At 43.1% G+C, this 461,373-nt stretch carries 410 protein-coding genes, 24 tRNA genes, 1 other RNA gene, 3 pseudogenes and 1 riboswitch (2 of these 439 running past the window's edge); of the genes and pseudogenes, 189 read left to right on the plus strand and 249 right to left on the minus strand.

Annotated elements, in window-relative coordinates; genetic code table 11:
- Positions 1-336, plus strand: partial view of a di-heme-cytochrome C peroxidase gene (locus QSH61_RS13390; protein ID WP_174169929.1) — the end only. 1,503 nt of this gene lie to the left of the window's left edge; only the last 336 of its 1,839 coding nucleotides appear in the window; its start codon lies off the left edge, out of view; the stop codon is at positions 334-336.
- A gap of 66 nt (positions 337-402) precedes the next feature.
- On the opposite strand, the gene QSH61_RS13395 is transcribed toward QSH61_RS13390, so the two are convergent.
- Both QSH61_RS13395 and QSH61_RS13400 read right to left on the minus strand, forming a co-directional pair.
- Positions 403-1,512: a GNAT family N-acetyltransferase/peptidase C39 family protein gene (locus QSH61_RS13395; RefSeq protein WP_045964265.1), complete on the minus strand. Its 1,110-nt coding sequence runs from the start codon at positions 1,510-1,512 to the stop codon at positions 403-405.
- Positions 1,512-2,960: a RimK family ATP-grasp domain-containing protein gene (locus QSH61_RS13400; RefSeq protein WP_010606541.1), complete on the minus strand. Its 1,449-nt coding sequence runs from the start codon at positions 2,958-2,960 to the stop codon at positions 1,512-1,514. Before QSH61_RS13400 ends, QSH61_RS13395 begins: the two co-directional genes overlap by 1 nt.
- A gap of 334 nt (positions 2,961-3,294) precedes the next feature.
- Here QSH61_RS13400 and QSH61_RS13405 point away from each other — a divergent pair, with 334 nt between their 5' ends.
- From QSH61_RS13405 to QSH61_RS13415, 3 genes are all read left to right on the plus strand, one after another.
- Complete coding sequence (locus QSH61_RS13405; protein WP_010606540.1) at positions 3,295-4,122, plus strand: hypothetical protein; 828 nt, start codon at positions 3,295-3,297, stop codon at positions 4,120-4,122.
- An 842-nt stretch (positions 4,123-4,964) separates the two neighbouring features.
- Positions 4,965-5,117, plus strand: a complete 153-nt coding sequence (locus QSH61_RS13410; RefSeq protein WP_206473300.1) for a hypothetical protein — start codon at positions 4,965-4,967, stop codon at positions 5,115-5,117.
- A gap of 293 nt (positions 5,118-5,410) precedes the next feature.
- Positions 5,411-6,139, plus strand: coding sequence for a CPBP family intramembrane glutamic endopeptidase (locus QSH61_RS13415; protein WP_206473298.1), 729 nt, complete (start codon positions 5,411-5,413; stop codon positions 6,137-6,139).
- Positions 6,140-6,371: 232 nt separating this feature from the next.
- Here QSH61_RS13415 and QSH61_RS13420 read toward each other — a convergent pair.
- A pseudogene (locus QSH61_RS13420) lies at positions 6,372-6,626 on the minus strand (transposase); the annotation flags it as partial.
- Positions 6,627-6,841: 215 nt separating this feature from the next.
- Entirely contained in the window at positions 6,842-7,813 is a 972-nt protein-coding gene (locus QSH61_RS13425) for a transposase (protein ID WP_206473296.1), read from the minus strand.
- 211 nt (positions 7,814-8,024) lie between these two features.
- On the opposite strand from QSH61_RS13425, the gene QSH61_RS13430 reads away from it, so the two are divergent.
- Positions 8,025-8,438: a helix-turn-helix domain-containing protein gene (locus QSH61_RS13430; protein WP_206473294.1), complete on the plus strand. Its 414-nt coding sequence runs from the start codon at positions 8,025-8,027 to the stop codon at positions 8,436-8,438.
- Between the two features lie 250 nt (positions 8,439-8,688).
- On the opposite strand, the gene QSH61_RS13435 is transcribed toward QSH61_RS13430, so the two are convergent.
- The 6 genes and pseudogenes from QSH61_RS13435 to QSH61_RS13460 form a co-directional block, all read right to left on the minus strand.
- Entirely contained in the window at positions 8,689-8,811 is a 123-nt protein-coding gene (locus QSH61_RS13435) for a transposase (protein WP_206473292.1), read from the minus strand.
- 220 nt (positions 8,812-9,031) lie between these two features.
- Positions 9,032-9,211 carry a hypothetical protein gene (locus tag QSH61_RS13440; RefSeq protein ID WP_206473290.1) on the minus strand — a complete coding sequence of 60 codons (180 nt, stop codon included), beginning with the start codon at positions 9,209-9,211 and terminating at the stop codon, positions 9,032-9,034.
- Positions 9,212-9,248: 37 nt separating this feature from the next.
- The gene (locus QSH61_RS13445) at positions 9,249-9,740 is read right to left on the minus strand and encodes a glycine-rich domain-containing protein (protein ID WP_206473288.1); all 492 of its coding nucleotides are present in this window, start codon (positions 9,738-9,740) and stop codon (positions 9,249-9,251) included.
- A 10-nt stretch (positions 9,741-9,750) separates the two neighbouring features.
- On the minus strand, positions 9,751-10,293 hold the full coding sequence (locus QSH61_RS13450) for a putative 2OG-Fe(II) oxygenase (protein ID WP_206473286.1): 543 nt from the start codon (positions 10,291-10,293) through the stop codon (positions 9,751-9,753).
- Positions 10,294-10,445: 152 nt separating this feature from the next.
- A pseudogene (locus tag QSH61_RS13455) lies at positions 10,446-11,543 on the minus strand (ISAs1 family transposase).
- Positions 11,544-11,683: 140 nt separating this feature from the next.
- Positions 11,684-12,652 carry an AraC family transcriptional regulator gene (locus QSH61_RS13460; RefSeq protein WP_174169928.1) on the minus strand — a complete coding sequence of 323 codons (969 nt, stop codon included), beginning with the start codon at positions 12,650-12,652 and terminating at the stop codon, positions 11,684-11,686.
- Positions 12,653-12,773: 121 nt separating this feature from the next.
- Here QSH61_RS13460 and QSH61_RS13465 point away from each other — a divergent pair, with 121 nt between their 5' ends.
- Positions 12,774-13,622 (plus strand): sterol desaturase family protein, encoded by an 849-nt coding sequence (locus QSH61_RS13465; RefSeq protein WP_206473284.1) that lies wholly within the window; start codon positions 12,774-12,776, stop codon positions 13,620-13,622.
- A gap of 2 nt (positions 13,623-13,624) precedes the next feature.
- On the opposite strand, the gene QSH61_RS13470 is transcribed toward QSH61_RS13465, so the two are convergent.
- The gene (locus tag QSH61_RS13470; RefSeq protein WP_174169926.1) at positions 13,625-14,536 is read right to left on the minus strand and encodes a LysR family transcriptional regulator; all 912 of its coding nucleotides are present in this window, start codon (positions 14,534-14,536) and stop codon (positions 13,625-13,627) included.
- A gap of 96 nt (positions 14,537-14,632) precedes the next feature.
- Between QSH61_RS13470 and nfsB the strand changes: the two genes are divergently transcribed.
- The 3 genes from nfsB to QSH61_RS13485 all read left to right on the plus strand — a co-directional run bounded on the left by nfsB (position 14,633) and on the right by QSH61_RS13485 (position 17,987).
- Complete coding sequence (nfsB, locus tag QSH61_RS13475) at positions 14,633-15,292, plus strand: oxygen-insensitive NAD(P)H nitroreductase (RefSeq protein WP_174169925.1); 660 nt, start codon at positions 14,633-14,635, stop codon at positions 15,290-15,292.
- A 387-nt stretch (positions 15,293-15,679) separates the two neighbouring features.
- Positions 15,680-16,792 (plus strand): M35 family metalloendopeptidase, encoded by a 1,113-nt coding sequence (locus tag QSH61_RS13480; protein WP_010606245.1) that lies wholly within the window; start codon positions 15,680-15,682, stop codon positions 16,790-16,792.
- A 133-nt stretch (positions 16,793-16,925) separates the two neighbouring features.
- On the plus strand, positions 16,926-17,987 hold the full coding sequence (locus QSH61_RS13485; protein WP_010606244.1) for an endonuclease/exonuclease/phosphatase family protein: 1,062 nt from the start codon (positions 16,926-16,928) through the stop codon (positions 17,985-17,987).
- Between the two features lie 104 nt (positions 17,988-18,091).
- Here the strand turns inward: QSH61_RS13485 and QSH61_RS13490 are convergent, their stop codons facing one another.
- From QSH61_RS13490 to QSH61_RS13505, 4 genes are all read right to left on the minus strand, one after another.
- A complete protein-coding gene (locus QSH61_RS13490) occupies positions 18,092-19,960 on the minus strand; it encodes a DUF885 domain-containing protein (RefSeq protein ID WP_206473282.1) in 1,869 nt (622 codons plus the stop codon).
- A gap of 255 nt (positions 19,961-20,215) precedes the next feature.
- A complete protein-coding gene (locus QSH61_RS13495) occupies positions 20,216-20,902 on the minus strand; it encodes a hypothetical protein (RefSeq protein WP_010606242.1) in 687 nt (228 codons plus the stop codon).
- Between the two features lie 410 nt (positions 20,903-21,312).
- Positions 21,313-21,486 (minus strand): hypothetical protein, encoded by a 174-nt coding sequence (locus QSH61_RS13500; RefSeq protein WP_157782802.1) that lies wholly within the window; start codon positions 21,484-21,486, stop codon positions 21,313-21,315.
- 131 nt (positions 21,487-21,617) lie between these two features.
- Positions 21,618-22,082, minus strand: a complete 465-nt coding sequence (locus tag QSH61_RS13505) for a CreA family protein (RefSeq protein ID WP_102057281.1) — start codon at positions 22,080-22,082, stop codon at positions 21,618-21,620.
- A gap of 339 nt (positions 22,083-22,421) precedes the next feature.
- Here QSH61_RS13505 and QSH61_RS13510 point away from each other — a divergent pair, with 339 nt between their 5' ends.
- From QSH61_RS13510 to QSH61_RS13520, 3 genes are all read left to right on the plus strand, one after another.
- On the plus strand, positions 22,422-24,869 hold the full coding sequence (locus QSH61_RS13510) for a TonB-dependent receptor (RefSeq protein ID WP_206473280.1): 2,448 nt from the start codon (positions 22,422-22,424) through the stop codon (positions 24,867-24,869).
- Positions 24,870-24,923: 54 nt separating this feature from the next.
- Positions 24,924-26,408, plus strand: coding sequence for a tetratricopeptide repeat-containing sulfotransferase family protein (locus QSH61_RS13515; RefSeq protein ID WP_206473278.1), 1,485 nt, complete (start codon positions 24,924-24,926; stop codon positions 26,406-26,408).
- Between the two features lie 64 nt (positions 26,409-26,472).
- The gene (locus QSH61_RS13520; protein ID WP_206473276.1) at positions 26,473-27,531 is read left to right on the plus strand and encodes a hypothetical protein; all 1,059 of its coding nucleotides are present in this window, start codon (positions 26,473-26,475) and stop codon (positions 27,529-27,531) included.
- Between the two features lie 6 nt (positions 27,532-27,537).
- Here QSH61_RS13520 and QSH61_RS13525 read toward each other — a convergent pair whose 3' ends face one another.
- Positions 27,538-28,119, minus strand: coding sequence for a YqaA family protein (locus QSH61_RS13525; protein ID WP_102057285.1), 582 nt, complete (start codon positions 28,117-28,119; stop codon positions 27,538-27,540).
- A gap of 154 nt (positions 28,120-28,273) precedes the next feature.
- Here QSH61_RS13525 and QSH61_RS13530 point away from each other — a divergent pair, with 154 nt between their 5' ends.
- On the plus strand, positions 28,274-28,870 hold the full coding sequence (locus tag QSH61_RS13530) for an acyl carrier protein phosphodiesterase (protein ID WP_206473274.1): 597 nt from the start codon (positions 28,274-28,276) through the stop codon (positions 28,868-28,870).
- 174 nt (positions 28,871-29,044) lie between these two features.
- Here QSH61_RS13530 and QSH61_RS13535 read toward each other — a convergent pair whose 3' ends face one another.
- The 3 genes from QSH61_RS13535 to QSH61_RS13545 all read right to left on the minus strand — a co-directional run bounded on the left by QSH61_RS13535 (position 29,045) and on the right by QSH61_RS13545 (position 31,243).
- Entirely contained in the window at positions 29,045-30,490 is a 1,446-nt protein-coding gene (locus QSH61_RS13535; protein WP_206473272.1) for a serine hydrolase domain-containing protein, read from the minus strand.
- Between the two features lie 104 nt (positions 30,491-30,594).
- Entirely contained in the window at positions 30,595-30,978 is a 384-nt protein-coding gene (locus tag QSH61_RS13540) for a rhodanese-like domain-containing protein (RefSeq protein WP_206473269.1), read from the minus strand.
- A gap of 106 nt (positions 30,979-31,084) precedes the next feature.
- Positions 31,085-31,243: a hypothetical protein gene (locus tag QSH61_RS13545; protein WP_286122224.1), complete on the minus strand. Its 159-nt coding sequence runs from the start codon at positions 31,241-31,243 to the stop codon at positions 31,085-31,087.
- Between QSH61_RS13545 and QSH61_RS13550 the strand changes: the two genes are divergently transcribed.
- Positions 31,229-32,092 carry a LysR family transcriptional regulator gene (locus QSH61_RS13550; protein ID WP_206473267.1) on the plus strand — a complete coding sequence of 288 codons (864 nt, stop codon included), beginning with the start codon at positions 31,229-31,231 and terminating at the stop codon, positions 32,090-32,092. The two genes, QSH61_RS13545 and QSH61_RS13550, sit on opposite strands and share 15 nt — an antisense overlap.
- On the opposite strand, the gene QSH61_RS13555 is transcribed toward QSH61_RS13550, so the two are convergent.
- Positions 32,070-32,456: an MmcQ/YjbR family DNA-binding protein gene (locus QSH61_RS13555; RefSeq protein WP_206473265.1), complete on the minus strand. Its 387-nt coding sequence runs from the start codon at positions 32,454-32,456 to the stop codon at positions 32,070-32,072. The genes QSH61_RS13550 and QSH61_RS13555 overlap by 23 nt on opposite strands.
- A gap of 132 nt (positions 32,457-32,588) precedes the next feature.
- Positions 32,589-33,599: a hypothetical protein gene (locus QSH61_RS13560; protein ID WP_206473263.1), complete on the minus strand. Its 1,011-nt coding sequence runs from the start codon at positions 33,597-33,599 to the stop codon at positions 32,589-32,591.
- A 155-nt stretch (positions 33,600-33,754) separates the two neighbouring features.
- Here QSH61_RS13560 and QSH61_RS13565 point away from each other — a divergent pair, with 155 nt between their 5' ends.
- From QSH61_RS13565 to QSH61_RS13575, 3 genes are all read left to right on the plus strand, one after another.
- On the plus strand, positions 33,755-34,072 hold the full coding sequence (locus QSH61_RS13565; RefSeq protein ID WP_010606230.1) for a hypothetical protein: 318 nt from the start codon (positions 33,755-33,757) through the stop codon (positions 34,070-34,072).
- Between the two features lie 32 nt (positions 34,073-34,104).
- Positions 34,105-34,845 (plus strand): helix-turn-helix transcriptional regulator, encoded by a 741-nt coding sequence (locus QSH61_RS13570; RefSeq protein ID WP_206473261.1) that lies wholly within the window; start codon positions 34,105-34,107, stop codon positions 34,843-34,845.
- A 111-nt stretch (positions 34,846-34,956) separates the two neighbouring features.
- Positions 34,957-35,511: a hypothetical protein gene (locus QSH61_RS13575; protein ID WP_206473259.1), complete on the plus strand. Its 555-nt coding sequence runs from the start codon at positions 34,957-34,959 to the stop codon at positions 35,509-35,511.
- A 171-nt stretch (positions 35,512-35,682) separates the two neighbouring features.
- On the opposite strand, the gene QSH61_RS13580 is transcribed toward QSH61_RS13575, so the two are convergent.
- The gene (locus QSH61_RS13580) at positions 35,683-36,051 is read right to left on the minus strand and encodes a hypothetical protein (RefSeq protein WP_130125924.1); all 369 of its coding nucleotides are present in this window, start codon (positions 36,049-36,051) and stop codon (positions 35,683-35,685) included.
- A gap of 95 nt (positions 36,052-36,146) precedes the next feature.
- Between QSH61_RS13580 and QSH61_RS13585 the strand changes: the two genes are divergently transcribed.
- The 4 genes from QSH61_RS13585 to QSH61_RS13600 all read left to right on the plus strand — a co-directional run bounded on the left by QSH61_RS13585 (position 36,147) and on the right by QSH61_RS13600 (position 39,081).
- Positions 36,147-36,401: a helix-turn-helix domain-containing protein gene (locus QSH61_RS13585; protein ID WP_010606226.1), complete on the plus strand. Its 255-nt coding sequence runs from the start codon at positions 36,147-36,149 to the stop codon at positions 36,399-36,401.
- Complete coding sequence (locus QSH61_RS13590; RefSeq protein ID WP_010606225.1) at positions 36,401-36,787, plus strand: hypothetical protein; 387 nt, start codon at positions 36,401-36,403, stop codon at positions 36,785-36,787. Before QSH61_RS13585 ends, QSH61_RS13590 begins: the two co-directional genes overlap by 1 nt.
- Before the next feature lie 9 nt (positions 36,788-36,796).
- Positions 36,797-37,396 carry a hypothetical protein gene (locus tag QSH61_RS13595; RefSeq protein WP_010606224.1) on the plus strand — a complete coding sequence of 200 codons (600 nt, stop codon included), beginning with the start codon at positions 36,797-36,799 and terminating at the stop codon, positions 37,394-37,396.
- Positions 37,397-38,793: 1,397 nt separating this feature from the next.
- Entirely contained in the window at positions 38,794-39,081 is a 288-nt protein-coding gene (locus QSH61_RS13600; RefSeq protein WP_010606223.1) for a hypothetical protein, read from the plus strand.
- 131 nt (positions 39,082-39,212) lie between these two features.
- On the opposite strand, the gene QSH61_RS13605 is transcribed toward QSH61_RS13600, so the two are convergent.
- Positions 39,213-40,166 (minus strand): GlxA family transcriptional regulator, encoded by a 954-nt coding sequence (locus tag QSH61_RS13605; protein WP_206473257.1) that lies wholly within the window; start codon positions 40,164-40,166, stop codon positions 39,213-39,215.
- Between the two features lie 94 nt (positions 40,167-40,260).
- Here QSH61_RS13605 and QSH61_RS13610 point away from each other — a divergent pair, with 94 nt between their 5' ends.
- Together QSH61_RS13610 and QSH61_RS13615 are read left to right on the plus strand one after the other, a co-directional pair.
- Positions 40,261-40,668: an MAPEG family protein gene (locus tag QSH61_RS13610; RefSeq protein ID WP_174169910.1), complete on the plus strand. Its 408-nt coding sequence runs from the start codon at positions 40,261-40,263 to the stop codon at positions 40,666-40,668.
- Positions 40,669-40,848: 180 nt separating this feature from the next.
- Positions 40,849-42,330: a sensor domain-containing diguanylate cyclase gene (locus QSH61_RS13615; protein WP_248298743.1), complete on the plus strand. Its 1,482-nt coding sequence runs from the start codon at positions 40,849-40,851 to the stop codon at positions 42,328-42,330.
- Between the two features lie 3 nt (positions 42,331-42,333).
- Here the strand turns inward: QSH61_RS13615 and QSH61_RS13620 are convergent, their stop codons facing one another.
- Complete coding sequence (locus QSH61_RS13620) at positions 42,334-42,516, minus strand: alternative ribosome-rescue factor A (protein ID WP_206473253.1); 183 nt, start codon at positions 42,514-42,516, stop codon at positions 42,334-42,336.
- 212 nt (positions 42,517-42,728) lie between these two features.
- Between QSH61_RS13620 and QSH61_RS13625 the strand changes: the two genes are divergently transcribed.
- Both QSH61_RS13625 and QSH61_RS13630 read left to right on the plus strand, forming a co-directional pair.
- On the plus strand, positions 42,729-43,739 hold the full coding sequence (locus QSH61_RS13625) for an alpha/beta fold hydrolase (RefSeq protein ID WP_206473251.1): 1,011 nt from the start codon (positions 42,729-42,731) through the stop codon (positions 43,737-43,739).
- Between the two features lie 248 nt (positions 43,740-43,987).
- Positions 43,988-45,532, plus strand: a complete 1,545-nt coding sequence (locus QSH61_RS13630; protein ID WP_206473250.1) for a basic secretory protein-like protein — start codon at positions 43,988-43,990, stop codon at positions 45,530-45,532.
- 86 nt (positions 45,533-45,618) lie between these two features.
- Here QSH61_RS13630 and QSH61_RS13635 read toward each other — a convergent pair whose 3' ends face one another.
- The 5 genes from QSH61_RS13635 to QSH61_RS13655 all read right to left on the minus strand — a co-directional run bounded on the left by QSH61_RS13635 (position 45,619) and on the right by QSH61_RS13655 (position 49,972).
- Positions 45,619-45,936 carry a hypothetical protein gene (locus QSH61_RS13635; protein WP_010606216.1) on the minus strand — a complete coding sequence of 106 codons (318 nt, stop codon included), beginning with the start codon at positions 45,934-45,936 and terminating at the stop codon, positions 45,619-45,621.
- 9 nt (positions 45,937-45,945) lie between these two features.
- On the minus strand, positions 45,946-46,668 hold the full coding sequence (gene bla / locus QSH61_RS13640) for a subclass B1 metallo-beta-lactamase (RefSeq protein WP_102057295.1): 723 nt from the start codon (positions 46,666-46,668) through the stop codon (positions 45,946-45,948).
- 120 nt (positions 46,669-46,788) lie between these two features.
- Positions 46,789-47,919 carry a sodium ion-translocating decarboxylase subunit beta gene (locus QSH61_RS13645; RefSeq protein ID WP_039493572.1) on the minus strand — a complete coding sequence of 377 codons (1,131 nt, stop codon included), beginning with the start codon at positions 47,917-47,919 and terminating at the stop codon, positions 46,789-46,791.
- A 10-nt stretch (positions 47,920-47,929) separates the two neighbouring features.
- Positions 47,930-49,711 (minus strand): sodium-extruding oxaloacetate decarboxylase subunit alpha, encoded by a 1,782-nt coding sequence (gene oadA, locus QSH61_RS13650; protein WP_206473248.1) that lies wholly within the window; start codon positions 49,709-49,711, stop codon positions 47,930-47,932.
- Between the two features lie 12 nt (positions 49,712-49,723).
- A complete protein-coding gene (locus QSH61_RS13655) occupies positions 49,724-49,972 on the minus strand; it encodes an OadG family protein (protein WP_206473246.1) in 249 nt (82 codons plus the stop codon).
- Positions 49,973-50,412: 440 nt separating this feature from the next.
- Here QSH61_RS13655 and QSH61_RS13660 point away from each other — a divergent pair, with 440 nt between their 5' ends.
- A complete protein-coding gene (locus QSH61_RS13660) occupies positions 50,413-50,925 on the plus strand; it encodes a YcxB family protein (RefSeq protein WP_248298742.1) in 513 nt (170 codons plus the stop codon).
- A gap of 76 nt (positions 50,926-51,001) precedes the next feature.
- Here QSH61_RS13660 and csrA read toward each other — a convergent pair whose 3' ends face one another.
- The 6 genes from csrA to QSH61_RS13690 all read right to left on the minus strand — a co-directional run bounded on the left by csrA (position 51,002) and on the right by QSH61_RS13690 (position 57,271).
- Positions 51,002-51,187 carry a carbon storage regulator CsrA gene (csrA, locus tag QSH61_RS13665; RefSeq protein ID WP_010375935.1) on the minus strand — a complete coding sequence of 62 codons (186 nt, stop codon included), beginning with the start codon at positions 51,185-51,187 and terminating at the stop codon, positions 51,002-51,004.
- 90 nt (positions 51,188-51,277) lie between these two features.
- A complete protein-coding gene (locus tag QSH61_RS13670) occupies positions 51,278-52,501 on the minus strand; it encodes an aspartate kinase (protein WP_010606210.1) in 1,224 nt (407 codons plus the stop codon).
- Positions 52,502-52,508: 7 nt separating this feature from the next.
- On the minus strand, positions 52,509-55,112 hold the full coding sequence (gene alaS / locus QSH61_RS13675; protein ID WP_174169904.1) for an alanine--tRNA ligase: 2,604 nt from the start codon (positions 55,110-55,112) through the stop codon (positions 52,509-52,511).
- A 4-nt stretch (positions 55,113-55,116) separates the two neighbouring features.
- Positions 55,117-55,605: a regulatory protein RecX gene (locus QSH61_RS13680; RefSeq protein ID WP_010375943.1), complete on the minus strand. Its 489-nt coding sequence runs from the start codon at positions 55,603-55,605 to the stop codon at positions 55,117-55,119.
- Positions 55,605-56,402, minus strand: coding sequence for a BPSS1780 family membrane protein (locus QSH61_RS13685; RefSeq protein WP_248298741.1), 798 nt, complete (start codon positions 56,400-56,402; stop codon positions 55,605-55,607). Before QSH61_RS13685 ends, QSH61_RS13680 begins: the two co-directional genes overlap by 1 nt.
- Positions 56,403-56,644: 242 nt before the next feature.
- Positions 56,645-57,271 carry a GTP cyclohydrolase II gene (locus tag QSH61_RS13690; RefSeq protein WP_010606207.1) on the minus strand — a complete coding sequence of 209 codons (627 nt, stop codon included), beginning with the start codon at positions 57,269-57,271 and terminating at the stop codon, positions 56,645-56,647.
- 160 nt (positions 57,272-57,431) lie between these two features.
- On the opposite strand from QSH61_RS13690, the gene QSH61_RS13695 reads away from it, so the two are divergent.
- From QSH61_RS13695 to QSH61_RS13705, 3 genes are read left to right on the plus strand one after another with little or no spacing between them, the layout of a single operon-like run.
- A complete protein-coding gene (locus QSH61_RS13695) occupies positions 57,432-58,655 on the plus strand; it encodes a hypothetical protein (RefSeq protein ID WP_174169903.1) in 1,224 nt (407 codons plus the stop codon).
- Complete coding sequence (locus tag QSH61_RS13700; protein ID WP_010606205.1) at positions 58,655-59,077, plus strand: type 2 periplasmic-binding domain-containing protein; 423 nt, start codon at positions 58,655-58,657, stop codon at positions 59,075-59,077. Before QSH61_RS13695 ends, QSH61_RS13700 begins: the two co-directional genes overlap by 1 nt.
- A 13-nt stretch (positions 59,078-59,090) precedes the next feature.
- The gene (locus QSH61_RS13705; protein ID WP_286122245.1) at positions 59,091-60,635 is read left to right on the plus strand and encodes a sensor domain-containing diguanylate cyclase; all 1,545 of its coding nucleotides are present in this window, start codon (positions 59,091-59,093) and stop codon (positions 60,633-60,635) included.
- Positions 60,636-60,689: 54 nt separating this feature from the next.
- Here the strand turns inward: QSH61_RS13705 and QSH61_RS13710 are convergent, their stop codons facing one another.
- A complete protein-coding gene (locus QSH61_RS13710; protein ID WP_238536730.1) occupies positions 60,690-62,504 on the minus strand; it encodes a DUF3413 domain-containing protein in 1,815 nt (604 codons plus the stop codon).
- Between the two features lie 116 nt (positions 62,505-62,620).
- Positions 62,621-63,121, minus strand: coding sequence for a DUF3087 domain-containing protein (locus tag QSH61_RS13715; RefSeq protein ID WP_206473242.1), 501 nt, complete (start codon positions 63,119-63,121; stop codon positions 62,621-62,623).
- A 169-nt stretch (positions 63,122-63,290) separates the two neighbouring features.
- On the opposite strand from QSH61_RS13715, the gene QSH61_RS13720 reads away from it, so the two are divergent.
- From QSH61_RS13720 to QSH61_RS13730, 3 genes are all read left to right on the plus strand, one after another.
- Complete coding sequence (locus QSH61_RS13720) at positions 63,291-63,926, plus strand: energy transducer TonB (protein WP_010606201.1); 636 nt, start codon at positions 63,291-63,293, stop codon at positions 63,924-63,926.
- Between the two features lie 307 nt (positions 63,927-64,233).
- Positions 64,234-64,791, plus strand: a complete 558-nt coding sequence (locus tag QSH61_RS13725) for an RNA polymerase sigma factor (RefSeq protein ID WP_010606200.1) — start codon at positions 64,234-64,236, stop codon at positions 64,789-64,791.
- Entirely contained in the window at positions 64,784-65,389 is a 606-nt protein-coding gene (locus QSH61_RS13730) for a hypothetical protein (RefSeq protein ID WP_206473240.1), read from the plus strand. The genes QSH61_RS13725 and QSH61_RS13730 overlap by 8 nt, the downstream gene beginning before the upstream one ends.
- 13 nt (positions 65,390-65,402) lie before the next feature.
- Here QSH61_RS13730 and QSH61_RS13735 read toward each other — a convergent pair whose 3' ends face one another.
- On the minus strand, positions 65,403-66,779 hold the full coding sequence (locus QSH61_RS13735; RefSeq protein WP_206473238.1) for a Na+/H+ antiporter NhaC family protein: 1,377 nt from the start codon (positions 66,777-66,779) through the stop codon (positions 65,403-65,405).
- A gap of 212 nt (positions 66,780-66,991) precedes the next feature.
- On the opposite strand from QSH61_RS13735, the gene QSH61_RS13740 reads away from it, so the two are divergent.
- Positions 66,992-67,840, plus strand: coding sequence for a MurR/RpiR family transcriptional regulator (locus tag QSH61_RS13740; protein ID WP_174169897.1), 849 nt, complete (start codon positions 66,992-66,994; stop codon positions 67,838-67,840).
- A gap of 55 nt (positions 67,841-67,895) precedes the next feature.
- On the opposite strand, the gene QSH61_RS13745 is transcribed toward QSH61_RS13740, so the two are convergent.
- From QSH61_RS13745 to xerD, 12 genes are all read right to left on the minus strand, one after another.
- A complete protein-coding gene (locus QSH61_RS13745) occupies positions 67,896-69,056 on the minus strand; it encodes an exo-beta-N-acetylmuramidase NamZ family protein (protein ID WP_206473236.1) in 1,161 nt (386 codons plus the stop codon).
- A 1,622-nt stretch (positions 69,057-70,678) separates the two neighbouring features.
- Positions 70,679-70,755 (minus strand) — tRNA-Arg (locus tag QSH61_RS13750).
- A 53-nt stretch (positions 70,756-70,808) separates the two neighbouring features.
- Positions 70,809-70,885 (minus strand) — tRNA-Arg (locus QSH61_RS13755).
- A gap of 136 nt (positions 70,886-71,021) precedes the next feature.
- Positions 71,022-71,098 (minus strand) — tRNA-Arg (locus tag QSH61_RS13760).
- Positions 71,099-71,235: 137 nt separating this feature from the next.
- Positions 71,236-71,312, minus strand: a tRNA-Arg gene (locus QSH61_RS13765).
- 21 nt (positions 71,313-71,333) lie between these two features.
- Positions 71,334-71,426, minus strand: a tRNA-Ser gene (locus QSH61_RS13770).
- 119 nt (positions 71,427-71,545) lie between these two features.
- Entirely contained in the window at positions 71,546-71,728 is a 183-nt protein-coding gene (locus QSH61_RS13775) for a hypothetical protein (RefSeq protein ID WP_010375970.1), read from the minus strand.
- A gap of 237 nt (positions 71,729-71,965) precedes the next feature.
- Positions 71,966-73,516, minus strand: a complete 1,551-nt coding sequence (gene lysS / locus QSH61_RS13780) for a lysine--tRNA ligase (RefSeq protein ID WP_010375973.1) — start codon at positions 73,514-73,516, stop codon at positions 71,966-71,968.
- A gap of 27 nt (positions 73,517-73,543) precedes the next feature.
- Positions 73,544-74,642, minus strand: a protein-coding gene (prfB, locus tag QSH61_RS13785) for a peptide chain release factor 2 (RefSeq protein ID WP_099030198.1) whose coding sequence is annotated in 2 segments (ribosomal slippage) — positions 73,544-74,566 and positions 74,568-74,642 — 1,098 coding nt in all. Because the reading frame shifts where the segments join, the coding sequence is not laid out codon by codon here.
- 173 nt (positions 74,643-74,815) lie between these two features.
- Entirely contained in the window at positions 74,816-76,546 is a 1,731-nt protein-coding gene (gene recJ, locus QSH61_RS13790) for a single-stranded-DNA-specific exonuclease RecJ (RefSeq protein WP_102057308.1), read from the minus strand.
- Positions 76,547-76,647: 101 nt separating this feature from the next.
- Positions 76,648-77,385, minus strand: coding sequence for a bifunctional protein-disulfide isomerase/oxidoreductase DsbC (gene dsbC / locus QSH61_RS13795; RefSeq protein ID WP_206472299.1), 738 nt, complete (start codon positions 77,383-77,385; stop codon positions 76,648-76,650).
- A 98-nt stretch (positions 77,386-77,483) separates the two neighbouring features.
- Positions 77,484-78,407, minus strand: a complete 924-nt coding sequence (xerD, locus tag QSH61_RS13800) for a site-specific tyrosine recombinase XerD (protein ID WP_017216320.1) — start codon at positions 78,405-78,407, stop codon at positions 77,484-77,486.
- A gap of 80 nt (positions 78,408-78,487) precedes the next feature.
- Between xerD and fldB the strand changes: the two genes are divergently transcribed.
- Positions 78,488-79,012, plus strand: coding sequence for a flavodoxin FldB (gene fldB, locus QSH61_RS13805; RefSeq protein WP_010375981.1), 525 nt, complete (start codon positions 78,488-78,490; stop codon positions 79,010-79,012).
- Positions 79,013-79,061: 49 nt separating this feature from the next.
- Here fldB and QSH61_RS13810 read toward each other — a convergent pair whose 3' ends face one another.
- Complete coding sequence (locus tag QSH61_RS13810; protein WP_206472294.1) at positions 79,062-80,660, minus strand: hybrid sensor histidine kinase/response regulator; 1,599 nt, start codon at positions 80,658-80,660, stop codon at positions 79,062-79,064.
- A 129-nt stretch (positions 80,661-80,789) separates the two neighbouring features.
- A complete protein-coding gene (locus QSH61_RS13815; protein WP_206472292.1) occupies positions 80,790-81,494 on the minus strand; it encodes a tRNA1(Val) (adenine(37)-N6)-methyltransferase in 705 nt (234 codons plus the stop codon).
- Positions 81,495-81,561: 67 nt separating this feature from the next.
- On the opposite strand from QSH61_RS13815, the gene srmB reads away from it, so the two are divergent.
- A complete protein-coding gene (srmB, locus tag QSH61_RS13820; RefSeq protein ID WP_010606189.1) occupies positions 81,562-82,788 on the plus strand; it encodes an ATP-dependent RNA helicase SrmB in 1,227 nt (408 codons plus the stop codon).
- 238 nt (positions 82,789-83,026) lie between these two features.
- Here the strand turns inward: srmB and QSH61_RS13825 are convergent, their stop codons facing one another.
- The 3 genes from QSH61_RS13825 to QSH61_RS13835 form a co-directional block, all read right to left on the minus strand.
- Positions 83,027-83,371 carry an energy transducer TonB gene (locus QSH61_RS13825; RefSeq protein ID WP_102057311.1) on the minus strand — a complete coding sequence of 115 codons (345 nt, stop codon included), beginning with the start codon at positions 83,369-83,371 and terminating at the stop codon, positions 83,027-83,029.
- 81 nt (positions 83,372-83,452) lie between these two features.
- Entirely contained in the window at positions 83,453-84,004 is a 552-nt protein-coding gene (locus QSH61_RS13830) for a hypothetical protein (RefSeq protein ID WP_010606187.1), read from the minus strand.
- Positions 84,005-85,622: 1,618 nt separating this feature from the next.
- Positions 85,623-86,657, minus strand: coding sequence for a S66 family peptidase (locus QSH61_RS13835; RefSeq protein ID WP_206472290.1), 1,035 nt, complete (start codon positions 86,655-86,657; stop codon positions 85,623-85,625).
- Positions 86,658-86,963: 306 nt separating this feature from the next.
- Between QSH61_RS13835 and QSH61_RS13840 the strand changes: the two genes are divergently transcribed.
- On the plus strand, positions 86,964-87,953 hold the full coding sequence (locus QSH61_RS13840) for a rhomboid family intramembrane serine protease (protein WP_206472288.1): 990 nt from the start codon (positions 86,964-86,966) through the stop codon (positions 87,951-87,953).
- Positions 87,954-88,323: 370 nt separating this feature from the next.
- Here QSH61_RS13840 and QSH61_RS13845 read toward each other — a convergent pair whose 3' ends face one another.
- The 3 genes from QSH61_RS13845 to QSH61_RS13855 are packed head-to-tail and all read right to left on the minus strand — an operon-like array spanning position 88,324 to position 91,238.
- Entirely contained in the window at positions 88,324-89,529 is a 1,206-nt protein-coding gene (locus QSH61_RS13845; RefSeq protein ID WP_010606182.1) for an NAD(P)/FAD-dependent oxidoreductase, read from the minus strand.
- Entirely contained in the window at positions 89,516-90,922 is a 1,407-nt protein-coding gene (locus QSH61_RS13850; RefSeq protein ID WP_206472281.1) for an FAD/NAD(P)-dependent oxidoreductase, read from the minus strand. The genes QSH61_RS13845 and QSH61_RS13850 overlap by 14 nt, the downstream gene beginning before the upstream one ends.
- A 4-nt stretch (positions 90,923-90,926) precedes the next feature.
- Positions 90,927-91,238 (minus strand): 2Fe-2S iron-sulfur cluster-binding protein, encoded by a 312-nt coding sequence (locus tag QSH61_RS13855; protein ID WP_010371949.1) that lies wholly within the window; start codon positions 91,236-91,238, stop codon positions 90,927-90,929.
- Positions 91,239-91,631: 393 nt separating this feature from the next.
- Between QSH61_RS13855 and QSH61_RS13860 the strand changes: the two genes are divergently transcribed.
- Together QSH61_RS13860 and QSH61_RS13865 are read left to right on the plus strand one after the other, a co-directional pair.
- On the plus strand, positions 91,632-91,859 hold the full coding sequence (locus tag QSH61_RS13860; protein WP_102057316.1) for a helix-turn-helix domain-containing protein: 228 nt from the start codon (positions 91,632-91,634) through the stop codon (positions 91,857-91,859).
- Positions 91,843-92,460, plus strand: coding sequence for a GNAT family N-acetyltransferase (locus QSH61_RS13865; protein ID WP_102057317.1), 618 nt, complete (start codon positions 91,843-91,845; stop codon positions 92,458-92,460). Before QSH61_RS13860 ends, QSH61_RS13865 begins: the two co-directional genes overlap by 17 nt.
- 9 nt (positions 92,461-92,469) lie before the next feature.
- Here QSH61_RS13865 and QSH61_RS13870 read toward each other — a convergent pair whose 3' ends face one another.
- The 4 genes from QSH61_RS13870 to QSH61_RS13885 are packed head-to-tail and all read right to left on the minus strand — an operon-like array spanning position 92,470 to position 94,790.
- Positions 92,470-93,075, minus strand: a complete 606-nt coding sequence (locus tag QSH61_RS13870) for an SDR family NAD(P)-dependent oxidoreductase (protein WP_010606178.1) — start codon at positions 93,073-93,075, stop codon at positions 92,470-92,472.
- Positions 93,072-93,521 carry an FAD synthase family protein gene (locus QSH61_RS13875; RefSeq protein ID WP_010371961.1) on the minus strand — a complete coding sequence of 150 codons (450 nt, stop codon included), beginning with the start codon at positions 93,519-93,521 and terminating at the stop codon, positions 93,072-93,074. The genes QSH61_RS13870 and QSH61_RS13875 overlap by 4 nt, the downstream gene beginning before the upstream one ends.
- Before the next feature lie 6 nt (positions 93,522-93,527).
- Positions 93,528-94,274 (minus strand): SDR family oxidoreductase, encoded by a 747-nt coding sequence (locus QSH61_RS13880; protein ID WP_174169881.1) that lies wholly within the window; start codon positions 94,272-94,274, stop codon positions 93,528-93,530.
- A 27-nt stretch (positions 94,275-94,301) separates the two neighbouring features.
- A complete protein-coding gene (locus QSH61_RS13885) occupies positions 94,302-94,790 on the minus strand; it encodes an Lrp/AsnC ligand binding domain-containing protein (RefSeq protein WP_010606176.1) in 489 nt (162 codons plus the stop codon).
- Positions 94,791-95,196: 406 nt separating this feature from the next.
- Here QSH61_RS13885 and putA point away from each other — a divergent pair, with 406 nt between their 5' ends.
- The 3 genes from putA (at position 95,197) to QSH61_RS13900 (ending at position 100,414) form a co-directional block, all read left to right on the plus strand.
- Positions 95,197-99,000, plus strand: coding sequence for a bifunctional proline dehydrogenase/L-glutamate gamma-semialdehyde dehydrogenase PutA (gene putA, locus QSH61_RS13890; RefSeq protein WP_095728277.1), 3,804 nt, complete (start codon positions 95,197-95,199; stop codon positions 98,998-99,000).
- A 303-nt stretch (positions 99,001-99,303) separates the two neighbouring features.
- On the plus strand, positions 99,304-99,939 hold the full coding sequence (locus QSH61_RS13895; RefSeq protein WP_174169880.1) for a LysE family translocator: 636 nt from the start codon (positions 99,304-99,306) through the stop codon (positions 99,937-99,939).
- A 16-nt stretch (positions 99,940-99,955) separates the two neighbouring features.
- Positions 99,956-100,414, plus strand: a complete 459-nt coding sequence (locus QSH61_RS13900) for a methylglyoxal synthase (protein ID WP_174169879.1) — start codon at positions 99,956-99,958, stop codon at positions 100,412-100,414.
- 55 nt (positions 100,415-100,469) lie between these two features.
- Here QSH61_RS13900 and yegD read toward each other — a convergent pair whose 3' ends face one another.
- Positions 100,470-101,828 (minus strand): molecular chaperone, encoded by a 1,359-nt coding sequence (gene yegD, locus QSH61_RS13905; RefSeq protein WP_206472278.1) that lies wholly within the window; start codon positions 101,826-101,828, stop codon positions 100,470-100,472.
- Positions 101,829-102,069: 241 nt separating this feature from the next.
- Complete coding sequence (locus QSH61_RS13910; protein WP_227386927.1) at positions 102,070-103,011, minus strand: sensor domain-containing diguanylate cyclase; 942 nt, start codon at positions 103,009-103,011, stop codon at positions 102,070-102,072.
- Between the two features lie 286 nt (positions 103,012-103,297).
- Between QSH61_RS13910 and QSH61_RS13915 the strand changes: the two genes are divergently transcribed.
- From QSH61_RS13915 to QSH61_RS13955, 9 genes are all read left to right on the plus strand, one after another.
- Positions 103,298-104,080 (plus strand): sporulation protein, encoded by a 783-nt coding sequence (locus QSH61_RS13915; RefSeq protein ID WP_174169876.1) that lies wholly within the window; start codon positions 103,298-103,300, stop codon positions 104,078-104,080.
- 289 nt (positions 104,081-104,369) lie between these two features.
- Positions 104,370-105,308 (plus strand): hypothetical protein, encoded by a 939-nt coding sequence (locus QSH61_RS13920; RefSeq protein WP_010606168.1) that lies wholly within the window; start codon positions 104,370-104,372, stop codon positions 105,306-105,308.
- A 23-nt stretch (positions 105,309-105,331) separates the two neighbouring features.
- Positions 105,332-106,231: a DUF350 domain-containing protein gene (locus tag QSH61_RS13925; protein WP_095728282.1), complete on the plus strand. Its 900-nt coding sequence runs from the start codon at positions 105,332-105,334 to the stop codon at positions 106,229-106,231.
- Positions 106,232-106,318: 87 nt separating this feature from the next.
- A complete protein-coding gene (locus QSH61_RS13930; protein WP_248298706.1) occupies positions 106,319-107,971 on the plus strand; it encodes a polyamine aminopropyltransferase in 1,653 nt (550 codons plus the stop codon).
- Between the two features lie 81 nt (positions 107,972-108,052).
- The gene (locus QSH61_RS13935) at positions 108,053-108,466 is read left to right on the plus strand and encodes a DUF2170 family protein (protein WP_010606165.1); all 414 of its coding nucleotides are present in this window, start codon (positions 108,053-108,055) and stop codon (positions 108,464-108,466) included.
- Between the two features lie 15 nt (positions 108,467-108,481).
- Positions 108,482-109,171 (plus strand): PspA/IM30 family protein, encoded by a 690-nt coding sequence (locus QSH61_RS13940; protein WP_102057325.1) that lies wholly within the window; start codon positions 108,482-108,484, stop codon positions 109,169-109,171.
- 65 nt (positions 109,172-109,236) lie between these two features.
- Complete coding sequence (locus tag QSH61_RS13945) at positions 109,237-109,875, plus strand: DUF4178 domain-containing protein (protein ID WP_206472274.1); 639 nt, start codon at positions 109,237-109,239, stop codon at positions 109,873-109,875.
- Positions 109,872-110,198 (plus strand): hypothetical protein, encoded by a 327-nt coding sequence (locus QSH61_RS13950; RefSeq protein ID WP_206472272.1) that lies wholly within the window; start codon positions 109,872-109,874, stop codon positions 110,196-110,198. Before QSH61_RS13945 ends, QSH61_RS13950 begins: the two co-directional genes overlap by 4 nt.
- Before the next feature lie 68 nt (positions 110,199-110,266).
- Positions 110,267-110,497: a hypothetical protein gene (locus QSH61_RS13955; RefSeq protein ID WP_095728287.1), complete on the plus strand. Its 231-nt coding sequence runs from the start codon at positions 110,267-110,269 to the stop codon at positions 110,495-110,497.
- 115 nt (positions 110,498-110,612) lie between these two features.
- Here the strand turns inward: QSH61_RS13955 and QSH61_RS13960 are convergent, their stop codons facing one another.
- The 5 genes from QSH61_RS13960 to QSH61_RS13980 form a co-directional block, all read right to left on the minus strand.
- Positions 110,613-111,092 (minus strand): FKBP-type peptidyl-prolyl cis-trans isomerase, encoded by a 480-nt coding sequence (locus tag QSH61_RS13960; protein ID WP_017216344.1) that lies wholly within the window; start codon positions 111,090-111,092, stop codon positions 110,613-110,615.
- A complete protein-coding gene (locus QSH61_RS13965) occupies positions 111,079-113,508 on the minus strand; it encodes a Lon protease family protein (protein ID WP_206472270.1) in 2,430 nt (809 codons plus the stop codon). The genes QSH61_RS13960 and QSH61_RS13965 overlap by 14 nt, the downstream gene beginning before the upstream one ends.
- A gap of 71 nt (positions 113,509-113,579) precedes the next feature.
- Positions 113,580-114,038 carry a zinc ribbon-containing protein gene (locus QSH61_RS13970; protein WP_017216346.1) on the minus strand — a complete coding sequence of 153 codons (459 nt, stop codon included), beginning with the start codon at positions 114,036-114,038 and terminating at the stop codon, positions 113,580-113,582.
- A gap of 134 nt (positions 114,039-114,172) precedes the next feature.
- The gene (locus QSH61_RS13975; RefSeq protein ID WP_206472268.1) at positions 114,173-116,308 is read right to left on the minus strand and encodes a TonB-dependent receptor; all 2,136 of its coding nucleotides are present in this window, start codon (positions 116,306-116,308) and stop codon (positions 114,173-114,175) included.
- Between the two features lie 180 nt (positions 116,309-116,488).
- Entirely contained in the window at positions 116,489-117,532 is a 1,044-nt protein-coding gene (locus QSH61_RS13980) for a PepSY-associated TM helix domain-containing protein (RefSeq protein ID WP_248298705.1), read from the minus strand.
- 281 nt (positions 117,533-117,813) lie between these two features.
- Here QSH61_RS13980 and leuS point away from each other — a divergent pair, with 281 nt between their 5' ends.
- The 17 genes from leuS (at position 117,814) to QSH61_RS14065 (ending at position 134,866) form a co-directional block, all read left to right on the plus strand.
- Positions 117,814-120,402, plus strand: a complete 2,589-nt coding sequence (gene leuS, locus QSH61_RS13985) for a leucine--tRNA ligase (protein ID WP_206472266.1) — start codon at positions 117,814-117,816, stop codon at positions 120,400-120,402.
- Positions 120,386-120,898, plus strand: coding sequence for an LPS-assembly lipoprotein LptE (locus tag QSH61_RS13990; protein ID WP_010606155.1), 513 nt, complete (start codon positions 120,386-120,388; stop codon positions 120,896-120,898). The genes leuS and QSH61_RS13990 overlap by 17 nt, the downstream gene beginning before the upstream one ends.
- The gene (holA, locus tag QSH61_RS13995) at positions 120,898-121,941 is read left to right on the plus strand and encodes a DNA polymerase III subunit delta (protein ID WP_206472264.1); all 1,044 of its coding nucleotides are present in this window, start codon (positions 120,898-120,900) and stop codon (positions 121,939-121,941) included. The genes QSH61_RS13990 and holA overlap by 1 nt, the downstream gene beginning before the upstream one ends.
- Positions 121,938-122,573, plus strand: coding sequence for a nicotinate-nucleotide adenylyltransferase (gene nadD, locus QSH61_RS14000; RefSeq protein ID WP_206472262.1), 636 nt, complete (start codon positions 121,938-121,940; stop codon positions 122,571-122,573). The genes holA and nadD overlap by 4 nt, the downstream gene beginning before the upstream one ends.
- A 52-nt stretch (positions 122,574-122,625) precedes the next feature.
- The gene (gene rsfS, locus QSH61_RS14005; RefSeq protein WP_088532235.1) at positions 122,626-122,943 is read left to right on the plus strand and encodes a ribosome silencing factor; all 318 of its coding nucleotides are present in this window, start codon (positions 122,626-122,628) and stop codon (positions 122,941-122,943) included.
- Position 122,944: 1 nt separating this feature from the next.
- Positions 122,945-123,415: a 23S rRNA (pseudouridine(1915)-N(3))-methyltransferase RlmH gene (gene rlmH, locus QSH61_RS14010; protein ID WP_010372039.1), complete on the plus strand. Its 471-nt coding sequence runs from the start codon at positions 122,945-122,947 to the stop codon at positions 123,413-123,415.
- A 2-nt stretch (positions 123,416-123,417) separates the two neighbouring features.
- Positions 123,418-125,286 (plus strand): penicillin-binding protein 2, encoded by a 1,869-nt coding sequence (mrdA, locus tag QSH61_RS14015; protein ID WP_206472260.1) that lies wholly within the window; start codon positions 123,418-123,420, stop codon positions 125,284-125,286.
- Positions 125,283-126,389 (plus strand): rod shape-determining protein RodA, encoded by a 1,107-nt coding sequence (gene rodA / locus QSH61_RS14020; protein ID WP_010606151.1) that lies wholly within the window; start codon positions 125,283-125,285, stop codon positions 126,387-126,389. Before mrdA ends, rodA begins: the two co-directional genes overlap by 4 nt.
- Complete coding sequence (locus QSH61_RS14025) at positions 126,389-127,162, plus strand: septal ring lytic transglycosylase RlpA family protein (RefSeq protein WP_010606150.1); 774 nt, start codon at positions 126,389-126,391, stop codon at positions 127,160-127,162. The genes rodA and QSH61_RS14025 overlap by 1 nt, the downstream gene beginning before the upstream one ends.
- Positions 127,163-127,203: 41 nt before the next feature.
- Positions 127,204-128,367 (plus strand): serine hydrolase, encoded by a 1,164-nt coding sequence (locus QSH61_RS14030; RefSeq protein WP_102057334.1) that lies wholly within the window; start codon positions 127,204-127,206, stop codon positions 128,365-128,367.
- 418 nt (positions 128,368-128,785) lie between these two features.
- Positions 128,786-129,367 carry a hypothetical protein gene (locus QSH61_RS14035; protein ID WP_206472258.1) on the plus strand — a complete coding sequence of 194 codons (582 nt, stop codon included), beginning with the start codon at positions 128,786-128,788 and terminating at the stop codon, positions 129,365-129,367.
- A gap of 158 nt (positions 129,368-129,525) precedes the next feature.
- Positions 129,526-130,074, plus strand: coding sequence for a hypothetical protein (locus tag QSH61_RS14040; protein ID WP_206472256.1), 549 nt, complete (start codon positions 129,526-129,528; stop codon positions 130,072-130,074).
- 166 nt (positions 130,075-130,240) lie between these two features.
- Positions 130,241-130,519: a DUF493 family protein YbeD gene (ybeD, locus tag QSH61_RS14045; protein WP_010606146.1), complete on the plus strand. Its 279-nt coding sequence runs from the start codon at positions 130,241-130,243 to the stop codon at positions 130,517-130,519.
- Between the two features lie 18 nt (positions 130,520-130,537).
- The gene (lipB, locus tag QSH61_RS14050; protein WP_174169868.1) at positions 130,538-131,191 is read left to right on the plus strand and encodes a lipoyl(octanoyl) transferase LipB; all 654 of its coding nucleotides are present in this window, start codon (positions 130,538-130,540) and stop codon (positions 131,189-131,191) included.
- The gene (gene lipA, locus QSH61_RS14055) at positions 131,188-132,153 is read left to right on the plus strand and encodes a lipoyl synthase (protein ID WP_010606145.1); all 966 of its coding nucleotides are present in this window, start codon (positions 131,188-131,190) and stop codon (positions 132,151-132,153) included. The genes lipB and lipA overlap by 4 nt, the downstream gene beginning before the upstream one ends.
- Positions 132,154-132,333: 180 nt before the next feature.
- On the plus strand, positions 132,334-133,410 hold the full coding sequence (locus QSH61_RS14060) for a tetratricopeptide repeat protein (protein WP_017216359.1): 1,077 nt from the start codon (positions 132,334-132,336) through the stop codon (positions 133,408-133,410).
- A gap of 253 nt (positions 133,411-133,663) precedes the next feature.
- Positions 133,664-134,866, plus strand: coding sequence for an aromatic amino acid transport family protein (locus QSH61_RS14065; protein ID WP_206472254.1), 1,203 nt, complete (start codon positions 133,664-133,666; stop codon positions 134,864-134,866).
- A gap of 25 nt (positions 134,867-134,891) precedes the next feature.
- Here the strand turns inward: QSH61_RS14065 and QSH61_RS14070 are convergent, their stop codons facing one another.
- From QSH61_RS14070 to pomA, 3 genes are all read right to left on the minus strand, one after another.
- Positions 134,892-135,395 (minus strand): hypothetical protein, encoded by a 504-nt coding sequence (locus QSH61_RS14070; RefSeq protein ID WP_147389350.1) that lies wholly within the window; start codon positions 135,393-135,395, stop codon positions 134,892-134,894.
- Positions 135,396-135,573: 178 nt separating this feature from the next.
- A complete protein-coding gene (locus QSH61_RS14075; RefSeq protein ID WP_174169865.1) occupies positions 135,574-136,503 on the minus strand; it encodes a flagellar motor protein MotB in 930 nt (309 codons plus the stop codon).
- A gap of 2 nt (positions 136,504-136,505) precedes the next feature.
- Positions 136,506-137,273 carry a flagellar motor protein PomA gene (gene pomA, locus QSH61_RS14080; protein WP_010606140.1) on the minus strand — a complete coding sequence of 256 codons (768 nt, stop codon included), beginning with the start codon at positions 137,271-137,273 and terminating at the stop codon, positions 136,506-136,508.
- Between the two features lie 234 nt (positions 137,274-137,507).
- On the opposite strand from pomA, the gene xseB reads away from it, so the two are divergent.
- The 3 genes from xseB to dxs all read left to right on the plus strand — a co-directional run bounded on the left by xseB (position 137,508) and on the right by dxs (position 140,673).
- Positions 137,508-137,747, plus strand: coding sequence for an exodeoxyribonuclease VII small subunit (gene xseB, locus QSH61_RS14085; RefSeq protein ID WP_010606139.1), 240 nt, complete (start codon positions 137,508-137,510; stop codon positions 137,745-137,747).
- The gene (gene ispA, locus QSH61_RS14090) at positions 137,747-138,646 is read left to right on the plus strand and encodes a (2E,6E)-farnesyl diphosphate synthase (protein WP_206472252.1); all 900 of its coding nucleotides are present in this window, start codon (positions 137,747-137,749) and stop codon (positions 138,644-138,646) included. Before xseB ends, ispA begins: the two co-directional genes overlap by 1 nt.
- Positions 138,647-138,810: 164 nt before the next feature.
- Positions 138,811-140,673, plus strand: coding sequence for a 1-deoxy-D-xylulose-5-phosphate synthase (dxs, locus tag QSH61_RS14095; RefSeq protein WP_102057344.1), 1,863 nt, complete (start codon positions 138,811-138,813; stop codon positions 140,671-140,673).
- A gap of 54 nt (positions 140,674-140,727) precedes the next feature.
- Here dxs and QSH61_RS14100 read toward each other — a convergent pair whose 3' ends face one another.
- The 14 genes from QSH61_RS14100 to QSH61_RS14165 form a co-directional block, all read right to left on the minus strand.
- A complete protein-coding gene (locus QSH61_RS14100) occupies positions 140,728-143,808 on the minus strand; it encodes a ligand-binding sensor domain-containing diguanylate cyclase (protein ID WP_010606136.1) in 3,081 nt (1,026 codons plus the stop codon).
- Positions 143,809-143,832: 24 nt separating this feature from the next.
- Entirely contained in the window at positions 143,833-144,315 is a 483-nt protein-coding gene (locus QSH61_RS14105) for a phosphatidylglycerophosphatase A family protein (protein WP_010606135.1), read from the minus strand.
- 8 nt (positions 144,316-144,323) lie between these two features.
- A complete protein-coding gene (gene thiL, locus QSH61_RS14110) occupies positions 144,324-145,286 on the minus strand; it encodes a thiamine-phosphate kinase (protein ID WP_174169863.1) in 963 nt (320 codons plus the stop codon).
- A gap of 43 nt (positions 145,287-145,329) precedes the next feature.
- The gene (nusB, locus tag QSH61_RS14115; RefSeq protein ID WP_010372094.1) at positions 145,330-145,740 is read right to left on the minus strand and encodes a transcription antitermination factor NusB; all 411 of its coding nucleotides are present in this window, start codon (positions 145,738-145,740) and stop codon (positions 145,330-145,332) included.
- An 11-nt stretch (positions 145,741-145,751) separates the two neighbouring features.
- A complete protein-coding gene (ribH, locus tag QSH61_RS14120; RefSeq protein ID WP_010372096.1) occupies positions 145,752-146,216 on the minus strand; it encodes a 6,7-dimethyl-8-ribityllumazine synthase in 465 nt (154 codons plus the stop codon).
- Positions 146,217-146,332: 116 nt separating this feature from the next.
- Positions 146,333-147,445, minus strand: a complete 1,113-nt coding sequence (gene ribBA / locus QSH61_RS14125; protein WP_010606133.1) for a bifunctional 3,4-dihydroxy-2-butanone-4-phosphate synthase/GTP cyclohydrolase II — start codon at positions 147,443-147,445, stop codon at positions 146,333-146,335.
- Positions 147,446-147,473: 28 nt separating this feature from the next.
- Positions 147,474-148,130: a riboflavin synthase gene (locus tag QSH61_RS14130; RefSeq protein ID WP_010372102.1), complete on the minus strand. Its 657-nt coding sequence runs from the start codon at positions 148,128-148,130 to the stop codon at positions 147,474-147,476.
- 1 nt (position 148,131) lies between these two features.
- Complete coding sequence (ribD, locus tag QSH61_RS14135; RefSeq protein WP_206472251.1) at positions 148,132-149,244, minus strand: bifunctional diaminohydroxyphosphoribosylaminopyrimidine deaminase/5-amino-6-(5-phosphoribosylamino)uracil reductase RibD; 1,113 nt, start codon at positions 149,242-149,244, stop codon at positions 148,132-148,134.
- Positions 149,241-149,690 (minus strand): transcriptional regulator NrdR, encoded by a 450-nt coding sequence (nrdR, locus tag QSH61_RS14140; protein ID WP_010372109.1) that lies wholly within the window; start codon positions 149,688-149,690, stop codon positions 149,241-149,243. Before nrdR ends, ribD begins: the two co-directional genes overlap by 4 nt.
- Before the next feature lie 85 nt (positions 149,691-149,775).
- Complete coding sequence (gene glyA / locus QSH61_RS14145; protein ID WP_010372111.1) at positions 149,776-151,032, minus strand: serine hydroxymethyltransferase; 1,257 nt, start codon at positions 151,030-151,032, stop codon at positions 149,776-149,778.
- Between the two features lie 257 nt (positions 151,033-151,289).
- Positions 151,290-152,573, minus strand: a complete 1,284-nt coding sequence (gene thrC / locus QSH61_RS14150; RefSeq protein ID WP_206472250.1) for a threonine synthase — start codon at positions 152,571-152,573, stop codon at positions 151,290-151,292.
- Positions 152,573-153,511, minus strand: a complete 939-nt coding sequence (gene thrB, locus QSH61_RS14155; protein ID WP_174169860.1) for a homoserine kinase — start codon at positions 153,509-153,511, stop codon at positions 152,573-152,575. Before thrB ends, thrC begins: the two co-directional genes overlap by 1 nt.
- A gap of 5 nt (positions 153,512-153,516) precedes the next feature.
- Positions 153,517-155,931: a bifunctional aspartate kinase/homoserine dehydrogenase I gene (thrA, locus tag QSH61_RS14160; protein ID WP_206472301.1), complete on the minus strand. Its 2,415-nt coding sequence runs from the start codon at positions 155,929-155,931 to the stop codon at positions 153,517-153,519.
- 240 nt (positions 155,932-156,171) lie between these two features.
- The gene (locus QSH61_RS14165; RefSeq protein WP_102057351.1) at positions 156,172-156,537 is read right to left on the minus strand and encodes a response regulator; all 366 of its coding nucleotides are present in this window, start codon (positions 156,535-156,537) and stop codon (positions 156,172-156,174) included.
- Between the two features lie 198 nt (positions 156,538-156,735).
- Between QSH61_RS14165 and QSH61_RS14170 the strand changes: the two genes are divergently transcribed.
- From QSH61_RS14170 to QSH61_RS14180, 3 genes are all read left to right on the plus strand, one after another.
- Complete coding sequence (locus tag QSH61_RS14170) at positions 156,736-158,496, plus strand: sensor histidine kinase (RefSeq protein WP_010606127.1); 1,761 nt, start codon at positions 156,736-156,738, stop codon at positions 158,494-158,496.
- A 157-nt stretch (positions 158,497-158,653) separates the two neighbouring features.
- A complete protein-coding gene (rdgC, locus tag QSH61_RS14175) occupies positions 158,654-159,568 on the plus strand; it encodes a recombination-associated protein RdgC (protein WP_010606126.1) in 915 nt (304 codons plus the stop codon).
- Positions 159,569-159,915: 347 nt separating this feature from the next.
- Positions 159,916-160,809 (plus strand): EamA family transporter, encoded by an 894-nt coding sequence (locus QSH61_RS14180; protein ID WP_206472249.1) that lies wholly within the window; start codon positions 159,916-159,918, stop codon positions 160,807-160,809.
- Positions 160,810-160,885: 76 nt separating this feature from the next.
- Here QSH61_RS14180 and QSH61_RS14185 read toward each other — a convergent pair whose 3' ends face one another.
- Positions 160,886-161,725: an HDOD domain-containing protein gene (locus QSH61_RS14185; protein WP_010606124.1), complete on the minus strand. Its 840-nt coding sequence runs from the start codon at positions 161,723-161,725 to the stop codon at positions 160,886-160,888.
- A 403-nt stretch (positions 161,726-162,128) separates the two neighbouring features.
- On the opposite strand from QSH61_RS14185, the gene QSH61_RS14190 reads away from it, so the two are divergent.
- Positions 162,129-163,829, plus strand: coding sequence for a DUF8614 domain-containing protein (locus QSH61_RS14190; protein WP_206472248.1), 1,701 nt, complete (start codon positions 162,129-162,131; stop codon positions 163,827-163,829).
- Positions 163,830-163,892: 63 nt separating this feature from the next.
- Here the strand turns inward: QSH61_RS14190 and QSH61_RS14195 are convergent, their stop codons facing one another.
- From QSH61_RS14195 to QSH61_RS14205, 3 genes are all read right to left on the minus strand, one after another.
- Entirely contained in the window at positions 163,893-164,129 is a 237-nt protein-coding gene (locus QSH61_RS14195) for a hypothetical protein (RefSeq protein ID WP_102057354.1), read from the minus strand.
- A gap of 181 nt (positions 164,130-164,310) precedes the next feature.
- Positions 164,311-164,592 (minus strand): hypothetical protein, encoded by a 282-nt coding sequence (locus QSH61_RS14200; RefSeq protein WP_010606121.1) that lies wholly within the window; start codon positions 164,590-164,592, stop codon positions 164,311-164,313.
- Positions 164,593-164,728: 136 nt separating this feature from the next.
- Complete coding sequence (locus QSH61_RS14205; protein ID WP_010606120.1) at positions 164,729-165,121, minus strand: HIT domain-containing protein; 393 nt, start codon at positions 165,119-165,121, stop codon at positions 164,729-164,731.
- A 112-nt stretch (positions 165,122-165,233) separates the two neighbouring features.
- Here QSH61_RS14205 and QSH61_RS14210 point away from each other — a divergent pair, with 112 nt between their 5' ends.
- The 5 genes from QSH61_RS14210 to QSH61_RS14230 all read left to right on the plus strand — a co-directional run bounded on the left by QSH61_RS14210 (position 165,234) and on the right by QSH61_RS14230 (position 173,485).
- The gene (locus QSH61_RS14210) at positions 165,234-167,465 is read left to right on the plus strand and encodes a S9 family peptidase (protein WP_206472247.1); all 2,232 of its coding nucleotides are present in this window, start codon (positions 165,234-165,236) and stop codon (positions 167,463-167,465) included.
- A 377-nt stretch (positions 167,466-167,842) separates the two neighbouring features.
- A complete protein-coding gene (locus QSH61_RS14215) occupies positions 167,843-169,483 on the plus strand; it encodes a methyl-accepting chemotaxis protein (RefSeq protein WP_206472246.1) in 1,641 nt (546 codons plus the stop codon).
- A 147-nt stretch (positions 169,484-169,630) separates the two neighbouring features.
- Positions 169,631-170,677, plus strand: coding sequence for a glutathione synthase (gshB, locus tag QSH61_RS14220; protein WP_010606117.1), 1,047 nt, complete (start codon positions 169,631-169,633; stop codon positions 170,675-170,677).
- A complete protein-coding gene (locus tag QSH61_RS14225) occupies positions 170,661-172,640 on the plus strand; it encodes a flavohemoglobin expression-modulating QEGLA motif protein (RefSeq protein WP_174169853.1) in 1,980 nt (659 codons plus the stop codon). The genes gshB and QSH61_RS14225 overlap by 17 nt, the downstream gene beginning before the upstream one ends.
- 59 nt (positions 172,641-172,699) lie before the next feature.
- Positions 172,700-173,485, plus strand: coding sequence for a hypothetical protein (locus QSH61_RS14230; protein WP_102057359.1), 786 nt, complete (start codon positions 172,700-172,702; stop codon positions 173,483-173,485).
- A 9-nt stretch (positions 173,486-173,494) separates the two neighbouring features.
- Here the strand turns inward: QSH61_RS14230 and QSH61_RS14235 are convergent, their stop codons facing one another.
- Together QSH61_RS14235 and yaaA are read right to left on the minus strand one after the other, a co-directional pair.
- Entirely contained in the window at positions 173,495-173,773 is a 279-nt protein-coding gene (locus tag QSH61_RS14235) for a hypothetical protein (protein WP_158299126.1), read from the minus strand.
- Positions 173,770-174,546: a peroxide stress protein YaaA gene (gene yaaA / locus QSH61_RS14240; protein WP_010606114.1), complete on the minus strand. Its 777-nt coding sequence runs from the start codon at positions 174,544-174,546 to the stop codon at positions 173,770-173,772. The genes QSH61_RS14235 and yaaA overlap by 4 nt, the downstream gene beginning before the upstream one ends.
- A gap of 272 nt (positions 174,547-174,818) precedes the next feature.
- Between yaaA and tal the strand changes: the two genes are divergently transcribed.
- On the plus strand, positions 174,819-175,769 hold the full coding sequence (gene tal / locus QSH61_RS14245; protein ID WP_206472245.1) for a transaldolase: 951 nt from the start codon (positions 174,819-174,821) through the stop codon (positions 175,767-175,769).
- Positions 175,770-176,175: 406 nt separating this feature from the next.
- Entirely contained in the window at positions 176,176-176,367 is a 192-nt protein-coding gene (locus QSH61_RS14250; protein WP_010372168.1) for a DUF3545 family protein, read from the plus strand.
- 40 nt (positions 176,368-176,407) lie between these two features.
- On the opposite strand, the gene ung is transcribed toward QSH61_RS14250, so the two are convergent.
- The 21 genes from ung to QSH61_RS14355 all read right to left on the minus strand — a co-directional run bounded on the left by ung (position 176,408) and on the right by QSH61_RS14355 (position 195,005).
- Positions 176,408-177,076, minus strand: a complete 669-nt coding sequence (gene ung, locus QSH61_RS14255) for a uracil-DNA glycosylase (protein ID WP_206472243.1) — start codon at positions 177,074-177,076, stop codon at positions 176,408-176,410.
- Entirely contained in the window at positions 177,073-177,924 is an 852-nt protein-coding gene (locus QSH61_RS14260) for a cobalamin-binding protein (protein ID WP_206472241.1), read from the minus strand. The genes ung and QSH61_RS14260 overlap by 4 nt, the downstream gene beginning before the upstream one ends.
- Positions 177,924-178,520 (minus strand): cob(I)yrinic acid a,c-diamide adenosyltransferase, encoded by a 597-nt coding sequence (cobO, locus tag QSH61_RS14265; protein ID WP_045987675.1) that lies wholly within the window; start codon positions 178,518-178,520, stop codon positions 177,924-177,926. The genes QSH61_RS14260 and cobO overlap by 1 nt, the downstream gene beginning before the upstream one ends.
- A gap of 1 nt (position 178,521) precedes the next feature.
- Positions 178,522-179,994: a cobyric acid synthase gene (locus QSH61_RS14270; RefSeq protein ID WP_130163552.1), complete on the minus strand. Its 1,473-nt coding sequence runs from the start codon at positions 179,992-179,994 to the stop codon at positions 178,522-178,524.
- A complete protein-coding gene (gene cobU, locus QSH61_RS14275) occupies positions 179,991-180,530 on the minus strand; it encodes a bifunctional adenosylcobinamide kinase/adenosylcobinamide-phosphate guanylyltransferase (protein WP_010606107.1) in 540 nt (179 codons plus the stop codon). The genes QSH61_RS14270 and cobU overlap by 4 nt, the downstream gene beginning before the upstream one ends.
- On the minus strand, positions 180,530-181,312 hold the full coding sequence (locus QSH61_RS14280) for an adenosylcobinamide-GDP ribazoletransferase (RefSeq protein ID WP_174169849.1): 783 nt from the start codon (positions 181,310-181,312) through the stop codon (positions 180,530-180,532). The genes cobU and QSH61_RS14280 overlap by 1 nt, the downstream gene beginning before the upstream one ends.
- Complete coding sequence (cobT, locus tag QSH61_RS14285) at positions 181,312-182,367, minus strand: nicotinate-nucleotide--dimethylbenzimidazole phosphoribosyltransferase (protein ID WP_206472239.1); 1,056 nt, start codon at positions 182,365-182,367, stop codon at positions 181,312-181,314. The genes QSH61_RS14280 and cobT overlap by 1 nt, the downstream gene beginning before the upstream one ends.
- Entirely contained in the window at positions 182,360-183,385 is a 1,026-nt protein-coding gene (locus QSH61_RS14290; RefSeq protein ID WP_010606104.1) for a FecCD family ABC transporter permease, read from the minus strand. Before QSH61_RS14290 ends, cobT begins: the two co-directional genes overlap by 8 nt.
- Entirely contained in the window at positions 183,382-184,179 is a 798-nt protein-coding gene (locus QSH61_RS14295; RefSeq protein WP_206472237.1) for an ABC transporter ATP-binding protein, read from the minus strand. The genes QSH61_RS14290 and QSH61_RS14295 overlap by 4 nt, the downstream gene beginning before the upstream one ends.
- A gap of 69 nt (positions 184,180-184,248) precedes the next feature.
- A riboswitch (cobalamin riboswitch) is annotated at positions 184,249-184,376 on the minus strand.
- Positions 184,377-184,394: 18 nt separating this feature from the next.
- Positions 184,395-184,994, minus strand: a complete 600-nt coding sequence (locus QSH61_RS14300) for a histidine phosphatase family protein (protein WP_206472235.1) — start codon at positions 184,992-184,994, stop codon at positions 184,395-184,397.
- An 80-nt stretch (positions 184,995-185,074) separates the two neighbouring features.
- Complete coding sequence (gene nqrM / locus QSH61_RS14305; protein ID WP_010372193.1) at positions 185,075-185,287, minus strand: (Na+)-NQR maturation NqrM; 213 nt, start codon at positions 185,285-185,287, stop codon at positions 185,075-185,077.
- A gap of 100 nt (positions 185,288-185,387) precedes the next feature.
- Positions 185,388-186,419: an FAD:protein FMN transferase gene (locus QSH61_RS14310; protein ID WP_206472234.1), complete on the minus strand. Its 1,032-nt coding sequence runs from the start codon at positions 186,417-186,419 to the stop codon at positions 185,388-185,390.
- Positions 186,420-186,527: 108 nt separating this feature from the next.
- Entirely contained in the window at positions 186,528-187,754 is a 1,227-nt protein-coding gene (gene nqrF, locus QSH61_RS14315; protein WP_174169844.1) for an NADH:ubiquinone reductase (Na(+)-transporting) subunit F, read from the minus strand.
- 20 nt (positions 187,755-187,774) lie between these two features.
- The gene (gene nqrE, locus QSH61_RS14320) at positions 187,775-188,383 is read right to left on the minus strand and encodes an NADH:ubiquinone reductase (Na(+)-transporting) subunit E (RefSeq protein ID WP_010372198.1); all 609 of its coding nucleotides are present in this window, start codon (positions 188,381-188,383) and stop codon (positions 187,775-187,777) included.
- A 10-nt stretch (positions 188,384-188,393) separates the two neighbouring features.
- Positions 188,394-189,026, minus strand: a complete 633-nt coding sequence (locus QSH61_RS14325) for an NADH:ubiquinone reductase (Na(+)-transporting) subunit D (RefSeq protein ID WP_010372200.1) — start codon at positions 189,024-189,026, stop codon at positions 188,394-188,396.
- A complete protein-coding gene (locus QSH61_RS14330; protein ID WP_095729564.1) occupies positions 189,026-189,775 on the minus strand; it encodes a Na(+)-translocating NADH-quinone reductase subunit C in 750 nt (249 codons plus the stop codon). The genes QSH61_RS14325 and QSH61_RS14330 overlap by 1 nt, the downstream gene beginning before the upstream one ends.
- On the minus strand, positions 189,765-190,967 hold the full coding sequence (locus QSH61_RS14335; protein ID WP_010372204.1) for an NADH:ubiquinone reductase (Na(+)-transporting) subunit B: 1,203 nt from the start codon (positions 190,965-190,967) through the stop codon (positions 189,765-189,767). The genes QSH61_RS14330 and QSH61_RS14335 overlap by 11 nt, the downstream gene beginning before the upstream one ends.
- A gap of 2 nt (positions 190,968-190,969) precedes the next feature.
- Positions 190,970-192,313: a Na(+)-translocating NADH-quinone reductase subunit A gene (locus QSH61_RS14340; protein WP_010372207.1), complete on the minus strand. Its 1,344-nt coding sequence runs from the start codon at positions 192,311-192,313 to the stop codon at positions 190,970-190,972.
- A gap of 442 nt (positions 192,314-192,755) precedes the next feature.
- Positions 192,756-193,946: an enoyl-ACP reductase FabV gene (fabV, locus tag QSH61_RS14345; protein ID WP_206472233.1), complete on the minus strand. Its 1,191-nt coding sequence runs from the start codon at positions 193,944-193,946 to the stop codon at positions 192,756-192,758.
- Between the two features lie 105 nt (positions 193,947-194,051).
- Positions 194,052-194,366 (minus strand): BolA family protein, encoded by a 315-nt coding sequence (locus tag QSH61_RS14350; protein WP_010372214.1) that lies wholly within the window; start codon positions 194,364-194,366, stop codon positions 194,052-194,054.
- A 45-nt stretch (positions 194,367-194,411) separates the two neighbouring features.
- The gene (locus QSH61_RS14355) at positions 194,412-195,005 is read right to left on the minus strand and encodes an alpha-ketoglutarate-dependent dioxygenase AlkB family protein (protein WP_010606095.1); all 594 of its coding nucleotides are present in this window, start codon (positions 195,003-195,005) and stop codon (positions 194,412-194,414) included.
- 38 nt (positions 195,006-195,043) lie between these two features.
- On the opposite strand from QSH61_RS14355, the gene QSH61_RS14360 reads away from it, so the two are divergent.
- Genes QSH61_RS14360 through QSH61_RS14375 form a run of 4 tightly spaced genes read left to right on the plus strand, consistent with a single transcriptional unit; the run spans position 195,044 to position 198,748 of the window.
- Positions 195,044-196,174: a methyltransferase gene (locus tag QSH61_RS14360; protein ID WP_010606094.1), complete on the plus strand. Its 1,131-nt coding sequence runs from the start codon at positions 195,044-195,046 to the stop codon at positions 196,172-196,174.
- A gap of 4 nt (positions 196,175-196,178) precedes the next feature.
- Entirely contained in the window at positions 196,179-196,736 is a 558-nt protein-coding gene (locus tag QSH61_RS14365; protein ID WP_010606093.1) for a YajG family lipoprotein, read from the plus strand.
- Entirely contained in the window at positions 196,736-197,353 is a 618-nt protein-coding gene (locus QSH61_RS14370; RefSeq protein WP_010606092.1) for a peptidylprolyl isomerase, read from the plus strand. Before QSH61_RS14365 ends, QSH61_RS14370 begins: the two co-directional genes overlap by 1 nt.
- Before the next feature lie 9 nt (positions 197,354-197,362).
- A complete protein-coding gene (locus QSH61_RS14375) occupies positions 197,363-198,748 on the plus strand; it encodes an AmpG family muropeptide MFS transporter (RefSeq protein WP_010606091.1) in 1,386 nt (461 codons plus the stop codon).
- A 44-nt stretch (positions 198,749-198,792) separates the two neighbouring features.
- On the opposite strand, the gene QSH61_RS14380 is transcribed toward QSH61_RS14375, so the two are convergent.
- Together QSH61_RS14380 and erpA are read right to left on the minus strand one after the other, a co-directional pair.
- On the minus strand, positions 198,793-199,035 hold the full coding sequence (locus QSH61_RS14380) for a helix-turn-helix domain-containing protein (protein WP_017216404.1): 243 nt from the start codon (positions 199,033-199,035) through the stop codon (positions 198,793-198,795).
- A 741-nt stretch (positions 199,036-199,776) separates the two neighbouring features.
- Positions 199,777-200,115, minus strand: a complete 339-nt coding sequence (gene erpA, locus QSH61_RS14385) for an iron-sulfur cluster insertion protein ErpA (protein ID WP_010372235.1) — start codon at positions 200,113-200,115, stop codon at positions 199,777-199,779.
- A gap of 337 nt (positions 200,116-200,452) precedes the next feature.
- Here erpA and QSH61_RS14390 point away from each other — a divergent pair, with 337 nt between their 5' ends.
- From QSH61_RS14390 to QSH61_RS14410, 5 genes are all read left to right on the plus strand, one after another.
- Positions 200,453-202,135: a chloride channel protein gene (locus tag QSH61_RS14390; protein ID WP_206472232.1), complete on the plus strand. Its 1,683-nt coding sequence runs from the start codon at positions 200,453-200,455 to the stop codon at positions 202,133-202,135.
- 20 nt (positions 202,136-202,155) lie between these two features.
- The gene (locus tag QSH61_RS14395; protein WP_010606087.1) at positions 202,156-202,590 is read left to right on the plus strand and encodes a CopD family protein; all 435 of its coding nucleotides are present in this window, start codon (positions 202,156-202,158) and stop codon (positions 202,588-202,590) included.
- 123 nt (positions 202,591-202,713) lie between these two features.
- Positions 202,714-203,730, plus strand: a complete 1,017-nt coding sequence (locus tag QSH61_RS14400) for an aspartate carbamoyltransferase (RefSeq protein WP_174169842.1) — start codon at positions 202,714-202,716, stop codon at positions 203,728-203,730.
- A gap of 12 nt (positions 203,731-203,742) precedes the next feature.
- Complete coding sequence (hemL, locus tag QSH61_RS14405; protein ID WP_174169841.1) at positions 203,743-205,023, plus strand: glutamate-1-semialdehyde 2,1-aminomutase; 1,281 nt, start codon at positions 203,743-203,745, stop codon at positions 205,021-205,023.
- A 168-nt stretch (positions 205,024-205,191) separates the two neighbouring features.
- A complete protein-coding gene (locus tag QSH61_RS14410; RefSeq protein WP_206472231.1) occupies positions 205,192-207,036 on the plus strand; it encodes a methyl-accepting chemotaxis protein in 1,845 nt (614 codons plus the stop codon).
- 41 nt (positions 207,037-207,077) lie between these two features.
- Here QSH61_RS14410 and QSH61_RS14415 read toward each other — a convergent pair whose 3' ends face one another.
- The 5 genes from QSH61_RS14415 to QSH61_RS14435 form a co-directional block, all read right to left on the minus strand.
- Positions 207,078-210,059, minus strand: coding sequence for a TonB-dependent receptor (locus tag QSH61_RS14415; RefSeq protein WP_174169839.1), 2,982 nt, complete (start codon positions 210,057-210,059; stop codon positions 207,078-207,080).
- A gap of 129 nt (positions 210,060-210,188) precedes the next feature.
- A complete protein-coding gene (mrcB, locus tag QSH61_RS14420; RefSeq protein WP_206472230.1) occupies positions 210,189-212,510 on the minus strand; it encodes a penicillin-binding protein 1B in 2,322 nt (773 codons plus the stop codon).
- A 161-nt stretch (positions 212,511-212,671) separates the two neighbouring features.
- On the minus strand, positions 212,672-213,901 hold the full coding sequence (locus tag QSH61_RS14425; RefSeq protein WP_010606081.1) for an ammonium transporter AmtB: 1,230 nt from the start codon (positions 213,899-213,901) through the stop codon (positions 212,672-212,674).
- A gap of 13 nt (positions 213,902-213,914) precedes the next feature.
- Positions 213,915-214,253, minus strand: a complete 339-nt coding sequence (locus QSH61_RS14430) for a P-II family nitrogen regulator (protein ID WP_206472229.1) — start codon at positions 214,251-214,253, stop codon at positions 213,915-213,917.
- 189 nt (positions 214,254-214,442) lie between these two features.
- Positions 214,443-215,672: a GGDEF domain-containing response regulator gene (locus QSH61_RS14435; protein ID WP_010372263.1), complete on the minus strand. Its 1,230-nt coding sequence runs from the start codon at positions 215,670-215,672 to the stop codon at positions 214,443-214,445.
- Positions 215,673-215,948: 276 nt separating this feature from the next.
- On the opposite strand from QSH61_RS14435, the gene QSH61_RS14440 reads away from it, so the two are divergent.
- The 5 genes from QSH61_RS14440 (at position 215,949) to serA (ending at position 220,758) form a co-directional block, all read left to right on the plus strand.
- Positions 215,949-217,460, plus strand: coding sequence for a S10 family peptidase (locus QSH61_RS14440; protein ID WP_206472227.1), 1,512 nt, complete (start codon positions 215,949-215,951; stop codon positions 217,458-217,460).
- 139 nt (positions 217,461-217,599) lie between these two features.
- Positions 217,600-218,133, plus strand: coding sequence for a hypothetical protein (locus QSH61_RS14445; protein ID WP_010606079.1), 534 nt, complete (start codon positions 217,600-217,602; stop codon positions 218,131-218,133).
- The gene (locus QSH61_RS14450) at positions 218,130-218,759 is read left to right on the plus strand and encodes a 5-formyltetrahydrofolate cyclo-ligase (RefSeq protein WP_010606078.1); all 630 of its coding nucleotides are present in this window, start codon (positions 218,130-218,132) and stop codon (positions 218,757-218,759) included. The genes QSH61_RS14445 and QSH61_RS14450 overlap by 4 nt, the downstream gene beginning before the upstream one ends.
- Positions 218,760-218,863: 104 nt before the next feature.
- Positions 218,864-219,517, plus strand: coding sequence for a ribose-5-phosphate isomerase RpiA (rpiA, locus tag QSH61_RS14455; protein WP_010372275.1), 654 nt, complete (start codon positions 218,864-218,866; stop codon positions 219,515-219,517).
- A gap of 11 nt (positions 219,518-219,528) precedes the next feature.
- On the plus strand, positions 219,529-220,758 hold the full coding sequence (serA, locus tag QSH61_RS14460; protein ID WP_039493776.1) for a phosphoglycerate dehydrogenase: 1,230 nt from the start codon (positions 219,529-219,531) through the stop codon (positions 220,756-220,758).
- 63 nt (positions 220,759-220,821) lie between these two features.
- Here the strand turns inward: serA and mdh are convergent, their stop codons facing one another.
- Positions 220,822-221,754, minus strand: a complete 933-nt coding sequence (gene mdh, locus QSH61_RS14465; protein ID WP_010372282.1) for a malate dehydrogenase — start codon at positions 221,752-221,754, stop codon at positions 220,822-220,824.
- 241 nt (positions 221,755-221,995) lie between these two features.
- Here mdh and argR point away from each other — a divergent pair, with 241 nt between their 5' ends.
- From argR to QSH61_RS14485, 4 genes are all read left to right on the plus strand, one after another.
- Complete coding sequence (gene argR, locus QSH61_RS14470; RefSeq protein ID WP_010372285.1) at positions 221,996-222,463, plus strand: transcriptional regulator ArgR; 468 nt, start codon at positions 221,996-221,998, stop codon at positions 222,461-222,463.
- 411 nt (positions 222,464-222,874) lie between these two features.
- Positions 222,875-223,486, plus strand: a complete 612-nt coding sequence (locus QSH61_RS14475; protein WP_206472225.1) for an OB-fold-containig protein — start codon at positions 222,875-222,877, stop codon at positions 223,484-223,486.
- An 83-nt stretch (positions 223,487-223,569) separates the two neighbouring features.
- Positions 223,570-225,747, plus strand: coding sequence for an SPFH domain-containing protein (locus QSH61_RS14480; protein ID WP_206472224.1), 2,178 nt, complete (start codon positions 223,570-223,572; stop codon positions 225,745-225,747).
- A 70-nt stretch (positions 225,748-225,817) separates the two neighbouring features.
- Entirely contained in the window at positions 225,818-231,316 is a 5,499-nt protein-coding gene (locus tag QSH61_RS14485; RefSeq protein ID WP_206472223.1) for a DNA repair ATPase, read from the plus strand.
- Between the two features lie 92 nt (positions 231,317-231,408).
- On the opposite strand, the gene QSH61_RS14490 is transcribed toward QSH61_RS14485, so the two are convergent.
- The 5 genes from QSH61_RS14490 to QSH61_RS14510 form a co-directional block, all read right to left on the minus strand.
- Positions 231,409-232,323 carry a Dyp-type peroxidase gene (locus QSH61_RS14490; RefSeq protein WP_206472222.1) on the minus strand — a complete coding sequence of 305 codons (915 nt, stop codon included), beginning with the start codon at positions 232,321-232,323 and terminating at the stop codon, positions 231,409-231,411.
- A gap of 30 nt (positions 232,324-232,353) precedes the next feature.
- Positions 232,354-233,385 (minus strand): ABC transporter ATP-binding protein, encoded by a 1,032-nt coding sequence (locus QSH61_RS14495; RefSeq protein ID WP_206472221.1) that lies wholly within the window; start codon positions 233,383-233,385, stop codon positions 232,354-232,356.
- The gene (locus tag QSH61_RS14500) at positions 233,385-235,016 is read right to left on the minus strand and encodes an ABC transporter permease (RefSeq protein ID WP_206472220.1); all 1,632 of its coding nucleotides are present in this window, start codon (positions 235,014-235,016) and stop codon (positions 233,385-233,387) included. The genes QSH61_RS14495 and QSH61_RS14500 overlap by 1 nt, the downstream gene beginning before the upstream one ends.
- Entirely contained in the window at positions 235,016-236,020 is a 1,005-nt protein-coding gene (locus QSH61_RS14505) for a Fe(3+) ABC transporter substrate-binding protein (protein ID WP_174169829.1), read from the minus strand. Before QSH61_RS14505 ends, QSH61_RS14500 begins: the two co-directional genes overlap by 1 nt.
- Positions 236,021-237,204: 1,184 nt before the next feature.
- Positions 237,205-237,870, minus strand: coding sequence for a tRNA-uridine aminocarboxypropyltransferase (locus QSH61_RS14510; protein WP_206472219.1), 666 nt, complete (start codon positions 237,868-237,870; stop codon positions 237,205-237,207).
- 137 nt (positions 237,871-238,007) lie between these two features.
- Between QSH61_RS14510 and QSH61_RS14515 the strand changes: the two genes are divergently transcribed.
- Entirely contained in the window at positions 238,008-238,550 is a 543-nt protein-coding gene (locus tag QSH61_RS14515) for a GNAT family N-acetyltransferase (RefSeq protein WP_206472218.1), read from the plus strand.
- A 51-nt stretch (positions 238,551-238,601) separates the two neighbouring features.
- On the opposite strand, the gene QSH61_RS14520 is transcribed toward QSH61_RS14515, so the two are convergent.
- From QSH61_RS14520 to zntR, 3 genes are all read right to left on the minus strand, one after another.
- Positions 238,602-239,696: a 1-acyl-sn-glycerol-3-phosphate acyltransferase gene (locus tag QSH61_RS14520; RefSeq protein ID WP_010606068.1), complete on the minus strand. Its 1,095-nt coding sequence runs from the start codon at positions 239,694-239,696 to the stop codon at positions 238,602-238,604.
- A gap of 167 nt (positions 239,697-239,863) precedes the next feature.
- Complete coding sequence (locus QSH61_RS14525; RefSeq protein WP_206472217.1) at positions 239,864-241,138, minus strand: SO_0444 family Cu/Zn efflux transporter; 1,275 nt, start codon at positions 241,136-241,138, stop codon at positions 239,864-239,866.
- Positions 241,131-241,538, minus strand: coding sequence for a Zn(2+)-responsive transcriptional regulator (zntR, locus tag QSH61_RS14530; protein WP_010606066.1), 408 nt, complete (start codon positions 241,536-241,538; stop codon positions 241,131-241,133). The genes QSH61_RS14525 and zntR overlap by 8 nt, the downstream gene beginning before the upstream one ends.
- A gap of 91 nt (positions 241,539-241,629) precedes the next feature.
- On the opposite strand from zntR, the gene QSH61_RS14535 reads away from it, so the two are divergent.
- Together QSH61_RS14535 and QSH61_RS14540 are read left to right on the plus strand one after the other, a co-directional pair.
- Entirely contained in the window at positions 241,630-242,577 is a 948-nt protein-coding gene (locus QSH61_RS14535; RefSeq protein ID WP_206472216.1) for a D-2-hydroxyacid dehydrogenase, read from the plus strand.
- A gap of 198 nt (positions 242,578-242,775) precedes the next feature.
- A complete protein-coding gene (locus tag QSH61_RS14540; RefSeq protein ID WP_010606064.1) occupies positions 242,776-243,156 on the plus strand; it encodes a DUF3192 domain-containing protein in 381 nt (126 codons plus the stop codon).
- A 68-nt stretch (positions 243,157-243,224) separates the two neighbouring features.
- Here the strand turns inward: QSH61_RS14540 and QSH61_RS14545 are convergent, their stop codons facing one another.
- The 4 genes from QSH61_RS14545 to QSH61_RS14560 all read right to left on the minus strand — a co-directional run bounded on the left by QSH61_RS14545 (position 243,225) and on the right by QSH61_RS14560 (position 249,597).
- Positions 243,225-244,127 (minus strand): GGDEF domain-containing response regulator, encoded by a 903-nt coding sequence (locus tag QSH61_RS14545; protein WP_206472214.1) that lies wholly within the window; start codon positions 244,125-244,127, stop codon positions 243,225-243,227.
- A gap of 9 nt (positions 244,128-244,136) precedes the next feature.
- Entirely contained in the window at positions 244,137-247,832 is a 3,696-nt protein-coding gene (locus QSH61_RS14550) for a hybrid sensor histidine kinase/response regulator (RefSeq protein ID WP_206472205.1), read from the minus strand.
- A gap of 68 nt (positions 247,833-247,900) precedes the next feature.
- Entirely contained in the window at positions 247,901-249,301 is a 1,401-nt protein-coding gene (locus QSH61_RS14555; protein WP_010606061.1) for a PhoH family protein, read from the minus strand.
- A gap of 158 nt (positions 249,302-249,459) precedes the next feature.
- The gene (locus QSH61_RS14560; protein ID WP_227386905.1) at positions 249,460-249,597 is read right to left on the minus strand and encodes a hypothetical protein; all 138 of its coding nucleotides are present in this window, start codon (positions 249,595-249,597) and stop codon (positions 249,460-249,462) included.
- Between QSH61_RS14560 and rapA the strand changes: the two genes are divergently transcribed.
- From rapA to QSH61_RS14580, 4 genes are all read left to right on the plus strand, one after another.
- A complete protein-coding gene (rapA, locus tag QSH61_RS14565) occupies positions 249,596-252,493 on the plus strand; it encodes an RNA polymerase-associated protein RapA (RefSeq protein WP_206472203.1) in 2,898 nt (965 codons plus the stop codon). The genes QSH61_RS14560 and rapA overlap by 2 nt on opposite strands.
- A 103-nt stretch (positions 252,494-252,596) precedes the next feature.
- Positions 252,597-253,250: a bifunctional tRNA pseudouridine(32) synthase/23S rRNA pseudouridine(746) synthase RluA gene (gene rluA, locus QSH61_RS14570; RefSeq protein WP_206472202.1), complete on the plus strand. Its 654-nt coding sequence runs from the start codon at positions 252,597-252,599 to the stop codon at positions 253,248-253,250.
- A gap of 197 nt (positions 253,251-253,447) precedes the next feature.
- A non-coding RNA gene (gene ssrS / locus QSH61_RS14575) (6S RNA) lies at positions 253,448-253,630 on the plus strand.
- 417 nt (positions 253,631-254,047) lie between these two features.
- The gene (locus QSH61_RS14580; protein ID WP_102057395.1) at positions 254,048-255,406 is read left to right on the plus strand and encodes an L-cystine transporter; all 1,359 of its coding nucleotides are present in this window, start codon (positions 254,048-254,050) and stop codon (positions 255,404-255,406) included.
- A 46-nt stretch (positions 255,407-255,452) separates the two neighbouring features.
- Here the strand turns inward: QSH61_RS14580 and QSH61_RS14585 are convergent, their stop codons facing one another.
- On the minus strand, positions 255,453-255,902 hold the full coding sequence (locus tag QSH61_RS14585) for a response regulator (protein WP_206472199.1): 450 nt from the start codon (positions 255,900-255,902) through the stop codon (positions 255,453-255,455).
- Positions 255,903-255,980: 78 nt separating this feature from the next.
- The gene (locus tag QSH61_RS14590) at positions 255,981-258,311 is read right to left on the minus strand and encodes an ATP-binding protein (RefSeq protein WP_206472197.1); all 2,331 of its coding nucleotides are present in this window, start codon (positions 258,309-258,311) and stop codon (positions 255,981-255,983) included.
- Positions 258,312-258,464: 153 nt separating this feature from the next.
- Here QSH61_RS14590 and yacG point away from each other — a divergent pair, with 153 nt between their 5' ends.
- The gene (gene yacG, locus QSH61_RS14595) at positions 258,465-258,707 is read left to right on the plus strand and encodes a DNA gyrase inhibitor YacG (RefSeq protein WP_029215840.1); all 243 of its coding nucleotides are present in this window, start codon (positions 258,465-258,467) and stop codon (positions 258,705-258,707) included.
- A gap of 80 nt (positions 258,708-258,787) precedes the next feature.
- On the opposite strand, the gene QSH61_RS14600 is transcribed toward yacG, so the two are convergent.
- Entirely contained in the window at positions 258,788-259,096 is a 309-nt protein-coding gene (locus tag QSH61_RS14600) for a helix-turn-helix domain-containing protein (protein WP_010606054.1), read from the minus strand.
- A gap of 366 nt (positions 259,097-259,462) precedes the next feature.
- A complete protein-coding gene (locus QSH61_RS14605) occupies positions 259,463-259,924 on the minus strand; it encodes a Spy/CpxP family protein refolding chaperone (protein WP_102057397.1) in 462 nt (153 codons plus the stop codon).
- Between the two features lie 207 nt (positions 259,925-260,131).
- Here QSH61_RS14605 and QSH61_RS14610 point away from each other — a divergent pair, with 207 nt between their 5' ends.
- From QSH61_RS14610 to QSH61_RS14620, 3 genes are read left to right on the plus strand one after another with little or no spacing between them, the layout of a single operon-like run.
- Complete coding sequence (locus QSH61_RS14610; protein ID WP_102057398.1) at positions 260,132-260,818, plus strand: response regulator; 687 nt, start codon at positions 260,132-260,134, stop codon at positions 260,816-260,818.
- 3 nt (positions 260,819-260,821) lie between these two features.
- Positions 260,822-262,183, plus strand: a complete 1,362-nt coding sequence (locus QSH61_RS14615; protein WP_206472196.1) for an ATP-binding protein — start codon at positions 260,822-260,824, stop codon at positions 262,181-262,183.
- Between the two features lie 2 nt (positions 262,184-262,185).
- Positions 262,186-263,148, plus strand: coding sequence for an alpha/beta fold hydrolase (locus QSH61_RS14620; protein WP_206472195.1), 963 nt, complete (start codon positions 262,186-262,188; stop codon positions 263,146-263,148).
- Here QSH61_RS14620 and QSH61_RS14625 read toward each other — a convergent pair.
- Positions 263,100-263,945, minus strand: a complete 846-nt coding sequence (locus QSH61_RS14625; RefSeq protein WP_081489965.1) for a cation diffusion facilitator family transporter — start codon at positions 263,943-263,945, stop codon at positions 263,100-263,102. The two genes, QSH61_RS14620 and QSH61_RS14625, sit on opposite strands and share 49 nt — an antisense overlap.
- Positions 263,946-264,268: 323 nt before the next feature.
- Between QSH61_RS14625 and trmL the strand changes: the two genes are divergently transcribed.
- Entirely contained in the window at positions 264,269-264,733 is a 465-nt protein-coding gene (gene trmL / locus QSH61_RS14630) for a tRNA (uridine(34)/cytosine(34)/5-carboxymethylaminomethyluridine(34)-2'-O)-methyltransferase TrmL (protein ID WP_088529872.1), read from the plus strand.
- 103 nt (positions 264,734-264,836) lie between these two features.
- Here trmL and QSH61_RS14635 read toward each other — a convergent pair whose 3' ends face one another.
- Both QSH61_RS14635 and QSH61_RS14640 read right to left on the minus strand, forming a co-directional pair.
- Positions 264,837-265,430: a CBS domain-containing protein gene (locus QSH61_RS14635; protein ID WP_206472194.1), complete on the minus strand. Its 594-nt coding sequence runs from the start codon at positions 265,428-265,430 to the stop codon at positions 264,837-264,839.
- A 47-nt stretch (positions 265,431-265,477) separates the two neighbouring features.
- Positions 265,478-265,753, minus strand: a complete 276-nt coding sequence (locus tag QSH61_RS14640; RefSeq protein WP_010606046.1) for a hypothetical protein — start codon at positions 265,751-265,753, stop codon at positions 265,478-265,480.
- Between the two features lie 418 nt (positions 265,754-266,171).
- Here QSH61_RS14640 and cysZ point away from each other — a divergent pair, with 418 nt between their 5' ends.
- A complete protein-coding gene (cysZ, locus tag QSH61_RS14645) occupies positions 266,172-266,897 on the plus strand; it encodes a sulfate transporter CysZ (protein WP_010606045.1) in 726 nt (241 codons plus the stop codon).
- 98 nt (positions 266,898-266,995) lie between these two features.
- The gene (locus QSH61_RS14650) at positions 266,996-268,195 is read left to right on the plus strand and encodes a glycerophosphodiester phosphodiesterase family protein (RefSeq protein WP_413782974.1); all 1,200 of its coding nucleotides are present in this window, start codon (positions 266,996-266,998) and stop codon (positions 268,193-268,195) included.
- 36 nt (positions 268,196-268,231) lie between these two features.
- Here the strand turns inward: QSH61_RS14650 and QSH61_RS24335 are convergent, their stop codons facing one another.
- From QSH61_RS24335 to QSH61_RS14695, 10 genes are all read right to left on the minus strand, one after another.
- A complete protein-coding gene (locus QSH61_RS24335) occupies positions 268,232-268,534 on the minus strand; it encodes a DUF3325 domain-containing protein (RefSeq protein ID WP_206472186.1) in 303 nt (100 codons plus the stop codon).
- Positions 268,531-270,087, minus strand: a complete 1,557-nt coding sequence (locus QSH61_RS14655; RefSeq protein WP_248298701.1) for a PepSY-associated TM helix domain-containing protein — start codon at positions 270,085-270,087, stop codon at positions 268,531-268,533. The genes QSH61_RS24335 and QSH61_RS14655 overlap by 4 nt, the downstream gene beginning before the upstream one ends.
- Positions 270,088-270,089: 2 nt before the next feature.
- Positions 270,090-270,380: a DUF3649 domain-containing protein gene (locus QSH61_RS14660; protein WP_174169814.1), complete on the minus strand. Its 291-nt coding sequence runs from the start codon at positions 270,378-270,380 to the stop codon at positions 270,090-270,092.
- A gap of 59 nt (positions 270,381-270,439) precedes the next feature.
- The gene (locus QSH61_RS14665; RefSeq protein ID WP_206472185.1) at positions 270,440-272,590 is read right to left on the minus strand and encodes a TonB-dependent receptor; all 2,151 of its coding nucleotides are present in this window, start codon (positions 272,588-272,590) and stop codon (positions 270,440-270,442) included.
- Between the two features lie 89 nt (positions 272,591-272,679).
- Positions 272,680-274,017 carry a HAMP domain-containing sensor histidine kinase gene (locus QSH61_RS14670; protein ID WP_206472184.1) on the minus strand — a complete coding sequence of 446 codons (1,338 nt, stop codon included), beginning with the start codon at positions 274,015-274,017 and terminating at the stop codon, positions 272,680-272,682.
- On the minus strand, positions 274,014-274,700 hold the full coding sequence (locus tag QSH61_RS14675) for a response regulator transcription factor (RefSeq protein WP_174169811.1): 687 nt from the start codon (positions 274,698-274,700) through the stop codon (positions 274,014-274,016). Before QSH61_RS14675 ends, QSH61_RS14670 begins: the two co-directional genes overlap by 4 nt.
- A gap of 397 nt (positions 274,701-275,097) precedes the next feature.
- Positions 275,098-276,177, minus strand: a complete 1,080-nt coding sequence (locus tag QSH61_RS14680) for a site-specific integrase (protein WP_206472183.1) — start codon at positions 276,175-276,177, stop codon at positions 275,098-275,100.
- A gap of 6 nt (positions 276,178-276,183) precedes the next feature.
- Complete coding sequence (locus QSH61_RS14685; RefSeq protein ID WP_206472182.1) at positions 276,184-276,411, minus strand: DUF4224 domain-containing protein; 228 nt, start codon at positions 276,409-276,411, stop codon at positions 276,184-276,186.
- A 267-nt stretch (positions 276,412-276,678) separates the two neighbouring features.
- Complete coding sequence (locus QSH61_RS14690) at positions 276,679-277,158, minus strand: dual specificity protein phosphatase family protein (protein ID WP_190363893.1); 480 nt, start codon at positions 277,156-277,158, stop codon at positions 276,679-276,681.
- Between the two features lie 41 nt (positions 277,159-277,199).
- Positions 277,200-279,023, minus strand: a complete 1,824-nt coding sequence (locus tag QSH61_RS14695; RefSeq protein ID WP_206472181.1) for a DUF7380 domain-containing protein — start codon at positions 279,021-279,023, stop codon at positions 277,200-277,202.
- A gap of 625 nt (positions 279,024-279,648) precedes the next feature.
- Here QSH61_RS14695 and QSH61_RS14700 point away from each other — a divergent pair.
- A complete protein-coding gene (locus tag QSH61_RS14700; RefSeq protein ID WP_190366259.1) occupies positions 279,649-279,867 on the plus strand; it encodes a hypothetical protein in 219 nt (72 codons plus the stop codon).
- Between the two features lie 18 nt (positions 279,868-279,885).
- Here QSH61_RS14700 and QSH61_RS14705 read toward each other — a convergent pair whose 3' ends face one another.
- From QSH61_RS14705 to QSH61_RS14730, 6 genes are all read right to left on the minus strand, one after another.
- On the minus strand, positions 279,886-281,535 hold the full coding sequence (locus QSH61_RS14705) for a conjugal transfer protein TraG N-terminal domain-containing protein (RefSeq protein ID WP_206472180.1): 1,650 nt from the start codon (positions 281,533-281,535) through the stop codon (positions 279,886-279,888).
- Entirely contained in the window at positions 281,532-281,900 is a 369-nt protein-coding gene (locus QSH61_RS14710; RefSeq protein WP_190366261.1) for a hypothetical protein, read from the minus strand. The genes QSH61_RS14705 and QSH61_RS14710 overlap by 4 nt, the downstream gene beginning before the upstream one ends.
- 177 nt (positions 281,901-282,077) lie before the next feature.
- Positions 282,078-282,983: a hypothetical protein gene (locus QSH61_RS14715; RefSeq protein WP_206472179.1), complete on the minus strand. Its 906-nt coding sequence runs from the start codon at positions 282,981-282,983 to the stop codon at positions 282,078-282,080.
- A complete protein-coding gene (locus QSH61_RS14720; protein WP_190366263.1) occupies positions 282,952-283,239 on the minus strand; it encodes a hypothetical protein in 288 nt (95 codons plus the stop codon). Before QSH61_RS14720 ends, QSH61_RS14715 begins: the two co-directional genes overlap by 32 nt.
- Positions 283,239-283,454: a hypothetical protein gene (locus QSH61_RS14725; protein WP_206472177.1), complete on the minus strand. Its 216-nt coding sequence runs from the start codon at positions 283,452-283,454 to the stop codon at positions 283,239-283,241. The genes QSH61_RS14720 and QSH61_RS14725 overlap by 1 nt, the downstream gene beginning before the upstream one ends.
- A gap of 27 nt (positions 283,455-283,481) precedes the next feature.
- A complete protein-coding gene (locus QSH61_RS14730) occupies positions 283,482-284,381 on the minus strand; it encodes a phage integrase N-terminal domain-containing protein (RefSeq protein ID WP_206472175.1) in 900 nt (299 codons plus the stop codon).
- A gap of 640 nt (positions 284,382-285,021) precedes the next feature.
- Here QSH61_RS14730 and QSH61_RS14735 point away from each other — a divergent pair.
- Positions 285,022-285,729, plus strand: a complete 708-nt coding sequence (locus QSH61_RS14735; RefSeq protein ID WP_206472173.1) for a hypothetical protein — start codon at positions 285,022-285,024, stop codon at positions 285,727-285,729.
- Between the two features lie 35 nt (positions 285,730-285,764).
- Here the strand turns inward: QSH61_RS14735 and QSH61_RS14740 are convergent, their stop codons facing one another.
- From QSH61_RS14740 to QSH61_RS14780, 9 genes are all read right to left on the minus strand, one after another.
- Positions 285,765-286,343, minus strand: a complete 579-nt coding sequence (locus QSH61_RS14740; protein ID WP_206472171.1) for a hypothetical protein — start codon at positions 286,341-286,343, stop codon at positions 285,765-285,767.
- Positions 286,344-286,396: 53 nt separating this feature from the next.
- Positions 286,397-287,146, minus strand: a complete 750-nt coding sequence (locus tag QSH61_RS14745; protein ID WP_070983881.1) for a hypothetical protein — start codon at positions 287,144-287,146, stop codon at positions 286,397-286,399.
- Positions 287,147-287,303: 157 nt separating this feature from the next.
- Positions 287,304-287,543 (minus strand): hypothetical protein, encoded by a 240-nt coding sequence (locus tag QSH61_RS14750; protein ID WP_206472169.1) that lies wholly within the window; start codon positions 287,541-287,543, stop codon positions 287,304-287,306.
- A 370-nt stretch (positions 287,544-287,913) separates the two neighbouring features.
- Positions 287,914-288,711 carry a helix-turn-helix domain-containing protein gene (locus QSH61_RS14755; protein ID WP_206472168.1) on the minus strand — a complete coding sequence of 266 codons (798 nt, stop codon included), beginning with the start codon at positions 288,709-288,711 and terminating at the stop codon, positions 287,914-287,916.
- Positions 288,712-288,992: 281 nt separating this feature from the next.
- A tRNA-Phe gene (locus QSH61_RS14760) sits at positions 288,993-289,068 on the minus strand.
- Positions 289,069-289,139: 71 nt separating this feature from the next.
- Positions 289,140-289,215: transfer RNA gene (locus tag QSH61_RS14765), tRNA-Thr, on the minus strand.
- Positions 289,216-289,227: 12 nt separating this feature from the next.
- Positions 289,228-289,303: transfer RNA gene (locus QSH61_RS14770), tRNA-Phe, on the minus strand.
- Between the two features lie 80 nt (positions 289,304-289,383).
- Positions 289,384-289,459: transfer RNA gene (locus QSH61_RS14775), tRNA-Thr, on the minus strand.
- A gap of 63 nt (positions 289,460-289,522) precedes the next feature.
- Positions 289,523-289,598: transfer RNA gene (locus tag QSH61_RS14780), tRNA-Phe, on the minus strand.
- Between the two features lie 875 nt (positions 289,599-290,473).
- Between QSH61_RS14780 and QSH61_RS14785 the strand changes: the two genes are divergently transcribed.
- Positions 290,474-293,356 carry a hybrid sensor histidine kinase/response regulator gene (locus QSH61_RS14785; protein ID WP_206472167.1) on the plus strand — a complete coding sequence of 961 codons (2,883 nt, stop codon included), beginning with the start codon at positions 290,474-290,476 and terminating at the stop codon, positions 293,354-293,356.
- Here QSH61_RS14785 and QSH61_RS14790 read toward each other — a convergent pair.
- Positions 293,325-293,585 (minus strand): hypothetical protein, encoded by a 261-nt coding sequence (locus tag QSH61_RS14790; RefSeq protein WP_029215839.1) that lies wholly within the window; start codon positions 293,583-293,585, stop codon positions 293,325-293,327. The two genes, QSH61_RS14785 and QSH61_RS14790, sit on opposite strands and share 32 nt — an antisense overlap.
- 371 nt (positions 293,586-293,956) lie before the next feature.
- Here QSH61_RS14790 and QSH61_RS14795 point away from each other — a divergent pair, with 371 nt between their 5' ends.
- From QSH61_RS14795 to QSH61_RS14815, 5 genes are all read left to right on the plus strand, one after another.
- Positions 293,957-295,393 (plus strand): peptide MFS transporter, encoded by a 1,437-nt coding sequence (locus QSH61_RS14795; RefSeq protein WP_095726716.1) that lies wholly within the window; start codon positions 293,957-293,959, stop codon positions 295,391-295,393.
- A gap of 419 nt (positions 295,394-295,812) precedes the next feature.
- Positions 295,813-296,859 (plus strand): 4-hydroxyphenylpyruvate dioxygenase, encoded by a 1,047-nt coding sequence (hppD, locus tag QSH61_RS14800; RefSeq protein WP_095726715.1) that lies wholly within the window; start codon positions 295,813-295,815, stop codon positions 296,857-296,859.
- A 132-nt stretch (positions 296,860-296,991) separates the two neighbouring features.
- Positions 296,992-298,305: a fumarylacetoacetase gene (gene fahA / locus QSH61_RS14805; protein ID WP_206472166.1), complete on the plus strand. Its 1,314-nt coding sequence runs from the start codon at positions 296,992-296,994 to the stop codon at positions 298,303-298,305.
- Between the two features lie 142 nt (positions 298,306-298,447).
- The gene (locus tag QSH61_RS14810; protein ID WP_206472165.1) at positions 298,448-299,530 is read left to right on the plus strand and encodes a M23 family metallopeptidase; all 1,083 of its coding nucleotides are present in this window, start codon (positions 298,448-298,450) and stop codon (positions 299,528-299,530) included.
- A 37-nt stretch (positions 299,531-299,567) separates the two neighbouring features.
- Positions 299,568-299,963 (plus strand): bactofilin family protein, encoded by a 396-nt coding sequence (locus QSH61_RS14815; RefSeq protein ID WP_206472164.1) that lies wholly within the window; start codon positions 299,568-299,570, stop codon positions 299,961-299,963.
- Here the strand turns inward: QSH61_RS14815 and QSH61_RS14820 are convergent.
- Complete coding sequence (locus QSH61_RS14820) at positions 299,960-300,430, minus strand: hotdog fold domain-containing protein (RefSeq protein WP_206472163.1); 471 nt, start codon at positions 300,428-300,430, stop codon at positions 299,960-299,962. The two genes, QSH61_RS14815 and QSH61_RS14820, sit on opposite strands and share 4 nt — an antisense overlap.
- Positions 300,431-300,593: 163 nt before the next feature.
- On the opposite strand from QSH61_RS14820, the gene QSH61_RS14825 reads away from it, so the two are divergent.
- Entirely contained in the window at positions 300,594-301,772 is a 1,179-nt protein-coding gene (locus QSH61_RS14825; protein WP_206472162.1) for a multidrug effflux MFS transporter, read from the plus strand.
- Between the two features lie 154 nt (positions 301,773-301,926).
- Here QSH61_RS14825 and QSH61_RS14830 read toward each other — a convergent pair whose 3' ends face one another.
- Entirely contained in the window at positions 301,927-302,076 is a 150-nt protein-coding gene (locus QSH61_RS14830; protein WP_158299128.1) for a hypothetical protein, read from the minus strand.
- Between the two features lie 59 nt (positions 302,077-302,135).
- Between QSH61_RS14830 and yghU the strand changes: the two genes are divergently transcribed.
- Positions 302,136-303,008, plus strand: coding sequence for a glutathione-dependent disulfide-bond oxidoreductase (gene yghU, locus QSH61_RS14835; RefSeq protein WP_130163505.1), 873 nt, complete (start codon positions 302,136-302,138; stop codon positions 303,006-303,008).
- A gap of 526 nt (positions 303,009-303,534) precedes the next feature.
- Here the strand turns inward: yghU and QSH61_RS14840 are convergent.
- Positions 303,535-304,134, minus strand: coding sequence for a glutathione S-transferase N-terminal domain-containing protein (locus tag QSH61_RS14840; RefSeq protein ID WP_174169795.1), 600 nt, complete (start codon positions 304,132-304,134; stop codon positions 303,535-303,537).
- Positions 304,135-306,473: 2,339 nt separating this feature from the next.
- On the opposite strand from QSH61_RS14840, the gene QSH61_RS14845 reads away from it, so the two are divergent.
- Together QSH61_RS14845 and efpL are read left to right on the plus strand one after the other, a co-directional pair.
- Positions 306,474-307,805: a tetratricopeptide repeat protein gene (locus QSH61_RS14845; RefSeq protein WP_206472160.1), complete on the plus strand. Its 1,332-nt coding sequence runs from the start codon at positions 306,474-306,476 to the stop codon at positions 307,803-307,805.
- Positions 307,806-307,888: 83 nt separating this feature from the next.
- The gene (efpL, locus tag QSH61_RS14850; protein ID WP_010606026.1) at positions 307,889-308,458 is read left to right on the plus strand and encodes an elongation factor P-like protein EfpL; all 570 of its coding nucleotides are present in this window, start codon (positions 307,889-307,891) and stop codon (positions 308,456-308,458) included.
- Positions 308,459-308,541: 83 nt separating this feature from the next.
- Here efpL and QSH61_RS14855 read toward each other — a convergent pair whose 3' ends face one another.
- The 5 genes from QSH61_RS14855 to sixA form a co-directional block, all read right to left on the minus strand.
- Positions 308,542-309,381, minus strand: coding sequence for a DNA ligase (locus QSH61_RS14855; RefSeq protein WP_174169793.1), 840 nt, complete (start codon positions 309,379-309,381; stop codon positions 308,542-308,544).
- Between the two features lie 187 nt (positions 309,382-309,568).
- Positions 309,569-310,222, minus strand: a complete 654-nt coding sequence (locus QSH61_RS14860; RefSeq protein ID WP_010606024.1) for an HAD family hydrolase — start codon at positions 310,220-310,222, stop codon at positions 309,569-309,571.
- Positions 310,223-310,249: 27 nt separating this feature from the next.
- Entirely contained in the window at positions 310,250-310,537 is a 288-nt protein-coding gene (locus QSH61_RS14865) for a hypothetical protein (protein WP_206472159.1), read from the minus strand.
- A gap of 83 nt (positions 310,538-310,620) precedes the next feature.
- Positions 310,621-312,903: a TonB-dependent receptor gene (locus tag QSH61_RS14870; RefSeq protein ID WP_206472158.1), complete on the minus strand. Its 2,283-nt coding sequence runs from the start codon at positions 312,901-312,903 to the stop codon at positions 310,621-310,623.
- A 557-nt stretch (positions 312,904-313,460) separates the two neighbouring features.
- Positions 313,461-313,922, minus strand: coding sequence for a phosphohistidine phosphatase SixA (gene sixA, locus QSH61_RS14875; protein WP_206472157.1), 462 nt, complete (start codon positions 313,920-313,922; stop codon positions 313,461-313,463).
- A 286-nt stretch (positions 313,923-314,208) separates the two neighbouring features.
- Here sixA and QSH61_RS14880 point away from each other — a divergent pair, with 286 nt between their 5' ends.
- The 4 genes from QSH61_RS14880 (at position 314,209) to QSH61_RS14895 (ending at position 321,755) form a co-directional block, all read left to right on the plus strand.
- The gene (locus QSH61_RS14880; RefSeq protein WP_206472156.1) at positions 314,209-316,878 is read left to right on the plus strand and encodes an insulinase family protein; all 2,670 of its coding nucleotides are present in this window, start codon (positions 314,209-314,211) and stop codon (positions 316,876-316,878) included.
- Between the two features lie 264 nt (positions 316,879-317,142).
- Positions 317,143-319,380: a putative bifunctional diguanylate cyclase/phosphodiesterase gene (locus QSH61_RS14885; RefSeq protein ID WP_174169790.1), complete on the plus strand. Its 2,238-nt coding sequence runs from the start codon at positions 317,143-317,145 to the stop codon at positions 319,378-319,380.
- An 822-nt stretch (positions 319,381-320,202) separates the two neighbouring features.
- Positions 320,203-320,598 (plus strand): MmcQ/YjbR family DNA-binding protein, encoded by a 396-nt coding sequence (locus QSH61_RS14890; RefSeq protein WP_010606018.1) that lies wholly within the window; start codon positions 320,203-320,205, stop codon positions 320,596-320,598.
- A 146-nt stretch (positions 320,599-320,744) separates the two neighbouring features.
- Positions 320,745-321,755, plus strand: coding sequence for an ATP-dependent 6-phosphofructokinase (locus QSH61_RS14895; protein ID WP_174169789.1), 1,011 nt, complete (start codon positions 320,745-320,747; stop codon positions 321,753-321,755).
- 58 nt (positions 321,756-321,813) lie between these two features.
- Here QSH61_RS14895 and nhaD read toward each other — a convergent pair whose 3' ends face one another.
- Positions 321,814-323,262 (minus strand): sodium:proton antiporter NhaD, encoded by a 1,449-nt coding sequence (nhaD, locus tag QSH61_RS14900; protein ID WP_029215836.1) that lies wholly within the window; start codon positions 323,260-323,262, stop codon positions 321,814-321,816.
- A 146-nt stretch (positions 323,263-323,408) separates the two neighbouring features.
- Between nhaD and QSH61_RS14905 the strand changes: the two genes are divergently transcribed.
- Complete coding sequence (locus QSH61_RS14905) at positions 323,409-324,098, plus strand: 2OG-Fe(II) oxygenase family protein (RefSeq protein WP_174169788.1); 690 nt, start codon at positions 323,409-323,411, stop codon at positions 324,096-324,098.
- Between the two features lie 37 nt (positions 324,099-324,135).
- Here the strand turns inward: QSH61_RS14905 and QSH61_RS14910 are convergent, their stop codons facing one another.
- Complete coding sequence (locus QSH61_RS14910; RefSeq protein WP_010606014.1) at positions 324,136-325,071, minus strand: polyprenyl-phosphate transporter; 936 nt, start codon at positions 325,069-325,071, stop codon at positions 324,136-324,138.
- Positions 325,072-325,191: 120 nt separating this feature from the next.
- Between QSH61_RS14910 and QSH61_RS14915 the strand changes: the two genes are divergently transcribed.
- Positions 325,192-326,037 (plus strand): DUF3530 family protein, encoded by an 846-nt coding sequence (locus QSH61_RS14915; RefSeq protein ID WP_174169787.1) that lies wholly within the window; start codon positions 325,192-325,194, stop codon positions 326,035-326,037.
- 9 nt (positions 326,038-326,046) lie between these two features.
- Here the strand turns inward: QSH61_RS14915 and djlA are convergent, their stop codons facing one another.
- The 3 genes from djlA to QSH61_RS14930 are packed head-to-tail and all read right to left on the minus strand — an operon-like array spanning position 326,047 to position 328,578.
- Positions 326,047-326,892, minus strand: coding sequence for a co-chaperone DjlA (gene djlA / locus QSH61_RS14920; protein ID WP_174169786.1), 846 nt, complete (start codon positions 326,890-326,892; stop codon positions 326,047-326,049).
- Complete coding sequence (gene murU, locus QSH61_RS14925; protein ID WP_174169785.1) at positions 326,882-327,574, minus strand: N-acetylmuramate alpha-1-phosphate uridylyltransferase MurU; 693 nt, start codon at positions 327,572-327,574, stop codon at positions 326,882-326,884. The genes djlA and murU overlap by 11 nt, the downstream gene beginning before the upstream one ends.
- 8 nt (positions 327,575-327,582) lie before the next feature.
- Positions 327,583-328,578 carry an aminoglycoside phosphotransferase family protein gene (locus QSH61_RS14930; RefSeq protein ID WP_206472155.1) on the minus strand — a complete coding sequence of 332 codons (996 nt, stop codon included), beginning with the start codon at positions 328,576-328,578 and terminating at the stop codon, positions 327,583-327,585.
- 112 nt (positions 328,579-328,690) lie between these two features.
- Between QSH61_RS14930 and lptD the strand changes: the two genes are divergently transcribed.
- From lptD to QSH61_RS14965, 7 genes are all read left to right on the plus strand, one after another.
- Positions 328,691-330,937 (plus strand): LPS assembly protein LptD, encoded by a 2,247-nt coding sequence (lptD, locus tag QSH61_RS14935; RefSeq protein ID WP_206472154.1) that lies wholly within the window; start codon positions 328,691-328,693, stop codon positions 330,935-330,937.
- A 15-nt stretch (positions 330,938-330,952) separates the two neighbouring features.
- Positions 330,953-332,245, plus strand: a complete 1,293-nt coding sequence (gene surA / locus QSH61_RS14940) for a peptidylprolyl isomerase SurA (protein ID WP_010606008.1) — start codon at positions 330,953-330,955, stop codon at positions 332,243-332,245.
- A gap of 5 nt (positions 332,246-332,250) precedes the next feature.
- Positions 332,251-333,243 (plus strand): 4-hydroxythreonine-4-phosphate dehydrogenase PdxA, encoded by a 993-nt coding sequence (pdxA, locus tag QSH61_RS14945; RefSeq protein ID WP_174169782.1) that lies wholly within the window; start codon positions 332,251-332,253, stop codon positions 333,241-333,243.
- A complete protein-coding gene (gene rsmA / locus QSH61_RS14950) occupies positions 333,240-334,046 on the plus strand; it encodes a 16S rRNA (adenine(1518)-N(6)/adenine(1519)-N(6))-dimethyltransferase RsmA (protein ID WP_010606006.1) in 807 nt (268 codons plus the stop codon). The genes pdxA and rsmA overlap by 4 nt, the downstream gene beginning before the upstream one ends.
- The gene (apaG, locus tag QSH61_RS14955) at positions 334,030-334,419 is read left to right on the plus strand and encodes a Co2+/Mg2+ efflux facilitator ApaG/CorD (protein ID WP_010606005.1); all 390 of its coding nucleotides are present in this window, start codon (positions 334,030-334,032) and stop codon (positions 334,417-334,419) included. The genes rsmA and apaG overlap by 17 nt, the downstream gene beginning before the upstream one ends.
- Before the next feature lie 99 nt (positions 334,420-334,518).
- On the plus strand, positions 334,519-335,316 hold the full coding sequence (locus QSH61_RS14960) for a symmetrical bis(5'-nucleosyl)-tetraphosphatase (RefSeq protein WP_174169781.1): 798 nt from the start codon (positions 334,519-334,521) through the stop codon (positions 335,314-335,316).
- A 423-nt stretch (positions 335,317-335,739) separates the two neighbouring features.
- Entirely contained in the window at positions 335,740-337,755 is a 2,016-nt protein-coding gene (locus tag QSH61_RS14965) for a methyl-accepting chemotaxis protein (protein WP_010606003.1), read from the plus strand.
- Between the two features lie 116 nt (positions 337,756-337,871).
- Here QSH61_RS14965 and tkt read toward each other — a convergent pair whose 3' ends face one another.
- A complete protein-coding gene (gene tkt / locus QSH61_RS14970; protein WP_206472152.1) occupies positions 337,872-339,866 on the minus strand; it encodes a transketolase in 1,995 nt (664 codons plus the stop codon).
- A 260-nt stretch (positions 339,867-340,126) separates the two neighbouring features.
- Between tkt and metK the strand changes: the two genes are divergently transcribed.
- On the plus strand, positions 340,127-341,278 hold the full coding sequence (gene metK / locus QSH61_RS14975) for a methionine adenosyltransferase (protein ID WP_010606001.1): 1,152 nt from the start codon (positions 340,127-340,129) through the stop codon (positions 341,276-341,278).
- Between the two features lie 62 nt (positions 341,279-341,340).
- Here the strand turns inward: metK and QSH61_RS14980 are convergent, their stop codons facing one another.
- Positions 341,341-342,186, minus strand: a complete 846-nt coding sequence (locus QSH61_RS14980; RefSeq protein WP_174169779.1) for an HDOD domain-containing protein — start codon at positions 342,184-342,186, stop codon at positions 341,341-341,343.
- Between the two features lie 110 nt (positions 342,187-342,296).
- Entirely contained in the window at positions 342,297-343,817 is a 1,521-nt protein-coding gene (locus QSH61_RS14985; RefSeq protein WP_174169778.1) for a CYTH and CHAD domain-containing protein, read from the minus strand.
- 298 nt (positions 343,818-344,115) lie between these two features.
- Here QSH61_RS14985 and QSH61_RS14990 point away from each other — a divergent pair, with 298 nt between their 5' ends.
- Positions 344,116-344,727 carry a TIGR04211 family SH3 domain-containing protein gene (locus QSH61_RS14990; RefSeq protein WP_227386883.1) on the plus strand — a complete coding sequence of 204 codons (612 nt, stop codon included), beginning with the start codon at positions 344,116-344,118 and terminating at the stop codon, positions 344,725-344,727.
- Between the two features lie 149 nt (positions 344,728-344,876).
- Here the strand turns inward: QSH61_RS14990 and QSH61_RS14995 are convergent, their stop codons facing one another.
- From QSH61_RS14995 to ctlX, 3 genes are all read right to left on the minus strand, one after another.
- Positions 344,877-345,539 carry an outer membrane beta-barrel protein gene (locus QSH61_RS14995; protein ID WP_102057433.1) on the minus strand — a complete coding sequence of 221 codons (663 nt, stop codon included), beginning with the start codon at positions 345,537-345,539 and terminating at the stop codon, positions 344,877-344,879.
- Positions 345,540-345,743: 204 nt separating this feature from the next.
- A complete protein-coding gene (locus QSH61_RS15000) occupies positions 345,744-347,174 on the minus strand; it encodes an alanine/glycine:cation symporter family protein (RefSeq protein WP_206472151.1) in 1,431 nt (476 codons plus the stop codon).
- A gap of 82 nt (positions 347,175-347,256) precedes the next feature.
- Positions 347,257-348,168 (minus strand): citrulline utilization hydrolase CtlX, encoded by a 912-nt coding sequence (ctlX, locus tag QSH61_RS15005; protein WP_174169776.1) that lies wholly within the window; start codon positions 348,166-348,168, stop codon positions 347,257-347,259.
- A gap of 168 nt (positions 348,169-348,336) precedes the next feature.
- On the opposite strand from ctlX, the gene QSH61_RS15010 reads away from it, so the two are divergent.
- Positions 348,337-348,768, plus strand: coding sequence for an Lrp/AsnC family transcriptional regulator (locus QSH61_RS15010; protein WP_128725236.1), 432 nt, complete (start codon positions 348,337-348,339; stop codon positions 348,766-348,768).
- Between the two features lie 100 nt (positions 348,769-348,868).
- Here QSH61_RS15010 and QSH61_RS15015 read toward each other — a convergent pair whose 3' ends face one another.
- Positions 348,869-349,978: a mechanosensitive ion channel family protein gene (locus QSH61_RS15015; protein ID WP_174169775.1), complete on the minus strand. Its 1,110-nt coding sequence runs from the start codon at positions 349,976-349,978 to the stop codon at positions 348,869-348,871.
- A gap of 134 nt (positions 349,979-350,112) precedes the next feature.
- Here QSH61_RS15015 and QSH61_RS15020 point away from each other — a divergent pair, with 134 nt between their 5' ends.
- The gene (locus tag QSH61_RS15020; RefSeq protein ID WP_174169774.1) at positions 350,113-351,084 is read left to right on the plus strand and encodes a YihY/virulence factor BrkB family protein; all 972 of its coding nucleotides are present in this window, start codon (positions 350,113-350,115) and stop codon (positions 351,082-351,084) included.
- Positions 351,085-351,215: 131 nt separating this feature from the next.
- Here the strand turns inward: QSH61_RS15020 and QSH61_RS15025 are convergent, their stop codons facing one another.
- Complete coding sequence (locus QSH61_RS15025) at positions 351,216-352,622, minus strand: alkaline phosphatase PhoX (protein WP_206472150.1); 1,407 nt, start codon at positions 352,620-352,622, stop codon at positions 351,216-351,218.
- Between the two features lie 140 nt (positions 352,623-352,762).
- Positions 352,763-355,156, minus strand: coding sequence for a TonB-dependent receptor (locus QSH61_RS15030; RefSeq protein ID WP_206472148.1), 2,394 nt, complete (start codon positions 355,154-355,156; stop codon positions 352,763-352,765).
- Between the two features lie 66 nt (positions 355,157-355,222).
- Here QSH61_RS15030 and QSH61_RS15035 point away from each other — a divergent pair, with 66 nt between their 5' ends.
- From QSH61_RS15035 to QSH61_RS15050, 5 genes and pseudogenes are all read left to right on the plus strand, one after another.
- The gene (locus tag QSH61_RS15035; RefSeq protein ID WP_227386879.1) at positions 355,223-355,714 is read left to right on the plus strand and encodes a Fur family transcriptional regulator; all 492 of its coding nucleotides are present in this window, start codon (positions 355,223-355,225) and stop codon (positions 355,712-355,714) included.
- An 11-nt stretch (positions 355,715-355,725) separates the two neighbouring features.
- A complete protein-coding gene (locus tag QSH61_RS15040; RefSeq protein ID WP_206472146.1) occupies positions 355,726-357,060 on the plus strand; it encodes a dihydroorotase in 1,335 nt (444 codons plus the stop codon).
- Positions 357,061-357,171: 111 nt separating this feature from the next.
- Positions 357,172-357,327: pseudogene (locus QSH61_RS24430) on the plus strand (GTP cyclohydrolase FolE2); the annotation flags it as partial.
- A gap of 18 nt (positions 357,328-357,345) precedes the next feature.
- The gene (folE2, locus tag QSH61_RS15045) at positions 357,346-358,263 is read left to right on the plus strand and encodes a GTP cyclohydrolase FolE2 (protein WP_174169770.1); all 918 of its coding nucleotides are present in this window, start codon (positions 357,346-357,348) and stop codon (positions 358,261-358,263) included.
- 117 nt (positions 358,264-358,380) lie between these two features.
- On the plus strand, positions 358,381-360,531 hold the full coding sequence (locus QSH61_RS15050; RefSeq protein ID WP_206472144.1) for a M3 family metallopeptidase: 2,151 nt from the start codon (positions 358,381-358,383) through the stop codon (positions 360,529-360,531).
- Between the two features lie 223 nt (positions 360,532-360,754).
- Here the strand turns inward: QSH61_RS15050 and QSH61_RS15055 are convergent, their stop codons facing one another.
- The 3 genes from QSH61_RS15055 to dinB form a co-directional block, all read right to left on the minus strand.
- Complete coding sequence (locus QSH61_RS15055) at positions 360,755-362,287, minus strand: M17 family metallopeptidase (protein WP_206472142.1); 1,533 nt, start codon at positions 362,285-362,287, stop codon at positions 360,755-360,757.
- A 69-nt stretch (positions 362,288-362,356) separates the two neighbouring features.
- The gene (locus QSH61_RS15060) at positions 362,357-364,042 is read right to left on the minus strand and encodes a carbon starvation CstA family protein (protein ID WP_206472140.1); all 1,686 of its coding nucleotides are present in this window, start codon (positions 364,040-364,042) and stop codon (positions 362,357-362,359) included.
- A gap of 125 nt (positions 364,043-364,167) precedes the next feature.
- The gene (gene dinB / locus QSH61_RS15065) at positions 364,168-365,223 is read right to left on the minus strand and encodes a DNA polymerase IV (RefSeq protein ID WP_455430646.1); all 1,056 of its coding nucleotides are present in this window, start codon (positions 365,221-365,223) and stop codon (positions 364,168-364,170) included.
- Positions 365,224-365,444: 221 nt separating this feature from the next.
- Here dinB and QSH61_RS15070 point away from each other — a divergent pair, with 221 nt between their 5' ends.
- The 7 genes from QSH61_RS15070 (at position 365,445) to QSH61_RS15100 (ending at position 370,912) form a co-directional block, all read left to right on the plus strand.
- Positions 365,445-366,497: an aldo/keto reductase gene (locus QSH61_RS15070; RefSeq protein WP_206472138.1), complete on the plus strand. Its 1,053-nt coding sequence runs from the start codon at positions 365,445-365,447 to the stop codon at positions 366,495-366,497.
- A gap of 86 nt (positions 366,498-366,583) precedes the next feature.
- On the plus strand, positions 366,584-367,096 hold the full coding sequence (locus QSH61_RS15075; RefSeq protein WP_010605982.1) for an NUDIX hydrolase: 513 nt from the start codon (positions 366,584-366,586) through the stop codon (positions 367,094-367,096).
- Positions 367,097-367,168: 72 nt separating this feature from the next.
- Positions 367,169-367,858, plus strand: a complete 690-nt coding sequence (locus QSH61_RS15080) for a hypothetical protein (protein ID WP_174169765.1) — start codon at positions 367,169-367,171, stop codon at positions 367,856-367,858.
- Between the two features lie 40 nt (positions 367,859-367,898).
- A complete protein-coding gene (locus QSH61_RS15085) occupies positions 367,899-368,405 on the plus strand; it encodes a LabA-like NYN domain-containing protein (RefSeq protein ID WP_206472136.1) in 507 nt (168 codons plus the stop codon).
- A gap of 144 nt (positions 368,406-368,549) precedes the next feature.
- Positions 368,550-369,140 (plus strand): DUF2726 domain-containing protein, encoded by a 591-nt coding sequence (locus tag QSH61_RS15090; protein ID WP_010605979.1) that lies wholly within the window; start codon positions 368,550-368,552, stop codon positions 369,138-369,140.
- Positions 369,141-369,248: 108 nt separating this feature from the next.
- A complete protein-coding gene (mtnN, locus tag QSH61_RS15095; RefSeq protein WP_010605978.1) occupies positions 369,249-369,956 on the plus strand; it encodes a 5'-methylthioadenosine/S-adenosylhomocysteine nucleosidase in 708 nt (235 codons plus the stop codon).
- Entirely contained in the window at positions 369,956-370,912 is a 957-nt protein-coding gene (locus QSH61_RS15100) for a cobalamin biosynthesis protein (RefSeq protein ID WP_206472134.1), read from the plus strand. The genes mtnN and QSH61_RS15100 overlap by 1 nt, the downstream gene beginning before the upstream one ends.
- Positions 370,913-370,974: 62 nt before the next feature.
- Here QSH61_RS15100 and tyrS read toward each other — a convergent pair whose 3' ends face one another.
- Complete coding sequence (gene tyrS / locus QSH61_RS15105; RefSeq protein WP_102057449.1) at positions 370,975-372,174, minus strand: tyrosine--tRNA ligase; 1,200 nt, start codon at positions 372,172-372,174, stop codon at positions 370,975-370,977.
- A 151-nt stretch (positions 372,175-372,325) separates the two neighbouring features.
- Here tyrS and QSH61_RS15110 point away from each other — a divergent pair, with 151 nt between their 5' ends.
- Positions 372,326-373,666 carry a peptidoglycan DD-metalloendopeptidase family protein gene (locus QSH61_RS15110; protein ID WP_010605975.1) on the plus strand — a complete coding sequence of 447 codons (1,341 nt, stop codon included), beginning with the start codon at positions 372,326-372,328 and terminating at the stop codon, positions 373,664-373,666.
- Positions 373,667-373,727: 61 nt separating this feature from the next.
- On the opposite strand, the gene QSH61_RS15115 is transcribed toward QSH61_RS15110, so the two are convergent.
- Entirely contained in the window at positions 373,728-375,041 is a 1,314-nt protein-coding gene (locus tag QSH61_RS15115; RefSeq protein ID WP_206472133.1) for a M20 metallopeptidase family protein, read from the minus strand.
- 128 nt (positions 375,042-375,169) lie between these two features.
- Between QSH61_RS15115 and QSH61_RS15120 the strand changes: the two genes are divergently transcribed.
- Positions 375,170-376,381 (plus strand): cyclic di-GMP phosphodiesterase, encoded by a 1,212-nt coding sequence (locus QSH61_RS15120; RefSeq protein WP_206472132.1) that lies wholly within the window; start codon positions 375,170-375,172, stop codon positions 376,379-376,381.
- Here QSH61_RS15120 and QSH61_RS15125 read toward each other — a convergent pair.
- Both QSH61_RS15125 and QSH61_RS15130 read right to left on the minus strand, forming a co-directional pair.
- A complete protein-coding gene (locus tag QSH61_RS15125; protein ID WP_174169762.1) occupies positions 376,378-377,361 on the minus strand; it encodes a general secretion pathway protein GspB in 984 nt (327 codons plus the stop codon). The two genes, QSH61_RS15120 and QSH61_RS15125, sit on opposite strands and share 4 nt — an antisense overlap.
- An 8-nt stretch (positions 377,362-377,369) precedes the next feature.
- On the minus strand, positions 377,370-378,284 hold the full coding sequence (locus tag QSH61_RS15130; RefSeq protein WP_174169761.1) for an ExeA family protein: 915 nt from the start codon (positions 378,282-378,284) through the stop codon (positions 377,370-377,372).
- A 90-nt stretch (positions 378,285-378,374) separates the two neighbouring features.
- Here QSH61_RS15130 and QSH61_RS15135 point away from each other — a divergent pair, with 90 nt between their 5' ends.
- The 3 genes from QSH61_RS15135 to QSH61_RS15145 all read left to right on the plus strand — a co-directional run bounded on the left by QSH61_RS15135 (position 378,375) and on the right by QSH61_RS15145 (position 385,769).
- Positions 378,375-379,475, plus strand: coding sequence for a tRNA nucleotidyltransferase/poly(A) polymerase-related protein (locus tag QSH61_RS15135; protein ID WP_206472131.1), 1,101 nt, complete (start codon positions 378,375-378,377; stop codon positions 379,473-379,475).
- 463 nt (positions 379,476-379,938) lie between these two features.
- A complete protein-coding gene (locus QSH61_RS15140; RefSeq protein WP_206472130.1) occupies positions 379,939-382,902 on the plus strand; it encodes a TonB-dependent receptor domain-containing protein in 2,964 nt (987 codons plus the stop codon).
- Positions 382,903-383,087: 185 nt separating this feature from the next.
- The gene (locus tag QSH61_RS15145) at positions 383,088-385,769 is read left to right on the plus strand and encodes an ATP-binding protein (RefSeq protein WP_206472129.1); all 2,682 of its coding nucleotides are present in this window, start codon (positions 383,088-383,090) and stop codon (positions 385,767-385,769) included.
- On the opposite strand, the gene rimI is transcribed toward QSH61_RS15145, so the two are convergent.
- The 4 genes from rimI to QSH61_RS15165 form a co-directional block, all read right to left on the minus strand.
- Entirely contained in the window at positions 385,761-386,207 is a 447-nt protein-coding gene (gene rimI / locus QSH61_RS15150) for a ribosomal protein S18-alanine N-acetyltransferase (RefSeq protein WP_010605967.1), read from the minus strand. The genes QSH61_RS15145 and rimI overlap by 9 nt on opposite strands.
- Positions 386,197-386,493, minus strand: a complete 297-nt coding sequence (locus tag QSH61_RS15155; protein WP_206472128.1) for a hypothetical protein — start codon at positions 386,491-386,493, stop codon at positions 386,197-386,199. Before QSH61_RS15155 ends, rimI begins: the two co-directional genes overlap by 11 nt.
- A gap of 64 nt (positions 386,494-386,557) precedes the next feature.
- Positions 386,558-386,634, minus strand: a tRNA-Trp gene (locus QSH61_RS15160).
- Between the two features lie 914 nt (positions 386,635-387,548).
- Positions 387,549-388,244 carry a class I SAM-dependent methyltransferase gene (locus QSH61_RS15165; RefSeq protein ID WP_206472127.1) on the minus strand — a complete coding sequence of 232 codons (696 nt, stop codon included), beginning with the start codon at positions 388,242-388,244 and terminating at the stop codon, positions 387,549-387,551.
- Positions 388,245-388,424: 180 nt separating this feature from the next.
- Here QSH61_RS15165 and QSH61_RS15170 point away from each other — a divergent pair, with 180 nt between their 5' ends.
- Positions 388,425-388,793 (plus strand): Rrf2 family transcriptional regulator, encoded by a 369-nt coding sequence (locus QSH61_RS15170; RefSeq protein WP_233525181.1) that lies wholly within the window; start codon positions 388,425-388,427, stop codon positions 388,791-388,793.
- A 261-nt stretch (positions 388,794-389,054) separates the two neighbouring features.
- Here QSH61_RS15170 and QSH61_RS15175 read toward each other — a convergent pair whose 3' ends face one another.
- A complete protein-coding gene (locus QSH61_RS15175; RefSeq protein ID WP_206472126.1) occupies positions 389,055-390,026 on the minus strand; it encodes a transposase in 972 nt (323 codons plus the stop codon).
- A 200-nt stretch (positions 390,027-390,226) separates the two neighbouring features.
- Here QSH61_RS15175 and QSH61_RS24340 point away from each other — a divergent pair, with 200 nt between their 5' ends.
- On the plus strand, positions 390,227-390,667 hold the full coding sequence (locus QSH61_RS24340; RefSeq protein ID WP_102057460.1) for a hypothetical protein: 441 nt from the start codon (positions 390,227-390,229) through the stop codon (positions 390,665-390,667).
- 404 nt (positions 390,668-391,071) lie between these two features.
- Here QSH61_RS24340 and guaA read toward each other — a convergent pair whose 3' ends face one another.
- Both guaA and guaB read right to left on the minus strand, forming a co-directional pair.
- Entirely contained in the window at positions 391,072-392,646 is a 1,575-nt protein-coding gene (guaA, locus tag QSH61_RS15185) for a glutamine-hydrolyzing GMP synthase (protein ID WP_010607640.1), read from the minus strand.
- Between the two features lie 105 nt (positions 392,647-392,751).
- Positions 392,752-394,221 carry an IMP dehydrogenase gene (guaB, locus tag QSH61_RS15190; protein ID WP_206472124.1) on the minus strand — a complete coding sequence of 490 codons (1,470 nt, stop codon included), beginning with the start codon at positions 394,219-394,221 and terminating at the stop codon, positions 392,752-392,754.
- 131 nt (positions 394,222-394,352) lie between these two features.
- On the opposite strand from guaB, the gene xseA reads away from it, so the two are divergent.
- Positions 394,353-395,690, plus strand: a complete 1,338-nt coding sequence (xseA, locus tag QSH61_RS15195) for an exodeoxyribonuclease VII large subunit (RefSeq protein ID WP_206472122.1) — start codon at positions 394,353-394,355, stop codon at positions 395,688-395,690.
- 48 nt (positions 395,691-395,738) lie between these two features.
- Here the strand turns inward: xseA and cysE are convergent, their stop codons facing one another.
- Positions 395,739-396,560 carry a serine O-acetyltransferase gene (gene cysE, locus QSH61_RS15200; RefSeq protein ID WP_010607638.1) on the minus strand — a complete coding sequence of 274 codons (822 nt, stop codon included), beginning with the start codon at positions 396,558-396,560 and terminating at the stop codon, positions 395,739-395,741.
- A 243-nt stretch (positions 396,561-396,803) separates the two neighbouring features.
- Here cysE and QSH61_RS15205 point away from each other — a divergent pair, with 243 nt between their 5' ends.
- On the plus strand, positions 396,804-397,211 hold the full coding sequence (locus tag QSH61_RS15205) for a diacylglycerol kinase (RefSeq protein WP_010374636.1): 408 nt from the start codon (positions 396,804-396,806) through the stop codon (positions 397,209-397,211).
- A gap of 75 nt (positions 397,212-397,286) precedes the next feature.
- Here the strand turns inward: QSH61_RS15205 and QSH61_RS15210 are convergent, their stop codons facing one another.
- The gene (locus QSH61_RS15210) at positions 397,287-400,163 is read right to left on the minus strand and encodes a M16 family metallopeptidase (RefSeq protein WP_206472120.1); all 2,877 of its coding nucleotides are present in this window, start codon (positions 400,161-400,163) and stop codon (positions 397,287-397,289) included.
- Between the two features lie 270 nt (positions 400,164-400,433).
- On the opposite strand from QSH61_RS15210, the gene QSH61_RS15215 reads away from it, so the two are divergent.
- Positions 400,434-401,390 carry a methylenetetrahydrofolate reductase gene (locus QSH61_RS15215; RefSeq protein WP_010374634.1) on the plus strand — a complete coding sequence of 319 codons (957 nt, stop codon included), beginning with the start codon at positions 400,434-400,436 and terminating at the stop codon, positions 401,388-401,390.
- Between the two features lie 67 nt (positions 401,391-401,457).
- Here the strand turns inward: QSH61_RS15215 and QSH61_RS15220 are convergent, their stop codons facing one another.
- The 3 genes from QSH61_RS15220 to folB are packed head-to-tail and all read right to left on the minus strand — an operon-like array spanning position 401,458 to position 403,101.
- On the minus strand, positions 401,458-402,258 hold the full coding sequence (locus QSH61_RS15220) for an undecaprenyl-diphosphate phosphatase (protein WP_206472118.1): 801 nt from the start codon (positions 402,256-402,258) through the stop codon (positions 401,458-401,460).
- Positions 402,255-402,743: a 2-amino-4-hydroxy-6-hydroxymethyldihydropteridine diphosphokinase gene (gene folK / locus QSH61_RS15225; protein ID WP_010607634.1), complete on the minus strand. Its 489-nt coding sequence runs from the start codon at positions 402,741-402,743 to the stop codon at positions 402,255-402,257. Before folK ends, QSH61_RS15220 begins: the two co-directional genes overlap by 4 nt.
- Before the next feature lie 7 nt (positions 402,744-402,750).
- Entirely contained in the window at positions 402,751-403,101 is a 351-nt protein-coding gene (gene folB / locus QSH61_RS15230; protein WP_010607633.1) for a dihydroneopterin aldolase, read from the minus strand.
- 124 nt (positions 403,102-403,225) lie between these two features.
- Here folB and plsY point away from each other — a divergent pair, with 124 nt between their 5' ends.
- Positions 403,226-403,816, plus strand: coding sequence for a glycerol-3-phosphate 1-O-acyltransferase PlsY (gene plsY, locus QSH61_RS15235; protein WP_029215929.1), 591 nt, complete (start codon positions 403,226-403,228; stop codon positions 403,814-403,816).
- A 261-nt stretch (positions 403,817-404,077) separates the two neighbouring features.
- On the opposite strand, the gene tsaD is transcribed toward plsY, so the two are convergent.
- Genes tsaD through QSH61_RS15250 form a run of 3 tightly spaced genes read right to left on the minus strand, consistent with a single transcriptional unit; the run spans position 404,078 to position 406,065 of the window.
- Complete coding sequence (tsaD, locus tag QSH61_RS15240) at positions 404,078-405,091, minus strand: tRNA (adenosine(37)-N6)-threonylcarbamoyltransferase complex transferase subunit TsaD (RefSeq protein ID WP_010607631.1); 1,014 nt, start codon at positions 405,089-405,091, stop codon at positions 404,078-404,080.
- A 49-nt stretch (positions 405,092-405,140) separates the two neighbouring features.
- Positions 405,141-405,734, minus strand: a complete 594-nt coding sequence (locus tag QSH61_RS15245) for a YjaG family protein (protein WP_010607630.1) — start codon at positions 405,732-405,734, stop codon at positions 405,141-405,143.
- A complete protein-coding gene (locus tag QSH61_RS15250; RefSeq protein ID WP_010607629.1) occupies positions 405,718-406,065 on the minus strand; it encodes a putative signal transducing protein in 348 nt (115 codons plus the stop codon). Before QSH61_RS15250 ends, QSH61_RS15245 begins: the two co-directional genes overlap by 17 nt.
- Positions 406,066-406,174: 109 nt before the next feature.
- Between QSH61_RS15250 and QSH61_RS15255 the strand changes: the two genes are divergently transcribed.
- The 3 genes from QSH61_RS15255 (at position 406,175) to QSH61_RS15265 (ending at position 409,166) form a co-directional block, all read left to right on the plus strand.
- A complete protein-coding gene (locus QSH61_RS15255; protein WP_010374626.1) occupies positions 406,175-406,573 on the plus strand; it encodes a DUF2721 domain-containing protein in 399 nt (132 codons plus the stop codon).
- Positions 406,574-406,631: 58 nt separating this feature from the next.
- Positions 406,632-408,155 carry a DUF3369 domain-containing protein gene (locus tag QSH61_RS15260; RefSeq protein ID WP_010607628.1) on the plus strand — a complete coding sequence of 508 codons (1,524 nt, stop codon included), beginning with the start codon at positions 406,632-406,634 and terminating at the stop codon, positions 408,153-408,155.
- A gap of 108 nt (positions 408,156-408,263) precedes the next feature.
- A complete protein-coding gene (locus QSH61_RS15265) occupies positions 408,264-409,166 on the plus strand; it encodes a LysR family transcriptional regulator (RefSeq protein ID WP_010607627.1) in 903 nt (300 codons plus the stop codon).
- A gap of 55 nt (positions 409,167-409,221) precedes the next feature.
- Here the strand turns inward: QSH61_RS15265 and ubiA are convergent, their stop codons facing one another.
- The gene (ubiA, locus tag QSH61_RS15270; protein ID WP_206472117.1) at positions 409,222-410,085 is read right to left on the minus strand and encodes a 4-hydroxybenzoate octaprenyltransferase; all 864 of its coding nucleotides are present in this window, start codon (positions 410,083-410,085) and stop codon (positions 409,222-409,224) included.
- Positions 410,078-410,605: a chorismate--pyruvate lyase family protein gene (locus QSH61_RS15275; protein WP_227386861.1), complete on the minus strand. Its 528-nt coding sequence runs from the start codon at positions 410,603-410,605 to the stop codon at positions 410,078-410,080. The genes ubiA and QSH61_RS15275 overlap by 8 nt, the downstream gene beginning before the upstream one ends.
- A 157-nt stretch (positions 410,606-410,762) precedes the next feature.
- On the opposite strand from QSH61_RS15275, the gene QSH61_RS15280 reads away from it, so the two are divergent.
- Entirely contained in the window at positions 410,763-411,158 is a 396-nt protein-coding gene (locus QSH61_RS15280) for a flagellar basal body-associated protein FliL (protein ID WP_010607624.1), read from the plus strand.
- Between the two features lie 53 nt (positions 411,159-411,211).
- Here the strand turns inward: QSH61_RS15280 and glpG are convergent, their stop codons facing one another.
- From glpG to QSH61_RS15310, 6 genes are all read right to left on the minus strand, one after another.
- A complete protein-coding gene (gene glpG, locus QSH61_RS15285) occupies positions 411,212-412,039 on the minus strand; it encodes a rhomboid family intramembrane serine protease GlpG (RefSeq protein WP_010607623.1) in 828 nt (275 codons plus the stop codon).
- Complete coding sequence (gene glpE / locus QSH61_RS15290) at positions 412,036-412,353, minus strand: thiosulfate sulfurtransferase GlpE (protein ID WP_010374619.1); 318 nt, start codon at positions 412,351-412,353, stop codon at positions 412,036-412,038. Before glpE ends, glpG begins: the two co-directional genes overlap by 4 nt.
- A gap of 104 nt (positions 412,354-412,457) precedes the next feature.
- A complete protein-coding gene (gene tdh / locus QSH61_RS15295; RefSeq protein ID WP_010607622.1) occupies positions 412,458-413,483 on the minus strand; it encodes an L-threonine 3-dehydrogenase in 1,026 nt (341 codons plus the stop codon).
- Positions 413,484-413,526: 43 nt separating this feature from the next.
- Positions 413,527-414,723, minus strand: a complete 1,197-nt coding sequence (locus tag QSH61_RS15300; protein ID WP_010374617.1) for a glycine C-acetyltransferase — start codon at positions 414,721-414,723, stop codon at positions 413,527-413,529.
- Between the two features lie 214 nt (positions 414,724-414,937).
- Positions 414,938-415,492 (minus strand): D-glycero-beta-D-manno-heptose 1,7-bisphosphate 7-phosphatase, encoded by a 555-nt coding sequence (gene gmhB / locus QSH61_RS15305; protein WP_206472115.1) that lies wholly within the window; start codon positions 415,490-415,492, stop codon positions 414,938-414,940.
- Positions 415,485-416,552, minus strand: a complete 1,068-nt coding sequence (locus QSH61_RS15310) for a glycosyltransferase family 9 protein (RefSeq protein WP_174169747.1) — start codon at positions 416,550-416,552, stop codon at positions 415,485-415,487. The genes gmhB and QSH61_RS15310 overlap by 8 nt, the downstream gene beginning before the upstream one ends.
- A 107-nt stretch (positions 416,553-416,659) precedes the next feature.
- Between QSH61_RS15310 and QSH61_RS15315 the strand changes: the two genes are divergently transcribed.
- Positions 416,660-417,373 carry a 3-deoxy-D-manno-octulosonic acid kinase gene (locus QSH61_RS15315; RefSeq protein WP_010607619.1) on the plus strand — a complete coding sequence of 238 codons (714 nt, stop codon included), beginning with the start codon at positions 416,660-416,662 and terminating at the stop codon, positions 417,371-417,373.
- Here the strand turns inward: QSH61_RS15315 and hldE are convergent.
- The 3 genes from hldE to QSH61_RS15330 are packed head-to-tail and all read right to left on the minus strand — an operon-like array spanning position 417,370 to position 420,897.
- Positions 417,370-418,818: a bifunctional D-glycero-beta-D-manno-heptose-7-phosphate kinase/D-glycero-beta-D-manno-heptose 1-phosphate adenylyltransferase HldE gene (hldE, locus tag QSH61_RS15320; protein WP_010607618.1), complete on the minus strand. Its 1,449-nt coding sequence runs from the start codon at positions 418,816-418,818 to the stop codon at positions 417,370-417,372. The two genes, QSH61_RS15315 and hldE, sit on opposite strands and share 4 nt — an antisense overlap.
- Entirely contained in the window at positions 418,815-419,411 is a 597-nt protein-coding gene (locus QSH61_RS15325) for an SIS domain-containing protein (RefSeq protein ID WP_010374612.1), read from the minus strand. The genes hldE and QSH61_RS15325 overlap by 4 nt, the downstream gene beginning before the upstream one ends.
- 40 nt (positions 419,412-419,451) lie before the next feature.
- A complete protein-coding gene (locus QSH61_RS15330) occupies positions 419,452-420,897 on the minus strand; it encodes a capsule assembly Wzi family protein (protein WP_010607617.1) in 1,446 nt (481 codons plus the stop codon).
- 146 nt (positions 420,898-421,043) lie between these two features.
- Between QSH61_RS15330 and waaA the strand changes: the two genes are divergently transcribed.
- Positions 421,044-422,312: a lipid IV(A) 3-deoxy-D-manno-octulosonic acid transferase gene (waaA, locus tag QSH61_RS15335; protein ID WP_010607616.1), complete on the plus strand. Its 1,269-nt coding sequence runs from the start codon at positions 421,044-421,046 to the stop codon at positions 422,310-422,312.
- A 3-nt stretch (positions 422,313-422,315) separates the two neighbouring features.
- Positions 422,316-422,858, plus strand: coding sequence for a DUF1415 domain-containing protein (locus tag QSH61_RS15340; protein WP_174169742.1), 543 nt, complete (start codon positions 422,316-422,318; stop codon positions 422,856-422,858).
- A 66-nt stretch (positions 422,859-422,924) separates the two neighbouring features.
- Here the strand turns inward: QSH61_RS15340 and QSH61_RS15345 are convergent, their stop codons facing one another.
- From QSH61_RS15345 to purL, 4 genes are all read right to left on the minus strand, one after another.
- Positions 422,925-423,245 (minus strand): YdbL family probable chaperone protein, encoded by a 321-nt coding sequence (locus QSH61_RS15345; protein ID WP_010607614.1) that lies wholly within the window; start codon positions 423,243-423,245, stop codon positions 422,925-422,927.
- 9 nt (positions 423,246-423,254) lie between these two features.
- Positions 423,255-423,434, minus strand: coding sequence for a YnbE family lipoprotein (locus QSH61_RS15350; protein ID WP_010374602.1), 180 nt, complete (start codon positions 423,432-423,434; stop codon positions 423,255-423,257).
- A gap of 3 nt (positions 423,435-423,437) precedes the next feature.
- On the minus strand, positions 423,438-425,990 hold the full coding sequence (locus QSH61_RS15355) for an intermembrane phospholipid transport protein YdbH family protein (RefSeq protein WP_206472114.1): 2,553 nt from the start codon (positions 425,988-425,990) through the stop codon (positions 423,438-423,440).
- Positions 425,991-426,094: 104 nt separating this feature from the next.
- On the minus strand, positions 426,095-429,979 hold the full coding sequence (purL, locus tag QSH61_RS15360) for a phosphoribosylformylglycinamidine synthase (protein WP_206472113.1): 3,885 nt from the start codon (positions 429,977-429,979) through the stop codon (positions 426,095-426,097).
- 201 nt (positions 429,980-430,180) lie between these two features.
- Here purL and mltF point away from each other — a divergent pair, with 201 nt between their 5' ends.
- Both mltF and QSH61_RS15370 read left to right on the plus strand, forming a co-directional pair.
- A complete protein-coding gene (mltF, locus tag QSH61_RS15365; protein ID WP_069022778.1) occupies positions 430,181-431,611 on the plus strand; it encodes a membrane-bound lytic murein transglycosylase MltF in 1,431 nt (476 codons plus the stop codon).
- Between the two features lie 129 nt (positions 431,612-431,740).
- Positions 431,741-431,923, plus strand: a complete 183-nt coding sequence (locus QSH61_RS15370) for a hypothetical protein (RefSeq protein ID WP_010374594.1) — start codon at positions 431,741-431,743, stop codon at positions 431,921-431,923.
- On the opposite strand, the gene tadA is transcribed toward QSH61_RS15370, so the two are convergent.
- Entirely contained in the window at positions 431,920-432,420 is a 501-nt protein-coding gene (tadA, locus tag QSH61_RS15375; RefSeq protein WP_069022780.1) for a tRNA adenosine(34) deaminase TadA, read from the minus strand. The two genes, QSH61_RS15370 and tadA, sit on opposite strands and share 4 nt — an antisense overlap.
- Positions 432,421-432,679: 259 nt before the next feature.
- Between tadA and QSH61_RS15380 the strand changes: the two genes are divergently transcribed.
- Positions 432,680-433,984 (plus strand): inosine/guanosine kinase, encoded by a 1,305-nt coding sequence (locus QSH61_RS15380; protein ID WP_174169738.1) that lies wholly within the window; start codon positions 432,680-432,682, stop codon positions 433,982-433,984.
- Positions 433,985-434,067: 83 nt separating this feature from the next.
- Here QSH61_RS15380 and glsB read toward each other — a convergent pair whose 3' ends face one another.
- The 7 genes from glsB to rplU form a co-directional block, all read right to left on the minus strand.
- On the minus strand, positions 434,068-434,985 hold the full coding sequence (gene glsB, locus QSH61_RS15385; RefSeq protein WP_174169737.1) for a glutaminase B: 918 nt from the start codon (positions 434,983-434,985) through the stop codon (positions 434,068-434,070).
- A gap of 86 nt (positions 434,986-435,071) precedes the next feature.
- The gene (hpf, locus tag QSH61_RS15390) at positions 435,072-435,428 is read right to left on the minus strand and encodes a ribosome hibernation-promoting factor, HPF/YfiA family (RefSeq protein ID WP_010374586.1); all 357 of its coding nucleotides are present in this window, start codon (positions 435,426-435,428) and stop codon (positions 435,072-435,074) included.
- Between the two features lie 208 nt (positions 435,429-435,636).
- Positions 435,637-436,008 (minus strand): DUF3718 domain-containing protein, encoded by a 372-nt coding sequence (locus QSH61_RS15395; RefSeq protein WP_010607605.1) that lies wholly within the window; start codon positions 436,006-436,008, stop codon positions 435,637-435,639.
- A gap of 79 nt (positions 436,009-436,087) precedes the next feature.
- The gene (gene folA, locus QSH61_RS15400; RefSeq protein WP_029215928.1) at positions 436,088-436,579 is read right to left on the minus strand and encodes a type 3 dihydrofolate reductase; all 492 of its coding nucleotides are present in this window, start codon (positions 436,577-436,579) and stop codon (positions 436,088-436,090) included.
- Positions 436,580-436,958: 379 nt separating this feature from the next.
- Positions 436,959-438,116 (minus strand): Obg family GTPase CgtA, encoded by a 1,158-nt coding sequence (cgtA, locus tag QSH61_RS15405; RefSeq protein ID WP_010374580.1) that lies wholly within the window; start codon positions 438,114-438,116, stop codon positions 436,959-436,961.
- A gap of 168 nt (positions 438,117-438,284) precedes the next feature.
- Complete coding sequence (gene rpmA / locus QSH61_RS15410; protein WP_010374578.1) at positions 438,285-438,542, minus strand: 50S ribosomal protein L27; 258 nt, start codon at positions 438,540-438,542, stop codon at positions 438,285-438,287.
- Between the two features lie 19 nt (positions 438,543-438,561).
- Positions 438,562-438,873: a 50S ribosomal protein L21 gene (rplU, locus tag QSH61_RS15415; protein ID WP_010374575.1), complete on the minus strand. Its 312-nt coding sequence runs from the start codon at positions 438,871-438,873 to the stop codon at positions 438,562-438,564.
- Between the two features lie 417 nt (positions 438,874-439,290).
- Between rplU and ispB the strand changes: the two genes are divergently transcribed.
- The gene (gene ispB / locus QSH61_RS15420) at positions 439,291-440,262 is read left to right on the plus strand and encodes an octaprenyl diphosphate synthase (RefSeq protein ID WP_174169736.1); all 972 of its coding nucleotides are present in this window, start codon (positions 439,291-439,293) and stop codon (positions 440,260-440,262) included.
- 49 nt (positions 440,263-440,311) lie between these two features.
- Here the strand turns inward: ispB and QSH61_RS15425 are convergent, their stop codons facing one another.
- The gene (locus QSH61_RS15425) at positions 440,312-440,584 is read right to left on the minus strand and encodes an oxidative damage protection protein (RefSeq protein WP_010379401.1); all 273 of its coding nucleotides are present in this window, start codon (positions 440,582-440,584) and stop codon (positions 440,312-440,314) included.
- Between the two features lie 65 nt (positions 440,585-440,649).
- Positions 440,650-441,711, minus strand: coding sequence for an A/G-specific adenine glycosylase (gene mutY, locus QSH61_RS15430; protein ID WP_174169735.1), 1,062 nt, complete (start codon positions 441,709-441,711; stop codon positions 440,650-440,652).
- Positions 441,712-441,854: 143 nt separating this feature from the next.
- Between mutY and trmB the strand changes: the two genes are divergently transcribed.
- The 5 genes from trmB to arcA all read left to right on the plus strand — a co-directional run bounded on the left by trmB (position 441,855) and on the right by arcA (position 446,821).
- Complete coding sequence (trmB, locus tag QSH61_RS15435; RefSeq protein ID WP_174169734.1) at positions 441,855-442,580, plus strand: tRNA (guanosine(46)-N7)-methyltransferase TrmB; 726 nt, start codon at positions 441,855-441,857, stop codon at positions 442,578-442,580.
- An 80-nt stretch (positions 442,581-442,660) separates the two neighbouring features.
- Positions 442,661-443,689 carry a methyltransferase gene (locus tag QSH61_RS15440; protein WP_174169733.1) on the plus strand — a complete coding sequence of 343 codons (1,029 nt, stop codon included), beginning with the start codon at positions 442,661-442,663 and terminating at the stop codon, positions 443,687-443,689.
- A gap of 164 nt (positions 443,690-443,853) precedes the next feature.
- Positions 443,854-445,476, plus strand: coding sequence for a sensor histidine kinase (locus tag QSH61_RS15445; protein ID WP_010607598.1), 1,623 nt, complete (start codon positions 443,854-443,856; stop codon positions 445,474-445,476).
- Positions 445,473-445,994, plus strand: coding sequence for a YfiR family protein (locus tag QSH61_RS15450; protein WP_010607597.1), 522 nt, complete (start codon positions 445,473-445,475; stop codon positions 445,992-445,994). The genes QSH61_RS15445 and QSH61_RS15450 overlap by 4 nt, the downstream gene beginning before the upstream one ends.
- 107 nt (positions 445,995-446,101) lie before the next feature.
- Positions 446,102-446,821, plus strand: coding sequence for a two-component system response regulator ArcA (gene arcA / locus QSH61_RS15455; protein WP_010379411.1), 720 nt, complete (start codon positions 446,102-446,104; stop codon positions 446,819-446,821).
- A 6-nt stretch (positions 446,822-446,827) separates the two neighbouring features.
- Here arcA and arcB read toward each other — a convergent pair whose 3' ends face one another.
- Positions 446,828-449,149, minus strand: a complete 2,322-nt coding sequence (arcB, locus tag QSH61_RS15460; protein WP_010607596.1) for an aerobic respiration two-component sensor histidine kinase ArcB — start codon at positions 449,147-449,149, stop codon at positions 446,828-446,830.
- A 321-nt stretch (positions 449,150-449,470) separates the two neighbouring features.
- On the opposite strand from arcB, the gene folE2 (QSH61_RS15465) reads away from it, so the two are divergent.
- Positions 449,471-450,391 (plus strand): GTP cyclohydrolase FolE2, encoded by a 921-nt coding sequence (gene folE2, locus QSH61_RS15465; RefSeq protein WP_102057492.1) that lies wholly within the window; start codon positions 449,471-449,473, stop codon positions 450,389-450,391.
- A 121-nt stretch (positions 450,392-450,512) separates the two neighbouring features.
- Here folE2 (QSH61_RS15465) and QSH61_RS15470 read toward each other — a convergent pair whose 3' ends face one another.
- From QSH61_RS15470 to QSH61_RS15505, 8 genes are all read right to left on the minus strand, one after another.
- Positions 450,513-452,102, minus strand: coding sequence for a methyl-accepting chemotaxis protein (locus QSH61_RS15470; RefSeq protein ID WP_206472112.1), 1,590 nt, complete (start codon positions 452,100-452,102; stop codon positions 450,513-450,515).
- A 295-nt stretch (positions 452,103-452,397) separates the two neighbouring features.
- A tRNA-Glu gene (locus QSH61_RS15475) sits at positions 452,398-452,473 on the minus strand.
- Positions 452,474-452,574: 101 nt separating this feature from the next.
- Positions 452,575-452,650, minus strand: a tRNA-Glu gene (locus QSH61_RS15480).
- Positions 452,651-452,749: 99 nt separating this feature from the next.
- Positions 452,750-452,825 (minus strand) — tRNA-Glu (locus QSH61_RS15485).
- A 99-nt stretch (positions 452,826-452,924) separates the two neighbouring features.
- Positions 452,925-453,000 (minus strand) — tRNA-Glu (locus QSH61_RS15490).
- A 99-nt stretch (positions 453,001-453,099) separates the two neighbouring features.
- A tRNA-Glu gene (locus QSH61_RS15495) sits at positions 453,100-453,175 on the minus strand.
- Between the two features lie 99 nt (positions 453,176-453,274).
- Positions 453,275-453,350 (minus strand) — tRNA-Glu (locus QSH61_RS15500).
- A gap of 75 nt (positions 453,351-453,425) precedes the next feature.
- A tRNA-Ala gene (locus tag QSH61_RS15505) sits at positions 453,426-453,501 on the minus strand.
- 521 nt (positions 453,502-454,022) lie between these two features.
- On the opposite strand from QSH61_RS15505, the gene QSH61_RS15510 reads away from it, so the two are divergent.
- The 7 genes from QSH61_RS15510 to QSH61_RS15540 all read left to right on the plus strand — a co-directional run bounded on the left by QSH61_RS15510 (position 454,023) and on the right by QSH61_RS15540 (position 456,793).
- Positions 454,023-454,098: transfer RNA gene (locus QSH61_RS15510), tRNA-Val, on the plus strand.
- 65 nt (positions 454,099-454,163) lie between these two features.
- Positions 454,164-454,239 (plus strand) — tRNA-Val (locus QSH61_RS15515).
- Between the two features lie 36 nt (positions 454,240-454,275).
- Positions 454,276-454,351: transfer RNA gene (locus QSH61_RS15520), tRNA-Val, on the plus strand.
- A 36-nt stretch (positions 454,352-454,387) separates the two neighbouring features.
- Positions 454,388-454,463: transfer RNA gene (locus QSH61_RS15525), tRNA-Val, on the plus strand.
- 36 nt (positions 454,464-454,499) lie between these two features.
- Positions 454,500-454,575 (plus strand) — tRNA-Val (locus tag QSH61_RS15530).
- A 131-nt stretch (positions 454,576-454,706) separates the two neighbouring features.
- Positions 454,707-454,782 (plus strand) — tRNA-Val (locus QSH61_RS15535).
- Between the two features lie 379 nt (positions 454,783-455,161).
- Positions 455,162-456,793: a response regulator gene (locus QSH61_RS15540; protein WP_010607591.1), complete on the plus strand. Its 1,632-nt coding sequence runs from the start codon at positions 455,162-455,164 to the stop codon at positions 456,791-456,793.
- Between the two features lie 23 nt (positions 456,794-456,816).
- Here QSH61_RS15540 and msrB read toward each other — a convergent pair whose 3' ends face one another.
- The 5 genes from msrB to QSH61_RS15565 form a co-directional block, all read right to left on the minus strand.
- Positions 456,817-457,257, minus strand: coding sequence for a peptide-methionine (R)-S-oxide reductase MsrB (gene msrB, locus QSH61_RS15545; RefSeq protein WP_174169730.1), 441 nt, complete (start codon positions 457,255-457,257; stop codon positions 456,817-456,819).
- Position 457,258: 1 nt separating this feature from the next.
- Complete coding sequence (locus QSH61_RS15550; protein ID WP_206473052.1) at positions 457,259-457,771, minus strand: DUF2919 domain-containing protein; 513 nt, start codon at positions 457,769-457,771, stop codon at positions 457,259-457,261.
- Between the two features lie 4 nt (positions 457,772-457,775).
- On the minus strand, positions 457,776-459,794 hold the full coding sequence (gene ligA / locus QSH61_RS15555; RefSeq protein WP_206473054.1) for an NAD-dependent DNA ligase LigA: 2,019 nt from the start codon (positions 459,792-459,794) through the stop codon (positions 457,776-457,778).
- 66 nt (positions 459,795-459,860) lie between these two features.
- Complete coding sequence (zipA, locus tag QSH61_RS15560; RefSeq protein WP_174169728.1) at positions 459,861-460,586, minus strand: cell division protein ZipA; 726 nt, start codon at positions 460,584-460,586, stop codon at positions 459,861-459,863.
- An 18-nt stretch (positions 460,587-460,604) separates the two neighbouring features.
- Positions 460,605-461,373, minus strand: partial view of an AAA family ATPase gene (locus tag QSH61_RS15565; protein WP_206473056.1) — the 3' end only. It continues 2,621 nt past the right edge of the window; the window shows 769 of its 3,390 coding nt (coding positions 2,622-3,390); its start codon lies beyond the right edge, outside the window; the stop codon is at positions 460,605-460,607.

The raw sequence follows: 461,373 nt of genomic DNA on the forward strand, positions 1-461,373 counted from the left end.
GACTGTGTGGATGGTTTTTACGATGCGGGTGTCTACAAAGCAAGGCCGTTAAATGGAATTTGGGCAACCGCGCCTTATTTACATAATGGCTCTGTGCCAAACCTATGGTCACTACTACAATCACCAGAGTCGCGCCCAGATACCTTCTGGGTTGGCAGTCGTGAATTCGATCCTATCAACGTTGGTTATATTACTCATCAAGGCATGAACGAGTTCAAAGTGAACAAAGCCAGCGGTGAAGTGATGCCGGGCAATGATAATAGCGGTCACGTTTACGGCACAACCTTGAGTGACAATGAAAAATGGCAAATCGTTGAGTTTTTGAAAACGCTATAAACGCCGTTTAGCGCTATAAACAAAGGGCCGAATACAGGCCCTTTGACTTATAACCGAAAAGGTTATTTAAAATGACTCGTGCAACACCACCAGCGCACTTAACTTGCTTGCGCCAAACGTCATCATTTTTTCAAAATCCGACCTTGCGATTGGTACTTGCTGGCAGTCGATAGGGTTTTGGTCGTCCTCAACATCAGGGTCATTAAGATATAAGCACAACTCATCCAACCCCGTAATAAGCACCCAATGCGGCGCTTTTTTACCGTTTAGCCGATAAGTGCTGATCAAGGCCAATACCGCACTGCCCTGTAACAACCATTGTTCAACCTGTTCAAGCTTTACATCGGCTTGGTGAATAGCAATATCACGATATTCACACTCTTGACGAAATTGTTCATGAACTAAGGTCATCACCTGCTTTTTCTGCGCGCTTCTCACGCCATCTAAAAATAGCGGGCCCGCCGTATTCACCATCACCTCTGCCGCAAAACCACGGCGCTCCGCAGCCAATGCCAATCCAAATGGGTGACAGCCGCCGTGACCTGCGGTCATAAAAATGGTGGTCGCTTCACGCCATATTTCAAGCTCTAAGGCCTGATCGCCCATACAGCCTGGATCTATACTCGCCATTGCCATCATCAGTGACGCCGGTCCGCAAGTAAAGTCTGTCGTTTGCTGATACCAAGGTGCCTGATGCAACACCGCCTTTTGCGACAGCTTACGCACACATTTTTGCATTCTTAGCGCGTCATCATGATCCGCATAGTAGTTTTGATACTCGCCAAATACACGATAACCCATGCGTTTATATAAGCCGATGGCCGCGTCATTGCGTTTAGCCACTTCTAAACGCATATATAACCAGCCCATTTCACCCGCTCTGACTTCAAGCTCAGACATCAATTGGCGTGCGATCCCTTTACCTTGATGATGAGGCGATACCGCCAATGAATAAAGCCTTGCTAGCCGCGTTCCTTGGTGCAACCAAAGCAGCCCATAGCCCACAAGTTCCCCTGCCAACTTTGCAGTGAGCAGCAGGCTATGTTCAAAACTGATGTAATGCTTGAGTTGGCGACGACTCAGTCTATCCGCACTAAAGCAGTTTTGTTCCAGCGCATTCAGTGAGTTCAAATCTTGTTGTGTCGCCTTTTCAAGCACCAACGCGGCTTGCAACATTACTTTTTACCTCTCGCTTCAAGACGTCTTGAAAATTCAGACATCACTTGCATGTACAGCTCGTCACCAAGATATTTGTCTTCAACCCCTTGATCAATATTCGGGTTGTCGTTTACTTCAAGTACGTAGGCTTTGCCGTTGTGCTCTTTAATATCAATACCATACAAACCATTACCCACAACTGCCGCCGCTTTTAACGCTGCACGTAACACCGCTTTTGGCACTTCAAACGTTGGTAGCGTGTCAAACCCACCCGAGAAATTACGTTTTGACTCATGGTTATAGATTTGCCAATGGTTACGTGCCATATGGTAACGGCATGCGTAGATCGCACGGCCATTTAATACCCCAATACGCCAGTCGTAATCTGTGTATAAGTAAGCTTGCGCCAACACAATCGCAGAGACGCTCATCAGCTCTTGTAAACGCTCGCCAAGCTCTTCTTTGGTTTTTACTTTAAATACGCCTTTTGAGAACGAACTCTCAGGCATTTTAAGCACCATAGGTAGCGATAACTCTGCAATGAGTTTATCGATTACTTGTTCATTACACTGACTCACAAATCGCGTTTCTAAACTTGGCACCTTCTTGTAATTAAAGGCATCATGTAAAAACACCTTATTACAACAGCGTAGGATCGAGCTTGGGTCATCAATTACCACTAAATCTTTTTGCTCTGCTTCTTGCGCAAGGCGATAAGTATGGTGATCAATCGCTGTGGTTTCACGAATAAATAGCCCATCGTATTGGCCTAAGTTGTATAACTCAGCCGCTTCTAATGGATGTACTTTAATGCCAAGCTTTTCACCCGCTTTAACAAAGCGGCTGATCGCCCCTTTATTACTTGGCGGCAATTTTTCATCGTGGTCCACCAACATCGCAATATCCCAGCGATACTTTTTGTGGCTCTTACGTTTGTTCCACTGAGTGGCATGCACATGACCTAATACTTGAGTACAAAACTCAAGCTGCGCCACCTGTAGAGTCGAAAAATCGCGACGCTGCACCTGCACACGCACGCCTTTATCTTGCTGCTGTAATGTCACTTTTAGTAAAGGCGCTGGAAATTGCTGAAATAAATACGCCGCCAACTTACTAAATTCAGGCTGTTGGGTTTCGCCCATACAAATGATCAGCTCAGCGTCATCGGTAATCGCGATCCCACGCTTATCAAACCAGGCTTGCGATAAAAACAACGCATTATCGCCATCACGTAAACCATTAATAACCTTTAGACTCGGAAGCACTTGGTGATTACGCGCTTCAGCAAGTAAAGAGCAGTAATAACCTTGGCTTAAATAACGGTCACAGTCACATAAATTAATCACTCGAAGTTTTGATTCACCGAGCTTTGGGTACTCTTGCAAATACGTTTCAAACGTCACTACGTTATTTGCCAAAGGCAGTACATCTGCATTTTGATCAACAACGAATAGAGTAGATAGCATCTAAATAATCCTTAGGTGGCGATGCGTTAGCACATCAGTACATGATGGTTTAGGCACCCCACAATTTAACATAGGGTTAGTGGGCAAATTCAAGGGCCCACATAAAAGTGGAGTAGTTGTAATCTTAAATATAGCACTTAGCAATTGAGTAATTTTGATTCTCAAGATAAATCTTTCTTGCTGTCGGCGGTTGGAATAAAAACCTTTATTTTCAATCAGTTAAACAAGTTAAAGGTTCGATAAATAAGATTAATGCTAACGATGAAGAAAAATTGCATTATCAGTAAAGTTTACAATACTTAATTGATCAAAAATAAAATAACAGGACTTCCTCATGCAAAGGAAAGCAAATCTTCTGGCCCGACTTCGTATCGCGTATGAAACGACTAAAAAAGAACTACTAATATTATTGTTGTTACTTGCAGTCGTTGTTGACATGCTGCCAACTGAATTATTTTTTAGAGTTGAAGTAGCCAACACCATCAAAACAGGGTTGATGTTACCTATTGCATTTATCTTGCTGGAGCTTTTGTTCAAAATATACGATGCTGTTTTGCACAATCGTAGAGAAGTAAAAATAATTAAATCCAATGACTTGTTAGGAGACATTGGTCGACTATGTGAATCTGAACGAGAAATAAATATCAAATATATCGGTGTCGCAGGAAGACATGGCTGGAGTACTGTAATTGCCAGATTTTTAGATCCAAGCTCAGAGATGTGTCTTTTGAGTAAAAAGCAAATAGTCATAGAGATAGCTTTATTAGCGCCGCAACAAGTCGGCTCAATCGATGGTGGTACGGAAAGATATTCTGTAGTCCAATCGGTATTAAAGGAAATAGAATTTACCAAGCAAAGGTTGCAAGCCGAGGGAATGAAACACGTCACGATCAAAACTTACCTTTATGAACATACTCCTAATTTTCTTGGTTTTTTGGTTAATGACAATTATTTATTCACTTCCTTAACCTATTGGGAATATGTTGGCACCGGAGAGAAGTACCTTAGAGGTGGCGGCACTGATTACATTGTTTATGATAAGAACGATGGATTCGGAGGAGCTTATTATCTCAAACGTTTTGAAAGCTGGTTTTGTCATTGCGTAGAAAGTACGCATCAAGAATCATATTGCTCTGAAGAAGCAAAGCATAAAAAGGACTAGCGGTTTAACATGATTAAAGAAGAATAATCACTACTATTCGACTTTCAACATAACGTTGCCGGTAAATTTAGGTTTAAAAAGAGAGCGAACAGATAATACCCATCCCATATTTTCACCGATACAGGGAAGGCACTTCAAAGTTGAAGCTGTCATCTTTTGAATACACAAACTTTAGGTGGGTGTCAGCACAAACTGAAGAAACTGAAGTGGAATCCCACCCTGTCGGCTACATACCTGAAAATAATTATTATGATTGGCAAATCTAGTTGTTATTGCTCTATAACAAACACAACTAGCACTATGATATAATGTGATAAATTTTATTTTATTGATTTTTGTTCTTGTGAATTTTTATGGTAGTTTTATCAAGTCGCATCTTAGGACTCGTACACAGCGAGTCCCCGACTGGAATTGACTAGATTAATGTAAATGGTTCTATACTCGCGGAAGAAAAATATAATGTGAAAGCTTGCAGTCGCAGAAATAACACAAAAAATAAGAGTAAGATTAACAAAGTAGCAAATGCAAGCATATAAACAAAAAGTAAAGTGACATTTGAAGCTGGTACTATGTAAGAGCATGGGGCTTTAATTGAGTGGTTGTTAGAACCCATTTATAGCCTAAAAGGAAGAGTGAGTTAATACCTTACTTAGAAGAACCGAAATAAAAAGATTTTTCTATTTAGGCAATATCGAACAGCCTTGTTAGAAAATAAAACGGCTGACTTTAGTCAACTTTAGCGAGATAGCTAAAGCCAGCTTAATTAACAGCTCATTATCATGAGATATTGAGCAAACTAATCACCCGACACTCTTTTCTAAAAAGAAAGCAAGGCCGGATAAATGAAGTATAACATTATGTGTGAATTAAAAGCAAATGAAATTAAACAAATAAATGGTGGTAGTAGGCTTGTTAAACTGTTACGTTGGTTAGCTCTTGAATCGGACGGCGGAGCAGGAGGAGATAGGTATGGTGCTGGAGGATGGAGACCTTAATTTTAGTTAATTAATCTTAATAACAGTGATCGCTCCACAATCTTAATTGAATAGTTAAACTTAACTAACTGGAGCGACTTTAAAAATATTTAATGTTATAAATTACCTTAACACCTTATAAGTTTATAGGTGTCTGTAAAGTTTCAACCACCTCTTATTTAGTTGTTAAAAACACATCTATTATACTATAGAATTTCAAATTTCATTCGTCCATTTAATCGAATTTGTAACTTTTAGATATATAAAAATGCTGGTTGATTTAACTATTTCAGGCTTGAAATAGAGGGGCTATTGTGGTTGAAGGCGTGTATCATGAGAAATCTAACTTAGATTTCTCTATATTTGGGTGGTGTATCGCATTAAGTTTTGCACCTTCTGTACTATTTAGTTTTATTGTATCTGTTATCTTAGCTATAAATGGACTGAACATTTATGAAACAAAAGATCCTCAGATAGAGGTGATGATAGCGCTTTGGACATCGATTTTATCTCCAATATTATTTTTTCCATTACTAATATATGCCGCTGGCTGTAAAAGCATTTACGAAACACTATCCTATTTAAAATTTAACAAAGTAAAGTCAACTTATATTTTATATGTGATAATTTTTACAGCGCTTTTGGAATTTTCTTTTGATGTTTTTTTCAGTTTCAATAATATTCCTATTGATGGCTTTTCACTTGAAGTTAGAGAATTCATCAACTCATATGAGAAGGCTACTTTAACTGCATTTGCTATTTGCATTATTGCCCCTATAATGGAAGAGTTTATATTTAGAGGGTGGTTATTTAAAAAGTTGATTAGTACGACGCTCGGTTCTGTTGGAGCTGTAGGGATTCCTAGTATTTTATTTACACTATTTCATTTCCAAAACCAACAGATATTGCCGCTCATAGTCCTTTTAATTTATAGCCTTATCTTAGGGTTCATTAGGCTTAAAACCGAAAATATCAATTATAGTATTGTTGCTCATATGACTTCGAATAGTTACGTTCTTTTTGCACCAATATGGTTCGTTTAATGGAATCGATGATCAAGAGAAATCGATGACACCCACTACTATTTGTATCAACGCTGAATAAACTTAGGTAAAAAGGTATAAAATTACTTCAATCACTTTGGTCAAAAACGTTTATAGATAGGCTAATTTTTAGCGCCCAAGCGTATCTCTACATCAAAACCGAGTTATCGTGCACGACAAAGCGCTGTAAATACAGAAATAAGAAATTCTAGCGTTGAGAATGTGAGTTTTGCTAAGCCAACAAACGCTCGCAGTTTGTTAGGTTTGTCCGCCGTCTTTTTTGCAGTGTTTCACAGTAAGCGGTTATTGTCCGTTCTCGGCCCACTGCACCATGAAATACCCGAGAAAATTGCGTGGTGAGTTTTATCCAGTTCTCAGGTTCTATATTGAGTCGAGTAAGAATCGGTTGTGCTTCATTGATATACCCGCGTTTATCGACTCGAATGCATTTGCCCGTGAGCTCAACTAATTCAATATAGTGATCAAGAGAAATCGATGACACCCACTACTATTTGTATCAACGCTGAATAAACTTAGGTAAAAAGGTATAAAATTACTTCAATCACTTTGGTCAAAAACGTTTATAGATAGGCTAATTTTTAGCGCCCAAGCGTATCTCTACATCAAAACCGAGTTATCGTGCACGACAAAGCGCTGCAAATACAGCAGTAAGAAATTCTAGCGTTGAGAATGTGAGTTTTGCTAAGCCAACAAACGCTCGCAGTTTGTTAGGTTTGTCCGCCGTCTTTTTTGCAGTGTTTCACAGTAAGCGGTTATTGTCCGTTCTCGGCCCACTGCACCATGAAATACCTGTGAAAATTGCGTGGTGAGTTTTATCCAGTTCTCTGGTTCTATATTTAATCGAGTGAGAATGGGTTGTGCTTCGTTAATATAGCCTCGCTTGTCGGCGCGAATACATTGGCCTGTGAGTTCAACTAATTCAATATAGGACTTGAGTTCAAAAGGTAGGCCTTTAGGCATATGTTTTCGCGGGCTACCAGCAAAGCGTAGTAGGCTTTTTGGTTGTTTGCCCAGCTTAGCGTGGTCGATGCGCTTTTTGATGCTGGTGTAGTCTGAGGTTTCAGGCGTTACGGCGATTTTGGCTCTAATGGGGTTTAGGTCTACGTAGGCTAGACAAGCAGCCAGTGCTGCCTCATCCAGTAATGCTTGGGATTTGAATCGTCCTTCCCAAAATCGGCCTGTACAATTATCTTCTTTATTTGCTCGGCGGGCGATGTCTTCGTTAAGCACTCGCATAAACCAGCTAATATCTGCGAGCCTTTCTCTGTACTCATCAACCAGCTCGTCGAATATCAATTGTTCCGACTTACTAAGAGGCTCACCTTCAATAAATTTTTGGCTTATCCAATTACCTTTAAACAACTTGTGCCATCGAATAACAATCGCTTCATCAGACAGACGTTTCGCCTTTTTATCATCAACATATAAAACAATGTGGGTGTGATTACTCATCACGGCATAAGCACAGACATCAATACAAAACACGGAGCCCAGCATCAGGAGCTTTTCTTCAACCCAATCCCGGCGGTGTTCATATGATTTTCCAGTAAATTTATCTTCACCGCACAGAAAGGCGCGCCTTACGCAGCGGGAGATACAGTGATAATATTTGGTGTCGGTTAAACTGATTTGTTTTTTACGAGCAGTTGCCATAGTTTGGTTTCCTCAATCCTTTGAGTGCAAAATTAAAGCGTAGGCGGAATCTTAAGAAGGTGCAAATTAGTGGTGGGTGTCAGCGATTTATTTTACGCTGTTGAGCGTCATGTAGCTAAATTGTAGACTGTCGTGCCACTGTCGGGTGTATTTCGTAGCCGCCAATAGTGTTTTTAAGTTAAGTTTTCCTCACAGATGGAGAGGATATTTTATGATAGTTAAAAAATTACGAGAGAAACGGAATTGGTCTCAGGAGCAACTTGCAATGATGTCTGGTTTAAGTACCAGAACAATTCAACGAATTGAAAGCGGCAACAGAGCAAGTCTTGAATCTCTAAAATCACTCGCCTCTGTTTTTGAAATAGATATTTCTAAATTAAAAGAGGAAATTATAGTGATAGACAAAAATTCAGAGTTATGGAAATCAGAATCACTTTTTATACGATGGTTTTTCTGGGGTGTAAAAGCAAGAAAGCAGGTGTTAAGTATGGAGTTTCTGTGCTTATCTCTTGGTTTCTTAACTTGGGTTGTAAAACCTGATATCTTTGCCACACCTGCATTTTTTTTAATGGCATATGTTTTTTCGACAATGAAGTATTATATTGATCGAAAAAAGCATTGGTAAATTAGCTAGATAATACGAGACTATAGCCTCAATAACTGATTTTATGCTTTTTCGGTTGCGACATAAAACGAATTGATTATGAACAGGGCTAAAAGATGACACCTATCACTACATTTCAGTATTAAAACTTAAGTGGCATTTTTAGAATACGTCAATATGTAGGTGGGTGTCAGCACAAACTGTATTTGAATACACAAACTTTAGGTGGGTGTCAGCACAAACTTATCAGCACAAACTTATAAGCACAAACTTATTTATAAAACGTACTTTGGCCGATGCCATGTTTACGGCAGATTCCTGGTACAGGAATACCTGACTCAGCTTCCTTGATCATGCTGACAATTTGGGTTTCGGTGAACTTGCTTTTTCTCATAGTAAATTTTCCTATTTTAGTTAATGGAAAATTCTACTTATGAACTGTTTCATTTTTTGGGGGAGTTACAATTCAATAAATTAAATTGATTTCAGGGGCGACTAGTTACCAAAGTATGCTCTTACCCTGTTCTATAGGAAATGCCACCTTAGTTAACTTTAAATTATGATTTTAACTAAAATGGCAAATGTCAACTAAATTTTAGTCTTTTTATTAATTGTTATTCCCAACCTCCTGCACCGCATAACTCTTGACCTTTCTTTGCTGCACAACTTTTCGTGCACACTTCCTTACCAGAACCATTAACATTTCTTAGTAAAGCTTCTTCAACAAGTTCAATTTTAGAAGCAATTTTATCTTCTTGGGTTTTCTTTTCTTCTACGTTGACGTCTTTTTTCATTGTTAAATCTCCTTTTGTTTTGTGTTTAATTTTATGGTTACAATCTATTTACGTACTTTTTTGGTAATTCAAAGTAAAAATCTTTAAAGGTTTCTTCCCCTAATTTTTTGTATACATACGTGTATACTTTTCTTCTTTCTTCAATTATTTTATTCCTACTATCTGAATCACTTAGGTTTTTATGTTCCGCTTTGAACTTTTCTTTATCAGACTCAGAGGTGGGACTATGATGTAAAAAGTATCCAAAATATTTTTTACAAAATGATTCATAATCTTTCGTGTAAAGTATAAAGTTGTGCCAGTATTCATCAATCATGGTTAATGGCTCATCTATGATGATATCTACATGTTCCATTTCTTTATCAAAGTTCGATTCATTGCAAAGCCATAAAAATTTTTTTAACAAACCAAAAATCCTCAAGGATTCTAAGTGGCTTAGATTGTACTTATTTTCCATTCGAATAACTAGATCATCATGTTCGTAATTTAAAATCTCATCTAGAATAGGTCTTTTAGCAGTATTTCCCATTTTAAAATTCTCAAACTAGATTAAAAGCAATCGATATTCGGTCTTCATTCGACTTATTTGGTGTAACCATGTGAAGAGTGTCAGAAGAAAAGAGTATCATTTGGTTTTGCTTTGGTTTATGGAAGTATCTATCAACGATGTTTTTTTCATTTATAAAAAATAATATTAAATCACCACCAGAATCCATCTTAGACTCTTCAATATTGAGATAAAGAACTCCAGACCATCCTGGTTTAGCATTCTCATTTTTAGAATCTAAATGATTGTGAGGAGAATTCCAATCACCACTTTTGTTTATGTTTGCCCACATTTGTTTTAATTCAAGTGTATGATTAACTTTTTTCTTATTCTTTAATATGAAATTTGATATCTCAGATATTTCTTTCGATATACTCATGAATGCTTTGTTTTTTGAAAGATGAAGTTTGTATTCAGAGTGCCAACCACCTTGGTTACTTCTTTCTATTAATAATCCAATTTCTTTTTCTTTATATATTTCATCAATTAAATAATCAAAGTTTGTATCAAAATTTACCTGTGCATTAATAAACATTTCTATCAATAGTTAAGTAGGAATTCAACTAATAAATTTGTACCTCTTATCTGAGTCGCTGTCAATAAAAATATAATAATACAGTTTGTGCTGACACCCACCTAAAGTTTGTGTATTCAAAAGACAGGGTGGGATTCCACTTTGCTTATAGATTAACCAAAGAGTAACTCCGTCCTAAAATCACCGTTCCAAGCTGCTCCTCTTCTTTTCGCTGCTAAACTGTCTTTTTTACCTTGATGTTGCCTAATTATGTTTAAGCATACCCTGTTGAACAAAGCGATGTGTGCCGCCCCGTCGGGGTCTGATACCTTTAACTTATCTTCTTCGAAAACAACATCTAATACCCAGTGAAGCCGATTCTCTATGTGCCAATGTTCGCGTATTGCTTTTGCCACTAACTCTGGCTCTACCGCCAATGAACTGACATAGAAGTGGGAGGTATAACTGGTTTTGTCGCCTAATTTACGACCTCTTGCAACCTCAATCACCATTTTGACATGAGGCCATTTCTCTTTGAGTTTCTGTGATAATTTAATCGGTAGCTGCATAACTAGACGACTTTCAACTCGGCTATGGGCATTACCATTGCTTTGTGCTTCTTCGTGTGAGCCCATGCTGTCATAAGTGAGCTTTAAAGTGCTCAGCGATAGCATTGTGTAAATTACGCTGATTGGCTTTGACTTGGATAATAAAGTCGCCCTTATTCTTTACAATCGTCTCCAACGTTTTCGTTTGGCAATGCAGAGCATCAAGCGTCACAATGCAACCTTTACACGCTAATATGTCAATGATATCACGGGCAATTTGACCTTCTTGGCCCTTCTTTTGCGCAGCTTGTTGATACAAGGCTAGGCCATTATCAACATCAAATGCACTAACCACATTTAGCGCATTGTACACATTGTCTTTCCAGCAACCTCTAAGTACTTTCCCATCAATCGCAATGTGTGGCTTTTGAGCTTCTTCACGACGAGAATTAATCCAATTTAACAGTGCCTTGAGTAAAGAATCTGTACTAATGCCCTGATTATATTAGTAATACAATGACGTTTTGGAATGCCATTTTCAAAAGGACGATGCTGCCTTAACCAATCCAGTTGCAACTCACCAAATTCTTGAATTGATTTCCATCCATCAGCGCCACTAAGCACGGCACTCAAAGTTAAAAACAAGACGTCGACAAGATTATGTTTGATATTTACATCGGTTCTAGGATCTTCAATCCACTCTAAGTGCGTGATGATGCTCATTGTAACGGCCTAAAAAATTGCGATGCGCAATCAGATCATAAAACCCCAATACTCGTCAATTTAAAGTTCGATCCCGCCCTGTATTTGCACCGAAGCTGGGAATTTGACTAACAAACCAAAACTTACCTACCTTCGGTTCTTCACTTTAGCTTTGACGGTGGCTTCCCATACCATTTTAAACAAACTTTATTGAGCGCACTTTGCTCTGTAAAACCGAGTGCGTCTACAATATCGAGCAATCTGGTGTTATCGATGAGTTGTTCAAATCTATGCTTTCGCTCTTGGTCGAGTAAGGTTCTAAAGCTGGTGTGTTGTGCTTTTAGCTTACGCTGCATCGAACGCACACTCATGTTTAATGCCTTAGCCATACTTGCTTGGTTGACTCCAGTCAGTGAGTGCTTTGCCGCCAGTAAATTGGCAACACGCGTTTTTAAATCATGATTATCACAAAGCGCTGATACGCTTTTGGCAACCGCTTGCTCAATATGTTCGTGCATTAGGCTGTCGACGGTAGCGACTGGCATGGTAAGAAAATCTAACGGAAACGACAGCGTATTTTCAGGGCAGTTTTGTGATACGGGGCAGCCAAACCAACTTTGCAAACGCTGTAATTCTAGGCCACACACGCTAAAGCTAAGCTGGAGTTGGTTAGGCGATAAAGTTGAACGCAAAAGCTGCCTTGCAGCGCTCACCCAAGCGGTCATATTACGCAAAATGGCTTGCTTACCCAGCGGGGTTTTTGGTTGCCAAGTTAACTTGGCATTGTCACTATCACTTGTGAATACGGCGAGGCCAATATCGGCGACAATTGCGTCGTAATGCAATAATGAGGCTATAGCCTGCTGCAAGTCTTTACTGGTTTCGACCAAGTAGCCAAGCGCCCCATAGTCATGCAACTGAATGGCTTTACCCAGTTCAAAACCAATTAAGGGATCGCCGCTTAACTCCTGCCCTACCTCAAGCAACCGCTCGTACTCAACGAGTGTTACACGTTCAGGCCGTGACGCTACCAGCTCAGCAAACTCGCCTTGCAGTCTCTTGTCATCGGTAAAATAATCATGAAGATAGACCCACGCACTATAAAAATATACAAACGAAGTGGAGTGCATTGCAGTTCCTTTTGTCGTATTTGGACAAATTGTTGGCGCAGTTTGGCAGGATTGTCAATGGCTAACCCGTTACGCTAGTGCATATAAAGTACCAAAGCTATGGCTAAAGAAGGAGCTATATATGATTGATGTATCGCTAATTTTACTGGCACTCAGTCCCGTCTTTTTACTTTGTGTTGCCTGGGAGTATATCAAGCACCACGAACACTATGATTGGCGAGATTCATTACTCAATGCCCTACTTGCGTTGCTACATCAAGGCAGCGACGCGTTGGCTTTACTTGTGCTGATGCCGCTCTTTTACTGGCTCCATCAATTTGCCTTATTCACAATCGAATTAAATTTCTTCTCTTTGCTCTTTGGGTTTATCTTGCAAGATTTTTTGTATTACTGGTTTCACCGCGCATCACATTGTATTCACTGGCTTTGGAGTGCACATGTGGTCCATCACAGTTCTAACAACATGAACTTTACCACTGCATTTCGCCAAAGCTTGCTATACCCAATTGTCGGTATGTGGCTGTTCTGGCTGCCTATGATACTTCTTGGATTTACCCCGACCTTGGTATTTGCCATCGTCGCAATCAACTTAGCTTTTCAATTTTTTGTTCATACACAAACGGTTAATCGATTAGGGATGGTAGAGCGAATTTTTAATACGCCTTCCCACCACAGAGTCCATCACGCCAGTAATCCTGACTATATAGATAAAAACTTTGCCGGGGTGCTGATCATTTGGGATAAGCTTTTTGGCACCTTTATCGAGGAGCGTGAAGACATACCAATTTGTTATGGAATAAGAGGTGCGGCACCAAAGCAGACCCCTTTAGATGTTAACTTTGCTCAGTGGCGTCATATGTTCCACCGCTTTTCACAAGCAAACACTTTAAAAGACAAATGGTTGGCGCTGTTTGGTTATCCAACCCACTTACCCGACAAGCTAAAAAATACGGACTCTGCCAAATCCTAGAGCTATTTATACCGCTCGGCCTTTTCTACAAGCGCTTGGCAGTACTTTCTTAGTTTATCGCGCAGCACTCTCACGCTTGGGTTGATCATTTGCTTTGACGGGCAGATCAACCACAGCGGCTTACATTCAACGCGATAGTCATTTAATATACTTTGCACCACACCTTGTTCTATTTGGTCTGCTACGTCTATCGCGGATCGCAATGAAATACCCGCTCCTTGCGCACACCAGCGCTTTACCACATCCGCATCATTACTGGTTCTACGCCCTTTAAGCACCACTTTGTAAGTTTGTTCATTTTTCGTCAGTTTCCACGTATCAAACTTACTGCCTCTGATCAAAAAGAACAGTCCTTGGTGCTCGCTTAATTCCTCGTGATCCTTTGGCGTGCCTTGTTTTTCTAAGTATTCCGTAGAGGCACAAAGCAGTAATGGCACATCACAAATTTTAAAGCCGTAGAAGCTACTGTCTTCAGGCGCACCATAGCGCAGCGCGATATCAACACCGTCACGATAAAAGTCGAGATTGTGATCATTAAGAATAAGCTTCAGGGCAAGTTTGGGGTATTCATCAAGTAATTCGTCTAGCCAAGGAAGGAGAATATTACGGCCAAAATCTGACGGAGCGGTTAACCTTAGCTCACCGTCAATTTCGTTGTCGTTATCGAGCACCTGCTTTTTGCCATCAGCCAAAAGCGCAAGTGCCTGCTCGCAAATTGGCAAATAGGTTTCACCTTGCTTTGATAGCCTTAAGCTACGCGTAGAACGCACAAAAAGTTGAAAGCCAAGGTGCTTTTCCACTCGCTTTATCGCAGCGCTCGCCGTGGCAACTTGCATATCTAACTGCGCAGCCGCCGCACTAATATTGCCAAGCTGAGCCGTTTTCATCACGACGATTAAATCTTGTGTATTCATTTTCAAAAAATTTTTGAAACTATTTAACTCATTATCATCTTTTTATTGATTATGTAAAACCCTATTATCTCTTGAAAGCAATTTTAGGAGTCTGTTATGTACACATTACGCGATGCAATTCACAATCGTTATTCCACAAAAGCCTTTGATCCTAATAAAAAAATTAGTGATTCAGATATTGAGCTACTTAAGCAAGTACTAAGGCTGAGCCCATCTAGTACCAACGTTCAGCCATGGCATTTCGTCATCGCAAGTACTGAGACAGGCAAAACTCAGGTGGCTAAAAGCACACAAGAGAATTACAAATTTAATGAAGCCAAAGTACTTAACGCATCACATGTTGTTGTATTTGCTGCAAAACAAAATATAGATGATGCACATTTAGATAAAGTGCTTGCCAAAGAAAGTGCCGACGGCCGATTTGAAAAAGGCTCTGAAGTAGAAGCACAAATGAATAATGGCCGTCGCTATTTTGTCGGCTTAAATCAAACCAGCGATGAAGCAATCAAAGCATGGACTGGCAAGCAAGTTTACTTAAATCTTGGGCAATTTTTGCTAAGCACTGCACTACTCGGTATAGACTCTGTACCCATTGAGGGTTTTGACGCTGAAATTCTCAGCAATGAACTTGGGTTAACTGAGCAAGGCTTTGATGCCCTTGCCATTGTCGCATTGGGCTATCGAGACGAAGGTGATTTTAATGCTAAATTGCCTAAATCTCGCCTTGCTATCGACGATATCATTACCGAAATCTAATACCCAGTTTGGCACTGATAATGGTTTGCTAGATAACATCAGTGCCACTCCAGCTTCTGTTGGAATACCATTTCAAACACCACAATGTAAATCAATGTGAATGAAACAATAAATTCACAACTTTCCTTTCCTCAGTTTTGTATTAAATTTATCCATACTTTTCAATAACATTACAGTTATTTGAAATTATTGGTAATTTTTTAATGTAAACTTTTTAGCTCTATTGTGAAAATTCTGCTTGAAACATCGAATATATTATTGTTAATTAAAAGTGAAGAGTGAATTCACCTTTAAAAATAACGAAATGACAACAAGTAAACTCAGTCCTCACAACTGGTTTTGTACCTGCCAGCCGAGAGACTGTAGCAACCTCAACAGGAAGAAATAATGAAGCTACTATCACGCACACTATCTACCGGGTTACTCGCAGCAGCCGTAACCGCATCACTGAATGCTCAAGCAATGAATAAAGACCTAGCGGTAAGCGTTGATGTCGACACAAAAAGCAATGGCGATGTTATTGCGACGCTAAACATCACCAATCAGGGTAAAGGTAACCAAAAAATCTTAAGCTGGTATACAGATCTCGAAGAAGAGCATATTTTTAAAATTACGCGTGATGGTAAAGAAGTTAATTTCTTTGGCCCTCACTACAAACGCCCAGCTCCTACCGAAGCTGACTTTATCAAGCTAAAGTCTGGCGAAACGCTCACTAAATCATTTGAGCTTTCGGGCCTTTATGATCTTAGCCAGCCAGGTAACTACGAAATTAGTTATGATGTTGAATCATTTGACCTTTTCGGTAAAAAAGAAATCCCAAGCATGACTACAAGAACGATGGGGCAGCAATCGATGATGCGTGCCGATGTAGCAGAACTCAGTTCAAATTCGGTCAATCTTTGGCTTGAAGGTGTAGCATTAAGCAAAGGTAACCTCCAAGTTAACGCAAAACCAGTCGCTGGTGCAGCAGACTGTACTGATGGCACTTGTTTTACAGGTCGTTGTAGTAACAGTGAAAAAACCAGTATTTTGTCAGCACTGAATGCTGCGGACCAAATTACTAATGACTCTGTTGCTTACTTAAATAGCCACTCAGCGAGCAACCCGTCTACGCGTTATCAAACTTGGTTTGGCGCAGCGACAAGCAGCCGCTATGCAACCGTGAAATCTAACTTCAACGCAATCAATGATGCAATCGACAACCAAGATCTCACTTTTGACTGTAGTTGTAACAAATCATACTTTGCTTATGTATACCCAAATCAACCATACAAAGTATATCTATGTCGCGCATTTTGGAGCGCAAATGAGCTAGGTACGGATTCACGTGCGGGCACGATTGTTCATGAGCTAAGCCACTTTAATGCCGTTGCAGGTACAGATGACATCGTTTATGGCCAATCTGGTGCGAAAAACTTAGCAAATTCAAATCCAAGTCAAGCAATTCAAAATGCTGACAGCCATGAATATTTTGCGGAAAACACTCCGTACCAAAACTAATCTCGACTTATTTGGTATAGATATCCCTGACGAGTATCGGGTTTAGGCAAGCGCCTAGACCCGATGCTATTCACAGCGATTTCAGCTAACATGAAATATACTTCTTAAATTCATCTATTTGCTGAGGAATTTCATGACTTGGGTTATCGTCGCGCTGTGTGGTTTTATCCTACTAGCTACGCTATTGCCACTTGCTAAACATCCGCATTGGAGTGTGAGAGCAATGGAGTTCCCGCGGCTTCAGCTCGTTGTTATTACCGCATTTACGCTACTGCTGTCCATTTTCTATCTTAATCTTCAAAGTGTAGCCGCGCTTGCTGCCATTTCTCTATTAGGTTGTTTAAGTTTTCAACTGTGGTGGATTTTACCCTACACCCCGCTTTGGCCTGTCGAGGTAAAAAAAGCGACAACCAATACTCACACAATTAGTTTGATCACCGCCAATGTACTGCAAACCAATCGACAGTTTAATTTGCTGCTGGAGCAAGTCCGGGTACATCAACCTGATATTTTAGTCACGTTAGAAAGTGATGAGATATGGGAGCAACAATTAGACTCATTGTTGGACATACTGCCCTACAGCGTTAAATGTCCACAATCCAATTTATACGGCATGCACGTTTATTCTCGCTACCCGCTAGACGAGGCAAAATGTGAGTATATCGTTGAAGAAGGCGTACCTTCGATACATGCAAAACTCAGGATAGCTCCCCATATCATGCTCCAAACCCATTTTTTGCATCCGGCACCGCCAAGCCCCACCGAAAACGAAACGGCCATTGAGCGAGATGCGGAATTGGTGGTTGTCGCCAAACGCGTCATAAATGAGCCTCTGCCCACCATCGTCACTGGCGATCTCAATGATGTTGCTTGGTCACCAACCACGAGGTTATTTAGGAAAATAAGTGGGCTTCTTGATCCGAGAGTTGGCCGAGGCATGTTTAACACTTTTCATGCACAGTACCCGTTTGCACGTTGGCCGCTGGATCATTTGTTTTCGAGTCACCATTTCACAGTGATCGATATTAAAAGGCTCAACAACATAGGGTCAGATCACTTTGCGCTTTATGCAAAACTCGCTTATCAACCGGTCAAAAATGAAGATGAAGCAGGACTTGAGCTGAAAAAGAAAGATATACATCGCAGCAAAGAAATTATTGAAAATGCCGTGGCAAAGCCGAATTGCAAATTATGATAGTGAGTTTAAGTACGGTTAGTATGAACGAGTGTTATAAGGTTTTTTAAATAACATCAGCTTGAAGCCAGTATCGCGTACTGACTTCAAGCCGAAAAGTGTATTTACGACTTCAGAGAATTAATCCAAGTCTTGATATCTTCTTCAACAAGCGCCATTGGCCTTGCGCCCTTTAGCAACACCACGTCGTGGAATGCTTTAATATCAAACTTATCGCCCAGTTGCTGTTTAGCATGCTCTCTAAGCTCAACCAATTTAAGCATACCTAACTTATAACCAAGCGCTTGTCCTGGCCAAGCGATATAACGGTCGATAGCCGATACCACATCGCTCATCGCCGTACCAGTTGCATCAGCAAAATACGTGATCGCTTGGTCGCGTGTCCACTTTTTATAATGTAGGCCCGTATCAACCACCAATCGAGCCGCACGATATGCCTCAGCTTGCAGACGACCTAAGTCTCCAAATGGGTCGTCCTTATACATCCCCATTTCGTATGCCAATAGCTCTGAATACAGCGCCCAGCCCTCAACATAGCCATTAAATGAGGCATTTTGACGCATCAAACCGATTTCTGTTTGCAACATATTAAGCGCAATTTGGAAGTGGTGACCAGGAACCGCCTCATGATACGTTAAGGTTTTCATCCCAAAGCTTGGTACTGCTTTCATGTCTTTTAGGTTGATTGAAAATACCCCTGGGCGACTGCCATCAAGCGATGGACCGTTGTAGTAACCACCTGGTGCCCCTGCTTCCACGGCTTTTGGTATACGTTTAACTTCAACAGGTTGTGGTGGAATAGTAGAAAAATAATCTGGCGCTTTTTGTAAAATTGTCCCTATTTCACCACGCAAGAACGATAATAACGCTTCACGACCCTCGTCAGAATCTGCATATAAAAATCTCGACTCTTCATTGAGCAGCTTCATCCGCTCACCAACTGTGCCTTGTGAATAGCCATTTTGCTTAAGGATTTCGTCCATACGCTTTGAAATACGCTCCACCTCAGCAAGGCCAATTTGGTGGATCTCTTCCGCGCTCATATCAGAATCCGCCAAATAGGTGATTTCATGCTGGTAGAAAGATTCGCCATTTGGTTGGGCCCAAATACCGACATTTTCAGGCGCTTTGCTCTCTAGCGCGTGCATAATCGCAGACACATTTTTAAACTCAGGATAAAGCTTTTGCTCAACTATTTGTGTTGCCTGTGCAACATAATCAGCGGCGGCTTTATCCGTAATACCATCAATATTCGCAAGTTTATCTTTAAACGACGCAACCAAAGGATGTTCTGTACCACTTGGCGCCGTGAAGTTATCTAAATAACCTAGCGTGTTTGGAAATAATACTTTTGGTAAAATTACGCCTTTATTGGCATCCGCTTTTACCTTGCTTGCAACTTGCTTCGTGACTTCAACAAAGGCATTTAGGCGCGCAACATAGTCTTTTGCATCTTGCTCGCTCTCTATTCCATGTTGGTCTTTAAGCACATTCGGAATATCCAGCAATGGGCCAGACAACTGGTTAACAATGTATGGCAGGTGTCCGCCCCAAGTATCAATATAACCTGCTGAGAAGCCTTTATCGCCGGCATAATAACGGGCAATAACTTCATTTACTTTAAGGTGCAACAAGTCATCAGAGTTCGCCACGCCCGATTGTAATTGTTTTAATTTATCTGCGGCTGCGTTCATATCCACCTGTAGCGCCTGCATACCGACAACCGAGTAATCTGGCAGTCTATTGGCGTAGTGACCATATTCACTGCTTGATAATTTGAGCGAAGTGGCAAGTGCGGGTTCGTGGTTAATAAACTGCTTGGTGTACTGTTCTACGACTTTGTCGATTTCTGCACGAGAGAGAGTTGATTCAGTGGTTTTAGCAACAGATATAGTTTCTGTTGTTGGCTTGTCTTGAGCACATCCGCTCAAACCTAGCACAACAGAGAGTGCTACCAAGCTTATTTTATTCATTATTACGCCGCTCCATTAAGGTTGTTGTCAAAGCTAAAATACCAGTGCAGATCTGGCTGCTGATGGAATAGTCATACCAATTTGAAAAAGCAAATGGATATAAGCACTTTATTAAGAATATGAGACTGCAATAAAGTGCTCACGCTATTCTCATAGATGCAACTACAAGTAACATATTTGCGTTTTTGTTACAGCTATAAAAGACGGAAAATTGCGAATTAATTGACTTTTCCGAGCTTTTTCCAACAAACTAGCTTAGCTTTCGAGCACTAGGGGCTTTGGCGTATTAGCGCATTGCGACGGTAACTCAACGATAACGCGCTGCACGCGACCAGATGACTTGTCAAACACAAAGCAAGCATGTGGCCTTTGCTCTAACTGTAAGCTGATGGTGATACTCAAACTTTTGGGTAAAGCTTGGGCTATCACATCTCTCGATGCTTCGGTAAAGAGTACAGATTCAGGGGTAAATTGATAAAACTGCCCAAACTGCAAATCACAGTGGTCGCCTTGCTGTAAGTCCTTTCTATATTCATATTGATAGAGCTTGCTGCCACAACCGGGGCCAAAATAACAGGTCGTCAATGCCGTAAAATTGTAGTCCCGCACTTGTGGAATAAAGCAGCGCTGAGTTCCCCGCTTTGGCGTTGGATGCCAAATCTGTGCACATACTTTAAAAAATGGTCGTTTATTTTCATAAAGTACATATAGATCATCATTGTCCACCATCCCTCGCGCATGATGTTGGTAATTACTACTACCCGCAACTTGTGCCGCGAGAAATTGCTTATTTTGCGATAGCCGATACAACATTTCAGCCAGCAGCCTCAATGTACTGTCATCCAAGCAAGCTGGACCTGTATATAAGCTAGAAACACAATTAACAAAGTCACTAAAGCTAATTGCCCCATGACTATAAAAGTTATCAAATTGGCGTGCCATATTTCTTCCTTGTTTGTAAGCGTTTTAGTCAGACGAATAGAGAGTGCGTCAGCTAAAATTCGAGTTTTTTTAAAACAGAAACTTGCAAATATCCGATTGCAAACTGCGCTGCTTTTTTCTTAGTCCCTAATTAAAGCTAATGCAGACTGAGGAGAACGCAACAAATTAATTACAATTTTGCTGGCAGCCTAGCTAAGACTATTAATGAGATGAGTCAGAGATGGCGCTTTAGAGCTTATACGCTATACAGCGCGTAAGTGAAGCATGAATGTATGTTATAAAAACTTCATGCAAATTTATGCACTTAACACCACGCGCGACAGAGACTGAGCCGAGCGCAATATTTATATTATATTTTCATCGTTTCGAATGACATTAATCAGCAAAACAAGATAAATCACGGCCCAAATTTACTTAGATTTGGATTCAGAGATTACCTCGTCTTGGCTAAACATCTCAACCTGAGCAGCTTGAGATGAGATGCTATGTGCATCAGTTGTTAACGTTAAAATAACAAACAATACAGTCATCACTGCAAATGCAATATTGACCGTTTTCCCTAAAAAGCGTGTTTTTAACATCACGATTTCTCCTAAACTTATCACTACTAAGCTTAGTCGAAATCGTGAGCAAAAAGGTTTAATTCAAACAAAAAAATAACTCATTAAATGCAATTATCGAAGCGTGTGGGTTTATGTGCTAGCGAACATTCGAGTTAATTGGTTTTATCGCCTTGATAAGCCTGAGTTCCCCATAGTGGCACAGTTGATAAGCTATGCTTAAAACTGCCAGAGGTTTCCTTGGTGGTATAGGCTAAGTACATTAAAGTTTGGTTTTTTGCATCAAAGATCCTTCTCACTTTCATTGCTTTAAAAAACACACTTTTTGATTTTTTGAACACCACTTCACCAGAATCGCTTTTGTCTATATTTGCTAGCATTGCCGGTGTTATTTCGCTCGTTTGACGACAAGAAATAGAGCTATCGCTAGGATCTGAAAAACTCAAGTTATCTTCAACACTCGCGACATGGCAGGTCACGCCCGTTACAACAGGGTCAACCATAGAGTCTAGTTTTATATCTTTGAGCGTAAATAGACCAAGAGATACATCACCAACTTCACTGTCAGAGCAACCGAGTAACGAACAAGATGCCAACAATGCAAACATCAGCTTTTTCATTGTTTTTCCTTAATATTATCGATGTATAAAAGAAGTATACGGAGCTAATACTCTAAGCTATTTAAAAATTTTCGCAAATAGCCGTCTTCCATAAAGAAATAACCATTCAAAAAATCAAAATAATTATTCACAAAATACGAATAAGCATGTTAGCATGCGCCGCAGTTTCAGGGTGGTTAAATTACCTAAAGTAAATACAAAGTATTGCCCGTCTATTTACCGCCAGCTGTATGAAATTTTCTCTAAACTCGGGACTAAAATGTGCTACCTGCATACTTACCCATTTATAAATATTGAAATTTCGTCACGTTTAATTCTAAATTTGAGGTTCCACCATTTATGAGTAAGCTCCATCCAAGCTTAGTCGCACTAGCTGTTAGTTCGAGTTTTTTTGTTGTTAATCAATCACAAGCAGAAGAAAGTAAGGCTCAAGAAAAGTCAATTGAGCGAATTCAAGTAACAGCAACTCGACGCGCAGGCACAGTTCAAGAAGCGCCATTAAACATTACCGCCGTCGACAGCGATGTAATGAGCGACCAAAATATTGGCGACCTTGAAGACGTAGCAAGATGGGTCCCAGGTTTGACAATCACAGAACAAGGTGGCCGTGAAGGTTCACCTATTATTGTTCGTGGTTTGAATACTAATTCGTCAGAACGTGCCTCTGACTCGGGAACCGTGGCAACTTACCTCGGCGAAATCCCAATCAATGTGGATTTGCGACTAACCGATATCGAACGTGTTGAAGTCTTGATTGGCCCACAAGGTACGCTTTACGGTGCAGGCACGCTAGGTGGTGCGATTAGAACCATGCTTAAAGCACCAGTGCTTGACGTTATTGAGGGTAAACTAAGTGGTGATTTATTCAGTATCAATGATAGTGACAGTCATGGTCATGAAGTGGGTGCTGTCTTCAATATGCCTGTAGTGATGGATGAATTAGCCGTTCGTGCAAGTATTAACCGCTATCACAACCCCGGCTTTATGGATTACAGTTATGTGGTTAAGCAAGCTGGCGTTTCAAACCCAGATCCTGATTGGTCCAATGCTGAGGATGTAAAAGCAAACATCAACGCAGTTGCGGATGCAAATGATGAGACCATTACGACCACACGGGTTTCTCTACGTTGGTTGGTGAGTGAGAATATCGATACCACGCTGAACTATTTTCACCAGAAGCAAGAAAATGGCGCTAACTCAATTTCACAATATCAAAGCCTTGCAGCACAGCACCCGCTTGCCGATACGATCAAACCATACGAGTCAGCCTATCGCGTGCTTGAACCTAACGAACAAGAAGACGACCTGCTTAGCCTTGAAATCAACGCCGATTTAGAGTTTGCTGATTTAGTTTCGGCATCCGGTTGGTCAAGTAAAGAACAACAAGGCCAACGAGATCAAACCGATCTACTTTATGATATTTGGCCGGGTTATGCGGATTTTCCTAGTTTCACCGCATTGACCAAAGACACCACAGATCAAGACACTTTTACCCAAGAGTTCCGTTTAGTCTCTAAAGGGGATGACGCGCTAAATTGGATTGCTGGGGTATATTACAGTAAACAAGAAATTAGCTCGGACGATAGAGAGTACACGCCAGGACTTACGGAGTTTTGGGGCGATGAAATCGACAATATTGAGCAAGACCTTGAGTATATTGCACTTACCAATGCCACCAGCAAAGAGTCAGCATTGTTTGGCGAAATTGGCTATGCATTTTCAGATGATTTTAATATCACAGTGGGCGCTCGTTTCTATCGCTATGATGTTAAAACTGAGTCAGCGGCTGAAACCCCGCTCTATTCTGGGGGCCTGCCAAGCCTCGAACAAATTTCATTTGAACAAGTCAGTGCCAAAGACAATGGTAGTTTGTTTAAGTTTAATGCCAATTACACTTGGCAAGATGGACTGCTGACGTACTTCACTGTCAGTGAAGGATTTAGGTTAGGCGGTGGCAACGGTTTGGAGTCCTGTCCAGAAACACTACCTGAGCAACAAATCATCTGTGCACTGCCGCATGAGCTTAGCTATAAACCAGATACCACCACTAACTATGAGCTGGGATTAAAATCTACATGGCTGAATAACAAGCTACATTTTAATGCCGCATTATTCAGTGTTGATTGGGAAGATGCACAGATCTCATCTGTGACGGTAAACGGCCAAGAGATCATTACCTCTAATGCTGGATCTGCAAACTCTAGTGGGATTGAGTTGTCAACCCGGGCTATGTTGAACGACCAGTGGACGGTGTATGCAACCTATTCTTATGCAAAAGCACAGCTAACTGATGATGCACCGGCCCTGTTTGCGGTATTCAAAGAAGGTGACTATAGCGCTGAAGAAATCGCGCTTTACCAGCCGTACTATGACGGTACAGATGGCGACCGCCTACCTGGCGCCCCAAAACAGCAGTTTTCATTCGGTTTAAGCTACGAGCAGGAAGTGTTCGACGACAAAATGCTTAACGTTAATTATGGAGTAACCGCGCAGAGTGACGTATACACGAAAGTCGGACTCAAAGCGGACGGAGAGGTATTACCAGGCTTTGCCTTGTCTAACCTCAGTGCGAAGCTTTCAAGCGAGCAATGGGCCGTCACTTTTTATGTCGACAACCTGTTTGACAAATTTGCTTTCACCTCGGTAAGACGCGACAAGTCTTGGGCTGGTGAAGCTAAATTCGCGGCGTTAAACAAAGCCTTGCCAGAGCAGCAGCGTGTGTACGGACACTATGTCACAACACCTCGTACCGTTGGGGTCAAGCTTAACTACCAGTTTGAGTTATAATCAGCAAAAAACTAAAATAGAGAGTGAAGCTACCTTCACTCTCTATACGTTGCGATGACATCATACAATCAGATCCAAAGCTATATTCAACAGCGTCAATTTCAAGCGGCGCATCACGCATTAGTCGCTCGCATTAATACCAATGCCAACGATCACCACGCGTACGCCTTATTGGCCGAATTGAATATCGCTCTCGGTAACCTCAGCAAAGCACTAAAAATTTACGACAAGTGCCTAAGTTTATTTCCCTGCGCACTTTACTCCCTAAGTGCTGCCAAACTTGCGCTTTTTACCCAAGCACCATTAGTGGCAAAGCGCTATATTCTGCATTTACTAGGTAACACACAATTGTCGGGGTCAGAGCACGATACCCTCGCAAATATCTTACTGAGATTAAACCAATATACTGACGCTGGTTGGCATTTTAACCATGCCTATACACGCTCACCACACAGTCCTGAAATCGCGCTCAACTATGCAATGCATTTAAAGATGTCTGGTGAATTAGCACAAGCGCGGACGCTGCTTGCCTCTTTAGTGCAAGCAAACCCAAGTAATGCAAAGTGCCAGTTAGCCTACTCAGAGCTTACTCCTGTAGAATTAGCATCGACTCGCATCGCTCAGTTAGCAACTGAAATAACAGCGCAAACTACACCACTTGCATTACAGCGGCTTCACCATGCACTGGCACTCGAATACGAAAAGCAGGAAAATTATCCCAAGGCATGGCAAAGCTTTGTGGCCAGTAAACAAGCGGTCAGTGCTGAGGTTTCCTATTCATCTAAACAAATGACTGGCTATTTTCAAGCACTTGGCAAACTTCTAGACAAGCCTATTGATTTTGCTCCAGAGCAAACGCTTGCACCTGTATTTATCATTGGGCTACCACGCTCAGGCACCAGTTTAATGGAGCAGATCTTAGCGCAATTGTCGCTACAACCGCTGGGAGAAACCAGTGTATTGCCCCAAGCACTTAGGTTTTCTCGTGACTACGACAGTAATATTCAATATATCAGCCACGCCTATAAAGAGGCTAACGCCATTGGGCAATACCGTCTCTTCACCGCGCAGTCCGTTGCTGGTGCTCAACGTTTTGTAGACAAACAACCATTTCATTTTTTCTTTATCGATTTGCTTGCAAAGGCGTTTCCACGCGCGAAATTTGTCGTGATGAAACGAGACAGAACAGATACTTGTATCGCAAACTTCCGTCAATTATATCAAACGAATAGCCCCTTTCATGGCTACTCATACCGGATGCAAGATATTCAAGCTATGTATGATAATACTTATGCGTTTTTGCAAGATGCCGCACAAAAACATCCGACTCAAATTAAATTTGTGAATTATGAATCGCTGGTAGAAATGCCTCAGGCTGTGATGAGAGAAGTCTGTCAATTTCTCGAGTTGGATTGGCAAGACAATGCACTTCACTTTTATAAGCAGGGTTATTACTCAGCGACAGCCAGCAAAATGCAGATCAGACAACCATTGAACAATGCAAGTGTGGACAAATATCGAAATGTATACCCAATATAGGAATATTGCCCCATTGCAGTGATGATGCTAACGTTAGACAAAAGGAATACAAAACAATAACGATATGAAGCAACTATTCCCTACTCTCTGTTTCGCAACACTTGTGGCTTGTACACCGGTCGAAATAACAAAAACCGAGCAAGCACTCACACAAGCTCAACAGCAAAGAGACATAGAAGCACAAGCACAGGCGCTCAAGACACTCAGTGAATACGACAGCGCCACATGGCAAAGCTTATATCAAGAAACACAAAATGCCTCAGCTTTACTACTAGACGCACAAATTGCTTATGAAAACGCTGATATCGTTACGGCTCAGATAAAAGCCGCGCAATCAAAAGCACTTAACAATTCACTACAAGCGGATACGTTGCTGCGCACCTTATCTGCCGACTATCCTCTGACGGAGCTGATTGATACATTGGTAAAGTTACATTCTGCGCCAAACCGGCATGAAATTGCACTCACGAGCTTCTTTAACCAACCTCCTAGTAAATGGAACATAATCGACGTCAATCAGAAATTGTCGCTGATCAACGCTCATATTCAAGCAATTCGAAAGCAGATTGCTGCTATTACTGAAGGTAAAAAGCACAATGCAGTGTACCAAACTGTACTGACGGAGGCTGAATCTCAAATTGAACAACTAGGTAAGCAGGAGAGTTTGCTTTTGCGCAACCTTCAGCAGCAATTAAGTACCATACATGCGGAGCAATTTATACAGCTTCATCACACAGTGACAGAGCAACTGAATAACTTTGAAGAACGAGTAGTAGCCTCAATGATCCGCCAAGATCAAAATAAATTAATAGAGACAATGCAGCACCAAAGCGAGCTGCTGTATAACATTGATCTCATGTTAAAGCATACAGGCTCTGCAAGACATGCTGAGTTTGAGCCTTTTTACCTTGCTTATATTCAACTGCTGAATAAGTCCAAAGATTACAGAGAGTATGCTCGACAAGGGAAAGCAGCCCTCGCATTATTTGAGCGCGCCGGAGCCCCTCATAACTTTTATCAACAGTATCAAATGCTGGTGTCAGAGCCACTAACACTGAGCGATGATTTACTCGCTTTTGCACGCTCACAAAATGAATCAAAATTTTTGTATAGAAAATACTAGGCCCTACTAGCGACTAGTTATCCACCATGCGAGCAGCACAATTGCCGTTGTGAGAATAACGGCTTTTATTTTATGTTGTTTAATTAGCTTTTCAGCCTGATCACCAGCAAAGTAAACGACCGCCGCCAAGCCAAAATAACGTAGTGAACGGGCAATACAGGTTGCAATTAGAAATTGTAATAGTGAAAACTTTGTGGCGCCAGCTGCTAACATGGCAATCTGAAAAGGTACTGGCGCAATACCTAAGGTCAACACAAACCAAAATCCCTGACTTTGCATCTGCGCTTTCACTTGCTCAAACTGAGACTGGCTCGACAGCAGCTCAATAGCGGAATCCCCCACTGCATCAAATAAATAGTACCCCAACGCATAACCAAATAAGGCACCAATCACACATCCAACCGTCGCCATTAGCGCAATTAGCCACAGTTTTTCTCGCCTCGCCTGCATTAGCGGCACCATCACAGCTTCAAGCGGAATAGGCACGATGGTTGACTCTAAAAAAGAGGCAACCGTGATCCCTTTGAGCATATTTTTTGATTCTACTAATCGCTTGGTCTTTTGCTTCAATTCAGCCGTTAGCGCCATCACACTTCCCCTGATGTTCTGAGTAATGGAGACAAGCATAGCCTAAGCTATGTTTCTCCTTCCTGAATTAAATGGTTATTCATATATGCTGGTATTTGTATGTGCGGACAAATGCGATACTCTGTTTTAGAGTGAATTATTGGGGGATGTTTCTGTGAATTATTTGGCGCATTTGTACTTTGCCAAACCAACTGCCGCATCGCACTTTGGCAACTTGCTCGGTGACTTTCAAAAAGGCGTGAATATACAAGTACTGCCCAAACCTGTGCAACTTGGTCTACAAACACATATGCAAGTCGATAAATTTACTGATAGCCACACGATAACAAAATCTGCTAAACAACTTTTTTCGCCCGCGCGTCGTCGCTTTGCAGGCATTGCACTGGATGTGTTATATGACCACTTTTTGATTAAGCACTGGCAGCAATATCACAGCACCTCGCTTGATGACTTTAAACGTCAGAGCTTTTCATTGCTGCACGATAACTTGCACATCATGCCTGCGCACATGCAACGAGTCGTTAGCGCAATGACACAAAATGATTGGTTTGCCACCTATGAATCCGTAGCTGGTGTGGGTCATGCACTCGATAACATCGCCCAACGTATTCGTTTTCAAAACCAATTTTCAGGCACTGAAGTGGATATAAAAGAGCACTACCACCAGCTTGAATCTGGATTTCAAACCTTTTTTCCGCAGTTGGTTGAGCACATAAGGCAGCAATCCATAGAGCACCAGAAAATAGAGTAAACTGTCGCCGTGTTACTCAATACCAACTCGATTGCAAGGTTGCCAGGAAGGGCTGCCACCCCGCTGGACACCTGTTCTTTGGCTGCTATCTAACCAGTCAAAACGGTACATAAACGCTAGGTGTATTTTATACCAATACCAGAGACAGACTACTCGTTGAAGTGAAACTTCCGATTAAATCCGCTCAAAACGATATAGGCCACGCCAAATCACCGCGGTGATCTCACCTTTATCATTCGTTTCAATGGTGACATCTGCGCCCCCTTCAAGCTCAATCAGGGTATCTTCCTCTGTGGCAACAAAGGCCATCAGGTTGTCACGGGCCATATCTAAGACGTTAAATCGCGTCCCCTCTCGGGTGATTTTCATTTTAAACTGATGATCTTTCTCATAAGCATACAGACCTTCCAATTGCTTTGCGCGTGCCTCAGGTAATGTAATCGCGGTTATCTTTTTACTGCGTATAAAATTCCAGCCGTAATGTTCGCTGATGGCAATGCGAAGCTCACCAAATACGGTACTCGCTGAGTCGCCATTGGACATCAACACCATACCCTCATCTTTTTCCACAAATGCTTCAAAACGATTGCTAAAGCCTTTATTTTTACCACCATGGGTGAAAACAAGCCCTTGCTCTCGCTGTTCAAGCTCTGGTCCCAAACCCCATACGTCATGATGAACTTCAAGCATTTGCTTCGCCAGCTCTGGTGTGATGGGCCCCACGGTATTGCCTGCATACGCTTGTTGTACGGCCATAATATATTTAGCGAGATCCACCGGAGTGGTCCAAAGGCCAGCCGCGGCTTGTTCTGGATAAACATGCCAGTCCCCTTCAACTTGCTCGCCTTTATCGTCAAACGCAGCACTGGCTTTTGACCATAGCGTTTTCGGTAATGGTTGCGCATAGGTACTATTGTGCATCCCTAGCGGAGTTAAAATTGCCTGCTGGACATACTCTTCAAATGGCATTTTTGTCACATCTGCCACGAGCAATTCCATTACCGTGTAACCACCGCCAGAATAGCGCCAAGCTTTACCTGGCAAAGTGTCAACCGTCACTAAGTCGGTATTGCCTTTACCCATTAAGACTTCAACGTCAGTTGGAATTTTACTACCACGCACGTAGCCCGGAAAACCATGTTGAGTGAGCCCCGAGGTGTGAGTCATTAACTGTCTCAAAGTAACAGGATTGGCTTTGGTAAATTCGTTCGTTGGTACTTTCCAAGAAGTGAGATATTGATTAACGTCAGCATCTAAATCGACTTTACCATCTTGCGCTAACTTTAATACCGCAAGCGCAGCAACTGGCTTACTAATTGACCCTGCCTGAAACAGCGTTTCAGTAGTCACTTTTCGATTTTGCTTTTTATCTGCAATGCCAAAACCCTCAGCCCACACCACTTTACCATCTTTGATCACGGCAAGGCTTAAGCCCGGCAAATGCGTTTCTTGAAGACGCGTCTGCAAATCTACAGGTTTATATTTTTGGCCTTCTAACTGAACTCTAGGTAAAAGATTTTGTGCAACTTGTTGAACTTGATGTTGGGCCGAGTCAGTGGCGAAGGATGTCTGACTTAGCAAAGACGAGCAAAATATGGCGCAGTACAATAGTTTCGACATGATATTTCCCTTGTTATTATCGTTATTCACTCACTTTACACATTGATAAATGTGCCGTGAATGAATAACAGTATAATCATGAGATAAAGAAAAATGCACCTACATCAACTTTGTGCCTGAGACACTCGGCGATTAACGGGGTAACGCTCAAAATCCTCCCAGTAATGAATTCCACCTATCATCTCTTTTACTTGATAGCCCAATTTTGCAAGCTTATACGCGGCCTTTGTCGCGCCATTACACCCAGGACCCCAACAATAAACCACGATTGGTGTGACCTTGTCATACTTAGCCATCGTCAGTTCGCTTATGTCTGCGCTTGGCATATTGACTGCGCCTTGAGCATGACTTTTAGCAAAGGCTTCATTCGACCTGACATCAAATAGCACAAAATCCTGCTGCCCCGTTAACATCGCCTGATAAACATCAGCACAATCCGTTTCGCAAGCCAGCTTCATTGCAAAATACTGTGATACTTCTACTTTCATCTTTTAACTCCTATTTAAATACCTTGGGTCCTAAATAATCTGAGCTGCGGATAATTATTTAACCTGAGGTTTGGATAAGGAATGAGCTAGCTCAGGTTATTTAACCTCACCCGAGGTCAACTACGTTACGCACTTGATAGGCGTTAATGAATTCATATTTTTTGAAGGCGATGTTCATCATTTCAGAATAGGCAATCACAGCAAGCTCATTTAAACTGGTGGTATTCAATACGTAATTGAGTTTAGTGCAATGGAGTTTTACCATTTAAGGTCGTTTGTTGCAGTTGCAGAGGCCCAAAATCTAACGGCAGCAGCGAAACGACTGTACACCACACCACCTGCTATCAGCGCCCATATCAAAGCGCTTGAGGAAGAACTCAATACCGTGTTGTTTCACCGTTCGAGTAAAGGGATGCAGCTCACAGAACAAGGTAAGATCTTGCTAGACAAAGCTAAGTTAACGCTTGCAAGTGCAAATGATTTAATGCACACCGCAGCGCAAACCAAAACACTGCTCACAGGCGAGTTCAGACTTGGCTTGAACCACCCTATCGGCACCTCGAGCGAACTTGGCACACTGATAAAAACCCTCAACCAGCACTTTCCAAGTCTTTCTTTTTCGCTGGAATTACTCTCAAGTGGTGTCATCGTCGACAAACTCAGTGATGGGCTACTTGATGGTGGGGTTATTTATGGCGAAGTACCTGCACATTTTAGCGCTGTACCGCTCACAGAAGTTGCAGTTACCACCGCTTATCCTGCATCTTGGCCTGTGCCATCACATAAAGCCGAATTGGCACAGATGACGTGGATACGTATGGGAAAAGGCTGCCCTTTTGATAAGCAACTTGATCAACAGCTAAGCGAAGTAAACGCGGTAAATATTAATGCTGCGGATGAGCGCTCCCGCTTGGCTTTAGTTAAGGCAGGGCTCGGCGTGAGTTTTATTGAAGCCAACGCCATTGCAGATCAAGGAGCAGAAGTTGCCTTGTCTAGTTTGCTAGACTTTTCGCTCCCCGTAAATTTTGTTGTGGCAAATCAAGCGCTCACAGAGCCTAAAGTGAACGCCGTGTACCAAGTCGTTTGTGCATCTATTGATGCTGCGCAAGGATAATCCCCTGCTGCTTTTTCGGCATTTTTTCGACTACAAGGCGAAATGAGTTATCCATCATCCGCTCAAGTTCTCCTGTAGGAATGGAGCCATCGAGCACCACCGTGTTCCACAGCTTTTTATTCATGTGATAACCCGGTAACACCGCACTAAAAATGTCTCGCAGCGCTTGCGCTTCATCAGGATCGCATTTGAGATTTACGCGCCAATGGGGATGCTCGTCATCTTTTTTGCCCATTTTACCAAGCGCCAACGTCGCGAACATTTTGTCTTTCACTTTATATACATCAACGCCTTCACCAAAAGGCTGACTTACGCTGGTATAGGGTTTTGCAAGCAAGTAGTCATGTACTTGTTGATGATCCATCTTATTCTTCTGCCTTTAGGTTAATCGTTGCCGCTTAGTAGTAAAGCATAATACCAAGCGGCGTAGTAGCATAAATTACTCAACCTGAGGTTTGAATAAGAAATACGCTAACTCATTGTTTTGAAGCTCAGGTCACTCAGGTTGTGGTGCCTGTCCTTGCCAACTCCAACTTGGAAATAGCTCGCCATTCACGACGGCATTATTACCAGAAAACAGCGAGTGCGGCCTTTCTTGCGTTACCCAATTTGTCGCAGAGGAGTGCTCCAACTCAAAAACCACGTTCCCAAAGAAGCTGTAAGGCCCTGACAAGGTCGAGTTTCTATAAGCAGCAAACAAGGTTTGGCCGCCCATCATCAGTTCACCAACACTACTTTGCTGGTCGATTTCGGCGGCGCCTTTACTCCAGATCATTAATAGGTTTATATGCGACTGCCCATCTGCTAAAAAGTAGCCATTTCCAGCAACTTGTACTGCGTCGAACTGGTTCCCTTGGGTACTTCTAGCATTGGCGGTGTCAAACACATATGCTGTCATCGCCTGATTTCCGGCTACAAATTCAGCAAAAGCGCCCCCTGCTATTTTCACTTTGGCTTGGTTTAGATTACTTAAGTAAAGATTACTATTATCTGTCACGATATAGTGGTATTCAGGCTCAGTGCCTTGCACTTGAGTCGCGACATTATCCAATCTTGCCATTCCCTGCGCCGTTACCGTTATGCTACTTTGCTGAGCGGTGCTGACAAGCCCTAAGTTATTGAGCTTAGCCGAGCCAGACTCCACTAATATGGTCGGCTGCACGCCGCTTAGCGCCCCAGAGATAACATCTTGGGTATTATCAGACCCAGTAATGGTGATACCAGATCTCGTGATCTTAATTGGGCCCTGACATTGTCCTTGAATAGCAAAGGTAATTTCATCGACAGGCCAACTTACTTGCTCAACGGCACGTTTCAGTAAGCTGGGGTTAGTATGACAGTTGATAGCAAAAGTATACGACCCACTGACGCTTTGTGATGCGACTTGCTTTGCCAAGACATGCAGCCTTTTGACATCGCTGTCATTTGTATCCTTTGCAAAAACATGGGAAGCGCAGATAGCGGATGCAACCAAACTGGTTGCAAATATGCTTGTACTTAATTTCATTTCCTTATCCTTTACACGGTTAATCCTGCCAATTGCAGTACCCTAAATCCTAATACAGATCTAGATATAAAATGCACTGTATATTTAAACACTACTGACACTCCCTGACACAACATCGTGGTTTACTCTTTTTGAACTCAAAAAGGAGAAAGACCATGCAACAAAATGTCGTAGAGATTGTAAAATTTAAATTGGCTCTTGGTGCTACAGAGAGTGACATTATGGGTGTAAACCCAGCTTTTACCGAGTGGGTTGAACAGCAACCTGGGTTACTATATCGTTCGTTGACTAAAGACAGTCAGACTGACGAGTATTTAGATATTATTTATTGGCAATCGATGGAGCATGCTAAAGCGGTTTCGGCACAATTCCCAACAACCGAAGTATGCCAAAGATTAACGCAATACATAGACAGCGAGAGTGTCACCATTAGTCACAGTAATGTGCTCTCTCAAACCCCATGTAGCGGTTAATCAATCTGAGATTTGAATAACAAGGAAAATTCGTGCATAAATCAGAACGTCTCTTTCAGTTAGTGGATCTGCTCAAGGGTCGACGATTAGCGGTTACCGCTAAGTCATTGGCCGATCACTTTACGGTATCTGAGCGTACGATTTATCGCGATATTCAGGACTTACAAAGTTCTGGCGTGCCAATTGAGGGGGAAGCAGGTGTCGGCTATATTATTGGTGACTACCCACTGCCCCCTATGATGTTTAGCTATGATGAACTCACCGCATTATTACTTGGCAGTAAAATGGTTGGAGCATGGACGGATCCCGAACTAAGCGCACATGCAAAAGCAGCCATTGCCAAAATAGAGGCCGTGCTACCCGCTCACCTCAAACAACAGCATGACCACTCCCCTTATTTGGTTTCGAGTTTTAAACACGGACCACAACAACAATCCTTTAGCGCTACACTCAGGCTCGCCATTGCGGCTAAGCAGTGTGTACAACTTGAATATCAAGACGTTGCAAAGCAACAAACCCAGCGTATTATCGAGCCTCTCGGATTGGTTTATTGGGGTGGAAAGTGGACGCTGGTCGCATTTTGTCAGCTCCGCAGTGATTACCGTGAATTTCGCTTGGACCGTATCACCGCGATACATAAAAGTGAGCTGACCTTTACCGTAAGTCCTGATAAAAACCTCAACCATTACGTTGAACTAGTTAAGGCCAAATACGCCGAAGAAATTGCACAGCACCAATGCCAAGCGCCTGATAAAAGTAGCAACTCATTCTAAGCTCACTGCCCGATTCATATTTTGTTACTAATACTTGCGCATCTAACACCAACCTTTTCAAACTGCACCGCGACTAATTTTGTAAATCAGACTTATTCCTTCGAGGTGCTTATGAAAACCACAAAATCAATACTCATTATTTCGGTAACACTGGCTTTGAGTGCCTGCATTGGCTACTCCAATGCAAATACAACCGAGCCGCAAACACAAGGCAGCTACCGGCTTATCGCTTACCAAGACTGTAACCCAATAATCAAACACACCATGGACGCCGAACAGGTGGCCGCATACAAAGCACTCAAAGCGGCAGAGCTTAATATGTCAGCTTCTGAGTTACCAATGAAAGATATTGAAGACAAGCTCGCACTGCTCAGCAAAGAAATGGAAGTCATTAGTAAAGAGGCCATACAAGAAGACGACGATCGACTTGTGATCAATAAAGCGCTACTGGCAAAACAAGAAGAAAAGGCCAAGCAAATTGAGGCAGTAATTGAAAGTCACGCTGCTAATTTTGATGCCATTGACGACTATGCCGAAAAAATCGAAGCCGCAGCAAATCGTTTTGATAAAGCTTTAAAACCCATAATTGGCGACTTAAAAGAGGTCAATATTAATATCATCGAACCCGGTGAAACCCCAAGTGCCCGTTGCCTCGCGTCAAGCTAACCAAGTTGAACTGACTGAATGGAGGAAAATATTCCTCCAATGCCCACTTCTCATCACTGCTCTTACTATTTAGACAAAGTGATATGGACTTTAACTGACAAGCGATATTGAGCAAAATACGACTACCTTATACCCGACTAGAATTAAAAACGAAGAGGAGACAGCTACTTTTTACAGTAAAACGTTTCTAATCACTTGTGAGATAGTATCTAAATTCTTCAAGCGTGGTTCTACCTCGATCACTTCAAGTCCCTTTATAGCCTCAGCGTCATCCATAAAAAAGGCAGAATCATATCGCCCTGTAGTTTTGCTCTTTACATAAACTAAAAAGTAACAGTGTTGATGTGCCTGATCGAGCCTACGCAAAAAGTCTATTTCTTCCGCAGTTATATTTGGTTTCACTAGCGAATGTATTTTGGATACAAAAACATGTTTTATGTAAACCACCTGTTGACCTTTGGTATATTTAGAAATATCGTGTAACCCATAGCCCGGCACGGCTGTGACTACAACTTCATCAATTTTTAGTAAACTTAGCATGTTCATTTTCTGTTTTAATGTTTCAACTTTATTGTTAACATTATGTTTAATTAGATGCGCAAAAGTCTCCGCATCATAGAAAAAAGGAAAAGGACGTGATTAATGGCGATGATTTAAAAGCAATGAGAAGAAAGGCCGGTATCTCGCAAGAACAGATGGCAAAAAAGCTTGGATGCGATCGTAAAACCATTAGTAACTATGAGCTAGACGTAAGCGATATAAGATCAAAGCAACTTTTTCAGTGGTTTATGTTCTGCAAAATAGACGCTAAATCTTTACTTAATCAGATCAAAGAGCTGAGTAGTACGATGAATGGCTCTGAAAAAACAAAAATACAGGATGATGACTAATGAAAAAGGTAAATTTTCTGGGCTTAATACAATGCTTTTTATTCTCCAAGTCTTTGTTCAATAAAGGTAGTACCAAATCAATACACTGTGATTCTATTTATAGCTTCCGCACGCATAATCCCCCCAGAGAAAAGATGGATAACCACAATACAAGTCAACTTTCTACTGGTATATGCTCTTCGGTTGCGGGCGGCAATACTGCTTTTAAACCCCCTAGGACGCAGCGTGATACAAATAGAAATGGACAAATCGTGAAAAAATATGCAAATTGTCTCACATCAGAAATGTGTCTCGTCGTGACTGCTGGTACTGGTGCCTATAAACCACCGAGAGAACAAAGTGTTGAAACTACCACTGCATCCGATAACCCAGCTATTAATTCTTAAGGATGAGTAATGAAACTTTCAAACTTAGTGTTACTTAGCACTGCCACAATAGCATTTTTCTACATACAATTGTGGGATCCGCGTATTGTAATGCCTCTTTATCTTTCTCTACTGGTAGTTAGTACGGTATATGGTTTTTACGCCAAAAATATTAATGTGCTTCATATCTCTAGCTTTATCCTTATCTGTACCGGAATTAGTTATGTGATTTTTGAGGGCGGTATAATTAGTTATGTTCTACCTGATGAGAATAAATTACTGCAAGGCACAGTTGTCTATGGTACACAGCTTTTATTAAGTGTTATAGCTTTCATTGTAATGATTTTTAGAGTCCAGCTATCCCGGTTAATTTCTAAATCTAATGATATTGAATTAACCTACTTTGATGGACTTTTCCATTGGATATACATGTACACCTCCTTAATTTACTTACTGGGGCTAGTAGAAAATATAGCGTGGTCATACTTCAACCTAAAATCATGGACATTTATTTACGATAATTTCGAAGGCTTAATCTATATCGCATGGGCGATATGTTGCGGCGCGGTACTGACCATGATGATATGCTCAGCAAAATCAAACGACTCCCAAGAGCCAAGACTGTCGTAAGCAATCAGCAAAAGTGTAAAAAACCAGATTTCTATCTGGTTTTTTTGCTTTTGTATTCACAAGCTGTAGTAAGTAGAACCTCTATGCTCTGATGACAGGTTTCAACGCCCATCCAAGTGCCACGACTTACGATTCTTTGATGTCCAAAGAATCGTTGCTCAAAAGAAAAGGCACTCCCAACATCACACTGTACCCTCTCTATCTCACCACAAAAGCATAACTTCTCGGCGGGTGAACCGCCTCCCACAAAACTATTTACACTGTGAGTTAGGAGGCTACGCTGATAGTTTTTGCAATGCTTTAAAGCAACTTAATCATAAAAATCGTAGAAGATCTCACAAGCAACGTATTCCCCCTCCATCACACCCGAAAATCATAAGTCGATATGCAATGTGCCGACAGGATGTCGGCCAAGTCTTGTCAGGCACAGGGACGTACCTTACAAGACGGTTGCACTATGTCGGCTTAGGGTTTGAGGATTAAGTGTGATGCTGGGGCGACGTTTTCTTGGTTCGTTCTTTTTCGTCGTTTAAAAAGAATGAACGAGGAGCGCATGGATGCGCTTTGATATTAAACATGGAGGTTTATGTTGCTAACGACTGGTAGCTCGAAATTTACCGTAAAGTCAGCCCGTCCTCCTGACGGATTTCGACGCCCATCCATGGGCTACGACTTACTTTTCTTTGATGCCCAAAGAATCGTTGCGCAAAAGAAAAGGCACTCCCAACATCACACTGACTCCTCAAGTAAATTACCAATATGAACGTCACCGCGGTGTAAGGGCCATCCTTGGCCCTGTCACCGCTTTTCACGCATCCATGCGTTGAAATGACTCATTGGCAATTTACTTTCGGGTGTGATGAGGGAGATACAAGGCGCTGATAAATTCTTGTGGTGCTTGCAAGCAACTATGTTTCTGATGGCTTTGTGGACAGCTAACAGACAACTTATTTCCCCCCTTCATCACACCCGAAAATCATAAGTCGATATGCAATGAATTTAAACGCAGACATCCACCATAATTTGTAGCTGACATTGTTTGGTTTCCTCAACCCTTGGATGTGTAGAAGTTAGTGGTGATTGCCTGACCCAAATAATATCAGGATAGTTACATTCAAAATAACGAACTCGTTTTTAGATGGCAATTTTAAAGCATAGTGCTCTAGCAAAAGATACAAATTATGCTCCGCTATAGCCTTCAATACATGCTACTGCGTTGTATGTTTTAGTGTATTAATTCAGATATAAAGTATGTTATGTTCGTTCATGCTAGCCTCAGCTGTTTAGTTATTTAACAAATTAATTATGGCCTCGCTTTGTATTAAGCTAACCCACGAAAAAGAGAAGGCTAGCACAGTGTGGGAGTCATTATATCTATATATTTCGGAAGGTCGGCAGTGAATGATATTGAAAGGAATAAGTTAATCAAAACTAGCTGGGATTTGCATAGTTTGGTAGAAAGTAGCTACCTTGGCAATCCCGCTACCAAAGGCGATGAGGAATGGCTAGAAAAACAGCGTATTCTATTAGCTGACATGGCCATTCATTTATTACAAACGGCTATTCAGCCAGGTAACATAGAGCTTGATAAATTAAAAAATAATCTGCACTCGATTCTAACAATCACAGATCAATTTTTACCCCATTCAGGACTTAAAGAAGCAACAGAGAAACTTTACAAGTAAACATACAATACATGTCCAAGTTAGTATTTCCGTAGTTTGGTTTCCTGTAGTAGTCATGTTTTGCAGTTGACTATAGCGATAACAGCCGATGTTATTTATTGCACAAAGAGAAAGGTTAACACCCACTATGACTACCCTCTCACTCGATTAAGCGATTGGTTATAGTGCTTTTTGTATTGCTTCGCTAAAGCCTGACTGTCTTGGTAGCCAACCTGATTGGCTATCTGCTCCACACTCATATTAGTGCTATGCAATAGCTGTTTGGTGCGAACGAGTCGCGCAAGTCGCACGTACTCAAAAGGCGTCATACTCGTGTGCTGTTTAAAGCGTCGAATTAACGTACGCTCTGACATACAAGCATGTTTCGCAAGGCTCTGTAAGCTATGCGAAACATCGAGATTATCGCTGATATGATACTGTGCCTTAAGCAATTGCGCATCTCTATGTTGTAAAAAGCCACTGAGCTGCACAAACTCATTTTGACTCGCTTGCTCGTTTGGTATCGCCAGCCACGCGGCGATTGTTTTTGCCACTTCTGAACCCAGCACGTCGGTAATAAACCGCAGCATCAAGTGCAAGTAACTATGAGCTGCGCCCGCGGTATACACCATACCGCTTTGCTCTGTTACCTTTTGGCTGTTGGGCTTTAAAACGGGATAATATCGTGTAAAAAAAGGCGTAAGCCACCAGCTACACGTAAATTGTTTTTTATCCAACAATCCTGCTGTGGCTAAAAATGCGGTACCGCAACATCCGGCAAGTTGATAAGTCGTGGGATGAAATTCAATACCATGCTTGTTTAATTGTGCTTTGACTTGTTGGCATTGTTGCCACAACAAAGGCTCTGATGAAAAGTGACTGCCGAGCCAGATAACGACATCAGCATCAGCCAATGCGCTAAATTCAGCATGACAAACAAATTCTAAACCCTGACTACTCATCACCGACTTTTGCCCTGAAAGCGCAACCGTCTGCCAGCAAAACACCGCCTTACCAGCGACTTTGTTTGCCACGTTCAATATATCAATCACGCCAGTTAATGCGCTCGCAAACACATGTTCAGGACAAAGCAAAATCACCTTCATGGCAATATCAAACCAAAATTAGTCATTATTGACACGATAAGTTAGCAATCAATCTAGTTAAAGTAAAACCTCTTTCAAATTCAGGAGCTTTACTATGTGGATCCATATTCCGGTTTTATTTTTGCTTAGCCTAACGCTGCTATTATTTCTTTTAACCGCAACGAGTAGAATTCGCGCAGTCAAAAATGGTGATATTGCACTTCAAGATATTCGCTATGTTGAAAAACACGCCTTCCCCGAGCGCATAAGATTATTAGGTAATAGCTATGACAGCCAGTTTCAGCAACCGGTGTTATTTATCGCATTACTGATACTTTTGCATATTGAGCAAATGACGGGACAATTTTGGTTTGTGCTTAGCACCGTGTTTGTCGCAGCAAGATATTGGCACAGCTACGAGCACGTGCTAGGCAGCAATTTACGGTTACGAACCCTAGCATTTGGATTAAGTAGCTTTTGCTTGTTTTTTGCCTGGTTTAGCTTCTTGTTCGATAGAATATAAAAAGTCACTGGTTAAAGGGATTTTACACTGGCTAAGTTACGTACAAGTTTGTTACATTAACCACAACAATAACCTTAGGTTTTGGTTGTGCTGCAGTCTAGGTTGAATGGCGTCAAAATACATAGCAACTTTAGTGGGAAGCTTACGCTCCTACTCGCTGTTATTTACGGCGCCGTATTTTTGTTTAGCCCCTCAATTTTTGCGCTTGATGACAATTGCTCGCTCACGACCGCTCACGATGACTCAATTTTGCTTACTATCAATACCACGTCTTATAGCAAAATTGAACGCGGCAACAATACCGTCTCGATAGCCTGCAATTTACATGAAGACAGCGTTTTTTCATTTGTAGATGTTGGCCTTAATCACTATCAGTGGCGAGTCAACGCCCCTTTGCCCGTTAAGTTCTCACAACCCGCATTTATCATTCCAAAAGGTAAGTACACAGCAACCTTAAGCTTGGATTCTATGCAAATTCATACGCCAAGATTTAGGCTGATGAGCATGGGGAAATTTATTTGGGAAAGTCAAAAAAGCAGCCTAGTCATGGGCGCATTTTATGGCCTTTGTTTTACCTTGATTTGCTATGTATTGATCATGGGTAGTCGCCTCAATGATCCTATATTTAGGCTTTACGGCGCTTATATCTTCTGCCTTTGTGGATTTGTATTATTCCAAGAAGGGCAATTAAATCTTTTTGTTTCATCTCAGTATAAGCCATTACTCAAACACGCATATTTACTTAGTATTGGTCTCACTGTGGTTTCGGCAACCTGGTTTATGTTGAGTATCCTACTTGTTGACAAACAGTGGCCAAAACTCGTGTTGTTACTTAAAAGTGCCGCGGGTATCGTGATGCTCCTGAGCATACTTAAAATTCCCACTCAACAAGCACAATTGTCCTACTTATTAAGCCAAATTATGGCCTATATCACCCTCGTTATTGTCGCCACTATCTTTGTGCTATCTGCTCTTCAAACCAAGCGTAAAATTGGCGAAGCAAGTTTGGTTTTTGCGGCACTGAGCCTAGTATTAGTCGGTATGGTATTTCGCGTGCTGTTAGTGGGATATAGCCCATTTATGCAGCGGTATGCACTTATTTTTGCGTTTGCCATTGAGTCTTTACTGCTTGCCGTTGCGGTATCTAAACGCATTGGACGACTCAGACAGCAAAAGCAACAAGCTGAAAATGAAGCAAATTATGATCAATTGTGCGCCATTTTTAACCGTCGAGGCTGGTACAAACAAGCCAACGTGCTAGTCGAGCAATTTAATAAACGTGGTGGTGTTTTGGCATTATTTTACATTGACTTAGATAAGTTTAAGTTGATTAATGACCAATTTGGTCACGATGCTGGAGATAAGGCGCTTGCCCATGTTGCGACGTTTTTGTCATCAAGTATCAGAAAACAAGATATTGTAGGACGCCTAGGTGGCGATGAGTTTGCAGCCCTGTGCTTATTTGACGACACACAGTCTGCAGAAGAAAAAGCACAACAGCTGCAACAACAACTCAATACCTTGCAATTTAGTCATGGGAAACAAAAAGTAGCAATTCAAGGTAGTGTCGGGCGAGCATTTTCCCAACACCCGATAACAGATATCAGCGATTTAATCGCACAAGCTGACAAGCAAATGTATCAGCAAAAAACCTTATCTTAAAGCTTAGGCTGCCTTAAGGTAAGGCTCTTGGCCTTTGTGCTTTACGCTCCGTTGATAACTACCTTTGCCTTTTTTGCTTTTTTCAACTTTCGCCTTAAACAACGGGCTGGTTACCAACGCTTTTAATGCGTTGTCTTTAATTTCACCACGCTGATGAGCATGGTGAAGTTTGCTTTTTTTAGTCATGACTTACTCCAAATAAGAATCATATAAATTGATAGTGTTGATGCATAATTTCAGACCATCAACAAGCGCGAATATTAACCTAAATGTTTTAAAGCGCAATGGCTTTTAGCAATAAATTTTCGTCTTTTTTGACTGCTATTTTAAAGTTAAGTTCATACCTACGCTCTATACTTAAATGCAGTCCTTTCAAGTCAAGCTAAACATTCGCGACAATGACCGATATCGAGATTGCAACCGGGATCAGCATACATTATCAGGACGAGGGAGCGCATCACGCCCCCGTTATTATTTTGATAATGGGTCTTGGGGCACAAATGACGATTTGGCCAGATGAATTGTACTTTGGGCTAGTCAATAAAGGTTTTCGGGTGATCCGTTTTGATAATCGCGACACGGGATTGTCGAGCCACTTGGATCATCTAGGTTCACCAAGTGTGATAAAAACCATGCTGAGCAAAAAACTTCCCATTCGCGCTTCTGTTCCCTATACCCTAGAAGATATGGCCGAAGATGTTGTTGCTTTGATGGCAGGACTTAAGATTAAACGCGCCCACCTTGTTGGTGCTTCTATGGGCGGGATGATTGCACAAATCGTTGCTGCTAAGCATAAAAAGAAAGTGGTAAGTTTGACCTCAATTATGTCAACCTCAGCGTATCCCAAGTTTACCGCAGCAAATGTAAAAGTCATGCTGCAACTGGCAAAAGCACGGCCAAAGTCAGACTGCCACCAATCTGCCATTCAATACAATATAAAACTCAACCAGCTGATCGGCAGTCCTGCCTACCCTCAAGACGAAGGGACGCTACATCAACAAGCCAAACACAGTATTGAACGCGCGCATAACCCGCAAGGATTTAAGCGTCAGCTTGCGGCGATTGTCGCAAGCCAATGTCGCAAGCACACGCTAGAAAAGATCAAAACGCCTACACTTGTGATCCATGGTACCGACGACCCTATTTTCCCCGCGGCCGCTGGCCAGCAAACCGCCGCGACTATTCGCAAATCCAAACTAAAACTGGTCAATGGGATGGGTCATGACTTCCCTCCAATGCTCATGCAAAAGATTGCCAAATGGGTGGCAAAACACGTAACTAAAGCAGAGCGAAAGCGATTAAAAAAGAAACAGCGCAAACAAAATGCTGTCCAGGATACTACAAATAAAAAAAAAGTCCCGAAAAATCAATCAAACACGCCCCAACAAAACACAGTTCAAAATAAATAACATTCCCTAACATCACGCCCTGTAAAGCCTGATAGTGCTAGCCTTCGCAGCGTAATTCAGCCTAAATGAGAAGCAACAATTTCACCCTTATCGTTAAATTAAAGTAAATTTCCATTTGACAAACGCACATAAAAGCAACAACAATTAAACCGTTCCAAACTTATTTGGACACCAAAATAAAAATAACCATGGATACAACACCAACAATATCTTTCTGCAAAAAGTGGAACGATACAAAAGAGGTCAACATGAACATCACTATAGCTAAAACGCGATTCCAACGTTCTTTTATAGCAGCCGCTTTAGTGAGCCTAGGCTTAAGCTCGGCGCACGCAAACAGCGATCTGACAACTGCCAATGCCGCTGCTATCAGCGTTTCAGGAGAAAACCAACCCTATGAAGGTAAAGTCAACGCATTTGATAATAACCACTACAGCAAGTGGCTTACTTTTTCAGCTTCCGGTTGGATAAGTTATGCGTTTAGCGAAGCGGTGAATTTAACAGCTTACACCCTCACTTCTGCGAACGATGCGCCACAAAGAGATCCCAAAAATTGGACGCTTCAAGGCTCTCAAGACGGTCAAGTGTGGTTTACTATAGATTCGCAAAACAATCAAAGTTTTGCTTCGAGACATCAAACTAAGCAGTTCAATGTCAGTACCAATCAAGCGTACCGCTTTGTGCGCTTAAATGTCACCGCAACGCAAGGTGCCAATTTATTACAGCTTGCAGAAATCGAATTTATCGGTGCTCCGGCAAACGGTGGTACAACCTTGCCATTTAACCAAAATGGCAGCGTTACCCCTGGCCAATGGGCACATTTTGGGCCATTTACAAGCTCAGCTCCTATCACAGCAACCTTGACTGGCAGCGGTGATGCAGATCTATACCTAAAAGCAAATAGCCAACCGACCACCACAAGTTATGACTGCCAAAGTATCAATGATGCCAGCTCCAACGAGCGCTGCGATATAAGCTCAAATGCGCCGGTTTATGTTTCTGTATACGGTTTCCAAAGCGCCAATTATGAATTAGCCGTCAGTAGCGATAGCACACCACCAAACGACACGTGGCAACGTCCGGAAGTAAACTTTGTTGATGTAAACCCTGAAACACAAGGCTCGGCATTATTTAAACGGATCATACCAAACCCAGCTGCACACATGGCCGAACGCTGTGTGGATGTAGCAAAAGTGCTATACCGCGACGCCAGTGAATCCCAGCGTTTTAGAAAATTGCAGTTTGAGTTGAGAGCCAAAGATCATTGGGGTAAGGATTTCGTTGCCTATAAGATGGGGCAAGACGGTTCGGGTGAGATGACTATCGTCGTTAGCACCGCGCACTTAGAACGTATTTATCGCGATAATAATAACAACGATGCCGTGATCCGTGATGAAATCGACGGCATTTTATTCCACGAAGTCACCCATGGTTACAATAACTCGCCGCTGACTCATGACAGCTATGGTGATGGCAAGGCAAACTGGGCATACACCGAAGGTCTAGCTGATGCCGTGCGGATCGGTGCTGGTTTTCATAAGTCACGCTCACCAGATATCATCAACGCTAAACGCTGGCTTAGTGGCTACACCACAACTGGGTTTTTCTTACATTACGTCAAACAACAGCACGACTCTGAGTTTATCTACAAGTTTAATAAAGCGGCGAAAGATATGGGTAACTATACCTGGTCATTTGATGCTGCATTTCAACATATCTTGGGCCGAAGTGTTGAAGATGTTTGGAACGAATATGTCGCCTTTATCCAAAATGGCGGACAGCTGGAGTATTAATTTTTAAATAGTAGCTCTGCCGCGTAAAAGGGTCTAAGAAATTTCTCTGAGAAACTCCTCTATGAGACTCCTTTACGTGGTATTCGTTATTTTTGTAACGCCTGCTCGTGGGACATTGTTTTTAGTTTAATCGCGAGGCCACAGGAGAAGTAGATCTTCACCACTCCAACAATGATCAAATGAAAGTTTGGGTGGGAAAGCAAATCTAAGTCATAGATATAGGCTGCTTTTATTGGCGCGTCGCCATTCTCTATCATGGCGATTAGCCAATGATAGATTGCAATCCCCTCTTTGATAACCCCAAGCACTATCAAGGCTACGCCCGTTAAAAACAACAAGCGACAATACCACAGCGCAGTTTCTAAACCCGGACAGCGTAAATTACGAAATGGAATAAATTTCATGTCAGTCCTTTATTTACCTTTTGATTGCTCGATTTTGATTAGCTTAACGGTATGGTGCAACAAAGATAAATCCCCTTCTTTACCATGCCCTGGAATAACCATGTTTGCTTCCGGATATCGGCTCAATACCTTGTGTATAGACGCTTGCCACTCATCAACCGAAGCATCCTCCAAGTTACCTAAATTTTTACTCACCACACTTTTCACAAAGCATCCTGCGAATAAAATCTTAGATTGTGGCAGCCACACGACAATATTATCTTTCGAGTGTCCTGCACCTGGGTAATAGGTTTCAACGACACCTGACTTTATCGCTGCTGAGGCTTGCGGCAAATTATGTGACGCGATAGCGCTGTGTTTTTGGGCTAATAGATGGTTAGTTTGGGCTGATGCATAGGTTGGGATCTGATGTTTATTTAATACCGCTAGGCCACCGCTTGCATCTTGATGATAATGCGTGACCACCGCCCCTTTAATATTGAGCTTGCGGTCCTCGGCCCACAATAGCAGTGCTTCTGTGTCTTGCTCGGTCCAAGGTGTATCAACAATGTAAGCATCTTGACCGTCGACCACAATCAGCCCAGAGCCTGCCACTAACCCCCAAGGTTCAACGTGTAGCGAAGATTCATGTTTATAAACATGCTCTGCTATCGGTGTTACCACTAAAGTCGATGTTTCCGTTGCAACTGTCACACAGGGTAACAAAAATAAGAAAGGAGCTAAAAACTTCATCTGAAGTTGTTCGTGTTAATTAAAAGTGACGAAAGACTATCAAGTTCAAGAATATAAAGTCCAGAAATAAAAATGCGCGGCAACCTAAAATCGCCACGCAAATGGTTGGAGAAGTGTAAATTAGCCTACCAGTGCAAGCAAAATACCAGCAGCAACCGCACTGCCTAATACACCCGCTACATTGGGGCCCATCGCATGCATCAGCAAGAAATTATGCGGATTACTTTCAAGGCCAACCTTATTGACCACACGCGCAGCCATCGGGACTGCAGATACCCCAGCAGCGCCAACTAGCGGATTAATGGGACTATCGCTAAATCTATTCATCGCCTTAGCCATTAATACACCTGCTGCAGTACCAATTCCGAAAGCCACAGCGCCTAGCGCTAAAATCCCCAACGTCTCAACCGTTAAGAATTGATCAGCGGCCAGCTTTGAACCCACCGCCAGTCCGAGGAAAATAGTGGTGATATTAATCAACTCGTTTTGCGCCGTTTTACTCAAGCGGTCTACTACACCGCACTCTTTCATCAAGTTACCCAAGCAAAACATACCAACCAAAGGTGTTGCTGCAGGTAAAAACAGTATCGTTAGGCCCAGTACCGCCAGAGGAAAGAGGATTTTCTCGGTTTTTGATACATGGCGCAGCTGCGGCATCGCAATCTGACGCTCTTCTTGCGTCGTGAGTGCTTTCATGATTGGTGGTTGAATAATTGGCACTAACGCCATATACGAATAGGCAGCCACCGCAATTGCCCCTAGTAACTCTGGTGCAAGCTTAGACGCGAGAAATATCGCAGTTGGTCCATCTGCACCGCCAATAATGGCGATTGCTGAAGCGTCTTGCAGGGTAAATTCAAAGCCCGGAATATAGTTCAGCAAAATAGCCCCAAACAAAGTGGCAAAAATCCCAAACTGCGCCGCGGCACCAAGCAACAGCATCTTGGGGTTGGCTATCAGTGCACTAAAGTCCGTCATCGCACCCACCCCCATAAAGATCAACAAGGGGAATACTCCGCTGTCGATACCAATGTAATACACGTAGTATAAGAGCCCACCAGGATCGGCAAGCCCAGCGACAGGAATATTCGTGAGTATGGCACCAAAGCCAATAGGCACTAATAGCAACGGCTCAAAGCCTTTAGCGATCGCAAGATACAAAAGTCCGCAGCCCACTGCCATCATGCAAAGTGCAGGCACGGTGAAGTTGGCAAGCCCTGTTGCTTGCCATAAATTAAGTAACCCTTCCATCACGACATCCTTATGCTAAAGACATGATGGCATCGCCAGCACTGACAGAATCGCCTTCAGAGACGAGTAGTTCTGCGACTTGGCCGCTGTGTGTTGCACGCACCTCGGTTTCCATTTTCATGGCTTCCATGATGAGTACTACATCGCCTTCTTGCACCTCATCTCCTGCGCGCACCATAAGCTTAAAGATGTTGCCGGCAAGTGGGGCATTCAAAGTTTCACTGGAGCTCACCGAAGTTGATTGCGGAATGAGCTCACTGTCTTTGACTTGTACTTCTTGTAACTCACCTCCCGGCGCAACCACTACATCGTATACTTTGCCATCCACTTTTACGCTGTAACGCTCAGTAGCTGATGACTTGGTTTTAGCAGGCGCCGCTGCAGCTTTTTGTTGTTGGCTTTCAACAAGCGTCGGTTTTGGCTCAAACGCATCTGGGTTGTTGCGGTTTTTCAGGAATTTAAGGCCAATCTGCGGGAATAATGCATAGGTAAGCACATCATCAATAACCTCGTCGGCTAAGGTAATTTGTTCCTCTTTTGCCGTCGCGACTAGTTCGCTTTGTAAACTATCCAGCTCAGGTTCAATTAAGTCTGCAGGACGGCAGGTAATAGGCTCTGCGCCTTCAAGCACTCGTTGTTGCAAAGCTTGGTCGACTTGCGCTGGTGTCGCTCCATATTCGCCTTTCAGCACGCCAGCTGTTTCTTTGGTTATAGACTTGTAACGCTCACCGGTAAGTACGTTTAATACCGCTTGCGTCCCGACTATCTGTGAGGTTGGTGTTACGAGCGGTAAGTAGCCAAGTTCTTTACGCACACTTGGAATTTCTTTTAGTACCGCGTCAAGCTTGTCACCTGCACCTTGCTCTCGCAGTTGATTTTCCATATTGGTTAACATGCCACCAGGCACTTGTGCAGATAGAATACGACCATCTACTCCTTTTAAGCTACCCTCAAAAGCTGCATATTTCTTTCTCACCTCACGGAAATAGGCTGCGATCTCTTCTAGCTCCAGTAAATCAAGCCCTGTATCACGTTCTGTACCTTCCACAATCGCCGCGATAGTTTCTGTTGCACTATGGCCATAGGTCATACTCATCGAAGAAATCGCCGTATCGAGCATATCGATACCCGCATCTATGGCTTTTTGATAAGTTGCAGTACTGAGCCCTGTGGTTGCATGGCACTGCATTGCGATAGGAATAGAGACGGACGCTTTAAGCCCAGAGATTAACTTTTCGGCATCATAGGGTTTCAGTAATCCAGCCATGTCCTTGATACAAATGGAATGACAGCCTAAGTCTTCGAGCTGCTTGGCCTGCGTGAGCCACATTTCCAGCGTATGAACAGGGCTTACGGTGTACGAAATCGTGCCCTGCGCATGCGCGCCCACTTTGATGGCCGCTTTAATAGCCGTTTCTAAGTTGCGCACGTCGTTCATTGCATCGAATATTCTAAATACATCTACCCCGTTATGGTGGGCACGTTCAACAAACTTTTCGACAACATCATCAGCATAATGACGATAGCCCAATAGATTCTGACCACGCAGTAGCATTTGCTGTTTGGTTTTTGGCATTGCAGCTTTCAGTGCACGGATCCGCTCCCATGGATCTTCGCCTAAATAGCGAATACACGAGTCGAAGGTTGCTCCCCCCCATGATTCAACAGACCAGTAGCCCATATTGTCGAGCTTCTCAGCGATAGGAAGCATATCTTCCAAGCGCATTCTGGTGGCGAGTAATGACTGATGCGCATCGCGCAGCACTAATTCGGTTAGCTTTAACTGTGACATGCAAAACCCCTATTAATTGTTTTTTCTGTAGGCTACAACGGCAGCGCTAATGGCTGCAATATGTGCCTGTGGCACACCCTGTGACGATGTTGCTCTAGTTGTTTTTGATCTTGTGGTACTTGGCTCTACTTCTTTAAATTGAGCAGCAAAGTTGGCCAACAGTCGCATCGCAAAAATCAAAATGGACAGAAAAACAAAAACACCAACCATACCGGTCAGCATGAGATTTCCTGCTTGCAGTAGCTGCGCTCCAATATCCATTTTTACCCCTTACTTGCTGTTTGGTTTTCCTGTTCGATGTTAACGAACTGGTATAAACCTTCACTTTTTGTAGATATTTATTCACCTTATAACAAAAAATGTTCCACTGTAAAGTGCATTGTAAATTGGTATTACCAAAACACTTAACTTATAAACAATCAGTAAGTTAGCTTTGAAATCACTAATAAATATGGAAAACCAACGTAATAAATATGAAAAATATTCAAAATAGCGCCGACTAATACAGTGATTTTAATGAATATAGAATGGATTTTTGATTACGCAAGATAAATTGTAAATTGGACTGACCAAAAGTTAACGTTTACGTAAACGTTACGCTGTATAACGCGTATTTCGCTGGATATAGTAAAAGGGAACTGCAAACAATTTATTCGCATTACAGCTTTTTCAATATAGATGGGTATAATAAGGGGAAATTTTTGCCACAACGAACGTCTATGCCCTCCCTTGAACAAAATGAAAATTTATCTTTTCAAAGCCAATTTAAGTTAGATAAAGCCTATTATCGAGAGTGTTTTGAAGAATCTGAAGCCAATGGACTTGCTGTTAAACCGAAATATGGCTTGCTTGTACTGCTAATTGCACTGGGGCTGTTTGCTATTTACGGTTTGCAGGAGCACTACGTTGGGAACTTTCTTATTCTATTGGCTGTGGTTGAATGCGTCGCTTTCTACTATCGTAAAGCTTGGTGGGTGATAAGGCAGTCGTATTCTCGCGCTGCTGGCAATGTCGTCAAAGTTTCAATCACTAAAACTGGTATTAGCACCAAAGCGACACATGCCGAATTTTCTTACCCATTTGACGACTTAGATAAACTCGTTGAAACGAGTAGAGGTTTTTTGGTATTTCACCAAAACAAACCGAGCTATATCAGTAAATCTGGACTTAACGAAGAAGCGATTGCTTTTTTGTCTGGGCAAAGCCAGAAATAAGAAACCCCGCAGTGGCGGGGTTTTTTTATGCCAGTCAAACTATGTTAACTAACATCGTAATTCAATATTTGGTCAATTACATATTGCCCGGGCTAGATTTCTCAGCCTGAATTCGCATGTAAATTTCTTCACGGTGAACTGAAACATCTTTAGGCGCATTTACACCAATACGTACTTGGTTACCTTTAACACCTAGTACTGTTACAGTCACTTCATCACCAATCATCAGGGTTTCACCTACTCGACGAGTTAGTATTAGCATTCTCTTGCTCCTGTTATTCCAAAATTTAAAAGATTCCGCGTCAAATCCATTTTAAATAAAAGTTCCTAGAAAAGTAAGCAAAAACTTCTTTTACTCAGTACTTTCCAATTCGAATTTGGCATGTAAAGCCCGTACAGCTAGCTCTAAATATTTTTCTTCTACCAGTGCCGAGATTTTTATCTCTGATGTAGATACTAATAGAGTGTGAATATTTTCTTCGGCCAATGCCATAAAAAAGAGACCAGCAACACCTGAATGAGATTTCATCCCGATGCCAACCGCTGAGATTTTTGCCACGTTAGCATTAACCTCTACGGTTGCGCCACCTAAATTTTGTGCATGTTGCGCTAAAACTTCTTCCGCCAGAATACAATCATTTGTGTGCACAGTAAAAGCATAGTCTATTTTTTTCTCACTGTGGTTCAAATGGTTAATCATATCGACTTCGATATTATGCTCACCAAGAAGAGAAAGTATATTGGCAAGATTACTAGGTTTTGCATCTACATTGTTAACTAAGATAAGCGCTTCGTCTTTGACACTCGCTACCCCAGAGACCACTTTAGTATTTTTCATCTTACCTTCCTCATAGCTAATTAAGGTGCCGTTGTCAGGAGAAAACGAAGAAAGTACACGCAGTGGTACATTATATCGACCAGCCGCTTCAACCGAACGGATCTGCAAAACTTTAGCGCCCACACTGGCCAGCTCCAACATCTCAGGAAAAGTAATATGTGATAAACGCCTTGCATTTGGCTCTATGCGCGGATCGGTAGTATAAACGCCATCGACATCAGTATATATCTGACATTCGTCTGCTTGCAAAGCCCCTGCGATTTCAACTGCTGAGGTATCTGTACCACCACGCCCCAACGTGGTGATATTGCCTTCTTCATCGCGCCCTTGAAATCCGGCAATAATGGTTATTCGGTTATGCTCAAGCTCTTGCTTTAAGCGGGTCGTGTCTATTTCTGTGATCCGCGCTTTAGAGAACATGTTATCGGTTTTAATACCAACCTGATCGGCAAGTAAGCTCACGGCAGAATGCCCACGCTTAATGATGGCCATCGCCAATAACGCAATAGAAACTTGTTCGCCGGTGGTGATCAATACATCTAGCTCACGAGAACTCGGACGTGCATCGATTTGTTGGGCAAGGGAAATGAGACGATTTGTCTCGCCTGACATTGCAGACAACACGACCACCACTTGGTGGCCTTGTTGTTGTGTTTTGATAACGTGTTCGGCAACCGCCTCAATACGCTCTACCGAACCTACCGAGGTGCCGCCAAACTTTTGTACAATCAGCGCCACTTGCTGATTACTGCGTTACTTCATTTAACCAAGTTGGAACACTGTTTAGTGCTGCGTCTAGGTTTTCTGGTTGTGAACCACCAGCTTGCGCCATATCAGGACGACCGCCACCTTTACCACCGACTTGAGAAGCCATGTGATTAACTAGCTCACCTGCTTTTACCTGACCAACTAAGTCTTTCGTTACGCCAGCGATTAGGCTTACTTTATCGCCATTTGCTACACCTAGCGCGATGACACCTGAGCCAATCTTGTTCTTCAGGTCATCGACCATGCCACGTAGTGCTTTAGACTCAGCTCCTGCAACGTTCGCTACGAGTAATTTAATCCCATTCACTTCGGTTACAGAGTCAAGTAGCGTTGCACCCGCAGCACTTGCTAGTTTGTCATTTAGTTGAGCAACTTGCTTTTCAAGGCCTTTTGACTTTTCAAGTAGCGCAGATACTTTTTCTAGCACTGATGAGGTATCACCCTTAACCAAAGCCGCAATTTCAGAAAGCACTTGCTCTTGCTCATTAACATAAGCGATAGCATCAGCACCTGTTACCGCTTCGATACGACGAACACCCGCTGCGATACCGCCTTCTGATACAATCTTGAAGAGACCAATATCACCAGCGCGCTTCACGTGTGTACCACCACAAAGCTCGATTGAGTACCCACCAATTGAAACGACTCGAACTTCATCATCGTACTTTTCACCAAAGAGCGCCATCGCACCTTTATCTTTGGCAGCATCGATATCCATCAACTCAGTTTGCAGAGCAAAGTTACGACGGATCTCTGCGTTCACTGCATCTTCTACCTGCTGCAACTGCGCTTTAGTGACGCCTTCAAAATGTGAAAAGTCGAAACGAAGACGATCCGGCAGTACCAATGAACCTTTTTGAGTAACATGGTCACCCAACAAATCGCGCAGTGCTTTGTGCACCAAGTGCGTTGCAGTATGGTTTTTCTTCACTCGCTCGCGACGCTCAGCGTCAATACGCGCATCGGCTTTATCGTTAACACCAATACGGCCAACCACATGACCATGGTGTGCAAATGCATTACCTAGCTTTTGCGTGTCAGTAACCACAAACTCGCCGTTAGCCACTTTTAGTACACCCGTATCACCAACTTGGCCGCCTGACTCAGCATAGAAAGGCGTGCGGTCAAGGATAACCACACCTTGTTCACCATCTTCTAACGTATTGGTATGTTGACCGTCTTTAAAGATTTCAACCACAGTGCCGGTATAGTGCTCAGCATCATAGCCTTTGAAGTCAGTATTTTTATCAGACTTCAAGCGCTCGTTGTAATCTGCACCGAACTTGCCAGCCGCTTGTGCTTTTTTACGCTGTTCTTCCATGCATGCTTGGAAGCCACGCTCGTCAATCGTCATAAAACGCTCACGCGCCACATCTGCCGTTAAGTCTGCAGGGAAGCCGTAAGTGTCATACAGTTTGAACACTAGATCGCCTGGAATAACGTCGCCTTCAATACCTCCAAGGCTGTCTTCTAGGATAGTCAAACCACGGTCTAGTGTTTTACCAAACTGATCTTCTTCAATACGTAGTACTTTTTCGATAATCGCTTGTTGCTTCACTAATTCTGGGTAAGCTTCACCCATTTGCTCAGCAAGTGCGGCAACTAACTTATAGAAGAATGCCCCTTTTGCACCGAGTTTATTGCCGTGACGAACTGCACGACGAATGATACGACGTAGCACGTAACCACGACCTTCATTCGATGGCATGACGCCGTCAGCAATAAGGAACGCACACGAACGAATGTGGTCAGCAACCACACGTAGTGATTTATCTTCTAAATCTTGTGCATCTGTTACTTTTGCAGCTGCTTTAATCAGCGCTTGGAACAGGTCAATCTCATAGTTTGAGTGCACACCTTGCATAATAGCCGAGATACGTTCAAGACCCATGCCGGTATCAACCGACTGCATTGGCAGCGGCTCCATTGTGCCGTCTGCATGACGGTTGTACTGCATGAATACTAAGTTCCAGATCTCAATGAAGCGATCGCCGTCTTCTTCTGGTGAGCCCGGAGGTCCCCCCCAAATGTGCTCGCCGTGGTCATAAAAGATTTCAGAGCAAGGACCGCAAGGACCCGTGTCGCCCATTGACCAAAAGTTATCCGCCGTCGCAATACGGATGATCCTGTCTTCTGGAACACCAACTTGTTTTGACCAGATATCAAATGCTTCGTCGTCTTCATGATAAATAGTAACTAGTAGCTTTTCTTTTGGCAGCTTGATCACATCCGTAAGGAAACCCCAAGCAAATTTTATTGCGTCGGTTTTAAAATAGTCACCAAAGCTAAAGTTACCTAGCATTTCGAAGAAAGTGTGGTGCCTTGCGGTATAACCTACGTTTTCAAGGTCATTATGTTTACCACCAGCACGAACACAGCGCTGTGAACTGGTTGCTCGCGTATAAGGGCGTTTTTCCGCACCCAAGAAGGCATCTTTAAACTGCACCATACCAGCGTTGGTGAACAGTAAGGTGGCATCATTACCCGGAATTAACGAGCTTGAAGGCACCACTTGGTGCTGTTGTTTAGCAAAGAAATCTAAGAAGCTTTGCCTGATTTGTGCGGTAGTCATATGCTGCATGTGATCATTCACCCTTTATTTCTTCTTGCTCTGCTGCAGTCATTGCAGCTTCAATTGCAAAATCTATTTCATCAAAACTAAAACCACGATAACTCATGTAACGTACGCGCTTAGTTTTTTCTTTATATTCTATCGGTTGTGCGCAAAGACCGTACTTTTTTTCATAGGTTTTTGCGGCTTGCATGTACCAATCAATTTCGCGCTCAGCGATTAGCGTATGCAAAGTCTCTCGGCTCACACCCTTTTGCCCTGCATCCATTAATACACGCTTTTCTCCAAGTCCTTTTGCAATCTGACGGTTTAAAAAGCTCTCTGCATAGCGGTCGTCATTAACGTAATCGAGCGACTTTAGCCAAGATACCAATTGCTCCGCGACTGCCGCTGTAGCCCCTTTTTGCAGTAGCTTTTGCGTCAATCCAGACTCAGAGTACTCTTGTCTCGACAATAACCAAACCGCATAGTTTTTTAGCTTTTTAACTTCTTGTTCATCCATCAGGCGTCAAAGCGTCCTGAGTCAGACTGAGAGATGTTAGTATTTTCATCATTTTCCTTCTTTTCAACGATAATTGGCATAAACATCGCTTGAAAAGAAACAAAAAAGCCTATCATGGCGACCGGCATGATAATAATCGCCGGGATCATCGACAGCGGTATAGACGCAACGATAAACGCTGCGACGACCAGGCCGTAAATACTCAGCGCGGCCATATTATGATAAAAAGCGGCAAGCGAGCACTTCATCGCGTGAAAAATACGTTTTTCACCTTGGAAAAACACCTGTGGCACGACAAAAGCGAAGGCCATCATAATGACCGATTGTGCAATCACAAATACGGCAACTTCGGCAAAACTAATATTGCTCGCGATAAGTCCGATAAGTTCATTCGGCTCGGTATTTGGGCCAACACTCTCCAGCGCAGTCGCCACATCACTGAATAGCACACCGGCAACCATAGTCAGCAACAGCGCACCTGCCATTTGATAAATACCAACTCGGAACAAGTGTAATCGGCGGCCTTTTGCTGCAAAAGGCTCAAAAATATCAGCTAACTTTATTGGTTTATTGATCTGTTTATTGATAACTGCAAGGTAGAAGCCAGCGCTTAAGAAAGGACCAGACAAGGCAGCGATGATATGAAAAATAGGTGCGAACAGGGGCAATAGACTTACTACCGCCATGAAAATATACATCAACATGAAAGTCATAGGCTGGGTTTTGAAAATTGCCCACCCGGCTTTTAGCCACTGCACGCCCATGCTTGCTTTGAATGTTCTAATTGGTGTCGACATAGTCCACTTAATTTAAGCTATAACGTCTTTGATTATACTGATTACCGCGTCGAGTGAAAAGGCATGAAAAGCGGATTTGTCAGCGCTTTTTAGCATATTTTAAACAAATACTGACGGTTACCATAACCTATGTTGGACATCTTAAGTTTGAGAGAGTTGTAATGAGAATAGTATGTTTGATATGACAAGCCAACCGAAGCACTTATCTAGTCGGCTTGTTGTAGTAAGCATATACGCTTCGGCTAATCCGCTTTTGATATCTTTTTGATATCCAGCATGTGGGCACCGTGTTGGATCTTGGTTTTTAGATACTGTTCATTACCAGAAACCCCAGCCTTAACATGCGCCTGAGTGCCAACTACCTCATCGACAGTAATACCCGCATTTCTCAACGCCTTCAGCTTTCTTGGATTATTCGTCATTAACTTAACGTGGTTTAATCCGAGCGCCTGAAGCATCAACACGGCATCAGAGAAATCTCTTAAGTCATCTTCAAAGCCGAGGTGGTTGTTTGCCTCGTAGGTGTTCATCCCTTGTGATTGCAATACATAAGCATCGATTTTATTGTACAAGCCAATGCCACGACCTTCTTGGCGCAAATATAACAAAATGCCGCCTTGTTTATGCATCGCCTCAATACATTCATTTAACTGTTCGCCACAATCACAACGAGAAGAATGAAAGACATCGCCGGTTAAGCACTCAGAGTGCATACGAATTAGGGGAATTTGCTGCTGACTGTCTGCGCTATTAAATACCAGCGCAACATGTTCCTGGCCATCTTTTAGCCCTGAAAAAGAAACTATTTCTGCAGGGATATTACTATGCTGCCCTACATTCAGCCCGACTCTCGCTCTTACTTCTGCCACGTCTTAATCTTGCCTAATGTGATAATATAACAATATGCTACCATACATGGGATATGGTGTCTCTAAGTTCATTATACAAGGCCAAGGCGGACATCGCATTGGTAAATGTCAAAATTCGAACTAGGCTATATAAAAAGGAAAGCGAAAACATTTATAACTCATGCGCTCTGTTTTTATCTGCCTACTATTTTTAACCACATTCAGCTACGGCTCTGACATTGATTTCAGTGGCTTTGCTACGCTCAAGGCGGTTAAAACAGACTCCCATACCGCCAAAATCAGAGAATCCATCTCACATCCGCACGGTGTGGAAAAAGATGAGCTCGACTTTTCATTTTCTTCTTTGGGCCTACAGGCAGAGTGGCATGCAAATGATAATGTAGAGTTTGTTGGGCAACTGCTATTAAAAGAGCAACACGATGACCGAGTCAACAATGCAATAAAACTGGCTTTTCTACGCTACAACCTAAATTCGAACTGGCAATTTCGTGCCGGACGCACCGGGTTAGACCTATTTTTGATGACTGAATATCGGGATATTGGCTATTCAATGGATATGGAACATCCGCCTGTCGAGTTTTATTCTATTATTCCTCACCAAAACCTAGATGGCGTTGACTTGCAGTATCGCGCACCGCTTGATCAGGGCATCGCCAGCATCAAAGCATATTGGGGCCGCTCCGAATCGCCTATCTACAGCGATTATAAGTTTTTTTGGAATGTAGAACTTAAATCTATCTTGGGTGTAGCGGTACAGTACGAAACGTTAAATTGGCTGTTTAGAGCCAACTATACAACAACAAAAGCAGCTAATGAGCATGAACAGCAAAAGCAGTTACGTGAGGCTCTCGCGCAAGTTCCTCTACAAGTTTGGCCAACCAAAAATGAGCTTATCGACTCTCTTTATATTATCGACAAGCGCTTCACCTATAGCGCGCTCAGTATGAGATATGATGATTCGAAGTGGTTGGTACAAAGTGAATTATCGCTGACGGATTCAAATTCCAGCGTGCTCAACCGCCTAAAAGCAGCTTATATCACACTAGGCAAGCGCTTCGATTTAAACACTTTGTCTTTCACCTACTCAGTTGCCAAGTCCGATAATGAGCCAAGTGTAGAACCCGGTCCGCTCGTCCCATTACCTGAATTAATACAAATATACGAAGCTGCTTCCATGCACTCTGGTTTTTATCAACTGGATCAGCATAGCACCTCACTAACGTGGCGACGCGAATTGAGCCCGACGTTAGCACTAAAGTTCAATTGGAAGCATACATCAGCGGACCATTTGCCCAGCGCTTTTTACCTTCACGATACTGAGCAATTTAGTGATCCCGACCTTTCTTTTAACACCTTCACACTTAGCTTTAATTGGGTGTTCTGATGAAAAGGTTACTTACTGCTGTTTTCTTCCTGATTTCTTACCCAATTTCAGCAACAGCTGATATTGCCGTCATAGTTAACAAAGACAACCCCATCGAGTCAATATCGCAGCGCCAACTCATCGACATGTACATGGGAAAATACGTTGCCTTTCCCAACGGCGATATGGCCGTGACCTATGACTACGAGAAATCACACCCTTTAAGAGGTCCTTTTTTCTTGGCACTGACAGGACGCAATGAAAGCCAAATCAATGCTTATTGGTCAAGAATAAAGTTCAGCGGCAAAGTTTCTCCCCCACAGTCATTTTCCTCACCGTCGACTATACTTGAAAATATCAGAAATACGCCAAATGCAATCGGCTATGTTCCAGCAGACTTTGTGACGGGTGATGTGAAGGTAATTTATCAAATCGATGACTAAATATGGGCTGATCGTGCGGCTAGCACTCGTGCTTGTTGTCTCGACTTTTATTTTTTCAATGCTTTACGCTAAGTTATATCACGACCATATTGTTGAGCGTGAACTTCGGCGTTCTAATACTATTATTGGGCAAATTGGCCAAACCGTGTCGTCTTCTTCCTCTATTGCCACTTATCTCAATGACAAAGACCTTGCTGTAGAAGTTATTAATGGCCTAGTCAGTAACGACATTATCTCTTCTGCCGCAATAAAAAGTGAGGATAAGTGGCTCGCTCAAAGTGTAGGATTTAAATCGCAAAATGCGACCATTATTTCGCTTAATCATCCGTTTTTATTGAGTGAAATTGTTGGTGAGATCTATATTCAACCAAATTCCGTTTTTATCGAGCAAAGTGCTAGAGATATCGCCCGTTCAAGTGTTCAAACTTTGTTGGTTGTCATCATCCCAATCTTAGTCATCTTCACCGTTGTTACACATTTTATAGTTACAAAACCCCTGAGTAACTTAAGTAGTCAAATTGCTAGGGTTATTCCTGGAACACCATTGGATTTAGTCGTGCCTAGGGGGCATGAATCAAGTGAAATTGGTGATATTGCGAGCAATACCAATCAACTTATTGCTAAAACCGCTTCCATGTTCGAGCAAGAGCGCCAACTGCGAGCTGATATTGAAATACTTGAGAAGCGCTTTAGGCTGATGTTTGAGCGCTCCTCTTCTCCCACCCTACTGGTAAAAGACAAAGGTGAAGTGATCTTAGCTAATGATGCCGCTTGTGATTTGCTGGCAGGCATGGCAATTGACCTTGATGAATATTTTCCCGAAAGTTTTGGTCGCTACTGCAAAACTCCGGATATTCTCTACACCTTTACGGAGCATACCTTGGAGCTTAACCAGCCAACTCAGTCAGAGTTTGAGTTTATTAACCCCATGACCGAACAGCCTGTTTGGCTGAGTGTCATCATGCTTAGAGTGGAAAGTAGCGGGCAATTCTATTTACAGGTGTTTTTATCAGATATCACGCTTAGAAAAACTGTGTTTCAAGAACTCAATAAAAAGGCTAACCGCGATAAGCTAACAGGCCTCTACAATCGCCATGGTACTGAAATCAAGATCAACGAGTGGTTAGATAACGAAACTCCGTTTAGCTTATTTATTATTGATTTAGATGAGTTTAAACCAATCAATGATATTTATGGCCATAACGCCGGTGACGCTATGTTAAAACACATCGCCACTCAAATTAGTGCTCAGGTGAGAGAACAAGACGTGGTTTGTCGTTGGGGAGGTGATGAGTTTTTGATTGCCTTGCACTGCGCTAAAAATGAAAAATTGCAGCGCATCGCTGAAAACCTGTTAGGGGCGATAAACACCGAGATGATTTGGCAAACGTCAGAAGGGAAATTACTTCCACTGCGAGTTGGTGCGAGCATAGGTATTGCAAGCTACCCAAGAGACGCGGTTGAGCTAAGCCAATTAATCGAATGTGCCGATGTCGCCATGTATACGGTTAAAAAAGACAAGAAAAACGCCTTTCAATTTTACTCGTTAAGCGCTTAGTTATACCGCTCAAGTTAGCACGACAGTCCACCAGCACACCTAATCCTCTTTTATCTACTGAAAGTGGCTTATCTGCTGCATTGCCTCTTGAATATATTCAAAGTTTGGCTCTTGCTCAGCTGGCTGGTTAGTTTCATCGAGCATCTCATAAGTTCCCATGGGCGAGACTTCAACAATTTGCTGCTTACTCACAATCGCATATTTATTGTAGCTACTGAGTAATAGCCAGTTTCTCTTTTTAACTGTTCCGGTTAAGTTATAACCCGTACTATAATCTTCAAGTGTGTTTTTAACCCCTAAGTACTCATTCATCAACGTCGGCACGACATCTAAGTGACTGGTTACCACATTTGAGGCTTGCCAATGCTGCCACTTTTCGCTTTTTGGTCCTACAACAATAAATGGCACCTTTATCTGCGGCTCAGTAAAATTACTATTGTGTCCCCAGTAATTAAGCTTGTTGTCATTAAGCTCTTCACCATGATCTGATGTGATAATCACCAGTGTATTTTCTATATCAAGCTGCGCTAATACCGATGCAGCAAGACTATCTACAAAGTGTGTACTGGTAAGATAACGATTTAAAATTGGTTCTCTATCATAATCGTTGTCCAATAACATATGGTTAATGGGGCCGTGCATTGGCCCAAACCCGGCATGGTAACCCTCAGGAACTGCGTAGCCATGGATTGCATCATAAAAGAGAAAACTGAAAGACGGCTGGTTTGGATCTTTATTAGCATACCATTTAACCCAATTTTTGGTGATCTGCTCATCCCTAGCTAATACGTCATCACCTTTTGTATGCGTTTTTAGCCCCTTAATGCGAGCAAACACGGTTTCATTAAACTCAGGGCGAACAAGTTGTGCAGACGAAAATACCCCAAATTGATAACCCAAATCGCGCATTCTATCCATCAATAATGGCGTAACTCGATTGTTGTAAATATCCTGCCAAGCAGTGCCTGGCAAACCATAAAACAGTCCGGTGATCCCTGTTCGTGTAGAATTTCCAGTAGAGAAGTGTTGATTGAAGACCACACCTTGTTGTGAGAACCGCCAAATATTGGGAGTAACTTGTGCCGTGAAAGCATCATACCGCCATGAATCCAGTACCACAAAAACAATATCAAGAGGCTTTTTAACTGGCTCTACTTCAATAGGTTGTAAAGGATAGTTAAATTGCCCTTGTGTTAAAGACATTGATTTCTGCTGCGCCAATGCAGCCTCATCTAGCAAATCATATTTACGCAAAAAAGAGTTTGCTGTTGCAGGTTTGTAGAGGGGTAAATACTTACTGAATCCTGTGATCGGTTGATATACCGTCGCACTTGCCCAAGCATGAATTGTATTGCTCGCCAACAGGGCAATAATGGTTACGCTAGTGAACTTTCGACCAAAGCGCAGCTGCATTACGGCTCGGGGCTTACTTAACCACGTTAACAGGTAAAACTGGAAAGCAAATATCATAACAAAAATGGCTACCGCTTGAGCCCATGCAATTGGCGAGAACTCAATAACTTGGCCTGCAAGCAGCATATCGACAATAACACCGTTAATATGAAACTTGTAAAGCTCAAAGCACAAGCTATTTGCAATAAGTGCTACGAAAAACAATGCATAAAATAAAGCAAAGCATACGGATCTCACTTTATTTGACTGTAACCATACTAAAGGCATAGCGACAATACTCACTAACGCTGTGAGTAAAGCCATATGGCTCCACGTTGATACGGAAACGTAAAATAATGTCAGTCCTTGATAATCAACAGGGTTGGTATTTACAACATTTATGGTAATTAAGATTGAGCAAAGAGAGTTGATAAGAACCAACCAGCCGAACTGGTGAAATCGATGACGCAATAGCACAGTTCAAATTGTTCCTTTAATAGAAAATTTGACTGTTATATTACCGTTCTGACACATTAGTGTCACATTAAAAATTGTGAAAAAGTTTAACGCCGAAACAAGCCGCTTTGTTAGTACTATTTCAATATCGTTTCTTTATAGTTTTCTGCTTTTATTTCAACTTGATACTTGCTAGCCAGTGAATCCAGCTCTGCTTGCCACATCGCCAAATCATCCATCGTTATGGTGTTGTCATCCAATTGCCATAGCTGACGAGATCCCGCATAGCTATACTGAATCGCCGTCATCGCATCTACATCCCCCTGCTGCGCTGCCTGTTTTAACTTCGCCATTTTACGGGTGATTTTGTTCAATGATTGCTTTAAGTCCCACACATAACTGACTTCAGTCATAAAGGGATGCGCTTTATGCTTTTTGAGCACGAGCCCAATGACGATGCAGGTCACTACTACACCAGTTAGATTCCAATGAAAATGGCTACCATCTACATCAGGAAATAATTGGATCAATAACTGAGCAATCCCTAAACTACCGAGTGCTAGCGCCACAACGCAAGCAATAATTACTTGATTTAAATGTTTGCGATAACGCGCTTTATTGATCTCAACTAACTTCATAACTACCTATGATCACGAAAAATTAAATAATGTGCTCTGCTCTTCGTGCATTGTAATCCATGGCCTGTAGCCAAACCAAGATACACATCAAAAAAAATCTAAAAACTTTCACCCCGTTTCAGTTACCCAAACGTTTTATATACGAAAACAATATAACAGGGATAAAATCATGACGACATTAGCCACTCTTCAACAGCCTAATTTAGGAATTCCAAAACTCGCACTATCGCTTGTTGGCGCAGTTATTATTACTTTTGCCACCTTTGGCTTTATGCAAAACTTAGTTTCTCAGGAACTCACTCCCCCCATTGTCGACATAGAAGTATTTGATCTTACTATTGCAACGGATAGAGAGGACTCTCCAGTCGAAGAAAAAAGGGTAATGCCAGAACCACCAAAACCAATAACGGCCCCAGTTAGACCGACTGAAAATATCGTTGATACAGGAGATAATCTACAAATTAGTAGCGAGACACCTAGCGTAGATTTAGGTAAGTTTACTAACACAATGACACTGCAATTCTCCACCGATGGGCAAGCGACTCCACTTGTTAGAAGCAACCCTAACTATCCGCCCGCGGCTGCTAGAGATGGAGTGGAAGGCTGGGTAGAAATGGAGTTTGCCATTTCTCCACAAGGCGAAGTGATTGATGTTAAAGTGACGAATGCGGAGCCTAAAAGAGTATTTGATCAGGCTGCTGTCAGAGCACTCAGGAAATGGAAGTATAGACCACTTATTGTTGATGGAAAGCCGCAGCCGCAATACGCTCAGCGCGTTGTATTAGAGTTTACACTGGAACAATAACAGCCATTGATACGTAATCAATTTGAGTCGCTGAGTCACGAAGTAAACTTCTTAATTTAACCTGAGGTTTGGATAAGGAATGAGCTAACTCATTGTTTTTAATAGCACATTAAATTATCCCCTTATCTAGCCTGACAGTTTTAGGGATAACAAGGCGAATTTATGCACCAATAGCTGGCTATTGGAAGTGAATTCAACGCAGTTAGCGCTAAAACTGGCTGCTAGAAAGGCATTAATTATCCGAAGCTCAGGTTAATTTAGCTTATTGATATTAGGGTCTGTTGACCCTTGAGACTTAGGATTGCCTATGCTGAGTAGCTTGAAAATGTGGCGTGCTCGCGCCACCAGCAATGTAGAAGATCCGCTTTATGAATATGCGACGACGGGTAAAGTAAAATACCTAGAGCAAGTCATTGAGCGCTATCAAGGTGATTTATTTCACTTTCTAAAAACACAAACACAGGCGGCGTCGGCAGAAGATATATGTCAAAAAACATGGCTAAAAGTCATCGAAAAGAAAAGCGCTTATCGACAACAGGGTCACCCCAAGGCTTACTTGTTTCACATTGCACGTAACTTGCTAATCGATTCAATCAGGGCGTCAGGTAAACTCTCTGAGTTGACAGATAGTAAAGTAGGTATGACCAACTCCAATGAGTTCACAAAAACATCGGAGGAACAGTGGCTATACCAGCAAATTGCTACACTTCCTTTATTACAAAAAGAGGCGCTAAGCTTACAGTTAGAAGGGTTCAGTTTAGCTGAAATAGCACAAATTGTAGGGGCCACACAAGAGACTGTAAAAACTCGAATTAGATACGCAAAAGAGACTCTAAAGTCTCAAGTGGGTGAAGATCATGAGTAATTTAGACAAATTTGACGCCAAGTTAAAAGCGGCTTACCAAGCTAACAAGCAGGAAAAACCGTTAACTTTGGCTACTCGCATCAAGGTGCGACTAGTTAGCTTTGCCCATCATTATTTGGGTCGTATAGAAACTTGGCAGTGGAGCGCGGTTACTTGTTCAGTCGCTTTACTTTTCACCTTATGGTATCAAAATCAACATTTTGATATTGATAAAGAATATAACTCAAATGCTCATTTAGTCAGTTATGGAGATTTTCAACACATCGAAACGCATGAGCTACAGCAAGGCCAGTATCTTGCCCGTATAGATGAACAGAAAAAAGTGCTGGATGCTAGATTTGAGGCTGCGCAACAACAAGTTCAAGAACAGCGTTACGGTCGACTCGTTGCAATTAACGATGATGCTTGGTTAATTGAAGAGTGTAATACCCATACCCTCATCGAGTTAAAACAAAGCCTACTTAGCGTGATGCCACAGCCAAAAACTAGTGTTATCAATTTTAATACGCCAGTTATGCTAGCACTGTCGACCGCCAACAACGGACAAATTATTGCTATTGAAAGTACGGGGCACAACCAAGTTTTGGCTTGCCCCTAACTGGCGCTTACTCTTAAATCATAATAAGGCTGGCAATAAAGAAGCAGATAATTGCTAATACCCCGCCCACCAATGCATAAGGCAACTGGGTTTTAACATGAGTCAGTAAGTCACATCCAGATGCCAGTGCCGATACCGCGCTGGTATCAGAGATAGGCGAGCAGTGATCGCCAAATATACCACCGCTTAAAATAGCACCAAGCACAAGCGACGGCGGCAAGCCAAGCGCTTGAATCAGTGGCACACCAATCGGTATTAATATGGCAAAGGTGCCCCATGATGTGCCAGTTGTAAATGACATGATTGCACCTGTAATAAAGAGTACAGGTACTATCAAGTAAATAGGCAGATAGTCACCAACTAAAGACGCAACAAAAGTCCCTGTTCCCAACTCTTTTAGACTTGCACCTAGAGTCAAAGAGAGTAACACAATGCTTACCAATGGCAGCAGCTCCCCCATCCCCTTAAAGCCAACATCCATTAGCTCGTGATGACTAAATCTCTTACCAGTTAAAAGCAGCAGGTACGCAACGGTTGAAGCTAAAATTGTGGCATAAAGTACTGACTTAGAACCACTACCATTTGCCAATACACCATCGCCTGTCCAAAACATAAATCCAATCATACTTACAATCAGCGTTAATAAAGGGATCAGCATATAACGCGATTTGGTGGCACTTGGCCCACTACTTATTTCAGCTGTATGGTGCTTTAACTCTTGCTCTGCGGCCCTCATCGGTCCATGAACTTTATCAAAGACAATCGTATAGAGAACAATTAACAGTGCAATAATCGCATAAAAATTAAACGCGACACTACCCCATAAAATACTCACTGCCGACTGCTCAAGTTCGTAGTTACTCAGCAATCCAAGCACATAAGCACCCCAACCATTAAGCAAAATCAAAATACATACAGGAGCGCTAGTACTATCGATGATATAAGCCAAACGAGCCCGACTCATTTTGAACTTATCAAATAGTCCCCTCGCAACAATACCAGAGGTTAGTACACTCATATTTGATTCGATGAACACTGCAGTGCCAGTAAACATGGTTAGTAAGCCAACCTGACGTTTACTTTTAGCGACGCCTCGATTAAGCAGCATATTCACCGTTGCAGCAACCCCACCTGACTCTCGGATGAAGGCAAGCAATGCACCGATCACAATGCTAAAAATCAAGATCCGGCTGTTACCTGCCGATGTCGCAACCTCAATAACACGTTCAATACTGCCTACGAATGTGCCAGCAATTAGCGACTGCTGACCATGTAGAGCCAATAAAAATTCGGAAGAAACTAACGCTAAAATCAAAGCGATAATCACTTCTTTACGCCAAAACACGACTGCAATCGCAATCAAAGGTGGCAAAATCGAGTACCAAGCCATATAGTTTAGTCTATAAATTCAAAACACTTAGCTTAAGTTAAGCGGTTTAAAACACCAAGTCTTTGCGACTAAATTAAATTTAAGTCAACATTTAACCCCAATACTGGTACAATGAGTGTGTTTTGTGCAATGATATTCCTTTTTGGTCTATCGTAACGTTCCAATTGAACCTATAATATGGACAGATTAATTTAGTTCGGATTGAGTATCGTATGTCTACATTTGTCAAAATAAAAGCACTTCGTCCATCACTCTCAAATAGTGAAGCAAAGCTTGCTGACTTTACCTTGAACTCGGGCGATAAAATCCGTGCGCTTTCCTCCGTTGAGCTGGCACGCGAAGCCGGTGTCAGCCAATCTAGCGTCGTAAAATTTGCCCAAAAGCTGGGGTATAAAGGATTTCCAGCATTTAAACTTGCCGTCGTTGATGCGCTCAACGAGCAAACAGATACCAGCGCAGCAATTGATGAGTTAATTTCCAGTAATGACTCAATCGAGTTAATCGCAGATAAATTACAACTAAAACAGCAAAATGTTATTTCCGAAACTCGAAAACTTAACTCAGCAAAACAGTTTGAGAACGCAATTCAGTTGGTGAAAAACGCACGAAAAGTCATCGTATGTGCACTTGGTAGTACCTTCACTATGGCCCAAGATTTAACTTGGAAACTCCAAAAGCTTGGTATTCCGGCAATTGCTCAGGTCGATGAAATCAGTGCCTCTAGCTTTATTGCAACGATGGGAAAAGACGATCTTTTTATTGTGATCAGCAATACAGGAACCAGCAAGAGCTTGCTAACCTTGACTAATCAAGCTCTGGATAATGGCTGTAAATGTCTTGCCATTTCACGTTATGGTAGCCACTCACTCGCGGAAATGGTAGATGCGATACTATATTGCATCAATGAAGGGGAGCCACTTAAGCATTCAGGTATGCTGTCTCGTACTTCTCAAGCCTACCTTATTGACGTTTTATTCACGGCACTTGCACAATCAAACCTGCATTGGCAAAAACGCGTGGATAAGGCCAATGAAAACATGCAAGTATTGCGTAGCGAGTAAGACTTAAGCCACTCACGGCAGACTCGTGCTGCCGTTTACCTCTAGCAAAAACCCGTTACAGTCTCGGGTATAATAAATACTTTTTCTGCTGCTTTAAAAAATCTTGTACATCCTGCTGCCACAGTTTTTTCAGCTCTGATGCCGATTGGCCAGATTCAATGGCTTTGCGGATTTTGTCCGTGCCTGCAAGCTTATCGAGAAAATCGGGGGACTGAAAAAACGCTTTATTCTCGTGTTTGAACTGTGCATATGCAGCAACAAACCAAGTTAGATCAAAACCTCGTACATTGCTGTTTCTTAAGTCTAGGCCAAACGCAGTCACACCATTTAATTTAGGATTGGAAGCCGCACCTAGTACTGGTCGGGGAGTGAACTGAAACTCACCCAATTTAGGATCTGGATAGCCAAAAACTTGAAATGGAAAATCCGTTCCACGACCAACAGAAATAGGTGTCGCTTCAAAAAAGCACAAAGATGGATACAAGTAGATTGCTTGTTGGTTTGGTAGGTTAGGACTTGGTGGTATCGGCAATCTGTATTCGGTGGCACCGCTATAATTTCGCATTGGAAATACACGTAACTGTGGCGCTGTAAGCGAGGTTAACCACCCTTCTCCTTTAATCATAGTCGCCAGTTCGCCAACGGTCATGCCATGCAATACGGGAATGGGATGCATACCAACAAAAGATTGAAATGGTTTTTCTAATAATGGGCCATCAACATATGCGATATTTGGGTTTGGCCTATCAAAAACCCAAAATTCAATATTTGCATCGGCTGCAGCTTCCATCGCGAGGTGCATAGTGCTGATGTATGTATAAAAGCGTAACCCCACATCTTGAATATCAAAAATAAGCACATCGATATCTTTGAGCTGCTCAGGCCTTGGCTTTTTATTACTACCATAAAGCGAAATGATTGGTAGCCCAGTTTTCACATCTGTTGCATCATCTACTTTAGCACCCGCATCATAATTACCACGAAAACCATGTTCCGGTGCAAAGACCTTTTTAACATCCACTTCTTTATTAAGTAAGTAATCAACTAGATGTTGGTCGTCAATGCGGGATGTTTGGTTTACGATTAATCCGACGCGCTTACCTTTTAACACAGGTAAATACTCTTCTGCGCGCTCAGCACCTAATGTAAGCGCTTCAACAGTTAAAGGAACACAACAAAAAACAAGTAGTAATAAAATTCTGAGTGATTGAAACATATAACGCTTTCTCTAAATAAATACGCGATTAGGGTATCAGTCAGAAAAAAAATGAAAAGTATTTCGGGAGTTTAATCATGCAGTAGTGAACCTCCGAGCGTCGTCATATTTAACTTTCGTAAAAGATCGCAGGGTAAACCTGCTCCTACATGGATATTAGACACAAAAAAACCGACTTTCGTCGGCTTGTTTACCTCTATATTTCACCACTTGAGGAAAAGTGGCGGACGCAGGACGTGTGTTGTGGAGAGTGAACCTCCGACCGTCGTCATATTCAACTTTCATAAAAGATCGCAGGGTAAACCTGCTCCTACACGATACATTTAAGCACAAAAAAACCGACTTTCGTCGGCTTGTTTATCTCTTTATTTCACCAATTGAGGAAAAGTGGCGGATGCAGGACGTATGTTGTGGAGAGTGAACCTCCGAGCGTCGTCATATTCAACTTTCGTAAAAGATCGCAGGGTAAACCTGCTCCTACATGGATATTAGACACAAAAAAACCGACTTTCGTCGGCTTGTTTATCTCTTTATTTTACCACTTGAGATAAGTAGTGGATGCAGGACGTGTATTGTGGAGAGTGAACCTCCGACCGCCTGTTTTTACCTTCATTCTTTCACCACTTGAGGAAAAGTGGCGGATGCAGGACGTATGTTGTGGAGAGTGAACCTCCGAGCGTCGTCATATTCAACTTTTGTAAAAAATCGCAGGGTAAACCTGCTCCTACATGGATATTAGACACAAAAAAACCGACTTTCGTCGGCTTGTTTATCTCTTTATTTCACCACTTGAGGAAAAGTGGCGGATGCAGGACGTGTATTGTGGAGAGTGAACCTCCGACCGCCTGTTTTTACCTTCATTCTTTCACCACTTGAGGAAAAGTGGCGGATGCAGGACGTATGTTGTGGAGAGTGAACCTCCGAGCGTCGTCATATTCAACTTTTGTAAAAGATCGCAGGATAAACCTGCTCCTACATGGATATTAGACACAAAAAAACCGACTTTCGTCATATTCAACTTTTGTAAAAAATCGCAGGGTAAACCTGCTCCTACATGGATATTAGACACAAAAAAACCGACTTTCGTCGGCTTGTTTATCTCTTTATTTCACCACTTGAGAGAAAGTGGCGGATGCAGGACGTGTATTGTGGAGAGTGAACCTCCGACCGCCTGTTTTTACCTTCATTCTTTCACCACTTGAGGAAAAGTGGCGGACGCAGGACGTGTGTTGTGGAGAGTGAACCTCCGACCGTCGTCATATTCAACTTTTGTAAAAGATCGCAGGATAAACCTGCTCCTACATGGATATTAGACACAAAAAAACCGACTTTCGTCGGCTTGTTTATCTCTTTATTTCACCACTTGAGGAAAAGTGGCGGATGCAGGACGTGTATTGTGGAGAGTGAACCTCCGACCGCCTGTTTTTACCTTCATTCTTTCACCACTTGAGGAAAAGTGGCGGATGCAGGACGTATGTTGTGGAGAGTGAACCTCCGAGCGTCGTCATATTCAACTTTTGTAAAAAATCGCAGGGTAAACCTGCTCCTACATGGATATTAGACACAAAAAAACCGACTTTCGTCGGCTTGTTTATCTCTTTATTTCACCACTTGAGGAAAAGTGGCGGACGCAGGAGGATTCGAACCTCCGACCGCCTGGTTCGTAGCCAGGTACTCTATCCAGCTGAGCTATGCGTCCGTTACGAATGTATAGTTTTCCAACTTCTTTATATTTAACCACTTAAAGAAAAGTGGCGGACGCAGGAGGATTCGAACCTCCGACCGCCTGGTTCGTAGCCAGGTACTCTATCCAGCTGAGCTATGCGTCCGTTACTAATGTATAGTTTTCCAACTTCTTTATATTTAATCACCTAAAGAAAAGTGCCGGATGCAGGACGTATTTTTTGAAGGTGAACCTCCGACTTCCTGTTTCCTACCTTTATTATTTAACCACTCAAGGAGAAGTGGCGGACGCAGGAGGATTCGAACCTCCGACCGCCTGGTTCGTAGCCAGGTACTCTATCCAGCTGAGCTATGCGTCCGTTACGAATGTATAGTTTTCCAACTTTTTTAATATTTAACCACTTAAAGAAAAGTGCTGTACTCAGGACATGTTTTTTGAAGGTGAACCTCCAACTGCCTGTTTCCTACCTTTATTATTTAACCACTCAAGGAGAAGTGGCGGACGCAGGAGGATTCGAACCTCCGACCGCCTGGTTCGTAGCCAGGTACTCTATCCAGCTGAGCTATGCGTCCATACAAGACAACCATTAAAAATGGCGGAGAGGGAGGGATTCGAACCCTCGATAGGGCTACAAACCCTATACTCCCTTAGCAGGGGAGCGCCTTCGGCCACTCGGCCACCTCTCCGTCTTGTGGGGCGTATGATATAGGTTAGAAAAAATATGTCAAATACTTTTCTTGTAAAAAAGCACTAAATGGTGATAGATTGTGCAGTCTGCTTAGTTACTCGGCACTAACGCCAATTTTTACTCATTTTGTAGGGGGTTAGGATCGCTATAGGTATTTCTTAATGCACGTTGTTGACGCAAAACTTCGTCCAAAAATGCTTCTTGATAACCAAGCTGCTGAAACTCAGCGATGCAAGCCCGATAATATAAGATTCTCGCTTGCTCGTGCTCATCGACATTTTCAAACTCATTATTGCTCATCTTATTGGATTCCCTATTCGTTATTTTTAACGCAGTATTAGAACTTGAAAAAGACTAGTTAGGAAATTGGGATAATCTAGTTTCAAAAGAGAAACAACTTTTATGATGAATAGGAGTTGGCAATAACTACATAATAAAACTAAGTATTTAGAAATACTGTGAGATTTATCTTACGCAAATAACAGAAAAGCGCCATAAGGCGCTTTTCTAGATGTGCTTTCAGATTACGTAAAATACTTACTGTTCAGCTTGCACTTCAGGACGCATGTGTGGGAATAAGATAACGTCTTTAATAGTCGGTGAGTCCGTGAACAACATCACAAGGCGATCGATACCAATCCCCTCACCTGCTGTTGGTGGTAAACCATGCTCTAGCGCACGGATATAATCCGCATCGTAGTGCATTGCTTCATCGTCACCTGCATCTTTTTCTTCCACTTGGCGAGCAAAGCGCGCAGCTTGATCTTCAGCATCATTAAGCTCAGAGAAACCATTTGCAAGCTCACGGCCACCCACGAAGAACTCGAAGCGGTCTGTGATAAATGGATTTTCATCGTTACGACGTGCAAGCGGTGACACTTCCCAAGGATATTCAGTAATGAACGTCGGTTGGATAAGTCTGTGTTCAGCGACTTCTTCGAAGATTTCACATAGGAACTTACCTGGACCCCATACACAGTTTTCAGGGATCTTAACGTGAACTTTCTTAGCGTATGCTTTTAGTGCTTCAAAGTGGTTTTCTGGATCTTTGAAGATTTCAGCTTGTGCTTCAGCATCTGGGCCATATTGTAAAATAGCATCAGCCATAGACAAACGCTGGAACGCACTACCAAAGTCATACTCAATCGTCTCTGTCACTTCGCCTTCAGCATTCTTCACAGTATTAACAACCGTAGTAGTGCCTAACACGTCTTGTGCCACGGTGCGTAACATGTCTTCAGTCAAGTTCATCAAATCATTGTAATCCGCGTATGCTTGATAGAACTCAATCATAGTGAATTCAGGATTATGACGCGTAGATAAACCTTCGTTACGGAAGTTACGGTTGATTTCGAACACACGATCAAAACCACCAACCACTAGACGCTTAAGGTATAACTCAGGCGCGATACGTAGATACATATCGATATCTAGTGCATTGTGATGCGTTACAAATGGGCGTGCAGAGGCACCGCCAGGAATAACCTGTAGCATCGGCGTTTCCACTTCCATAAAGTCACGCTCGGCTAAGAAACGGCGAATACCTTCAATCACTTTTGAACGAATACGGAATGTTTCGCGTGTGTCCATGTTAGTGATCAAATCAACATAACGCTGACGGTATTTTGCTTCTTGGTCAGTCAGGCCGTGGAACTTTTCAGGTAGTGGACGTAGCGACTTAGTCAGTAGTTCATACTCAACCATGTCGACGTATAAATCGCCTTTACCGGATTTATGAAGCGGACCTTTAACACCAACGATATCGCCGATATCTAATTGACCATACTTCTCTTTTAGGTCTTTTTGTACGTCTTTTGAAGCATAAGCCTGAATACGACCTTTCATGTCTTGCAACACTAAGAAAGGACCACGTTTCGCAAGCAAACGACCCGCAACAGAAACATGATGATCAAGTTCTACTAGCTCTTCCTTCGATTTATCACCAAACTTAGCTTGTAGATCTTGTGTGTAGTCTTCGCGGCGGAATGAGTTCGGGTGGCCATTCGCAGGGCAATTTTCCCGGATCGCATCTAGCTTGCCACGACGCTCAGCAATAAGTTTATTTTCGTCTTGATTGTGATCTGTCATTGTTTAGCTCTTAGTTTAGCTTGTGGATTAAAGGCCTGATTTCAGGCTTGCTTCGATAAATTTGTCTAAATCGCCGTCTAGTACGGCTTGGGTATTGCGATTTTCAATACCTGTACGCAAATCTTTAATACGTGAATCATCTAGCACGTATGAACGGATTTGGCTGCCCCAGCCGATGTCAGATTTTGCATCTTCTTGGGCTTGCTTTTCAGCGTTTTGCTTTTGCAGTTCAAGTTCAAACAATTTCGCCTTTAACTGCTTCATCGCTTGATCTTTGTTCTTGTGCTGCGAACGGTCATTCTGACACTGCACTACGGTATTGGTTGGTAAGTGCGTAATACGTACCGCAGATTCTGTACGGTTAACGTGCTGACCACCCGCGCCCGATGCACGATATACATCGATACGAAGATCTGCAGGATTAATATCGATTTCGATATTGTCGTCAATTTCTGGATAAACGAATACAGAAGCAAACGAAGTATGACGACGGCCGCCTGAATCAAAAGGACTCTTACGTACTAAGCGGTGTACGCCCGTTTCTGTACGAAGCCAACCGTAAGCATATTCGCCCGTGACTTTAACTGTCGCGCCCTTAATACCAGCAACATCGCCATCTGTCGCTTCAACGATTTCGGCTTTAAAACCTTTCGCCTCAGCCCAGCGCAGGTACATACGCAGCAACATGTTACACCAGTCTTGAGCTTCAGTACCGCCAGAGCCTGACTGTAAGTCGATGTACGCATCGTTGGCATCTTGCTCGCCTGAGAACATACGACGAAACTCTAGTTTTTCCAGCTGCTCAACAAGGCCGTTGACCTCTTGCTCTGCTTCAGTGAAGGTTTCTTCATCTTCGGCTTCTACGGCGAGCTCAACTAAACCCTCTGCATCATCGGCACCAGACACGAGATTGTCGATGGTTTCAACAATCACTTCTAAATTCGATTTTTCTTTGCCCAGTGCTTGGGCTCTTTCCGGCTCATTCCATACAGCGGGATCTTCTAATTCGGCATTAACTTCTTCTAAACGCTCTTGCTTTAGAGCGTAGTCAAAGATACCCCCTAAGAAGCTCTGTACGTTCGCGAATTTCCTTGATTTGGTTAATCACAGGATTCACTTCAAACATTTACCTTTACTCCAGAACTAAATTTGTCGGTTTGTGAATTCACACAAACAGGTCTGACAACGGGTCAGACCATAGATTTAAGCGACCAATAGTATCAAATAATAACCGCGCTTAGCATCCCTTAAAGTGAGAATTTTGGGAGTTTTTTAACAAACTCAGTACGCACATCTCTATTAATTCGATTGCGCCTGAAGTTCACGCACAATGAGCTGCAAATTATATTTACCACGAAACTCATTAATATCTAATTGATAAGCAAATAAAGCATGGGTTGCCTGGAGATTTGGCCAAGCCCGAACGTCAACGTTAAATGCTATCGCATCAACCAATCGGCCCGAGCGATGCTTAAGCACAAGTTTTAGATGTTTGTCGCCAACAATACGTTGCTGCACCAACTCAAATACATCCTGAAATACCGGCTCACTAAATTGCTGCCCCCACGGACCTGCCTGCTGTAGTTCAAAAGCAAAATCCATGGTAAAGCAATCGCCCGGCAGTTCACCATCCGTCAAGAGAATGCTTTGCTTTGCTTCTTCACTCAGCGTCGCACTGACGTTTTGTTCAAATACCTGTTTAAACCGCGCAAATTCAGACTCTAAAATGGTCAATCCTGCTGCCATCGCATGGCCACCAAACTTTACAATTAATTCTGGGTGCTGGGTATTGATTGACTCTAAAAGGTCGCGCATGTGTAGACCTTCAATAGAACGACATGAGCCCTTGATCTCGCCGTTGTCGCCTTGTGCAAAAATAATACATGGGCGGTGATATTTTTCTTTTAAGCGTCCCGCCAGAATACCTATCACACCTTGATGCCAATCATCTTGATACAAACACAAGGCATCTGGTACTTCTTGGCTTTTAAGTACCAAACGCTCCAATACCGCTTGCGCCTCTTGCTGCATACTTTGCTCAATCTCGCGTCGTTCTATATTTAGACTATCGAGCTCGGATGCAATACGGCGAGCTTGGTTAATGTCTTTCGATAACAAGCAAGCAATACCTAAACTCATATCGTCAAGACGCCCCGCGGCATTGAGTCTTGGCGCTAACGCAAAGCCAAAATCACTGGCACTTAATCTAGCATTATTACGGTTAGAAACCTCGATTAGCGCTTGGATCCCCGGTCGCGTTTGACCACTGCGGATCCGGGCGAGTCCTTGGTGTACCAAAGTGCGGTTATTCGCGTCCAACGCCACAACGTCAGCCACGGTTCCTAGGGCAACAATATCTAATAATGTCGCCAAATTTGGCATCGCGACATTTTGCTCCACAAAATAGTTTTGCGCCCGTAAGTAATGCCTCAGCGCTATCAGCAGATAAAAGGCAACCCCAACGCCCGCGATAGACTTAGACGGGAAATCGCAGTCAAGACGATTTGGATTAACAATCGCATCGGCAATCGGCAACTCATCACCTTGTAAATGGTGATCAGTAACAATCACCTTAATACCCGCCTGCTTCACGATTTCGACACCGCGAATACAGGAAATACCGTTATCTACGGTGATCACCAAATCAGGTTTTATGGCGACGATTTGCTCGGCCAATGCAGGGCTTAGACCGTACCCCAAGCTAAATCTATCAGGCACGAGGTAATCCACACGCTGAAAACCAAACTGAGGCAGACCCTCCATTAATACGGCGGTGCTCGTTGCGCCATCGGCGTCAAAGTCACCAACAATCAACACTTGTTGTTGCAAAGAAAGTGCTTCAGCCAGAATTTGGCTTGCAAGCTCGATGTCTTTAAATAATTTAAAATCGTGTAAGGTTGCGGCGCTATTATCCAGTTCAACGACCGATTTAACCCCTCTGGCAGCATAAAGCTGCTTGATCACGGGATGCAGTGAAGCCGGTAAATGGCTGTCATCAACCCAGTCTCTTGGTTTAATTTCTGTATGCATACTTTTTCACAAAACAAAAAAGGCCAAAATGGCCTTTTATATTCTTTATCTTGCTATCTTATCGAGTTCTCAACGCGAACTCCATCGCTAAGCGTGAGTCATTATGACTTAGGGCTATTTGCGTCTAGCATTTGTGCAATAGCTGCAGCAGGTTGATAACCTGGGATCATAGAACCATCTTCAAGAATGATCGCTGGCGTTCCTGAAATGCCAAAACTTTGCCCAAGTTGATAGTGCTCAGCTACTGGCGCGTGGCAGTTTTCAACTGGTTTCACTGCACCACCAGCTTTCGCTTCAGTAAGTGCAGCTGCTGCGTCTTTTGCACACCATACGTTTTTCAAATCTTCATAGCCTGAGCCACGCAAACCACCACGTGGGAAAGCTAGGTATTTCACGGTAATACCTGCCGCTAAATAATCTTCTAATTCACGGTGCAGTTTGCGGCAGTAGCCACAAGTAATGTCTGTGAATACCGTGATTTGATGTTTTTCGTTTTCCGCTTTATAGACGATCATTGAGTCTTCGTATTCAGCGATACCTTTCTGGCGCACATCACTCAACGCGTCTTCGGTAATATTACGACGGTTATCAAGATCAATCATAGTGCCCTGAATCAGATATTTACCATCGGCACTTGAATACAGCACCCCTTTATCTGTGATCACTGTTTTTAAGCCAGCAAGCGGACTATTTTTGATTTGCTTAACCGTTATACCCAATCCGCTAAATTGCGTCGTAATTGGGTCTACTGGTGCTGTTGGTGCGACAGGACCCTCAACTTGCTCAGCGAAAGCGCCAAAGCTCAATGCCAGTGAAGCGGCAACTATTAGTTTTTTCATTATGTTCTCTCTAAACCTGTTATTTGAGGGGTTCACGCGCCCCTTTGTGCTACTCACTAAGACCGGAGTAACCATAAATAATTCCCAAGCAACAAAAATTAAGCTCTTGGGTGATGCTGCTGGTGCAATGTTTTTAAACGTTCACTGGCAACATGTGTATAAATTTGAGTCGTCGACAAGTCGCTATGGCCAAGCATCATTTGCACAACTCGCAAGTCAGCGCCATGATTCAATAAATGTGTTGCAAAAGCATGACGTAGCGTATGTGGCGATAACGGCGACTTAACGTCTGCCAAAATAGCATAGTGTTTTATGCGATGCCAAAAAGTTTGTCGCGTCATGCCTATACCGCGCTTGGATGGAAAGACAAAATCAGTAGCATGTTTGATCATTAAGCCCCGCCCTTTTTTGAGAAATTGTTCGATCCAATGCAATGCTTCTTCACCCATAGGCACTAAGCGTTCTTTGCCTCCTTTACCACGCACAAGTACAACAGCTTGTCTCATGTTGACTTGCTCCATTCTTAGCCCGACTAACTCAGTCACGCGCAACCCCGTGGCATACAAGAGCTCGAGCATTGCCTTATCTCTCAGCCCCATCGGGTCGTCACAATCAGGAGCATTTAACAAGGCCTCAACTTCTTGTTCTGACAAGGTTTTTGGCAGCGACGGTGTTGTTTTAGGTTGCGCAATAGTATCCAGTGGAGACTGCGCGATTTGTTTTTCTCTCAACCAATATAAATAAAATCTCTTTAATGCACTAATGGCTCGCGCGTTACTCTTTGCTTTTAAGCCCTTGTCTATTCTGTGTGCCAAATAAGCCTCGACGTCTTGGCTTGTGATTGCCAGTAAAGAAGACACCGAGGTTTCTGCTTTTATAAATAAGAGAAACTTTTCAAGGTCACTGCGATAAGCTGCAATGGTATTTTCACTGAGCCCTTGCTCCAAAAATAGCGCATCTAAAAAGGCTTCTATATATTGCAGATCGGACAGTGTATGGGTAGTTGCTTGGTGTTCGCTCACAGAGTACCTGTATTAATTATTAACGTCATGATGTAGACTTGCCACCTATAATACCAGTCAAATTGAAAGTGATAAATACAATGCAAATTGGGTTATTTTACGGCTCGACAACATGTTACACAGAAATGGCCGCAGAAAAGATTCAAGAAATCATCGGCAAAGACACAATTACCTTATTTAATATTAAGGACGAGCCGCTAAAACAAGCTGAGCAGTTTGACTTCCTCATTTTTGGTATCTCAACATGGGACTTCGGCGAACTTCAGGAAGACTGGGAGTCTCACTGGGACGATATCGACAGCGTTGATCTGAGCAACAAAGTGATAGCGCTATTCGGTATGGGTGACCAACAAGGTTATGGTGAATGGTTTCAAGATGCACTAGGCATGCTACATGAAAAAATTGCCCCTCAAGGCGTCACCTTTTTAGGTTACTGGCCAAATTCAGATGACTATGAATTTGAAGCGTCAAAAGCACTTACCGAAGATAAAAGTCAGTTTGTTGGCCTGGCACTAGATGAAGACAGTCAATACGATAAAAGCGACGAGCGTATCGCAACTTGGATAGAGCAAATCATGACGGAATACGCCGAATTAGATGTTTAGCGCAGTAAGCGTTAGCACTAATCCAAAGTGTTAACGCCCATTCCTAATATCATCTGTAAAACTGACTCAATGCGGCCTCAATTTGTGATAGCTTATACGGCTTATGGATCACATTATCAAAAACTTCATTTTGAGCTTGAGTTAAGAAAATATCAGCGGTTATCGCCAAAACCGGTAGCCTTGAATTTTCTTGTTTGATTAAATGTGCCGCCTCTGTACCACTCATACCCGGAAGATTCACATCCATAAAAATGATGTCAAAGTGTTTTTCTTTTGCCACTTCAAAATAGGCTTCAGCAGATTCGAAAATATCATAACTACAATTCAGTTTGTCGAGTATCGCAGTGATCAGTAGCTGATTAAGCGGATTGTCTTCTATTACACCAATTTGATGATAGAAAATGGCAATATGCTCTGTTTTTGGCGGCGAAGCGACTTTTACTCCACTTTCACTTCGGCACGGAATAATAAACACCACCTCAGTTCCTTCGCCCTCTTGACTGGAGACACTGATCCGCCCTCCCATAATATCAATAAGTGCTTTAGTTACACATAGGCTTAACCCAACCCCTAAGTTTCCTCTGCCCTCAAACATACTAAAACGGTCAAACAGATTACTTTGCTCGAGCGCTGAAAGGCCTTTACCACTGTCTTTTACGATAAACTGTATTTCATTACCAATGACATATGCTCTGAGCACCACCTCTTGCCCAGCCTCGCTGCACTGAATTGCGGTGTCGAGTAAAGTCTCTATAACGCGTGACACTTTATCCTTATCGAGCATCAAAGCCTCACCTTTATAGACACCAGCAATAGAGTGCGTAATCGTAATATCGTGTTGTTTTGCCTCAGTAGCAAAGCGAGCAACTGACTGCTTTAGTAGATCGGATAATGAACAAAGAATGGGTTCAAACTGAACTTTTTCACCTTCAATAAGCTCAAGCTCTAATACGGAATCAATGACAGTAAGCAGTTTACTCCCTCCTGTTTCTATATTTTGCAGGTAGCTTGTCGTAGATTCAGAAAACCCTTCTGCTTCAGCAGAGTTGAGTACCACATCATTAAAGCCAATGATGGCGTTAAGTTGAGTGTGTAATTCATGGCTGATATCAGATAAAAAACTGTCTTTGGAATCATTGAGCAGCTTAAGTACGTTTACTTCTCTGCGCAGTTCAAGTTGCCGAATTACCTGACGCCCCAAGGTGGCGAGTGTTTTCTTTTGCAAATCGGTGAGTTTTTTGGGCTTATCACTGATAGCACAAATAGTGCCTACCTTATAACCGCCAGAGCTAATCAGCGGTGCACCGGAATAATGGCGGATTTTCGGACCGCCAGTAACCAGTGGATTGTCAAAAAAGCGTTCATCTTCTAGGGCATCTTGCACCTCAAATACATCCTCTTGCAAAATAGCATGAGAACAAAAGGAGATATCTCGATGGGTTTCATCCACATCCAGCCCCACTTTAGACTTAAACCATTGGCGATTTGTATCTATCAAGCTAATAAGCGCGATAGGCGTTTCACAGATCTCTGACACCAGCTGCGTAATTTCATCAAGATTTGCTTCTGCAGCAGTATCCAATACCTTATATTCGCGCAGCGCTTTGAGGCGATTCTCTTCGTTATTTGGGATCTCGGCTTTTTTCATGGACACCTACACAAGCGAATTAAACCAGCTAAGTACACGTAAATCAGACTGCACTTTTAACACGATGATTCTGACTATTTCTCAGCTAAAGTGTAGAAGATAAATCACGATACAAGCAAAAAATATCCATCACATTTTTAGGTAAAACTCATGACATAAAGAAACAAAATCATTCGTATATTGGTTATCTACATCGTATATCACCAACGATTGCTCATGACTTGGTTGTGCTATGTTTTGTTTGCCTATCAGTAGCAATCTGCGAGAGTAAGATTTACTCGGGGTAGTTTTAATCGCACAGCTTGAAACAAGAAACCAATTTCGCGCTTTGGCAAGCTGACAAAAGAGCAAACTCTCTTGATAGGGTAAAATTACCGCAAGTTGCCCAGCATCCGATGTGAACTTTTCGAAGGCATCAAGCAACGCATCAAAACTCAGGCTGTCCGTGTGTCTCGCTCTATTTCTCGCTTGATTTTCTCCTTTCAAACTCGCGTTGAAGTAAGGTGGGTTTGATACCATGAGGTCAAAGCGCAGCTCGCTATCAAACTTTTGTATTGCACAGCGATGCAGCTCAATATCAGGCCACGGGCTGTGCTTGATATTAAACTCTGCATCTTTTAACGCATCGTCATCAATCTCAACCGCATGGACTGTGCTCATTGGACTTCGCTGTTTACACATCAATGCGATAAGCCCAGTTCCCGTTCCGACATCAACAACCCGGTTGGCTTCAGCGAGCGGAACCCACGCGCCAAGCAAAATACCATCGGTCGAAACCTTCATTGCCGCATGATGCTGGGTCACCGAAAACTGTTTAAATGCAAACTGAGACATCCTATACCTTTGAGAAAATGCAATAGCAACGTATAATTCCGCTATTGTCCTTTATTTGTGATGCAATATGCAATTTACTGAATTTGATTTAGACAGCAAGCTGATTAGTGCGATTAAAAAAATGGGTTTCGATACTCCCACCAGCATTCAACAGATGGCTATTCCTGAAGCGCTAATTGGCCGAGATATTCTCGCCAGCGCACCAACCGGTACGGGTAAAACCGCTGCATTCTTGATCCCTGCGATTCAGTATTTGCTTGATTTCCCTCGCAAAGAGCCAGGCTTTGCCCGCGTACTTATCATGACGCCAACACGTGAACTTGCCTATCAAATACACGAGCAATGTGAACTCCTTGCCGCGGGTGTTAACCTTAAGATAGGCGTGGTAACTGGCGGTATTAATTACGGCAGTCACAAAGAAATATTCGAAAAGAACAATGATATTCTCATCGCAACGCCTGGTCGTTTGATGGAATATCTTGAAACCGAGAACTTCCACGCAGAAAACGTTGAGCTACTGATCTTAGATGAAGCCGACCGCATGCTAGATATGGGCTTTCGAAAAGAAATGCTACGTATTTGCTCTGAAGCAGTTAACCGTCGTCAATGCTTTTTGTTCTCTGCAACCCTTGAGGGCGAAAGCGTTGAGAAGTTTGCTGAACGTATATTACAAGACCCAGCACTACTTGAAGCCACGCCATCACGTAAAGAAAAAGGTAAAATTCATCAGTGGGTTCACCTTGCTGATAACTACGAGCACAAAGTCAATTTGCTCGCACAACTACTAGATGACGAAGAAGTAACCAAAGCGGTTATCTTCGTAAAAACGCGTGAACGCCTAGAAACACTCGTTGGCGAGCTATTTGCTAAAGGCATTAAAACCACTTGGCTGCGTGGTGAAATGCCACAAGACAAGCGCATGGCTGCGATGGCAAGTTTTCACAGTGGTAAGACGAATATCTTAGTGGCAACAGATGTTGCAGCCCGTGGTATCGACGTTGCGGATATCAGCCACGTATTTAACTTTGATATGCCACGCACCGCAGATATTTATGTACACCGCATCGGTCGTACAGGCCGCGCAGGTAAAAAAGGGACCGCGGTTTCCTTGGTTGAAGCCCACGATGTTGAGATTTTAGGTAAGGTTGAGCGTTACACCGACCAAAAACTTAAGCGCCGTGTAATTAAAGGCCTTGAACCTAAACATAAAGAAGCAAAAGCACCGAAGAAGAAAAAAGATCCGGTGAAAATCAAAGCGAAAAAGAAAGCCGCCAAGGTTAAAAAGAAGAAGTAACACAAAAAACCAGCGTCAGTACGCTGGTTTTTTTATGCTAATTTGAGCAAGTGCTAATATGAGTAAACCTTAGCTTACTTTGTTAGATTTGGCTGATAAAACTTAGTAAATCTAACGGTCGTATATGCGCCAATAGCAGGCTGTGGTAACGCCGCATTTAAGTATTTACTTCACTTCCTCAGCTTTGATGTTAATAGTGATGGGTGTGACTTATTTTTCATGCTTGTTAGCTATACATTTAACCTAATGTAAAGTCTAATTGTACCTTAAGATCTTTTTGAATAACGGCAACGCCATTCTCTACTTTAGGGGCATATTTCCAATTGGAGAGAGCTTTGATTGCAGCTTTATCAAAGACTTGTTCAGGTACAGACTTTAGTACCTGAATGTTAATAGGCTTTCCACTTTCACTGATATCAAAACTCATTTGAACATAGCCTTCGATTCTATTGCGAGCAGCATAAGCTGGATATGTTGGATTTGCTGTTTCTTGTAGGGTAGCATTAGCTCTATCAGGTAATGGTTTTGAAGCACACCCCATTAGTAAAGCAATTGCTAATGACACCAAAATTGAATATTTCATAAAACCCCTTTCGTATAGCGCCCAAAGCAGCGGCGCGCGTTAGCGTGTCCAGCCACGTAGTGGCGATGCTGCCTTTGCTTGTTATGTTTTTTTACCTAATAATTCTGACTGTTTTCGGGTTAATTCATCGAATACTGGCTTTACTGAATCCATTAAACCCTTCGTTGGCCAATTATTCACAGATACATGTTCCGAAAAGTCCTGATTTTCCCATTGAGCTATAACTGCTCGATATGAACTAACATGGGATAGCGCCAGCGTGAATGCTTCAGGAATTTCATCTCCTTCAATGAGATGTATATTTTCGATTATTATTGATTCAACTCTCTCATTAAGAGGGTGGAATACATTTACAATCCATGTCCTCCACTTTAGCAATTCAGCTTCTGAAAGTTGGTCTTCACCTTTTCCAAAATACCCTGGCATTCCATGACTAGGCCAATGTTTTTTAGTAAAAGAAACCCAAGTTTCATGGCTTGCCGTTAATGTTGCCATTAGTGGCCCATATAGATTTTCTAATTGTTCGTTAATTCGAGCGAGTTGCGCTGACCTTTTCTCAAAATGCAGTTTGCTAAAATGTGCTACAAGCCAACCCGTAACGGCGATGAGCGCACCCGCTATAACTTTTTCCATGGTGATTTAGGCTCCTTCTCTGAAAACATAACATTTTAGTATTTATGCGACATGCAGTTTGTGTTGCATAATCGCTTGTTGGACTGAGCAGCTAGGTGTGTCAGAATTGGTGTTGTTTATGCTATGGCTTACTTAGAAAAAATAGGCTTTTTGGAGGCTTTCACTTTCCTAGCTAGTGTAATCAGTTTAGCTAGTGTTATGTAAGCTTTCCCTGCTGCATCGCTCAGCGCTTATTATGTCTTCATTACACCTAAATTTGCCTTAAGAAGCAATTATATTTTTTACGCGTACAGAGGCCGCTAGCTTGAGCAATTAAGCAGGTTAATTACTTGATTTTACAAAGCAGCCATAATCAAGCATCCCCTCCTTGGCTAATATCAAAGCGCATCCATGCGCTTCTCGTTCATTCTTTTTAAACGACGAAAAAGAACGAACCAAGAAAACGTCGCCCCAACATCACACTCAATCCTCAAGCCCTAAGCCGATATATAATACCAATTGCACTAAGTCTCCAATCAATTTGAAGGGTGAAATACCATATTAGCGTCGTTAAAAATTTCTCATTTAGAACAACTAAATAGCAAAATTTTTGCCTAGCTACTAAAGCTATTTCTCCGCTTCAAATTGCTCATTTACCTAATACAATTGGTAGCAACCGTCTTGTAAGGCACATCCCTATGCCAGACAAGACTTGGCCGACATCCTGTCGGCACATTGCATATCAGCTTATGTTTTTCGGGTGTGATGGAGGGGGGATTGGTTTTGACTGCGAGTTCTAGTTTTTCTCTCAAAAGCAGCAAATTTGCCTGCAAGCACCAAACAAAACTATCAGCACCGTTTTCCTCCCTCATCACACCCGAAAGTGAATTGCCAATGAGTCATTTCAACGCATGGATGCGTGAAAAGCGGTGACAGGGCCAAGGATAGCCCTTACACCGCGGTGACGTTCATATTGGCAATTTACTTGAGGAGTCAGTGTGATGTTGGGAGTGCCCTTTCTTTTGCGCAACGATTCTTTGGCCATCAAAGAAAAGTAAGTCGTAGTCCATGGATGGGTGTCGAAACCAGTCAGGAGGACGGGCTGACTTTACGGTAAATTTCGAGCTACCAGTCGTTAGCAACATAAACCTCCATGTTTAATATCAAAGCGCATCCATGCGCTTCTCGTTCATTCTTTTTAAACGACGAAAAAGAACGAACCAAGAAAACGTCGCCCCAGCATCACACTCAATCCTCAAACCCTAAGCTGATATAGTGCAACCGCCTTGTAAGGCACGTCCCTGTACCAGACAAGACTTGGCCGACATCCTGTCAGCGCATTGCATATCAGCTCATACTTTTCGGGTGTGATGGAGGGGGAGTAAGTTGCTTGTGAGATCTTCTACAATTTTTATGATTAAGCTGCTTGCAAGCATTGCAAAGACTATCAGCGCAGCCTCCTACCCCACAGTCTAAATAGTTTTGTGGGAGGCGGTTCACCCGCCGAGAAGTTATGCTCTTCTGGTGTGGTTAAGGGGATTAGTTTTGACTGCGAGTTCTAGTTTTTCTCTCAAAGCAGCAAATTTGCCTGCACTCACCAAAAAACTTTTCAGCACAGTATGTCTCCCTCATCACACCACTACAACAAATCAAATACCGGCTCTATCGCATTTAGACTGAAGTTGTCCAGATCCAAGCGGTGCTGTATTCCTAACGGCAAAATCCACTGCGGATCGGTATGGCCGAAATCAAGCCGAGTTATTACGGGTAAACTGTCACAGCCAAACTCATCACGTACAACCGATAAAATCACCTCATCAAGCTCAGCCATCTCGCGCTCGCTGTAATCCCGTGCACGGCCAATCATTAAGCCGGATAGTTTTTCAAACACCCCCATCACCCCATAGTTACGTAACCAAAAGCGAATATAATCTTGACTAGGTTTATCCTCAGAGGTTTCTAAAAATAGCAATTTGTCTTGCCAAAATGACGGCGATGGCCAGTATTCTGTGCCTTTTAGCATCTCCATCACTTCAAAACAGCCGCCAAATAGCCGCCCTTCCACTTGCCCAGTACCTTGCAGTACTTTTGGACCATTTGTCGCAATTGCGGGATGCAGCTTACCGACGTTTTCTGGTATTGCCCACTCCGGATAGCCATGAGAATAAGCTTTGAATATTGGATAATGGACTTCACCTAGCAGCGCCTGCACTAAATAGGCTTGATATTCAGCACTAGCATTGTGGTACTGGGAGAAACCGGCCATGACTGATGGGCCGTTAAAAGTGACTAATCCCCATTGGTTCAGCAGTGTGGTCAGCGTGGAAAAATCAGAATAGCCCATCATAAACTTAGGGTTATTCAAGATAACGGATTTATCTAAATAAGGTAGGATCCGCGCGGAATCTGAACCACCAATAGAAGAAATTATCCCGGCTATATTCGGATCGGCAAAGGCATCATTAATATCTTTTGCACGTAATTGCGGCTGTGAAAAGAGTACGTCTGCAGCCGTTCGAGCCGACGGCATTTCGACAATATTAAAACCAAGCGAACGCAAGTTTGCCAGCCCTTGATCAAAGATGTGGGGAAATATACCTGGGCCACCCCAGCTAGGTGATACAATCGCAAGGGTATCACCTCGGTTTAGTTTTTTAGGCTTGCGCAATTGCACCGTTTATCCTGCCTTAATGGAATATTCATTAGCGACTAGATATATCCAATTAAGACTACAAAATCAAATACTCACTCAAGCTTTCATCTCGAAACGGAACTAAATAAACAGATGTGGCCTTGCCTTTCATTAGCAAGAGATAAGCATGACAATAATGATTAAAAATAAGTAACCCTGCTACACTTGGATTTGCTATACCAATTGCAGCAGCCTTGTATTTCGTTTCTTAATTTTTTTAGTTAGGATAAGCAACAAGGCTACATGTTCAGCCTTGTTGCAACTTATCACTTAATAAAGCGAGGTAAGATGGAAAAGACTGCATCTATAGAGGAAGTTAGAGCTAAAGTTGGAAATGGTAAGATATTTTCAGGTGAGTCAAACGTAAACAGAGCTATTTCTAAATGGCATATACTCTCACCACTTTTTATAGCTTTACCATACAGTCAAGATTTTAAACCGGTTATGCTTGTTGATGGCTTTAAGAAAAGCGCATTTAAATTTAACAAGAAAAAATCTCAGTTCATCATCATATACTCAATATTCGCCACATTAGTCTCATTACTTTTATTCACATATACAAAAAATGAAAAACTACTAAACCTTACCTTATCAGGACTAATAGTAACGCTATACTTAACAATTGACTACATCACAATTTCAAATAATCTGCAGAGCCTAACTGATAGAAATGTGTTTATCTCTAACCTATCACACAGGTATAAAAAACATGCTGCAAAATGGTTTTTTATATGCTTAGCCATAGGATTAATTCAAGTATTTATAAACTACTTAGCAGGTGGGTTTGAAGAAGCAGCGTATCGATATGGTGGGATTTATAAGTTAATTATGGCAGGTGAATGGTGGCGAATTATCACAGCATCATTCTTTCACTCTGGATTAACCCACTGGTTTAGTAATCTTGCTTTCGCATTGTTATCAGGTCCATTATTTATAGCATTAGTGAGAAGAACAGGGTTATTTGTTTTTATTTCAGGTTGTATCACTGGAGCTATATCTGCATATTTTTTGTATTTTTTTGGTCTCACCTCTGCTGACGCATATGGCGGAATTTCTGCAGGAATATATGCATTACTTGGTTACATCACCATTAACTCATATAAAAACAAAAATATAAAAACTGGAAACCTGCACATATCAATAGTTAACTTTTTATTTATGAGCACCGCTTTAAGCGCACTACTATCACATTCGATTAGCAATACTGCACATATATCAGGATTTATTACTGGGGTTTTACTAGCATTCTTGTGCAAACACCGAGACAAATATAAATAGTGGAATACTTCACTATTTATATTTATCACCTTGTAAAGTTCAGACTAACTTAAAAAACAACTCAGACTGTCAATTAGATATTCTAACGATACATATATATGTTAATTTAACAAGTTCGAGTTAACTTAGGTGACAGTTTGAGCTTAGCACATCATTTCAACAATATTAAAACCAAGCGAACGCAGGTTTGCTAACCCTTCCTCAAAGATGTGAGGAAATGTACCTGGGCCACCCCAGCTAGGTGATACAATCGCAAGGGTATCACCTCGGTTTAGTTTTTTAGGCTTGCGTAATTGCACCGTCTATCTTGCCTTAATGGAATATTCATCAGCAACTAGATATATCCCATTAAGACAACAGAATCAAATACTTATTCGAACCTTTCAACGCGAAACGGAGCTAAATCAACAGAGGTAGGTTTGCCTGTCATGAGTTCAGTAATAAGCGTGCCAGTAATGGCCGACATTAAAATCCCCGTCCTAAAGTGCCCACACGCATTAATGTAACCTTCCACGCCATCAACGGGGCCCAAAATTGGCAGCTCATCCGGTGTACCAGGTCTAAGTCCTGCCCAACAACGTTTAATACTCGACTCTTTTAGCACTGGCAAACACTTCATAGCACCTTGTGACAACTCGGTTATTTTATCTAGACTGTTGGTGGTATCGAAGCCTTTTTCCTCCGTTGAAGAGCCAATTAAAATCTCGCCGTTGTCTTTTTGTGCAATGTAGCAATCACTGGTACTGATACAACCATTTAATACTTTAGGCATGCGCTCAGACAGCACTATTTGACCCTTAACAGGGTAAACTGGCATGTGTTTACCTGTCGCCTGATGGTAAATGTCATCCGCCCAGGCACCAGCGGCATTAATTAGAGTCTCGCAATGCAGGCTTTGATCTTGTGTCTTCACGCCTATCACCTTACTGCCTTCACGCAGTACCTCTAGCACTTCGGTATTCAAAAATAACTCAACACCATTTTGGCGTGCTCCTTCGGTATACGCATCAACTAACCGGTATGGGTTTACCTGATGGTCGCAAATAAAATCTATTGCACCAATTGCATCTGGGGTGATGTAAGGCTCCTCTGCACGTAATTGCTGTTGGTCTAACCACCTGATCTGCGAAGACAAATTAGGGATCCCTGACACTATGCTATCTGCATATATTTCATCATCGCGATTGTACATAATGAATTTAAGACCGGTACGTTCAAACTTAAAGTCGACATCGTGTCTGGCCAGCATTTCTTCATGCAGTGCTGGATATAACTCATTTGATTTGAGTGCAAGTTCAAAAAAGCATTCTGGTAATTGATGCGGCCGCAATGTTTCCGCAGCTTCGGTATCTCCTTCACTTTGGAGCTTCGACAAGGTTTTGAAGAAGATCACACCACAGCCAAGTCCGACCGACTCACCAATTGCCCATAATCCACCCGCAGATGCACGAGACGCGTTACCCGGCTTTTTTAAATCTACTAACGCGATTTTTAGGTTGGTATCGCGGCTTAAAAAATAGGCACAAGCCGCACCAATTACACCGCCACCTGCGATAATGACATCATACTGCTTCATGGTTTTTCTCCAGTAAAGTAAACGGAATTGGGTCAAGTGGGAATCTTGGCCTTATCACGCCCAGCGTATCTAAGTGCCCTGCCGCATGCAGTCGATCTAACGCATAGCTAGAACACATTTTTCCTTGGCAGTCTCCCATGCCAATACGGGTTCTCATTTTTACGCTAGATAAATCTTTTGCACCTTGTTGCAATGCTAAATCGAGTTGCTGGCGCTTTACTTGTTCGCAGCGACACACCACGGTATCTGCCTGGGTTAACGCAAGCAGCCCCTCTCGGCGCGCCGAGAAGCGGTCAAATCCGGCTCTAAACTTCTGTGCTTGCTTACGCTTAGTTTTGAGCTTGCGCATCCGCGTGTGGAAGGTCGATTCGCTTAAACAGGCTTGCTCATAGGCAAGCATGGTTGCGGCCATTTTCCCTTCAATGATAGCCGCTTCTGCGCCTAGCAAACCATTGGTGTCACCACAGACAAAAATTGAATTTAAGCTACTGCGTAAATTGTCATCTAATAAAGGCACATAACCATTCGTGGTGGTGTACTGATGAGAAACCCCAAGTAGCATGGCAAGCTGGGTGCGGGCAACAAAACCATAGCCAACTCCCAAACTATCCACGGCTAAATGCTGTGCTTTTGACAAGTCCGCATGCCAATGCTCATCGTAAGGCGCTACGGTAACGCTAGAGAGTTTTTCTTGGCCTTCTGCTTTCACAATGCCATAACCATACTTGAACGGAATATTATGCTTTTTGAGATACGCCAACATACTCAATCCCGAAAGCGTAAGCTTAGGTTTATTGAGCAGCGCCACGGTCTCTTTCGCCAGTTCACTAAAGCGACTCGCTTCATATACGCCAACCACTTGTGCACCGGATTTATGTAACTGGCAAGCAACCAGTGGCAATAATGGTCCAGTTCCGACTAACGCCACTTTTTTCCCTGGTCGAACTAACCCACTTTTAAGCTGAAGTTGCATCCCACCCATTAACATCACACCAGGTAACTGCCATCCTTCAAATGGCACACTGCGCTCATGACAACCAGTTGCCAGAACCAACTTGGTGTAATCTATTTGTGTTAACTGATTTTGTGTTTGCAACAGCAAACCGCTTTCGCCCTCGGGCCCAAGCACTTTGGTTTGTAGTTGTAGTGTTATATCTTGTTTATGATGTTCGTAGCGTACCTTTAGTGCAGCCATCGCACGTTTAAGATTTTCATCTAAATGAGGAAGCTTACTTGCTTGTCGAAGTGGCCCGCGATAGATCACCCCACCAATTTTTGGTGCTTCATCCACTAAGGTGCTAGTAATGCCATATTTAGCCAGCTCAGCTGCACAGCTAACGCCAGCAGGCCCTGCACCAACAATAACGATTTTTTCTTTTTGACAATTAGACATCACACTATACTCCAACCTGCTTGAAACGATTTTGTTTAGTTTCAACCTGCATGTTGGGTTGTACTAAGGTTTGGCAAGCCTTTTGTTTATGTTGCTTGTTTATCGTTACCTGACAACAATGACAAACGCCCATACCACAATAAGCACCAGATACGGCTTCTCGATCGCTTTCCATAATTTGCTTGTAGTTCGCCGCAAGCAAAACAGACAACACGGTTTCACCGTCGCATGCGTTAACCGCAATGTCGTCGATTTGAATTTGGAACTGTAACCCCTCAGGGTCTGTAATATCTTGCGTTCTGGATAATTCAGACATGAAAAAATGCTCCTTCAATAAAGTCGCATAAAGCCTACTATCCAAATATTAAAAATAAACATTTTATTTACTTTATTCACTTTAATTTGATCCAAATTAACTTTTAAGCACTCTCGCGCTAATTCTGTTCAATTCGGTGCAAATGCTGCACTCACCTCACTAAAGCAGTGCAATATGAACGTATTTACAGACCAACAAAAACCGCATCCTATTGATATTAAATAGTTTTAATTTCTGGCACAGTTTTTCCTTATTAAACGACACGACGGATGAAAGGAGCGTAATTATGTACACTTTATATCAAACGATGTACTTACTTTGGCATTTGGATGTGAGTATCTGGCCTGTGCACGATACAGCAACAACCCCTGTAGATGGTAAGGAGGAAGCGCAATGACACTTGGCAAACTAGAAACTGCAGTACACGCAGTAATGAACGATATGCTCACCCCATCACAAGCCGCAAAAGCCTATCATGTGCCGCAGCGAGCACTTTACGAAGCACTGCGACGCTCCCAAGAGAAGCAGCAAACTCGATGGCAGAAATTAATGCATGAAAAGGCAAGGCTTGAGCAAAGTCTGGCTCGGATAAATAAGGAACTGCATGAACAATTTGTCTAATACCGCTATGCAGCTTCGCATTATTCAGGCGCCTAGCTTGAAATACAATCGCTTAGATTGTCAGCTTTGGGTAAAACAGCTCAGTGCGCTGACGCAAGCCTGTATTAATCTTGGCGCCTCTATCGGCTTTTTGCCCTCTTCCTCTAGCAGAGCAATACAAAACTACTGGTGGCAGGTATTCGATGCTGTGATCAAGTCGCAAAAGACGCTTATTATCGCTGAACTTAATGGCGTAATGGCAGGTTGTGTGCAACTCTCGCCGGCAACAAAAGATAATGCTCAGCACCGGGCTGAAGTTGAAAAGCTATTAGTTCATCCGAATAGCCGACGAAAAGGCGTAGCAACAAAGCTGATGCAAGCCATAGAGCAAGAATCTACACGGCAGCAGATATCGTTACTCGTCCTTGACACACAATCGGATTCGGACGCAGAAATCTTATATCAGAGCTTGGGCTTTAAAGTTGCTGGGCAAATCCCTCATTTTGTCAGTGATGAGCGCGGTGACTTCCATGCCACCACATACTATTACAAACTGCTTGCACCGACCTTGCGCAATCGTATTGAGAACGTAGCTCTAGTGCATTATGCCAATGAATATTAGCAAAACAGTCTAATCAAGCGACTCGCTACGACTTTCGTTCAGGCGATAAAAAAACAGCTTACCGATGTGCTGTGGTGTAGTTACAGCCTCTAAGATTGGCGCGGCGCCTTGTGGTATGCTCATCACATTGGGATTGTTGATAGTAAGACCATCGCGCAGTTTAGTATCTATTGCCCCGGGGCACAGTACCGCTATTTTGTAGCCGTCCTTGTGAAGACCTTTAGATAGAGTCACCACGCCCGCTTTCGCCGCACAATAAGACGTCCAATCTTTGTAACTGTTAAATGCCGCCGTCGACGCCACATTGATCAAATGCACCGCTTTGTTTGCTTTAATTGCAGCACGAGAAATTAAATAAGTGCCGATTAGGTTTACTTCGATGTCACGGATCCAAAGACTTGGGTCAGAGTCTGCCACTAAACTTGAGTAAAGCGTTCCTGCCGCATTGATTACACAGTCATAAGATTTGTCGTCAAAAAAACGCTCAACTTCAGCTGGTTTAGAAACATCAAGCTGCGCGCGCGATGGCGCTTCCACTTCATGTCCTAAGCGCTTCAGTTCATCGCTTAAATAAGCGGCAAGACCACCCTGTCCGCCCGTTATTAACACTTTCATTTCTGTGGCTCTGGGATTGGATGATTGTCGCTTTGCTCAATCAGCTTTTTATACTGATCGTAGATTTTTTGCTTTAAGTTACTAGAGCTAACGCCAGCACCATAAGGAAAGTAAAATACCTGAACCCCAAGCTCTTTCAGATAATCATATTTTCCCTTCCAATCATCGCCAATCACGAACACATCAATATTTAGATTTTTCACCGTTTCACGATGATCTAAAGTACGTTGTGGAATAGCAAGATCTGGGTCTCTTAACCCTTCGATAATCGCCAAACGCTCTTCAAATGGCACTGCTGGTGGCTTTTTATAAGAACAAACAAGTTCATCGGTACTTACACCAACGATCAACGTGTCCCCTAAACCTCGGCCATAACTAATCATTTTTAAATGATTACTGTGAAATAAATCAAATGTTCCTGAGACATAAACAATTTTATTTTTCATAAATTGCTATTTCCCTCCAGCTAAATCAATAAAAGTTCCTGTAACAAAGCTTGCTTCGTCACTTAAAAGCCAAGCGATGGCATTGGCAACCTCAATCGCGGTTCCACCTCGCTTCAGCGGTAAAAAATCGGCTAGACGATCAACTCGGTTTGGTTCGCCACCGTCGCCGTGAATATCGGTATAAATACAGCCCGGTCTCACGCAGTTCACGCGGATCTGCTCAGCGGCTAATTCCAGAGATAAACCTTTAGTGAAGCTGTCTATTGCACCTTTTGCAGCCGCATAGTCAACATACTCATTAGCCCCACCTAAATAAGAAGCTGCCGACGATACATTCACCATTGCGCACTGTGCTGGATTGGCACTCAAACGCATATGTTTAATTGCTTCGCGAGCACAAATAAAATACGGCGTAACATTATTAGTAAGCATATTGTTGATGCGCGCTGCGGTCATGTGTTCAACTCGAGTCTGCACGTTCAGCATGCCAGCGTTGTTGACCAAATGCGTTACCATGCCAATATCGGTCTTTATCTTGTCAAACATTGCCTCTACAGATTTTTCGTCTGTGACATCTGCTTGTAACAAATGCGCTTTACCATTATTACTTAGGATGGTATCAGCAACCGTTTCTGCGGCTTGCACGTTCTGCTTGTAATTTATAACAACAGTAAATCCTTGTTGTCCCAGCAGTTGAGCCGTTGCCGCACCAATCCCACGGCTCGCACCGGTGATAAGTACCAGTTTTTGCATCTATTATTCCTTAAACTGGGTCAACAGTTACTGATAGTTCAGCACCTCTACACCCATGTCTTCTTTGACGTGTTCTATCACCATATAGGTATGATTTGTGCCAACTCCAGGTATTTCAACGATTTGACCTAATACCTCTCGATATTGACGCATATCTTGGACTCGGATCTTAACTAAATAATCAAAGCCACCTGCTACCATATCACAAGAAACGACGTTGGGGATTTTTACAATGTGCTGTTTAAACACCTCAAATACCACTTCGGTCGAGCTTTTCAAGGTGATCTCCACATGCGCAACCAAATGCTGGCCAAGTTTCGCGGCATTTAATCTTGCCGTATATCCTTCGATATACCCCTCGGACTCGAGTTTTTTTACTCGATCGAGGCAAGGACTCGGACTCAAGTTTACCTCTTTCGCCAAGTTTACATTAGAGATCCGAGCATTGCGCTGAAGCGCGTCTAAGATTGCTAAGTCGATGCGATCTAATACCCGAGTTTTAATGGAAGTCGTCATATCAGCATAAAATTTTGTGAGGGTTTGAGATTACCCGCAAATTTACCGTATTCGTTGAAAATAAAACAGCATATTCTGCTGTCTTTTCGATAGAATGCCCGCGAAATTAACGATAAAGAACAAAGCGGCTTGTTTCAGCCTTTAACGCAACTTTGTTCGAACATTTAGATTATGCATTCTGGCTAAAATTTGAACCCCCAAATGGGTGTGTTATGGTTAGCAATGTGACTGCATCATTTTGTCGTAATTGAGGCTTCCTATACAAATTAAACTACACTTTCAACCTTTGGTTGCATAGTTTGGCATCAGTTCAGATGTAGTTTTGTAATCTACACATTAAGGTGTGTGATTCCATAGGCAGGCGCGAATTACATGTATTTTTGACTCCAATTTTTGAGGGTTGCTTATGCTTTATAACGGCGATTTGACAACTAACTGTCCTATCCGACAAAAGATCCGTGATTTTTACCGCATCGATGAGAACGCAGTAATTGATCATATTTTACCTTTAGCTGAGGTAGGCGTTACAGCTCGAAGCCGAGCATGGGAACGTGCACGTCAAATGGTATTGAACATTCGTAGAGATCAAGATGGTCAAAACGGTGTCGACGCGCTTTTAAATGAATTCTCTCTTTCTACCGAAGAAGGCGTGGTACTGATGTGTTTGGCGGAAGCTTTACTTCGTGTACCAGACAAAGCAACGCAAGAAAGCCTAATCCGTGACAAGCTCGCACAAGGCGACTGGAGTTCACACTTAGGCAGCAGCGACTCGTTATTTGTTAACGCTTCAAGCTGGGGTCTACTCGTTACTGGTAAAATGGTTAATTATTCAGACAAGAATAAAGAAGAACAATTTGGCGTGCTAAAACGCACAATTGGTCGTCTTGGTGAGCCAGTTATCCGTAAATCCGTTAACTATGCAATGAAGATCATGGGTAAGCAGTTTGTAATGGGTGAAACCATTCAAGATGCTATCGATCGTGCCGCTGATAAAGAACAAAAAGGTTATGTATATTCGTACGACATGCTAGGTGAAGGCGCACGTACGATGAAAGATGCAGAGCGCTACTTCCAAAGCTATATGAACGCCATTCACGCAATTGGTAAAGCAGCGAAAGGCCGTGGCCCAATAAAGAGCCCTGGTATATCTGTAAAGCTTTCAGCTATTCACCCACGCTATGAATTCACACATCGCGACCGCGTGATGGACGAGCTTGTACCTAAGCTAAAAGAACTTGCAATTGCTGCGAAAGAATACGATATCGGTTTCACGGTTGATGCGGAAGAAGCGGATCGTTTGGATATCTCACTAGATGTCATCGAGGCTGTATTCTCAGACGACGCGCTTGGCGACTGGAATGGTTTTGGTCTTGCAGTGCAAGCATATCAAAAGCGTGCCATTTTCGTTGTTGAATGGGTGGCTGAACTTGCTCGTCGCGTAGGCCGTAAACTGATGGTGCGTCTAGTTAAAGGTGCTTACTGGGATACAGAAATCAAAACCACTCAACAAGATGGTCTTGAGCACTTCCCTGTGTTCACCCGTAAAGCAACGACTGACGTTTCTTATAAAGCGTGTGCTATTAAGCTACTAGAAGCACGTGATGCACTTTTCCCACAGTTTGCAACGCATAATGCTTACACCGCAGCAACTATCCTAGAAGTTGCCAAAGGCGACAACAAAGGGTTCGAATTCCAACGTTTACACGGAATGGGTGAATCACTTTACGACCAAATCGTTGAAAACGAGGGTATTCAGTGTCGTGTGTATGCGCCAGTTGGTCAGCACGAAGACCTACTTGCTTATCTGGTACGCCGTCTACTTGAAAATGGTGCAAACTCATCATTCGTAAACGCGATTGTTGATACCACTAAGCCTGTTGAGTCACTACTTCCTGACCCTGTAGAAACACTGCAAGGCCTACGTAACCGTTACAATACGCAGATTAAACTACCTATCGAGCTTTATGGCGATGAGCGTCCAAACTCAAAAGGTAAAGACCTAACAGACATCAACGATTTAACACCGTTTAAAGAAAACCTAGACAACTGGTTTAACGAACACCTAATCGATGAAAGCCAAGTACCAGAAGGTCACCTTGCTGTTCGTAACCCTGCGAATCACAAACAAGTGATTGGATCTGTGCCTTTACACGATGAAGCACATATGCAAAGCGTGCTTGCCAATGCTGATGCGGCTTTTGAAAGTTGGTCTCAAACCTCTGTTGAAGAGCGTGCAAACTTACTACGCCGCACTGCTGACATCCTTGAGCGTCACCATGACGAACTTGTTGCTATCTGTATTAAAGAAGCAGGTAAAGTAACCCAAGACAGCATCGATGAAGTACGTGAAGCCGTTGACTTCTGTCGCTACTATGCAGCGCGTGCAGAAGAGCTTTCTAAAGATGAGCGTTTTGAAGCTCGTGGCGTGATTTTATGTATCAGCCCGTGGAACTTCCCGCTTGCAATCTTCTTAGGTCAGGTAGCTGCTGCTATCGTGACGGGTAATACCGTTATTGCAAAGCCAGCTGAACAAACCAGTATGATTGCACTGCGTTGTATCGAACTAATGCACACCGTTGGCTTACCTGAGCACGTAGTACAACCGGTTATCGCACGTGGTAGCGAAGTGGGTAAACACATCGTGCCTGACGAGCGTATCCAAGCGGTTATGTTCACAGGTTCAACAGAGACAGGTACGCTTATCTCACAAATTCTTGCTGAGCGTAACGATATTCAGGTTCCTCTGATCGCAGAAACCGGTGGTCAAAACTGTATGATCGTTGACTCAACAGCTTTACCAGAGCAAGTGGTTGACGATGTTATTTCATCAGGTTTCCAAAGTGCCGGTCAACGCTGTTCAGCACTTCGTGTGTTGTTCTTACAGGAAGATGTTGCTGACGGTATCATTGAAATGATCCAAGGTGCACTTAAAGAGCTACATATCGGCGACCCATCGCTACTATCTACAGACGTAGGCCCAGTAATCGACGAAAAAGCGCTGACCACTTTGACTAAGCACGTTGATTACATGAAGTCGAACGGTAAGCTACTATTCGAAGCTAAGATCCCTGATAACAGTGAGAACGGCGCTTACTTCTTCGCGCCTCGTCTATATGAGATTTCTGATCTATCCGTGCTTAAGCGTGAAGTATTCGGTCCGGTAGTTCACGTTGTACGCTTCAAAGCAGATCAACTTGATAATGTGATCGACCAAATCAATGGTACAGGCTACGGTCTAACAATGGGCGTTCATTCACGTATTGAAGAGCGCTGCGAATACCTAGCTAAGATGTCGCGTGCGGGTAACGTATACGTGAACCGTAACATGATTGGTGCGATCGTTGGTGTACAGCCATTTGGTGGTCGTGGCCTATCTGGTACAGGTCCAAAAGCAGGTGGTCCAAACTACTTAGTTCGCCTTGTGAAAGAAAAAGCGTCACCAGACAACGTACAAATGACAGATCTGACGCCTGATGAGCTAGAGATCCACCACTTCCCAGGTGCCGTTGAGCAAGTTGAAAAACTGATGCAAAACTCTAAGCGTGATGAGAAGATCTGGCGTCGTACTGCGCTTAATGACCGTGTTTCGGCAGTGCGTCAGCTACTTGCTAAAGTGGCAACAGTAGACATCATTGATGAGCTGGCGGATGATTTGTCATTAACGCTTTCTGATGCGCGTGCTCAGCTAAACCGCTTAGAAAAGCGTATGCGTACTTACACAACGCTACCAGGACCAACTGGTGAATCGAACACGCTGCACTTAGAAGCGCGTGGTTGTGTAGTGGTATATGCCGATAAGAGTACGTCGTTCAACTTCTGGGCGATTTCAATTATCACAGCACTTGCTGCCGGTAACACAGTGATCACAGTAGCCTCTGACTTATTCTACGAAGAAGCATTGGCATTTAGAGATAAGTTCATCTCAACTGGCGTTGCCGAAGGCGTATTCCAAGTAGCGAAGCAAAACCAGCTACAAGCGATTTTGGCACACCCTCACCTTGCAGGTGCTGTTGTGGCTGCGCGCTCTTCACGCCTTGGTTACTTCTCACAGCAACTTGCAGAGCGTAAAGGTGCTATCCTGCCGGTGATCAGTGCAGAGTACTACGATACGCTTATCAATCGTCTAGTGACTGAGAAAACCATCAGTATCGATACCACAGCTTCTGGTGGTAACACTTCACTGATGACGCTTGTTGAAGACGAAGAGTAAGAGAATATAAATCGCTATGCTAGACATAGCGGTTTTATCGAACAAAGCCAGCGTAAGCTGGCTTTTTTATAGTAAAAATCAGGGCTAACTACCATACACAATAGCAACTTTAAAAATTGCTCAACTCAGAGGAAACAGCCACAATACAAAAAAGATGATTTAATCACGGTGAAAAGACCACTAATATTGTTGCTCTGCATAATAATGTTAGAATTTCAAAGTATAAAATAACCACAATAATACCAATTTCATGCATATTGGCTATTCACAAAAACGATATAAAAACCAATAACGAAAAGAAAAATGTTAAACCTTGAATACTTATTCTCATTTTTAATTGCTAGCACGGTGATTGCCGTAGCTCCAGGTCCATCTAATGCATTTTTAATGGCGCAGACCTTTACTAATGGCCGCGTAGCTGGCATGCAAAGCGCATTAGGCTTTGCGCTCGGAGGGGTGATCCACACACTCTTTGCCGTTGTTGGCTTATCCGCACTCCTAAAAGCCTCAGAGACCGCCTATACCACAGTGCAATATCTCGGCGCAGCTTACTTAGCTTATCTAGGTATAATGACTATCAAAGAAACGCTTGGAAAGGCGCAGATAGCTTGCGAGGAAAAACCGCACGTGAGCACCAAAAAGCCTAAAAACGTGATGTTCCAAGCAATGATGACAGAAGTCTTAAACCCCAAAGTCGCCCTGTTTTTTATTGCATTTATTCCTCAGTTTGTCGATAGTAGCTTGGCGACCTCGACAACAATGCAACTGGCCATGTTTGGTTTACTGTATCCTATTTTAGCTTTTCCCATCGACTGCATGTATATCTATGGTGGTGATAAAATCGCAGGCTATTTTAGGCGGCATCCCACAGCGCCAGTGTGGATTGATCGAATTTCAGGCTTAATTTTTATCGCATTGGCAGTCAATTTATTACTCTAAACAGGGAGCAGCACACATGCAAAAACGTTCACAGCCACTACCAGCAAAAAAGCATATTGCTTTAGTTGCACACGATGGCATGAAACCAGCCCTACTTGAGTGGTGTCAGACTCACTTAGATAGCCTTAAGCAGCACAAGCTTTACGCCACGGGCACAACGGGTAATCTGATAGAAAAGCATACTGGTTTAGAAGTCACCAAACTATTTAGTGGGCCAATGGGTGGCGACCAGCAAATTGGTGCCAAAATCGCGGAGCAAGATGTTCATGTCTTGATTTTCTTTTGGGATCCGCTCGCGTCACAGCCTCACGATCCGGATGTAAAAGCACTGTTGAGACTGGCTGCTGTTTGGAATATTCCCGTTGCCTGTAATGAAGCGACGGCAGATTTACTGATGGCGTGCGATAAAATGAACCAGCCAATCGCAAGGCATTTACCTGATTATGGGCAGTACCTTGCTAGTCGCTTAGATTGATAAAATAGATGAGTATGGAAGCGGTTTGTGACCGCTTCTTTGATTTTGACTTCGATTATTTAAATATTTTATCCGCCCACTTAGTCAAGCCTGCAGTAACACTCCCAAAGTTATCCCCGTTCACCATTTCAATATCACCAATTTGCTGTGCAAGCGTTGCCTTGAGTAACGGTGATTGCGCGCTACCGCCAGTCAGATAAATTACATCGGGTTTTGATCCCGCTTGATGAATGGCTTCTTTCGCAAGCCCCCCCATCTGTTCTAAGTTCGACATGACCGACTCGGCAAAATCTTGCTGCGTAAATTCAGAGGCTAGCTGTGGTTCAATAAAACCAAGATCGGCATTAAACTTTGCTTGCTCAGAGAGTGCAATCTTGCCGAGTTCACCTTCACGAACCACCTGATGGGTAAGTTTGTTCTGTTGAATATGAAGTAAACGCGCCAGCTTTTGCGGCTCAGCGACATCTCGCAACATGCTTTGCAATTCTCGCGCTAATTTATCGCTGTAGAAGTCTAGTTGAGACTGAATATCATTGATTTTACATGCCTGCCAATAGAGTTGACTAGGCATCGGCAAACCTGAGCTCATGTTAGATCCGAGACCACACAACGGCATTAATTGGTGATAAGCTAGCGCAATATCTAAGTCGTTACCGCCGATACGTTTGCCTGTATGCGCTAAAAAGTCTTGCTGGCGTTGTGTGTTATTGCGATAGCTTGGCCCCATTCGGACAAACGAACAATCGCTAGTACCACCGCCGATATCAACCACCAGCACAAGTTTATCTTGCTGAAGACGGCTTTCGTACTCAATTCCCGCTGCGAGCGGTTCGAAGAGAAAATCCACTTCCTTAAACCCAGCTCTTTTTGCAGCGGTGGTAAGAATATTAACCGCTTGTTGATTGCTTTCCTCTCCACCGACGGACTGAAAATTAACAGGTCGACCAATCACAGTGTCGGTAATGGACTGTTGCAGCTGCGACTCGGCACGACGCTTAATCTCCACCATCATCGCCGCAGCAATATCTTCAAAGAAGGCGATTTGTTGAGGTTTAAGCCCAACCGCCCCAAAGAAGGACTTGGGTGATTTTACAAAAAAACCTTCTTCGGGAAATTCGATATACTCAGAAATTGCCGCTTGACCAAAAAAGACGCCCGCTTCATGTGCTTCTAAATCAAGATCGCGCTTAGCTTGCTGTGCTACCGTTAGCAGCCCTTGGCGAGACTGCGTGTAGACTGGATCTGGCTCATTGAGATGACGATTAACAAATGCAGGAATTAACGCATTGTGCATCGCATACATAGTTGAAGGCAGGTAATATTTATCTTGCTCGAGATGCAGTAAGTCCACTTCACCATTTTGCATGACACCCATCGCACAATTAGAACTTCCGTAATCAAACCCGACTTTCATTCTCTACCTCAAACTGCTGAAAAGTCGCGAAGTGTATCATGGTTGTCGTTATTGTCAGATGAATTTATCTAGGTTCTCACATCTTTAATAGGCTTATCGTGGAATGATACCATTGTGCATAACACACTAGGCATAGCACAATGAGAGCTTAGTTAATCAAACCCGACTTTCATTCTCTACCTCAAACTGCTGAAAAGTCACGAAGTGTATTATGGTTGTCGTTATTGTCAGATGAATTTATCTAGGTTCCAACATCCTTAATCGGTTTGTTGTGGAAAGCATAGCGCACACTGTCAGATTGCTTGGCTTGATACATAGCGGAATCTGCCTGTTGGATCCCAGTCTCGATGTCGAGGTTATTAAACAGACTGACACCGATACTAATCCGACAACTTAGTTTATTGCCTTCAAAGAGATATGGTTTATCTACCTTGTTGATTATTTGCTGGCAGATCCCAACCACATGAGATTCGGCTTGAGGCTGTTGTGGAGATAAATGAGTAATTAAAATCACAAACTCATCACCTCCCCAACGGATCACCACATCATCCTCACGTACGCTAGCACTCAAACGCTGAGCAACCGCCTTGAGTAACTGATCCCCCACATGGTGACCATGCAAGTCATTTACTTTTTTAAAATCGTCAAGGTCCAAAAACAAGATTGCGCTGTAACTACCAAACAGCTGCCCGGCATGGAGTTGCTCCATCAACCCATGTTGGAGAACATGGCGATTCGGTAATTCGGTTAATTGATCATGATACGCCAGCTTCTCGGCTTCAAGATACTCCAACTTACGATCATTGATATCCCGAGATAACACGATAAAACGTGTTTCAGCATGATTATCGCTTGCAGTGACAACCTTACGGGCGATAGAGACTTCAAACCAACGCTCGCCAACAGGCGTAGACAAGTGAATATGGCTGCCGTGTGAATAGCCGTTAACTTTTGCTTCCTGTAATGCCCGCATCACTATTTTAGCGGCTTGCTCTGGCATCACTTCAGTCACCGTATGGCCAATCAATTGTTCTGCAGGCGCGACTAACAACTCAGGGCGGAGTATTCTGGCGTCCCAGTGTCGCCCCTCTTCGTCTAGTTCAAACATCAAGTCCGGCATCGCACTTAATGTCGACGCCAATTCCTCATAGCTCGGTTGCGCCAAAGCTTGAGTGCGGGCCATACGACGATCCTTGACCATGAGGCGTTGCAACATCCTGTTCCATAATTCTATAAACTTGAACTTTGCAATTTGAAACATGCCAATGAACACAGCTCATCTACGGCTATCGTTATAAAATAATATACCAATTTTACGAATAATGACTAATTACCGACTGCATCAAAGAAAATATTTTCAAGTCATTGGCTTCGAAAGAGAAAAGCAATTGACGAATAGATAATAATTCCTATAATCGACACAGCAGCGCTTTCCATGATGGAAGGTCACAAGATATATAAGGATGACTATGTCTTTTTTCAAAAAAGCCCTTGGCGCAGTCGGTATCGGTGCAGCAAAAGTAGATACCATTTTAGAGACCCATCACGCCTCTCCTGGCGAAGAAATTTCTGGAACGGTTAAAATCATCGGTGGCAAAGTTGCTCAAGAGATCAACAAAATAGATCTTAACGTAATGTGTAACTACACGGTTGAAAGAGAAGACAGTGAAGGTGAAACAACGACCATCACTAAAAACCACACCCTTGCTAAATTTCAAATCAACGAACGATTTACTATCGAACCCGGTGATGAAAAGCACATTCCATTTGCGCTTGACCTCGCTGAAGAAACCCCGCTTACCGTTGGACAATCCAAAACTTGGATTGCTACCAACCTTGATATTGATATGGCGCTCGACAAGTCAGATAGGGACTATTTACACATAGTACCTACCGAGCTACAACAAGCGGCTATCGATGCGATGGAAGCGCTTGGCTTTAAACTCTATGAATCAGACTGTGAAGGTATTGATGAAGTATCTTTCTCACGCCTCCCATTCGTACAAGAGCTAGAGTTTAAAACGATCACAGGTTACTTCCATGGTCGCTTTGATGAAGTGGAAGTGGTTTTCTTTAATCGCGGTGAGCAACTAGAAATTATCTTTGAGATTGACCGCAAAGCGCGAGGCTTTAAAGGCTTCTTTGCGGAGGCGCTAGACCTTGATGAATCAAAAGCCAGATTGCTGATAGATGAAACTGATTTAGAAGACCTAGAAGATGCCATTTATGACATTCTAGAGGCAAATTGCTAAGGTATATTAACCTTGTAGTATCGATAGATTTATATTGATGCTTTGGTGATCGTTGCATTCATACGAATGCAACTTCTATATGAACAAACTCTATTATTATCCCAGTTCACCTAACGCTATGGTTTATATTAATACAAATGTTAAGGTGTATAGATAATAACTCTCTAGACTGATTTATTGTTACAATTTAAGCCCATTTAACATGCCAATCACGGCACGTTTGAGTTGACTTAAGCTCAATAAAACAGCACATTTAAATGAACGGTCAAGGTAGATTAGGTGACAATGAATGTCCAACTTTAGAATTTGGAAACTGGTTAGCCTACTGTGTGTTTTGAGCCTAATGCTGGGCTGCGAATCGAAAGAAGAACGTATCCAGCAAACCATTACACATACACTTCAAGAAGCTTCAACAGCGATAAATACGCTGGGAACCGCCCTTGATAAAAAGCAGGTGAGAAATGCCAACCTTTTGACTGAGTATGGCAAAGTACTTAGTCAGCAAAAACCTCAGCTCAGTGAAATTGCGCAAATTATTGCTCAAGACGCAACAAGCAGTGGAACCTTATATCAGAGTTTATTGACTCGTTATCAGTCCCTCAAGTCCCCCGCTCCAAGTATGAACAGCGACGACATTATCAACCAAGCAGTGTTGTTAAAAGAAGCCGCTTCCATCAGTTTGTTCAATGATGCGCTGACAGATCCAATCAATGTTTTAGCTGATATGTCAGATGGCAAGCTAGCGCGAGTTGGCGCTATTAGTCAGCAGGCGGAACAAGCGGCAAACGGTCAGACCAGTGTCGGCAATCAGCTTGTTGGCAATGCCAACTATGGCGAATGGCAGACTAACTCTAACGGCACTAGCTTTTGGATGTGGTATGGCATGTATCGCATGCTTGGAGATATTGTCGGTGATGTGGAATATGGCCGCTGGAGTAAACATCGCAGATACAGTTACTACAGCGACTATGGCCGCCACAGATACACCAGTTATAAAGGCTACAAACGCCAAACTGAGCTCGCCAAACGTACTCAACAATCGTATCAACGCCAAGGCAAACAGTTTACCAGTCCCTATGCCAAGAAAAAGTCTGGCGCTTCAGGGTTAAGTCGAAGTAGTAACACCCCATCAGCAGTAACTCGAAGCAGCTATTCTCGAACATCAAGCTACGGCTCTGTTCGCAATAGCTCAAGTAGAACCTCCCGTGGCGTAAGCCGGGGCAAATAGCGCATATATAGCGGAGTTAACACATGTACCAATTTAACGGATTAACAGCTTGGACTTTTCAAGCATTGCTAATAGATATGGCGGTGATCGTCGCGTTATTTGTTAGCTTAAAATACATCAAAGGTTGGGTATCTAACCTTCATGCAAACGATGAAATCACAGAAAAAGACAACTTTGCATTTGGCCTCAGTTTTGCTGGTGGTTTAGCAGGTCTGGCCATTGTAATTTCAGGTATTTCAAGTGGTGCTTTTGCCAGTTCTTTAGCTCAAGAAGCGCTACAAATGGCGGGCTATGGTATCGTTGGTATCATCCTTATCAAGCTCGGTCACTTTTTCCAAGACAAAGTCGCGCTACGCAAGGTAAACCTCCATGACGAAATCGTTAAAGGTAATGTCACCTCAGCACTGATTGACTTTGGCCATGTGGTGAGCGTTGCCATTGTGATCCGCTCAGCTCTACTTTGGGTACTCACAGAAGGCTGGTATGGCTTACCTATTGTGGTTGCAGCCTTCATTATTGGTAATATTTGTATGCTGCTTGTGAGCCAATACCGAGTACAACTATTCAAGCGCACCAACAAAAGTGGCGACTGTTTACAGCAGGCAATTAAAGACAACAATATCGCGGTTGGGATCCGCTACGCGGGCTTTTTAATCGGCTCAGCACTGGCACTGACTGCAGCGTCCGGTTTAGCGCCGTATGTAGCGGACAATATTAACTCAAGCCTACTTTACTGGAGTATTGCAGCACTGGGTAGCATTGTGCTTTTCATCGTCTTACACCTCGTCATGATAAAAATTATTCTGGCAGGTAAAGATATTTCCGATGAAGTGAACAGACAAAAGAATATTGGTGTTGCTGCCATCTCAGCCGCGCTTTCTTTTGCGATTGGTACGACTATGGCAAGTTTGTTAGGTGCATAACCCTTGAGCGCATCTGCACCACAAACTTCAGCAAGAGTGACCGGCAACTGGTCGTTGTTTGGTCACGACACCCTACTTATTGGCGTCATGGCCATTTTGGCCGGTTGCGGCCTAATCTACGAATATTTGCTCTCCCATTATGCTGGCCGCGTTTTAGGCTCTGTAGAAAGCGCGATTTATGCCATGATAGGCACTATGATCGTGGCCATGGGCATTGGCGCATTTTTAGCGCGCTGGTTTAAAGATCCCTTTACCGCTTTTGCATGGCTTGAAAGCCTAATCGCACTACTCGGCATGAGCAGTATTTTGGTGATCGCCAGTGTTATTGCACTTACCTATACCCTGCCCCATACGCTTTCTAGCCTTTATAGCCTGCCTCCCGATAGTGTCTTAGATGGCATGCCATTTGCGCAATTACAAGCATTTGCCCGATTTTTACCTTATGTTTTCGGCCTCATCCTAGGCATTTTAATTGGCATGGAAATTCCGCTGATTGCTAGGATCCGTCAACAAGTGTATGGCCGCTTCCTTGAAAATAACGCAGGTACCATTTACGGTGCAGATTATATCGGTGCAGGTGTTGGTGCTGCCATTTGGGTCACGATTATGCTTGCGCTGCCAATAATGCAAGCAGCAGCGTGGACTGCGCTATTTAATATCATTGCAGGACTTATCTTCCTATGGCGTTACCATGCTCATGTCCGCTTCGCTAAGCTGCTGTTTGCTTGCCACTTTGTTCTACTTGGTATCTTTTTTGTCATCTTGAGCCATGGCTCTCTTTGGATGAAAGACCTCAGCAATGTGCTATACAAAGACAAGGTGATCTATTCAGAGTCAACGAAGTATCAACATGTTGTCATCACTGAGCGATTGAGCCGCGCACAACCGATGCCAATTAACGATTTATTCTTAAATGGTCGATTACAGTTTTCATCTGTAGATGAACAGATCTATCACACTATGCTCGTTTATCCTGCAATGCTGGCTTCTAACCGGCGCAAAAAGGTATTAATCATTGGCGGCGGAGATGGTCTGGCACTTCGAGATGTACTGGAATGGCCTGTTGAAAATGCAACCTTAATCGATTTGGATGGACAACTACTTTCATTATTTGGACTACAAGGGCAGCCATACCCCGCTAGACCGAACATCACCAGTCAATTAACTCAATTAAATGACGATGCGTTAAATGACCCAAGAGCAACAGTTATCGTTGCAGATGCATTTTTAGAAGTAGAGAAAATGCTCGACCAAGGTAGACAATTTGACACCATCATTATTGATTTACCCGACCCAAATCACCCTGATTTGAATAAGCTATATAGCGACTACTTTTATAATCATGTGCGTCAATTACTGGCACCCGATGGCGCACTCGCTATTCAATCAACGTCTCCCTATCACGCCAAAAAAGCGTTTATTAGCATAGCTAAAACAGTAAAACATGCCGGGTTTACGCATGTTGAGCAATATCAGCAGAATATTCCCTCATTTGGTCAATGGGGATGGACAATCGCAACGAGAACAGGACAACCAGCAAGTGCTAGGATCCGGTCGGTCGAGTCTTTGCCTGTTCCAAGTAACTGGATAAACAAAGAGTATTTACTTGCTACTTTCGCTTTCCCAAATCGCTTTTTTGACGGAGCAAAAGATATTGAAGTCAACCAGTTAGGAACGGGCAGACTATACGATTATTATCGTCAAGCATGGCAAACGGAAGATGAGTTGTATAAAAATTAGCGCACGGCCATTGACATATTATGTCTTACGTGCAACTCTTAACTCAGACATAATATGTCAAAACAAAAAAGGTAAATGAAGATGGAATTAAATGAACTATCAATCAAATTAGCATCATTTGAAACAGAAGGTGCTAACTTCGAATCTTTCTTAATCGCCAATGAAGGCGAGCAAGATGTATTGCAAGTGATTGTTGACGGAAATGACGAATTACCAATTTTTGTGACTCAGACTGAAGAACAACTTGTATGCATTAGTTACCTATTTAAAGAGAATGAGGTAAAGCCTGAGTTGCTAAACGAGTTAAATGAAGCACTATTAAAACTGAATGTGCCGATCCCGCTGAGTGCGTTTGCTAAAATTGATGAGCAGTATGCGATATTTGGTGCTCTAGCCGTTTCCTCCTCAATTGATGAGATCACGCACGAACTGGTCACCCTCGCGGACAATGCAATCGAAGCATTGGAAGCCGTGACTGTGTATTTGAATGAATAATATTGGAGTTGTGAAATGAGTATTTTAAAGAAATTATTTACTGCTGTTCGTGGTGGCGCTAGAGAAGTTGGTGAGTCAATTGTTGACGCAAATGGCATTCGTATTTTTGAGCAAGAAATTGCTGACGCACAAAACGCATTAGCTAAAGCTAAAAAGAACTTAACAGAAGTAATGGCGAAAGAGATGCAGACAAAACGCAAATTAGCTGCACTTGACGAAAGCATTATCGAGCATGAAAACTATGCTGGACAAGCGCTGGAAAAAGGTAACGAAGCTTTAGCGGTAGAAATTGCAGAGAAAATCGGTGAATTTGAAGTTGAGCGCGCAGAGCACCAGCAAGTGCTAGACGGTTTTAGTAAACATGTGATCCTGTTAAAACAGCAAATTAAAGAAGCTGAAAAAACGATTAAAGAAAACCAGCGCCAACTAACAATGGTAAAAACCACAGACAGCGTTCAAAAAGCAACCATGGCAGTAAACAGTACGCTAAATACCAATACGTCATCTATGGTAAATGCACGTCAGTCGCTTGAGCGTATCAAGCAACGCCAGCAAGATAGGCAAGATCAACTGGCTGCAGCAAAAGAGCTTGAAGCCGCTGCAACGGGTGCAGATCTAAAAGCCAAAATGGCAGAAGCTGGAATTGGCTCTACGCAAAAGAGTAATGATATTCTTGAACGTATTAGAGCGAAACAAAGCAACTAATATTTGCCGAATAGAAAAAGGAGGCCTCGCCTCCTTTTTACCCTTTTTGATTATGTAGGTGCATTATGTTTGGCTTTTTTAAATCAAAAAAAACTCCTGAGCGACAACTTACTCATGCAAAAGATCTGAAAGTTGGGGATATGCTCACCATCATTGATTCATTTGCTTACCCTAGCTGGCTCAAGGGGCAAACCCTAAAAGTGGTTGGCGTACAAACTTACCAATTTGAGCGCAGCGCTGCATATGAATTTGTTCTCGAAAGTGATTCAGGTAACATTACTTTTTTGCAAATTGAACAAAGTGACGGTGAGGAATATGCGAATTTTTCTATCAAAATCCAAAGAGAAGACGTCGACGCTATTTTTACGCTTGATGAATTTGCGCGTATTTTCGATGAAGAAGCACTGACCCACATCGACACCCACGCCACTCCAGAGATTTTCGAGCGATTTTTAGGTAAAAGCTATCAACAAAGTGAAGCGCCCTACGTTTGCTATTTTTACGATAGCGATTATCGCGGTCGCGCCTTGCCACGCTATCGAGATGAAAGTGGCGAAGTATGTGAAGTTATCGAGTTACTTAGTCCTGACGAAAAGTTCGCTATCAATATCGAGATCTGGGATGGGGGGGAAACTGACGTGTCACTAACCATGTGTCGCCCACTGAGCGATATTGTTGACCTATTTCCTGGAGCTAACTCGTGACCACAAGAGAAGACAAGTGGAAACGTCAAGAAGTGGCTTTGAGGGCCACACAAATGGCCTTCGACTTAACCACGGAAGTACAAAAAAACATTAAAAAACAGGCGATAGACGAAGAGCTAACGCCATCCGATATGATCAGAAAGATCCTTGATTTAGAAGTTAAATCGAAGAAAACTCGGCAACGCTTATCCTTCAATCTAACCGATGAAGAAATCGCACTACTGGCGGAACGTTTTGGCGTTGACCCTAATGACAAACGGGCTGTAAAGCAACAAGTCGCCAATATGCTACTTAGTCGCTACTCAGATAAAAGAAACAAGTAAGCAGTAATACCAATCCATTAATTCTCCAACTATTTTAAATAGTTAAAGCTACCACCTAAGAGGGAACGATGACAGAAGCAGAGATTAAGAAAAGTATTGATAAACATAGTGTGAAACCACTTATTTTCGTAGTCATTATGATGTTACTAATAGCATTATTGAATAACTACTTATTGGAAGATGACCCACTATCTCCAAACCTACTCATTTTCGGAGCATTAGCTGCTGGCATACACATCTTCAAAAATGTCCTCTGTGACGTCCTTGTCACAAAATCAACACAGGATAGCTCTAAATAACCTGAGCTTAAATAACATCATTTCTCTCTAGCAGCCCACTTTAACAATTGTAGCGACGGTTTATCACGCTTGGGCAAATAAAGATAGCTGCTAGAGCCTCATAGCTTTGAGATCATCACTCTACCGCGAGCAGCTCAACTTCAAACACTAATAACGAACCCGGTTCGATTTTACCTGCAGCACGGTCACCATAGCCTAAGTCTGGACCAATCCAAAAGCGGTATTTATCCCCTTCGCTCATCAACTGCACACCTTCGGTCCAACCAGGGATCACTTGATTAAGTCCAAAGCTGATAGGTTGGTCACGCAGTACCGAGCTGTCGAATACGGAGCCATCAAGTAAAGTGCCATGATAATGCACTTTAACTTTGCTCGTTGCATTTGGCTGTTTGCCACCGTCAGTTTGAGTAATTATTTCGTACTGAAGACCTGAGTCAGTTTTATGTACCTCTGCGCGCTTTTCGTTTTCTTTCAAAAAGTCTGCCGCTTGAATTCGATTAAACTGCGCAAGCTGCTTTTGTTTCTGACCACCTCGAAAAAACACCACCGCAATCACCAGTGCAACAATAACGAGGATAATATTAGTGGTCGTCATGGCTTTCTTCTCCTTTGTCGTCATCGCCGTTTACTACTTTTGCAATACGCTCAAGTTTCGCCATTGCAACTGCATTGATACTGTTTTCGGGATAGCCTTCATCACTTAGATCTCCTGCTGGTCTATCCATTAACAAGCTAAGCGCTTCATCTACTGTGGCAACGGCATAGACATGGAATAAGCCTTTTTCAACAGCTGCAATCACTTCATCATCTAACACTAAGTTGACCTTGTTAGATTCAGGGACGATCACCCCTTGCTTACCTGTGAGGCCTCGCATTTTGCAGAGTTTAAAGAAGCCTTCGATTTTTTCGTTTACACCACCAATGGCTTGTACTTCACCGTGTTGGTTTATTGAGCCGGTGAGCGCTAAAGATTGATCCACAGGGAGTTGCGTCACCGCCGATAGCAGCGCACAAAGCTCTGCAAGTGATGCGCTATCACCGTCAATAAAACCATAATTTTGTTCAATGGCGATATTTGCACTGAGTGTCAGGCTAAAGTCTTGCGCATACTTGTTACCTAGGTAACCGGTAAGCAGCATCACGCCTTTTGAGTGAATTGACTTACCTAAGTCTACCTCACGTTCAACGTCAATCACCCCGTCAGCACCTGCGTATACCGTAGAGGTAATACGCGCAGGCGTACCAAATGCGGTGTCACCAATATGCAGTACCGTCAGGCCATTTACCTTACCAATTGCGGTGCCTTCAGTTGCAATCAAGGTATGCCCTTCTTGAATATCGCTGAGCATGTTTTCGCTTAACTGCCCTGTTCGATATTCTTTTCCAGCTATCGCTTCATCGATGTGATTAGCGGCAATTTGGTTTACGCCATCTTGCTTGGCATAAAAACTGGCTTCTGCCACCAGCTCCAAAACATCAGCAAAGCGCGCCGAAAGCTTACTGTGGTGCTCCGCTTGGCGATAGCTAAATTTAAGCATACGCGCCAGCGCCGCTGAGCTAAGCTCAATCTTCAAGGTATCATTACAGTATTCCATCACCTTAGTGATAAATTGATACTGCATTTTGTCCGAGCTTGGTAAATAGTAATCAAAATCGGCCAGCACTCTAAATAGTTCTGCAAACTCTTCATCGTATTCACCAATGGTGTAATACAGGTCTCGCGAACCCAAAAGAATAATTTTGACATCCAACGGAATTAGCTGCGGCTTTAAGGTAAAGCTGCTGCCCACCGAATTGTCTTGGTACGGTAGGTCATTTTTAATTTGGTGGGTTTTTAACGACAGTTTAAGGCCATCCCACACCTGGGCGTTAGCCATGACCTTTTCCGCATCCATGATCAGATAACCGCCATTGGCGCGGTGCAATGCACCGGCTTGAATAGAACGATAGCTGGTGATCAAATTACCTTGAGAGGTTGCATATTCCACCTTACCAAAAATATTACCAAAGGTCGGATTTGGCTCATACACTACAGGCGCAGGGTCGTCCTCTTTAAACTCAACCAGAATATTGGGCGCAAAAAAGTCAGTGAGCATTCCCTTTGAGTCAAAGTCATCTTTGTTTTCGTCGCTGTTGCTACTATCATCGTCTAGCCAATCTAATACCGCATCGACAATTTCAACCTTGAGGTCTTTAAGATAACGCAGCACGCCAATGTGTGCGGCGTACTTATGCTCAAGCGCTTTTAATAGCGGTTTGGTCGCCACTTCGATGGTGGTTTTTTTAAGATTACGCAAGCGCTCTGAGGATTCGCGTTTCCATCTTGGCAGCTCAATCAGCGACTCGATTAGGGCATCTTCTAATGTTTCAATTGCCGTTAAAAAGTGCGCCTGAACATGCTCATCTAGCGCCGAAAACTCCGTATCACTGAGCTGTTTACCATCGACCACAGGAGCAAAGCCAACTGTCCCTGTATCTTCTATCAGTGCAACACTCATATTCATAGCTTGTTGCTCAACAGCGGTGATCGCAGCATCGTATTTTTGTTCGAATTCTTTATCTAGCGACTTTTTCTTGCGTTGATAACCCGGATTGTCAAAAGCTGCAGGAAAAGTATCTAAGATCTCATCAATAAAGGCGTCAATATCGGCCTCAAGCTGCTTACTTTCGCCCGCCTGCATAAATAGCGCGATAGGCTCACGATGGTCGTCATAGTTATTAACGTACAACCATTCTTTGGGCGTTGGCTTAGTTTTACTGTGCGCCTCGAGCTTGTCTTTCACCATGGTAAAACGACCCAGCGCCGCTTCTCCCATGACATACACATTATAACCGGGAAGCTCCATTCCCAAGGCAAAGTCTAGGGCGGTTTGAGCGCGTTGCTGGCCAATAAATGGCAGCGCTTCTGGGTAAGGGTTTTGGATACAATTTTCTATGTGAGTCAACGAAACTGATGGCGCGAGCTGGCTCGCAGGCAGTGCTTTTTCAGACGACAATTTAGATTTGGTCATTCTAACTTCTTTGTATTATTCGCATACGTTAGTCTACTCAACTTGGTGCTTCCAAGCTGAGCGCCCACACTTTAGGGCGCTAATGCTTTTCTAGTATATTCCCCATGCCCGCACTCGCTGCAAGCTGGGATCTTGATGGCATAATAAACATCTAATTTATAGCCACAATTCTTACACACTAATTGTCCCAAAGCTATCCATTCACCTTCTTTATAAATGCCTTGGTGTTCAAAATCTTTTAAAAGTGCGGACCACTCAAGTTGAGTTCTATCTTCTAATTGGGATATTTCAAATAAGATGTTAGCTTTGAGCTCACTCCAAGCCGCTTCATCATAGAAAGATTTGTTTTCGAGAAGATGTTCCAAGTCACGTTTTAGATAGTAACTATAATCATCATAGGTTTGTTTAGTGTAGTCTTTCAGTGCGCTCTGCGCTTCCCAGAATCGTTTAGATAAATCGTCAATTTCATGTTCTTTGACGTCTTTGAGCCAATCGGAAAATTGATCCAGCCATTTTTGATAATCCGCCATTGCTACACTCCTGTTTCGCCAATAGATTAAGTATAGACCAGATATACCATTCATTGTATTAGGGTTTGCTGAACTGGGTGCTCAGCAAACCCATTTGGCTTTAGATTATGAAGCCAAAAGTCATTGTTATTAGCTTAAAAACGATACTTCACGCCAACGGTTGCCGTCGTGCCAAGGCCTTTGATGTTATAGCCACCGTACGTATAGGCTTGTGCGCGAGCTGGGTAGTAGTCTGAATTAAATAAGTTCTCAATACCAACAAATGCTTGCCAGCTTTGGCCGAATTGATATTGACCACTAAAGTTAACCACGTTATAGCTGTCAATTGGACCTTGATCTCCAACATAGTTACCTTTATCGTTCCGCTCAAAGCGTTTACGGTCGCCCACATGTAACCAGCTTAACGTCATCGATAACGCATCAATTGGCTGCCAGTTTAGGTTTGCCGTAAGCTTTGGTGGACTAATTTGTCTAGAGCCAAGATAAGTATCGGCTTCGGTATCTTTACCCTCTACATAGCTATATGTCGCAATGAGTTTTAGCGTGTCATTGATCTTGTAATCGACAAGTGCCTCATAACCCCAAATTTTTTGTGGTGCTCGAACAGGCTCATAAACTCCGGTTACTTCATTGAATTTATTCGTTGTGCCAAACTCAGATGTACTTCTATATGCCGCAAATTCAAATCGTAACGTCTCAAATTGAGAGTTAAAACCGATTTCGTAGTTATCAACAATTGATGCTTCTGTTTGAATTTGACCAATGTCTTCTACCGTTGCACTGCGCAGCAGACGGCCAATATCAGAGATATCAGAGCCTTGCGAGTAACTGGCGAATGGGCTGAACTTTTCATTTGCGTTATATTTAATACCCACGTTGTAAGTTGTGGCGTCATAGTCAATGGTGTCACCTTTCACGTTAAGTGGCACAGAGCACTGATCCGCTGAGCGGCAAAGTTTTAGTGTTTGGTAATCAGCTACCGCAAGATCAATACTTTCTTGTCTCACTCCCGCTTTTAACACTAGGTCATCGGCAACAATCCACTTGGTCTGTAGGTAACCTGCGATGCTTTCCATGTCCATTTCCGGCACCCAAATACGACCATCAACAAGTGGCTGTGAGGTCACATCATTCAACGCATCAATACCATAAATGAAGGTAGCTTGGACATTGTCAAAATCAACCAAGGTATTAAATGTCGCACGCGCGCCCTTTTTTTCAGAGCGGATGATAGATTGACCGCCAGTGTATCCTTCATCAGGGTTTGCTAAGCTTGGAGAGAAGAAGAACACGTTCTCAATGTCTTGCATATACGCATCAAGCGTCATTTGTGTATTAGCAAAAACTTCTATATCGGTGTATTTCAAAGTAATGTTTTCATTACCTTCAGGACCTTGTGGTTTACCTTGTTTTTGCTGAGCTGGTGGCACGTGAATAGCGTAAGATTTTTCACCTAAATTGATGTTACCAAATACATCACCTAGGTCCGTTTTTTGCTGTGAACTGTAGAAGTTATAGCTAAATTGCAGTTGCTTGTCTTCGTCAAAGTCATAGCCCAGCTTAGTGAAGTAGTTTTCTGTCACGGTATCCGACAGACCATACTGTAAACCCAGAATATCACCTTCTGCATCACGCTGAACACCATTTTCTTCATAGCTTGCCGTGACTAAATAACTAAATTGGTCAACGCGACCATTAATCGCGCCCGCAATTCGAGCACCCGCACTCTCTGCAAGTTTTACTGCGCTAAAGCGGCTAGATAGGCTAATTTCACCTTCTGGTTTGCCATCGCTTTTAGCCTGCTTGGTGATGTAGTTAATGATCCCGCCTGAAGCACCATTACCATAAATTGAGGTTGCCCCTTTGATAACTTCTATACGAGCGATGGCACTTGGATCGAGTGTTTTTACACCCAAAGAACCATTTCGCAGTGGTGTAGACTGAGGTACACCGTCAATCATCACCAGAGGCGCACGTCCACGCAACGATTGCCCAGTATTACTTGAACTACCCGTATCCGGAGCAAGACCAGGAACAATTTGAGATAACAAACTTTGTAGTTCTGGATTTACTTTTAAATGATCTTCGATTTGCTTTTGATTAATAATCGTAATGGAGGCAGGCACTTCATCGATGCTTTCAAACACACGACTGCCCGAGACCACGATATGCTCCATATCTGCAGCTTGAAGATCTTTAACATTGGTATCGTCTGCAATGGCTGCTGCGCTAACAGCCAACGCTACCATACTGAGAGTAGTTTTTAACATGGTTATCCTTGCTGGATTTAGAATAATAATGATGTAAAAAGCGGCAATATAATATTGCCAAACCTCAGTAAAAACAAGATGAATGTGAATGGTTTGCATTACCTTTTAGTGCAAGACCACCTTACTTTACATCGATTTTTGCAATTATATACACATAACAGTAACTTAGAGTGAAGTTAATTACCGCTTCCTACGATGACGTTGCAGCCAAAAATACAGGCCGGATACCGTGAAAAAAGTCGGAACTAAGGCAAGCATTAACCAAACAAATTGCACGATGGGACCGGCAAAATCACCAATATGAAACTTGTACTTAAAGTTCCATATTTGCGTAGCGACTCCGGCTTTTGATGCATCATATTGCGCTACCACCTCACTGTTATAAGGATTTACCCAAACCCAGCTGTAGGCATGACTTTCACCAGGGTTTTGAACTCTATAAGCGACGCTGTCGGACGCTTTGTCAGGCATATAAATACGGAACAACTGACCGTCTGGGAAGATAGATTTTACGCGCTTTGTAGCGCTATTTAAATCGTAGGGTAAGCCGTGAAAATTAACCGCAATAGTGGGTGGTTTTGGCCTTACTTCGACCTCATCAAAGCTTAACCACTCAACCACAGCCTTAGTTTGCGGCTGCCAGTTAAACGCCATACCACTGAAGGCAATGAGCAGTATAGGTAAAAGCAAATATACCCCCAATACGGTGTGTAACTGATAAAGTAGGATCCTTAGCTTAGCTTTTGGTTTTATCACTAACCGTTTCAAGCAATTTTTAGGCTTTACCCAAAGATAAAAGCCCAACACTAACTCAATAATGAGTACAAGTGCACAAATAGATACCCAATCTCTAAGCGGCTTTTTGTTGTCAGCATCTTCAAACAACAACCAACGGTGTAGCGCCATCGTAAAGCCATATATCGTAGAATAATACTCGTAGCGATGAAGGATCTCGCCACTGTAGGGGTTAACGCTAACATAATCACCGCTAGACAACTTCAGTTGCCACGCCAAATCCGGTTGCTGCTCAGGCATAAACAGTGAAACTTTTTCAGCGGTTGTAGATTCAATAAAGGTTACTATTTGCTCTACCCCAAGAGGCTCAGACTGTGGCTCAACTCGCCACAACTGAGGCTGAGTAAGATATTGAATATCTTTGGCATATATAAGCAGTGCCCCAGTTAAGCTTAAGCAAATAATAAATGCACCAGCCACTAGCGCCATTACTAGGTGAGCACGGCGTAACCACAATTTTATCAAGGGAATTCTCAAACTTCTTTCGATATTTAGCAATAGTAAGTGATAATAACTCTTACTTGCAACAGCACAAAATTTCCCCTTTTACCGCTGCAGATCTTCGCGTAGTTTATCTCCACTTCGACACCACCTTTAGTCCGCGGCAATCGACTAAAATAATTCCACTTTAGGTGCTGTGATTGCTGGCCAATTTCGGGTATGCTATCGAGCAATTTTCTATTAATTTTGCCAGATGTTTGGAAACCTAGATGCAAGAGCAATATAACCCGCAAGATATCGAAGCCAAAGTACAGTCGTACTGGGAAGAAAACAATACCTTCAAAGTTGTCGAAGACGAAAGTAAAGAGAAGTACTACTGTCTCTCAATGTTCCCATACCCAAGTGGTCGCCTCCACATGGGTCACGTACGTAACTACACCATTGGTGATGTGGTTTCTCGTTTCCAACGCCTACAAGGCAAAAACGTTATGCAACCTATGGGTTGGGATGCGTTTGGTCTTCCAGCTGAAAACGCGGCAATTAAAAATAATACCGCACCGGCGAAATGGACCTACGAAAATATCGACTACATGCGCAACCAGCTTAAGTTACTTGGTTTTGGTTACGACTGGGATCGTGAAATCGCGACTTGTCACCCTGAATATTATAAGTGGGAACAGTGGTTCTTCACTAAGCTTTACGAAAAAGGCTTAGTATACAAAAAGATGTCAACGGTAAACTGGGATCCAGTTGACCAAACGGTACTGGCAAATGAACAGGTAATTGACGGCCGTGGTTGGCGCTCTGGTGCCATTGTCGAGCAAAAAGAAATTCCACAATGGTTCATTAAGATCACCGATTATGCACAAGAGTTGCTGGATGACTTAGACAAGCTTGACCACTGGCCTGAGCAAGTTAAAACCATGCAGCGTAACTGGATTGGTCGCTCAGAAGGCGTTGAAATCGACTTTAAACGTGCCGACAACGACGAAAGCTTCACCGTATACACCACCCGCCCTGATACCTTTATGGGCGTGACTTATGTGGCAGTTGCGGCAGGTCATCCGATCGCTCAAGAAGCGGCGAAAAACAGCGAAGCAATCTCTCGCTTTGTTGAAGAGTGCAAGAACACCAAAGTTGCCGAAGCGGATATGGCAACGATGGAGAAAAAAGGCATCGCGACAGGCTTTACGGCTATCCACCCACTCACAGGACAAGAGGTGCCAATTTGGGTAGCTAACTTTGTACTGATGGATTACGGCTCAGGTGCCGTGATGGCAGTACCAGGTCACGACCAACGTGACTATGAGTTTGCAACCGCTTATGGCCTTGAGATCAAACAAGTTATTCAGCCTCTAGCCGGCGCAGAAGTAGAAGCCAATCTGGCTGAAGCAGCGTTTACCGAAAAAGGCACGCTTATCAACTCTGGCGAGTTCGATGGCCTAGACTTTGAAGGCGCCTTTAACGCCATCGCGACTAAATTAGAATCACTTGGCGTAGGTAAGCGCAAAGTAAACTTCCGTCTTCGCGATTGGGGTGTGAGCCGCCAGCGTTACTGGGGTTCGCCAATCCCAATGTTAAACAAAGAAGATGGTTCTGAGCTTGCGGCACCTGAAGACATGCTCCCTGTTCGTCTACCTGAAGACGTAGTCATGAATGGGGTAACTTCACCGATTAAAGCGGATCCAGAATGGGCAAAAGCAACAATAAATGGTGAAGCGGTATTCCACGAAACCGATACATTCGACACCTTTATGGAATCATCTTGGTACTATGCACGTTACTGTAGCCCACGCTACGATGAAGGTATGCTTGAACCAGGTGCTGCAAACTACTGGCTACCAGTAAACCAATATATTGGTGGTATTGAGCACGCTATCTTGCACTTGTTGTACTCGCGCTTCTTCCACAAGTTGCTGCGTGATTTCGGTTTAGTGAATTCTGATGAGCCATTTGAGCGTCTACTATGTCAAGGCATGGTACTTGCGGATACTTACTACCGCAAAGACGAGAAAGGCGGTGACATTTGGATCGCACCAACTGACGTATTAACTGAGACTGACGACAAAGGCCGCATCACTAAAGCGTGGCATAAAGAAGACGGCGAGCCGGTATTCTCTGCAGGCATGAGCAAAATGTCTAAGTCGAAGAACAATGGTATTGACCCGCAAACGGTTATCAAGCAATACGGCGCTGACACCGTTCGCTTATTCATGATGTTTACGGCTCCACCAGAACAAACGCTTGAATGGTCTGACTCAGGCGTTGAAGGTGCGCACCGTTTCCTTCGTCGTATTTGGAAATACGCGGTTGACGTAAAGCAAGCAGGTACTGCCGAGCTTGATTTAAGCAAACTAAATGCAGCGCAAAAGACGCTACGTCGCGACATCCACAAAGCCATTGCAAAGGTGACAGACGATATCGAACGTCGTCAAACGTTCAACACGGCAATTGCGGCGGTGATGGAGCTTTCAAATAAGCTTATCAAAGCGCCACTGAGCGATGAGCAGGACATTGCACTAGCCAACGAAGCACTAGAAGCCATGGTGATCATGCTTGCACCTATCACACCGCACATGTGTCACGAGCTATGGGCTGAGCTTGGCAAAGCTGGCGATATCCTTGATGCGGCATGGCCTGTTATCGACCAAAGCGCACTAGTTGAAGATGAAAAGCTTATCGTTGTACAAGTCAACGGCAAGCTGCGCTCTAAAATCACCGTGGCGGCAGATGCAACGCAAGAACAAGTTGAAGCGATTGCATTTAGCGAAGAAAACGTCACTAAGTTTACTGACGGCAAGACCATCCGTAAGGTGATCTATGTTCCTGGTAAGCTACTTAATGTGGTTGCAAACTAAGATGCGTAGCCTATTTTGGCACACCAGCAAGCTAGCAGTTTTGCTAGCTTGCTTCTTCGTGGCGAGCTGCGGTTTTCACCTCAAGCAAGCCTCTTACCTTCCTGACGATCTAAAAGAAATCACCTTAAGCGGTGACGACAAGCGTTCAGCCTTGTTTGAACAGCTACAGTCCGATCTTCAGCGCGCTCAGGTATCCCTTACACCAAAAAATACCAAACAAGCTGCTGAGTTGTACTTGTACAATGACTCACTTGAACGTCAAACACTCAGTTTGTTCAAAAATGGTCAGGTTGCTCAGTATGAACTGGCGTATCGCGTGTCGTACCGATTGAGTCGTCCGGGCCAAGAACCCGTTAAACAAATGTTCGAGCTGTATCGTAACTATCAGGACGACCCAGACAACGCGCTAGCAAAGGCAAAAGAGCTTGAGCTGATCCTAACCGAGATGCGCCGTCTTGCAAGCCAACGTATTATTCGAGAGTTGTCGCAACTGTAATGCGTTGTTATGCCAATCAACTCTCCAATTACCTAAGTAAAGGGCTTGCCCCTTTTTATCTGGTCTTTGGTGAAGAACCCTTTCAGCAAGGCGAATGTGTACTTGCCATACGAACCGCAGCCAAGCAGCAAGGCTTTGACGAAGTCATTAAATTTGCTCTACTTCCGGGATTTGACTGGCAAGAGCTCAGTGCACAGTACAACAGTATGTCTTTGTTCAGTGCACGTACGCTCATCGAGTTCGACTTTAACGAGCAAAAAGTTCCTACCCAAGGTGTTGCGGTTTTAAAGTCTTTGGCCGAACAGGTCAATCCAGATGTCGTTGTTATTTTTAAAGGGCTGGGCGCGGGTCAAGACATTCAACGAACCGCTTGGTTCAAAGCATTAGAGCCTAAAGGCCTGTTCGTCCCTTGCTATGCGTTAACGGGCCGTCATCTTGAGCGCTGGTTTGATGATGAATGTAAGCGGCTGAAGCTGTCTGTGTCACCACAAGGCAAGCGCGCCCTCCTCGTCGCCACAGAAGGCAACTTGCTTGCAACGCATCAGGAGCTCGAAAAGCTCTCCTTACTATTTGGTAAAAACCCGATTGATGAACAGCAATTGCTGAGCGGCTTATTAAATCAATCTAAGTTCGATATTTTTGATTTAAATACCGGATTGCTAAGTGGCAACCCTAAACAAATCATCAAAGTATTGAATAAGCTCGCCAGCGATAATGTAGAGCCCGCGAGTATTCTCTGGACCTTGCAAAACCAAGCACGCACCCTACTGGGTGTTAAAACCTTGTGGCAAACAGGCACTACGCTTGCGGATGCCTATAAAAAGCATAATGTCTGGAAAAATCAGCAAACCATTACGCAACAAGCGTTAGACAGATTAACGCTAGAGCAGATGAAACAGTTGCTCTGTATGATGGCAGACTTTGATACCGCATATAAAGAAGCAAGGCTCACTGCGCCATATCAAGCTCTAGCACACATCGCGCTGGCCTTTGCCACCCCCATCGCAATGCCGTTACCAATTAGCCAGAGTGAGCATGTATGATTGCTTTGTTTGGTGGTACTTTCGATCCTCCGCATTTAGGCCATTTAAATATGGCGATGCGCTGCGTCGACGAGCTAAGTCTGGCTGAGTTAAAGTTTTTACCTTGTGCCATACCGGTTCATAAACAAAAGCCCAGCATCAGTGACGAGCATCGCCTAGCGATGCTTGCAAATTTGCTAGCAGGGCAACAAAAGCTGGTTATTGATAGACGTGAGCTTGACCGACAAGGACCTTCTTACAGCCTGCTAACACTGCAAGAGCTGCGTAACGAATATCAGGATCAGCCGATTTTATTTTTAATGGGTATGGACTCATTTAATAGCCTGCACACTTGGTATCAATGGCAAGAAATCACAAAGCTGTGTCATCTGGTGGTGTATCAACGCCCAAAAGAACATTGCTCACCAGATGCTAAAGTCTCGGCTTATTTAGCCAAAGCACGCACAGATAACTTAAATAAGCTCCAAACCACCAAGGCTGGACATTGCTATTTCCTTCACGGTGAGCAAAAAGACATTGCATCGAGTACAATAAGAGCTGCAATTGCACAGCGAGATAAAGAATATTTGGAACATTGGCTGCCCGCTTCTGTCATAGATTATATAAATAGCCATGGCTTGTATGCTGATTAACCCCATAAAGCATGTTAAAATTGCCGATTATTTGAAATACAGAGACAAAAACTTGGATTCACAACAGTTATTAGATTTCGCGCTAGACAAAGTAGATGATATGAAAGCGCGTGATATTGTAAAGCTCGACGTTCGCGAAACTTCTTCAATCACCGATTACTTAGTGATCTGTACAGGCACCTCAAAACGCCATGTACAATCAATTGCCGATCATGTCGCAAAAGAAGCTCGTCATGCTGGAGAAACACCGATTGGCCAAGAAGGTCAAGACATCGGAGAGTGGGTATTGGTTGATTTGGGTGACGTTGTTGTACACGTGATGCAAGACCAAACCCGCGACTTTTATGACTTAGAAAAGCTGTGGGGCTGATGTGAAGATCCAACTCATTGCAGTAGGTACCAAAATGCCGAAGTGGGTTGAAACTGGCTTCACTGAATATCAAAGACGCTTTCCCAAAGATATGCCACTGGAGTTAATTGAAATTAGCGCTGGCAAACGGGGGAAAAACGCAGATATTAAACGCATTTTGCAACAAGAAGGTGAAAAAACCTTAGCCGCTATTCCAAAAGGCAATCGGATCGTAACCTTAGAAGTGACTGGCAAGCCATGGGATACACACCAACTTGCGAGCAATATGGAAAAGTGGCAGCTGGACGGTCGCGATGTTAGCTTACTGATTGGCGGCCCTGAAGGGCTTGCACCAGAATGTATTGCTGCGGCTGAACAAAAATGGTCATTATCAAACTTAACCCTACCCCACCCTTTGGTGCGTATAGTGGTTGCCGAGAGCTTGTATCGTGGCTGGAGTTTAAATAACAATCACCCTTACCACAGAGAATAATAATGATAAAAAAACGGCCGACGATTAGGGATCATTCTGCCGAGGCTAACCTCTTTGCGAGACGGGCCTTTGTCGGCTTTGTTTTTGTCGTTATTATTGTTGGGATCTTGTTTCACAATGTCTACAAACTTCAGGTGACTGAGCACGAGACCTATCGTACCCGCTCCAACGATAACCGTATAAAAGTCATACCGGTCGCCCCTAATCGTGGTCTGATTTACGACCGCAATGGTGTCTTGCTCGCCGAAAACCGCCCTGTTTACAACCTTGAAGTGATCCCAGAAGATGTTGAAGATCTCGAAGCTTCATTAGCTGCGGTACGTCAACTCATCAAGATTTCTGAGCAAGAAGTAGAAGATTTCAAAAAGGAAATCAAGCATAACCGCCGCTTCAAAAGTCAAGTACTAAAGGGCCGCTTGAATGAAGAAGAAGTCGCAATTTTGTCGGTTAACCAACACCGTTTGCCAGGCTTTAGCGTTGAAGCTCGATTGTCCCGTTATTATCCTTATGGCGATACCCTCACACACGCTCTAGGCTATGTCGCAAAGCTCAATAAAGAGGAACTCTTTGACTTAGAGCTAGAAGGCAAGGACACGAACTATCGTGCCACCCATGATATCGGTAAGCTCGGCGTCGAGAAGTTTTATGAAGAACAGCTACACGGCATTGTTGGCTCTCGTCGCGTCGAGGTGAATAATCGCGGTCGTATCATTCGCACATTAAGCATGGAAACGCCACAACCAGGTAAAGACTTGGTGCTAACGCTTGATATCGGCTTGCAACAAATCGTCCAGCATGTGCTAAAAGACACCCGAGGCGCGATCATCGTTATGGATCCACGCGACGGAGGAATTTTAGCGCTCTATTCTAACCCAAGTTACGACCCGAATCTGTTCGTTCACGGGATCAGCGGCAAAGATTACCGAGCCTTGCTCAACCCAGACAGACCGCTTATCAACCGTGCAACTCAAGGCCGTTATGCACCTGCTTCCACGGTGAAACCCCATCTCGCTGTGCTTGCGCTGGAAGAAGGTGTTGTCACCGAAACAACCAAAATTTGGGATCCTGGCTTTTTTCAAATTCCCAATGTAAAACATAAATGGCGTGACTGGCGTCCTTGGGGTCATGAGCATGTTGATGTGTATAAGGCTATTGAGCAGTCTTGTGATACCTATTTTTACGAAACCGCATATAAACTCGGCATAACTAAAATTAGCGACTTTATGAACCAGTTTGGCTTTGGTGAGCTTTCGGGTATCGATATTCATGAAGAAACCTCCGCCATTTTGCCATCCGTTGAATGGAAAAGAGAACGTTTTAAAGAGTCGTGGTATCCAGGAGATACGATTTCTGTTGGGATAGGACAAGGCTACTGGACTGCCACTCCAATGCAAATAGCGAACTCGCTGAGCATTTTGGTCAATAAAGGCATACACCGCCAGCCGCACTTAGTACAAATATCTAAGCAAGACACTGAAGTAGAACAATTATTTACGGAAGAAAAACCACCCGTTGTGTTGAAAAATCCTTATCACTGGGATATCGCATTAAAAGCCATGCACAACACAGTAAAAATAGGTACCGCGAAAAGCGCATTTAAGGGCGTGACCTATGACCACGCAGGTAAAACAGGCACCGCACAAGTTGTCAGCATTGCTCAGGGCGAAAGGTACGATGCCAAAAAGCTAAAAGAAAAACACAGAGACAATGGTATCTACGTAGGTTTTGCACCTTTTGATGACCCTCAAATTGTTATCACTGTGGTTGTCGAAAACCAAGGTGGTGGTAGTGCTATCGCAGCGCCAATGGCAAGACAAGTGATGGATTATTACTTTTCAGCCTACCCGCTTGAGAAGGAGCAACAGCAATGAGCCCGCTGAATAAGCCGCGTTCGCTATTTGAAAAAGTCCATATCGACCTACCATTATTTGCAGCCTTGCTCACTATGATGATTGGTAGCCTTGCGATTGTTTATAGTGCTAGTGGACAAGATATGGGCATGATGATGCGCCACGGCACACGCATGTTTGGTGCATTAGTTGCCATGCTATTTATGGCGCAGTTTTCCCCTAATACACTTAAGCGTGTGGCAATTCCCGTTTACCTTTTAGGGCTTGGTATGCTCGTCGCCGTGCTGTTTTTTGGAGTCAGTAGTAAAGGGGCTCAGCGCTGGCTCGACTTAGGTGTTACCCGCTTTCAACCTTCTGAAATAATGAAGCTAGCAGTGCCTATGACGGTCGCTTGGTTTATTGGCCGCTCTCACTTACCTCCTAGTATTTTGAATTTAACAATCGGCTTTGTGATTGTGTTAGTGCCAACTATCCTGATCAAAGAGCAACCTGACTTGGGTACTTCTATCTTAATCGCCAGCTCTGGTATTTTTGCACTTTTTTTAGCTGGGTTAAGTTGGCGTTTAATCGGCTCTGGTTTATTACTTGCGGTCCCCGGTGGCTATGCGTTTTGGCATTACGGAATGCATGCCTATCAAAAGCAACGTGTTCTGACCTTTTTAGATCCAGAAAGCGACCCGCTGGGCTCTGGTTACCATATTATCCAATCGAAAATTGCGATAGGCTCCGGTGGCGTGGAGGGCAAAGGTTGGCTACATGGAACACAATCTCAATTAGAGTTTTTACCCGAACGCCATACCGACTTTATCTTCTCGGTGTTGAGCGAAGAATTTGGCTTGTTGGGTGTCACCATTTTACTCAGCTTGTATCTTTTTATAATTGGTCGCGGATTGTATATCGCGGTGCAAGCACAAGACGCTTTCAGTAAACTGCTTGCAGGAGCACTGACGTTGACCTTCTTCGTCTATGTCTTTGTAAATATCGGAATGGTTTCTGGTCTCTTGCCAGTAGTCGGTGTACCTCTGCCCCTAATTAGCTATGGTGGCACATCGATGGTGACCTTAATGGCCGGTTTTGGCATTATTATGGCAATCGCAACAGATAAGAGGATGTTGTTAAAATAATGACAGTTCGTATTACCCTAATTTCAAAACTGGTTTTAGTATTTGCCCTGTTAAGCGTGCTCAGCGCTTGTGGAAGCCGCTATCATATTCGCCATGATAAAGCGCCACTGCGCGAACCTACCGAACTGGAAATGCAAGATGCCATTGTCACCAATGAGAAAAAGAGCGTGAGTGCCAATCGCCCCTACACTGTTCTTGGTAAACGTTACACACCAATCTCAGACGAACATGGGTATCAACAACAAGGCATTGCCTCGTGGTATGGCCGTAAATTCCATGGCTACCACACCTCCAATGGTGAAATTTTTAATATGTTCGATATGACAGCGGCACATAAAACGCTGCCACTCCCTAGCTTTGCTAAAGTAACAAACTTAGACAACGGACGCTCTGCTATCGTTAGAATTAACGACCGAGGTCCATTCCACGACGATAGATTAATCGACCTGTCTTACGCTGCCGCCTACAAGCTAGGCTATCACCTTCAGGGTACAGCGCGCGTTAAGGTCGAAGCCATTACTCTATCGCGCGAGTCTCCAAGGCTAACCTATGTACAAGTTGCTGCTGGCAGTAAACTTGAGAACATACAGTTATTAGCAGGTCAGTTAAAACAAGAATTGGGGTTAGGTACACCCATCACGTTTGAAAACAACCTGTACAAGCTTAGAGTCGGCCCAATTACCGACGACAATCAAGCACAATCTTTACTAAAAACCTTACAACAAGGTCAATTTAGTCGTGCTTTCTTGCTTTACAGTGAGCAGGAACTTTAGAATAACCGCAATGAATGCCGATAAACAAAAAAGCGAGCATAATGACTTCTATCAAACCAAAAATCGTTAAAAAAGTCCTTGGACTGGTGTGCACTTTCTCTATTATGAGTGCCAGTGCACAAATTATTCCTTCACCGCCGCAAATCAATGCGAAAGGCTATTTCCTTGTAGATTTCACAACAGGAAAGGTGATTGCAGAGGGTGAAGCCGATACTAAGCTAGCGCCTGCAAGTTTAACCAAAATGATGACCAGTTATGTTATTGGTACTGAAATCGCGGCAGGTAACATTAGTCCATCTGATCAGGTCACCATTAGTGAAAAAGCATGGGCTAAGAATTTTCCCGGTTCGTCGGTGATGTTTATCGAAGTCGGTAAGCAGGTCAGTGTCGATGACTTAAACCACGGGATCATTATTCAATCTGGCAATGATGCTTGTGTTGCAATGGCCGAGCACATTGCTGGTAGCGAAAGTGCGTTTGCCGATCTGATGAATGCACATGCTGAAAAGCTAGGCATGACGAATAGTCACTTTATCAATAGCCATGGCCTAGACACCGATGAGCATTACACCACTCCAAGAGACATGGCGACTCTAGGTGCCGCACTTATTCGTGATGTACCTGACGAATACGCTTTATACAAGAAAAAGTCTTTTTCATACAATGGTATAAAGCAATATAACCGTAACTCACTACTTTGGGATGCAAGCCTTGAAGTGGACGGCATTAAAACCGGCCACACCTCAGATGCCGGCTACAGCCTTGTTACTTCAGCGGTTAAAGATGATATGCGTCTTGTTGCAGTCGTCATGGGTACTGAGAGTGAGCGAGCACGTAAAGTTGAAAGCAAAAAGTTGCTTAACTACGGCTTCCGTTTCTTTGAAACCATTACTCCTTACCAAGCCGGTGACGCTTTTGCCGATCAGCGCGTATGGATGGGTAACAAAGAAACCGTATCGCTTGGCATTATGGAAGACACGCCAATCACTATTCCACGTGGTCAAAGCAAGAACTTAAAGGCTAACTTTGAGTTAGATAAAACACTCGAAGCGCCGCTAGCAAAAGGTACTAAAGTTGGTACTTTGTTCTTACAGCTTGAAGGTGAAGACGTAGCACAATACCCGCTGGTTACGCTTGAAGAGATCCAAGAAGGTGGATTCTTTAGCAAGATCTACGACTACCTACGTTTACAGATCTCGCAGTAATTCCTTATCTGATAGGCCAGCCGAGACAAACTGGTTGGCTTATCTTTCCTATAAAGCTTATTTATTTCCCTTCACTTTCCTGACATTCATACTTTCTAATCTAGCCCCCTTTTCAACATACCACACGGCTGAAAACTCACTTTAAGTTTACAATTTAAAAACAATTTGTAATAATCAATTTCGGGTACAAACTCGAATTATAAATAAAAGGATATTTAAGTGATGATGGCGACAATCGCGGTAATAATGATGAAGTGTAGAAACTCCTTGTGACTGTGGAAATAATGACAGCGGTCCCAGTAGCTCTTCGGAGATTTTTGTTCAGCAGAGTATCCTGACTTGTACCGGTGATGACTGTTATGAATGAGAAGAAGTAGAGAGATGTTAATCTAAGAGGTGATACACAAAAGGCTTTCCTATGAACTACATAGATCATATATACCTAAAACCAGGCTTACCAGTAGCCAAGTTGACTATTGCAGTATTACTGCTTTTCTCTGCTATTTTATACAAGTCAAGCCTACTTTTATATATTGGTTTTTATATGGCGCTAATTGTACCTACTTGGGATTTATTATCCGTAGTGGCAAAAGAACAAGGAGCTTGTGCAAAAGTTATGCTCATAACTTACTGTAAACAGCACTGGATACAGTTGCTACTTATGCTAGCGTTTGCTTGTATAGGTATTGCCGGGCTGCACCTTGAATACCTACTACTTACACTTTTTAATATTGCATTCGCTATGTTATTAGCAGCCCATGTTATAAGAATTGTGTATAAAATAAGAAAAATGTCCGCTATTGACGCGATAAAGGAGAGGTTAAAAACCAAGTCGAGGTTTATTCTTTCTGTTAACCTGGTACTCATTATTGTTATGTGCGCCACACCTTTTCTATCTATACCCGTAGGAGCGTTGGCTGCTAATTATATGGTTATTTTTAGCTGCTACATGCAGTACTTAAACCATATCATTAGTGAGGATATTTTTGAAACTGATTAAACTAGTTTAGAGTTCTCGCACTAGCCTATTTAGATAAACAGCGCAAATATCGAATGTAATCATCTTTTCTTTATAAGGTTTTTACCTCTGACAAGCATTAAATTAATTTATATAAAACAAAACAATAGAATCAAATGGAAAAATAAAAGGATAAATTAATGACTTTCATTGAACAAATAAAGTCCACTCCATTTTATATCTACATTAGCACAATAGCTTACCTTACCTGCCTTGCGTTAAGCTACCATTTAAAGATGCCAGAATTTTCATATATTGGATTTTATTTAATACTCTATTCCATGCTCTATGAGTTAAATTCTTTAATAAAAAATAGCGATACTAGCTTAGAATCAAGTCACAACTTTGGACACTTGAGATATTTATTTGCTTTCGTAGTAATATTGCTTGGTCTTATTGCTTTTCCACTTCGCCCTGTGTTCGTTACAGTAATCAATTTTATGGTGATTGCCGCTATCATCTATCAATTAATACTCGTTTTAAATACTAAGTTCTTACAATCTAAAGAAAATATTATTAATAGTTTTAAACGAAAAAAAACAGGAATTTTACTGCTACTATTCGTAATGACGGTATTGCAATTTTTCTTTGATGATCTAACCTTTGCTAACAATAGTCATTTTTTTCTTCTCATTCTCACCTCAGAAGTTTTCGATGATTGTAAGGGTTTAATCTCTAACACTCACTAAGCTCTATACGGCTTAGCAAAAACGTCCTGCGTATGGACGTTTTTTTTTGTCTTAAAAATGATAGAATGCGGCCAATAAATGACGACCTTGGAAACTCAAGGCTTGAAAGAGTCCCTAAGTGACCAAATAAAGGCGTCAGCAAGTAGTTCGTTGTGAGGATACCGTCGTGGTAAAACCAGTTAAAAATACTAAGTTTGATGAATACTTAGAATTTCCTTGCCCATTTACATTCAAAATTATGGGCCTAGCAAATGTCAATTTGACGGATCAGATCCTAGCCAAACTGCAGGTTATTGCACCTGGTGATTATGCACCAAAGGTTAAACCAAGCAGTAAAGGCACCTATGAAGCCGTATCTCTAGTCGTTACAGTAACCAGCAAAGAGCATATCGAGCAGATTTATACCGAGATCGGTGGCATCGAAGACGTCCGCTACATCCTGTAGTTGGTAAGGACCCTAGTTATGGAATCTCGTAAGTTAATTGTGCGCCAACTTGGCCTTTGTCGTTACGAACCAATTTGGCACAAAATGCAATCTTTTACCGACGAGCGTGATGACACCACAGCGGATGAAATCTGGCTGGTGGAACATGAGCCTGTTTTTACGCAAGGTCAAGCAGGTAAAGAAGAGCATGTTTTGGCGCCAGGTGACATTCCCGTCGTAAAAGTGGATCGCGGCGGTCAAGTTACCTATCACGGTCCTGGGCAACAAATGCTTTATGTGCTGCTCAACTTACGACGATTGAAAATAGGGGTACGTGAGCTCGTCACTTGGCTAGAAGAAAGCATTATCGACTCCCTAAAAGAATATGGGATAGAGGCTTATGCTAAAGCCGATGCACCAGGTGTATACGTCAACGATAGCAAGATAGCATCTCTTGGACTTAGAGTCCGTCGTGGCTGCTCATTTCATGGGCTCGCACTCAACGTCAATATGGATCTTGGTCCATTTTTACGAATAAACCCTTGTGGTTACGCGGGCATGAATATGGTGCAAAGTAGCGAAATTAATGGACCTCAAACCGTCGCTGATGCGGGGGCCGGTCTGGTAAAACACATGCTAAAACGCATTAATGCTGAGCATGTCGAATACACTGAAGGGTTTGAAAACGTATGAGTAAACCAGTCAAAATGGAGCCTGGGGTAAAGCTCCGCGATGCTGAAAAAATGGCATTGATCCCAGTAAAAGTCATGCCAACAGAACGCGAAGAAATGCTGAGAAAGCCTGAGTGGTTAAAGATCCGTTTGCCAAAATCAAGTGAACGTATCGATGGCATTAAACAAGCAATGCGTAAGCACGGCTTACACTCTGTTTGTGAAGAGGCGTCATGCCCTAACCTTTCTGAGTGCTTTAATCACGGTACAGCAACCTTTATGATTTTAGGTGCAATTTGTACTCGCCGCTGTCCATTCTGCGATGTGGCTCATGGTCGTCCACTAAAACCTGACGCCCAAGAGCCTGAAAAGCTAGCGCTCACTATCAAAGACATGAAGTTAAGCTACGTTGTTATTACCTCTGTTGACCGTGATGATTTACGCGACGGTGGTGCACAACATTTTGCTGACTGTATTCGTGAGATCCGTAAGCATAACCCAGGTATTACAATCGAAATTCTTGTGCCTGATTTCCGCGGCCGTATGGACAGAGCACTTGAAATTTTGAGTGAAACACCACCGGATGTATTCAACCACAACCTTGAAACTGCACCGAGACTTTACAAGCTAGCGCGTCCAGGTGCCGACTATAAGTGGTCACTCGAATTGCTACGCCGTTTTAAAGAAGCGCATCCAGAGGTAAGAACTAAGTCTGGCTTAATGGTTGGACTGGGCGAAGAAATCTCTGAAATTGAAGAAGTCTTAAGAGACTTGCGCGAGCATAACGTAGATATGCTTACGGTAGGCCAGTACCTACAACCTTCAAAGCACCACTTACCGGTAAAGCGCTACGTGCCACCGGCAGAGTTTGATGGGCTAAAAGAGTATGCCGACGAAATAGGCTTTAGCCACGCAGCTTGCGGACCATTTGTACGCTCTAGCTACCATGCAGATCAGCAAGCCGCCGGTAAAGAAGTAAAATAACTGCTGCTCCTGAACTTAAGTTCAAGTAAAACGTATATTGCTCCTAGCCGTAAGTAGGAGCAATATCCATGCAATTTCCACTCTCCCCCTACGCATTTTTGTAAATTCAATGTAAAATAGCCAAAGTTCAGTTACTTAACCTGAGAGAACTGCTCCCTAATTTTCGGACATAACTTTAATATGGAATACGGACCAATCAGCTTTTACGCTATTTTTATTGCCGTTGTGGTGCTTGGAGGCAGCTTAGGTGGGCTCTTACAAGCGATGCGTTCAACGTCGTCATATAAGTTTCGCAAACCTAAGTTTAAGAGTGCGAATAGCGCCGCCCCAGAGTATTGGGACTTAGGTGGATTCGGTGTCATTCTAGCCGGTGTGATCTCAGCATTTATGGCAATCGGTGTGCTCACCATGGCGGGCGCTGCAGACTTCAGCCCAGTCAGTAAGTATGCATTTAAATCATATCAAAATGGTGAGCACGACTCCCACCATCAAAACAACGACGAGATACTCATTCCCGTGGCAATGTTTTCATCTGCGCATAACGATAATGCCGTTGAGATCAACCGCATTATCAAAGTGGTCGTAGAGCACAATCTGAAACGGGAAAATGACTCAATTACCGGTTCTGATAAAGCATTTTGGACTTGGATTAAGATCTTTTCATTCTCTATTTTAAGCGGTTTTGGCGGTGTAGGACTCGTTTCTAGCGCCTACAAACGCTACGTTGGCGAAGATGAATTCAATGACATCCAACAAAAGGTTAAAGAAGAGTATGAAATAGCACGTAAGAATACCGTAGAGATCGCACTCCAACGTGCTAGGGAATTGATTGCAAACACACAATACGATGAAGCAATTAAGGTTTGTGATGACATTCTTACCAACATTCACCCAAACCATGCAAGAGCAATTGGCATAAAAGCCAGAGCACTCAGCCGAGATGGTAAGCTCGCAGAAGCCATCAAGTTGCTAGAAAGCGCACTTTCCATTTCAGATATGAGTGAGTCCGTCAGAGCTCGTATGCATTGGAATATAGCCTGTTATCAGACTCGTATAGATTTTAGCGAAGGCTTACCTGAGGAGCTAGATTGTATGGTCCGGACGCTGGGTGAGATCCGCAGCCATTTGGAACGTGCAATTGCGCTTGATGAGCATCTAAGGTTGAAGCTACCTGACGGTGAAAGTGACCTTATTGTGCTAAAGTCGCTCAGTGCGAGAGGTCAAGATTGGTTTGACAATTTAGTACGAGCACAATAGACTCTTAGGTAAGTTAGCTTGATACGGTGCATTTTCATGAGAGATGAAGACTTTATATAAAAGTTAAGGGTACAAGCACAAATTCACTGGATGGAAATACTGGTGATTAGAATAAGCCGCATATTGATATGCGGCTTTTTTGTTTTTGACACATGAATTTTATACGCAAATTGGTATTAGCAGCAAAACGGTTTCAATTCCGTGCTATTCGTTATATCTTGCCTCACCAGATAATAATAATCAGGGGCAAAACGTGCTTAAGAATAAAACTTTGGGCAGCATGCTAATTGTAGCAGGTACTACAATTGGCGCAGGTATGCTCGCCCTCCCGATTGCATCCGCAGGACTCGGCTTTTCTACCGCTATCGCGTTATTAACAATCACATGGTTGCTAATGACCTATACCGCTTTACTTATGCTGGAAATACATCAGTACGCGGACCAAGACGCTACGCTAAATACACTGGCGAAAAACTTACTTGGTAAATCGGGCCAATATGTCGCTAACTTTTCTATGGTATTTTTATTCTATGCGCTGTGTGCAGCTTATATCGCGGGAGGTGGTGCACAACTTCAAAGCAAACTGATTAGTGTATTGGGTGACGGGATCACTCCCCAACTCGGTTCAGTACTACTTGCTGTTATCATTGCAACCATAGTGACATTAGGCACAAGTACCGTCGATAAGCTTAACCAATTACTATTTACCATTAAAGTTATCGTGCTCGCGAGTTTATTTTTTATCCTGACTCCCTATGTTCATGGCCAACATCTTATCGATATGCCTGTGGAGCAAGGGCTTGTAATTGCGGCAATTCCTGTAATTTTCACTTCATTTGGGTTTCATGGTTCAATCCCCTCAATCGTCAAGTACGTTGGTGTAGATATTCGTCAATTACGTAAAGTGATGATGTTTGGTGCCTCCCTCCCCCTTATCATTTATGTGTTTTGGCAATTACTAAGCCAAGGTGTTATGGGGCAAAAGAGCTTAATGGCAAGTGAGGGACTGCCGGGTTTTGTAACCAGTATTTCTTCTATCGCACACAACGACAACGTACAATTATTTGTAACTGTGTTTGCAGATCTTGCTCTCGCGACTTCATTCTTAGGCGTGAGTCTCGGCTTATTCGACTTTTTTGCAGATGCCTTTAAGAAGCAAGATACTAAGAAAGACCGCATCAAGACGGCATTCATTACCTTCTTACCACCGCTTGGCTTTGCCCTCTTTTATCCAAAGGGCTTTATTATGGCACTGGGATATGCAGCGATTGCGCTCGTGGTGTTAGCGGTATTTCTACCAGTTGCTATGGTATGGAAACAGAGAAAAACCAGAGGTAATGATGGATATCAGGTTAAAGGAGGTACGCTTGGACTAGGACTTGCCGCTGTTTTCGGTGTGATGATCATCACCTCTCAGCTAATGCAAATGGCTGGCCTTATTCCTAGTTTGGGGTGAGTATTTTTCAATAGCTGGCCGAACACTATCGGCTAGCTCCTGCTTTTTCCATATCATCGCTAATGTAATGAAGCTTCCAAAACATAATTATTGGAGCAAAAGCCAAACACAAAGTCACCACATTGGTGATGGGTATGATAGTTGCGTATAAATAAGTCGAATAACTCAAATCCATTAAATGGTAATCAGTTAATCTAAACAGTTGTAAAATAGGCGCGGGTAAAACAACGAGCTGGGCTAATATACTCTGCCACATATACATTTTATCTTTTACAGCCCAATACGCAACAATCCCCATAAATAGGATGTCATTCAAGGCCCAGTATACGTAACGGATGACTTGGTGCTCATCAATAGAGCGAACAAAGTCGCTCGAGAACGTACCCACAATATAAAAAATCGCAACAAGTAGTGAATATCTAAGCGCCTTTTTATCTTTTAACACAAAGCAAAGAAAAACAGAAAGCAAAGCAATCCACACACTGTTATGTGCAAAAAATATACGAATAGGTTCCCAAGCTTCTAACATAGCTAAACGCTACTCTGGCTTCTTTTCTACAGAACCATCATCGGCGTCACCACCATCGCCGTTACCACCTGGCAATCTATAATTTTGGGGTTTTTTTATTGAAATCATTCTATTTCTCCTTTAAGTAGAACCAAACGGAACAATAGCGAATTCCCTGTAATTTGGCAACAAACTGTAACTAATTTTTCCTAACTTCAATAGGGTCTGATTCTTTCGCTTTACCCTGTAAAATCGAGATTTCGACACGCCGGTTTCGGCGCCTATCTGCATCGCTGTCATTAGGTACTAAAGGTCTAGTGTCTGCATGACCAACTACAACCATTCTGTTCTTATCAAAGCCACGGACACGCTCCATTACAGTCGCAACGGCTACCGCTCTAGTTGCCGATAAATCCCAGTTATTCGAATAAAGTTCGTTAGTCACTCTAAAGTCATCAGTGTGACCCGACACTGTAATTTCACCAGGTACATCTTTGAGCAGCTCTGCAATTTCGGCAATCACAGGTTCAAATTTAGGTTGTAGAAACGCACTTCCCGCAGGAAAAGAACCATTTTCTTGGATGCGAATAATAATTTGCTGCCCTAATGACTCGAGTTCAATTGCACCATCCATAATTTGCTTTTCTAGCTGCTGTGCAATCTTTTTAACGAGCTCGTTTACTTGCTCTTGGTCCGCAGAAGCAACTGCTTGGGTTGACGCCATTTCCTGTGCAGTACTGGCAGACTCACCACCACGCTTATTGCCTCGTTGCTCCTGTCTGCCACCCGCCGAAGCCTCGTCACCAGCTTGGAACTCTAGCATTTGCTGCGTCATTTCTACGGTTTGCTGTTGAATCGTTTCAATCGGTGTTGGTTCTGGCTTTCCTGGAGTAAATTCCATCGCAATCACGCTGGTACCTTTAGGAATATCTTTTACTTCAATTTTATTTTGCACACCAAAAGCAAACTTCATCGATCCTGCAATTTGCTTAAACTTCAGTACATCCATTTCGGAGAATGCCAATAGCAGTACGAAGAAGCACATTAACAACGACATGAGATCAGCAAACGTTCCCATCCAGGCAGGAAGACCTGGGGGGGGACATTTACATTCTTTCTCATCTGACATGATTATTCCTCAGCCTCAGCGCCACGTTTAGATTCTGGCAGATAGTTTTTCAAGATACCTTCAATGACTTTTGGATTTTGGCCATCTTGAATGCCTAAGATTGCATCTAAGATAAGGCGCTGGTTTCGCTCTTCTTCATCTTTACGAAGTTCAAGCTTAACCTGAATTGGGATCGCAACCACGTTAGCCAAAAACGCACCGTATAAAGTTGTCAAAAGTGCAACAGCCATAGCAGGTCCAATTGCTTTTGGATCGTCCATGTTAGATAACATCGCTACTAGGCCGATGAGCGTTCCAATCATCCCCATAGCAGGAGCGATATCGGCGAGGGACTTAAATAAGCCAGCGCCTAACTCGTGTCTTGAGGACGTTAGGGCAATATCTTTTTGCAATGTGGCACGCACAACATCAGCATCATGCCCATCGACTAACATATCGACACCTTTACGCATAAACTGGTTGGGGATTTCGGCTTCTTCTAACGCTAAAAAACCACCTTTGCGAGCTGAATCAGCAAGCTCAACGGCTTTTTCAATCAGCTCTTCCGGAGTTTCAATCTTGAACATGAAGGCCTTCCCGGCCACTTTTCCAATTCCGAAAAACTGTCCAAGCGTAAAGTTAGACAATACGATAAAAATTGAACCACCAAATACGATAACGACGGAAGGCGTGTTATAGAACATAGCGATCTGGCCATCACTACTTAGTACCATGGACATTACAATTAAACCTATGGCACCCAGGATCCCTATTACCGTTGCTAAATCCACATGTCCTCCGGGGGAAGTTATTTGTGATAAATCACGCAGTTATTGTTGTTTGAGTTATCGGCAAGTTTTTCTACAACTTAACACTATTATATTAAAAAGTGTTTAAAATGCGAGTTTATAGCAGATCTTGTAATGCTGATACTCGGTCAGATCAAAAAGTCACTGGTTTTTTTGACCTTGGCGCACAATCACCCTAAAATTGCCACACTTTTACTTTACGGGTCAGCGTGACATATGGCAGTAAAAAAACCAGACAACTTGAGCTTTGAAGAAGCCATGCAAGAACTGGAGCAAATCGTTGCAGACATGGAAAACGGTAGCTTACCTTTAGATCAAGCACTTAAACAGTTTGAACGCGGGATAAAACTCGCAAAAGCTTCAAATCAGAAACTTCAGCAAGCTGAACAACAAGTCGCTATTTTAATGGGCGAGGATGAACAAGCACAATTACAGCCATTTGATAACGAAGCCTAATGTCGAAAAAATTACAAGAAAAGCTCCAGTTTGCTAAAACTCGTGTAGAAAACACCATTTTACACTATTTTGATAGTGTGCTTGAAACTGAAGAGAATATAAAAGCGGCTACACGCTATAGTATAGAAAACGGCGGCAAGCGCTTGCGACCGTTTTTAGTGTATTGTACTGGTGAATTATTTGGTGCTGCTCCAGAAGATTTAGACAAAGCTGCAGCCGCAATAGAGTGTGTGCATAGCTACTCTTTGGTGCACGACGATTTACCTGCTATGGATGATGATGATCTCAGACGCGGCCGTCCAACTTGCCACATCCAATTCGATGAGGCGACCGCGATTTTAGCTGGTGACGCTCTGCAAACGCTGGCATTTGAACTGCTAAGTGAACATCCATTCGCGGTAAGCCACCATGCCCAAATAAAAATGATTTCAGTGCTAGCCAAGGCATCGGGTCTACAAGGCATGATAGGCGGTCAAGCACTCGATATAGCAGCAACCAATCGTTTAATTACGATAGATGAGCTCGAACGTATTCATAAGCTAAAAACAGGTGCACTACTAAGCTGTGCAGTAGAACTTGGGATCTTATGTAGCGATCCGGAACGTGTTTCAGAGCAAGCACGTGATGCGATACGTACTTATGGACGTGCAATTGGCCTTGCATTTCAAGTCAGAGATGACATTCTTGATGTAGAAGGTGACACATTTGTGCTTGGTAAACCTCAAGGCTCTGATTTAGAACATAATAAATCTACCTATCCAGCATTATTGGGGTTAGAACAAGCAAAAGAAAAAGCTGAACACTTGATAGATGAAGCTTTAGAAGCGCTTACACGTATCAACGGTAATACAGAAATACTTGCAGATTTAGCAAAATACATCATAGATCGAGAATATTAAGCTGACGTATAAAATAGCTACGCCAAGCTAAGAAAATATTCACAAGAACTTTGTAAACGCTGGCTAACATAATATTATGACAAGTTAGTGAAGAATTTTAATAATTATGAAGTGGACCACGTGAGTAATTGCGCTGAGATTCACTTAGGACTCTGATAAATACCATGAAACTTGATAGTAGCAAGTATCCCTTACTCGCGTTAATTGACGAGCCAAGTCAACTCCGTCAATTACCCCAGCACAAGTTAACCGCCTTTAGTGATGAGCTTCGCGAGTATTTGCTGAACTCAGTCTCTCAAAGCAGCGGTCACTTTGCATCTGGTTTAGGCACTGTAGAGCTTACTGTAGCTTTACACTATGTGTATAACACACCAAGCGATAGGCTCGTTTGGGATGTAGGTCATCAAGCCTATCCGCACAAACTACTTACAGGTAGAAGAGATAGGATGCATACGATCCGCCAGAAAGATGGCCTGCATCCTTTCCCTTATAGAGAAGAAAGCGAATACGATACGTTTAGTGTTGGCCACTCAAGCACTTCTATATCAGCGGCACTTGGTATGGCTATCGCAGCTGAAAAAGAAGGGATTGGACGTAAGACCGTCGCCGTTATTGGTGATGGTGCAATGACCGCGGGCATGGCGTTTGAAGCCATGAATCACGCAGGCGACATCAATCCAGATATGTTAGTGATCCTAAACGACAACGAAATGTCTATCTCTGAAAACGTTGGCGCACTCACCAATCATTTCGCGAAGATCCTCTCTGGTAGCTTTTACACCAATATTCGAGAAGGCAGCAAAAAACTGCTGTCTGGTGTGCCGCCGGTAAAAGAGCTTGCAGGCCGTATGGAAGAGCATTTAAAGGGGATGATAATCCCTGGTACTTTCTTTGAAGAGCTAGGCTTTAACTATATTGGCCCAATTGACGGACATAACGTAGATACTTTGGTAGATACGCTGCGTAATATGCGTAACCTAAAAGGCCCTCAACTATTACACGTTAAAACCCAAAAAGGGAAAGGTTATAAACCTGCAGAAGCAGATCCTATTGGTTATCATGCCGTGCCTAAGTTCGATCCAAGCGTCCATAGCTTACCCAAATCAAAACCTAGTGCACCAACCTTTTCAAAGGTGTTTGGAGATTGGCTTTGCGATATGGCTGCACAAGATAATAAGCTCATGGCAATCACACCAGCAATGCGTGAAGGCTCGGGCATGGTACGCTTTTCTAAAGAGTACCCTGCTCAATATTTTGATGTTGCCATTGCTGAGCAACATGCTGTGACACTGGCAGCGGGTTTTGCTTGTGAAGACCTCAACCCAGTGGTTGCAATCTATTCTAGCTTCTTACAACGCGCATACGACCAACTCATTCATGATGTCGCACTACAAAATCTGCCAGTGTTGTTCGCTATTGACCGTGCCGGTGTCGTTGGTGCGGATGGTGAGACGCACCAAGGCGCATACGACTTAAGTTTCTTGCGCTGTATCCCGAATATGGTGATCATGGCACCAAGCGACCTTAATGAGTGCCGCCAAATGCTCTACACAGGTCATCGCCTAGATAGGCCAGCAGCAGTGAGATACCCCAGAGGTAGTGCGGGAAGCGCCGAGATTGATACGGAAATGACCGCAATAGAAGTTGGTAAGGGCAAGGTAGTAAGAGAAGGTGAAAAGCTGGCTATTTTAAGCTTTGGTACATTGCTTGAAAACGCTCAAGCCGTAGCCGAAGAGCTAAATGCCACACTTGTAGATATGCGTTTTGTCAAACCCTTAGACTGCGCCCTTATCGAAGAGTTGGTTGTAACTCACGAGCGCTTCGTCACACTTGAAGATAATGCTATTGCCGGTGGCGCAGGCTCCGCAGTAAGCGAGTATTTAATTGCTCAAGGCCATCAAAAACCAATTAAACTTCTTGGTCTACCTGACGAGTTTATTAAGCATGGTTCACAAACTGAGATCCATGCCGAGCTGGGCTTAAACAGCGAAGGCATCAGTCAACAAATTAAGGCTTGGCTTGCGTGAGTCTGCATTCAACCTAAAAAAGGCTTCCATTTGGAAGCCTTTTTGCTATGAGTTTTACCTCATCCATACACTGATTTCAGCAAGCCCATTACTTTGTAATAACTGTAATTGAGACTCTATATTCGCACTTTGTTCAAACTCAAAAGCATCTAACTGATCATCAAAAGTAATTGTTGCAGCACCATCCCCACCGCGTTGTTTAACTTGATGCAGCGCAATATCAGCCAAATTCACTGATGATTCCCAACCAATCACTTTGCCACCGAGTAGTGGTAGAGGGTAATAAGACCACCCCATAGAAACTGTCAGCTTAGTGGTTTTTCCATTAGGAAGTCGATAGTCCGTCTCAGCAATGGCTTTACATAAATCACTAACATACTCTTCAATGTCATCTCGACTGAAATCACGCAATAACAATAAGAATTCATCCCCACTCCATCTAACAACATAGTCTGAACCTTGAGTACGGGTATTTAAAAGTGTCGCTAACTGTTGTAAGCAACTGTCGCCACCAATAGGACCATAAGAATCGTTAATCTTACTAAAGTCATCGATATTCATGATCATGAGCACTAGGCTCTTATTTTGGGCTTGTAGTGATTGAGCATTGCGCTGGTAGTGCTCAACATCTTTAGGAAGTTGATCAAACAAAAAGCGACGACTTCGCAAGCCTGTCAGCTCATCGGAATGACTAACCAGCTTAAGTTGTGTATTAACTTGATTTAGCTTTTCATTTGCCTTTCTAAGCTCCGTTGTACGCTCTGCAACTAACGCCTCTAATGCGGCCTGCTTTCTTCTTTCTTGTGCTCTAAACACCCAAAAAATCAGATAGAACATAAAGATAAATGCACAAGTAATAAACAATCTAAAGTAAATCGTTTCGTCGAAGCGCCGAGGTAGTACAATTGATAAGCTTAGCACTTTAGCCTTTTCCCAATCTTGTCCTTGACGCTTAGCTTCTAACACAAAGGTAAAGTTGCCTGGAGGCAAATTGGTGTAAATGGCTTCACGCCGTGATTGTGCATCCCGCCATTGTGTATCATGGCCATTGAGTTTGTATCTAAACTCAATGCTATGAGGCGCATAAAAATCAATGGCTGTATAATTGATAGTTAAATCGCGTTCCGATGTTTCAAGCTGGATCACTTGATTTAATGATTCTGTACTAAATACTCTATCGTGGGTAGACAATGACTCTAGCCTTGGCAATAAATCCCCACCGCCAAAAAGCTGGACATTTTTAGGGATCTCAACAACGCCTTGTAAGCTGGGGTAAAAAATAGCTGACTCGGTTTCAACCACGGCATCATGCCCAAGGCCTGAACAACATTGGCTTGGTCTGCCATCAAGCTGCCTATCGAATGGGCTTATTACTTGTTCAACTTGCAAACTCTCTATAACGTGACCAAATTGCGCAACGGGCATGCGATATACCCCTTTCATTGTGCTCACCCAGATGAGCTGATTGCTCTTGTCATAATGCAAAGAAAATATCGATCCGTAAGGCAATCCATTTGAAGCATCAAGCTGATACCAATCACCGTCTGAGGTACGATAGAATAACCCATCGTTGAGAGAGCCAACTAAAGTCGTCACAGTATCCAAATGCAAAATACTGGTGATATAAGCGGTATCCAACGACGTTTGAGAACCAATTTTTTCGATGCCTTTATCATTGTAGCGATACGCACCTTTGTTAGTACCGATAAAACCATATCTCGGAAAATCCTCAACAAAAGTAACAAATTGACTACCAAGAAAAGCGTTGTAGGCAAATGGCGTTATCCCCTTGTAATCAAGACGATACAAACCTCTCCCTGTACCAAACCACATTCCCCCTCGGTTTGAAGGGCTTAGTGAAAAGACTGGATTCTGTCTGAGCTCTCGCTCAGTTAATTTTTGTAGTGTGCCATTTTCGTAGATAAGTGCACCACGGTCTGTCCCAAGAATGAGTTTTTCGCCAATAAACTCCAAGTCGTGTATCACGGAACGATTTAACTGCGCACTAGTTAGCACGGGTTGATAACTATCATTCAATCCCATAATGCCAAGCCCCTCACGACTAGCGACCCATAACTGACCAGAGGGCCCCTGTGTGATGGCTGAAATTGCTTGGTTTACTCTAGGACCAATATGATGCCGCTCCACTTTTCCTGAGTGGGCCAGCCACAAGCCTTCATTTAAACTGGCAAGCCAGATATTATTATCTTTGTCCATAAAGATATCTGCAAACCAGATACTTTGATCCAACTGAATTGGCTCGACAGCTTGCCAAACACCATTATTCTGTCGATATAACAGCCGACCATAAGTAGAGACCCATAGCCCGCCTTCCTTATCATTTAGAAACTTATATACGGCATTGTTACCCGCATCTTGATAACGGCGTAGTACTTCGTCAATATCTAGAAAATACGCACCCAACTCTGATGCTAAGAACAACTTACCATCGACCCAAGCTAAGTCATGTATAATGGTTTGCGCTAACTGCTCAGGTAGTGAAACCTTACTCGCCAGCTCAAGCCTAACGCCATCACCGTTGCGATTGCTTGATTCACTGATTTTAAGTAGGTGACGTTCATTCACTAGCCAAATACCATCAGGCACCAACGCCATTTTAGTCACAGAACCTACGATTTGGTTTATTTGAGTCACATCTAACGTACTTTGTTCGATGTTATTGGCGGCTAACGTCAGCTTTTTCGCAGAAACATAATACAGACCATTCGCAGCAATCCAGATCCCGCCATCTTCATCTTGCAAGATATCTCGTACAGGCCCCTGCAGATCGAAACGCCGAGCTTCTAAGGTTTGGGGATTGAGTCTTAACAATCCTCGACGCGTGCCAACCCAGAGCATGCCAAATCGATCCACCACCAATTTATTAATGGCATTACTATTTAAAAACTCGGTATTTTGGGTGTTGAAATTTTGGAATTGATGACCATCAAACCGACTTAAGCCAAACTGAGTTCCGAGCCAAATGTAGCCTTGATTGTCTTGAACGACACTCTTAACGCTTTGTGACGGTAACCCACTTTGGATATTCCACTGTTTAACTACGTAATCATCTATCGCCGCAAAACTCGTAATTGGTAGCAGCAAAGTGAAAATGAAAAACAATAGCCTTGTCATCTCGATTCCATCACATCAGCACAGTTAGACTAAAATGCCAGTTTTAAACAAAGCTTGCACGCAAATCAATGAAAAAATGCCAGCTAATACATCATCTAGCATAATCCCCGAGCCACCGTGCAAACGTTTATCGAGCCATCTTATCGGACCCGGTTTCAAAATATCGAAAAAGCGGAACAAAATAAAGCCAACGATTAATGACTGCCAGCTAAGCGCCGCCCCTATCATGGTAATATAAAAACCTGCCACTTCATCCCAGACAATGGCTGGGTGGTCATGAACATTAACATCGTCTGCTGTTTTACCACACACCCAGATCCCAAATAACGTCATGACAATCGCAACCAGACATTGCAGCCAAATTGGTGCGCCTTGGGTTGCAAAAATAAACGGTAATGCGGCGAAGGTGCCAAAAGTACCAGGTGCTTTTTTCGCTAAACCAAGACCAAACCCGAGTGCAAAGAATTGATGCGGCTTCTTTAAATTAAATACATACTGCTTAGCCAAACCAACTCCTAGCTAAAATGCTCAAAACCAAACCCTGAGAGCTGGTAAGGTTGACCTTTTTTGAGCAATTGAATTTCGCCATTATTAGCCGTAATTTGGCCAATACAAACTGGCTCAACACCATATTGCTTCAATCTGGTTTCCACGGCATTTTTGTTATTATCATTGACCGTGAAGAGTAACTCGTAGTCATCGCCAAAACCGAGCGCGAGCCGCATGCGTGCATCTTCATCAAGACTTGAGCGCAGCGCATCAGATTGAGGAACTTTATCGGCGTTTATCTTAGCGCCAACTAACGAGCTACGTAAAATATGCTTAAGATCCGCGAGTAGACCGTCTGAGATATCAATTGCAGAGGTAGCAAGACCCCTAAGAACTTGGCCCGCAGCAACCCTTGGTGCTGGGTAGTGAAACTTTTCAAGCGCCGCTTTGTAATGTTTTGGCTCAAGTGTCCAGCCCTGCTTTCGCGCTTCAATAGCAAGCCCTGCGTCACCAAGTGGACCTGTTACATAAATCCAATCACCCACCCGTGCTCCTGAGCGCTTGAGTGCTTTACCAGTTGGTACAATACCTTTTGCACATACAGTGATAGTCAATGGACCTTGCGTTGTATCGCCACCTATTACTTGTACGTTATAATACTCAGCAATTTCATGCATGCCCTCAGTGAAGGCTTCTAACCACTCCAAGTCAGCGTTAGGTAGCGTTAAACCAAGTGACACCCAAGTAGGTTCTGCACCCATAGCAGCTAAGTCGCTAAGATTCACAGCGATAACCCGATGGCCTAGTGCCCGAGGTGGAATATCTTCAAAAAAGTGCACACCCGCAACTAGCGTATCCGTAGTTACCGCAAGTTGATTGCCAGCAGGAACTGAAACCAAGGCGCAGTCATCACCGATCCCAAGCTCTACATCTCGGCGAGTAATGCCACGGCCTTTAAAGTAGTGATTGATTAGCTCAAATTCTTTCATACACAAAAAAGCCGGCCAAGGCCGGCTATTCCTATAGTAAAGCTTATTTGCGAATAAACTTAACCGCTTTGTCTAGTACACCGTTAACGAATTTGTGGCTCTCTTCAGCGCCAAACATTTTCGCTAACTCAATACCTTCGTTGATAGCCACTTTGTATGGCACATCTTCACGGAATTTAAGCTCATAAGCACTAACACGTAACACGGCAAGCTCAACCATATCCAATTCTTCAAGTGGACGAGCTAAATGCGGACGAATTGCTTCGTCTAGCTGCTTTTGGTTAACAACAACACCACGCGCTAAGTCTTTGAAGTATTCTACATCGACTTTAGTTACGTCGTTTTCGATCAGCATTTGCTGTTCGATATCGGCAATTGGGTTACCACTTAGCTGCCAAGAATAAATAGCTTGTAAAGCAAGTACACGTGCTTTGCGTCTAGCTGCTGGTTTCACTGAGATTCCTCTTAAATTTGCTCTAGCACGTTCACCATTTCTAGAGCTCCAAGGGCGGCTTCTCCCCCTTTGTTGCCCATTTTAGTGCCCGCGCGCTCGATAGCTTGCTCAATGCTTTCAGTAGTAAGTACACCAAAAGCGACAGGGATATCATAATCTAATGAAACGCTAGCTAAGCCTTTGTTAGACTCGTTAGCAACTAAATCGAAGTGTGGTGTACCACCACGAATAATCACACCTAGCGCAATAATCGCGTCGTGCTCTTTTTTCATCGCAACGCGTTTTGCTGCTAGTGGTAGTTCAACCGCTCCCGGTACATATACAACCGTGATGTCTTCATCGCTAACACCACCGGTACGTTTTAATTCATCTACAGCGCCTTCAAGTAAGCTGCTACCGATAAAATCGTTAAAACGTGAAATGACAATGGCAAATTTTTTGCCAGGAGCGTATTTATTACCTTCGATTACTTTCATTAGATGTTCCTAATCTGTATGAGCAATTGCCAAATTGAGGCGCATGATAGCACAGTAATGTGGCAATCGCCTACTATCTGAATATAGGCGATTGCGATCAATTTGGCATTTTGGAATTATTTTGGTTCGACGTATTCAACCACTTCTAAGTGGAAACCAGACAGTGCATGATATTTTTTAGGTAGACTCATTAGGCGCATTTTCTGAATGCCTAAATCAGCCAAAATTTGCGACCCCACACCTACGGTACGCGAAGTACCTTGGAATTTACGGTAGTTCACCTGTTCACCCGCATCTTCCGCAGCAAATGCCTTAACCAGCGCTTCCATCTCTTCGCTGCGTTCTTGCTTACCAAGAATGACTAATACGCCTTCGTTGTCGGCGATGTGCTTCATGGCACTTTGCAGTGTCCAGCTTCTATCCGCGCTGCGATCTGAATGAAGAATATCGTTAAACGTGCTTTGCAAATGCACACGTACTAAATTGGCTTCTTCCGATTTGATCTCGCCCTTTACCATCGCATAATGCAGTTGATTATCAATGGTGTCTTTGTACGTCACTAGATTAAACTCACCAAACTCAGTAGGCAGTTTACACTCTGCTACTTTTTCGATAGTGGTTTCGTTTAAGTTACGATACTCAATTAAATCAGCAATGGTGCCGATTTTAATATCGTGTTCTTTTGCGAATACTTCTAGTTGTGGGCGACGTGCCATAGTGCCGTCTGGATTGAGAATTTCAACAATCACAGATGCAGGCTCCAGTCCCGCCAAACGCGCTAAATCACATCCGGCTTCAGTATGGCCTGCACGCGTTAAAACGCCGCCTGGTTGCGCCATGATTGGGAAGATATGACCTGGTTGTACGATATCTTCAGGTACTGCACCTTTGGCAACTGCAGCTTGTACTGTACGGGCGCGATCTGCCGCTGAAATCCCCGTCGTTACGCCTTTCGCAGCTTCAATAGACAAAGTAAAGTTGGTAGAGAACTGAGCGCCATTGGTTTTCACCATTAGTGGCAAGTTCAGCTGCTCACAGCGCTCCTGTGTCATGGTCAAACAGATTAACCCGCGACCATATGTTGCCATGAAATTAATTGCATCTGGTGTAATGTGCTCTGCTGCAATGATCAGATCACCTTCATTTTCTCGGTCTTCATCGTCCATCAAAATAACCATTTTACCGGCTTTAATGTCCGCGATGATTTCCTCAGCACTATTTAAACTCATAGTTTTCCCATTTTTACTTTGTCTATGGCTACTTTATAAAGCCAGCTTTCGCCAATAGACTGGTTGTGAGAGTGGACTCGCTGGCAGCGCTTGGCTCACCCTGAATTAGTCTTTCGAGGTAGCGGGCGATTTGGTCAACCTCTAGGTTTAATTTTGACCCGACTTGAAAACCTGCAATCGTCGTTTCTTGCGCCGTGTGTGGCACTATGGTCAATTTAAAGCGATTTTGTTCCACGGCATTGACCGTCAAACTGATACCATCAATGGCAACCGAACCTTTATACGGAATATACTTCATTAGCGATGACGGCGCAGCTAACCAATAGTCAGTCGCTCTGGCATTAGCGGTTATCTCAACCACTTCAGCAATACCATCCACATGACCTGACACCAAATGACCGCCTAGACGTGAAATCGGCTGCAGTGCCTTTTCAAGATTTACCTTTTGGCCTTGTTGGTACTCGGCAAAACGCGTCAAACTTAAGGTTTCGTTAGAAACATCGGCTTTGAAGCCATCATGAAACTTCTCAGTTACAGTCAGGCAAACCCCGTTAGTGGCAATACTATCACCCAAGTTTACATCGCTCATATCAAGAGATGTCGTGGTCACACGAACAATTAAATCGCCGCCCTTGAGCTGCAATTGAGTTAATGTTCCTGTTGCTTCGATAATACCTGTAAACATTTTACTTCTCTTTAGTCGCGATAAGTTTGAGATCAGGCCCCACTTGGCAAACGTCGCCAAACACTAACTCAGGTATTTGCGACATGGCACTCAGTGGTGAGGTGTTAAACAGCCCTTTTCCAGCGCCAATTATTTTCGGTGCCAAATAGATGATATATTCATCGATTAGCCCTTGTTCATGCATTACCCCCGCAAGGGTGGCACCGGCCTCTAGCCAAACATAATTACAGTGCTTTTCAGCCAATTTGTTGAGAACGGCTTTTAGGTCGAGCTTACCGTTGATTTCAGGCACGACAATTTGCTCTACGAAATGAGGCCATTGCACTGAATTATCAATAGTACGGCGAAAAATAATCACTGGAGATGCAGTTGTAAATAGCGCAAGATCTGGTGTCAGACGATTTTGTGAGTCAATAATCGCACGTATCGGTTGGCGTAGCTCAGATTGAGGATAATCGGTGTCTTGCAAAAATTCTTCACGAACATTGAGTCTGGCGTTGTCTACCATAACCGTATCGGCTCCGGTCAAGACCACACAGCTCTGCGCGCGGTGGCGCTGTACGTCTAAGCGCGCTGCGGCTGAGGTAATCCACTTGCTCTGGCCATTGTTTAATGCGGTTTTACCATCAACAGAAGCGGCAAGCTTACAAGTCACGAATGGCAACCCACACTCCATTCGCTTCAAGAATCCGGTATTCAGTGCCCTTGCTTGTGGCTCTAGCAAACCAAAAGCCGTTGCAATTCCCGCGGCCTCTAACATTGCCAATCCACGCCCTGCAACTTGTGGGTTGGGATCAACCATGGCAGCAACCACTCTGCTGACGCCTGCGTCAATCAGACCTTTAGCACACGGCGGCGTTCTGCCATAGTGACTACATGGCTCAAGCGTTACATAGGCAGTTGCACCAGCGGCTTTAGCTCCAGCTTGCTTAAGCGCATGTACTTCAGCATGGCCTTCACCTGCTTTTAAGTGTGCGCCTTCGCCGACTATTTCACCGTCTTTTACGATCACACAGCCGACGTTTGGATTGGGTGTTGTGGTGTATTTACCGCGCTTTGCAAGCGTGATGGCGCGGCTCATGTAATCATGATCTTGCGCTGTGAACTGGCTCAATCCCCCAACCTCGCAATTTCCTCACCAAACTCACGAATATCTTCGAAAGAGCGATATACTGAAGCAAATCGCACATAAGCCACTTTATCGAGCTTTTTAAGGGCTTCCATAATACATTCGCCAATCATGTCGCTTGGTACTTCACGTTCGCCAGTACCACGAATTTGAGATTTAATCTGATGTACTACTTCTTCTATTTGTTCTGTGCTGACGGGACGCTTTTCCAGCGCTCGGTGCATGCCATTGAGTAACTTATCTTCATTGAAAGGCTCTCTAGTACCATCTTGCTTTATCACGCGCGGCATTAAGAGCTCTGCGCCCTCGAAGGTAGTAAAACGTTCGTGGCATAAAATACACTCACGACGGCGACGGACTTGGTGGCCGGAAGCAACCAAACGTGAATCTATCACTTTGGTATCTTTGGCTGTACAGAATGGACAATGCATAGACGCTCTCGTTGACTCAAAAACAAAAAAGGCCGCTTGAATGCGGCCTTAATCATAACAAAAAACTGCTTTTTTGTGAGCGAAATTATGCGTAAACAGGTAATTTAGCGCAAATTGCTTTTACTTTTTCTTTCACTTGTGCCTGTACAGACTCATCATTGATGTTGTCTAGTACGTCACAGATCCAGCCAGCAAGCTCTTTCGACTCAGCTTCTTTGAAGCCACGACGAGTGATCGCAGGAGAACCGATACGAAGACCAGAAGTAACGAACGGTGAACGTGGATCGTTTGGTACAGAGTTTTTGTTTACTGTGATGTTTGCACGGCCAAGCGCTGCATCCGCATCTTTACCGGTGATGTCTTTATCAATCAGATCAAGTAGGAACAGGTGGTTTTCAGTTTTGCCAGAAACCACTTTATAACCACGCTCCTGAAGTACCGCAACCATAGCTTGTGCATTTTTAACCACTTGCTCTTGGTATGACTTGAACTCTGGCTGTAGTGCTTCTTTGAACGCAACCGCTTTCGCAGCGATAACGTGACATAGAGGACCACCTTGACCGCCAGGGAATACCGCAGAGTTTAGCTTTTTATAGATTTCTTCATCATCACAAGCAGAGATGATAAGACCACCACGAGGACCCGCTAGCGTTTTGTGCGTTGTTGTTGTTACAACGTGTGCATGAGGCACTGGGCTTGGGTATATACCAGCGGCAACAAGACCTGCAACGTGCGCCATATCAACAAGTAGGTAAGCGCCTACTTTATCAGCGATTTCGCGGAACTTAGCCCAGTCAACGATACCTGAGTACGCAGAGAAACCACCGATGATCATTTTTGGCTTGTGCTCAAGTGCTAACGCTTCAACTTGCGCGTAATCGATTTCACCAGTTTCTTCGTTTAGACCGTACTGGATAGCATTGTACGTTTTACCAGAGAAGTTTACGTGTGAACCGTGCGTTAAGTGACCACCGTGAGCAAGGCTCATACCTAGCACAGTGTCATGTGGCTGAAGTAGCGCTTGGAATACCGCCGCATTTGCTTGTGAGCCAGCGTGAGGCTGAACGTTTGCGTAAGTCGAACCAAATAGCGCATTGGCACGGTCAATCGCGAGCTGCTCAACCACGTCAACGTGCTCACAACCGCCATAGTAACGCTTACCTGGGTAACCTTCAGCATACTTGTTTGTTAGCTGAGAACCCTGCGCTTCAAGTACACGTGGGCTACAGTAGTTCTCAGAAGCGATAAGCTCGATGTGCTCTTCTTGACGTGAAGTTTCTGCTTCAATCGCTGCAAATAGTTCTGGGTCAAAATCTGCAATATTCATGTTACGTTCTAACATGGTTTCTCCTAGGTAAACGTAAGGGTATTTTTAAAGACAATCTAGCATCACAAGATAACGAGTTTGCCTATGAAATCAGCATGGGCATATTTAAGCAGGGATTGAATTTATTTCACACCCCTATCGCGATGATATTTTTTTATTTAAACATTAATATTTTAAATAAGACAACCTAAGTTGTATTTGAAAAGCTAATATAGTCTTGAAATTGACCTTATCTGAGTGGCCGTTCTACCCACTCAGATAGGCTCTCTGATTTAGTTAAGTTTTGCTAACATTGCTGCCTTCAAAGCATCATAATCTGCATTAAGCGGCTCTGCCAAACATGGTTTTTGCAATGCATCGGCCAACGGTTTCGGCATATCAAGCTGCTGATTTAAAACACCTTCTACAGATTCCTTAAACTTCGCAGGATGCGCAGTGGCAAGGAAAATTCCGGTTTCATCCGCTTGAGAGTCCAGTGCTAATCCCTCGTAGGCTATCGCAGTGTGCGGCTCAGCCAAGTAACCTTTATCATGTAATTCTTGCATTACTGTCTGAGTTCGCGCTTCCGTCACCGAACGTGAATAAAAGTCATGTTTGTTAAAATCTCCTCTTTCTAGCATGATTTCAACACGAGGCCAGTTATTAGGTTTACTCACGTCCATCGCATTAGAGAGTGACTCTAAAGTGTCGTTTGGTTGCCACTCACCCGAGGCAATGTAACGGGGCACAGTATCATTTTGGTTTGTCGTGGCACTTAACTTGGCAATAGGTAATCCAATCGCCGCCGCAATCATTGCTGCACAGACGTTGCCGAAGTTACCACTTGGCACTGAAACATGCACTTTATCACGCTGAGATTTAGGTAATTGTGCTAGCGCTTCAAAGTAATAACACACTTGTGCCACTAAACGGCTGATGTTGATGGAGTTTGCCGAATTAAGACCAAGCTTTTGCTTTACTTCGTCATCAAGGAATGCAGACTTCACCATCGCTTGGCAGTCATCAAAGCTGCCATCTACAGCATAACAATGAATGTTTTTCCCAAGTGTTGTAAACAGCTTTTGTTGGGCAAGCGAAATTTTGCCATGAGGATAAAGGATCACCACATCGACATTTTCTTTTTCGTAAAATGCATGGGCAACGGCGGCGCCCGTGTCACCACTTGTTGCGGTGAGGATAGTCACGCGCTCACCTTGATTAAACATGCTAATGCATTCCGCCATAAAGCGGCCGCCAAAGTCTTTAAACGCCAATGTTGGCCCATGAAAAAGCTCTAAACAATGCTGATTTTTAGCAACTTCGACTAATTTAGCAGGGAAATTAAAGGCGCGTTTTACCATCGCATCGAGGGTATCTTGTGGTAGTTCATCACCAATAAGGTGATGTAATACCTTGGCACTGCGCTCAGCAAAAGGTAATTCAAGTAGTGCATCAACATCCGCAATACACTCAAATGTAGGAGGGAAAAATACCCCTTGGTTACGACCTAAACCAATTTTTACCGCTTCAACGAATGAGACTATCTGCTGTTCGTCTTTTAAATTCACTAATTTCATTACTTTTGATCCTTTAATTCTCTTGTGCCTAGCGTATCTAATCGGCAAATATGGCTAAAACCCGCTTCATTAATGTAATTTTGTTGCAACCATTGCTGCACTGCATTTGCCTGTTGCTCAGACTTACAAATAGCAAATAGCGTGGGCCCTGCCCCTGAAATACTTACCAGCTCGGCACCTAGGGCTGGTAGCGCGTCTTTTGCTTCGTTAAAGCCAGCAATGAGTGGCGCTCTCGCTTCTTCGGCAATGCTGTCTTTCATCATCGACAGTGCTTTGTCAAATTGACCTGACTGCATCAATAAACAAAAGCCCGACAGTCGCTGGGCAAACTCCACCGTATCATGCAAAGAAAACTGCTGTGGTAGTGCTTGCCTTGCTTTCGCTGTATTCAAGGCAAAGCCAGGATATGCAATAACATAAAACCAGCTTTCATCATGCGCAACGCTGATTGCTTTACTTGGAATGCAGTCTGCTGTCAGTTGTAGCCCACCAAGGTAGCAGGGCGTGATGTTGTCGTAGTGACGACCACCACTGACCTTAGCTTCAAAGTCGGCCATTAATTCAATAAGCGCCTCTTGGCTTAATTGCGTATTGGCAAAATCATTGAGTGCAGCAAAAGCGGCAACCACAGAGCAAGCGCTAGAGCCTAGACCTGAACCAACAGGAAGGCCTTTATACAAGGTCATGGCAACCGCCGGCATGTTGGGTGCCACATGCTGTTTGAAGTGCTGTAAACACTGAAACGCTAAATTGTCTTTAGGATCAGCGGAGAGCTTTTCAGCATATGGACCAATACAGTTGAACGTATCACGCTCTGCGGCTTCAACGCTGACCTGATCACCCAGTAAACTGCCATCAATAGGCTGGAGTGCGGCGCCAAGGGCATCAAAGCCAACACAAAAATTCCCCATTGACGCTGGTGCATAAAATGTTTTCATAGCTCCTACCTCGACAGCGTTTTTAGGATATCAGCAAATACGCCTGCAGAGGTTACCTCTGCGCCCGCGCCATAACCTCTGATCACAAAAGGCTTTGGTTGATAATATTGGCTCAAAATAGCCAGTGCGTTTTCACCGTCACGAATATCGTACAAAGCGTGCTCTTTATCTACCGCTTCAATGCCAACGCGGCATTTACCGTCAACAATTGAACCGACATAGCGTAGCACTTGGCCTTGTGCTTTGGCCGCCGCAATACGCGCTGCGAAAGCATCATCTAATTGCGGTAATTGCGCCATAAATTCATCAACACTGGCGCCCTCAGCAAACCCTTCAGGTAATACTGATTCAACTTCAATATCACTGAGTTCCAACGGCAGTCCCGATTCACGGGCAATGATAAGCAGCTTACGTGCGACATCCGTACCAGATAAGTCATCGCGCGGATCTGGCTCTGTAAAACCGCTTTGTTTGGCTTTCTCTGTCGCTTCCGATAGCGATAAACCATCCGACAATACGCCAAAAATATACGATAGCGAGCCAGACAAAATACCACTGAATGAAAGCAATTCATCTCCTGCGCCAAACAGCAATTTAAGGTTGTCTAATACAGGGAGTCCGGCGCCAACGTTGGTTTCGTATAGAAAGTGACGGCGTTTAGCTAGTGCAGCCTGCTGCAGTGACTGATAATACTCATAGCTGCCAGTATTGGCTTTTTTATTAGCCGCAACGACATGAAAGCCCGCGTTAAGAAAGTCTAAATAGCCATCGGCAACAAACTGAGCCGCACTACAATCGACAATCACAGGGTTAATTAAATGATTTTGTCTAACAAACTGGCTAACCTGTTGTAAATCAAAGCCCGACTCCGCTTTCTCAAGCGCCAATTCCCAGTTATCAAACGGAACGCCTTCAGGGTCTAAGTAACACTTACTTGAGTTTGCAATGCCATAGAGGTTCAAACGGATATTGCGTTTTTCAAGCCATGCTTGCTGCTTATGAAACTGCTTCATTAATTCTTGACCCACTAGACCGCAGCCAATCAAGAATACATCGATGGATGGCACGTGCGTGAAGAAGTTTTCGTGGCACACTTTTACTGCATCTTGGCAAAGTTCACCATCAACCACCGCAGAAATAGAACTCTCCGTTGAGTCCTGCGCGATGGCAACAATATTCACCTGAGCCTGTGCAAGTGAGGCAAAGAATTTGGCCGCAAGACCTTTGTGCGCTTTCATGTTGTCGCCAACCAAAGTAACGATAGCAAGGTTACGCTGCACTTCAATTGGGTCGATTAAACCTGCTTGCGTTTCAAGCTCAAATGCCTGCTCAAGCGCAGCCAGCGCAAGTGTTAAGTCTTGCTCATGGACACAGAAACTGATGCTGAATTCACAAGAAGATTGCGTAATAAGTACGATGGATACGTTATCTGCTGCCAGTGCAGAAAAGACCCGAGCAGCCATGCCAACCTTGCCTTTCATCCCAGGTCCTGCCACGGTCAGCATAGCAAGTTTATCAAGACTCGAAAGCGCTTTTACTGGAGCCTCGCCACCGCCCTGAGCACAAATCAGTGAACCCGGCACTTCTGGATCATGAGTATTTTTAATTTCACAAGGCACATCAGCTTTGGCGCAAGGTAAGATTGTTTTTGGGTGCAGCACTTTAGCGCCAAAATAAGATAGCTCCATGGCTTCTTTATAAGATAGCACGTCGACCTTAGTCGCTTTCTTTATCAGACGAGGATCTGCACTGTAAACGCCATCAACGTCAGTCCAGATTTGACAGATTTCAGCTTCAAGACACGCAGCTGCGACAGCTGCAGAGTAGTCAGAACCGTTGCGACCAAGCGTTGTCAGCTCGCCCGCTTCATTGCTTCCCGTAAATCCTGCCATGATATAAAAACGCGACGCTTGGGCACGCACTAACTCTGCAAAACATACTTTACTTAGCTTAAGGTCAACTTCAGCATCGAGATACCCGCCCTGCGTTTTTACACAAGCGTCAGCACTAAGCGCGACTGAATCTGATTGCAGCATGGTGTCCATCAGCGCAACGCTAATGCGTTCGCCAAAACTAATGACATAGGCTCTTGCTTGATCTGGACAATGTCCCAGTAACTTGGCCCCATCTAATTTATTCTTAAGTAATTCAAAGTCAGGCCAGCCTACAACACCACCGTACACCGCTTGTACTTCATCGTATAAGCCTTGGCTGCGGGAAGTAAATGACTGCCACTGGGAGTCAAACGCATCTCCTCGTCCAGCCAAATCAGCAAGCTCAACGAGCTGATCTGTCATGCCACCGGGAGCCGACAGCACGATAAGCGCTTGTTGTTGGCCATGGTCTTTAACTAGCTCGCTGACTCTTTGTAAACAGGCAAAATCTTTGAGGGAAGACCCTCCAAACTTTAGTACTCGCATCATTTTTCCTCATTCCAAAAACAAAAAAGGCCTGTGTTCTTAGTGAACACAGGCCTTTTTCAAACTCGCACTGACCTATGCCACTATCCCGTTAGGATGGTGGTTGTAATAATGGTCGTAGTGATAATATTCGTTTTCATAATTTTAGAGTGCCTGAAGTTTAGCCGCGCTGTCAATACGAAAGAGCAAAATAGATTATGCAAATTTTTAATAGTGACATTTGTAATTTGCATAGATAAGTTATCGGATACCAAACTGGTGCAGTAATCCTAATAACTGCTCTGCTTTAACCGGTTTTTCTAAAAACCCTAACGCCCCCAAATTTGCTACTCTTTCTTTCATCTTGGTCTGAACATCTGCCGAAATAACCACCACGAAACATTCAATTCGGTGTGCTTTTATTGCCTCTAACACAGCAATCCCATCAAGTATTGGCATGGTTAAATCCAGGCACAATAAATCTATTTGCTGGGTTTTCAGTAAATCAATCGCCTGCTGGCCATTCTGTGCTTGGTGCAAGGTCAGGTCTAATTTGCTTTGTAAGTTTTTAATGACTTGTTTACGGGCGACAGCCGAATCATCGCAAACTAAGACGGAATAACTCATAAAGTGGTCAGTCTTGTACTATCGTTAATAAAACGGTCACTGGATATCGCTATCTTATAACACATTAAACTTTCCTAGGTAAGGCGCTAAAAAGCATAATTAATGAAGATAATTATTTATTTTTAACCATTTATTGGCTAACTTTAAAAACAGATTATACAAAGGCGATGAACTTACCGTAGGAGCTCAGCTTAATTCATGCTGCAAAAAAGCCTCTCAAAAAAATTGCTCACCAATGTGCTGTCGGTTTACTTCCTTCTAACCTTTGTCGTCACATGTGGTCAAATCGTTGCCGAATACGTCAATACTAAAGACTATATTCGCAATGAACTTACTATGCTGCAAAAAACCTTTAGCCGCAGTTTGACCCGTGCCATATGGGAACTCAATACGAAACAGACCGTTACTACGGCTGAGGGGCTACTTGCGATCCCCATGATCGAAGGAATTATTGTACGAGATGACAGCGGCGAAATTATTTCACAGCTTGGCCGCTCACTAGATATTCACGAGCTGTATAGCCAACAGCTTGTTCAAGAAGAAGCAATAATCGAAGATACGCCATCCGGTTTGTTTGGTTATACGTTTCCGTTGATTTTTGAATTCTCGGGACGCGCAACGCAAGTCGGCGACGTAACATTATTTTCTAGCCGAGAGGTGGTCTTTAGTCGCATCATGATCTCTATCTACTTTTTGATAGGTAATGCGATGATCAAGACAACATTCTTGATTATTCTATTTTTAATTGCCTTCAGAAAGCTACTTACCGAACCATTAAGCGATCTCACCGAACAAATTGAAGACTTTGAGGTCGACAACGTTGATGGCCATAAAATAGATATCGGCGCAAAAGAGCGTAATGAACTAAAGATCATGGAAGAGGCATTCAATAAGCTAATTGATAAGGTCTCTGAATATCGTAAAAAGCTCGATCAAACTCAAAAAGAGCTTTTGATCAGCAATGAAAAACTTGATCAACATAACATTCAGCTGGAACAAGAAGTCGCACGTAAGACCTCAAACCTGAGCCAAGCGATGATGGATCTTCAGCAACAAAAATATGAATTAGAAAAGCAGAAGTTAACGCTCACAGAAGAGATTGATTTAAGAAAACAAACAGAAGAAGAACTATTAACGAAACAAAAAGAACTTGAGAAATACGTAGATGAGCTGAACATGGCACAAGAGCGCTTAGTCGGCTCTGAAAAAATGGCGGCACTTGGTGGTCTCGTTGCCGGTATTACGCACGATATTAATACCCCCGTTGGTATTGGCGTGACTGCGACGTCGTTCTTACAGGAGCGTTTAGATCAGCTTGAGGCGGCTTACAACGGAAAAACCTTATCACCAAAAGCGTTAGAAGAATTCATTAGCGAAGCAAAGCAAAGTGCTAGCCTACTTACAACCAATTTAGACCGCGCATCTGAGCTTGTCGCAAGCTTTAAACAAATTGCAGTCGATCAGGCCAGTGAGGCGGTTCGTACCATTAACCTGAAGCAATACCTTGGTGAAGTGATCCGCTCATTACATCCAAAATTGAAGAAAACTCATCATCAAGTGAATATTGAGTGCCCTGAAGACATGACGCTAAATTTACCGGCTGGGGCAATTAGCCAAATATTCACTAATCTGATCATGAACTCTTTGATCCACGGTTTTGAAAATCAAGACCAAGGACAAATAGATATTAAGATTAAAGAAGACAATGGTATGGTAAATATCGTCTACAAAGACAACGGCAAGGGCGTAAGTAAAGCCCAACTAGACCGGTTGTTTGACCCCTTCTTTACGACCAAACGCGATCAAGGTGGCAGTGGGCTCGGTACCCATATTACCTTAAACCTCGTAAAACAAACCTTGAATGGGGATATCGAAGTAAATAGTGAAGAAGGCAAAGGCCTCACCTACTACATCAGTTTCCCAAAAGACTTACAAAAACCAATGGCGATGTTTAGCTAACCAAGTTTAGAGCACAACAACCATCCAATACGCCATACTGCAAAGTGGCGTATTGGCGCAAGATATCTCCCCCACCACCAAACATCATCTAGTGGAATACAAGCTGTGACCTTTTTGCTATGATGACCGCAATTTTATTCCAGACGGGCATATTTCTATGTGGTTCAGTAACTTAATCTGCTACAAATTCAAACAAGATGTAACTTACGCACAAGAAGATTTCGAAAAAGCACTCGAGCAGGATATTTTTCGTCCTTGTGGTAGCCAAGACATGACCACTTTTGGCTGGACAAAAGCCTTCGGTAAACATGGTCAGATGCTTTCACATTTTTCTCAAGACAGTATCTTAGTTTGTGCTAAGCGTGAAGAAAAGGTGCTTCCTGCAGCCGTAGTCAATGAAATGGTCGCTGAAAAAATTGAGCAAATAGAGCAACAAGAAAATCGTCCAGTAAAGAAAAAAGAAAAAGACGATATCAAGGAAAATATCCTAGCCACTTTATTGCCTCAAGCGTTCAAAAAATCGAGCCTGCAATTTGCTTTTATCGACCAAAAATCAGGTTGGGTGATTGTAAATAGTGCCAGCTTCAATAAAGCGGAAGAACTACTTGCATTACTGCGTAAGTCTCTGGGCACGCTTCCTGTTGTACCTGCGTTTGCAAACTATGATTTAGACTTACAGCTAACACACTGGCTCACCGAGTTTAGTGCACCTGAAGGCTTTGCAATAGGCACCGACGCAGAGTTGCAAGAGCCAGACGACAACGGCGCTCAAGTCAAGTTAAAACAACATGACCTTTCATCAGACGAAATCAAAACGCACCTAGAAAACGGTAAACGTGTGACTAAACTCGCGTTAGATTGGCGTGAGCGCGTGAAATTCGTTTTACAAAACGATGGCACATTAAAACGTTTAAGCTATGCAGAAGCACTTAAAGACCAAAATGCAGATATCCCAAAAGAAGATCTAGCCGTTAAACTTGATGCTGACTTTATTTTGGTATCGGAAGAAATCAAAGAGTTGTTAGAAGATCTAACCAAAGGTCTTGGTGACGACGAAGGCCTAGAGTCTTAATTTTACCATCTATAGTCTGTTGAGCTTTGGGTACGAAAAATTGATAGCGGATATGGCTATCAATTTTTCTTTATCCAGCTCAATACGCTATCTTCACAAGGTCACTTTGCGCCAATAGCAAGCAGATTGCACGCACTCAAGTACGAGCGTATAGTTACTGACTCGCGAGTTTATTTGCACTAACCAACGTATTTGTCGCGCTTTATTTACTCTTCAATGGCATGATAGTAATTCGGCTTTGGCAGTAACGCTTTGCTAACCTGAATTTCAGGCATCGAAGACAGTTTACGCCAGTAGTCCGATACCCGAAAACGGTAACTCGTACAATTAAACGGAGTTTGACGCGCGTGAATGTAAAAAGCATTTCATTGGCTTTAATAGTAGTGATAATTTGGGGGCTTAACTTTTCGGTCATTAAATTTGGCCTAGCAGAGTTACCTCCTATTTTATTCTCAGGCTTGCGTTTTTTGGTAGTCGCGATCCCAGCAGTATTCTTCATTCCTTTTCCTAACACGTCGGTATGGAACGTACTCGGGGTTGGGCTATTTTTAGGTGTGCTTAAGTTTAGCTTGCTGTTTATTGCGATGGAATCAAATGCATCAGCCGGCATTGCTTCTTTGCTGCTACAAGCCCAAGTCATTTTCACGATTTTGCTAAGTGTTTTGTTGTTAAAAGAAACCATGAATCGCTTTCAAGTGGTAGGGATTAGCATTGCAACGTTTGGCTTTAGTTTGTTTTTTATCAACTCCTCTGGGTCAACGACAATGTTGGGCGCGGTACTCATTCTATTCGCGGCATTATTTTGGTCGTTTTCAAACCTCATTATGAAGCGCCTGCAAGACGTGAATTTACTCCATTTTATTGTTTGGGTAAGCCTAGTGCCGCCGTTACCACTTTTTACACTGTCTTATTTTATTGAAACTGACGCCCCATTGACCTTACTACTAAACACTACAACACAGTCTTGGTTATCCATTGCCTATGTGGGTTATATCTCGACACTGATTGCATTCGCAATATGGGGGTGGCTACTTAAAAATCACAAGGCCGCAGCAGTGACGCCTTTTGCTTTATTAATCCCTATTGTCGGCATTGTAGGTTCAGCCTTATTACTTAATGAGCGATTGATGCTAATTGAAGCCATCGGGGGTAGTTTTATTTTATGTGGCTTAACGATTTCAGTTACAGGTGCTCGGATAAGTAAAATATTTAGAAAGTCCCAAGCCGAGGCCATCCCCTAAACGGTAAAGACCTCAACAGAGGTCTTTATATTCACGGCAAACGAAGGCGCTGAAACTGCGCATTAAGTTACAAGGATTAGGCAAACATTGTTTTAACGTCTTCGAGTACATGCAAATAAGTGTCATCAGCAAACATATTCACCTCTCTTATTACCCCCTTTTCTTCATATTGCTTTAGCGCTGCAGACTTATCCGACACCTGCAAAATACCTTCTACAATCGCACCAACACGAATAAAGTCGACATAACAAACATGTTCAGGTCGATAATTAGGATTTGCCCAGCTTTCTGCAACTTCAACAAACTCATCGGTGAATTCCCACTCTCGCATTATTGCCCCCCCAATTTTGCCGCCTAATTTCTGGATTGCATGAGCCAAAAAGCTTGGATTGGCAAACACTTCAGGGTGACGTTCGGCCTCCGTCAAAATCGGTAAAACACCGATATTAAACACCAAAGAAGCCAGCGTGATTGTATCTTTGTTAAGCGACGTGTGCTTATTGACGCGAAGATAAAAATCCATCGTTGTTATCGCTTGGCAAGCAACTTTTAGCGTTTTCTGCCAAGCTTTGTCCATGTAAGTTTTAATAAGCTTGTTATTAGAAACAAATAGCTGCTCCATCGCCATTGCAGTCGCTATATTCTTGATTTGTCTGAGACCGATACGAGTTACTGCTTGGTTTAAGGTGTTTACCTTCACCGAACGGCCCATAAATGCGCTGTTGGCAACTTTGATCATACGTGCTGCAAGGGCTGGGTCGTGAGAAATAACATCTGCCATCTGCATCAAGTTAATTTCAGGGTCATCTGCCGCTTGCCTAACCCGCACTGCAATTTCAGGTAATGTCGGCAATACCAAGGTATCGTTATTAATTCTGTCAGTTAGAATCGTGAGCAAAGCATTTTCTGTAGACATGAAACCAAATCCCTTAATAACTGAATAAAAGACCCGACTACAAGCGTAAGCTTATGGCAAAAGTAAGCACTTGCTTGCTGGAGGTCACACTGCTGATTTTTAGTATCTATGACGTAAGTATTGTCTAACTTTCGGATAAAGTTAAGAAAATCTAAAAAAATAATATTTTATTTATATACCCTCAATAATTAGCAAGTTAGAATTCATAGCATATGGTGCTTTGTGGCAAACTTTGCCGCAAAAATACTGAAAATGACCCATAGCTGAACACAAATGATGACCTTTCACGTTAACAGCGGCTTGCGTATCACACGCCAACCAAAGTTAACTAAGTATTGTGATACAAAATCGTGTAAGGTGATCGCCACATAAATAAATAGAATACAGACAACAAGGGAGCATTATGAAACACTCAATGATTTCGGTTGCAATCGCACTTGCAACAGGTCTCACCCTAACTGGCTGCTCTGAGCCATCAACCTCTTCTGAGAAACCTAGTGCACAAACTGAGCAAGGACAAGTTGATACTAAACAATCAGGCTATAAGCTAGTTAATGCATCTCAAGACCGGCTAGATATTTATACTCCAGTAACACTCGAAACAGACTTGAGTCACTTAAACGATAACCAGAAAAAGATGCTAGCTTTACTCATCGACGCTTCGGTTATTATGGATGATTTATTTTGGCAGCAAGCATTCGGCGAAGACAAAGCAACATTCCTAAGCAAAATCTCAGACGAAAAAGTACGCCAATTCGCAGATATTAACTATGGACCTTGGGATCGTTTAAATGGCGACCAAGTTTTTCTTTCTGGCTTTGAAGAAAAAGCACTGGGTGCAGAATTTTACCCAAGCGACATCACCAAAGACGAGCTAAATAACGCCGATGTAAAAGATAAAACAGGACTGTACTCTGTCATCCGCCGCGATGAGAACGGCAAGCTATACAGCACTTCTTACTCATCCGCATATAAAGCTGAATTGGATAAAGCCGCAGAGCTTTTACGCCAAGCAAGTAAACTGGCACAAGATAAAGAGTTTGCAAACTACTTAAACTTGCGTGCAGATGCGTTAGTCAATAATAGCTACCAAGCGTCTGATTTTGCTTGGATGGACATGAAGAATAACCCGATTGATGTGGTGATCGGCCCAATTGAAACCTATGAAGACCAGCTATTTGGCTATCGCGCCGCTTTTGAGTCTTACGTTCTGGTTAAAGACTTAGCGTGGAGTGAGCGTCTCGCTAAATTTGCCGCCTTCTTACCTGAGCTACAAACCGGCTTGCCTGTTGATGATAAATACAAGCAAGAAGTACCAGGCTCTGATGCCGACCTAAACGCATATGACGTCATTTATTATGCAGGCCATTCAAACGCGGGTAGTAAAACCATTGCGATTAACTTGCCAAATGACGAAGAAGTGCAACTCCAAAAAGGTACGCGTCGCCTACAGCTTAAAAACGCCATGCGCGCAAAATTCGATAAGATCTTAGTACCAATTGCTGACCAACTTATCGTCCCTGAGCAACGTAAGCACATCACCTTTGATGCTTTCTTTGCTAATACCATGTTCCATGAGGTGGCCCATGGTCTAGGCATTAAAAATACCATTACAGGTAAAGGCACCGTGCGCCAATCACTGCAAGAACACGCCAGTGCGCTTGAAGAAGGTAAAGCCGATATCCTAGGTCTATACATGGTCGAGCAATTGCTTAAAAAAGGCGAGATCACCGAAGGTACGCTTGAGGATTACTACATCACCTTTATGGCTGGTATCTTCCGCTCAGTACGTTTTGGTGCATCCAGTGCACATGGTAAAGCGAACATGATCCGCTTTAACTTCTTTAAAGAAGAAGGCGCATTTTCTAAGAACACGGATGGTCTATATCAAGTGAATATGGAAAAGATGGGCGCAGCGATGGAGAAACTGTCTAACCTTATCCTAACGCTACAAGGTGACGGCGACTATCAAAAAGTAGATCAACTGATCGCCACACACGGCGATATCAAAGCGGAACTGCAAAAAGATCTAGATAAGCTTTCCAAAGCAAACATTCCTGTTGATGTTACCTTTAAGCAAGGTAAGCAGGTGCTAGGACTGTAACTTCAGTATCATCAAAAACAAAAGGCGCTTCATATGAAACGCCTTTTAATCCAATATTCACGCTTAAGCTTTTTCTTTACAGGTAAAGCTTGTCGTTGATACCGATTTAACATTACCCTTGCCACACTCTACAACAGCCATCTCAGCATGTTTTTCTACTAATTGAACATTGTTAGAAGAGGTACAGCCGATTAGAGTCAAAGGTAATACAAGCAAAACAAGTTTCATAATTTCATCCTTTAAATTACCCAAAAAAGGTAATTCCATATTATCAAAAAATTCTCGCCAAACAAAACTCATTATAATTTAAATTTGAAAACACCATCCAATTACGAAACAACAGTATCAACATCTTACTTTTACTTTGCCTCTCATAAAAGAGCCATCAAACTATAAAAAATAAGCTAATTCAGATACTAACAAACGAATATTCTTGTTGATGTTACCTTTAAGCAAGATAACAGTTGCTCGGTAATTAACCTTAGATACAATAATCTTTGATTTCTCTTTGGTGTTTTTTGATGGCTTTTGTGGCTTTGTCAGATTTAGCAATCGCTAAATTTACTTTCGCATCATCGCATTTGTCTTGTAGCTCTTTGCGCATCAAATAGTTTTGATCTTGCTGTTGCTGCGCCAACCCTTCCACACCACTATATTCAGTTCTGGATTCTGGTTCACGATCTTTTTGATAAGGCTCTGGCACAGTCGCCTTACAGGCGGATAATAATGATACTGCCAAAATAACAACTAAACTTTTATTCATATCGCCTACTCATTGATTTAAAACGGCAAAAGTCAATTTCAGTTATAACAGTTCCAGATATAAACACAAAACACGTAGAACTTAAAAGTTTGTAAAGCGCTTGGTGTGTTTACAGTCTCATTGCCTTTTTGAGGATTTAAGCAAAACTCGCCTTTAGCTGCTCAATTTCCTCATCACTGTAGGGTTTTGCTGGATAGAGCCCCCAAACCGGTTTTGGCCATGCAATATCGGTTTTAAATCGTGCGATGTGGTGCACATGTAGTTGTGGCACCATATTACCAAGCGCAGCCACGTTTAATTTATCTGGGGTAAAGGTGTCTTGTAACAGCTGACTAAGTTTGGCCGATTCTTGCCAAAATTGAACTTGCTGCGACTCAGGTAAATCAATAATTTCTTTCGCGCCCACAACCCTAGGGACTAAGATAAACCAAGGGTACTGAACATCATTCATTAACAACACGCTACACAGCGGCCACTCGGTAATTAAGATACAGTCTCGTTGTAATTCTTTAGCTAATTCAAATGACATAGTGAAATTCTATAAATCCTATTTACACGGCACTCTATCCGAATTTGTTGCTATTGCAAAGCGGCTTCATTACCATCCAATCAGACTTTAAAAATATAACAAGGTGGCTACCGTGCACTCTCGCATTAAACACTACACCATCGCTCTTCCATTAGCACTTGCCTCTGTCACCGCTAGCGCAGAGCAACTAACGCTAGAGCGACTTTTTGACGATCCGTCTCTTTCAGGTAAAGCACCTGTAAAACTGCAATTTTCTCCTGACGGTTCTCGTGTTACTTATCTTCAAGGTAAAAAAGAAGACTATAACCGTTACGACCTTTGGGAATACAATCTCAAAGACAATACAAACCGCTTGTTGGTAGATTCTGCGGCACTATTTTCTGGCCCAGAGAACCTCTCAGATGAAGAAAAAGCACGTCGTGAGCGTCAACGTATTTTTGGCCGTGGTATTTTAGAATACAAATGGTCAAAAGATGGCAAAGCGCTACTTTTCCCACTCAATGGCGACTTGTACTACTATGAAATCGCTTCTGGTAAGAGTAAGAAACTAACGGAAACTGAAGCATTCGAAACCGACGCTCGCTTCTCGCCAAAAGGCAATTTTGTTTCTTTTATTCGTGAGCAAAACCTCTATGCCATTAATCTTAAATCGGGTAAAGAAACGCAATTAACTAAAGACGGCGGTGGCGTAATTAAAAACGGCATGGCTGAGTTCGTTGCTCAAGAAGAAATGAGCCGTATGACAGGCTATTGGTGGTCGGGTGATGAGCAACAAATTGCTTTTACTCGCATTGATGAAAGCCCAGTTCAGGAAGCCATTCGTAACGAAATCTATGCCGAAGAGGTCAAGCTATTCAATCAACGTTATCCATACACCGGGACTGCTAACGTTGAGATTGAATTAGGTGTTGTAAAGATCAATGACCAAAAGGTGGATTGGATTGATTTAGGCGAAGATAAAGATATCTATATTGCCCGTGCAAATTGGTTAAAAGACAATAAAACATTGTCATATCAGTGGCAAAATCGCTCACAGCAAAAACTGGAACTGCGCTTTTACGATACTAAAAGCAAAAAGCAGCAAGTCGCCCTAACCGAAACCAGTGATACTTGGATTAACCTACACTTTGACCTTGAATTCTTAAAGGACAAAAAGCATTTCGTTTGGGCATCTGAGCGCGATGGCTTTAAACACCTTTACCTGTACAGAACCAATGGTCAACTTGTGCGCCAAATCACTAAAGGCGATTGGATTGTTGAGAGCCTTCAGGGAATTGATGAGAAAAAAGGCATCGTATACTTCTCCGGCCGCAAAGACACGCCGCTTGAAAGCCACCTATACAGCGTACCACTTTTTAAAGATGGCGATACAAAACGTATTACCGAAAAAGGCAGCTATCATAGTGTCGTACTGGCAAAAGATAACCGTACCTTTATCGATAAAAGCTCTTCTGTAAACCGTCCACCAGCGGTTGCGCTACGCAAAGTGAATGGTGACTTTGTGACCTGGCTTGAAGAAAATGCGCTGAATAACGAACATCCGTTAACGCCTTATTTGAGCAATCTAGCTACGCCAGAATATGGCACACTTAAAGCGGAAGATGGTCAAACTATGTATTACCGCTTATTTAAGCCAGCAAAGCTTGAAAACGGTAAGAAATATCCTGTTATTGTGAACGTGTATGGCGGACCTCATGCACAACGCGTGACCAACAGCTGGCGTAGTAAAAACTTGTACTTCCAATATCTTGCCCAGCAGGGTTATGTGATTTTCCAATTAGATAACCGAGGTTCTTACAACCGTGGTAAAAAGTTTGAAGATCCAATCTACAAGCACTTAGGTGTAGTGGAAGTGGCTGACCAAATTAAAGGCGTTGAGTTCTTACGTACACTAGAGTACGTCGACCCTGAGCGTATCGGTATTTATGGTCACAGCTATGGTGGTTATATGGCGCTGATGACAATGTTTAAAGCAGGCGACTACTTTAAAGCTGGTGTCTCTGGTGCGCCAGTAACAGATTGGGCTCTATATGACACCCATTACACTGAGCGTTACTTGGGTCACCCAGATACAAATGCTAAGGGCTATGAGCAAAGCGCGGTGTTCCCTTATGCTGATGGACTAAAAGGCCCGCTGATGATCTATCACGGTATGGCGGACGATAACGTGCTATTTACCCATGCAACGAAACTATTTAAGCAGTTGCAGGACGAGGTTAAGCCATTTGAAATGATGACTTACCCTGGATCGAAGCACAGTTTACGTGGCAAAAAAGTACAAACCCACTTGCATCAAACCATTACTGACTTCTTTAATCGTCATTTTGAGGTTGAAGCTAAGTAAACACTTAATAGCGCCTAGCTTCCTATGAGCTGGGCGCTTCTTCTTTTCTCTCCATTTAGTTCTAATCCATTGGTCTAATTGTTTATTCTTCAAGACTAAGAAAAACTGAAATTATTGTTCTATCTCAAGTTATATATCAATTGCATTAAGTAAATGAGCTATTTGAAGCGGAGAAATAGCTTTAGTAGCAAGGCAAAAATTTTGCTATTTAGTTGTTCTAAATGAGAAATTTTTAACTAAGCTAATATGGTATTTCACCCTTCAAATTGGTTGGAGAATTAACGCAATTGGTATTACTACTAAGATTAACTAGTATGAATTGATGAGGCGTTCGCGCTTGCTACTTTCAATAATAAAAACGACATAAGGATTGCGTTATGTCCAAACAGTTTTTTCGAAATCTCACCATTTTCCAGCGCCTCGCGTTACTGATCATTGTCGTTATTATCGGCGTTATCCTTCAAAGCGCAGTAAGCTTATCGCAACAGTATGATGCTCTCGAAAAGCAGCAATATCATAAAACTCAAAACCTTGTTGAAAATGCCTATAGTTTAGTGGCTTACTTTCATCAACAATATGTATCAGGGAAACTCCCAGAAGCGCAAGCGAAATCCGCAGCTCTTGATGCCGTTGCCGCTTTACGATACGAAGGTAACAATTACTTCTGGATCAACGACTACCATCCCAAAATGGTGATGCACCCATTTAAAAGCGAGCTCAACGGCAAAGATCTCAGCCAATCAAAAGATCCCACCGGCAAGCGCTTATTCGTTGAAATGGTACAAGTGGCAGAAAAAAGTGGTGCGGGGTTTGTTCCCTACCTTTGGCCAAAGCCCGGTAAAGAAGCTCCTGTCGAAAAAATATCTTACATCAAAGCGTTTACACCTTGGGGTTGGATCATCGGCTCCGGTGTGTACCTCGACACTATCGAAGCTGAGTTTGCCTATATTCGAAATTTGCTATTAATTGAGATGGCTGTACTCATCGTGCTGCTATTCCCGTTTAGCGCAGTCATTAGTAAGAGCATAATCACCCCCATTCAACAAGCCAAAGACATGATGAAAGATATCGCTCAAGGCGAAGGCGATTTGACTCGACAACTCGACGAAAGCGGTAAAGATGAGATAACCGCACTTGCCAAATACTTTAACTTGTATACTGAGAAGATGCGTCATTCCATCGCGACAGTGGCCCATAACGCTAAAGAAGTTGAAACACTGGCTAATCAGGTAAAAGCGGCTGGCGAAGAAAACTTGGCATTTATTGAGTCGCAAAATGACAATAGCCGCCAAGTCGCCACGGCTGCCGAACAAATGACCATGCAAGTTCGCGAGATCAGTAGCAATGCAGATACTGCAGAACATTCCGCCGCAGACGCACGCAATTACAGTGAAAAAGGCAAACAAACGATTTCTCAAACCATTGCCGCCATTAAAAAGCTGTCGGAGCAAATTCAATCTGTGAGCGTGACAACGACAAGCCTTGCACAAGAGAGTCAGCATATAGGATCGGTGCTCGATGTTATTCGAGGTATTGCGGAGCAAACCAATTTACTTGCACTAAACGCGGCAATAGAAGCCGCTCGAGCAGGTGAACAAGGACGAGGCTTTGCCGTAGTTGCAGATGAAGTTCGCACCCTTGCAAGTCGTACAGGTCAAAGCACAGATGAAATCCACAACATGATCGAGCGACTGCAAAAAGAAGCGCAGCAGGCCGTAGCAGCAGTTAAAGTTAGCCAACAAATCTCGGAGCAAACGGTTGAGCAGGTACAGCTTGCCGATAACGCATTAACCGAAATTGAGCACCTAATTGACGCTATCTCGGATATGAGTACCCACATCGCCAAAGCCACCGACGAGCAAAGTCTTGCAGCACAAGAAGTTAATGAGCGAATAGCTCAGCTTTCTGACTCCACCCATCACTCTTTGGATACCACGCATTCGCTCAACAACACCAGTGAGCAACTAACACGAGCAAGTCACGAATTGAGTGACATAGTTAACCGCTTTAGAGTATGATATCCACCCTGCAGAGCACCTGTCAGTGCTCTGCTTCTTGCCCAATAGATGATTGATATTCCTTATCTTGTCGATAAAAATAATCCGTGAGCGTCTAAGCTATTTTACCGCTATATTGCCAATTTATTTGCTGAGCAAAAATAGCCCGTGAAAATCTGTTTTATTATGTACCCTTGGGAGCGTGTAGAAGCTGAAAACGACAGCACGCTAAGACTTATCCACGAAGCCGTATCGCGCGGTCACGTCGTTGCCATCACCACCGTAAACAACCTCACTATTCGCGAAAGTGTCGCCAGTGCCTTCTGTGATGTATTTGTTGCGGGCCAAAAAGTATCTGATAACTTAGTGAGCTTTTACAACAAAGCTGAGTTTAAAAAAGTACAGCTTCCTTTGGCAGGTTTTGACGCAATATTTATGCGCGCCAACCCACCGCTTGATACCTTAGCGATGAACTTTTTAGACTCTGTTCGTGATGATACTTTCATCATCAACGACATCGATGGCCTGCGTATCGCAAATAACAAGCTATACACGGCATCTTTCCAAGGTATTGCGAGAGAATTTATTCCAAATACGCATGTATCTAAAAACAAAGAGTATTTAGAGCGTATATTCTCTGAATCAGAGCAAGAGAAAATGATCTTAAAGCCGCTTGATGGCTTTGGCGGTCGCGGTGTTATCGTCGTTGAAAAACGCGCGAAACAAAGCTTTAGCTCACTCCTTGAGTTTTATATTGGTGGCGACGAGGCTGGTAAAGGCAGCAACTACGTCATTTTACAAGACTATGTTGAAGGTGCCGACGAGGGTGATGTTCGTATTCTAATGCTTAACGGCGAACCGATTGGCGCCATGAAACGTGTGCCTGCAGCAAATGAAGTGCGTGCCAACGTACATGCCGGTGGCAAAGTAGTGAAACACAAACTCACCAACCAAGAAAAAGCGCTATGTAAGCACATCGGCCCTAAGCTTGTGCGTGATGGTTTGTATTTTGTTGGCATTGACGTGATAGGCGGCAAGCTTATTGAAGTTAACGTGCTCTCACCTGGCGGGATAACCCGTATTAACCGTTTAAACCGCTGTAAGCTGCAAGTGCAAGTTATCGATTTTGTAGAGAGTGTGGTGCACGCCAAAGAGCTAGTAACGCATCGCAAAAACCAATTCCGTCAAGTAATAGAAGATGCTCATGCTATCTGAACAAGCCATCATTGCCGCGCTTGAAGCCGGCAAACCCATCAGTGGGCAATTTGCTGAAGGTGCTTTTCACCTCGAAGTGAGGGAATACGTGCCTTATGTCGCCACTGCTGTACACGCAGGCCACCGCACCCGTGCTAGCCTAAAAGGCTTGTTCGCCATTAGCGATGCTGAGCGTTTACAAGAGGAAGATCCGTTTACCGACGGCATGATTGAATCATTACCCATCACGCTTATCGCGCGTGACTCACGTTACGAATACGATCTTAACCGTGCGCCAGAGCTTGCGATATACAAAGAAGCATGGGGTAAACAAGTGTGGAGCCAAGCGCTACCAAATGCAGACATAGATGTTAGCTTGTCTAAGCATGCAGCCTATTACCGTGTGCTCAGTGCGCTGTTAACCACGCTTGAGCGCAAGTTTGGTGCCTGCTTGCTATTTGATGTGCACAGCTATAATTATCAAATTCGTAGCTACCCTTATGCACCAACCTTTAATATTGGCACTGCACAACTTGATACCTTGCGTTTTCGCGCCGTATTAGATGAGCTGAAAAAACAGCTAGGACTGAAAAAACTGGCAGGCCAGCTGGTGGATTGTGCTGAAAATACCGTCTTTCAGGGTCATGGTTATCAAGCGCAATATATTACCAGCCACTTTGATAACACCTTAGTGGTACCGCTTGAAGTAAAAAAAGTCTTTATGGACGAAAACAGCGGCGAATTATTCCCTGTGGTGTTTGAAAAACTACAGCGCAACATGCATGTTGCTTTGAGTAAAACGGCAAAAACATTTGCTAAAAATCACTGCTATAAGCCACTTCGCAAAGCAAAATCAACGTCGCAGCTTGACCCTGCGCTGATTAACGTGGACTCTGCGCTGTACCGCATAGCCAGAAACCTTGAAACGCTGCATTATGTTAACCCAAGCAATATCGCCCAAGAGAAACGTCGCTTTTTCTCGAAACGTCATTATCAGCCTGCGTTTAAATATCGCCCGCTGAAAATTGACCCGTATGAGTTTAAAGAGCAACTCTATCGCTTGCCCGTTGGAAAAATCCAAGATCCGATCGTAAAAGATTTATATCGTAAAGTGATCGACAGCTACGCGACTAAAATCGAACTGATCACCCAAATTGGTCGCGAAGCCTTTTTGTATAACTCGCTACGCTATTATGGTGAGCCGGATTACAACGATATAAATAATGCGACCTTCTTGCTGCACGCGCGCGAAACAGAGACCTTGCCAAAAAAAGACATTACAGCCGAGCAAGCCTTGGTACGTTTTAATCAAGCGATTGAGGCTATGGGCTTACCTTGTAAGGTCGCTATATCAAGCAAGCTCGTTGCCAAAGCAATGGTCGACAATAGTAAGCGTCTTCTGCTTGTAAATAGCAGTGCGATGCTATCTGAGCTTGATATCAATGCCTTGATAGAGCATGAAATTGGCGTGCACTTACTCACGACTTTAAATGCTGACGCCCAGCAACTTAAAGTGCTGCACTTAGGTTTACCTGGCAATACCTATACTCAAGAGGGCCTTGCCATCTACCGCGAGTATCAATCTGGGCAAATAAATCTGACACGATTGAAAGTATTAGCGCTTAGGGTGATTGCGGTTAACATGCTACTTAAAGGCGATAAATTCTATCAAGTGTATGAGTTTTTAGCTGACTCGGGTGTATTAAACGTCAATGAAGCCTTTGCGCTGACCACTCGAATTTTCCGTGGTGGTGGCTTTACTAAAGATCATCTCTACTTAAAAGGCTTTAAAGACATAGTGCAGCTTGCCAATACCCGCAGCTTAGATAATTTATATCTCGGTAAAACGGGCATTGCGCACTTAGATGCACTGGACGCGTTAGTAGAACAAGGCATATTCACAAGGCCTAAATATCTGCCGGATACGAGCCGAGATCCCGAGCCAGATGCAATCCTAAGTTATTTAATTTCTTCAATTAAATAGGCTAAATTCGCCACTGTGGTTATACTAGTGCCATCTAGTATCTACCCAGTGGCTTTGTTTTGACACAACAGGAAATAGATTTACTCGCTTTTGAGCTGGCAAACCTTCGTCTCAATGCCGATCTCACGCTCGCACCAAAGTACAGTTATTTTTCAGATAAACCCTACCCGCTTGGTCGCTGCCTAGAAATTCGCGATGAAATGTTTAAACTCGTCACCACGGAGCTCAAGCAAAATTCAGAACGTTTATCTGTGCTCAGAAATTACATGCTTAAAGAGAATGCCGAGCTGAAAAAAGTATGGGGTTCGCTACGCGATGAGTACTTTCAAAATGCGATGTTGGTGGGAGATTGGTATATAGATACCGCAAACGATACCGTGAATGCAAACAAACCCAGAGTTGAAATCAAACCCATCGCACAATCAGGCTTTTCAGCCATCACTAATTTCGAGCAGTTTGTTAAGATTGCTCGCGCTTACTGGCAAGTGGAGGTGTTTAAAAACACCGCCTTTCCAGCCATCGCGCCTTATTTACCGTTAATTTGTGTCAACGCAAAAGGCGCTACTTGGTTAGCTGCGGCCAATGACGATATGATCAAGGTCGCTACCAACAGTGAGTTTAGGCTATCTGAGCAAATCCTCTGTCAGCTGCCAGAGCCTGACTCTGTTATCGTATCTCGCTGGCAACAGACCCTAACTGGCATCGATGCTTTAGATGACATCTTATTGCAAACAGGAAAGCCCGAGGGGTTTTGCCAACTATACAGAGCTGCCGAAAAGGCAACGGATTTAGCATTTAGGGATAGGGTCGTACGCGCCTATATGAGCTTACCCAAAGGCGCGTAGCGCGGCATATTAAAAGGAAGTGGGATAAGTCGGTTTTTCGTCTGTAATTTCCCATTTGTCTTCTGTTGGTCTATCCACTCGACATTGATTTTGCTGTTGGAAACACCTGTCCTCACAATTTTGTACTTGCATCGGATCCGAGTAATCTTTGCGACAGCTCATAGAACACGAACGTGAATCACCTTCGCAATCGACCGGCACATTGCTGACTCTAGTTGTAAAATGTCCACTACAGCCACTCACAAACGCAGCGGCGAACACTGCTGCTACACATAATTTTGTTGTCATTGTTCTGCTCTCAAAAACACCGGTTCTTGAGCCTTTTGCGTTGCTTCTTCACTAAAGCGGTATCCTGCAATATCAAACGCTTTCAGGCTTTCCAAATCCGATACTTGGTTCTCAATGATATACCTTGCCATCATACCGCGCGCTTTCTTCGCGTAAAAACTGATGACTTTGTATTGACCATTTTTACAATCTTTAAAGATAGGAGTGATAATGTCACCTTTCAGCGCCTTCTTATCTACCGCTTTAAAGTACTCATTTGAAGCTAAGTTCACCAAGTATTGTGTTTGTGCCCCTTCCATGACCTTATTCAGTTTTTCAGCGATAATCGTGCCCCAAAACTCATACAGGTTTTTGCCACGCGGGTTACTTAACTTTGTACCCATTTCTAAACGATAGGCCTGCATTAAGTCAAGTGGTTTTAGGATGCCATACAGCCCAGATAAGATACGTAAATGATTTTGCGCATAATTTAAATTAGCCTCAGTTAGGCTTTGCGCTTCTAAACCGACATACACATCGCCATTAAAAGCAAAAATAGCTTGTTTAGCATTGTCTTGTGTAAAAGGCTCTGACCACTCGGCAAACCTTGCCGCATTTAAGCCCGCGAGCTTGTCGCTTATCTTCATTAAGCTACCGATCTGCTGTGGTGATAAATCGCGACAAACTTGAATAAGTGACTCGCTATGCTCCAGCAGCTCTGGCTGTGTGTGCATCTTGGTTGGCGCAGGTGTTTCATAGTCTAGGTTTTTCGCTGGAGAGATAACTGTGATCATGGTTTGCCTATTGACTTAGCTAGTAATTAATGTCAATTTCAACACTATCCCCAAGTAACTTCAAGTGTTTGTCCGCTTTCACTTGGGCTTAAGCAATTCGCTGTTAAAATACAGCTTCGCTTTACAACTCGACCTTATATAACAATAACCCTAAATAACGAGTGTGATATGTCGCCCGATACGGACATATGACCTATTCAGCTATTTAATGGTGTTGCAACATAAGGCGTCTAATATCACTTCGCTGTTATCAATATTGGAATGAGGAACACATGACTTCAGCATTAGATAGGCTAAAACAACACTCATCAATCGTCGCTGACACCGGTGACATTGAAGCCATCCGCAAGCTACAGCCTGAGGATGCAACAACTAACCCTTCTCTTTTACTTAAAGCGGCGGAGACGCCTGCTTATCAGCCTTATCTAACAGAAGCTTGGGATTATGCCAAAGCCAATGAAAGTGACGCCGACAAGCAGTTAGCGCTTGCTTGTGACTATTTTGCCGTTGTGATTGGCAAAGAAATCGCGAACTCTGTGCCGGGATATATCTCAACCGAAGTAGACGCACGTTTATCTTTTGATACCGAAGCGACTATCGCAAAAGCAAAAACGCTATTAAATTTATATGAAGCGCAGGGCGTAAGCAAAGACAAAATCTTGATTAAGATTGCATCGACTTGGGAAGGTATTAAAGCCGCTGAAGCACTGGAAAAAGAAGGTGTTAAGTGTAACCTAACGCTGCTATTTAGCGAAGCGCAAGCACGTGCATGTGCCGATGCAAACGTATTTTTAATCTCACCATTTGTTGGGCGTATTCTAGATTGGCACGTTGCCAACGGCCTAGAAAAACCAACTGACCCACTACAAGATCCGGGTGTGCAATCTGTTCGTAGTATTTTTGAATTCTATAAGCAGCACGGTTATAAAACCGTTGTAATGGGCGCCAGCTTCAGAAATACAGGTGAAATTCTAGCCCTAACGGGTTGTGATAAGCTCACGATTAGCCCTTCTCTATTAGAAGAGCTTGCCGCAATGCCTGCAAACGAAAATTACTTACTTGAGGCTGACTTTGCGCCTAAAGCAAAACCAGCTGCGCTTAGCGAAAGTGAGTTCCGTTGGTTACATAACCAAGACGCAATGGCCACAGAAAAGCTTGCTGAAGGTATTCGCTCATTTGCCGATGCACAAGAAACATTAGTCGCACGCTTTAAAGCACTGTAAGTGCCTTAAACATTCGATTTCGAAACGCCGCATATTGCGGCGTTTTTGTTATCGCTCTCAATACAAACCCTTCTGAACACCTCCTAGATATCACCCGAATTGACCTTCATCAAACTGTCACTTGGTTTTAACCCAAAAGACACAATTGTGTTTTATTTTTATCCCGTCTGTGGTATATCAATATCACTTGAAGTGAAAATTGATGCCGCTACTTTCTGGTTTTGGTACAAAAAGCAAGCAACGCGGGGTTGTTTGTAGCGTACTTTAGCTATCAGACTTTTATCGGTTCCTCATATTGAGGTTTGCCAAATAGTATGAAGAAATCAACGGTGTCATTGCAGTTGTAGTGCTAACAACAGCCAAAGCAAATGCCACTTTAGGTTGTTTTTATCAATAGGAGATTTTCATGGATACCCTAGACGAGTTATTAGAATTATTAGAAAGTCCGGATACTAGGAAAAAAACTTCATCTAAGGGCAAAAAAAGAAAATGGCGTGAAATTGAAGCGCTAAAAGATAAACAGCGACTACGCAAAGAATTACAGGAATTGGATATTTTCGCAGACAGTGTTGATTTAGACGAATTTGATTTTAACTAAAAAGAGCGCCCTTCACGGCGCTCTTTTTTGTTGTTATCTGCTATAGCTCGGCCAATCGCCAGTCGATTGGCAGCTTACCCATTTGGGTGAGCAGCTGATTAGTTTTGCTAAAATGGCCACTACCAAAAAAGCCGCGATGTGCTGAGAGCGGCGAAGGATGTGGCGCGTGTAAAACATGGTGACGGTTTGTGTCTATGCTCTTACCCTTTTTCTGAGCGTGTGAGCCCCAAAGTAAGAAAATCACACCTTCGCTGTGGGCATTCAACCTTTCAATCACTACATCTGTAAAGCGCTCCCAGCCTAAATGCTTATGTGAATGGGCTTGGCCTTGTTCTACCGTCAACACTGTATTTAACAGCAGTACGCCCTGTTTAGCCCAGTCAATTAGGTAGCCGTGATTAGGTATGCGAAAGCCGTCAATATCCTGCACCAACTCTTTATACATATTATTTAACGACGGCGGCGGCTTAATCCCTGGCAACACAGAGAAACATAAACCATGGGCTTGATTAGGACCGTGATAGGGGTCTTGCCCTAAAATCACCACTTTAACCTGATCAAAAGGCGTGACTTTGAACGCTTCAAATACTTGTTCATGGGGCGGAAATACATTTATACCTTGAGCGCGACGCTCTGCCACGTAATCCATGGTTTGTTTAAAGTAATCTTGTTGTTTTTCCTGACCTAACACGTCACTCCACGTTGTCATGCTTCACCTTTTTTCATCATATTATAATGGCTTCGAGAAACGTCGAGTTTACCACATAAATCCGATATTCCCTCAAGCATACGATAGCTATAACGATGGAGCAGATCGGCATCTACCGAAATAGTTTGTTGATACTTTACCGCAGGGATCGACGGCCATTGCTGCCATGCAATTGCTTTAACCTCTTTTTTGGTCTTTTCTTCAGGGATCACAATCACTTGTGGTGATTTCAACAGAACATTTTCAATGCTAATTTGTGGATAGTCCGTGGTGGCGTCGGCAAAAACATTTTTCACATTACACACAGTAAAGACTTGCTGTAACCAACTTTCGCCTCCTACGGTCATCAACGGTGATGGCCACAATTGATAAAATACAGCTAAGCTAGCGCTTTGTTTATACTGGGCTTTTAGCTCATTTAAACGTTTAGTAAACAAATCTGCCTGTTGCTGTGCTTGAGATCCAAAGCCGGTAATTTTACCTAGGCGTAGCAACTCATTGGGCAGTTTATCTAGATATTTCGCTTCACTGTAAATCACCTCAACACCAAAGCTTTCGAGCTTTTCAAGCATCGGAGCGTGACTTGCATTTTTCCACGCAATGATAAGATCAGGCTTAAGTGCCAAAATTTTCTCAACCGAAATACCTTGATAGTCGCCAACTTGAGGCAGTTGCTTGGCTGATTCTGGATAATCGGCATAGGCGACCGTGCCTACAATCCGCTCCCCAGCTCCTATTGCATAAAGATTTTCGACAATATGAGGCGCAAGCGCGATGATCCGCTCTGCGGGCTTAGCACTAACGCTAAAGGCAAAACCTAGAACAATAAATAAGGCGAATTTTAGCATCAGTAGTCAAACCCTTTTTGCGCCTTAATGCCGGCCTCAAACGCATGCTTCACATTACGCACTTCACTCACGGTATCTGCAAGCTCAGTCAGACGTCGATGTGCACCGCGCCCAGTTACAATCACCGACTGCATGGTAGGACGGTTTTCTAGTGCCGTTATGACTTCGTCCAAATCTAGATAATCATAGCTCAACATATACGTAATTTCGTCGAGCAATACCAAGTCGATGCTTTCATCTTGTAGCCATACTTTTGCTTGTTGCCACGTCGCCTGCGCGGCGGCAGTGTCGGTTTCACGGTTTTGCGTTTCCCATGTGAAGCCCGTTTTCATGACCGCAAATGGCACGCCGACTTTTTCGAGCAAATTGCGTTCACCGCAATCCCAGGTTCCTTTAATAAACTGTACAACCGCAGCGTTCATACCATGACCGACACAACGCGCAACGGTGCCAAAACCAGATGTTGACTTACCTTTACCGTTACCTGTGATCACTTGCAAAATGCCCTGCTCTTGCTGCGCAGCGGCAATTTTTTCATCGACTTGTTGTTTTACTTTTTGCTGTCGTTGCTGATGCTTATCTTGTTGTTCGCTCATGTTATTCCTCAATTATTTTCATCAATTTTTGCCAATCTAAATGTGCTTCACAGCTGTCGGCAAGACGCGTAATTTGCTGCTCTCTGTGCTTCGCTAAATCAATCGCGGCTGTTCCCGCTTGCTTACTACCGGCCCAAGACAAGATAGCCTGTGTGGCGGCGACCGTATCAAATAAACCATGTAAATAGGTGGCTGCAATTTGATTATCTCGGGAGATAAAACCGTCCTGCACACTGTTATTTGGATGTGTGTTAAATCGCAAGAATGGCACCTCTAGTGCCGCTCCAGAAGAGATCCCCGCATGGATCTCGTAACCACAAATTTCAGCACTTTGCTCATCCAATTGGCAAATGCCAGACACTTGCGTCAGTACTTTTTGCTCTGAGAGTGTGGTCTCAAAGTCAGCCAGACCAAGCCCAGCGACTTCACCGAGTGTTGATTCCACCGCATTTGGATCTCTGATGAACTTACCTAACATTTGCAAACCGCCACACACACCTAGTACCTTACCACCGTACCTCAGGTGCCGTTTGATTTCTTCTGCCCAACCCTGTTTGCGTAAGAAGGTTAAATCGCTCAACACATTTTTGCTGCCGGGCAGAATGATTAAGTCACAAGGACCGATAGATTCTTGATAGCGTACATAACGCAAATCCACTTCAGGGTTTAAGCGCAAGGTGTCAAAGTCGGTGTGATTGCTAATATGAGGAAATAGTAAAACCCTGACGCTTAACGATCCCCGTTCACAAATATTGTCCACCGTCACCGCATCTTCTGCATCGAGCGCTAAGCCATGCAAATAGGGCAATACCCCAAGTACAGGCTTACCCGTTTTTTGCTCGAGCCAGTCAAGTCCAGATTGCAATAACGCAATATCACCACGAAAGCGATTGATCACAAACCCTTTAACCAAGCTTTGTTCATAGTCACTTAATAGCGCAAGTGTGCCAACCAAGTGTGCGAACACCCCGCCTTTGTCGATATCAGCGATAATGATCACGGGGCATGCAACTTCACAGGCAAACCCCATATTGGCAATGTCATTTTCACGCAGATTGATCTCAGCAGGGCTCCCCGCCCCTTCCACTATGCACAGCTCAAATTGTTCGCTGAGGCGTTGATGTGAGGAAAGTACGGCCTCCATCGCTACCTTTTTGTAATCATGATAAGCGGCTGCTTCCATATTGCTAATGGCTTTGCCGTGAATGATCACTTGTGCGCCAGTGTCAGAGTTTGGCTTAAGCAAAATAGGATTAAAGTCTGTGGATAGCGGGACTTTTGCGGCTTCGGCTTGGAGTGCTTGTGCCCGACCAATTTCACCGCCACAAGGTGTGACGGCACTATTTAGTGCCATATTTTGCGGCTTAAAAGGCGCAACAGATAAGCCTCTTCGTTGCAGCACCCGGCAAAGTCCCGCAACCAGTGTACTTTTACCGGCATCAGACGTGGTGCCCTGTACCATTAAGGTTTTCATACGTCTTGACCTTTTAAACATTGTGGCAAGCCTGCAATAACAAAATCGACTCTGTCGGCCACTTTAGCAATGTCTTGATGGAGCCAACCAGATTCATCAACAAACTCACGGCTTAGCTCGCCAAGCGGAATTATCCCATGCCCCACTTCGTTACTCACCAAAATAACAGTGGCAGCACAGCTTTCTAGTGCCGCCAGCACATGTTCTTTTTTGTCTATGGTCGCGGCCTTACCCATTTCGCATAAGCCAAAACTCAGCCATAAGGTCAAACAATCGATAAGTAACAGCGCATCTTCGCGTGCAGTAGCAATAAGCTTATCAATATGCCACGGCTCTTCCACTAGCTGCCAGCGGCTATCACGCTGCATCTGGTGAGCAAACACTCGGCTTTTCATTTCTTCATCTTGGGCTTTTGCAGTTGCAACATAGTAAAGTTCGTTCACCGCACCTTGCTCTAACAATAGAATAGCGCGCTGCTCTGCCAAGCGACTTTTGCCTGAGCGAGCACCGCCCAGTATTAACTGTATTTGTGCCATTAGAGATGACCCACAATAAAAAGCAAAATAACAAGCTCAGCAAGCTGTTGCGCAGCCCCTAAACAATCTCCGGTGTAACCACCAAGCTGAGCGTTAAACCATTTAATGCACACAAGTCTTAGCACAAACAAGCAAGTACACAGCATCAACAAGTCGAACAGTGAAAGCGCAAGCCATGGCCAACAGAAAATTAAAATCGCAATGGTAGTGAGCGTAAGGCGGGTCGCCGCAGCACTCGATATATGTTTCGCTACCGGCTTAACTTTGCTCAGCTCATCAGCCTGTACATAGTTAAGCGCACCGATTAAAGACACCGCAAAGGCACGACTTAGGCTATGGGCTAAAATAAGTGCAGCGAGTGTCACAGCAAAGTCATTAAAGAGCATGGTCAAAAGCGAAAATTTGGCCAATAACAGCAATATCAGCGCACAACTACCGTATGTACCAAGACGGCTATCTTTCATGATCTCAAGCTTTTGTTCACGGCTCCAGCCACCGCCAAAACCGTCAAAAACATCGGCAAGACCATCTTCGTGAAAAGCCCCGGTAAGTAAAATACTCGCAGCCAGTACGACAACGGCACCAAACATTGGCGATACACCACTACTGGCAACATAGCCAAGTATGGCCGAGAAGCTACCAACAAATAAACCAACTAAAGCAAAGTAACCACTCACTTCGTTAAGTTCATCAGATGAAGGGGCAGGATCCAAACGAATTGGCACCCGCGTTAAAAACACCACGGCAAGCTTAAACAGTCGCCACTCTTGTTGCCACTGCATTATGCGTCTACCACTTGCGTAACATAGGCATCGGCAAAGCTTGCCATTTCGCAAAAAAAGCCTAGCGCAGCTTGTAATAATGGAAGCGCTAGAGCGGCGCCCGTTCCCTCACCCAAGCGCATATTTAAATGTAGTAATGGCTCAGCGTTTAACTGCTCTAACATTAACTTATGACCTTGCTCCATAGAGCCGTGAGCAAACACCATATATTGCTTACTATGCGGTGCTATTCTACTTGCCAACATAGCCGCTGCGGTGGAGATGAAGCCATCCACTATAATCACTTTTTGTGCACGAGCAACCGCCAGCATAGCACCAACCATTTGCACAATTTCAAAGCCACCCAAGCGCTGCAAAATTTGTTCTGGCGTCGCAAGCTTATCTTGATGATATTCTAGAGCCTGTTTGATAAGTGCCCGTTTTTTGCAAAGCGTTTCATCGTCAATGCCTGTACCACGCCCCACACATAATTCCACACTCGCCCCGCTAAGCGCCGCTAAAATTGCAGCTGCGGAACTGGTATTGCCAATCCCCATTTCACCAAAAGCAATCACGTTGCTACCCGCTTCAATAGCGGGCATCACCACTTGCTCTCCATATTCAAGTCCTTGCTTGAGCTGCATTTCGCTCATCGCGGACTGTTTATGGAAAGCATGAGTAATATCGCCAAGTCGCTGTGAGCGCAAATTCGGCGCAGGCTCGCATGGCACTAACGTGCCACAGTCTACTACGGTTAACTGCCAACCAAGTTGTCGACAAAAGACGTTGATCGCAGCACCGCCCTGCACAAAGTTTGCAACCATTTGCCCAGTCACTTCGCTTGGCGCAATAGAAACCCCTTGGCTTGCAATACCATGGTCGCCCGCAAAAACAAACATTGCAGGGCGTGTTATTGCTAACTGCTCTATGTCTAATTGCGTCTGCCCTTGTGAGAAGATCTGTACTAGCTGCACAGCTAAAGCTTCAAGCTTACCTAGCGCACCTAGCGGTTTGGTTTTTAAGTCGATGCGCTGTTGAATAAGCGTGTCTAAGCGAGTATCTAACGGTTTAACCATGGGTAACTCCGACGCCTCCAGAGCGGCGATTTTTGAAAATAAGCAATGCTAAGAAGAACACGCTGCCAATGGCGGCGGTGATCACCCCCACAGGAAGTTCCTGATTATCGATAAGCGTGCGCGACAATACATCCACCCATAGCATCAAAAGCGAACCGCAAAGCGCGGTGGCCACAAGCCCAATGACCTTTGCTTGCGAGATAAAAAAGCGTACGATATGCGGGATCATCAAGCCTACAAATCCGACTCCGCCGCACGCAGCCACAAGTACTGCGGTGAGTAAGGAGCTCAATAACAACATACCTATTCGCACTCGTCCTACATTCACGCCAAGCGTGGTGGCGCTCTCATCTCCGAGTAACAAGGCGTTGAGCGGCCGACGCATCACTAAAAGCGTGATAAAACTCAGCAACACGACCAAACATGGAAGCCATAGCCATTGCCAGCTCGCCCTTGCAAACGAGCCTAGATTCCAAAACAAGATTGCACTGATGGCTTGAGGGTCACTCCAATAGAGCAACAAGCTAGTAAAGGCACTGAACAGAAAAGAAAGTGCGACGCCCGCCAAGAGCATAGTTTCTACCTGCTGTAGTGCATTGCGTTTTGCCACAAATAAAAGCAGCAAGATAGACAGCAAACTTCCGACAAATGCAGCCCCAGACATCATTAGGCTAGACTGTGCACCAAATAGCGCGATAAGCACCACCACACCGAATGAAGCACCTGAAGAAATACCAAATAAATAAGGATCAGCTAGAGGGTTACGCGTCACGGTTTGTAAAATAAGACCCGCTATCGCCAGTCCTGCTCCCGCACTCATCGCCAGTAACGTCCGTGGCAGACGAAGCTCAACTACCACCCGTTGTTGAAGTACGCTGGGATCGAAATTAATAATCGCTTGTATAACCGTATGCCAAGATAAATCAATCGCACCGATCTTAAGTGCCATCAGCATGCTAAAACAGCACAAGGCCAATAGCAGTATCGATATCAACGCGATCCGCTTTGCGGCAATCATAATTGATACCCGTAATGAAAGCGTATATGTGGGATCTCACTGTTATTTGGCGGATGACGGACAGTAGAAACCTCTGCACATACCCCAAAAACTTGGCTTAATAGGCTTTCGGTAATGACTTCAAGTGGCGACCCATCTGCAACAAGCTCACCGTTATTTAATACTAATAAGCGGTCGCACAAGGCGCTAGCCAAATTTAAGTCGTGAAAAGACGCAATGATAGTAACACCAAGCTGTTTGGCCAGCTCCATAATTTGGATTTGATATTTAATGTCCAAATGGCTGGTGGGCTCATCCATTATCAATACTTGAGGCGCTTGCACCATGGCACGTGCGATCATTGCCCTTTGCTTCTCCCCACCAGACAAGGAGCTAAAACATTGCTCTAATTTATGGCTCAATCCAACCTGCTCAATGGCATGTAAGATTGCCTGTTTTTCAGCAGCCGTCGTTGTCGCGAGCAGTGATTTGTTCGGTGTTAGCCCCATCAATACCATATCAAATAATGGCAGAGTAAACTCAGCGGGGATCTCTTGTAGCACCACAGCAACATGTCTCGCGTAGGCTTTACGTCCATAACTAGCTAGCGGCTTACCATTGAAAAGTAGCGACCCAGAACTTGGCGCTGTGTATTGATATAAAGTGCGCAGCAAAGTCGACTTTCCAGCACCATTCGGTCCGAGCAAACCAATAAATTCACCCGAATTAATAGCAAAGCTGAGTGCCTTTAAGATGGCTTTACCACCAAGCTGCACGCTAAGTTTATCGACTTGAAACTGTGGAGTAACTGCCATAGCACCTCTGATTGGGCACGGCAAAGTAGTAGCTTATAGACAAGCGACAACTTTGACTTAAGTCTGCCCGCTTAAGTATATAGATAGGCCTTGGTATCTGACTTATGCAAGAGGTAACACTCATACACTTACAGTTGCGGGGACAGTTGAGGACTCACACCTCATTCCCAATATCTGCCTATCACGAAATTTGCAATATTATGAAGTCTAGACGTCTAAAATACAACTTTTGGCCAAGCAGTTTGGCTGCTGTCGTAAAACACCTCAACTTTTACTATACCCGCATAAGGAATATCTATCTTCGATTGGTATGCAGTAAGCTCAGGCGATAGGTCAAGAATAAGTGCTACAAGCGCTTTTATTACTCCGGCATGCGCTACGACGGCGGTACACTCTTCACTTGGCGACGCCAAAATACTGTGCCACCACGTGGCGACCCGATGATGAAAATCATACATAGACTCGCCCTCAGGAGGCGTGTGCAGCCAAGGGTTTTGCCAAAAGTCACCAATACTTGGAAATTGGGTTTCTCGCCAAAGCGTATCATAAGGTTGTCCATCCCATAATCCAAAATCAAATTCGGCGAGATTTGGCTCCACCTCAACGGGGAGTTGATACTGCTTTGCAAAGGCTGTGGCTGTATTCAGGCAGCGCTTCCTTGGAGAGCTAATAATACCCTGTAGGCCACTTAGGCTCGTTAACGATTGCAGCAATTGCTGAGCACCAGTACTACTGAGTTCGGGATCTGTCACTCCAAGTAAATGGCCTGATAGGGTCGTTTCACCATGACGAACAAAATATAGCTGCCGCTGCATTTTTACTTAACCTGAGATTTGTTACCCAAAAAGCAAAAACGCAAGCTAAGCTTGCGTTTTCAATTAATACCATTCTACGGTTATAGGATCTGGTTTTCTTTCCACATCTCTTCTTTTGCTAACCGCTTTTTGCGTTTGTCGCATGGATCGTCGCAATCACAAATTTTGTCAATGCCCATTGAGCCCAAACCACCACAACTACTGGCCATGGATTTCTTTTGTACGATAACGCCTACTGCCATCGCAACAGCGATAAGCATAAGTAAACCGAAAGTAAGGAGGAATAAAGACATTATCTAGCCCCTTTTATTGCTACATTGAATTGAGTGACGACGCGCAAATTATACGCTTTCATGGCGTCACTCACAATTAAATTATGGGGTGTTGTACAGCTTAATTCAAGTACGGCTGAAATGCTTCACTCGCGTAACTCTTGATCCCTTCAGGACTTTTATACATCAAATACACGGGGAGTTGATGCTCAGTGGCATACGCCTTTGCACGCTCCGTGCCCATCACAGTCAATGCTGTCGCTAGGCCATCAGCCGTCATCGCAGATGGATGTAGTACCGTTACCGACACCAGCTCATGTTTAACTGGGCGACCCGTTGTAGGGTCAATAAGGTGTGTAAAGGTTTCACCATCCATTTCATAAAAAATACGGTAGTCACCTGAAGTTGCAATGCCATTTTTGCCAGGCTCTATCACGCGATGAATTTGGCGTTGACCAACAGGCGCATCGGGTTTCTCGATAGCAATACGCCACTCTCCATCCGGCTTCTTGCCAGAAACGCGAAGCTCGCCACCGATTTCTACCATATAGTCATGAATATCATGACTCTCAATCACCTCAGCCACCTTATCTATGCCATAGCCTTTAGCGGTTGCAGAAAATGATAATTCCAGCCCCGTAACTGTTTTCGCAAGACCACGGTCATTTAAAATAAGCTTATCAACACCGATACGAGTGCGCATATCGTCTAACTCGACCTGTGACGGACGCATTGTTGGTCTTTTGTCAGGACCAAATCCCCACAAATCGATAAGCGGTCCCATCGTAACATCAAGCGTTTTGGTCGACTTTCCAAGGCGGATAGATTCAGCAACTACCAAGCGAAAGTCTTCACTGATAGGCATAACGGTATTTGCGGCTAAACGGTTAAACTGGTTAATCTCAGAATCTGGGATATAGGTGGACATAGATTGATTAACAACCTTTAATGCCTGCTCAACCTCCTCATGTAACTGCGCTTGTTCGAGCGGCTTTTCGCCGGAGAATACCTTGATGTTGTAAGTCGTACCCATGGTTTTACCAGACAGCACAATTTCCTTGGCTTCAGGTTTGGCGTCTTGGCACCCTGTTAAAAAAACGAATAAAAACGAAATAATAAAAAATCGAGATAAAAAAGCGTAACTTGCTTGCATCAGAACTTCCTGAGTTTAGTACCAACGGGTATAAAAAAGCCCTCGAGCAAAGCATTTTGCTGGAGGGCTGATATTCTAACTTAAGTTCATTGTTAGACCGAAACCTAATTAACCACCGAAGTCATCAAGTAGGATGTTTTCGTCTTCAACACCTAAGTCTTTAAGCATGTTAATAACTGCCGCGTTCATCATTGGAGGACCACACATGTAGAACTCACAATCTTCCGGTGCTTCATGATCTTTCAAGTAGTTTTCATAAAGTACGTTATGAATGAAGCCCGTGTAACCTTCCCAGTTATCCTCTGGTTGAGGATCTGAAAGGGCAACATGCCATTGGAAGTTATCATTTTCTTCAGCTAGACCGTCAAAGTCTTCCACGTAGAACATTTCACGCTTAGAACGTGCACCGTACCAGAAAGACATCTTACGCTTAGAGTTAAGACGCTTAAGCTGATCGAAGATGTGTGAACGCATTGGCGCCATACCAGCACCACCACCAACAAATACCATTTCTGCATCTGTGTCTTTCGCGAAGAATTCACCGAATGGACCAGAAATAGTAACCTTATCACCTTCTTTAAGTGACCAGATGAATGATGACATCTTACCACAAGGTAATGTTAGGTTATTTGGCGGCGGAGTTGCGATACGTACGTTTAGCATGATGATGCCAAACTCTTCTGGGTAGTTAGCCATTGAGTATGCACGGATCGTTTCTTCGTCAACTTTAGACTCTAGCTTAAAGAAACCAAAACGTTCCCAGTCAGCACGATATTCTTCAGGAATATCATAGTCTGCATATTTAACATGGTGAGCTGGTGCTTCAATCTGAATGTAACCACCGGCACGGAAAGGTACAACCTCACCTTCAGGGATGCCTAGTTTTAGCTCCTTGATGAAAGTTGCTTTGTTATCGTTAGAGATAACAGTACATTCCCACTTTTTAACACCGAAGATTGATTCTTCAACTTCGATTTCCATGTCGTTTTTAACGTTAACCTGACACGCTAGACGACAGCCTTCACGTGCTTCACCTTTAGAGATGTGGTCAAGTTCGGTTGGTAGAATATCACCACCACCCTCTTTAATATGTACGCGACACTGACCACATGAGCCACCGCCACCACATGCAGACGATACGAAAATACCCGCGTTTGCAAGTGCACCTAGTAGCTTACCGCCAGCAGGAGTCTTGATCGCTTTTTCAGGATCGCCGTTAATATCAATTGTAACGTCACCGCTTGCTACAAGCTTCGATTTCGCTGCAATGATGATAAGCACTAGCATCACAACGATAGCGATGAACATGCTTACGCCTAATACAATAGTTTCCATCGTATAGTTTCCTCGCTACCTTACAGTGAAATACCAGAGAATGACATGAAGCCAAAGCCCATTAGACCTACAGTAACAAAGGTAATACCTAAGCCACGTAATCCATCAGGAACGTCTGCATACTTCATCTTCTCACGAATACCTGCTAACAATACGATAGCAAGTGCCCAGCCCACACCTGAACCTAGACCATAAACTACAGATTCACCGAAGTTTAAGTTACGCTCAACCATGAATGATACCGCACCGAAAATCGCACAGTTAACTGTGATTAGCGGTAGGAAGATACCTAGTGCGTTATATAGCGCAGGGAAGAACTTATCCAATGTCATTTCTAGAATTTGAACAAGCGCTGCGATTACACCGATAAACGTCAAGAAGCGTAGGAAGCTAAGATCCACTTCAGGGAAGCCTAACCATTCCAATGCGCCCGGCGCTAGCACTGCGTGATAAACCAAGTTGTTTACTGGTACAGAGATACCAAGAACTACAACTACCGCAATACCTAGACCTAGCGACGTTGTTACTTTCTTAGATACCGCCAAGAAAGTACACATACCTAAGAAGAAAGACAAAGCTAAGTTTTCAATGAAAACTGCTTTTATAAATAAATTGATATATTGTTCCATCTCTCTCCCCTTATGCCTTCGCTTCTACTTGCTCTTTCTTCCAAGTACGTAGTGCCCAAATAAATGCACCTACGATGAAGAACGAACTGAATGGCATAACTAGTAGACCCATAGGCTGATACCAACCACCTTCAGAGATAAGTGGTAAGATTTCAACGCCAAACAATGTTCCCGCACCGAATAGCTCACGAATAAAGCCAACTGTTAAAAGCACAACAGAATAGCCTAAACCGTTACCAATACCGTCAAGGAACGACATTGTTGGTGGTGACTTCATTGCGTATGCTTCTGCACGGCCCATTACGATACAGTTAGTAATGATAAGGCCGATGAACGTTGATAGTTCTTTTGCTGTTGAATAAACAACGGCTTGAAGCACTTGGTCTACAACGATTACTAAAGATGCAATAATCGTCATTTGGACAATGATACGCACACTTGAAGGAATGTGATTACGGATCATTGAGATAAATAAACTTGAAAACGCAGTAACCAATGTCAACGCAATTGACATGATAAGTGCATTTTTAAGGCTTGAAGTTACCGCTAGTGCAGAACAGATACCCAACACTTGCAGTGCAATCGGGTTGTTCGCAAAAACAGGACCAAACAAGACTTCCTTCATTTCTTTTGCATTAGCCATTAGTTCAATGCTCCTTTACGTACTTTCGCAAGGAATGGACCAAACGCTTTGTCGCTTGTCCAGAAATCTACTGTATGATCAACACCATTAGAAGTAAGTGTCGCACCAGATAGACCATCTACCTTGTGTTCGTTACCGCCAGCACTACCTTTAACAACGTCGATAGGAAGCTCTTTACCTTCCCAAAGTGCAGTCCACTTAGGGTTTTGGATTTCGCCACCAAGACCAGGAGTTTCACTGTGCTTATAAAAGTTGATTGACTTAATCGTCTCACCATCAGCTTCTAGCGCAAGGAAGCCATACATCACACCCCAAAGGCCATAACCTTGGATTGGTAGAATGATAGTAGACACTTTACCTTGGTCATCTTTTGCAAAATAAACTGGAGAGTTATTTGTGATACGTTGAATACCCGCTTTGTCTTCTTCTTTTGAAAGCTTGTAACTACGTTTGGCATCAAACTTAGTCGCTTCAAAATCAAAAGTTTCCGCTTTAACGTCTTCAACAAACTCACCCGTTTTAAGACTAACAACACGTGATTCGATATTTTGGTTAAAAACTTCAGATACGTTTTTAACTTTATCGTAGCCAGCAACGGCTAAAATGTTACGTTGAATATCTTCGTTTTTGTTTGCTTGCTGCATAGGACGAAGCTGAACCGAAGCAAAAGATACTACGATTGCACACACTAAACATAAGCCAACAACTACGCCGAGCGTTTTGCCCATTGATTCATTATTAGTTGACACGTGCCAATCTCCTCTTCACATTTGACTGCACTACGAAGTGGTCGAATAGTGGAGCAAAAAGGTTAGCGAATAAGATTGCTAACATCATGCCCTCTGGGTATGCTGGGTTAACAACACGGATAAGCACAACCATTACACCGATTAGTGCACCGTATAACCACTTACCTTTGTCTGTGAAAGACGCAGATACAGGGTCTGTTGCCATAAAGAACATACCAAATGCAAAACCACCAAGTACTAAGTGCCAGTGCCAAGGCATAGCAAACGCAGCATTTGTTTCAGAGCCAATTGCATTTAGAACGAATGACATTACAACCATACCAATGAATGTACCTAGTACGATGCGCCATGAAGCGATACGAACATAAACAAGGAACAAACCACCAAGTAAGATTGCTAGTGTTGATGTTTCACCTACAGAGCCTTGGATAAAGCCGTAAAACGCGTTAAACCAAAGGTCCATATTGCTGTAGTCTAGTGAACCTGCAGTCGCTTGACCTAAGTAAGTTGCACCAGAGAACGAATCAACAGCTGTCCACACTGTGTCACCAGAAATGTCAGCAGGGTACGCAAAGAATAAGAACGCACGGCCTGCAAGTGCTGGGTTTAGGAAGTTACGACCTGTACCACCGAAGATTTCCTTCGCGATTACAACACCGAACGTAATACCTAAAGCAGCTTGCCATAGCGGAATTGTTGCAGGCAGGATAAGCGCGAATAACACTGAGGTTACGAAGAAGCCTTCGTTTACTTCGTGCTTGCGAACTGACGCGAATAACACTTCCCAGAAGCCACCAACCGCAAACACAGTTGCATAAATAGGCAAGAAGAAACACGCACCATAGAACGTTTTGGCGCCCCACCCGGCATCAGCGGTTAATTCTCCGCCAAGCGCTTGGAAGATAGCTACCTGCCAAGTATTAGCAAGCTCAAAACCGTTACCTAGTGCAAGTGCAGCTTGGTGACCGATGTTGAACATACCAAAGAACATTGCAGGGAACGTCGCCATCCACACTAAAATCATAATACGTTTTAGGTCGATGTTATCACGAACGTGCGTTGCACCTTTGTTTACATAACCAGGAGTATAGAAGATAGTTGCTACGGCTTCGTAAAGCGCGTACCACTTCTCGTGTTTACCACCAGGTTCAAAGTGAGGTTCAATGTCTTCTAAAAATTTCTTTAAGGCCATTTTTAACCTTCCTTCTCGATAGTAGTCAGGCAATCGCGCAGGATTGAACCGTACTCATATTTGCCCGGACATACGTAAGTACATAGTGCTAAATCTTCTTCATCTAGCTCTAGTGCACCCAACGAAATCGCAGAATCTAGATCACGTGAAATAAGATCACGTAATAATAGCGTTGGCAAAATATCGAGTGGCATAACACGCTCATAGTTACCGATTGGTACCATCGCACGCTTAGAACCACCAGTAGACGTTGTCATCTTGAACAAACGGCTAGGTGTTAAGTGTGAAATGAATGTACGTGTTACTGAGAATTTGTCACTACCCGGAGCGATCCAGCCAAATAGCTCTTTCTCGCGACCTTCAAGTAAAACTGATACTTGAGTATGGTAACGACCAAGGTAAGCGTGAGGGCCAGTTGCTGTTTTACCAGCTAACACAGAGCCAGAAATGACTCGGTTATCACCGTCTTCAAGCTCGCCTGCAACTAAATCTGTTAGCGACGCACCGACATGAGTTTTTACTAAGCGAGGGTTCTTAACTCGAGGACCTGCTAGAGCAATAACTCTGTCTGAGTAGATTTCACCTGTCAGGAACAACTTACCAAACGCGATGACATCTTGATAACCAATGTGCCAAACTTGCTTGTTTGTACCTACAGAATCTAGGAAGTGAATGTGAGTACCCACGTTACCTGCTGGATGCACACCTGCAAACTCATGAACTTCTACTTGTGAGATAGAAGAACTAGGTACATTAGCACCCGCTTTCTTACACACAAATACTTTGCCTTCAGTCAAACGAGATACAACCGCTAGACCCGCTTCAAACGCTTCCACGTTTTCTGCGATGATAACAGCAGGATCTGCTGCTAACGGATTAGTATCTGTTGCTGTCACAAAGATTGAGCTAGGTGTTGCACTCGGCACAGCGACACGGCTGAATGGACGTGCACGAAGCGCTGGCCATTGACCAGACTCGATTAGCACTTCCTTCACTTTTTCAGAGTCTAAGTTGCTTAAATCAGCAGCTGAAAACTTCTCGAAAGTGATTTGCTCGTCGCCTTGAACTTCGATCACAACGGATTGAAGTACACGCTTAGCACCACGGTTAATTTCTTTAACTACACCAGAAGCTGGCGCAGTAAACTTGACGCCTGGGTTCTTTTTATCTTCAAAAAGAACTTGGCCTTTTTTGACTTGGTCATCCACACGAATATGCATGGTAGGACGCATACCGATGAATTCTTCACCTAGCACAGCTACTCGTTTGACAGCAGAACCATCATGAATAACTTGCTGAGGTGCGCCCTCTATTGGTAAGTCCAGACCTTTTTTTATGTTGATCATACGCACTTGCATTACATTAACGGAAAGAAACTGAAAATATCTTTAGTCACCACAGCGCCACCTCGTTTGTACTAAGTATTAGGTATAAAGAGCAGAAAGTTATGAGTCCGGATAGGGTTCCCAAACAAGCCCCTTTAAAATACCTCTCAACGCGCACAAAAAAGCAGCGTCGTGATAAAAGTCCTCACATATTTCTCTGATTTTAACATTAATCGTACTGAGTATGCGAGTGGAATTATGAAATTAATACGACTTTAACGTGGATTTAGATTAGTTGAAAAATCCATCACTGGAAGGAGTATAGACCAAAGTTGCATAGATAAAATTTTTCTTACCCTAATCTGCAAAATAAGTAAAAATTCACGGTCAAACAAAAACGGGCAAAGTACCAATTAGCACTTTGCCCGCAAAATCAAAAACAGTGAGATCAAAAACCGTGAAATTAAACGAGGTGATTAATTTCTACCGTTACATCCACATCAGCTTCGTAATCTACGCCATCAACCCCGAAGCCGAATAGCTTCAAGAATTCGTTGTGATAACCAACATAATCCGTCAATTCATCAATTGTATCTGTGTCAACAGTATCCCAAATAGTTTGCACACGAGCTTGAACGCCGTCTTCTAGTTCTTTATAGTTTTGAAACAAGTGACCGCCATCATCAAAGCGTGGTGATTGACTATATAGATTTTCAGTAAACAACCCATGGATTTGCTCAATTGTGCCCTCATAAGTTCCATCACCTTTCATCACTTTGAATAGCGCAGAGATATAAAGAGGCATAATTGGAATAGCAGAGCTTGCCTGCGTCACTACTGCATTCAGTGAAGACACATACGCTTCGCCTTTAATATCCGCTGTGGTTTCACGAATTGCCTGCGTCGCACGGTCCAAGTCTTCTTTTGCTTTACCAATAGTCGCGTGACCGTATATCGGCCAAGTCAGCTCTTTACCAATATAAGTATATGCCGTTGTCTTGAAACCATCAGCCAGTACATCAGCTTGCTTAAGCGCATCAATCCAAAGTTCCCAGTCTTCACCACCCATCACTTTAACCGTATTAGCAATTTCGTCTTCGTTAGCAGCTTCAACTGTCATTTCATCAATGACGCGCTTTGAAGTATTTAGGTTTTTAGTTGTGATAGCTGAGCCAATTGGCTTAAGTGTTGAAGAGTAAACTTCATCAGATTTAGGGTCTTTACGACGAGGAGACGCAAGGCTATATACCACTAAATCTACTTTACCCAATTCAGCTTTGATTATGTCGATAGTTTTTTGCTTCAACTCATCAGAAAACGCATCACCATTGATATTTTTAGACCATAAACCCGCTTCTTCTGCAGCTTGCTGGAATGCAGCCGTATTATACCAACCCGCTGACGCGGTTTTCTTCTCTGAGCCTTCTTTTTCAAAGAAGATACCTAGCGTTTTCGCACCGGCACCAAATGCAGCGGTGATACGCGACGCCAAGCCATAGCCCGTCGATGCACCAATTACTAATACATTCTTAGGACCATTTTCGATTTGGCCTTGTTGTTTTACGTATTCAATCTGTTCTTGAACGTGTGCAGCACAGCCTACTGGATGCGCATTAGTACAAATAAATCCACGAATTTTTGGTTTGATGACCATAAGAGATCCTATCCATTGATTTGATACAAAATAAAAGTGAGATTGGTCTCACTTTATTAAAATTACTGCGTAGTGTACTGGCAGATATGTAAAACACACATCTGATCAGCTATCGAACTTAGAGCCACCCAAGCATTTTGGTGACTCTGGCGTCTGACCTTCTTTGTCCGAAAACTCTTCTGGTGTATAGGCATGAATGGCCAAAGCGTGAATATGGTTTTGTAATTCATCTTTTAGCACTTCATTGATCTTTCGGTGACGTTGCAGCAACCTCTGGCCGATAAATTGTTCGCTTACAACAATGACTTTAAAATGAGACTCTTCGCCACGGCTGTGCATATGGCTTTCATTGATAACGTTCAGATGCTTGCACGCAACGGCTTCAGCTATTTTGTCATAAATCTGTGATTGCATTGACATTATACTTTGTCTCCTTGAGCAATTCGTGACGCTACTATACGCCGTTCAGCGCGTATTTCCAACACTTCGAAAAGTAAGATTAATACGCCCCTGAGTCACCTTGGCCTGCTTTGGCAAAGCATGTTGATAGTCGCGCTGACTATCACCTTGCATTACCAATAGGCTGCCAGTTTCCAATAAAATGTCGGTTACAGAGTGGCTTACTTTGTGGCGTATTTTAAATTTGCGGGTCGCGCCAAGCGACAGTGAAGCGATTGTGGGCGTCAAACCAAGTTCGGGTTCATCATCACTGTGCCAGCCCATACTGTCTTGACCATCACGATAAAAATTAGCCAATACCGCATTAAAAGGAATATTAAATCTGCGTTCTAGCGTTTGTCTCATCCCAAGCAATACCGAAGGCCAAGGAGCATTTTCAAGTCGCTTTCCAGAATAACTGTAATGCACGTCAGGGTCGGCAATAAATCGTTCAAGTCGAGGCGTTTGATGGGTCTTACCAAATAAGGTGATGGTATTTTGCTGCCACGCAAGGCTATTCAGTAGTACATTATATAGCGCTAGACTTTTATCGAAGCTAATAGCCTGTGCTTGATAGCTAAAACCGCACGGCAAGTTCCGTGCTTTGTCTACTGCTCTCATGTTAAACTACCCGCTGCTTTTATTTATAGAACATTCACATGACGACTGATGCAATTCTAGCCGGAAACCCTTTTACGCTACATAGGTTTCCACTCGATCAAAAAAATCGTAGCTTACAAGCTTGGGATTCAGCCGACGAATACCTGTTAGATTATGTCTTTGAACATCACCGCGATGCAAATCGTATTCTCATTCTCAACGATAGTTTTGGCGCATTATGCTGTGCACTTGCTGACAAGCACTGTACGGTAGTGACCGACTCTTATGTAAGTACCCTCGCCTATGAGTATAATTTAGAGGCCAACGAACTTGCGGACGCTAAGGTTGATGTACTCACTAGCATGGATGAGCTGCCAAAAGATATCGATCTGATATTAATAAAAATTCCCAAAAATTCAGGGCTATTGCAATCGCAACTTGCACAATTAAGTAAACTGACTACAGACATTCCCGTAATTGCGGCTGGCAAAGCAAAAGAAATTCACACCTCAACATTAAAAAGCTTTAGCCACTTTTTGACGGAGCCAACGACTAGCTTAGCGGTAAAAAAATCGCGTTTAGTGTTCAGCAAGACGTCAGCCAAAGCCATTGATAGTAAATTCCCTGTGTCTTGGCCGCTGGAAAAAACCGATTTTGCCTTGTCGAATGAAGCAAATGTCTTCTCACGAGATTCTCTTGATATTGGCGCACGTTTTTTTATCAATTACCTTCCTATGGGGAAAAAACCATTGAAGGTCATTGATCTCGGCTGTGGTAACGGTGTTATTGGATTGATGACGCTCGCAAAAATGCCAAATGCCACCGTCACCTTTATCGACGAGTCCGCGATGGCAGTGCATAGCGCGGAGCAAAATATCGTCAATAACCTACCCGAGCGTGTTGCTGATTGTCAGTTCGTACAAAACGACTGCCTTACGGGTTTTGAAAATTACGGTGCGGATCTGATACTGTGTAACCCGCCATTCCATCAGGCCAATGCAATCACCGATCACATCGCTTGGCAGATGTTTTTACAAGCTAAGGCAGCGCTTCGCCATGGGGGAGAGTTAAGAATTATTGGTAACCGCCACTTGGAATATGACGACAAACTCAAGCGCTTATTCGGTAACAGCAAGACACTAGGCAACAACAAAAAATTCACTGTTTTAAGTGCAATAAAAAGGAGCTAACTTCATGCGTTTTTCATTGCTGATTATTCTGCTAACCTTGATACTCGTGGGCTGTGAAAGCTCACCACGCAGTGTCATTCTTCATCCGGAATATCAAGGTCCTTCGTCAAACGCGCTTGCCGCCAACGTGGCGGTACAAGTAAACGACCTACGGACTACAAAATACACCATTCGCGTGAAGAACCAAGAACCCGCACTTTACGTACCTGATGCTAATTTACCGGTTAACTTCAATCAGGTATTAACGCAAGCACTCACTGCACATGGCGCGCAAATAACACCGGTTGCAGCAACGCAAGTCACTGTGGATATCAATCGCTTTAAAGCCATTATTGAGGAGTCTTTCTCGACTCACCAAAGTGATGCTGAAGCTGACGTCACCGTACTGATAAAGCAAGGCACTCGCAGTTTCAAAAAGCAATATAAAGGTAGCGCTAATTTAAATGGTCCACTAAAACACGACCAAGCTAAAATCGAAGAACAGCTCAACAATCTAGCTCAACAGGTTGTTACTCGAATCATTCAAGATCCTGAATTTATTCAATTTGTGAGAGGAAGTTAATGAAAAAAATAATTCTAAGCTTAACCATCCTATTATTAAGTATGAATGTATTTGCCGAAATGAACGGTAAATTTGTACAAAAGAATAACCTATTCCCTCGAGTTCAAATCAATACTAGTAAAGGGCCTATTATTGTCGAACTAGACAGATCGAGAGCGCCTATAACAGTAAATAACTTTTTAACTTACGTTATTAACAAAGATTATAACGGCTCTGTCTTTCATCGAGTTGAGCGTGATGAAGCCAACGAAAAAGACTTTGTTATCCAAGGTGGAGGTTACGACAAAGAGTACGATGGTATGTTTGAGCGCGAAGCTATCTTCAATGAAAGCGGTAATGGCTTGAAAAATGATATGTATACTATTGCCATGGCCTACCAAGACAACAAACCACACTCAGGTACTAGGCAGTTTTTCTTTAATATGGATGACAACGATCACTTGAACCCGGGTAGAGGCTGGGGTTTTGCCGTATTCGGGAACGTCTCTGAAGGTTATGAAACACTGGACGCAATTATGAAGGTGGAAACCGGCTACAATGAAAAACTTGGCTATACCTTTATACCTAAAGAGCCCGTCATTATTCTTTCAGTTGAAGTATTAAAGCAGCCAGAGTAATTACCTTTTATGTTGATATCATCTAGCTTTTCGCAATATCTCGGTTATTACAAAGACAAACGTCTATTAACTGTCTTTGCTTTTGGAATAAGTAGCGGTTTTCCTTGGGTATTGATTGGCTCTGTGATGTCAGCTTGGCTTAAAGATGAAGGGTTAAGCCGTAGCACCATTGGCCTATTTGGCCTAGTATATGGTGCCTATACAATCAACTTTTTGTGGTCCCCACTCGTTGACCGAATAAAAATCCCCCTGCTGTACAATCGCTTAGGGCAACGACGAAGTTGGATAGCAGGTTGTCAGTTTATTATTATTATTGCCACCTTTGCATTAGCCACTATTTCAATTAAAGACCATCTTTCACATGCCGCATTATTGTGCTTTATTATTGCGTTATTTTCAGCTACCCAAGATATTGCAATAGATGCTTATCGCATCGACATTTTACCAGAAGACGAAAGTGAAAAGGCAACGGCAGCGGCAGCGATGGCGACTTCAGGTTGGTGGTCTGGCTATGCCTTACTTGGTGCAATTCCATTCTTTATGGCTGATTTACCTGGCTTTAGTTGGCCCATTATCTATCAGATGCTAAGCGTCATCGTAGTGTGTTTATTAGTTGTCACTTTGTTGGCAAAAGAACCAAAATCTCATCGGGAGCAAGTACAAGCACAGCTACAGAAGAGTTACGAGCATAAACTTAACCACAGCGCATCATCAAATGCTTCTAAAAAGATCTATGCCTGGCTTGCTGTGACTCTGGTTGAACCCTTTAAGCGATTTTTTGAAAAGAATGGGGTTAAAACTGCATGTGCACTACTCGCCTTTATTTTCCTATTTAAGATAGGAGAAGCTTTCTTAGCCCGTATGTCCATCGTATTTTATAAAGAAGTGGGGTTTTCAAACACCCAAATTGGGCAATATTCTAAGCTTGGTACCGGTGTGATCACTATCGTATTTGCTTTTCTTGGCAGTATCTTTAACCATAAATACGGTATCGTAAAGGGCTTATTTATTAGCGGCGTTGCTATGGCCGCATCAAATTTAATGTTCTCTTGGATTGCAATTGCAGGACCTAAAGAACACCTTTACGCACTGGCAATTGTAGTGGATGGCTTTACCCAAGCTTGGTCACTAGTAGCGATGGTAGCATTTATTTCTATGCTCTGTGATAGAGCGTTTAGCGCAACCCACTATGCCTTACTTGCATCACTTGGCAGTTTAGGCCGTACTGTGCTGTCAGGCTATAGTGGTTTTGTGATAGATGATTTGCTTGGAGGTAATTGGGCACTCTTCTTCGCGCTAACTGCGCTTATGGTGCTTCCGTCGTTATTGTTTTTATATTTAATTCGGCACAAGCTTTATGCTATTGAAAAGGCGTATCATGCTAACAAAGACTAGAGGTGCAGGTCCTTGCACCTTTTACGTTATTGCTAACTAAACGCTTATTGATCTTCTTTGATTAGCTGTAAGCCCTCATAAGGATCAACTTCTAACGCTTCGCAGTAACGTAAAAACTCAATGACATCCAATCGACGCTCTTGGTTTTCAATTTTACCGATGAATGAATGAGGCGTACCTAGCACCTGCGCAAGACTACGCATTGTGTGACCTTTCTCGTGGCGTTTCGATTTTAGCCACTTCGTTAGTTTGCCGTTTTCTTCAGAAGAAACCGTTTTACCCATCATAATTAAACATCTCCTACTAGATGAAAGACTAAATTATCTAAATGAAATATGCCCGTCTCATTTAGTTATTCTCTAAATATTACAGTTGTAGCTTATCGAAGAACTCTACAATGCAAAATGTTAAGCTTGTATGAACTCAGCATTTTGTCTTTAGAACTCGATCAAGCCTACAGTTTACCCCGAATGCGGTACAACTTACCAGCTAGCTGCGATAAATTGTGCCAAACCAGTAACACGTAGACAAAATGTTAACTTGTCCCTATGTACCCAATTAGGTATAGACTAAAACACGCGTAACACCTAATTAATTTTTTACTTTTTATTAATTCATTAAGGGTTGTAATATCCAGTAACACTTTAACAAATTTTTTAAAAAATGTACCAGTATTTGAAATAAATTATTTTTCTTTAAAAAATAAAAACTTACAGCTAACATTTACTGAGTGGTTAAAAAAGAGGCTATTACTAGATGATTCGATTACTGTTTTTACTGCCAATTCTATTGTGCTTAGGCTGGGTTTACTTCCTTCGTTCAAACGGCGTGCCGCTTAAGCAAGGGAAAAAAGGCTTTATCTACATCTTAGTATTTTCATCTTTTGTTTTAGGTTTTTTTGTCTTAATGATGTATCTAACAGGTAGTTTGTGACAAATAAAGCAAATTGAGTTTTGATGGGCAGAAACAAAAAGAGCCATGACAAAAGCATGACTCTTTAGCTTAGCAGAACGTAGTGCGAATAATGTCTAGACGCTGAAACTTGCACCACAGCCACAAGTGGTTGTTGCATTGGGATTATTCACAAAGAAACGTGCGCCCTCAAGCCCTTCGGTATAATCTACGATACCGTCAATTAGATACTGAATACTCATTGGATCGACAACCATAGTGACACCGTTTTTTACGATTTCCAAATCACCTGGATTTACTTTTTCATCGAAAGTGAAACCATATTGAAAGCCTGAGCAACCGCCACCCGTTACATACACGCGTAGCTTAAGATTGGCATTCTCTTCTTCTTCAATAAGTTCCTTTACACGGCTTGCAGCAGCGTCAGAAAACTGAATTGGTAATTGTTCAGACATAGATTTAGACCCCTAATCCTGTAATCTGCAAATTATCTAATACCTGAGTATTTTAATCAAGTATAGCGTTTGTACCAGTCACATTTGTTAAGCTACCTCTTTTTTAAAGAAAAAGAGAGCCCCATTGATTACACCGCAAAATTTTTCTACTTTTTCCCATCGAGAAACTTTTAACTCTATGTGCTGCAAACTTATGCGCCCATATTGATATAAATTGGTAACAGCACGTTTAACCAAGGAAAATATGACTATTGCCTTAGTTAAGTTGCGTTGACACAAGGACTTAGTATAAAAAATTTGATATTCTTAAACGGTTTACTATTGTGGAATGACGTTCATGTCGTTGGATACATTAAGACGAAGCCTTGCAAAACCTAAAACTTCAGCGCAACTGTGCCTACTTGGTGCCGGTGCAGGCCTGCTTGCAGCGATACTTATCATTGCTTTTCGTCTTACTATTGAATTAATCCAAGGCACATTTCTCGATAAACCAGATGACTTTACTGAGCTTTCTGAGCTACATCGACTATTTTTGCCTGTCCTTGCCGCGCTACTCATCGCTGTCTTTGCTGCTTTTACAGGGTTTAAGCACTACCGTTTGGGCATTCCATATGTGATCAATCGGATCAAACACCACTACGGTCATATGCCAATTTGGAATTCTGCCAACCAGTTTTTTGGTGGTGCTGTTGCTTTGATCAGTGGTTTCTCTGTTGGTCGAGAAGGACCATCTGTACACATGGGGGCTACAGCTGCAAGCGTTCTATCAGAGCGTTTACATCTACCACTCAATGCTGCGCGAACTTTGGCCGGATGCGGTGTAGCTGCAGGTATTGCCGCCTCATTTAATACCCCACTCGCGGCAGTGATATTCGTCATGGAAGTCGTGCTCCGGGAGTATAAAATCCACATTTTCGTTCCCGTGATGTTGGCTTCAGTGATCGGTGCGATGAGCACGCAATATGTGTTTGGTAACAGTTCCGAGCTGGCACTCATTCATATCACCCCGTTGAGTTTATGGCATTACCCTTATTTAATTATTTGTGGTGCAGCATTAGGGGCGGTTGCTTTTGCCTTTAATCAAAATCTAATGCTGATCATCAAAACTTTTAAGCCCATCAGTATGTTTCCTCGTCTTCTATTAGCGGGTTTAATTGCGGGATTAATTGGCTATGCCGTACCAGGGGCCATGGGCTCAGGTATGAGCGCTATCACCCAAGCAGTTGAATCTCCGCATAACTTACAACTACTTACCACAATTTTGATTGCCAAGCTGATGGCAACTTTATTTGCGATTGGACTTGGTATTCCCGGTGGTATTATTGGTCCAGTGATTGGGCTTGGGGTTATCATGGGCACCTTAATGTCTTTCTTTGCCCAGTTTATAGAGCCAAGCGTTGATGTTGCAGGAACTTATGGTGTACTCGGTATGGCAGGCTTACTTGCTGCGACTTTGCACGCCCCGCTTGCTGCGCTTACTGCGGTAATGGAGCTGACTTCAAACCCAAAAATAATCGTTCCAGCTATGCTGGTGATCACCACTGCTTACGTTACGGCTTTACAGGCGTTTGGCAATCGCTCCATTTTTATTCAACAACTGGACTTTCAAGGACTACCTTACCAAGTATCGCCCGCAAAAGAGGCATTGCAGAAAGTGGGGATAGTGGCTGAGATGGATGAGAATTTTAAACTGCTCTATTCCGACGACAAAGAGCAAATAAAAGAAACCCTATCCGCGGTTGATAGCCAAACACCACTTATTGTTTATGACGAACAAAGCGGCTACCGCTTAGCCGAATACGATTTGAACTTAATCTCCGAGGGCAGCGTATCGGTCTCTTATATCGAGCTGCAAGGATTAAGCACACAAGCGACCTTAGCAGATGCTTTTGATGTGCTAAAAGATAAACGTTCAGGCGCGGTGTATATATACAATCAAAAGGATGATAAACAAATACTTGGATTATTGCGATGGGACCAAATTCGTCACATACTCACCACCAGAAACAGTTTACTCTAGCCTAAAAAGTGGAATTTATAATGAGCTTATTGCTAACGTATAAAGCCTTACATATCTTTTTTATGATTGCCTGGTTTGCAGGGATTTTTTATCTGCCACGTCTCTTTGTATATCACGCGATGACTGAAGAAAAATCTTGCAGCTCAATGCTCAAAATCATGGAGCGCCGCCTACTCTATTTTGTAACCCCATTTGCTATTCTCACCGCTGTGTTTGGGGTCTTAACGATTACAGAATACGGACGCGAATGGTTTAAGCACAGTATGTGGCTGCACTACAAGCTGACTTTAGTGATTTTACTTTATATTTATCATGGCTATTGCTTTAAATTGCTTGCCGATTTCAAACATGATCGCAATCGTAAAAGTGACAAGTTCTATCGTTTTTTCAACGAATTTCCCGTGCTAATCCTATTAGCCATTGTCTTTCTTGCCGTTTTAAAACCTGCACTGTAACCGTGCATTATTGGGGGTACTTGGGTATAATATGCGCCCAAGTAACCGCCCACAATCTGCGTGTTATCTGGTTGGGTAAGCGACCTGCAACCCGGTAGTCAATTTGTCTTTAGGAATCGCCAAATGTTCAGTTTCCAAGGTGAAAACATTCTTTCTGTCAATCAATTAGACAGAGATTCTATTGAACACATCTTCTCCATTGCCAAAAAAATGGAACCCTATGCTAAAAAGCAAAAACGTACCCAAGTACTCAATGGGGCGATTTTGGCAAATCTATTCTTTGAACCAAGTACGAGAACACGCGTAAGTTTCGGCACCGCATTTAACCTGCTCGGCGGCCTAGTCCGTGAAACCACAGGTATGCAAAGCTCAGCACTGACAAAAGGCGAATCGTTGTATGATACCGCCCGTGTGATTTCCGCTTATGCTGACGCGGTGGCAATGCGCCACCCAGATGCAGGTTCAGTAGCCGAGTTTGCAACCGGTTCCGATGTTCCTGTCATAAACGGGGGCGATGGCCCTAATGAGCACCCTACCCAAGCTCTGTTGGACTTACTGACAATTGACCGGGAGCTTAGCCGCTTTGGTACTGGAATTGATAACATGCACATCGCCCTAGTCGGGGATTTAAAATACGGCCGCACCGTGCATTCTTTATCAAAGTTACTTAGCCACTACAAAGATATCCACTTTACAATGGTTGCACCGGATGGCTTACAAATGCCTCAGTCTATTTTAGATGTCGTAGACAATGCCGGTCACCGTGTCGAAGTCGTGTCTAAGATGGAAGGCAATTTAGCTGCCGATATCGTTTACCAGACCCGTATTCAAGAAGAGCGTTTCCCTTCTCAAGAAGAAGCAAACAAATACCGTGGTGGTTTTAGGATCAGCCAAGCGATTTATGACGCTCACTGTAAACCTAGCTCAGTATTAATGCACCCATTACCTCGCGACAGCCGTAGCGATGCAAACGAGCTAGACAACGACCTAAATAACAATGACAACCTAGCTATCTTCCGCCAAGTTCAAAATGGTGTATTGATCCGTATGGCACTTTTTGCCCTAACGCTAGGTGTTGAAAACCAAGTGGAAAAACACGAGGTAGAAGTACCTTGGTTTAGCCGCAAACGTGAAAGCTAAAAAGGATCGACAATGACAATCAGTCAAGACTTATTCAAACGCGCCCAAAACTCAATCCCTGGAGGCGTTAACTCTCCTGTTCGCGCTTTTAATGGTGTAGGTGGTACGCCACTATTTATCACCAAAGCCGAAGGCGTTCACACCTTTGATGCCGATGGTAAACAGTACATTGATTATGTGGGTTCTTGGGGCCCGATGATCTTAGGTCATAACCATCCTGAGATTAAACAAGCAGTGCTTGAAGCGGTTGAAAATGGCCTATCGTACGGCGCGCCGACGGAAACTGAAATCCTAATGGCGGAAAAAGTAAAAGCGCTAGTACCATCTATTGAAAAAGTACGCATGGTAAGCTCTGGTACAGAAGCGACCATGAGCGCTATTCGCCTTGCTCGTGGTTACACCGGCCGCGATAAAATCTTAAAGTTTGAAGGCTGCTACCATGGTCACGCTGACTCTTTGCTTGTTAAAGCAGGCTCAGGAGCTCTAACCATGGGCGTGCCTAACTCACCGGGTATTCCTGCCGATTTTGCCAAGCATACGCTAACGGTTTCATTTAATAATCTTGATGAAGTAAAAGCGATTTTTGAGCAGTACAAAGATCAAATCGCCTGTGTGATCATCGAGCCAGTTGCTGGAAACATGAACTGTATTCCACCGGTAGAAGGCTTTTTAGAAGGCCTGCGCGAAGTATGTACTAACAATCAAAGTGTGCTTATCTTTGATGAAGTCATGACAGGCTTTCGTGTTGCACTTGGTGGTGCTCAACAATACTACAACATCACCCCAGACTTGACCTGTTTAGGTAAAGTGATTGGTGGCGGTATGCCAGTGGGTGCGTTTGGTGGTAAAAAAGAGATCATGGATTACATCGCACCTGTTGGTCCCGTTTATCAAGCAGGTACGCTATCTGGTAATCCAATTGCTATGGCTGCCGGTTTAAAAGCGCTAGAGCTGCTTTCAAAAGAAAGGCTACACGCAGAGCTTGAAGCTAAGAGTAAGGCCCTGTGTGAAGGCTTCCAAGCGGCTGCTGATGAAGCAGGTATCGCACTTACGACTAACTACGCAGGTGGTATGTTTGGCTTCTTCTTTACTGACGCTAAGAAAGTAACCAGCTATCAACAAGCAACTGAATGTGACCTAGAGCGCTTCAAAAAGTTCTTCCATCTGATGCTAGATGAAGGCGTTTATTTGGCCCCATCTGCATTCGAAGCGGGTTTCGTGAGCACAATGCATTCTGACAAAGAAATTGCTAACACTATTAATGCTGCAAAGCGTGCATTTGCCAAGTTGTAATCACTGATTGTAACCCACATTAGTTTGTATTTAAAAAGCCCGTTCAGGGCTTTTTTTGTTTTTTCAGCTACGCTTTGAATAAGCTTTTCAAAAGCTTCGGTCTAGTTAACCAAGGCGTACTTAATTAATAACGCTGTGCTAAGTTAAAACTATCATACAGAGGAAGTGATGGCTGGATTTAATACACTAATTAATCCTGCAACCCGTTTGATGGCGCGGTTGCGATACAAAACCAAAATGGCCGTTGTATTTGGTATTTTATTACTACCGCTAAGCCTCAGCTTGTTTTTTCTAAACAGTGTACTTAACCATTCTATTTCTGTCAGTGAGATGCAAAGGCAAGGGCTCACGCTTTACCCTAGTATGTTGGAAAACATTTTAGCGGGTAAAGCTTCCGATAATTCAATTTTATTGCAACGCGCTAAGTTACCCAAAGTGAGCGCCGCAGGTGCAAGCGCCCTTGAGCAGCTCTCAATTGCCTCTCAACTTGCCGTCGATGATGATCTTGGACGCAGTTACCTGAATCGCACACTTGTTGAGTCTGCGCCAAGACTTATGTCGCAAATCAATGCAATTGAAGCGCAAGCAAGCGATATCATCAGTAGAGGCAGTTTTACTCCAGATAGTTTTATTGCGCTGTCCAATTTAAACAAAGGATTGCCAGGCGTCACGACACTATTTTCAGGCAAGCTTAACATTGCTATCAATGATAATCAGCGACTCAAAAAGCAGCTTAGTCAGCCCTTAGCTGAGCTTGAGTCTAGCCTCTCTGATTACCAGCAAGCGGTGAAAACAGGTTTGTTAGACCCTGATGAACTGGCACTCTCACAAGCGCAATTTAACCGTTACTACCAAAGTGCAAGTGATGCTATCAAGCAGTTTGTTAATGTTGCAACACCCACGCTTGCCGGGCTTGTCGCCGAAAAACAAAACCAGCAACGGTGGATCAGAAACACCGTTGCCATGGCTTCGCTACTCTCACTGATCATCGCTATTTATCTTATGGTTGGCTTTTACTTGTCGGTCATGGGCACCATCACGACTTTCTCACATGCCGCGCAGGCCGCCTCTCGAGGGGATTTAAGCATCAAAGCGCAGGCAACTGGCTCTGACGAGCTTAGCCAAATTATTGAACAATTTAATGCGGTACTACATGCCTTTATCTCTTTACTTGGTAGCGTTCGATTAAGTAGTGACGAGCTACAGCAAGCAACAAAAACACTCAATAAGATAAGCCAAGATACTGAGAAGGACGTCGCCCAGCAAGAGAATAAAATCCAGTCTATTCACCACTCACTCGAGAATATGGCACAATCCGCTCGCTCGGTTGAGGATGCCGCATTTAACGCCACAGAGCTGGCCTCCGTAGCAGCCAAACAAGTAAAGCAAAGTAGTGTCAATACCACAGCCCTAGCAGAACAAATGACCGAGCTACAAACTGAGTTTCAACAAAGTCGTGCGGCCTTAGATAAGCTCGCAGAAGACACGCAAAACATTAGTCAGGTGAGTTCCGCGATTAGAGAAATTGCCGAGCAAACCAACTTACTCGCGCTCAATGCCGCAATTGAGGCTGCTCGTGCAGGTGAACAGGGCCGAGGGTTTGCAGTAGTAGCGGATGAAGTTAGAACGCTTGCGCAAAGAACGCAGCAACAAACAGAGGAAATACACAATATTATTCAATCTTTACAAGCTGCATCCAGAGACACGCAAGACAAAATGCGCAGCAGTGAAGACAATATGGCACAAAGCGTTATCGCCGCGAATGATACTAATGAAGTCCTACAGCACGCCGAGCAAAGCATGCGAGACATAGACGAGCAAGGGAAACTGATAAGTCAGCTGGTACAACAACAAACTCAAGCAACAGAGCAGGCTTTAAATGAATCCTCTGAGATTAACGAGCTTGCTCAACACACATTGAGTTCAGCACGAGAAACTCAAGCTAATGCGTTCTTACTTACCGATACTGCAGCCGTTATGGAGGAAAATATAACTAAGTACAAAACGGAATAAAAAAGGGAAGCTAAGCTTCCCCTATAACATGGTATTAAGTATTAAAACTTAAATGTCGCACTCAAGCGAATCTTACGAGGCTCTTGGAAGTACTTAGGTAACAGGTAGTCTGGATCTGGATCACCACGATACCCTTCGAAATTATCACCTTCATCAGGTACTGTTTTTCTAATTTCAGAAACTTCATTATACTTGGTCGGTTTATCGTTATTAAACACGTTGAACACGTCCGCTCTGAATGTCAGATCGTGATCATAAACAGTCGTGTTATATTGTAAGCTCAAGTCTAGACTCCAAGTGTTAGGGGTAGTCCCTAAAGAGCCACGAGGTACGAGCTCGCCACCGCGATAAAATGACTCTGCATCGTAGTAAGATGCGAATACATCTGTCGGGTGATATCCATAAGCCCCATATGGACGACCCGTCTGCCATAAGAAGTTTGAACCTAACAGAATATTTTCTGTGATTTCGTAAGCAAACTGAGCTTTGATCTGATGACGTCTGTCATTAGGCAAGTTGCCTTTTGCACCATCAGTCAAGCCTGGTTGGTCAAAGTTGGTTGTTGCACCCGCATCATCTTGCTCGTTATCTGAGCGTACGAAACCTTCATTATTACCCCAGCTATGCGCCCAAGTATACGTTAGATCTAACATCCAACCATCGCCCCAAGCTTTGCTAAGGTTGATGTCAACTGCCCCATATTGACGCTCTGACTCTGGATAACCTAGGTATGAAGCTGGAATAGTATACTCTTGGTTTGCTAGCGGTCCATCACCATCAGGGTCAGTCGCAAAGGTTACATCTGAACCAGGGTTGGTTAGCACATAGTAATGGAAACCATCACACACTGTACAACCACTGCCAAACTCAGCTTTTAAATAGTCGTCAAAGCCTTTGTCAACCGCAATGTCCTCAAGCGAGCTACCAAGATTACGGTAAGTCCCTTTAACACCTAAGCTCCAATCATCATCAAGCATCATCTGAAAACCTAAAATAAATTCATCTTGATACATAGGATCTAGGTCTTGATTAACGGTTTCAGCGGTGTTTTTCAAAGTACCATCTGCTAGTACCAATAAGCCACCTGTCGCTTCACCTAAAATTGGCTCTTTAGAAATATCATCGGCGATACCAAGTACTTCAAATTGCTGGCGAGTATAAAGCTCATCACCTGCCATACGAACGTTTGTATTCGTTGCAACCGGTAAGAAATAGCGGCCAAAATTAGCAAATACTTTAAACTCACCTTCCCCGTATGGGTCCCAACTTAAACCAACTCGAGGAGCCCATTGGTCGCTCACATCAATAAACTTTTCACCTGCTTTATTATAGTTTTCAAAGGTTTCGTTTCTTAAGCCTAAAGTAACAGTTAGATCGTCAGTGACAGTCCACGTATCAGTAATATAATAGGCTGAACTATTGGTTTCAAAATCACCGATATTGCGGTATATCTCTTTACGTACTGACGTACACGATGAAGGGTCTCCTGCACGTACAGCGTCCATATCCGCACAGCCTTCGTAACGATATGAAGCACCGCCAGCACGCTGTGTCTGGTTAACCGCCTCTAACTCTTCTCTATCAATACCAAAACGTAGAGTATGATTATCCGTCACATACCAATCAAAATCTAAGCGGTAAGCTGTTCGTTTATCTTCTTCCAAGCTAGGTGTACTTAGTGCCCAATCACCCAGATCAGTACTAGAGAAGCGCTCGTATACACGTGGATACTCACCAAAAGGTGAACTACCTGCGTTAACGTTACTGTAGTTTGCTTCATTTACACCATACATTGCGCTCATTGTGAATGTATCAGTCAAAATACCTGTATATTTGAATGAGTAAGTTTTACCACCACGCTTTTGAGTGTAGTCTCCTCGACGAGAAGTCGTTTTGTGCGCTTTTGAATCCCAGTTATATTTCACACTATCAAGATCACTTGAGCTATCCCACCCAGTAAACTCAATAATGTGATCATCTGTAATGTAATAATCTAATTTAAGAGCAAGGAACAAATCGCCTGATTCACGAACGTATTTTGTTGACTCCTCTGCGTAATCAGAATCACGTTCGTTATAATTAGCAAGGCCAAAGAAGAAAAGTTTATCTTCTATCAACGCACCACCAGCGTACAGTGTATATTCGTTTTTACCTACTTTTCGTTCTTCTTGGTCACGGTGATAAATATCCGTACCATAAAGAGCTTCACCTTCCGCCGAACGATAAGCCTGAGGACTAGTCTCGCGCAGTGAGCTTGGCTCTAAAACTACCCCGCCACCGTACTCAAAAGTATTGCTACCGCGACGTGTTGTGGCATTAATTACACCACCCGTTGAGCGACCAAACTCGGCAGAGTAACCACCTGTTTTCACCTCAAAGCTATCGTAAAAGTCAAACGGAACATCTGCACCACCTAGACCATTACGGAAGTTTGTGACATTCATACCGTTAACATAGTAGCTGTTTTCACCTACTGATGACCCACCAAACGAAGCGATATTACCGAATGATTCATCACCTTTTGTCGTGCCTGGTGCTAACATTGCAACTGAGGCAATATCTCGCGAAACAGGAACTCGAGCAAGGAACTCTTGGTCGACAATAGTCACCGCTTCACTGGATGCCACATCTATCGAACTAATGCGAGATCCTACAACCTCAATCACTTCAGTACCATTGCTAGAAGTAACAGAGAGTGGAATATTTGTACGTGTACCCACTCTAACATTTACATCTGTTTGCTGGTGTAATATTTGGCCATTCTTTTTAACGGTTACATCATAGGTACCCGCTGGCAACAACGGGAATCGGTAACTACCGTTATTACCTGTAGTAACTACACGCTGCAGTCCAGTATCTTTATTAAGTATCTCAATAGTAACGCCTGATACTGATTCTCCCGCAGTGTTCTCTACAACACCGTATAGAAACCCTGAAGATGTGGCGTCGGCTGCGATCGCGGTACCTGAAACCAAGGCACCAACTACAGCCAAAGAAAGGATATTTCTTTGAAATGTCTTCATTATTATATTTCCTTTGAACATTGTAATTGTTATATGTTCAGTTTCTGTTCCCTGAACGGAAATATACTATGACAAACAAGAGAATAATTAAAGATTAGTTTACAAAAATACTTTCAAGTTCCTAAATTACTAACAACCTGGTCTGGGTTCAAACATACTCTCTCTAATAGGTAGCTGTAATACAGGACCACAACTCGGAGGCGACTGCTTACCCGTTTTCGGATTGATAAAGGCCCAGCGAATGGACTTTGGACGCTCATCAACAATCGCTTGTGGATTCAGCGGCTTGAGATACCGAATATAAAGTTCAAGCGCTCCTTGACTGCCCGTTAATCCCGTTGGCTTATTATCATCACGGCCAATCCAAGCCACGGTGACCGTATTTTGGTCAAAACCTGCAAACCAGCTATCTCTTAAATCATTACTAGTCCCCGTTTTCCCTGCAAGTTGAATTGAGGGGAAGTGAAGGTTAAGACGTTTAGCAGTGCCTTTTTTAGTTACACGCTTCATGCCATATTTCGTCATGTATACCGCATCGCTGTCTAGCGTTTGGTTTTTTTGCACGGGATGTTCGTATACCAGCTTACCCAGTGAATCGGTGATCGCCATGACACTAGTCAACTCGCTCTGCTTACCATCTGCAGCAAGTGTGGTGTACGCCTGTGCAACATCAAAACTGGATAACTCTAACGCGCCCAACAATAAAGAAGGATAAAGTGGAATCGACTTAGAAACACCAAGGTCATTCAAAGTTTGCGCGACTCGATTCACACCCACATCCAAGCCAAGGTTTACTGCTGGAATATTGATACTATTGCTGAACGCTTCAAACATTGGTACTTGGCCTCTGAATTTATGATCAAAGTTCTCTGGAGACCAAACTTTACCTGAACCGTCAGTCACTTCGAGTGGACTGTCATCAAGTAGCATACCCAAATGGTAGTTTGGATTCGACAAAGCGCTCAAATAAATAGCGGGTTTAACCAGTGAACCTATATTGCGCTCGGTGTCTAATACCCGATTAAAACCTGAAAACTTCAACTGGCGACCAGCAACTAACGCCGATACGCCCGCTTTTTCAACATTAACTGACAGCATCGCGGTTTCTAGCTCTTCCGTTTTGAAACGGCGCTCTAAGTAAGGTAAGCCCTTTTTAACAGCATCTTCCATCGCCGTTTGCTTTTGTAAATCTAGGTAAGTAAAAATCCGAATTCCAGAGTCGACAATGTCATCATCAGGCACCAGTTTCTTTAACTCGCGATTCACCAACTCCAAATATCCAGGATAAGACTGCATACGGCTCGCTTTTAAAGGCTGTACATCAATCGGCCTAGAGAGCGCCGCGCGATACTCAGGGGTTGTGATGAGGCCATTTTCCACCATCAACCTTAAGACTAAATCGCGCCTTTCCATTACCCGCTCAGGATATCGTCTTGGGTTATAAAAAGACGGTCCTTTAACCATTGCAACTAACATAGCGACTTGGTCAAACTCAAGCTCGTCCACTGGTTTACCAAAATAAAAATCGGCCGCAAGCCCCATACCATGAACGCCTTGATTATAGGCTTGTCCCAAAAACACTTCGTTTAAATAGGCTTCAAGGATTTCATCTTTGCTATAACGGAAATCTAAAATCAATGCGATGAATGCTTCATTCACCTTGCGGATTAAGGTGCGATCTCTGGTGAGATAAAAGTTCTTTGCGAGCTGTTGCGTAAGCGTACTGCCACCTTGCACAGTTCGCCCCGCTTTGATGTTGGCATACAGCGCACGCAAAATAGACAGCGCAGAAACACCATGATGTTCGTAAAAGTCTCGATCTTCTACCACCAGCAGTGTTTCTTTTAAAATATTAGGGAATTTATCGAACGGAACAAACTCTCGGTCTTGGCGCGATTCATTGCCGATCCGAGCAATCTGCACCGGCTCTAAGCGAGCGCCGGCTAAGCGCCGACCTTGATTATCAACAATATTGGCAAGCTTTTTACCAGCAAAATTAAGCGTAAAAATACGCGCCACTTCTGGGCCATCGTAGAATTCGAACGCGCGACGATGGATGGTGATTGTGCGACCTTGAACGATATATTGACCGGTACGGCTGATACGATTTACACGAGAATAGTTAAGCCGCTTCAGCTCCCACAGCACTTCATCCTCATTAAGGAATTGATCGGGGAAAAACTGCATCGATCTGGCATAAACCTGAACGGGAAGTTCCCACTTATTGCCCTCAAACTGCCGGCTTATTTTGGCGTCTAAGTAGATGATATAGATTGCAACAAGGAATATCGCCGCAATAGTCCCTTTCCAAAAGAAAGACCACAACGTGCTCAGTACACGGCTTTTAACTCTTTGCATCTTAGAACCGTTTTGCTGGGTATTGTTTTTACGCGAAGTGTTCGCTTTGACGTTTGATTTGTTGGCAGGTTTTCGTTTCTTTTTATCCGTCATGACCCAAGTAAAACTAAAAAATGAATCGCAAGATGGTAGGGTAACCTAAATTAACAACTGCTGAAAGTAGAATAATATATATAAAGAAAAGTGAGCCCTGTTGGACTCACTTTGTTTAGACAACGAGAACTTTACAATATTGACTGAGAGCCAAATTGGTATTATTGTCCGCGAACTGTCACGAACTCGGGATAGGCATCTACGCCGCAATCATGTTGATCCATACCGCTTAGTTCTTCTTCTTCGCCAACGCGGATCCCCATGCTCGCTTTCAATACACTCCAAACAATATAAGAAGCAATGAAAACAAAACCTAAAATAGTGATAAGTCCCACAGCCTGACCTTGGAAAGTAGCGTCTGAGTTTGAAAATGGCACCATCATCACACCTAGCGCACCACATATACCGTGAACAGAGATAGCACCGACAGGATCATCAATTTTTGCCTTATCTAGTGCAACGATACTAAACACCACCAATGCACCGCCTATGGCACCGAGAATAAGCGCTAATACAGGTGTTGGAGAGGCAGGCTCAGCGGTGATGGTCACTAAACCTGCTAGTGCACCATTAAGTACCATAGTTAAATCCGCCTTGCCCCACATTAATTTACACACCAACAGTGCAGCAACCGCACCTGCCGCCGCCGCCGCATTGGTATTTAGCATGATTTGGCTGACCGCGATGGCATTTTCTTTGTCGGCAAGGAACAGTTGAGAGCCACCGTTAAAGCCAAACCATCCCATCCACAAAATAAAGGTGCCTAGTGTAGCCAGTGGCATGTTGGAACCAGGAATTGGGTAAATCTCACCATTTTTGCCATATTTTCCTTTGCGCGCACCAAGTAACAGAACACCCGCTAGTGCCGCAGCAGCACCGGCACCATGCACAATGGCTGAACCGGCAAAGTCAACAAAGCCAAGCTCAGATAAGAAACCACCGCCCCACGTCCAATAGCCTTCTAACGGGTAGATAAAACCAGTTAACACCACACAAAATGCTAAAAACGCCCACAATTTCATACGCTCGGCAACAGCGCCAGAGACAATTGACATAGCCGTTGCAACAAATACCACTTGGAAGAAAAAGTCGGATTGCAGTGCATGGTCGGCATCATCAGCTGCACTGCCAATGAGCGCACCGAGACTTGGTAAAACCCCACCTTCGGCATTATCGACATACATGATGTTGTAACCAATAAGCAGATACATAGTACAAGCAATGGCGTACAGTGCGACGTTCTTGGTAAGGATTTCAGTGGTATTTTTTGAGCGTACTAATCCCGCTTCAAGCATAGCGAATCCGGCAGCCATCCACATAACTAAGACACCAGAGATCAAAAAGTAAAAGGTATTTAATGAAAATTTTAGTTCTATTATTGTATTTTCCATTGTTCGGCTCCCCTTAAATGGCTTCTTCATCAAGTTCGCCGGTACGGATCCGAACAACTTGGTCTAAGTCGTAAACAAAGATTTTTCCGTCACCAATTTTTCCAGTGAACGCAGCCTTTGTAACCGTTTCCACAACGCGCTCGGTGTTTTCGCTTAATGTCGCAATTTCTATTTTTATTTTTGGAATGAAATCGACTTGATATTCTGCACCGCGATACAGTTCGGTATGACCGCGCTGACGTCCAAACCCTTTAACGTCAACAACCGTCATACCTTCAATCCCTAGATCGGCTAACGCTTCACGTACCTCATCAAGCTTAAATGGTTTTATTATTGCACTTATCATTTTCATGCTGAGTCCCCTTAGGACAGTTGATCCTGTTGTATGCAGTAATCCAACCTTTATGCCAAATTTTTTATTCCTTAATTAACAATGAATTAAAGTGAGAGGTGGAATTTCACGCATAAAAAATGCACCATCTAGGTGCATTGATATTAAGTCTGAACTGAATTGGTGCATAAACACCCAAATAACGAAAAGCTAATGCGCGATAACGCAATTTCGTTGTTTGTCCTTCGCTTTGTAGAGCGCCTTATCTGCCTTGCGCATTACTTCGCTTAAACTCTTTGATTGGCAAGCCGCGAGGCCAATACTGATGGTGCAATAATGCTTACCCTCAGGAATTTTGAATGCTTGCTGTGCAAGGCGCTCTCTAAAGTCTTCTAGCATGTGCTTTGCCATCTTCATATCTGAGCTTGGAATAAGCAAAGCAAACTCTTCCCCACCGATACGTGCGACAATGTAGTGACCAAATGCACTACGCAGTAAATCAGCAACTTGTTTAAGTACATCATCACCGCTTTCATGGCCATATTGATCATTAATAGACTTAAAGTGATCGAGGTCTAACAATGCCAATATATGCTGGCTCGGTTTGTTCTTGATTAAACGCTCTGCTTGCTGACAAAAATAGCGGCGGTTATAAAGCCCTGTTAAATAGTCTCGATGCGCATATTCTTTGATTTCTGCGATCAAATTGAGCTGTTCCATCGTCTGCATGATACGACAATGAAACTCTTCACTCATAAAAGGTTTTGCCAAAAAGTCATTGGCGCCGTATTTGATAAACTTTGCTGACAAACCATGACTTCCTGCGCCAGACAGACCAATAATCGCCAACTCATCTCGTCCACGACTATTACGAACGGATTTTACCAACTCAAAGCCATCCATCGTCGGCATCGCAAAGTCCGTCAGCAGTAGCTTAATTTCATGGTCAGATAGCAACATCTCCAATGCCTGTTCGCCATCTTGCGCCTCAAGCACTGTAAATAATTGCTTTTCAAGCATCTGCTTCATTACCGCGCGACTGATCACAGAATCATCGGCGATCAGCGCCTTGCAACCTTGGTTTCTCAATAGTCTAGATGCTAACTTGACCGCGTATAGGTATGAATCGCGGTTATCTTTAATCACATAATCCACCACACCCATTTCAAGCATTTGCTGGCGGCTATATTCATCTATTTTTGAGGTCAACACCACGGTGGGTATTTTGTGGCTAAGCGTGAGCTGCACGACCTCTGCGTCCATCGCATCGGGCAGCGTTAAATCTACCAGCGCCAATGTATATTGGTGCTGTGCTAAGAAGTCCTTACTTTCCTTGAGGGACCAAGCAAAATCGATTTCGACATCTAGATGCTGAGCAGCAAGGTGTCGCAATACCTGTTGTACGACTTTACTGTCTTCAACAATTAAAATTCTTTGCATGGATTGAGATCTCTTAAGTACAACGAGAAGCGCAGTGAAACAAGAATTTAACGAGGCTAAATACTTTATTACTACATAATTAAGTATTAAATATACGCGAATCTTGCACTAAAAAAAACCAAATCGGCTCAAATTCGTTACTTTTCGATAAACGAGGTTACAACAGCCTATTTTTCAAACCTGCCGTTTTTTTTGTTGAGTTTGTCTCAACGGCTTTGAATTTCAGATGAAATACTTCTTTAATGCAGACATACCTAATGCAATACCGAGGAAGCAATGAAAAAACTACTACCACTATTGCTCATGAGTTGTGCCCTACTCTCAGCACCAAGCATAGCTGAGGAGCACAACCGCGCAATTGAGATAGATCATAAAATAACAACTGAGCATAGAGCCGAAATAAAAGGTGAACGTATTAACTACACCGCGACAACAGGCACGCAGCCGGTGTGGAATGAAAACGGCGACGCAGTTGCAACGTTGCATTACACCTACTACAAGCGCACAAAAATCAAAGATATGAGCAAACGTCCGCTGCTGATCTCATTTAACGGTGGTCCGGGCTCGGCTTCCGTGTGGATGCACATTGCCTATACTGGCCCAAGAGTATTAAAAATTGATGACGAAGGATATCCACTGCAACCTTACGGCTTGAAAGACAACCCATATTCAGTGCTAGATGTTGCCGATATTGTTTATGTAAACCCAGTCAACACAGGTTATTCTCGCGTACTCAAAAATGCTGAAGGTAAATATCCGAGTAAAGCCGAACAAACAAAGATGTTTTTTGGCGTCAACGCGGACGTGAAGTACTTAGCCGAATGGCTCAATACATTTATTCATCGCAATGAGCGTATGCTTTCTCCTAAGTACCTGATTGGTGAGAGCTACGGCACGACTCGAGTGTCAGGTCTTGCGCACGCGATGCAAAACAATCAGTGGCTTTATCTCAATGGCGTGGTGTTGGTATCTCCTACAGAAATCGGCATTAAACGAGAAGGTCCGGTTGAAGTGGCAAACCGTTTACCGTATTACGCTGCCGCCGCTTGGTACCACAAAGCGCTGTCTTCTGAATTGCAAAATAAAGATTTACTCGAAGTACTTGCAGAGGTTGAACAATATACGGTTGATCAGTATCTTCCCGCACTCGCCAAAGGCGCATTTATCAGTGCCCAAGAAAAGCAAAGTGTGACACAGGCCGTTGCTAAATATAGTGGCTTAAGCGAGCGCTTTGTAGCTCAAAACAACCTAGATATTCCTACTGCCGCATTTTGGAAAGAGCTATTGCGTGAGCGTGGCTATACCCTAGGTCGGTTGGACTCACGCTATCTTGGTATTGATAAAAGAGATGCAGGTTCTCGCCCTGATTATTGGCCTGAGCTGACCTCTTGGTTGCACTCATTTACGCCAGCGATTAATCATTACTTCGCTACAGAACTCAACTATAAAACCGATGTAAAATATAATATGTTTGGTTCAGTTCACCCTTGGGATAGCAGCGATAATAATGTCGGTGAACAATTACGATTAGCGATGGCACAAAACCCTTACCTAAACGTGATGATCCAGTCTGGCTACTACGATGGCGCAACGAATTACTTTGATGCCAAGTACAATATGTGGCAACTCGATCCGAGCGGAAAAATGCGTGATCGCTTAAGCTTTAAAGGTTACCGCTCCGGGCACATGATGTACCTGCGTCATGAAGATTTACAAAAATCGAACGAAGATCTCCGCGACTTTATCTTAAAAACAACACCCAAAGCAGATCAGTCAGCGCTTTACTAAATTCCCAACCCATTGTGGCCGCGCAAGCGGTCACTTATCTTAATGCTCACCGGGTTGTAAAAATTTCCTTTTATCCTTCTACAGTTACCTATAATCTAGATATACTCAATACTATCTCTCTACAACTTAGGCACGCACCATGAACGAGCAGTTTAAAGTCGTCTTCGTTGGCATGGCCGACGGTAAGGATCAACAAAGCGCCGCTATCGCGATGGCAGACAGGTTGAAAACCTCACCCTCAAAGATCCAGCAATTTTACGCTGGCAAGAACTTGTTTGCTCCTGCAGATAAAGCCAAAGCGCTAAAACAGGTAAAATTACTTGCAAGCGCGGGGATCAACGCCAAGCTACAAAGCCAAACAGCCGCTACCCCAACTAACGCGGATCAAGAGCGCGTATTTGAAGCGCTGGATTACATCACAAGCAGTCTAATACGTATCGAAGAGCGATTAGAAGAACTTGAGCAACGCGTAGCACCAACCGCTCATACTGAAATTGAAGATACAACTGACGAAGAGTGGGAGACGAAGGAGCTATTCGATGAGCTGGACTTTGAGCCTAGCCCTCCGGCTAAATCTAAAACTTGGCTATATTATCTGCTCGCTGTATTAATTATTTTATTTATTCTGCTTGGTGTAAGTTTGTTTTTCCCTGAGTGGCTCGCGTTAGAATGAATAAAACTAATAACAACATAAATAAATCTCAAGTTACTCGTGCTGATTTGAGAAAAATGATTAGAAACGCAAGAAACTCGCTATCAGCAGAGCAACAGAAGACAGCCGCGGCACATCTCAACATTAATTTTTTTCAACAAATAAACCTCCCAAAAAATGCCAATATAGGGGTCTATATTCAAAACGATGGCGAACTAGATACATCCCTTTTAATTCAATCGCTTTGGGATAAAAATCACCAGGTTTTCTTACCCGTAATCCATCCCTTCAACCCTGCAAATTTACTCTTCCAGAAGTATGAAAAAAACTCACCCATGAAGGCAAATCGCTATGCTATCTTGGAACCTAAGTTAGATTGTTCAGCTGTGGCACCGCTTGCATCACTGGATTTACTTTTGATGCCTCTGGTTGCTTTTGATGAGCAAGGTAATCGCCTCGGTATGGGCGGTGGGTACTACGATAGAACTTTAGCGTTACACTACGCTGAGCAGCGAGCTAAACCAGCACTTGTTGGCCTTGCTCATGATTGCCAGCAAGTTCCGAGCTTACCAACAGCAGCTTGGGATGTACCGCTCCCAACTATCCTCACTCCAACCCAACTATACACTTGGCCAAAAAATAATTGAGCAGGCAAATAGTTAAGCGCATTTTGAGGCGCTTTTGACCATGACGCTGACACTTTGATTGAGTTATACTCCATACAACTTCAATGACAACTAAGTGTAGCGTTATGACTCAAGATGAAATGAAAAAAGCCGCGGCATGGGCAGCTTTGAACTATGTAGAAGAAAACACCATTGTTGGGGTTGGTACAGGCTCAACGGTAAACCACTTTATTGATGCGCTTGGCAGTATCAAGGATCAAATCAAAGGGGCAGTATCAAGCTCTGAAGCTTCAACAGAGAAGCTAAAAGCACTTGGTATTGAAGTTTTCGAGCTAAACGATGTGTCAGAGCTTGCGGTATATGTTGATGGCGCAGATGAAATCAACAGCACCAATGAAATGATAAAAGGCGGTGGCGCAGCACTGACGCGCGAGAAAATCGTTGCAGCCGTTGCCAAGAAATTTGTTTGTATCGTTGATAATACAAAGCATGTTGAGACGCTAGGCGCATTTCCACTACCTGTTGAAGTGATCCCAATGGCGCGTAGTTACGTGGCAAGAGAGTTACTAAAATTAGGTGGCGATCCGGTTTACCGCCAAGGCGTTATCACTGATAACGGCAATGTCATTCTTGATGTGCATGGCCTAGAAATTAGCGCAGCAAAAGCGCTTGAAGAAAAAATTAACCAGATTGTTGGCGTCGTGACTAATGGCTTATTTGCCGCGCGTGGCGCTGACGTTGTAATAACAGGCACTCCAGAAGGGCCTAAAATCAACTAGTGAGATTACAGATGAGCAAGGTTTCGTTATCAAAGGATAAAATTCGAATTTTGTTGTTAGAAGGTGTGCACCAAAGCGCCGTTGAGACACTAAAGCGCAATGGTTATAGCAACATAGACTACGTTAAAACATCCTTACCGGAGCCTGAGCTGATCGAGCGGATCAAAGATGCTCACTTTGTCGGGATCCGCTCACGTACCCACCTTACGGAAGCAGTATTAGAACAGGCTGAAAAGCTGGTCGCTGTTGGCTGTTTCTGCATCGGCACCAACCAAGTGGATTTGGATGCCGCTAAAAAACGCGGTATCGCCGTATTCAACGCGCCATTTTCTAACACCCGCTCTGTGGCTGAACTCGTATTAGGTGAAATTCTCTTGTTACTGCGCCGTGTTCCTGAACGTAACGCAAAGGCACATCGCGGTGAATGGGATAAATCTGCCGACGGTTCATACGAAGCCCGTGGTAAAACGCTGGGTATTATCGGTTATGGTCACATTGGCACCCAGCTTGGCATTATGGCTGAGAATATCGGGATGAACGTCGAGTTTTATGACATCGAAGATAAGCTCACGCTTGGTAACGCAACCCAGTTACACACGCTTACGCAACTGCTACAAAGAGCGGATGTGGTCAGTTTGCATGTACCAGAAACGTCGCAGACCAAAAACCTTATCGGCATGGCCGAAATTGAAGTGATGAAGCAAGGCGCAATCCTAATTAATGCATCACGCGGAACGGTTGTTGATATCGACGCCTTAGCTGAAGCATTAGCGGCAAAGAAACTTTCCGGCGCTGCTATTGATGTATTCCCCGTTGAGCCAAAATCTAATCATGAAGAATTCGTCTCACCACTACGCGAGTTTGACAATGTACTGCTAACCCCACACGTTGGTGGTTCTACCCAAGAAGCACAAGAAAACATCGGTGTAGAAGTCGCGGGTAAGTTGGCGAAGTATTCAGATAATGGTTCAACAGTCACGGCAGTCAACTTCCCCGAGGTTTCTCTACCAGAATTATCAAACCGAAGCCGTTTATTACACGTACACGTAAACCGCCCAGGTGTACTAACGCAAATCAACCAAGCGTTCGCTCAGCACGGTATCAATATTGCGGCGCAATACCTACAAACGGATGAATCTATTGGTTACGTGGTTATCGACGTCGATAGCGACCACTCTGAAGTGGCGTTGAAAGAGTTAAGTGCAGTTGAAGGAACTATCAGAGCACGTATTCTTCACTAAGAATAATCACACATAAAAAAACCAGTCACTGTGAGGCGACTGGTTTTTTTATATCAATCTGGCTTACGCCATGAAATCAACACCTTCTTTGATGTCTTTTTCAAGTGTCGCTAGCATGTCGTCTTTTGCTTTTTGCTCAAACGCGCTTAGCTCACCGTAAGGAAGTAACTTCTCTACACCGTTTTTACCAAGGATAACTGGCTGTGCAAAGAATGTTGCATCGCCTGTGTTACCTTCAACGTATGCGTACTCAAGTACTTCTTCACCTTGTAGACCTTTCACTAGTGAGAAGCAGAAACGTGCTGCTGCTGCACCCATTGAAAGTGTAGCTGAACCGCCACCCGCTTTAGCTTCAACCACTTCAGTACCCGCGTTTTGGATACGAGTCGTTAGTGCAGCAACTTCTTCGTCAGTGAACTCAACACCTTCAACTTGAGAAAGTAGAGGTAGAATTGTAGTACCTGAGTGACCACCAATTACTGGGATCTTAACTTCAGCAACGTCTAGACCTTTAAGCTCTGCGATGAAGGTTTCAGCGCGGATAACGTCAAGGGTTGTTACACCGAATACGCGAGCTGGATCATAAGTACCTGCTTTTTTGAACACTTCAGCAACGATTGGTACCGTGCCATTTACTGGGTTTGTGATGATACCAACAAGTGCTTTAGGGCAGCTTCTAACGATACCTTCAGCAAGTGTCTTGATGATACCTGCGTTAACGTTGAAAAGGTCAGCACGGTCCATACCAGGCTTACGAGGCATACCAGCAGGGATAAGCACTACGTCAGCACCTGCAAGAGCTGGGTCTAGGTCGTCTTTACCATAACCCGCTACTTTTACCGCAGTTGGGATGTGAGATAAGTCAACTGCAACACCAGGTACAACAGGTGCAACGTCATAAAGCGCTAACTCCGAGCCAGCTGGAAGACCATTTTTAAGCAATAAAGATAGAGCTTGACCGATACCGCCAGCGGCACCTAATACAGCAACTTTCATTTGAATTCTCCATAATTTGAAGGTGGAATTGAGTGTGCAGTAAAGATAATGAAAAGCGCTGTTAAACACAAATTAATCACGGTTATTTTCGAGATTTTTTGACTAATGTCTTAAATAAAAGTGTAAAGATCGCGACACTTTGTCCACTTATGCTTTACGACTGCCATTTTGGTCGCGCAAATTTGGGAATCTCGGTGGTTTTGTGTAGAATTTAAAGATTAGCCGTAAAAGAAGACAGACTATGCAGCCGCAAGAAAAACAAGAAGCACTGATCAAAGCATTTAAAGCCATTTTAAAAGAAGAAAACTTTGGCTCTCAAGGTGAAATTGTTGATGCTCTAAAACAACAAGGTTTTGACAACGTCAGTCAGAGTAAAGTATCGCGCATGCTGAGCAAGTTTGGTGCTGTACGTACACGTAATGCTAAGCAAGAAATGGTTTACTGTTTACCCGCAGAAATGAGCGTTCCAACAGCAAAAAGCCCTTTGCGTCAGTTAGTCGTTGATATTATGCACAACGAAATGATGATTATTATTCGAACCAGTCCTGGTGCTGCACAATTAATTGCAAGACTACTTGACTCATTAGGCACCGCAGATGGTGTATTAGGTACCATTGCTGGCGATGACACGATTTTTATTGCGCCTGCCAAAGTATCTGAAATCGACGTTACTCTAGATAAAGTAAAAACCCTGTTCGATAACGTTTAGTCTATTATTTTTATCGGTGCTAACTCACAAGTTAGCACTTACTCTGGTACTTTCCTCCCAACAAACACGCTTTCCCACTATCACAATAAACAGAATAAACTGCTTATCTTTACAGCAAAAAAATGTTTGACATAATATGTCCTTGTGTGGCAACTTTAGAAACGCAAGGTGAGATTTTTCTCACTACGCATGGATAGTTTTTAAGCTGATTGACTAGCTTCTCGGACTTGTTTCCTGCGATGTCGATAACCCATCGGACACGCACGCTATTCTTTTCACTCATCTCACTATCCTATGATGCGGAACTTACCGCTTTGATAGGCCCAAAAAGCGCCTGATGACGTTGAGTGGGCCAGTTTACTTGCTTACTTAACCACTTAAAAAGGAAAAGCAAGGAGTTAGGGAGCAACAATGGAATTTTTAAATACTGTATTTACGTTTCCCACTGTTATTTTTTCAACACTATTACTCATAGTGCTATTGTTCTGGTTAATTGCTTTACTCGGTTTTGCTGATATCGATATCTTAGAAGGCGATGTTGATATTGAAGCCGAAGGCGCAAGTTCTGGTTCTTTTTGGGAGGTTGCTTTTGGTGGCGTCCCAGTGAGTATTTCACTGAGCCTAATCATCGCGCTGGGCTGGATTGTCAGTATTTATGTACAACAATTTTTTGCTTACCTACTGGGTAATGGCATTTTTTACTACCTGATGGGAACGGCATTTATGCTCGTCAGCCTCATTGTTGCACTACCACTAACCGCCGTGATTGTACGGCCATTACGGCGCTTTTTCGAAAGCCAAGAAACCACATCGAAGCAAGCGCTGGTTGGGCTCGAATGCGTCATTGCAACATCAAGAGTCAGTAACACTTTTGGCCAAGCCCGAGTATATATTCAAGGAACGGATCAACTCATTGAAGTACGCTCGGATGAAGATAACACCTTCACACTAGGAGACAGTGCCTTACTTATCGAACACGACCCCCTTACACATAGCTACACTATTGTGGCTAAACCTTGGTAATAATACAGAAAATAACGGAATTTAGGAACGAGTTGATACAGCTAATACCAACTCAAACAACATAGCGCAACGCAGGAAAAAACATGGAATTTCTAAACAACCTCGGACCAGTGCTCACAATCGTGGGTATATCCATCGTCATTATTTTTGCCATTCTACTTCTGATTGGAAAGTTCTACCGCAAGGTTGAACAAGGTCAGGCACTGATCATCAACAAGATGAAAAACGAACCTGATGTTACGACAACGGGCGGCATCGTACTACCTGTGATCCATAAAATGGAAGTCATGGATATTTCAACTAATCGCATGGTATTAGAGCGTCGTGAAAACAGCGGCCTGATCTGTAAAGATAATATCCGTGCTGACATCGCCATTACTTTTTACATTCGCGTAAACGAAAACAAAGAAGATATCCTACGTGTTGCGAAACAAGTTGGCTGTGCCCGCGCATCTGCACCAGAAACCTTACAAGCATTATTTGAGGCAAAATTCTCCGAAGCCTTGAAAACCGTTGGTAAGCGCATGAATTTTGAGGAGCTATTTACACATCGTAATGAGTTCCGAGATTCTATTAAAGAAGTGATTGGACAAGATTTATCTGGCTATACGTTAGAGGATGTGGCGATTGATTATCTTGAACAAACCTCTATCGAAAAGTTAGATCCAAATAACATTCTTGACGCTGAAGGTATTCGCCGTATTACCGAAAAAACCTCGCGCCAAAACGTGGAAACTAACCAACTTAAATGCGATGAAAAAGCGCAAATCGACAACCAAAACCAAGCAGCCTTTGAAAAAGCCGCAGAAGTCGAGCGTCAACGAGAAGATGCCAGCGCGAGACAGCGCCGTGAAATCGAATCAGTGCGCGCTCGTGAAGCCGCTGAAGCTGAACGTGTTAAGCATGAAGAGCGCTTAAAAGCCGAAGAAGCACGCCTCAAAGCAGACGAAGCAATTGCAATTGCAGAACACAACAAACAACGCGAAATCGATGTTGCAGAGCAAAATCGCCTTCGCTTACTCGGCATAGAAGAAGAAAAAGTCACGCGTTCTCGCCAAATTGAAATTATCGAACGCGAACGCGAAACCGAAATTTTACGTATCCAAAAAGCCAAAGCACTGGAAGTCGAGCAAAAAGAAATCGCCGATGTTCAGCGTGAACGGGTTGCCGTAGAGAAAACCGTTGCCGAGGAACAAGAGCGCATCAAAGACGTGCAATGTATTGCTGAAGCCGAGCGTGAGAAGCAAGCGAAAATTATTCTTGCTCAAGCTGAGGCCGAAGAAGCGTTGGTTAAAGATATTGAAGCGGCTAAAGCTAAAGAGCAAGCTGCCGAATTTAAAGCCCGTGAAATGGAAAAAATGGCCGCAGCAGAACTACGTATTGCGAACCAAACCGCAGAGTCGAAGAAGATTCTTGCCGAAGCTGCCCAAGTTGAAGCGGCTGCGCCTGGTCTTGCAGAAGCCGATATCATCAAGGCTAAAGCTGCTGCAAGTGCGATACAAGGCGAAACAGACGCTAAAGTGCTACAGCAAAAACTAGAAGCCGAAGCACAAGGCAAACGTGATATTGGCCGCGCCGAAGCCGAAGTACAAGCTGCAATGGCAGAGGCAACCAAGAAGCAAAGTGAAGCCGAGGCACAAGGCAAACGTGAAATTGGTTTAGCAGAAGCTGAGGTTCAATCAGCAATGGCTGAAGCAATTGAAAAACAAGGTGAAGCAGAAGCTATCAACCTTGAGCGTAAGATGTCAGCAGAAGCCAAAGGTCTTACAGAGAAGCTGGAAGCACTTAATAAGATGGATAAAGACGCCCGTGAATACGAAGGCTTTACACTACAGCTAAATCAACAGAAAGAGCTGACGCTTGCGAGTATCGAGGCAAACAAACAAGTTTCTGCAAGTCAGGCTGAAGTATTAGGTAAAGCACTAAGCGGTGCTGATATCAACTTTATGGGCGGCGACGGCCAGTTCTTTAACCAGTTTATGAATGCCATCACAGTGGGCAAGTCAATTGACGGCTTAGTCGGCGAAAGTAAGACGGTACAAACCGTATTTAAAGATCACCTAAACGGTGAGCGTAATTTGATGGACGACCTAAAAGGGGTGTTGGCTGGTGCAAATGCGTCGTCGGAAACGCTAAAAAACATCAACATGAGTAAGTTCTTCCAACAACTAAGCAATAGCTCAGATGCGGACAAACAGCAGCTACTCAAGTTACTTGGCGGCTCGTTAAATGGCAGTAAACAAAGCGAACCACTAGAGTAATTAACCCTGAGGAGTCAATCTGCTTGGCTCCTCTCCCCCATTTGCGACAGCGCACATAGGAAAGCAAAGAATGACGGAAGCAACGCAACAAGCGCCAGAGCGAACGCTCGAACAAGACTCTTATCAACTGATTAAACGCCGACTTAGTAACTTTGGCAGCGAACTGAAAAGTCAAATAGATAAACTCAACCAACAGCGTGTTGATACTTTTGGCAGCACCGAGCTTAAAGTGAAAGGTCGAGCAAGAGTTCGTACTGAGCATAACTGCGTACCGCGCGACATCGTACTGATCGGCGACAAGCTTATCTTTGCTTATAATGTCTTTATGGGGCTTAAACAAAATACCCAAGTCAGCGATGTATTCACCGTACAAAAGCTACACTTGCAAGAAGACCACTACGAAATAGAACCTTACCCGCAAGAAACCAAATTCCTCACTGATCAACGTTTCTTACGGGACTTCGACGAACTATACACGTATTACAAAGACACCCGTCTACAACACCTATTTGTTAAATCAAACAAGCTCTTTGCGCTATTTCAGATTGGCGAAAAACTCTCCGATGTTCGTGTGTTCCGCTGGCAAATCGCCAAAGATGACACCATAGATTATATTGATAATCGAGGAGAGCGTGACCTAGGCGAAGTGGAAAACTTTGACTTTGAATGGCAAAAAACCGATCGCGCCGATCACGTCGAAGGCCGTCACCCACATATTAATGTAAACGACAAAGTATTTATTGAAGTATCGAGTGGCAAACTCACCGTAAAAATAGAAAACAATACCCAAAGCGGTGAAGGTATTTATCAAGAAGCCGTTGATGACGCCAGTCAATCACTCGCAGATTGCGATTTACGTTTTGCCGAAGTTGGCGAAATGGTGTTGTTAAAATTACTTCCCTACCGAGAAAAACAGTGGCGTTATTTTATTTATAATTGCCGCACCCAGCAGGTATTGCGCCAAGATGCATTGGGTGGTGCCTGTGTTCAATTACCTGAGAACCAGGGAATTATTTTTCCTGGTGGCTATTATTTACAATCTGGGCAAACACGCTATTTTGACGACCAACTGGACGATTTAATTTTCCATCGCCAGATCAAATCACCCAATGGTGAAGATGTACTGTATATCTTCTACGAACCAAACGAGGGTCGTTACGCACTTTTCTCTTACAATATTATTGAGAAAAACCTGCAAAATCCCATTTATTGTCATGGCTATGGAATTTATGACGATGGCTTAGCGCTAACCTTTAAAGCAGAGCCTGAGCCTGAGCGCGTGCACCCTATTCAAATCTGGCAAAGCCCATTTTGTGGCAGCGAGTTTGCCGCACAAGCCCCTCGCGCAACAGGCATATTTGGCCGGATCGGCAACCCGGATTTAGTACGTGCAATTTCTGATTTATACAGTGTGTTCAAAGCCATTAACGAACAAAGCCCCACGGTCTTTCATTATGAAGATTTAATTGCACTCACCCGCAGTATCTTAGACCGCTATCATTGGCTTGCCGAGGCGGACTTTGCGGATGTCACAGCAAAACTACATGAAATTTTTGAAACCTCGGAGCAGGTACTAGACGAATTTGAAAAGGTAAGCCAAATTGAGGCCGACGCTAGGCACGTAGAAGCCGAAATCGAACAAGCCATGCAAGATGTGCTTCGCGAGGTAAGACCTGATAGCTTTAAAACAGCCGAGCAATTTGTCCAGAGCTTAGAGTCTCTCAAACGCTTAAAAGGCAAAGTGATAAGCCTTGAAGAAGTGAAGTACATCAATCTTGACGCGCTATCTGCCATGCAGCAGCAGATTGATGAGCAAACCTTGAGTTTAAGCCATAAAACCGCGGAGTTTTTGCAGCAAGATAGTGCTCTGGCGCCCTACTACGAGCAGCTAGATTCCTTAGAGCAAGCCAGAGCGCAAACAGAGAGTGTCACCGAGCTTAACGGCTTTTTGGCGACCTTGGAAACCTTAAGCGCTGAACTTGATTTGCTCAACCATACCATGCTGGATCTCGACATTGACGATAGCCGCATTCGCACTAAAATTTTGGAAGATGTCAGCGCCATTTATGGTCAAGTAAACCGCGCCAAAGCAGCGTTAGAAATCCAGAAAAAGAGCGTGGGCAGTGTTGAAGCAAAAGCCGAATTTGCGGCTCGTTTTAAGCTTTTCAGCCAAAGTATTACCAGCGGTCTAAGCGCTGCCAAAACCCCAGAGCAATGTGACGACCAGCTCTCTCGCTTACTTATCCAATTAGAAGAGCTCGAGTCTCAATTTAGTCAGTATGATGAATTTTTAACAGAGATCTTGGCTAAACGTGATGACGTTTATGAAAGCTTTGAGGCGCACAAACAGCAGCTCATTGACGAAAGACAGCGCCGCGCGCTGAGCCTAGCAAACGCAGCTGAGCGGATTTTACAGGGGGTGACGCGACGCTCGCAAAGTTTTAAAACCTTAGATGACATCAATAGCTATTTTGCCTCCGATCCTATGATTGGCAAGCTTCGCGATTTAACGCAAGAGCTAAAAAGCCTAAGCGATGAAGTGAAGGCGGATGATATTCAAGCCAAACTCAAGGCCTGCAAAGATCAAGCGATCCGCGCTTTGCGAGACAAGCAAGATATTTATATTGATGGTGGCAATACCGTTAAAGTCGGCAAACATGCGTTTAGTTTCAATAAACAAATCCTTGATTTGACTTTGCTGCCTCGTGGTGAACAGCTGATGTTACACCTCACTGGCACTGAGTATTTTGATACCATTCCTGACGCCAAGGTCAATCAACAACTCAATGACGCAAGCACATACTGGCAGCAAAACCTGATCTCAGAAAATCGTCACTTATATCGAGGCGAGTACCTTGCAGCTCAAGTATTAGCGGCTGCAGAGCAAGATGGCAACGACTTTAGTCTAGCGGATTTAGAACTTGCCGTTGATGAGGGAAGTTTACTGTCTATCGTACAAAAATTTGCAGAACCTCGATATCAAGAAGGCTATGAAAAAGGCATTCATGATCAAGATGCCAGCCTGATCTTAGCAAATTTACTAAAACAAAAACGACAGCTTGAGTTACTCGTCTACCCTGCCAGCTGTCGAATTGCGGCACAGCTATTTTATACTCAACAAAGCAAGGCTGAGCTAGCTGAATTGGCGTTTCAGGCCACACAAGCAGAGCTGATGGCAACGAAGTTAGATGACCATAGTTTTAGCCAACAGCTAAGCAAAGAATTGAGTGAAAAGATCACCGCTTTTTGCCAACAAAATTTATCGAGCTATTTAACCGAGCTACACCGCTTTTCAGGCGAGTTAAGCGCAACTTACTTAATTAAAGCCCTTGCCAAGCAAGTCAAGCCGAGACAATTTGATTTGGCTTCACCTGCAAAACACACCAGCGAGCAGTTTATCTCGATGGCAAAGGCCAAAGGCGTTTGGCAACAGCTTGAAGACTCATTAACGCATTTGACTAAACTTGCGGACAAATGCCGTCTGCTAAACAGCTGGCTGCGCGCCTATGGCAGTAAGCAAAATGAAAGTGCTGAGACCTTGCTTGAGGCCGCTAACTGCATTTTGCTTTCCACCCAGTTAGATATCACCTACCAAGTCAAAGAAGCCGAAATAAAAACCGAAATTTCAGGTTTGATGGGCCAACACCCACGTATCGAGAACCAAGTGCTACACCTAGATTATGCAGACTTTTTTGCCCGTAGTAACGAGTATCTCACGGTTCATGTTCCGGCCTACAAACAGTACCAACAGTTAAAAGCACAAGTGCTTGAGGTACAAAAGCAGCGCTTGCAATTGGATGAGTTTAAACCCAGACCACTAAGCTCATTTGTACGTAACCAGCTGATTGACAAAGTCTACTTCCCTATTATTGGCGATAACTTAGCAAAACAAATAGGGGCTGCAGGAAACAATAAACGCACCGACTTAATGGGCATGTTGCTGCTTATCTCCCCTCCGGGCTATGGTAAAACCACGCTAATAGAGTATGTGGCCAACCGCTTAGGACTCACCTTTGTTAAGGTCAACTGTCCATCCATTGGTCACGACCAAGTCTCTTTGGATCCTGCTCAAGCCATCAACGCGACTGCCGCAAAAGAAATTGAGAAGATCAACCAAAGCTTTGAGATGGGCAATAATGTGATGCTGTACCTTGACGATATTCAGCACACCAACCCCGAATTTTTACAAAAGTTCATCTCTTTATGTGACGGTTCAAGACGCATAGACGGGGTGTGGAATGGCCGCAGTAAAACCTATGATCTGAGAGGCAAAAAGTTTGCCGTTGTGATGGCAGGAAACCCCTACACCGAATCCGGTGAATCCTTTAAGATCCCAGATATGCTTGCCAACCGTGCGGATATTTACAACCTCGGTGACACTCTCAGTGGCTGCGAACAAGAATTTGCCATGAGCTTTATTGAAAATACGCTTACTTCCAATGCGGTGCTCGCACCACTTGCCAATCGTGGTATGGAAGACTTGTACAAGCTAGTACGCATTGCCGACGGAGAAGACATCTCCATCAATGAATTGGAATTTAATTACTCTCAAGCGCAAGTGAATGAAATTGTCAGCGTACTGAAAAAGCTGCTCACCATTCGCAACACCGTGCTCAAAGTAAATGCCCAATATATAGCCTCAGCAGCGCAAGATGATAACTATCGAACCGAGCCGCCGTTTAAGCTACAAGGCAGTTACCGTAACATGAATAAGATGGCTGAAAAGGTGGTTGCTGCCATGAATGACAGTGAACTTGAAAATCTAATTCAAGATCACTATCGCGGTGAAGCACAAACACTTAGCAAAGGCAGCGAAGAAAACTTACTGAAACTGGCTGAATTACGCGGTACCTTAACGGCTGAAGAAGCTACGCGCTGGCATGAAATCAAGGCCGAATATGCCCGCCTGCACCGCAATAGCGACGAAGGAAGCCCTGCGCAATTGGCAGTTGAACAACTAAGCTTTGTCAATAAATCCCTTTCACAAATCGCCGCTAAACTCGATAAAGAGCAGCTTAGCTTTGATTACAGTGCGCTGTTGCAACAATTGGCTCAAGTGCTTAACGAGCAAGAGTTTGCCACGCAGTTAACTGAGCTACGTGAGGCCTTAACGCAGCAACCTTACGCTACACCGCTAAAGCAATTGATAGCTTCACAGCAACAAGTCGCAGAAGAAATTGCGGGGCTGCAAAACGCTATCAAACGCACTGCGAACAACGAGCAGCTACTCGCCAACCTTGGCAAACTCAATGACTTGCTCAGCACCCAAGCGCAGATACAACAAGCGTTGGGTCAACAAGGTCAGCAGCAAAATACGCTATTTGAAAACCTGTCTGAGCGCTTAGAAGCGGTGGCACAACCGCATATTCAAGTCGACAATCACGTTGATGATAGCAGTGCAAAAGCGCTTGAAGCCGTCACCACTTTGCTGACAAATACCTTAGCAAACTCAAGCGCTGAACAAGTCCAGCAGCAACAGCTAAAAGACATTTTACAAAAGCTGGAGGATATTCAATCAAGACCTGTTGTTAGTAACGGATCACCTGCGAAAAACCCGTATATGTTGTAACGGCGGAAAAACGCTTGCGAAACAAGTCAAAGCCCATGGATGGGCTTTGGAGATGTAAAGCTAAAAAACCTGAACCCGGGTTAAAAAGTAACTTACTCCGGCATTTTTGCCATCACCGCCAAAAATTCTAGTGAGGGTGCAAAAAACGCAGAACCCATATCGGCACTGGAATAATCTAATATGGGGTCGTATTCATCCGCTTCCCCCAATCGGCTTCTTAACACCTGCTCAAAAGCATCACCCTTGGCGCTGCAACTTAGCGACAAGCTTCCTTGTTCAAATACATCACCAAATGGCATGCTTTGGTTAAGCAGTAGCGCATTACCATTTACGTCTTTCAATTCGGTTAATGCCGCATGATTACAGGGTTCGCAATCTTCAATTAGGTCATTGTCTAGACGTGTACGCCCCATTAATTGCTCTTGCTCAGCGAGCGGCAACGCCTGCCAGCGCAGTAAATCAAACTTCACCCGCTGTACGTGAATATAACTACCAAGGTGGTCGGCTGCATTTGGGTTGTGCACAAGTGCAACTTCCCGTTTGTTACGCCCTCTAGGAGTGTCTGCGCCATAAATAAAGCCATTAAAATCACGACCGTCTAAGAAACGAAAGGCGCGCACATGTGCTACCATTTCGACTAGGCCGTTTAGCATATGCAGCACACTTTGAGCAAAGATATGATTAACATCTTCTCGATCGGAGCGGATCACATAAAGCAAGTCAAAAGGCTGAGTATGCACGGTGTGCTCAGCCTCAACAATATGTGGAAAGCTTTTTAACTCTTTAGGAATAAACTCAGGATAAATGTGCGGCCAGTATTGCGCACCAACCGCGATAAAGCTCGACAGCATAGACTCAGAGAATCTGTCTTCTAACTCCTCTTGCAAGCGTCCACAATTGGCGAGCGCCGCTCTTAGCGCCTCGTCTTGCCCTTCAAGCACATTGAAGAACAAGTGTAAGCCGTGCAAATTGGCTTCAGCACACACACCTGATTGGGCAAGCGCCATGCTCTACTCCCTGCGTTTATTCATTTGCTATTAAGAAAAGAAATTTACAGCATGTGCCTTAATTTTTAAAGAGATTGGTTGATTTAAGTCGAGTGGCTCATGCGCTGGATGCGGGACTTCGAGCTCTTGTCCCTCTAATGCAATACGATAAATGTACTCTGTTCCCATAAAGCGCTGATTGAGTACTTTAACGCTGCCAAGCTCGGCGTTTTCTAACGTAATGTGCTGTGGCCTCACATACATTTCGCCCTTCGCGTCGATATTACCGAGCTCAACGAGAGACTTTACGGCACCAAATTGGGTTTCTACCGACGCGCCATTCACTCGCTGTGCAGGAATATAAATACCCTGACCCAAAAACTCGGCAACCATTTTGCTCTTTGGTCGTTGGAATAACGTTCTCGGCTCGCCCACTTGTGCGATCTTCCCTTTATCCATAATTGCCAACCGATCAGCAAAAGCAAAAGCTTCTTCTTTCGAGTGACTAACAAAAATCGCGGAAACTTGCTGATCTTTGATTATACGGCGAATATCGTTAATTAACTGAAACCGCACTTGAGCATCTATATTTGAAAACGGCTCATCAAGAAGCAACAAATTTGGCTTGTACGCCAGTGCTCGCGCAATTGCGACACGTTGTTGCTGGCCACCTGAAAGCTCGTGTGGAAAGCGGTCGCTATAGTCTTGCAGCTGCACCAAATGGAGCATTTCAGCCACTCGGTCTTGACGTTCACGCTTGCTTTTTGAGGTTAAACCAAACGCGACATTTTGCGCCACAGTGAGGTGTGGGAATAGCGCATAGTCTTGAAACATCATGCCAATATTGCGTTTTTGTGGAGGTACAAAAGTGCCATGACCATTCATGGCTTTGCCTAAAATACTCACCGAGCCTTGAAATGGTTCAATCAAGCCCGCTATCGCCTTCAGCGTGGTCGTTTTACCGCAGCCACTGGCACCAAGCAAACAAACAATCTCGTTTTGTTCTACAGTCAGATTTAGGCTATCCACAACGGCTTCACCGTCATAGCGATAAGAGAGATTTTCAAGCACTAAACTATGCATTAACTTCGCTGCTCCATAGAACGGTTTACAACATAAAGCGGAATTAAACCAACCAACACAATAAATAACGCAGAGACAGAAGCCAACTCCAGCTGCTCATCACTCACATATTGGAAAACATGTGTTGCTAGTGTTTCATAATTAAAGGGTCGTAATAACAATGCCGCTGGAAGTTCTTTCATACACTCAATAAAAACCAGCAGTGCTGCGGTTAAAATACCGCGACGCAGCAATGGCAAATGTATTGATAACATGGTTTTGAAACGATTGCGACCCAACGAAAAACTTGCCATATCTAGACTTGGACTGATCCGCTGATAACTTGATTCGACCGCGCCTTGCGCAATCGCATAAAATCGTACAACGTAAGCGAAAACCAGCGCAAAAATCGTCCCGCTGAACAGCAAACCAGGCTCAAATGAAGTACCTTCAAGCCAAGCATTTAGCTTGTCGTCTAATAAAGTGAGTGGAATAAGTACCGCAATTGCCAGCACCGTGCCCGGTAGCGCATATCCGGTACTTGCAAGCTTGCCCGGTAGCGTGACCCGTTTACCACTGCTAACTCGCTGGTTAAACACCACCAGCATGCTCATGATAATTAATACCACGCTCACCCAAAACGCTATTTTTAAACTTTGCCACGCATACAAGAAAAAATCGTCATTCCAAGCTTGTTCAAAATAGTCAATGGCGTAATCTGCAAGCACCCATGTAGGCACGATAAAAGCCGCAATAAGAATAAGCCAACAAAAAGCGCTAGCGAGCCAAGCCTGCGCGCCTTTAAGATGATAAAGCGTGGTACTGTTAACACTCGACTGGCGCTCATGCACTACCTGAGTTGGGCGGCTCACTCGCTCCAGTGTTAGGGCTAAAAATAAAAACAGTAACATAATGCCTGAAATTTTAGCCGCTGCGGTAAGTGAATAATAGCCCAACCAAGTATCGTAAACGGCGGTGGTTAGTGTGCTCACAGCAAAGTAATGTACGGTTGCAAAATCTGCCATGCTTTCCATGGCGATCAGTGCCAGCCCCGCCACAATCGCCCCTCGCGACAAAGGTAAACTTACCTTAAAGAAGCTCTGTGAAGGCGACTTGCCCATCAATTGGCTGGCTTGCACCAGCTTAAACGACTGCTCTCTTAGCGCCGTTCTAAAAATCAAAAACAAATAAGGATAAAGCACCAGTGCAATCATCACGATAGCACCTGACAAAGTGCGAATATCAAAAAACCAATAATCGTCTGGAGATTGCCAACCAAACCACTCTCGCAGCGCTATTTGTACAGGCCCTGCATAATCTAGCAAATCGGTATACACGTAAGCAATCAAATAGGTTGGCATCGCTAGGGGTAGCATCAACGACCACTCGAAAAAGCGCCGTCCAGGAAACTCACAATATGCAGTTAGCCAGCCAAGTGGTAGCGCGATTAAAGCGCAAAGGATGCATACACCCACAATCAGCAAAATCGTATTGCGGACATAATCCCACAGAACGGTATCCCAAAGGTGAGCAAAGACTTCGGAGTCAGGTTGTAGCGACTCAAAGATTAAAAACATCAGCGGGACTGATAGGCTAAGCCCTATCAGCCACGCAAAACTCTGCCATTTAGACAGTGAAAATGATAATTGCATTAAAGGTCAAATTTTACCTCATCGATTAGCTTAAGCGCTAACGGACGGTATTTACTGATCTCTGACAATGGTAGGCTGTCTTCCTTAAACTCACCCCAAGATGCCACAAGTTTCGATAACTCGACGCCAGGTTTAACCGGGTATTCCATATTCATCGACGCATACATATTTTGCGCCTTATTGTCGGTCATAAACTCAATGAGTTTCAAGGCATTTTCTGTATTTTTAGCGTGCTTGGTCAAGACAACACCAGAAACGTTGATATGTGAACCACGATCTTGTTGATTTGGGAAGTTAATATATACCGCTTCAGCCCAGGCTTTTTGTTTCTCATCTTCCATCATCTTACCGAAATAATAGCTGTTTCCGATGGCTAAATCACACAGTCCTTCTTTTACCGCTTTGACTTGTGCACGGTCATTACCTTGAGGCTTACGAGCTAAGTTTTTCTTCACGCCTTCAAGCCACTCTTTGGTTTTTGCTTCGCCATGATGGGCAATCATAGAGGCCACTAAACCAAGGTTATAGGGATGTTTACCTGAGCGCGTACATATTTTTCCGCGGTATTGTTCATCTGCTAGCGCTTCATACGTAAGCGCATCTAACTTGCCTACACGGTCTTTTGCAGAATATATATTGCGTACACGCTTAGTAAGCGCAACCCACTGGCCTTCAGGATCTCTGAAGTTCGCTGGGATATTCTTAGTGACGGTTTCGCTGTTAATTGCTTGTGTTAGGTTTTCGTCTTCAAGTTGAATTAGCGCACTGAAGTTTGAAGTGAGTACAAGATCGGCACGGCTATGCTTGCCTTCACGCTTAACACGCTCGATTAAGCCTTTTTTTGCAAAAACCACATTGGTCTTGATACCGGTTTGCTTGGTGAAGTCATCCAAAATAGGTTGGATCAGAAAAGGTTGTCTAAACGAGTAGATATTAACTTCCTCTGCAGCCATTGCTGGTAGGCAAGTAAGCGTTGCCAGTATAGTAACAAGTGCTTTTTTCATAAAGACTCCATTAGGTAAACAATAATTATTATCAACTAATTCTACCTGTAATTGTGCCGTTTTACACCCTGAATATTTGAAACTACGCTCAAGATAAAATTAGCGTTGTAGAAAACGGGAGAATCACCTGTGAGATATATCTCACTTAGCTACCAGAAATTGAGTAAAGACATGCTGAAATAACACTCAGAATCAAGGTAACTAATTAAAAAATAAAAAGTTATTTATTATTACCAGAAAAAGACGCAAAAAAGATTGAATTTCACTGCTCCCGATTTTTTTTAGTCTGCTTATACTTAACAACATCTCAGGAAGAGAGATAGAGGATACACAGGATACGCTCAGGGCAGGATTTGCTAATGGATAAGCACCCACTTAAAGGAATATAGGGAAAAGCGAGCGAGATTGTATGTCACATGGTGTGATTACATTAAAGGGCAGGGATTAAAGGTTCATGATGAACCTAAGGATTGCTTCAGGGGAGAGGCTAAACGTTGAGGGATAACGTTACTGCATTGGATATGCAGGTGGTTAAGGATGAGGAAGGAAGGTACATTGGATGTACTGGTAAAATGTGGCTTAGGAGATGCCAATTGTTGCAATTAACAGTGCAACACCTAGCTTGAAGCAACACGTTCAGGCTACCAAGTGCCAAGGTAAAACAAGGTGATGATTGGCACTGCTATTTTGGAAAGTAGCAAACAAGGACAATTAGAACAAGGGCTTGTTCTTAGCAAGTGGATGGCAATGGATAAGACAGCGGACGTGTAAAAGGAAGATGGACACAGGGCAAGATGCCTTTATTCGCAAAACGAGAACACCAAGCGATGCCATGGAAGAGGAAAGATTCAGGACGTTGAACTACTCAACTTTGCAGGATGCATTTAGAAGATTCCGTAAGCGCGACTCAGCAATGAGTCGCGCGCTTCTTATTTTATTTTTATTCCTATCTGTCGCGTGATATTGCGCTTGTGTTGTCGAAATAAATCTCGACCGACCGTCATCTTGCTCGCCGTACTGCGTAAACAATTCAGCTTTTTGTCGAAATAAATTTCGACCTACCGTCATCAGCTTGCCATACCGCGTAAACAATGCTGTTTTTGTCGAGGTAAATCTCGACCTACCATCATCTTGCTCGCTGTAGCGCCTAAACAATTCAGCTTTTTGTCGAAATAAATTTCGACCTACAGTTTGCTGCGCTTACCTTTTAAGTAGGCATCTCTAAAATCGATAAAATGCGCGGTTAATTTATCTGCCGCATCCTGCTCGCCGCATTCGGCAAACAATACACACGCGACTTCTGCCGTACCAAGTTGATGTTCATGCGGCGCTACTCGAAGCTTGTAATCCGAGAGCTTTTCAGGGGCGATGGATAACACAGGTAAATTATCGAGGTAGGGGCTCTTTCTGAACATTTTCTTAGCTTCACGCCATGTGCCATCCAAAAAGATAAATAGTGGTGTTTTACTTTCAGTGCGAGTCACCTTAGTAATTACTCGTTCAGGCTCTACGCCCTGCTCTGGGAAAACGACTATTGGTGCATATTGCTCGTCCGAAAGAAGCGCTAATAACGCAGCGTCAGGCTCAGTTCTGTCCCAACGAAAGGCATGATTATCAGGGATCACATCGGCAATTAAGCGTCCAGTGTTAGAGGGCTTAAAGCTTTCATTATGATACATAAGCAAACACACTGCACAGTCTGCTTTGGCCATTTCGACTTTATCGCAAATACATAGAGTCGTGGCTAATAAGCAGCATTCACAACGCGCAAGCTTTGATCCCCTTGCCTTATATTCGCGTTGAGCCGCAGCGATTTGACGCTGTCTAAGCGCTAGTACTGAATTATTCACTCTGTTCCCCCTCTAAAAATGCCGGCGTATTTTAGTAAAGCGCTCGGCTGGCGTCTACGCAAACTTATGTAACATATTTACTCATGACATAAGCTTTTGTACTCTAAAGTTTTATTGGGTTTCATTAGGAGTAAAAAATGCAAGTAAAGGATTCTGCAAGACTGAGTTATCGCCTACTCACCCCACAAGATGCACAGCTACTCGCCGATCTTGATAGCGACCCTGAAGTAATGAAATACATCACAGGCGGTCAGACTAACTCACTTGAAGAAGTAAAAGCCGTATATATTCCACGTTTAACCGAGTATACGGACGAGATCAAAGGTTGGGGGCTTTGGGGCTGTTTCGAGCTGCCAAACAAGGCATTTATTGGTTGGATTTTGGTTCGCCCTGCTAACTTCTTTTCAGAACAAAGAAACGATCAGGATTTAGAACTCGGTTGGCGTTTTAAACAAGCTTCTTGGGGCAAAGGGTTTGCAACAGAGGCCGCACAACATCTTATTCCAGACCTAATAGCAGTAAATCCTACTTTGACACACTTGAGCGCTATCGCTGAAGAAGAGAACCTTGGCTCCATCAATATTATGAAAAAACTTGGGATGAGCTATGTGAAAAAAGGGCTTCACAAAGATATTTTAGGAGATATGGAAGTCGTTTATTATCATAAAGTTCTTAATTAACCGAACAAAAGCGCAACCACTTAACACCACGGTTGCGCATGCTCACTACTATTAAATGCCTTTGCGACGCAGTGGTTCGGCATACATGCTCAACACCAATTGCTTCAGCTCTTCCGGTACAGACTCTAGTTTAGAGATAAAGTCCTCTTTATCTTCTGGACTAACTTGCGCATCATCGCCTGCTGCTAGGTGATTGGTTGAATGCAGATAGTATAAATCTAAAATCTGTTTATCAATGACATTCGCCAGCTCATCTGGGTTTTCAACATCCGCAGTGATAGGGTCGCCAAATGCGATATGCACATGGCCTTTATCTGAACTAAAGCCCTCAACAATGCTAGCAATGTCTTCGCCTTGTGCTTTCACATATTGGCCAAACTGCTTTTTATGGTATAGCTCTTTAGCCTTAGCAACCGCGCATGGCTCATATTGATAGGAGATGGCAACGGGCACTATCCTGAGCTGCTTTACATATTCTGAAAAATCTAGCTTCTGTTTGCGGCCATTGAGCTGTAGCATTTTTAACAGTGCCGGATCGGTTTGATCCACTCCATCCTTCGCACGCCCCTCTTTTTGCGCAATCCAAATGGAGTTACCTTCACTTAATGAGTCAGAAATATAGGCTGAAAGCTGGGTTAATGCTTTTAGCATTTCTTTCGGCGCCTTTGCCGAGCGTTTTACAATAAAACTCTTATTAAGGCGCATAAGCTCAGTGATATAAGGTACTTGCAGTAAGTTATCACCAATAGCGATACGCACCGTGCGCATATCTTGCTGATGCAAGCCCCAGTTAACAAGTGCAGGGTCTAATACGATGTCACGGTGATTTGAAATAAATAAATACGAGGTATTCGAGTCTAATGTTTCAAGGCCAGAATAAGTCACTTTAGACGTCGTTTTATTGATTAAAATTTGCAGATAGTACGCCACTTCATCTTGTACTTGTTCAATCGTACAAAAATCTCCCCACTTCTTTTTTAGTTTCATTCTTACGAGTGGGCGTGCAATAGCAGGCCAAGCATTTAACCAAGCTGGCAGGTTATATTTGGCGATCACATCAATGAATTGATCATCACCTAGTAGACGTGCCAGTGCTGGCACTACTTCATCATCATTATACGGTCTAATGTCAGCGTATTTATCCACTCTACTTCTCAAATTGTCGGATTAACGAATACTGGAACGCATTCTATCGTGTCAAATAAACAGACGCTAAGCATTTCATGTCTGACCACCAAGGCGATATACCAAGTTGGAACATTAAATGCTTAAGCGTCATGCAATTGTAATACGGTAAAAAGTACCACAATAGTTTATCTTCTAACAACTTTACCTAATTTGAGTATAGCTAATCTTAGTAAGAGTGCTGCTAATAATGCGCCCATCGATACTGTTAACCAATGTGGTAGCACTTCGTGTTCTTCACCTATCATCGGCGTTACAACAAAACCATAAGTATTGACTAAGTAATCAGTTAAATAGCCAAAGATAAGTGCAACCCCGATGACACCGCCCAAGTAGGCAAACACGGCACGACGCCCTAACTCTTTACCAACTACCCCAATTGTGGCGATGTTAGTTGCAGGGCCTGCGAGCATAAACACCAATACTGCACCGGGTGACACACCTGCCATTAATAAACCCGCAGCGATTGGAGTTGAAGCGGTCGCACAAATATACATTGGGATACTGATAAGAATAACCACTAGCATGGCGATAATACCGTCGCCCCACTGAGATAAGAAAGACTCAGGCACAAAGGTTTGCACTAACGCTGCAAAGAATAAACCGATAAGTAGCCAAACTGCGGTGTCGGACAGTAATTGATTACAGCTGAACTTAACAGCTTCCATAATTTTGCCAAAAGCCCCTTGATTTTTAGGCTTAGGAGCTGGCTCACAACAGCTTGTCGTGGCTGATGAAGAATCGCAACAACTGGTTACGGTAGGCTCCGTAGTATCACAACAAGACATATTCGTCCCTACCATTGCTAATTGCGGGCTTGCAGGCGCACAGCAGCTTGAGCTTACTTTTGCGGTTTCCACTTTAGCGCTGGCGCAACAGCTATCATGGCTGTGATGCTTTTCAGCAGGCTTTGGCTCTGAGTGATGATTAGCGTCACAACAACCGCTAGTCGCGCTTGGTTCCTCTGAGGTATTAAGGTGCTTTAGTGGCACAGGCTTATCATCTTTCTCACTGCCAACGAGTAACCCGGCCGCAATTGCGCTAACCACAGCCGCAATTGGCCTAATTATCGCCATAAAAGGACCAAGTAGTACATAAGAAACTGAGATAGAGTCCACTCCAGTTTCAGGCGTTGAGACTAAAAATGCGGTTGTCGCACTTTTCGAGCTCCCCGCTCTTCTCAGTCCCACCGCAGCAGGAATAACGCCGCAAGAGCACAGTGGCATAGGCGCCCCAATCAGCGCTGCCTTTATCGTTGTCCAAAATCCTTCTTTTCCTAAGTGCTTTTGCAATAAATCTTTTGGAATAAATACATTAAGTAACCCAGCCAATATTAGGCCAAGCAGTAACCACGGGGCAGATACTAAAAATAGCTGCCAAAAATTTACTATCAGTTCATTCATCGATAGCCTCCAAGGCCGTTAAAATCGAGCAGCTCACTGCCGCTTCCTTACCGCCGCAGCATTGCTCTGCTAGCGTCGATAATGATTGTTCAAATTTTTGTAACTCAGCGATCCGCGCTCTCACTAAATCCCGTTTAGTGATAGTCAGCGTTTTCACTTCTTCGCAACTGTGCTGATGCTTTTCAAACTTTATCTTCAGCAAGTCTTGCACTTCTTTGAGGCTAAACCCTACTTCCTTCGCGCGAAGAATAAAGCGCATTTGCTTTTCACTTTGCTCATCAAACAACCGATACCCGCCCTCGCTCCTTGTGCAAGGGTGTAGAAGATCGTTTGCTTCATAATACCTTAACGTGTCAGTTGATACGTTAAGCCGCTTTGCCAGCTCACCAATCTTTACCACTTTACACTCCCAAGTCCTGAAGATTATCCTAGTCGACATCACAAGTATAAACCTTAGAGTTAACTCCAAAGTCAAGAAAAGGATAAAAATAATGCAAATCGTGGTATTAGACGCTAAAACCCTTGCAGGAACCGATCTTTCCCCCATTGCCAAACTAGGCACATTAACGTCTTACGACACCACACCCAGTGAGGACATCATCACACGCTGTAAAGATGCAGCAGTCATCATCACCAATAAAGTACAGTTAACTGAACAAACAATCGCGGCGTTACCGCAATTACGCCTGATTTGTGTTGCGGCCACAGGCGTCAACAACATCGATTTGGCAGCCGCAAAAGCCCATCAAATTGCGGTGGCTAATGTGGCTGGTTATTCGACCCCTTCTGTCGTGCAGCACACCTTTACTATGCTTGGTAACTTAATGACAAATATTCATCGTTACCAGCAAGACTGCCGTGCAGGGCTTTGGCAGCAAAGTGATATGTTTTGTCGCTTGGACTACAGCATCAACGAAATTGCAGGCAAAAACTTTGTGATCGTAGGCCATGGAACGTTAGGAGAAGCCGTTGCAAAAGTCGCACAAGCATTTGGAGCTCAGGTAATTGTTGCCGAACGTAGGGGCGTAACTGAGGTTAGAGCAGGACGAATGGCTTTTGAAGAAGCACTGCAGATTGCGGATATTGTATCGATTCACTGCCCGCTTACCGCTGAAACAGAAAACCTGATTTCGAGAGCTGAATTCGCTCTACTTCCAAATCATGCTTATCTTATCAACACCGCGAGAGGCGGAATAGTCAATGAGCAAGCGCTGGTGGATGCGCTAACTAACAAGCAAATAGCTGGTGCTGCTGTGGATGTCCTCACTCAAGAGCCGGCCCAAGCAAGCAACCCACTTGTTCAATACCAAGGGGAAAACTTGCTTTTAACACCGCATACGGCATGGGCAAGTAAAGAAGCCATCGAACGTTTAGTCGGCGAAATTGCCATTAATATTGAAAGTTTTGTGGCAGGCACAACGAGAAACCGAGTGGTCTAGATTATTGTTTTAGTGAGTGATATCGCTAAAAGTTAGTGAAAACCATCAACCACAAACTGATTAAAAAACAACAACAAACTGATATTTATAAACTTTATTAGTTGGCAAAGAGTTTGCAACTCTTGTGATAATTCAAGCAAAAAATAAATGGCTGTTTGCATTACTTGCTCAGCAACAAAATTAAAAAGGAAAACAACAATGAAAAAATTAATGTTAGTGGCTGCGCTTAGCTCTACTCTATTATCAGGCTGTATCGTTGCTGTATCCGACGGTGAAGTAGAACACGGTTGGGCTTCTGAATACAACTCGTCTAACTGGGAACATAAACAGCGTAAAAATCGTGAAAAGATTGCTAACCTTGAAATGGGCGCGTCTTACTCATCAGTAAAAGACATGTTTGCAACTCCTGACTTTAGCGAGTTGGTGTCAAAAGACGGCGACAACTATCAAGTGCTGTACTATGCAACCAACAGCAAACACTCAGACGGCAAAGTAACAAAAGATGAGTGCACGCCATTGGTATTCAAAAACAACCAACTGGTTGGCTTTGGCGACAACGCACTAAAGCAAATTCAGTAAGACTTTATCGCACCAAGGATGGTGAATAATGCGGATATGCTTTAGCCCCCGCATATGGCTTTATATATTTATAACACTTTAATAAAAACCGTACTTTGCTGTTTTTGTGCAACGGCAAGTGCGCTATCGGCCATTTTGATCAGCTCACCGAGCTCATTACTACAGTGATTTTCAATATGAACTGCACCAATGCTAACGCTCACATGCGCACATATGGGTGAGGCAATATGGGGGATTTTTAACGCGTTAACCGAGTCGTGCAACGCTTCTGCTATTTCATTAATTATGTCGATATTATGCTGAGTTAGCACCAACGCAAAACGGGTACCGTCAAAACGGCCAATAAATAAAGAACGTCGGGTTGCGGCTTCTTCTAGCGCTTTGGCTACCTTAAATAAGCAGTCATCACCATGCATATAGCCATAATGCTCATTAAACGTTTTAAAATAGTCCACCTCAACCAGCATTACGGTAAACCCACTGCCATCAGCTTTTGCGCTCTCTAAAGCTGATTTCATCGCTTCATCTAGATACCTGCGATTGGGCAACTCTGTTAAACCATCGATAGAGGCTAGCTTTTCTAGCAGATCATTTTTCTTTTTTATTGCTAAATGGTTTTTGATTCTGGCTTTTACAATCAAAGGGTTAAAGGGTTTAGTAATATAATCCACAGCCCCTAACTCCAAACCTCGTGCTTCATCTTTAAAGCTCACACTACCGGAGATCACGACAACGGGAATACCGTAAGTGCTCGCATCCTTTTTCAGGCACTCTAAAACAGCAAAGCCAGCGCCGTCAGCCATTAACACATCTAAAATAATAAGATCTGGTTTGCTTACTTTTAGTTCATCAATACATAACTTAGCGTCAGTGCTATGGGATAACCGATGGCCGTCACCTAATGTATTACTTAGGACCATCTTATTTATTGGGTCATCATCAATAATAAAAATGTGCTCAGCTTGCTGCATCTTATGACGCTACCTTTTTAGCTCGATAAAGCACACCACCTGTGAAAGTGCATTTGTTAACACATCCAAGTCAGTGCGATTTGTTATTGTTGTGATCGTTTTGCTTTGCGTTTCAAGGTCTTTTGCAACTTTCGCCAGTCGCTTAAAACCCAGACCAGCAGCTGCGCCCTTAATTCCGTGTGCTAACTCGAATAATGCTGAACCTTGCTCTATTTCAGCAACCTGTTCTAGGTAATCATGGCAAAGTTTAGCAAATTTATCTAACATTGTTTGCAAAAACGTTTCATTTTGCATCATTTGTGATAAAGCAAACTCATAATCGAAAAAGATTTCTTCTGTTTTATCTGACTGGAAAATATTACTTGCCAATGCCTTGCACGCCTGTGTGCTATTGATCGGCTTTACCAAATAATCATTCATACCAACGGCTGTGGCTTTCGCCCGCTCTTCTTTGCTTGCATTGGCGGTCAAGGCGATAACGGGAAGCTCAGTTTCAGACCACACGGCTCTGATCTGCTTGGTCGCTTGATAGCCATCAATATTTGGCATATGGATATCCATCAGGATGATATCGGGTTGCAGTGAGCGACAAACTTCCTCAATATGTTCGGCGCTTTGGAGCCCTACGGTAGAAATACCATTCTGCTTCAACATATTTTCAGTAATATCTAAATTTAAGTTGTTATCGTCGACCACCAAGCAAAGTGCACCGGCAACCTGCATACACACGTTGTCGACGGTTTGCGTCATATGGGCAAATTCAGCAAGCCAAGTATAAGCTGATTGGTAAAACACACTTTGATTAAGCGCAATATGGTTACTTTGCTCAGGAAACTCCCCTTCACAATGCAGTAGTAATGCGGTATTTCCAGGTAGCGTATAAGCGGGGTCAAGTGCTGCTTCTGGTGGAATAACAACAATAGACTTGTCGAGCTGAGCATGCATCCCGTGCAATCGCTCAACAGATAAAGGTTCCGCAAGACCTGCAAAATAGCTTGGTAAGCTATGTGCTTCGGTGGTGAGACAGTAAACTTCTTTGTGACTATCCACAACTGGACAAGCGCCTTTATCTAGCACCAATTCGAAGAAAAAGCAGCTTCCTTCGTTCGGGGTTGAGTTAACCGCAATATCGCCACCTAAGAGTGCAACTTCTTGCTTCACAATCGCAAGCCCCAAACCAATGCCTTCGTGACGACGTGTGAAGCTTTCATCACCTTGGGTAAATGCATCAAAAAGGTGTTCAATTTCTTGCGATTTGATCCCAACGCCAGTGTCCCAAACAGCAAACTTTATGGTTTGTTTTGCAGCTCTATCATTAGTTAACGTTACTTTCAGACCCACCTTACCATGGTTGGTATACTTTACGGCGTTACCAAGTAGGTTTACTAAGATTTGCTTTACTTTATCTTCATCACTGTAAAGGTAAGGCCAAACTTGAGGGTCGACCTGTAACTCAAACTCCAAGCCTTTTTGTATACATAAAGGCTTAATCAGTGATTCTATCGTGGTAAATACATGGCAGGTTTGAAATGTCTCGTATTGAATTGTGCCTTGATGACTTTCTACTTTGGCAAACTCTAAAATACTGTTGAGCATGGTAAGCAGCTCGTTTGCAGCCCCAGAAAGCTGCTGCAATTTTTTACTCTGAACTCGAGTCAGCGCCTCACTTTTGATCATATCCGCCAGACCTAATATGGCATTAATTGGCGTTCTAATTTCATGGCTGATATTCGCGATAAAGCGGCTTTTGGCAAGCGTTGCGCGCTCAGCATCTTGCTTCGCTAACAGCAGACCAGTGATATTTTGAATATGGATCACGTAATACTTAGGGCGCTTATTTTTATCCCAAACTAAAGAAATACTCAATTGTAACCAGCGGTGCTTACCCGACTGTGAAATCATGTGCTCAACGACTTTCTTTTGCTCTTTTAATAGCCCAGCCAAGACAGGCTTCAGCTCTTGCCAGTTTTGTTCATCAAACAAGCGTTCCAGCTGCTTTTCTCCGGTATTCTTATCAAGTGATAAGTAACGTTTGGCAGCCTTGTTCATCTCCAAAATTTTACCGCTGATCGCAGCTAGAATAACGCCATTAGGTGCAAACTCAGTCGCTGCCCTAAAGTTTTCTTCAGAGTCTCTTAGGGCATTATATGCCTCTTGTGCGGCAGTAATATCTCTCGCAACCCCCAAACAACCGATGAGCTTTCCAGTTTCCGATTTCAATGGCGTGATAGTCAAAAAGTAGGTATTTGCCCCAAGGACAAAATTAGTTGCCACTTGTTCTTGCGAGCGCTCCATCGCCGCTTCTTGCTCAAGTAAAATGGTTAATCCAGATGTCACTTCAGGTTGTGTTTTCGCAACTAAATCCGACTTATCAACCCCCATAAACTCTTCAAACGCGCGATTACAGCCTATGAATGAACCGTCTATATTTTTGAAATAGATAATATCGGGCACAGAGTCAAGCACTGCATTTAGCAAAGCAGCTTGACGCTCTTTTGCCTCAAAGCTTTGCTTTAATGCCTGTTGTTTACGCTTAATTTCGTCGTCTAGTTCTTGATTATGTTGCTTAAGGGCATGCATTAAGCGCGATTTTTGCTCCACCACCTGTTTGATTTGTATAAACCAAGGTTGCCATTCTGAGGGGATAGGATAGTTTAAAGTGGCTTGTGGTGTATGCTCTTGCAAAGATAGATAATTCACAAAATGCTTTAGAGGTCGGACAAATACTTGTCCGCTTAACCATACAATAGTCACAAAGGTAAAAAGAATAAAAAACAGTAATAGTGCAAGTTCGAGCAAGATCTCCCGCTGTAGCGGAGCGGCAAACTGCTCATAGCTTTCATGATAGTTTAAACTAATAGGCTCTTTGGCGGGTTTTGCAATAAAGTGCAGTCCGTACTGCCAAGGTGCTGATGAGTTTACAAGCCCATCGTGGTCGTGATCATAGCGTTCCCCCGCGATAATCTCATCACTTTGGTTTTTAAATTCCATCGTACCGTCTAAGGAGCCGATGTTTAACAACCACCTATCAATAATATCGCTATCATAGATCATCAATACATGAGCGTTATCCACCGTTGATAGTTTCTTGCCGAGCGCAAACATTTGTCTATCGAAAAACTTCACGGGTGGACCAACGACTATATTGCCCAAGCTAAAGTCGGGTTCGAACTTACCTTGAACTAACCGGGTGATGAAATGGCTGCTTGACGCATCTCGACGCTTAACATACGCAAAACCATCATCTTCTATGTATGCGACCGCATACAATCCACCTTGCAATGCGAGTGCGGCATCAAAAGCGGTATTAAGCGATAATACGGTTTGCCATCGTTTAGTGGCAAAAAGCGCTTCACTGACTTGCCCACGACCAACAATCTCTCCACCATTGTTTGGTAACGCATGATAATAATGTTCAGGGTGTTGCTCTATATCTTCTAACCACTCTGGTGGCTTTTGAAAAGAAATGGGCTGCGCTAGGTTAACGGCGATACTATCAAGAACGACATGTGCAGCATAAAACTCTTGTTTCAGCTGCTGAGAAACATATTCATACTGACCAAAACGTACTTTGTACTGGCGTTCGAGTTTAATTTGATAGAGATGGTAAGCTAAGACGAGGACAAGTAGGATGGGTATTATTACCGCCACTAAAATTCCCTTTCGGTAACTTTTTAGTGGTAAAAATTCTTTTGTCGCATCCATTTACTGGCTCGTTCCCGTTTGCACACAGTGTTAGCAAAAGAGTAACGAGCCAGTCGGCTCAAGGCAAGTTATAAATTTTCTTCAGCAAAACTTGCCAAGCGGCTTCGTACTACACCGTTTAAGTTAATGGTAGCACTACCTTCAAAGTCTTTAAAGCGCTCGACAATATAGGTTAACCCTGATGTCACAGGGGTGAGATAATTACTATCAATTTGGGCGAGGTTTCCCGTACAAATCAATTTAGTCCCTTCACCGCAGCGAGTGATGATGGTTTTTAACTGTGATGCCGTTAAGTTTTGGCTCTCATCTAAAATAACGACCGCATTTTGAATACTTCGGCCACGCATAAAATTCACCGATTTGAACTGAATGTTCGCCTTTTCCATAATATAGTTTCGGCTAGTCACTGGGCTTTCATCGTGTTTGTGAAGCACTTCTAAGGTATCTGTGATTGCCGCAAGCCAAGGGGCCATTTTCTCTTCTTCCGTGCCGGGTAAAAAGCCGATGCTTTCTGCAATTTCAGGCGTATTTCGCGTCACAATTACCTTATCGTAAATTCCTTTTTCGATGATCATTTCAAGCGCACTGGCAAGCGCCAATAAGGTTTTTCCGCACCCCGCAGGTCCTGTTAATATCACCAGCTCAATGTCAGTATCAAGTAATGCATCCAGCGCCATACCTTGGTTGATATTCTTCGGTTTCACTCCCCATGCTTGACGGTGCATCAAACGTTCAACGCCTAAGTCTTTTAATCGAATGTGCTCAGAATCGTATCCCACAACCCGAGCTGCGAAGTGATTAGTATCATCTATCAGATACTCATTACAGAACACATCTGGTACGAGTGATTTTGGCACATCATGAACCGTGTATCGCCCTTCCTGCTGCGTTTGACACTCACCAACATTTTGCCAAAAATCGCCTTCAACCTTTTTAAAGCCACTGGTTAAAAGCGCAATGTCGTCAATCAGCTGATCGGTACGATAATCTTCAACATACTTGAGTCCAGCGCCTTTCGCTTTCAGTCTCATATTGATGTCTTTGGTAACCAGCACCACTTTTTTGTCGCTGTACTGAGTTTGCAAATGTACCGCACAATTAATAATGCGGTGATCATTTTCGTTGCCGGGTAACCCGGAGATGGAATCAGGAAACAAGTGATCGTTTACAATAATCAATTTACCTGAACAAGGCGTTCGGTGACTTTCTATCCTCAATGTTGGTAGCGCTACCCCCTCTAGCATTTGCTCTGGTGTTGCATCGCGAAGCACATCATCTAACCCACGAATGGCAACTCTTGCGTCTCGGCTCACGTCACTCTTTCGATCTTTAATGTGATCGAGTTCTTCAAGGACAGTCATGGGAATCACAACATCGTGTTCTTGGAAGGAAAGGTAAGCGAGTGGTTCATGGAGAAGTACGTTGGTGTCGAGCACGTACACTTTATGGTCTTTGTCTTGTTTTACCATAGCGCATTCCTGTTGTTTACAGATTATTATGCTATACCCAATACACAACACTGCGGTTAATTATGTTTTGGGTATAGTTCAAGTTTAGTCTATTTGTCGCAAAAGTCGCTTTTATGACAGTAGAAAATCCAACTTGCATATTTATAAAAAACAACTAGTTAGCGATTGCCATGCCAACTAAATAGAAAAGGCGTCAGCGCTTGATAAATAAAGGCTTGAGTCACTGTTGTGTATTGAACAAACCGACATGAATAGGTAACATAGCCGCCTTTTTTCTGCATAGACGAGATAACCATGAATTTTTCCTTAGGTCAGCGCTGGATCAGTGATACGGAATCAGATTTGGGATTAGGTACAATAGTGGCACTTGAGGGGCGTCAAGTGACTATTTTATTTCCCGCTAGCGGAGAAAACCGTGTTTACTCAGTACAGGAAGCGCCTGTAACTCGAGTTGTATTCAACCCAGGCGATGTGATCCGCCATGTTGAAGAGTGGGAACTACGTGTTGACAGCGTGGAAGAGCAAGATGGACTATTTTGCTATCATGGTACTCGAGTTGATAATGAAGAAGAGACTTCATTCAAAGAGACCTTTCTTGATCACTTCCTCAAGTTCAATAAACCTCAAGATCGTCTATTTGCAGGCCAAATCGACCGTTTTGATCGCTACACACTGCGCTATCAAACTTGGCAACACCAGTTTGATAAAGAACAATCTCACCTTAAAGGATTGATAGGTCAGCGCGCTAGCCTGATTCCACACCAGCTCTATATTGCCGATGAAGTCGGTAAGCGCTTTGCACCTCGCGTACTTCTATCTGATGAAGTGGGCCTAGGTAAAACCATTGAAGCAGGCATGATTTTACACCAGCAAATTCTCTCTGGTCGTGCCAACCGCGTGTTGATTGTGGTTCCAGAAAACTTACAACACCAATGGTTAGTTGAGATGCTACGCCGCTTTAACCTACACTTCTCTATTTTTGACGAAGAGCGTTGTAGCGAAGCTTATGCAGATGCACCGAATGTATTCGAAACAGAACAACTAGTACTGGTTAGCCTAGAGTTTATTACCAAAAAGCGCCGCTGGTTTGAACAAGCCACACTCGCTGATTGGGATCTACTGATTGTTGATGAAGCACACCATCTGACGGTCACAAAGGAAAAGCCAAGCACTGAATATCAACGTATTGCTGAGCTTTCTCAGGACATTCCTGGACTTATCTTGTTGACTGCAACACCTGACCAACTGGGTCACCGCAGTCACTTTGCGCGTTTACAGCTACTCGATCCAGACCGCTTCTACGACTACGACGTGTTCGTTGAAGAAGAAAGTCATTATAAAGAAGTCGCAGAAGCCGCGAACAACTTACTGCAAGACAAAAAGTTAGATGCAAAAGAAGAACAAACACTTTGTACACTGCTAAAAGAAACCGATATTTCTGAGCTACTTGCAGAGGCACAAAGTGGCGATAGCGACGCCAAAGCTGAAATCTTGTCTATGTTACTAGACCGTCATGGTACTGGCCGTATTCTATTTAGAAATAGCCGCAGTGGCATTGATGGCTACCCAAGTCGTTTGCTACATCAATACCCAGTACCTTTACCAAAGCAATACAAAACAGCAATGTCGGTAATGGGTAACATTGGTGGTATTCAAAGTCCTGAATTTAACGCGATGCGTGCTTTGTTCCCTGAAAAAATCTTCCAAGAGTTTGAAGGTGAAGGAAGCAGCTGGGCGCAGTTTGACCCGCGCGTCGAGTGGTTGATTGCTAAATTAAAAGAGTTAAAGCACGAAAAAGTACTGCTTATTTGTGCCAAAGCGGAAACCGCAATTAGCCTTGAACAAGTATTACGTGAGCGCGAAGCGATTAAAGCGGCGGTGTTCCACGAAGGCATGTCTATCATCGAGCGCGACCGCGCGGCAGCGTTTTTTGCTGATGAATATGATAGCGCGCAAGTATTGCTCTGCTCTGAAATTGGCTCTGAAGGTCGTAACTTCCAGTTCTCACATCATTTGGTGCTATTTGATCTACCGCTTAACCCTGACTTACTTGAGCAACGTATTGGTCGTCTTGACCGCATTGGTCAAAAGCACGACATCAATATTCACGTGCCTTACTTTGAAAGTACCGCACAAGAAGTATTACTACGTTGGTATCACGAGGGCTTAGATGCGTTTGAAACCACCAGCACCACGGGGCAAATGCTGTATAAGTCTTTCTCTGATGATTTGTTAGCGCTGATCGCTGAGCACAACTGTGACGAAGACGAATTAGATCCTCTATTGGAGCAAGCCGCAAAAGAAAACGCACAGCTGCGCACAAAGATGGAGCAAGGTCGAGACCGCCTACTTGAGCTTCACTCAAGTGGTCAAGGTAAAACAGATAATATCGTTGCTGAACTTGAAGCTCTTGATAACGACGTAATTTTGCCTGCGTTTATGATTAATGTGTTTGATACTTTTGGTGTTAACCAAGAAGACAAAGGCGAGAATACGATTATTCTCAAACCAACCGAGCACATGCTAAATCCTTCTTTCCCTTGTTTGAAAGACGATGGCATCACAGTGACTTTTGACCGTAACACCTCACTGTCACAAGAAGACGCGCATTTCATCAGCTGGGATCACCCCATGGTCAGCGGCGTAATGGATATGATCTGTAACGATGACTTTGGTTGTGCGTCGGTAGCACTGCTTAAAAACAACAAGTTACCTGTCGGTACTTTCTTTGTTGAAATGATCTTCGTTGCAGAAGCTTCTGCGCCTAAGTCTCTCCAGGTAGGCCGCTTTTTACCACCAACACCAATTCGTGTTCTAATGGATAAAGGTGGCAATGACTTAGCCCAAAACGTGGCGTTTGATGCATTCAATCAACAGCTTTCTGCCGTTGGCAGACAAACCGGCAGTAAGCTAGTTAATGCGCTACAAAGTGCTATTCACCCACTTATTACTCAAGCTGGCGATATTGCACAAACTCAACTTGAAAGCATTCAAGCCAACGCGATGGATAAAATGCAAAAGCAATTAGGTGATGAGCAAGGTCGTTTACAAGCACTTAAGGCTATCAATCCGAACATCCGTGATGAAGAAGTTCAAGTATTTGATAAACAAAGAGCTGAGCTGAGCACACACATTGAAAAAGCGCAGCTTAAGTTGGATGCGATTCGTTTAATTGTGGTTGCAAACCAGTAAACCTCCCACACCGAAAGAGAGCTGCGGCTCTCTTTCTCGCTACCGCTCAATTAGCAACTCATATATAATACCCGGCTTCGTTCTGTTCATGCTGAGGCAGCTGGTGTTACTAAATTACGCTCCCCCCCTTTCTCCCTATCTTGATATTTTGTACCAAGATGAAGATATGCTGGTGATCAACAAACCAAGCGGGTTACTCACCGTACCTGGTAAAGATCCAAAGCATTGGGACAGCGCTATCGCCAGAGTGAATTTTGTCTACCCTACGGCAAGAATTGTGCATCGCCTTGATATGGCAACATCCGGCGTGCTGTGCCTTGCTATGAATAAAGCAGCGCATCGCCATCTGAGCATTCAATTTCAAGACCGCTTAACCCGCAAACACTACATCGCCCGAGTTCATGGTAAATTACAACAGCAAACGGGTTCTGTTGATTTACCGCTGGTGTGTGATTGGCCTAACCGCCCAAAGCAAATGGTTTGTCATGAGACCGGTAAACCTTCGTTAACGTATTTTGAAGTCATGGAATATGAAGCACAGGCAACACGCGTTAAGCTAATCCCCATCACAGGACGTTCTCATCAACTCAGAGTACATATGCTTTCGCTTGGGCACGTTATCCTAGGTGATAGGCTATACGCTACGGGAGAGGCGTTAGCGGCGGCTTCACGTCTACAGTTGCATGCAGAGATGCTGCAAATTTCGCATCCAACAACTGCTGAGATGATGGCCTTTACCGCACCGGTTCCTTTCTAAGTAACCTGTTTACTCTGTTAGTTAGAAACGGTTTAGACACTGTGGTCTTCGAAAAATTAAGCAAATTTAGCGTTGCCAGCTAACGCTCAGATTAACGTTTGCTTAGTCACTAAACAAAGCGAGTAAAAAGCATGCGGTTAACACATAAATTGCATTACTATGGTTTCGTGATCGGCAGATGTTTTATATACTGTAATTGTTCCCTAGCTCGTAGGACAGCTGGTTAAGTCCCTGAGCCGATAAATTTCGTTTAGGATAGCAGTTTGTTTACTATTGAGCATGCTCGGCATGTACCGAGAAGCCTACGGTAGGCTGTTGCTCTCCGCCTTGAACCTCAGGGTTCAAGGGCTGACATCGGCATCCGCGAAGCCGGGGAACAACCTTTCCCACTCTACGCATGTCATCGCCTCAAAGCTAACTCGCTTTTACACCTACTCAATAAACCGTATACCCAACTCCATACTATAAAAGCGGCCACACGGTTAACGTCGAAAAGCAAAAGAAATCGCGAGATAACGCTAGAAAAGAGTCGCGAGATAACGCTAGAAAAGAGTCGCGAGATAAACTCGCTGCTACGAAAGATTATTGTAAGCTAAGCGCATATCTCAGTGTTTTTAATTACTATGAGTTAGTACCAACTCACTACAAAACATCTTTATATGAAAGGAAAAACCATTAAAAACTTTCATTTTTATTGATAACCTTTTGTTCTATTCCATAGTCAAAGAATATTTTAGCCAAATCAACAAAACCTCTATAGTAGCGCGTTATTTTCATATATTTCGAAAGGTATTCTGATGTCTTTTGCTGTTATCGCCGCGTTTGCGGTTTTTATTGCCATACTTTTCGGTCTTTATCGCTTTCAACAGCGCTCCGAAACCCTGTCACGAACGGTATTACTAGGCTTAGTTGCGGGTAGCCTATTTGGACTCGCCTTACAATTTGTTTTCTCAGGTGATTTAACCACCAAACAGACCGTACTAGATTGGGTTGCGATTGTTGGTAGCGGCTATGTCAATCTTCTCAAAATGGTGATTATGCCATTGGTCTTAGTTTCTATGATTGCCGCGGTCGTAAAATTAGATAATCAAGGCTCTCTTGGAAAGATCTCGTTTGTCACCATCGCAATTTTAGTTTTTACCACGGCCATTGCAGCGCTCATTGGTATTTTTATCACTCAAGCATTTGGTTTAAGCGCACAAGGCTTAGTTGAAGGTGCACGCGAAACGGCCAGAATAGCGGTACTTGAAGAACGTGCAACAACCGTTGCCGATTTAACCATTCCACAAATGCTGCTTAGCTTTGTACCAACCAATCCGTTTGCTGACTTGACTGGCGAGCGCTCGACCTCGATTATCGCAGTGGTGATTTTTGGTGTGTTAACTGGTATTGCTGCTCGTAGAGCCATCATGGAAGAGTCAGATTTAAGTAGTCCAATAAAAAATGCAGTTGAAGGCGCACAGGCAGTTGTGTTGAGATTAGTACGTATGATCATCGCCCTTACACCTTATGGTGTAGCTGGTTTGATGGCCAAAGTGATCGCCACATCAAGCATGGCTGACATTATTAGCTTACTCGGTTTTATTATTGCCTCTTACGTTGCCATTTTACTGATGTTTGTGGTGCATGGCTTACTAGTTACTTTGGTTGGTGAAAACCCAAAGCATTTCTTCCAAAAAATTTGGCCTGTTTTAACTTTTGCTTTCACCTCTAGAAGCTCCGCGGCAACCATCCCATTGAATGTTGAAGCGCAGATCCACAAGCTTAATGTTCCCCCTGCGATTGCAAACCTTTCTGCATCGTTTGGTGCGACAATCGGACAAAATGGCTGCGCTGGCATTTATCCAGCAATGCTTGCTGTAATGGTTGCGCCGACTGTAGGAATTGACCCGTTCGCACTCGACTTTATTGTCTCATTAGTGGCTATGGTTGCAATTAGTTCGTTTGGTATTGCGGGTGTTGGAGGTGGTGCCACTTTCGCGGCGTTGGTGGTACTGCCTGCGATGGGACTACCAGTGACAATTGCAGCGCTGCTTATTTCTATTGAGCCACTAATTGATATGGCAAGAACGGCACTCAATGTATCGGGCTCAATGACCGCAGGTACAGTGACAAGTCGCTTGTTAAAGCAAAAGCATACCAACGAAGCTATTTAGTGCTATAACAGCTTAAGGGCCAGCTAGTTATTCTGGCCCTTCACTTCTAATCGATCACGAGCTTTGCAGTGCCAAGCCAAAAGGACAGCAAGGACTTCATTGAATCAACCAGCTCATGATATTGAGACGGTTTGGTCATATAAGAATTTGCCCCAAGCAAGTAACACTGTTTTATATCTAGCTCAGAATCCGATGTACTGAACATAATAACCGGAATATGCTTAAGGTTTGCAGCCCCGCGCATCTCAGCCAATACATCTTTACCGCTTTTTCGTGGCATATTTAAATCAAGAATAATAAGGCTAGGTAATAGCTCAGTGCTATTGAGTTTCTCAATCAACTCAACGCCATCACTTACGAATTGTAACTTAGCCTCCATCACGCCGTTGTCTTCAAATGCATCACGGATTAATTCTTGGTCGTCGAAATCATCATCCGCAACCAAGATATAGTTTACAGAGTGAAGCTGTCTAATTAAATCATGATGATGAACCATACACACTCTCCTTAAACTCGCATTAACCTCGAGTTTGTATGCTGATATCAGAACCGCATCAATGGTTCTACAGCTAAGTTAACTCTCTTGCGCTGAAATCGGCAAGCTAAAATAGAAAGTAGAGCCTTGCCCTACTTCCGTTTCGACCCATATGCGACCATGGTGTCTTTCGACGATTTTTTTACAAATAGCAAGTCCAAGTCCTGTACCGGCATATGCGCTACGACCATGTAATCTTTCAAAAAGATTGAAGATCTGCTCACTAAATTCAGGATCAAAACCAATCCCGTTATCCTTAACGGCAACGATCAGTTCATTTGCTTTACGTTCGCTGCTAATCGAGACCCGCGGCGTTCTTTCTGGCGCACTAAATTTAATCCCATTATTGATTAAGTTTAGCAGCACGCGTTGCAACTGCCTACGGTCTCCAAAAACATCACCAAGCCCTGTGGTATCCACTTGAGCGTTTGACTCTTTAATCACTAACTCAAGATCCAGTAAGGTTTCAGCTAACGCATTATCGCCATCAAATGATTTAAATGACTCACCTTTACGGTCAATCCGTGAAAAACTTAGTAGCCCTTTGATCAACTTTTGCATTCGCTCCGCAGAATCCATCATACGCTTAAGGTAGGACGCATGTCTTTCATTTAGTCCCTCTGCAGAGCATTGGATCCGATCACCGAACATTTGGATTTTTCTAAGCGGCTCTTGTAGATCATGAGATGCTAAAAAGGCAAAACGCTCCAGCTCTTGATTCGACTCATGTGCTTTTTCAAGTGCTATTGTCAGTAGTTGCTCAGCAGTACGACGCGAAGTGATCTCATTTTCCAACGCCTCGGTACGCTTGGTAACTTTTTGCTCTAGAATTGCGTTAAGCTTTTTATATCGCTCAGATTTAGCCAGCACATAATTAACCAACGTATTACGAAACTTCAATGCACAACTTACTTCAGCTTCCGTCCAAGGGTGAGATTTGCACTTAACATTCTCGACCCACAACTTAAACGAACTACGCGGCATTAAACGGTGGCTACCATCATCCAAAAACTCAATGGATTTTTCAGGCTTCCCTCCCCAGTTTTTGGTTTGAATAACTTCCTTTCTAAACCACATAATAAAGTGATTAGCATCCGCAGAAAGTGGCATCAATAGCACGCCACTCGCCGTTTTCGCAAATGTTTTAAATGTTTCGTTAAGTTCACCTAAGCTATGACAATAAAAAATGGAGTCATCACCAAGTTGATGCTCCGCAAGCCAGCGGTAGATACTCTCAATATCCGCCTTTGCAGGAGTTTGCCCGTAGCACTCCAAATCACTTTCAACACGCCACGCAACACCGCTGGATTTCATCATTTCTTGCAATGCCGCGGATTCATAGCGCAGGCCATCTACAAAAAAGATCTCTTTTGCCATACGCTCAGTAACAGACGAGCTCAATGTCAGGGCTTTGGCTTCTGCCATTGCTTCTAAAGACGAAATTTTAAGAGAAATTAAGTAAGATAGCATCAGCCCCATATACTGAGCGACTTCACGGATGTTAAATGGCACTACGTGCTTTTCGTAGTGGTGGCAGGCAATCAGCCCCCAAAGCTTACCAGCAACGATAATGCTGATAGACATGGTTGCCTGAACGCCCATATTGCGTAAATATTGGCAGTGAATTGGCGAAACACTACGTAAAATACAGGCACTTAAGTCAATTGGCTTATCTTGCGGATAAAGCAGTGAATTTTCACTGTCAACATCAGCAAGCAAACGAATAGGGTTTCTTAAATATAGCGCTCTTGCTTGCTTTGGAATGTCAGACTCAGGAAAATGTTGGTTTAAAAAGGAATTAAGATCATTACGCTTCGATTCTGCGACCACCTCACCATTATACTCGTGATCAAATTTATACAGCATCACCCTGTCAAATTGCGTTAACTCTCTAATTTCTTCCACAGCCATCTCGAACGAGGCTTGTAAAGATTGAGAGTCAACCATACTAGACAGTGAGTGCTTCATAAGGTGTTGCATTGAATGATTGATTTCAACGCCTTGCGCCGTGTTTTGCTCAAGCTCTAAAATGAGACCAGCTTCGTTTTGACTTGCAACTACAGAAAGTTCAACCCACTTTGCATCCTTGGTTTTTATGGTGGCCGTCATCGGATTCAAACGATGGATTTCAGAGGAGTTAGCATTACTGGCTAACAACTCAAAAAAAGGAGACTCAAAAATCGTTTCAGCATGAGTATTGACTAAAGCGCTAGGCTCAAGCCCTACAAGTTCGGCAAAATTTTCGCTAAAGTAGCGTAGTGTTAATGTGTTGGTGTCGAATAGCAATAAATAGCCATGCGGCTGAATTGAACCTGGAATATGAATTGGCTCTTTATGACAATTGTCTAGTGTTGCTTCGAACTTCTCCACCTTTTATACATCCTCTCCTTTTACCTAGCTTTACCATCCTATCACGGATCCCCACCTAGCATGCAAGCTGTTCAGAGTAGATATGCGTTCAGTTCACAAAGCGATAAAATGCGATTAGACTTACACAATCACGAAGTAAAAAGTAAGTGTATTATGACAACCACAGTAAAGTGTCCAACCTGCCAACAGGCTGTTGAATGGTCGGATAAAAGTCCATTTCGTCCGTTCTGCTCAAAACGCTGTCAATTAATTGATTTAGGTGATTGGTCTGACGAATCAAATACGATTTCTACACCGATGAAAAGTGGTGAACTTACGCCTCAAGATGCGGAAAGTTTGATTGAAGATATAGAAGCGATGCTGGCAAAAAACAACGAAAACTTTTTTAAAGAATAAATCTATAGGCCGAGTATCTCGGCCTTTACTCACTCATAACTACTTGCTTAGAAAAGCAAAAACCAAGCACAGTAAAATCACTAGTCACCTTGTTCTACTTGCTCTTCTTCCGTCTTTGACTCTGAACTTCTCACTTCATTTTGGTAAGTTTTAGCAATATGCCCTGCTCCTTCCAAAATATCACTTAATTGGATCCGACAAATTTCCGACAATTTAATTAAGGTACCTAAGCGAAATGAGCTTGTTCCGTTAAGATAGTCGTCTAGTGTGGTGAGACCTATTCCGAGCTTCTGGCTAATGGTTTTTTTAGTATAGCCTTTACGCTTTTTGAGTTCTTTTAGCAGTTCTCGGATCCTAAGTGTCACCTCGTATTCTTCAGGTGTCTGCATGTCTCCCTCAGTGATACCTAGTAACAAACAGCCAACAACAAAGAATACCCTTAGTTACTCAGAAGAAAGCAAAAGTTATTGGAAAGTTTGTGCGCGTAAATTAAGAATTTTTCAATTCGACACTATTTCAAAGAGTTGTCCGCAGACTTGCTAGATGTACTCTTAATCGAAAAATATCACAACGCAAACATGTTATCAACATGTAACTTAAACCAGTACAAACCGTTGTAATATTTTATACACTGATTCCAAGGGGTCAGTTCTCTACATCAATCTGGAATACAAGCTCTCATTTTATAGGAAGGTGACAAAGGCTTGAAAATGATAAGGTCCTTACTGGGAAGGTAAGGACTAAGTTAGAAAGACTTAATTTGCTTTTTTATGGCCTTTGTGGCTACGACGTGACTTAAGTGCTTGGAGCTTATCGCGCTGCTCTTCATTCAATACATGGAATACTTTGTGACGAGTTTCCATTGAAAGTAGCGCCCACGCTTGCTTTTTATCTTGGCCTTTTTCCAGTAAAAGTTGCGCTTGAACCTTATCAAAGGCTGGGGCTGCCATAAGTGCTTTCATTTCTTCACGATAAGTTGAATGTGCTTCTTTCCCGCTTTCTTTTAACGCTTTTTTTGCAGTTTTGTAATCCGCATAAATCGTCTTTAGTTGGTCTTGCTGCGCTTCTGTTAGCTCTAATAACTTCTGGCCTTTATCAGATAGTAGCAACCTTGCTGAGTGCTCAAGCTGCCCGCCCATAGGTCCCGCGTTTGCAGTGAAGCTAAAAGTCGATACACCAAGTGCTGTAACTAATGCTAAAGTAGATAGTAATTTCATGGTATTGGCTCCTTGTTCGCCATTGCTTTGTCACTTCCAAATTTAGCAAGCACAAAGAAAAGGAACGTCAGACAGAGGTAAAGTTTTGTCAGTGCTTTGCAAAAAAAAGCAAAGGCAATTTACATAAGGCGTTGAAGTAAGGTGTAATATGCTAGAGCCGAACTATTCAGGCCAACGCCAATCAACAATGCTGGACTAAGTATGACAATGAAACATTCCATTTTACTTATTGATGATGACCAAGAACTTTGCAGCCTGTTAAAAGAATACTTTACTGCAGAAGGCTTTGAAGTGGCGATGGCCCACACAGGAACAGAAGGTCTACAGCTGGCATTAAAGCAAAATTTCGACCTGATATTGTTAGACGTAATGCTTCCCGAAATGGATGGTTTTGAAGTACTAAAGGCGTTACGTGTCCAGAAGATGACACCTGTTATTATGCTAACGGCAAAAGGCGATGACTTTGACCGCATCTTTGGTTTGGAGCTAGGTGCTGACGATTATATTCCAAAACCGTTTAACCACCGCGAACTACTCGCACGCGTTAAAGCTATTACCCGACGCGTCGATCATTATAAACAACACAGTCCGGACGATACCTTTACTATCCACCAGCTGCGTTTAGATGTGGCTTCGAGAAGTGCTACTGTTAATGGCGAGGTGCTGTCGCTGACGGGCACCGAATACGAGGTGTTACACTTGCTAGTCAGAACTGCAGGAGAAGTGGTCGACAAGCAGACAATTTCACGACAAGTATTAGGCCGGCCACTCGTGCCTTATGATCGCTCTATCGATATGCATGTCTCTAACGTTCGCAAGAAAATTGCCGCATTAAGTGAACACACTTATATCAAAACGATCCGCGGCGCTGGCTATATTTTCCTAAAGGCGTAATGAATGAAGCGGTACTTACTTGTTAAGGTTTTTGCCTGGTTTTGGCTCACTATCATTGCCACTATGTTGTTGTTGCTTGGGATCAGCATGCTACAACCTGATGTTGTAGAAACTCACCGCATCTCAAAACCCATGCTGCAAAATCTAAAACAATTAGAACAAGCGTTAATACGCGCAAGCGAGCGCCCCAACTTTGAGTTGAATAAGGTTGCCAAACTGCGTAAAAGAAAGGCTCGAAATATCTACTTGAGCCACCGCGATGCAGAAAAAAGCGTTGCCGCCGATCCCAATATAAAAACGCTGAATTTAGATTTACTCAGCTTTACCGAAGATGCCACACCGGTCGCTATTTTTACCCCAGAGTACAAGGCTTTTGGCCCCCTAGAACTTACACTTCAAGGTGAAAGTTATCGTCTTTATTTAATTTTTGAAAACCATACCCCAAGTGCACTCATCAAATTAAGAACCCTACCGCTTTGGGTAAAAATCGCGGTCGTGCTAGGCGCAAGCTTATTACTGTGTTTTTGGTTTACTCGAGATCTATTGTCGCCAATTAAAGAGCTACAAAAAGCCGCTGCAAAACTTTCCCGTGGAGAATTGTCGAGCAGAGCCGATATAAATACCAAGCGCCAAGACGAGCTCGGTCAACTGGGTCATGATTTTAACTTAATGGCTGATAAATTAGAGTCTTTAGTTAACAATCAAAAACGCTTGCTTGCTGATATATCCCATGAACTACGCTCACCGCTCACCCGCTTACAAATGGCCACAGGCCTCGCTGCAGGCCATGCCACAGCGCAAAGCCAAAGTTATATCGAGCGCATTGAACGTGAAGCTCAGTTAGTTGAAAATATGCTCAGCGATATTTTGCATTTATCTAAGCTCGAAGCGGATCAAGTGCCAATCGATAAGCAGATAATTAAGTTCAATGAGCTGCTCGACCCGATATTGGAAGATGCACTGTTTGAGGCACAACAATTAGGGAAGGACCTTGTCGTCACAGCACTACCCGAGGCAACACTTTATGGCGACCCAATGCTACTTAACCGCGCATTCGAAAACATTATTCGTAACGCAATTAAGTATGCGACTAGCCTTATTAATGTCGATATTGAGAGTGACGGTAATCAGTTGCTATGCACTATCAGTGATGATGGTAAAGGCGTAAGTGAAGACATGCTCGACAAGCTTTGCATTCCATTTTTCAGAGTGTCGAGCGCACGTACGCCAAGCAAAAATCAAATGGGCGGGTTTGGGCTGGGTCTTGCCATTGCGCAGCACGCATTAAAAGTACATGATGCCCATATCGAATTTAGTAATAATGTTGGTTTGCAAGTCAACATTCGAATTCCATTACACAGGTAGCCATGTTTTATAGCCAAAGTCAGCAACTTGAATCACACCTTCCGGAAATTGATGAGCACTGGCAAGGCTGCCAAAAAGGCTTTTTTGATACCCCTCATGGTAGGCTATTTTACGCCTACCACATTCCAGAAAGGGCAACGTTCAGCCTGGTGTTGGTTAATGGCCGTATTGAGTCTGCTCATAAATACAGAGAATTGCTGTGGGAGTTTGCGCAAAACAACATAGCGGTATTTACCTATGACCATCCAGGACAAGGCTACTCGCCGCGATTACTTAAAGATAAGCAAATCGGCTATGTTAGTCGCTTTGAAGATTATGCTGCAACGCTGCACTGCTTTATGGATCAAATCGTTGCCAAGCAGAACACCTTGCCACTTTTTATATTGGCACATTCAATGGGCGGTGCCATTACCTGCGATTATTTAACATTATTTGCGCCTCATAACATAGAGGGAGTCTATTTATCAGCCCCGATGCTTGGGATCAATACGACTCCCTACCCGACTTGGTTTGCCGAGGGACTTGCGGGCGCAGCTTGTTTATTTGGGCTAGGTAAGCATTATGCGTTGGGACAGGTGCACTACCACAACAAACCTTTTCAAGATAATGACCTTACTGATTGTCCAATTAGATATGCGCTATTTAGAGGTTTGTACGATCAATTTCCCGAGCTACAACTCGGTGGTGTTAGCTTTGCTTGGTTATACACGGCTCTACATAAATGCCGCTCGTTTCAAGATATTAAGCTAGCTCTGCCAATCCGTATCGCGACAGCCAGTGAAGACAGCATTGTTGATAATCAGGCGCAAAGTCAATTTGCCGCGCACAGGGATAATGTGACAGTTACAGAGTTTATCGGGAAACATGAACTACTTTGCGAGCAAGATAATACCCGCAAAGCCGTGTTAGATGATTTTTATGCGTTTACAGACGAGCTACTTAGTGCTAAAGAAACTGGGTCTTGATGGATAAGCACGTCCATCTCACAATCAAACTCTTCTTTAATGCTAGCAACCACCTCATCCGCAACCTGATGCGCTCGCATCAGCGGCATATCGTCATCAAGCTCTAGATGCAGTTGAATAAACTTGATTTTGCCACCTTGCCTGGTACGCAAATCATGTACTCCATAAACGTCCTCATGACTCGACGCGATAAGTATGATCTGTGCTTTTTCTTCATCTGGCAGCTCTTTATCCATTAAGTGTGCAGCACTTTCCTTGGCAATATCCCAACTGTTGTAAAGTAAATACACCGCCACCAAAATACCAAAAATCGGATCGGCGTAACCTACGCCGTAAAAGTTAAGCAATACCGCTAGGAGCACCGCAAGGTTTAATAAAATATCGCCCTTATAATGCAACGAGTCGGCCTTAATGGCGATGGACTGCGTGCGTTTAACGACTTGATACTGCACCGCAACCACCAACAAAGTACAAACTATCGCAAATAAACTCACCCACACACCAAACAACGAATGTGGAATTTGGGTTGGATTGATAATGCGCTCTACGCCATGAAAAGCCAATAAACTCGCAGAGCCCGCGATAAAGGCCGCTTGTCCAAGCCCAGCTAATGCTTCTGCCTTTCCATGACCAAATCGATGATCATCGTCCGCAGGACGCAGTGCGTAGCTCAGTACAAAGAAATTCATTAAAGAGGCGCTAATATCAAGCAGTGAATCAGTTAAAGAACCGAGCATAGCGGCACTACCTGAAGACAGCCAAGCCCAACACTTAGCTGCGATCATCAATCCCACCATTATGATGGTAAAGACACTTGAAAACCTAACCCAAAACTCATAGCTGCGATCCACTGGCACCTCATTTCTTCATATTATTTAATCTGACGTTTGGCTAACTGAAATGATTAGTCGTCAAACCACTCGCAAAATGCCACGGCATCGCGATGCTACTATATTACAGGGTAATGCTTTGAAATGAAAAACAGATTACGGTTGTATAGTTTTTATCAACAGTCGTACTTTAAAAACTGGGTAATGGATTTCGCTCTATCAAGCGCAGCACATATAAATGTCGACAAGTATCAGCTATACTGCCGGGCAAAATTTAATTGAGGCCTATCATGTTAGATATCGTTTTATACCAACCCGAGATCCCGCCTAATACAGGCAATATTATTCGTTTGTGTGCCAATACAGGATATTCACTACACCTGATAGAGCCGCTAGGATTTGAATGGGATGATAAACGGGTAAGACGTGCAGGCCTTGATTATCATGAATTTAGCGAAGTAGAGCGCCACCCAAACTTTGAAGCATACTTAGCCAAACGAAGTCCAAAGCGAGTGTTTGCCTGCACGACAAAAGGTACCAAGTACCATCATGAAGTAGCCTATGAAGCAGGTGACTGCCTATTGTTTGGCCCTGAAACTCGAGGTTTGCCAGAAGACATTATTTTTTCACTGCCTGAGCCTCAGCGAGTCCGTATTCCAATGCGCCCCGATAGTCGCAGTATGAACCTATCTAATGCTGTTTCCGTTTTTGTCTATGAGTCTTGGCGACAACTTGGGTTTGCTGGCGCAAAGTAAAAATAGCGCCTAGCCTCTGCTGCATAGGAGCAAACTTGAGGCACAAAAAAGGCGCCTTACGACGCCTTGCTAACTTTAATTTACATTAACTATAGGGATTCTTTTAAATTTCTGCGTGGTGCAAAATCGTACCAACAATATCACTGAATTTATTTGCTGGTTTCATTGAATTTACTGCACGTCCACAGGCTTTCATCATATCGATTAGGTCAAAATAACCGACTGGACGCTGAGTCACTTCATCAATAACAAGTAAAAACTCGAAGCCACCTTCTTCCATTGTTTTTAGCACATTGCCAACCACAGTTTGGCTAGTTTGTTTTAAGGTGATTTGACGAAGATCTGATAGTGGGATCATGACATCATTGACGTTTAAATCACGTCTTGTACAACCGCGTCTTTCTGCAATACTCAACACGTAGCGACTGCCAATTCTTGCATTAGAGATCATACCAACAAGCTTTTCTTTGCTATCAACGACAAAGCTTGCTCTGCGGTGCGTTTTGTCCAGCACTAACGTAGCTTCATCTATGCTACTATTTTCATCAATATGCTGCATAGGTGCCAAATGTAGATTGTGCATTAGGCAATGTGCTGGCGCTTGCTCTAGGTTGTCAGTGTTACAAGCTGGGAAGTTATTTTCAGCAAGTTCATAATTTGCAACAGGTTGAGTTTTCAATACTGTGTAAGTGTTCATAGATCACCTCTATCTTTAAAATTAATTAAGCACGGAAAAGGACTAAATTAATTTGCGACAGGTGGTGCTCTAATAGACTCACATACTGAGTTTGAATAAGAATAGGTGGGTTGCGATTGCGCTATGATAAAGCTACTAGCAACCACGAAACGATGGGTTGTTGATACAACGCAATCATCTAAATCAGGGCTGGAGTTCGAATTGTCTAGGTCAACAACGATAGGCGCGATTGAAAGCGTGGTATCACATTTAGCAGCATCGGCCGTTGACACTGTCAACAGACTCAACATACAAAATGTAATCATCCAACGAATTAACCGCATAGTATTCTCACTTCTACTGCCTTACTTTGAGTGTATGGGCAGTTTCTTGCGTTTACAAGTATTATTTCTAATCTATTTACTAAGCTTCTAAATATACTGAGGTTAATTTTCATACGCACACTGAGGCACTATGTGGGCTGAGATGAATTGTTACTAATCTCCTGTTTGTGGCGCGTCGTTTAGCGTTATACTAACGCCAACATTTTTGGTATGTGCCTTAAATCAAAAGAATTAAATCATACCAATTTGCTTAATTAAGTGAGCTATTTTGGGGCGAGAAAACCTTGTCGATAACCAGGCGAAAACTTTACTATTTATTTGTTTTAAATGAGAAATTTTTAACGCAGTTAGCGTCAGATTTGCTCCTTCAAATTGAGCAAGTATTAAGACTAATTGGTATTACAACACGAGGTGTACAGTGCAACTATCACGCGGTATCGAGTACTTTATTGCTGGTTTTTCTTTAATCACCCAAAAAGGATTAAAACGCTTTGTATTTATTCCTTTAACAATCAATGTACTGCTATTTGGTGCATCACTCTTTTTTCTTTATGACTGGCTGACTCAAGGATTTACTTATCTCAACGGATTATTACCAGATTGGCTCAGTTGGCTGGAATGGCTAATGTGGCCCATTGCTATCTTAGTGATACTTTTCAGTTATAGTATGATTTTCACGGTGATAACCAACTTTATTGCTGCACCTTTCAATGGCTTACTCTCCGAAAAAGTAGAACTTTACCTGACCAACCAACATATCAATGATGATAAGTTAATTGATACCATAAAAGATGTGCCGCGAATGTTAGGTCGAGAATGGACCAAACTCTGCTACTACCTTCCACGTGCACTCGGCTTTTTCATCTTACTTTGGATGCTGCCTATCGTTGGGCAAATTTTATGGATTATGTTTACGTGTTGGATGTACAGCGTGCAATATAATGATTATCCGTTTGATAACCATAAAATTCATTTCAAGCAAATGAAAGATGATTTGAAAAGTAAACAAGGGCTGTCTTATGGCTTTGGCTTTGCGGTGTTTGTATTGACCTCAATCCCATTTGTTAACCTCATCGTGATGCCTGTTGCCGTTTGTGGCGCCACTAAGTTGTGGGTAGAGAACTATCGTCAGCAATATCGTTAAACAAATTGAGGTATGACATCGGACTGTAAAAATTCCATGATTTACTTACGCCTTTTACGCTTTGTTAGAATGAGGCAGGTATGCGCCAAATAATATGGATGATATGGTTGGTGGTTACGCTAACGGGATGCCAGACAACAAAGCAGTTTGATGTCGGTACACGGCCTCAATTTTTAGTCTCGCAACTTCCAGATGGTGAGCTTAAGGAAAAGCTTGCAAGCTGTTTAGATAAACCAATCAAGCGCACACGTTTTTCCATTGGACATCGCGGTGCACCACTTTTCTACCCTGAGCACACCAAAGAATCATACATTGCCGCCGCAAAAATGGGAGCTGGCACGCTCGAATGTGATGTTACTTTTACGAAAGACAAGACTCTCGTTTGCCGCCATGCACAATGTGACCTTCATGCGACAACCGATATCTTGCTACAACCTAAGCTTGCTTGCAAGTGCAGACAACCCTTCACACCAGCGGATCCAGACTCTGGTAAACTTGCGTCTGCTCAATGCTGCACCTCAGACATTACCTTAGCAGAATTCAAGCAACTAAAAGGAAAAATGGATGGTGTGAATACTCAAGCAACCACAGTAGCAGAGTTTGTCAAAGGCACTCCCAATTGGCGTACAGATCTTTATGCCAGTTCTGGAACCTTAATGACCCACAGTGAAAGCATTGCTTTATTTAAGCAACTTGGTGTAAATATGACTCCTGAGTTAAAAACACCAGAAGTGCCAATGCCATTTAATGGGTTAAGCCAAAACCAGCTCGCACAAAAAATGTTAGACGAATATACTGAGCACAATGTCCCCCCATCTCAAGTTTTTCCACAATCCTTTTCTTACCAAGATATTCAGTACTGGATAAAGCATGCACCAGAGTTTGCAAACCATGCCGTATTTCTTGATAGTAGAGAAGCTGGCGAACATTTTGATATTAACAAACCAAGTACTTGGCAACCGTCAATGGAAGACTTAGCCAAAAATAAGGTAAAAATTATCGCCCCACCAATTTGGATGTTAATTAGCGAAGATAAAAACGGCGATATCATTCCGTCGCAGTACGCCCTAGCCGCTAAACGTGCAGGATTAAAGATAGTTGCTTGGTCTTTAGAGCGCTCAGGCCCTTTAACGAGCGGCGGCGGTTGGTATTATCAATCTGTAAAAAACGCAGTTAAGCATGATGGCGATATACTTAGGGTGTTGGACATATTGGCAAAACAAGTTGGCGTAGTTGCTGTATTTAGTGACTGGCCTGCCACCACCAGCTTTTACGCCAGCTGCATGGAAATTGAGTAAATCAGTTGCATTAGACTAAGGCCCATTAGAAAGTCATTAGCACCTATTTAAAAAACTGAAAAATTTAGGTTTGTAAGTCCACAACAAAACCACCAAAATTGATGTAAGTGTTGCTGTGGCGAACCAATAAACTAGCCCTAAAGAGACACCCCACATCGCTGTAACAAAAGCCACCGTAATGAATAAAAGTAAGTATCCGAGTATCCTAAATCGTCGTTGTTGACCCACACCGAGTGCTCCGGCTCTGTTAGAGAGCTTCACCCTATGTCGTGACAAGGATAAATTCAACAACGCAAAGGCTAAGAAAAGTAACACAAACAAAACAACAATTAACTTCATTGGGCCGCCTTAACACTGATGCCTTCTTGTCGGCAACGTACAACCCAAAAAGCTGCTACAAAGCATATAGAGATAAATAACACCGTTAGATCAAATCCAACCATCAGCCAATCACTATTTATCCAACTAAGCCATATATTATGCTCCGTTGTTAGTGCGTTAAGTATAGGTAGTAGCCCATATACCAAAGCAGCACAGCATAACATTCGCTGCCAAAGCCATTTTTTTGAGGCTAATCCACAATATAGTATGCATACGCCTAACGTTATAAAAAGTATATGCATTTCCCAAGCTGCTCGGCTTGGAAAGCCTATTGGCAATAACCGATTACCAGCAAAGTAAGACGCTATCGCTATAGGAACCCCAAGGATCATCGCAATATTTATACGCTCTATAATACTCGTCAGGATCTTATTAGTACTAGTCACTGCCTTGCGCTTTTTCAACCATATCATAAGACCAGTAGCAACCATCGCTGCGCCAAATAAACCTGATAAAAAGTAAATCCATCTAAGGTAAATATCAGCAAATAGCCCCTCATGTAAATGCTCTAAGAAATCATAAACACTTGCAGCTCCCCCTGCTTTTCCGAGGGAGGTTTCGAGCATAACTTTATCTTCAATAGCACGATACTCAAGCAACGAGGCGAATTCGACTCCACTTTTCGATTCAAACCAGATCTCAATGTGTTCTTTTTCTGTATTTCTTTCAACGACGCCAACATAACTAACTTTATGTGATTTGAAGCGACGTTTAGCATCAGCCAAAGCAGATTGAACGCTTAACTCTGTGGGGAGCATCTCGATTATTTGCTGTGACTTTTGCTCTATCTGTGATTGCGCATAAAATTGGCGATGATTTTGCTGACCTTCTCCATAGCGCAGGTCAATAACTGGAGACATAGTGATCCCCATCAGCAGCAATAACCCGCTATAGGTGATCATCAAGTGGAACGGTAGTGGTAGCACACTAAAAATATTGTGAATATCTAGCCAAGAACGCAACCCTTTTTGAGCTCGAAACGTAAAGAACTCAGCAAAAATTTTCTTGTGAATAATTAGACCAGTAACTAACCCTATAAGCATTAGCATTGCAGCAATACTGGTTAATATATAGCCTACAAGTTGCGGTACATAATGTAGATTGTAATGCAAACGGTAAAGCGCCTCACCTCCGCTAGTTTGTCTATTACGGATAAGCGTTCCCATCACTGGATCGAGGCTGCTTTCGTGCCATTGTTTGGGTGTTTTGCTTTCGGTGTTATCAGGTTCTAACCAAGAGATTTCAATAAATGGATCTCTTGATGTGGGAAAGCTTATGTACCACTGAGATGCATTATCACCATGTATGCTGAGTTGTCTGGTCGCGATATTCGTTATTGCGCTATCCTCAAGTCCTTTCGAAACCATGATTTCAGGTTTCATCCAACGATCAATTTCATTTTCAAAATATCCGACACTGCCAGTCACAAAAATGAAGTACAACATCCACGCAAAAACAACGCCGGTCCACGTATGTAGCCAGCTCATAGACTGTCGAAATCTCGCTTTCATTCTCAAATAGCCTTTTCTAGATACATGACTAAAACGCTTAGCAAAACAACTAAAAGCGCAATAAAAAATATTGCTCTAGTAGTGCTTTTAACAGCAAACACAACGATCACAATCAAAGTGTAAATAATAAAACTGGACATCATTCCCGCGACAATACCATCGACTTTATTGTCTGATGGTAAGTACGAAATAAGCATGGCACTCAAGTTAGCGATAACATAACCACCAATCACGCTAAGTAAAACTCGGCAAGTAATATGCGCAGCTGGCGTTGGCTTAAATACAGGTTTCATTAGCATAATAACCAAATGAAAAGAGCTAACTCTTTAAGTTAGCTCTTTTGACAATAACACTAGAACTGATAGGCAACTGTCAGCCTAATATCGCGACCTGCTTCTTTGATCCCGACAACACCTTCATAACCAGGAATATGACCGTAATCGGCAACACTACCATGGCTGCGGTAAGACTCATCTAATAGATTTTGTATTGAAAGGTCGACTCTCAAAGAGTCGAATGGCTCGTAGCTAACATAAGCATCGACTAACTGGTAGCTTGGTTTGTCAATTGTCTCAAGCTTTTCAACCCAACCTAGCTCAATTGAACGGTGAAATACTTCAATATCATTTAAGCTCGCCACATACTTGTAATTCCAGCCAAGTTTAACCTGATCGTTTAAGTGATAGTTAAAGTTTACGTTCAATGAGTCTCCAACCGCATTACCTAGACCACCGTATTCGTAGGCAGCCAAGTCAATGTTGTCAACTTCGATGCGGTTTGTGGATGTCGCGTCTGTAGGATCTGGCCAATTAAATATCACATTATCCAATTCAACGTTATTATGGTTAAAGCTGACAATTACATCAAAATTGTCCGCTTGATAACCACCAACCAGTTCAAAACCTTCACTCCCCAAATCACCGATATTTTCGTAGAAAACCCCTTCACGCCCTTTAAACTTGTCGAAGACAACACCATTAATTGTGCTAGAGTATACAGATGCTTCAAACATCCAAGCGCCATCATTATATTGAATACCGAGTTCAACATTTTCTACTTCTTCAGGAACCAAGTTTGCATTCGGCGTTAGCTCACCGACTGTGAACGCATCTGCGATTTGTCTGCCTCGCAGCGCTTCCGCATAGCCAAGTGACAACGTCAAGTTATCAGCAAGGTTGTATAGCAATCCAACATTTTTACTAAAACCATCCTGTTTTTTGGCTGAGAACTCACTGGTTGATGTAACTGGTGCACCAGCTGCATCAGTCTCAACAACCCAAATACCATCAACCTTTACCCAGTTTGCTTCTATACCTTGATGATCCAACTCATAGGAATCAAAACGTAGACCGAAACTTAAACGCAGATCAGGAAAAACTTGCCAATGATCTTGGACATAAGCTCCTAACACAGTACCATCTTCGTCAAAAATCCCACCAAAGTCTTCATAGGACTGCGAATGTACCTTATCGTTTTTGTGCTCAATTCCATAAGTAATAGAGTGAGTACCGATATCACTGGTATTGCGAATATCAAAACCTATCGTTTCAATTGACGCATCCCAGGTATATAACTCACGCTTGAATGATGATTTTGTTTGATACACTGTTGTCTCTAAATTCACCAGAGAATTTAAAAACCAGTTGTGGTTAAGCACTAAAGTCTCGCGCTCACCCCAAGATGCAAACAGTGGGTCGCTTTCCAGAGGTGCCCAGTTTGTTTGCTTGCCAAACTCACCGTCCTCTTTTCTTTGCTCGTAGCTAACTGTAATATCTTGAAATTCTGTCAGCTTGGCATTCAGCTTAATAAATCCTAATGTTTGATCTGCTGCGGTTCCTGGAAGCGTATTACCGTCACCATCTTCCGTATTTTTGCGGCTAACTGTTACATACGAAGCTAAAATGCCGATTGAATCAGTTGCCTTACCATACAAAGATAGACTCTCTTTATGCCCGTCATTGGTAAAATAACTTACTTTGGCAGTTCCACCGAACCTGTCATTTTCATCCAATAGATCCGCCGCACTTTTCGTTTTAAAACGTATTGCGCCACCAACTGCACCACTTCCTGCTGTTGCTTCACCAGCACCTGCTTGTACCTCTACACTTTTCAATAACTCAGGTTCAATGGCAACACGACCTATGTGATGAAATAGTGTACTAGTTTGTGGAGCACCATCTACCGTGACATTCACCATTGAGTCTTCCACTCCACGAACAAAGATTTTTTGTGCAATCCCCAGCGATCCACCAACAGTAACTGAGGGGGTATGGCGGAAAATATCTTCTAGGTCATTTGCTTGGTAGTTAGCTAATACTGCAGGTGTAATTTCGGAGTTTGTTGTTGCCCCGACAACGGTAATTCTCTCGACTTTTTTTAGTTCATTTTCTGTATCGGATTGCTCTGCGAGTACGCCAAAGCTAAGGCTAAAGCAAGCAAGAGAAACGACTGACGCTATGGTAGTTTTTCTAAAGAAATGACTTTTTTGGGATAAAAATGGCATGATTCATGTCTCAAACAACAGTTAAAAGGCTGAATCAGAATTATTACCATTTAGCTTTATCAAGCAATCACTTTTACAATTGTTACATTTTACAAAACCGGAATTATTACTTGTACAACCAATCCTCCACTGGCTAAATTACGTGCTGACACGCGCGCTCTAACACTTCTCAAGTGTCGCTTAGCAAGTGCTAAACCAAGACCAAAACTATCACTTTGTGCGAGACGAGCATTGTCCACACGGAAAAATGGCTCAAATACTTTCTCAATAAACTCTTCGGGGATCCCAGGCCCCTGATCAAGCACTTCAACTAAATAATCGTTGCTTATTCGCTGTAGTTTTATCTCGACTTTTTTACCTTCAGGCGTAAAGCGTAAGGCATTACGAATGATATTCTCGATTGCTGGACACAGTGCTCTATGGCAACTATTTACAACAACGGCACTTTTTGGCGGCTCAAATAACAGCGTTCGATCTGGAAACTCAAACTTGGCGTCATCGATCAACACATCCAAAAGGTCTACTAAATCTACGCTTTCCTTCTGTAACATTGGGTTTTCATTATCTAACCAAGCCAAAGTGAGTGAATCTTCGACCAACTTTCTAATCTGTTGAGATTCACGTGCAATACGTTCTAAGTGTCGTTGGCTATCATTCTCTTCAAAGTTACTAACCGCAATATCTAGTCGAGTTAGCGGAGTTCTAAGTTCATGTGACAGATCAGCGATTAGCTGACGTTGACTTGCAATTAGCTCCCCGATCCTTGATGCCATCTGATCGAACGTTGAGGCTAAATGTGAAAACTCGTCATTGCGCTTGCCAAGATACTTTCCAAGTCTTACTTTAAAATTGCCCTTACTAAAAGCACTTGTTGCACTATCCAGCTGTCGCAATGGAATAATGATATGTCGATAAAGAAAGATGGATAATACGGCCAACACTGCCATAGGAATGAGTACCTGAAGCATAAATTTAGTCGTATTCCAGTAGATCCCAGGCCGCATTCGCTCTGGCAACTTTATGAGTAAGCTTGCATTAGAAGACTCGAATGGAAGCTCCATTATTGGATTTGATTCAAAATATAAATGTATTTTCCATTCAATGCTCCGACCAAAGTGATAGCTGCCAACGATATTCTGATCTATTGGCTCTCCGGCTAAGTGAATAGCGTCAAAACTCGCGATTGATACCCATGTAGATTCTTCTTTCATTAGGTTTTTTATCCAAGCCTCTAGCGCTTCTTGGTTGTTAGCCAAGTAGAGCCTTTCAGCTTCAGACTTCCAATTCTTCATTTGGATTCTATCGCTTACTGCTATCATACTCATACTTTCTTCTGTTTTAAGTGTTAAGGCATGCAGTAAATAGAAAAAAGCGACCAAACCAGCAGCTAAGATTAAGCTCAATTTCCACAAAATATTTCGTTTCATTTAAAACAATAACCTTTTCCATGCACAGTTTGTAAACGCTCACCATGCCAGTTTGCTTCATTAAGCTTTCTGCGCACTCGACTTAAGTGCATATCTAAACTCCTATCATATGCTCCTAATTTTTTATTAAGCACAGACAGATATAAGTCAGGTTTAGTTATGATTGTATGTGGCCGTGAAGCAAGCTCCCAAAGCAACTTGAACTGGATTGGTGTGAACTCTAATATCTCACCATGGACATAAACGGATTGAGTCTGTGAGTTTAGTGTTAAGCCATCAATGGAAATCTCTGACGGTATAGAGAGTTGAATTATATTTTGGCTTCGCCTAAGGATACTTTCCATTCTCAAGAGCAACTCAGTGGAGTTAAAAGGTTTAGCAATATAGTCATCAGCCCCATGCGCTAAACCTATAATGCGTTCTTCCTCAGCCCCTTTTGCAGACACCATTACAACAGGGATCTGACTCGTAGATCGCAGCTTTCTCAACAAGGATACGCCATCTAATTTTGGCAACATATTATCCAGAAGGATCAAATCATGCTGCTGCAACTGAGCGACTTGTAGTCCCGACTCACCATCAAAGCACTGCTCAACTTGATATCCTGACTTTTGCAACAAATCTACTAAGTAGGTACCTAAAGTACAGTCATCTTCAATTAGCAAGACCTTGATCTCTCTCACGTCAAACCTTTTAAAATGCAAATGATAACTAGTTTCATTTTTGCATATTAAGCACTGTATTTTGAAAAGTAAATCTCAGTTGTAACCAGATGAATCTATTTTTTGCAAAAAAAAAGAAATATAAAGTATCAGAAAGCAAAAAACCTCGCGATTGCGAGGTTTTTTAAAGGATGGTGCCCAGAGGCGGAATCGAACCACCGACACGAGGATTTTCAACCCTTAACGCTTGTGCATCTAACATACTGTTTTTACTAAACAAACCCACAAAATATTTCCTATAACTTTCGTCTAGTTTAATATTTATGGTTAATTTAGCTAAAATTACTTTGTTTTTAATAGCTTAGAAATTTTAGCTAAACACACAATTCTTAATTTAAAAATAATGCCTTTTTTATCACTACTTTTCAATGCTTTGTTTTTTCTTATCATCTGGCGACTTTGGCGTGACTGGCGTTACTTGTGAGTAACCTCGCCGATAAACACGCTTTGTCGTTGCAATATTAGCATGCCCAAGTAACTCAAAAGCTTGTGTGATACTTTCGCAATCGCTAGCAGTCTTAGCTCTAAGATCTCGCTCTTGAAAACGTTGCGACTTATCCAGCTCTCCACTCGCTAGTGCGGCCCGCATTGCTTTGTTCCAAGCACACCTAAGCCCATCAGGAGTCAGCGCTTGCTCCTTTCGTGCATTAGCGCTTGATGCAAAGAAATACCAATGCAATAAAGGCGTTCTATGCTTTCTAGTGGTACGATAACCATTAATTTGTTTAAGCTCGCTGATGATAAAGCTAAGGTGATCCACCGCTTCGAACTGCAACCGGCTACCTGTTTTTGATGCTTGAACCTTCAACCCTTGTACATCATCCCAATCTTTACTGCTAAGTTTAAGCATGTCGGTTTGCCTTAAGCCGGTTGCCAGCTTTAGCGCCACATATAACTGCAGCCATCGAGGGCAATACTTAACAAACACTGCCAATTCATCATCTGTGACTAGCCGATCTCTTGGCTGTTCTGGGTTACGTATAATTCCATGAAATGGTGTATCGTCAATTACGCCCCAACGCACAGCATGAGACATAATGGTGCTCAGTAACGCAAACTCACGATTGCCTCTTACCGGTGCCCCCTCTCGATTCCTAAGATCGAGATATTGATAGGCATGCCGTGCTCGAAGCACTCTTGGGTTCATATGACCAAAGCGCTTAATCAAATGCTTTGACGCGCTAATGTTACTCTTGTGGGTCGACTGTGCCTTAGTGGGTGAAATCTCTTTGAGATAGCGGTCAATCAAATCATGCATCGTTTGACATTCAAAATTAATAGACGCGTAAGCGTAATAATTACGAAAAGCTTCACTCAGCGTTTTACCAAGGCGGATATCTTTCTGTCCATGCACTCTTAAATAGTAGGTATTCCCTTTTTTATTAAAGATCATCCCCTTTGGCAGGTTTGCATTTTCTGCTGAACGTTTTCTTCCCATGACCGCTTACCCCGTGTACAGCTCGTCATCATTAAGCGTAGCCCCGCCACGCTTAATTTGACAGCTATCGCCAGCGCCCAGCTCTGTTTCGATCGTTTTACGCAAAACTTTAGGCCAGCCAAAGGCATCAAGGGTGAAAGTAATATGCATTGAGATAAGTTGCTCAACTTGTTTCTGGCGCTGCTTACGGCCAGTTAACTCAGCAACTTCTGTTTTAGATAAGAATGTATTCACAAAGTCCTCCTACGAATAAGTAAACATGACCCCATAAGGTCGTAGTAAATTTGGGATTTAACTTATTCGCGATAATTCGAGGACTTCGCTTCTGCTTATTTTCGCTGATTTCCCAATATTTCAGCGTTTTTCACTCTACTTTATGAGTTTTTGTTTTGCAATAGTGCGAATGAAATTAAAAGGGGCGATTTGTAGTATTTGGAAATCAATAAGTGAGCTACTTAAGAAGAAAATAGCTCATCAATAAACACTTAAATTTTGCCAAGGCTATAACCAACGTTGTTGAATGTATCCTAAGTTGCCAAGTTTTGGAGAGTAAGTTGGATAATACTTTCGCTTAAACTCAGCTACAGCATTTTCTTTACTGATCATATTATTTTCAAGCATATACATGAGAGCTATCGAAGGACTTCGAGATTCTCCTAGACTACAGTATACAAATACAGAGTACCCTTGATCTAAGTTGCTTTTTATGAAATTTAAGGCTGGATCTATCATCGCATCGTTAACATATTTTGGATCTTCACCATCAATCATATTTAAATAAATTGCATCTTCTGTTTCTTTAAATAAGTAGTTTGGGTGATTTGGATCACAACCTCTTCCAGTCCATCCCACTACCGACTGATGAGTGACAAAACCTCCAGCACGATTTAATGCACACACAATTCTCATTCCTTGCGACTTTGCAACAGAGTATTCTTCTTTAGTCCCAACATATAATTCTAAATGACTTATTTTTAACATACACATTCACCTTATAACTTACCTTGCACTTTATATATCAGTTAATTAGTACTTGTTTCGCTTTTACTATCAGATTGCGAACTCAAGAATAAAGAGGTATAAACAAACCTCAAAGTGCGCCACCACCAATAAACACAAGAAGCTGTACTTGAATAATCATCATCCAAAAGACCATGAGCAATATTGTTTCTTAAGTTGGGGCCGTGAGGGTGTGTAAGAAATGCTTTCATCTCAAATAGTAAGTTTTCATCAAAAATCTCTTCCGACTCTGGTTTACTTAATAAAGTAGATAACCCACACTCTGTGGCAATCCCATCCTTGGTATCAATTGTGGTTGTTGATACACCACTTTCATTGAGAATATCTCTCACTAGGTGCTCCCATTGAGGAGCCAATAGATGAATTGCTGTTGTAAAATCTCGTTGGAAACCGAAATATAACCCCTTTGCAAATAGTTTCGAACGCTTTGAAGGAATCACGGGGCTCACCGAACACAAACTTTCAAACATTGAAAGGTTTATATTATATTGAAGGTTCAACTCATCAAGAGCAGGTAACAGATCACTGCACACTATAATATCGGCCATTTGCACAGCAGCCTCTACTGCTTTAGACAAAAGCCGATCATCATGTTTATCTAACTCAACTTCATCAAACGCCTTATCAACTGCAATTTTTCTCCCGTCATGCGAGAAACGAATTGTGTTAAAGAGCGGATCTGTAACGCTTCTAGGTGCATTATTTTCAGATTCCACCAGACGCGATTTATCAAACCCATCAACTAAATGCGCAAAGTAAAGGATTGCTGTTTCTGCGCTGTCTTTCCCTGATACATACTCAATAGCCGACGCTGTCCACTGATCACGCTCCGGAAACGGAACATTAACCTTTGTGGTTACCATTTCAGCCAGAGTTTGCTTGCCAGCCTCACGATGCAAAACTTTAAGTTCGGATAGCTTTGCATGAATATTGAACTTACTTTTAACACTATTAGGTACTTTCCAATATGCTTGTATAGCGTTCTCATAAAGTGAAGCTTTCACAAGCGCTTGTTCCCTAATCGACGCTTCATCTTCCCATGTCTTAGCTATTGTAATTAAAGCTTTGCCCCAATCATCATTGCGTTTAAGCTGATAGTACTTTTTTGATAAAAACTCAAGGTAAAACCTTGCTTCGTAAAACTTGTCATGGCATAGAAAATCATTGATTAATGAGTTAAATTCTTCTTCTATACGTTCAAACTCCGTTGACTCAATCAATTGATAATCTTCCAATAATTCTGTAAGCCATATCTTCATAAACTTACTATTTGGATAGCTATCAAATATCGCATTGAATAACTTTCTTTTGATATATGTGACCTTTTCATATGCACCTTTACCTAGCTGACATGCTAGCCGCAATGCCCTTCGGTAATAATGAGATACACCTAGTGTGATCCAACTATCTCCATCTATTGCATAGCTTGAATAGAGGTCTATTGCCTTTAAAGCATTGCTGAACGGCTTAGGTTTAGAATAAAGCCAACACAAGTCATGAATACGAGCCACAAAAGCAGTGCAATTAATATGAGCAGAAAGCTTACTTAAAACTTCAAGCTCATTTTGAGTATATTCCCAGCCGTCACTTCCCCTAAAGCTAGACTTGTATGGATTTAATGGTTCCGAAGGATCTAACTTTAGATCGCAGACTTTTTTCAGTAACTCATATACTTTAACTAACTGTTCATCTGCTTTATGTTTGGCATCCTCAAGCAGTGGTGACACTAAATAACCACAGGAGTACATTATATTTTTATCGACAATAAACTTCGTATCACATCTCTCTAATGCTTCATTCGTGATAATCAATTCATATTCACCCACAAATTCTCCTTATTTTATGATTCTTTAATTTATTAAAAACACTAACGATAACTCTCTCCAGAGTGTATTCTGATGCCCTGTAATATTTCGCTTATGAAAATGGTTGGACAAGTATTGCACATTTACGCTCCTACAGTCCGGCAATGGAAAAATGGGCTAATGACTATACTCTATGCTACTTTGAATATGTCTATTTAAATGAGAACAAATGCACTTTAGCATCAACTGGAAGCGCTACTTTTCGTCATCATACTTACCCGCATACACATAAAACCCAAAAAGTATCGCTATTACAGTTGCAACACCGATTAGCCAGATAGTCAACGTCATAACTTCTTCTCCAACTGCTACAAATTGCCCCAATTTAAAGACTACCGCAGAGGTACATATTCTGCAGCCAGTTTAAATGCTACAAATCGCCCCCGGAGTTTCCGAGCTATGAAGCAAACACTTGTGACATCATCAAATACAAACACTATACTGGGGTCTGTGCTCTTAGTCCTCTCTTATTGGACGGAATAGCACATTGGCCAACTATGGCAAGAAATGCTCCTTCGGATTGCTACTTGGCCATAGTGGAGCCAGCGCGCCAGGCGCACAATAAAGAGAACAGAGGAGCTACAACATGAATCCATTAAAGTTTATTGGTCGATTTGCATTAGGTACAGCAAAAGGCTTAGTCGAAGCCTCTCTCGATAGCGAACAAACTGAAAGCCACCTAGACCAACCTATTGAGATTGACGGCTTTGCAAATTCACGTTGGATGACGAAAGACGGTAAGCTTCTGGATAAGCTCGATGATAAGAGCTGCCCCACTGACGGGGGTGCATTCGTAAGAGACTAAGTAAAGGTTTCTACACCTTTACTTTGCCGCCCCCTTCGTAGCTGCTTTAACTCCGGCCTGACCAGCTTTAGACGCAACTTTTGTACCTTTAGCCCCTGCACTTGCTGTACCTCCGCCTACTCCAGCCATACCAGAAATAGCAGATCCGAACCCTAAGCCGGCGTAAGATAGTATCGAGGTGACGAAAACCGGAAAGCCTATGAAAAGCGCGTCAGTTATCCGATTGCTCAAGAGCATTACATTCGGTTGCGTTATCAAATCTACCAGCGGTACATTTGACTGGTTGGCCACCGTTTCTATGTAAGACTTCTGCAACAGGATTGTCAGCTCCCAGAAAAAAGGCCACAACATCACTGAGCCAAGCAAAAAACTTAAAGCTGTAAGCATTTTAATATCAAACTTACTGATCACCATAACCAACGGGAAAGCTGTGATAATGACGAGCAAGACCGCTCCTTTGATTATCGGTGCAGCTAACTGTGTCAAACTAGCTCCTGCATACTCAGGCAAAGCACTAACTGTATTACCAAGCGTACCCGTGAAGCGATTGAACCAGCCAGCCAACGTCCCGCTAACACTTTCACCCAATAAGCCGTAGTCGCGAACCTCGGCATTCTCGATGCGGTTCATGGCCACTGAATTGAAAAAGCTCCGTTCCACCAGTTTGTTTTTATACCAAGTGCTACTCTCACCATCATTGGTGGCTAACAGCATGGTTAGCGTCTTGGATTTCTGTTCGTCAGGAACGTGGTCATATAACCTTTCTCTCAGGCTCATATTATTAGAACTGGCATGAAAGCCACCAAAGCCTGCTCCAACACCTAGCCACCATTCCTGGCAGCTCGGGAAGCCGCCCAGTTCATGTAAACAGCTACCACCACACTCAATCAGCCCATCTTTTTCCGCTTTCCAGCTTTCGAACCATTTGCTTATGTTCTTGTTGTTCCTCGCCGCTTGGAAACCTGGTATCAGACTTTGCGAGTAAAACCCCCTGCCAGTGTTTGAGTAATAAGCATCATTCATGAAATCCGGATGCCCTGGCCACGGCTGGTTGATGGTGTCCGGATCTTCAATCCAACTCACATTGTTATCGTTGCTTCGCGCAACCTGATTAAGCGCTGGCTTATAACACTGCTTTACAAACTCCTTAGTTTCAGCTCGAAGGCGAGGGTTTGTGATCTGCGTATTCATCAGGTTATTGGCCATTCCCTGCAGATTGAAAGAGCATGGCAGCTCGCTTATCGAGCCAAAGGACAAGCCAGTACCTAGCTTTAATGCAAGTTCTAAGAACATCGGCATTTTCAGCTCTTTGCCGCTTAGCATCACGGTTAAGTCTGTCGCCGGTATTTCATCCTCAAGCAACCCATAATCAATGGTTCCTTGCTCGGCCGTTTCACACACCCGAGAATAGGTGTAGACATTTTCCATCGTTAATGGCCGCAGCGGGTAAAACCCGACAATAAAAACAAACAACATTGTGTATGTCTGCATTTCCATTCGACCCAACAACTCACGCGCTTCAAAGCTCGTTTCCCTAATGGAAGTGACTATCATCATTGCAAATGGAAGTAGGAAAATGCCAGTGCCAATAAGCAGGCCAGTCAGAACGGCCAGGGCATAAAGCCCCGCCGATATGAAGTACAAGTCTGATATGCTTGAGACGATCATGCGCAGAACACCATGAGAAGCATGGTTCCCTCAAGGATGCACGACATTCTGATTACCCGGTTTTTTTCGGCAAGCAATACATCAGCCTGTTTCTCTGACAATGCCCCCCAGTAAACTAAGTGGCCAATCACTTTGCTGTAGTTGAGGAAGAAGGCGACCAACCCAATCAGGATAAAGCCATGCATGACATAACGCATCGAGCTGGCGCGGATTGTTTCGTGCGCATGAGCAAGTGATTGAACAACATCTTGAGGATTATCAGCATAGCCGCTGGTCAGTATGAGAGGTAAAACCGCTGAGAATAGGTAAAGCAAACCCATCAAAGCAACAGAGAAGATCAAACCACTTTTTAAATATTTTTTCATGTGACACCTTTCAATTAAAAATCATGTAAATAAAAACAATTAGCGGCCTTGGCCACCCACTAACAAATTCATTTCTATTTCACGATGACTTAAGGTGTCTCGTTTCTATTAAGTGAGATTTTACCTTTCTCAAAGGGGATTTTTTCCGAATGAAAATTAATTTACTTACGTTATATTCTAGGAGCCAACTAGTTCCAACTCCTTATAACTATTGCTGTTGTGGTAAAGATTTTCATCTTCAAACGCCATTTGTAAAGTGGTAAAGATAGTTTCTATTCTAAATCCAGTACTTTCATTTAACATCAAATACACATCAACTGTGGTATAACGCTGTTCGTGTATTAGCCGTTCATATTGTTCAACCAGCACAAGACGTGAGCCTGATGCTACGCATTCTGGCTCTGTAGAAACACAGTATGTATCTCGCCAAACTCGATAAGCTTGTGGGGTAATGTGGAAATCCGGTAAAAACCGCCTTATAAACGCTAGATTGGCACCTTTGTGTATTAGATCAATCACCATTGATTCTCGGCTAAATGCTAATGACGTAAATGCTGCAGATTTTGCGACAAGAGCATGATCTATATTCAGTTTTACAATCTGTTCTAGAATCAAACTACTGCGATAAATAGTCATCAAAGAAGCAGGAAAATCACACATAGCTTTTACTAGCTTGCTTGGCAATGAGTGTTTACTTCGTGAACCATACAGACTTGCCGATGAAAACAGGTTAGCAGATAAGTTCCCCATAAAAGCATCTATCAAATTGACTTCCAAACTATTTTCTTTGTCTTGCAGAAATTGGCTATAAGCATATTTAAGCTTTCGTTGCTGAGCTGCGTTCAAGCTGGGGATGTACTGTGCTAATTGAATCGCTTTATCGAAATTTGTTATGACAGCAATGGCCTTCATCCTAGTAAGTTCATTGCAAAATCTAGATTGCCAACTCATATTCATCTCACGCAATTTTATGCACACAGATCTCTCTAAACCGTACAATCTAGCCACTTCAGAAGCGCTTAACCCAGATGCAAAACTATATTGAACTGACTCACAAAGTGCTACCGCTGCTGCATGTTCCATTATCTTCCCTCTTTAAAGTCGATTGAAACGCTTTAATGGCCGCGCTAGCTGATTTTCCCGTGGCCACATAAACACCATTCATCCAATAACATTGATCACCAAACATGTGATATTCCATACCGCTGACACAACATTGAATTGTTTCATTGTTTTCAGAAACGGTGAAAAGCGCATATCCATACTCAGTTATTTTTCCCGATTTAATAACAGGCTCCATGTTATCCAAAATATCTTTTACTAAGCCTAAGGCGGTCATTATCTAATCTCCAATTTTTTGCTTAATTCATCTATTTGCTTATCTTTACGCTCGATGATTCGAGCCAATTTTTTAAGCTTGAACTTCGCTTGTCCTTGCACAATTTCTAGCTGCTTTTCTGAATCATGTGCTCGTCGATTTAACGCTTCTAAATCGCATTTAAACCTTTCCCATTCGGATGTTGGTATGAATAACCCTTCAACATCTCTGTACATTATCTTTTCCGCCAAATGCTCCCCCTATCATCGACCTAAATATATGACTGTGATCTGTTCTCGGCCGTGGCCGAGTTCATTCGAAACTTGTAATCGTGCTTGCCTATCAATTTGTTTTTGTTCTGGTGTGAGTTGTTTGTTTGTTGGCCCACCGGCGATTGGAGAGCGCCAACCGGTTAGTTCTAAGTAACGCTGTTGGGCATACATGTGTCTAAGGCCATGGTTTTTATCTAGCCCTGCTTGGCTTGTCTGTCGTTCATACGCTTTGAGTTGTTGAATATAGTTTCGGTCGGGGCGGATCAGTGCGCCTCCACCGACTTGGTTTTGCACTTGTTGAAGTAGATGTCGCTGAGATTCAGTTCTAATAGGAATGACTCTGGGACGACCGCCCTTTGTCCAGCTGGGTTTTAGCACTAACTGTTCGCCTCGAATGGCATAATTAGGTCGAAATTTAATGGCTTCTTCTCTACGTAAGCCAAACTCTCGCTGCAGCCGAAGTGAGAGTTTAACAAGTGGGTCGCTGACTTTCTCAAGCTTATTTTGCTCTAGTTCTTTTGCTTTTGACTCGGTAGGTGTGTAGGTTCGCTTTTCCAAATCAAGTGTGATTGCTTGGTTTGCACCATTGTTAGACTTTGGCAACATCGAGGCTTTGCCGATTTTTTCTGCCCACCATCTTACATGGCTAAGTCGATTTTTAATGGTGCCAGCAGATAACCCTTCCCCCTGCCAGCGCTCAACAAGATAGTTTACGTGCTTGGGTTTGAGTGATTGCACCGATTGCAAGCGGTATCCGCCCTGTTTAAGCTGAGCAGAGATCTGGACCAGTACTTTTTTACGCTCAGCCTTAACTCCAAAACTACCGTCTTGGTTTCTGAGCATAAGCCCTTGAAGCTGATATTTTAAATTACTCAATACTTGTTCACTCACCGTGTTTCTAAATTCGATTACACGTTATCAACCCAACTAACTATTTGAACCAATATCCAAATGGTAAGTTTTAAATGCCAACTGCACGTTGGAGCGTACAATTTCCGTATAAATACGGATAAGGGCACAACAGTTCAAAATGGCCAAATTAGCCTCGTTTTAGATGCTTCCCGCAGTGGGCGTGCATGATAAAGCGCAAATAAAAAATGTGCTCAGCACAGGTCAGTTAGGTCATAACATTTCTCCTATTTGGGTTCGTTAGGGATCGCTTAATTCTCTGCAAAACGCAGGTACAAATAGCCAAATTCAAGGCATAAAAGTGCCTAAATCAGATGAACTAATTTGTTAGGTAAAAAGCCCGAAAGCTTGGTTTCTAGTTGTGAGTAGATCTCACTGATATGATAAAGCCAAAGGCTTTATTTCTTGACGCGATGACATTCGTCTCGCTTTTGCTGGAATCGTTTTTAGAGTGTCATAACTCGCACATAAGTTCAACAAATAATTTCCCCTCTTTGTTCTGCTTTGTTTAGCGTGGGGTTTGCCACCGCGTCATTCCTCTTTGCTTCGCGGAATGACGCGGTCATTTGTGTTAAAGTTGTAGACTATGAGTTCGAGCAGAATGCTCAAAAAAGGCTTAAAAATGCAAAATAACAACCAACCTAAGACATCCTTGTTTAAGTATGTTGCTTCTGTAAAGCTCCCTATCAACTGTGTTGCATTTAGTGCTGTAACTTTTGTAGTCGTTTATGAGTTTTGGCTTTCAAAGCTTCCTGAGCTATTTTGGTGGGGTGCTGAAGTGTCTTTGATATGTAGTCAGATCTGCTTATCTATTATCGCAAGTTATGTATTCTACTTGTTTGTTGTGCACAAAAAAGAGCTTGATGACTGGCAAGCAATAAAGCCATCAATAACGGCACCTATTTCTACAATTTTGAAATCTCACCAGATGCAATTGCAGCATTTTAAAGATCACACCGATACAGAACTTAATCAGTACCCGACAAAAGATGAGCTAGAAGTTTCATTATCGAAAATATGTCCTAGAGACAAAACTGCGCCCGTGTTTTTGGCACGCATGAATTGTAATGCTAACTGGTACCAATACTTGGAACTTCGCTTACGAGAAAATGACGAGCTTCTTGCACAACTCTTCCGTCTATCACATTTTATGGATGGTGAGCTGATCTTCATTCTGCAAAAGTTACACTCTCTCACGCTTAAAAAAGCGGTATACGAACAAGCAAATATGATTGAGAATCCAAATATGGGTTGGCTTTCTGGCCAATTTTACCAGTATAGCGATGTTTGTAGACAACTCAGTGAATATAAGCGTAATTGCTTAGAATGAAGAACTCTTAGCGGCAACCTGATAATGGAGCCTAATTACTTGCTTAGAGAGTCAAAAACACTCCTATAAGCGCTTAGGCCTTTACTTATCACCCCGTTACTAACAGTTTCAACTTCATATGAGTCTATTGGATCAATAGCGCTTTCTTTCCAAGAAGAAAACTCATTGATTATACTTGCAGAAGTTGGTTCTATATTTTCAGGCCACAGTACTTCTCTCTCATTCATATAATAGTCTTTCCTATTTAACTCTTTGAAATCTAGAACCATATAGAACTTATGCCGCCAATATTCTTCGTGTTCAGATAGTGATGTTTTGTATAGATCTGTTTTTATCGCTTTAGCTATCTGATAGTACCTACATAAATGCCTAGCACAAGTTAGCCAGTTTAATCTGTCGGCTGAAGGTGGAGCACACCTCCCTTCATCGGTTAGTGCATCATAAGCCCATTTTAACGAGAGTACAGCTTGTTCAAAAATCTCCATATCCTGTGCCATTTCCATATCTAATCTCTGTTTTTTAACATTGGAGCGATATGTCATATAAGCGATAAAAATTGACAGTGGTGTCAGGCCGGAAATAACAACTTTCACTAGTTCTAAATTTATTACCACATTCACTCCAAAATATTAACAATCTGAATAAATACCATATATCAGCCGTTTAACTAAGAACCTGCAACTTTAGAACTTCCATTGTTTAAAGCTTTTACGCTCTCATGCCTTTCACTTGTGAACTCGATACAACTGCTTGGAATAGTTATGGTATGTACTCCATTGAACAAAGAGTGATATTGAGTTGAATTTTTTAAACTAAAATATGGGCCTGAGAAGGTATCATGAAATGACTTGCACTTTATCTGAATTTTCCCATCATTAAGACCTTCGTTTTTACTCATTGATTCAATCTGGCTTTTTGCATCTTCTAGCAACTCTTTAGCGTCAATATGCCCCACCACTCCTGCAGGTAAGATTGCTGTAATTAGAAACGCAAGTACCGAATAAACAATAATTGCAACCTGTAATCCTCCCTTTTGCACTGAGTTCGGCTGAATATTTTCAAGTGGCGTAATCAAGTCTATGTCTCTTACTATATTTTCTTTACGCTTTTGTTTTTTTAATACTTTATTAAACTTGTTTCTCACCCAGTTCATAACCCTATCAGTCAACAGGCACGCTGATATACCAAAACAAAAAAGAAGTAAAAGGCCGGTTAAAAAAGGCTCTTGCATATAGATCGTCACTGAATATGACAGGACTTGTTCGAAGGTCAATGGGTAGTAATCGGGATCGACTCTCAATACCTTAAGATACTCGACATAATAAACAGTTCCTTGTAAGTAGAAAAAGATGCTCAATAGCCAAATATGCTTTTGTAAAAAGTTGACCATGCGTCCAATCAATTGAGATAAATTCACAGCGTCTCCTTCCTTAAACAATGTCGATTAAGCATAACTTTTCTCATAGTCTGAACTAAATTGTCAATCTGGAGGTACTCCACGCAAGAAACTAGAGGGGAAATATCTAAAGCCTCAACCACGGCGAAACGCACCACCTCCTAGACTTGTTCACTTTTTAGTGTGTACCACTACTACTCAAAGGCTTTTCATCAGACATGCTCAAAATAACCTGCATCATATAGTCTTGAATTGCTTCACTTTCATCATCTGACACACCTTTCAACACAGCTCGTTTTGAAACGCACTCGACACCAAATCGCTCAAAGTCAGTTTGACCAACACAGAAAAATACATTTTCACCATTCAGATCATGCTGAAACGTTACTGGCTCAACTCCAAGCTCAATCTTTTCCATTACAACGGCTACCTTTAAAAAACTCAAAAATGATTTTGGCCAAACTACGTTTTGGTAAAAATCTATCTATTTATATTTAAACACTATATTTAAAGGCATCACCAGCTAAAAGTGATAGATCACTAAGTTTGTAGCTTTTAGCACTGATTTAAATTGAACGAAAAACACCTATCACTAATTTATATACACTGTACTCTCAAGTCGTTGCAAAGAGCGCATTTAGGCCCTTAAGTTGCTTAAACTAGGAAAATTCTGGTTTTCATTCATCTGGAGAAGTCAACGGAGAAGCTGTGTGCTCTATTTTTTGAATTTCAGGCACAACAAAGCCCTGCATCGAGGCAGTTCTGATTTAGCTTTGCGAAAGCTGTAATTAAGCTATGGGAATATCGCGGTATCGCTCGATTGGAGCTGCTTCGCGCTCTTTTTTGGGAATTATCGTTCGGCGCACTTTGGCTTTACTTGCCTTCACTTCACCAAATATAAACTTTGCTACACGACTTACTTGCTCTTTTATCACTGACAACAAACCAAGTGGCCGCATCGTTTCAATTAAAGACTTTACTGTCATGTATGCCCATCCCAACTTTTTAGAAAGCTGGGAAATGCTTTGTTGGTAGGTATCTCGTTTATTGCGTGTAGATAGTTTGCTAGCTTTGATTTTACTGCTTATCAACGCATGTAGCATCAGCATTTTGTGCTGATGTCGTGAATCATACCGGCTTTTAGAGTCGAATAAATGTAACTGAAGACCATAGAGGGGAAGTGTATTCGCTGCTTGTTGGCCATGAATGATTTGCGTGTAACTTTGAAGTAGTCGGTAGCCTAGTTGGTGTTTTAAATTAAGCCTCAATGTACGGCAGTAGCCTTTTGTACTCTCTTCGAACAACAATGGTTGTTTTTCATCATTTTCAGCGTTTAGAAGCTGACTCAGAGCATTTTTTACCGCGTTGATAGAATAGCAAAGGTGTTTTGCAATAGATGAAACGCTGGAGTTAAATTTTCCGTGTTTAGCGTGGTGATAGGCAATATGGCCCAAAACTAATGTCTGGGTATCAGATTTAGTTTCATGCAGCACTTCTAACGAGAAGAAAACTTGCGTCTTTTTACCTTGGTTGCACAAGTTTTGCTTTGCACTTGGTGCAAATTTATTTTTTTGGTTGTGACTCAACTCATTTTCGACAGGAACGTCGTCAGCAAATTTTTAACTACCTACTAGACACAGGATTACCCTACGGCTAAGATAGCCATATAAACACTTTCGAATGTTTATGAAAGCCGCGTTGGAAACTTAAGTCGCCAAACTTAATCTGAGTTTCTTTATCGCGGTTTTTTGCTTTCTGGCGTTCGCTAAATCGCCTCCGTCATGCGCGACGAAGTTATAGATTTTGTAGGAAATGGGTGTTTTTGTAGGAAACGGTATTTTCAAAATGCGCTGTAAGCGAGAAGGGATGGTGCCCAGAGGCGGAATCGAACCACCGACACGAGGATTTTCAATCCTCTGCTCTACCGACTGAGCTATCTGGGCAAATCTTTTTTAGTATCTAAATAACTTAATACCTAAGCTATCTAAAAATACAGGCTTTCGCCTAAATAAAGTGGTGCCGACTATCCGAGTCGAACGGATGACCTACTGATTACAAGTCAGTTGCTCTACCAACTGAGCTAAGTCGGCACACTAAATTATTGGTGCCCAGAGGCGGAATCGAACCACCGACACGAGGATTTTCAATCCTCTGCTCTACCGACTGAGCTATCTGGGCAAATCTTTTTTAGTATCTAAATCCTAAAAAACTCAATCAACTGAGCGTTCTAGAAAACACAGGCTGACGCCTAAATTAAATGGTGCCGACTATCCGAGTCGAACGGATGACCTACTGATTACAAGTCAGTTGCTCTACCAACTGAGCTAAGTCGGCACACTAATTCGTGTACCATGCAGTTTCTGCATGCACCACATTGCTAATGCAATGATTTTAATTTGGTGCCCAGAGGCGGAATCGAACCACCGACACGAGGATTTTCAATCCTCTGCTCTACCGACTGAGCTATCTGGGCGTGCGGCGTATTAAACGGGTTTTGCGGTTCTAAGTCAACCCTTTTTTTAAATACATTTATCGTTTGCACAGTTTTCAGACAAAGCGGTTAAAATACCGCTTTTTCGATGGAAAAACACTCGACTAGCTATGTTTTACGGTATTTAACGACTTTTATCTTTGAGTAAGGCAAATGACTCTAGACCTATAATAAAGAGAAAGCCAGCTCTTGAGGCTTATATACCTATAAAGGAGTGAAACAAACAAGAAGGTATGTGCTTTTGCTGTTCTGATACCACAGTTAGACGACACTTATTCACTCTTTTTGATTCTCGTCTTTATAGCACGTCTCCTGTTTCACGCCGCGCTTCGTTTTAATGTCGCGAAAGTTTCATTACGAACACCTTATTCATACCAAATTTGAAGCAACTAACGAGACTGTCTTTCAAGAAAACCGAAGCTACAGAGACTTATCTTATCAATCCCCCAAGGACTACCCCCTGATTGTAAAACGAATTTACACGGCAATATAGCAAGGTAACATGTAAGCCATTCGTTTACCGCAGCTCTAGTTCACCTAAATTACCTATACCTCACTTGGCGAGCAATATTGTCTCTGAACTAAAGTTGATATTAGCCTGCGTAATTACCGTCATGGACACTTATCATTTAACAAAAGCATTAAGTAGAATTTAATTTTTATTAAAGCTTACTGCTTTGCACATCGCAGGCGTAGTGAAAATTATCGAGATAACAACCTGATTATTTTAAGATTTAAAACAATCAGATAATCTTAGGCTATTGCCACTATTGATTGAAAAACGAGAGGTAAAAACTTGCCGAAGGTGATAGGATTGCTACAACTAATAAGTATAAATAATTCTTTCGGGATTAAGCATGCCAAATAGCGCGAACACCAATGCAAATGGACGGATACTTTTTTTATTTATCGCAATATTGATTGTTGGACTATGCAGCGCCGTAGGTGCTTACCTACTGCCAAAGCAGGCTGACGTCCCTACCGCACCAACCGTGAATCTGCAGCAGCAAGCAACAACAGTTGCAACTCCCCTTGCTAAGGTGGTCACACAACACGGTTTTGACAGTGCCAAGCAAATTGTATCCGCATTATTAGCTTCTAACGAGCATTTGGGCGCCTATTTGTATGTCAATACAGGGATGGGGCAACCAAACCTGGTATTTCAACAAAGTGCAAGTGAGCAAATCACTGCATTGAATCGTGAAGAGTCTTATAACAAAGACACAATGCAGGTTTATCACATGCCACTGCGACTAGATGAGCAAAACGTCGGTGAACTCATTTTGACCTATACGCCACCCGTTGCAGCTGCGCCATCAAGCGACCCATTCATTGCTTATGTATTACTCGCTGCTGCTATTATTAGTGCCTTGATGATCGTTGTGATTGCAGCACGTCGGCTTTCTGGCGCATCAAGCAACGATACTGAAGAACTCATCGCAGAAATCAATCACCTAACGATGGATAAAAACTACAAGTCGACGGTTGGTACTTATTATAGTGGCGGTCTGGCTGAGGTTGCTGAAGCAATAAATGCACTGTTAAAGCAAGTACAGTCATCCATAGAGTCCGATCAAGCAACGCAAAACGAGTTAAAACAGCTTCAAGAAAGTCTCGAAACCGAAGTTCAAGCCCGCACGCTGGCGCTGGAAAAAGCGATTTTAAATGCGGAGCGTGCAAGTGATGCCAAAACCACTTTCTTAGCCACTATGAGCCATGAGATCCGCACACCAATGAACGGCGTCATTGGTACCATTGATTTACTGCGCCAAACCGATCTTGACGGTGCTCAACACCGCCTCACCACGATTATTCGCGACTCGGCATTTTCTTTACTTGGTATTCTTGATGATATTCTCGACTTTTCTAAAATTGAGGCAGGTAAATTACGTATAGACAATAGTGCTTTCTCGGTGGCTGAAACCACAGAGGAAGTCGCACGTGTGCTTTCATCAGTAGCGAAAAAGCGTAAATTAGACTTACAGCTGTTTGTTGCTCCTGACATTCCAACAAATTTAGTTGGTGACACAGTTCGCGTTAGACAAGTACTTTATAACCTTTGCAGTAATGCCATTAAATTCACGACTACAGACGACTCAACCCAAGGTTATGTAAAAATCTCCGTTGAAGTTGCACAAAACACCTCGGAGCATTACACCCTACGCTTTACCGTCACTGACAATGGTAAAGGCATGACAAAAGCTCAGTTGAGAGAAATTTTTAATCCGTTTATTCAAGCAGAAGGCTCTATCACCCGAGAATTTGGCGGTACAGGACTTGGCCTTTCTATTTGTAAAAGTTTAATCGAACTCATGCTAGGTAGTATCCATGTTAACTCAGATATTGGCATGGGAAGCGAGTTTGTTGTGGAATTACCATTTAGTGTGGATGGCAAAGTTAATTACGTAAACAAACAAATGTTAAACGGTCGCACTGTTGCTCTGCTCACCCCAAATAATGAGAGACGCACCATTTTAAATCGCTACCTTTCATTTATGGGTGCGAACGTGATTACTATTGATGAAAGCGAGATAGCCGAACACCAACACGAGGACAAATTGATTTGGGTGTTAGACGGTTTAGACGGCATGGATAAAGTCAATGAAGAGCTAAGAACCGTAGTCTACTCGCTTGAGAAAAACGAACAGCAAGTTGTTGTCTTAAGTAAAATGGACGAAGCAGCGCTTAATCACAAAAATATTTTCTATCTCAATGCATCACCGTTGTGTAAGTCTAGCTTTATGACGGCTATCTTGGTCGCTGCCGGTTTGCATAAACCAAAGGAAATTAAACCTTCTCGCACCATCAACGACTTTTTAAGCGTTGATGAAGCCAGAGCAACCAACAAGCTGGTGTTGTTAGTTGAAGATAACGTATTAAATCAGCAAGTGCTGACCGACCAATTACACCTGTTAGGCTATGGTGTCGAGGTTGCAGAAAATGGTGAGGAAGGCTTAGAACTTTGGAAAAAAGAGCACTTCCCAATCGTACTAACTGATTTACATATGCCTAAGATGTCAGGCTACGACATGGTAAAACATATTAGAGACTATGTAGAAACCGCAACCGATACCATTGAGCAACCATACATCATTGCCGTGACAGCTAATGCACTAAAAGGTGAACGAGAACGTTGTGAGGCGGGTGGTATGAATGACTATATCACCAAACCAGTAGAGTTAAATGTACTAGAAGCAACGCTCAATAAATGTATTGAAAGCTTACCAAAAACACAGCAACCACGACAAAGTACTGAGCCATCAACTGTCGCACCAGTAGCCGTTCGCCAAGTACAGGCAGGATCAGAACAAGCGTCCGAGTTAGAGCCAGCTGTTGATGAGGCTATAGTTGTAGAGTCTGAAATTATTGAAGCTGAGGCCAGCGAACCAGCTCCCGCTATCAATATGGACATGCTCAACAAGTATGTGAACCATGATGAAGCGAAACGAAATCGCTTTTTCCGAATGTACTTAGAACAAAGTAGCCAGTTAACACGAGATGTAAATGGTGCGGTGATCACGATGAGCCAAGAGGAAATCATTGAAGCTTGTCATCAACTTAAGTCCATCTCCAAAACTATCGGTGCCGAAAAAGTAGCAGAAACTGCCATAGAGTTTGAGACTTTATGTAAGGAAGGCACGCTGACCACCGATCAGCTGATCCAAATGCGTGATAAATTGGAGCAGGACTTTTTAGCTGCAACCGAGTTTATTCAACAATATTTGAGTCAAGAAGCGTAATGATATGGGGGTGGGTAGCACTGCCCCCACAAATCTTATCGCTAATTGGTTGGAAGCGTTTTTCTCGACTAGGTAAAGACAAATGGATCGCAGGGACAACCTGCTCCCACACCTGCAATAAATGGTAAATATCAGCGATAAAAAGATACATAACCTTAATGGTTACGCCATTCATTGAGATATAACCGCCACCTAAAAGAATGATCCTTCCCTGAATCACTGACCGCATTTTATGCGCTTTCTGACTCCAAACACTTCCCCTATTAATTCTCACTGAGTATACTGACGCACTTTTTTAAATTAGTTAGTCGTTACATACAACAAACGCTAGTTGAAATAGGTACTGGTCACCCGTTCAAAAAAAGTACAGGCATGCCTGAGTTCATACAAGCAAATATCTGATTAAGATTTTTACTCGGTGACTCGATGAGCAATGCTAATCTGCATTGAAAAGTGTTCTATTTACCGCGCATCGCTTCAAACGTTGCATGTTAAGTACATGGCTCATTATTCAGTGTTGATTGAAAAACATTAGATGCAATAACGCATCCTTTATAAAAATGGCCAGATACAACACATTGATTAGATTAGGAAGTACATATGAATTCAGTTCCGAAGGCCGGAGAATTTCTGGGTCACCCTAAAGGCCTCTTCTTATTATTTGGTACCGAAATGTGGGAGCGCTTTGGCTACTACGGTATGCGTGCCATCTTAGTTCTTTATCTTGTAGCACAAGTTCAAAATGGTGGCTTCGGTTGGAGCAATGCCGACGCACTAAGCCTTTACGGCACATTTACGATGGCCGTTTATCTCACCCCACTGTTTGGTGGTTGGCTTGCAGATAACGTATTAGGTCAGCGCAAAGCCATCATTATTGGTGGTATTTTAATGGCTACAGGCCATTTTATTATGGGTATTCCTCACAGCGTTGTGGCAGGACAAGAAGTAAATGTCTTCTACCTTGGTTTAGCACTGCTTTGTTTAGGTAATGGCTTATTCAAGCCAAACATCTCAACAATGGTTGGTGATCTATATCAAGAAGGTGATAAGCGCCGTGACGGTGCATTTACTATCTTCTATATGGGTATCAACTTAGGTGGTGCATTAGGTCCACTTGTTGCGGGTTATGTAGCAGCAGTCGTTAACTGGCAGGCAGGCTTTATCGCAGCCGGTGTTGGTATGATCATTTCTGTGGTTATGCAGCTTATCTTAAGCCAGAAATACCTTGGCGATATCGGTAAAGTACCTTCAGCTAAACTTTCTCAACAGATGTCTGACTCACAGACTAAAGAACCGCTTACGAAGAAAGAAAAAGATCGTATCCGTGTTATTTTCACCATGAGTGTTTTCTCAATTATCTTCTGGATGGGTTTCGAGCAGGCTGGTGGTCTGATGAACCTATTCGCAAACGACTATACCAACCGTATGTTTATGGGCTTTGAGATCCCGGCTTCTTGGTTCCAGTCGCTTAACTCTATCTTCATCATTGTATTTGCGCCATTAGTAGCGATGATCTGGTTAAAGCTAGATAACAAAGAACCGAACTCTCCAGTGAAATTCGCAATTGGTCTGGTGTTCTTAGCACTTGGTTTCTTAACCATGATGCTTGCGCTTGCAACAGAAGGTGGTGAAGCCGGTGGCACACTTCAAATCAGCATGATTTGGTTAGTGTTGTTCTACATGTTCCACACACTTGGTGAACTATGTTTATCACCAATCGGTCTTTCTATGGTAAGTAAACTAGCACCGCTACGTTTAGCATCACTGCTAATGGGTATTTGGTTCCTATGTACGGCTGTTGCAAACAAGCTTGCTGGCCTTGTTGGCTCTTTCATCGGTGAAGGCCAAGAAGCAATGGAAAACGCGATGAGCATCTTCATTGGTTTAGGCGGCGTAGCCTTGCTGTCTGCTGTGTTAATGTATCTATTAAGCAACAAGCTTGTAGATTGGATGCACGGCGCTGAGGGCAAGCACGAGCCTCATACGCAAGAGCATTACCTAGCGGAAGAACTAGAAGTATCCGCTGAAAAGCAATAATATTTGCTGTAAACCACGCTGATTTAGCGTGGTTTACCTCTCCCCCAACAGCCAAATGTAAAGTTTTGAATACACTTAGCATCATTTCCCCTCTCAATTTAGTCGTGTGATAAAAATCCTCCCTCTCATATAACTCACCAATCAAAAACATAAAAAGCAAATAAAATCAAAATAATACAAAAACAAAGTTACAAAATACCCCACAAAACTCCTTGCTGTTTTTAGTCAAAATTCAAGCAAAAATAATTATCGTCACGCCTGTGTCAATTTTGTGTCTTTTACATGGCAATTGTGCAACTAAATTTACAAAGTCTCATACTGCTATTTACTGCCTCTAGCTTCCCCTTTGCAGTAATTTGATTAATCATCCAGTCATAAATACTAACAAGTCACCCAGTGCTTAATACGGGAGTAAAACAATGAGTGAAGTAAATAATCCACTAGGCCTAGTCGGCATCGAGTTTACAGAATATGCAACACCAGACGCTGATTACATGGATAAGGTATTCACTGACTTTGGATTCTCAAAACTAAAGAAATTTAAAGATAAAGATATCGTTTACTACAACCAGCACGATATTCACTTTTTGTTGAATAACGAGCGTGAAGGCTTCTCAGCACAGTTTGCTAAAAGTCACGGCCCGGCTATTTGTTCTATGGGCTGGCGTGTAGAAAATGCGCAAAAAGCGTTTGAAACCGCAGTTGAGCGTGGTGCAAAACCTGCGACTGATTCAACACACAAAGACTTACCATACCCAGCGATTTACGGTATCGGCGATAGCCTTATCTATTTCATCGAAAACTTTGGCGATAAAGGGTCAATCTACGAGCAAGACTTCGTTGACCTAGACGAGCAAAAGGTTGTTGAAGACAAAGGCTTTAAGCGCATCGATCACCTAACAAACAATGTTTACAAAGGGACGATGGAAACTTGGGCTAACTTCTATAAAGACGTATTTGGCTTTACTGAAGTTCGTTACTTTGACATCAAAGGTCAAAAAACGGCGCTGCTTTCTTATGCACTTAAGTCACCATGTGGCACCTTCTCTATTCCAATCAACGAAGGTAAAGACGACAACAACAACCAAATCGATGAGTACTTAGATGAGTACAATGGTCCAGGTGTTCAGCATTTAGCATTTTTGACTGACGACTTGGTTAGTTCACTAGATAAACTAGACAAGAGCACTATTGCTACCTTAGATATCGTAGATCACTACTACGACACTATCTTTGACCGTGTGCCTTGGGTTAAAGAAGATAAAGAAAAGATCAAGCAGCACCAAATCCTAGTAGATAGCCAAAGCGAAGACTGTTACCTACTACAGATCTTCACTAAAAACCTGTTTGGCCCAATCTTCATCGAAATGATCCAACGTGTTGACGATGGCGGCTTTGGTGAAGGTAACTTCCAAGCGTTATTCGAGTCAATTGAACGCGACCAAGAGCGCCGTGGTGTAATCTAAACACACACATCAAATTAATAAAAAAGCAGCTAGCGATAGCTGCTTTTTGTGGTTTATCAAATTGCTATTACGACTTGAGTTTTTCACTTTTGACCATAACTCAAGTTGAAAGCCAAAATTAAAGGAAAGGCAATGTCTCAAATTAATGAAACACACGACATCCAATTAACAAGTTGGGTAGCTAGTGCGAATGCGACTGGAACTGATTTCCCTATTCAAAACTTACCTTTTGCAGTATTTCGTCGTAAGAACAGTAATGAAGAGTTTCGCGGCGGTGTTGCGATTGGCGATCAAGTACTAGACCTTGGCGCTGTTGTTGACGCTAACCTATTTACAGGTGACGCTGCTGAGGCCGCCGAAGCTGCAAATGCCCCAGCATTAAATGAATTTATGGGTATGGGCCAGCAGTACTGGTCAGCACTTCGACTTGCCCTGTCTCGCGCATTACGTGAAGGTTCTGAACTGCAATCAAGCCTTGAAGGTGCATTGGTTGCACAGGATGACGTAGAATACGCTCTACCTTGCCACATTGGCGATTACACTGACTTTTATACCTCAATCTACCATGCAACAGCGGTAGGTAGCCTGTTCCGTCCTGATAACCCACTGCTGCCAAACTACAAGTGGGTACCAATCGGTTACCATGGCCGTGCATCGTCTATTGATGTATCAGGTCAAACTTTCCCTCGCCCTAAAGGCCAAACCAAAGCACCAGATGCAGATACACCGTCATTCGGTCCTTGTAAGCGTCTAGACTACGAATTAGAGCTAGGTATTTACTTAGGTAAAGGTAATGAACTTGGCGACTCTATCGCAATTAAAGACGCTGAAGATCACGTTTTTGGTTTTTGTTTATTCAATGACTGGTCTGCACGTGACTTGCAAGCATGGGAATATCAACCATTAGGTCCATTCCTTGCGAAAAACTTTGCTTCAACGGTTTCTCCTTGGGTTGTGACCACAGAAGCACTTGCACCATACCGTACTCAATGGCACCGTGATGAAAACGATCCACAACCACTGGAATACTTAGAATCAACGCAAAACCGCGAGTCTGGTGCTATTGATATTCGTATGGATGTCTTACTAGAGACTGAAAAAATGCGTAGCGAAGGCGCTAAACCAAGCAAACTGTCTGAATCCAGCTTCAAGCACAGCTATTGGACGGTTGCGCAAATGGTTACACACCACACAGTGAACGGCTGTAACTTCCTACCAGGCGATATGTTAGGCTCAGGCACGCAGTCTGGTCCTGAGCATGTAGAAGCGGGTTCATTACTCGAACTATCACGCGGCGGCAAAGAAACTATCACGCTTGCAAACGGCGAAGAGCGTAAGTTCCTAGAAGATGGCGATAAAGTGATTATGCGCGGTTGGTGTGAAGCCCAAGGCTATAACCGTATCGGTTTTGGCTGTGTTGAAGGCACTGTACTTCCAGCAAAATAATCGCAATTATTCGTGAGTTAATCGCAATTTTATTTACTTTTAAATCAAAGGCATGATTATTTCATGCCTTTTTTTAGTTCTAAAAACTGGAAATTTGACTAAAAATTGTTAGAGTGTAGCGCTGATTTAAATCTGAGGTTGAATGTTGCAAGTACTCAAGCGCCTATATCTAAAGCTGTTTAAGCCGACTCAATTAATTGTTCGTCAAGACGCAACTGTCAAGATGTTAAAATTACCATCTTGGGTTCAAGCTTGCTCGATTTTGATTTTGCTCGCTGTCGCTATGTGGATAGCCAATGCCTCACTCAAATTACAAGAAAACGGTGACCAGCTTACTAAAGAGCAACAAAACTTAGCGCAGCTGCAAGCCAAGTGGCAAACAGAAAAATCACAGCTTCAAGCGCAATTAGCACAGCAAAAAGGCATGCTTGACCAACTGTCACAGCAGCACAGTGTGCTTGAGTCATTGGTTGACTCGACTCAAACAACTGACGACAACGTAGCGGAAGGCGAGTTAGAAGAAACACCGACAGACCTTGGTAGCTCACAACCAAGCACCACAACCGAATTTGCTCCACAAGCCAGTCTCCTACTCATTCAACAACGTCAGCTCAGCGAACAACTTGGGCAATCGTTCGGCGCTGAAATTGCAGCGATGCAAGAGTCCATCGACAGTGCGGGATTACAACTATCATCTGACTTCTCAGAAGCACAAGGTGGTCCCTACTTCCAAGCCGACTTAGAATTGGTAGAAGCCAGCTTTATTAATGCCATTGACCAATACGCTGTTTATGCGCAGTTAGCGACGATGATTGGCCAACTGCCAGATACACTGCCTGTCGCTCAGGAGAAATATTATGTCTCCAGTGCTTTTGGTTTTCGTAAAGACCCGATCACTGGCCGCCGTGCCTATCATAAAGGTATCGATCTCGCAGGTTGGCACAAAACACAGATAGTAGCCCCCGCTTCTGGCACTGTTAAACGAGCTGGGAAAAATGGCGGCTATGGCAACTTTATTGAAATTGAGCACGCCAATGACATCACCACACGCTACGGCCACCTTCACACCATCAAGGTAAAAAAAGGCCAGCAAATCAATAAAGGTGACGTAATTGCACTAATGGGTAGCACAGGAAGAAGTACAGCGACGCACTTGCACTATGAAGTGATTCAAGGTAAAAAACACCTAAACCCAATTAAAATCGCCCGCGCATTCAATAAGTAACATCTAATTGCAATTACGCTGCGATAGTGAGGCATTCGTGTTTAATTCTTTTAAAAACCAACGAAACGACGTCCCAGCCATTATTGCTCAAAGCACTAAAGTCACGGGCGATATTGTCTGTGAAGGTGAACTGCAATTAGATGGCACCGTCCATGGTAACCTCAACATCGAAAAACTAATCATCGGCAATAAAGGTTTAGTACAAGGTAATATCCAAGCCAATGAACTGACGATATTAGGCAAAGTGGAAGGTGATATTCATGCCAAACAAGTCACGCTGCTTCCTAGCGCTCAAGTGTTTGGCAATATCGAACACGAGACCTTAACGATTGAAGCTGGTGCGCATGTCGATGGTAAACTGACGCACCGTAACGAGCGAACCAATAACGTCACGGCAATTGACTCTACCGGTGATCAAACCATAAACAATTAAGATCTTTTCGCGCTGATATACATGTTAATGTCGGCGTGAAACACTTTCTCTCCCGCAGTATTAAAAACTTCCACCGGTACAACTAACTCTTCTTTATCTTGCCATGCTCGCGGGTATTCTATTTGCGCCACGGCATGCAGATCGGTCTCAGCTTTAGCTAAATATTGCACTGACATCCCCTTTGGGATCCAGCGATGGGTTTTATGGTCGATGGTTGCGTCTGTCATGACTCCAGCACATAACTCCGCAAGATTACACTGAGCAATAGCGTGAACCGTACCTATGTGGTTATGAATGGCTTTACGGTTACGAATTGTGGCCCTACAAACGCCGGGCTTCAGTTGTATGATTTTAGGCTTAATGGTGCCAAAGTAAGGTGCCTTACGACATACCGCCTTACTGAACATCCATTTACCAAATGGCAACCAACTCATCCTTTTATAAATTTTTAAAAGTGGTGCAGACATAAGATTTTTCTAAAATGATTTTGCTTAAAATTAACACATCTGACCAGTTAATCAACCGTCTGCAATTCTCAGCGAATAAAATATCTTAAAAATTTGCTAAATCGGCGCTTTGTCCTGTCTTTTCTCATTCTCCACAATACAATAACGGCCAAAAGGAGACGCCATGACCCAATCAAATTCAAAAGCACTGATTTTTATTCTCGCTTTACTTGTTATCTTTTGCCCTTTAGGTATCGATCTCTATCTACCTGCGTTTGTGGACATGCAGTCCAGCCTTCAAGTATCAGAAAGTCAAATTCAGCAAACCGTGAGTATTTATATGTTAGCTGTGGGTCTTGGACAATTGATAGCAGGTCCGCTTGCGGATAAATACGGCCGTAAGCCGGTTGCACTGGTTGGAATCGTTTTGTTTGCGCTTGGCGCCGTGATGGCAAGCACAGTCTCCACTTGGCCACTCATGATGGTAGCTCGAGTGTTACAAGGCCTAGGCGCTTGTGCCACATTCGTCAGCGCTTTTGCTATTGTTCGTGATAGCTTTGGACACAAAGGCAGTGGCCAAATGATCACTTACCTCAACGGTATTGTATGTTTTATCCCAGCGTTAGCGCCTATTTTAGGTGCGTGGCTCACTGTCGAATTTGGCTGGCAGAGTAATTTTAGCTTTTTGTTTGGTTTTGCTATTGTTGGTCTCATCTTGGTTTCTCTTATCTATAAAGAGACTCGCCCCGAAGATACACATTACAGCGGTCATATCCTAGATTTGAGACGTTTTAAGCCGATGCTCAGTAGCACGACTTTCATTTACAATGCCGCCTTAGCGATGCTTGGTATGGCTGCAATGCTGGTATTTGTGATTTCGGCTCCGGGGTGGATCATGGCAAAAATGGGTGGCAGTGTTTCCGACTTCACGTTTTGGTTTACTGGCAATGCAGCGCTGAGTATTGTCGCAAGTTTCATTGCGCCCCACTTCATCAAGCGCAATAGCCAGAAGTCGCTCACCTTTGGCCTCGCCGTTTTTAGCTTTAGTGGCCTGTTGTTACTGGCTTTGCCACAAACTAAAATAGCGCATTTTGTACTGCCTATGTATATGGCATCAGTCGGCTTTGCATTTACGATTGGAGCAGCGGCAGGTAAAGCGTTATCTGGGTTTGCGAAACAAGCTGGGACGGCTTCAGCGTTGATTGGGGTATTACAGATGAGTGGCGCGGGGGTACTTGCAACCATGACGCAACCACTGGCATTGGATGCCCCGATGCAACTCGCGTTGCACTTACTACTCGCATTACCTTTCTTACTGCTGCTGGCTACGAAGCATCGCCACCAGCTTCACAGTGCAGCTTAAGCATTATTTATCGTAACGGTAGTAAAATTGTCACAACTAGCAATGATAATAGTCATACAGACAGCATCAGTGTTAAAGGCGGCGGTACATACGGCTACCAAGTGTGCGAACAAGGTAGCACTGCGGCCTGTTCAGCAACACAAACTGTTGTGTTTTAACTCCCAACCAATTCAAGAATGCCGGTCTTTTGATCGGCATTTTTTATTCTACTACTCTCCCCCATCTTTTGTTGATAACTTGTTCGGATCCCTCTCTTAAGATCTGGATAAAACGGGTAAACCTGTGACCACAGAAATTTGTTCATTTCCATTTCACTTCTACACTCTATAATGGATTTGGACAGTCACAGAAGGAGTTCATGAAATGAGTACATCGGGTTATACACCACCTAAAGTTTGGCAGTGGCCATGGCAAAGTGGCGATGGTAGTAAATTCGCGAATATCAACCGCCCTACTGCAGGCGCAAGATTCGAAAAGTCCCTACCGCAAGGCAAACACCCGTTACAACTCTACTCCCTCGCGACCCCAAACGGCGTGAAAGTGACTATCTTGCTAGAAGAGCTTTTAGCTGCCGGGGTAAAAGAAGCAGAATATGATGCCTTTTTAATTAATATCATGGAAGGTGAACAATTTAGCTCAGGGTTTGTTGCACTTAATCCAAATTCTAAGATCCCCGCGTTATTAGATACCAGCACCAAGGAACCTACCAAAATCTTTGAATCTGGCTCAATTTTGCTTTATTTAGCTGAAAAGTTTCAAAAGTTCATTCCTCAGGATCCTACAAAACGCACAGAGTGCCTCAACTGGTTATTTTGGCAAATGGGGGCTGCGCCACTACTTGGTGGTGGATTTGGTCACTTCTATGCCTACGCACCCGAGCACTACGAGTATCCAATCAACCGCTACACGATGGAGGTGAAGCGCCAACTGGACTTACTAAATCAACATTTAGCCACAAGAGAATATATTTGTGGCGATGAATACACTATCGCTGATATGGCAATCTGGCCGTGGTATGGCGTGCTAGCCCAAGGGCACCTATACGATGCGGCAGAGTTTTTAGACGTCAATGGCTATGAACACGTGATCCGCTGGGCTGGACTCATCGCCTCAAGAGAAGCGGTCAAACGTGGAAAAATGGTAAATAAAACATGGGGAGAACCTCATGAGCAGCTTCATGAAAGGCACGACGCCAGCGACTTTGATACCAGCACCCAAGACAAACTAGCACCATAACCTTATCTTGGTTTAATTCTTGGTTTAACAGGGGTTAGCTTTATCTTCCGGGTTTGATTAATCAGATTTAATCAAACCCGGTTGTCTGTGTATCAGAAAAGAATCGTGTTAGTTTATTTTATGCTTAAGAACAAAACGGTATTCGACGATGAACGTTTTTTAAAAAGCTAAGTCGTACAATGGGGTGAGCTCTACACCTAACTAGAGAAGCACGAAAAACCATGCATTATTTGTGTTTGTGTCAGTAATAGCTGAATTTTACAGGTAAGTGTTGTCGAAGTAATAAGCTCTTTGGCCTTGATTAGACACCCCACTGGTGCGCATTTATTTAGCAATGAATTGAATCGTTTACACCTTAGCTGAGCCTTTAACTAAACTGGACGAATAAGCCATCCCCTTGAGTAGTGCAAGATTAAGGTTAACCGATGAATGTCTAGTGGCCCTAAACGATAAGTTGTATCGACTGATTTAGGCAGCGATGAGATCGCAATAAGAGATTACGGCGTAACGCCCCTATATGTGTTTGTTATGCGCCTTTCCAGACTTTCGCCGACTGGATCGCTTTTTCTAACACTGGCCAACTCAACATGCTCGCTTGATACTCTCCCGCCTTACCGTTAAATGTAATTCCGTAACTTTTCAACCTAAACGCTAGGATTGAATAAAATGCATCTACAGCACTGGCAGATTCAAACATAAACGGAAGTTTGGCTGAACCAAAAATCTCTTCGACTCTTCCTAACTCGCGATTGAAAGCATCACCAATATTTTGCAGGGGAGCCACTGAAACTAAAGTGAAAGGACAGGCATTTCTGAGGTTAACAAACCCAGAATGTAGCTCTGAGCAGAGACTCCTTGCAACAGCCCTTTCAGTACGAGCTTTGGGGTATAGTGTACCTTCTGACAGTTCATTAAAATACTCAGCAATAGCAAGCGAGTCATGAACCTTCAAGTCTTCGTCGATTAGTAGAGGAACTAATCCCGTATCAGAAACCTTACCCAACGAATCACAATAGTCTGTCTTGGCTAAGTCAATCACATTTACGTCAAAATCGACATTTGCGATTTGACCACATATCCAGGCTCTCAAAGACCATGTCGAATCAGTACCAACGATTAACTGCATTAACTTGAACCTCCATTGCGCAAATTTTAAGTCGAATAACATTTTAGTATTTATGCGACACACAGTTTGTGTTGCATAATCGCTTGTTGGACTGAGTGCTACCCGCTCGATGTGTCAGAGTTGGTGTTATTTATGCTATGGACTTACTTAGAAAAAATAGGCTTTTTAGAGGCTTTAGCTCACTTAGCTAGTCTACTCAGTTTAGCTATTATTGTGTTAAGCTTTCCAGGCATCGCCCAGCGTTTATTGTGTATTCATTACACCTAAATTTGGCTAGATAAGCAATTATATTTTTTACATGTACAGAGGCTGTTAGCCTGAGCAATTAAGCAGGTTAACTAATTGATTTTACACAGCAGCCCTAATCAAGCCCCCCTCCTTGGCTTATATCAAAGCGCATCCATGCGCTCCTCGTTCATTCTTTTTAAACGACGAAAAAGAACGAACCAAGAAAACGTCGCCCCAGCATCACACTCAATCCTCAAATCCTAAGCCGATATAGTGCAACCGCCTTGTAAGGCACATCCTTGTGCCTGACAAGACTTGGCCGACATCCTGTCGGCACATTGCATATCTGCTTATGCTTTTCGGGTGTGATGGAGGGGGAATAAGTTGCTTTCAAGATCTTCTACGGCTTTTATGATTAAGTTGCTTACAAGCACCACAAAAACGATCGGTGTGAATTCCTAATTAACAGTCTAAATTGTTTTGTGGGAGGTGGTTTACCCGCCGAGCTGTTATGTTTTTCGGGTGTGGTAAAGGGGGATTAGTATTGACTGCAAGTTCTAGTTTTTCTCTCAAAAGCAGCTAATTTTCCTACAAGCACCAAACAAAACTATCAGCGCCTTGTGTCTCCCTCATCACACCCGAAAGTAAATTACCAATGAGTCATTTCAACGCATGGATGCGTGAAAAGCTGTGACAGGGATAGGGATGTCCCTTACACCGCGGTGACGTTCATATTGGCAATTTACTTGAGGAGTCAGTGTGATGTTGGGAGTGCCCTTTCTTTTGCATACTTGTTCTTTGGGCATCAAAGAAAAGTATGTCGTAGCCCATGGATGGGCGTCGAAACTAGTCAGGAGGACATATTAGCTTTACCCTCCTTGGCTTATATCAAAGCGCATCCATGCGCTCCTCGTTCATTCTTTTTAAACGACGAAAAAGAACGAACCAAGAAAACGTCGCCCCAGCATCACACTCAATCCTCAAATCCTAAGCCGACATAGTGCAACCGTCTTGTAAGGCACGTCCTTGTGCCTGACAAGACTTGGCCGACATCCTGTCGGCACATTGCATATCGGCGTATGCTTTTCGGGTGTGATGGAGGGGAAATCGCGCTGTCTGTTAGTTCTGGTTTTATCTCCTGAAGCAGCTAAGTCGCTTACAAGCACCACAAGAATTTATCAGCGCCTTGTGTCTCCCTCATCACACCCGAAAGTAAATTGCCAATGAGTCATTTCAACGCATGGATGCGTGAAAAGCTGTGACAGGGACAGGGATGTCCCTTACACAGCGGTGACGTTCATATTGGCAATTTACTTGAGGAGTCAGAGTGATGTTGGGAGTGCCCTTTCTTTTGCTACCTTTTCTTTGGGCAAGCAAAGAAAAGATAGTCGTAGCCCATGGATGGGCGTCGAAACCTGTCAGGAGGACGGGCTGACTTTACGGTAAATTTCGAGCTACCAGCCGTTAGCAACATAAACCTCCATGTTTAATATCAAAGCGCATCCATGCGCTCCTCGTTCATTCTTTTGAAACGACGCGATCGAGCGAACCAAGAAAACGTCGCCCCAACATCACACTTAATCCTCAAATCCTAAGCCGATATAGTGCAACCGTCTTGTAAGGCACGTCCTTGTGCCTGACAAGACTTGGCCGACATCCTGTCGGCACATTGCATATCGGCTTATGCTTTTCGGGTGTGATGGAGGGGGGGAATAAGTTGCTTGTGAGATCGTCTACGATTTTTACGGTGAAGCTGTTTGCAAGGGTTACAAAAACTATCAGCATAGCCTCCTAATTAGCATTGCAGACAGCTTTGTGGGAGGTGGTTCACCCGCCGAGCTGTTATGTTTTTCGGGTGTGATGAAGGGAAAATGCTGTAGTTTGTGAGCTTGGTTCTTACTTAAGCAGCTGAACTTTTAGGCTACGTTGAGCATAATGATTCAATACCTCCCAAAACAAAATCTTAACAATTCAGTGATGTAGATTTCGCCAGAACCCTGTATTATAAGCCAGTTAAAAGCTTTGGAACGGGTGCGCCTGTAATTGAAGCGAATGGATACTAAAATCAATAACTGTGCTTATGGAACTTTTTGCGCGAATGGAATGATATTATGATCAAGAAAACCGCCATCATCATTGCAATATTGGCTGCTATTAGCGGCTGTAAATCGCTGGTTTATAAAGGTAATAAACTTTACGAAGCAGGAATGTACCGCCAAGCTGCTGAATACTATTCACAAGCACTCGCGGAAGACCCTGAGGATCTTGAAGCGAAACAAGGTTTAACACTGGCGCGAGATAAGCTTATAGATAAAGGTCTTATCGATGTCCGTATGCTGCGTTTGGCAAATAACTACACCGCAGCTGCAACTAGGCTAGAAGAAATCGTAAAAAACCAAGCTCAATGGCAAATGAAACCGAATGGCGCAATGGCAAATACTCAAAGAGAAGAGCTGGATTACGTGAGGCAATGGCTACTCGACGAAGCCCGCTCGCTATCAAACACGCCCTATCCCGACAAGTTTAAGCTGTTTGAACATAATTATCGCCATCTGATCAGCAATGCGCAATTAGCAAGCGCCATGAGCACCCACTATGACACGCTAAGAACGCAAGCGCAGAAAAAGTGTGATGAAATTGCAGGACAAGTCAGCGGACAGCGCTTCTATTTAAAAAGTTTTACGGAAAAATACTGTTTAGCGTGGCAAACTCCAAAACGTTTACGTGTAGATAACCAAGATAAAAGTCGTTATTTTGCAATGAACATAAGAGATCGTGTTGATATTGGCTTGCGCTTTGGCAACTCAATCAGAGGACAATACAGTGCATTTATCTCAAGCCTAAATACGGCATTTAATAATAGCCTCTGGTTTGATAGCGAAGGCAGTAAACAGCTTTCATTAGAACTATACGTTGATGCGGACTATTACCGCAATAGCAACCAATATATTCAGCGTAAGCATTATCAGCAGGAAGTTGAACGACCAGACCCAAATAATTCAGATAACACACACACTGTCGAAGTCACACGAGAATTTACTTATCCGGTGACCATCTATGATGAGAAATTTGATATCAATGTTAATTATGAGGCGAGTTTAGCCCATCGTTATATCAAAGGCAGTGCAAGCGATAGTAAGCATAATAAAACACGTGCACATCAGGCTGATTTTGAGCAACTTGATATCACCCCGCTGTCTCCCGACTTTCTTAATCTTTCACAGATAACAGAAAAGACCTTTGACGAATTACTCAAAAAGTTCTCTCAAGATCTTACGCTGACTTGGAAGCAAAATTACTGTGGACAGGCACTTGGCACCAATAAAGGTGAAAATATTCTACGCTGTGCCAAGCTTGAGCCCGAGCATGATTATATCAACCGTTGGTTTGACCAGCACTTTGGGATCAAGTACTCAGAAATGACGACTTTATACGGTATTTAAAGCTTAGAATGAGTTTTGAAACTCGCCAAAAAGCCGAAAAATGATTATATTGTGCCAACTTTATTTGTATTAGGAATTAAGCTATGCCAAAGGCAAGTGAAATAAAAAAACATGCCGCGATCGAGTATAACGGCCGCGTAATGATTGTTCGTGACATTGAGCGCTCAGTACCACAAGGTCGCGCTGGTGGTAGCCTATACCGTATGCGTATGTACGATGTAGTAGATAACTCTAAAGTAGATGAAACTTTTAAAGCGGAAGAGATGCTGACACTTGCAGATCTTAACCGCCGCCCTGCAATGCTTTCATATGTAGATGGTGATGAATATGTGTTTATGGATGATGAAGATTACACGCCATACCACCTAAATAAAGAGTCTATTGCTGAGCAATTGCTATTTATCGATGAATCAACTAAAGGTTTATCTATCGTCGTAGTTCAAGGCATGCCTGTTTCTATCGACTTGCCTTCCAGCGTAGAGCTTGTCATTGAAGATACCTCTCCTTCAATCAAGGGCGCATCTGCTAGCGCGAGAACAAAGCCAGCGACATTAACGACAGGCCTTGTTGTTCAAGTTCCTGAGCATATTTCAAGCGGTGACAAAATTAAGATCAACACTGCTGAATCTAAGTTCATGGGCCGTGCAGAATAACTCCATTGCACTTTTGATAGCGAGCCGTAGTGCTCGCTAGCGTCTAAAAATCCCTAAGTTTTCTTTGCAGCAGTAGTGCCATTCTATAATTTTGGCCTTACTCTTAAAAATCGCGCGAAACGCGGTTTACCAAACTTAGTATATCCTTGATATCGATAGGTAATTTGGCTACCAATCGGTGGTGGTGATGCGCGCTCTTCGTCGCTAAACCCCGACCCAACTTTAAACTCCATACCTTGTTCATCTCTCACCAATAGCGATCCCATCATCCCTTGGTACTTTCCCTTACCGGGTAAATGCTTAATCACGATGGCTTCGTCATCAAGGTACGGCTTGTATTTTAATACGTTGGTTGTTCTTCCATCTTCGTGCTTTGCATTTTTAGCATGCAAAATAACCCCTTCACCGCCTCGCTTTAAGACACCATGATAATAGTCGTTTAGCTCATCAACGGAGCCAAATGATAGCTGCTTGACGGGTTTAATGTGTGATAACTCAATATGGCTTAGTAGGCTTAAGTAACGCTCATGACGCTGAGAGAATATTTCTGTAGAATTTGGCGCATCAAATACATAATAAGTCACTTGACGCCAGTGTTCATTATTAGGCGAATGGCGTCTTGCTATCGCGCTCACAAAAGCGAAGTTATTGTACCCAGCCCACAACTCACCGTCTAACCATGTATCAGGTAGCCCTTGCGTAAACCAGTCTGGCGCCTTAATTAAGTGACCGCCACGCGTACGCAGTTTTGAGCCATCCCAAATGGCCCTAACACCATCGAATTTTTCACTAACAAGATAATTAGAAATATCTTCGTCGCCTTGATATACCGAAGCGAGCTGGATTTTTGTGTGGGTTTCATTTCCATAAAGGAGATTGGAAAAACCTAATAATAGACAGAACAAGAATGGTACATATCGCATAGCATAATCCTTTGCAGTGGATAGTTAAGACCAGTGCCCTGTACTAATACCGATTGGCATACTCTTGAGCCGTTTAGAGTCACTGATATCAAAAATTAACAAATTTCATGCTTAAAGATTGCATAAGAATCGACGTTTGTAAAATCGAATAGCTTTGACTAACAGTCCCTGTTTATACCAATTGCTATTACCTTTCAGGGCAAAGCCAGTCAAAAACCGCTTCGAGATCGATAAATGAATGATCGGCAAGACTTAAATCTTGTTTATTAGAGTGTATATTTGGTACGACAACCGCAGTTAACCCAGCTTCCTTGGCGGAGGTTAGTCCTGTGCAGGTGTCTTCTATTGCCACCGCTTCGTGTGGCGCAATGTTTAGCGCAGCGAGCGCCTTGCGATAAGGTTCTGGATGAGGCTTCGGCTGTTCGACATCGTCTTTGCACACAATGACAGAAAATAACTCTAATAACCGATAGTGTTGTAAAACAGGAAGCGCTTCCGCTTTGCTACTTCCTGTCACGAGTGCGATTGGACAACGCATTGAGGTTAATTCAACGACTTGCTTTGCAAAATGCATCAATCTAGGGAGTACTTCCGCAGCGGTTGCGACAAAGACGACATTTTTTTCATCACATAAATCGCGGGCAGAAGGCGCAAGTTGGTGTCTTTCTTTGAGTATATGCGCGGCTTTAAGCGTTGGTACACCCGAAAACTCATCACAAAAGTCATGCTCCGTATAAGTAATCTGATACGGGGCTAACACCTTCATCCAACTTTGGTAATGGAGTGCTTCTGAGTCAACTAATGTACCGTCAAAATCAAATAAAACTGCCTGAAAACGCATTTACACTCCTTAAATTGGTTGTATTAATTAACCATTGATCTCAGCTGTGGCTTCTTCACCGCTATCAACTTCAACTAATGTATAGCCTCGTGGCTGTCTAATCACTTTTAGAACTGGCTTATCGAAAGCTGACTTCAGTCTATCAGCGTCCGCTTGCAACTCTTCCATCGAACGACCAAAGGGTGCAGCCCCCGTTTCAGACCAATTCGTTACCTTACCATTTAAGTTATATTCCACTTCATGGATTTGATATAAAGCCGCTTCGTCTTTTGTTGCTTCACAATATATCACTCGATAATTCCAAAAACCTGACATATCCACTCCTAACATAAAAATTTCATTAAAAAGCCCGCTTAATGCGGGCTTTAGATACTCTATTATAATCACTGTAGCGTGAATTAGAAGAATTTCACCTTGAATTCAGCACCAATGAAGCGCGCTTCATTTAGCATACCGGTGTTGTTATTGAAATCTACACCACCGATAACCACTTGCTCGTCAAATAGATTACGAACAAAAGCAGATACTTCATATTCGTTATCGCCTTCAGACCACATATAACCAGCACGAAGACCTGTTTCAAACAACGCTTCGCCTTCAAATTCTACTGATTTGTATAAGAAGAAGTCTACTTCACTACGGTAAGACATATCACCATATACAAAGAACTCGCCATCTTCTAACTCTTTGGTGTAGCGAAGTGTTGCGTTTGCAATCCACTCAGGAGCGTGAGGTAGGCTGTTACCATCAAGTACTGCTAGGCCCTGACCGTTAACTGTGTTTGTGACGGTACATTGAGCACAAACCTGAACTGCAAGGTTTTTATCTTCAAGCTCAGTTTTGTTGTAGCTTAGGTTAAACGTTGCATTTAGCTCATCCGTTAACACCCACTCTGTATCAAGTTCGAAACCATAACCTGTTGTTTTATCAGCATTCACTAAGCGGTTGAAGTTTGAGCCGCCACCTACAGCCGTTAGCTGTTGGTCGTCCATCTGATAGTAGAATACCGTCGCGTTTACACGACCTTGGCCATCAAGTACGTCTGACTTAATACCAGCTTCAATCGAGTTGGTAGTTTCTGACTTAGCAACAGTTACTTCATCACCGAACAAAATACGGCCTTGAACACTTGGAGCACGGAAGCCGTTAGCAAGACGACCAAACAAGTTTACGTCATCAGTTAGCTTGTAAGTGGCACTTAAATCCCAGCTTACATGGCTATCGCTTGGGTTAGCGGTACCATCAAGTACATCAGGAGAGCCATTCCAAGGTGTTGGGTTTTTAGTACGTTTAGCGTAAAACTCTTTCTCATCGTCAGAATAACGCAAACCAGCTGTTACTTTTAAGTCATCAGATACGGTGTAATCAAAAGAGCCGAATACCGCCCATGCTGATGTATCTTGATCTTGGTAAGCGTAACCGTTTTGCACGCCATACTGGGCATACGCAGCATCATAGCCATTCGTATCGAAGCTATAGCTTTCAATCATGAGATCTTCTTCAAATAAGAAGAGACCTACCTGATAGTTATAGTCGCCTGAAAAGTTGCTTGATAAACGAAGTTCTTGCGTATACTGGTTGTGCTCAGGAATAACATCAGCTGTTTCAGAAGTGAAAATAATCAAACCAGGACCTGAAACGCCAGCATTATTTGGGCCGTAACCACCGTCAACGTCTGCACGAGAATAGATTTCAGCACTTTCCCAAGCAGTAATTGACGTTACAGTATGCTCAGGTAAATCCCACTCAAGCTTTAGACTCAAACCTTGAGTTTCAACCTGTTGCGTTGAGCGAGAGGCTGCATCGTGATATACCACATCGTTGTCATACAATGGGTTAATGTTGTTTGTGCCAGCTTCAATTAAATTTGCGCGAAATGCAATTGGACGACCATCTAAATCACGGTAGTGGTAGTTAAGTAGGCCGTTAAAATCATCGCCTTCATATAGGAATTGAACACGAACGGCTTGCTCGCTGTAACCACCTAGAGAATCTTCTTTTTCGAAGCCTGGCGCTTTTACATCGATATAGTCTTCTTGTTCCTGCCACAATGCAGAAATACGCGTTGATATACGATCAGTTACTGAGCCGCCTACTGCGCCTTCAAAGTCTACCGCACCGCGGCTACCATAAGAAACAGCAGCATAGCCATCAAACTCTTGGCTTGGTCTAACTGTGTCAAATTTAACAAGACCTGCTGGCGTATTGCGACCAAATAGCGTGCCCTGAGGACCTCGTAATACTTCAATACGTGCAATATCGAATACAGGGAAGCCTTTTAGAATAGGGTTTTCTTGAACCACTTCATCAACAACCAAAGATACAGGTTGAGAAGCATTTAGATCGAAGTCTGTGTTACCTAATCCACGTACGTAAAAACGTGGGAAAGTACGACCAAACGAAGATTCTACCGATAAACTTGGGATCTTCGCATTCATAAAGCGAATGTCCATACCCGCTGAGCTGTAAGCATTCAAGTTATCACCTTGGAGCGCTGAAACAGACACAGGTACTTCTTGTGCGTTTTCAACACGTTTACGTGCGGTGATTTGAATAACTTCTAGTTGATTTTTTTTGGCTTGCTCTTCTTCAGCAAGTGCAGAAAATGAAGTACCTGCCACAGCAGAGAACAACGTAGCATTAATAAGGGTAGCTAACGTAGATCTTTTCATTGCTTTCATGTTGGTTTTCGACCTTTTAGTGCACTCTTTGTTCAACGGTTTAAAATTTGGGCGCCGTTTCACTTAGGCGTGAACGTTCAATTTTTCGCGATTTGAATATAATAACGCGGACCTTACAGTCGAGAGTGCGATACAACTTTGTAAGGCTGAACGAGACGGCGGTAATTATAGCAGGTAATTTCTACTTTGCTTTATAAACCGAACTAAAAAATCAATTTTTTTGCAACTTTCAGCGACGTTAGCTGACAGTTTACAACATTTAGCAACAAAAAACACAAAAAAGCGGACAATTGTCCTTTAAACTTAATAGTATATAAGTTCCAAAAAACCACCTTTACCGATAACAGAACCATAACACAGTGGTCGAAACTGTGCCGGTTACCTAAACAATACAAATTTGCGCCCAAACAAACGTATTGGCCATATCGGAAACCATGATTGCAATGCCAATGATATGACACCGGTGTAATGATAAAGTTCAAACAAAATTAAAAAGAGGACATTAGACCGATTAAAGGGAAGTTTTAGCCTTTCTATGCCAATTATGAATAAAAAGCTTAAGGTAACTGCATTGATGTAAATTCGGCGCGTCCAGTCTGTTCATTGTATTCAATTATAGCTACAGAAGCAGTCGAGAAGATAGGCATCGTATCAGGACACAAACGATCGACTAAATAGCTGACAATCGGCATATGTGCAACCAAAATCCAAGTTTGATATACGGGATACATAGACATAAGCGTTTCTAGATAATCGATAGCTGTGTGTGCTGAACCACTCGGCACTATGTCTGAACAGGTTTCAATAAATTTGGGAGTTTGAGGTGCAAGTACTTGCTCCGCTGTTTGTTGTGCTCTGACGAAGGGGCTTACAAGCGCAGCATCTATCTCAAAGTACTGTTTCAACCACTGACCCATATCCTTGGCTTGCTTTAGCCCCTGCTCGGTTAAGTTTCTACTCGCATCATCAGCCTGCATAGGTTCAGCCTCACCATGACGCATTATTAAGATAGTCTTCATACTGTTCAGCACCTTCTATTTATATCATCCTACATATATTTACTTAAGCGCGATGAGATCCGCATTTAAACTATTGTCGCTAATGGTCTTTCCCTTTTGTACCACTCACAACAGAGGATCTTATGCTTGCTGACTTCTCAATATATGCAGCTGGATATTATTTTCTTCTAAACCGGTAGCTATCTCACTGGTTTGTTCGCTATATTAAAACAAATGAAGGATTAACATGAAATGAAATTCTAATTACCTTCAGTTATCTTTTAACTAATTTATCGGCAGCAGCATATTGAAACTGAGTAATAATGATAGTCGGCAGTACCAATTACTAACACTGGACAATGGTCTTAGAGCCTTGCTGATTAATGATGATTCAACCGCCAAGTGCGCCGTTTCGTTAACAGTTAACGTCGGCCACTTTGACGACCCCGAAGCACGTCAAGGGATGGCGCACTTTTTGGAGCATATGCTGTTTCTTGGTACTACTGAGCACCCTGATTCAGGTGGTTTTTCGCAATTTATTAGTCAATATGGTGGTCAAAGCAACGCATGGACAGGTACTGAGCATTCAAGCTATTACTTTGACTGTGACGCCGAACGATTAGATGAAGCATTAGCGCGTTTTAGCCAATTCTTTGTATCTCCTTTATTGAGTGATAGCGACACAGAAAAAGAACGAGAGGCGATTGACGCTGAGTTTAAAATGAAAGTCAAAGATGATGGCCGTCGCATCTATCAAGTTCATAAAGAAACCATCAATCCTAAACACCCATTCGCCAAGTTTTCTGTTGGTACGCGAGACACTCTCGCGGATCGTAATGGCAATATAGCCCGTGAATTACGCACATTTTTTAATAAGTATTATAAAGCTCAGTGGATGACACTAGTTGTTGCCGGACCACAACCGTTGACAGCCTTGGAATCCTACAGTTTACCGTTTGCGAAAATAATTGGCTCCAAAGAAGAAAAACCAGCGATACAAGTTCCGATGTATCGTGAATGCGACTTGCAATTAGAGTTAAAAATCAAACCCCGAAAGCATATGCAAAAACTCATTGTCAGTTTTGCTATGCCCAACCCTACAGATTTATACCGCCATAAGAGTGTGAGCTTTTTAGCCCATTTGTTAGGGTATGAAGGTAAAGGCTCGCTGTACTCTATCCTCAAGTCACAAGGTTGGATCAATGCACTATCGGCTGGTGGTGGGATCACGGGTAGTAATTTCAGAGACTTTAACATCAGTTTTGCACTTACCGATGAAGGGATTGAATACTATGAAGACATAGTGGAAATGCTGTTCGAGTACATAGCATTAATTAAGCAAAATACCGCCGCACTACCACGCCTTTACCAAGACAAAAGTACTTTACTGGATATCGCGTTCGATAACCAAGAAGTTGGCCGCATGTTAGACTGGGTAAATTCAATCAGCGTTAATATGCACCACTATGAGGAAGAAGATTTTCTCTATGGTGATTATCGCATGGATGGCTTTTCTCAAGAGCAACACGAAAAACTACTGATGCATTTGTGCCCTACCAATATGCGCCTTGTGCTTATCCACCCTAATGTAGAGGTAAATAAAAAGGCCAAGTGGTACAACACGCCATATAGTGTCTCGCCGATAGCTACAGACTGGATTGAGTCTCTTTATAATGTGCATATGCCTTTGCCACAAATGTCACTGCCATTGATTAATCCATACCTTAGCGCGAAAAATCCACTTCATGATGTAGAGAGCGATCAAGATACGCCGATCCGCCTTGCTGATCAGCCTGGATTTGAATTTTGGTTTAAACAAGATCTGACTTTTAGAGTTACCAAGGGGCATTTTTATCTCGAAATAGACTCCGCCCCGTCCGTCACCTGTCATAAACATATGGCACTATCTCGCCTGTTTGCCGATCTCTTTATGGATGCTGTTGCAGAGCGTTTTTATAGCGCAGAATTGGCAGGCCTTAGTTATCATATTAATTCTCATCAAGGAGGCTTAACCCTGCACACTGCAGGACTTACAGGTAATCAAATTACCTTGGTTTTAGAGCTAGTCGAGGCGCTACTGAACCAACCTATCCATGCAGCTCGCTTTGCAGAATATAAAAAGCAACTTATCCGCCACTGGAAAAATCACAATAAGAATAAACCAGTGAGCGAACTATTTAGCAGACTTGGGGCTCACTTGATGCCATGGAATCCAAGTCCTGAAGATTTAGCCAGCGCACTTAAAAGTGCCAGCTTTAACGAATTTCAATTATTCAGAAAGCAGTTTTTTTCAGCCATTCACGTCAAAGCTTTTATGCATGGTAATTGGCAACTAAAACATGCTGAAAAATTAAAAACATCAGTACACGGGCTGTTTTCAAGCAGCGAAATCTTGGAAGATCTGAAACGTCCCTTAAACGAGTTGACGCAACTAACGGAACAACATATCGAACGTGAAGGCAGTGATTATGCCTTCATTGAATATTTTCAATCACGTACCGATTCTGTTGAAGAAAAAGTCACCATGATGGCGGTTAATAACCTCATAAATCAAGATTATTTTGAACAGTTAAGAACGAAGGAACAACTTGGTTATTTGGTTGGCGCTGGATATGCACCATTCAATACACGTGCGGGTATCGCTTTTTATATTCAATCCCCCAACTTTGATAGTAAGCACCTACTTACAAGGCATGCTATATTTCTTAAACAATTTGCAAAGCAATTACATCAGTTAGATGAGAAAAGTTGGCAGCGCTCTAAAGAAAGCTTGTTGTTACATATTTCGGAGCAAGACAAAAACCTGAGGCTAAGAGCGCAGCGTTTGTGGATTTCAATTACCAATGACTTTCACCAGTTTGATATGCAACAAAGATTAATCCAGGCTTTGGCCGATTTGGAACTAGAAGACATCCTTGCCTATATAGATAAGATGCTAGAGCCAAATGCTCCACGATTGATTTTAAAGTGCAATTAATGCTTTAGTGTAAGCAAGGAGCGCTTATCAAGTTTTCAGATACCTAATAAGACTTTCCTCACCTAGCGCATCCATATAAGTCTCAACTGAAGCTCAAAAAATGCGCAACCATATTCGTTAGCGCAATGAATTTCATCTGAAACTTTGTTTCGCTGTTGTGAAAAACCGCAATTAACCTGAATTTACCCTTAATCAACGTTTTCCTTTTGACTACTACAATGGCTTGATTTAGATTAGAGATTGCAGTTATGAATTACGCATAATATGAGCCTAAAAATAAAAACAATAACAATCAATGCACTACTTTTATCACTGACTCCGCATATAACTTACGCCAGTGAAGCAAGTGTATTAACTGGTGCCCAGTTAGCCTGGCTTGTACCATGCGTGATTGCTCTGCTCAGCATTCCTTACTTAGTTTGGTCGAATCACCAACTCAAAAAGTCCACTCTTCAACTTAAGCACTCAGAACAACGATTTAAAAGTACGATTGAAGGCAGTGGCGATACACTATGGGACTGGAATATTCAATCAGGTGAGATTGTTCGGATCAACGACAAATACGGCATGAACTCTGCCAAGCCTGGCAGCATCATCCCCAACCAGCATAGGATCCATCCGCAAGACCTATTAATCGTTGAAAAGCTGATGAAACAGCATTTCGCAGAAAAGACACCTTTCTTTGAAGCAAGCTATCGTATTAAAGATGAACTAGGTCAGTATCATTGGGTGTTAGACCGAGGCAAAATTATCGAGAAAGATGCCAACCTCAACCCCTTAAGAATGACAGGTACGGTTCGCGATATTAGTCACTTCAAGAGTACCGAAGAAAGGTTAAATCTGTTTGCAAAATGTGTTGAATCACTTACTGACGCAATCGCAATTTACGACAAACATTATAATTTAGTCGACCTAAATCCAAGCTACTTGAAGCTATTTGGTGGTCAACGGGAACATTATCTGAATAAGCACTTTAACTTACCGGGTTATGATCAGAAGTTTGTCGCCCAAGTAAAAGCTCAGCTAAAGCAAACAGAGCATTGGCAAGAAGAACTCAAACTTCGTAATGCAGCAGACGTACTCTTGCCTATAGAAATTACGATTGACGAGATTAAAAATAATCACGGCCAGATCAGCAACTATGTGGTTGTTTACTCAGATTTAACCGAACGTAAGAAAGCAGAATCACAACTCCACAATTTATCAAATCGCGATCGTACGACAGGTCTCCCCAATCGCAACCTGTTCTTTACCAATCTACAAAAGCTATCGTTACAAGGGGCGCATCATGCCCTACTTGTCTTCGACTTAGATAACTTTAAAAAGATCAACGATTCGCTGGGCCACCAGTTAGGTGATACGCTACTAGCAAAACTGGCAATGCGGCTAAATAAACTTGCTCGCCAACAAGATACCTTTTACCGGCTGGGTGGTGATGAGTTTGCATTGGTAATTTCAGGCACCAATGATATTCACACTATTACACGTACTGCAAAACAGTTTCTAGCTGCGATTGCTACGCCTTTTAAAATTGCTAACCACGAGTTAGTGATCACCTCTTCTGTTGGGATTGTACTATGCCCTGAAGATGGTAAGTCTCCTGAAAGCCTGCTGAAAAATGCAGATACCGCTATGTATCATGCCAAGCAAAAGGGTAACCATTATTTATTCTTTAATGATTCAATGAATGAGCAAGCGGTTAAACGTCTGCAGATAGAAAACTTAATGCGTTATGGCCTCAAAGAGGATCACTTTGTTGTCTACTATCAGCCAAAAATGAACATTAAAACCGGCGAACTGGTTGGTATGGAAGCGTTAGTACGTTTCATTACCCCAAAAAAGGGGGTGATAAGTCCTGGTGTATTTATCCCCATCGCAGAAGAAACTGGACAGATCATCGAAATTGGAGAGGTCGTTTTAGACAAAGCATGCCGTGATGTGAAGCGCTGGATTGATAAAGGATTGTTTAATGGCAGAGTTGCGGTGAATTTATCAGCAAAACAGTTTAGCTTGCCGGATTTGACCACTCGTATCGACATTATCTTGCAAAAAAATCAACTTCCTTCTTATTTTCTTGAGTTAGAAATCACAGAAGGAACGGTGATGGACGATCCAAAAGAAGCAATTTCGATAATGCGCTCCCTCAGTGCTAGAGGAATACACTTAGCCATGGATGACTTTGGTACTGGTTATTCATCACTGGCTTATCTCAAGCAATTTCCACTGAATACACTCAAGGTCGATAAGGCATTTATCGATGACATGGGTAACGAGCGCGGCAGAAACATGGTGGACTCTATTGTCACTATCGCGCACAACTTAGACCTTCATGTTGTCGCAGAAGGTGTTGAAAATGAAGAGCAACTCAATATTTTAGAACAGTTAAACTGCCAAACAGTTCAGGGCTATTACTATTCAAAACCGCTTTCAAGCAATGAATTTGAGCAATTTTTAAAGCAACACACCCCGAGTGAAAAACCAAACCTACAGCTCGTACAATAGCCTTATTTCATTTGACCTAACTACGTTTATGCTTTCCAACTAACTAAATTTGCGCATCGACGCATCCACGCTCTGCGATAGTGCACTCGAAAAAGAACCAGCGCCGCGGGACCTGCCACTAAAGCCAAACTTAACCAGCGTTTTCTCGGCATTCCAGTCCACAGAGTTTGAAGATACATTGCCATCGCACATAAAGCTGAAATAATTCCAAAAGCCACTGATACACCTCGGTTTTTTAATTCAAAAAGAAAACTAAAACATTCTTTATTGGGAAAGAAACATCACATTTCGATACTATTTACTAATGCGGGCGATGAGTCTACACAACGTTCAATATTTAATCAATGAAGAAATTATTGTTGCATATTTTTGTATTATTTAATTTAATAGCGGACTGTTTAGAGGTATAGCATTGCACAAGGGGTGTTATGCCGTAACTTTCCTAATTTGGGAAATAGAGACAAGTGGGAAATTTTTTACGGTCAAATGCCAATGATTTCCTAGCTTAGTCCACTTAGGTTATGAGTGTATTTTTAGCGTACTGTGTTGAGCAGACTTTGTCCTTAACTGGAAATTAAAAGTTAGCTTTTCTAATATTGTAGACGACTGAAATTTTAGTGCTTTTACACACTGTACTTATTTTAATCGTCAACTGTGAGTTAAACCGATATAAAACGGTCAGTTATTCAATAATTGTCTGCGTTATAACGCCATAGTATAGACTTTCTGATAGTTTTTACTGATAGACGATTACAGTATTATCACAAGAGCTGCTAAACTTACTCTCATGTAGTATTAACTGTTACTTCAAGGACACGGGCTATGGATCAGAAAAGCGTACATGAATATTTGCAGGCCAAGCCTGCAACCTTTATCACTAAGCCTTTTGCGCAAGACGTAGATGTGTACAAAGTTCAACATAAAATGTTTGCAACTCTGACTGAGGGGAAAGAGGGGCAAGTAAATGAAAATGGTGAACCTGTTTGGTGGTTAAATGTAAAATGCGACCCTGACGAAGCATTATTGCTTAGAGATAAGTATTCGTCTGTTGTGCCTGGTTATCACATGAATAAGCGTCTTTGGAATACAGTCATCTTAGATGGCACTATTCCAGAAGACGAAATAAAGAAAATGATCGATGATTCTTATCAAATCGTCGTGGATAACCTACCGACCGCACAACGTGAAGAACTTGCTAGCAAAGTCACGCAACGTTAATTAAAACGGCATTTAGGTAAACCTAAATGCCGTTTTACCTTTCTATATCCTCGCACTTAATCTCTATATTTAATGTCGATCAACTTGTCTTCAAATCACTCTGATAGTATACAAAAAGAATAACCAAGCAATGTTAGAGTGACGACATGACGAAAAGGATAGCAGTATTGACAAGTGGCGGTGATGCGCCGGGGATGAACTCAGCGATTAGAGCTATCACATTAAGTGCCCTGAGGTCTGGATTTCAGTGCTTTGGCTTTTTTCATGGTTACAATGGTCTAATTAATCAAGAGTACACCGAGCTAAGTGCGGTTTCCGTCACCGATATCACCCAACTTGGTGGCACAATTCTAAAAAGTGCCCGCTGCCCTGCGATGCTAGAACCCTCAGGCGTGCTGCAAGCAGCAAATGCCCTGAGAAAGCTCCATATTGACGTACTTATTGTGATTGGTGGTGACGGCTCGTTTAGGGGAATGCAGGCGCTGGCAGCTCACTGGCAAGGTCAGCTAATTGGTATTCCCGGTACTATAGATAACGACCTTTCAGGATGTGACAACACCATTGGTTTTTCCACAGCCATCAATACTGCCACCTCTGCAATAGATAAAATCCGCGATACCGCAAATGCCTTTGAACGGGTTTTTATCACCGAGGTGATGGGTCGCCATAACGGACATATTGCTTACCATGTAGGTATTGCGACAGGTGCTGAGGCTATCATTTCATTTGAAAATTGCACGGCAGAGAATACCTCTCAGGTCTTAACTCATCTCAAAAATGCCATAGAGCAGCAACATCAACACGGTAGCTTTTTGATAATACTGGCCGAAAATTTATGGCCAGGCGGCGCTCAAGCGCTTAAGACAGAGTTAAATAGCAATGACGATATCAATTGTGCACTTTGCGTGTTAGGCCATATTCAACGAGGTGGGGCACCATCTGTTGAAGATAGAATGCTCGCCACGGAATTAGGAGTAGCGGCCGTGGAAGTGATTAATGGTAGCATCAAACCAAACACTGATGTTGCGACGCCCGTTATGGTAGGAAAAATACATGGTGCAATTGTCATTACTGAAGTAGAGAAAGTGCTGAATATGGATAAACCAGTATCACAGGAATGGGTACAACGTTATCGGCATTACCTCGCCGAGCAATAAAAGCAGTGAGAGTGAAGCACATATTGATTATTCACTCTCACTACACCTTGTGTAAGCGCTAGCCAAACACGCTAAAAGCAGATTCGTTAAGCCACAGGTGACATAAAATGCTCGCGATATAACCAAGCAAGATCACAGGTGCCCACTTTAAGTGCCCCATAAAAGTATAATAGCCTCTAGCTTGCCCCATAAGCGCAACACCTGCCGCAGAGCCAATAGAAAGTAAACTTCCCCCTACCCCAGCCGTAAGCGTGATCAACAACCAATGGCCATGTGACATTTCAGGTTGCATCGACAGCACGGCAAACATCACTGGAATGTTATCGATGACCGCAGAAATAATGCCTAAGAATACGTTGGCATAGGTTGCAGACCATTCACCGTATAATATCTCTGACATTAAACTTAAATAACCGAGAAACCCAAGACCACCAACACACATAACGATGCCGTAGAAGAATAATAAAGTATCCCACTCAGCGCGTGAAACTTTGCTAAAGACATCGAATGGCACAACACTTCCTAACTTCTCGAGACGCTCTTGATCCCCTTCTCTCTCGGCCATCGCTCGCTTTCTTGCTAATGACCCAGGCAATGTCATTCTTAGGAAGTAACCAAAAAACTGTAGGTAGCCCAAGCCCATCATCATGCCAAGAACCGGTGGTAAATGCAGCAAGCTGTGTGAAAGCACAGCGGTTGCGACAGTCAGTAGGAACAAAGTTAAAATTCTCAAAGCGCCGCGTTTAAGCTCTACTCTTTCGTAAACTGCACTGGGCTTTCTATCCGCCACAAAATAACTCATTACGAGTGCTGGTACGATGTAATTGACCAGTGAAGGAACAAATAGCGCTAAAAATTCGCTGAAATGTACCATACCAGCTTGCCATACCATCAAAGTGGTAATGTCACCAAAGGGGCTGAATGCACCGCCTGCATTGGCTGCTATCACAATATTGATACAGCTTAAATTGATAAACTCTTTGTCACCTTCAGCCACCTTCATCACCACAGCACACATCAGTAAGGCTGTGGTTAGGTTATCTGCAATTGGAGAGATAAAAAAGGATAAAAACCCAGTAATCCAAAAGAGATTCTTATAGCTAAAACCCTTTTGGATCATCCACGCTCGTAGCGCATCAAAAAGGCGGCGTTCCTCTAGTGCGTTGATATAAGTCATCGCAACCAGCAAGAACAACATCAGCTCCGCAAATTCTAACAAATTGTGCCGAAATGCATGCTCGGTAACATCGGGTTGCCCCTGATTGACGTAATACGCCCCAATCATGAGCCAAATGACGCCTGCCGCCACGAGCACTGGCTTTGATTTTCGCATATGGAGTTTTTCTTCGAGCATTACAAGTGCGTATGCTAAAACGAAGACAACAATACAAACCAAGCCGAGTGTCGAGCTGGTAAGATCTAAAGTGCCTTGAGCCGCCAAGGCTGGTGATGGGATCACGGATATGACCCATGCGCAACAGAATAGCAGTAGTCCATTGATTTTCATTTTTTTGCCTATCGATGAGTGCAGAGGGATGGCATTTCAGCCAAACTCACTTTAGCATAGATAAAAAATAATCAGCATTGGACTGAAGTCTAAGGCAGGCTGTTTACAATATTACAAACAGGCCCATACATCAGCAGTAGGTATTTATGCTTCAACTTTCGCAGCAACAACAAATTGAATTACAGCAAAAATTGAGCAACGAAGGCTTTGCACGGATTGAAAATATTCTAGACGATACAAACGCTCAACAACTACATGAGTGCCTCTGTAACCTAGACTACCAACTCGCACTTTTTCATAACGGGGCAGCAAAATCAGTCAAAGACAGTGATATTCTTGCCTTAACACCGCAAGAGCAGCAAGCCTTGCTCGAAGATATACATAGCTATGCATCACGTGGCGTTGGTTTTATGTATGGCCGCCACTCCATAGAATCGACGAGCCCTGAGGCGCTGAAAAAGCTCTACAATAACCTCAATAGTAGCGCTGTACAGTCCTGCTTTTCCGCGATATCTGGACAGAACATTATCCGTACCTCTGCCCAAGCAACACGATTTATTGGTGGTCAGTATTTAACGCGACATAATGATATTGTTGAAGCTGAGGGCCGGGTTTATGCCTATGTACTTAGCCTAAGCAAAAGTTGGCACCCTGACTGGGGCGGGCTACTGCAGTTTTTTGAACGTGATGGCACACCCACTAAAAGTTATGCACCTAAGTTCAATTCACTGGTGGTTTTTGATGTAAGTAAAATTCATTCTGTGACTTACGTCGCGCCATTTACAAAAGCGCCGCGACTTTCTGTGACTGGGTGGTTTAGAACAATAGACACGTAAGCTCAACACGTATCTATTGTTCTAGATGTCTATGTTATTAATATTTTTCGCTTATCTTTTCAATGGTTAAGATCAGCGCAAGGCCTGCAATGGCAAGCGCAATACATGCCAACGTATTCGGGTCTTGACCATACAGCGTACTGTATTGTGCTGGCAAAATATTGGCCTGACTCAATGGCTTTTCTATACCACTGGAATTCACGTAAGTCGTAAGCACTTGTTTCCAAGGCCACAATAAATTAAGCGAGCCAAGTAAAAAGCCAGCTAGTAGCGAAAACGTTACTTGCTGATAGTGCGCCAATAGCCAGCTGAGTAGACGCGAAAACGACATTAACCCCACAATACAACCTAGTAAGAATAGACTCACTAAGCCAAATTCAAGCTGGTTCACCGCACTGAGTACATGGCCATACATACCCAATAACAGTAGAATAAAGCTCCCTGAGATCCCAGGTAAGATCATCGCGCAAATGGCAATAGCACCTGAGATAAAAAACATCCAATGAGATGCTTGTGCTTCAGCTGGTGAAAGGGAAGTAATAGCAAAGGCCACGACAGCACCAACTGCGCAGGCGATAATATTTTGGCCGTTCCAATGAGAGACCTGTTTTGCAACATAAATAAAAGAAGCGACGATAAGACCAAAGAAAAATGACCATACCAGTGTTTGGTGTGCTTCCAATAAATAAGTGATCACCTTCGCCAAAGACGCTGCACTGATGAGCAAACCAGAAAATACCGCCAGTAAAAAGCTACCATCAATGTACTGCCACGTTGCTTTTAGGCCGTCACGACGCAATGTGCTCAAAGCCTGTAAGTTCACACTTTTGATGGCATTTAAAAAACGTGCATAGATACCGGTAATAAAAGCGATAGTACCGCCAGAAACGCCAGGGACAACATCCGCAGCCCCCATTCCGGCCCCTTTTAAAAACATAAAGAGATAGTCTCGTTTGCTATCTTTATACTGCACAAATTTCTCCTTTCATTTCCACTGCCGAGCAGTTTAACTTAAAACGCTAAAAAATAGCGACAGCTAAAGCTTTCACTTAACTGGTCGATAACCAATTATGATATTTTACGCGCTTGTACCATGATCATCAGAACGCTTTTATTACTTGTTACCGCTTTACCCGCGACGACTTTTGCAGCAGAACATATTGACGCAGCACCACTTGGTTCTCTTTATCAGCAAGACGCTAATCGCTTCTACGAGCCATCGCAACTGATGAAACTGGAAAGCGAAAACGAAAGCTTTTATGTATTTCATCAAGAATATATGGCAGCTGCTCGTGAAGGCATCGTGATCTTATTACCAGACATGCAAACTCCACCGCTCAATAACAGCGGCATAAGCTTTCTTGCAAAGCGCTTAAGCGATGATGGCTACGACACCTATACCCTTACTCCGCCGGACCTTTCTTATGCACCGAGTCTGCTAGAGCAAGACATCGCGCTCCCCGATGCTGAAAAACCGGCTCAGCAAACGCTTGCACCCATTTCAGAATCTAATCTCGACGAATATAAAATGGCCCTGATCAGCCGCTTTGAGGTGCTTTACAACACCCTGTCCATGACTCAAACAGAAAAGTTGGTGGTTGTCGCATTTGGTAATAGCGCAGGTTTATTCGGTGAGCACTTAGCTACCCTGCCCAATCTACGTATCGATGCCTTTGCCGTTGTTAGCCCACAACTGCCTAATGCAACGCGGCAAAAGCACTTAGCATCCAACCTTTCTCTGATAAGCCCTGCTTTACTGGATGTTTACTACAGTTTTGACAATCCTATCGTGGTCGACAATACGCCGGACAGAGCGCGCTGGGCGAGAAAAAACAGTAAATTAGATTATCGCCAACGGGAGCTTTTTGGAGAAAAAACCGATCCACTCCAACATCAAAGGCTCAGAAAGGAGTTACTCGGCTTTTTACGCGTCTTATAGCTTTTCAGGTTAGCTCTTTTTTAAATATTCATAGGCAGACTGAATATCTTGGCTTTTACGCTTTGCCACTTCCATCATATGCTTAGGTAATCCCTGAGACACCAATTTGTCAGGGTGATGCTGCGACATCAGTTTGCGGTAAGCTTTTTTGATATCACGTTCATTTGCCTCTTCACTCAATCCCAGTACAGCCAAGGCTTTAGCACGGTTTAAGCCATTATCTTGTGATGCTGGTTGACGGCCGCCCTGTTGCTGGTGTTGATGTTGCGATCTCCCCGACGCCTGTGAGCGGCGAAACTCAAATTCTGCTTGGTAGCGTTTTAGCAGGAATAAAAAGTGTGTTTCTGCAAAGCCTAAATACTTGCTCACCTGTTTAAGTAAGGCCTTCTCCGCATCAGACACATGACCATCACAAAATGCCATTTGAATTTGAATCTCTAAAAACAGCTGCCTCAAGTCATAGCGTCTGGCAAAAGCTTCTTTAAAATCGGTAACCGCTTCTTTTATCGAAAAGTCACTGCTTTTTCCCGCAGTAAACGCATGTTGTGCTTCTTTTCGCTCTTCACCCTGCAAGCCCATTTCGCTCATAAACGCAGACGCAGCTTGAATGTGGATTTCGCTGACTCGACCATTAGACTTCGCAATATGTCCCATCACAGAAAAACAGCTGGAAAAGAACAAGGCTTGGCGCTCATGCAGATCTTCACCTTTCATGAAACCTTGAAAGCCACCGACTTTATCAAAATCCTGACGCAAACTTTTATCAAATAAATGGCCGAGATAAAAACCTAAAATAGCACCTAGCCAACGACCAAATAAAAAGCCGAAAATTGTGCCTAATAATTTACCCCACATCGCTATATCCTAACTTTTCGTTGATCATTTTTAGTCGCTCTGGCGTGCCGATGTCGTCCCATGCGCCCAAATACAGTTCAGTAGAAACCTTATGCTGCTCAAGCCCACTGCGCAGCAACGGCCCTAGTTTTATAAAGCCAGCCCCAAGCTCGGCAAAAAAACTTTGGTGATATTTGCCAATACCAGACAAGGTATACTTTTGCTGATTGAGCGGTTGATGGGCAAGGCAAAAATCGCCTTCAGGATTATGTTCGGGATTTTCAACCAACACAATGTGCGCCTCGCAATGGCCCTCTGCTGTGCTGCCGAGCTGTAACTGCATTAGGCTGCTGACATCATAGTCCGTAAAAATATCGCCATTGAGTACAATAAAGCTGTCATCCTGTTCACATAACATCGGCAGTGCTTGAATGATTCCACCTGCGGTTTCTAATCCACCCTCAGGTTCATCACTGTACTCTATATTGACACCGAAGTGACTACCATTGCCGAAATAGTCTTTTATCACCTGACCTTGCCATGCAAGATTTATCACGATATCGCAGATCCCAGCCGCTTTTAAACGCTCGATATGATGCTCAAGTAGTGGTTTTCCTGCGACGTTAAGCATAGGTTTTGGTTGGTTCGCAGTCAGTGGCATCATGCGTTTACCACGACCGGCAGATAAAATTATCGCTTTCATTGTTACTTCTATTTTGTGCCTAATTTGGCCTGCGCTTGAGGCATTATGTCATCCTCTAGCCAGCTTGCAAGCCACTGAAATTCTTTATACTTATTCGCTACTTCAACGAGGTAGCGTAACGTTGGCAAAATATTTTCTAAGTACCCGCCTTTGCCGTCTCGCTGCAATAGGCGAGTAAAAATCCCGGCAGCTTTAAGGTGCCTTTGCATCCCCGTTAAGTCAAAGTAATGTTGATAGGTGCTAAAATCCATGTCGCCTAATAAATTTGCCGCTTTTAAACAACCAAAGCTATGTTGCTGAAGCTCGGTAAGCTCATGTACATCAAGACGAGTATAACAATCCCGCAACAGAGAAACCGCATCATAAGTGACAGGTCCTTGTACCGCATCCTGATAATCAATGAGATACCACTGAGACTGATGACATATCAGGTTGCGGCTATGAAAATCTCGATGCATCGTGACCTGCGGCTGACGAGTCATCGCATCAACGAGTTTCAACTTCACATTATGCCATTGCACTTGTTGATATTCGGTGGGTGTTAAACCAAGCCATTTTGTTACAAGCCACTCGTAAAAGATATTAAGTTCCATATCAACGAACTCAGCATCATAGGGCTTCATCCATTCACTCTTTGGTGTTTTGGCTATTTCTGGAATAAGCGCTATCAACGCACGATAATCCTCTAGCCGAGAAGGCAATGCTAACCTATCGGCCAAATGCTCAGAGCCTAAATCTTGTAACAGTAACAGCCCTTGTTCTTCATTACTCGCAAGAATTTCTGGCACATTAAGGTCTTGCTCTGCAAACACCGTATTTAAACCAATAAAAGGGGCATTATCGAGTTTATCGACCGGTGTCTCCATTAAGATCCACGACATCGTTTGTTGTTTGACGCGATAATAACGCCGGAAACTGGCATCCGAGGTGATAGCCTCACACGTAAAATCGTCACTATGTATTGCTTGCTGTATAAACTCGACGCGCTGGTTTTGACTATTCATGGATTAACTATTACACCTTCTACTTGTAAATATTTAAATGCTACTGTATTTCCGACAGTTTTCATTTATCATGATGAGCTTATTATTAAATGCTCAGCTAATAGGTTATTAAATGCGCAAAATTTGGGGCTTGGCTGTATTATCCGCGATTCATTCTACAGCTTTTGCTAATACGAACATTGTCGCCGCACAATGTAAAGACTATATGCAGCCAGAAAACTGGAAGCCGTTAGCCTCGCTGCCCAAACATGCCATTGATATCGTTGCCGATGACTTAGAACTACAAGGTACTGATAGTGCTGAGTTTTCGGGTAATGTGGTGATTAACACTGAAACCATGAGCTTAGAAGCTAGACGTGCGCTAATCGATAAAAAAGAAGGTCTGCTCAGCGCTTCTGGACCGCTACTCTATCGTGACCAATTTACCAAAGTTCACAGCAATGGGCTATTCGCGGATTTAAATGCTAACACCGTGAGCTTGCTTGGTGCTGAATATGAATTAGCGGACCAGCTGGGGCGCGGTGGTGCAGAAAAGTTGCATGCCTCTGGCAGCAAAATTTCACTCGACAACTCTAGCTTCACCACGTGTCCTGCTGATGACCCATTTTGGAGTATCGAGGCAAGCAGTATTGTACTTTCTCGAGAAGACGGTTGGGGTGAAACCTATAATACGGTGTTCAAAATTATGGACACGCCAATTATCTATTTACCCTACTTTACGTTTCCAATCGATGATAGACGAAAATCTGGCCTGCTGACACCGACAATTTCCAGCTCAAATAAGTTTGGCTTGGAGCTGATCACCCCTTATTATCTCAATCTAGCTCCTAACTACGACGCGACCCTAACACCAAGGTACATGGCTAATAAAGGATTTCAGCTTATTACCGAGTTCAGATATTTAACTGAACAACATCAAGGTAAAATTGGCGTCGAATACCTCAGTAAGGATGATTCCGAGCCACAGCTAGACGATCGCTATTTAGTGCATTGGCAACAAAAAAGCTATTTAAGTGATAAATGGCGTGCGTTTGTTGATGTTACAAATGTGAGTGACGATAACTATCTCACTGACTTAACATCCGAATACGCCAACGAAACTGACACTCAGTTATATCGCACCGGCAGTCTAAGTTACCTTGGTGAAGACTGGTTAGTCGACTTAAAGTTGCAAGATTTTGAAGTGTTGGGTGACCACAGAGAATCCTACACTGCACTACCGCAAATTAGCTTCCGTACACGGGACAGCTATGAACTTGTTGGCCTTGATTGGGACTTTGAGGGTGAGTTTGCCTATTTTCAAAATGATGCTTTGCCAATCTCAGAGGCGTCGCGATTACACCTAGAGCCTCGCGTGTCTTTTTCACGCAGCGACTACGCTTGGTCATTTACCTCCGAGGCACGCCTACTTCACACGCGTTATGAACAAAATATAGATATGCCTGATACAGAGTATGAGGAGTCTGTCACGCGTACATTGCCTAGTTTAAGGGTACACGGACAACTGAATTTTGAACGCAGTACCGAGTTCTTTTTTGAACAAGGTACGCAAACGCTTGAGCCACAAATTCAGTACCTTTACACACCTCACAGAGAACAAAGCCAAATTGGCTGGTACGATACCGCTAAGTTACAAGATGACTTTATTGGTCTGTTTAGAGCACGCCGTTACTCTGGTTATGACCGGATTGCAGAAGCCAATCAATTCACCGTGGGTGCAACCACGCGTGTATTCGATAACAGTAATGTCGAACGCTTTAACTTCAGTGCAGGTCAGATCATTTATCTTGAGTCATCTGTAAAGCCTTCTGAACAGCTATTTACTGATGATACCAACTATAATGCACTATTTGCCGCTGAATCCATGTTACATTGGCATAAGCGCTGGTACCTCTCAGGTGGGGTGCAATATGATGTGGATAGCAAAGAGTTAGTGCAGTCTCACTTTACTTTGGACTATAAAGGTGACGATAAGCAGTTAGTGCAATTGAACCATCGTTATGTTAATGATGTCTCAGACTATGAAATTGACCAAGTCGGTCTCTTTACAAGTTTACCAATTGACGATAACTGGCAATTTGTAGCAAGCTATCACCGAGATATGACGGCAAATAGAAGTGTTGAATCCTTTGTTGGTGTTCAATACCAGTCTTGTTGTTGGGCTATTCAGGTGACTGCGAATCGTCAAATTGAAACAAACTTAAACCAAACACTTACAAATGATGAAGCAGTGTTTGATTCTGGCTTCAGCCTGAAATTTGTCCTTACAGGGCTTGGAAGCCAAAGCAGTGGTGATGCGAGTAAACTCCTTCGACAGGGTATTTTTGGTTACCGTAGACCGTATTTTTTGAATAAATAGAATTTAGAAAGCCGTATGAATTTAAAAAAGTTGTTATTAGTGGCCTCCTTAAGTGCAGGCCTGTTTACTCAAGCACATGCTGAGCGTGTAAAGCTAGATACAGTTGTTGCCACAGTAAATGATGGTGTAATTTTACAAAGCGAAGTCGATCAAATAATAAATCGTGTAAAAGAACAGGCTGAGCAGCAAGGTACCGAACTTCCTAGCGATAGAACATTACGCTTACAAGCCATCGATAAACTCATTGAGCAATCTTTAATGTTGCAACTGGGTGACCGTATGGGTATGCAAATTTCAGATGCTCAATTGGATCAGACCATTGCGAATATTGCCCAAGACCAAGGTGGTACTATCGCTGATTTACGTCGCTCAGTTGAAGCTAGCGGCGAAAGCTTCCCGGCATACCGAGAAGAGATCCGTAAAGAAATAACCACAAGCCAAGTGCGCCGTGCCAGTGTTGACCGCCGTATTTATATTAGCCCTCAAGAGGTGACTAACCTGCAAAAAATATTGAGTGAGCAAACGGGTAACTCGGAAGAGTATGATATCGGCCATATTTTGATTAAGATCCCAAATAAAGCGACTCCAGAAGAAATTGAAGACGCTCGTGAGCGCGCTGATAACGTGATTAAGTTTTTGAACGAAGGTAAAGAGTTCAAGCGCATCGCAATTGCTTCTTCTAGCGGCTCAAAAGCGCTCGATGGTGGTCAATTAGGCTGGATGGGAATTAACGAAATGCCAACCTTGTTCGCTGAGGCCATAAAAGGTGCGAAAAAAGACGACATAGTTGGTCCACTGCGCTCAGGTGCAGGTTTCCACATTCTAAAAGTACAAGATATTCGTGGTCGTGAAGTCGTTGAAACTGTTGAGGTGCGTTCACGTCATATCTTAATCAAGCCGTCTATTATCCTAAGTGAAGAAAAAGCACGCTCAATGCTAACTGGCTTTGTAAAAGACTTGCGCGCAGGTACCGCTGACTTTGCAGCGCTGGCTAAAGAATATTCTGAAGATCCAGGCTCTGCACTTAAAGGTGGTGAGTACGATTGGACAGATCCAACTACATACGTACCTGCGTTTAGAGACACTCTGTTGTCGCTAGAAAAAGATCAGATCAGTGAACCATTTAGAAGTACATTTGGCTGGCATATTGTACAACTGCTAGATAAACGCGTAGCCGATAAAACAGAACAAGCCAAGTTAAATCGCGCACACCGTCTGTTGTTTAACCGTAAATTTAAAGAAGAAAGCTTTAAATGGATTAAAGAAATGCGTGACCAAGCGCATATTGAAATTATCGAAGCGGAATAACAGCTATGACACTCAGAATCGCAATTACACCGGGTGAGCCTGCAGGTATTGGCCCAGATCTTGTTATCAAACTGGCTCAGCACGCATGGCCTGCTCAGTTGGTTGCGGTGGCTGATAAAAGTATTCTAGAAAAACGCGCCAAAGAACTCGGTGAGCAAATCAAGTTGCTGCCATTTGACAGCGAAGCTGCGCCTGAAGCGGCACCTGCTGGTGCCATTTACTACCTTCAAGTAGACAAAGGTGCAGAAGTGGTCGCTGGTCAATTAGATGAAGCCAATGGCCATTATGTGCTCGAAACCTTGCGCATTGCCTCTGAAAAGAATATGGATGGGACATTTGCAGCGGTAGTCACGGGACCAGTTCATAAAGGCATTATTAACCAAGCTGGGATCTCGTTTAGCGGCCATACTGAGTACTTTGCACAACAGTCTGATACCGCTGATGTCGTAATGCTACTCGCAACCGAAGGGCTGCGTGTAGCGCTAGTAACTACGCATATCCCACTGGCGTACGTATCAAAGGCAATTACGCCTGAGCGTCTCAGCAAAGTCATTCATATTTTACATCACGACCTACAAACCAAGTTTGGTATTGAACAACCCAGGGTATTAGTTTGTGGATTAAATCCGCATGCTGGAGAAAGTGGTCATCTTGGTCGTGAAGAAATAGAAACCATTGAGCCAACACTGGAAATGCTGAATAAACAAGGCATGAACTTGGTTGGACCGCTGCCAGCTGACACCCTTTTCCAAGCTAAATATTTAGATAATGCTGATGCTGTGCTCGCAATGTATCACGATCAGGGCTTACCTGTGTTAAAATATAAAGGTTTTGGAAACTCAGTAAACATCACCCTAGGATTACCCTTTGTTCGCACATCGGTTGATCACGGTACAGCGCTTGATTTAGCCGGCTCTGGTGATGTTGAAGTGGGTAGTTTTGAATTAGCGATCCGCGAAGCAATTAAGCTCGCAACCAAAAAAGCACAGAATGCATGACAGATAAAGTACATCTCGGACACAGAGCGCGTAAACGCTTTGGTCAAAACTTCTTAAATGACAACAATATTATCGACAAGATAGTAACTGCTATCGACCCAAAACCTGAAGACAATCTGGTTGAAATCGGTCCTGGTTTAGGTGCTATCACTGAACCTGTTTGTGATTTAAGTGGCCACCTAACCGTTGTAGAACTCGATAAAGATCTTGCCGAGCGCTTGATCCATCACCCATTCTTGGGACCTAAATTAACGGTTCACCAAGGCGACGCGATGAAGTTTGACTTCTCTTCTTTAATCAAAGAAGGGGAAAAACTGAAGATCTTTGGTAACTTACCTTACAACGTATCAACCCCTTTGCTATTTCACTTATTTGAGTTTGCAGATCAGGTCGAGCATATGCACTTTATGCTGCAAAAAGAAGTGGTTAACCGTATGGTTGCAGGCCCTGGCAGCAAGGCCTTTGGTCGCTTAAGCGTAATGACGCAGTACTATTGTCACGCTATTCCTGTGATCGAAGTGCCACCACATTGCTTTAAACCAGCACCTAAAGTTGACTCGGCCGTTGTTCGATTGATCCCAAAAGATCCGTCGCAACGTACAGCTAAGAGCACTAAGCTTTTGAACACTGTTTGTTTAGAAGCGTTCAACCAACGTCGTAAGACACTAAGAAATAGCTTATCGAACCTGTTAACCGAAGAGCAGCTGCGAAACTTAGGTATCGACCCTACACTTCGCGCTGAAAACCTGTCGCTTAACCAGTTTATTGAAATTGCAAATTGGATATATGACAACTCAAACTAATATTGGCTCACCTATCAAAGTATCGGTGGAGACCTTTTACGTTGAAGCGCAATCACAGCCTGAAAAGGATAAATATGTGTTTGCCTATACAATTACCATCAAAAACCATAGCTTATGTAATGCCAAGCTACATAGCCGCTATTGGCTCATTACCGACGCTAATGGCAAAGAGACTGAAGTCGAAGGTGAAGGTGTCGTTGGTGAGCAGCCCACTATTCGTCCTGGCGAGAGCTATCAGTACACCAGCGGCGCGGTGCTCGATACTCCCGTTGGTACAATGGAAGGGTTTTATTTAATGCGTAATGAGTTTGGCACTGAGTTTAAAGCGCCAATCAATGTATTTAGACTTTCCTGTCCAAATATTTTGCATTAATACCATTTTTATTTTGCGGAAGCGGGCTTACCCCGCGTTCCTCATACATGCTAGACATCAGAATAAAAACATTGAGTTATAAAAAACCACAGGTAATAAATGGCAAAATACGCAATTGGAGACTTGCAAGGCTGCTTCACTCCACTCATCGGGCTACTCGATCAAGTCAACTTTAACCCAAGCCAAGACCATTTATACTTTGTCGGTGACATCATCGCCAGAGGACCCGATTCACTTGCTTGCCTAGAGTTTCTCTATCAACACGCAGGCTCTATTAGCATTACACTCGGCAATCACGATCTCCACTTTTTAGCATGTCTTGCTTTGGGTGTCGCTCCGAACCCAAAAGATAAATTAGATGCGGTTTTTGCCAGCCCTAAATGCCAAAAATATGCTGACTTATTACGTGCACAGCCCCTCGCTATTTGGCTTGAAACACAGCAAACTTTTATTTCTCATGCAGGTATTCATCCAAGCTGGAATATTACGCAAGCGCTAGAATATGCACGCTTTGCCGAAACCATTTATCAATCAACAAAAGCCCCTGAGTTTTACGCCAATATGTACGGTGCTCACCCAGGACTTGAGCACAACAAGCTCAGTGAACAAGATAAATTTAAAGCCATTGTTAACGTCTTCACTCGAATGCGCTTTCTAAAACAAAATGGCGAACTGGATCTTAAGAACAAATCTGGCCTAAAAGATGCGGCAGGTCTCACTCCGTGGTTTGAGCTCAGCCAAACACCAGCCGAAACTACCCTACTTTTCGGCCACTGGGCTGCTTTGGAAGGCGAAACCAACAAGAAAAATATTATAGCCTTAGACACTGGCTGCGTGTGGGGAGGTCCTATGACGATGATAAATATCAACAGTGGTGAAAAGTACCAGCACAATTAAGCTATTTAACCTGAGGTTTGGATAAGAAATGAGCTAACTCGTTGTTTTTAAATTATTTCCTTATCTAGCCAGAGAGTTTTGGGGATAACCAGGCGAATTTACGCACCAATAGCTGGCTATTGGAAGTGAATTCAACGCAGTTAGCGCTAAAACTGGCTGCTAGAAAAGCATTAATTATCCGAAGCTCAGGTTATTTAACTTTCCTAAGTCGAATCTAGGGTAGTCACCCACTTTAATTTTTACAAAACTAAGCTACACTCGAAGAAAACGTGAAGCTTATACTTTTTATCCGTTGAGCTGCTATTTTTTGTAATCCGACCTTTTTTACTGAATTTTTTTGTCACATCTGCTATAAAATACTTAACTTATCCGCAATAAATCCGATAAGTATCCGTATTGCTTTGTAAATTTTGTAGGACAGCTATGAATTTGACTGTTAGCCAACGTATTTGGGGTGGTTTTATTACCATCACCTTGTTGCTTCTTCTTATCGGGGGCAATTCTTTATTAAGAATTGCAAACATTGACAACTCAACTCAACAGGTTAATAACCTGTCTTTACCAGCACTCTCTAAAAGCTCTGCGCTGCAAGTAGAGTTTACTTTAATGAGCAAAATGGCTCAGGGAAGTTTTTACGCGCGTTCAGAGACTGAACTGGCGACGCTAAAACAGCAATTTAAAGAGCGCCAGAAGATCTTCGACAAAACCTATTCAGAGCTGCAACAGGTCGTTGCCGCTAATAATAAATTGGCCTCAAGCAGTCGTGATGTTGGCAAAAGTTATGATGCGTTCGTAAAAGCCATGAACAGCTTGGTAAACGAGAAAACAACTGAGCTTTCGTTACGGGACAAATTAAAAGAGCAGTTATCTACTATCGATGTTGCCGCAGAAGATGCAACTATGGTGACGGTTGATATCATTGATTTGGATGGCTTAGAAGATGCTGACAAACGTGCTTTTCAAGCTGCAAATAACTTAGAAAATAACTTTTCTTCTGTTGTGACTAGCGCCAATGATATTGTTACTGTTGAAGACATCAATACACTGGAAATCGTAAGTAGGGATCAAAGCTACCTCGTTGAAGAGCTAGGTCGCAATATTGACTTGATGCGTGGCCCCGTTAGCGCGCTTGATAGTAGTTTGTTTGCTGATCTCGAAGGCTATTACACTAATTTGAAAGATGCAGTTACCGGCAGCAACAGCATCGCGGAAAATCAAAAACGCTTGATCAATGCGATAGCCGAGACACGTAAAGAACTAACCAATGCAGAAAAAACCACAAAAGCAGCCCTATCTCAGCTAGATGATTTACTCTCTGAAGCGAGCCAAGTCGCCTTTAACTTACAACAAGGCGTACGTGCCGATGTAGGCACAGCAAACCTATGGACTTGGATTGGTATGATAGTAGCAACGTTAATGGCCGTCGGTGTTGCCTACATTACCGTTAGTCGTATCACAAAACCGCTATCGGAAGTAAATCGAGTCTTAAACATTGTCGCCAGTGGCGATATGACACAGCGCTTAGATGACACAGCAAAAGATGAGTTTGGTGAATTATCTAGAAGCTGTAACACCCTAATCTCTAGCTTACGTGAGCTTATTACTGGCATCATTTCTCGTTCGACACAGCTTGCTGCAGCGTCCGAAGAAACATCGACTATCACTACAGAATCAAGCCAAGCAATTAAGAATCAGCAAGCACAGGTAGAGCAAGCAGCTACCGCTACAACTGAGATGAGTAGCACGTCTCACGGTGTAAGCAACAGCGCACATCAAGCACTACAGGAAATTAAAAATGCTGATAAAGAAGCTGAGCGTGTTAAAGGCATCTCACATGAGAACAAACACACTATTGAGCAACTCGCAAGGGAAGTGGATGAAGCCTCTCGCGTGATTAACAAACTACATCAAGACAGCGCTTCGATAGGCAGTATTTTGGATGTTATCCGTGGCATTGCCGAGCAAACTAACCTCCTTGCACTAAACGCTGCAATCGAAGCTGCGCGTGCGGGTGAACAAGGTCGTGGCTTCGCTGTAGTGGCAGACGAAGTACGCTCGCTTGCAAGTAAAACTCAAGAGTCGACTCAAGAAATTCAAGCAATGATTGAATCCTTACAAGCCGGTGCCGAAGAAGCGGTAGGCGCAATGTCAAAAGGCAAGCAGCAGGCGGAGTCGTGCGTAAATCAGAGCGACCTTGCTAATGAAGCATTAAACTCTATCACTGCAGCCGTTTCTCAGGCCCATGATGTGAGTGAAGAGATTGCAAACGCGGCGAATGAGCAACAGCAGGTGGCACAGGAAATTAGTGAACGTTTGGAATCGATTGTAACAATCGCAGAGCAAACAGCTGAAGGCGCAAGCCAGACCTCAATCTCTAGTTCTGAGGTTGCTAAACTCGCCGAAGAGTTACGCTTATCGGTAGAGCAGTTTAAGGTTTAACTTTCTAACCTGAGCTTTGAGCAGGAAGCAATCTCAAAGCTTTAGGTGGTTTAGCCAAACCACCTAACACAAAAAAACCCATGCATGGCATGGGTTTTTTTGTTTCTTTTCTTTGATTATGCAAACAATGCGTTTGCCTTCTCAATGATATTTTCTACCGTAAAGCCAAATAGCTTGAATAGCTCATCAGCAGGCGCTGACTCACCAAACGTTGTCATACCAACGATAGCACCATTTAGGCCTACATATTTGTACCAGAAGTCCTCAATACCCGCTTCGATAGCGACGCGACGCGTTACTGAGCTTGGTAGTACGCTTTCTTTGTATGCTGGAGATTGCGCATCAAAAATGTCCGTTGAAGGCATAGACACAACACGTACCTTTTTACCTTCTGCACGAAGCTTATCCGCAGACTCAACTGCAAGTTGCACTTCAGAACCGGTGGCAATAAGGATGATTTCAGGCTCACCATCACAAGATAGTACATAACCACCTTGCTTAATCGCTGCAACCTGCTCAGCGGTACGAGGCTGCTGCGCAAGGCCCTGACGGGTAAATACAAGTGCAGATGGGCCATCAGCGCGTTCAACCGCTTGCTGCCAAGCAACTGCTGACTCAACTTGGTCACATGGACGCCAGCTCGCAAGGTTTGGCGTAGTACGTAAGTTCGCCATTTGTTCTACTGGTTGGTGTGTTGGACCATCTTCACCAAGACCGATTGAATCATGAGTATACACAAAGATGCTTCTTTGTTTCATCAATGCAGCCATACGTACCGCATTACGCGCGTATTCCATAAACATTAGGAATGTCGCACCGTAAGGGATAAAGCCTCTGTGCAGTGCAATACCATTCATAATGGCAGACATACCAAATTCACGCACACCGTAGAAAATGTAGTTACCCGCAGCATCTTCTGCCGTTAAGCCTTTAGATTGATCCCAAAGTGTTAAGTTAGAACCCGCAAGGTCAGCAGAGCCACCCATAAACTCAGGTAGAATTGGGCCATAGGCATTCAATGCATTTTGTGATGCTTTACGAGTTGCTGGGTTTGCAGGATTCGCTTGAAGCTCTGCGATATACGCTTCTGTTTTCTCAGACCAGTTTGCTGGAAGCTCGCCTTTCATGCGACGCTCAAATTCAGCAGCAAGCTCAGGATAATGCATTTGGTATTCAGTGAACTTAATCAGCCAGTCACTTTGTTGATTTTGACCACGCGCTGTTGCGTCCCATTTCGCGTACACATCTTCCGGTACTTCAAATGCGCCGTGCTCCCAACCAAGGAATTCACGTGCTGCTTTGATTTCATCATCACCTAGCGGTGCACCGTGACAATCATGGCTACCTGACTTGTTTGGTGAACCATAACCGATAACCGTTTTACAACAGATAAGGGTTGGTTTGTCAGACTCTGCTTGCGCCGCTTCGATTGCCGCTTTAATCGCATCGCTATCGTGACCATCAACACCGGCGATAACATGCCAGCCATAAGACTCAAAGCGTTTTGGTGTATCGTCGCTAAACCAACCTTCAACTTCACCGTCGATTGAAATACCGTTGTCATCCCAAAATGCAATCAGTTTGCCAAGACCAAGGGTACCCGCAAGTGAACAAGCTTCGTGTGAGATACCTTCCATCAAACAGCCATCACCTAAAAATGCATAGGTATAGTGATTAACGATGTCGTAATCTTCACGGTTAAACTGTGCAGCCAATGCTTTTTCAGCAATCGCCATACCTACCGCATTGGTAATACCCTGACCTAATGGGCCTGTAGTCGTTTCAATACCTGGCGCATAACCATATTCTGGGTGGCCTGGTGTTTTGGAGTGTAGCTGACGGAAGTTTTTGATGTCATCAATTGATAAGTCATAACCCGACAAATGCAACAATGAATAAATTAACATCGAACCGTGACCGTTTGATAATACGAAGCGATCTCTGTCGAACCACTCAGGATTACTTGGGTTGTGCTTTAAAAAATCGCGCCAAAGTACTTCTGCGATGTCCGCCATGCCCATAGGGGCTCCTGGGTGGCCAGACTTGGCCTTTTGTACAGCGTCCATGGAAAGAACGCGAATTGCATTAGCAAGTTCTTTGCGAGATGGCATGAATTCTCCTACCTTTAAATGTGTTTCGCGGGGGTTTGAGCCCATTCTTACTTATTTATATGGCTAACTGCAACGGCAAAGGCCATAAAAAAACGGGTACAGACGGACTTTTTCCGACCATTAAAAAAGTTTGCACAATTTTGGACGTCTAGGCGTAAAATAACTAGTCAATGCCTAGGTTTTTTGGTTAGAATACGCCCCTTAATTTTTCGCGCTGTTCCTGATGTTTGTGAAGCGCAATATTTGTGAGCATAAATACAATGGCTAAACATTTATTTACTTCTGAATCTGTTTCTGAGGGTCATCCGGATAAAATCGCCGATCAGATCTCTGATGCGGTTCTAGATGCCATCCTTGAGCAAGATCCAAAAGCACGTGTTGCGTGTGAAACTTACGTTAAAACCGGTATGGTTATGGTTGGTGGTGAAATCACGACTAGCGCTTGGGTTGATATCGAGGAATTAACTCGTAAGACCGTGCGTGAAATTGGTTACACACATTCAGACATGGGCTTTGACGCTGATTCATGTGCAATCCTTAACACGATTGGTAAACAATCACCTGATATCAACCAAGGTGTTGACCGTACTCGTCCAGAAGAGCAAGGTGCTGGTGACCAAGGCCTAATGTTTGGTTACGCGTGTAACGAAACTGACGTACTTATGCCTGCGCCTATCACTTACTCACACCGTCTAGTTCAACGCCAAGCGCAAGTTCGTAAAGACGGCACGCTACCTTGGTTACGTCCAGACGCTAAGTCTCAGGTAACATTCGCGTACGAAAACGGTAAAGCAGTAGGTATCGACGCGGTCGTATTATCTACACAGCACTGTGATTCGGTATCACAAGCTGACCTTGTAGAAGCGGTGATGGAAACTATCATCAAGCCTACACTACCTGCAGAGCTTATCACTGAAGCAACTAAGTTCTTCATCAACCCAACTGGCCGTTTCGTTATCGGTGGTCCTATGGGTGACTGTGGTCTAACTGGTCGTAAAATCATTGTAGATACATACGGCGGTATGGCACGTCACGGTGGTGGTGCATTCTCAGGTAAAGATCCATCAAAAGTTGACCGTTCTGCAGCTTACGCAGCGCGTTACGTTGCAAAGAACATTGTTGCCGCTGGCCTTGCTGACAAGTGTGAGATCCAAGTGTCTTACGCAATCGGTGTTGCTGAGCCTACTTCTATCAGCGTAGAAACTTTCGGTACAGCTAAGCTTGATGAGTCGCGTTTAATCGAACTTATCCGCGAGCACTTCGACTTACGCCCTTACGGTCTAATCACTATGCTAGACCTTGAGCGTCCAATTTATCAGCCTACTGCTGCTTACGGCCACTTTGGTCGTGAAGAGTTCCCTTGGGAAGCAACAGATAAAGCTGACGCACTACGTGCAGCAGCAGGCCTATAACCCCTGCTGTAAAAAGTAAAAAAGGCGCCAAGAGCGCCTTTTTTAATACCACGGATAATCCCCTACCCGATAAATACTTCGTCGACATCATCTTTTAAGTTTTGATACTCATCTTCATGCAGATTAAGCTCAATCATCACCTTGTCTTTAAATAAATACCAATCCGCTGCGCTTCTAAAGTGTTTTGCTTCGAAACAGAGATTTTCAGCCAGTTTAAGTGCTGCAAAGGTTTGCACATGCTGTGCATCTTTTTGCTCTTCAAGATAGCTAACGTCATGGTGGCGCAAAATCATCTGGCATATTTCTTTAGGTAAGTGCCAAGACGTCGCAAGAAAGTAGCCTATCACAGTGTGAGGCACTGGATACTTTTGCTGCTCGTAGTAAATAAGCGTTTGCTCAGGTCGCTCTATAGACTGCTTTATTACCTCAGCGTAGTCAGGATATTTTACGGCCATTGCTGGGATCCCGGCATCATGAAACAGTCCGAGCAGCTGCAAATTCTCCATCGGTAATGATGCCTTCAAATGATGTCCAACCACCATCGCCGCTTTTGAAATATCCGCAGCGTTATCCCAAAACTGCTGCAGTGAGATACAGCACTTTGACTGCTCAAACGCATTTTTAAGCAAATACCCAGTCACTAGCTGCGTAATACAGTTAACGCCCAAAAACATCACTGCTTGTTTTATATCTGTGATTGTACGGGCAAGACCATAAGCGGGTGAATTAATTACCTTTAACACCGCAGCTGACGCACCAACATCTGCCGCAATAATATCCGCCACGGTAAATAACTCAGGCTCCGGTTGTGATAATTCATTTTGTAAGGCTTGTAATATTTCAGGCTTAGCAGGTAAGTTAAATCCGCCGCGCAAATCATTCAGCACTTTATCGTCAATATCGATCATTGGGCTACCTCAGAATTGATACACCCAAGTTTAGTTCATCACCTGATATTTGCAGTATTGATTGTAATGAAGTGGTACAAAAAAGCGGGATAAAACCCCGCTTAATCTGGTTAGAACCAATATGGTTCGCTATGCATGGAAGATTGTCGACTTTGCTCCATAGCACTTATCAAAAAGTCAGATTTTTGCTTAAGCCATGCCTGCACTTCTTGCAGCTCGTCTGCGTTTTGGCTTTGGCAAAGTTGATATAAATACGCCAGTGTTTCTAGCTCATAAATACCATAAACGATATCAATCCAAGGCGTTCTAAACACTTTGCGCGCTTCTTTATCGTAAAGCTTGCCCAGACAGTTACCGCTTAGTAGCGTGTTTTCTAACTTTATTCTCACATGTAAATAATCTCTTTCAGAAAGCGATTTATCCTGTGGAAGCAAGTTTTTCAGCTCTTGCCAGTCTTTATCAAATAATTGGCTTGCGATTTCTGTGACAGGTAGCTCTGCTGCACTCAGTGCTTTTTGATCCCAGTTTTTACGCCACGCTCTATCAACCAGCCAGCGAGTAAGTGAAAGGATCAAACGGTTATAGCGGGTGCAATGAAATAAATCTTCAATGTCCGTCGGTGTCGGCTGAACATCTTGCAAATCGGTAATGACCTGCGCCAACTCGGGAAACTGATTAAGTTTCTTATGATAAGCATGACGCTTTGAGGTATAGGTTTTTAAATGAATTGCATTTTCGACCCAGGCAAGTTCTGACAACAACCATTTTAATTCGTTACGAATACTCTCAGTCGAGCTTTTATCAACGATGTCATCGAACAACCAAAACGCGTGGCGGATAAGCGAGACTCCATCAATAACACGTTTTAATGTCTTGAGACTTGGTTTATTAAAATAACACTGCTCATGCTTCTGGACGAACTGAATACCATAACTGACTGTCGCAATTAGCGCTTGTTCTTGCGTTACCTGAGATTTGAGCGGTACAAACCCTATAAACTTATTTGGTTTTAGAGGCTTATCATCGGCAATTCGATACCCTCTGGCGGCCTTTGAGTATAGTCCCAAACGCATACCAGCCTGTTTAATTAGGTGATCGGCTAATAAGAAAAGATCTTCTTTGTTTCCCTCAATGAGCTCTATTTCAAGCTCATTGATTGGCTCCATCTTCCCTTGGGCTGCTATTTCCCCTTTATCCAACACGACTTCGATTTTGGTTCCTGAATCCGTTTCGATTAACCAAGTTCGACGAATGAAATTCGTACTGAAGATCGGGAATATGTTTTCTGCGATAGACTCAAGTTGCATGCCGTGAGGCCAAATATTCGCGTCAAACGCTAACAAGTCAGGACGTCCTGATTGAATAGGTAAATTGTACTCAGGTCGTTGATGTAACCCTCCTACAACTTCTCCCGCAAGCTTAATCGTTTGCTCGCATTCATCATTGCAACAACGCGTTCTTAGACCGATATCTAGCGCACGCAATTCACGATTTGGCGTGTCAAAGTAGGCGTTAGTTAAGTTTTTAGCAGGCTTGTTAGTGACCGTTTTTGCAAACTGTGTGATGAGTGCAGGGATCAGCGGAACTTCATTATCTGAAACCAAAAATTTCAGTTCTATTTCAGTGTCCATTAGGGCAGTGTTTTACCTATTTGTCTAAGGGAGGATCAAAATATACAAAGGAGGCTAAGTTTGCAATCTTTTTATCCGATGAGAAGTGCACCAAATATGCGCTAAATCAATAGATAGTCGGGCTAATTTCGCTGAACGTCAGCGGATTAATAACACCGAATCATTGCGTTAAATGCTGCAATTTTCATTATGTAATCAATTATTTCGCGCCATTCAAAATAAACAAAGCCTTGCTATTAGGCCGCGAAATCCCTACTATTTTGTAAACTTTACGACCCAAAGAATAAAAGGCCCACGCATGTTCAACTTTAAGCAATTTATCATTGCGAGCCTGCTCTTCACCAGCTTTATAAGCTTTGCCGAAGAGCCAGACGAAAATAGCACAGTAAACACGGCAACACCAAACGGCTATATTAGTGACAATCTTTTTATTTTCATGCATACAGGTCCAAGTAAAAATTATCGAATTTTAGGTTCTGTTGATGCTGGTACGCCAATCACTATTTTGAGTGGCGCTAATGACGAGTTTGTCCAAATTAAAGACGACAAAGCAAGAGAAGGTTGGGTAGAAAGTAAATTTGTCACCACGGAGCCAGGTTTAAAGCAACAATTAGAGGCGGTTAACCAAACCTTGGTGGAAACCCAAGAGGCGCTGAACGACGCCCAGCAGCAGCTTCCAATGCTGCAGCAAAACAATACCAATTTGCTAGCTGAAAATGCTTCACTTCAAGACACTATTTCAGGGCTTGAAAAGCAACTACAAGATGAGCGTTTAGCACAGCAGCAAAAAGTCCAAAAAGAGCAACACCAGTTGCTCACTTACGGTGGCATCATCGGGATCAGTGGCATTATTATCGGTGTGATCCTGACGCTATTTTTATCTCGTAGAAAGCGTTACGACGGCTGGTAAGTGGTTATATACCTATTGAGGTTAGATAACTTCGTCACTGACGGTTCATCTAAACTCTATTGTCAAAATTGATGGGGTGAATTGCTCAATTCGCCCCACTCTAAATACAGTTCTGAAAATAACCTTTCTCTACTATGAATATCAGCGTATTAAAAAGCCCAACCAAGTAACATGGATATATCGTGCAAATTATGCTCATATTGAACTACGCCTGTGTAGTCATATTCTTTTGATTCTTTAATATTCAAAAGAGAGTATTCCAAACCAACATAGAGATTATCTGTTAGTCGATACTCAACACCTATCGAGGTATAAATATCATTACCGCTATCACCTGAACTAGTGCTGCCTGTAGGAACCAATTGTGCAGGGATCACATCTTTGTATTGCCAATGTGCCATTCCAACTCTTATATTTGCATTAATATTGGTAGACACCTCAATCTCTCCCTTAATCCCCAACCTCAGAGATTCGGTATCAATAGGAAACCTGACTCGATATGAGTAGTCATATGGGTTTTGATAGATTCCAGAGAGTGTGTTAGAAACGTGAACGGAATATTCAGCTAGTGACTCACCATGAAAATGCTGTGCGATTTCAAGAGCTAAATGATCTGTAAGCCCAACACCGAGCCTCAGCCCCCATGAATCAGAATTAGCGGATGACGCACGCCTATATCCTAAATCAGATTCTTGCTCGGCATAAAATTCATTATTGGCTTTACCAAAAAGTACTTCTGAAAATATGGCAATATCAGCCTTCGCGTACATAGGCAACGATAGTACTGCCAGTCCAAATAATTGTTTTTTCATTATCACATCAGTGTTTAAAGATTAAAAAGGAAGCAATATTTAGTTTGAAATATTGAAGAGAAAAGCGGGAGGAAGTATACACAGAATATAAAAAATTTAAACAAGGCGTATGATTGAAAGTTTGGAGATACTTTTTAACTTAAAAATATCAAAAATAAATAAAGGCCGGAAAATTCGGCCTTTATTTATTCCATCTAAAACGTATTAGGCTGAACTCTTCGCATTAATATTACCCCAAATGCCAGACTCAGTAACTCCTTGCACTTTGACCTTATCGACTTCGAATACAGGTTCTTTCCCTTTTGCTCTTTGCAGATGATAATCGGCCGTAACCGCCAAGATAGTGGGTGTAAGGCGCACGATGGCAATAACATTCACCACCGTCATTAAACCCAATGCGATGTCGGCAAGATCCCATACCTGTTTTAGCGTTGCCGAAGCGCCCCACAACATCATAGACAAGTAGCATGCGGTATAAATTGAACGGCCAACTTTATTGTCCAGATGGAATAAGTGTAAGTTACTTTCAGCATAGGCGTAATTAGCCACTACAGAGGTGAAAGCAAACAAAGTGATCGCCGCAGCGACAAAGTACACGCCCCCAGTTGCTAAATGCGCGGTCATCGCAGATTGCGTCAGCCGTATGCCTTCCATCTCACTGCCAATATCTATATCTGCCAATAGAATTATGACAGCAGTACAACTACACAACACGATGGTATCAAAGAATACGCCTAGCATTTGGATATAACCTTGGGTCACGGGGTGATTGGGAATTGGCGACGCACTTGCCGATGCGTGCGGCACACTACCCGCTCCCGCCTCGTTAGAATAGAGCCCACGCTGAATACCATTTTTGATAGCTGCGCCAAGTGCGCCTGCGCCCGCTTCTTGCAAACCAAAAGCTGAAAGCAAAATATCTTTGATCATGGCAGGGACTTGCGAGTAATTCATCACGGTAATAATAATGGCCGCAAGGACAAAGACTAATCCCATTACTGGCACTACCTTTTCAGCAAATCGCGCAATCGCTTTGAAGCCACCAAGAATAATAGAGCCGGCAAGGACTGTGATCACAATACCTGAATATAAGGTTGGAATATCAAACGCATTATTGAGCGCATCGGTGATGGTATTGGTTTGCATCGCGCTAAAGGTAAATCCATATCCCAAAAACAAGCAAAAGGCGAAGCATACTGCAAACGCCCGACTTCCCAATCCCATGTGAATATAATAAGCAGGACCACCTCTAAACTCACCTTGGCTATCTCGCACTTTATAGACTTGCCCAAGTACACTTTCGGCAAAGCCTGTTGCCATCCCCAAAATGGCTATCATCCACATCCAAAATATCGCACCACTGCCACCAAGAGAAATAGCAACTGCAACACCTGCAAGGTTACCGGTTCCAACTCGAGCTGATAGCCCCGTGCATAACGCTTGAAAAGAACTGATGGTATTGTCATCACCCTGACTGCAGCCCCGTAACAGGCTAAACATATGGCGAAACTTTACAATTTGTATCCCTCGCAAAAGAATAGTGAACCAAAACCCTGCAAATAGCAGGATATAAATAAGTATCTGGCCTTCTCCCCATAAAAGCCCATTAATACTCTTAACTGCACTTTCAAACATAGGCGATTCCTGTTTTATTATTATTTGCCGTTTATCTAGGGCCTGTTGACCTTCTTGACGGATAAACAGGCCCTAGTATTATTTAACGGTTATTTAAATGGACTCCAGCAATCATACAACGCACTGAGCCACCTGCGGCTTCAATTGTCGGTATATCAATAGCAACTAGCTTAGCTGACTTTTCAATGACAGCAATTTGCTCAGGCAACAACGCCTGATAAGCCGTTGTGGAAAGCGCAAGTATGTGTCCCATGCTTCCTTGTAGCTCAATCGCGTTGCCGCAAAAATGTTGGATCTGCTGATAAGATAGCGCAATCAGGGTGTGGCCGCTTTGCGTAAAACGGTTAATAAGCTGTGCCCGCTGATATTCTGGCACCATATCTAGGCATATCATGGCGAAATCGGTGGCGACACACATTAAGACATTAGTGTGATAAACAGGCACTTCATTCTTATCATAGGCATTAAATATCTCTGCCTGTAGTCCCAACTGCTCGCAAACTTGATTAACTAACACGGCGTTGGTGCGCTTGGATTCTACCGCATAGGCCACTTTAGCTTGATGATCGATAACCACAGAGCCGGTGCCTTCAAGGAATATTTCTTCAGCAGTTAGGTGACTATAATCGTTGATGTTTGTCACCTGATAGTGAGCACTCAGAAAATCGATAATATCGCGACGGATCTCCAATCGTCGATTCAAGGCGTACATAGGGTAAATCGTCAACTGACCATCGCTATGGGTCGAAAACCAGTTATTTGGAAAGACCGAGTCAGGCGTGTCTGTGGAGGTATCTTCAAATAAGTGTACTTTCACGCCAGCCAATTCTAACGCTTGCACGGCGTTGCTGACCTCAACATAGGCTCTGTTGTTAGGGTTGTTTTCACTGCATGCTTGCTGAAAGGCGTTATCTTGCATGGTTTGCGGGTTCGAAGTGAAATGGTGTGGGCGGATCATCACCACCGCTCGTGGTGCTTGAAATATCGTTGTCATACTGCACTCATTATTTGATTTGGGCGTTGTCTTACACAATATCAGTGTAACCACACCATAAGACGATTTAAATGCCAAAATCTTATACAATTAGTGCAATTTTCTATCACTTTGCTAAGTTGAATTATACAAATAGACTAATCATGACAAAAACCACAAAGCTGTACTATGACTCCTTACTTATATGATGCGCTTGACAAAGCCTTGATTGCTGAATTGCGCAAAGATGGCCGAGCAGCCATTTCAACTTTAGCCACTACGCTCGATGTGTCTCGCGGAACCGTACAAAACCGTTTAGATAGACTCATTTCCAGTGGTGCAATTCTAGGCTTTACAGTGCGGGTTCATGAATATATCGAGTCCGAGCTGGTGCGCGCTATCATGATGATAGAAGTGATCGGTAAATCCACTACTCAAGTGATCAATGCACTGCGTGGGATCCCCGAACTCAGTAAAATTCATACCACGAACGGGGCATGGGATTTAATCGCTGAAGTACAAGCCGCTAACCTCAGTGAATTCGATGGTGTACTGAGGCAAGTTCGAGAGATTGATGGCATTTTAAATAGTGAAACCAGTATTTTGCTATCGAGTACGTAAAGCTCGATAGCGTTGTTCATCTAGATTAGGGTGATGAGTCGACAGTCCGAAATAATCTAAATCAGCCATGACACATTTCAACACTTAACCTAATTTACTGCTAAATTATATTGTCCCCTTCTTCTGGGCTTCGAGCGCGCTCTGCTTGCTCTCTGATCTCATCCGCATCGCTACTCACATCGTCAATATCCGCATCTACTGCACTTGCTGTGGTTTTGTTCTTTTGTTTCACAGGCGCTCTGCTACTCGAATTACTGGTCGCTTCTTTGTTTACTCCTTGTGTTTCAGTATTCGCAGCTATGATTATCCGCTCTCTAGCATCATCAGGCATGCTTATACCGTGTTCTGTAAAGCAATTAACGGTTTCTCGCATGAGTTGAGACGCCACTTTGATCGGGCTATGTTGTTCGCTATTGACCCAAAAATAAATGGTAAGATTGATAGTCGCGGAGCCTAAGGCTTCAAGTAGAACCTGAGGTGGCGGGTCGTTTAAAACCGCACTTTGCTCTTTAAGTAAGTCAATTGCAATTTGCTGCGTCAGGCGAATATCGTTGTCATAGCCAATACCAATCTTAAAGTGTCCACGTGTTTTGGGGTTGGCAGTAAAGTTTTTAATTACATTCTTGTAGACGGTAGCATTGGGTATTTGAATGTGATTACCATCGTAATCAACTAAGGTGGTTGCGCGGGCGGTGACTTTTTTAACGATCCCCAAACGGTTATCCACTTCAATAACGTCATCAATTCTAAACGGGCGTTGGACACTAATTAGCATACTCGAAATAAAGTTCTCGGCGATATCACGAAACGCAAACCCAAGAATAAGACCGACAAGCCCAGTACCACTCATTACTGCGACGGCAAACTCACTTAACCCGGCCAAGCGCAAAAAGATATAAATACCAAAAAATATGACTAACACACTGATAAAACGGCGAGTGACGAGATGTAATAATCGACTTTTACTGACATAACCTATGGGTTTAATCAAAAGATAAGAGATTGGCCGTGCTAAATAATAACAAAGCACAATAACCACAATTCCCAACGCCAAAGCAGGTAATAATTGCCATGCGGTTTGTAAAAAGTGCACAACCTGTGCGCTTAAACTTAGCGTATCTGATGTGCTCACGGCCTCAGTCACTTCGCGAGAAGCTGCCGCCTGAATCATATTAGTCATTTGATTTTTAATAAGATTATTGATTTCCATATTGCACTCTTTGGGTTTTTATTCATAAGATCACGAGTTGACTAGTAGCAAATATAACGCCAAACGAGATTGGCAGACCTTTTGCTGTATATCACTTTAGATCAACAGGCCCAGAATTGATTTAGGAAAGACCAATGGCAGCTCATAAACATGGCTTTAATGCAGACAGGCCAAGCGATATTCCAGCACTCGGTTGGTGGGATGTCAGTAAACGGCTATACCACAGCTTATCCCAAGATAATTTATCTCTGGTTGCCGCTGGAGTGGCATTTTATGCCCTGCTGGCAATATTTCCTGCGTTAGCGGCCGTTGTTTCTATCTATGCCTATTTTTCTTCTCCTGCAGAAATGGTTGACCAGCTACTGCCGCTTATTGAACTCTTACCACCATCCAGTCAAGAAATTATGTTGCAACAACTCAAAGCGCTCACTCAAAAATCGCAGGCAAGCCTAAGTTTAGGTGCTATTTTTACCCTCTTTTTAACAATATGGAGTAGCAGTAAAGGCTGCCAAGCGTTGATCACAGCCTGCAACATTACGTATCATGAGCATAATAAAAGGCAGTTTTTACAAGCGCTAGTGGTACGCTTTTTGTTTTCTGTGGGGGCGATTTTCGTCGCGATTGTGACGTTGTCTATTATCGGAATTTTACCGATTGTGCTTAACCTCGTAGGATTTACCACAGCACTCGATTCGATTATCCAACTAATCACTTGGTCTATTTTAGCAGCACTATTTCACTTTTCTTTGGCGTTTGTTTATCGTTATGCGCCTCATCGCAGAGCCGCAAAATGGCGCTGGATAACACTCGGCTCGTTTACTGCAACCGGTTTATGGATCTTGGCGTCATTGGGATTTTCATATTATGTCGCGCAGTTCGCTTCTTACAATGAAACTTATGGTTCATTGGGAGGCGTCGTCATTATGATGATGTGGTTATATTTGAGCGCATATATCATTATTTTTGGTGCCGCACTAAATGCCAGTACTGAGCTACAAACTTTAAAAGATAGTACCGTTGGACCAGCAAAAACCAGAGGGCAACGAGGTGCATTTGTGGCTGATAATTTAACTACAAGACAACGTAAAGAAAAGGAGCCTCATTGATAATAGCATCAATATTAATAGCTCACTTTCACGATTTAAATTTTGCTTAGATTACTCAGCAGCAAGTTGAGCTTCGCGACCAAAATACACTTATGAGAACATAAATCAAATAGCGAAAAGGTCAACAAGCCCTAATTCAACAAATTAAAATTAGAGAGGCTATTTATTTTTGCTTGATTAAAGTGCTCCCATGGTCCCACAATCGCCAATGTTGTCGTTGGTGAGTACACATTAACAAATAAAGTCTTGCCGTCTGGTGAAAAACAAGCGCCGGCGAGCTCAGTTTGCTTAGCTAGCCGCGCAAAATTATAGAGTTCTCCCTCTGGTGTTACACCTCTTAGGTAGTTATTTACAACATCGGAATACTGATCCTCACAAACAATTAAATGTCCTTGTGGCGACACGGTAAGATTGTCACCAAAGTTATAGAGAGACTGGCTAGTGCTTTCGACAAATAAAGACAACTTTCCTGGATTGAGGCGTTCTTTTTCTGTTCCCTCAAACTCAGATGGCTGATACTTCATGATTTGCCCTAGCTGCTTTTTTCCGCCATTGGTACAGCAAAAGTACAGCTCTTTTTCACCCCAATGGATCCCTTCACCTCGAGCAAATAGCGCAGCTCCACTTCGATAAGCACGGATCCGTAAATCGTCTTTAGCACTTTGTGGGTCGTCCAAATCTATCCACTCAACAGTAAACTCCTGATGAAGTGGCATCGCTTTTTTATTCCAATTTCGACTATCAAATTGCGGGCTTTCTTTCACTACCATCGCTTGTAATTTCCCTCCTTTGTGGAGCTTTGCCTTTTCGTTTGGAATAAAGCGGTAAAAAACGCTGTCTCCCCTGTCTTCCGTGAGATAAACAATGCCTGTTTTGGGATCAACAGCAGCGGCTTCATGATTAAACCGCCCCATTGCTTTTAGAGGTTGTGGCTTAATTAAACCCTTTGCAGTCGCTGGTACTTCAAAAATATATCCGTGATCTTGTGTAAAACCATCATTTTTAGTTGCAGTTGTTTCTTCACAAGTAAGCCAACTCCCCCAAGGCGTTATTCCACCAGAACAGTTACGAATAGTGCCAACCAAGGATAAATATTCTTGTTCTTTTTGGCGTGTTTTTAGGTTATACACAATATGACTTGTGCCACCAGGAAGCGCGATGCCTGAGCCATTTGTATCAAAAGCAAGCTCACTTTTATGGTGACGAATACTGTCCTCGGCTTTTGCTAAATCTGTTGGTTTCAATTCATGATTGCGGATCAATGCAACCCGTTCTTCATCTAAAGCAATACAACCCATACCATCGGCTTTGTCAGGTACAGTAAAACCATCGGACATTTTATCTCCAAGGCTTGATACTATTTGATAACTGAAACCTTGGGGCAAATCGAGTAAACCATTGGGGTCGGTGATCAACGGTCCATACCCAGCTATCATTGTGTTAAAGTCTAATAGTGACACTCTGCCAAATGCGCTTTTAGAAAGGCCGATAAATGCGAGGGTGCCAGCCCCCCTTAAAAACCTTCGACGTGAAACCATAATTTCTCCTGCTGATCGTAGTCGTGTCAGTAATAATCTCGTGCTACATATAGATAAGATTTATGTTGTTGTAAAACTCAGTTACTTGTGTACCTGTGTGGCTTTAACTAACAGGTACACAATGGTTTAACCTGCTAAAACTAAAAATAGCCGCGAATACCAAGCGCGAAACTGCGTCCCGGACGAGGGCCTATATCTTTTAAGAATGAACTATGTACTCGTGCTTCTGTATCCGTCAGATTGCTCCCTCTAAGATAAATAGAGAGATCTTGATTTAACACAGAAAGATCATAAGAGATGCTAGCATCAACTAAGGTATATCCGTCGGTCGCGGTTTCTTCTGGTGCAATCCGGTCCTGCTCTTGATATCGAGTAATGTGGATATGTGCACTGAGATTATCCGTCTGATAGCTTAACTGCGACCCAAAGCGCAGAGGTGGTGTACGAGGTAAATCGCCGCCTTCTTCTAATCTGGCGCGCACAAAGTCAGAGAAAACATCAACTTTCAACTCGTCGGTCAATTGCCAAGCAACTTGCGCTTCAAAACCGTGCAAAACCACATCATCTGTCTTGAATAAATAAATAGGTAATTCGGAAGCATGATCGTGCTCATGTTCATGATTGTGGTCGTGACTATCGCCGCTCTCGGCGTACAACCCAGTTTCTATTTGATAGTAGTAGTTATCTACTTGGTTGTAAAAAGCATTAAAAATAAAGCCTATATCGCCTTGGGTTTTTCGCAGTGTAATATCAATATTGTGCGACTTTTCTAGCGCTATGCCTTGCTCATCGAGTTCAAAATGACCGTGCTCATCCATTTTGAACAACGCTCCTACCTCGTAAGTGCCGGTTCCTATGTGAGGACCAAAGGAAAATAACTCCGATGAAGAAGGAGCTCGTTCAGAGTGTGAAACAGATAACCCAAGGTTATAATTTTGCGCAAAGTCCCATACAAGACCCGAAGATAAACTGACAGGGGTAAACTGATGCTCAACCGCATATACCTTTGTTGCTTCTGAATCGTGACCGATGTGGTCATGCATTTCAGTATCATGCGAGTGGGCATCAATACTTGGTAAAGGCACATTACTTGCGGTGATCTCCACTTGCTCAATACGACCACCTAACTGCACTAAAAAATCACCAAACCGCCTTTCCTCCATTACCCCTATCGCAAGTGTTTGGGTATCAGATGGCGGCGTAAACGCCTCACTACCTTGAGCCTCAACATCACTGTGTTTGTAATGTAAGCTTACGCCACCAGTCCAAGCAGACAGAGGCTGATGTAGTAAATCAACTTTTAACTCATTGGTATCATTCTTAAATGTTGTTCCAACCATGCCGTGCTCAACTTCAGCATGTTCATACTCTGTAAAACCAGCACGCACATTCACTTTATCAAGCCAACCTTTGTTAAACTTGTACTCGCTTAATAGTTGCACTTTTGTTTGTGCTAAGTCCGCAAAAACCTGCTCTTCAGCCTCATGATGTGCTTCTCCATCACCATGCGTATGTCCCGGAATGCCGTATTTGCGGTTAAATTTCTCAACAGCCACACCGACATAACCTTGGTCAAATAAGTAACTTGAGCCAACCGTAAAACCATCAGACTCTTCAGCACTATTTGCTACTTTATAGTGATGTTCACCACTGTTATTCCTTTCACTATGCTCATGAATTTCAGCAGGAACAGGTACTTCGTAGTCATTAGATTCTCGCCAGAATGCATCAACATATAAAGCCACAGAACCAATACCCGATGTCGCATTAAACGAGGCTGTATTTTGGTCATCAACAGAGTTACTTTCCAGATTCCATTCTCCGCGAGTTGCATTATCGGTTGGAACTCTTGTATCGACGACATTAACCACTCCCCCAATCGCACCGCTACCATAAAAAAGAGTTGCAGGTCCCCGCAATACCTCAATTTGTTGAGCCGTTGAGGCTTCGGAGGCGACTGAGTGATCAGGACCAACTCTAGATACATCACTGACATCTAATCCATTTTGCGTCACCAACACCCGCGGGCCACTCAAACCTCGAATAATTGGTGTACTCGCTACTTTGGCGTGGAAATTTGTGTTGACGCCAGGCAATTTTTCTAAGCTATCCCCTAGCGTAGCGGTTTGCTGTCGACGCAATGTTTCACCTGACAAAACACTAACTGGAACCGCAGATTCCATCGCCGACATATGTACAGGGGTAGCTACAATATCTATAACTTCTATTGGAGAACGATTTAACATTAGCATTGCGTTTTTAACGCCACCTTGATCCAGAGTGAGCGCCTTATGCAGATGAGCAAAACCAGGTGCTCTTACATGGATTTGTTGATTTCCAAGCCCAACGCCCGAAATTTGAAAATGACCATTGTTATCTGTGACTACGCGAATATCAGTTCCTTCGACCTCAATTGATGCATTTGCAATCCCTTTACCAACTTTATTGACGACTGTACCTTCTATAGACTTTGCTACAAGACTTGGTGGTAACAGTGCAGCAACGAGCAAGGATATTGTTGATAGTTTAGACATAACGACTCCAATAAATGTTATATTGTATCAATTATGATTGATATGTTATATTGTATCAATAGTTAAATGAATTATGTCGTCATTGCCGTGAACAAAACTCAACGAAACTTTATTCTCAAACAGGCTCAAGCAAAATGCCAATCGTTAGGGCTGCGTTTAACTGAAAAACGACAGGGCGTGCTAGAAATATTATTGCAAACAGTCGAGCCGCTATCAGCGTATGAACTTACTGACAAATACAATAAAAGCACCAACTCTCCTATTCTAGCAATGTCCGTGTACCGCATTCTTGAATTCTTAGAATCAGTCAATCTGGCACACCGGATCCATTCTGCAAATAAATATATAGCCTGTAAGAGTCTAGATGGTGCGTGCCATCACCATCTATCCGTGATCTTGGTCTGCAGATCCTGCCATCAAATAGAAGAAATAGATTCTGTTCAAGAGGCTGCTAAGCATCTATTTAAAGCGGTAGAAAGCACTGGATTTTCAGCTGCAAATGCACGCTTAGAGTTGCCTGGCTTATGTAACCTTTGCAAAGCCAAACTTGACAAATAGGTCCCTATAATATGAAAAACACACTGATAAAAAATGCAATTGTGGTCAACGAGAATCAATCACAAGTATGTGATGTACTTATCGTTGAAAACAGAATAAATAAAATTGCAAGCTCAATAACTGCGCAGCCAAATGACTATATTGTGGATGCGACAGGTTATTTTCTACTCCCTGGAATGATAGACGACCAAGTACATTTCCGTGAGCCCGGCTTAACACAGAAGGGTAATATAGCCTCAGAATCCAGAGCTGCTGTGGCAGGTGGTATCACCAGCTATATGGAAATGCCAAACGTAAGCCCTGCGACTACAACCATTGAAGCTCTTGAACAGAAATACGCGATTGCGTCTAGAAGCTCGCTGGCAAACTATGGTTTCTACTTAGGGGCAACCGAAGATAATTTAGAACAAATAAAACGTTTAGATGCGAAGAAGTACTGCGGTGTTAAAGTTTTTATGGGGGCATCAACAGGCGATCTACTCGTTGAGCATCCACAAGCACTCGACGCAATTTTCAGAGAAAGTCCAACCCTAATTGTCACCCATTGTGAAGATGGAAGAGTGATTGAAAAGAACTTATCCATGTGCATAGGACGCAGTGGCAGTTTAACAATTCAAGATCACCCCATCATTCGTGACGCCGAAGCGTGTTATTCATCCTCTTCGTACGCTGTATCTTTAGCGAAACAATATCGTAGCGATTTACATGTACTGCATATCACAACAGAAAAAGAATTGAGCTTATTCCCTTCAGGCGATATTCGCGACAAACATATTACGGCAGAGGCATGTGTTCATCATTTGTGGTTCAGTCAAGAAGATTACGCACTGCAGGGTAACCTAATAAAATGCAATCCAGCGATTAAAGCGAAAAGCGATCGTGATGCTTTGTTAGCAGCAGTGCGAAATAATCAAATAGATATTATTGCTACTGATCACGCGCCTCATACTTGGCAAGAAAAGCAACTCCCCTACCAGCAAGCACCTGCGGGTTTGCCTTTAGTTGAACATGCATTATTAAGCTTGCTCGACCATGTGCATCATCAGCGTTTATCTATAGAGCAGCTCGTTGAGAAAGTTGCACATAATCCAGCGTTAAGGTATCACATTGTAGATAGAGGCTTTATTCGCGAAGGATACTATGCTGACTTAGTGCTCGTGAACCCTCATCACGAAACACCCACTTGCCATCAGAAAACACACTATCACTGTGGCTGGACCCCATTCGACGGTCACCGTTTTTCAGCAAAAGTTTTAAAAACTTGGGTGAATGGCAGTCTCGTTTATGACGGCCAACAACCGCTTAATACACCCACAGCCGCTATGCCACTAATTTTTAATCGCTAGGGCATGTTTACCTTTCAAGTTTGTTTTTGCAGCAGTTTGATTGGTATTTGTACAAGGCAGAGCCTGCGTAGCATAGTTATTCTATGTGAGTCAGGCGATAACACAGTAGAAATGCTAATCAAGCGCTGCCCTTTGGGTTCACCTGAGTGCGCTTTGTTCATTGTTGCTCAACTTTTGCCTAGATTACTAGGCGGCAAGTCGAGCGTCGCGACCAAAACACACTCAGGAGAACAAAAATCAAACAGCAAAGATCAACAGGCCCTAGAAACCTCGTCGGAAATAAATATGACAGTATCTTTACCTGATGTTGCCTCTGGGCAGCTTGCAACAACAGCCTTACCGCTAAAGTGGGTGGGTATGGAAAAAATTGCCATACCTTTAGAAGTGGAAATATCAAGCACCTCTCACCAAAGGGTTAACGCTCTTGCAAATATTTTTGTTAGCCTTGATAAACCTGAGGCAAAAGGGATCCATATGTCCCGGTTATACATTCGCTTGAGAGAGATACTAAGTACGACTCCTTTGAATATTAAAACGATTGAAGCGTTATTAAAGGAGTCCGTTCAATCTCAACAAGGGTTGAGCAAAGCAGCCAAGCTTGAGTTACAGTTTGAAGTAACTATAGATAAACCAGCATTGTTGAGCGATCAATTCGGCTATCAAAGTTACCCTATCACGCTTAATTGTGAGTATATAAACTCAGAGCTTAGCTATGAGTTATCACTTACTATTGCCTATTCAAGTACCTGCCCTTGTTCAGCGGCGCTTTCTAGACAAGCATTAAGTGAAGAGATCGAAGAACAGTTTTCCCAAGAGGTGATTTCAAAACACGAACTAATGACGTGGATAACCTCTCTAAAAGGGAGCATTGCCACACCTCATAGCCAGCGCTCTTTCGCTTACGTAACAGTAAAACTAACAGAACGGACGTTGCCACTCATTCCAAACCTTATAAAAGCGCTAGAACAGGCCATTGGCACGCCAGTTCAAACTGCGGTAAAACGTGAAGATGAACAAGCATTTGCGAAGCTAAATGCAGAAAATCTAATGTTTTGTGAAGATGCCGCACGACGAGTCAAACAATTTTTAGAGCAAAACACACAGTTTGTTGATTATTGGTTCAAAATTGAACACCAAGAAAGTTTGCATGCTCACAATGCTGTCGCCATTGATAATAAGTTTCCGGCCCAAAAACTGACTTAAGAAACACTTATCTGCCTAAGATGCAAGAATCATGATACTGCCATTATTATGCGATAAAACACAACTACAAACACACAATAGATACACTATAACATTACAACAAATACTGAGAAGTTTATGAAAAAGACCATCATCGCCGTTGCGATTTACTCCACGCTTTTTGTCTCTGGTTGTTCAAATTATACAACGGAGGTGGCATCTAGCGTGCCTAAGAAAAGTGAATCAGTCCATCACAATCCACTGTTCAACGCCAGTACTTTAATCTACCAAACCCCAATGTTTGACCAGATCAAAGATGAACATTTTATGCCTGCATTTAAGTTGGGTATGGCAGAGCACCTCAAAGAAATCGCGCGTATTGCAACTAACCCTGCAACGCCTACGTTTGAAAACACCTTAGTTGCAATGGAAAAAAGTGGTGCACTGCTAAAGCGAACCAGTAGCGTATTTTTTAACTTAATAGGCACTAATAGCTCAGTAAAGCGTCGTCAATTACAAAAAGAACTAGCCCCAATGCTCGCAGAACACCGCGATAACATCAATTTGAACGCCGCATTATTTGATCGTATAAAGTCGCTTTATGATAATCGCAACACACTCGAACTAGACTCAGAATCAAAGCGTTTATTGGATGTTTACTACACCAACTTTGTGCGAGCTGGCGCAAAACTAAGTGCTGAAGATAAGGAGAAAATTCGCAAAATCAATGAAGAGCATTCATCTCTGACTACCCAGTTTTCACAAAACCTATTAGCAGAAACGTCTGCCATATCAGTGATTGTTGATGATAAAGCCGCATTGGACGGTTTAACAGAAAGACAAATTCTTGCCACTAAACGTGCGGCTGAAGCTGCAGGACATAAAGACAAGTACTTAATCGGTATTACCAACACGACCCGTCAACCTATTTTAGCGTCTTTAACCAACCGAGCACTTAGGCAACAGATTTGGCAAACTTCTGCTTATCGTGCTCAGTCAGGTGATAATGACAATACTCAAATTATCATCCGGCTGGCACAGTTAAGGGCCGAAAAAGCAGCGCTGTTAGGGTATAAAAGCTGGGCAGACTACGGCCTAGAAAAGCAAATGGCTGGAAACCCTAAAGCAGTTTATGACATGCTTGGCAGCATGGTGCCGGCCGTTGTTTCCAACGTGGAAAAGGAAGCAGCAGATATTAAAACGCTTATTCAAAGCGAAGGGCACTCGTTCAACATCAAACCTTGGGACTGGGCATACTACGCTGAGAAAGTTCGTCAATCTCGTTATGACTTAGACGAAACAGAAGTGAAAAAGTACTTCGAATTTAATAACGTCTTAGAAAATGGTGTTTTTTATACTATGAATAAGCTGTACGGCGTAAGTTTCAAAGCTCGCCCTGACTTACCTGTGTATCATCCAGATGTTAAGGCTTATGAACTGATCGATAACAATGGTGAAAGCCTCGCGATATTCTTTGCCGACTATTTTGCAAGAGAAGGTAAACGTGGTGGAGCTTGGATGAATTCATTTGTAGGGCAATCTAAGTTATTAAACCAAAAGCCTGTGGTTATCAATGTCATGAATATTGCAAAGGCACCTGATGGTGAACCAACCTTTGTAAGCTACAGTGAAGTGACAACTATGTTTCACGAAATGGGACATGGCTTACATGGGATGTTTTCTGACGTAAAATATCCGAGTCTTGCTGGAACCGCTGTTTCTCGTGATTTTGTTGAGTTTCCCTCAACCTTTGAGGAAGACTGGGCTGCACACCCTGAAGTTATCAGTAACTATGCAAAGCATTACCAAACCGGGGAACCTATCCCAAAAACACTGCTTGATAAAGTGATCCGCTCACGAACTTTTAATATGGGCTACGATACATTGGAGTACATGGCATCTGCGCTCTTAGATATGGAGTGGCATACAATTTCACCTGAGCATGCACCCACTGATATCAATGAATTTGAACAAGCGGCACTGAAGAAGCATGGAGTCGCCCTCGATTACGTTCCACCGCGTTATAAATCAGCATTTTTTGCGCACTCTATGGGAGGCGGCTATTCTGCTGGTTACTATGCTTATATGTGGAGTGAAATATTAGCAGCCGACGCCTATGCATACGTGCAAAAGCTCGGTGGCCTTAAACTTGAAAATGGCGAAAAATATCGTAAACATATTTTATCGGTTGGTAACTCAAGACCTGTAATGGACTCTTACAAAGCATTCCGCGGAAAAGAGCCAACGACTGAAGCGCTATTAAAACGCAGAGGGCTAGATTCCAAATAGTCTTCTCTTTAATTTGACCCAACCAGAAAGGGAAGCTGTATTGCTTCCCTTTTATCAATCTTATACCAGTTGTATTAAATAAATGATCTATCTTGAAGCGGGAAAATAGCTTTAGTAGCAAGGCAAAAATTTTGCTATTTAGTTGTTCTAAATGAGAAATTTTTAACGAAGCTAATACGCTATTTCACCCTTCAAATTGATTAGAGAATTAATTCAATTGGTATTAAATACAATACCGAGCAAACAAGCTTGCAACGGTTGCAGCGGTTGGTTTGCCATGCTGCCAGTCGCCACCTTCAACGCCGCTACCTGCAATATCCATATGTACATACGGAATTGGCAATTCTGCATTACAACCATGCTTGTCTAAGCCACCAACAATTGCCAAAAATGCCATTGGAAATTGGTGACCACGAGCGGTAACCGCCGATGGAGCGTTGTTGCTCGATAGCACATCATCCGCAAGGGTGCGTGGTTTTACAAAGTCATAGTCTTCGCGTCGGCTACGCGATACTTCCGCGCAGTCAGCCCATAGGTCGCCCATATCTGCAATCTTGCGAGATACTTGTGCTGCTCGTGCAGGACCATTCTCAACATAGGCACTGTAAGGGCCCATGGCGCGCGCTGCATGACCTGTCAGTGTTGCAACCGTAAAGATCTCAGGGTTTTTCTCACCCAGAGCTAAGTCTTTCGCTTCGCTGAGTAAGTCACCCATCGCCAAGCGACCTTCCGCATCGGTGTTACCAATACGAACGCGTACGCCTTCTCTGCTCTCAATGATTTCATCCGGCACGAAACAGTCAGAACCAATCGAGTTACGAACCACGGCAAGATAAGCAATTACCTTAATACCTTTTGGTTGGTACTTAGCAACCGCTTCCATAAAACCAACCACTGACGCCGCACCGCCTTTATCACGGCTCATGCCGGCCATAAAACCGCCCACTTTCAAGTCTGCACCGCCAGTATCGTACACAAGACCTTTGCCAACAAAGATAAGAGTACGTTCGACGTCACCTTCAGGCTCGTATACCATTTTTACAACTCGAGGATGATGACGTTCAACGGCGTAAGAGGCACGCGCTACCGTGCTTAACAGTGGATACTGTTCATCCATAATTTTACGATCAGCGATAACCTCAACGTTTACCGCTGAACCTTGAAATAGCTCAACACAGTAGTCAGCAAAACGAGGCGGTGCCATGCGCTCAGGTTCTGTGCCACACAGATCACGCGCAGCATATTGGCCTGCAGCGATTGCGCTTAGTTGATCGCAGCATTGTGATGACGCTTCAAAAACATAAATCGCTTCGATTGGTTCAATCACTTCGCCACGGTACTCACGTGCTTCTAATGGCTGCCATAAGCCTTGGCAAGCACCTAAAAAGCTGACTGCACGCGCATTTTCGTAACGAGCATCGGCAGGCACATTTACAACAGCAAGCACAGGTTTTACCGCACCAGCCGCTTTCGCTTCTAAAATACCAGCCTTTGCCGCTTCAAAGTAACGGCGAACGTCATCGTAATCTCTGTCGATTGGTCCGGTTGGCGCAATCACCAAGCGCTTGCCAGGTACTTTGTCTGAAACAAGCAGGCTTGCCTTTTGCGCAATGCGCGCATCTACAGCTAAAAATGGTGCAGCAACTTCGTCAAGCTCCGCACTGCCAAGGTTTTGAATATCATGAGTAACAACAACGATAGCATCTGCATCGCTTTCAAATAGGGTGTTACAAGGTAATGCGATTGGAAAAGACATAAAAACGGCCCTTTTCTATATTAGAATTAGGGCCGACTATAGGTGATTTGTGGTCAAGTTCCAAGGGAACTACGACATATCACGGGCTTCATCTGGTTTCGCTTTGGTTTTGCTGATCACAGACCAAGCTTCTAACATCACCAAAATACTGACCACCAGCACGATGACGTCAAGCACAACCAACAGCCAATTGCCTTTTTGGTAGTATTCACCTAGCTTGATCACTCCAGCAAAAAACGCCATCACCAGCACAAATACCATAGGGATCAAGGTGTACTTAGCGGGACGCCCTAGTTTGATAAGATACACTGAGATAACCAACAAGGTTAAGCTTGCCAAGATTTGGTTGGTTGAACCAAACAGCGGCCAAATCACCATACCACCACTACCCGATGCGCCACCAGCGCCAAAGGCGAGTAGCAAACAACATGCAACGGCCAACAAAGTCGCGAAGATACCGTTGTTCAGGAACTTGATGTTATAGATCTCACCCCACTCTTGAATAATATAACGCTGAAGTCTGACGCCAGAATCCATGGTAGTGCCTGCAAAAAGTACAACCATAACGGCAAGTAAAGTTGATGCGATCTCGACTGGTAGTCCCCAGCCTGTACTGATAAGATTTGAGCCACCGTTAATAAAGGCTGATACACTGCCTGCACCAAGATGACTATAAATTTCGTGCCACTCTTCAGGTGATACAGCAAGCATCACGCCACTCACGGCGACCAACGTAATAAGTGCAAGTGAGCCTTCACCAACTGCTCCTAAGTAGCCGACAAAACGACCGTCTTTTTCTTTGTCTAGTTGTTTAGAACTCGTTCCCGACGAAACAATACCGTGGAAACCAGATACCGCACCACAAGCAATAGTCACGAATAGCAGGGGTATGATACTTGGGGTATTTTCTACCGTTTGGGTATTAAACGCAGGCGCGGTGATATCTGGCATCACCACAAATACTGCACCATAAAGCAGGATCAATCCCACTAACAGCTGCATGCCATTAATAAAGTCACGAGGTTGTAATAGCATCCAAACCGGTAACAATGACGCCACGGCAGCATATATAAACAGAATGATTATCCAATTGGCTTTGTCGCTTAGACCAAACATTTCGGTTGGTAAGGTAATCGGCATACTACTGCCCATATAAATGGTCGCGTAGAGCACAATAACCCCGATAATACAGAGTGGTACTAGCGGCACTTTGCGTTTCAGTAATTGGCCGATGATAAGCGCCACGACGATAGCTGACCAAGCGGGAAATACCGCATTTGGGTTACCTACGAAGGAGTTTGCTATCACCACGCCGAACACGGCATTTACCATGAGCAGTACAAGAAAGACCACTATCATAAACAATGAACGCGTGCGCTTGCCAATCACGCTTTCAGACAACGCGCCCATCGACTTGCCTTTATGGCGAGCACTTGCCCACAGCGCGCCCATATCGTGGACACCCGCAAAGAATATGGTACCGAATACAACCCAAAGCACAGCTGGCACCCAACCCCAATAAACAGCGATGGCTGGACCTACAATTGGTGCAGCACCTGCGACTGAAGTAAAGTGATGCCCCCACAATACCACTTTGTTAGTGGGAACATAGTCCACGCCATCCTCAAGCTCATGAGCCGGCGTGACAAAGTTGTCATCCATTTTAAATATTTTTTCAGCAATAAATTTGGAATAGACAAACCATCCAAATAACATCCCTATGATGCCGAAGAGTACGATCATTATGGATTGCATAATGCTTACCTCTTGTTGTTGTTTTAATTACACGCAGTTCGCGTGATTAGTTTGTTGCACGACAACTTCGAAGCTAGCACAAAATAAACTAATTGCAGTTATCTTTTAGTCTAGGTAGGTCTGAATTAGCCATCAAAAAGTCCCAGTTGAGCTTGTGTGTTAGACTTTTCATTTAGCCCTAAGTGCAAGCCCACGAGGCGCACAGGTTTAAACTTTTGCCGTGACATTGCTTCAATCAATAGCTCTTCGAAAACGGGCAAATCAATATGCTGGTATTGGCATTCTTTGGTGGTTTGGGTGAAATCGTAAAACTTCACTTTAACGCCAAGCTTATTAAAGCCACGCTGTAAATAAGGCTGTGCTCGGCGAGTCAATTCAGGTAACAACTTTTCTTTTATGACTTGTTTTAAGGTATCAAGGTCGAGCGTGTCTTCTGCAAATGTGGTTTCAACGCCTATCGATTTACGCACTCTATCGGTCTCAACTCGGCGCTCATCAATACCTTGACAACGCCGCCATAATACAGCGCCAAACTTGCCAAATGACTGGCGTAACTGAGTTTCAGACAGTGCCTTAATATCTCGGCCATACTCAAGTCCCATGGCTAGCAAACGCTGTTGAGTCACTTTACCTACACCTGGAATTTTTTTAAGAGGTAACACATCAATAAAAGCGCTCACTTGGTGAGGCGGGATCACACACTGACCATTGGGCTTGTTTTCATCGCTGGCAATTTTGGCTAAAAACTTGATTGGCGCAATTCCCGCCGAAGCTGTAAGGCCCGTCTCTGCAACTATATCCGCTCGTATCTGCTCGGCGATAAGCGTTGCACTGCCATTACATTGCTGACACTCAGTGACGTCTAGATAGGCTTCATCCAAAGACAGTGGCTCAATTAGCTCAGTATAGCGGGTAAAAATAGCGCGAATTTGTTGCGATATTGCCTTATAGACCTCCATTCTCCCCGGTACAATCACCAGCTGAGGGCAGAGTTTTTTCGCTTGATAATTCGACATGGCCGATCGCACGCCATATTGCCGAGCAATATAGTTAGCCGTGGATAGCACCCCACGATGACTCTGCCCACCAATCGCCATCGGCACCTTTGCAAGCTCGGGGTTATCGCGCATTTCTACCGATGCATAGAACGCGTCCATATCAATATGAATAAATTTACGCACGTTAAAACACTGTCTAAATAAACAGTGTTTATTATGTGCTAATTTTCCAACTGTTGCAATCTTGAACATAGGCCTTAGTGTTCTGGGCTATACTTGTGTTGATGTCTGTTGCAAGTTGCACTGCAAAACAGAGATAATGCTAACAATATCAATACAGTTCAAAGTACTAAATCCGTTACTTTGGCTATATTTAACCATTCAGCAATCAATCAGGAGCCTGCATGAAGTACTCACGACTTGGTAGTAGCCCATTAGAAGTTTCGCGCATTTGTTTAGGAAGCATGACTTGGGGCGTACAAAACAACCAGCATGATGCCGACGAGCAAATCAATTATGCACTAAGCCGTGGTATTAACTTCATTGATACCGCTGAAATGTATGCGGTCCCTCCCTCACCTGAAACCTATGGTAAAACCGAAGCCATCATTGGCAATTGGCTAAAGCGGCACCAAGAAAAGCGCGAAAAGCTCGTGCTTGCAACCAAGATTGCAGGCAGCGGATTACCTTGGATCCGTGAAGGCGGTGCTATTACGGGACAATCTGTGATCCAAGCGGTGGACGATTCTTTAGCGCGCCTGAATACCGACTATATCGACCTCTACCAACTACATTGGCCAAACCGTACTTCACCGCATTTTGGTAAACAATGGCCTGGCATGGTGCCTTTGAGTGCGCTTGACCGCGAGGAAGAACGCGCTGGTATGCTAGATATTTTAGAAGGCTTAGCGAGCTGTATTCAAGCGGGTAAAATTCGCCATTGGGGCCTTTCTGATGATACGCCTTGGGGCATTCACACTTACCTTAATTTGGCAATGCAACACAACCTACCTAAGCCGGTTTCAATTCAAAATGAGTTTAGCTTGCTACATGCCAAAGATTGGCCTTACTTGATTGAGAGTTGCGTAAACGAAGATGTTGCCTATTTACCTTGGTCGCCGCTGGCTGGTGGGATGTTGAGCGGTAAATATTTAGGGGGTGCAAGACCTGAAGGCAGCCGCTTTACCTTAGTGCAAAGACAAGGCTTATTTAGAGATACGCAACTAGCACAAGAAGCCGTTGCAAAATATTTAGAAATCGCCAAAGAATTTAATATGACTGCAGCGCAACTGGCGCTAGCTTGGTGCAACCAAGTCGATGGCGTGACTTCAACTATTATCGGCGCGACAATCATGGCACAGCTTAAAGAAAATATTCAAGCGTTTGAACAACCGCTATGTGCAGAGTCTTTAGCCGAGATTGATACTGTATTTAAAGCGTACCCTGCTCCGTTTTAATATCTTCATTCGCGATACGCCGCTTTTACGCAGGCGTATCGTTTTGTAAACCCATTCTTGTTACCTAAATTGAAGTTAAAACCCCCATGCAAAGCTTAAACAACACCCCAGTCATTCCGCTTCAAGGCAGCTGCTTTACTAGAGAGACCACTCGCGCCATAGTCCTTAGAGGCAACGACATTCTTATGCTTTACACCAAACGTTATGACGATTACACCTTACCAGGTGGTGGCGTTAACGAGGGGGAAAGCTTAGAAGCAGCATTAGAGCGCGAGCTAAAAGAAGAAACTGGTGCAGTATCCATTACAGGTCTCACTCCTTTTGGTCGCTATGAAGAGTATCGTCCTTGGTATAAACCAGATCATGATAATGTACATATTATTTCTTATTGCTACGTTTGTGAGATCTGTGGCAAATTTGATCTGCCAACCATGGAGAATTACGAACTTGCTAATGGTATGAAACCTTTGTGGATTAACATAAATCAAGCCATAGCCCACAATGAAGCTAAACTTGCTGATGCAAATAACAAAGGGATGTCCATTTTGCGTGAATTAACTTTACTGAAACACATATCGGCGCAACTAATCACAGAATAATTCGTCTATTGAGGGAACATTTACACGTTGATTAAGCTCTAACTCTGCATAACTCAAGGATTAATAAGAATAATGCGGCCGCTCCAAAACAACCTAATTAGTTTCACCATTATTGGCTCTATTGTGCTGCATCTACTGCTCGGCTGGTATTTGCAGCAAAGTATTTATATCCCCTCAAAGCCTTTAGAAATTAAGGCAATGAAAACCTATTTGGTTATTGAGCCTGCCAAGCCCAAGGTGGAGCATATTGAGACACCAGCGATAACTGAAGATAAGCCAGTAAAGGAGTTAAAACCGACGCTGAAGGACGATACGGTTGAAGTACTAAAAACTGCGCAAACGGAACCAAAAAAGCCTACGGTTGAAAGTACAACCAAGCACATAGCCAAAGCAGCAGTCGTCACGCAACCTAAAAAGTTAGACCATCGCAAAGCAATCTCTCAATTTCGTCAGCAACTTTTAGAGCGCACTCCCAGTGACGTTGTACTCAGCCAAAACCAAAAAAAGCCGCAGCAGATCACCGTACCTAAAGCGCATCAAACCAGTGCTGCGAGCAAGCCAAGAGAGCTACTCGCGTCCACACCACATTATAAAGTCTACCGTGAAAATGGCTTGTGCTATACTGAGGTTAGACTCGATCCGAGTATTCCTACACCAGAGGGATTAAGTAATAACTGGCGTACTCCGCCTCGCCCTTGCGATGGCGGTGCCATTAAAAAAGCCTATGATGCCGCGATGAGTAAATGGCTAAACAAACGCTAATCTTGCTATCATAAAGCAAATTTATTGCTAAGAGTCCATTATGGAAAAAGTCACCATTTTAGTTGACGCTCAAAATGTTTATTACACCACCAAACAAGCCTACCAAACAGGCTTTGACTATAACGCGTTTTGGCGTAAAGCAACGGCTAATCGCGAGGTATATCAAGCCATTGCCTATTCCAGCGAACAGGGTAACGACAAACAAAAGCAGTTCCAAAATATCCTGCGAGCGATTGGCTTTGAGGTGAAGTTAAAGCCTTATATTCAACGTGCCGATGGCTCCGCAAAATGTGATTGGGATGTTGGCATTACCATTGATGCCATGGAATGCGCGTCAGGATCCGATGTAATAATTCTAGTAACTGGCGATGGTGATTTTGATTTACTCGCGAATAAACTCAGAGATAAATACCATACCCGAGTCGAAGTTTACGGCGTGCCGCAGCTTACCGCCGCCTCACTGATCCGTGCCGCTAGTGAGTTTATTCCTATTGATAGTAAATTATTAATTAGTCGACGCAGGTCTGAAATACATCACGGCGATTAACACTGTCAGATACGTTCCTATACGACAAATAGTCCACCTCCATAGCCAACCACACAAATTCTTATGACTTGCCGTAAAGTAATTTTATGGCACAATTATTGCTTATAAAATCACAGATGTCATTTTTTTGATTTGGAGTTTTGTATGGAATTTGCGTTACTTGCTATTTTGGCTCTAGTGGTCGTTGCTTCCATTGTCGCTTCTAAGTACACCGATGTGGGTGGCAATCCTTATCCGTTTAATCGTAAAGAATCTGTTTTTACCACCGTTGAAGCATCGTTTCTACATTTATTAGAACGTGCCGTTGGCGATAGATATAAAATCGTTAGCCGCATTAAGCTCATTGATGTGATTGAGTGCAAGCCGGGTATCTCTCCAAAAGCACGTCGTGCTGCGGTAACTAAAGCTAAGAATAAGCAGTTGGATTATGTCTTGGTAGACAAAGAGACACTGAAAATTGTTGCCGCTGTTGACTTGGTCAATAACGCCAATAAAAACGGCCATAAAGCACAAAAAGATTGGTTTGTAAGTGGTGCTCTGGAATCTGCGGGTATTCCACACATTCGTATGAAAATCAAAAGTGGCTACCAAAGCGCTGAGGTGCGTGCGGCAATCCTATTCAAGCTTGGCCAAAAAGTGGAGATGCCAAAGAAAACCAGAAACCGCACCTACAAACCTGCGGTACTGTCTCCTTCACAGGCAAAAGCACAGTCAACTCAGTTGGCAGAAATCTAGCAAAACGGGCGTCAGCCCGTTTTTTGTTTTACCTATCAAAACCCCTTTCGTATAATAAAAGCAATTTTGACACTGGGGCTTTCCCCACCACAAATTAGGAATCTTTTGATGAAAGTAGGCATTATCGGCGCAATGGAGCAAGAAGTTACCATTTTGCGTAACACCATGGAAAACCCGCAAACATTGACCAAAGGTGGCTTTACTTTTTATACCGGCAAACTGGCTGGTCTTGACGTAACGCTTGTACAGTCTGGCATTGGTAAAGTGGCAGCGACGGTTGCGACAACTTTGCTTATCGACAACTTTGCGCCAGATTGCGTGATCAACACGGGTTCTGCAGGTGGCTTTGAACCATCACTAAACGTCGGCGATGTGGTGATTTCAAATGAAGTACGTCATCACGACGTTGATGTTACTGCATTTGGCTATGAAATTGGTCAAGTTCCGCAAATGCCTGCTGCGTTTACTTCGCACACAAAATTAGTTGAAGCTGCAGAGCAAAGCGTACATGCGCTTGAAGGCATTCAAACTATGGTTGGTTTGATCTGTACGGGTGACTCATTTATGTGCGACCCAGTACGCATCGACAAGGCGCGTGCAGACTTCCCTACGATGTTAGCAGTAGAAATGGAAGGTGCGGCAATTGCGCAGGCTTGTCATTCTTTAAACACGCCATTTGTTGTGATCCGCTCGCTATCTGATATCGCCGGCAAAGAATCACCGCAATCATTCGAAGAGTATCTAGAAGTCGCTTCTGTTAACTCTTCTAAAATGGTGATGGCACTACTTAATAAGCTGGATAAGGTTACGCTTTAGTGCTCGACAGCTTGCTTCAGGCCCATGAGGGCCTGATCATTTTCTTACTGGCGATTTTTGCCAGCCTAGGGGTAAGGTTATCAACACTTTATCACCCTAATCTTATTCTTAGCCTTATATTTAAAGCGATTGCCGAAAAAGTTTATCGCCCCAAAGCGGCTTCTAGTTATCAACTGTTATCAGGCACACTGGGATTCCTCCTCCCTATATTAACCATCACCGTATTAACTTATGCGATTATTAGCTTTGCTTTTTATCCTAATTGGCTCGGTGGGCTGGTGTTGTTTTTATGCTTAGATATTAGCCATGAAAGCCGTGCTAAGCGTATTTCCGCGCTGATAAAGTCAAAGCAAAAAGTAACCGCAAGAGCCGTGTTGCAAGGAATGGTAGCAAGAGATGTAGAGAAGCTAACAGAGCTTGGTATTTGTAAAGCCACCATAGATAGCACCGCATTAAATACCCTGCGCCATTTTTTTGTCATTGCTTTACTGTATCTAATGGCAGGCCCCTATCTCGCGCTATTTTATAAACTGTTACTGCTATGCGACCATGCTTGGCGGCAAGTAATGCTCCCCTCAGCCCGTTTTATGACAAGCCTTTCCCGCGTGATTTGGCTCGTTGAGTTTGTACCCATGCGATTATTAATTACCTGCTTTTCATTGCTACTTAGACCAAAGCAAACTTGGCACTACATTAAATACTACGGCCGTCACTTTAGCCAAACGAATACCGGATGGGCACTGAGCTTCTTTGCCGCAAATTTACATACACAGCTCGCAGGGCCGCGCTTTTATTTTGGTGAACGTTATGATGTGATGCGGGTAGGTGCAAAAGCGCAACCCTCAGCTGAGCATATTCAGCATTTACTCGGGCTACTTAATCAAATGCGCTGGCTATTTATTGCTACTTCCGCCTTACTGCTTGTGATTATAAATTTTGCTAGCTTAATGTTGTAACAACCACAAAAAAGGCCAGTAAAACACTGACCTCTTCGGCTATAACAAGTAGATTAGCTTGTTTAGTTTACCGTAACTTTCGCAAACTTACGCTTACCTACTTGGTAGATTTCACAAGAACCTTTCGCAACTTCTAATTTTGTGTCTGTTACTTTATCTTCGCCATTTAGCTTAACCGCGCCTTGCTTGATCATGCGCATCGCCTCTGAAGTACTTGCCACTAAACCGGCTTCTTTTAGCAAGTTAGTGATAAACGTGCTTTCACCCTCAATAGTTACGGTGACTTCAGGGATCTCATCAGGTAAGGCATTTTTTTGGAAACGCTTGATAAAGTCTTGATGCGCCGCTTCAGCGTCAGCTTCACTGTGGAATCGAGCAATCATTTCTTTTGCAAATTCAATCTTAATGTCACGAGGGTTGCGGCCGCCTGCAACTTCTTCTTTAAGTGCAGCGATATCATCCAGTGTTTTTGCGCTTAACAATTCGTAGTAACGCCACATTAAATCGTCAGAAATCGACATCACTTTACCGAACATGTCGTTTGGCGCATCAGTAATACCGATGTAGTTACCTAGTGACTTAGACATTTTCTGTACGCCGTCGGTGCCTTCAAGTAGCGGCATCATCAGTACTGTTTGCGGCTTTTGCCCTTCGTCTTTTTGTAGCTCACGACCCATTAATAGGTTAAAGCGCTGATCGGTACCACCGAGCTCAACATCCGCCTCTAGTGCAACCGAGTCCCAACCTTGAACCAGTGGATATAAGAATTCGTGGATTGCGATTGCTTGGCCATTTGCATAACGCTTTTTAAAGTCGTCGCGCTCAAGCATACGTGCCACAGTTTGACGTGCAGCAAGCTTGATCATACCGGCTGTGCCAAGCTTTTCCATCCACTCAGAATTGAATGCAACTGTGGTTTTGGCAGGATCAAGGATTTTGAAAACCTGTTCTTTGTATGTTTCTGCATTTGCCAGTACATCTTCACGAGTGAGTGGCTTACGAGTTACATTTTTGCCCGTTGGGTCGCCAATCATACCGGTGAAATCACCAATCAAGAAAATCACCTCATGGCCTAAGTCTTGAAAGGTTTTCATTTTATTGATTAGCACTGTGTGTCCTAAATGCAAATCAGGCGCTGTTGGATCGAAACCCGCTTTAATACGTAGTTTTTTACCTGACTTCAGCTTTTCTTTTAATTCATCCTGCAACAGAATTTCTTCTGCACCACGGCTAATCTCTGCAAATGCAGTTTCTAAATCCACTATTCTCACTCCAACAGCTATAACTTGTAATCGCTCGATTCTAGCCTATATTTATCCGAGTTTAAATGCACAAAACGCTGGTATTACGGGTTTATTACGTATATCCTGCAATATTATCTACAATAATTCTTGACAGCAGAAAAGGCGCATTATGGTTCATGTGGTTCATAAGCTCCCCAAAAAGCACAAAGTGCTCATCATCGGCTTCCTATCTGCGATGGTCGGAATTGCCCTGATCCCCTCTGAAAAAGCAACGGCTTCAAAAGACAATGACGGAAAAGCTTTAGAAGTTGGGAAACGTTACGAGTTGCCAGTAAAAATATCAGAAAAAACAGAGCAACTTACTGAATTAGATGCAGCGCCAGTCATCACGCCTGAGTCTGCCCCTAAACAACCTGTATTTGAATTTAAAGACCACGAAGTGAAGTCTGGCGACAGCCTAGCCGTGATTTTTAAACGCGCAGGTTATTCTGCCAAAACGTTACACAATCTGGTCAATACCAACGCAGAAACCCGCAAGCTGACTAAAATCCACCCGGGAGAAGTGCTTAGCTTTGCTAGCAATGATGGTGGTGAATTAGCTCAATTAAAATACATCTTGTCAAAAACGGATACCTTATTGGTCACCCTAAACGACGAGGGTAATTACGAAACCAAAATCGAAAGCAAGGAAATCGAAAGTCGCGAAAAATCGGCAGGTGGCAAGATCAATTCCAGCTTCTGGAGCGCTGGTATTTCAGCGGGTCTTAGCGAACGCCAAATAATGAACTTCGCCGATATTTTTGGTTGGGATGTCGACTTTGCAAACGATATTCGTAAGGGTGACTCTTTCGCTTTAGTGTTTGAAAAGCACTATGTAGACGGTGAAGAAATCGGTAATGGTAAAATTATTGCCGCAGAATTTATCAATCAGGGCGAGCGTTACAGTGCGGTTCGTCATACTGATGACGAGTTCTATACCCCTGAAGGCCGTAGCATGAAAAAAGCCTTCTTAAGAGCACCAGTTAACTTCAAATATATCAGCTCCAGCTTCAATCCGCGTCGCCTTCACCCTGTGACTGGCCGAGTATCGTCTCACAATGGTATAGACTATGCGGCACGCGTAGGCACGCCGGTGGTTTCCTCTGGTAACGGTAAGGTACTTAAGTCTGGTTACAATAAACTCAATGGTAACTATGTGTTTATTCAGCACGGCAGCAAGTATGTGACTAAGTACTTACACTTGAATAAACGTGCTGTGAAAACAGGTCAAAAAGTGAAGCAAGGGCAGAAAATTGGTACCGTCGGTGCAACTGGCCGCGTGACAGGTCCTCACCTTCATTATGAGTTTTTGGTGAACGGCGTACACCGAAATCCTAAAACGGTAAAACTGCCAAAGTCTGAACCATTACCTCAGTCTGAGCTCGCTAAGTTCAAACCCATTGCAGATGCGATGCTGGTAAAACTAGAGCGCAATAGAGAGTTAATGCTTGCAGCAGCAAATAAAGACTAAAAACTAAAAAGGTAGCCGAGGCTACCTTTTTACTATGCGAGATAAAAAAGCTAGATAAAGCTTATTTTTGATTAAACAAAGCAAGTGCACTATTGCTCATAGCTCTAACTCCAGTTGCGATGGCGATAGGGTAATCTGGCGCAAAGTGACTAGAATGCAATGAAGGTAAAGGCTCTCCGCTTTTTTGTGCCGCATCGAATACCGCTTGATTAACACCACCTAGCCAAAAAATTGTAATTGGTACATTGTCGTCAGTACGGCCATATAAACCGAAATCTTCACCAGCCATCACCGGCTGAGATTGTTCAACATTTTCTGCACCAATTTCCTGCTTAATAGCGCTAGTTACAAACTTAGCCAACTCCGGATTATTATACGTAGATGGAATGCTTTCGCTTTCATGAACGATAACCTCAGGCTCAAGACTGCCCTCCAATCCTGCACTTTTTGCTATGCCTGCAGTCAAGCGTTTGATCGCCGTAATTTGTTGCTCACGCACGTCCGGATTATAAGAGCGTAGCGTTAGTTGAAGCTTCACTTCGTTTGAAATGATATTGTGCTTAGAACCACCGTGAATAGAGCCTACAGTGATCACCGACGGCTCTAACGGAGAGATCTCTCGTGATGTAATGGTCTGTAGTCCTAGTACAATCCGAGATGCTAGTACCACAGGGTCGATGGTAGTATGTGGATAGGCTCCATGCCCCCCTTTACCCTTGACAATGATGTCAACTGAGTCAACATTCGCCAATGCATAACCCGGTGCGATCGCCACTTTACCGGCAGGAACCGCAGCACTTACATGCAAACCAAGCACATGATCGGGTTTAGCAAACTGAGTATACAACCCTTCCTTCAACATCGCTTTTGCGCCGCCACCCACTTCTTCAGCGGGTTGAGCAACTAACATCAATGTACCTTGCCACTTTTCCTTGTTAGCCATTAGCTGTTTTGCAGTACCGATTAAACTGGTCATATGGATGTCGTGACCACAACCGTGCATCACACCAACCAAATTCCCCGCATCATCTTTCACTTTAACTTTTGACGCGTACGACTTCCCTGTTTCTTCAATAATTGGCAAACCATCGGTATCGGCTCGGATCATCACCGTTGGACCATCACCATTTTTCAGCATGCCAACAACACCAAAGCCACCCACATTTTCAGTCACGTCATAACCAAGTCTGCGCATTTCATCCGCCAAACGCCCTGCTGTTTTTTCTTCTTTATAAGAGAGCTCAGGGTTTTGATGTAAATGTAAGTACAAAGACTCAAGTTCAGGCATAGACTCTGCAACTTGTTGTTTCAAATTGGCATTCGCATGCCAAGACAAAGTGGCAATGAGGCCTAACACCAAGGGAGATAAGCGCATAAAATAGACTCCTTTTTGTTTCTTTCAGGATGCGGGTTTATTGGGGGAAAATCAATCATATTTATATTTTAATCCTTTCTATTTTACCAAGTTTTGCTACGCTTAAAGACACAACTTAAGGAACCTTCATGCCAGAGATTAACATTAATATCAGTGATTTAGAGCCAGGTATGTTTGTTGTCGGTGTGACAAAGCAGACAGGCTCAGTTGCGATTAAAACCAAAGGCTGGGTGAGAACGAAAACAAGCATTACAAAGCTACAAAAGAGTGGTGTTTTAGAGGTAACGGTCGACCCTAGTAAGCGCCTTTCAGAACACGACCCTCACGATGAACCTCCTCATGATGAAAATATAGAAGAGCCGCATAAACCAGAGCATGACCCTTGGCAAACCAAGTGTAGTGTTGACGCAGAAATGCAACACGCAGTGACACTTTACGACGAAGCAAAAGCAATTCAAAGCAAAGCGTTCGCGGATATTAAAGCGGGTAAAGCGATAGAAATAGAGGCTTTTAAAGCAACAGCAAGCGGCTTTATTGACTCCGTATTTCGCAATCAAGATGCACTATCCTGTATCGCGCGGATCAGAGAAAAAGACGCCTATCTATTGGAGCACTCTATTAATGTTTCTATCTTAATGGCTATTTTCTGTAAGCACCTAGGCTATTCGAGAGAGTTAACCGAGGAGATGACCACAGGCGCGCTACTCCACGACATTGGTAAGATAGAAATTCCCGACGATATTTTACATAAGCCTGGAAAATTGAGCCTCGATGAGTATCACATCATGAAGTCTCACGCTAAATACAGCTTTGATATTTTGCTCAATGCAGGTCTTGGACGAGTTGCTTGTGAAATAGCAGGCTATCACCACGAGCGCCTAGATGGCACAGGGTATCCTTATGGCAAAACTGCGGACGAACTTCCTCAGCATGTGAGAATGGCAGCTATCGTTGATGTTTATGACGCATTGACCGCTGAGCGCGTCTATAAAGAGGGCATGACACCAATTAAAGCGTTTAAGTTAATGCGTGAAGGCTGCCCTCACCATTTTGACGAACAACTACTAAGCCGGTTTATTGCTTGCATTGGCGTATACCCTGTGGGTACTTTAGTAAAACTCACTAGTGGGAAGGTCGGTGTTATTGCCCAAAGCAATCCCAAAACGCCACTAAAACCCGTTGTTAAAGTGTTTTATCACGCTAAGCACATGCATTACATTGAAGTTCAAGATATCGATTTAAGCGCGAAAAAAGCAAACGATGAGCTAGAGTCAGCGATCAAGCCCGAAGAATTCAAGCTTGATCTTATTCGGTTTTTTAAACATTCAATGCTGCCTTAATATGAAGGCAGCCAGTCCTCCATTGCCTCAAGGCTGAATTCAATACCGTCGAAATCAAAACGTGTTTGCTCTGGTGTAATTTCTACAACGGTCAAAGCCCCTAGACTATCACCCTCATATAAAGGTCTATTGTTTATTTTTATCCACCGCTCATGGGAGTCGGTAGCATAAATATGTGCTTGATAGCGCAAGCTTGGAATACTATTTTGCAATTGGGCAGGAAGCAGCGCGATGGGCGTAGCTGAAGCAGACTCCTTAGTAGTAGCAAGCACCTCTGGCTCTTCATGCGGTGCTGTTTCTTTTACCGCCTCTGCAAAGGCTTTTTTAAGTTCTTCTGATACCCCGGCAAGTTCATCATCTTGTGGTTTTGGCTTAGCGCCAAATACACGATAGCCCGCGTACTCCCCAGCCGTTTGGACTTCTCCTGGGGATAAGTCTTGAGTAACCTGATTAGGTTGAATGACATCCGATGTAGGGATTGACACGACAGGTACAGCTTTAACAGAGTCTACCGGTACCAATTGTTGTTGATATAAAGGCTTGCCTTGGTTATCAACGCCAATTTGCACAGACACCCACTGGAAGTGCTGCTCAGGCTCAGCAGTTTGTGCCTCTAGATTAGAATTAACAGTGTTGTTTGTCGCTGAAGTAGCCGCTGGTGTACTCACTTCTTGACTAGCAACACTAGCCTTTTTCACCTGCTGATTATTCTCCACCGCAAGATCTGTAGAAAGCTCAGCTTGCTCTTCTTTTTTCGCCTCCACTTTAGTCGTTACTGCTGGTTGCACTTCTGCTGGGGTCGTTATCTTACCGATATAATACCCCACCCCAAGTGAAGACAAAGACAAGAGACCCGCACCGGCATAGGTAACGAGCTTTTTATAGAAAATGAGTTGGGCGTCTTGGCGTTGACTCAAATAATCCTGTTCGGCATCTGCACCTTGCTGCGACTGTTTCATAGCTCTTGTTAAATACGACATGTTTCCCTCTACACCAATTTTGCCAAACCAAAGCCCGCAACAAATAACATACCAAGCCAAACCGAAAAAAATAATGGCACGCGACTCTTTTCTTGGCTTGCAACTGGCACTAAATTAGTGGGTAGCGCCTCCTTTGCTGCTTGAACAGCGATTGCTTTCGTTACCTGAGTTTGCGATGCCGAGTATGCCCCTAATAAACACCTGTCGGCCAACAAATTTATTAATCTTGGGATCCCTGCTGTCACTTGATGTACATAGGCTACCGCATCATGGTGGAACAAAGCTTGCTGACAACCGGCTTTTTGCAGACGATGCTGTATATAAGCAAACACTTGCGATTCGCTAAGTGGCAGTAAGTGATAACGCGCCGTGATCCTTTGTGCTAATTGCCGCAGCTCGTTGCGCTGCAACAAATGCTGTAGCTCTGGTTGACCCACTAATACTATTTGTAGCAATTTTTTATGATCTGTTTCAAGGTTAGTCAGCAGCCTAAGCTGTTCAAGTACCTCCGGTGCTAAATGCTGAGCTTCATCAATGATCAACATTGTATGACCACCACTATGATGGTTCTCTAACAATCTATGCTTAATCACATCGGTAAGCGATTTTAACGTGGCGTTGTTGCTGTCATAGTCAATTTCCAGCTCATCACAAATCGTCGCAAGCAGTTCAAGCTCCGATAGCGATGGGTTAAGTATAAAAGCAACCTTCGTTGATTCAGGCAACTGAGCCAGCATACTCCGTGTAACTGTGGTTTTCCCCGTACCAACCTCACCAGTCAGTAGTACAAAGCCACCCGCGTCACCCAACCCATAGGTTAAATGTGCAAGTGCTTCCTTGTGACGTTCGCTAAGGAATAAGAATTCAGGATTTGGTGCAATCGAGAAGGGTTTTTCAGTTAACCCAAAATAGCGTAAATACACGACTTGTCTCTTTATTGTTATGATGCGCTCTATAATGGCAAAATCCGGTTCAAGATAAAACCTTGAATCGCATAAAATGGAATATAGCAAATGAAAATCTATCTCGTCGGCGGTGCAGTTAGAGATGAACTGCTAGGGCGCCCAATAAAAGAAAGAGATTATGTGGTCGTTGGCAGCACACCAGAGCAAATGAGTGAGCTAGGCTATCAGCAAGTTGGCAGCGACTTCCCTGTATTCTTACACCCCATCACAAAAGACGAACACGCTCTTGCGCGCACCGAGCGTAAAAGTGGTCAAGGATACACTGGGTTTATTTGTGATTTTGGCCCAGAAATAAGCTTGGAAGAAGATTTACTTCGCCGAGATCTTACCGTTAATGCAATTGCTAAAGATGATGATGGTTCGCTTATTGACCCCTATGGCGGTCAAAAAGATTTAGAAAACCGAATATTACGCCATGTCAGCAGCGCTTTTAGTGAAGATCCACTTAGAGTACTGCGAGTAGCGCGTTTTGCAGCTCGCTATAAAGAATACAACTTCACCATTGCAACTGAAACTTGGCACCTTATGCAAACCATGGTCGCTAACGATGAATTAAAAACCTTAACCAAAGAGCGTATTTGGCTAGAAATAGAAAAAACAATACAAGATAACGGATTAGGACACTTTCTAAATACGATCTCAGCGTTAGGTGCACGTGAATTTGTTTCTCCATACATCCCAGAGTGGGATCAAGCAGCATATGGAAAATTTCAAAGTGCACTCTCTAGACTTGAAAAGAATGATGAGTTGGATGGATTAGCACAATTCAGCCTTGCCTGTTACTTTTCGGGTACTTGCTTGATTCAGTTAGAGCAAGCAAAACGATTTAAAGTGCCTAATATTTACTTAGAAAGCAGCAAAGAGCTTATCGCAAATCTCGATTTATTGAGCAAAGAAAGTAAAACCCCTGATGAATGGTTTATTATCTTACAAAATATAGACGCATGGCGCAGACCTGAGAAACTAGAGCGCTTTTGTTATATTTGTAGCAAGGTAAGTGATAATTTACGTGCTCTTTGTGACAAACTTACACAGAACTTTTTAGCAACTCGCAACATCGATGTACAAGAGATCATTGCAGACGGCTACCAAGGAAAGGCTATTCAAGAGCAGCTCAAACTCAGACGCTTAAAAGCTATGCAAAATTAGCTATTTTCCATAAAGAGATAGGTTGATTTTCGGCCTATCTAAAAAAGTTCCCTGTCGAATTCCCCTCAAAACATCAAGTGCTCACTTTTAGCACAGCAAAACCCACATAAAAATTACAATTCCAGCTACAAAAAAGCTTAAATTTCAAACTGAAACTTATATCATTTCTATCAAATTTAAATTTATTGTTCTCAAAACAATAACAGCATTTGTAAACACTTACTAACCGTAAATAAAAGATGACACAAAGAGCCACCATAACCAACTGATTATAATAAAGAAAACCAAATAAGGAACAACAAAATCACACATTACACCTTTTTTAAACATCATACACATTTAGACAAAACCCATATTTAACAATTGTTTATGGTAAAAACGCAGCACCTATATTGCGATATGTCGCCTTCCAAAGTATGGAAAGGGTCGGCCATCGTTATAAACAAAGTAAATAAGGGTCAAAATGTTGAAGAAGTTAAATCTAGTTACCGCTGGAATCCAAGTTGCTTTAGTCGCTGGTGCCGTAAGCAGTTCAGTAGCTGTTGCAAACGAACAAACAGAAGCTAAATCAGTAGAGCGCATTCAAGTTACCGGTTCACGAATCAAACGTGTGAACCTAACTTCACCTACACCAGTTACTGTAATTGGTGGTGTAGAGCTTGAAAACCAAGGCATCACCAACGTAAATGACCTTTTAGCTGAAATGCCTCAAGCTAGTGTTGGCCTATCTCCTGAAAATACCACCAGCTACATCTATGCGTCAGGTTTAAATACTACTGATCTGCGTGGTTTAGGCTCAGAACGTACACTGGTATTAGTTAATGGCCGTCGCTTTGTACCAGGCTCTGTTGGTGACACTGCGGTAGATTTAAACAACATCCCTACTTCTATTATTGAGCGTGTAGAAATCGCAACAGGCGGCGCAGCAGCAGTCTATGGTGCGGACGCTGTCGCTGGTGTTGTAAACATCATTACCAAGAAGTCATTTGATGGCGTAGAAGTTGATATCTCCACCGTGAAGCCTGAACAAAATGGCGGTGAAGATTACTCTTTCTCAATTACTGGCGGACAAGAGCTAGACAAGCTTTCATTCATTACCTCGTTGAATTATACGAAAAACGAAAGCTATGCAAAGCTTGACCGCGATTTCTACAGAAATTCAATGCGATCGATAGCCAACCCTTCTGACACAGGAAGCAAAGATGGCATTCCTGGGAATATCGTACTAAACGGTCAAACGGCCCTCGCTAGATATTCTGAAAAAGGTGATTTCTTTGCTATCGCTCCGGGTGCAGATAAAACTCGTGATGTATATTTAAATAACCACTTTGCATTTCAAGAAGATGGTTCATTACAACCATTTAACTATGGGTTAGGTTTGATCCCAGATCCAAACTCAGCTATTTCAGACTTAGCTGCTGGCCGCTACTTCCACGATGAATACAACAAAGGTGATGGTGTATTTACTCAAGGATCAAAAAGTTATTTTAGAACACCTCTAGAGCGAGTAATCGCTTCTGCGTATGGTACTTACGAACTGAATGATGAGCATGCTCTGACATTTGACGCAACTTGGTCAAAAACAGACTCGACAACTGAAAGTGGTCCAACATTCTTCGCCTATAAGATCTATCGTGATAATGCCTTTGTGAGCGATGAAATGGGCAATATCATGGATAGCGTAGAATACAAAGATAAAGATGGTAATTTAGTCAAAGGTATTGATAGCGTAACTTTATATCAAGCGAACTCAAACCTTTGGGGTGACCGTAACTATGAACAAGAGCGTGAAGTCTTCCGTTCATCTATAGGTGCCGAAGGGATTATCAATGATGATTGGAGTTACAGTGCCTATTTCCAATTTGGCCGCGTAGAGCAAGATACAACTTGGACAGGTGAAGTTCTTGAACAAAACTTACTAAACGCAGTTAACTCAGCCGTTATCGATGGTCAAACTGTATGTGTAGACCGTGATAGTAAAGGTAAGATCATTGGCCAAATCGCAGGCTGTGTACCATTTAATCCTATGGGCGCAACATCAGCAACTGCAGAGCAAATGGGTTATATTTCGACTGTAGCGACCCGTTTTGCAAGACATGATCAAGCTGTTTTTGCAGCCACCGTCGATGGTATTCTATTTGAGCTTCCTGCTGGTTATGTGAGTGCTGCATTTACCGCCGAGCACCGTCGCGAAGTTGCTGAAAAGACACCATCTGAAAATATGGAAAAAGGCTTAATCTTCGGTAATTCTAGCTTACCAATGCATGGTGAAATTGAAGTTGACGAGCTTTCAATGGAGCTATCTGTACCATTACTCGTGGACGAATTTCTTGCATTAGACTTAACATTTGAAGGTGCATATCGTTATATGGATTATTCAGTGACTGGTGGAGACGATGCTTGGAAGCTAGCACTTAATTGGGGTATAACTGAAGAGTTAAGACTACGCGTTAACCGTTCAAAATCAGTCAGAGCACCGAGCTTAGGTGATCTATTTGCACCGTCATCAACACAATACAGCTCTGGCCGTGCTGACATCTGTCGTGCTGACAGCATTAAAAAGCTAAGTGACGATTACAAGTACAAACAAAACATTATTAGAAACTGCCAAGCTGACGGCTTACCAGAAGGCTGGATGCCTTCTTCAGAATGGCTTGCGGGCGGCAGTCTTGAAGGTTCAATCGTTGGTAACACCGAACTTAAGAACGAAGTGTCTAATGACTTAACTGTAGGTCTTATCTATACACCTGAATTTATCGAAGGTCTAGATTTTACTGTTGATTATTGGTCATTCGAAATTGACGGCGCAATTCAATACTTTGGTCGTGCAGACATAATCAAATACTGTTATGAAAGTGAATCAATTGACAACTTATTTTGTAAAAACTTAGTTCGCGGTGAAAATGGCGATATTGAACACTTCTATCAACGCCCAATTAACTCTGCACAAATAGTAAAGAAAGGTTACGATCTAGAGTCGGCATATCGATTTGATGCCATGAGTGGTGAGGTTGCTTTAAAATTAGCCGCGACTTACATTCAAAAAGACACTCAAAACTCAACAGGCCGTGCTGACGACTTACGTAGCTTTACTGGACTAACTGACGATTCACCACGCTGGAAAGGCCGTTTTACAGCAGTGTACTCGCAAGATGAATCAGTTTACGCGTTAACGGTTAATTACCGCCATAGTACGGTTGATGACAAAGATTGGACTATTGAAGCTAATAACTTCAACGAAGTTTCATCATATACAACTGTGGATTTCATGTATAAGTCATACGTGTTAGAGGATTTACAACTTCGTCTAGGTGTAAGTAACCTATTTGATAAAGAACCTCCTCGTACACCAGCAACATTCGACTCAGGCGAGTTCTATGATGTTAATGGTCGTAGATTCTCAGTAGGTATGAAGTATAACTTCTAATCTTCTTTAGAATTTGATTCAAAATAAGCCTCCTTTTGGAGGCTTTTTTACGTTATCCCCACCTTTTATCTTATTTTCGCCGCGATTGAGCAAACTTGAGTATTCACCTCCCCCAGCTTATGATTTAATACTCATGTTAATTTTTTTGTCATTAAGATTTCGTGTAGCAAGGCAGCTAGTTATCCATGAAAACAAGCAAGTTAAGTATTCGACTCCTTTGGTATATCACCCCGCTTGTGATATTACCCTTGCTGTTTCTTGGCGGATTTACACTCACGAATGTAACTAGCTCAACGCAAAAACAAGCCAAGCTCATTGTTAGTCGTTTCGTTGAACAACAACAGCAGAAGATGTTCAATTATATTGAGATCTACCAGTCCACGACAAAACTGCTTTCAACCTCTCCAGTACTTAGTGACTTTCTTAATTCGGCCAACCTTGAAAGGATGGAAAAGACTAAGCGTTTAGGTGCGCTAATGGATGTTTTTGCCAGTTATAGTGAAGCCTACCCTGATATCATTAGTATCAATCTTTTATCTCCCAATGGCAGAAGCTCCGCATTTTACTCTAGTAACTTAGGGGGAGCACCGAACCTTTATCCCTTTGCCAAACAAATCATGCAAAGTAACTTACGCCAACATCAATTTATGGTTGCCTCAAGTGCAGGTACGCAACTGTATTTTGTCCAGCAGATCTACAGTGTAGATTACGAACTTAAGCAGCCTAGACAACAAGGCTATATCGTCGTACAAGTTTCTCCCTCTCTCTTAAGTACTAGCATACTTGAAGCTCCGTATGATAATACGCTAAACCTCTTGGTGAGCATTGATGGTGAGGTATTATTCAGCTCAGATACAAATCTCATTGGCCACTATTTAAGCGCCAGTGAAATAGAAAAAATAGGCTATATTGCTGATCTTGGGCAATTAGACTCTACCGTTATTCATAGCATTGATAATGTAGAAAGGATGACCTACAGCGCGCAACTAAGCGGTGGCTACTTTTATATTTCAACGATCCCTAAGTCGCTACTTTACCGCTCTGGTAAAACTATTAGTCTGATCACAGCTCTGATCGTTATCTTATCTGTGATTACACTACCGATCTTGATTTTTATCGTGGTTCGTAACCTGTTGTTAAATCCAATAGAGTTATTGGGCGAAGCGAGCCACCGGGTCGGAGATGGTGATCTAATGGTGGCACTACCAGAGCATAATAGTGACGAAGTTGGCATTCTTTTCAGAGATTTCAACCATATGATCGGCCAAATTCGGACCTTTCAGCGAGAGCTTGAGGATTACAAAGAGCACTTGGAAGAGAAAGTTGAAGACAGAACCAAAGAATTAGAAGAAACTAATAGCAAGCTAGAAGTTGCTATTGTAGAAGCCGAGCAGGCAAACCAGCTTAAAAGTCGCTTTTTAGCTAACATGAGTCATGAGATACGTACCCCGCTTACCGCTATTATGGGGTTTACCGAGCAGCTTATACAGCATCCTAATTCTCCTGCCTCAAAACAGCACCTAGACACAATTTTAAGAAACTCTAAACACCTATTAGAACTTATCAATAATATCTTAGACCTCTCTAAAATTGAGGCTGAAAAACTAGATGTGGAGGAATCAGAGGTCTTGGTAATGCCACTCATCAATGATATTGAATCCATCATTGAGCCGATGACGAATGAAAAACTACTGAACTTTTCCACAGAATTTATTCTACCGTTGCCTGACAAGCTTTACACCGACATTACTCGCTTAAAACAAATCTTGCTTAACATCGCAACAAACGCGGTGAAATTTACTGAGTACGGTGGCGTTCATTTAAAGGTGGAGTTTAGACCGGAATCTGAAAAGTTTATTTTTAGTATCAAAGACACCGGAATTGGCATGTCGCAAAATGAGCTAGAGCGCGCATTTAAGCCTTTTGAGCAAGCTGATACAACAACAACTCGGCGCTTCGGTGGCACAGGACTAGGTCTTTGTATATCAAAGAATCTAGCACAACTGCTTGGCGGTGACGTAAATGTTCAAAGCCAACAAGGCGCAGGTAGTCTATTTTCTGTTGAAGTCTCGGGTAATTTCAAAGAGCGCTCTTACTCTTGGCTAAACGCACTTGAGCGACCAAGACAACCGGATAACAGTAAAACCCATATTGCAGCAGTAAAAGAGCTTGATGCCAAAGTGCTTGTTGCGGAAGACAATCCCGATAACCAAGAGCTTATTACGCTGCTACTGTCTAACTGGGGCATAGTTCCTGATATTGCTAATAACGGTGCTGAAGCGGTTGAAATGGCGCTGGTTGAAGACTATCAACTGATCTTAATGGATATGCAAATGCCAGTCATGGGTGGTGAAGAAGCAACGCAAATGCTCAGACATGCCGCCTATGATGGACCAATCATCGCACTTACTGCCAACGTAATGAAACACGACATAGACAACCATATTAAAGCAGGATGTGATGCCACTCTTGGCAAGCCGATAGATAAAGAATTGCTAGGTAAATTACTACTAGAGTACCTTGAACTTCAAAATGGCAAGTCCTCTTCATGGGATGCCTTGTTACAAACCGAAAAGTTCTTACAAATAAGCCGAAATTACGTTGAAAAGCTACCGTCACAGCTAGTTGAGCTGCAAAAGCTTTATGATACACAGGAATGGGAATCTTTAAGGGCACTAGCACATAGTATCAAAGGCAGCGCGGGTTGCTTTGGCTTTATGAATATTCATGAAGCCGCAGGAGAACTAGAAACCAGTTTGCAAAAAACACAAAACAGTAATCGCCATTACTATTTGCTTAAGCTCACTGAGGCTATGCGCTACACCCTATCGATAGACCAGCCCACGGATAATAGTCACTTAGGCTAATGGTAAGGCCATGAGCATTGCGTCTTCACGACCATGAGTGCTCGGGTAGTAGTTTTTTCTCAAGCCCATTTCGACAAAATCATAGCGATGATATAACGCGATTGCTGAAGCGTTTGACGCTCTTACTTCAAGGAAGATATTTTCTGCCTGCAAGGTCTCTGCTTGCGCTAACAAATCTTCCATTAATGGCTTCGCGTAGCCCTTACCTTGGTAATTAGGACGAATACAAATATCCATCAAGGTTAAGTCTGGGCCCGCACGCTCTGCAACGTAGAAACCCACCAGCGTATTACCATCGACAATAGCCGTGTTAAAGTAACGACCGTGAAGGCAAGACTGCATGGTTTTTTCACTCCAAGGAAAAGCATGACAGGCTTGTTCTACTTGCATAATCTCATTAAGTGGAAATTGTAGTAAGCCACCTTGCTTAACTTGCATCTTGTTGACTCCAGATTAATTGCCACAACGCACGCTTTTGAGCCGTACTTAGTTGTGCACTCGGTAAACTTAATTGGTTATTCTCAAGTGAAATCGTGTTGCCCATGACAACCTCAATTTTTCTACCCATCACCAATTCAAAGTCCTGCAACAAAACAGTCGGTAAAGCTATTTGCTGAAGCTCATTCGCATCAGTAGCAACAACTGCGTTGGGATCAAGATGTGCAAATGTAGAATTTAGCTTTAGCGGTACAATATCAAGAATATCTGCGTAAATCGGATTCATGGCTAAGCAGTTTAATTTTTTAAGGAAGTTTACTTTGAAAAAATGCGAAGTGCAAAATAAGAAGTGGCAGGGGCGGCAGGACTCGAACCCGCAACCATCGGTTTTGGAGACCGCTGTTCTACCAATTGGAACTACGCCCCTGCAATGTCGACGCATTATAAAGCGCTTTTTCGAAAGGTAAAGTGAAAAATCACTTTTTTGATTCAACTGCTTCTAAAACAAGCAAAATGGCGAATATTTATCATATTCGCCATTTTCTTAAGCGGGGTGCTAACTCATTTTAGAGTCATTATTCCCACTCGAACATCAATGAGAAGAAAATATATCTATAAAACGGCTAGTTAGAAAGGTGGCTTTTCTCAATACCATCATCGATACCATGCACAGAATTTTTTTGATTTTTTACTGATCGTCGAGACTTTAGTTCAGCTTTAACCTAGGCCGAAGATTCTTGTATATCACGACGAAGCTCTTGTATCTCTTCAACACTCAGCCGTCGCGGACCCGAGGCAATTCTATCCATCTTGTGCCTCCAACCGGTCACCATACACTTTAAGTGGTTCGTCAAAACGTGAGTTACCAGCAGAGAACTTAGAGGATATTTTTTGATTGTTTTTCATACACACCTTGAAAACCATCAATATTGCTCAAAGATCACACAACGAGGAATAACCTCGTTAAATAAAAGGATCAAATCATGGGTTTGAAACCAGGACCAAAACCAAAAGCCAAATCAATAGGCAAGCCAGATCAACGTCGACGTGACAACAAAAAAACTCCAGGAAACACGCCAGGCCTAAAGCCGAGTAAATCCTCGAGCAAGTAACTCTACCTCAATATCGGGTCAGTGTAAGCGGTACTGACTCTTGTTGCTAAAACCCGCTTCTGCCCCAAAATGAGTTAACGTAAATGCTCTAAGGGCGGCATGGAGCGATACTGACGGTCGCTATTATTGTTGTTATTTCTTAATTTCTAAATAACAGAAATCCACCTCACTCATTTATGCCCAAAGTGCTTTGGGATATCATTTTAGTTGATAGCTGTTTCAGATTAGGTCAAGCACGTTTAGTTATCCACGCATGAATCAGACCTGCTTGAAAAAATTGAATCGGGAGTTCGAACCCACCAGCTTGAATAATTGAACATACCTTGGGTGGAGAAAGTATCCCAACGTCGTTTGCATAAGCATCGCGCATACGTTCTAGTGTACCTTGCGAAACATCGGCCATAGACATCATTTTAACCCAAGCATCAAGTAATTTGTCGTGGTCTGGCGAGTCAATATCTGAAGACAAGTCCGCACTTGCCATTAGTCCTTCGGGCTTTAGCCTTTCTGCTATCTCTCCAAAGAACGCTGAACGCCTTTCTTCCTGCAAGATAAATTGAGAAACAAGGAAGCAAGTAGCCGCGTGATAATCCTGCTCAAATGGCATTGAATGAAGATACCCCTCATGAAAAATACAGCGAGTGTCGACGCCACTCTCCTTAGCTCTTTTCTTACATATATCCAACATAGGTCCTGAGGGTTCAACTGCGGTGAACTGCCAGTTAGGGAAATTTGACGCTAAATAAAGTAGCTCATCTCCAGTGCCTACACCGATACAGAGAATGTTGGCATTTACAGGTAAATCAGCAAACACAGATCTAAGCAGTAAGTGCATGCAATGACGTATTGGTGCGGTATTAGACCATTGCTGATCATAAGTTTCTGCTTGCTTGTCAAATAACTCTTTCACTTCATTTTGGTGCATAAAATTTCCAATAATATTTGATATCAACATAAGTAACAATAAATGTTACATGAGTGAGTGGGGCTAATCAACTCATGCAACTTTTATCGTTTCATGATAATATAATTAAATTTTAAGAATGATGGTCACATTATGAGAAAGGACAGCAGGTTATCTAGGATTCTTCATGCATTAATACATATGAAACTGATTAATCGAGCAATAACATCTGAAGAGTTGGGGCTGGTTTTGGGAGCCAATCCCGTTGTCGTAAGGCGAATTATGGCTCTATTGAAGAGAGTTGGTTATGTTAACTCAGAAAAAGGCCACCATGGAGGGTGGAGGTTATCAACTGAGCTATCCGAGATTACACTATTTGATATCTATAACTTATTAGGTGAAAAGACATTATTTACTATTGCCTTGTCCGATGAATACCAAAATTGCTTGATTGAAAAAGCTGTAAATACTGCGCTAGCAGACTCCATGCAAGAAGCAGAAAAAGTGTTGTTTGAACGCTTCAGAGAAGTTGATATTGAGTCACTGCTACCACCTATTTCAAATGGTTGACAAAGTCCTAGCATTTGATTCGAGCACAAAAATAAGTGACACAAAATAAGGAAGTAAAAATAAGTGACCCCCATCACTATTAACCTCCAAGCGGAAGAAGTGAAGTATAAAATTACTTCAATCACTTTGGTTAAAAACGTTCATCGATAGACTAATTTTTAGCGCTCAGGCGTATCTCTTCACCAAAACAGGGATATCGCGCATGACAACGCGCTGCAAATACAACAGTAAGAAATTCTAGAATTGAGAATGCGAGTTTTGCTAAGCCAACAAGCGCTCGCAGTTTGTTAGGTTTGTCCGTCGTCGTTTTTGCAGTATTTCGCAGTAAGCGGTTATTGTTCGCTCTCGACCAACTGCACCGTGGAATACCTGTGAAAATTGCGTGGTGAGTTTTATCCAGTTCTCTGGTTCTATATTTAATCGAGTGAGAATGGGTTGTGCTTCGTTAATATAGCCTCGCTTGTCGGCGCGAATACATTGGCCTGTGAGTTCAACTAATTCAATATAGGACTTGAGTTCAAAAGGTAGGCCTTTGGGCATATGTTTTCGCGGGCTACCAGCAAAGCGTAGTAGGCTTTTTGGTTGTTTGCCCAGCTTAGCGTGGTCGATGCGCTTTTTGATACTGGTGTAGTCTGAGGTTTCAGGCGTTACGGCGATTTTGGCTCTAATGGGGTTTAGGTCTACGTAGGCTAGACAAGCAGCCAGTGCTGCCTCATCCAGTAATGCTTGGGATTTGAATCGTCCTTCCCAAAATCGGCCTGTACAATTATCTTCTTTATTTGCTCGGCGGGCGATGTCTTCGTTGAGTACTCGCATGAACCAGCTAATATCTGCGAGCCTTTCTCTGTACTTGGTGACATGCTCACCGAGTATCAATTGTTCCGACTCACTGAGTGGCTCACCTTCAGTAAATTTTTGGCTTACCCAATTACCTTTAAACAACTTGTGCCATCGAATAACAATCGCTTCATCAGACAGGCGCTTAGCCTTTTTATCATCAACATATAAAACAATGTGGGTGTGATAACTCATCACGGCATAAGCACAGACATCAATACAAAACACAGACCCCAACATCAGGAGCTTTTCTTCAACCCAATCACGGCGGTGCTCGTATGATTTTCCAGTAAATTTATCTTCACCGCACAGAAAGGCGCGCCTTACGCAGCGGGAGATACAGTGATAATATTTGGTGTCGGTTAAACTAATTTGTTTTTTACGAGCAGTAGCCATAGTTTGGTTTCCTCAAATCCTTTGAGTGCAGAATTAAAGCGTAGGCGGTATCTTAGGAAGGTGCAAATTAGTGGTGGGTGTCAGCGTTTTAGTACATCAGCGTTTTAGTAAACGCGGCAGTAGATTCGGTGTCACGGAGATATAAAATTAGTAAACTAATCACAAAAGAACACAAGCTACTTCTGGTTTTGAGTATATCAATGCTTCTTGCAATTTTTGTAGTTAAATGGGCAAATGAAGATAGTCCAGTTTATAGACCCCTAATTCAAGATATGCGTTTGGTTGACTCAGTTAAAATCTCAGATGTATTGGATCAAGAGCGTATTCGCTACTATGCCGATGTTAAAAACCATATGCTTTACGTCAACCAAGAACAATCAGAATTAGCCCGTGTCTCTCTTGCTAAAATTGGCTTTGTCATTGAGTACCCAGAAATTACTAAAAACAATGATCTGAATAAAGCTTATGATGAATTCATCAAGCAAAAGAGGCTAGAGAAAGAAACAGGAAAAATCTGGCAAAGACCATGGTTCTTTAAATTAGTTAAATTGATTATGGGAGCACTCGTAATTATTGTTCTAATTCTTGCTGTTGTTCGCCCAGCCCTTGCGGCAATAATTTATGATGAAGGTAAAAAGTAGCTATAACAAGCTGTTTAACAAAGACAAAATACAGCTGGCTTTTGCTTAATTCTAGAAAACTATATTTTGTCGATTAACACAGCGTTACCGAGCGTCAGCTTTCATAAAGCAAGAATTGTTGATGTTCAGGTAACCGAACGACTCTTGCAGGCACAGAGCCACCAGTTGTCCAGAAACAAGTTACAGCTTCACCATAATCGGTTTGATATATGTGAAATGAGGTGCTGTGTAGCCACGGCTCCAAAAAATAGCAGGCCAGCATCACTATAAACATCACTGCGAAGAAACCAAATACCTCCGCAAGGTTTTTTAGGAAAGTAAAAATTCATAAAAAGACCAGTCAGAAATACTGACTGGTCTTTTATTAATCTAACGAAAGCTAGGTTAGGTTTTTACAACCAAGTTTATTCCCACTCGATTGTCGCTGGCGGCTTACCTGATACATCGTAAACCACGCGAGAAATACCATCAATTTCGTTGATGATACGGTTTGAAACGTGGCCTAGTAGCTCGTATGGTAAGTGTGACCAACGTGCCGTCATAAAGTCGATAGTTTCAACACAACGTAGTGAGATCACCCAATCGTATTTACGTGCATCGCCCATCACGCCAACAGAGCGTACTGGTAGGAACACGGCGAATGCCTGAGACACTTTGTGGTATAGATCCGCTTTATGTAGCTCTTCAATGAAGATAGCGTCAGCACGGCGCAGTAAGTCACAGTATTCTTTCTTGATTTCACCAAGCACACGAACACCAAGACCTGGACCTGGGAACGGGTGACGATAAAGCATGTCATATGGTAGGCCAAGCTCTAGACCAATCTTGCGAACTTCGTCTTTAAATAGTTCACGTAGTGGCTCAACCAGACCTAGCTCCATATCTTCAGGTAATCCACCCACGTTGTGGTGAGATTTGATCACATGTGCTTTACCGGTTTTAGATGCTGCCGATTCGATAACATCAGGGTAAATTGTACCTTGTGCTAACCATTTTGCATTCACGCGCTGGCTGGCTTGCTCATCAAATACATCAATAAAGGTGTGACCAATTGCTTTACGTTTGTCTTCAGGGTCATTTAAACCGTTAAGCGCATTAAGGAAACGATCTTCAGCTTCTACCTTGATGATGTTCAGACCAAACTTATCACCGAACATATCCATTACTTGCTGGCCTTCATTCAAGCGTAGTAGGCCATTATCAACAAATACACAGGTTAGTTTGTCGCCAATCGCACGGTGAATAAGCATTGCAACCACTGACGAATCAACACCACCAGATAGGCCAAGGATAACTTCGTCATCCCCTACTTTCTCTTTGATACGCTCAATTGCATCTTCAATGATTTGCTCAGGCGTCCATAGTTTTTCACACCCACAGATATCAATTGCAAAACGCTCTAGTAAACGCAAACCTTGCTGAGTATGCGTTACTTCTGGGTGAAACTGTACACCGTAGAAGCGCTTTTCTTCCCAAGACATTGCCGCATGAGGACAAGTATCCGTTCTCGCTGAAGTTTTGAATGTATCTGGAATTTTAGCAACTTTATCGCCATGGCTCATCCACACGTCTAGGTAACCAGCACCATCTTCGATGTGATCTTCAATCGCTTCAAATAGCTTACAGTCGCCTACTTTCTCTACTTTTGCGTAGCCGAATTCTTTTTTATCTGAGCTATGTACCTGACCACCAAGCTGCATTGCCATCGTCTGCATACCATAACAGATACCCAGTACAGGCACGCCTGCTTCGAATACATAATCTGGTGCTTTTGGGCTACCTTCAAGCGTCGTTGACTCTGGGCCACCTGATAGAATGATACCTTGAGGGTTGAACTCACGGATTTGCTCTTCTGTCACATCCCAAGCCCAAAGTTCACAGTAAACACCAATTTCACGTACACGACGTGCAATTAGCTGAGTGTATTGCGAACCAAAGTCTAAGATCAAAATTCGGGAATCGTGGATATCTTTGCTCATTGATAATCTCGTTAGTTAGGAACTAAACAGGATAAAGCCGCATTGCGCCTCTATCAAAAGTAATAAGGGCTAGCAACTTGCTAGCCCAGAAACACGCCTTGAGGCTTAACCCATGCGGTAGTTAGGCGCCTCTTTGGTGATCTGCACGTCATGTACGTGAGACTCACCCATACCCGCAGAAGTCACACGAACAAACTGCGGCTTAGTATTTAATTCAGTGATGGTTGCACAACCTGTTAGACCCATTGCACTGCGAATACCACCGATTTGCTGATGGATAATCGTTGCGATTGGTCCTTTGTATGCTACGCGACCTTCGATACCTTCAGGTACTAGTTTGTCAGCAGCATCGCTCTTCTGGAAGTAACGGTCAGACGAACCTTCTTTTTGATTCATCGCACCAAGAGAACCCATACCACGGTAAGACTTGTAGTAACGGCCTTGGTATAGTTCAACTTCACCAGGAGACTCTTCAGTACCCGCTAGCATAGACCCCACCATTACACATGCAGCACCAGCAACTAGCGCTTTTACGATATCACCAGAGAAACGGATACCGCCGTCGGCAATCACTGGAATATCACGACCTTTTAGGCCTTCTACTGCATCAGAGATAGCAGTAATTTGTGGTACACCACAACCAGTCACGATACGAGTAGTACAGATAGAGCCTGGGCCAATACCCACTTTAACGGCATCTGCACCAGCATCAGCCAATGCAATTGCACCTTCTGAAGTTGCGACGTTACCTGCAACGATTTGTAGCTCTGGATAAGTTTCGCGCGTGGCTTTAACGCGGTCAATAACACCTTGAGAATGGCCGTGAGAAGTATCGATTAGTAGTACATCAACACCCGCTTCAACCAAAGCAGCAATACGCTCATCAGTGCCAGCACCAACACCAACAGCAGCACCAACACGAAGACGGCCTTGCTCATCTTTACACGCGTTTGGTTTATCTTGCGCTTTTTGGTAATCCTTAACGGTGATCATGCCTTTTAGTGCAAATGCGTCATCAACCACTAAGATTTTTTCGATACGGTGTTCGTGCATGAGGCCAAGGATCTCTTCACGAGATGCGCCTTCTTTTACTGTCACTAAGTCATCTTTCTTAGTCATTACCGTTGAAACTGCTTTTTCTAGCTTAGTTTCGAAACGCATATCACGGCTAGTCACGATGCCTTCAAGTTGGTTGTTTGCACCAACAACCGGGAAACCTGAAAACCCTTTGTCCTGTGCAAGCTCCATTGCTTCTGCAATCGTAAGATTAGAAGTAACCGTCACAGGGAAAGAGATAATACCCGCTTCATACGTCTTAACTTTACGCACGTTGCGAGCTTGCTCTTCGATAGTCATGTTTTTGTGGATAAAACCAATACCACCTTCTTGTGCCAGAGCGATCGCTAAGCGCGCTTCTGTCACTGTATCCATTGAAGCGGAAACAAGCGGTAAGTTTAATTCAATCCCACGAGTCAAACGCGTTTTCAGGTTTGCTGTGTGAGGAAGAACAGTTGAATGAGCTGGTACTAAAAGTACGTCGTCAAAGGTAAGGGCTTCTTTTGCAATTCTTAGCATGTTCGCGGCTTCTCTCAAGTGAACTGAGTATAAGGAATTGCGTGCGAATTTTATCAGCGTTCCTTATGGGAGTAAATAAAATTTAGCAAAAAATGTGATAAAGTGACTGTGAATTTTTTATGGAGGCCAACATGGGATACCCCAATAATAATAAAACCTATTCTGTATCAAGACTTAACAGAGAAATACGCTCGCTCTTAGAGCAAGGTTTTGCCTCTGTACAACTCACCGGAGAAATTTCAAACTTTGTTGCTCCGGCCTCAGGGCATTGGTATTTTTCTCTAAAAGATGACAAAGCACAGATAAAAGCGGCCATGTGGCGAGGTAATAATCGATACTGTAACCACCGCCCTGCCAACGGTCAGCAGGTAATGGTACAAGCTAGAGTGTCAGTGTATGAACCGCGAGGCGACTATCAATTGATAGTCGAGCAAATGGCCCCAGCTGGTGAAGGCTTGCTCAAGCAACAGTTTGACGCCCTTAAAATGCAGCTGGCCGCAGAAGGCCTGTTTTCGGCTAGTCACAAAAAGCCTTTGCCAAGTGTCATTAATCGCGTGGGGGTCGTCACCTCAGCGACAGGCGCTGCCATCAAGGATATTTTGACTGTACTCAAACGCCGTGCCCCACAGCTACAAGTCGTTATTTATCCGGCCCTAGTGCAAGGCGATGAAGCCAAACAGCAGATTTGCAAACAAATCGCTCAGGCGAATGCTAGACGTGAGGTAGACGTATTGATCGTTGGCAGAGGTGGCGGCTCATTAGAAGACTTATGGAGCTTTAACGAGGAGTCAGTCGCGAGGGCCATTTTTGCCAGCTCAATTCCGGTGATAAGCGCAGTCGGCCATGAAATAGATACTACCATTTCCGACTATGTTGCAGATGTAAGAGCACCAACCCCATCGGCGGCTGCCGAATTAGTGAGCCCAGACTCAGAAGCGCTAAAACAGCGTACTTCACAGTTGCTACAATATCTCAATCAGGCTTTTAAACGTCGCCTTGAAGGTGCATCACAGCGATTAGCAAACTTTGAAGCCCGACTGCAGCTACAACACCCTAAGAATCAACTTATGCAGCAAACACAGCGAGTTGATGAATTGGAGCAGCGATTAATTCGTGCCCAAGCCCATCACTTACGTCAAAAGCAATCGCAATTCCATCTGTTGCAGCATAGATTTGATCGATTACATCCAGAGCAAAGGATCGCCCAGTTCAAGCAATTAGTCGCACAACTCAGTGATAAGTTGCAGTATGCAATGGAGCAAAAGCTTAACACGCAAAGACACCAGCTCGCGGTATCAAGCGCAAAACTAGACAGTGTCAGCCCACTGGCGGTATTAGCTCGGGGCTATAGTATTGCCAAGCAGGAAGATAACGTGATTAAGTCAGTGGCGGATGTCGACCCAGAAAAGCCGATAATTACGCAACTGGCTGATGGGGAGGTGGTGTCTATGGTCAAAGCAACCCAGTAAGCGGACATAAAAATGGGGAAGTGATTTCCCCATTTTTAATCTAATAACCTACAACATCGCAGAAGTGATAGACTCATTTTCGAGCCTATCATCGTCTTCTAGGAAGTTTTGGTTCATACTCTCTGCAGGACATGGGCATGATGGCTTACCAACCACCTTAGCAGGGATCCCCACTACCGTAGTGTGCGGTGCTACAGGGCTGAGTACAACAGAACCAGCCCCAATTCGAGCGCCCTCTCCTACTTCAATGTTGCCAAGTACTTTGGCACCAGCACCAATCAATACACCGGCGCGGATTTTCGGGTGACGGTCACCCTGCTCGTTACCCGTACCACCAAGTGTGACTGATTGCAGAATAGAAACATTATCTTCAATAACCGCTGTTTCACCAATGACTATACCAGTCGCATGGTCAAACATAATACCATGACCGACTTTACAAGCAGGATGGATGTCAACACCGAATACTTCAGAGGTTCTGCTCTGTATAAAGCGAGCCAGCTCTTTTCTGTCTTGACGCCATAAGCAGTATGCCAATCGATGTGCTTGGATTGCATGAAAACCTTTCAGATTTAAAATTACGTTGAGATAACTATCGGCAGCTGGGTCACGATCTTTAACAGCTTTTATATCATGTGCAACATGAGTCAGCATAGTATCGCAGTGCACAAAGGCCTGATCAAACAGCTCGCGGATTGTAAATGCTGACACCACAGCATCCGCCAACTTATTTGCAACGATAAAGCTTAATGCAGAACCAAGACACTCGTGATTTAAAATACTCGAGTAAACGTGACTAGCAAGCAATGGTTCGCGAGCAACCAACTCATTGGCTTCTTCGCGTAACTTATTCCAAATCTCATGTCTCATGTGACGAACTTCCGATAATACTGATACTTCTCATAGTGTAACGCTTAGAGTCATTGAGTGTCATGTATTATAAAAAATCAGGCTTCAAACACTTGGTTATATCTAATAACCAACCAACATATTTTAGCCTGGTTTTAAATACCCTCAGCTGGACCAAAGATTCTTACAATTTAGCACTGTCGAACTGAGTAGATCTTCGTATAATAACGCCCCATTGAATACTACCAACGCGGGATCGCTAATATGTCGATAAAGATCAAGACAACGGATACCAACAAACCAAATGGCACAGGGCTTGCGCGGATAATCAAAGCAACGCATTGCTCGGCGAAAGGAATGAAAGCGGCTTATAAAGAAGAGTCGGCATTTAGACAAGAAACGTGGTTACTGGTGGCAAGTCTTCCTTTATCAATCATATTGGCGCAAAGTATTGCTCAGTGGGCCTTATTGGTCGGTAGTGTACTGTTGATATTAGTCATAGAACTTATCAACTCGGCAATCGAAGCGCTGACAGATCGAGTGAGTACCGAGCATCACTTACTATCTGGTCGTGCAAAAGATATGGCATCAGCGGCCGTTACGCTGACATTATTAATTAGCTCGTTAATTTGGATAGCTGCCGCAGTGGAGTGGTTCAACACCATAACCTAAAATTACGCGTGGTTTTGATACAAAAAAATGGCGGCTAAATTTTTAGCCGCCATTTTTTATTAAGCTGAATAATCGTTATTCAAACACTTTTTCTACATCCAACGTTTTAATATTCTTACTTGGAATATTTAGCGGGTATGTAGCAATTTCAGCATCTTCTGCCAGCAATACATCAGGCTTTTTCGTGTTATAAGTCATAGGAGATGGCTGCTCAGCACTTAGGCGCTTCGCCATATCTTTTGCATCACCAGTGATAAACACATAGTGAATATCTTCGGTCTGCAAGTTCTCTTTGATAACTCGATTGATATCTTCAACAGACAGCGACGCTAGCTGCTTTGTCACATAGGCAACAAACTCATCGGTGTTGTAGAACTGGCTATCAAGTGCATAACCTAGCTGTCTATCTTGGCTCGCCACCATTTGCGGCACAAAGTTGATTAAGAAGTTACGTGTTGCTTCAAAGTCTGCTTGGCTCATCCCTTCTTTGATCAGCTTATCGAGTTCAAACAATGCAGTACGCGTTGCAAAATGGGCATCGTTATTAGAACGAAGTGGGCGTAACCACACTTGGAAAATTTGCTCACTACGACCTAAGTTTGCATCCGGCTTAGTTTGGAACATACCACGAGGGAAGTATTCGATATATGCATAATCACCATAGTTCATACCACGTACCTGACGGATACGCTGGTACAAGTGGCTGTTTGAACTGCGGTGCTCACCAAAGTATGAACGCACTAACCAAAGCGCAGCCCAGTCTTTGCTGCTACGAACCGTGTCGATTGGGAAACCAAAAGACACCGCTGTTGATTTTGCATTCTTTTCTACGATGGTTGCGTGATGGCCAGACAGTTTAGGGGCATCAGGCACTTGTAAACGCGCTTCTTCGCCTTTAGGTAAAGCCGCAAGATCGTTAAACATCGTTTCTTTTAGCTGTTTATCGAGTGCACCTGTGATACCCACGTTAAGTTTAGCTTGAGTAAATTGCTGAGCGTAAAAAGCCTTAACGTCATCCAGTGTGATTGCTTCTAAGTCTGATAAATCACCAAAGTTATAGCTTTCGTATGGGTGGCCTTTGTACAGCTCGTGATAAAGCACTTCTTTACCTAGTTCTTCATCATTTGACGCTTTCAAACCAGCCTTAATGCCGTCGATTAGCTCTTTTTTCAGACGTTTAAAATCATCTTCTCTGAACCCTGGGCTCAAAAGCTGCTGACTCACAATGCCATACCATTGATCAGCGTTATCTTTATGAATACGACCACGTAAAGAAATCATTTCTTTATCGATTTGATAACCGAAGCTACCAGCAATAGGATACAGCGCCTTTTGAATTTCTTTGTATGATTGCGACTCACTTCCACCATTGGCAATCATAGCCGCAGTAAGCGCAGCAAGACCTTTTTTACCTGCAGGATCTGCGGCAGCACCTGTGTAAAAAAGAAAGTTCACATCCACCAGCGGTGAATTATTGGTCTTGTCTAATACGTTGAAATGACGCGTTACTGGCTTGTCCATTTTTGCCACTAACTTGTCTAAGTTAACTTCCTTATCAAAACCAGGCACAGACTCAAGTGCAGACATAGTCACCGTTGTGCGGCTGCTGTCCACAAAGTATTTATTGGCAATATCACGAATGTCTTTCGCAGTGACTTTATCTGCACTTGCATAAAGCGCATTCACCACTTCAGGGTCACGCTCAAAATGCATGTAGCTTGCGAGTGTCGAAGCAATAGATTGTGATGAGTCAAGGCCGTTAATAAAGCTGTACTTTAGGTTTGATTTAAGTGCAGCAAGTTTATTTTCATCTACCAGCTCTGTGCGTGCTTTTGCGTAAGTGTTATTGATTGCATCACGCACTGTCGCCAGATCTTTTTCATCTTCAACTTTAACGAAAACATGCAGAAGACCAGGGTCTTTGGTTTCAGGGTTGTAGGTAAACATTTGGCTTGCAAGCTGTTTGTCTACCACCAGCTCTTGATATAACTCAGAGTTTTGAGAGAAGTATAACTGCGAGATCAAATCAAGCGCAGCTCGGTCTTTTTTCGCAGGCTCCCATGCAGTGCCTTTATATGAAACAAGCAACCAGTGACCAGGTAAGCCATCATATTTTTCATGGACGTAACGTGCTTTCTCTTGTTTAGGCTCAACTGGAATATCAGCTTGATAATCACCCTTTTTCCAATTACCCCAGTGCTTTTTCACCATAGCCATGGTTTCTTTTGGATCTACGTCACCCACAATGACAAGCGATACGTATTCTGGCTTGTAAAAACGTTCAAAGAAGGTTTTACCATAGGCCATTTGATCTGGCATTGCTTCGATGTCTTCAAAAAAGCCCATCGTTGTGTGTTTATAGGTATGTTTATCAAATGCTTCTTTTCTTACCGCAGAAAGCAGTTTTCGAACTGGGCTGGCATTATTTTTAAGGTATTCACCTTTCACGGTTAGTGCTTCAGTACGAAACTGTTCTTCACTGTAAGTCAGGTTCTGAAAGATATCCGCTTCGATTTCTAATACTTTATCTAAATGCTGCTTCGAGAAATTTAGGTGGTAGTTCGTGTAGTCATTGGTCGTGTAAGCACGATTATCAACACCTGAATTTTTCAAAATGTCCGAATAAACGTCTTGTGGATACTTTTCTGAGCCTTTGAACATCATATGCTCAAAGAAATGAGCGAAGCCGGTTTTACCCGCTTCGACTTCATTACGCGAACCAACAGAAACCGGGATCTGTAGCGATACCACATCAGGATAGTTAGTTTTAACTACCATGACGCGAAGGCCATTTTCTAGCTCTTCCAAAACATAATCTTGGGCGAATACTTTATTGGATTGGGCAGCTTGAGTACTTTCAGCTGACTGTTGGGCTTGGTCTGAATTCGTCGCTGCGCAGCCACTAAGCGCTAAGCTTACGGCAAAGCTGGTTGCTAGTAATTTGAATTTCATGAATTTGGTCCTAATCATATTTTTTATTCTAAGTAAGTCGTGTTCACTTACGTTAGTAAACCTCCTGATTATGCCCCAAAGCCATACTAATTCGCTAATTTCCAAGGTGATTTACCATCCTAATGTGTAAACAAATATGAAATTTTGGTTTGAGCACTTGAGATAAATTCATAATTATTGAAATTCTTTCATTAAAAAAATCTATCTAGACGTCTAAATGGCTGCTATATTAGTAAAGAGATACAGAAATGCTTTTGTGGAATGAGGATTATGGCTTTAACGCTTCAAGAGAAAATCATTGACCCTAACCAAGGGGTATATTTAATTGGTACCACACCACCTAAGATTGGCACCGACCCAGAGCAGCTAAAATCAATTGCCGCTAAGCTTTTGGGCCGTTTACATGAGATTGAATACGACGGCGTGATCATCTATGACATTCAAGATGAAAGCAGCCGTACTCAAGTACCACGTCCATTTCCTTTTAAGCACACCGTTGATCCGTGTGAATATAGTCAGTTGATCCGCGAATTATCACACCTTGATGTAATTACGTATAAAAGTGTGGCACAGCGCGATAGTGAAGCTTTTGGCGATTGGTTAAGCAGCACAAAACAGCAATATGGGTTAAACAATCTAGTATTAGTGGGCAGTCCGTCTTCACAAGGCGATATTAAGTTGCCGCTTTCTGAAGCCTATAAGGTATTGAAGCATCATCAAGATGACTTTTTCTTAGGTGGTGTAACTATCGCAGAGCGCCACGCCAGTAAGCGTAATGAACACGAAAGGTTAATTGATAAAACAGAGCAAGGCTGCCAATTCTTTGTTTCCCAAGCAGTGTATGACGCTCAAGCAACCATAGATCTTATTACGAGCTATGCTCGCACCTGTAAACAGCAAGGGCAAACACCAAAACGCATTATTCTTACCTTTACTCCATGTGGTGGAGAAAAAACCTTGCAGTTTATGGAGTGGCTGGGGATTTCAGTACCAGAAGCAACCAAATGGCGCATGTTAGATGCAGACAATACACTAAGTGAGTCAATTCGTATTTGTAGAGAAAATCTAGATCAAATCTTAAAAAGCTGCTCACATCTAGATATTTCTCTTGGCTTAAATATTGAGAGCTTAACAAACCGTAAAGAAGAAATAGATGCATCTATAAACCTTTATCGACTGTTGAAGGCGACCATGGAATTATGCCTTGCGGAAAAGCAAATTGCTTAATGCAGTCTAAGCCAGCTTCATCAAGCTGGCTTTTCTGTTAACCTTGCTGAATTATCCAAAGCCCAGATTAACTTAGGCTCAAGAAAGCGATTAATCCCACCCCTAGTAACAATCGGTAAATGACAAATGGCATCATGCCCATGCGCTCTATGATTTTCAGGAAAAAGAAGATACAGGCATAAGCTGAGATAAACGACAGTGCTGCACCACTTAATAACGCATTCCAATCAACCACTTCATCGCCGGTAGCAAGCTCTAAACTGTAATACAATCCCATCATCGAAATGACTGGAATAGACATTAAAAACGAAAAGCGCGCCGCACTTTTCTTATCAAGCCCGAGTAATAAACCTGCGGTGATGGTAATACCTGAACGCGATGTGCCGGGAATAACAGCGGTAATTTGCGCAAGCCCCAGTATCAATGCGCTTTTCCAGTTTAAGGCAAATTCGTCTTTGATTTGTCTCGCTTTCACGTCGGCATACCAAAGCAGTAAACCAAATACTATCGTCGATGTTGCAATCACCCAAGCACTACGTAAATAAACTTCTACGATATCCTTAAGCAGTGGAGCTAAGATCACGAATGGAATAGTGGCAACCACAATACACCAAGTCAGCCGGCTTTCTTTCGAGTGCGTACCTGAGAATGATTTGAACCATCCTGCCAGTAGGCTGACAATGTCTTGTCGAAAATAAATAACGACAGCCAGCAAAGTACCAACATGAACAGCAACATCAAAGGCAAGACCCTGATCTTGCCAACCTAGTACCTGTGAAGGTAGCAGTAAGTGGGCAGAACTCGAAATAGGTAAAAATTCAGTGAGACCTTGAATAATTGCAAGGACGACAATCTCAATAAAGCTCATTGCTTGGGAAACTCCACTTTCCATAATTTTTGAGTTGGGTTGTGATACTCCTGCCATAACTGAGCAATGCTTTTACCCTCAACAGGATGGATAAAATCAGGAGCTAGTTCAGCTAATGGCTGAAGCACGAAGGCATTTTTGGTTATTTCATCCCGAGGCAACTGAGCGGGTGATGAACAAATAAGGTGGTCATAAAAGAGAATATCGAGATCTAACGTGCGTGGACTAAACTTCTTTTCACTACAGCGACGACCATGATCGTATTCTATCGACTTGAGCAGTTTATATACTTCGTCTAAAGACAGCTGTGTTTGTGCAGCAAAGACCGAATTATAAAAGTTATTTCCTGCAAATCCGACGGCTTCACTCTCAAACACACTCGAATGTTGAAAATCCGGAAAGTGTTTTATCAATACCCTCAAGCCACTCAGCAAATTTTTTTCTTTTTCTATGTTTGAGCCGAGACTGATAAAAATTTGTGCCATGATAATTCTACTTCTTACGCACAATTTCTACACCAACCGTTTGTGCTTGTGGCACGGCAGCAGGTTTACTCACTTTTATAAGCACTTGTTGTACATTAAATTCATTTAGGATCATTGCGGCAAGCTGTTCAACTAACGTTTCTAATAGCTCTACTGGTTTTGCTTGGGTATGCGCAATAATACGCTCACTCACTTTGGCATAATCAACCGCCAAACTAATATCGTCATGGCGAGCGGCAGCGCTAATATCGGTCAACATCTCAACATCAAAGTAAAGGCTTTGTTTACTTTCTTTTTCAAAGTCGTACACTCCTATTATGGCTTCGACGTGTAGCTGTGAGATATAGACTTTATCCATGTAAACTCCAAACATGTTTATCGCTGTAATTCACCCGCATTTTCTAATCGCAATTCGCGATCTGTGCAGGACTTAAGACCGCCGATCATAGCCCAAAACAACGCAATAAAAAATAAGGAAGACAGTGTTAATCAGTTTAATGTGCGTATGTGCTTATTTATTGGGATCGATTTCCTCAGCGATTCTGGTTTGTCGGTTATTCAATCTACCAGATCCACGCTTTAATGGTTCTAATAATCCAGGCGCAACCAATGTATTAAGATTGGGAGGAAAGATCCCAGCTGCGCTGGTGCTCGTCTTCGATATTTTAAAGGGAACCATCCCGGTGTGGGGAGCCTACTTTCTGAAAATAGAACCTGTGTGGTTAGGTGCAATAGCCGTAAGCGCATGCCTTGGTCACATTTATCCTATTTTCTTCCACTTTAACGGTGGTAAAGCGGTAGCAACGGCATTTGGTGCGCTATTACCGATCGGCTTGTCATTGGGTGGGCTATTGATTAGTACGTGGCTCGTGGTGCTAGCGCTAACACGCTATTCTTCACTCGCAGCGATTGTCGCAGTCGCAGCAGCTCCACTTTACACATGGTGGATAAAACCGCTTTATACGGTGCCGGTAAGCTTTTTAACTGTGGTGATTATTATTCGTCATAGGGCAAATATTAAAAGGCTCTTGAGTGGTAAAGAGCCCAAGGTGGGGAAAAAGTCTAAAGACTAGGGCCTGTTTACCTTTCAAGTTTGTTTTTGCAGCAGTTTGATTGGTATTTGTACAAGGCAGAGCCTGCGTAGCATAGTTATTCTATGTGAGTCAGGCGAGAACACAGTAGAAATGCTAATCAAGCGCTGCCCTTTGGGTTCACCTGAGTGCGCTTTGTTCATTGTTGCTCAACTTTTGCCTAGATTACTAGGCGGCAAGTCGAGCGTCGCGACCAAAACACACTCAGGAGAACAAAAATCAAACAGCAAAGATCAACAGACCCTAGACTTTTTCTAGACTATCCAGCGGCCAACGTGGCTTAGTTTTCATATCAAGTGGCGCATGTTGACCTGCTTTTAGGCGCTGCATTCCTGCATAAGCTATCATCGCCCCATTGTCTGTACAAAATTCAGTGCGCGGATAATAAACTCGCCCTTTCATGCCAAGCATCATGCGCTCAAGCTTTTGCCTAAGTTCTGTATTGGCGCTGACGCCACCTGCAATCACCAGGCTTTTAATGCCTGTTTCTTTCAGTGCCCGCTTGCACTTAATCGCTAGTGTTTCTACGACCGCAGTTTGAAAGGCATGAGCGATATCTGCTTTCGTTTGCTCATCATCGCCTTCATTACGAATCGTGTTTGCCGCTGCGGTTTTTAATCCACTGAAACTAAAATCCAGACCTGGTCTGTCTGTCATCGGTTTTGGAAAAGTAAATCGCCCTGCTTGACCCTGTGTCGCCATTTTCGCAAGCATTGGGCCGCCAGGATAATCAAGACCGAGTAGCTTTGCGGTTTTATCAAATGCTTCACCAGCAGCATCATCCACTGACTCACCAAGTACCTCATACTCACCGATACCTGAGACTTTGACCATCATGGTATGACCACCAGAGACTAGCAGCGCGACGAATGGGAACTCTGGTTTATCGTCTTCAAGCATAGGGGCAAGCAAATGGCCTTCCATATGATGTACGGCAACGGCTGGGATCCCCCAACCAAATGCTAACGAGCGACCAATTGAGGTGCCAACTAACAGAGCACCGACCAAACCCGGCCCTGCGGTATAAGCAATGCCATCAAGGTCTTCAGGACCGCAACCCGCTTGCGCGAAAGCAGCTTCAATAAGAGGGATCGTTTTGCGTACATGATCACGAGAAGCAAGTTCAGGCACTACCCCACCATAATCGGCGTGTACTTTTACCTGAGAATATAATTGATGTGCCAACAGCCCTTGCTCATCATCATAAATAGCAATACCCGTCTCATCACATGAGGATTCTATACCCAAAATACGCAAGTTACTTTCTCCAAACTCTTTACTGCAGCCGCTGATTATACGAAATCAGCTACTCAAGTTCCAAACCAATATTTGTTTGGCCGTCAGCTAGTGCCAAGGCCTTTAGCGACTTCACCGAGTCGCTGCTAATACGCCCCATATTTTCCACGTGTTCGATAAGCTCAGCGAGGATTTCAATTTCATACTGCATCTGCGGGTGTTCACGCACTAACTCATTCGTTGGAGATATATCTTCCGCCATCAACATAAACTCGATGTATTTAGCTACCGTTGCCTGAGAAATTTTGGCAACGCTTACAAACTCATGTTCATCTTTTGTCATTAGGCCTTGCAACATGCCTAACAGCGCTGTCGCTACATCGATTGCGGGATAGGTACCAAACATATCGAACTCACTGAGCTCAGGTACATTTGGTTCAACCTTTTCAACCAGCTTTTCTAAGCTAATTTTGCTCTTTGGCAGTAATATTTTCTCCCAGATTAAATTCAGCGCATTTCTGAGAACTTGCTCGTCGCCAAAACCCGTAGCCTCACTAAATAATGAATAATTTGGCAACATACGCTCAATAATAGCAGCACCTAAGACTGCCTTTTGAAGATAATTTAACTCTCTAATTCTTTGAAAGTTATTTGCTTTGCTCATGCTTATTTCCACATTGCCAGCAATATTCAAACGCTGGTCCATTTAATTCTGCACAGTGGTTACATAGCCAATCCGACAGCTCGGCGGCACTGCGATGACGTGATTTGTTATAGTTTACCAATATTTCCTGAGCCTCGGGTAACTTTATTGCATAAACAAAGAGCTTGATGGCAGCTTGCTCTGCTGGAATTTCACCAATAGCACCTGACAAATGCTCACCTTGTAAGCGAACCTGAATATTCGCTTGTTCTAGTTGACCTTTGAGTAAATGCGCTTCAACAAAGCCGCTGATAGCGCACAATTGCACCCAATGAAAAGATTGTTCACTCATTGCATTATCTTCACTATTGAATTAGCACTCAATGTGCTCATTTGTTTCTTGATAAAATCATTCATTATCATCACACTTAAACATCAAGCTATTCCATTAAAATACGACTATGACTCTAACAACACCGGGCCTATTATTCCCAGCAATTTCTTTATTACTGCTCGCTTACACCAATCGCTTTTTGGTACTCGCACAATTGATCCGTGAATTAAACGCTCGAGAAGGCGACACCATAAGATCCTTGGTTAAAGCGCAAATCGAAAACTTAAGGAAACGAATTAGATTAATCAGACGAATGCAAGTATGGGGCGTAATTGCGTTTTTACTTTGTACGTCTTCAATGTTTGCCTTGTTCCTTGAAATATCCTTACTTGGCGTAACATTATTTGGTGCGAGTCTCTGTAGCCTAACCTTATCATTGCTACTTTCTCTTTATGAAATCCACATTTCTTGCGATGCAATCGAACTAGAATTGCAAAATATCGAGAAAAAACCTCAACAAGATTAGCGGCCTTGTTACTGCCGACTATACTAACGTTGAGTCAGCATAAAAAGAGGAGCAATCTGTGAGCGGATTTTTGTTCTCAGATGAAGTGCTAGAAAGCCCAATAAATCAAATGGCCGATACCTACTGGGATATTCTGGTTGTAGACGATGAAGAAGACATTCACCAAGTGACTAAGCTGGTGTTGTCCGGCTTTAAGTTTGAGAATAAAGCATTGAGATTTCATCATGCCTACTCAGCACAAGAAGCAAAAGTCATCTTGGACACGGAGCAGAATATTTCTGTAGGCCTTATTGATGTCGTGATGGAAAGTAATCATGCAGGGCTTGATTTAGTGCGATATATCCGTGATGACTTAGAAAACTTTGATATTCGCCTTGTGCTGCGCACAGGGCAGCCAGGTGAAGCACCGGAAGAATCGGTTATTCGCGATTACGATATTAATGACTATAAGAACAAAACCGAGCTCACTGCCGTCAAGTTAAAAACGCTGCTCTATTCTGCTTTACGCGCTCACCGGGATATTCAAACCATCGAAAAGCACAAAATGGGACTCGAACGCATTATTGATGCATCTTCGAATTTTTTAAAGTGTAGCAATATTCAGGATTTTGCATCAACTATATTATCCCATGTATCCGCTGTAATGGGATTATCAGATTCGGAAATATACTGTGCAGCAGCAGTAAATCATCAAGCTAATGAGCCCACAAAATTTAAGTTACTAGCAGCCTCTGGTGCAGGCGTAGAGCCAAGTAATGTAACTTTGCCAGAGAATGTACAAAATTTATTTATAGAAACGCACAACAAAAAATCATCGATGAAGACCCGCAATGAATATATCGGCTACTTCCCTTCCCGAGAAGGCAGTGAAACGATGATTTATGTGAGTAAGGATAGCGATCTTCATAGCATGGATTTCCAGCTACTTGAATTTTTTGCAAACAATATAGCGCTAGCCTACGACAACTTAAAGTTGCGTGAAACCGTCAAAGACTCTCAAAAAGAGCTTTCTTATATTTTGGGTGAAGCCGTCGAAAAACGCTCGAAAGAAACAGGCTCCCACGTAAAACGCGTGGCACATTATAGTATGCTTTTAGCCCAGCTTTATGGACTTTCTCACTACCATGCAGAAATCATCAAACTCGCCTCTCCGCTCCATGATATTGGCAAAATCAGTATTCCAGATCAAATCCTGAATAAACCCGGAAAACTCACTGATGAAGAATGGATAATTATGCAAACTCACGCACAGCAAGGGTTTGAAATCTTAAAAAATTCAACAAATGAGATTCTGCAATGTGGTGCATTAATTGCGCATCAACATCACGAAAAGTGGGATGGCTCTGGGTATCCAAACGGCTTGAAAGCTGAGCAAATAAACATTGTCGGGAGGATCACAGCACTGGCGGATGTCTTTGATGCACTGGGCAGCGAGCGTTGTTATAAGCCCGCTTGGCCGCTGGAAAAGATAATTGAATTACTCAATAAAGAAAGAGGAAAACAATTTGACCCCAAATTAGTTGACCTTTTTCTAAATAATCTGGAACAATTTATTGAGATACGTGACAGGTATCCTGACTAACTTTGTAATCAGAATGTAAAAACTTCACTTTCTTTTTCTCGTTTTGTGTATTACTATTGGGAAAAGACGTAGTAAATGTGTTTTAGTTGAAATTAAAAGGAATTTCACATGAGATTTGAACAACTCGAGCAGTTCGTAGCATTAGGTAATTTAAGACATTTTAGACAAGCCGCAGAACAAACCCAGATCAGTACTTCAGCGCTTACCCGAAGCATCCAAACCCTTGAAGATGAAATAGGTTGTGAACTCGTTAAACGTTCAACGCGTTCAGTAAAATTAACTGAGCAAGGTGAACTGTTCTTAAAGTATTGTAAAACGACGCTATCAGAACTCGACCTAACCAAGAAAACCATCAAGCAAAGTTTGTTTGGTCGCGATAACCAGAAGTTAATTATTGGTTATACAACACAAGCAAGTAGCATTGTGCCAGTTTCTTGCGGTCAGTTTTTAGCTCAGTATCCTAATGTAAAAATCGAGATGCAGTTACAAGATGAGTTGGAGCTTACTCGCAAGCTGCAACTTGGTGAAATTGATATTAGCGTATATTTACAAAGCGCAAATAGCATAGTGAGCGATATTCACCTACCCGATCAGCTAGTTTTGTTTGTTTCTAGAAACCACCCTCTAGCAAACCAAGACAGCATTAGAAAAGCTGAATTAACGCAATATCCTATGTATGGGTGCTTTTCCCAATCAAAGCAAGTTCAAGGTATGCTTAATGAAGCCGTTGATTCGCTAAACAAATCAACCAGCGTTAAAATTGGTAATATTGAGCAAGTAATTGATGGCTTAAAGAATAGCAACAGTTTCGCAATTGCTAGCATTGAGCATTCCAAAACCATCGCACAAGATCCTAACTTAGTTTTCTTAAAAACCAATAAGGCATTGGATAGAGAGCAATTGATTGTACAAACCAATCATCAAATTGGTTCAAATGCACATATAAATCACTTGCTTGAGCTAATCGAAGATGCAGCATCTTCATCTAGCAAAAAAACAGTAACTTATTAGTTGCAAAAAAACGGGCAAATAATCTGTATTACTTGCCCGTTTTTAATAACCGGCTTTAGAGCGGTAAAAACCCCAACATGACCCCTACAAAAATCGCCAAGCCAACATAATTATTGTTTAAAAAAGCCCAAAAACATCTGTCTCTATCTCTTTTGCGTATGGCATATTGTTGCTTAACAAGCAGCACAGAGGCTGCGAGTAAGCCACACCAAAAAGCGAGGTTTAAATCAAACGTTACACCAACTGCCGCCATCATCGCGATAAATGTGATGTTGAGCAACGCAATAATGTGGAGATCCCATTTTCCGAATAAAATCGCAGTAGACTTTACCCCAATCTTCAAATCATCATCCCTATCTACCATGGCGTACATGGTGTCATAAGCGACCGTCCAAATTAAATTCGCAGCAAACAACACCCAAGCAAGTACTGGCACATTCTGATTTACTGCCATAAAGGCCATCGGTATCGCCCAGCTAAAAGCAGCCCCAAGTACGATTTGAGGTAAGTTTGTATAACGCTTCATGAAAGGATAGACAGAAGCCAACACAAGTGCACCAAACGATAATGCAATAGTCTGCCAGTTTAAAAAAAGCACCAGAATAAAAGCTAGCGTTACCAAAATAGAAAATAGTCCTAGCGCTTCTTTACTCGTCACGGCCCCCCTTGCAAGCGGTCTTGTCGCCGTACGCTTTACAGCCCCATCAACCTTGCGATCGGCGAAATCGTTGATAACACAGCCCGCACTTCGCATTAGAAATACACCAAGTGCAAAAGTAACAATAAGCCAGATACTTGGAATACCTTCAGCTGCAAACCACAGTGACCAAAGTGTTGGCCACAATAATAGTAAAGTTCCGATTGGCTTATCTAATCGCATAAGTTGGCTGTAAGCCTGCCATTTCTGGTGTTCAATCATAAAAGCTTTCCGATATAAAGACTTCACAAACTAAAATCTTTGCTTTACCGTTTTTAAACCAGCTTCTTCTGGCAAATAAACGCTCTGGGACGACGCCAGTGGTGGGTGCAATAAGCTCAATCAGCGCTGGATAGTCTGAAGTAGCTAAACGAAGATACTCAAGGGTTCCGCGCTGCCAATTTGAATCAGTAAACAGTAACTCACCTAACGGCGTCTCACCAATTGCATCCATTCCGACAGTACATGCGTCCTCATTGAGCCAACTTTGTCCAAATACAGCTGCTTTACCGTTACAATTTAGCGTTACTTCTCGGCACCAAACCTGTTCAGAAAGATCTGTACGTAACGCATCTGGAGCGCTCCTGAACTCATTAGCAAGCACAGTCACAGAAAATTTATCACAAGTTTCTTTCAATTTTGCGGTTAGAGATTGGGTCTCTAGTAAATAAGAAGAAAGTGCTGGCTCAACATCCACCAACTGTGTGCTCTTCAGCCAGGGGAGCTCTAAGGGTAATTGCAAAGGCAACGTTCTATTTCCGTTTTAAAAATCCGCGGTCATAATAGCAGAGCAGAGGCTTTCTAAAAAGTTTATGTTTGTGCTGAAGCCAACTGTAAAATCAACGTAATTATGTATAAACTAAGTAAAAAGTAACTTGCATTAGGATACCTGATAAAACATGAGACTGTTGGCTGTTGTACTCACTTTGTGCATTGCATTAACCGCGGCTTCCCCTGTAAAAGCGGATTCAACTATTGGGTATTTCGGGTTTGAGCCAGATATCATCACGAACTACATAGGCCAATCTAATAAAAAGCTTGGCTATGTCCGAGTCACCGTTGACCTAATGCTGAATGACGTTGCGAATATTGCCGTGGTTGAGCACCATACGCCTTTACTAAGAGATGCAATTGTACAGATCCTGAGTAAAGAAAACGAAGAAACCATTAAGTCATTAACTGGCAGAGAAGAAATCAGAAAGCGCTGTGCTGAAAAGCTAAAGACATTGCTAAAAGAAGAAACTGGGCAGGAAATTGTTCGAGATGTGCTTTTTACCAAATATTTATATCACTAACCGAATCAACTCATACAAGAACTCGGAAGCGCTAGATTCCGAGTTCGAAGTAACTAGCTATTCTCTTTGAGTTGCCTGTTGATAGGCCAAAATACCGCAACCAACATACCTGATAGCAGTCCGAACAAATGTGCCCAGTTAGCCATGTTGATGAAAAACATATCCGTAAATCCAAACAGCATCCAAAGCAGCATAAAACCAATAACAGGCTTAGAGACCAAAGCGGCTCCGGCAGGATTTCGATGACCAATTACCCAGCAAAAGCCTAGTAGTCCGTAGACCACGCCACTTAGTCCACCAAAATTAGCGTCAACAAATAGGTACTGCATAAAATTACTGGTTAAGCCGGTTACAAAGTAGATGCAAACTAACGCCCAGAGCCCTAGTTTCTCTGAAATTTGCGCGCCAAGGTGTAACCACCAGCTTAAATTAAAAATCAAATGTATGGCGCTAAAATGTATCAGTGTAGGCGCTATCCAAGTCCAAGGTTTATCTAGGGAGAAACGTAGCGCAGAAAAGATGCCATTAGCGTCACCAAATAACATGGCGACAAAAATAATAATACTGACACCAAAAACGCCCTGTAATAACCAGTTCAATCCCAAAAAGCGCTTTACTAAGTTTAAGTTTTGGCCTTGGTAGCTAAATAACCCCTGTGTACTTCCGGTTTGCCAAGAAGCCGCTTGATATAGTTCAGCCTCAGGTTGCTCCAAAAACGTTTGCCAAAGACGCATAGCAAGCGCTTCATCACCACGCTCTAGCCAAACTTCAACTTGTTGCCCATCGTGACTTTGCAAAACACAATAAACCCCTTGCGTCTTAAAATAATCGACCGCACCTTGTGCTAGTCGTGCATTGTGATAATGGGCTATTAACTTCACTTTTCAATCTCGTTTGGCAATTCACTCGCCCACTGCGTAAAACCGCCATCCATACTGTAAACATCTTCAAAGCCTTGCTCAACTAGGTAGTTAGCAGCGCCTTGTGAGGAGATCCCGTGATAACACACCACAACAATAGGTTGGTCAAACTCTTTTTCCTGCATAAAATGCGCAAGATTAGCGTTAGATAAATGCTCAGCGCCTGGGATATGCCCTTGTGCAAAAGTATTTTCATCGCGGATGTCTGCTACCACTACATCATCATTGCCTAAAAGCGCTTGTGTGTCTGCTACTGAAATATGTTTAAAAGACATGTGTTACCCATTTAAAACTAAAAAATAAAAGACGGCTTAAGCCTTATCGACCTAGCCGTCTTTCTATTATAACTACTCATTCATGCACTAAGCAAAGTTGAGCATTAATCCCAATTCAGAATCACTTTACCTGATTGCCCTGAAATCATCGTATCAAAGCCAGTCTGGAAGTCATCAACATGGAACTGATGTGTAATGATTGGGTCAAGGTTTAAGCCTGACTGGATCAAACTTGCCATTTTGTACCAAGTTTCAAACATTTCACGGCCGTAAATCCCCTTGATCACTAGACCCTTGAAGATCACTTGGTTCCAATCCACCGCCATGTCAGAAGGAGGAATGCCCAGCATTGCAATCTTACCACCATGGTTCATGCTGTTTAACATGCCCTTAAATGCAGAAGGAACACCTGACATTTCAAGCCCAACATCGAACCCTTCTGTCATACCAAGATCTTTCATAACCGTTTCGAGGCTTTCGTTGGCAACATTTACTGCTCGCGTAGCACCCATTTTAGTGGCAAGTTCAAGGCGATATTCGTTTACATCTGTGATCACCACATGACGCGCACCGACGTGCTTCGCCACTGCCGCAGCCATAATACCAATTGGACCCGCACCTGTAATGAGGACATCTTCACCAACTAAGTCAAACGACAATGCGGTGTGCACTGCATTACCGAATGGGTCGAAGATAGAAGCGAGTTCGTCAGAAATATTGTCAGGGATCTTAAACGCATTATAAGCAGGAATAACCAAGTATTCTGCAAATGAACCTTCGCGGTTAACGCCTACCCCAATGGTGTTACGACATAGGTGAACACGACCAGCACGACAATTACGACAATGACCACATGTGATATGACCTTCACCAGATACTCTGTCGCCAATGCTAAAGCCACGTACCTCTTGGCCCATATCGACCACTTCACCTACGTATTCGTGTCCCACAACCATTGGAGTTGGGATCGTGTTTTGTGCCCACTCATCCCATTTGTAGATGTGTACGTCGGTACCACAAATTGCTGTTTTACGGATTTTGATCAATAGATCGTTGTGCCCTACTTCCGGTTTTGGCACATCCGCCATCCAAATTCCTTCTTCAGCTTTCAACTTGGATAATGCTTTCATAGTATTCGCTCGTTAGCTGCACCGGCTTAAGCCGGTGGCAAAATTAAATGACGCCTAGGTCTTTACCAATACGGGTAAAGGCTTCGATTGCTTTGTCTAGCTGCTCAGTCGTATGCGCAGCTGAAATTTGTGTTCTGATCCTAGCTTGACCTTTTGGCACGACAGGATAAGAGAAACCGATCACATAGATCCCTTCAGCTAGCAGTCTGTCAGCCATTTCTGAGGCCACTTTGGCATCGCCTAACATAACCGGAATAATCGCGTGATCTTTACCCGCACAAGTAAAGCCAACAGCTTCCATCTTAGTACGGAAGTAAGCTGCGTTATCCCATAGTTTAGCACGTAGGGCATCGCCTTCTTTCATCATGTCTAGTACCTTGATTGAAGCTGTAACAATTGAAGGCGCTAGCGAGTTTGAGAATAAATAAGGACGTGAACGCTGACGTAACCACTCTACGATTTCTTTCTTACCAGAGGTGTAACCGCCCGATGCACCGCCAAGTGCTTTACCAAGCGTTCCTGTAATGATATCCACTCGGTCTAATACACCACAGTATTCCGGTGTTCCGCGGCCATTTTCACCGACAAAACCCACCGCGTGTGAATCATCAACCATCACTAATGCGTCATACTTGTCCGCTAAGTCACAAACCGCTTTTAAGTTACAAATAACGCCATCCATTGAGAATACGCCATCGGTGGCGATAAGCTTGGTTTTCACACCAGCTTCATCAGCGGCTATTAACTGCTGCTCAAGATCAGCCATATCGTTGTTAGCGTAGCGGAAACGCTTAGCTTTACATAAACGCACACCATCAATGATAGAAGCGTGATTTAATGAGTCCGAGATAATTGCATCTTCAGGGCCTAAGATAGTTTCGAATAAACCAGCATTGGCATCAAAGCATGAAGAGTAAAGGATAGTATCTTCTGTTTCTAGAAATTCACTGATCTTTGCTTCAAGCGTTTTATGAATATCTTGCGTACCGCAGATAAAACGCACCGATGCAACACCAAAACCATGATCATCAAGGCCGCCTTGCGCCGCTTTAATTAGCTCTGGGTGATTCGCCAAACCTAGATAGTTATTTGCACAGAAGTTAATTACACTTTCGCCAGTCGATACTGCAATTTCAGCTTGCTGCTGAGAAGTGATAATACGCTCTTTTTTATATAATCCTTCAGCTTTTACTTCTTCAATTTGTTGCTGAAGCTGGCTGTAGAAGGCCGATGCTCTCATCTGGGAGTCTCCATTTTTTGCACGGTGATAGTAAGCTACGTATCGCCATAGGCGGTTGTCATTCTCACTATCAGAAGTTAACGCTTGTGCTAATTAGCTCAAGTTAATTGGAACGTACCAATTCAATCATACCTGGTACATTAAAAGATATCTTTATTTTAAAAGGTTCACACAATAAATGCACGATTTGCGACAACTGGCAGCAAACTTTATTTTACTCAGACAAACATAGTGCGGCTGGTACCTCCGCCAACGAAGCACATACTTTGTCCGCGAGCTGTTGTTGCTCTTGACTAAAACTCTGCCCAGACTCAACTAAAATGGCTGTTTTTACGCCAGCAGCGCGGGCAGCCTTGATGTCTGAGACTTTATCACCAATCATAATACTTTGCGCAGGATCCAAGTCATGCTCGGCTATCGCTTGCAGCAGCATCCCGGGTTCTGGTTTACGACAGTCACACTCTACTTTATATGGGCCTTGTGCCTTTTCAGGGTGGTGAGGACAAAAATAAACACCAGCGATGTCAACACCATGCGCCTTAAACTGCGCGCACATCCACTCGCTTAACGCGTGAAATTGTGCTTCATCGTAGTAACCTCGGCCAATGCCCGACTGATTCGTCACGACCACAATTTTATAACCGGCTTTGCTAAATGCTTGGCAGGCACTGAATACCCCATCGATAAACTCAAAATCCGCGATTTTATGAACATAGGCGTGATCTTTATTAACAACGCCGTCTCTGTCTAAAAATACTGCCTTATGCATTGGTCACGATCTCCTGCTCTTTTATTACTCGCTCAAACATCGTAATTACTGCATCAACAGAAATTTGAGACATGAGTTCGCTACCTTTTACCCGTGTTCCCCAGGGTAATTGCTCAGCAGTTTTACCCTTTTGCGCAATGAGGTTTTGATGATAAACCTCAACTACATAGTCTTGATACAGATATGGCCCTGTGCGAGTTGGGTTGGAGTGAGCATACAAACCGATCACCGGCGTTCCAACTGTCACAGCCATATGAGCAGGCCCAGTATCAGGTGCTAGCACCAATTCGGCTTGATCCAACACACAAAGTAGGGTTTTCAAATCAGTTTTTCCCACTAAGTTTAATAACTCAGCTTGACTGTGTTTTTGAATTTCGGCTGCTAAGCTTTGCTCAAGCTCCGTTGGGCCACCCGTTATCACCACATGAAACCCCAATGCAGCAGCATGATCTGCAACCCTAGCATAACGCTCAGGAAGCCAATTGCGCTCGGCTTTACTTGCCGCAGGCGATATCACAAAAACCTTGCCTTCAGGTAATAGCGATTTTGCCGCAGCTCGATGAGCTGCCGTCACTGGCATCTGCCATGTTGGCTCACCGCACTCAGCACCAATTGCACGGGCAAAGTTTTGGAAACCTTCGAGCACATGTGGCGACTTTTGAGGTGCGATCCGCTTATTAATAAACAAGCTGTGTAACTCTTTTGAGCGCCCTTTATCAAAGCCTATTTTTTGCTTTGCAGGAATAACTCGCGCAACAAGGTTGGCTCTTAACGCAACCTGCATATGTAGTAATACGTCAAACTTTTGCCCTTTGAACTTTGCCTTTAACGCCTTGAGCGCGGCTTTACCCTGCTTTTTGTCAAATACGACGAGCTCAACACCGGGTAGGTCAGCCAGTAACATGGCTTCCACTTTACCTATCACCCACGTTATTTTCGCTTGCGGATGTGCGCGTTGGATCGCCTGTACAGCACTCACTGCATGGCACACGTCGCCAATCGCAGAAAGTCGCAAAATACAAATAGAGGTCAAGGATTTGCTCAAAACAATAGTTCTCATGGAAAGTAACAAGCGCTTGATCTTAAATTAATCAAACAAGTTTGCAAGTTTCACTGAGGATGAAAAATCGTTAGAATGCCACAATTGACTCTTAAGAATCCTATATTGTGCAAATCACCAAACAGCCGCATAGCTATTTACTAACGCCTTCAACCCTAGATTATGATGTTTCAGAAGAAATGTTTGACCCTGAATATTGGCAGAAAAATAATGCGATTGTCGGCTCGAAAGAAGGCCGAGCAACGGCGTGGTTCGTGCGGTTTAATCAAGGCATAGCGGTACTCAAGCACTATTATCGTGGTGGCTTAATCGGCAAGCTGTTGAGTGATCAATATATTTTTACCAAACTAGAAAATACTCGCGTATATCAAGAGTTTGCTTTGCTAGAGCAACTACAACTACAAGGTTTACCAGTCCCAACACCACTTGGCGCAAGAATATCGCTTCATTTTGGTATTTATCGTGCAGATATTTTGACCGAAGCGGTGTCTGATGCCACCAGTGTTTGCGAAATTTTGCAAGCAAGAACGCTTAGTACAAATGAACTGGAAAGTATCGGCCACACCATTGCTCAGTTTCACCAAGCAGGTGCCTATCACGATGATTTGAACATCAACAATATTTTGTTTGATGCCAACGGCAAAGTATTTCTAATTGATTTTGATAAGGGCAAAATCATGCAGCCAAACTCAAGTTGGCAGCACGCAAACATGGAGCGTTTGCAACGTTCATTTAAAAAAGAGGCCGGCAAATGGCCGACCTTTTATTTTGATGAAAATCAATGGCAAGTATTGATGCAAGCCTATCACAGCGCACGTTAACTTTTTTGTAGCTGTGCCTTTTTAATCACATTGGAAGTCGAGCAGCCATCCAAAAATGCTAACACCTCGACTTTTCCACCTTGATTAAGCACATGCTCTGCACCTGCAATCTCTTCCACTTTATAGTCACCACCTTTGACCAAAATGTCAGGGCTGACCATTTCTATCAGCTTAGCTGGTGTATCATTTTCTTCAATACTGCCAAACGGAATAACCCAATCCACAGAAGCGAGTGCAGATAACACCATTGCCCGCTCTTTCAATGGATTGATTGGACGTTCAGGCCCTTTAAGACGCGAGATTGATTCATCATTATTTAACCCAACGACGAGTCTATCTCCCATCGCTTTAGCTTGCGCTAAATAACGAACATGGCCTGCATGGAGAATATCAAAGCAGCCGTTGGTAAACACAATGGTTTCGCCATTTTGCTTGGCAAAAGTAATATGCTTAAGCACTTCTTCAAATGGCGTTTGGTAGTGCTCGCCCGTTTCTCTAAGGTATTGACCCAGTTTGCGACTCAACTCTTCCGGTGACACCGTTGCAGCACCTAACTTACTCACGGCAATGCCTGCGGCAATATTTGCTACTTCCACCGCGTCTTTAGCAGACATTCCAGCGCCTAACATCGTCGTCAGTGTGGCGATCACGGTATCGCCAGCTCCCGTAACATCACTTACTTCCTGTACTTGAGCTGGGAAATCAAACTTTTCAGTATTGGTTATCAAAGACATGCCTTGCTCAGAGCGCGTCAGCAACATAGCGCCTATCCCTGACGTTTTCAGGAGTTCGCGCGCACTAGAGGTAAGTGCCTCTTCGCTACTTGTGTCTCCACCAGCGAGTTTAAATTCGTTTAAGTTAGGCGTGATAAAATCAGCACCTTGATAGAGGCTCAAGTCACTATTTTTAGGGTCGATAAGTACCGTTTTACCAGCAGCTTTAGCCACCGCAATCATGTCTGAAATGGCGCACAAAGCGCCTTTGTTGTAGTCGCTAAACAACACAAAGTCATACTTATCAACTTCTTGCTTCAGACGCTCAAGTAGGAGTTGACTGTGAGATAACTGAAAGGGCTCTTCTAAATCGAGTCTAACCACTTGCTGATGACGGCTGATCACACGCATTTTTGCGATAGTCGGCAGCTCAACGACGTTAACTAGGCTAGATTCAATATTTTCTTTGGTAAGAATAGCCTCAAGCGTTTTGCCATTGTCATCTTCGCCGATAAGTCCAAGCAAACCCACTTTACCATCTAGGTGAGCGATGTTTTTGGCAACGTTCGCCGCACCACCAGCTTTGTCTTCCAACGCGCTGACTTTCACCACAGGTACTGGAGCCTCAGGAGAAATGCGCCCGGTATCTCCATGCCAGTATCTATCCAACATCACATCGCCAACCACCAATACCTTGGCTTGATTTAGCTGTTGAAGCGCCGCTAACTTCATGCCTCTTGCTCCGCCGCAACGAGCATATCGACCGCTTCGCATAGCCAGTGACCAATAAACATATGCGCTTCTTGAATACGCGCTGTCTCGTCGTTTGCGATAATAATCGGTAATTTAGCAATATCCTTAACTTTGCCACCAGTTCTGCCAGTCAATGCCACGGTAAACGCGCCAATTTCATTTGCGGCTTGAAGTGCCAAATTGATATTAGGGCTCGTACCTGATGTGGTTAAACCAATCACCATATCTTCCGGTTTACAAAGTGCCTGAACTTGACGTTCAAATACGGAGTCAAAGTGATAGTCATTGCTGTGCGCGGTCAAAATTGAGGTGTCGGTAGTCAGTGCAATCGAAGCCAAAGGACCACGCTCTAATTTGTAACGCACCACAAATTCTGCAGCTAGGTGCTGCGCATCTGCCGCGCTGCCACCATTACCAAACCAAATGACCTTACCACCTGCTGCTAATGTACTTTGGCATGCTTCAAGTAGCTCAACACATTCTTGGTGATAGTTTGCCATTGTTTCAAAAACATCAACATGGCGCTGTAAGCTTGCGAAGTAGCTTTGTGCTACTTGTTCATTCAATGACATATTTGTTCCTAAACTATTCTATGCTTGTCCCGCGTGATACCTACCAGTATACATGGACTGATAACCAAGTGTAATTCTCACCGAAGACATCTTTACCCAAGGTTAATTTAGTTTCTACTTGCTTGCTATAAGCTTCACCAATATGCGCCAGCTCAAATTCATAACCAGTTTCATATTCAGCACCAAGCTCATTTAATTCGTTGAAGTATTTACTTTCGTTATCAATAACCGACAGCTTAGCTCGCCACAAAGAACGGTAATCTGCTTGATAAGTACCTTCTAGTACATGGATCTGCGTCGGTGCACCATCATCGAACTGGCGATGGTTGGCAGCAAAGTGTCCCACACCAAACCCATCAATCGTATTGCCTTTAGTTTGATAAATTTCATTGACGTACCAAAGACTTTCCATGTCGGTAAATTCATAGCGTAATGAGGTGGTTGAACTTACATTCGGTAGGAAAATGCCTACGCTAGTCGCTGTATTACCAAACAAATAGTTCTTATGGTTATTAGTATCTTCCCCACCATACTCTAGATACCATTGTGCTCTGGTACCGTAATTTGTAGTGAAACTCGTGGTGATCGTTGCCCATTGGTCGCCAAGTTCATCATCTTGAGTCAGGTCGCCGATTTTATTGTCATTGCCAGCAGGATCTATATAGGCCTTAATAAAGTCCTCAAAATCCACCTTCCTTGGGCCTCCACCAAATTGTAGTACTCGATTTAGACCAATTTTCCAACCATCGATTGGTTCAATACTAAAGTGTGTACCAGCAATTTTCGGTGTACCATCATGCAATGTATTTTGAAAACGAATTCCCTTTTCGACTTTATCTAACTCTGAATAAAACAATTCAACATCAAAATTCCACCAGTTTTTAAGTGGAACAACTAACCCCAATGAAATAGAAGGCCGGTTTTTAGCGTTATTAGAGTAGACCTGAGCCGAATGCTTAAATGGCGAGAACCAATGTTCTTTATAACCTAGGTTAAGCTGTAAATTGCCATAAGATAGCCCGTAAAAAGTGTTATACGCCACCAGCTTGTCTGCTTCTACTCGATACTCAGCACCTATTTGTAGAATACTCGAGTCACCGCCTCGCCATACTCCAGCGAATCCCAATTCGGCATATTCACCACTATAATTACCTCTGTCGTTGGCGATTTGTTTTTCCTCACCACTATCAACACGCAATGTGACAGATCTTTGCGTTAGTGCGTCATCTTGTAAGTAAGGTGCAATTCCCTGACTAATACTCTGTTGTAATGTGGCGTCAATATGCCTAAGCTTCATCAAATGCATCTTGATTTCACTGATACGGTAAGGCTTTGCCATAGGCGTACCAACGGTCAACGCAAACATTTTATCGATTTGATATTCCAACAGCGGATCTTGCCCAATGGGTAAATAGGCTGTTGGGCTTGCAAAAGCGAGATTCGAAGCCAATAAACTACAGCAAGCTAGCACTCGAGCTAAATTCATTTTTGTCATTCCATTACTAATAATGCGTTAGATACTATCAAACCAGAAGCCCCTAGGCATCTGTTGAACTGTGTAAAATTGTGTCGTTCATTCTAATTCAGACAAGAACAAGGTAAAATACTAGGTTTTAAGCTGAAGCAATTTCTATGGCGCGTCATTTATATTCCCTGCTGTTGCTAGTGTTAGCCCCTTTGTTATTGAGCTACCTCTATTTTATTCGAGGTAGAAAAAACCAAGGTTATCGTGTGCATTTTAATGAGCGCTTTGGCCAGGGTATAAGTAAGCTGCCACAACATAGCATTGTGATCCATTGCGCTTCTGTTGGCGAAGTACTTGCAGCAAGCCCGCTTATCAAGTCGATATTGAATGCTTATGACAACACATCAATCATTGTCACCTGTAACACCCCAACAGGTAGAGAAGAGATAACAAAAGCTTTTCGCGCTCAGGTTCAGGTACATGTCTGTTATTTACCTATAGATTTTGCTTTTGCGGTCAGAACATTTTTCACTACCCTGAAGCCCAAACTCCTTATTGTGATGGAAACTGAACTGTGGCCCAATCTTTTTTATTACGCCAAACAAAACCAATGTAAAACCTTGGTAGTCAATGCCAGACTCTCTGAAAAATCATACCAAGGTTATAAAAAGCATGCTTGGTTAACGAAAGGCTTGATGAGCAACATAGATCTGCTTGCAGCCCATAATGAAGAGGACGGCAAGCGTTTCATCAAGCTCGGGCTTGTTCAATCTAAGCTTCACATTACTGGCTCAATCAAGTTTGATATCTCAATCACCGAAGAAGAAATTGCAAAGGCAAGACAGTTTCAAGAAAATTACCCCGAGCGGTTAATTTGGCTTGCAGGATCTACGCATCCTAAGGAGCATGAGCAAGTCATTGCTGCTCATCAACGAGTATTAGAGCAGATAAGTAATGCGTTACTTATTATCGCGCCTCGCCATCCCGAGCAGTTTCAAGCGGTTGCTGACTACCTCAGTGAACAAGAGATCGCTTTTACCAGAAAGAGTAGTAACGGTATAGACGCAGAAGCTTCGGTCTTGTTAGCGGATACTTTAGGGGAATTAAAGTGGCTATTTGGTGGTGCTGATATCGCCTATATTGGTGGTAGCTTGATTGAGCGCGGCGGTCATAACCCACTAGAAGCGGCGGCTCATGGTGTGCCAATATTAACCGGCCCACATACCTATAATTTTGCGCATATATACCCTCAACTTATCGCGCAACAAGGTGCCATCGTAGTCGATGATGAGGACAAGCTTGCCGCTCAAATTATTACGCTATTTGAAGATAAATCGCTTCGAACGCAAATCGGTGCTAACGCTCAATCGGTACTAGTTGAAAATACCGGGGCTATTTCTAAAACCATGACACTAATCAATAAGAGCTTGGAATAATTCATGAATACAGTCATCTCTACAATGCAAAACTGGGTTAGCCAAGTCATTGTAAAATACAACTTTTGCCCGTTTGCTCGACAGGAAGTTGAAAGTAACAGCATTCATTATTTCGTGTCTCAAGCGATAAGCCACGACGATGCCGTAATGGATATGTTAGAGCAGTGCTCAGAGTTAAACCATGAGCCAGAGCGAGAAACAACACTAGTTATATTTGATAAGGGTTTTAGTAATTTTGATGACTTTTTGGATCTCGTCGACCTAGCAAACGCTTTATTAGTAGCGCAAGGGTTTGAAGGCACTTATCAAATTGCCACTTTTCATCCAGATTATGTGTTTGCTGATAGCGATGAGCATGACGCAGCAAACTATACTAACCGCGCGCCCTACCCAACACTCCACTTGATCCGCGAAGAAAGTATGGCCCAAGCATTAGAAGACTATATCGACCCTGAACAGATCCCAGAAAATAATATCCGCCTCGCAAGACGTAAAGGGGAAGCGTTTTGGCAGCATTTGCTGCAGCAATGCCACAAGGTTAAATAACCTAAGCTACGGTTAAATAGTCAAAAGGCTGGTTTAGCCAGCCTTTTCTTGTAAGGTTTTGAATTACTACTTTTTCACCCAGCTGCCATTGACTTGAATATAATGACCTGATTGCGTTTTGTTATACGCTTTTTTAGCCGCTAAAGCCTCTACTTGCTCAAGCGTGATACCGTTCTTTTTCGCTAATTGCTGGTATTTCTGTTTGCGCTTTTCATTCACTTCATCAACTAGCTGCTGTACACCTTGGCCATTTTTAACCACGCCAAGATAGCCCGATGTAGTTTCGCCAACTAAACCCTGTGATTTAGCATCGTCAATGGAAATTGCGAATGCGGCGAAGCTCATACTGAGCCCAATAATTAGGGTAGAGATTGCTTTTAGCTTCATAAATCCTCCTTAGAATAGCTCGCTGTCTTCGCTGAATAAATTGTCGAGTTCTTTATCCACTTTCACGCGGATCTCATGATCTACTTTTACATTTAAGTTGATCGTAATAGGCTCTTTGGTTTCTACTTGCACCTTATGAGTACAAGCACTCAATACCAATAAAGCTGATATCACTAGCATCCATTTCATTCACTAACGCTCCTCTTTATTTAACGCATTTTCCACTTCGCGCGTAATCTCGTCGCTCAAGCGTAGGGCTCGTAATAAGGTAAACACATTTTCTGAGTGTGTATAGTTAAAGTTTACTGGTTGTTGTTGGAGTTTGTTAATTCCTGTAATTTTAACATCTAAGTCCAACCAGCCGTCTTCACTTAAATTTACGCCACTACTCAATTGCTCAATGGTCAACTCGTCAAGTACACCAATCACCGTTTGTAAGCTAGGTTGCTGCTCTTTTAGCGCATTAACTGATGCATTGTTTTCAACCTTTAATAGCCCTTCACCAACATTATGGATATGACCAGAATCAATACGCACCCCAGATGAAGATACTTGTACTGGTAACTTGCCTGAGATCAGCCCTCTGAGCTCAACGCCTGCATCATGCCCAGAGGCGGCAATAAGATCTAAACTCAGTTTATCTAGCGATACCTGAACGACCTGCGGCGTTGAGACCAAACTAACTTCATCAATCCCCACGTTACCGGCAAAAACCTGTGCGTTAATATCTTTTAGTTTAGCCACGCCTGCTTCGCTGAATAGTTGGCCTGTTATTGCTTGAACGATAACACCAGCTCTCAACTCTTCAACACTCAGTGTGGTTGGCTTGAGTTGAATATTAGCTGAACTTATTAGACCAAAGACATCAATCGCTGCATTTTGAATAAGCCGTTCATTAAATAACGCAGAGCCGTTTTGAACGCTCCCGTCTAAGGTAAATATGCGCGTGGATAAATCCCCTTCGAGTACTGCATAGAAGTTACCATGGGTAATTTTTAAGTTCGGTAAAAATGCGTCAATATATGGCTGAAGTTGAGTGAGCTGCTGCGTGGGCACGTGTATTTGTGCTGGATGTTTTAAGCTTGAATATTGATGCTCAAGCAACGCCTTTACACCATCAATATTAACCACATGTGACGCCATCAATCCGCGGCTTTGCTGCCCTTTGCTGTCAATGCTCACGTTTTTCAAACTGAGATCAGCTAAGTTAACTTCTGCTACCTTAGTATTGCCCGACAAGGTTGAAAAGATTTCTCCGGTCGCGACTGAGCCTTGCCAGTGCAGTGTCTGTGCAAACTCATTCAGTTTATAACTCTGCTGTTGTATCTGTGCACTGGTTAAGGTGAGGTTGATATCAAAATCATGTGTAGGCTCAAGCACAACTCGCCCGCTCAACGCACTCTGTTTTGCTGTTACATTCTCAACACTCAGGTTTTGCAGTTTTGAATCAAGCGTTATCGCAAAACTCATTCCTTCAGGTAAGACTCTGTGTAGTAGATGTCCACTTTTGAGTTTTGGCACATCTAGCTGCGCATGTAAGTCAAACGTCAGAGATGGATTATCAATCACCAAATCTGATGTCGATAACTGGGTTGAGAATATGCTCGGCTGAGCCTCAACTGTAATTAGCTTGGTTGGATCACCCAATATTTTGAAGCGGCTATTGAGCTCGAGATTCTCAGCAATAACATCTTGCAGTGTAAGCTTTTGAAGGTCACTTGTGATTTCCCCACTCATATTAACAAAATTTGGCCGCGCACTAAGCGCTCCCACCAGTGTATGCGCGCCCCACTTTTCATCGGAAAATTCAAGGCGAATACCACCATTGACGAAAAGCTCAGTTAAGTCGACTGCTAACTCATTAACTTCAAGCTGTAACGGTTTATCTTTACCTGCCACTTCAAGTAAACCTGTCGCGATTGAATCCGCAGAAATAGTGATTTCACTCGGTAAACGAAGCTGCCAAGTGGTCGGTAACAGTTTGCTATATTCAGAAGTAAGACAATCAAGCATTGATTTCGCTGAAATCGGTTCGGCAAGTGCTATCTTCCCCTGCTGCGTGGCAAAATCATACCGCCCAGACACAGCACCTATATACGCAAAGGTACCTTTACACTCAGCCTGTTCAAGCGCCACTAGAGTTTCAAGTTCTAGCTCTGCGTCTATAGCCAGACTATCGAATTCAAGCTGGCTAGTTCCTGAAAGTGCTTGGATCTGAGGAGGTAACAAAGCGCTGAGGTACTCGCCACTAAGGTCAACATTTGCAGCAATACGCTCTGGCTGCAATGTAACTTCAGCAGCGATGTCACCTGAAACTACAAATTGATTCAGCTCGGACTCCGAAATCGACACGACTAATGGCTTTGGTAATGGCTCACCAGATATAGAGAGCTTGGCAACATGCATTTTGGGTCTGGTGATGTCGAGTGGCAATGTAAGGCGCTGTGGCTGAGTTGCATCTGAATTTTTGGACGGAAGAAGTTGAATGTTCGCTTTTTCAATATTGACTTGGCGCATGCTTAGTTGCGCATCATAAAGCTGGGCATTAAACGCATCTGTCTGCACACATACTTTTGTAATATGGATACGATTGAAGCCCGACAAGCGCCAGTCAAGACAACTGACCTGAAGTTCATTAACTGGTATAAAATGTTTAATGGCCCAGAGCGACAAAGGAACTCTGGCAAGGTAAACACCCACTAAAACACTGAGTATCAACGCTAAGCTCCAAAGCCATTTTTTCATTCGTATCCCTAAAATATGATTGCTATTTCCCTTTCAGTGTACCCGATAGATAATTATCGAGCCATGAATAAAAAAGGTCACCGAAGTGACCTTTTTCAAATATGTTAGCCTACTAGCTTACGCGCATTGCGGAACATACGCATCCAAGGGCTATCTTCTTGCCACTCATCTGGGTGCCAAGAGTTTGCAACTGCTCTGAATACACGCTCAGGGTGCGGCATCATCACAGTTGCACGACCGTCTGTTGACGTCATGCCTGTAATACCAGCAGGTGAGCCATTCGGGTTAGCTGGATACTGAGTGGTTGGATCACCGTAGTTATCAACAAACTTCACAGCAACTGAACCTGAATTCAGTGCCGTTTGTACCGCCGCTTCGCTTGCAAACTCAGCATGACCTTCACCATGTGATACCGCGATTGGCATGCGAGAGCCAGCCATACCATCAAAGAAGATTGACGGGCTTTGCTGTACTTCAACTAAGCTGAAACGCGCTTCAAAACGCTCTGACTTGTTGGTGACAAAACGTGGCCAGTTTTCCGTGCCTGGGATCAGCTCTTTTAATGTAGAAAGCATCTGACAACCATTACAAACACCTAAGCTGAAAGTATCTTGGCGTTGGAAGAAGCCTTGGAATTGCTCACGTGCTGAGTCATGGAATAGGATTGATTTAGCCCAGCCTTCACCAGCACCTAATACGTCACCGTATGAGAAGCCACCACATGCCACTAGGCCTTTGAATTGCTCTAGTGTTAAGCGACCTTCAAGGATATCGCTCATGTGTACGTCGATTGCCGCAAAACCAGCACGATTAAATGCAGCCGCCATTTCGATATGTGAGTTAACGCCTTGTTCACGCAAGATGGCAACTTGAGGCTTTACCCCTTTTGCAATGTAAGGCGCTGCGATATCTTCGTTTAGATCAAAGCTTAGTTTAACGTTAAGGCCCGGATCTTTGTCATCGAACTTAGCGTCAAACTCTTGCTTTGCACAATCTGGGTTATCACGAAGTGCTTGCATCTGGTAAGTTGTCTCAGCCCAGATAGTGCGAAGCTCAGTGCGAGTATTTTCAAGTACTGCCTGACCGCCACGAGTAAAGATAACCTTGTCTTCACCGTTTAGCGTACCGATGCGATGTGCAATATCAGCAATACCGTGCTCGGCAAATACCGCTTCAACCGCAGCGATATCATCATTGCGAACTTGCAATACTGCGCCAAGCTCTTCATTGAATAGCACTTCTAAGTCTGTACCTTGCAGCGCATCTAATTCAATGCTCACACCTGTATGGCCTGCAAACGCCATTTCCGCGGCAGTGGTGAATAGACCACCGTCAGAGCGGTCGTGGTAAGCGATAAGCTTGCCAGACTCAACTAATGTTTGTACCGCATTGTAGAAGCCTTTTAACAGCTCAGGGCTGTCAACGTCAGGTGTCTTGTCGCCAAGTTGCTTGTACACTTGCGCTAAGCTTGACGCGCCAAGACGGTTTTGACCAGCACCTAAGTCAAGTAGGAATAGGCTGGTTTCACCCTTATCAGTACGAAGCTCAGGCGTGACTGTTTTGCGAATATCCTCAACACGACCAAATGCAGTGATGATAAGCGATAATGGCGCAGTCACTGACTTTTCTTCGCCATTTTCATCCCACTTTGTCTTCATCGACATTGAGTCTTTACCAACTGGGATTGTAAGGCCTAATGCAGGACATAACTCTTCACCAACCGCTTTAACCGCTTCGTACAGACCCGCATCTTCGCCTGGGTGACCCGCAGCCGCCATCCAGTTTGCAGAAAGCTTAATGTTGTTTAGGCTACCGATATTAGCACCAGCGATATTGGTTAACGCTTCTGCTACTGCTAGACGCGCTGATGCTCCATAGTTAAGTAGTGCCGCAGGGGTGCGCTCACCCATCGACATCGCTTCACCGTGGTAAGTATCGTAAGTTGCCGCAGTTACCGCGCAGTTAGCGACTGGTACCTGCCAAGGGCCAACCATTTGGTCACGTGCAACCAGACCCGTTACGGTTCTGTCACCAATCGTGATAAGGAATGTTTTCTCAGCAATCGTAGGTAGGCGAAGTAAACGCTTAGCTGCATCTTCAAGTTCAATACCAGCTGTATCTAATGCTGTACCCACTACACGCTTTGACTCAACGTCACGATGCATTTTAGGTGGCTTGCCAAGTAATACGTCTAGTGGCAGGTCCACAGGATTATTATCAAAGTGGCTATCAGCTACTGTTAGATGACGCTCTTCCGTCGCTTCACCGATTACCGCATATTGTGCGCGCTCACGCTTACAAATTGCTTCAAAGCGAGCAAAGTCTTCCGCTGCAACAGCCAATACATAGCGCTCTTGCGACTCGTTACACCAGATTTCGTGTGGTGCCATACCTGGTTCATCGTTCGGGATGTTACGCAGCTGGAATTTACCACCACGGCCGCCGTCGTCGACAAGCTCAGGAAATGCATTTGATAAACCACCCGCGCCCACATCATGAATAAACGCGATTGGGTTATCATCACCAAGCTGCCAACATTTATCGATCACTTCCTGACAACGACGTTCCATTTCAGGGTTTTCACGCTGAACAGAAGCAAAGTCTAAATCTTCGTTTGATTGGCCAGATGCCATTGATGAAGCTGCACCACCGCCAAGACCGATGTTCATTGCAGGACCACCAAGTGCGATTAGCTTAGCACCTACAGGGATCGAGCCTTTTTGCACGTGATCTTCACGGATATTACCTAAACCACCTGCGATCATGATTGGCTTGTGGTAACCACGTACTTCAGCGCCATTATGGCTTTCTACTTTTTCTTCGTAAGTACGGAAGTAACCCAATAGGTTTGGACGACCAAACTCGTTGTTAAATGCAGCACCACCAAGTGGTCCATCAAGCATGATGTCTAATGCATTAACAATGCGTCCTGGTTTACCAAAGTTAGTTTCCCAAGGTTGCTCAAAACCTGGAATACGAAGGTTAGAAACCGTGAAGCCAACTAAACCTGCTTTTGGCTTAGAACCACGACCGGTTGCACCTTCATCGCGGATTTCGCCACCTGAACCTGTTGATGCGCCAGAAAATGGAGCAATCGCCGTTGGGTGGTTGTGCGTTTCCACTTTCATCAGAATGTGGATATCTTCCTCGTGGTAAGCGTATTCGCCGTCAGTATTTGGGAAGAAACGACCCGCTTTAGAGCCAGTCATTACTGCCGCGTTATCCTTATAAGCCGACAATACATTGTCGCTATTGGTTTCGTAGGTGTTCTTAATCATTTTAAACAGCGACTTAGGCTGCTCTACACCATCGATAGTCCAATCAGCGTTGAAAATTTTGTGACGACAGTGCTCAGAGTTTGCTTGAGCGAACATGAACAGTTCGATGTCATTAGGGTTACGACCTAGCTTTTCAAAGCTTTCGACTAAGTAGTCAATTTCGTCATCAGCTAGTGCAAAGCCCTGCTCAACGTTCGCAACCGCAAGTGCTTCACGGCCGCCGCCAAGAATATCCACTGAAGACATCGGGCGAGGCGTTTCCGTGCGGAATAATTTAGCAGCATCATCAAGCTCTGCATGAACAGATTCGGTCATGCGGTCATGAAGTAACTGTGCAACTTCTTCGAACTGAGCTTGTGTAAGTTCACCCTCAACATAATAAGCAATACCACGCTCAACACGGTGTACTTGCGTAAGACCACAGTTGTTTGCAATATCTGTCGCTTTAGAAGCCCAAGGAGAGATAGTTCCGATCCTTGGTGTTACCAAGATCAGTTTGCCCTCTGGCGTGTGCTCCGTAATAGTCGGTCCATACTTTAACAGGCTGTTTAGCTTAGTTAACTCAGCCTCTGAAAGCTCAGCCGTTAAATCAGCAAAATGCATAAACTCGGCATAAACATTGATAACTGGTAATTGAGCTGCAGCGCAGGTTTTAAGGATCTTTTGGACTTTGAAATCTGAAAGTGCAGGTGCACCACGTAGGATTAACATAGGTATTTTCATCCGGGGTTAAGGATTGAACGATATCTTTGGGCGCTCATTATAGTGGAAATAGCGCGCGGAATTAACACTAATTTGTCAAAACTAGAAAATATCATGCAAATCTATCATTACCTTAAGTTAATTCGGCTTTTGCAATTATGATTTTGCTGCGGTAAGTTGGGATTTCGAGCGCAAAAGAGAACCTAGGTCATGTTTAAATACATCTTTATGTGCTTTGTTGTCATCTGTTTAGTTGGGTGCGACAAAGCCCCTCTTAATCAGTTGCAACATGTAAAACAAAATAAGGTATTACGTGTTGGCACGCTCGCGGGCCCGGGAAACTACTACCAAGGCACCACTGGAGAACAAGGGTTCGAATATGAACTGGCGAGTGAATTTGCCAATGAGCTTGGTGTTGAATTACACATCGTTCCTTACTTTAATTTAGATGAGTTATTTGCAAGGCTAGATGCCGGGGACTTAGATATCGTTGCCTCCGCAGTAAGCTTTCACCCATCAAGAACAGCGCAATATCGTTTTGGCCCGACGTATAGAATGATCAGTCAAAAGCTCGTGTACAAACAAGGGAGAGAATGGCCAAGAGACTTTGATGATATTAAAGCGCCAATTACCGTACTAGCACACAGCAACCATGTTATTGCCCTCGAAGAAGCAAAAACAAGCCATCCTCATTTGAGTTGGGAAGTTGTCTCAGATAAAGGTGAAGAAGAGCTGCTTCAGGCCATCATTGACGGAGAGATTGACTACACCATCACAGACTCACATTCACTGGCCCTATTTAGACGCTACCACCCAACCGTCAGTATTGCGTTTTCAGTTACAAAAGATGAACATGTGGCGTGGATGATGCGTAACGAAAAAGACGATTCGTTATATGCGTTGCTGCCTGCATTTTTTGCCCGAGTACAACAAAACAACTTTTTGGCCACACTCGAAGAGAAGTATTTTGGTCATATCGAAGAGTTTAACTATGTAAACACCTTAGCTTTTGTCGAAGCTGTACATAGTACCTTACCCACCTATCTCAAGTGGTTTAAAAGTTATTCGAAACAGCACAATATCGATTGGCGTTTGCTGGCTGCAGTCAGCTATCAAGAATCGATGTGGGATCCCAGAGCTAAGTCTCCAACAGGGGTTCGTGGCATCATGATGCTAACACAACCCACGGCTAAAAAAGTTGGCGTGACAAACCGCCTCAATGCGCAGCAAAATATTGAAGGTGGCGCCAAATACCTACGTATTTTATTCGACCGTATGCCTGAAGAAATACAGCAGCCCGATAGTACTTGGCTTGCCCTTGCTTCTTACAATGTGGGCTGGGGACATGTGCGAGATGCACGTAACATTACTGCGGATCAAGGAGGCGATCCGAATAACTGGGCTGACGTTAAAAAACGACTACCACTACTTACTAAAAAGCGCTACTATCGAAATACAAGATATGGATATGCTCGTGGTGATGTTGCGGTAACGTATGTAGATAATATTCGCCGCTATTATGATGCACTTGTATGGTTGGAAGACAACGGTGCACTCCTACCTGACAGCAGTAAAGCCTCTTCGCAAACGACTCCGGTTGATAATCCAGACAAAGCAAGTGAAGTCGAGAAGCAGCAGTAATTTATATTTACTAAACTGGCTTGATAAATGCTTCAAAAGGTCATAAATCTGTCATAGGCATAGCGTATTTATACTAAATTAATATTTGGGGGCGGTACCCCCACCTAATCTCTCACATTCGGAGGTTCTATGTTGAGAAGACGTCGGAATCATCAATTTAAACGTAACACCAAATACACGTCGCCAAATCGCCGTCGTGTCATGATGAAAAATGCACACCGTAAAATGCTCTTGCGCCATCGTATTTTTGCGCTAATTCAAATGGAAGAGCAAAGGGACGCGAAAACAGCCACTGCGGTAGTACAACCCTAAGTACTACCGTTTTTCAACTTTTTTGCAGCTTTAATCTCTTGGCGTCTGCGCTTAAAAAATGCAGACAGCTTTTCGCCACATACTTCACCCAATACGCCCGATGTAACTTCTAGTTGGTGGTTGAGCTTTTCATGCTGTAACAAGTTCATTATCGAACCAGCCGCGCCCGTTTTTGCATCCGAGGCACCAAACACCACTCGGCTCAAGCGGCTATGGACCAGTAAACCAGCACACATAGGACATGGCTCAAGCGTCACATATAAAGTGCAATCAATCAGCCGATAATTTTCAACGACTTTACCAGCTTCTCTAATAGCCATCATTTCAGCGTGAGCCGAAGGATCATGACAGGTAATTGAACGGTTCCAACCCGCAGCTATCATTTCACCACCTTTCACTACAACAGCGCCGACAGGAATTTCATTCTCGGCTTCAGCTTTGTCAGCAAATGCTAACGCCACTTTCATCCAATATTGATCATCTTTTACTTCTGACATGGTAATTTTATAGTCGTCCTCACCTAAAATGGAGTATATCACCTCCAGCAGAGCTCCGGTTAAGCTGCTATTCTTAAATAATCATAGTCACCAATACAGCTGCTTTTATAAGCAAACTCAGGATGTTACCAACATCTTTTTAATATTTTGCGGACATTATTGATAATTTTCGCAATTTTGCCGTGGCTCACAGGGTTGGATTTACGCTATAATTCGCCGCTTTTTTTATTTCGTAAGCTCAAAAACACACGGGTAGAATATGAAATTTCCGGGACGCCGTAGGCATAAACACTATTTTCCGGTGGAAGATAAAGATCCGCTTATTAACCAGTTACACGCTGATGATCGGCTAAAAAGGAGCTATATCTGTGGTATAGATCAAATCGTCGTTGATATTGAAGCGAAAGTGGATCAAGCTTTTCTTGATGAATTCCACTTACAGCGTGGTATGTCACAAGTGATAGACAATGATGTCACCAACGCCCTTTATGATAGGCTAAAACGTGATGACATGATCGACTATGAATTTGCCGGCGGTACCATAGGTAACACCATGCACAACTATTCGGTGCTAGCAGATGACCGCTCAGTCCTACTTGGGGTGATGAGTGAAAACATAAAAATTGGCAGCTACGCCTATAAATTTTTATGTAACACCTCAAGCCGAGTTGATCTAGACTACTTGCAGCCAGTTGATGGCCCCATTGGTCGTTGTTTTACACTTATTGATGACAGTGGTGAGCGAACTTTTGCTATCAGCGCAGGATTAATGAATCACCTACGTCCTGAGTCTATTTGCCAAACGCTTATCGAAGAATCATCGGCGTTAGTGATCAGCGCTTACTTAATGCGTACAAGTGGCGATGAAACCATGACACAAGCAACAATGCAGGCGGTTGAGTATGCCAATAATGCCGGCATACCCGTAGTATTGACGCTTGGTACTAAGTTCTTAATTGAACAAGACCCCAAATGGTGGGCTGACTTCGTTGCTAAACATGTTGATATCCTTGCGATGAACGAAGAAGAAGGAGAGGCGATCACAGGCTTTAGCGATCCACTTCTCGCTGCGGATAAAGCACTGGACTGGGTTGATCTGGTCATCTGTACTGCGGGCCCTAAAGGGTTGTTTATGGCGGGTTATGTTGATGACTGCTGTAAGCGTGTGACTGAATACCCATTACTTCCCGGTGCTATTCCTGAATTTAATCGCTACGAATTCTCACGCGCAATGAAAAAAGCCCAGTGTGAACAGCCTATCAGAGCATACAGCCATACCGCTCCTTATATGGGTGGACCAGACATCATCAAGAATACTAATGGTGCAGGTGACTGCGCTCTTGCCGCTGTTTTGCATGATATTTGTGCCAATGAATACCATAAACTAAATGTACCAAACTCAGCAAAACATGAGCAAAGTGCAATTACCTATTCATCGCTGGCACAGATAAGCAAGTATGCAAACCGTGCAAGCTACGAGGTACTCGTTCAACACTCTCCAAGGTTATCGCGAGGCCTACCTGAGCGTGAAGACTCACTAGAGCAATCATACTGGGAACAATAACGGTTCTTAGCTTGTTTAGGATTGGTAAAAATAGCGACTTCGGTCGCTATTTTTATATCAGCTAGTTTGTATATAACTTGGCATCAAAAAATAGCAGTACCAAGTTCGTTGGATAGGTATTCTAATGCCGCGATCCCAGCCAAAGAGTTACCAACTTTATCAAGCCCTGGCGACCATACCGAAACCGTAAAACGATTGGGTACGATGGCGATTATCGCCCCCCCGACACCAGACTTGCCAGGCATCCCCACTCGATAACCGAAGTCACCAGCTGCATCGTAAAGACCACTCGTAAACAACAGCGAGTTCATTTGCTTGGTTTGTTTTTTGGTAAGTATCCGCTGTTTTGATAAGTTGCAGTAACCCTGACTAGACAGATAGGAAAATGACTTCGCCAACTCAGTGGTATTCATTTCAATTGCGCAAAAATTGAAATATGACCACAACACATCCTCGACTTCATTATTAAAATTGCCAAATGACTTCATCAAATAAGCCATCGCTGCATTTCTATACCTGTGATCATATTCAGACTGCGCCACAACCTTATTAATACACAGCTTGTCGTTACCAGACATCGCTCTATAGCTTTCTAGCATGGTATGAATTGGAGCAGATAAACGAGAGTACAGCGCATCACAAGTTACAATGGCACCTGCATTTATAAATGGATTTCTTGGAATGCCATTTTCGAACTCAAGCTGAGTTAAGGAGTTAAAAGCTGTACCCGAAGGCTCTTTCCCTACCCGACTCCAAAGCTCGTCACCATAGCGCTGCAGCGCTAACGTCAATGTCATTACTTTGGATACTGATTGAATCGTAAATCGGGCTTCAGTATCTCCGGCACTATAAGTTTCGCCATCTACCGTATGCAGTGAAACAGAAAATTGTTCTAATGGCTGCTCAGCTAAAGCTGGAATATAGTTAGCAACTTTGCCTTGGCGTAACAACGGTTGAACTCGCTGCACAGCCTGTTCTAAAATTTCTTGGTAATTTGGCATATGCTCGTAATTAAGGCTAGCTAGGATGATTGGGGAAGTGTATCAAAAAAGGCCCCGTAGGGCCTGATGTTTATCTGAAACTATGGTTATTTCAGTTCCATTTCTTGAATGATCTCGTGCGCAATAGGTGGCGTTGTACTCACCGGCTTCTGATGTTTATTGGCTTTTAACTGACCTTTTCGGTGCTTCAAAGCTGCATCCAACTTTTTAGACGCTTTGGCAATAGCAGGATACATCACTTCGTCTTCACCTTTTACCGATATTCGGCTACCAGCGTAGTTTGTACTTATCTCCGTGTAAAATTGTTTGTGTTCTTTGCTGACGATGATGTCTAGGGATAACAACGACGGAAAATGGTTAGCGATCTTGGCAAACTTTTCATGAACGTGGTTTTTAACAGCATCGGTTACATCTACGTGATGGCCAGATAAATTAATCTTCATATGCAATCCTTCTTTTGCGTTTACCCTTAACAATAGTATTGGCACGATTACTCGATTTCTCAAGAGCCTTAGCAAAAATTTATTACAAAAATTGGAAGGAAGCTGATTCTAATCAAAAAAACATTTCTAGAAAAATTACGCGATAATAAATCCAGGCATAAAAAAAGCCCTAGTAAGGGCTCTTTTCATATTGCGTTAAACTTTACAATTAAAGGCCTGCACGCTCTTTGATGACAGCAATCAATGCTGAACCACCGTGGTTTGACTCAGCCCATGCTAAATCTTTACCGTCTTCTAACGCGCTTTTTGGAATACTTTTAATAATGTATTCCCCAGCATCGTTTGCGTTACTAGCAATTGCATGTCTTAGTAAGTTATTACCGTTGCACTGAATTGCATCGTAAACATTACGCATTTTAAGGCGTGATGTTTTCAAAGCGTTACGAATGCGATTTTTATCGTCCGCAGCGATATATTCACATATAGAAAGCGCCAACTGATCGTTTGCACTTACCGGTTTGCTGAAAGAAAAAGCAGCAACAGCGATGGAAGCTGACAGTAGCACGGTAGTTAATTTCATTACACAGACCCTTTAATACTTTATTCGTAGCATATAACTGGCTATATTTTAGCAACCTAAACAATTGTTAGCAAGAAACTCATAGTTTTTTGTTCAGAGTTACGAATTTATAACTATGGTTATTTCTCTCGTCAGGTTCGTTACACTCAGTTTCAAGCACTTCCCATTCAGCAACCTGCTCGTAGTCAGGAAATTGAGTATCCCCTTCAACCTCTAAATCGATGAAGGTCAAATAGAGTCGCTGAGCATAAGGTAGAAATATGTCATATATATGACCACCACCAATTATCATAATTTCGTCACACCCTTCAACAGTACTCAATGCGGCTTCAGGCGAAGCGACGACCTCTATACCTTCCTGAGTGTAGTCAAGATTTCTGGATATCACTATGTTTCTACGACCCGGCAGAGGCCTACCAATAGACTCAAATGTTTTTCGACCCATGATCACTGGTTTACCTAGCGTAACCTTTTTGAAATGTTGAAGATCTGCAGGTAAGTGCCACGGCATATCGTTATCTTTTCCGATAATACGGTTATTTGCCATCGCAGCTATCATTGAAATTACCACAACGCACCTTTATAGTATTTTAGTATTAGTTTATACATACAATTAGCATGCAAGATGTTTGATTAACCTGAACTCGGGATAAGAAGTAAGTTAATCCACTAAAATCACTAAGCTCAAAAGCGTAGTATCACTCTAGCCAGAAGTTATTTCTTAATACAAGGCAAATTTGTGCATCAATAGCTGGCCTATTGCAAACAAATTTAACGCAGTAGTAAGGGATAACAGCTGCTAGAGAACAAGTTGTTATCCCGAGTTCAGGTTGATTAGTATATCATCTTCAATACAATTGCGGCGAGAATACTGAGTTGAAGTAATATACCGTTCAAATAGGCATAAAAAAGGCCCATTTAATGGGCCTCTAGAATAAATTCAATGTAACTTAACGCTCGTAAATAACTTCAACATCATAGTCGTCGTCATCCCAATCATCCCAGTCATCATCGTCGCTCTTATCATTTTTAGTTGCATGTCTATGGTATGTGTCCCACTTAAATTCAACTTCTTCTTGCTGCTCTTCTTCGAATTTATCTTTTGGCATGCTTTCAAGAAGGTTCATGATATCAAAGCATAAAGGTTGCGTATTTAACTTGTTTGCAGCAGAGATCATATAAAAGTTTTCTGCGTCTAGCTCTTCAGCAATACGAGCGCATACTTCTTCTCTTTCTTCTTCAAGCAATAAATCCACTTTATTTAGCACTAACCAACGAGGCTTTTCCGCTAATTTAGGGCTGTACTGATGCAGTTCGTTAATAATAGCGAAGCCATTCTCGACAGGATCACTACCGTCAACCGGCATCACATCAATAATGTGCAATAACACTCGACAGCGCTCTAAGTGCTTTAAGAAACGAATGCCAAGGCCAGCGCCGTCCGCTGCACCTTCAATTAGGCCTGGGATATCAGCAATTACAAATGACTTGCTCGCTTCTGGTCTTACAACACCTAGATTAGGCACTAGCGTGGTAAATGGATAGTCAGCGACTTTTGGTTTGGCAGCAGATACACTGCGGATAAACGTAGATTTACCAGCATTTGGCAGACCTAATAAACCAACGTCTGCAAGCAGCATTAATTCTAAGCGAAGGTTACGAACTTCACCTTGAGTACCTAGTGTTTTCTGTCTTGGTGCGCGATTAGTACTTGACTTAAAACGCGTATTGCCAAGGCCATGATACCCACCTTTCGCTACGATCAGCTTTTGTCCATTTTTGGTCAAATCACCTAAACACTCTTCAGTATCGACATCTGTAACTCTTGTACCAACTGGTACCTTAAGTACTAAGTCCTGACCTTTTTTACCGGTACAATTACGACCTTGACCATTGGTACCACGCTCAGCCCTGTGAAAGCGTTCAAACTGATAGTCGATAAGCGTATTTAAATTTTCATCAGCCTGCAGGAATACACTACCGCCATCGCCACCATCACCACCGTCTGGGCCACCATCTGGCACAAACTTTTCGCGGCGGAATGAAACGACACCACTGCCCCCATCTCCGGCTTCCGCTCTAATCTCTACTTCATCGACAAACTTCATGGTTTAAACTCTTTAACTCTGTCTGAATTCACTACACCATTATAGCAGCAGCGACAAATCGCTCCTAATACCAATTGTATTAATACGCCTTGATATAGCTAATTTGGTAATTGATGTGCTGAAAACAAAAAACCCCGCCTAAGCGGGGTTTTTAGTATTTAATACCGATTACTCAGCAACGATGCTAACGTATTTACGGTTTAAAGGACCTTTCTGCTCAAAAACAACTTTACCGTCTGCTTTTGCGAAGATTGTGTGGTCTTTACCGATACCTGCGTTAGAACCAGCGTGGAACTTAGTACCACGTTGACGAACGATGATGCTACCCGCTAAAACTGATTCGCCACCAAAACGTTTAACACCTAAGCGTTTACTTTCTGAATCGCGACCGTTACGAGTACTACCAGCTGCCTTCTTATGTGCCATCTTTCTGTACCTCTAAAAATTAAGCGCTAATGCCAGTGATTTTAACTTCAGTGAACCACTGACGGTGGCCCATCTGCTTACGAGAATGCTTACGACGTCTAAACTTAACAATCTTAATCTTCTCGCCACGACCGTGAGATACAACTTCAGCTGTAATTTTACCACCGTTAACAAACGGTGCACCGATCTCGATCTTTTCACCATCAGCAATTAGAAGTACTGAATCAAATTCAACTGCTGCACCAGTTTCAACGTTTAGCTTTTCTAAACGAATTGTTTGACCTTCAGTCACACGGTGCTGTTTACCACCACTTTGGAAAACCGCGTACATAATTAACTCCGTCTGTGCGCCCTCAAATCGACGCAACTTAATATTCTTCAATAGGGCGCGAAGTTTACGCTAATGCGTATCTTGGCGCAAGAGTAAATTTGAAGAAAGTGAATAAAATTTAGCTCGTATGAGGGCAATCAAATATTTTCCCCTATTCTAGTCAAAAAAATGTCAAAGCCAAGCTCTTTTTTCTCTCAATTCATTAGACAAAAGGCGACTCTATAGTTTACCTAATACAGTACCAAATGAGATTTCACCGTACCTATTTCACCCCTTGCGAAACCATTGAAAGCACAAAAAGTAAGCATAAAAACGTTTTTTTATAAGCAACTACGACAATTTATCGAGTCGATGATTTTTTTGTAGTACAATCGCCGAGTTTATTCATTTTCGGTTAATAGATTGGCTCGGAGCGCAATGGATATAAAAACTATCCAAAATTTGGTTGAGCAAGATATGCTTGACGTCAACCAACTTATACATCAACAAATGCAATCTGATGTTGCACTTGTAAAACAACTAGGTTTATACATTGTAAATAGCGGAGGAAAACGCATCCGCCCAATGTTGGCCCTTTTGGCTGCACGAGCATTAGGTTACGAAGGTGATAAACACATCACACTAGCGACAATTGTAGAGTTTATTCACACAGCAACCTTACTCCACGATGACGTGGTTGATGAGTCATTGCTGCGCCGTGGAGAACCGACTGCAAATGCTGAATTTGGAAATGCGGCAAGCGTATTAGTCGGTGACTTTATCTACACTCGCTCATTCCAGTTGATGGTTGGTCTTGGTAATATGGAAGTCATGCAGATTTTGGCCGATGCGACTAATATCATCGCAGAAGGCGAGGTGTTACAGTTAATGAACTGTAATGACCCAGATACAACTGAAAAGAGTTATATGCAGGTTATCTACAGCAAAACGGCAAAGCTATTTGAAGCTGCAACTTTACTACCCGCTGTAGTGCTAGAGCAATCCGACGAAATTAAAACTGCGCTTAAGCTTTACGGTATGCATTTAGGCACTGCCTTCCAACTTGTAGACGATATTCTTGATTACAGTGCTAACGCAGAATTACTTGGCAAGAATATTGGCGATGATCTCGCCGAGGGTAAACCTACGCTTCCGCTTATTTATGCAATGCAGTATGCAAATGCTCAGCAATCATCTCAGATCAGAACAGCGATAGAAAGTGGTAATGGACTTGATTATCTTGAAGATATTTTAGCAACACTAGCCGAGACCAAAGCACTTGACTTCACGATGGCTAAAGCCCAAGAAGAAGCCCAAAAAGCGATTGCACAATTGAGCGTTTTACCTGACTCAGTGCACAAAGAAGCGCTTATAGGACTTGCTAAACTTTCTGTGGATAGAGAGTATTAATCGTCTCCTAACCAGTTTATGAGCTATAAAAAGGTCGTTGATGCGACCTTTATTTTTCTGGTGGCCTGTAGCCTTCAATTTCGACTTCTTTATCTTCAAACAAAAAGCCGACCATCTGCTCTTCAAGCATTTGCCTGTGCTCAGGATCCATCATATTAAGATGCTTTTCGTTGATTAGCATAGTTTGCTTATGCTGCCATTGCTGCCAAGCTTCTTTGGAGATGTTATTAAATATACGTTCACCAACTTCTCCTGGATACAGTTGAAAATCCAGTCCAGGCGCTTCCTTTTGTAACTTTTGACAAAATACCGTACGTGCCATGAGTATCTACCTCTTCAATTTTAATCGTGCACTCAATGAGAGTCAGCACCAGTGATAGCGTCAGTTTACCCTATTGCGGTTAATACTTTAACCAACTTTTTAGTCGGCGCAGCAAGCCCAACCTCTGGTGGATTATGAGTATCGAACCACAGCAACTGCTGATCATGCACACAATCCGGTATGCTTTTTACTTCTACAACCACGGGGGTAATAGTTAACTCAAAATGCGTAAAAATATGCACAAAGGGTTCAAGTGTATTTGTACATTCAAGTTTAAGTTCTTGCTGCTTAATAAACGCGTCTAACTCATTTCGCTCTGCGAACTCAAAAAAGCCGAATAACCCACCCCATATTCCACTGGAAGGGCGCTTCTCCATCAGCACTTTATCATCACATTTAATTATTAAGTGGTGAGTACGCTTTTTTGGTTTCTCTTTTTTGGGTTTAGGGTTCGGAAACTCTTTAACCCGATTATTTTTGAACGCTGAACATTCCTCAACAAGTGGGCAAACATCACAGTTTGGCTTACTTCTGGTACATACGCCTGAACCTAAATCCATCATAGCCTGATTAAACGCTCTTACATCACCGCTTGGCGTGACGGCATCACTCAAAGACCATAACTGATTTTCGACCTTTTTTACTCCGTACCAGCCCTCAACCATATAAAACCTAGCTAAGACCCGCTTAACATTACCATCGAGTATTGGATGATGCTGACCAAGCGCAAGAGAGAGTATCGCACCTGCGGTAGAGCGACCAATGCCCGGTAAGTCCATCACCGCTTCTAATGTTTGTGGGAATTTACCCTTATAACTATCTCTGATCACCTTTGCAGCTTTATGAAGATTTCTTGCTCTGGCGTAATAACCAAGCCCAGTCCAATGGTGTAACACTTCATCTTCCGGTGCATCGGCCAACGCAATTACCGTTGGGAAGCGCGCCATAAAGCGCTCAAAATAAGGAATAACTGTGGTTACTTGAGTCTGCTGTAACATCACCTCTGAAACCCATACTTTATACGGCGTTTTTCCGAGTTGCCACGGCAGTGTTTTTCTACCATGAAGGTGATACCAAGACACAACTTGCTCACCAAACCACTTAGCTTGTTGCTGGCTAACTTTCATAAACTTGACTAGTACTTGTTACAAAGCCGCCAGTGTAATCACAATCGCTTTAATAGTCACCACGTAAAGTTTCACTCTATACTTGTTTATTGCCAACTGAATGACGATAATATGCGACCATTTTCACGAGCATAGAAATGACCATGAACGAATCAAGCAAAAGTGCGCTCGAACAGGCGCAGGAAGAAGGCAAGTACATCAGAAAAGTGCGTAGCTTTGTTAAGCGTGAAGGACGTCTTACTAAAGGCCAAGCAGCATCGCTAGAAAAGTGCTGGCCAACAATGGGACTGGAACACCAACAAGGTTTGCTAGACTTTACTGAAGTATTTGGTAACAGCAATGATGTCGTTCTTGAGATTGGATTTGGTATGGGTAAGTCTCTCGTTGAGATGGCAAGAAATAACCCACAACAAAACTTTATTGGCATAGAAGTACACCGTCCAGGTGTAGGTGCCTGCTTGATGGATGCAGATGAACAAGGCATCACTAACTTACGTGTTTTTGAACATGATGCTGTTGAAATCTTAGCAGATTGTATCGCTGATGGCAGCCTTGCTAAATTACAGTTATTCTTCCCTGATCCGTGGCATAAAAAGCGTCACCACAAACGTCGCATTGTACAACTTGAGTTTGCTGAAAAAATACGCCAAAAGCTTAAAGTCGGTGGTGTGTTCCATATGGCAACTGACTGGGAAAACTATGCCGAGCATATGCTTGAAGTGATGAGTGCAGCACCTGGTTATAAAAACCAGTCGCAAAGCAATGACTATGTTCCTCGTCCAGACTTTAGACCGCTGACTAAGTTTGAGCAACGAGGCCATCGTTTAGGACATGGCGTTTGGGATTTAATGTTCAAGCGTATTAGCTAAACAACCCCGCTTTATAATGGAGCGGCTCAACAGGCTGCTTCATCGCCCATCTATTTGAGTACATTCACTAGGAGTTAGCGTTGCAGTTTACCAACCCGAGTTTATTACTACTTCGTAATGAAGAAGAGCTTATTGCCAACAATATTCTGGTTATTAACCATCAGCGCGATGGCTTCCTACGTGAATTAAAAGCGCTCAATCCAAGTTCGGCAATTCATGCGTTTAGTTTCGATTTTGCAGACCACCTTCACGCCGATAAAATCGCCGATGTTAAGAGTTATGTAGACCATCAACTACCGCAATTGCAAGATATTGATTTAGTTATTTATTATTACCCTAAATCAAAACCTGAAGCGCAAATGGTATTTGATAACATCCGCCACTTGAGCACGGCTGAAACTAGGTTACTCGTTGTTGGCGAAAACAAAAGTGGGGTTAAAAGTGCAGAAAAGCAACTTAAAGAGCACGCTGCACACTGTTATAAATTAGAAAGCGCAAAACACTGTATTTTATATGAGTTTGATCAGCTTACTACTAACCCAAATTTTGACGTAAGCCATTACATACAGACATTTTCAGTGCGTATCGCCAAGACCGAGTTCACCGCCGCGAGTTTGCCCGGTGTATTTAATCATGGGAAGCTCGACGCTGGGACTCAGCTATTACTGGAAAATGTCATCCTTCCCTATAAAGGCAAAGTGTTAGATTTTGGCTGTGGTGCCGGGCTTATCGCCTGCTACGCCTTATTGAACAGCCCAACACTTAAATTCACCTGTTTAGATGTCAATGCACTTGCGCTATATGCTACGCAGCAAACCTTGGCTTTGAACAACCTCGGTGCAACTTTGCTGCTTAGCGATGGTTTAAGTGAGCTAAACGGTAAATTCAACCTTATATTGAGCAACCCACCATTTCATACGGGCCTTTCAACAGACTATGATATCGCTGAACAATTTCTACATAACATCAAGCGTCATATGGATACCAAGTCTAATATTCAGTTGGTTGCAAATAGCTTCCTAAAATATCCTCCTATTTTAGAAGCTCAATTTGAACAGTTTGAAGTTGTCACTAAAAACACTAAATTTGCCATCTATAAAGCGCAGTAGTTTACTAGCTCTAAGGTTTACTTGCATATATCAAGTAAACCTTCACTCAAACCGACCTTTTATCTTTTCATTTTCAAAGATTTGCTCTACTTTATTATAATGAGTTACTGAATCTCAAAAGCTCTGTAGCCGCAGCCAAGGCTGATCATACAGCTGGAATAAGAATGAGTAAGCAATTAACAAAAACAAGCATTAGAAAAGTATTGATCAGCGCAGTGATGCTTGTAACTGCGCTGTGTCTCTCTTTATCCATTTCTATTTCCACTTACCTTGATGTAAAAGAACAAAAGCAATTAATCATCAATAAGATAGAGATGATAGCTGACATCGTTGCTTTTAATTCTCAGATCACTATTTTGTTCGATGATCGAAAGACCGAAGATGCACGCCTCAAATCTTTTCAGCAAGTAGACATAATTAAAAACATCCATATATATGCTATGGATGACGTAACCAACACCCCTGTATTTTTTACCAGTTACAACGCTAGTCGAACACCACCGGTACCGCTAAAAGTTAATCAAATAGAGGAGTTGAAGACCCCTAAGGTTTCAGAAGATTACATTGAACTAATCAAACCTGTTGTTTATGAAGGCAATATTGAAGGTTATGTGTATGTTCGCGGGGGTCTTGAGCGACTTTCTAACTATATTAATAAAAAAATACTGGTAGATATTGCACTCACCTTATTCGTCCTGCTCCTTGTATTGCTAGTTTCAAGAGGGATCCAAAAGCGTATAGCGACGCCAATTGAAGAACTCTCAACGCTATTGCAAGACGTTTCGAAGAACCATAATTACAGTGCAAGAGCTCCTGGCAGCAATATCGCAGAACTAAACGTGCTGGCGAATAATTTAAATATCATGTTAGCTCGCACCGAAAATCAACTAGAGCGTCATAAAGCTGACAAGCAAGAAATAAAACAACTCAATCAGAGCTTGGAGGAAAAAGTTAATCAACGCACAATTGCGCTAAGAGAGGCTAACCAAGAACTGCTGAACGCTTTAGAGCGTATGCATCAATATCAAAACCAAATCATCGAGAACGAAAAAATGGCTTCGCTGGGGCAGATGGTGGCTGGCGTTGCGCACGAGGTAAATACCCCTATCGGCTTGGGTATTACAGGATCTACGCTATTAAGAGATAAATTATCTGATATTCGCGAAGCGTTTCAAACAAAGTCTTTAACCTCCAAGCAGTTAGAGCGCTTTGTTAACGATGGAATTGAAAACCTTGATCTCATCTACCGCAACCTAAACCGAGCGGCTGAGTTGGTTTCTAGCTTTAAGCGCCTTGCCGTAAGCCAGGATCTAGAAGTGAACTCACGAATAGATTTGTCAAACCTGCTTACTGAAGTCGTAGCATCTATGCGAGCTGAACTCTCCACGAAACAGCCTGAAGTGACCATTGACTGTGACACTGGACTTGCCATCGAGAGTAAAGCAGGGCCATTACAACAAGTGCTAGAGCAGCTTATATCTAATTCCTTACTCCATGGCTTTAAAGACCAACAAAACAACAGCATTTCAATTACAGTAAAGTCATCAATGGGGCAACTCGCGATTGAATATGCAGACAACGGGATGGGTGTTCCCAAAGCAATTAAAAAGCGTATCTTCGATCCGTTTGTAACCACTCGTAGAGGTGAGGGTGGAAGCGGTCTAGGTATGCATTTAGTTTATAACTTAGTAACTCAAGCACTTGGGGGAACAATCACCTTAGATGAAGAATTTAGCCAAGGTGCCAAATTTATTATAACGCTCCCACTTTCAGGTGATCTAAAATGAGGTTGATTAATCTGACTATTTTGCTTTTATTTGTTTCCTTATATTCAGCTGCAAAATCCCCAGATCAGGTTCGCTCAGCTTTTCTCTATCAGATGGCAAAATTCGTCGAGTTTCCCGACGAAAACACAAAGTCCAGTTTCCAATTCTGTTTTTATTCTCTCGAATCAGGACCCGCTTCTGAACTAAAAAGTGCAACAAAGCTGAACGTGCGAGGAAAACCGATTAAACTCGTAGAAGCAAAAAAAACGTGGAGCTATAAGGAACTTTCCAGCGCTTGCGATATCACATACATTGATGAAACTAACGAAAATGATATACTGTCCGCTTGGACCGATACAATAGAGTCAAACATGTTGACCGTGGGCGAAAGTATTGAGTTTTTAGAAAGAGGCGGGATTGCTTCTTTGGTCCAAGAAGGGAGCAAAATTCGACTGTATATAAATAAGCAAGCCCTAGAAAAACAGTACTTCATCGTGCGCTCAAGGCTGCTTGCCGTATCCAAGTTTCATCCCAACTGATTTTACTTGTTAACAATTGGATAAGCTCCTATAATCGTAAATATTCGGATTTATTATATAAGTCCGGACACATTGTAAATTATATATTCCGAAAAGGTTAATTAATAATGCAAACGCCAGTCATTCTAATTGTAGAGGATGAAGACGTAACTCGACTGAACCTCGTTAGTTTATTTGAAGCGGAAGGTTACAAAGTAATCGAAGCCATTGATGGCGATGACATGCATGACAAGTTGACATCAAATGATGATGTAAACCTTGTAATCATGGATATCAACCTTCCTGGTAAAAATGGTTTAATTTTGGCGCGTGAATTACGCCAGAAGAAAAACATCGGCCTTATTTTCCTAACAGGTCGTGACAATGATGTTGACCGCATTCTTGGTCTTGAGATTGGTGCTGATGATTACATCACAAAACCATTTAACCCGCGTGAACTAACGATTCGTGCTCGCAACCTGATCTCTCGTACTGGCACGTCTGCAGAAGAGTCAACAATTGATAGCAACGGCGTTATTACTTTTAATGGTTGGGAGCTAGATGAAAACAGTCGCTGTTTAACATCCCCAACAGGTGATTCAAAGCGCCTACCAAAAGGTGAATATCGAGCACTCCGTCTAATGCTAGATTCTCCAGGCCGTATTTTTAGCCGTGAACAGCTTATCAAGCACATGACAGGTCGTGAACTTCGCGCAAATGACCGCACTGTTGACGTTACTATTCGTCGAATTCGTAAGCATTTCGAAACTGATAACAACACGCCTGAATTAATCAGTACAATTCACGGTGAAGGTTACCGTTTCATTGGTAAACTCGACGCTCAATAATCGTTTTTACTGATCTTCAGCGAGTTTTGCAATTAATGGATGAAGGGCTTCTTGCCCTTCTTCTATTTTAACCTCTAACTCAGATACCCAATCCAATAGTGTCGCTTCCTCTTTACCCTCTGACTCTAATTCCATTTTCTTTGCTTGTAATTGGGCAAGTTGCAACCCTACAGAGCCAGCAGCACCTTTAACTTTATGTGCAACCGCACCGTATTCCTCAATATCATTTTGTGCAACAGCCTCTCTGAGTTCTTGACAGTACTTAGGATTGAGCTTGGTAAATAGGTCACAGCTTCTTTGGAATGCAGCAGCCCCCATAGACTCAACAAAATCGCAAATGGTCTCTATATCTAAATCTGAGTATTCGGGCTGTGACAATGCTTCTCGAATATCAATGCTTTGTTTGTTTTTCTGTGCCTCAATTCCAAATAATTCTGCGAGCATTTTGTCGAGTTTAGTGGTATTTATTGGTTTGGCCAAAGCCCCCTGAACACTGATCCCCTCTAACTCCTGCTCAGCGCTTCTAACATTCGCGGTTAAGGCTACAATCGGTAAGTGATCGAAGTGACTGTCTTCTCTTATTTGACGCGCGACTACGTCACCATTTATATCTGGTAACTGCATATCCAATAGAATTAGGTCTAGCTCATCCTCAGTCTCAACAAATGAGAGTGCATCCTCGCCAGTTTCAGCCCAAATAACTTCATGTCCACGCTGCTCTAATAGGTTTGTCGCAATCTCCGCGTTTAACGGCACATCCTCAACAAGTAAAATGTACAAACTTCTACCAGCATAGCTCTGTTCTTTCGGTGCATTACATAGCTGTAATGGGATCTCAACATCAAAACGACTCCCCTTACCTTCTTGGCTAGTAACCGCTATCGTTCCTTTCATAGCCTGAACGAGAGCTTTAGTAACAGCAAGGCCAATTCCTGAACCAATTGCATTGCTACCAGATGCATCCGGAGCCTTGTAATACATTTCAAAGATCCGCTCAAGCTGATCTCCAGATATTCCCATACCAGTATCTATAACACTAATTGTCAGCCATGGCCCATCATCTCGATTCTCGCGGCGACATTCCAGCGTCACATTACCCTTGTGGGTAAACTTCACCGCATTATTAATTAGATTCCAGAGTACCTGACGCAAACGTGTCGGATCGAGTAATGCGTAAACGTCCAATATTCCAGAGCGATTGATAGTAAACTCTAGGCCCTTTTGATCAGCAATTAGGCCTGCAAAGTTGACCACATCATTTATAAAATCAGAGACATTGATACTGTCCGTTGCAATATCTAGCTGCTCCCTATCAATTTTATCTAGATCAATGATGTCGTTAAAAATATTGCCAAGCGTCTCCGCACTTGAAAACACAGTATTACACCAGCTTTTTTGTTGCGCCGTCAGATCAGTGTCTAACATCATGCGCGTCAGACCAACAATACCATTAAGCGGGGTTCTTAATTCATGACTTAGCGTAGCAATAAACTTTCCTTTATCCTTATACGCAGTTTCTAACGCCTGCTCAGCTTCTTTACGACTTGTAATATCACGGCCAAAGGCCAGCAAGCCTATATATTCGCCGTTATCGTTGATAAATGGCAGCTTACGCATTTCAAACCAACGAGACTCGCCTTCAACAGGATACTCAACGTCAAGTGTTAATGGTTGCTGTGTTTCTGATACCTGGCTATCTGTTTCTAGTACTTTTGGAAGGTATTGCTTTGAATATATCTGTTCGACTGACTTACCAATTAGTTCTTCACTGCTTTTGCCCATCACTAATTCGAACATCTTGTTACAACCTGCGAATACACCGTTTTCATCGCGGTAATAGAACAGATCAGGAGATGAATCAACAATACTCCGCAGCAACATACCTTGCTGCGCAAGTTCTTGTTGGGTCTTTTTACGTTCTGCAATTTCTTTTCTTAATTCATCTATCGCGCGGTGTTTAGCATGCAGAGCAATTTTACGCTCGTCAATCTCACTATTTAAACGATTAATATTGTCCTTTAGCGTTTGGTTCAGCATCTTTTCTTGTTGTGTTGCCGACTCCAAATAAGCCTTGGATGAATGTACCTCCCGCATTGCTGCGACGGACATCATGATGAGAGCGGGCGCAATAACAGCAGTTAAGAAAAAGAGTGCCGATATATCGACAATTTCAACTACACCTAATGCAACATAGTAAAACATGCAAGATAGAATAACTGCAACGAAGAGCGTAAAAGCATAAGCGATGGCAAACGCCCGCTTGTTGCCGTATTTTTCTACCAAGTTTGATAAAATTCGAGCCCATGAGCCAAACGAATTTTCTGTCATATTATTACTTCACCATTGTTAAACACTTGTCAGGCAAGTTTATATTCTACCGCTTGAGCCTGACTGAATTGCTTTTCAAGCCCTCAAAGTAAATATTATACAAAAGCCCTAGTAATAAGCGAGTATAGAAATTGCAGGGTCAGATCATTCAGTCAATTTCATGTACGCAAAGCAGAATGATAGATAACAGAAATGAGACTCTGTATCACTAAATGCACAAATCATCTAATTTAGTGCGGATAGATTTAAGCTCACCATCCCAACTTAATCTGATTTCGTGTAATATGCCCGTTTTTTAAGTCGTGAGAAAAGAGAACGTCGATGCAAAATAACATGCCAGACATTGCACACAGTGCTAGTGCGTTACAAACGGGAACTTTAGACTGGGTAGGCATGGGTAACATAGAGTTGCCTTTAGTATTAGAAAGCAAAGGCCTAAATCAAGTTACTGTTACAGCCAAAGCCGATGCTTTTGTTAATTTGCAAAAAGAAGACGCAAAAGGCATTCACATGTCACGCCTCTTTCTTGCTCTTGACACGCTTTCTTGTGAGCAAATACTTACACCAAAAACTCTAAAACAGTTGTTAGATAACTTTTTAAGTACGCATAACGACTTAAGTACAGGTGCAAAAGTAACACTACAGTTTGAATTGCCTATCAGACGCCCTTCGCTTTTAAGTAAAAAAATGGGATGGAAATCATACCCAATTACCCTTGATGCGACGTTGATAAACGGTATTTACAAGCTAGAACTGGCGCTTGACGTTGCTTACTCGTCTACTTGCCCCTGTTCAGCTGCACTGTCTCGTCAACTGATCCAAAACGCTTTCCAACAAGCTTTTGATGGTAAACAATTAGATTTCCATAGTGTGCATGACTGGCTAGGTAGCACAGAAGGGATCGTTGCAACCCCCCACTCTCAGCGCTCGATTGCAAATATAAAAGTTAAGCTCACAGATAATAGTAGTGAGTTTGAGATTTTAGATCTGATCGAATTGGTTGAAAACGAGTTAAAAACTCCTGTTCAAGCCGCAGTAAAACGAGAAGATGAACAAGAATTTGCGCGCCTTAACGGCCAAAACCTAATGTTTTGTGAAGATGCAGCGAGGAAGTTAAAAGCATTGCTAAACCAGCAAACTTATTTAGATTTCTACGTTAAAATCAACCATTACGAATCCCTTCACGCCCATGATGCTGTAGCTTATGCCGTGAAAGGGGTTGAAGACGGCTACAACGTTTAATTATAGCAATTGGTATTAGAGCCACTCCGTTGACTACTATTATTAATCAGAGCTAGATAGCTCTGATTAATCTCCTCCCATACACAACGAAGTAAGTGCTGTATTACCGTAAGTTATCCACTCAACGGTGGGCACGGTTTAATTTGCGAATAAACTGCTCGACGAGCACTTCTTGCTTTTCTAAAGCCTGCTCTGTATTTTTCATCGTTTCATGCGTCTTGCGCGCACTTTTCATAGACTCATCCGCAAGGCCTGAAATTGTCACTGCATTTGCGTTTAGCTCATTAGAAACACTCGACATCTCTTCTGTCGATGTCGCAATTTGATAGTTCAAACCTGATATTTCATTTACTATTGTGTTGATCGTTTCAAGGCTCACTTTAGTGCCTTCTGCCTTTACTACACATTCAGAAGAACGCTCTACTCCACTTTGAATTGCAGTAACTGCCCTCTCTGCTCGTTGCCTCAGATCGGCAATAATACCATTAATCTCGGTTGTCGAATCTTGTGTCCTTTGCGCAAGCGCCCTTACCTCATCAGCAACAACCGCAAACCCTCTGCCTTGTTCCCCTGCACGTGCAGCCTCGATAGCAGCATTTAAAGCGAGTAAGTTGGTTTGCTCGGAGATCCCACGGATCACATCAACAACCCCTTCGATGTTAACCGTTTGCGCATTAAGATCTTCTATGTCTTTTTGAGTGCGAGATAGCTCTTCCGATAAAGCATAATTATTCTCCATATTGTCATCAACGGCTTTGTTGCCTCTCACAACGGATTCAAGCGCCGCTTCGGATTGCTGCGCTGCATTGTTAGTATTAGAGGCTATTTCACCAATCGAAACAGACATCTGATTAATTGCTGTTGCTAAGGAGCCGGTTTGCGCTTGCTGTCGATTTAAAATATCAGAACTCGTTTTGCATTCTTGCATCGTTTTGGTTGCGTATTCTGAAACGGTGGCACTAGCATCTTTAACACGCCCAAGCACAGCCCGAAGCTCGGATTCTCTAGCGAGTAAAGCAAGCTCTATAGATGCAACATCATTAACCTTATTGAGATACACTTTTTGCATCAGAGGGTTATCGTATACTTTTTTTGCTTTTTCGCTGAGCGACCGCACTGGAGCAAGGCGAGAATAAGTAATAAATAAAACAGCAAGAGTAAGTAGAGTTTCAGCGAGGTAATTCCAAGGTGATGATAAAGCTGAGATCAACATGGTTAAGGCATAGAAAACAATTATTATTGCCATCATTTGAGCTGATAAGGACCAAGAGGCTCGAGTAAATTTACTTGGTGAAACACCATTATTTAAATCGGCATAGATGCTCTCTGCACGGTTGACAACTTCCCGGCTTGGCTTTGTCCTCACTGATTGATATTCGACAATCTTACCGGATGCATCTTTAATAGGAGTGACAAAAGCATTAACCCAATAGTGATCACCATTCTTGCAGCGGTTTTTAACCATTCCCATCCAAGGTTTACCCGCTTCAATATAATCCCATAGGTTCTTGAAAGCGGCTTTAGGCATTGTTGGATGCCTAACGATATTGTGAGGCTTCCCCTCTAACTCGCTAAGTGAAAACCCTGCAACTTCACAAAACTGCGAATTCGCATACTTTATCTGACCTTTTACGTTTGTCGTTGAAAGTAGATTGTAAGAACTTGGATAATCATTCTCTTTTCCTGTGTAATCAGTTCTACCTTTTGTCATAGCTCGCTCTCGATTAAAAAGGGCAATAATTAAAAAGGGCAATAGATAATAAATTATTACTTTCTTAAAAACCGTAAGAGATTTCACCAAAAGACTGATTGAGATCATAGTGAAATATGATTTGATACCAATTTACACAATTAAGTGTGCTATTTTGAAGGATCAAGTACTAAGACAAATTGGTATGAATGCTTAACGAACAACAGAAAGTTAATATAAAAGCTAGCAGAGTTCTTAACTTAAACAACTAAGAAAGGCAATATGAATATGATTAGAATAGAAGATGGAAAGTAAGTGGCGTCCCCTAGGGGATTCGAACCCCTGTTACCGCCGTGAAAGGGCGGTGTCCTAGGCCTCTAGACGAAGGGGACGCAGAATTTTTTTTGCAAATCACAGACTTGCTATTTCTGTGTCACTAGGACTTGATTTAGCGGTTTATACTCTTGCTAACCGAGTTACTTACTAATGTAAGTGGCGTCCCCTAGGGGATTCGAACCCCTGTTACCGCCGTGAAAGGGCGGTGTCCTAGGCCTCTAGACGAAGGGGACGCAGAATTTTTTGCAAATCACAGACTTGCTATTTCTGTGTCACTAGGACTTGATTTAGCGGTTTATACTCTTGCTAACCGAGTTACTTATCAAAGTAAGTGGCGTCCCCTAGGGGATTCGAACCCCTGTTACCGCCGTGAAAGGGCGGTGTCCTAGGCCTCTAGACGAAGGGGACGCAGAATTTTTTGCAAATCAAAGACTTGCTATTTCTGTGTCACTAGGACTTGATTTAGCGGTTTATACTCTTGCTAACCGAGTTACTTATCAAAGTAAGTGGCGTCCCCTAGGGGATTCGAACCCCTGTTACCGCCGTGAAAGGGCGGTGTCCTAGGCCTCTAGACGAAGGGGACGCAGAATTTTTTGCAAATCACAGACTTGCTATTTCTGTGTCACTAGGACTTGATTTAGCGGTTTATACTCTTGCTAACCGAGTTACTTACTAAAGTAAGTGGCGTCCCCTAGGGGATTCGAACCCCTGTTACCGCCGTGAAAGGGCGGTGTCCTAGGCCTCTAGACGAAGGGGACGCAGAATTTTTTGCAAATCACAGACTTGCTATTTCTGTGTCACTAGGACTTTATTTAGCGGTTTATTCTCTTGCTAACCGAGTTACTTACCAAAGTAAGTGGCGTCCCCTAGGGGATTCGAACCCCTGTTACCGCCGTGAAAGGGCGGTGTCCTAGGCCTCTAGACGAAGGGGACACAATATCAAACAACTTCGCACTCGAGGCGTTGCCATTTGAATTATGTACTAGGACATATGCACTAACGATAAATTGGTGGAGCTAGACGGGATCGAACCGTCGACCTCTTGCATGCCATGCAAGCGCTCTCCCAGCTGAGCTATAGCCCCATAATAGTCAGACCTGAACTGCTAGCCTGTATCGCTGAGTGCGGGGCGCATTCTATGCAGGAGCAAAAATAAAGTCAACAACTTTTATGAAAGTTTTTTCTAACTGATTCATTTTAAATCAAGAAGCGTAGAATATAACCAAACCACTTCCCTTTGCAAGCCTAACACCTTGAATTGGATTATTTATTACACAATTTAAAACGCATAGTTACCGAACCTCTGCCTTTTTGTTTTAAATCCAATTAGGCCAGAGTGATTTACGGCTCTTTTCTTATTCCGCATGGTATCCAACCCTGCTTAATTTTTCGCTATAACATGCAAAGCACAGCAACTTACTTTCCCCCAAAATAAGATGATTCTTGGACCAAAAATATAAGGCCCCTCACCTCTTCTATAATGAAGAGCTTAAAGCATTGAGCATAAAAACATCACACAGTATAGTTTTTTAAAGTTAAGTGTTGACTCTTTTCAAACTAAACCTATAATACCGCCCCACAACGGCAGACGTTGTAATACAATTTGGGTTGTTAGCTCAGTTGGGAGAGCATCGCCCTTACAAGGCGAGGGTCACTGGTTCAAGTCCAGTACAACCCACCACTTCTACTCTTAGATTAGAATTGGACATTAAACTCTATTCAAGAGTATAAATTGAAACACAATTTGGGTTGTTAGCTCAGTTGGGAGAGCATCGCCCTTACAAGGCGAGGGTCACTGGTTCAAGTCCAGTACAACCCACCATAACTCTGTTCAAGAGTATAAATTGAAACACAATTTGGGTTGTTAGCTCAGTTGGGAGAGCATCGCCCTTACAAGGCGAGGGTCACTGGTTCAAGTCCAGTACAACCCACCATAACTCTATTCAAGAGTATAAATTGAAACACAATTTGGGTTGTTAGCTCAGTTGGGAGAGCATCGCCCTTACAAGGCGAGGGTCACTGGTTCAAGTCCAGTACAACCCACCATAACTCTATTCAAGAGTATAAATTGAAACACAATTTGGGTTGTTAGCTCAGTTGGGAGAGCATCGCCCTTACAAGGCGAGGGTCACTGGTTCAAGTCCAGTACAACCCACCACTTTATCCTTTATTAGATGGAGTGGTCGATGCAAAGCATCGCACTAAGCCTGTTCAAGGCAAGGGTCACTGGTTTAAGTCGAGTACAACCCACCATAACTCTATTCAAGAGTATAAATTGAAACACAATTCGGGTTGTTAGCTCAGTTGGGAGAGCATCGCCCTTACAAGGCGAGGGTCACTGGTTCAAGTCCAGTACAACCCACCACTTTATTTTCTAGATAGAGTGGTCTATGCAAAACATCGCACTAAGGCTAAAGTCACAGCTTTAAATCCATTACACCACTTCACTTTCCGTACAGTCGTTATTACTTATCACATACTCAAACAGCACATCAAACTGAATAAACTTAAACCTGCCATAAAGTCCATAGAAACAACCTCGTTTTTCTCATTTACTAACTAATTAGATACTCTACTCAGCCTCCCAAATTTTGGTTATACCCTTAACTATTTTGACACTAACCTCAGTAAATAGTTGGGACAAGCTAAATAGACTAACCTACTAAAAATGAGTTAATTTTTGTTTTCAAAACTACACCTAAGTACTAGACTAGAAGCAAAGCCATTGTCTAAAAATTGTTTCTATGTCAGCTCCATCTATTCAAAATGCCAAAATGTTAATCGTTGAAGATCAACCATTAGCATTGAGCTATATGAAACAATCTTTAGAACAGTTAGATTTCAGAAATTTAAAATTTGCAGAAAGTGCAGACAGTGCAAAAGAGCTTTGCACTATCAATAAGTTTGATCTCATCGTATGCTCTTTTGGTTTAGCAAAAAAGCAAAATGGCTATCAATTTTATGAAGAGTTACGGTCCAAACAGTTAATTCGCTCAAGTACCGCTTTTATTTTTATTTCTTCTGAAACTAGCCCCGAGTTAGTCCATAGTATTATCGAACTCCAACCCGATGACTTTTTAGTTAAGCCCTTTTCAATAAAAGAACTACAAAACCGTATAGAACGAGTTTTAAAGCGTAAACAGGCTTTAAGGCATATAAACTTGCTTGTAGACGATAAGAACTATTCAAAGGCCTTAAAAGCGCTAGATCTAGAACTAGACAACAAAGATCATAACTACACTTCCCTACTCCTAAAGCTAAAAGGAGAACTTCTACTCAGACTCAATCAATTAGAAGAAGCAAAGTCTTTTTACAAGTCGGTTTTGGCTCTGCAAAAGTTTACATGGGCAAAGCTAGGCTTGGTCGAGGCGCTTATTACCAACAATGAAGATGTTATTGCTCAGAAGATGTTGAAAACCTTAATAGAGCGACCGGAAACTCGTCTTCCTGCGCTCGATTTATTAAGCAAACTCGAAATAAAACTAAACCAATATGAGAATGCCCAACAATTGTTAGAGCAAGCAATTGAGATGGCACCCAGAAACATAAATAGGCAACAGTCACTTGGTCGAGTTGCGCAAATTAATCACGACTATGAAGCCAGCTATAAAGCGCATAAAGATATCGCAAGTTTCGCGCGCTACTCGATCCATGACAAACCAGAAGTGTATTTGAACGCCGCACGAGCAGGAATAGACTTTGCCTTGAGTACCGATCAATCAGACCAAGTCACTCGTCTCACAAGGCAAACGCAACAATACCTGAGTGATTTAAAACAGCAATTTCCAAACGCGCAAACTCAAGCGCAAATCGATGTCCTCAACGCCCGCGTCCATTATCTAAAAGATGAGCATAAAAAAGCGAAACAACTGCTAGAACAGTTAGAAGATGAACCCGTTATTCGCTCGGTAGATTCCACTTTAGACAAAGCAAAAGCACTACATGAGGTGGGATTAAACCACAAAGCTCAGGAGCTATTTAGTCAAGTTATTGCACACTGTGAACGCCATAACTCAAGCGCAGATCCCATCACAATGCACTATCTATATCAGCAGCAGCAAGAGAAAAAAGAGATCACCATGGGCCCAAGAGAGCTCAATAATCATGCGGTCACACAGTTTAACAAAGGACAATATGAAACCGCTTTGGAGGCATTCACTCAAGCATTTAGAATTATGCCTAAAAACTCAGGAATAGCGCTAAATTTACTGCAATGTATGAGTGATAGTTGTGCTAAGTCAGGAAGTACTTTTAATTCCAATTTAGCAAAGCGTTGTACTACCTTGCTAAATCAGTCTGAGTTGGATAGTGAACAGCAGATCCGCTACGGTAAACTCAAAGCTAAACTACATGAAATGAAACTCGACTTTGAGTAATCACTTGTTTTATCGCAATTGAGCTATTTCTTTTCCATTGCAAGGGCATTAACACAATAACGCAGTCCACTTGGTTCAGGGCCATCAGGGAATACGTGACCTAAGTGGCTATCACACACGTTACAAGTGATTTCGATGCGCGTCATTCCATGGCTCTTATCGCCATGATACGCCACCACTTCCACTGCTGCAGGCTGTGTAAACGAGGGCCAACCAGAGCCACTATCAAACTTTTCTTCGGCATCGAATAACAGCTCGCCACAGCATACGCAGTAGTATTTACCAGGTTCAAAAAGCTGACAACTTTGTGAACTAAACGGTCGCTCGGTCCCCTTTTTCCGAGTGATCATGTAAGTTTCTGGAGCAAGCTCTGATTGCCATTGCTGGTCCGATTTATCAACTCTGCGAGGAGCAACAGGATTACCATTTCTGGCAAAGTTTAGTATATCTAACCACTTTAACATCTCAATTCTCTCTCTTGTTTACTTCTGTCTTTTGCTCTTCAACAGGAAGTGGCCAATCGCCAAAAAAGCAGCTTAGATAGCGACTTTTAATTAAATATAAAAGTACCCAACTCACCAATACAATTTGTACGGCAATATAAGGAGAAAAACTATAATGGGTTTTCCCAGCTTGCAGGATCAACCACGCCAAATCGAGTACTGCTGTTAATATAAGTGGCAAACGCATATAACGCCAGACGGCTGCGAGCTTTGAAGAGCTTGTTGGCCGCCGAAGAGAAAACACAACGGTTGGTATGAGCGCGATACAAGCGATCCCTGTCGCGACAAAAAAGTGAAACTTAGACTCAAAAAATAGCGACATCAAATCCAAGTCAGGGCGTCTCGCAAGTGCGGAAAACACCCAAATAAGCAACGGGCGGAGCAACACAACCAGCGCTAAATTAAAAGCGATTGGCGTACGATAAACGCCATATTTATCCCAGTATTCAGGGCCGTATCGTGTTACTGATTTCATTTTACTACTCGTATTTGTTTAACAGTGCGATCAGCGCCTCTTCATCGAACACCTCAACACCTAGCTCTTGTGCCTTAGTGAGCTTAGAGCCTGCTTTTTCGCCGGCATAAACTGCATCCGTATTTTTCGACACACTACCCGCGACCTTAGCGCCAAGCGCTTGCAATCTCGCTTTAGCATCGCTGCGGTTCAGTTGGCTCAAGGTTCCAGTCAACACATAAGTTAGCCCTGCTAAAGGCTGTGCATCCTCTGACGGTGCTGCCACATCTTGCCAAGTTACACCCACTTCAATCAATGCAGTTACCACCTCTTGATTGTGCTGCTCGGCAAAAAAGCTATGAATGTGCTGCGCAACAACAACACCAACATCACTTACTTGCTGTAGAGTATCAATGGAGGCGGCCATCACTTTTTCAAGCGTCAGGAAGTGATTTGCCAAGTTTTGTGCTGTCGCTTCACCGACTTCTCTGATCCCAAGCGAATACAAAAATTTGGCTAACGTTGTTTGCTTTGCTTCTTCAAGTGCCGCAACCAAGTTTTTAGCAGACTTAGGTCCCATACGTTCAAGAGACTCAAAATGCCCTTGTCTTAAGATAAACAGATCGGCAGGGGTTTTGATTAGCTCGCGCTCAACTAACTGCTCAACTATTTTGTCGCCAAGGCCATCTATGTCGAGGGCCTTTCTCGATGCAAAGTGCTTAATTGCTTCTTTACGTTGTGCACGGCACACTAAACCGCCAGTACAACGCGCAACCGCTTCTCCTTCAACGCGTTCAACATGAGAATCACACACCGGACAAGTATCTGGGAACTCAATCTCTTTGGCATCATCTGGACGCCTATCTAACACGACCTGAGTTACCTGAGGGATCACATCCCCAGCTCGGCGTACAATAACGGTATCACCAATCTTTACACCTAAACGCGCAATTTCATCACCATTATGAAGCGTGGCATTCGATACCGTAACACCACCAACAAAAACAGGCTCTAAGCGTGCGACGGGCGTGATCGCCCCAGTACGACCGACCTGAAACTCAACATCAAGCAGCTGAGTGATCTCTTCTTGTGCAGGGAACTTAAATGCAATCGCCCAGCGCGGCGCACGAGCAACAAAACCAAGCTGCTCTTGCTGCGCTTTATCATTCACTTTGATCACTACGCCATCAATTTCATAGGGAAGCTCAGCACGGCGCGTCATGATATCTTGATAATAAGCCAAAGCTTGCTGTGCATTATCGACAAGCTTTGTCTCAGGGCTCATTGGCAAGCCCCAACCTTGTAATTGCTGTAGCTGCGCATAGTGCTCGTTGGCCAGATCACCGCCTTCAACTAAACCCATAGAATAAGCATAAAACATCAATGGACGCTTAGCGGTAATTTTTGAGTCTAATTGGCGCAGACTTCCCGCTGCCGCATTCCTTGGGTTTGCAAAGGTCTTATCACCTTTCGCTTGCGCCGTTTCATTTAGCTTAATGAAACCCGCGGTATCCATAAAGACTTCACCACGCACTTCTACTTCATGCGGAATATGTTCTCCACGCAGTTTCAGCGGAATATTGCGAATGGTTTTGACGTTCTCAGTGATGTTTTCCCCAACTTGACCGTCTCCCCTTGTCGCCGCTTGAACGAGCACACCATCACGATACAAAATAGACACCGCCAAGCCATCGAGCTTTGGTTCACAGCAAAAAGTAACATCTTTACTTGTCAATAGGCGCTCTTTTAAACGGCGATTAAATGCCGTAAATTCACTCTCGTCGAAGGCATTATCGAGCGACAACATAGGTACTCTGTGTGTTACTTGCTCAAACTTGCTAAGCGCTTCACCACCCACTTTCTGTGATGGGGAATCAGGACTTTGTAACTCAGGATGCTGCTGCTCAAGCGCCATCAACTGGCGCATCACACGATCATATTCCGCATCAGGCACACTTGGGTTATCTAAAACATAATATTGGTAATTGTAATCTTCGAGTTGCTGCCTCAGAGCAGCAACTTGGCTTTCAATGTTGTCTGACATTTAAACCTCTAAACGTAAAAAGCCACCAGCGGATGCCAGTGGCTTAAAAATGATTCTAAGTAGCGATTAAGCGGCGAATTCACGCACTTTTTCAACATAACCGCGCACGGCTTCAACCGTTAACGGTTCGCGGTCTTTATCAAGTACAGTTGCGCCAAACTCTTCAGCTAGTTTTTTCGATGCACTGTGAAGCATATTAAATGCAGCCAAGTTATCGCCTTCACAAGGTAAGGTCATAAATAGGCTAATGCCAGCGGTGCTAAATTGCTCCATGTTATCGATATCAAACGTACCTGGGTTGTACATGTTTACCAATCTAAATAACACAGGACCGTTTCCGGACGGCTCTAAATGGCGATTGAAGAAGCCCTCATCAGAATATTTAAATCCAAGGCTTAACACGGTTGGTAACAACCTTGAACCTGCCATTTTCAGGCCTTCAGGCATATCAACGTGAAGAATAATAAAGTCTTGTGGCTCTAATGTACTCTCTTCAGGCTCAGCCTCTTCAGATCCACTGCTCTCAGTTTGCACCTCAGTTTCAGACTCTTCCGTCGTTATAATGCCCTCAGTCGCAGGCTCGTCATCTACCGCACTAAAGGTCATCTCTCCAATTTCAGGTTCGTCAGGCTCTTTATCGTGATTCGGCGTTTGCTCTTTGAGTTCATTGGGCTCCTTTTTAGAAGCTTTATCGCTGCTCTTCTTACGAACAGACCAAAGTCCATGTATGAGTAACCCGCCTATGACCAACGCACTGATCACGATTAATGCCCATCTTAACTCTGTGGCCATTGCTCACCTTTTTTGTTGTTATGCCTGTGCCATTTGCACCGCTTGTTCTATATCTACGGCAACCATGCGCGACACCCCGGGTTCTGCCATGGTTACCCCCGTCAGTCTACCCGCCATTTCCATAGCGACCTTGTTATGACTGATATAAATAAATTGCACTGTTTGCGACATTTCTTCAACCAAACGACAGAATCGCCCTACGTTTGCGTCATCAAGCGGTGCATCTACTTCATCCAGCATACAGAATGGGGCTGGATTAAGCCTGAATATTGAAAACACCAATGATAATGCGGTCAGCGCTTTTTCTCCACCACTTAACAGATGAATTGTCGAGTTTTTCTTACCAGGCGGCCTTGCCATGATAGAAACACCACTTTCTAACAGGTCATCGCTAGTCAATTCTAGATATGCATTCCCTCCACCAAACACTTTAGGAAACAACTCAGCTAAATCTTCATTCACTTGATTAAAGGTGGCACTAAAGCGGGTTTTGGTCTCTTTATCAATTTTTCTGATCACCGCTTCTAACGTTTCTAACGCATTAGTGAGATCATCCAGCTGTGTATCTAAATAGGTTTTACGTACCTTCGCTTCTTCAAACTCTTCAATTGCGGCTAAGTTTACAGCCCCTAACTTACCAAGATCATTACTGACTCGACTCAAATTGGCTTGATACTGGCCCAAGTTTGCGTCTTCAGGTAATTCCGCCAGTTCCGCTTTTAGCGTCCGACCAAGCTCCTGCAAAGGTTCAAGTACCGCTTGCGCCTTTATCATCAAGCTTTGCTCT

The organism is Pseudoalteromonas sp. JC3 (assembly GCF_030291895.1).
GTDB lineage: Bacteria > Pseudomonadota > Gammaproteobacteria > Enterobacterales > Alteromonadaceae > Pseudoalteromonas.

Coding starts and splice junctions, on each gene's coding strand:
- QSH61_RS13395 (WP_045964265.1), bottom strand. CDS start 1,512: ATGTTGCAAGCCGCGTTGGTGCTTGAAAAGGCGACACAACAAGATTTG.
- QSH61_RS13400 (WP_010606541.1), bottom strand. CDS start 2,960: ATGCTATCTACTCTATTCGTTGTTGATCAAAATGCAGATGTACTGCCT.
- QSH61_RS13405 (WP_010606540.1), top strand. CDS start 3,295: ATGCAAAGGAAAGCAAATCTTCTGGCCCGACTTCGTATCGCGTATGAA.
- QSH61_RS13410 (WP_206473300.1), top strand. CDS start 4,965: ATGAAGTATAACATTATGTGTGAATTAAAAGCAAATGAAATTAAACAA.
- QSH61_RS13425 (WP_206473296.1), bottom strand. CDS start 7,813: ATGGCAACTGCTCGTAAAAAACAAATCAGTTTAACCGACACCAAATAT.
- QSH61_RS13430 (WP_206473294.1), top strand. CDS start 8,025: ATGATAGTTAAAAAATTACGAGAGAAACGGAATTGGTCTCAGGAGCAA.
- QSH61_RS13435 (WP_206473292.1), bottom strand. CDS start 8,811: ATGAGAAAAAGCAAGTTCACCGAAACCCAAATTGTCAGCATGATCAAG.
- QSH61_RS13440 (WP_206473290.1), bottom strand. CDS start 9,211: ATGAAAAAAGACGTCAACGTAGAAGAAAAGAAAACCCAAGAAGATAAA.
- QSH61_RS13445 (WP_206473288.1), bottom strand. CDS start 9,740: ATGGGAAATACTGCTAAAAGACCTATTCTAGATGAGATTTTAAATTAC.
- QSH61_RS13450 (WP_206473286.1), bottom strand. CDS start 10,293: ATGTTTATTAATGCACAGGTAAATTTTGATACAAACTTTGATTATTTA.
- QSH61_RS13460 (WP_174169928.1), bottom strand. CDS start 12,652: ATGCACTCCACTTCGTTTGTATATTTTTATAGTGCGTGGGTCTATCTT.
- QSH61_RS13465 (WP_206473284.1), top strand. CDS start 12,774: ATGATTGATGTATCGCTAATTTTACTGGCACTCAGTCCCGTCTTTTTA.
- QSH61_RS13470 (WP_174169926.1), bottom strand. CDS start 14,536: ATGAATACACAAGATTTAATCGTCGTGATGAAAACGGCTCAGCTTGGC.
- nfsB (WP_174169925.1), top strand. CDS start 14,633: ATGTACACATTACGCGATGCAATTCACAATCGTTATTCCACAAAAGCC.
- QSH61_RS13480 (WP_010606245.1), top strand. CDS start 15,680: ATGAAGCTACTATCACGCACACTATCTACCGGGTTACTCGCAGCAGCC.
- QSH61_RS13485 (WP_010606244.1), top strand. CDS start 16,926: ATGACTTGGGTTATCGTCGCGCTGTGTGGTTTTATCCTACTAGCTACG.
- QSH61_RS13490 (WP_206473282.1), bottom strand. CDS start 19,960: ATGAATAAAATAAGCTTGGTAGCACTCTCTGTTGTGCTAGGTTTGAGC.
- QSH61_RS13495 (WP_010606242.1), bottom strand. CDS start 20,902: ATGGCACGCCAATTTGATAACTTTTATAGTCATGGGGCAATTAGCTTT.
- QSH61_RS13505 (WP_102057281.1), bottom strand. CDS start 22,082: ATGAAAAAGCTGATGTTTGCATTGTTGGCATCTTGTTCGTTACTCGGT.
- QSH61_RS13510 (WP_206473280.1), top strand. CDS start 22,422: ATGAGTAAGCTCCATCCAAGCTTAGTCGCACTAGCTGTTAGTTCGAGT.
- QSH61_RS13515 (WP_206473278.1), top strand. CDS start 24,924: ATGACATCATACAATCAGATCCAAAGCTATATTCAACAGCGTCAATTT.
- QSH61_RS13520 (WP_206473276.1), top strand. CDS start 26,473: ATGAAGCAACTATTCCCTACTCTCTGTTTCGCAACACTTGTGGCTTGT.
- QSH61_RS13525 (WP_102057285.1), bottom strand. CDS start 28,119: ATGGCGCTAACGGCTGAATTGAAGCAAAAGACCAAGCGATTAGTAGAA.
- QSH61_RS13535 (WP_206473272.1), bottom strand. CDS start 30,490: ATGTCGAAACTATTGTACTGCGCCATATTTTGCTCGTCTTTGCTAAGT.
- QSH61_RS13540 (WP_206473269.1), bottom strand. CDS start 30,978: ATGAAAGTAGAAGTATCACAGTATTTTGCAATGAAGCTGGCTTGCGAA.
- QSH61_RS13550 (WP_206473267.1), top strand. CDS start 31,229: ATGGAGTTTTACCATTTAAGGTCGTTTGTTGCAGTTGCAGAGGCCCAA.
- QSH61_RS13545 (WP_286122224.1), bottom strand. CDS start 31,243: ATGGTAAAACTCCATTGCACTAAACTCAATTACGTATTGAATACCACC.
- QSH61_RS13555 (WP_206473265.1), bottom strand. CDS start 32,456: ATGGATCATCAACAAGTACATGACTACTTGCTTGCAAAACCCTATACC.
- QSH61_RS13560 (WP_206473263.1), bottom strand. CDS start 33,599: ATGAAATTAAGTACAAGCATATTTGCAACCAGTTTGGTTGCATCCGCT.
- QSH61_RS13565 (WP_010606230.1), top strand. CDS start 33,755: ATGCAACAAAATGTCGTAGAGATTGTAAAATTTAAATTGGCTCTTGGT.
- QSH61_RS13575 (WP_206473259.1), top strand. CDS start 34,957: ATGAAAACCACAAAATCAATACTCATTATTTCGGTAACACTGGCTTTG.
- QSH61_RS13580 (WP_130125924.1), bottom strand. CDS start 36,051: ATGCTAAGTTTACTAAAAATTGATGAAGTTGTAGTCACAGCCGTGCCG.
- QSH61_RS13590 (WP_010606225.1), top strand. CDS start 36,401: ATGAAAAAGGTAAATTTTCTGGGCTTAATACAATGCTTTTTATTCTCC.
- QSH61_RS13595 (WP_010606224.1), top strand. CDS start 36,797: ATGAAACTTTCAAACTTAGTGTTACTTAGCACTGCCACAATAGCATTT.
- QSH61_RS13605 (WP_206473257.1), bottom strand. CDS start 40,166: ATGAAGGTGATTTTGCTTTGTCCTGAACATGTGTTTGCGAGCGCATTA.
- QSH61_RS13610 (WP_174169910.1), top strand. CDS start 40,261: ATGTGGATCCATATTCCGGTTTTATTTTTGCTTAGCCTAACGCTGCTA.
- QSH61_RS13620 (WP_206473253.1), bottom strand. CDS start 42,516: ATGACTAAAAAAAGCAAACTTCACCATGCTCATCAGCGTGGTGAAATT.
- QSH61_RS13625 (WP_206473251.1), top strand. CDS start 42,729: ATGACCGATATCGAGATTGCAACCGGGATCAGCATACATTATCAGGAC.
- QSH61_RS13630 (WP_206473250.1), top strand. CDS start 43,988: ATGAACATCACTATAGCTAAAACGCGATTCCAACGTTCTTTTATAGCA.
- QSH61_RS13635 (WP_010606216.1), bottom strand. CDS start 45,936: ATGAAATTTATTCCATTTCGTAATTTACGCTGTCCGGGTTTAGAAACT.
- bla (WP_102057295.1), bottom strand. CDS start 46,668: ATGAAGTTTTTAGCTCCTTTCTTATTTTTGTTACCCTGTGTGACAGTT.
- QSH61_RS13645 (WP_039493572.1), bottom strand. CDS start 47,919: ATGGAAGGGTTACTTAATTTATGGCAAGCAACAGGGCTTGCCAACTTC.
- oadA (WP_206473248.1), bottom strand. CDS start 49,711: ATGTCACAGTTAAAGCTAACCGAATTAGTGCTGCGCGATGCGCATCAG.
- QSH61_RS13655 (WP_206473246.1), bottom strand. CDS start 49,972: ATGGATATTGGAGCGCAGCTACTGCAAGCAGGAAATCTCATGCTGACC.
- csrA (WP_010375935.1), bottom strand. CDS start 51,187: ATGCTAATACTAACTCGTCGAGTAGGTGAAACCCTGATGATTGGTGAT.
- alaS (WP_174169904.1), bottom strand. CDS start 55,112: ATGCAGCATATGACTACCGCACAAATCAGGCAAAGCTTCTTAGATTTC.
- QSH61_RS13680 (WP_010375943.1), bottom strand. CDS start 55,605: ATGGATGAACAAGAAGTTAAAAAGCTAAAAAACTATGCGGTTTGGTTA.
- QSH61_RS13685 (WP_248298741.1), bottom strand. CDS start 56,402: ATGTCGACACCAATTAGAACATTCAAAGCAAGCATGGGCGTGCAGTGG.
- QSH61_RS13695 (WP_174169903.1), top strand. CDS start 57,432: ATGCGCTCTGTTTTTATCTGCCTACTATTTTTAACCACATTCAGCTAC.
- QSH61_RS13700 (WP_010606205.1), top strand. CDS start 58,655: ATGAAAAGGTTACTTACTGCTGTTTTCTTCCTGATTTCTTACCCAATT.
- QSH61_RS13715 (WP_206473242.1), bottom strand. CDS start 63,121: ATGAAGTTAGTTGAGATCAATAAAGCGCGTTATCGCAAACATTTAAAT.
- QSH61_RS13720 (WP_010606201.1), top strand. CDS start 63,291: ATGACGACATTAGCCACTCTTCAACAGCCTAATTTAGGAATTCCAAAA.
- QSH61_RS13725 (WP_010606200.1), top strand. CDS start 64,234: ATGCTGAGTAGCTTGAAAATGTGGCGTGCTCGCGCCACCAGCAATGTA.
- QSH61_RS13730 (WP_206473240.1), top strand. CDS start 64,784: ATGAGTAATTTAGACAAATTTGACGCCAAGTTAAAAGCGGCTTACCAA.
- QSH61_RS13735 (WP_206473238.1), bottom strand. CDS start 66,779: ATGGCTTGGTACTCGATTTTGCCACCTTTGATTGCGATTGCAGTCGTG.
- QSH61_RS13740 (WP_174169897.1), top strand. CDS start 66,992: ATGTCTACATTTGTCAAAATAAAAGCACTTCGTCCATCACTCTCAAAT.
- QSH61_RS13745 (WP_206473236.1), bottom strand. CDS start 69,056: ATGTTTCAATCACTCAGAATTTTATTACTACTTGTTTTTTGTTGTGTT.
- QSH61_RS13775 (WP_010375970.1), bottom strand. CDS start 71,728: ATGAGCAATAATGAGTTTGAAAATGTCGATGAGCACGAGCAAGCGAGA.
- lysS (WP_010375973.1), bottom strand. CDS start 73,516: ATGACAGATCACAATCAAGACGAAAATAAACTTATTGCTGAGCGTCGT.
- recJ (WP_102057308.1), bottom strand. CDS start 76,546: ATGCATACAGAAATTAAACCAAGAGACTGGGTTGATGACAGCCATTTA.
- dsbC (WP_206472299.1), bottom strand. CDS start 77,385: ATGAAAAAACTAATAGTTGCCGCTTCACTGGCATTGAGCTTTGGCGCT.
- fldB (WP_010375981.1), top strand. CDS start 78,488: ATGCAAATTGGGTTATTTTACGGCTCGACAACATGTTACACAGAAATG.
- QSH61_RS13810 (WP_206472294.1), bottom strand. CDS start 80,660: ATGAAAAAAGCCGAGATCCCAAATAACGAAGAGAATCGCCTCAAAGCG.
- QSH61_RS13815 (WP_206472292.1), bottom strand. CDS start 81,494: ATGTCTCAGTTTGCATTTAAACAGTTTTCGGTGACCCAGCATCATGCG.
- srmB (WP_010606189.1), top strand. CDS start 81,562: ATGCAATTTACTGAATTTGATTTAGACAGCAAGCTGATTAGTGCGATT.
- QSH61_RS13825 (WP_102057311.1), bottom strand. CDS start 83,371: ATGAAATATTCAATTTTGGTGTCATTAGCAATTGCTTTACTAATGGGG.
- QSH61_RS13830 (WP_010606187.1), bottom strand. CDS start 84,004: ATGGAAAAAGTTATAGCGGGTGCGCTCATCGCCGTTACGGGTTGGCTT.
- QSH61_RS13840 (WP_206472288.1), top strand. CDS start 86,964: ATGGAAAAGACTGCATCTATAGAGGAAGTTAGAGCTAAAGTTGGAAAT.
- QSH61_RS13845 (WP_010606182.1), bottom strand. CDS start 89,529: ATGAAGCAGTATGATGTCATTATCGCAGGTGGCGGTGTAATTGGTGCG.
- QSH61_RS13850 (WP_206472281.1), bottom strand. CDS start 90,922: ATGTCTAATTGTCAAAAAGAAAAAATCGTTATTGTTGGTGCAGGGCCT.
- QSH61_RS13855 (WP_010371949.1), bottom strand. CDS start 91,238: ATGTCTGAATTATCCAGAACGCAAGATATTACAGACCCTGAGGGGTTA.
- QSH61_RS13860 (WP_102057316.1), top strand. CDS start 91,632: ATGACACTTGGCAAACTAGAAACTGCAGTACACGCAGTAATGAACGAT.
- QSH61_RS13865 (WP_102057317.1), top strand. CDS start 91,843: ATGAACAATTTGTCTAATACCGCTATGCAGCTTCGCATTATTCAGGCG.
- QSH61_RS13870 (WP_010606178.1), bottom strand. CDS start 93,075: ATGAAAGTGTTAATAACGGGCGGACAGGGTGGTCTTGCCGCTTATTTA.
- QSH61_RS13875 (WP_010371961.1), bottom strand. CDS start 93,521: ATGAAAAATAAAATTGTTTATGTCTCAGGAACATTTGATTTATTTCAC.
- QSH61_RS13880 (WP_174169881.1), bottom strand. CDS start 94,274: ATGCAAAAACTGGTACTTATCACCGGTGCGAGCCGTGGGATTGGTGCG.
- QSH61_RS13885 (WP_010606176.1), bottom strand. CDS start 94,790: ATGACGACTTCCATTAAAACTCGGGTATTAGATCGCATCGACTTAGCA.
- putA (WP_095728277.1), top strand. CDS start 95,197: ATGCTTTATAACGGCGATTTGACAACTAACTGTCCTATCCGACAAAAG.
- QSH61_RS13895 (WP_174169880.1), top strand. CDS start 99,304: ATGTTAAACCTTGAATACTTATTCTCATTTTTAATTGCTAGCACGGTG.
- QSH61_RS13900 (WP_174169879.1), top strand. CDS start 99,956: ATGCAAAAACGTTCACAGCCACTACCAGCAAAAAAGCATATTGCTTTA.
- yegD (WP_206472278.1), bottom strand. CDS start 101,828: ATGAAAGTCGGGTTTGATTACGGAAGTTCTAATTGTGCGATGGGTGTC.
- QSH61_RS13910 (WP_227386927.1), bottom strand. CDS start 103,011: ATGGCCCGCACTCAAGCTTTGGCGCAACCGAGCTATGAGGAATTGGCG.
- QSH61_RS13915 (WP_174169876.1), top strand. CDS start 103,298: ATGTCTTTTTTCAAAAAAGCCCTTGGCGCAGTCGGTATCGGTGCAGCA.
- QSH61_RS13920 (WP_010606168.1), top strand. CDS start 104,370: ATGTCCAACTTTAGAATTTGGAAACTGGTTAGCCTACTGTGTGTTTTG.
- QSH61_RS13925 (WP_095728282.1), top strand. CDS start 105,332: ATGTACCAATTTAACGGATTAACAGCTTGGACTTTTCAAGCATTGCTA.
- QSH61_RS13930 (WP_248298706.1), top strand. CDS start 106,319: ATGGCCATTTTGGCCGGTTGCGGCCTAATCTACGAATATTTGCTCTCC.
- QSH61_RS13935 (WP_010606165.1), top strand. CDS start 108,053: ATGGAATTAAATGAACTATCAATCAAATTAGCATCATTTGAAACAGAA.
- QSH61_RS13940 (WP_102057325.1), top strand. CDS start 108,482: ATGAGTATTTTAAAGAAATTATTTACTGCTGTTCGTGGTGGCGCTAGA.
- QSH61_RS13945 (WP_206472274.1), top strand. CDS start 109,237: ATGTTTGGCTTTTTTAAATCAAAAAAAACTCCTGAGCGACAACTTACT.
- QSH61_RS13955 (WP_095728287.1), top strand. CDS start 110,267: ATGACAGAAGCAGAGATTAAGAAAAGTATTGATAAACATAGTGTGAAA.
- QSH61_RS13960 (WP_017216344.1), bottom strand. CDS start 111,092: ATGACGACCACTAATATTATCCTCGTTATTGTTGCACTGGTGATTGCG.
- QSH61_RS13965 (WP_206472270.1), bottom strand. CDS start 113,508: ATGACCAAATCTAAATTGTCGTCTGAAAAAGCACTGCCTGCGAGCCAG.
- QSH61_RS13970 (WP_017216346.1), bottom strand. CDS start 114,038: ATGGCGGATTATCAAAAATGGCTGGATCAATTTTCCGATTGGCTCAAA.
- QSH61_RS13975 (WP_206472268.1), bottom strand. CDS start 116,308: ATGTTAAAAACTACTCTCAGTATGGTAGCGTTGGCTGTTAGCGCAGCA.
- QSH61_RS13980 (WP_248298705.1), bottom strand. CDS start 117,532: ATGGCGCTAGTGGCTGGTGCATTTATTATTTGCTTAAGCTTAACTGGG.
- leuS (WP_206472266.1), top strand. CDS start 117,814: ATGCAAGAGCAATATAACCCGCAAGATATCGAAGCCAAAGTACAGTCG.
- QSH61_RS13990 (WP_010606155.1), top strand. CDS start 120,386: ATGTGGTTGCAAACTAAGATGCGTAGCCTATTTTGGCACACCAGCAAG.
- holA (WP_206472264.1), top strand. CDS start 120,898: ATGCGTTGTTATGCCAATCAACTCTCCAATTACCTAAGTAAAGGGCTT.
- nadD (WP_206472262.1), top strand. CDS start 121,938: ATGATTGCTTTGTTTGGTGGTACTTTCGATCCTCCGCATTTAGGCCAT.
- mrdA (WP_206472260.1), top strand. CDS start 123,418: ATGATAAAAAAACGGCCGACGATTAGGGATCATTCTGCCGAGGCTAAC.
- rodA (WP_010606151.1), top strand. CDS start 125,283: ATGAGCCCGCTGAATAAGCCGCGTTCGCTATTTGAAAAAGTCCATATC.
- QSH61_RS14025 (WP_010606150.1), top strand. CDS start 126,389: ATGACAGTTCGTATTACCCTAATTTCAAAACTGGTTTTAGTATTTGCC.
- QSH61_RS14030 (WP_102057334.1), top strand. CDS start 127,204: ATGACTTCTATCAAACCAAAAATCGTTAAAAAAGTCCTTGGACTGGTG.
- QSH61_RS14035 (WP_206472258.1), top strand. CDS start 128,786: ATGAACTACATAGATCATATATACCTAAAACCAGGCTTACCAGTAGCC.
- QSH61_RS14040 (WP_206472256.1), top strand. CDS start 129,526: ATGACTTTCATTGAACAAATAAAGTCCACTCCATTTTATATCTACATT.
- lipB (WP_174169868.1), top strand. CDS start 130,538: ATGGAATCTCGTAAGTTAATTGTGCGCCAACTTGGCCTTTGTCGTTAC.
- lipA (WP_010606145.1), top strand. CDS start 131,188: ATGAGTAAACCAGTCAAAATGGAGCCTGGGGTAAAGCTCCGCGATGCT.
- QSH61_RS14060 (WP_017216359.1), top strand. CDS start 132,334: ATGGAATACGGACCAATCAGCTTTTACGCTATTTTTATTGCCGTTGTG.
- QSH61_RS14070 (WP_147389350.1), bottom strand. CDS start 135,395: ATGTTAGAAGCTTGGGAACCTATTCGTATATTTTTTGCACATAACAGT.
- QSH61_RS14075 (WP_174169865.1), bottom strand. CDS start 136,503: ATGTCAGATGAGAAAGAATGTAAATGTCCCCCCCCAGGTCTTCCTGCC.
- xseB (WP_010606139.1), top strand. CDS start 137,508: ATGGCAGTAAAAAAACCAGACAACTTGAGCTTTGAAGAAGCCATGCAA.
- ispA (WP_206472252.1), top strand. CDS start 137,747: ATGTCGAAAAAATTACAAGAAAAGCTCCAGTTTGCTAAAACTCGTGTA.
- dxs (WP_102057344.1), top strand. CDS start 138,811: ATGAAACTTGATAGTAGCAAGTATCCCTTACTCGCGTTAATTGACGAG.
- QSH61_RS14100 (WP_010606136.1), bottom strand. CDS start 143,808: ATGACAAGGCTATTGTTTTTCATTTTCACTTTGCTGCTACCAATTACG.
- thiL (WP_174169863.1), bottom strand. CDS start 145,286: ATGAAAGAATTTGAGCTAATCAATCACTACTTTAAAGGCCGTGGCATT.
- ribH (WP_010372096.1), bottom strand. CDS start 146,216: ATGAAAGTAATCGAAGGTAATAAATACGCTCCTGGCAAAAAATTTGCC.
- ribBA (WP_010606133.1), bottom strand. CDS start 147,445: ATGAGTTTAAATAGTGCTGAGGAAATCATCGCGGACATTAAAGCCGGT.
- QSH61_RS14130 (WP_010372102.1), bottom strand. CDS start 148,130: ATGTTTACAGGTATTATCGAAGCAACAGGAACATTAACTCAATTGCAG.
- nrdR (WP_010372109.1), bottom strand. CDS start 149,690: ATGCATTGTCCATTCTGTACAGCCAAAGATACCAAAGTGATAGATTCA.
- glyA (WP_010372111.1), bottom strand. CDS start 151,032: ATGTTAGAACGTAACATGAATATTGCAGATTTTGACCCAGAACTATTT.
- thrC (WP_206472250.1), bottom strand. CDS start 152,573: ATGAAATTAGTGAATTTAAAAGACGAACAGCAGATAGTCTCATTCGTT.
- thrB (WP_174169860.1), bottom strand. CDS start 153,511: ATGAAAACATTTTATGCACCAGCGTCAATGGGGAATTTTTGTGTTGGC.
- thrA (WP_206472301.1), bottom strand. CDS start 155,931: ATGCGAGTACTAAAGTTTGGAGGGTCTTCCCTCAAAGATTTTGCCTGT.
- QSH61_RS14165 (WP_102057351.1), bottom strand. CDS start 156,537: ATGAGTTATTCCGTCTTAGTTTGCGATGATTCGGCTGTCGCCCGTAAA.
- QSH61_RS14170 (WP_010606127.1), top strand. CDS start 156,736: ATGCTGCAAAAAAGCCTCTCAAAAAAATTGCTCACCAATGTGCTGTCG.
- rdgC (WP_010606126.1), top strand. CDS start 158,654: ATGTGGTTCAGTAACTTAATCTGCTACAAATTCAAACAAGATGTAACT.
- QSH61_RS14185 (WP_010606124.1), bottom strand. CDS start 161,725: ATGTCTACAGAAAATGCTTTGCTCACGATTCTAACTGACAGAATTAAT.
- QSH61_RS14190 (WP_206472248.1), top strand. CDS start 162,129: ATGAAACACTCAATGATTTCGGTTGCAATCGCACTTGCAACAGGTCTC.
- QSH61_RS14195 (WP_102057354.1), bottom strand. CDS start 164,129: ATGAGTTTTGTTTGGCGAGAATTTTTTGATAATATGGAATTACCTTTT.
- QSH61_RS14200 (WP_010606121.1), bottom strand. CDS start 164,592: ATGAATAAAAGTTTAGTTGTTATTTTGGCAGTATCATTATTATCCGCC.
- QSH61_RS14205 (WP_010606120.1), bottom strand. CDS start 165,121: ATGTCATTTGAATTAGCTAAAGAATTACAACGAGACTGTATCTTAATT.
- QSH61_RS14215 (WP_206472246.1), top strand. CDS start 167,843: ATGTCCAAACAGTTTTTTCGAAATCTCACCATTTTCCAGCGCCTCGCG.
- QSH61_RS14225 (WP_174169853.1), top strand. CDS start 170,661: ATGCTCATGCTATCTGAACAAGCCATCATTGCCGCGCTTGAAGCCGGC.
- QSH61_RS14235 (WP_158299126.1), bottom strand. CDS start 173,773: ATGACAACAAAATTATGTGTAGCAGCAGTGTTCGCCGCTGCGTTTGTG.
- yaaA (WP_010606114.1), bottom strand. CDS start 174,546: ATGATCACAGTTATCTCTCCAGCGAAAAACCTAGACTATGAAACACCT.
- tal (WP_206472245.1), top strand. CDS start 174,819: ATGACTTCAGCATTAGATAGGCTAAAACAACACTCATCAATCGTCGCT.
- QSH61_RS14250 (WP_010372168.1), top strand. CDS start 176,176: ATGGATACCCTAGACGAGTTATTAGAATTATTAGAAAGTCCGGATACT.
- ung (WP_206472243.1), bottom strand. CDS start 177,076: ATGACAACGTGGAGTGACGTGTTAGGTCAGGAAAAACAACAAGATTAC.
- QSH61_RS14260 (WP_206472241.1), bottom strand. CDS start 177,924: ATGCTAAAATTCGCCTTATTTATTGTTCTAGGTTTTGCCTTTAGCGTT.
- cobO (WP_045987675.1), bottom strand. CDS start 178,520: ATGAGCGAACAACAAGATAAGCATCAGCAACGACAGCAAAAAGTAAAA.
- QSH61_RS14270 (WP_130163552.1), bottom strand. CDS start 179,994: ATGAAAACCTTAATGGTACAGGGCACCACGTCTGATGCCGGTAAAAGT.
- cobU (WP_010606107.1), bottom strand. CDS start 180,530: ATGGCACAAATACAGTTAATACTGGGCGGTGCTCGCTCAGGCAAAAGT.
- QSH61_RS14280 (WP_174169849.1), bottom strand. CDS start 181,312: ATGCAGTGGCAACAAGAGTGGCGACTGTTTAAGCTTGCCGTGGTGTTT.
- cobT (WP_206472239.1), bottom strand. CDS start 182,367: ATGGTTAAACCGTTAGATACTCGCTTAGACACGCTTATTCAACAGCGC.
- QSH61_RS14290 (WP_010606104.1), bottom strand. CDS start 183,385: ATGATTGCCGCAAAGCGGATCGCGTTGATATCGATACTGCTATTGGCC.
- QSH61_RS14295 (WP_206472237.1), bottom strand. CDS start 184,179: ATGGCAGTTACTCCACAGTTTCAAGTCGATAAACTTAGCGTGCAGCTT.
- QSH61_RS14300 (WP_206472235.1), bottom strand. CDS start 184,994: ATGCAGCGGCAGCTATATTTTGTTCGTCATGGTGAAACGACCCTATCA.
- nqrM (WP_010372193.1), bottom strand. CDS start 185,287: ATGTCTTTATTCCTCCTTACTTTCGGTTTACTTATGCTTATCGCTGTT.
- QSH61_RS14310 (WP_206472234.1), bottom strand. CDS start 186,419: ATGCAAGCAAGTTACGCTTTTTTATCTCGATTTTTTATTATTTCGTTT.
- nqrF (WP_174169844.1), bottom strand. CDS start 187,754: ATGGAAACTATTGTATTAGGCGTAAGCATGTTCATCGCTATCGTTGTG.
- nqrE (WP_010372198.1), bottom strand. CDS start 188,383: ATGGAACAATATATCAATTTATTTATAAAAGCAGTTTTCATTGAAAAC.
- QSH61_RS14325 (WP_010372200.1), bottom strand. CDS start 189,026: ATGGCTAATGCAAAAGAAATGAAGGAAGTCTTGTTTGGTCCTGTTTTT.
- QSH61_RS14335 (WP_010372204.1), bottom strand. CDS start 190,967: ATGGCCTTAAAGAAATTTTTAGAAGACATTGAACCTCACTTTGAACCT.
- QSH61_RS14340 (WP_010372207.1), bottom strand. CDS start 192,313: ATGATCAACATAAAAAAAGGTCTGGACTTACCAATAGAGGGCGCACCT.
- fabV (WP_206472233.1), bottom strand. CDS start 193,946: ATGGTCATCAAACCAAAAATTCGTGGATTTATTTGTACTAATGCGCAT.
- QSH61_RS14350 (WP_010372214.1), bottom strand. CDS start 194,366: ATGTCAATGCAATCACAGATTTATGACAAAATAGCTGAAGCCGTTGCG.
- QSH61_RS14355 (WP_010606095.1), bottom strand. CDS start 195,005: ATGAGAGCAGTAGACAAAGCACGGAACTTGCCGTGCGGTTTTAGCTAT.
- QSH61_RS14360 (WP_010606094.1), top strand. CDS start 195,044: ATGACGACTGATGCAATTCTAGCCGGAAACCCTTTTACGCTACATAGG.
- QSH61_RS14365 (WP_010606093.1), top strand. CDS start 196,179: ATGCGTTTTTCATTGCTGATTATTCTGCTAACCTTGATACTCGTGGGC.
- QSH61_RS14370 (WP_010606092.1), top strand. CDS start 196,736: ATGAAAAAAATAATTCTAAGCTTAACCATCCTATTATTAAGTATGAAT.
- QSH61_RS14375 (WP_010606091.1), top strand. CDS start 197,363: ATGTTGATATCATCTAGCTTTTCGCAATATCTCGGTTATTACAAAGAC.
- QSH61_RS14380 (WP_017216404.1), bottom strand. CDS start 199,035: ATGATGGGTAAAACGGTTTCTTCTGAAGAAAACGGCAAACTAACGAAG.
- erpA (WP_010372235.1), bottom strand. CDS start 200,115: ATGTCTGAACAATTACCAATTCAGTTTTCTGACGCTGCTGCAAGCCGT.
- QSH61_RS14390 (WP_206472232.1), top strand. CDS start 200,453: ATGTCGTTGGATACATTAAGACGAAGCCTTGCAAAACCTAAAACTTCA.
- QSH61_RS14395 (WP_010606087.1), top strand. CDS start 202,156: ATGAGCTTATTGCTAACGTATAAAGCCTTACATATCTTTTTTATGATT.
- QSH61_RS14400 (WP_174169842.1), top strand. CDS start 202,714: ATGTTCAGTTTCCAAGGTGAAAACATTCTTTCTGTCAATCAATTAGAC.
- hemL (WP_174169841.1), top strand. CDS start 203,743: ATGACAATCAGTCAAGACTTATTCAAACGCGCCCAAAACTCAATCCCT.
- QSH61_RS14410 (WP_206472231.1), top strand. CDS start 205,192: ATGGCTGGATTTAATACACTAATTAATCCTGCAACCCGTTTGATGGCG.
- QSH61_RS14415 (WP_174169839.1), bottom strand. CDS start 210,059: ATGAAGACATTTCAAAGAAATATCCTTTCTTTGGCTGTAGTTGGTGCC.
- mrcB (WP_206472230.1), bottom strand. CDS start 212,510: ATGACGGATAAAAAGAAACGAAAACCTGCCAACAAATCAAACGTCAAA.
- QSH61_RS14425 (WP_010606081.1), bottom strand. CDS start 213,901: ATGGAAAATACAATAATAGAACTAAAATTTTCATTAAATACCTTTTAC.
- QSH61_RS14430 (WP_206472229.1), bottom strand. CDS start 214,253: ATGAAAATGATAAGTGCAATAATAAAACCATTTAAGCTTGATGAGGTA.
- QSH61_RS14435 (WP_010372263.1), bottom strand. CDS start 215,672: ATGCAAAGAATTTTAATTGTTGAAGACAGTAAAGTCGTACAACAGGTA.
- QSH61_RS14440 (WP_206472227.1), top strand. CDS start 215,949: ATGAAAAAACTACTACCACTATTGCTCATGAGTTGTGCCCTACTCTCA.
- QSH61_RS14445 (WP_010606079.1), top strand. CDS start 217,600: ATGAACGAGCAGTTTAAAGTCGTCTTCGTTGGCATGGCCGACGGTAAG.
- QSH61_RS14450 (WP_010606078.1), top strand. CDS start 218,130: ATGAATAAAACTAATAACAACATAAATAAATCTCAAGTTACTCGTGCT.
- rpiA (WP_010372275.1), top strand. CDS start 218,864: ATGACTCAAGATGAAATGAAAAAAGCCGCGGCATGGGCAGCTTTGAAC.
- serA (WP_039493776.1), top strand. CDS start 219,529: ATGAGCAAGGTTTCGTTATCAAAGGATAAAATTCGAATTTTGTTGTTA.
- mdh (WP_010372282.1), bottom strand. CDS start 221,754: ATGAAAGTTGCTGTATTAGGTGCCGCTGGCGGTATCGGTCAAGCTCTA.
- argR (WP_010372285.1), top strand. CDS start 221,996: ATGCAGCCGCAAGAAAAACAAGAAGCACTGATCAAAGCATTTAAAGCC.
- QSH61_RS14475 (WP_206472225.1), top strand. CDS start 222,875: ATGGAATTTTTAAATACTGTATTTACGTTTCCCACTGTTATTTTTTCA.
- QSH61_RS14480 (WP_206472224.1), top strand. CDS start 223,570: ATGGAATTTCTAAACAACCTCGGACCAGTGCTCACAATCGTGGGTATA.
- QSH61_RS14485 (WP_206472223.1), top strand. CDS start 225,818: ATGACGGAAGCAACGCAACAAGCGCCAGAGCGAACGCTCGAACAAGAC.
- QSH61_RS14490 (WP_206472222.1), bottom strand. CDS start 232,323: ATGGCGCTTGCCCAATCAGGTGTGTGTGCTGAAGCCAATTTGCACGGC.
- QSH61_RS14495 (WP_206472221.1), bottom strand. CDS start 233,385: ATGCATAGTTTAGTGCTTGAAAATCTCTCTTATCGCTATGACGGTGAA.
- QSH61_RS14500 (WP_206472220.1), bottom strand. CDS start 235,016: ATGCAATTATCATTTTCACTGTCTAAATGGCAGAGTTTTGCGTGGCTG.
- QSH61_RS14505 (WP_174169829.1), bottom strand. CDS start 236,020: ATGAAAAAAGCACTTGTTACTATACTGGCAACGCTTACTTGCCTACCA.
- QSH61_RS14515 (WP_206472218.1), top strand. CDS start 238,008: ATGCAAGTAAAGGATTCTGCAAGACTGAGTTATCGCCTACTCACCCCA.
- QSH61_RS14525 (WP_206472217.1), bottom strand. CDS start 241,138: ATGAATGAACTGATAGTAAATTTTTGGCAGCTATTTTTAGTATCTGCC.
- QSH61_RS14535 (WP_206472216.1), top strand. CDS start 241,630: ATGCAAATCGTGGTATTAGACGCTAAAACCCTTGCAGGAACCGATCTT.
- QSH61_RS14540 (WP_010606064.1), top strand. CDS start 242,776: ATGAAAAAATTAATGTTAGTGGCTGCGCTTAGCTCTACTCTATTATCA.
- QSH61_RS14545 (WP_206472214.1), bottom strand. CDS start 244,127: ATGCAGCAAGCTGAGCACATTTTTATTATTGATGATGACCCAATAAAT.
- QSH61_RS14550 (WP_206472205.1), bottom strand. CDS start 247,832: ATGGATGCGACAAAAGAATTTTTACCACTAAAAAGTTACCGAAAGGGA.
- QSH61_RS14555 (WP_010606061.1), bottom strand. CDS start 249,301: ATGGTAAAACAAGACAAAGACCATAAAGTGTACGTGCTCGACACCAAC.
- rapA (WP_206472203.1), top strand. CDS start 249,596: ATGAATTTTTCCTTAGGTCAGCGCTGGATCAGTGATACGGAATCAGAT.
- QSH61_RS14560 (WP_227386905.1), bottom strand. CDS start 249,597: ATGGTTATCTCGTCTATGCAGAAAAAAGGCGGCTATGTTACCTATTCA.
- QSH61_RS14580 (WP_102057395.1), top strand. CDS start 254,048: ATGTCTTTTGCTGTTATCGCCGCGTTTGCGGTTTTTATTGCCATACTT.
- QSH61_RS14585 (WP_206472199.1), bottom strand. CDS start 255,902: ATGGTTCATCATCATGATTTAATTAGACAGCTTCACTCTGTAAACTAT.
- yacG (WP_029215840.1), top strand. CDS start 258,465: ATGACAACCACAGTAAAGTGTCCAACCTGCCAACAGGCTGTTGAATGG.
- QSH61_RS14600 (WP_010606054.1), bottom strand. CDS start 259,096: ATGCAGACACCTGAAGAATACGAGGTGACACTTAGGATCCGAGAACTG.
- QSH61_RS14605 (WP_102057397.1), bottom strand. CDS start 259,924: ATGAAATTACTATCTACTTTAGCATTAGTTACAGCACTTGGTGTATCG.
- QSH61_RS14610 (WP_102057398.1), top strand. CDS start 260,132: ATGAAACATTCCATTTTACTTATTGATGATGACCAAGAACTTTGCAGC.
- QSH61_RS14615 (WP_206472196.1), top strand. CDS start 260,822: ATGAAGCGGTACTTACTTGTTAAGGTTTTTGCCTGGTTTTGGCTCACT.
- QSH61_RS14620 (WP_206472195.1), top strand. CDS start 262,186: ATGTTTTATAGCCAAAGTCAGCAACTTGAATCACACCTTCCGGAAATT.
- QSH61_RS14625 (WP_081489965.1), bottom strand. CDS start 263,945: ATGGTGGGATTGATGATCGCAGCTAAGTGTTGGGCTTGGCTGTCTTCA.
- trmL (WP_088529872.1), top strand. CDS start 264,269: ATGTTAGATATCGTTTTATACCAACCCGAGATCCCGCCTAATACAGGC.
- QSH61_RS14635 (WP_206472194.1), bottom strand. CDS start 265,430: ATGAACACTTACACAGTATTGAAAACTCAACCTGTTGCAAATTATGAA.
- QSH61_RS14640 (WP_010606046.1), bottom strand. CDS start 265,753: ATGCGGTTAATTCGTTGGATGATTACATTTTGTATGTTGAGTCTGTTG.
- QSH61_RS14650 (WP_413782974.1), top strand. CDS start 266,996: ATGATATGGTTGGTGGTTACGCTAACGGGATGCCAGACAACAAAGCAG.
- QSH61_RS24335 (WP_206472186.1), bottom strand. CDS start 268,534: ATGAAGTTAATTGTTGTTTTGTTTGTGTTACTTTTCTTAGCCTTTGCG.
- QSH61_RS14655 (WP_248298701.1), bottom strand. CDS start 270,087: ATGAAAGCGAGATTTCGACAGTCTATGAGCTGGCTACATACGTGGACC.
- QSH61_RS14660 (WP_174169814.1), bottom strand. CDS start 270,380: ATGAAACCTGTATTTAAGCCAACGCCAGCTGCGCATATTACTTGCCGA.
- QSH61_RS14665 (WP_206472185.1), bottom strand. CDS start 272,590: ATGCCATTTTTATCCCAAAAAAGTCATTTCTTTAGAAAAACTACCATA.
- QSH61_RS14670 (WP_206472184.1), bottom strand. CDS start 274,017: ATGAAACGAAATATTTTGTGGAAATTGAGCTTAATCTTAGCTGCTGGT.
- QSH61_RS14680 (WP_206472183.1), bottom strand. CDS start 276,177: ATGGGAAGAAAACGTTCAGCAGAAAATGCAAACCTGCCAAAGGGGATG.
- QSH61_RS14690 (WP_190363893.1), bottom strand. CDS start 277,158: ATGTTAAAAATAAGTCATTTAGAATTATATGTTGGGACTAAAGAAGAA.
- QSH61_RS14700 (WP_190366259.1), top strand. CDS start 279,649: ATGAATCCATTAAAGTTTATTGGTCGATTTGCATTAGGTACAGCAAAA.
- QSH61_RS14705 (WP_206472180.1), bottom strand. CDS start 281,535: ATGATCGTCTCAAGCATATCAGACTTGTACTTCATATCGGCGGGGCTT.
- QSH61_RS14710 (WP_190366261.1), bottom strand. CDS start 281,900: ATGAAAAAATATTTAAAAAGTGGTTTGATCTTCTCTGTTGCTTTGATG.
- QSH61_RS14715 (WP_206472179.1), bottom strand. CDS start 282,983: ATGGAACATGCAGCAGCGGTAGCACTTTGTGAGTCAGTTCAATATAGT.
- QSH61_RS14720 (WP_190366263.1), bottom strand. CDS start 283,239: ATGACCGCCTTAGGCTTAGTAAAAGATATTTTGGATAACATGGAGCCT.
- QSH61_RS14725 (WP_206472177.1), bottom strand. CDS start 283,454: ATGTACAGAGATGTTGAAGGGTTATTCATACCAACATCCGAATGGGAA.
- QSH61_RS14735 (WP_206472173.1), top strand. CDS start 285,022: ATGCAAAATAACAACCAACCTAAGACATCCTTGTTTAAGTATGTTGCT.
- QSH61_RS14750 (WP_206472169.1), bottom strand. CDS start 287,543: ATGGAAAAGATTGAGCTTGGAGTTGAGCCAGTAACGTTTCAGCATGAT.
- QSH61_RS14785 (WP_206472167.1), top strand. CDS start 290,474: ATGCCAAATAGCGCGAACACCAATGCAAATGGACGGATACTTTTTTTA.
- QSH61_RS14790 (WP_029215839.1), bottom strand. CDS start 293,585: ATGCGGTCAGTGATTCAGGGAAGGATCATTCTTTTAGGTGGCGGTTAT.
- QSH61_RS14795 (WP_095726716.1), top strand. CDS start 293,957: ATGAATTCAGTTCCGAAGGCCGGAGAATTTCTGGGTCACCCTAAAGGC.
- hppD (WP_095726715.1), top strand. CDS start 295,813: ATGAGTGAAGTAAATAATCCACTAGGCCTAGTCGGCATCGAGTTTACA.
- fahA (WP_206472166.1), top strand. CDS start 296,992: ATGTCTCAAATTAATGAAACACACGACATCCAATTAACAAGTTGGGTA.
- QSH61_RS14810 (WP_206472165.1), top strand. CDS start 298,448: ATGTTGCAAGTACTCAAGCGCCTATATCTAAAGCTGTTTAAGCCGACT.
- QSH61_RS14820 (WP_206472163.1), bottom strand. CDS start 300,430: ATGTCTGCACCACTTTTAAAAATTTATAAAAGGATGAGTTGGTTGCCA.
- QSH61_RS14825 (WP_206472162.1), top strand. CDS start 300,594: ATGACCCAATCAAATTCAAAAGCACTGATTTTTATTCTCGCTTTACTT.
- QSH61_RS14830 (WP_158299128.1), bottom strand. CDS start 302,076: ATGAACAAATTTCTGTGGTCACAGGTTTACCCGTTTTATCCAGATCTT.
- yghU (WP_130163505.1), top strand. CDS start 302,136: ATGAGTACATCGGGTTATACACCACCTAAAGTTTGGCAGTGGCCATGG.
- QSH61_RS14840 (WP_174169795.1), bottom strand. CDS start 304,134: ATGCAGTTAATCGTTGGTACTGATTCGACATGGTCTTTGAGAGCCTGG.
- QSH61_RS14845 (WP_206472160.1), top strand. CDS start 306,474: ATGATCAAGAAAACCGCCATCATCATTGCAATATTGGCTGCTATTAGC.
- efpL (WP_010606026.1), top strand. CDS start 307,889: ATGCCAAAGGCAAGTGAAATAAAAAAACATGCCGCGATCGAGTATAAC.
- QSH61_RS14855 (WP_174169793.1), bottom strand. CDS start 309,381: ATGCGATATGTACCATTCTTGTTCTGTCTATTATTAGGTTTTTCCAAT.
- QSH61_RS14860 (WP_010606024.1), bottom strand. CDS start 310,222: ATGCGTTTTCAGGCAGTTTTATTTGATTTTGACGGTACATTAGTTGAC.
- QSH61_RS14865 (WP_206472159.1), bottom strand. CDS start 310,537: ATGTCAGGTTTTTGGAATTATCGAGTGATATATTGTGAAGCAACAAAA.
- QSH61_RS14870 (WP_206472158.1), bottom strand. CDS start 312,903: ATGAAAGCAATGAAAAGATCTACGTTAGCTACCCTTATTAATGCTACG.
- sixA (WP_206472157.1), bottom strand. CDS start 313,922: ATGAAGACTATCTTAATAATGCGTCATGGTGAGGCTGAACCTATGCAG.
- QSH61_RS14885 (WP_174169790.1), top strand. CDS start 317,143: ATGAGCCTAAAAATAAAAACAATAACAATCAATGCACTACTTTTATCA.
- QSH61_RS14890 (WP_010606018.1), top strand. CDS start 320,203: ATGGATCAGAAAAGCGTACATGAATATTTGCAGGCCAAGCCTGCAACC.
- QSH61_RS14895 (WP_174169789.1), top strand. CDS start 320,745: ATGACGAAAAGGATAGCAGTATTGACAAGTGGCGGTGATGCGCCGGGG.
- nhaD (WP_029215836.1), bottom strand. CDS start 323,262: ATGAAAATCAATGGACTACTGCTATTCTGTTGCGCATGGGTCATATCC.
- QSH61_RS14905 (WP_174169788.1), top strand. CDS start 323,409: ATGCTTCAACTTTCGCAGCAACAACAAATTGAATTACAGCAAAAATTG.
- QSH61_RS14915 (WP_174169787.1), top strand. CDS start 325,192: ATGATCATCAGAACGCTTTTATTACTTGTTACCGCTTTACCCGCGACG.
- djlA (WP_174169786.1), bottom strand. CDS start 326,892: ATGTGGGGTAAATTATTAGGCACAATTTTCGGCTTTTTATTTGGTCGT.
- murU (WP_174169785.1), bottom strand. CDS start 327,574: ATGAAAGCGATAATTTTATCTGCCGGTCGTGGTAAACGCATGATGCCA.
- QSH61_RS14930 (WP_206472155.1), bottom strand. CDS start 328,578: ATGAATAGTCAAAACCAGCGCGTCGAGTTTATACAGCAAGCAATACAT.
- lptD (WP_206472154.1), top strand. CDS start 328,691: ATGCGCAAAATTTGGGGCTTGGCTGTATTATCCGCGATTCATTCTACA.
- surA (WP_010606008.1), top strand. CDS start 330,953: ATGAATTTAAAAAAGTTGTTATTAGTGGCCTCCTTAAGTGCAGGCCTG.
- pdxA (WP_174169782.1), top strand. CDS start 332,251: ATGACACTCAGAATCGCAATTACACCGGGTGAGCCTGCAGGTATTGGC.
- rsmA (WP_010606006.1), top strand. CDS start 333,240: ATGACAGATAAAGTACATCTCGGACACAGAGCGCGTAAACGCTTTGGT.
- apaG (WP_010606005.1), top strand. CDS start 334,030: ATGACAACTCAAACTAATATTGGCTCACCTATCAAAGTATCGGTGGAG.
- QSH61_RS14960 (WP_174169781.1), top strand. CDS start 334,519: ATGGCAAAATACGCAATTGGAGACTTGCAAGGCTGCTTCACTCCACTC.
- QSH61_RS14965 (WP_010606003.1), top strand. CDS start 335,740: ATGAATTTGACTGTTAGCCAACGTATTTGGGGTGGTTTTATTACCATC.
- tkt (WP_206472152.1), bottom strand. CDS start 339,866: ATGCCATCTCGCAAAGAACTTGCTAATGCAATTCGCGTTCTTTCCATG.
- metK (WP_010606001.1), top strand. CDS start 340,127: ATGGCTAAACATTTATTTACTTCTGAATCTGTTTCTGAGGGTCATCCG.
- QSH61_RS14980 (WP_174169779.1), bottom strand. CDS start 342,186: ATGATCGATATTGACGATAAAGTGCTGAATGATTTGCGCGGCGGATTT.
- QSH61_RS14985 (WP_174169778.1), bottom strand. CDS start 343,817: ATGGACACTGAAATAGAACTGAAATTTTTGGTTTCAGATAATGAAGTT.
- QSH61_RS14990 (WP_227386883.1), top strand. CDS start 344,116: ATGTTCAACTTTAAGCAATTTATCATTGCGAGCCTGCTCTTCACCAGC.
- QSH61_RS14995 (WP_102057433.1), bottom strand. CDS start 345,539: ATGAAAAAACAATTATTTGGACTGGCAGTACTATCGTTGCCTATGTAC.
- QSH61_RS15000 (WP_206472151.1), bottom strand. CDS start 347,174: ATGTTTGAAAGTGCAGTTAAGAGTATTAATGGGCTTTTATGGGGAGAA.
- ctlX (WP_174169776.1), bottom strand. CDS start 348,168: ATGACAACGATATTTCAAGCACCACGAGCGGTGGTGATGATCCGCCCA.
- QSH61_RS15010 (WP_128725236.1), top strand. CDS start 348,337: ATGACTCCTTACTTATATGATGCGCTTGACAAAGCCTTGATTGCTGAA.
- QSH61_RS15015 (WP_174169775.1), bottom strand. CDS start 349,978: ATGGAAATCAATAATCTTATTAAAAATCAAATGACTAATATGATTCAG.
- QSH61_RS15020 (WP_174169774.1), top strand. CDS start 350,113: ATGGCAGCTCATAAACATGGCTTTAATGCAGACAGGCCAAGCGATATT.
- QSH61_RS15025 (WP_206472150.1), bottom strand. CDS start 352,622: ATGGTTTCACGTCGAAGGTTTTTAAGGGGGGCTGGCACCCTCGCATTT.
- QSH61_RS15030 (WP_206472148.1), bottom strand. CDS start 355,156: ATGTCTAAACTATCAACAATATCCTTGCTCGTTGCTGCACTGTTACCA.
- QSH61_RS15035 (WP_227386879.1), top strand. CDS start 355,223: ATGAATTATGTCGTCATTGCCGTGAACAAAACTCAACGAAACTTTATT.
- QSH61_RS15040 (WP_206472146.1), top strand. CDS start 355,726: ATGAAAAACACACTGATAAAAAATGCAATTGTGGTCAACGAGAATCAA.
- folE2 (WP_174169770.1), top strand. CDS start 357,346: ATGACAGTATCTTTACCTGATGTTGCCTCTGGGCAGCTTGCAACAACA.
- QSH61_RS15050 (WP_206472144.1), top strand. CDS start 358,381: ATGAAAAAGACCATCATCGCCGTTGCGATTTACTCCACGCTTTTTGTC.
- QSH61_RS15055 (WP_206472142.1), bottom strand. CDS start 362,287: ATGTCTTTTCCAATCGCATTACCTTGTAACACCCTATTTGAAAGCGAT.
- QSH61_RS15060 (WP_206472140.1), bottom strand. CDS start 364,042: ATGCAATCCATAATGATCGTACTCTTCGGCATCATAGGGATGTTATTT.
- QSH61_RS15070 (WP_206472138.1), top strand. CDS start 365,445: ATGAAGTACTCACGACTTGGTAGTAGCCCATTAGAAGTTTCGCGCATT.
- QSH61_RS15075 (WP_010605982.1), top strand. CDS start 366,584: ATGCAAAGCTTAAACAACACCCCAGTCATTCCGCTTCAAGGCAGCTGC.
- QSH61_RS15080 (WP_174169765.1), top strand. CDS start 367,169: ATGCGGCCGCTCCAAAACAACCTAATTAGTTTCACCATTATTGGCTCT.
- QSH61_RS15085 (WP_206472136.1), top strand. CDS start 367,899: ATGGAAAAAGTCACCATTTTAGTTGACGCTCAAAATGTTTATTACACC.
- QSH61_RS15090 (WP_010605979.1), top strand. CDS start 368,550: ATGGAATTTGCGTTACTTGCTATTTTGGCTCTAGTGGTCGTTGCTTCC.
- mtnN (WP_010605978.1), top strand. CDS start 369,249: ATGAAAGTAGGCATTATCGGCGCAATGGAGCAAGAAGTTACCATTTTG.
- QSH61_RS15110 (WP_010605975.1), top strand. CDS start 372,326: ATGGTTCATGTGGTTCATAAGCTCCCCAAAAAGCACAAAGTGCTCATC.
- QSH61_RS15115 (WP_206472133.1), bottom strand. CDS start 375,041: ATGCGCTTATCTCCCTTGGTGTTAGGCCTCATTGCCACTTTGTCTTGG.
- QSH61_RS15120 (WP_206472132.1), top strand. CDS start 375,170: ATGCCAGAGATTAACATTAATATCAGTGATTTAGAGCCAGGTATGTTT.
- QSH61_RS15125 (WP_174169762.1), bottom strand. CDS start 377,361: ATGTCGTATTTAACAAGAGCTATGAAACAGTCGCAGCAAGGTGCAGAT.
- QSH61_RS15135 (WP_206472131.1), top strand. CDS start 378,375: ATGAAAATCTATCTCGTCGGCGGTGCAGTTAGAGATGAACTGCTAGGG.
- QSH61_RS15140 (WP_206472130.1), top strand. CDS start 379,939: ATGTTGAAGAAGTTAAATCTAGTTACCGCTGGAATCCAAGTTGCTTTA.
- QSH61_RS15145 (WP_206472129.1), top strand. CDS start 383,088: ATGAAAACAAGCAAGTTAAGTATTCGACTCCTTTGGTATATCACCCCG.
- rimI (WP_010605967.1), bottom strand. CDS start 386,207: ATGCAAGTTAAGCAAGGTGGCTTACTACAATTTCCACTTAATGAGATT.
- QSH61_RS15155 (WP_206472128.1), bottom strand. CDS start 386,493: ATGAATCCGATTTACGCAGATATTCTTGATATTGTACCGCTAAAGCTA.
- QSH61_RS15165 (WP_206472127.1), bottom strand. CDS start 388,244: ATGCACCAAAATGAAGTGAAAGAGTTATTTGACAAGCAAGCAGAAACT.
- QSH61_RS15170 (WP_233525181.1), top strand. CDS start 388,425: ATGAAACTGATTAATCGAGCAATAACATCTGAAGAGTTGGGGCTGGTT.
- QSH61_RS15175 (WP_206472126.1), bottom strand. CDS start 390,026: ATGGCTACTGCTCGTAAAAAACAAATTAGTTTAACCGACACCAAATAT.
- QSH61_RS24340 (WP_102057460.1), top strand. CDS start 390,227: ATGCTTCTTGCAATTTTTGTAGTTAAATGGGCAAATGAAGATAGTCCA.
- guaA (WP_010607640.1), bottom strand. CDS start 392,646: ATGAGCAAAGATATCCACGATTCCCGAATTTTGATCTTAGACTTTGGT.
- guaB (WP_206472124.1), bottom strand. CDS start 394,221: ATGCTAAGAATTGCAAAAGAAGCCCTTACCTTTGACGACGTACTTTTA.
- xseA (WP_206472122.1), top strand. CDS start 394,353: ATGGGATACCCCAATAATAATAAAACCTATTCTGTATCAAGACTTAAC.
- cysE (WP_010607638.1), bottom strand. CDS start 396,560: ATGAGACATGAGATTTGGAATAAGTTACGCGAAGAAGCCAATGAGTTG.
- QSH61_RS15205 (WP_010374636.1), top strand. CDS start 396,804: ATGTCGATAAAGATCAAGACAACGGATACCAACAAACCAAATGGCACA.
- QSH61_RS15210 (WP_206472120.1), bottom strand. CDS start 400,163: ATGAAATTCAAATTACTAGCAACCAGCTTTGCCGTAAGCTTAGCGCTT.
- QSH61_RS15215 (WP_010374634.1), top strand. CDS start 400,434: ATGGCTTTAACGCTTCAAGAGAAAATCATTGACCCTAACCAAGGGGTA.
- QSH61_RS15220 (WP_206472118.1), bottom strand. CDS start 402,258: ATGAGCTTTATTGAGATTGTCGTCCTTGCAATTATTCAAGGTCTCACT.
- folK (WP_010607634.1), bottom strand. CDS start 402,743: ATGGCACAAATTTTTATCAGTCTCGGCTCAAACATAGAAAAAGAAAAA.
- folB (WP_010607633.1), bottom strand. CDS start 403,101: ATGGATAAAGTCTATATCTCACAGCTACACGTCGAAGCCATAATAGGA.
- QSH61_RS15245 (WP_010607630.1), bottom strand. CDS start 405,734: ATGAGCAAAGCAAATAACTTTCAAAGAATTAGAGAGTTAAATTATCTT.
- QSH61_RS15250 (WP_010607629.1), bottom strand. CDS start 406,065: ATGAGTGAACAATCTTTTCATTGGGTGCAATTGTGCGCTATCAGCGGC.
- QSH61_RS15255 (WP_010374626.1), top strand. CDS start 406,175: ATGACTCTAACAACACCGGGCCTATTATTCCCAGCAATTTCTTTATTA.
- QSH61_RS15265 (WP_010607627.1), top strand. CDS start 408,264: ATGAGATTTGAACAACTCGAGCAGTTCGTAGCATTAGGTAATTTAAGA.
- ubiA (WP_206472117.1), bottom strand. CDS start 410,085: ATGATTGAACACCAGAAATGGCAGGCTTACAGCCAACTTATGCGATTA.
- QSH61_RS15280 (WP_010607624.1), top strand. CDS start 410,763: ATGAGACTGTTGGCTGTTGTACTCACTTTGTGCATTGCATTAACCGCG.
- glpE (WP_010374619.1), bottom strand. CDS start 412,353: ATGTCTTTTAAACATATTTCAGTAGCAGACACACAAGCGCTTTTAGGC.
- tdh (WP_010607622.1), bottom strand. CDS start 413,483: ATGAAAGCATTATCCAAGTTGAAAGCTGAAGAAGGAATTTGGATGGCG.
- QSH61_RS15300 (WP_010374617.1), bottom strand. CDS start 414,723: ATGAGAGCATCGGCCTTCTACAGCCAGCTTCAGCAACAAATTGAAGAA.
- gmhB (WP_206472115.1), bottom strand. CDS start 415,492: ATGCATAAGGCAGTATTTTTAGACAGAGACGGCGTTGTTAATAAAGAT.
- QSH61_RS15310 (WP_174169747.1), bottom strand. CDS start 416,552: ATGAGAACTATTGTTTTGAGCAAATCCTTGACCTCTATTTGTATTTTG.
- hldE (WP_010607618.1), bottom strand. CDS start 418,818: ATGAAGTTAGCGGCGCTTCAACAGCTAAATCAAGCCAAGGTATTGGTG.
- QSH61_RS15325 (WP_010374612.1), bottom strand. CDS start 419,411: ATGTCATTGAATGAACAAGTAGCACAAAGCTACTTCGCAAGCTTACAG.
- QSH61_RS15330 (WP_010607617.1), bottom strand. CDS start 420,897: ATGAATTTAGCTCGAGTGCTAGCTTGCTGTAGTTTATTGGCTTCGAAT.
- waaA (WP_010607616.1), top strand. CDS start 421,044: ATGGCGCGTCATTTATATTCCCTGCTGTTGCTAGTGTTAGCCCCTTTG.
- QSH61_RS15340 (WP_174169742.1), top strand. CDS start 422,316: ATGAATACAGTCATCTCTACAATGCAAAACTGGGTTAGCCAAGTCATT.
- QSH61_RS15345 (WP_010607614.1), bottom strand. CDS start 423,245: ATGAAGCTAAAAGCAATCTCTACCCTAATTATTGGGCTCAGTATGAGC.
- QSH61_RS15350 (WP_010374602.1), bottom strand. CDS start 423,434: ATGAAATGGATGCTAGTGATATCAGCTTTATTGGTATTGAGTGCTTGT.
- QSH61_RS15355 (WP_206472114.1), bottom strand. CDS start 425,990: ATGAAAAAATGGCTTTGGAGCTTAGCGTTGATACTCAGTGTTTTAGTG.
- purL (WP_206472113.1), bottom strand. CDS start 429,979: ATGTTAATCCTACGTGGTGCACCTGCACTTTCAGATTTCAAAGTCCAA.
- mltF (WP_069022778.1), top strand. CDS start 430,181: ATGTTTAAATACATCTTTATGTGCTTTGTTGTCATCTGTTTAGTTGGG.
- QSH61_RS15370 (WP_010374594.1), top strand. CDS start 431,741: ATGTTGAGAAGACGTCGGAATCATCAATTTAAACGTAACACCAAATAC.
- tadA (WP_069022780.1), bottom strand. CDS start 432,420: ATGTCAGAAGTAAAAGATGATCAATATTGGATGAAAGTGGCGTTAGCA.
- QSH61_RS15380 (WP_174169738.1), top strand. CDS start 432,680: ATGAAATTTCCGGGACGCCGTAGGCATAAACACTATTTTCCGGTGGAA.
- glsB (WP_174169737.1), bottom strand. CDS start 434,985: ATGCCAAATTACCAAGAAATTTTAGAACAGGCTGTGCAGCGAGTTCAA.
- hpf (WP_010374586.1), bottom strand. CDS start 435,428: ATGAAGATTAATTTATCTGGCCATCACGTAGATGTAACCGATGCTGTT.
- QSH61_RS15395 (WP_010607605.1), bottom strand. CDS start 436,008: ATGAAATTAACTACCGTGCTACTGTCAGCTTCCATCGCTGTTGCTGCT.
- cgtA (WP_010374580.1), bottom strand. CDS start 438,116: ATGAAGTTTGTCGATGAAGTAGAGATTAGAGCGGAAGCCGGAGATGGG.
- rpmA (WP_010374578.1), bottom strand. CDS start 438,542: ATGGCACATAAGAAGGCAGCTGGTAGTACTCGTAACGGTCGCGATTCA.
- rplU (WP_010374575.1), bottom strand. CDS start 438,873: ATGTACGCGGTTTTCCAAAGTGGTGGTAAACAGCACCGTGTGACTGAA.
- ispB (WP_174169736.1), top strand. CDS start 439,291: ATGGATATAAAAACTATCCAAAATTTGGTTGAGCAAGATATGCTTGAC.
- QSH61_RS15425 (WP_010379401.1), bottom strand. CDS start 440,584: ATGGCACGTACGGTATTTTGTCAAAAGTTACAAAAGGAAGCGCCTGGA.
- mutY (WP_174169735.1), bottom strand. CDS start 441,711: ATGAAAGTTAGCCAGCAACAAGCTAAGTGGTTTGGTGAGCAAGTTGTG.
- trmB (WP_174169734.1), top strand. CDS start 441,855: ATGAACGAATCAAGCAAAAGTGCGCTCGAACAGGCGCAGGAAGAAGGC.
- QSH61_RS15445 (WP_010607598.1), top strand. CDS start 443,854: ATGAGTAAGCAATTAACAAAAACAAGCATTAGAAAAGTATTGATCAGC.
- QSH61_RS15450 (WP_010607597.1), top strand. CDS start 445,473: ATGAGGTTGATTAATCTGACTATTTTGCTTTTATTTGTTTCCTTATAT.
- arcA (WP_010379411.1), top strand. CDS start 446,102: ATGCAAACGCCAGTCATTCTAATTGTAGAGGATGAAGACGTAACTCGA.
- arcB (WP_010607596.1), bottom strand. CDS start 449,149: ATGACAGAAAATTCGTTTGGCTCATGGGCTCGAATTTTATCAAACTTG.
- folE2 (WP_102057492.1), top strand. CDS start 449,471: ATGCAAAATAACATGCCAGACATTGCACACAGTGCTAGTGCGTTACAA.
- QSH61_RS15470 (WP_206472112.1), bottom strand. CDS start 452,102: ATGACAAAAGGTAGAACTGATTACACAGGAAAAGAGAATGATTATCCA.
- QSH61_RS15540 (WP_010607591.1), top strand. CDS start 455,162: ATGTCAGCTCCATCTATTCAAAATGCCAAAATGTTAATCGTTGAAGAT.
- msrB (WP_174169730.1), bottom strand. CDS start 457,257: ATGTTAAAGTGGTTAGATATACTAAACTTTGCCAGAAATGGTAATCCT.
- QSH61_RS15550 (WP_206473052.1), bottom strand. CDS start 457,771: ATGAAATCAGTAACACGATACGGCCCTGAATACTGGGATAAATATGGC.
- ligA (WP_206473054.1), bottom strand. CDS start 459,794: ATGTCAGACAACATTGAAAGCCAAGTTGCTGCTCTGAGGCAGCAACTC.
- zipA (WP_174169728.1), bottom strand. CDS start 460,586: ATGGCCACAGAGTTAAGATGGGCATTAATCGTGATCAGTGCGTTGGTC.